Annotated in this window: 367 protein-coding genes, 1 tRNA gene, 1 other RNA gene and 4 pseudogenes (2 of these 373 running past the window's edge); 125 read left to right on the top strand and 248 right to left on the bottom strand. The window is 69.1% G+C overall.

All coding sequences use genetic code 11. The features are described 5' to 3' along the window. Positions 1-155 carry the 3' end of an amidohydrolase family protein gene (locus HDC36_RS11080; RefSeq protein ID WP_179567189.1) on the top strand. The gene continues 1,138 nt to the left of window position 1, outside the view, so 155 of the gene's 1,293 nt are visible here — the last part of the coding sequence; its start codon lies off the left edge, out of view; it ends in the stop codon at positions 153-155. Positions 156-385: 230 nt separating this feature from the next. Here the strand turns inward: HDC36_RS11080 and HDC36_RS11085 are convergent, their stop codons facing one another. Further along, a complete protein-coding gene (locus HDC36_RS11085; RefSeq protein WP_179568034.1) occupies positions 386-1,138 on the bottom strand; it encodes a cellulase in 753 nt (250 codons plus the stop codon). Positions 1,139-1,528: 390 nt separating this feature from the next. Here HDC36_RS11085 and HDC36_RS11090 point away from each other — a divergent pair, with 390 nt between their 5' ends. The 3 genes from HDC36_RS11090 to HDC36_RS11100 all read left to right on the top strand — a co-directional run bounded on the left by HDC36_RS11090 (position 1,529) and on the right by HDC36_RS11100 (position 3,681). Then, complete coding sequence (locus tag HDC36_RS11090; protein WP_179567196.1) at positions 1,529-2,158, top strand: DsbA family protein; 630 nt, start codon at positions 1,529-1,531, stop codon at positions 2,156-2,158. A 74-nt stretch (positions 2,159-2,232) separates the two neighbouring features. Continuing rightward, positions 2,233-3,174 (top strand): DegV family protein, encoded by a 942-nt coding sequence (locus HDC36_RS11095; protein WP_179567198.1) that lies wholly within the window; start codon positions 2,233-2,235, stop codon positions 3,172-3,174. Positions 3,175-3,342: 168 nt separating this feature from the next. Next, the gene (locus HDC36_RS11100; protein WP_179567200.1) at positions 3,343-3,681 is read left to right on the top strand and encodes a hypothetical protein; all 339 of its coding nucleotides are present in this window, start codon (positions 3,343-3,345) and stop codon (positions 3,679-3,681) included. Positions 3,682-3,854: 173 nt separating this feature from the next. On the opposite strand, the gene HDC36_RS11105 is transcribed toward HDC36_RS11100, so the two are convergent. Beyond that, a complete protein-coding gene (locus HDC36_RS11105) occupies positions 3,855-4,784 on the bottom strand; it encodes a DMT family transporter (RefSeq protein ID WP_179567202.1) in 930 nt (309 codons plus the stop codon). Next, a complete protein-coding gene (locus HDC36_RS11110) occupies positions 4,781-5,572 on the bottom strand; it encodes a PhzF family phenazine biosynthesis protein (protein ID WP_179567204.1) in 792 nt (263 codons plus the stop codon). Before HDC36_RS11110 ends, HDC36_RS11105 begins: the two co-directional genes overlap by 4 nt. A gap of 125 nt (positions 5,573-5,697) precedes the next feature. Here HDC36_RS11110 and HDC36_RS11115 point away from each other — a divergent pair, with 125 nt between their 5' ends. Then, on the top strand, positions 5,698-7,107 hold the full coding sequence (locus HDC36_RS11115) for a PLP-dependent aminotransferase family protein (RefSeq protein ID WP_179567206.1): 1,410 nt from the start codon (positions 5,698-5,700) through the stop codon (positions 7,105-7,107). Between the two features lie 331 nt (positions 7,108-7,438). On the opposite strand, the gene HDC36_RS23480 is transcribed toward HDC36_RS11115, so the two are convergent. The 10 genes from HDC36_RS23480 to HDC36_RS11160 all read right to left on the bottom strand — a co-directional run bounded on the left by HDC36_RS23480 (position 7,439) and on the right by HDC36_RS11160 (position 15,767). After that, positions 7,439-7,573, bottom strand: a complete 135-nt coding sequence (locus HDC36_RS23480) for a hypothetical protein (RefSeq protein WP_255432684.1) — start codon at positions 7,571-7,573, stop codon at positions 7,439-7,441. A 195-nt stretch (positions 7,574-7,768) separates the two neighbouring features. Further along, positions 7,769-8,737, bottom strand: coding sequence for a P-type DNA transfer ATPase VirB11 (virB11, locus tag HDC36_RS11120; RefSeq protein ID WP_218848145.1), 969 nt, complete (start codon positions 8,735-8,737; stop codon positions 7,769-7,771). Positions 8,738-8,739: 2 nt separating this feature from the next. After that, positions 8,740-9,099 (bottom strand): hypothetical protein, encoded by a 360-nt coding sequence (locus HDC36_RS11125; RefSeq protein WP_179567210.1) that lies wholly within the window; start codon positions 9,097-9,099, stop codon positions 8,740-8,742. A gap of 39 nt (positions 9,100-9,138) precedes the next feature. After that, positions 9,139-10,194: a TrbI/VirB10 family protein gene (locus HDC36_RS11130; protein ID WP_179567212.1), complete on the bottom strand. Its 1,056-nt coding sequence runs from the start codon at positions 10,192-10,194 to the stop codon at positions 9,139-9,141. Continuing rightward, entirely contained in the window at positions 10,184-11,029 is an 846-nt protein-coding gene (locus HDC36_RS11135; RefSeq protein WP_179567214.1) for a TrbG/VirB9 family P-type conjugative transfer protein, read from the bottom strand. The genes HDC36_RS11130 and HDC36_RS11135 overlap by 11 nt, the downstream gene beginning before the upstream one ends. Continuing rightward, entirely contained in the window at positions 11,026-12,174 is a 1,149-nt protein-coding gene (locus HDC36_RS11140; RefSeq protein ID WP_179567216.1) for a type IV secretion system protein, read from the bottom strand. The genes HDC36_RS11135 and HDC36_RS11140 overlap by 4 nt, the downstream gene beginning before the upstream one ends. Beyond that, positions 12,171-14,570 carry a VirB4 family type IV secretion/conjugal transfer ATPase gene (locus tag HDC36_RS11145; protein WP_179567218.1) on the bottom strand — a complete coding sequence of 800 codons (2,400 nt, stop codon included), beginning with the start codon at positions 14,568-14,570 and terminating at the stop codon, positions 12,171-12,173. The genes HDC36_RS11140 and HDC36_RS11145 overlap by 4 nt, the downstream gene beginning before the upstream one ends. After that, positions 14,567-14,851 carry a type IV secretion system protein VirB3 gene (locus HDC36_RS11150; RefSeq protein WP_179567220.1) on the bottom strand — a complete coding sequence of 95 codons (285 nt, stop codon included), beginning with the start codon at positions 14,849-14,851 and terminating at the stop codon, positions 14,567-14,569. Before HDC36_RS11150 ends, HDC36_RS11145 begins: the two co-directional genes overlap by 4 nt. A gap of 8 nt (positions 14,852-14,859) precedes the next feature. Further along, positions 14,860-15,162 carry a TrbC/VirB2 family protein gene (locus HDC36_RS11155; protein ID WP_179567222.1) on the bottom strand — a complete coding sequence of 101 codons (303 nt, stop codon included), beginning with the start codon at positions 15,160-15,162 and terminating at the stop codon, positions 14,860-14,862. Further along, positions 15,159-15,767 carry a lytic transglycosylase domain-containing protein gene (locus HDC36_RS11160; RefSeq protein WP_179567224.1) on the bottom strand — a complete coding sequence of 203 codons (609 nt, stop codon included), beginning with the start codon at positions 15,765-15,767 and terminating at the stop codon, positions 15,159-15,161. Before HDC36_RS11160 ends, HDC36_RS11155 begins: the two co-directional genes overlap by 4 nt. A 326-nt stretch (positions 15,768-16,093) precedes the next feature. On the opposite strand from HDC36_RS11160, the gene HDC36_RS11165 reads away from it, so the two are divergent. Further along, positions 16,094-17,014, top strand: coding sequence for an intradiol ring-cleavage dioxygenase (locus HDC36_RS11165; RefSeq protein ID WP_179567226.1), 921 nt, complete (start codon positions 16,094-16,096; stop codon positions 17,012-17,014). A gap of 43 nt (positions 17,015-17,057) precedes the next feature. On the opposite strand, the gene fghA is transcribed toward HDC36_RS11165, so the two are convergent. The 6 genes from fghA to HDC36_RS11195 form a co-directional block, all read right to left on the bottom strand. After that, positions 17,058-17,888 carry an S-formylglutathione hydrolase gene (gene fghA / locus HDC36_RS11170; protein WP_179567228.1) on the bottom strand — a complete coding sequence of 277 codons (831 nt, stop codon included), beginning with the start codon at positions 17,886-17,888 and terminating at the stop codon, positions 17,058-17,060. Positions 17,889-17,992: 104 nt separating this feature from the next. Further along, positions 17,993-18,565: an S-(hydroxymethyl)glutathione synthase gene (gene gfa, locus HDC36_RS11175; RefSeq protein ID WP_179567230.1), complete on the bottom strand. Its 573-nt coding sequence runs from the start codon at positions 18,563-18,565 to the stop codon at positions 17,993-17,995. A 69-nt stretch (positions 18,566-18,634) separates the two neighbouring features. Next, positions 18,635-19,744: an S-(hydroxymethyl)glutathione dehydrogenase/class III alcohol dehydrogenase gene (locus HDC36_RS11180; protein WP_145702909.1), complete on the bottom strand. Its 1,110-nt coding sequence runs from the start codon at positions 19,742-19,744 to the stop codon at positions 18,635-18,637. Positions 19,745-19,787: 43 nt separating this feature from the next. Beyond that, positions 19,788-20,063, bottom strand: a complete 276-nt coding sequence (locus HDC36_RS11185) for a metal/formaldehyde-sensitive transcriptional repressor (RefSeq protein WP_179567232.1) — start codon at positions 20,061-20,063, stop codon at positions 19,788-19,790. Between the two features lie 113 nt (positions 20,064-20,176). Beyond that, positions 20,177-20,668, bottom strand: coding sequence for a hypothetical protein (locus HDC36_RS11190; RefSeq protein ID WP_179567234.1), 492 nt, complete (start codon positions 20,666-20,668; stop codon positions 20,177-20,179). 249 nt (positions 20,669-20,917) lie between these two features. Then, positions 20,918-21,949: a glycosyltransferase gene (locus tag HDC36_RS11195; protein WP_255432685.1), complete on the bottom strand. Its 1,032-nt coding sequence runs from the start codon at positions 21,947-21,949 to the stop codon at positions 20,918-20,920. A 478-nt stretch (positions 21,950-22,427) separates the two neighbouring features. On the opposite strand from HDC36_RS11195, the gene HDC36_RS11200 reads away from it, so the two are divergent. The 3 genes from HDC36_RS11200 to HDC36_RS11210 all read left to right on the top strand — a co-directional run bounded on the left by HDC36_RS11200 (position 22,428) and on the right by HDC36_RS11210 (position 27,068). Then, positions 22,428-24,506, top strand: a complete 2,079-nt coding sequence (locus HDC36_RS11200) for a beta-galactosidase (protein WP_179567238.1) — start codon at positions 22,428-22,430, stop codon at positions 24,504-24,506. A gap of 292 nt (positions 24,507-24,798) precedes the next feature. Beyond that, the gene (locus HDC36_RS11205; RefSeq protein ID WP_038237819.1) at positions 24,799-25,515 is read left to right on the top strand and encodes a response regulator; all 717 of its coding nucleotides are present in this window, start codon (positions 24,799-24,801) and stop codon (positions 25,513-25,515) included. 26 nt (positions 25,516-25,541) lie between these two features. Then, positions 25,542-27,068 carry an ATP-binding protein gene (locus HDC36_RS11210; RefSeq protein ID WP_179567240.1) on the top strand — a complete coding sequence of 509 codons (1,527 nt, stop codon included), beginning with the start codon at positions 25,542-25,544 and terminating at the stop codon, positions 27,066-27,068. Positions 27,069-27,362: 294 nt separating this feature from the next. On the opposite strand, the gene HDC36_RS11215 is transcribed toward HDC36_RS11210, so the two are convergent. The 7 genes from HDC36_RS11215 to HDC36_RS11250 form a co-directional block, all read right to left on the bottom strand. Continuing rightward, positions 27,363-27,644, bottom strand: a complete 282-nt coding sequence (locus HDC36_RS11215) for a hypothetical protein (RefSeq protein ID WP_179567242.1) — start codon at positions 27,642-27,644, stop codon at positions 27,363-27,365. A 411-nt stretch (positions 27,645-28,055) separates the two neighbouring features. Then, complete coding sequence (locus tag HDC36_RS23320) at positions 28,056-28,604, bottom strand: hypothetical protein (RefSeq protein ID WP_218848147.1); 549 nt, start codon at positions 28,602-28,604, stop codon at positions 28,056-28,058. Between the two features lie 361 nt (positions 28,605-28,965). Next, a complete protein-coding gene (locus tag HDC36_RS11225) occupies positions 28,966-29,271 on the bottom strand; it encodes a helix-turn-helix transcriptional regulator (RefSeq protein WP_179567244.1) in 306 nt (101 codons plus the stop codon). A gap of 67 nt (positions 29,272-29,338) precedes the next feature. Further along, positions 29,339-29,539, bottom strand: coding sequence for a hypothetical protein (locus HDC36_RS11230; protein WP_115541226.1), 201 nt, complete (start codon positions 29,537-29,539; stop codon positions 29,339-29,341). Between the two features lie 1,568 nt (positions 29,540-31,107). Then, on the bottom strand, positions 31,108-31,362 hold the full coding sequence (locus HDC36_RS11235) for a hypothetical protein (protein WP_179567246.1): 255 nt from the start codon (positions 31,360-31,362) through the stop codon (positions 31,108-31,110). A 1,769-nt stretch (positions 31,363-33,131) separates the two neighbouring features. Further along, positions 33,132-33,587 carry a helix-turn-helix domain-containing protein gene (locus HDC36_RS11245; RefSeq protein WP_179567250.1) on the bottom strand — a complete coding sequence of 152 codons (456 nt, stop codon included), beginning with the start codon at positions 33,585-33,587 and terminating at the stop codon, positions 33,132-33,134. A 188-nt stretch (positions 33,588-33,775) separates the two neighbouring features. Further along, positions 33,776-35,140 (bottom strand): glutamate--cysteine ligase, encoded by a 1,365-nt coding sequence (locus HDC36_RS11250; protein ID WP_179567252.1) that lies wholly within the window; start codon positions 35,138-35,140, stop codon positions 33,776-33,778. 220 nt (positions 35,141-35,360) lie between these two features. On the opposite strand from HDC36_RS11250, the gene HDC36_RS11255 reads away from it, so the two are divergent. The 5 genes from HDC36_RS11255 (at position 35,361) to HDC36_RS11275 (ending at position 38,960) form a co-directional block, all read left to right on the top strand. Further along, complete coding sequence (locus HDC36_RS11255) at positions 35,361-36,056, top strand: VIT family protein (protein ID WP_179567254.1); 696 nt, start codon at positions 35,361-35,363, stop codon at positions 36,054-36,056. Between the two features lie 145 nt (positions 36,057-36,201). Further along, positions 36,202-36,624 carry a VOC family protein gene (locus tag HDC36_RS11260; protein WP_179567256.1) on the top strand — a complete coding sequence of 141 codons (423 nt, stop codon included), beginning with the start codon at positions 36,202-36,204 and terminating at the stop codon, positions 36,622-36,624. Between the two features lie 61 nt (positions 36,625-36,685). Then, a non-coding RNA gene (locus HDC36_RS11265) (sX9 sRNA) lies at positions 36,686-36,761 on the top strand. Positions 36,762-37,029: 268 nt separating this feature from the next. Further along, positions 37,030-37,860: a helix-turn-helix transcriptional regulator gene (locus HDC36_RS11270; RefSeq protein WP_179567258.1), complete on the top strand. Its 831-nt coding sequence runs from the start codon at positions 37,030-37,032 to the stop codon at positions 37,858-37,860. 107 nt (positions 37,861-37,967) lie between these two features. After that, the gene (locus HDC36_RS11275) at positions 37,968-38,960 is read left to right on the top strand and encodes an MBL fold metallo-hydrolase (RefSeq protein WP_179567260.1); all 993 of its coding nucleotides are present in this window, start codon (positions 37,968-37,970) and stop codon (positions 38,958-38,960) included. 566 nt (positions 38,961-39,526) lie between these two features. Here HDC36_RS11275 and yihA read toward each other — a convergent pair. Further along, on the bottom strand, positions 39,527-40,150 hold the full coding sequence (gene yihA, locus HDC36_RS11280) for a ribosome biogenesis GTP-binding protein YihA/YsxC (protein ID WP_179567262.1): 624 nt from the start codon (positions 40,148-40,150) through the stop codon (positions 39,527-39,529). A 129-nt stretch (positions 40,151-40,279) separates the two neighbouring features. On the opposite strand from yihA, the gene HDC36_RS11285 reads away from it, so the two are divergent. The 4 genes from HDC36_RS11285 to HDC36_RS11300 all read left to right on the top strand — a co-directional run bounded on the left by HDC36_RS11285 (position 40,280) and on the right by HDC36_RS11300 (position 43,573). Continuing rightward, entirely contained in the window at positions 40,280-41,101 is an 822-nt protein-coding gene (locus tag HDC36_RS11285; RefSeq protein WP_179567264.1) for a c-type cytochrome, read from the top strand. A gap of 85 nt (positions 41,102-41,186) precedes the next feature. Beyond that, a complete protein-coding gene (locus HDC36_RS11290) occupies positions 41,187-41,828 on the top strand; it encodes a thiol:disulfide interchange protein DsbA/DsbL (protein WP_179567266.1) in 642 nt (213 codons plus the stop codon). Between the two features lie 118 nt (positions 41,829-41,946). Continuing rightward, positions 41,947-42,777 (top strand): thiol:disulfide interchange protein DsbA/DsbL, encoded by an 831-nt coding sequence (locus HDC36_RS11295; protein ID WP_179567268.1) that lies wholly within the window; start codon positions 41,947-41,949, stop codon positions 42,775-42,777. 28 nt (positions 42,778-42,805) lie between these two features. Continuing rightward, on the top strand, positions 42,806-43,573 hold the full coding sequence (locus HDC36_RS11300; protein ID WP_179567270.1) for an endonuclease/exonuclease/phosphatase family protein: 768 nt from the start codon (positions 42,806-42,808) through the stop codon (positions 43,571-43,573). Between the two features lie 254 nt (positions 43,574-43,827). Here the strand turns inward: HDC36_RS11300 and HDC36_RS11305 are convergent, their stop codons facing one another. Continuing rightward, entirely contained in the window at positions 43,828-46,713 is a 2,886-nt protein-coding gene (locus tag HDC36_RS11305) for a TonB-dependent receptor (RefSeq protein WP_179567272.1), read from the bottom strand. Positions 46,714-47,351: 638 nt separating this feature from the next. Here HDC36_RS11305 and HDC36_RS11310 point away from each other — a divergent pair. Together HDC36_RS11310 and HDC36_RS11315 are read left to right on the top strand one after the other, a co-directional pair. After that, the gene (locus HDC36_RS11310; protein ID WP_179567281.1) at positions 47,352-49,322 is read left to right on the top strand and encodes a transglycosylase SLT domain-containing protein; all 1,971 of its coding nucleotides are present in this window, start codon (positions 47,352-47,354) and stop codon (positions 49,320-49,322) included. 128 nt (positions 49,323-49,450) lie between these two features. After that, positions 49,451-50,686 (top strand): multifunctional CCA addition/repair protein, encoded by a 1,236-nt coding sequence (locus tag HDC36_RS11315; RefSeq protein WP_179567283.1) that lies wholly within the window; start codon positions 49,451-49,453, stop codon positions 50,684-50,686. Between the two features lie 173 nt (positions 50,687-50,859). Here the strand turns inward: HDC36_RS11315 and HDC36_RS11320 are convergent, their stop codons facing one another. From HDC36_RS11320 to HDC36_RS11365, 10 genes are all read right to left on the bottom strand, one after another. After that, the gene (locus HDC36_RS11320; RefSeq protein ID WP_179567285.1) at positions 50,860-51,666 is read right to left on the bottom strand and encodes a fructosamine kinase family protein; all 807 of its coding nucleotides are present in this window, start codon (positions 51,664-51,666) and stop codon (positions 50,860-50,862) included. A 171-nt stretch (positions 51,667-51,837) separates the two neighbouring features. Then, complete coding sequence (gene nagA / locus HDC36_RS11325) at positions 51,838-52,983, bottom strand: N-acetylglucosamine-6-phosphate deacetylase (protein ID WP_179567287.1); 1,146 nt, start codon at positions 52,981-52,983, stop codon at positions 51,838-51,840. Then, positions 52,983-54,011, bottom strand: coding sequence for an SIS domain-containing protein (locus HDC36_RS11330; protein ID WP_179568038.1), 1,029 nt, complete (start codon positions 54,009-54,011; stop codon positions 52,983-52,985). The genes nagA and HDC36_RS11330 overlap by 1 nt, the downstream gene beginning before the upstream one ends. An 8-nt stretch (positions 54,012-54,019) precedes the next feature. Next, positions 54,020-55,087 carry a LacI family DNA-binding transcriptional regulator gene (locus tag HDC36_RS11335; RefSeq protein ID WP_179567289.1) on the bottom strand — a complete coding sequence of 356 codons (1,068 nt, stop codon included), beginning with the start codon at positions 55,085-55,087 and terminating at the stop codon, positions 54,020-54,022. A 42-nt stretch (positions 55,088-55,129) separates the two neighbouring features. Then, complete coding sequence (locus HDC36_RS11340) at positions 55,130-56,410, bottom strand: sugar MFS transporter (RefSeq protein ID WP_179567291.1); 1,281 nt, start codon at positions 56,408-56,410, stop codon at positions 55,130-55,132. A 38-nt stretch (positions 56,411-56,448) separates the two neighbouring features. Further along, positions 56,449-57,171: a GntR family transcriptional regulator gene (locus tag HDC36_RS11345; RefSeq protein ID WP_179568040.1), complete on the bottom strand. Its 723-nt coding sequence runs from the start codon at positions 57,169-57,171 to the stop codon at positions 56,449-56,451. A gap of 104 nt (positions 57,172-57,275) precedes the next feature. Further along, positions 57,276-58,430, bottom strand: a complete 1,155-nt coding sequence (locus HDC36_RS11350) for a heparan-alpha-glucosaminide N-acetyltransferase domain-containing protein (RefSeq protein ID WP_179567293.1) — start codon at positions 58,428-58,430, stop codon at positions 57,276-57,278. Further along, the gene (locus HDC36_RS11355; protein WP_255432735.1) at positions 58,427-60,679 is read right to left on the bottom strand and encodes an alpha-N-acetylglucosaminidase; all 2,253 of its coding nucleotides are present in this window, start codon (positions 60,677-60,679) and stop codon (positions 58,427-58,429) included. The genes HDC36_RS11350 and HDC36_RS11355 overlap by 4 nt, the downstream gene beginning before the upstream one ends. 106 nt (positions 60,680-60,785) lie before the next feature. Continuing rightward, on the bottom strand, positions 60,786-63,671 hold the full coding sequence (gene galA, locus HDC36_RS11360; protein WP_179567297.1) for a beta-galactosidase GalA: 2,886 nt from the start codon (positions 63,669-63,671) through the stop codon (positions 60,786-60,788). A gap of 111 nt (positions 63,672-63,782) precedes the next feature. Then, on the bottom strand, positions 63,783-66,482 hold the full coding sequence (locus HDC36_RS11365; protein ID WP_179567299.1) for a TonB-dependent receptor: 2,700 nt from the start codon (positions 66,480-66,482) through the stop codon (positions 63,783-63,785). Between the two features lie 733 nt (positions 66,483-67,215). Between HDC36_RS11365 and HDC36_RS11370 the strand changes: the two genes are divergently transcribed. Further along, positions 67,216-67,389, top strand: a complete 174-nt coding sequence (locus tag HDC36_RS11370; protein ID WP_179567301.1) for a hypothetical protein — start codon at positions 67,216-67,218, stop codon at positions 67,387-67,389. Between the two features lie 224 nt (positions 67,390-67,613). After that, positions 67,614-70,244: a TonB-dependent receptor gene (locus HDC36_RS11375; protein WP_179567303.1), complete on the top strand. Its 2,631-nt coding sequence runs from the start codon at positions 67,614-67,616 to the stop codon at positions 70,242-70,244. A 220-nt stretch (positions 70,245-70,464) separates the two neighbouring features. On the opposite strand, the pseudogene HDC36_RS11380 reads toward HDC36_RS11375, so the two are convergent. The 3 genes and pseudogenes from HDC36_RS11380 to HDC36_RS11390 all read right to left on the bottom strand — a co-directional run. Then, positions 70,465-71,061 (bottom strand): annotated as a pseudogene (locus HDC36_RS11380) (expansin EXLX1 family cellulose-binding protein); the annotation flags it as partial. A 342-nt stretch (positions 71,062-71,403) separates the two neighbouring features. Beyond that, entirely contained in the window at positions 71,404-71,823 is a 420-nt protein-coding gene (locus HDC36_RS11385; protein ID WP_179568042.1) for a VanZ family protein, read from the bottom strand. Next, the gene (locus HDC36_RS11390; RefSeq protein WP_225209873.1) at positions 71,811-72,995 is read right to left on the bottom strand and encodes an SAM-dependent methyltransferase; all 1,185 of its coding nucleotides are present in this window, start codon (positions 72,993-72,995) and stop codon (positions 71,811-71,813) included. Before HDC36_RS11390 ends, HDC36_RS11385 begins: the two co-directional genes overlap by 13 nt. 54 nt (positions 72,996-73,049) lie before the next feature. On the opposite strand from HDC36_RS11390, the gene HDC36_RS11395 reads away from it, so the two are divergent. After that, a complete protein-coding gene (locus HDC36_RS11395) occupies positions 73,050-73,784 on the top strand; it encodes a pteridine reductase (protein WP_179567309.1) in 735 nt (244 codons plus the stop codon). Between the two features lie 117 nt (positions 73,785-73,901). Here HDC36_RS11395 and folK read toward each other — a convergent pair whose 3' ends face one another. Then, complete coding sequence (folK, locus tag HDC36_RS11400; protein WP_179567311.1) at positions 73,902-74,423, bottom strand: 2-amino-4-hydroxy-6-hydroxymethyldihydropteridine diphosphokinase; 522 nt, start codon at positions 74,421-74,423, stop codon at positions 73,902-73,904. Between the two features lie 96 nt (positions 74,424-74,519). Here folK and HDC36_RS11405 point away from each other — a divergent pair, with 96 nt between their 5' ends. Beyond that, complete coding sequence (locus HDC36_RS11405) at positions 74,520-75,359, top strand: 20S proteasome subunit A/B (protein WP_179567313.1); 840 nt, start codon at positions 74,520-74,522, stop codon at positions 75,357-75,359. 152 nt (positions 75,360-75,511) lie between these two features. Here HDC36_RS11405 and HDC36_RS11410 read toward each other — a convergent pair whose 3' ends face one another. From HDC36_RS11410 to HDC36_RS11430, 5 genes are all read right to left on the bottom strand, one after another. Further along, entirely contained in the window at positions 75,512-77,026 is a 1,515-nt protein-coding gene (locus HDC36_RS11410; protein WP_179567315.1) for a hybrid sensor histidine kinase/response regulator, read from the bottom strand. A gap of 6 nt (positions 77,027-77,032) precedes the next feature. Then, positions 77,033-77,473 (bottom strand): response regulator, encoded by a 441-nt coding sequence (locus tag HDC36_RS11415; protein WP_179567317.1) that lies wholly within the window; start codon positions 77,471-77,473, stop codon positions 77,033-77,035. Next, positions 77,470-79,281: an ATP-binding protein gene (locus HDC36_RS11420; protein ID WP_179567319.1), complete on the bottom strand. Its 1,812-nt coding sequence runs from the start codon at positions 79,279-79,281 to the stop codon at positions 77,470-77,472. The genes HDC36_RS11415 and HDC36_RS11420 overlap by 4 nt, the downstream gene beginning before the upstream one ends. A 201-nt stretch (positions 79,282-79,482) precedes the next feature. Continuing rightward, positions 79,483-79,848, bottom strand: coding sequence for a hypothetical protein (locus HDC36_RS11425; RefSeq protein ID WP_179567321.1), 366 nt, complete (start codon positions 79,846-79,848; stop codon positions 79,483-79,485). A 205-nt stretch (positions 79,849-80,053) separates the two neighbouring features. Next, a complete protein-coding gene (locus HDC36_RS11430) occupies positions 80,054-80,443 on the bottom strand; it encodes a BON domain-containing protein (RefSeq protein WP_179567323.1) in 390 nt (129 codons plus the stop codon). 157 nt (positions 80,444-80,600) lie between these two features. On the opposite strand from HDC36_RS11430, the gene HDC36_RS11435 reads away from it, so the two are divergent. Continuing rightward, positions 80,601-81,644, top strand: a complete 1,044-nt coding sequence (locus HDC36_RS11435) for an oxidoreductase (protein WP_179567325.1) — start codon at positions 80,601-80,603, stop codon at positions 81,642-81,644. Between the two features lie 13 nt (positions 81,645-81,657). On the opposite strand, the gene gnd is transcribed toward HDC36_RS11435, so the two are convergent. Both gnd and HDC36_RS11445 read right to left on the bottom strand, forming a co-directional pair. Continuing rightward, on the bottom strand, positions 81,658-82,599 hold the full coding sequence (gene gnd / locus HDC36_RS11440; RefSeq protein WP_179567327.1) for a phosphogluconate dehydrogenase (NAD(+)-dependent, decarboxylating): 942 nt from the start codon (positions 82,597-82,599) through the stop codon (positions 81,658-81,660). Positions 82,600-82,668: 69 nt separating this feature from the next. Further along, positions 82,669-83,970: a hypothetical protein gene (locus tag HDC36_RS11445; protein WP_179567329.1), complete on the bottom strand. Its 1,302-nt coding sequence runs from the start codon at positions 83,968-83,970 to the stop codon at positions 82,669-82,671. A gap of 216 nt (positions 83,971-84,186) precedes the next feature. Between HDC36_RS11445 and HDC36_RS11450 the strand changes: the two genes are divergently transcribed. Beyond that, positions 84,187-85,083 carry a TIGR01777 family oxidoreductase gene (locus HDC36_RS11450; protein ID WP_179567331.1) on the top strand — a complete coding sequence of 299 codons (897 nt, stop codon included), beginning with the start codon at positions 84,187-84,189 and terminating at the stop codon, positions 85,081-85,083. Between the two features lie 245 nt (positions 85,084-85,328). On the opposite strand, the gene HDC36_RS11455 is transcribed toward HDC36_RS11450, so the two are convergent. The 6 genes from HDC36_RS11455 to HDC36_RS11480 form a co-directional block, all read right to left on the bottom strand. Continuing rightward, complete coding sequence (locus tag HDC36_RS11455) at positions 85,329-85,697, bottom strand: glycine zipper 2TM domain-containing protein (RefSeq protein ID WP_179567333.1); 369 nt, start codon at positions 85,695-85,697, stop codon at positions 85,329-85,331. A gap of 143 nt (positions 85,698-85,840) precedes the next feature. Further along, entirely contained in the window at positions 85,841-86,566 is a 726-nt protein-coding gene (locus HDC36_RS11460) for a DUF2242 domain-containing protein (protein ID WP_179567335.1), read from the bottom strand. Positions 86,567-86,644: 78 nt separating this feature from the next. Beyond that, on the bottom strand, positions 86,645-87,709 hold the full coding sequence (locus HDC36_RS11465; protein WP_179567337.1) for a DNA methyltransferase: 1,065 nt from the start codon (positions 87,707-87,709) through the stop codon (positions 86,645-86,647). Further along, positions 87,702-88,808 (bottom strand): hypothetical protein, encoded by a 1,107-nt coding sequence (locus tag HDC36_RS11470; protein ID WP_179567339.1) that lies wholly within the window; start codon positions 88,806-88,808, stop codon positions 87,702-87,704. Before HDC36_RS11470 ends, HDC36_RS11465 begins: the two co-directional genes overlap by 8 nt. Before the next feature lie 8 nt (positions 88,809-88,816). Further along, positions 88,817-90,241, bottom strand: coding sequence for a nicotinate phosphoribosyltransferase (locus HDC36_RS11475; RefSeq protein ID WP_179567341.1), 1,425 nt, complete (start codon positions 90,239-90,241; stop codon positions 88,817-88,819). A gap of 64 nt (positions 90,242-90,305) precedes the next feature. Next, the gene (locus tag HDC36_RS11480) at positions 90,306-91,361 is read right to left on the bottom strand and encodes a bifunctional nicotinamide-nucleotide adenylyltransferase/Nudix hydroxylase (RefSeq protein ID WP_179567343.1); all 1,056 of its coding nucleotides are present in this window, start codon (positions 91,359-91,361) and stop codon (positions 90,306-90,308) included. A gap of 225 nt (positions 91,362-91,586) precedes the next feature. Here HDC36_RS11480 and HDC36_RS11485 point away from each other — a divergent pair, with 225 nt between their 5' ends. Both HDC36_RS11485 and HDC36_RS11490 read left to right on the top strand, forming a co-directional pair. Next, on the top strand, positions 91,587-92,582 hold the full coding sequence (locus HDC36_RS11485; RefSeq protein ID WP_179567345.1) for a glycosyl hydrolase 53 family protein: 996 nt from the start codon (positions 91,587-91,589) through the stop codon (positions 92,580-92,582). A 164-nt stretch (positions 92,583-92,746) separates the two neighbouring features. Then, complete coding sequence (locus HDC36_RS11490) at positions 92,747-93,625, top strand: endonuclease/exonuclease/phosphatase family protein (RefSeq protein ID WP_179567347.1); 879 nt, start codon at positions 92,747-92,749, stop codon at positions 93,623-93,625. 24 nt (positions 93,626-93,649) lie between these two features. On the opposite strand, the gene HDC36_RS11495 is transcribed toward HDC36_RS11490, so the two are convergent. Beyond that, entirely contained in the window at positions 93,650-94,564 is a 915-nt protein-coding gene (locus HDC36_RS11495; RefSeq protein WP_179567349.1) for a LysR substrate-binding domain-containing protein, read from the bottom strand. A gap of 85 nt (positions 94,565-94,649) precedes the next feature. On the opposite strand from HDC36_RS11495, the gene HDC36_RS11500 reads away from it, so the two are divergent. Further along, complete coding sequence (locus HDC36_RS11500) at positions 94,650-95,393, top strand: sulfite exporter TauE/SafE family protein (RefSeq protein WP_179567351.1); 744 nt, start codon at positions 94,650-94,652, stop codon at positions 95,391-95,393. Positions 95,394-95,733: 340 nt separating this feature from the next. Here the strand turns inward: HDC36_RS11500 and HDC36_RS11505 are convergent, their stop codons facing one another. The 4 genes from HDC36_RS11505 to HDC36_RS11520 form a co-directional block, all read right to left on the bottom strand. Beyond that, positions 95,734-97,911 carry a carboxy terminal-processing peptidase gene (locus tag HDC36_RS11505; protein WP_179567353.1) on the bottom strand — a complete coding sequence of 726 codons (2,178 nt, stop codon included), beginning with the start codon at positions 97,909-97,911 and terminating at the stop codon, positions 95,734-95,736. A gap of 238 nt (positions 97,912-98,149) precedes the next feature. After that, positions 98,150-99,166, bottom strand: a complete 1,017-nt coding sequence (gene lipA / locus HDC36_RS11510; RefSeq protein WP_179567355.1) for a lipoyl synthase — start codon at positions 99,164-99,166, stop codon at positions 98,150-98,152. Between the two features lie 22 nt (positions 99,167-99,188). Further along, entirely contained in the window at positions 99,189-99,902 is a 714-nt protein-coding gene (gene lipB, locus HDC36_RS11515) for a lipoyl(octanoyl) transferase LipB (protein WP_179567357.1), read from the bottom strand. Continuing rightward, a complete protein-coding gene (locus HDC36_RS11520; protein ID WP_009606261.1) occupies positions 99,890-100,168 on the bottom strand; it encodes a DUF493 family protein in 279 nt (92 codons plus the stop codon). Before HDC36_RS11520 ends, lipB begins: the two co-directional genes overlap by 13 nt. A 281-nt stretch (positions 100,169-100,449) precedes the next feature. Between HDC36_RS11520 and HDC36_RS11525 the strand changes: the two genes are divergently transcribed. Continuing rightward, the gene (locus HDC36_RS11525) at positions 100,450-101,511 is read left to right on the top strand and encodes a lipid A deacylase LpxR family protein (RefSeq protein WP_179567359.1); all 1,062 of its coding nucleotides are present in this window, start codon (positions 100,450-100,452) and stop codon (positions 101,509-101,511) included. Between the two features lie 118 nt (positions 101,512-101,629). On the opposite strand, the gene HDC36_RS11530 is transcribed toward HDC36_RS11525, so the two are convergent. The 13 genes from HDC36_RS11530 to HDC36_RS11590 all read right to left on the bottom strand — a co-directional run bounded on the left by HDC36_RS11530 (position 101,630) and on the right by HDC36_RS11590 (position 118,337). Beyond that, a complete protein-coding gene (locus HDC36_RS11530; protein ID WP_179567361.1) occupies positions 101,630-102,841 on the bottom strand; it encodes a D-alanyl-D-alanine carboxypeptidase family protein in 1,212 nt (403 codons plus the stop codon). 193 nt (positions 102,842-103,034) lie between these two features. Next, complete coding sequence (locus HDC36_RS11535) at positions 103,035-104,486, bottom strand: septal ring lytic transglycosylase RlpA family protein (protein ID WP_179567363.1); 1,452 nt, start codon at positions 104,484-104,486, stop codon at positions 103,035-103,037. After that, positions 104,483-105,619 carry a lytic murein transglycosylase B gene (mltB, locus tag HDC36_RS11540; RefSeq protein WP_179567365.1) on the bottom strand — a complete coding sequence of 379 codons (1,137 nt, stop codon included), beginning with the start codon at positions 105,617-105,619 and terminating at the stop codon, positions 104,483-104,485. Before mltB ends, HDC36_RS11535 begins: the two co-directional genes overlap by 4 nt. Before the next feature lie 225 nt (positions 105,620-105,844). Further along, the gene (locus tag HDC36_RS11545; RefSeq protein WP_179567367.1) at positions 105,845-107,236 is read right to left on the bottom strand and encodes an NAD-dependent succinate-semialdehyde dehydrogenase; all 1,392 of its coding nucleotides are present in this window, start codon (positions 107,234-107,236) and stop codon (positions 105,845-105,847) included. 67 nt (positions 107,237-107,303) lie between these two features. Beyond that, complete coding sequence (locus HDC36_RS11550) at positions 107,304-108,710, bottom strand: NAD(P)(+) transhydrogenase (Re/Si-specific) subunit beta (protein ID WP_179567369.1); 1,407 nt, start codon at positions 108,708-108,710, stop codon at positions 107,304-107,306. A gap of 4 nt (positions 108,711-108,714) precedes the next feature. Then, a complete protein-coding gene (locus tag HDC36_RS11555; protein WP_179567371.1) occupies positions 108,715-109,041 on the bottom strand; it encodes an NAD(P) transhydrogenase subunit alpha in 327 nt (108 codons plus the stop codon). Positions 109,042-109,044: 3 nt separating this feature from the next. Continuing rightward, positions 109,045-110,187, bottom strand: coding sequence for an NAD(P) transhydrogenase subunit alpha (locus tag HDC36_RS11560; RefSeq protein WP_179567373.1), 1,143 nt, complete (start codon positions 110,185-110,187; stop codon positions 109,045-109,047). 439 nt (positions 110,188-110,626) lie between these two features. Then, entirely contained in the window at positions 110,627-111,961 is a 1,335-nt protein-coding gene (locus tag HDC36_RS11565; RefSeq protein ID WP_179567375.1) for a virulence factor family protein, read from the bottom strand. 340 nt (positions 111,962-112,301) lie between these two features. Continuing rightward, complete coding sequence (gene rodA / locus HDC36_RS11570; RefSeq protein WP_179567377.1) at positions 112,302-113,420, bottom strand: rod shape-determining protein RodA; 1,119 nt, start codon at positions 113,418-113,420, stop codon at positions 112,302-112,304. Continuing rightward, a complete protein-coding gene (mrdA, locus tag HDC36_RS11575; RefSeq protein ID WP_179567379.1) occupies positions 113,417-115,474 on the bottom strand; it encodes a penicillin-binding protein 2 in 2,058 nt (685 codons plus the stop codon). The genes rodA and mrdA overlap by 4 nt, the downstream gene beginning before the upstream one ends. Position 115,475: 1 nt before the next feature. Next, positions 115,476-115,961: a rod shape-determining protein MreD gene (gene mreD / locus HDC36_RS11580; RefSeq protein ID WP_179567381.1), complete on the bottom strand. Its 486-nt coding sequence runs from the start codon at positions 115,959-115,961 to the stop codon at positions 115,476-115,478. Beyond that, positions 115,958-117,121 (bottom strand): rod shape-determining protein MreC, encoded by a 1,164-nt coding sequence (gene mreC, locus HDC36_RS11585; protein WP_179567383.1) that lies wholly within the window; start codon positions 117,119-117,121, stop codon positions 115,958-115,960. The genes mreD and mreC overlap by 4 nt, the downstream gene beginning before the upstream one ends. A 169-nt stretch (positions 117,122-117,290) precedes the next feature. Beyond that, positions 117,291-118,337 (bottom strand): rod shape-determining protein, encoded by a 1,047-nt coding sequence (locus tag HDC36_RS11590; protein ID WP_003465837.1) that lies wholly within the window; start codon positions 118,335-118,337, stop codon positions 117,291-117,293. A gap of 262 nt (positions 118,338-118,599) precedes the next feature. Here HDC36_RS11590 and HDC36_RS11595 point away from each other — a divergent pair, with 262 nt between their 5' ends. Both HDC36_RS11595 and HDC36_RS11600 read left to right on the top strand, forming a co-directional pair. Beyond that, on the top strand, positions 118,600-119,532 hold the full coding sequence (locus HDC36_RS11595; RefSeq protein WP_179567385.1) for a carbohydrate kinase family protein: 933 nt from the start codon (positions 118,600-118,602) through the stop codon (positions 119,530-119,532). 255 nt (positions 119,533-119,787) lie between these two features. Beyond that, complete coding sequence (locus HDC36_RS11600) at positions 119,788-121,773, top strand: sigma-54-dependent Fis family transcriptional regulator (RefSeq protein WP_179567387.1); 1,986 nt, start codon at positions 119,788-119,790, stop codon at positions 121,771-121,773. Positions 121,774-122,213: 440 nt separating this feature from the next. On the opposite strand, the gene HDC36_RS11605 is transcribed toward HDC36_RS11600, so the two are convergent. The 12 genes and pseudogenes from HDC36_RS11605 to HDC36_RS11660 form a co-directional block, all read right to left on the bottom strand. Further along, positions 122,214-124,622: a TonB-dependent receptor gene (locus tag HDC36_RS11605; protein ID WP_179567389.1), complete on the bottom strand. Its 2,409-nt coding sequence runs from the start codon at positions 124,620-124,622 to the stop codon at positions 122,214-122,216. Between the two features lie 15 nt (positions 124,623-124,637). After that, on the bottom strand, positions 124,638-125,747 hold the full coding sequence (locus HDC36_RS11610; RefSeq protein WP_179567391.1) for an S-(hydroxymethyl)glutathione dehydrogenase/class III alcohol dehydrogenase: 1,110 nt from the start codon (positions 125,745-125,747) through the stop codon (positions 124,638-124,640). A 46-nt stretch (positions 125,748-125,793) separates the two neighbouring features. Further along, positions 125,794-126,819, bottom strand: coding sequence for a beta-propeller fold lactonase family protein (locus HDC36_RS11615; protein WP_179567393.1), 1,026 nt, complete (start codon positions 126,817-126,819; stop codon positions 125,794-125,796). Beyond that, on the bottom strand, positions 126,816-127,403 hold the full coding sequence (locus tag HDC36_RS11620) for a c-type cytochrome (protein ID WP_179568044.1): 588 nt from the start codon (positions 127,401-127,403) through the stop codon (positions 126,816-126,818). Before HDC36_RS11620 ends, HDC36_RS11615 begins: the two co-directional genes overlap by 4 nt. Before the next feature lie 77 nt (positions 127,404-127,480). Further along, positions 127,481-129,151 (bottom strand): annotated as a pseudogene (locus tag HDC36_RS11625) (quinoprotein dehydrogenase-associated putative ABC transporter substrate-binding protein); the annotation flags it as partial. 83 nt (positions 129,152-129,234) lie between these two features. Next, complete coding sequence (locus HDC36_RS11630) at positions 129,235-131,244, bottom strand: methanol/ethanol family PQQ-dependent dehydrogenase (RefSeq protein WP_179567397.1); 2,010 nt, start codon at positions 131,242-131,244, stop codon at positions 129,235-129,237. 1,154 nt (positions 131,245-132,398) lie between these two features. Then, the gene (locus HDC36_RS11635; RefSeq protein ID WP_179567399.1) at positions 132,399-133,025 is read right to left on the bottom strand and encodes an HAD-IA family hydrolase; all 627 of its coding nucleotides are present in this window, start codon (positions 133,023-133,025) and stop codon (positions 132,399-132,401) included. Further along, positions 133,016-133,735 carry a hypothetical protein gene (locus HDC36_RS11640; RefSeq protein ID WP_053838437.1) on the bottom strand — a complete coding sequence of 240 codons (720 nt, stop codon included), beginning with the start codon at positions 133,733-133,735 and terminating at the stop codon, positions 133,016-133,018. Before HDC36_RS11640 ends, HDC36_RS11635 begins: the two co-directional genes overlap by 10 nt. Next, complete coding sequence (locus tag HDC36_RS11645) at positions 133,732-134,721, bottom strand: alpha/beta hydrolase (RefSeq protein ID WP_179567401.1); 990 nt, start codon at positions 134,719-134,721, stop codon at positions 133,732-133,734. The genes HDC36_RS11640 and HDC36_RS11645 overlap by 4 nt, the downstream gene beginning before the upstream one ends. A 205-nt stretch (positions 134,722-134,926) precedes the next feature. After that, on the bottom strand, positions 134,927-136,867 hold the full coding sequence (locus HDC36_RS11650; RefSeq protein WP_179567403.1) for a M1 family metallopeptidase: 1,941 nt from the start codon (positions 136,865-136,867) through the stop codon (positions 134,927-134,929). Between the two features lie 124 nt (positions 136,868-136,991). After that, positions 136,992-137,753, bottom strand: coding sequence for a bifunctional demethylmenaquinone methyltransferase/2-methoxy-6-polyprenyl-1,4-benzoquinol methylase UbiE (gene ubiE, locus HDC36_RS11655; RefSeq protein ID WP_179567405.1), 762 nt, complete (start codon positions 137,751-137,753; stop codon positions 136,992-136,994). A gap of 167 nt (positions 137,754-137,920) precedes the next feature. Beyond that, positions 137,921-139,069 carry a porin gene (locus HDC36_RS11660; RefSeq protein ID WP_179567407.1) on the bottom strand — a complete coding sequence of 383 codons (1,149 nt, stop codon included), beginning with the start codon at positions 139,067-139,069 and terminating at the stop codon, positions 137,921-137,923. 270 nt (positions 139,070-139,339) lie between these two features. Between HDC36_RS11660 and HDC36_RS11665 the strand changes: the two genes are divergently transcribed. After that, positions 139,340-139,795, top strand: a complete 456-nt coding sequence (locus HDC36_RS11665) for a nucleoside deaminase (RefSeq protein WP_179567409.1) — start codon at positions 139,340-139,342, stop codon at positions 139,793-139,795. A gap of 13 nt (positions 139,796-139,808) precedes the next feature. On the opposite strand, the gene HDC36_RS11670 is transcribed toward HDC36_RS11665, so the two are convergent. Beyond that, the gene (locus HDC36_RS11670; RefSeq protein WP_179567411.1) at positions 139,809-141,977 is read right to left on the bottom strand and encodes a TonB-dependent siderophore receptor; all 2,169 of its coding nucleotides are present in this window, start codon (positions 141,975-141,977) and stop codon (positions 139,809-139,811) included. A gap of 60 nt (positions 141,978-142,037) precedes the next feature. Here HDC36_RS11670 and HDC36_RS11675 point away from each other — a divergent pair, with 60 nt between their 5' ends. Continuing rightward, positions 142,038-143,204 carry a heparan-alpha-glucosaminide N-acetyltransferase domain-containing protein gene (locus tag HDC36_RS11675; protein WP_179567413.1) on the top strand — a complete coding sequence of 389 codons (1,167 nt, stop codon included), beginning with the start codon at positions 142,038-142,040 and terminating at the stop codon, positions 143,202-143,204. 94 nt (positions 143,205-143,298) lie between these two features. Next, positions 143,299-144,663: a DUF2252 family protein gene (locus tag HDC36_RS11680; RefSeq protein WP_179567415.1), complete on the top strand. Its 1,365-nt coding sequence runs from the start codon at positions 143,299-143,301 to the stop codon at positions 144,661-144,663. A gap of 346 nt (positions 144,664-145,009) precedes the next feature. On the opposite strand, the gene hslU is transcribed toward HDC36_RS11680, so the two are convergent. From hslU to HDC36_RS11725, 9 genes are all read right to left on the bottom strand, one after another. Next, on the bottom strand, positions 145,010-146,377 hold the full coding sequence (gene hslU, locus HDC36_RS11685; RefSeq protein ID WP_179567417.1) for an ATP-dependent protease ATPase subunit HslU: 1,368 nt from the start codon (positions 146,375-146,377) through the stop codon (positions 145,010-145,012). 100 nt (positions 146,378-146,477) lie between these two features. Continuing rightward, positions 146,478-147,029 (bottom strand): ATP-dependent protease subunit HslV, encoded by a 552-nt coding sequence (hslV, locus tag HDC36_RS11690; RefSeq protein ID WP_179567419.1) that lies wholly within the window; start codon positions 147,027-147,029, stop codon positions 146,478-146,480. Positions 147,030-147,077: 48 nt separating this feature from the next. Continuing rightward, positions 147,078-147,374 carry a DUF3079 domain-containing protein gene (locus HDC36_RS11695; RefSeq protein WP_255432689.1) on the bottom strand — a complete coding sequence of 99 codons (297 nt, stop codon included), beginning with the start codon at positions 147,372-147,374 and terminating at the stop codon, positions 147,078-147,080. Positions 147,375-147,419: 45 nt separating this feature from the next. Beyond that, positions 147,420-148,382, bottom strand: a complete 963-nt coding sequence (xerC, locus tag HDC36_RS11700; RefSeq protein WP_255432690.1) for a tyrosine recombinase XerC — start codon at positions 148,380-148,382, stop codon at positions 147,420-147,422. Further along, positions 148,379-149,050: a DUF484 family protein gene (locus HDC36_RS11705; protein ID WP_179567421.1), complete on the bottom strand. Its 672-nt coding sequence runs from the start codon at positions 149,048-149,050 to the stop codon at positions 148,379-148,381. Before HDC36_RS11705 ends, xerC begins: the two co-directional genes overlap by 4 nt. Then, a complete protein-coding gene (dapF, locus tag HDC36_RS11710) occupies positions 149,047-149,901 on the bottom strand; it encodes a diaminopimelate epimerase (RefSeq protein WP_179567423.1) in 855 nt (284 codons plus the stop codon). Before dapF ends, HDC36_RS11705 begins: the two co-directional genes overlap by 4 nt. After that, the gene (locus HDC36_RS11715) at positions 149,894-150,145 is read right to left on the bottom strand and encodes a lipoprotein (RefSeq protein ID WP_179567425.1); all 252 of its coding nucleotides are present in this window, start codon (positions 150,143-150,145) and stop codon (positions 149,894-149,896) included. Before HDC36_RS11715 ends, dapF begins: the two co-directional genes overlap by 8 nt. Before the next feature lie 100 nt (positions 150,146-150,245). After that, positions 150,246-150,629 carry a YbaN family protein gene (locus HDC36_RS11720; RefSeq protein ID WP_179567427.1) on the bottom strand — a complete coding sequence of 128 codons (384 nt, stop codon included), beginning with the start codon at positions 150,627-150,629 and terminating at the stop codon, positions 150,246-150,248. A gap of 320 nt (positions 150,630-150,949) precedes the next feature. Next, on the bottom strand, positions 150,950-153,037 hold the full coding sequence (locus tag HDC36_RS11725; protein ID WP_179567429.1) for a S9 family peptidase: 2,088 nt from the start codon (positions 153,035-153,037) through the stop codon (positions 150,950-150,952). Between the two features lie 208 nt (positions 153,038-153,245). On the opposite strand from HDC36_RS11725, the gene HDC36_RS11730 reads away from it, so the two are divergent. Next, on the top strand, positions 153,246-154,469 hold the full coding sequence (locus HDC36_RS11730; protein WP_179567431.1) for a pyridoxal phosphate-dependent aminotransferase: 1,224 nt from the start codon (positions 153,246-153,248) through the stop codon (positions 154,467-154,469). Positions 154,470-154,948: 479 nt separating this feature from the next. Here HDC36_RS11730 and HDC36_RS11735 read toward each other — a convergent pair whose 3' ends face one another. After that, the gene (locus HDC36_RS11735; protein ID WP_179567433.1) at positions 154,949-157,054 is read right to left on the bottom strand and encodes a prolyl oligopeptidase family serine peptidase; all 2,106 of its coding nucleotides are present in this window, start codon (positions 157,052-157,054) and stop codon (positions 154,949-154,951) included. Positions 157,055-157,120: 66 nt separating this feature from the next. Next, positions 157,121-157,423, bottom strand: coding sequence for a hypothetical protein (locus tag HDC36_RS11740; RefSeq protein ID WP_179567435.1), 303 nt, complete (start codon positions 157,421-157,423; stop codon positions 157,121-157,123). A 174-nt stretch (positions 157,424-157,597) separates the two neighbouring features. Here HDC36_RS11740 and HDC36_RS11745 point away from each other — a divergent pair, with 174 nt between their 5' ends. Next, positions 157,598-158,137, top strand: coding sequence for a lipocalin family protein (locus HDC36_RS11745; protein ID WP_255432736.1), 540 nt, complete (start codon positions 157,598-157,600; stop codon positions 158,135-158,137). Between the two features lie 132 nt (positions 158,138-158,269). Further along, complete coding sequence (locus tag HDC36_RS11750) at positions 158,270-158,665, top strand: helix-turn-helix domain-containing protein (RefSeq protein ID WP_343204344.1); 396 nt, start codon at positions 158,270-158,272, stop codon at positions 158,663-158,665. A 121-nt stretch (positions 158,666-158,786) separates the two neighbouring features. On the opposite strand, the gene HDC36_RS11755 is transcribed toward HDC36_RS11750, so the two are convergent. Further along, complete coding sequence (locus HDC36_RS11755; protein WP_179567441.1) at positions 158,787-159,758, bottom strand: YafY family protein; 972 nt, start codon at positions 159,756-159,758, stop codon at positions 158,787-158,789. A 194-nt stretch (positions 159,759-159,952) separates the two neighbouring features. Here HDC36_RS11755 and HDC36_RS11760 point away from each other — a divergent pair, with 194 nt between their 5' ends. After that, positions 159,953-160,741, top strand: coding sequence for a DUF481 domain-containing protein (locus HDC36_RS11760; RefSeq protein WP_179567443.1), 789 nt, complete (start codon positions 159,953-159,955; stop codon positions 160,739-160,741). 228 nt (positions 160,742-160,969) lie between these two features. Here HDC36_RS11760 and hemC read toward each other — a convergent pair whose 3' ends face one another. From hemC to HDC36_RS11785, 5 genes are all read right to left on the bottom strand, one after another. Then, the gene (hemC, locus tag HDC36_RS11765; protein ID WP_179567445.1) at positions 160,970-161,893 is read right to left on the bottom strand and encodes a hydroxymethylbilane synthase; all 924 of its coding nucleotides are present in this window, start codon (positions 161,891-161,893) and stop codon (positions 160,970-160,972) included. Between the two features lie 150 nt (positions 161,894-162,043). Further along, positions 162,044-162,772: a LytTR family DNA-binding domain-containing protein gene (locus HDC36_RS11770; protein ID WP_179568050.1), complete on the bottom strand. Its 729-nt coding sequence runs from the start codon at positions 162,770-162,772 to the stop codon at positions 162,044-162,046. Between the two features lie 129 nt (positions 162,773-162,901). Next, positions 162,902-163,567 carry an alpha/beta hydrolase gene (locus tag HDC36_RS11775; protein WP_179568052.1) on the bottom strand — a complete coding sequence of 222 codons (666 nt, stop codon included), beginning with the start codon at positions 163,565-163,567 and terminating at the stop codon, positions 162,902-162,904. A 55-nt stretch (positions 163,568-163,622) separates the two neighbouring features. After that, positions 163,623-165,554, bottom strand: coding sequence for a glucans biosynthesis glucosyltransferase MdoH (gene mdoH / locus HDC36_RS11780; RefSeq protein ID WP_179567447.1), 1,932 nt, complete (start codon positions 165,552-165,554; stop codon positions 163,623-163,625). Between the two features lie 641 nt (positions 165,555-166,195). Next, complete coding sequence (locus HDC36_RS11785) at positions 166,196-167,491, bottom strand: ATP-binding protein (protein WP_179567451.1); 1,296 nt, start codon at positions 167,489-167,491, stop codon at positions 166,196-166,198. A gap of 112 nt (positions 167,492-167,603) precedes the next feature. Between HDC36_RS11785 and HDC36_RS11790 the strand changes: the two genes are divergently transcribed. After that, a complete protein-coding gene (locus HDC36_RS11790) occupies positions 167,604-167,978 on the top strand; it encodes a response regulator (protein WP_179567453.1) in 375 nt (124 codons plus the stop codon). Between the two features lie 53 nt (positions 167,979-168,031). Here HDC36_RS11790 and HDC36_RS23485 read toward each other — a convergent pair whose 3' ends face one another. Beyond that, a complete protein-coding gene (locus HDC36_RS23485; protein ID WP_225209868.1) occupies positions 168,032-168,379 on the bottom strand; it encodes a hypothetical protein in 348 nt (115 codons plus the stop codon). Positions 168,380-168,626: 247 nt separating this feature from the next. Between HDC36_RS23485 and glgA the strand changes: the two genes are divergently transcribed. From glgA to glgX, 7 genes are all read left to right on the top strand, one after another. Then, positions 168,627-170,198 carry a glycogen synthase GlgA gene (gene glgA / locus HDC36_RS11800; protein ID WP_179567455.1) on the top strand — a complete coding sequence of 524 codons (1,572 nt, stop codon included), beginning with the start codon at positions 168,627-168,629 and terminating at the stop codon, positions 170,196-170,198. Positions 170,199-170,230: 32 nt separating this feature from the next. After that, complete coding sequence (locus HDC36_RS11805) at positions 170,231-172,444, top strand: 1,4-alpha-glucan branching enzyme (RefSeq protein ID WP_343204345.1); 2,214 nt, start codon at positions 170,231-170,233, stop codon at positions 172,442-172,444. A 61-nt stretch (positions 172,445-172,505) separates the two neighbouring features. Continuing rightward, positions 172,506-174,242 carry a malto-oligosyltrehalose trehalohydrolase gene (gene treZ, locus HDC36_RS11810; protein ID WP_179568058.1) on the top strand — a complete coding sequence of 579 codons (1,737 nt, stop codon included), beginning with the start codon at positions 172,506-172,508 and terminating at the stop codon, positions 174,240-174,242. 154 nt (positions 174,243-174,396) lie between these two features. Beyond that, complete coding sequence (gene malQ, locus HDC36_RS11815; protein WP_179567457.1) at positions 174,397-176,352, top strand: 4-alpha-glucanotransferase; 1,956 nt, start codon at positions 174,397-174,399, stop codon at positions 176,350-176,352. Then, positions 176,349-178,970 carry a malto-oligosyltrehalose synthase gene (gene treY / locus HDC36_RS11820; RefSeq protein ID WP_179567459.1) on the top strand — a complete coding sequence of 874 codons (2,622 nt, stop codon included), beginning with the start codon at positions 176,349-176,351 and terminating at the stop codon, positions 178,968-178,970. The genes malQ and treY overlap by 4 nt, the downstream gene beginning before the upstream one ends. A 44-nt stretch (positions 178,971-179,014) precedes the next feature. Further along, positions 179,015-179,203: a DUF2934 domain-containing protein gene (locus tag HDC36_RS11825; RefSeq protein WP_179567461.1), complete on the top strand. Its 189-nt coding sequence runs from the start codon at positions 179,015-179,017 to the stop codon at positions 179,201-179,203. Positions 179,204-179,212: 9 nt separating this feature from the next. Then, the gene (gene glgX, locus HDC36_RS11830; protein ID WP_179567463.1) at positions 179,213-181,387 is read left to right on the top strand and encodes a glycogen debranching protein GlgX; all 2,175 of its coding nucleotides are present in this window, start codon (positions 179,213-179,215) and stop codon (positions 181,385-181,387) included. A 650-nt stretch (positions 181,388-182,037) separates the two neighbouring features. Here the strand turns inward: glgX and cobA are convergent. The 6 genes from cobA to HDC36_RS11860 form a co-directional block, all read right to left on the bottom strand. Continuing rightward, a complete protein-coding gene (gene cobA, locus HDC36_RS11835) occupies positions 182,038-182,775 on the bottom strand; it encodes a uroporphyrinogen-III C-methyltransferase (RefSeq protein WP_343204346.1) in 738 nt (245 codons plus the stop codon). A gap of 481 nt (positions 182,776-183,256) precedes the next feature. Further along, positions 183,257-186,049 carry a nitrate reductase gene (locus HDC36_RS11840; protein WP_179567466.1) on the bottom strand — a complete coding sequence of 931 codons (2,793 nt, stop codon included), beginning with the start codon at positions 186,047-186,049 and terminating at the stop codon, positions 183,257-183,259. Continuing rightward, positions 186,049-186,414 carry a nitrite reductase small subunit NirD gene (gene nirD / locus HDC36_RS11845; RefSeq protein ID WP_179567468.1) on the bottom strand — a complete coding sequence of 122 codons (366 nt, stop codon included), beginning with the start codon at positions 186,412-186,414 and terminating at the stop codon, positions 186,049-186,051. Before nirD ends, HDC36_RS11840 begins: the two co-directional genes overlap by 1 nt. Before the next feature lie 3 nt (positions 186,415-186,417). After that, entirely contained in the window at positions 186,418-188,871 is a 2,454-nt protein-coding gene (nirB, locus tag HDC36_RS11850) for a nitrite reductase large subunit NirB (RefSeq protein ID WP_179567470.1), read from the bottom strand. 25 nt (positions 188,872-188,896) lie between these two features. After that, positions 188,897-190,066 carry a nitrate/nitrite transporter gene (locus tag HDC36_RS11855; RefSeq protein ID WP_179568060.1) on the bottom strand — a complete coding sequence of 390 codons (1,170 nt, stop codon included), beginning with the start codon at positions 190,064-190,066 and terminating at the stop codon, positions 188,897-188,899. Positions 190,067-190,382: 316 nt separating this feature from the next. After that, complete coding sequence (locus tag HDC36_RS11860; RefSeq protein WP_179567472.1) at positions 190,383-190,742, bottom strand: hypothetical protein; 360 nt, start codon at positions 190,740-190,742, stop codon at positions 190,383-190,385. A gap of 37 nt (positions 190,743-190,779) precedes the next feature. Between HDC36_RS11860 and HDC36_RS11865 the strand changes: the two genes are divergently transcribed. Beyond that, positions 190,780-191,604, top strand: coding sequence for a hypothetical protein (locus HDC36_RS11865; protein WP_179567474.1), 825 nt, complete (start codon positions 190,780-190,782; stop codon positions 191,602-191,604). Positions 191,605-191,910: 306 nt separating this feature from the next. Here the strand turns inward: HDC36_RS11865 and HDC36_RS11870 are convergent, their stop codons facing one another. Both HDC36_RS11870 and HDC36_RS11875 read right to left on the bottom strand, forming a co-directional pair. Beyond that, positions 191,911-193,026 (bottom strand): CmpA/NrtA family ABC transporter substrate-binding protein, encoded by a 1,116-nt coding sequence (locus HDC36_RS11870; RefSeq protein WP_179567476.1) that lies wholly within the window; start codon positions 193,024-193,026, stop codon positions 191,911-191,913. Between the two features lie 7 nt (positions 193,027-193,033). Then, positions 193,034-193,606 (bottom strand): ANTAR domain-containing protein, encoded by a 573-nt coding sequence (locus HDC36_RS11875; protein WP_100225477.1) that lies wholly within the window; start codon positions 193,604-193,606, stop codon positions 193,034-193,036. Positions 193,607-193,699: 93 nt separating this feature from the next. On the opposite strand from HDC36_RS11875, the gene HDC36_RS11880 reads away from it, so the two are divergent. Continuing rightward, a complete protein-coding gene (locus tag HDC36_RS11880) occupies positions 193,700-194,686 on the top strand; it encodes an NAD(P)-dependent oxidoreductase (RefSeq protein ID WP_179567478.1) in 987 nt (328 codons plus the stop codon). 27 nt (positions 194,687-194,713) lie between these two features. Here HDC36_RS11880 and HDC36_RS11885 read toward each other — a convergent pair whose 3' ends face one another. The 11 genes from HDC36_RS11885 to HDC36_RS11935 all read right to left on the bottom strand — a co-directional run bounded on the left by HDC36_RS11885 (position 194,714) and on the right by HDC36_RS11935 (position 206,483). Next, positions 194,714-195,982, bottom strand: a complete 1,269-nt coding sequence (locus HDC36_RS11885; RefSeq protein WP_179567480.1) for an MFS transporter — start codon at positions 195,980-195,982, stop codon at positions 194,714-194,716. A gap of 170 nt (positions 195,983-196,152) precedes the next feature. Further along, positions 196,153-196,803 (bottom strand): hypothetical protein, encoded by a 651-nt coding sequence (locus tag HDC36_RS11890; RefSeq protein WP_179567482.1) that lies wholly within the window; start codon positions 196,801-196,803, stop codon positions 196,153-196,155. Positions 196,804-196,898: 95 nt separating this feature from the next. Further along, positions 196,899-197,699: a hypothetical protein gene (locus tag HDC36_RS11895; protein ID WP_179567484.1), complete on the bottom strand. Its 801-nt coding sequence runs from the start codon at positions 197,697-197,699 to the stop codon at positions 196,899-196,901. Positions 197,700-198,077: 378 nt separating this feature from the next. Beyond that, positions 198,078-199,418 (bottom strand): sigma-54 dependent transcriptional regulator, encoded by a 1,341-nt coding sequence (locus HDC36_RS11900; RefSeq protein ID WP_179567486.1) that lies wholly within the window; start codon positions 199,416-199,418, stop codon positions 198,078-198,080. After that, positions 199,403-200,842, bottom strand: a complete 1,440-nt coding sequence (locus HDC36_RS11905; protein ID WP_179567488.1) for a HAMP domain-containing sensor histidine kinase — start codon at positions 200,840-200,842, stop codon at positions 199,403-199,405. Before HDC36_RS11905 ends, HDC36_RS11900 begins: the two co-directional genes overlap by 16 nt. A gap of 81 nt (positions 200,843-200,923) precedes the next feature. Continuing rightward, complete coding sequence (gene poxB, locus HDC36_RS11910; protein ID WP_179568062.1) at positions 200,924-202,633, bottom strand: ubiquinone-dependent pyruvate dehydrogenase; 1,710 nt, start codon at positions 202,631-202,633, stop codon at positions 200,924-200,926. A gap of 120 nt (positions 202,634-202,753) precedes the next feature. Further along, positions 202,754-203,194 carry a low affinity iron permease family protein gene (locus HDC36_RS11915; RefSeq protein ID WP_179567490.1) on the bottom strand — a complete coding sequence of 147 codons (441 nt, stop codon included), beginning with the start codon at positions 203,192-203,194 and terminating at the stop codon, positions 202,754-202,756. A gap of 225 nt (positions 203,195-203,419) precedes the next feature. Beyond that, on the bottom strand, positions 203,420-203,722 hold the full coding sequence (locus HDC36_RS11920; protein WP_179567492.1) for a DNA-binding transcriptional regulator: 303 nt from the start codon (positions 203,720-203,722) through the stop codon (positions 203,420-203,422). Then, entirely contained in the window at positions 203,706-204,089 is a 384-nt protein-coding gene (locus HDC36_RS11925; protein WP_179567494.1) for a type II toxin-antitoxin system RelE/ParE family toxin, read from the bottom strand. The genes HDC36_RS11920 and HDC36_RS11925 overlap by 17 nt, the downstream gene beginning before the upstream one ends. A 175-nt stretch (positions 204,090-204,264) precedes the next feature. Beyond that, positions 204,265-205,395, bottom strand: a complete 1,131-nt coding sequence (locus tag HDC36_RS11930) for an acyl-CoA desaturase (RefSeq protein WP_179567496.1) — start codon at positions 205,393-205,395, stop codon at positions 204,265-204,267. Between the two features lie 11 nt (positions 205,396-205,406). Beyond that, a complete protein-coding gene (locus HDC36_RS11935) occupies positions 205,407-206,483 on the bottom strand; it encodes a ferredoxin reductase (RefSeq protein WP_179567498.1) in 1,077 nt (358 codons plus the stop codon). 94 nt (positions 206,484-206,577) lie between these two features. On the opposite strand from HDC36_RS11935, the gene fabR reads away from it, so the two are divergent. The 5 genes from fabR (at position 206,578) to HDC36_RS11960 (ending at position 211,997) form a co-directional block, all read left to right on the top strand. Beyond that, a complete protein-coding gene (gene fabR, locus HDC36_RS11940) occupies positions 206,578-207,228 on the top strand; it encodes an HTH-type transcriptional repressor FabR (protein ID WP_179567500.1) in 651 nt (216 codons plus the stop codon). Between the two features lie 262 nt (positions 207,229-207,490). Then, complete coding sequence (locus tag HDC36_RS11945) at positions 207,491-207,928, top strand: hypothetical protein (protein ID WP_179567502.1); 438 nt, start codon at positions 207,491-207,493, stop codon at positions 207,926-207,928. Then, entirely contained in the window at positions 207,925-209,394 is a 1,470-nt protein-coding gene (locus tag HDC36_RS11950; RefSeq protein ID WP_179567504.1) for an ATPase domain-containing protein, read from the top strand. Before HDC36_RS11945 ends, HDC36_RS11950 begins: the two co-directional genes overlap by 4 nt. A 6-nt stretch (positions 209,395-209,400) precedes the next feature. Next, positions 209,401-211,002, top strand: coding sequence for a diguanylate cyclase (locus HDC36_RS11955; RefSeq protein WP_179567512.1), 1,602 nt, complete (start codon positions 209,401-209,403; stop codon positions 211,000-211,002). 128 nt (positions 211,003-211,130) lie between these two features. Beyond that, complete coding sequence (locus HDC36_RS11960; protein ID WP_179567514.1) at positions 211,131-211,997, top strand: SDR family oxidoreductase; 867 nt, start codon at positions 211,131-211,133, stop codon at positions 211,995-211,997. 174 nt (positions 211,998-212,171) lie between these two features. On the opposite strand, the gene HDC36_RS11965 is transcribed toward HDC36_RS11960, so the two are convergent. Together HDC36_RS11965 and HDC36_RS11970 are read right to left on the bottom strand one after the other, a co-directional pair. Further along, positions 212,172-213,038: an NAD(P)H-hydrate dehydratase gene (locus tag HDC36_RS11965; RefSeq protein WP_179567516.1), complete on the bottom strand. Its 867-nt coding sequence runs from the start codon at positions 213,036-213,038 to the stop codon at positions 212,172-212,174. After that, positions 213,035-213,790, bottom strand: coding sequence for a histidine phosphatase family protein (locus tag HDC36_RS11970; protein ID WP_343204336.1), 756 nt, complete (start codon positions 213,788-213,790; stop codon positions 213,035-213,037). Before HDC36_RS11970 ends, HDC36_RS11965 begins: the two co-directional genes overlap by 4 nt. 282 nt (positions 213,791-214,072) lie before the next feature. On the opposite strand from HDC36_RS11970, the gene HDC36_RS11975 reads away from it, so the two are divergent. The 3 genes from HDC36_RS11975 (at position 214,073) to HDC36_RS11985 (ending at position 216,171) form a co-directional block, all read left to right on the top strand. Further along, positions 214,073-214,585, top strand: coding sequence for a ferritin-like domain-containing protein (locus HDC36_RS11975; RefSeq protein ID WP_179567520.1), 513 nt, complete (start codon positions 214,073-214,075; stop codon positions 214,583-214,585). Between the two features lie 53 nt (positions 214,586-214,638). Further along, positions 214,639-215,145 (top strand): DUF892 family protein, encoded by a 507-nt coding sequence (locus tag HDC36_RS11980; protein WP_179567522.1) that lies wholly within the window; start codon positions 214,639-214,641, stop codon positions 215,143-215,145. Between the two features lie 123 nt (positions 215,146-215,268). Continuing rightward, entirely contained in the window at positions 215,269-216,171 is a 903-nt protein-coding gene (locus HDC36_RS11985) for a manganese catalase family protein (RefSeq protein ID WP_179567524.1), read from the top strand. Positions 216,172-216,462: 291 nt separating this feature from the next. On the opposite strand, the gene HDC36_RS11990 is transcribed toward HDC36_RS11985, so the two are convergent. Beyond that, positions 216,463-217,104 carry a DUF6766 family protein gene (locus HDC36_RS11990; RefSeq protein WP_179567525.1) on the bottom strand — a complete coding sequence of 214 codons (642 nt, stop codon included), beginning with the start codon at positions 217,102-217,104 and terminating at the stop codon, positions 216,463-216,465. A gap of 216 nt (positions 217,105-217,320) precedes the next feature. Here HDC36_RS11990 and HDC36_RS11995 point away from each other — a divergent pair, with 216 nt between their 5' ends. After that, the gene (locus tag HDC36_RS11995) at positions 217,321-218,046 is read left to right on the top strand and encodes an SOS response-associated peptidase family protein (protein WP_179567526.1); all 726 of its coding nucleotides are present in this window, start codon (positions 217,321-217,323) and stop codon (positions 218,044-218,046) included. Between the two features lie 37 nt (positions 218,047-218,083). Here the strand turns inward: HDC36_RS11995 and HDC36_RS12000 are convergent, their stop codons facing one another. The 8 genes and pseudogenes from HDC36_RS12000 to HDC36_RS12035 form a co-directional block, all read right to left on the bottom strand. After that, positions 218,084-218,545 (bottom strand): hypothetical protein, encoded by a 462-nt coding sequence (locus HDC36_RS12000; protein WP_179567527.1) that lies wholly within the window; start codon positions 218,543-218,545, stop codon positions 218,084-218,086. A gap of 588 nt (positions 218,546-219,133) precedes the next feature. Then, positions 219,134-221,230 (bottom strand): annotated as a pseudogene (locus tag HDC36_RS12005) (methyl-accepting chemotaxis protein); the annotation flags it as partial. A gap of 198 nt (positions 221,231-221,428) precedes the next feature. After that, entirely contained in the window at positions 221,429-222,232 is an 804-nt protein-coding gene (locus HDC36_RS12010; protein WP_179567529.1) for a lipo-like protein, read from the bottom strand. Positions 222,233-222,923: 691 nt separating this feature from the next. Beyond that, positions 222,924-223,943, bottom strand: coding sequence for an OmpA family protein (locus HDC36_RS12015; RefSeq protein ID WP_179567531.1), 1,020 nt, complete (start codon positions 223,941-223,943; stop codon positions 222,924-222,926). Positions 223,944-223,953: 10 nt separating this feature from the next. Then, the gene (locus HDC36_RS12020; protein ID WP_179567533.1) at positions 223,954-227,328 is read right to left on the bottom strand and encodes a hypothetical protein; all 3,375 of its coding nucleotides are present in this window, start codon (positions 227,326-227,328) and stop codon (positions 223,954-223,956) included. Continuing rightward, positions 227,325-234,959 (bottom strand): SdrD B-like domain-containing protein, encoded by a 7,635-nt coding sequence (locus tag HDC36_RS12025; protein ID WP_179567535.1) that lies wholly within the window; start codon positions 234,957-234,959, stop codon positions 227,325-227,327. Before HDC36_RS12025 ends, HDC36_RS12020 begins: the two co-directional genes overlap by 4 nt. 483 nt (positions 234,960-235,442) lie before the next feature. Then, complete coding sequence (locus HDC36_RS12030; protein ID WP_179567537.1) at positions 235,443-236,159, bottom strand: response regulator transcription factor; 717 nt, start codon at positions 236,157-236,159, stop codon at positions 235,443-235,445. A 69-nt stretch (positions 236,160-236,228) separates the two neighbouring features. Then, entirely contained in the window at positions 236,229-237,626 is a 1,398-nt protein-coding gene (locus HDC36_RS12035; protein WP_179567539.1) for an ATP-binding protein, read from the bottom strand. A 194-nt stretch (positions 237,627-237,820) separates the two neighbouring features. Here HDC36_RS12035 and HDC36_RS12040 point away from each other — a divergent pair, with 194 nt between their 5' ends. After that, positions 237,821-238,576: a DUF4440 domain-containing protein gene (locus HDC36_RS12040; RefSeq protein ID WP_179567541.1), complete on the top strand. Its 756-nt coding sequence runs from the start codon at positions 237,821-237,823 to the stop codon at positions 238,574-238,576. A gap of 30 nt (positions 238,577-238,606) precedes the next feature. On the opposite strand, the gene HDC36_RS12045 is transcribed toward HDC36_RS12040, so the two are convergent. Further along, the gene (locus HDC36_RS12045) at positions 238,607-239,077 is read right to left on the bottom strand and encodes a hypothetical protein (RefSeq protein ID WP_179568065.1); all 471 of its coding nucleotides are present in this window, start codon (positions 239,075-239,077) and stop codon (positions 238,607-238,609) included. 433 nt (positions 239,078-239,510) lie between these two features. Here HDC36_RS12045 and HDC36_RS12050 point away from each other — a divergent pair, with 433 nt between their 5' ends. The 6 genes from HDC36_RS12050 (at position 239,511) to HDC36_RS12075 (ending at position 248,654) form a co-directional block, all read left to right on the top strand. Continuing rightward, positions 239,511-240,365, top strand: coding sequence for an IclR family transcriptional regulator (locus HDC36_RS12050; protein ID WP_179567543.1), 855 nt, complete (start codon positions 239,511-239,513; stop codon positions 240,363-240,365). Positions 240,366-240,468: 103 nt separating this feature from the next. Next, positions 240,469-241,866 (top strand): MFS transporter, encoded by a 1,398-nt coding sequence (locus HDC36_RS12055; RefSeq protein ID WP_179567545.1) that lies wholly within the window; start codon positions 240,469-240,471, stop codon positions 241,864-241,866. 114 nt (positions 241,867-241,980) lie between these two features. Continuing rightward, complete coding sequence (locus tag HDC36_RS12060) at positions 241,981-242,910, top strand: dihydrodipicolinate synthase family protein (protein ID WP_179567547.1); 930 nt, start codon at positions 241,981-241,983, stop codon at positions 242,908-242,910. Positions 242,911-243,193: 283 nt separating this feature from the next. After that, on the top strand, positions 243,194-244,489 hold the full coding sequence (locus tag HDC36_RS12065) for a carbohydrate porin (protein WP_179567549.1): 1,296 nt from the start codon (positions 243,194-243,196) through the stop codon (positions 244,487-244,489). Between the two features lie 290 nt (positions 244,490-244,779). Further along, positions 244,780-245,484, top strand: a complete 705-nt coding sequence (locus HDC36_RS12070; RefSeq protein ID WP_179567551.1) for a TetR/AcrR family transcriptional regulator — start codon at positions 244,780-244,782, stop codon at positions 245,482-245,484. Further along, a complete protein-coding gene (locus HDC36_RS12075) occupies positions 245,481-248,654 on the top strand; it encodes a cytochrome P450 (RefSeq protein ID WP_179567560.1) in 3,174 nt (1,057 codons plus the stop codon). The genes HDC36_RS12070 and HDC36_RS12075 overlap by 4 nt, the downstream gene beginning before the upstream one ends. A gap of 319 nt (positions 248,655-248,973) precedes the next feature. On the opposite strand, the gene HDC36_RS12080 is transcribed toward HDC36_RS12075, so the two are convergent. After that, positions 248,974-249,129, bottom strand: a complete 156-nt coding sequence (locus HDC36_RS12080) for a hypothetical protein (protein ID WP_179567562.1) — start codon at positions 249,127-249,129, stop codon at positions 248,974-248,976. A 275-nt stretch (positions 249,130-249,404) separates the two neighbouring features. On the opposite strand from HDC36_RS12080, the gene HDC36_RS12085 reads away from it, so the two are divergent. The 5 genes from HDC36_RS12085 to HDC36_RS12105 all read left to right on the top strand — a co-directional run bounded on the left by HDC36_RS12085 (position 249,405) and on the right by HDC36_RS12105 (position 254,628). After that, positions 249,405-249,884, top strand: coding sequence for a VOC family protein (locus tag HDC36_RS12085; protein ID WP_179567564.1), 480 nt, complete (start codon positions 249,405-249,407; stop codon positions 249,882-249,884). A gap of 401 nt (positions 249,885-250,285) precedes the next feature. Continuing rightward, complete coding sequence (locus HDC36_RS12090; protein ID WP_179567566.1) at positions 250,286-251,803, top strand: FAD-dependent monooxygenase; 1,518 nt, start codon at positions 250,286-250,288, stop codon at positions 251,801-251,803. Positions 251,804-251,815: 12 nt separating this feature from the next. Then, the gene (locus HDC36_RS12095) at positions 251,816-252,457 is read left to right on the top strand and encodes a TetR/AcrR family transcriptional regulator (protein ID WP_179567568.1); all 642 of its coding nucleotides are present in this window, start codon (positions 251,816-251,818) and stop codon (positions 252,455-252,457) included. 200 nt (positions 252,458-252,657) lie between these two features. Next, positions 252,658-253,527, top strand: coding sequence for an MBL fold metallo-hydrolase (locus HDC36_RS12100; protein WP_255432693.1), 870 nt, complete (start codon positions 252,658-252,660; stop codon positions 253,525-253,527). A 249-nt stretch (positions 253,528-253,776) separates the two neighbouring features. Beyond that, entirely contained in the window at positions 253,777-254,628 is an 852-nt protein-coding gene (locus HDC36_RS12105) for a helix-turn-helix transcriptional regulator (RefSeq protein WP_179567572.1), read from the top strand. 5 nt (positions 254,629-254,633) lie between these two features. Here the strand turns inward: HDC36_RS12105 and HDC36_RS12110 are convergent, their stop codons facing one another. Further along, positions 254,634-255,260, bottom strand: a complete 627-nt coding sequence (locus tag HDC36_RS12110; RefSeq protein ID WP_179567574.1) for a transcriptional repressor — start codon at positions 255,258-255,260, stop codon at positions 254,634-254,636. Positions 255,261-255,719: 459 nt separating this feature from the next. Between HDC36_RS12110 and HDC36_RS12115 the strand changes: the two genes are divergently transcribed. The 3 genes from HDC36_RS12115 to HDC36_RS12125 are packed head-to-tail and all read left to right on the top strand — an operon-like array spanning position 255,720 to position 258,948. Further along, positions 255,720-258,032 carry a TonB-dependent siderophore receptor gene (locus HDC36_RS12115; protein ID WP_179567576.1) on the top strand — a complete coding sequence of 771 codons (2,313 nt, stop codon included), beginning with the start codon at positions 255,720-255,722 and terminating at the stop codon, positions 258,030-258,032. Between the two features lie 27 nt (positions 258,033-258,059). Continuing rightward, positions 258,060-258,566 (top strand): hypothetical protein, encoded by a 507-nt coding sequence (locus tag HDC36_RS12120; RefSeq protein WP_255432694.1) that lies wholly within the window; start codon positions 258,060-258,062, stop codon positions 258,564-258,566. Then, positions 258,547-258,948 carry a hypothetical protein gene (locus tag HDC36_RS12125; RefSeq protein ID WP_179567578.1) on the top strand — a complete coding sequence of 134 codons (402 nt, stop codon included), beginning with the start codon at positions 258,547-258,549 and terminating at the stop codon, positions 258,946-258,948. The genes HDC36_RS12120 and HDC36_RS12125 overlap by 20 nt, the downstream gene beginning before the upstream one ends. Positions 258,949-259,243: 295 nt before the next feature. Here HDC36_RS12125 and map read toward each other — a convergent pair whose 3' ends face one another. The 9 genes from map to HDC36_RS12170 all read right to left on the bottom strand — a co-directional run bounded on the left by map (position 259,244) and on the right by HDC36_RS12170 (position 273,770). After that, the gene (gene map / locus HDC36_RS12130; RefSeq protein WP_179567580.1) at positions 259,244-260,020 is read right to left on the bottom strand and encodes a type I methionyl aminopeptidase; all 777 of its coding nucleotides are present in this window, start codon (positions 260,018-260,020) and stop codon (positions 259,244-259,246) included. After that, positions 260,017-260,229, bottom strand: a complete 213-nt coding sequence (locus tag HDC36_RS12135; protein WP_179567582.1) for a ParD-like family protein — start codon at positions 260,227-260,229, stop codon at positions 260,017-260,019. Before HDC36_RS12135 ends, map begins: the two co-directional genes overlap by 4 nt. A 368-nt stretch (positions 260,230-260,597) precedes the next feature. Then, complete coding sequence (locus tag HDC36_RS12140) at positions 260,598-261,902, bottom strand: sorbosone dehydrogenase family protein (RefSeq protein WP_218848154.1); 1,305 nt, start codon at positions 261,900-261,902, stop codon at positions 260,598-260,600. Next, positions 261,895-262,338 carry a DUF2231 domain-containing protein gene (locus tag HDC36_RS12145; RefSeq protein ID WP_179567584.1) on the bottom strand — a complete coding sequence of 148 codons (444 nt, stop codon included), beginning with the start codon at positions 262,336-262,338 and terminating at the stop codon, positions 261,895-261,897. The genes HDC36_RS12140 and HDC36_RS12145 overlap by 8 nt, the downstream gene beginning before the upstream one ends. Before the next feature lie 185 nt (positions 262,339-262,523). Beyond that, on the bottom strand, positions 262,524-263,681 hold the full coding sequence (locus HDC36_RS12150) for a substrate-binding domain-containing protein (protein WP_218848156.1): 1,158 nt from the start codon (positions 263,679-263,681) through the stop codon (positions 262,524-262,526). A gap of 75 nt (positions 263,682-263,756) precedes the next feature. Further along, the gene (locus tag HDC36_RS12155) at positions 263,757-266,201 is read right to left on the bottom strand and encodes a GH92 family glycosyl hydrolase (RefSeq protein WP_179567586.1); all 2,445 of its coding nucleotides are present in this window, start codon (positions 266,199-266,201) and stop codon (positions 263,757-263,759) included. 134 nt (positions 266,202-266,335) lie between these two features. Beyond that, positions 266,336-269,428: a TonB-dependent receptor gene (locus HDC36_RS12160; RefSeq protein WP_343204337.1), complete on the bottom strand. Its 3,093-nt coding sequence runs from the start codon at positions 269,426-269,428 to the stop codon at positions 266,336-266,338. A 305-nt stretch (positions 269,429-269,733) separates the two neighbouring features. Beyond that, entirely contained in the window at positions 269,734-273,126 is a 3,393-nt protein-coding gene (locus HDC36_RS12165) for a GH92 family glycosyl hydrolase (RefSeq protein ID WP_255432695.1), read from the bottom strand. 323 nt (positions 273,127-273,449) lie between these two features. Beyond that, a complete protein-coding gene (locus HDC36_RS12170; protein ID WP_179567590.1) occupies positions 273,450-273,770 on the bottom strand; it encodes a hypothetical protein in 321 nt (106 codons plus the stop codon). 90 nt (positions 273,771-273,860) lie between these two features. Between HDC36_RS12170 and HDC36_RS12175 the strand changes: the two genes are divergently transcribed. After that, positions 273,861-275,498 (top strand): sensor domain-containing diguanylate cyclase, encoded by a 1,638-nt coding sequence (locus tag HDC36_RS12175; protein ID WP_255432696.1) that lies wholly within the window; start codon positions 273,861-273,863, stop codon positions 275,496-275,498. 52 nt (positions 275,499-275,550) lie between these two features. On the opposite strand, the gene HDC36_RS12180 is transcribed toward HDC36_RS12175, so the two are convergent. Continuing rightward, positions 275,551-275,982, bottom strand: coding sequence for a gas vesicle protein (locus HDC36_RS12180; protein ID WP_179567592.1), 432 nt, complete (start codon positions 275,980-275,982; stop codon positions 275,551-275,553). A gap of 291 nt (positions 275,983-276,273) precedes the next feature. Then, the gene (locus tag HDC36_RS12185) at positions 276,274-277,308 is read right to left on the bottom strand and encodes an NADP-dependent oxidoreductase (protein WP_218848158.1); all 1,035 of its coding nucleotides are present in this window, start codon (positions 277,306-277,308) and stop codon (positions 276,274-276,276) included. Positions 277,309-277,372: 64 nt separating this feature from the next. Between HDC36_RS12185 and HDC36_RS12190 the strand changes: the two genes are divergently transcribed. After that, positions 277,373-277,957, top strand: coding sequence for a TetR/AcrR family transcriptional regulator (locus HDC36_RS12190; RefSeq protein ID WP_179567594.1), 585 nt, complete (start codon positions 277,373-277,375; stop codon positions 277,955-277,957). Positions 277,958-277,971: 14 nt separating this feature from the next. Here HDC36_RS12190 and HDC36_RS12195 read toward each other — a convergent pair whose 3' ends face one another. Further along, entirely contained in the window at positions 277,972-278,922 is a 951-nt protein-coding gene (locus tag HDC36_RS12195) for an AraC family transcriptional regulator (RefSeq protein ID WP_179567596.1), read from the bottom strand. Positions 278,923-279,019: 97 nt separating this feature from the next. Here HDC36_RS12195 and HDC36_RS12200 point away from each other — a divergent pair, with 97 nt between their 5' ends. Further along, positions 279,020-279,769: an SDR family oxidoreductase gene (locus tag HDC36_RS12200; protein ID WP_179567598.1), complete on the top strand. Its 750-nt coding sequence runs from the start codon at positions 279,020-279,022 to the stop codon at positions 279,767-279,769. Between the two features lie 327 nt (positions 279,770-280,096). On the opposite strand, the gene HDC36_RS12205 is transcribed toward HDC36_RS12200, so the two are convergent. The 3 genes from HDC36_RS12205 to HDC36_RS12215 all read right to left on the bottom strand — a co-directional run bounded on the left by HDC36_RS12205 (position 280,097) and on the right by HDC36_RS12215 (position 282,518). After that, positions 280,097-281,437: a type II toxin-antitoxin system HipA family toxin gene (locus HDC36_RS12205; RefSeq protein ID WP_179567600.1), complete on the bottom strand. Its 1,341-nt coding sequence runs from the start codon at positions 281,435-281,437 to the stop codon at positions 280,097-280,099. Position 281,438: 1 nt separating this feature from the next. After that, positions 281,439-281,696 (bottom strand): helix-turn-helix transcriptional regulator, encoded by a 258-nt coding sequence (locus HDC36_RS12210; protein WP_179567602.1) that lies wholly within the window; start codon positions 281,694-281,696, stop codon positions 281,439-281,441. A 387-nt stretch (positions 281,697-282,083) separates the two neighbouring features. Next, positions 282,084-282,518 (bottom strand): SymE family type I addiction module toxin, encoded by a 435-nt coding sequence (locus HDC36_RS12215; protein ID WP_179567604.1) that lies wholly within the window; start codon positions 282,516-282,518, stop codon positions 282,084-282,086. A gap of 278 nt (positions 282,519-282,796) precedes the next feature. Between HDC36_RS12215 and HDC36_RS12220 the strand changes: the two genes are divergently transcribed. The 3 genes from HDC36_RS12220 to HDC36_RS12230 all read left to right on the top strand — a co-directional run bounded on the left by HDC36_RS12220 (position 282,797) and on the right by HDC36_RS12230 (position 286,033). Beyond that, positions 282,797-283,909, top strand: coding sequence for an ImmA/IrrE family metallo-endopeptidase (locus tag HDC36_RS12220; RefSeq protein ID WP_179568079.1), 1,113 nt, complete (start codon positions 282,797-282,799; stop codon positions 283,907-283,909). Then, the gene (locus tag HDC36_RS12225) at positions 283,902-284,426 is read left to right on the top strand and encodes a DUF4411 family protein (RefSeq protein WP_179567606.1); all 525 of its coding nucleotides are present in this window, start codon (positions 283,902-283,904) and stop codon (positions 284,424-284,426) included. The genes HDC36_RS12220 and HDC36_RS12225 overlap by 8 nt, the downstream gene beginning before the upstream one ends. A gap of 290 nt (positions 284,427-284,716) precedes the next feature. Then, the gene (locus HDC36_RS12230) at positions 284,717-286,033 is read left to right on the top strand and encodes a DUF5623 domain-containing protein (protein ID WP_179567608.1); all 1,317 of its coding nucleotides are present in this window, start codon (positions 284,717-284,719) and stop codon (positions 286,031-286,033) included. A 275-nt stretch (positions 286,034-286,308) separates the two neighbouring features. Here HDC36_RS12230 and HDC36_RS12235 read toward each other — a convergent pair. Beyond that, a pseudogene (locus tag HDC36_RS12235) lies at positions 286,309-286,560 on the bottom strand (formyltransferase family protein); the annotation flags it as partial. Positions 286,561-286,728: 168 nt separating this feature from the next. Here HDC36_RS12235 and HDC36_RS12240 point away from each other — a divergent pair. From HDC36_RS12240 to HDC36_RS12250, 3 genes are all read left to right on the top strand, one after another. Beyond that, complete coding sequence (locus HDC36_RS12240) at positions 286,729-287,928, top strand: toll/interleukin-1 receptor domain-containing protein (RefSeq protein ID WP_206230873.1); 1,200 nt, start codon at positions 286,729-286,731, stop codon at positions 287,926-287,928. A gap of 282 nt (positions 287,929-288,210) precedes the next feature. Beyond that, entirely contained in the window at positions 288,211-290,535 is a 2,325-nt protein-coding gene (locus HDC36_RS12245; protein ID WP_179567612.1) for a hypothetical protein, read from the top strand. Positions 290,536-291,402: 867 nt separating this feature from the next. Next, positions 291,403-292,626 (top strand): NnrS family protein, encoded by a 1,224-nt coding sequence (locus HDC36_RS12250; protein WP_179567614.1) that lies wholly within the window; start codon positions 291,403-291,405, stop codon positions 292,624-292,626. Positions 292,627-292,710: 84 nt separating this feature from the next. On the opposite strand, the gene HDC36_RS12255 is transcribed toward HDC36_RS12250, so the two are convergent. The 17 genes from HDC36_RS12255 to moaA form a co-directional block, all read right to left on the bottom strand. After that, positions 292,711-293,538, bottom strand: coding sequence for a cyclic nucleotide-binding domain-containing protein (locus HDC36_RS12255; RefSeq protein WP_179567616.1), 828 nt, complete (start codon positions 293,536-293,538; stop codon positions 292,711-292,713). Next, positions 293,535-293,783 (bottom strand): hypothetical protein, encoded by a 249-nt coding sequence (locus HDC36_RS12260; protein ID WP_179567618.1) that lies wholly within the window; start codon positions 293,781-293,783, stop codon positions 293,535-293,537. The genes HDC36_RS12255 and HDC36_RS12260 overlap by 4 nt, the downstream gene beginning before the upstream one ends. 206 nt (positions 293,784-293,989) lie before the next feature. Further along, positions 293,990-294,736, bottom strand: a complete 747-nt coding sequence (locus HDC36_RS12265) for a helix-turn-helix domain-containing protein (protein WP_179567620.1) — start codon at positions 294,734-294,736, stop codon at positions 293,990-293,992. A gap of 55 nt (positions 294,737-294,791) precedes the next feature. Next, the gene (locus tag HDC36_RS12270) at positions 294,792-295,994 is read right to left on the bottom strand and encodes a coproporphyrinogen III oxidase (RefSeq protein ID WP_179567622.1); all 1,203 of its coding nucleotides are present in this window, start codon (positions 295,992-295,994) and stop codon (positions 294,792-294,794) included. 208 nt (positions 295,995-296,202) lie between these two features. Then, positions 296,203-297,528 carry a nitrate/nitrite transporter gene (locus tag HDC36_RS12275; RefSeq protein ID WP_179567624.1) on the bottom strand — a complete coding sequence of 442 codons (1,326 nt, stop codon included), beginning with the start codon at positions 297,526-297,528 and terminating at the stop codon, positions 296,203-296,205. Positions 297,529-297,614: 86 nt separating this feature from the next. Next, positions 297,615-298,523, bottom strand: coding sequence for a peptidylprolyl isomerase (locus HDC36_RS12280; protein WP_179567626.1), 909 nt, complete (start codon positions 298,521-298,523; stop codon positions 297,615-297,617). A 2-nt stretch (positions 298,524-298,525) separates the two neighbouring features. Then, positions 298,526-299,230 carry a respiratory nitrate reductase subunit gamma gene (narI, locus tag HDC36_RS12285; RefSeq protein ID WP_179567628.1) on the bottom strand — a complete coding sequence of 235 codons (705 nt, stop codon included), beginning with the start codon at positions 299,228-299,230 and terminating at the stop codon, positions 298,526-298,528. Then, positions 299,227-299,910 carry a nitrate reductase molybdenum cofactor assembly chaperone gene (gene narJ, locus HDC36_RS12290; protein ID WP_179567630.1) on the bottom strand — a complete coding sequence of 228 codons (684 nt, stop codon included), beginning with the start codon at positions 299,908-299,910 and terminating at the stop codon, positions 299,227-299,229. The genes narI and narJ overlap by 4 nt, the downstream gene beginning before the upstream one ends. Then, a complete protein-coding gene (narH, locus tag HDC36_RS12295; protein ID WP_179567632.1) occupies positions 299,907-301,454 on the bottom strand; it encodes a nitrate reductase subunit beta in 1,548 nt (515 codons plus the stop codon). Before narH ends, narJ begins: the two co-directional genes overlap by 4 nt. Next, complete coding sequence (locus HDC36_RS12300; RefSeq protein WP_179567634.1) at positions 301,454-305,194, bottom strand: nitrate reductase subunit alpha; 3,741 nt, start codon at positions 305,192-305,194, stop codon at positions 301,454-301,456. The genes narH and HDC36_RS12300 overlap by 1 nt, the downstream gene beginning before the upstream one ends. 73 nt (positions 305,195-305,267) lie before the next feature. Beyond that, a complete protein-coding gene (locus tag HDC36_RS12305; RefSeq protein ID WP_179567636.1) occupies positions 305,268-306,686 on the bottom strand; it encodes a NarK family nitrate/nitrite MFS transporter in 1,419 nt (472 codons plus the stop codon). A gap of 142 nt (positions 306,687-306,828) precedes the next feature. After that, positions 306,829-307,248 carry a hypothetical protein gene (locus HDC36_RS12310; RefSeq protein ID WP_179567638.1) on the bottom strand — a complete coding sequence of 140 codons (420 nt, stop codon included), beginning with the start codon at positions 307,246-307,248 and terminating at the stop codon, positions 306,829-306,831. A 114-nt stretch (positions 307,249-307,362) separates the two neighbouring features. Continuing rightward, a complete protein-coding gene (locus tag HDC36_RS12315) occupies positions 307,363-307,926 on the bottom strand; it encodes a molybdenum cofactor biosynthesis protein MoaE (protein WP_179567640.1) in 564 nt (187 codons plus the stop codon). Positions 307,927-307,931: 5 nt separating this feature from the next. Then, positions 307,932-308,192, bottom strand: coding sequence for a MoaD/ThiS family protein (locus HDC36_RS12320; protein ID WP_218848162.1), 261 nt, complete (start codon positions 308,190-308,192; stop codon positions 307,932-307,934). Then, positions 308,189-309,445 carry a gephyrin-like molybdotransferase Glp gene (gene glp, locus HDC36_RS12325; RefSeq protein ID WP_179567642.1) on the bottom strand — a complete coding sequence of 419 codons (1,257 nt, stop codon included), beginning with the start codon at positions 309,443-309,445 and terminating at the stop codon, positions 308,189-308,191. Before glp ends, HDC36_RS12320 begins: the two co-directional genes overlap by 4 nt. Next, positions 309,442-310,440: a bifunctional molybdenum cofactor biosynthesis protein MoaC/MoaB gene (moaCB, locus tag HDC36_RS12330; protein WP_179567644.1), complete on the bottom strand. Its 999-nt coding sequence runs from the start codon at positions 310,438-310,440 to the stop codon at positions 309,442-309,444. Before moaCB ends, glp begins: the two co-directional genes overlap by 4 nt. Positions 310,441-310,444: 4 nt before the next feature. Then, on the bottom strand, positions 310,445-311,425 hold the full coding sequence (gene moaA / locus HDC36_RS12335; protein WP_179568085.1) for a GTP 3',8-cyclase MoaA: 981 nt from the start codon (positions 311,423-311,425) through the stop codon (positions 310,445-310,447). Between the two features lie 185 nt (positions 311,426-311,610). Here moaA and HDC36_RS12340 point away from each other — a divergent pair, with 185 nt between their 5' ends. Continuing rightward, a complete protein-coding gene (locus tag HDC36_RS12340; protein WP_179567646.1) occupies positions 311,611-312,012 on the top strand; it encodes a ribonucleotide reductase subunit alpha in 402 nt (133 codons plus the stop codon). 43 nt (positions 312,013-312,055) lie between these two features. Here the strand turns inward: HDC36_RS12340 and HDC36_RS12345 are convergent, their stop codons facing one another. The 7 genes from HDC36_RS12345 to HDC36_RS12375 all read right to left on the bottom strand — a co-directional run bounded on the left by HDC36_RS12345 (position 312,056) and on the right by HDC36_RS12375 (position 326,211). Beyond that, positions 312,056-313,600: a sulfite reductase flavoprotein subunit alpha gene (locus HDC36_RS12345; protein WP_179567648.1), complete on the bottom strand. Its 1,545-nt coding sequence runs from the start codon at positions 313,598-313,600 to the stop codon at positions 312,056-312,058. After that, a complete protein-coding gene (locus HDC36_RS12350) occupies positions 313,597-314,019 on the bottom strand; it encodes a PAS domain-containing protein (RefSeq protein WP_206256775.1) in 423 nt (140 codons plus the stop codon). Before HDC36_RS12350 ends, HDC36_RS12345 begins: the two co-directional genes overlap by 4 nt. Before the next feature lie 345 nt (positions 314,020-314,364). Continuing rightward, a tRNA-Ile gene (locus HDC36_RS12355) sits at positions 314,365-314,440 on the bottom strand. 240 nt (positions 314,441-314,680) lie between these two features. Continuing rightward, the gene (glgB, locus tag HDC36_RS12360) at positions 314,681-316,867 is read right to left on the bottom strand and encodes a 1,4-alpha-glucan branching protein GlgB (RefSeq protein ID WP_179567652.1); all 2,187 of its coding nucleotides are present in this window, start codon (positions 316,865-316,867) and stop codon (positions 314,681-314,683) included. After that, positions 316,864-320,223, bottom strand: coding sequence for a maltose alpha-D-glucosyltransferase (treS, locus tag HDC36_RS12365; protein ID WP_179567654.1), 3,360 nt, complete (start codon positions 320,221-320,223; stop codon positions 316,864-316,866). Before treS ends, glgB begins: the two co-directional genes overlap by 4 nt. Next, positions 320,220-323,351 carry a maltotransferase domain-containing protein gene (locus HDC36_RS12370; protein ID WP_179567656.1) on the bottom strand — a complete coding sequence of 1,044 codons (3,132 nt, stop codon included), beginning with the start codon at positions 323,349-323,351 and terminating at the stop codon, positions 320,220-320,222. The genes treS and HDC36_RS12370 overlap by 4 nt, the downstream gene beginning before the upstream one ends. 496 nt (positions 323,352-323,847) lie before the next feature. Beyond that, positions 323,848-326,211 carry a GH92 family glycosyl hydrolase gene (locus tag HDC36_RS12375; protein ID WP_179567658.1) on the bottom strand — a complete coding sequence of 788 codons (2,364 nt, stop codon included), beginning with the start codon at positions 326,209-326,211 and terminating at the stop codon, positions 323,848-323,850. 132 nt (positions 326,212-326,343) lie between these two features. Here HDC36_RS12375 and HDC36_RS12380 point away from each other — a divergent pair, with 132 nt between their 5' ends. The 3 genes from HDC36_RS12380 (at position 326,344) to HDC36_RS12390 (ending at position 330,072) form a co-directional block, all read left to right on the top strand. Next, a complete protein-coding gene (locus HDC36_RS12380) occupies positions 326,344-327,393 on the top strand; it encodes a LacI family DNA-binding transcriptional regulator (protein ID WP_179567660.1) in 1,050 nt (349 codons plus the stop codon). Further along, positions 327,390-328,694: a sugar MFS transporter gene (locus HDC36_RS12385; RefSeq protein ID WP_179567662.1), complete on the top strand. Its 1,305-nt coding sequence runs from the start codon at positions 327,390-327,392 to the stop codon at positions 328,692-328,694. Before HDC36_RS12380 ends, HDC36_RS12385 begins: the two co-directional genes overlap by 4 nt. A gap of 91 nt (positions 328,695-328,785) precedes the next feature. Beyond that, the gene (locus HDC36_RS12390) at positions 328,786-330,072 is read left to right on the top strand and encodes an AGE family epimerase/isomerase (protein ID WP_179567664.1); all 1,287 of its coding nucleotides are present in this window, start codon (positions 328,786-328,788) and stop codon (positions 330,070-330,072) included. A 223-nt stretch (positions 330,073-330,295) separates the two neighbouring features. On the opposite strand, the gene rpoD is transcribed toward HDC36_RS12390, so the two are convergent. After that, complete coding sequence (gene rpoD / locus HDC36_RS12395) at positions 330,296-332,155, bottom strand: RNA polymerase sigma factor RpoD (RefSeq protein WP_179567666.1); 1,860 nt, start codon at positions 332,153-332,155, stop codon at positions 330,296-330,298. Between the two features lie 111 nt (positions 332,156-332,266). Continuing rightward, complete coding sequence (gene dtd, locus HDC36_RS12400) at positions 332,267-332,707, bottom strand: D-aminoacyl-tRNA deacylase (RefSeq protein ID WP_179567668.1); 441 nt, start codon at positions 332,705-332,707, stop codon at positions 332,267-332,269. A gap of 207 nt (positions 332,708-332,914) precedes the next feature. Between dtd and HDC36_RS12405 the strand changes: the two genes are divergently transcribed. Next, a complete protein-coding gene (locus HDC36_RS12405; RefSeq protein ID WP_179567670.1) occupies positions 332,915-333,829 on the top strand; it encodes a lauroyl acyltransferase in 915 nt (304 codons plus the stop codon). Between the two features lie 25 nt (positions 333,830-333,854). Here the strand turns inward: HDC36_RS12405 and HDC36_RS12410 are convergent, their stop codons facing one another. Continuing rightward, positions 333,855-334,376, bottom strand: a complete 522-nt coding sequence (locus tag HDC36_RS12410) for a GNAT family N-acetyltransferase (RefSeq protein ID WP_179567672.1) — start codon at positions 334,374-334,376, stop codon at positions 333,855-333,857. A 310-nt stretch (positions 334,377-334,686) separates the two neighbouring features. On the opposite strand from HDC36_RS12410, the gene ribA reads away from it, so the two are divergent. From ribA to HDC36_RS12425, 3 genes are all read left to right on the top strand, one after another. Further along, a complete protein-coding gene (gene ribA, locus HDC36_RS12415) occupies positions 334,687-335,808 on the top strand; it encodes a GTP cyclohydrolase II RibA (RefSeq protein ID WP_179567674.1) in 1,122 nt (373 codons plus the stop codon). A 182-nt stretch (positions 335,809-335,990) separates the two neighbouring features. Then, entirely contained in the window at positions 335,991-336,539 is a 549-nt protein-coding gene (locus HDC36_RS12420) for a PH domain-containing protein (protein ID WP_179567682.1), read from the top strand. After that, positions 336,536-338,050, top strand: coding sequence for a PH domain-containing protein (locus tag HDC36_RS12425; RefSeq protein WP_179567689.1), 1,515 nt, complete (start codon positions 336,536-336,538; stop codon positions 338,048-338,050). Before HDC36_RS12420 ends, HDC36_RS12425 begins: the two co-directional genes overlap by 4 nt. Before the next feature lie 31 nt (positions 338,051-338,081). Here HDC36_RS12425 and HDC36_RS12430 read toward each other — a convergent pair whose 3' ends face one another. From HDC36_RS12430 to def, 8 genes are all read right to left on the bottom strand, one after another. Continuing rightward, on the bottom strand, positions 338,082-339,116 hold the full coding sequence (locus HDC36_RS12430) for a CDP-glycerol glycerophosphotransferase family protein (RefSeq protein WP_179567691.1): 1,035 nt from the start codon (positions 339,114-339,116) through the stop codon (positions 338,082-338,084). Next, positions 339,116-339,949, bottom strand: a complete 834-nt coding sequence (locus HDC36_RS12435) for a glycosyltransferase family 2 protein (RefSeq protein WP_179567693.1) — start codon at positions 339,947-339,949, stop codon at positions 339,116-339,118. The genes HDC36_RS12430 and HDC36_RS12435 overlap by 1 nt, the downstream gene beginning before the upstream one ends. Before the next feature lie 84 nt (positions 339,950-340,033). Then, the gene (locus tag HDC36_RS12440; protein WP_179567695.1) at positions 340,034-341,332 is read right to left on the bottom strand and encodes an O-antigen ligase; all 1,299 of its coding nucleotides are present in this window, start codon (positions 341,330-341,332) and stop codon (positions 340,034-340,036) included. A 53-nt stretch (positions 341,333-341,385) separates the two neighbouring features. After that, the gene (locus tag HDC36_RS12445; protein ID WP_179567697.1) at positions 341,386-342,423 is read right to left on the bottom strand and encodes a glycosyltransferase; all 1,038 of its coding nucleotides are present in this window, start codon (positions 342,421-342,423) and stop codon (positions 341,386-341,388) included. A gap of 58 nt (positions 342,424-342,481) precedes the next feature. Further along, positions 342,482-344,197 (bottom strand): glycosyltransferase family 39 protein, encoded by a 1,716-nt coding sequence (locus HDC36_RS12450; protein WP_179567698.1) that lies wholly within the window; start codon positions 344,195-344,197, stop codon positions 342,482-342,484. Positions 344,198-344,222: 25 nt separating this feature from the next. Further along, positions 344,223-345,557 (bottom strand): 16S rRNA (cytosine(967)-C(5))-methyltransferase RsmB, encoded by a 1,335-nt coding sequence (rsmB, locus tag HDC36_RS12455; protein ID WP_179567700.1) that lies wholly within the window; start codon positions 345,555-345,557, stop codon positions 344,223-344,225. Between the two features lie 16 nt (positions 345,558-345,573). Next, complete coding sequence (gene fmt / locus HDC36_RS12460; protein WP_179567702.1) at positions 345,574-346,497, bottom strand: methionyl-tRNA formyltransferase; 924 nt, start codon at positions 346,495-346,497, stop codon at positions 345,574-345,576. Positions 346,498-346,611: 114 nt separating this feature from the next. After that, positions 346,612-347,124 (bottom strand): peptide deformylase, encoded by a 513-nt coding sequence (def, locus tag HDC36_RS12465; RefSeq protein ID WP_179567704.1) that lies wholly within the window; start codon positions 347,122-347,124, stop codon positions 346,612-346,614. Between the two features lie 137 nt (positions 347,125-347,261). Here def and HDC36_RS12470 point away from each other — a divergent pair, with 137 nt between their 5' ends. The 9 genes from HDC36_RS12470 to HDC36_RS12510 all read left to right on the top strand — a co-directional run bounded on the left by HDC36_RS12470 (position 347,262) and on the right by HDC36_RS12510 (position 356,959). Further along, on the top strand, positions 347,262-348,398 hold the full coding sequence (locus HDC36_RS12470; protein ID WP_179567706.1) for a LysM peptidoglycan-binding domain-containing protein: 1,137 nt from the start codon (positions 347,262-347,264) through the stop codon (positions 348,396-348,398). An 82-nt stretch (positions 348,399-348,480) separates the two neighbouring features. After that, the gene (gene dprA / locus HDC36_RS12475) at positions 348,481-349,635 is read left to right on the top strand and encodes a DNA-processing protein DprA (protein ID WP_179567713.1); all 1,155 of its coding nucleotides are present in this window, start codon (positions 348,481-348,483) and stop codon (positions 349,633-349,635) included. A 43-nt stretch (positions 349,636-349,678) separates the two neighbouring features. Then, a complete protein-coding gene (locus tag HDC36_RS12480; protein ID WP_003470396.1) occupies positions 349,679-350,152 on the top strand; it encodes a DUF494 family protein in 474 nt (157 codons plus the stop codon). Between the two features lie 22 nt (positions 350,153-350,174). After that, positions 350,175-350,903 carry a pilin gene (locus tag HDC36_RS12485; protein WP_179567721.1) on the top strand — a complete coding sequence of 243 codons (729 nt, stop codon included), beginning with the start codon at positions 350,175-350,177 and terminating at the stop codon, positions 350,901-350,903. Between the two features lie 40 nt (positions 350,904-350,943). Continuing rightward, the gene (locus HDC36_RS12490; protein WP_179567723.1) at positions 350,944-351,888 is read left to right on the top strand and encodes an RDD family protein; all 945 of its coding nucleotides are present in this window, start codon (positions 350,944-350,946) and stop codon (positions 351,886-351,888) included. Between the two features lie 257 nt (positions 351,889-352,145). Beyond that, complete coding sequence (locus tag HDC36_RS12495; RefSeq protein ID WP_179567725.1) at positions 352,146-354,632, top strand: DNA topoisomerase I; 2,487 nt, start codon at positions 352,146-352,148, stop codon at positions 354,630-354,632. Between the two features lie 324 nt (positions 354,633-354,956). Then, positions 354,957-355,517 (top strand): Sua5/YciO/YrdC/YwlC family protein, encoded by a 561-nt coding sequence (locus HDC36_RS12500; RefSeq protein WP_179567733.1) that lies wholly within the window; start codon positions 354,957-354,959, stop codon positions 355,515-355,517. 64 nt (positions 355,518-355,581) lie between these two features. Next, positions 355,582-356,328, top strand: a complete 747-nt coding sequence (locus HDC36_RS12505) for a DUF4124 domain-containing protein (RefSeq protein WP_179567735.1) — start codon at positions 355,582-355,584, stop codon at positions 356,326-356,328. Between the two features lies 1 nt (position 356,329). Then, the gene (locus HDC36_RS12510; RefSeq protein WP_179567737.1) at positions 356,330-356,959 is read left to right on the top strand and encodes a DUF4124 domain-containing protein; all 630 of its coding nucleotides are present in this window, start codon (positions 356,330-356,332) and stop codon (positions 356,957-356,959) included. Positions 356,960-357,112: 153 nt separating this feature from the next. Here HDC36_RS12510 and HDC36_RS12515 read toward each other — a convergent pair whose 3' ends face one another. Continuing rightward, positions 357,113-357,886: an SDR family oxidoreductase gene (locus HDC36_RS12515; RefSeq protein WP_179567739.1), complete on the bottom strand. Its 774-nt coding sequence runs from the start codon at positions 357,884-357,886 to the stop codon at positions 357,113-357,115. A 63-nt stretch (positions 357,887-357,949) separates the two neighbouring features. Here HDC36_RS12515 and HDC36_RS12520 point away from each other — a divergent pair, with 63 nt between their 5' ends. Beyond that, positions 357,950-358,177, top strand: a complete 228-nt coding sequence (locus HDC36_RS12520) for a hypothetical protein (RefSeq protein ID WP_179567741.1) — start codon at positions 357,950-357,952, stop codon at positions 358,175-358,177. 79 nt (positions 358,178-358,256) lie between these two features. Here HDC36_RS12520 and sppA read toward each other — a convergent pair whose 3' ends face one another. From sppA to HDC36_RS23490, 3 genes are all read right to left on the bottom strand, one after another. Further along, positions 358,257-360,155, bottom strand: coding sequence for a signal peptide peptidase SppA (gene sppA, locus HDC36_RS12525; protein ID WP_179567743.1), 1,899 nt, complete (start codon positions 360,153-360,155; stop codon positions 358,257-358,259). Positions 360,156-360,237: 82 nt separating this feature from the next. Further along, positions 360,238-361,605: an MATE family efflux transporter gene (locus tag HDC36_RS12530; protein ID WP_179567745.1), complete on the bottom strand. Its 1,368-nt coding sequence runs from the start codon at positions 361,603-361,605 to the stop codon at positions 360,238-360,240. A 183-nt stretch (positions 361,606-361,788) separates the two neighbouring features. Beyond that, positions 361,789-363,225, bottom strand: coding sequence for a hypothetical protein (locus HDC36_RS23490; RefSeq protein ID WP_255432698.1), 1,437 nt, complete (start codon positions 363,223-363,225; stop codon positions 361,789-361,791). 463 nt (positions 363,226-363,688) lie between these two features. On the opposite strand from HDC36_RS23490, the gene HDC36_RS12540 reads away from it, so the two are divergent. After that, entirely contained in the window at positions 363,689-365,875 is a 2,187-nt protein-coding gene (locus tag HDC36_RS12540) for a primosomal protein N' (RefSeq protein WP_179567747.1), read from the top strand. Positions 365,876-365,904: 29 nt separating this feature from the next. On the opposite strand, the gene HDC36_RS12545 is transcribed toward HDC36_RS12540, so the two are convergent. Beyond that, the gene (locus HDC36_RS12545) at positions 365,905-367,560 is read right to left on the bottom strand and encodes a VanW family protein (protein ID WP_343204338.1); all 1,656 of its coding nucleotides are present in this window, start codon (positions 367,558-367,560) and stop codon (positions 365,905-365,907) included. A 263-nt stretch (positions 367,561-367,823) separates the two neighbouring features. On the opposite strand from HDC36_RS12545, the gene HDC36_RS12550 reads away from it, so the two are divergent. Both HDC36_RS12550 and HDC36_RS12555 read left to right on the top strand, forming a co-directional pair. Beyond that, positions 367,824-369,131, top strand: a complete 1,308-nt coding sequence (locus HDC36_RS12550) for an NAD(P)/FAD-dependent oxidoreductase (protein ID WP_179567752.1) — start codon at positions 367,824-367,826, stop codon at positions 369,129-369,131. A 55-nt stretch (positions 369,132-369,186) separates the two neighbouring features. Further along, a complete protein-coding gene (locus HDC36_RS12555) occupies positions 369,187-369,804 on the top strand; it encodes a trimeric intracellular cation channel family protein (RefSeq protein ID WP_179567754.1) in 618 nt (205 codons plus the stop codon). A gap of 141 nt (positions 369,805-369,945) precedes the next feature. Here HDC36_RS12555 and rpoH read toward each other — a convergent pair whose 3' ends face one another. From rpoH to rhlB, 6 genes are all read right to left on the bottom strand, one after another. After that, positions 369,946-370,824: an RNA polymerase sigma factor RpoH gene (rpoH, locus tag HDC36_RS12560; RefSeq protein ID WP_003469114.1), complete on the bottom strand. Its 879-nt coding sequence runs from the start codon at positions 370,822-370,824 to the stop codon at positions 369,946-369,948. Positions 370,825-371,043: 219 nt separating this feature from the next. Continuing rightward, positions 371,044-371,772: a uracil-DNA glycosylase gene (ung, locus tag HDC36_RS12565; protein WP_179567756.1), complete on the bottom strand. Its 729-nt coding sequence runs from the start codon at positions 371,770-371,772 to the stop codon at positions 371,044-371,046. A gap of 18 nt (positions 371,773-371,790) precedes the next feature. Beyond that, positions 371,791-372,633 carry a response regulator gene (locus HDC36_RS12570; RefSeq protein WP_179567758.1) on the bottom strand — a complete coding sequence of 281 codons (843 nt, stop codon included), beginning with the start codon at positions 372,631-372,633 and terminating at the stop codon, positions 371,791-371,793. Between the two features lie 7 nt (positions 372,634-372,640). Next, positions 372,641-373,588: a permease-like cell division protein FtsX gene (gene ftsX, locus HDC36_RS12575; RefSeq protein ID WP_179567760.1), complete on the bottom strand. Its 948-nt coding sequence runs from the start codon at positions 373,586-373,588 to the stop codon at positions 372,641-372,643. Next, on the bottom strand, positions 373,585-374,271 hold the full coding sequence (gene ftsE / locus HDC36_RS12580; protein WP_047324490.1) for a cell division ATP-binding protein FtsE: 687 nt from the start codon (positions 374,269-374,271) through the stop codon (positions 373,585-373,587). The genes ftsX and ftsE overlap by 4 nt, the downstream gene beginning before the upstream one ends. A gap of 73 nt (positions 374,272-374,344) precedes the next feature. Further along, positions 374,345-376,126 (bottom strand): ATP-dependent RNA helicase RhlB, encoded by a 1,782-nt coding sequence (gene rhlB / locus HDC36_RS12585; RefSeq protein WP_179567762.1) that lies wholly within the window; start codon positions 376,124-376,126, stop codon positions 374,345-374,347. Positions 376,127-376,327: 201 nt separating this feature from the next. On the opposite strand from rhlB, the gene trxA reads away from it, so the two are divergent. The 3 genes from trxA to HDC36_RS12600 all read left to right on the top strand — a co-directional run bounded on the left by trxA (position 376,328) and on the right by HDC36_RS12600 (position 379,659). Further along, positions 376,328-376,669 (top strand): thioredoxin TrxA, encoded by a 342-nt coding sequence (trxA, locus tag HDC36_RS12590; protein WP_003465432.1) that lies wholly within the window; start codon positions 376,328-376,330, stop codon positions 376,667-376,669. 238 nt (positions 376,670-376,907) lie between these two features. Beyond that, complete coding sequence (gene rho / locus HDC36_RS12595; protein WP_179567764.1) at positions 376,908-378,740, top strand: transcription termination factor Rho; 1,833 nt, start codon at positions 376,908-376,910, stop codon at positions 378,738-378,740. A gap of 166 nt (positions 378,741-378,906) precedes the next feature. Next, positions 378,907-379,659, top strand: coding sequence for a hypothetical protein (locus tag HDC36_RS12600; protein ID WP_179567766.1), 753 nt, complete (start codon positions 378,907-378,909; stop codon positions 379,657-379,659). Between the two features lie 87 nt (positions 379,660-379,746). On the opposite strand, the gene HDC36_RS12605 is transcribed toward HDC36_RS12600, so the two are convergent. From HDC36_RS12605 to HDC36_RS12635, 7 genes are all read right to left on the bottom strand, one after another. Continuing rightward, entirely contained in the window at positions 379,747-380,640 is an 894-nt protein-coding gene (locus HDC36_RS12605; protein WP_179567768.1) for an energy transducer TonB, read from the bottom strand. A 73-nt stretch (positions 380,641-380,713) separates the two neighbouring features. Beyond that, the gene (gene aceK, locus HDC36_RS12610) at positions 380,714-382,456 is read right to left on the bottom strand and encodes a bifunctional isocitrate dehydrogenase kinase/phosphatase (RefSeq protein WP_179567770.1); all 1,743 of its coding nucleotides are present in this window, start codon (positions 382,454-382,456) and stop codon (positions 380,714-380,716) included. 200 nt (positions 382,457-382,656) lie between these two features. Next, positions 382,657-384,888 carry an NADP-dependent isocitrate dehydrogenase gene (locus HDC36_RS12615; protein WP_179567772.1) on the bottom strand — a complete coding sequence of 744 codons (2,232 nt, stop codon included), beginning with the start codon at positions 384,886-384,888 and terminating at the stop codon, positions 382,657-382,659. 605 nt (positions 384,889-385,493) lie between these two features. Beyond that, entirely contained in the window at positions 385,494-386,003 is a 510-nt protein-coding gene (locus HDC36_RS12620) for a hypothetical protein (RefSeq protein WP_179567774.1), read from the bottom strand. Positions 386,004-386,054: 51 nt separating this feature from the next. Continuing rightward, positions 386,055-386,348 (bottom strand): LysM peptidoglycan-binding domain-containing protein, encoded by a 294-nt coding sequence (locus HDC36_RS12625; RefSeq protein ID WP_179567776.1) that lies wholly within the window; start codon positions 386,346-386,348, stop codon positions 386,055-386,057. Positions 386,349-386,453: 105 nt separating this feature from the next. After that, positions 386,454-387,272 carry an NADPH-dependent 7-cyano-7-deazaguanine reductase QueF gene (queF, locus tag HDC36_RS12630; protein ID WP_179567778.1) on the bottom strand — a complete coding sequence of 273 codons (819 nt, stop codon included), beginning with the start codon at positions 387,270-387,272 and terminating at the stop codon, positions 386,454-386,456. Between the two features lie 200 nt (positions 387,273-387,472). Continuing rightward, positions 387,473-388,783 carry a M20 family metallopeptidase gene (locus tag HDC36_RS12635; RefSeq protein ID WP_179567780.1) on the bottom strand — a complete coding sequence of 437 codons (1,311 nt, stop codon included), beginning with the start codon at positions 388,781-388,783 and terminating at the stop codon, positions 387,473-387,475. Between the two features lie 288 nt (positions 388,784-389,071). Here HDC36_RS12635 and HDC36_RS12640 point away from each other — a divergent pair, with 288 nt between their 5' ends. The 4 genes from HDC36_RS12640 to HDC36_RS12655 all read left to right on the top strand — a co-directional run bounded on the left by HDC36_RS12640 (position 389,072) and on the right by HDC36_RS12655 (position 397,458). Next, a complete protein-coding gene (locus HDC36_RS12640; RefSeq protein ID WP_179567782.1) occupies positions 389,072-390,316 on the top strand; it encodes an efflux RND transporter periplasmic adaptor subunit in 1,245 nt (414 codons plus the stop codon). A 112-nt stretch (positions 390,317-390,428) separates the two neighbouring features. Further along, positions 390,429-390,872 (top strand): hypothetical protein, encoded by a 444-nt coding sequence (locus HDC36_RS12645; RefSeq protein ID WP_179567784.1) that lies wholly within the window; start codon positions 390,429-390,431, stop codon positions 390,870-390,872. A gap of 63 nt (positions 390,873-390,935) precedes the next feature. After that, entirely contained in the window at positions 390,936-394,178 is a 3,243-nt protein-coding gene (locus HDC36_RS12650; RefSeq protein WP_179567786.1) for an efflux RND transporter permease subunit, read from the top strand. A 148-nt stretch (positions 394,179-394,326) separates the two neighbouring features. Beyond that, positions 394,327-397,458, top strand: a complete 3,132-nt coding sequence (locus tag HDC36_RS12655; protein ID WP_179567788.1) for an efflux RND transporter permease subunit — start codon at positions 394,327-394,329, stop codon at positions 397,456-397,458. A gap of 448 nt (positions 397,459-397,906) precedes the next feature. Here HDC36_RS12655 and HDC36_RS12660 read toward each other — a convergent pair whose 3' ends face one another. The 9 genes from HDC36_RS12660 to HDC36_RS12700 form a co-directional block, all read right to left on the bottom strand. Further along, positions 397,907-399,268, bottom strand: a complete 1,362-nt coding sequence (locus HDC36_RS12660) for a VOC family protein (protein ID WP_179567790.1) — start codon at positions 399,266-399,268, stop codon at positions 397,907-397,909. 464 nt (positions 399,269-399,732) lie between these two features. Continuing rightward, on the bottom strand, positions 399,733-400,275 hold the full coding sequence (locus HDC36_RS12665) for a hypothetical protein (RefSeq protein WP_179567792.1): 543 nt from the start codon (positions 400,273-400,275) through the stop codon (positions 399,733-399,735). A gap of 315 nt (positions 400,276-400,590) precedes the next feature. After that, on the bottom strand, positions 400,591-401,358 hold the full coding sequence (locus HDC36_RS12670) for an HAD family hydrolase (protein ID WP_179567794.1): 768 nt from the start codon (positions 401,356-401,358) through the stop codon (positions 400,591-400,593). 22 nt (positions 401,359-401,380) lie between these two features. Continuing rightward, positions 401,381-401,794 carry an EF-hand domain-containing protein gene (locus HDC36_RS12675; RefSeq protein ID WP_179567796.1) on the bottom strand — a complete coding sequence of 138 codons (414 nt, stop codon included), beginning with the start codon at positions 401,792-401,794 and terminating at the stop codon, positions 401,381-401,383. Between the two features lie 240 nt (positions 401,795-402,034). Further along, the gene (locus HDC36_RS12680) at positions 402,035-402,397 is read right to left on the bottom strand and encodes an EF-hand domain-containing protein (RefSeq protein ID WP_179567798.1); all 363 of its coding nucleotides are present in this window, start codon (positions 402,395-402,397) and stop codon (positions 402,035-402,037) included. A gap of 225 nt (positions 402,398-402,622) precedes the next feature. After that, positions 402,623-403,012: a hypothetical protein gene (locus tag HDC36_RS12685; RefSeq protein WP_179567800.1), complete on the bottom strand. Its 390-nt coding sequence runs from the start codon at positions 403,010-403,012 to the stop codon at positions 402,623-402,625. Between the two features lie 177 nt (positions 403,013-403,189). Continuing rightward, the gene (locus tag HDC36_RS12690) at positions 403,190-403,390 is read right to left on the bottom strand and encodes a CPXCG motif-containing cysteine-rich protein (RefSeq protein ID WP_179567802.1); all 201 of its coding nucleotides are present in this window, start codon (positions 403,388-403,390) and stop codon (positions 403,190-403,192) included. 29 nt (positions 403,391-403,419) lie between these two features. Further along, a complete protein-coding gene (locus HDC36_RS12695; protein WP_225209858.1) occupies positions 403,420-404,199 on the bottom strand; it encodes a M15 family metallopeptidase in 780 nt (259 codons plus the stop codon). An 88-nt stretch (positions 404,200-404,287) separates the two neighbouring features. Further along, positions 404,288-406,075, bottom strand: coding sequence for an MFS transporter (locus tag HDC36_RS12700; protein ID WP_218848166.1), 1,788 nt, complete (start codon positions 406,073-406,075; stop codon positions 404,288-404,290). A gap of 4 nt (positions 406,076-406,079) precedes the next feature. On the opposite strand from HDC36_RS12700, the gene HDC36_RS12705 reads away from it, so the two are divergent. Continuing rightward, positions 406,080-406,991, top strand: coding sequence for a LysR substrate-binding domain-containing protein (locus HDC36_RS12705; RefSeq protein WP_179567806.1), 912 nt, complete (start codon positions 406,080-406,082; stop codon positions 406,989-406,991). A gap of 293 nt (positions 406,992-407,284) precedes the next feature. Here the strand turns inward: HDC36_RS12705 and HDC36_RS12710 are convergent, their stop codons facing one another. The 9 genes from HDC36_RS12710 to HDC36_RS12750 form a co-directional block, all read right to left on the bottom strand. Then, positions 407,285-408,670: a peptidoglycan-binding domain-containing protein gene (locus HDC36_RS12710; protein ID WP_179567808.1), complete on the bottom strand. Its 1,386-nt coding sequence runs from the start codon at positions 408,668-408,670 to the stop codon at positions 407,285-407,287. 49 nt (positions 408,671-408,719) lie between these two features. Beyond that, positions 408,720-409,265, bottom strand: a complete 546-nt coding sequence (locus HDC36_RS23325; RefSeq protein ID WP_318241261.1) for a lysozyme inhibitor LprI family protein — start codon at positions 409,263-409,265, stop codon at positions 408,720-408,722. 44 nt (positions 409,266-409,309) lie between these two features. Beyond that, the gene (locus HDC36_RS12720) at positions 409,310-409,579 is read right to left on the bottom strand and encodes a hypothetical protein (protein WP_179567810.1); all 270 of its coding nucleotides are present in this window, start codon (positions 409,577-409,579) and stop codon (positions 409,310-409,312) included. A 41-nt stretch (positions 409,580-409,620) separates the two neighbouring features. After that, complete coding sequence (locus HDC36_RS12725; protein ID WP_179567812.1) at positions 409,621-411,597, bottom strand: peptidoglycan-binding protein; 1,977 nt, start codon at positions 411,595-411,597, stop codon at positions 409,621-409,623. 167 nt (positions 411,598-411,764) lie between these two features. After that, complete coding sequence (locus tag HDC36_RS12730) at positions 411,765-412,550, bottom strand: hypothetical protein (protein ID WP_179567814.1); 786 nt, start codon at positions 412,548-412,550, stop codon at positions 411,765-411,767. 403 nt (positions 412,551-412,953) lie between these two features. Beyond that, positions 412,954-413,871, bottom strand: a complete 918-nt coding sequence (locus tag HDC36_RS12735) for a hypothetical protein (RefSeq protein ID WP_179567816.1) — start codon at positions 413,869-413,871, stop codon at positions 412,954-412,956. Between the two features lie 131 nt (positions 413,872-414,002). Continuing rightward, entirely contained in the window at positions 414,003-414,812 is an 810-nt protein-coding gene (locus HDC36_RS12740) for an N-acetylmuramoyl-L-alanine amidase (protein ID WP_179567818.1), read from the bottom strand. Between the two features lie 96 nt (positions 414,813-414,908). Further along, entirely contained in the window at positions 414,909-416,516 is a 1,608-nt protein-coding gene (locus HDC36_RS12745; RefSeq protein WP_255432699.1) for a serine hydrolase, read from the bottom strand. A 95-nt stretch (positions 416,517-416,611) separates the two neighbouring features. Continuing rightward, complete coding sequence (locus HDC36_RS12750) at positions 416,612-419,404, bottom strand: TonB-dependent receptor (protein ID WP_179567820.1); 2,793 nt, start codon at positions 419,402-419,404, stop codon at positions 416,612-416,614. 386 nt (positions 419,405-419,790) lie between these two features. Between HDC36_RS12750 and HDC36_RS12755 the strand changes: the two genes are divergently transcribed. Beyond that, positions 419,791-421,185 (top strand): SH3 domain-containing protein, encoded by a 1,395-nt coding sequence (locus tag HDC36_RS12755; protein ID WP_179567822.1) that lies wholly within the window; start codon positions 419,791-419,793, stop codon positions 421,183-421,185. Then, complete coding sequence (locus tag HDC36_RS12760) at positions 421,182-422,285, top strand: dipeptide epimerase (RefSeq protein ID WP_179567824.1); 1,104 nt, start codon at positions 421,182-421,184, stop codon at positions 422,283-422,285. The genes HDC36_RS12755 and HDC36_RS12760 overlap by 4 nt, the downstream gene beginning before the upstream one ends. An 876-nt stretch (positions 422,286-423,161) precedes the next feature. Here HDC36_RS12760 and HDC36_RS12765 read toward each other — a convergent pair. Beyond that, a complete protein-coding gene (locus HDC36_RS12765; protein WP_179567826.1) occupies positions 423,162-423,518 on the bottom strand; it encodes a hypothetical protein in 357 nt (118 codons plus the stop codon). Positions 423,519-423,680: 162 nt separating this feature from the next. Here HDC36_RS12765 and HDC36_RS12770 point away from each other — a divergent pair, with 162 nt between their 5' ends. The 3 genes from HDC36_RS12770 to HDC36_RS12780 all read left to right on the top strand — a co-directional run bounded on the left by HDC36_RS12770 (position 423,681) and on the right by HDC36_RS12780 (position 426,250). Continuing rightward, entirely contained in the window at positions 423,681-424,376 is a 696-nt protein-coding gene (locus HDC36_RS12770; protein ID WP_179568095.1) for a L,D-transpeptidase family protein, read from the top strand. Then, positions 424,373-425,665 carry an APC family permease gene (locus HDC36_RS12775; protein WP_179567828.1) on the top strand — a complete coding sequence of 431 codons (1,293 nt, stop codon included), beginning with the start codon at positions 424,373-424,375 and terminating at the stop codon, positions 425,663-425,665. The genes HDC36_RS12770 and HDC36_RS12775 overlap by 4 nt, the downstream gene beginning before the upstream one ends. Positions 425,666-425,752: 87 nt before the next feature. After that, positions 425,753-426,250 (top strand): hypothetical protein, encoded by a 498-nt coding sequence (locus tag HDC36_RS12780; protein WP_179567830.1) that lies wholly within the window; start codon positions 425,753-425,755, stop codon positions 426,248-426,250. 39 nt (positions 426,251-426,289) lie between these two features. Here the strand turns inward: HDC36_RS12780 and HDC36_RS12785 are convergent, their stop codons facing one another. Then, a complete protein-coding gene (locus HDC36_RS12785; protein WP_179567832.1) occupies positions 426,290-426,802 on the bottom strand; it encodes a hypothetical protein in 513 nt (170 codons plus the stop codon). A gap of 191 nt (positions 426,803-426,993) precedes the next feature. Here HDC36_RS12785 and HDC36_RS12790 point away from each other — a divergent pair, with 191 nt between their 5' ends. Further along, positions 426,994-427,299 (top strand): hypothetical protein, encoded by a 306-nt coding sequence (locus tag HDC36_RS12790; RefSeq protein WP_179567834.1) that lies wholly within the window; start codon positions 426,994-426,996, stop codon positions 427,297-427,299. A gap of 382 nt (positions 427,300-427,681) precedes the next feature. Here the strand turns inward: HDC36_RS12790 and HDC36_RS12795 are convergent, their stop codons facing one another. The 6 genes from HDC36_RS12795 to tsaD form a co-directional block, all read right to left on the bottom strand. After that, entirely contained in the window at positions 427,682-428,827 is a 1,146-nt protein-coding gene (locus HDC36_RS12795) for a PQQ-dependent sugar dehydrogenase (RefSeq protein WP_179567836.1), read from the bottom strand. Between the two features lie 196 nt (positions 428,828-429,023). Next, entirely contained in the window at positions 429,024-431,201 is a 2,178-nt protein-coding gene (locus HDC36_RS12800; protein ID WP_179567838.1) for a glycoside hydrolase family 3 N-terminal domain-containing protein, read from the bottom strand. Positions 431,202-431,554: 353 nt separating this feature from the next. Continuing rightward, a complete protein-coding gene (locus HDC36_RS12805) occupies positions 431,555-432,496 on the bottom strand; it encodes an alpha-E domain-containing protein (protein WP_179567840.1) in 942 nt (313 codons plus the stop codon). Beyond that, positions 432,496-433,944, bottom strand: a complete 1,449-nt coding sequence (locus HDC36_RS12810; protein ID WP_179567842.1) for a circularly permuted type 2 ATP-grasp protein — start codon at positions 433,942-433,944, stop codon at positions 432,496-432,498. Before HDC36_RS12810 ends, HDC36_RS12805 begins: the two co-directional genes overlap by 1 nt. A gap of 117 nt (positions 433,945-434,061) precedes the next feature. Next, on the bottom strand, positions 434,062-434,421 hold the full coding sequence (gene folB / locus HDC36_RS12815; protein WP_179567844.1) for a dihydroneopterin aldolase: 360 nt from the start codon (positions 434,419-434,421) through the stop codon (positions 434,062-434,064). 95 nt (positions 434,422-434,516) lie between these two features. Beyond that, a complete protein-coding gene (gene tsaD / locus HDC36_RS12820; RefSeq protein ID WP_179567846.1) occupies positions 434,517-435,596 on the bottom strand; it encodes a tRNA (adenosine(37)-N6)-threonylcarbamoyltransferase complex transferase subunit TsaD in 1,080 nt (359 codons plus the stop codon). A 121-nt stretch (positions 435,597-435,717) separates the two neighbouring features. Between tsaD and rpsU the strand changes: the two genes are divergently transcribed. From rpsU to dnaG, 4 genes are all read left to right on the top strand, one after another. Then, on the top strand, positions 435,718-435,933 hold the full coding sequence (rpsU, locus tag HDC36_RS12825; RefSeq protein ID WP_003465342.1) for a 30S ribosomal protein S21: 216 nt from the start codon (positions 435,718-435,720) through the stop codon (positions 435,931-435,933). Between the two features lie 276 nt (positions 435,934-436,209). Then, complete coding sequence (locus HDC36_RS12830) at positions 436,210-436,656, top strand: GatB/YqeY domain-containing protein (RefSeq protein ID WP_179567848.1); 447 nt, start codon at positions 436,210-436,212, stop codon at positions 436,654-436,656. A gap of 131 nt (positions 436,657-436,787) precedes the next feature. Further along, positions 436,788-437,702: a YihY/virulence factor BrkB family protein gene (locus HDC36_RS12835; RefSeq protein ID WP_179567850.1), complete on the top strand. Its 915-nt coding sequence runs from the start codon at positions 436,788-436,790 to the stop codon at positions 437,700-437,702. Positions 437,703-437,769: 67 nt separating this feature from the next. After that, entirely contained in the window at positions 437,770-439,509 is a 1,740-nt protein-coding gene (gene dnaG, locus HDC36_RS12840; RefSeq protein ID WP_179567852.1) for a DNA primase, read from the top strand. A gap of 53 nt (positions 439,510-439,562) precedes the next feature. Here the strand turns inward: dnaG and HDC36_RS12845 are convergent, their stop codons facing one another. Beyond that, entirely contained in the window at positions 439,563-440,747 is a 1,185-nt protein-coding gene (locus tag HDC36_RS12845) for a hypothetical protein (protein WP_179567854.1), read from the bottom strand. Positions 440,748-440,986: 239 nt separating this feature from the next. On the opposite strand from HDC36_RS12845, the gene HDC36_RS12850 reads away from it, so the two are divergent. Next, on the top strand, positions 440,987-441,976 hold the full coding sequence (locus HDC36_RS12850) for a bile acid:sodium symporter family protein (protein WP_179567856.1): 990 nt from the start codon (positions 440,987-440,989) through the stop codon (positions 441,974-441,976). A 340-nt stretch (positions 441,977-442,316) separates the two neighbouring features. Continuing rightward, complete coding sequence (locus tag HDC36_RS12855) at positions 442,317-443,903, top strand: thioredoxin family protein (protein ID WP_179567858.1); 1,587 nt, start codon at positions 442,317-442,319, stop codon at positions 443,901-443,903. A gap of 165 nt (positions 443,904-444,068) precedes the next feature. Here HDC36_RS12855 and HDC36_RS12860 read toward each other — a convergent pair whose 3' ends face one another. From HDC36_RS12860 to HDC36_RS12880, 5 genes are read right to left on the bottom strand one after another with little or no spacing between them, the layout of a single operon-like run. Further along, the gene (locus HDC36_RS12860; protein WP_179567860.1) at positions 444,069-444,533 is read right to left on the bottom strand and encodes a hypothetical protein; all 465 of its coding nucleotides are present in this window, start codon (positions 444,531-444,533) and stop codon (positions 444,069-444,071) included. After that, positions 444,530-445,450, bottom strand: coding sequence for a heme o synthase (gene cyoE / locus HDC36_RS12865; RefSeq protein ID WP_179567862.1), 921 nt, complete (start codon positions 445,448-445,450; stop codon positions 444,530-444,532). Before cyoE ends, HDC36_RS12860 begins: the two co-directional genes overlap by 4 nt. After that, entirely contained in the window at positions 445,447-446,610 is a 1,164-nt protein-coding gene (locus HDC36_RS12870) for a COX15/CtaA family protein (RefSeq protein ID WP_179568097.1), read from the bottom strand. Before HDC36_RS12870 ends, cyoE begins: the two co-directional genes overlap by 4 nt. Positions 446,611-446,621: 11 nt before the next feature. Next, positions 446,622-447,197: a hypothetical protein gene (locus tag HDC36_RS12875; protein ID WP_179567864.1), complete on the bottom strand. Its 576-nt coding sequence runs from the start codon at positions 447,195-447,197 to the stop codon at positions 446,622-446,624. Between the two features lie 27 nt (positions 447,198-447,224). Beyond that, positions 447,225-447,983 (bottom strand): SURF1 family protein, encoded by a 759-nt coding sequence (locus tag HDC36_RS12880; protein ID WP_179567866.1) that lies wholly within the window; start codon positions 447,981-447,983, stop codon positions 447,225-447,227. A gap of 30 nt (positions 447,984-448,013) precedes the next feature. Between HDC36_RS12880 and HDC36_RS12885 the strand changes: the two genes are divergently transcribed. Beyond that, positions 448,014-448,232, top strand: coding sequence for a twin transmembrane helix small protein (locus HDC36_RS12885; RefSeq protein ID WP_003480622.1), 219 nt, complete (start codon positions 448,014-448,016; stop codon positions 448,230-448,232). Positions 448,233-448,329: 97 nt separating this feature from the next. On the opposite strand, the gene HDC36_RS12890 is transcribed toward HDC36_RS12885, so the two are convergent. The 6 genes from HDC36_RS12890 to HDC36_RS12910 are packed head-to-tail and all read right to left on the bottom strand — an operon-like array spanning position 448,330 to position 453,071. After that, on the bottom strand, positions 448,330-449,205 hold the full coding sequence (locus HDC36_RS12890; protein WP_179567868.1) for a cytochrome c oxidase subunit 3: 876 nt from the start codon (positions 449,203-449,205) through the stop codon (positions 448,330-448,332). A gap of 20 nt (positions 449,206-449,225) precedes the next feature. Continuing rightward, positions 449,226-449,816 carry a cytochrome c oxidase assembly protein gene (locus tag HDC36_RS12895; protein ID WP_179567870.1) on the bottom strand — a complete coding sequence of 197 codons (591 nt, stop codon included), beginning with the start codon at positions 449,814-449,816 and terminating at the stop codon, positions 449,226-449,228. Beyond that, a complete protein-coding gene (locus tag HDC36_RS23495) occupies positions 449,813-449,944 on the bottom strand; it encodes a hypothetical protein (RefSeq protein WP_255432700.1) in 132 nt (43 codons plus the stop codon). The genes HDC36_RS12895 and HDC36_RS23495 overlap by 4 nt, the downstream gene beginning before the upstream one ends. After that, entirely contained in the window at positions 449,944-451,554 is a 1,611-nt protein-coding gene (gene ctaD, locus HDC36_RS12900) for a cytochrome c oxidase subunit I (protein WP_179567872.1), read from the bottom strand. The genes HDC36_RS23495 and ctaD overlap by 1 nt, the downstream gene beginning before the upstream one ends. 30 nt (positions 451,555-451,584) lie before the next feature. Further along, positions 451,585-452,574, bottom strand: a complete 990-nt coding sequence (gene coxB, locus HDC36_RS12905) for a cytochrome c oxidase subunit II (RefSeq protein WP_179567874.1) — start codon at positions 452,572-452,574, stop codon at positions 451,585-451,587. A gap of 20 nt (positions 452,575-452,594) precedes the next feature. Next, positions 452,595-453,071 (bottom strand): DUF2244 domain-containing protein, encoded by a 477-nt coding sequence (locus HDC36_RS12910; protein ID WP_179567876.1) that lies wholly within the window; start codon positions 453,069-453,071, stop codon positions 452,595-452,597. Positions 453,072-453,309: 238 nt separating this feature from the next. Between HDC36_RS12910 and putA the strand changes: the two genes are divergently transcribed. Further along, positions 453,310-456,531, top strand: a complete 3,222-nt coding sequence (gene putA / locus HDC36_RS12915; RefSeq protein WP_179567878.1) for a bifunctional proline dehydrogenase/L-glutamate gamma-semialdehyde dehydrogenase PutA — start codon at positions 453,310-453,312, stop codon at positions 456,529-456,531. Positions 456,532-456,695: 164 nt separating this feature from the next. Here the strand turns inward: putA and HDC36_RS12920 are convergent, their stop codons facing one another. From HDC36_RS12920 to HDC36_RS12935, 4 genes are all read right to left on the bottom strand, one after another. Beyond that, positions 456,696-458,108 carry a 6-phospho-beta-glucosidase gene (locus HDC36_RS12920; RefSeq protein WP_179567880.1) on the bottom strand — a complete coding sequence of 471 codons (1,413 nt, stop codon included), beginning with the start codon at positions 458,106-458,108 and terminating at the stop codon, positions 456,696-456,698. After that, positions 458,089-459,015 carry a sugar kinase gene (locus HDC36_RS12925; protein WP_179568099.1) on the bottom strand — a complete coding sequence of 309 codons (927 nt, stop codon included), beginning with the start codon at positions 459,013-459,015 and terminating at the stop codon, positions 458,089-458,091. The genes HDC36_RS12920 and HDC36_RS12925 overlap by 20 nt, the downstream gene beginning before the upstream one ends. Then, positions 459,012-460,385, bottom strand: a complete 1,374-nt coding sequence (locus HDC36_RS12930) for an APC family permease (protein WP_179567882.1) — start codon at positions 460,383-460,385, stop codon at positions 459,012-459,014. The genes HDC36_RS12925 and HDC36_RS12930 overlap by 4 nt, the downstream gene beginning before the upstream one ends. Before the next feature lie 70 nt (positions 460,386-460,455). Beyond that, positions 460,456-461,373 carry the 3' portion of a beta-galactosidase gene (locus HDC36_RS12935; RefSeq protein WP_179567884.1) on the bottom strand. 954 nt of this gene lie beyond the right edge of the window, so only the last 918 of its 1,872 coding nucleotides appear in the window; the start codon falls outside the window, past its right edge; the stop codon is at positions 460,456-460,458.

The raw sequence follows: 461,373 nt of genomic DNA on the forward strand, positions 1-461,373 counted from the left end.
TGGTGCTGTGGGAAGGCGATCCGCTGGACGTGGCCCACTACGCCGAGCAGGTCTGGCTGGGCGGCCGCCCGATCCCGATGCGCTCGCGCCAGACCGAGTTGCGCGACCGCTACATGAAGCAGGCCGGCGCGCTGCCGCGGGCGTATACGCAGTAGCGCGTAGGCGGTGCAAGCGGTGCGGGCCGCGCCGCATCACGTCGCGACACGCACCGTGGCCCGGCCGCTGCTCTAGAAGCGTCCGCGGTCCGCCGCGACGACGGTGTGGCGCGCCAGCCCGCTGCGTTTGCCGCGCTGGCGTCGGCCATTGCCGGCGCGCCAGCATCGATGCCGGGAAATTCCCGCCAGGGCGGCGACGGCCCGGTCGGGCCGCCGCTGCGGCGCGCAACTCAATGCGCGTCGATGGTCGCGCTGACCTTGGCCCAGCCGTTGCCGCGCACCACCTCGAAGCCGGCCTCGACCACGTGCAGATACAGCGCGTTGCTGTAGCGGCCGTCCTTGCTGCGGTTGGCCTGCAGCCAGTTCAGGAACGGCTTGACGTCGACGTTGAGGTTGCCGCTGGTGGGCAGGTTGGGCTGGCCGGCGGTGCCGTGCGGGATGAAGGTGTAGACGTAGTAGCCGGCGGCGCTGTTGTTGCCTTCCCACAGGTCGAAGGTGTAGCCGCCGGCGCTGATCACGTTGCTGGCGGTGAGCGTGCCGATCGGCCAGGAATTGTGTCCGCCCCAGATCATCACTTCCAACTGCGGCACGCCCTTGCTGGTGTCGCGGCGGAAGAACAGGTCGTAGGCGAAATCGCCGCCCAGGTTGCTGCCGCCGGCGCTGTAGGTGAACTTGACCGGGATCGTGCTCAGCGACGACACCTGCCGCGGGAACAAGGTATCGCTGGTCGGGTTCCAGTCGTAGTGCCAGCCGCGCACGATCGCCGGATACCCGTACAGACTGGAGTTGGCGAAATTGAAGGTGACCGTCAGCTCCGGCGTGCTGCCGGTGCCGAAGGTGCCCTGGATGACGTTGTTGGGATCGTTGAAATTGTTGACCCACGCATAGTGGTTGCCGAAGATCTTGTAGGGTCCGGCCAGCGCCAGCGGCGCAGTCGCCAGGCACGACACGGCGAACAGCGCCTGCAGCAGGCGCCGGCGCATGCGCGCGCGCGGCGCGGCGGCGCGCAGATGCGGTGCGGCGATCGGAACGATCTGGACATCATGCATGTTCGGTTTCTCCCAGGAAGTCGGCGGGCACGGCAGCGGAGGTGCTGCCGCGGCGGACGCTAGCAAGACCCGCGCGGCACGAGCTATGCGAAGAACGCCTGGCGGCATGCGCTGCGGCAATAGCGCCACGCGGTCGAGACCTGCAGCGTGCGCGCGTTCCCAGTTCCCACACGCGGTCGAGATCGGCGGCGACGCATTGTCTACCGCGGCGTCCAGCGCCCCGGTCGCGGCACGCGCACGGGCGCGGCATGCGCCGCAGTGCAACACGCCGCGCCGCATGCCGGCAGGCGAGTAAGCTGGCGCATCCCCGACCGGAGCCCGCTCATGCGCTTGCGCTGGTATTTCGATTTCGTCTCGCCGTTTTCCTATCTGCATTGGCACAAGCTCAAGGCGCTGCCGGAGTTCGCGCGGATCGAGCCGGTGCCGATCGTGTTCGGCGCGGTGCTGCAGCATCTGCACACGCGCGGACCGGCGGAGATCCCGCACAAACGCAGCTTCACCTACCAGTTCGTGCAGTGGCAGGCGCAGCAGGAGGGCGTGCCGCTGCGGTTTCCGCCGGCGCATCCGTTCAACCCGCTGGCCGCGCTGCGGCTGTGCATCGCCGCCGGCAGCACGCCGCAGGCGATCGACGCGCTGTTCGATTGGCTGTGGCGCGACGGCCACGCCGGCGACGATGCCGCCGCACTGGCCCCGGTGGCGCTGGCGCTTGGCATCGCCGATGCGGCCGCCGCCGTGGGCGATCCGCAGGTCAAGGCGCAGCTGCGCGGCAATACCGAACAGGCCATCGCCGCCGGCGTGTTCGGCGTGCCGACGCTGCAGGTCGGCGAGGCCTTGCTGTGGGGCAACGACGCGCATCCGCTGATGCAGGCGCTGCTGGCCGATCCGCAGCTGCTGCAGCGCGGCGAGATGGCGCGGCTGGCGGCGCTGCCGATCGCCGTGCAGCGCCCCGGCTGAGCCGGCCGCGACGTTCCCGGGCGTCTGCGCTAACCTAGCCGGTACTGACGAGGCGCAACGCCGGAGGGGGCCAGATGCGTATCGGGATCGTGGTGGATTCTGCCTGCGACTTGCCGCAGGACTACATCGCAGACCACAACATCGTGTTGCTGCCGATCAGCGTGCGCATCGGCGAGGCGGTGCTGGCCGACCATCGCGACGAGGAAGCCACGCTGAGCTTCCTGCATGCGCACGTGGCCGAGCACGGCGCCGAAGCGGAAACCATCCCGTTCAGCGTGGCGCAGATCCGCGAGCTGTTCCTGAGCCGGCTGGTGATCGACTACGACCACGTGTTCTGCATGACCATCACCAAGACCCGCAGCCCGATCCATCAGCATGCGCTGCAGGCCAGCTTCGCCATCCTCAACGACTACAAGCCGATCCGGCAGGCCGCCGGACACACCTCGCCGTTCGCGCTGCGGGTGATCGACACGCAGAACCTGTTCGCCGCGCAGGCGGTGACCGCGGTGGAGGCGGTACGCCTGCGCGCGGCCGGGGCCAGCGTGCAGGCGATCCGCGAACGGCTGGAGGAACTGGCCGGCAACGTGCACGGCTACATGGTCACCCGCGACCTGTACTACATGCGCGCCCGCGCGCGCAGCAAGGGCGACCGCAGCGTCGGCCTGATCAGCGCCGCGCTCGGCACCGCGCTGGACATCAAGCCGGTGCTGCACGGCTATCGCGGCGACACCGCGCCGGTGGCCAAGATCAAGGGGTTCGACGCCGCGGTGCAGAAGCTGTTCGAGTTCGTCGGCAAGCGCGTGGCCGCCGGGCTGATGACGCCCACGCTGTGCCTGAGCTACGGCGGCGAGCTGAGCGAACTGCGCGCCCTGCCCGGCTATACGGCGTTGCGCCAGGTCTGCGAGACGCACGCGGTGGAGGTGCTGGAAAGCGTGATGAGCCTGACCGGCATGGTCAACGTCGGCAAGGGCGCGCTCACCCTGGGCTTCGCCGATGGGCCGCATACGTTCGCCTAGGCGTTGCGCGCGAATCTTGTTGCTTGTTGTAGGAGCGGCTTCAGCCGCGACAGGTGCTATCGATAGCCTGTCGCGGCTGAAGCCGCTCCTGCAACGTCTCCGCCGTAGACAACCCACTCACGACGCCGCCTGCTAGGCTGCGCCGCACCGCTCCACAGAGGAACCGCCATGGCCGTGACCTATTCGATCAGCCTGCCCGACCCCGCCCGCGCGCGCGGCAGCGAACCCACGCTCAGCTTCAGCGCCAACGGCGCCGACGCCTTCGCCGAGCAGTTGCAGCAGGCCTTGAGCAGCCCCGCCTGGTTCGAGCGCTGGCGCGCACTGCAGCCGGAGCCGGACGACGTGGATCCGTCGCTGGGCGTCGTCGATCCGGCTGCCACGGTCAGCGGCAAGCAGGACGACCTGCGCATCGACCTGGTCGCCACCACCAGCATTCCCGGCGACATCCTCAAGCAGCGCATGCGCCTGCTCGCCGGCAGCGGCTGGGAATTGCGCAACGTGCGTTGAGCGCATCGTCCGCGCATCCGTGCCGACGATACGGACCGGCCGGAACAGGTACGCAGGTGCGAATGACCTCTGTGGGAGCGACTTCAGTGGCGACAGGCCGTACCGGCAAGGCCTGTGGCGACTGAAGTCGCTCCCACAAACGCTTCGCCGACTGCGATGCGTGAACTGCGCATCTAGCGCGTTACGCCGCCCGTCACCACGCCTGCAGCGCGCCGCGGCCAACGCCATTTCAGGTTCACCGCCAGCGTACCGAGCACGATCAGCGCCAGGCCCAGCCATTGCACCGGCACCAGCCGGTGGCCGTACAGCAGGAAGTCCAGCAGCAAGGTGACCAGCGGATACACGAACGCCAGGATCGCGATCGTCGCCACGTGCAGGTGTCGGTAGGACGAATAGAACAGCACGTAGACGATGCCGCTGTGGATCACCCCCAGGCCGGCAAGCCACAGCCAGTGCATGCCTGGGTGCAATGCGCTGCCGCTGGAAAATCCCGCCAGCAGCAGCGTGCCCACCCAGCACTGCACCGTCACCACCGCCAGCGGCCGCTCGCGGCTGATGCGCCGCGACATCAATAGCGACGCACCGCACAGCAGCGCCGCCAGCAGGGTCAGCGCGATGCCGAACAGATAGCCGCGATCGGCGGTATGCCACAGCCGCGCCGGATCCGCCGAGCACGCCACGCCGACGAAGGCCAGCAGCGTCCAGCCCAGGTCGCTGCGGCGCGTGCGCTCGCCTTGCACCATCGCCGCCAGGATCAGCATCACGAACGGGAACACGTGGTAGACCATCGTCGCCACGCCGATCGACGAGCGCGCCATGCCGGCGAACAGCGCCACCCAGTTCAGCACCAGCAGCACGCCGCTGACCGCGGCATCGCGCAGCAACCTGCGCTCGCGCCACAGCCCGCGCAACTGGCCGCCGAGCAGCCCGCAGACGGTGAGGAACAATGCGCCGAACAGGCAACGGTAGAACACCGCGGTCACCGGGTCCTGGCCACTCTCGTGCACGAACACGCCGACCGAGCCGATCAGCACTTCGGCCAGCAACAACTGCCACAGCGCGCGCCGCGCGGCGCCGGCGGGAACGGCGACCGCCGCGCTCACAGCGCGATCGTCCCGTGCAGGTACTGCACCGCGCTGCCGCGCACATAGACGTGCTGCGCCTCGACCCGGCACCCAAGCTCGCCGCCGCGCGCCGACGCCTGCAGCGCGGTCAGCTGCACCTTGCCCAGCGCCTGCGCCCACAACGGCGCCAGCGCGGCATGGATGGAGCCGGTCACCGGATCTTCGGCGCCGCCATTGGCCGGCCAGAAATAGCGCGACACGAAATCGTGGCTAATGCCGGGCGCGGTCACCGCCACATCGCGCGGCGCCAGCGCCAGCATCCGCGCCAGGTCCGGCACCACCGCGCGCACCTGGCGTTCGTCCGCGTACACCGCGATGTACGCCTGCGCGTTGGCATACACCGCCTGCGGCACGATCGACAAGGCCGCGTACAGGGCCTGCGGCACCGACGCCAACAAGGCCGGCGCCTGATTCGGAAAGCGCATCTCGAAGCTGCCGTCGGCGAGCCGCTCCACACCCAGTTCGCCGACCGCGGCCGCACGCAAGCGCAGCGGGAACGGTGCGAGCTGCTGGGTGGCGATCACGAACGCGCTGGCCAGCGTCGCATGGCCGCAGAAGCCGACTTCCTTCAGCGGCGAGAACCAGCGGATCGCGAACACGCCATCGGCATCGCGCACGAAGAACGCGGTCTCCGACAGGTTGTTCTCGCTGGCGATGGCCTGCATCAGCGCATCCGGCAACCACGCCTGCAGCGGCACCACTGCGGCGGGATTGCCCTTGAAGCGGACCGTGGTGAAGGCATCGACAACGAACACGGAAAGCGGCATGGCCGGCCTCGCAAGCAAGGGGAACGCCGACGCGATGGCCGGCACAGGCCCAGTGTGCAGCGCCGCACCCGACCATTACAGATTCAGATACGCTGTAAGTGGACCGATACAGATGAGGCGCCCGCATGCTCTTGTACGAATCGCTCGCGGTGCAGCTGCGCGAGCAGATCGAGCGCGGCACGCTGCGCGCCGGCGAGCGCCTGCCGTCGATCCGGCAGCTGGCGGCCAACCACGGCATCAGCACCGCCACCGCGGTGCAGGCCTGCCTGCAGCTGGAGCGCGAAGGCCGGGTACAGGCGCGGCCGCGCTCCGGCTATTTCGTGCGTGCCGCCGCCGAGCCGTTGACGCCGCTGCCGACGCCGGCGCGGCGGCGCACGCCGGGCATGGTCGACAACCCGGCGTTGCAAGGCGTGCTCGACATGCTCGCGCGCTCGGACCTGGTCCCGCTGCACACCGCGACCCCGGCGCCGGCGCTGCTGCCGGCCGCACAACTCGCCGCCGCGCTGGCGCGGCAGCTGCGCCGCCATCGCGCGGTCGCGCTCGACTATGCGCCGCCACAAGGCCACGCCGCGCTGCGCCGGCAGATCGCGCAGCGCTACGCGCACTGCGCCACCACGGTGGCGGCGGACGAAGTGGTGGTGACCGCCGGCGCGATGGAGGCGATCAGCCTGGCGCTGCGCACGCTCACCGCACCCGGCGACGTGGTGCTGGTGGAAACCCCGACCTACCACGGCATCCTGCAGGCGGTCGCGGCGCTGCGGCTGAAGGTGCTGGAAGTGCCCAACCGCGCCGGCCACGGCATCGACGCCGCGCGCCTGGACGCGCTGCTGCAACGCACCCCGGCGCGCGCGGCGGTGCTGGTGCCCAACTTCAACAATCCGCTGGGCAGCCTCACTCCCGACAGCGCCAAGCGCGCCCTGCTCGACAGCTGCGCACGCCACGGCACCGTGGTGATCGAGGACGACATCTACGGCGAGCTGGATTGGTCCGGGCAGCGCCCGCGCCCGCTGCGCCACTTCGACACGCACGGCAACGTGATCACCTGCGGCTCGTTCTCCAAGGTGCTGGCGCCGGGCCTGCGCGTGGGCTGGCTGCTCGGCGGCGAATGGACCGACGCGCTGGTCCGCGCCAAGTACTTCTCCACCGTCGGCGGCGCCAGCCTGCCGCAGCTGGCGCTGGCCGACTACCTGGCGCAGCACGATCTGGAGCGGCACCTGCGCAAGCTGCGCCGCACCCTCGCCGACAACGGCCAGCGCCTGCGCGAAGCGATCGTGCGGCACTGGCCTGCCGGCACCCGGGTCGGCGATCCCGCCGGCGGGCTGTCGCTGTGGCTGCAACTGGCCGACGGCGGCAGCGGCCAGGCGCTGTTCGAGGCGGCGCTGGCCGCGGGCATCGGCACCTCGCCCGGGCATCTGTATTCCAGCCGCGGCGACTACGCCGACCACCTGCGTCTGACCTGCGGCCAGCCGTGGAGCGAGCCCCTGGAAAGCGCGATGCGGCAGTTGGGAAAACTGGCCGCACGGTTGCCGCGCTGAGCCATCGGCCGGTCGCCAAGCTGCCGGTTCGCGCGATCGGAGGCGGCCGTGCGCATGGCGTGCAGGGGCATCGCGCCGAAGATCGCATCGAAGTACCAAAGGCGGCGCACCCTACGGCGGCGCCACCGTTGAACAGACGCCATCGCCACCGCGGCAAACACGCGAGGCGCTTGAACGACGCGACGTTTCTCTAGTCCCGTCGCAAGCAACCAGACCTGTCGCCGCAAGGCTCACCTGCGGCAGCCCATCCCATCGCGCCCAGCGCCATTCCCAGGCCTGGCGAAAGCCAGGAGCGTGGCGCTGCGGACCCGCATCGATCCGCTCCGCCCCGCTATACCGTCGCCGCGCCGATCGCCAGCGCCGCACAAGCACCGAACAAGGTGCAGGCGAGCATGGCCAGCGCGCTGAGCGGGCTGCGCCAACGCTGCCGCGACAACGGCGATGCGGGTTTGCGGCAAGCGAGCATGGCGCGACTCCAGTCCGGGACGACACGATGGCGAAGGCCGAGGAATCTAGCGGCACGCCGTCTCAGCCGACGCGACGGCAATCGCACAACCGCGCATTGGACGACGCGCCGCGCATTTGTTTACGAGCGGCACCGATACGCGAACGGAATCGTCACACAATCGCCATCGCGCAGGCGGCGATGCCCAGCGCGCACTCAGCGCAGCGCCTCGATCGCCAGGATGCGACGCTCGCCGTTGACCCGGCCCAGTTGCACCACCAGGTCGACCACGCTGCGGATGTAGCCCAAGGTGTCGGCGCGGCTCAGGCCGATGCCCGACTGCATCACCATCAGCGCCAGCTGTTCCAGCGCGCCCTGCGGCGTGTTGGCATGGATGGTGGTGAACGACCCCGGATGGCCGGTGTTGATCGCGCGCAGGAAGGTCACCGCCTCCGGGCCGCGCACTTCGCCGAGCAGGATGCGGTCCGGCCGCAGCCGCAACGCGGCCTGCAGCAGGTCCTGGGTGGTGACGCGGGTTTCGCCCTGCTCGCCCTTCACCGCGACCAGGCCGAGGTGATTGGGCTGGCGCAGGTGCAGTTCCGGCGTGTCTTCCACCGCGACGATGCGCTCGCTGGCCGGCACCTCCTTCAGCAACGCATTGAGGAAGGTGGTCTTGCCCGACGAGGTACCGCCGGCGATCAACAGCGTGCGCCGCGCCGCGACCGCGGCACGCAACCCGGACAGCGACGCCTGCGCATCCCAGGCCAGGTCGTCGCGGGCGCCTGCGTCGGCCAGCCGATACGCCTCCAGTCCGAGATCCAGATTCAAGTGGCGGCGGATCGCCAGCGCCCAATGCCGGCGCGTGGCCGGCGGCGCCACCACCTGCACGCGCTCGCCGCCCGGCAAGGTGGCCGCCAGCAGCGGATGCTCGCGGTTCACCGCCTGGTGGGTGACACGCGCGACCTGCGTGGCCAGACGTTCCAGCAGCACATCGTCGATGGCGGGGACATCGATGCGCTGCATGCAGGGCTGGCCCAGGCGCTCCACCCAGACCTCGCCCGGGCGATTGACCAGGATCTCGGTGACGTCCGCCGCATCCAGCCAGGGCTGGAAGGGCAGCAGATAGCGCTGCAGATAGACGTCCTGCGCGGGCGCCTGCGGAAATGCCAGCGGCGGCGACTGCACCGTCAGCCTGCCGGCGGCGGCGCGGCATGTTCCGGCTGGCCGCCCTGCGGAGGCGGACCCTTCGGCTTGGGCAGCCCCTTGGCGCTCATGCATGCGTCGAACTTGGCCATGTCCAGGCGCTTCGCATCGGCGGGCGGGCGGCCTTGAGCGGACGGGCGTCCGGCAGCGGGCGGCGGACCTGCAGCGGGCGCCGCCACACCCTGCTCGGCAGCGCACGCCCGCATCGCCGCCTCCACCTTCGGATTGGGGCCGGACGGCGGCTTCGCCGGCGCGCCACCGCCGCCATTGCGCGCGAGCGCCGGCGCCATGCAGGACAGCGCCCCGGCCAGGGACAACAGCAACGGCAGCGAACGGTGCTTCATGCGGATTCCTCGGACATGGAAAAAAGTAAAACGGGAACGTCAGTAACCGGAGAAATCCAGGTCGCGCGCGGCGAACACCTGGATCGGCGTGCCCAACGGCACGCGGATGGTCGGCGGAATCTTGCCGTCGGTCTGCAGCGCCTGCGCCGAGGCGCTGCTGGCCGAGGTACCGATCACCAGCGTGCCGGAGTCGCCGCCGAGCGCGCTGGCGACGCCGCCGACCACCGACAGCAGCATCGACGCGCCGTAGCGCTGCCAGAAATGCCGCCCGACCTCGCCGTCCAGCCCGGTCTCGCCGCTGCCGTCCACCGCCGGCGACGCGAGCTGCACCGAGACGCCGTCGGGACGGATCAGGCGCGACCAGACGATGTAGGCGCGGCGCTGCCCGGTCTCCACACCGCTGCGGTACTGCCCGACCAGGCGGCTGCCGCGCGGAATGACCACTTCGCTGCCGTCGAAGCCGCGCACGTCGCGGCTGACCAGCGCGCGCGCGTACCCGGGCAGATCGGTATTGAGCGCGGTTTCCAGTACCGCGGGGATCAGGCTGCCCTGCACCACCGTGCGCGCCGGATGCGCCAGCGCCACCGCCTGTTGCAACGGCGGCGCGTCGCCGCCCACGCGCAGGGCGAACTGCTCGTCCTGGTTGAGTCCGGCACCGCCCGCAGGCGCGGCGTTGGCAGTCCCCGATGCGGCAGCGGCCTGCCCAGGCGCGGCGCCCGCCTCGGACGCAGCGCTGTTGTCGACGATCATCGGCATCGACCGCGACTGCGTGGGAGCGACGGCGATGGCCGCAGCCGCGACCGTGGGCGGGGACGGTGCCGTGCGGGAAGCGACCGGCGCCCGTGGCAGCGACGCGACGAGCGCCGACGTCTGCGCCGGCGCCGGCACCGGCGGCGCATGCAGGCGTTGCCGCGACAGCAGCAGCAGGGTCAATCCGCCCAGCGCCACCGCGCCCAGCAGGCCCAGCGCGAACCCCAGGCTGTCGCCGACGCGCGGCGTGCGCGCCACCTGCGGCGCCGCGCGCAGCGACGCCGCATGCAGCGTCTCTGCGTCCAGCGCCAGTCTCGGATCGCGCTCGCCGGCATCATTGCGCATCGGCTGTTTTCCTTCGCCACCAGGCCGGGCGGCGCGCGGGCGCTGCCGCCGCGGCACGCGGCTGCGGCGACTGCGCATCCAGTGCCGGCGTGCGGAAGCCGTCGTTGAACAACTGCGCCACCGCATGGCCGCGGCGCAGGGCGAACGCCGGCGCGACCTGGTCGGCCACCAGGTAGTCGCCGCGGCGGGTGAATGCGAGCGGAGTCTCCGAGCCGTCGCTGGCCAGCGCGTACACCGCCGGCGTGCTGCTGGCATCGGCCCACTGGAAATAGGTGTTGCGGCCGTCGTCGAACACGCGCAGCGGCACGTTCTCGCGCGCGCCGCTGAAGCTGTAGGCGCGGTTGCGCTGCGCCGGCGCCGGCAGCGCCGCGCTCGCCTGCACCTCGGCCTGCACGCTGGCCACCGCCGCCGTCGCCGCCGCCGTGCGTGCGGCGGCCTCCTCGGGATAGCGGAAGCGCAGGTCGTAGACCACGCGCCCGCGCCTGCAATCGGGCGAGTCGCTGGCCACCAGTTCGAAGCTGTAGCGATGGCGGTCGGTGGCGACGGTCATGTTGCTGTGGCTGGTCCGATAGGCCGGCTTCACGAACAGCAGGTTGGCGCGCTTGTTGGGCACCACCAGCCAGTGCGCCGCCTCGCCCAGTCCCACGTTCTCGATGCGCTCGTCGGCAGCGAACTCGACCATGGTCTGGAAACCGAAGCAGCCGTCGATACGCACCACCTTGCGGTCGTCGTAGTCCAGTTCGCGGATGCGCGGATCGGCGCAGGCATCGGCAACCGCCGCCAACGCAAGCAGGCACAACGCGGCGCGGCCGACTCGGCGAGTGCGGGTGGTCATGGCGTCCTCGCTCCGCCGAGCGGGCGCGGCGCCATGCGTGGCCGCATGCCCCGCCCCAGCCCGCCACGGCGATTGCCCACGCTCACCGCGGCGACAGACGCCTGCGGCGTCGTGCGCGGCGCGCTGTCGCGGGCCAGGCCACCGAGCCAGTGCAGGGTGCGGGCGCTGCCCGCGGAGGCGATCCGCGCCTCGGTGGCGAGGTCATGCACCCGCGCGGGCGATAGCGCGGCGGGCGCTCCACGGGCCTGCACATCGACCCGCGACGAGCCGCCGTCTGCAGGTTGATCGCCACGGCCGAGGCGCCATGCGCGGGCCAGGCCGGCGGCGGTCCAGGCCATCGCCAGCAGCAGGCCCAGGTAGATCGCACACCCGAGCAGCAGCATCAGCAGCGGCCGCTGCTGTTGCGCGGCCGCCAGCGGATCCAGCGCGATCGCATCGATCACCGGCGCCAGCACCCGCAACAACACCGCACCGGCCAATGCCACCAGCATCGGCACCAGCGCAAAACTCAGCGCCATGCGCAACCAGCCCTCGAACAGGCCACGGGTCGCACGGAACAACGCAAGCAGCACGAACATCGGCCCCAGCGCCAGCAACGCCGCCAGCACCAGCCGCGCCACGACCAGCAGCCCCACCGTCGACAGCAGCAGCAACAGGGCGCAGCCGCGCACCAACTTGGCCGCCTGCTTGGCCTGCGGCGCCGCCGCCTGCGCATCGAATTGGCGGCCGAGTTCGACCAGTTCGCCGAGCAGGCCGTCCAGCCGCGACGCGAAGGCCTGGGTGGCGCCATGCGGCGCCCCCAGGAAGGCCGACGCGATCTGGTCGGGACCGCCGACCAGCAGGCCATAGACCACCGTCTGGTAGGCCGGCCACGCGGTGGCGAAGGTCAGCACCAGGGCGACGCCGAACAGGCGCGGCCCCAGCGCCGGCAGGCTCAGGCGCAGGCGCCCGCCGATCAGGCCCAGCGCCAGCATCGCCACCCAGACCACCAGCAACGCGCGCAGCACCGCGCCGAACATGCCGCTGGCGCCGAACAGCTGCGCATAGCCGGCCTGCACCGCACCGTTGATCTGGCAGTCGATGGCGGCCAGGCCGGCGGCCAGGCCGCCATCGCCGTCGATCGGAATCGCAGCGCAGGCGCTCATGCGGCACGCTCGTCGGCAGCGCAGGCGGCCGGTGCCGGATACGGCACCCCGGTCAGCGCTTCCCACCACTGCCGCGGATGCTCGCCCAACTGCGCGCGCAGCTGGTCCAGGCGGCGCACGCTGGCTTCGCGACCGGACAGCACGGTCAGCAACTCCGGCATGCCCGACAGGTCCAGCCGCGCCACCACGCTCTCGTTGCCGTGCTTGACCAGGAACGCATGCGCATGCGCCGGCAGCAGCCGCACCAATTCCAGTTCCTGCGCGCTGAGGCCGAAGCCGTCGCAATAGTCCTCCGCCCTGGCGCGCGGATTGGGCATGAAGATCTGCGTGGCGGCCTGTTCGATGATCGCGCTGGCGACCCGGCTGTCCAGCGCGTCGCGCGCGCTCTGGGTGCCGAAGCCGACGATCGCGTTGCGCTTGCGCAAGGTCTTCATCCAGTCGCGCAAGTGGGCCGCGAACACGGCATCGTCCAGCGCCTTCCAGCCTTCGTCGATCAGGATCAGCGCCGGGCTGCCGTCCAGCCGCTCCTCCACGCGGTGGAACAGGTACAACAACGTCGGCGTACGCAGCTGCGGCATGTCCAGCAGCTCGGTCATGTCGAACCCCAATGTCGGAATGCCCAGGTCCAATCGGTCGTAGGCGTGATCGAACAACCAGGCGCGCTCGCCGTCGCCGCACCACGGCGCCAGGCGCGCGGCCAGGTCGCCGGGCTGCGGGCGGCGCTGGCCGCCGAGCAGTTCGCGGAAATGGCGCAGGCGGCGGTACTGCGGCGCCTGCTCGTAATTGGCGTCCACCGCGGCGGCCAGGATCGCCGCCTCGTCGGCGCTCAACGGCTGCTGCGCATCGCCCAGCAACTGCGCCAGCCAGCGCCGCAGGAACGCACGGTTGCCCGGCGTATCCGGCAACTGCAGCGGATTGAAGCCGGTCGCCTCGCCGCTGCGCAAGCTGGCATAGCGCCCGCCGATCGCACGCACGAAGATCTCCGCGCCGCGGTCCTTGTCGAACAGCAGTACGCGCGGGCGCCACTTCTGCACCTGCGCGGCGAGAAAGTTCAACACCACCGTCTTGCCCGAGCCGGACGGGCCGATGACGCTGAAGTGGCCCAGGTCGCCACGGTGGAAATTGAAGAAATACGGCGTGGCGGCGGTGGTTTCCAGCACCGTCACCGCGTCGCCCCAGTGGTTGCCGTCGGCGCGGCCCTGCGGAAAGCCGTGCAGCGAGGCCAGGCTGGCGAACGCGCCGCTGGACAGCAGCGCATGCCGCGCCGCGTAGGCTTCGTTGCCGGGGAATTGCGCCCAGAACGCCGGCTCCAGGCACAGGTCCTCGCGTACTGCCACCGCACCCAGGTCGGCCAGCGCCGCCGCGCACTCGGCGACGGCCGCGTCCAGCGCCTCCAGCGCATCGGCGCGCACCAGCAGGCCGAAGCGATGTTCGCCGAACACCGCGCGGCCGCTGGCCAGGTCGTCCTTGGCCTCGACCAGGCCCTGCCGCAGCGACGCCGAATCCTCTTCGGCGGCGCGCATGCGGCGCAGCGCCAGCGAGACGCGCTCCAGTCCCAACTGCCGTTCGACGAAAGCGAAGCTCTCCGAGAGCACCAGTTCGCACGGCATGCGCAACAGCGCATCGAGCATGCCCGGCAGCGCGTTCGGCGGATACTCCTTCAGCGACAGCAGCGCGGCGTAGTCGCGCGCGGCGCCGGGGCCTTTGCGTTCCAGCGCTTCCAGGCCGAAGCTGATGCGCCGGTACGGCAGGTGATGGCCCAGGTCGCCATGCGGCGGCCGCAGCATCGGCCGCAGCTCGCCGTTGTACAGCGCCGAGAGCAGTTCCAGCGGCTCGGAGCACACTCCGTGCGCGGTCTCGTAGTCGCCGAGCAGGCGCGCGCCGTAGGGCTGCAATGCGGCCAGCAAGGCATCGCGCGCGGCATCCAGTTCGCGGCGCTCGCGCGCCAGCGCCGCCGCGCGCGCGGTGTCGCCCAGGCCCCTGCGCAACACGCCACCCAGGCGCTCGGCGATACCGGTCTTGCCGCGCGCCGGGCGCCGCAGCAGGCTGACGAACAACTCATTGACGAACAGCCGGCGCTGGCCGAGCTGCCCGCGCCAGCGCCGGTCGATCAGCGCGCAGACCGGATCGGCGAAGTCGCCGCCCACGTCCACGCTCGCACGCAGCCGCAGCAGGTGGTGATGCAACACGAAGCGCGAATCGGCCACCGCACGCAACGCCGCGTCGCGCGCCTGCTGGTGCAGGTCCAGCACGTCGCCGTCGGCGGTCTCGAACGCCAATCCTTCCAGGCGCAGGCACTGCAGCAACGCGCCATCGCGCAACTGCACGGTATGCGCATCCAGCAGCCGCGCGTAGGGCAGATGGTCGCCAGCGCGTTGTTCGCGCGGCCGCATCATGGCGCGTAGCTGTTGCAGCGCCAGCGGCGCCAATGGCGCACCCGCGGGCAGCGGCTGACCCGCACCAGCCACAGGTCGAACACGCGCGGCTCGCGCAGGCAGGCCAGGTAGCCGACGCCATGGGCGAGCAGCGCCACCGCCAGCGCCCAGAACGAACGCGTCATCAGGAACGCTTCCGTGGTCACCACGCCATTGACGATGAAATAGCTGTAGGTGACGCCGCAGAACATCTGCGGCCGGGTCAGCGCGGGGAAGATCGGCGTGGATCGCAACGCGCTCATCGCCTTGCTCAACCTGCCGCCGCGCGGATGCCGGCGACGATGGTGGTCGCGCCGAACAACACGAAGCAACCGAGGATCACGGTCGCGCCGAGGCGCCAATGGATGCGCCCGCTCAGCATCATCAAACCGACCACGGCCACGGCGATCACCGCCACCGCGGTGGCGGCATTGCCGAGCAGCGTGCCCTGGATCCACTCCAGCGCCGACAGGATCGGCCCGGAGCCGGCCGGATCGCCGCCCCGCGCCCACGCGGCGGGAGCGAACGCGACGGTGGCGAGCGATATCGGCAGGCGGCGGAACATGGGGTTCATTGCAGATCTCCCTGGGGAACGGAAAGCGACACGGTGGAGGCCGCACCGCCGGCGACGCTCAGCTCGGCCAGACGCTCGAGGTTGCCGGCGACATAGGCGCGGGTCTCGCGGAACGGCGGCACGCCTGCATGCCGCTGCACCTGCCCGGGGCCGGCGTTGTAGGCGGCCAGCGCGCGCTCCAGATCGCCATCGAAGCGGTCCAGCTGCTGGCGCAGATAGGCTGCCCCACCCTCGATGTTCTGCTGCGGATCCCAGGGATCCACCGCCAGTGCGCGGGCGGTGGCCGGCATCAACTGCATCACCCCGATCGCACCGGCCGACGACACCGCGGAGGCGTCGTAGCGCGACTCGGACCAGGCCAGCGACTGCAGCAACGCGACACTGAGTCCATGGCGGGCGGCAGCGGTCTCGAAGGCGGCGCGATAGGGCGGCGCGGCCGCGACCACGGAGGCATGCGCCGCGGCGGACGGACGCTGCGCGGCGCCCGGCGTCGCCCAGCCTGCGCCGAGGTGACGCACGCTGCCGTCCTCGCCGATTTCCATGACCTGCGCGTGGGTCTGCGGCCATGCCGCCAGCGCCAGCAGCAACGATGCGAGGCGCCGCATGCGGGCATCCGGTACGGCACGACGTGGGCGGCGGAAAACGGTGTGGCGCAGCATGGCAGTGGAATCCGGAATCGCGATGGCACGTTGCGGGCGGGAACGTCGCGCGACTGCGGCATGCCGCCAGTCGCCAGCCTGTTGCCGCATGCGCGACGCAACGGACACGAAAGCTCGAATCCATCCTCGCACGCGGCGCTGCGCCGGCATTTGTCGCGCGAGGCAATATTCAGGCAAACGCCGCAAGCGGCGAACGGCAAGACTGGCGGCGCTCGTGCCCACTCGACGGTGCGCATGATCGACTCTCGCCACGCGCCTTTGGAGGCCACGCCATGACAGACCGCAACCACGACCTCGACGACCACGACCGCGGCCTGCAGTTCGACCTGCAAACTCTCGAGCAACGCATGCAGGAACGGCGGCGCCTGCTCGCCTGGATCGCCTCCGGCAGCGCGATGGCGGTGATCAGCGCCTGCGGCGGCGGCTCCAGCGGCGACGACACTTCGTCCACGTCCACCGCGACCACCACCACGGCATCGACCACCACCAGCACCACGACGACGACGACCACCACCAGCACCACATCGGGCAGCTGCATTGCCGATCCGGAAGAAACCGCCGGCCCCTATCCCGCCGACGGCTCCAACAGCGTCAACAGCAGCGTGGTGAACGTGCTCTCGTCCAGCGGCATCGTCCGCAGCGACATCCGCAGCAGCTTCGGCAGCGACAGCGGGACCGCGGCCGGCCTGCCGCTGACCCTGACCCTGACCCTGGTCAACGTCAACAACAGCTGCGCGGTCCTGTCCGGCTACGCCATCTACCTATGGCATTGCAATCGCGACGGCAAGTATTCGCTGTACTCCAGCGGCATCCAGGATCAGAACTACCTGCGCGGCGTGCAGGTCACCGACAGCAACGGCCAGGTCACCTTCCAGACCATCTTCCCCGCCTGCTACAGCGGACGCTGGCCGCACATCCACTTCGAGATCTATCCGAGCCTGGACACCGCGACCAGCTATACCAACAAGGTGCTGACCTCGCAGATGGCGATGCCCAGCGACATCTGCGATACGGTCTATGCCGCGGTCAGCGGCTACAGCGCCAGCGTCACCAACAAGGCCGCGATCAGCCTGTCCAGCGACAATGTGTTCGGCGACAACACCAGCACGCAGCTGGCCGCGCAGACGCCGACGCTCAGCGGCGACACCAGCAACGGCTACACCGGCACCATCACCATCGGCCTGGCGGTGTAGCCTCGCCAAGCGGCGGCGCCCATCCGCAGCGCTGCAGCGGCGTTTAGCCCTGCAGCGCGCGCGCGTGGTGGGCGATGTGCTCGCCGATGAAGCTGCCGATGAAGTAGTAGCTGTGGTCGTAGCCGGGCTGCAGGCGCAGCGTCAGCGGGTAGCCGGCGGCATCGGCCGCGGCCTGCAGCAACTGCGGCTGCAGCTGTTTGTCGAGGAACTCGTCGCCGCCGCCCTGGTCGATCAGCAACGGCAGGCGCTCGCTCGCCCCGGCGATCAGCGCGGTGGCGTCGTAGGCCTTCCAGCTGGCGCGGTCGTCGCCGAGATAGGCCGAAAACGCCTTCTCGCCCCACGGCACCTGCGACGGCGCTACGATCGGCGAGAACGCCGACACGCTGCGATAGCGGCCCGGATTCTTCAGCGCGATCACCAGCGCGCCGTGGCCGCCCATCGAGTGGCCGCTGATCGCGCGCCGCCCGTTGTGCGGGAACTGCGCCTCGATCAGCGCGGGCAATTCCTGCACCACGTAGTCGTACATGCGGTAGTGCCTGGCCCACGGCTCGCGGGTCGCGTTGACGTAGAAACCGGCGCCCTTGCCCAGGTCGTAGCCCTCGGCATCGGCGACATCGTCGCCGCGCGGGCTGGTGTCCGGCGCGACCAGGATCACCCCGTGCTCGGCGGCGTAGCGTTGCGCGCCGGCCTTGGTGATGAAGTTCTGCTCGGTGCAGGTGAGCCCGCTGAGCCAGTACAGCACCGGCAGCGTGGCGTGTTCGGCCTGCGGCGGCAGGTACACGGCCACGTTCATCGTGCAGCCGAGCACGGCCGAGTCGTGGCGATAGACGTCCTGCCAGCCGCCGCAGCAGGCATGGTGTTCGATGCGTTCCATGAAAGGGATCCCGAAGAGGGGGGACGCGGCCAGGCAAACGCCGGCCGCATCCGGAGACGCCGCCGCGACGCGCCGCCAGGGCGGCACGCCGCGGGCGGCAGGCTTTATTGCAGCACGCCGTTCTTGCGCGCGACGTGGGTGGAAATCGCGTCCATCAACGGCGGCGACAGGCAGTCGTAGGGCTCCAGCTTCAGCTCGCGCAGCCGGCTGCGCACGCCGTCCATCGCTTCCGGGCGGGTGCCGCTCTCGATGATCGAGGACACGAACGCGGCGAAGCCCGGCGCCGACCAACCCTGCTGCGGCGACAGCTCGGTATGGATGAAGTCCAGGCCGTAGAACGGATGCTCGGTGTTCTCGATGCGCCCGTACAGGTGCACGCCGCAGCCGGTGCAGGCGTGGCGCCGGATCGTCGCGCTCTCGTCGACGACCTTCAGCTTCTCCTCGTGTGCGGTGACCTTGACCTTGTCGCGGCCGACCACCGCGATCACCGCGAACGTCGCACCTTTCGGCTTCCAGCATTTGGTACAGCCGCAGGCGTGGTTGTGCGCGGTCTGCGCCCCCACGTCCACGGTCACCTTGTCGCTGGCGCAGTGGCATTCCAGGGTGCCGCCCTGGAAATTCTCCGCGCCTGCGCGCACTCCGCCGTCCACCGACGGATGAATCGTTACGGTACTCATCATGCCCCTCCCGGGTTCGTTGCGTACCTGCATGCGCGGAAGCGGCCGCGCGCCGGACTGACCGTCAGGTCAGAAATGGATCACGGTGCGGATCGACTTGCCTTCGTGCATCAGGTGGAAGGCTTCGTTGATCTCTTCCAGCGGCAAGGTGTGGGTGATGAACGGATCCAGATCGATCTCGCCATGCATCGCCTGCTCCACCATGCCCGGCAATTGGGTGCGGCCCTTGACGCCGCCGAACGCGCTGCCGCGCCACACGCGGCCGGTGACCAGCTGGAACGGACGCGTGCTGATCTCCTGGCCGGCGCCGGCCACGCCGATGATGACGCTCTCGCCCCAGCCCTTGTGGCAGCACTCCAGCGCCGAGCGCATCACGTGCACGTTGCCGATGCACTCGAAGCTGAAATCCACGCCGCCATCGGTCAGCTCGACGATGACTTCCTGGATCGGCTTGGCGTAGTCCTTCGGGTTGATGCAGTCGGTGGCGCCCATGCTGCGCGCCAGATCGAACTTGCCGGGGTTGGTGTCGATGGCCAGGATGCGCCCGGCCTTGGCCTGCACCGCGCCCTGGATCACCGCCAGGCCGATACCGCCCAGGCCGAACACGGCCACCGAGTCGCCCGGCTTGACCTTGGCGGTGTTGTGCACCGCACCGATGCCGGTGGTGACGCCGCAGCCGAGCAGGCACACCTTCTCCAGCGGCGCTTCCGGATTCACCACCGCCAGCGAGATCTCCGGCACCACGGTGTATTCGCTGAAGGTGCTGCAGCCCATGTAGTGGAAGATCGGCTGGCCGTTGTAGGAGAAGCGGGTGGTGCCGTCGGGCATCAGGCCCTTGCCCTGGGTGGCGCGCACGGCCTGGCACAGGTTGGTCTTGCCCGACAGGCAGAATTTGCACTTGCGGCATTCGGCCGTGTACAGCGGGATCACGTGGTCGCCGACCTTGACGCTGGTCACGCCCTCGCCGATCGCCTCGACGATGCCGCCGCCTTCATGGCCGAGCACGGCGGGAAAGATGCCTTCCGGATCGTCGCCGGACAGCGTGAACGCATCGGTGTGGCAGACGCCGGTGTGGGTGATGCGGACCAGCACCTCGCCCTGGCGCGGCGGTTCGACGTCGATCTCCACGATCTGCAGCGGCTGGCCGGCTTCGAAAGCGACGGCGGCACGGGATTTCATGAGGTTTCTCCTGGAAGAACGGGTTGGGTCGTGGGGTTCGGGATCACTTGAGGTAGGAGCGGACCAGCATGCCCATCTCGCGCACGCGCGCGGCGCGCTGCGTTTCCGAGGCGGCGGCATGGCCGAATTCTTCGCGGATGTGCGCCTGCATCACTTCCGACATCAGGCCGTTGACCGCGCCGCGGATCGCGGCGATCTGCTGCAGCACCGCAGCGCAATCGGCGCCGCCTTCCAGCGCACGCTCCAGCGCCTCGGTCTGTCCGCGCACGCGGCGGATGCGGGCCAGGACGCGTTTCTTCTCGTGGGGCGTATGCGGCATGCGGCGACCTGGGAACTATACTGGGGGACAGTATATTCCTCTGCCCAAAAAAGAAAACGCCCGCGCCATCCCGGATCGGGATGGTGCGGGCATGCGGCACCGGGCCGCAGGACTCAGCGCTGCGCGGGCGGCGCGGCCGCGGATGGTGCGGCGCGATCCTGCGACGGACCACGCCACGGCGGCGGCGTCACGCCCTTGCCGCGCAGGCAGGCATCGAGCTTGGCGAAGTTGGCGCGCATCGCCGGGTCGGGCTTGGCCGGATCCGGCCCAGCGCCCGCCGGCCGCGCGCCGCCATTGGCCGGGGCACCCTTGCCCATGCCGGCATCGGCCGGCGGCGGACCCGGCGGCCGTCCAGGCAGCGGCAGCCCGAGTTCGCGCGCGCAGGACTGCACCGCGGCCTCGAACGCCGGGTCGCGCGGCGGCGCCTGGTCGTGGCCCGGCCCGCTGTCCGCCCCGTGGCCAGGGCCGTGGCGCGGCCCGCCGTCCGGCGGCGGCGGTGGCGGCGGCAGCGCGGCGGGACCACCGACATAGACGGTGACGCAGCCGCTCAGCGCGGTACTCAACACTAGGGTCAGCGCCGCTTTGGCGATTCGATGCGATGTCATGTTAGGCATGCCTCCTCCTGATGGCGGGTGGTGAAAACGGGCGATGGACGCGGTGCGCCGACGGCGCCGCACCCGCTCCCCGCGGCAAGCTCGCCGATGCACCCGCGGACCGCATCCTGTCATGCCGATATCGCGCGCCGTTGTCGGCGGGCGACACGCGGGGAATACGCTGGCCGGGCACCGCTTGCCGGGTCCGCGATTGGTCCGGCGAAGGGCGACGCAACAGCCGCCATGGCGCCGCCGACCCCCTTATGGCGCAGGCACTCCGATCCCGGCGATGCGTTCCACCGCGGGCGCCGCCGCGGACGGCGCCGCCTGGGTCAGCACCGCGGCCTGGAACCGTGTCGCAAAGGCCGCATCGTTGTGGCAGAAATAGCGACGCGCGGCGCGCGAGATCGTGTCGCGCTGCAGTACCGAAAGAGCCAGCGCGCGCTCCACGCCGGCCTCGATGCCGGCGCGATCGACGTAGTGATAGGAGGCCAGCCGCTGCATGCGCGAGCACGCCGGCGCCAGCAGCAGGCCGCGCGCCGGCGTCACCAGCTCGTTCATCGGCTCGGCGTCGGTGGTCAGCGTCACTGCGCCGACGCTCATCGCCTCCATCAGCGAATGGCCGAAGCCTTCCACCTCGGACGGACACAGGTGGAACAGATGGGCGTTCTGCAGCGTGCGCAGTTCGGCGTCGTCCAGATAGGCGATGCGATGGTCGATGTTGCCGGCGCGGACCCGTTCGCCGGCGCTGCGCGGGTTCTGCACCACGGTCAGTTGCGGCCATTGCGGATGCCGCTGCCAGGTGTCCAGCAGCACCCGCGTGCCCTTGGCGGTGCTGCGCCCGGCCAGGTGAAAGAACGCGTAGCGGCGCGGTATCCCAGGATCGTAGCGGTCGCGGCTGGTGAAGCCGATGTAGCGGGTGCGGCAGCCGAGCCGCCGGAACGCCAGCTCGGCATGCCGGGTCTTGCACAGCACCGCCTCGAAACGCGGCAGCAGCGACAACCACTGCGGCAGGAACCACTCCGGATTGGGCACCAGCAGGTTGCGCTCGGCCAAGGCCAGGCAGCCGGGATAGACGCGCTCGGAAAACACCTGGGTGTGCACCTGGTGGCCGAATGCGCCTGCCAGCCGGGCGCCGGCCTCCTGCGCCAATCGGGTCAGCTTGCCGCGACTGAAGCCCAGTCGCTGCACGCGCTGGCCGCCCAGCGTCAGCGCGTCGGCCATCAGTCCCAAATCCCGGCTCAGGCCGGTGCCGTTGTCGCAACTGACGATGCGGTAGAGATCGGACGCCATGCACGTGGTACTTGAAGAAAGAGGGTCAGCGTCGAGGGCGCAGATGTCGGCATTTTGTCCGGACATGCCGGCACACGGCACACTTCAGCCAGGCCAGCGGACGCCGCCGACGATGGACGCGTATCGTCGGCGAGCCACCGGCATTGCATCGCGGCGGCGGCAGGCCGGAGCGACGCACGTGGACGCCGCCCCGCGCAGGCGGCAGGCGGCTTGTCGGGTGCAGCGATATTTGCAACCATGCCTGGCTCATGCCGCGTCTGGAGCGCCTTGCTCCAGGGGAAAGCGCAGCGCCCGAGCACGACCAGGCAGACGGAGAGACCGATGTCCCTGTTGAGCAAGCGCGACATGCGCTGTGCGCCCTCGCCGCATGCGCCTGCATGACGCTCACCGCCAAGACCGAAGCCCCGGGCCCGTGCCAGCCGCATGTCGCCCAGGCGGCTGCGCACCGCCGCGCCCCCTTCCCAGGAACACGACACGCATGACGCATTCCATCGCCCGCTTGGCCGGCCTTGTCCTGACCCTGGCGCTCGGCGCCGTCCTCGCGCTCATCGCGCCACCCCGCAGCGCCCACGCGCAGAGCGCCGACGGGCATCCGGACTGGCCAGGCAAGGGCCAGCTGTTCGTCGGCGCCAACTATCAGCCGATCGACCGCTCGCCGGAACAGATCCGGCAGGACATCGCGGTCATGAAGGCGGCCGGCTTCAGCATGGTGCGCATGGGCGATCTGTCGTGGGATTCGTTCGAACCGGAGGAAGGCCGCTTCACCTTCGACTGGTTCGACGACGTCGTCGCACAGATGCATGCCGCCGGCATCAAGGTCGTGGTCGATATCCCCGGGCAACCGGCGCCGATCTGGCTGCACAAGGCCTATCCCGGCGTGGACCTGGTCAACCAGGACGGCGTGCGCCTGCATGCGGCGACGCGCTACTGGGACAACATCGCCGACCCCGACTACCGGCGCCTGGCGCGGCGCCTGGCCGAGACCATGATGCAGCGCTACGCCAACAATCCGGCAGTGATCGCGCTCGGCTACGACAACGAAATCGGCAACGGCCAGCTGTCCTATTCCGAAGCCGACCGGCAACGTTTCATCGCCTGGCTGAAGCACAGGTACGGCTCGATCGCCGCACTCAACAAGGCCTGGGCCACGCAGCGCTGGTCGCGCCGGATCAACGACTGGGACCAGGTCGACCTGCCCTACGTCAAAGGTCCCGGACCGAACGAGCGCTATCTCGACCTGCGCCGTTTCTGGTCAGACGACACCATCGGCGCGCTCAAGGATCTGGAAACGGCGCGCAAACGCTACGCGCCGAACCTGCCGGTCGCCTCCAACCTGTGGCCGACCGCGCCGACCAAAGGCTTCGACTATCTGCGCTCGTGGGACGAGATCTCCACCTACGGCGCGCAAGGCTTCTACCCCGGCGATCCGGTGACTGCCGCGCTCGACGTGATGATGACCCGCGCCGGACACCAGACGCCGATCTGGTTCAACGAGTTCACCGCCGGCGGCGGCGGCTACTACGGCACGCCCGGACGCTCGCGGATGTGGGCCTATTTCGGCCTGCTGCACTATTCGCAGACCTTCCTCGCCTGGACCTTCAACTCGCATATCGGCGGCGAGGAACAGTCCCTGTTCGGCCTGCTCGACCACGACAGCCGGCCGTCCTGGAAGGTCGACGAATTCAAGCGCATCGCCAGCGAGATGAAGACCCTGCGCGGCATGGGTTTCCCGCGCTATGGCAGGCCCGAAGTCGCCATCCACTACTCCTTCGACACCAACTGGCTGACCACGCCGCCGCCCGGCCCCAACACCATGCAGGAGTATTTCAAGGGCAACTACGGAGACCAGGTCAAGGCCGCGTTCGCGCCGCTGTTCGAGGACAACATCGACACCGCGGTGATCGACATCGGCCACGACGCGATCGACAAGTACAAGCTGGTGGTCCTGTCCAGCGCCTACATCATGGACAAGGAAACCGCCGAGGCCGTGCGCAACTACGTGGCCAAGGGCGGTACCGTGATCATGACCGGCTATTCGGCGAAAGTGGACGAAACCGGCAAATGGTTCGAAACCCCGCTGCCGGGCCGGCTGACCGATGTGTTCGGCCTGCGCACCAACGAGTTCTACCGGTCGAAAGCGCCGCTAGAGATCGGCTTCGACGGCGCCACGCTGACCGGCACCGACCCGTACTACGAAGTGCTGGAGCTGGGCACCGCCAAGCCGCTGGCCATGTTCGCCAACACGCCGCAGAAAAGCCCGGCGATCGCGATCAACCGCTACGGCAAGGGACAGGCGATCTACCTCGCCACCGCGGCGCAGGGGCCGTTCATCGCGCCGCTGCTGCGCTCGCTGTATGCGTCCCTGGGCATCGCCCGCGGGCCGCAGACGCCGGCGGGCGTGGTGGCGCGAGTGGTCGACGGGCGCACCTTGTACGTCAACACCAACGACGCCCCGGCCAGCGTGACCTTCCCCGGCAGCAAGACCGGAGTGCTCACGCGCAGGACCTATTCCGGCCGGATCGATCTGGACCCGTTCGGCGTGGAACTGGTGCAGTAAGCCGCATCCAATGCGGCGCCGCCAGGCGCCGAACTCCCCTGGCGCGGTCGGCGCGCCTCATGCAACACGCCCCCGCGACCGCCGCGAGGCGCCGACGCGTCAGCGCTTTGTGTCAACACGTGTCTGAATACGACACAAACCCGCCATGAGGCCACCGCCACCGCTGCCTATCATGACCCCGCGATCACACGCCCGCCTTGCACCCAGCAGCGATGGCCTGCCCGCACCAGTTCCAGGCGGCAGCGGCTGCGTCTAGACTGGCTGAACCCCGTCGCGGCCGCCCTTCAAGATCATGGATATGCAATCCTTCATTCTGGTAGTCGACGACGACCCCGATCTGCGCCGGCTCATCAGCGAGTTCCTGCAAGAGCACGGCTACCAGGTGGAAGCCGCCGAGAATGTCGCGGACATGCGCCGGCTGATGGCCATCCGCCAGCCCGACCTGGTGATCCTGGACGTGATGATGCCCGGCGAGGACGGCCTCAGCGCCGCCCGGCAGCTGGCCAGCGAGCGCGGCGCGCCGGCGGTGATCATGCTCAGCGCGCTGGGCAGCGATACCGACCGCATCATCGGCCTGGAGGTGGGCGCCGACGACTATCTGGCCAAGCCGTGCAATCCGCGCGAGCTGCTGGCGCGGGTGCGCGCGCTGCTGCGCCGCAGCCAGGCGGCGACGCTGCCGCCGGAAGCGCGCGGCAATGTCTACGAGTTCGCCGGCTGGCGCCTGGACGTGATCCGCCGCGACCTGCGCGATCCCACCGGCATCTTCATCAACCTCTCCGACGGCGAGTTCGCCCTGCTGCGCACCTTCGTCGAACATCCGCAGCGGGTGCTCAGCCGCGACCAGTTGCTCGACTATGCGCGCGGCCGCGACACCGAGGTCTACGACCGCGCCATCGACAGCCAGATCAGCCGCCTGCGCCGCAAGATCAACGAACGCGTGCAGACCGAACTGATCCGTACCGTGCGCAACGAAGGCTACATGCTGCTGCCGAGCGTCGCCCGCCTGTGAACACGCAGCAGCGGGGGCGACGCGGCATGTCGATCTTTGCCCGCACGTTCCTGCTGCTGTTGGCCGCGCTGCTGACCGCGCAGCTGATCGGCATCGCCCTGCTGGTGCTGCGCACACCGGTGTACGAGATGCCGGTGCATCCGCCGGAGGTGATCGCGCTGCTGACCACCAAGATGCCGGCCGGCACGCAGACGCTGAAGGTGCACGACACGGTGCAGGCGCCGCTGCCCGCTGCCGGACAGATCCGGGACCGTTTCGCGGAACGCATGATGACCAGCTGGCTGGACGTGGCGCCGGACCGGGTGCGCTTCTATCGCAGCGGCAGCGAGAATTTCCCCGCACCGGACTTCCCGCAGGACGAGCAACGCCCGCCACCGCCGCCGGCCGGAGACGACCGCCCGCCGGGAAGCGGGCCGCCGCCGCCGTTCGCCGATCGCGGCCCGCCATCGCAAGCGCCGTCGCAACCGCCTTCGCCATTTGGCGACGAAGCGACGCGGCGGCCGCCGCCGGAAGAGTCCGCCTCGGTCAGCAATGGCGCCGCCGGCGCCACCATGCGCGCAATGCGATCGCGCTGGCGCGAGCGCGGCTTCGCCCCCGAATCCCCGCTGCTGGGCGGCTTCACCGCCGCACTGCAGCAACCCGACGGCCGCTGGCGCAGCGTGGTCTCGCCGCCGCGACGCTTCTCCACCGCGTTCAAGACCCAGGTCGCGCTGCTGTTCGTCGCCGGCCTGCTGGCGATGCTGCCGCTGGCGTGGTGGTTCTCGCGCGCGCTGGCCGCGCCGATCAAGCGCTTCGCCGAAGCCGCCGACCGGCTCGGCCGCAATCCCAATGCGGAGCCGCTGCAGCGCAGCGGCCCCAGCGAAATCGTGCAGGCCGCCGACTCGTTCAACGCCATGCAGGCGCGCCTGAACCGCCTGATCAACGAGCGCACGCACATGGTCGCGGCGATCGCCCACGACCTGCGCACCCCGCTGGCGCGCCTGGCGTTCCGCCTGGAAGGCCTGCAGCCGCCGCTGCGCGACAAGACCATCGCCGACATCGACGAGATGAAGGCGATGATCTCCGCAGCGCTGGATTTCATCCACAACGACAGCCGCCGCGGCACCCGCGCACCGCTGGATTTCCGCCTGCTGGTGGAGAGCGTGGTCGACGACGCCAGCGACACCGGCGCCGAAGTCAGCTTCGTCGCGGGCCAGGCCATCACCCTCGATGGCGACCCGCTGTCGCTGCGACGGATGGTGATGAACCTGCTCGAGAACGCCCTGAAGTACGGCAAGCGCGCGCGCCTGCAACTGCATCGCGACGGTGCCGACTGCACGCTGTGGATCGACGACGACGGCCCCGGCATCGACCCGGCGCAGCACGAGCAACTGTTCCTGCCGTTCTTCCGCGGCGAGAACTCGCGCAACCGCGACACCGGCGGCATCGGCCTGGGCCTGTCGGTCGCGCACAGCATCGTCCTCGCCCATGGCGGCGAGATCACCATGACCAACCGCCCCGAAGGCGGGTTGCGGGTGTGCGTGGAGTTGCCGTGTCAAGTGCCTACGGGCTGAGATCGGAACGGATTGCGGGAAAGACGTAGCGTCTTGGGTGAATCGGACTACGGCGAAGCGGACATCCCGCAGGTCGTTGTTACCGGTGAGTTCGGCAATGAGCTAGCGCGGTCGCGCCGGCATAGTGACCCAGTCAATCGTGTGACTTGAAATGCTTCTCGGCTAGCGCCTTGGCCAAACGCAGGCCTTCTTCCGTCAATCTGCCATTAGCGGCCTAACGCCTGAATTAAGTCGAGCCGCGAAGCAGGTTCGGCTTGAATCAATTGTTAGGCCGTACACCGAGGAGCATGAGTGCTAATGGCCCTGCAGCGAGTGACGTAACTTAGCCTCAGCGTAGCAAGCTACGCACACGATGGTCATGTCGTTGAACTCACGGAAAGCGTCCGTCATGTCGCCCTCGCTCTGGAACATCTCTTCGCAGGCGTGGCACCAAGCCTGAAGGTCATTTGGATCATCAGAGTTCTCGACGAAACCAGCAGGCGCCTGCTCAGAGCGAAGCAAATGGCGGCACACAACCGTGGCTACTCGCTTGCCGTGCGGCCCGCAGTCAACCATCAAGGGCTCAGACTCGTTCATCAATTCTTTGTGCGGCCTAACGCCTGAATTAAGCCGACCCGCGAAGCGAGTTCGGCCTGAATGAATTGTTAGGTCCCAACACTACCACGGTAGCTCCGACCAACCCTTGCCCTGCAAATTGCGGTAGCGGCCGGAGAGCTGACCGAAAAAATAACTGAGGCATGAAAAAGCCGCAGTAGCCCAGCAAGCAACAACGACCCAAACGCCCGCGCGCCCTGCGGCTTCCAGCCCGGCGAAGTAAAGAAGGACACATAGGCTGCCGAGTAGCAGGCCAGCGAGGCAGGCAGCCGCAAATACCAAGAAACTACGCGGCTTACCAAGTTTTCGGATCAGTGTGTGCATGAGTGTTGGATCGGGGCCTAACGCCTGAGTTAAGCTGCGCCGCGAAGCGGCGTCGGCTTGAATGAATTGTTAGACCGCACCCAGTGCTCTGATGAGTGGTGCACGATAGTCAGGATCCTTTTCATTCCAAGACACGAATCCACTCGGAAGATCCACGTTAAAGAAGCTCTCGTAGTAGTCATCTTCAACGAAAGGATCAGAGTCGCGGCCGAAGAGCTTCAACCTTACGGCATGCTGATGGAAGTCTGTGTCAGCTTGCTGTAAAGCAATTGCCGTGAAGGTCTCCTCTGAGATCATCTGTAGCGCGCCAAGGTCTAGTTCGTATAGCTTTGCCAACGCATTGATCAGGTCGTCACTGATCTTTCCAAGCGATCGGAAAATAACGCCCTGATAGTAGACATTGTCCTTGATAAGGTTCATGTCTCCGTCGAATCCAGGGCCAACGCTTCTATGCAGCTTTATCGCGAACCCGACCTTCTCTGCATTGTGCGAAGCGAGCAGGTTGAAGTAGTAAAAGTCTTGATCTGCCTTGAGACCGTCAACTTTGAAGATGCAGTCAACAAAGCCATCTTCGCTGAACTGGTCAAGCACTGGTAGGCCTTGGTCATCGAGAATCATGCGTATCTCAAGTGCGGTCTAACGCCTGAATTAAGCCGACCCGCGAAGCGGGTTCGGCTTGAATGAATTTTCAGGCATCAGCCGATTCCCAAAGGCGGCCGACCCGGATAACCTTGCAGTGATAGCAGCCGCTGCTTTCACCGTCCATGTTGTACCAGGAATGCGTCCCACCGACAGTCTCACAATCCGTCCCTTTGTCCGCGATGCCGAGATTAATGAGAAACCAGGGCAAGCGCTGACGTACGGCAGTCCTCCAGCGATACGGTGACGGTTTTGAGGCGGTGTCCATCTGATGCCTAACGCCTGAATTAAGCCGCGCCGCGAAGCGGCGTCGGCTTGAATGAATTGTTAGGCCGCGCACTCATGGGCGCAAGCCCCCCAACATCTTGAGCAGGAACACTCTCTCATTTGCTGTCAGCGTGCGAAATGCATTAAGAAGCTGGGTCTCCTCGACAGACAGTCGGATCTCGGTGGAGCCGAGAAGCTCTTCCATGCGCATCCCGAGGAACGAAGCAATTTTGGCCAGATGAGCCTTCGAAGGACTCCGGCCTTGCAGTTCCCAGTTGGAGATGGCCTGCGTGGTTATGCCTAGGTGACGTGCAAGGTCACGCGATGAATAGCCTAGCTCGATTCGCCGCGCTTTGATCAACTGCCCGATACCTGTCATAGCGGCCTAACACCTGAATTAAGCCGCGCCGCGAAGCGGCGTCGGCTTGAATGAATTGTTAGGCAGGTCAAAACTTAAAGGTGACATGCGAGCCCCCAATACGAGCAAGGTTCTCGAGCGTCATTGGCATGCTTTGCGATGCATTGATGATGATGTGACCGCCGCTACTCGCAGCGAGGCCAACCAATTTCTCTAGCGTCATCGGCATGTAGGTGTGAGCTGACAGATCAAGGCACGCGCCCAGGCTGGCAAGCGTCTCCAACGTCATTGGCATCGGACTCATACTAAAACCTCCAAGTAATTTTTATAGGGCTGCCTAACGCTTGAATTAAGCCGCGCCGCGAAGCGGCGTCGGCTTGAATGAACTGTTAGCTGCCATTGCCGGCCACGCAGCTGTATGAGTCTATGGTGGTCGTGTAATCAATCCAACCGGTACCCTTGTCGAAGCGATACTTGGCTAAGGCCAACCTTGTCGAAACGTCACAGGGACGGTCGCCGGACGACTCCAGTATCTCGACGCGATCAACTGCGCCACCACTAGCTACATGCAGTTTGGCCTTGACGGAGCATGTGAAGCCCTGCGGCTTATTGTGGCAGGCATGCGGAGGCTGCAAGACGGGCTCAACGTGGGCAGGGCGGACCACCCCGCTAGCAGTAACGGCCAGGGGAAGAAGTATCAAAAGGAACGCGGTGATGCTTCTCATGGCAGCTAACGCCTGAACTAAGCCGACCAGCGAAGCGGGTTCGGCTTGAATGAATTGTTAGGCCCCATACCCGGGTACCCAAGGGTGCAACTGAATAGCCGCAATTTGTCCGCTTGAAAGCAGTTGCCAAAGGTTGAGCGAGTGCTGTGGCGAAGGAAGACGCATGTGCCATGGACCTTCACCGGTCTCAACGTTCTCAAAGATGATGAGGCCGCTCTCAAACACGCTCAAACACCATCCGGACTCATGACTAAGCGAAACGTCAGGGTGTTCTTGGTCCGGCGCATCGAAAGAGTTAAGAAGCAAGGACATTGCCACCTCATCCGGCGAGGTGACGTTGCTTCCCGTCCTGTCGTAAGTTAAGTAGCTCATGTAGGGCCTAACACCTGAGTTGAGCCGCGCCGCGAAGCGGCGTCGGCTTGAATGAATTGTTAGGCCTGCTCCGACGCTCCGTGAACTACGTCCACCACGGTCCCCGTCGAGCACAAGCCCTCCAGCCACTCCAGTTCTTCTCTCTGATGGAGCGGCAACACCAACGCTATTTCTTCCACGTCGTTCCGTTTTGAGCACTCGACAAATTGCACAGGGATCTCCCAGAACAGGCCGCCATCGATCCAAACGTGAACCAACATGCCCTTCGAGATTGCCCCGCTAGCGATTCGCCCCACTAACTGTGTGCCGCCGCGCTCCAATGAACTGACAACTCTAGATACCTCAAATTTGGCCGAAATGTTCATGAAGGGCCTAACTACTATTGGACCGCCTAAAAGCGGTGTTGCACCGAGTATCCACCATCGAGAGAAGTCTGGAAAGATGTGAATTCTCGCTACCTTTCAGCGACTTGCCGGCTCACGGATGGCGGTTCGGCCACAGACAGCGACCGCGTTATCCGACGTTTGCACAGGCGTATGAGTTACACCCGTGACGGTGAAGGCGTAACGGGGTATCTACTCTCGGCAGCGTGGGAGAAACTCCCAGGCCGGCTCCGGCTGCGTCCCTCTCCCTGTGCACCAAGCGGGCGCACGCCGAATAGCATGGGAGTGCGATGCGACGCCGTCGATGAAGCCGCTCTCCGAAGCGAGGCTACGATAGAGGACCGCCAGTTGCATCGACCGCAGTCGTCGCAAACCGATCAGTAAGCAAACTCGCGAAACACCCGATCGATATCGCCCTGCCACGCCCGACCAGGCTGAAATCCTTGACCAGGTCCCAGGCCGCGTCCAGCGCGGCGTTGAAACCCGGCAGACTTGATTGCAGCCCAATAAACATCTGGCGTGTTCTCGTGGATCCTGTCGAAGGAATACACAACGTCAACGTCAAACTGCTCAAGGATGTCGATGATCTCCTCGTCCTTGAGTGATTTCCCTAGCAAAGAGAGCGCTGTCATGGGGTCTAACGCCTAAGGTAAGCCGGCCCGCGCAGTCGAGTGGACCAAGTCGTAAGCTCTACCGGCAGCCTGGTCCGCATAAAGAAGCCGGTTCGGCTTTAACGCATTGTTAGGCCGCACGGCGCTCATGGCTCCGATTCTCCCGCGAATTGAATTGGCAACCTTACTAAACCTCCCCGTCCGGGTTGGAGCTTGGCGAGGCCAGGGGAAATTACCCAAGTCTTCGCGCTTTCCACCGCTGCGACATCAAGGTCGGGAACTCCTGACGATCGTGAAATGATCACGTGCCGCACTTGGCCGCACGGATTCAAGAACAGCACCAGTTCTACCTGACCGAATACGTCAGTTCCAACTAGCTGAGGTGGATAGTTGATTGTCTGGCGGGGTGCTTGTGGCGTGCAAGCCTCTATGTATATGGGCGCGAACACAGGGTTCTCGCTCGGAGTGACAGCGGAACCCAAATTACTCTGTAAGGCAAGAAGAAGCATTAGTGTGGCGACCATCAAACCCTCCCCTGCGGACGAACACCTGAGTGAAGCCGCGCCGCGAAGCGGCGTCGACCTGGACGAATTGTTAGGCGATCCAGCTTGGACGTTCTTGCCGAATCACCCATTTGTTACCAATTTTCTCAAGCTCAACTTCCCATCCTGCACCGCAAAGAAAGCATCCGGTGCGCCCAAGCTTTACGACTGCAGACCTCGGGGACGTGTACGCAGGTAGGCTCAGGTGGATGATGCCAGAAGCCTCAGGATAAGCCTGATAGAAGTTGCCCCAGCCCCCCTGGTGGATGAAGTCTTTCTTTCCGCGGTAAGGACGATCGAACAGCCGATCCAGCTCCACAGAATCGACGAGCTTTACGCCCCGACATTGGAGCCCCGCCGGGAACGCGGAAGGGCCTCCGGAACTGCGCTGCCCTGCCGGCTTGTCCGGCGCCGACGCCAATACGCTGTAACCTTTACCTGCGCAGGAGCGGGACAACACCGTACGGAGCACAGCCAAGTCATTGGATGTCTCGAGTGCCGGTGTTGGTGCCCATGGGGTTAATGGCTCGACCAAGGGAGCCGGCACGGGTAAGCGGCGCGGCTGAGGCCAGAGCACGCCAGCGGTTACGGCAACTACGCAAAGCGCGACCGACAGACGAATCACTACGTGCCAATGGATCCCTTTGTCTTTGGGAGCGATGGATCTAACCATGGACGCCTACGCCTGAATTAAGCCGACCCGCGAAGCGGGTTCGGCTTGAATGAATTTTTAGGCCCAGGACATGACGCCTGACTGGCGCCCTAATCGTTATGCCAGGCAATAAAAGATGGCGGCAGGCCATTAGCCCGAAAATCCTCCAAAGCACGTATCACAACCTCAACGGGATAGCTCCAGGAGGCTGGATATGCATCCACTTGACCGAAATACTGCACGCCCCCCCCTTGCACTGTATTCGCAAAAGAGCGAAAAGCCCAATCCAACCTACGCGTTCTGCAACGCCCCGGGACTGCGGAACACGTGGCACCCCGGCATGGGAAGAAGAGGCGGCGACACCGCCGACGCAGCCCTTCACCGCAGCCTACGCTACAGAAATTTCTGCGATATGGCCAAAGAGATGCGCTGCCGCGTTCGCGCTTCCTGGCGAACGCGGAGCAGAACCAACGCACGCGCGCAGGCATTGCATGATCCCCAGTAATCGCACGCGGCAAAGTGCTTTCAGCGAGTGCCTTGGCCAAGCGCAAACCTTCCGTCGGCGCCGCACTCGCGGCGCGCGGAAAACACCGCTACTAGGTCCGGCCCAGCCTTCGCTCGACCTGGCGCCGCTCCCACGCACCGCCCAGCAAAAAGGTCTTGAGCGCGTGGATCGAGAGGCCAGCGCCCCAGACGAGCCACAGCAGCAATCCGGCCCACCAATGGTCGGGGGAGATCAACAAGAGCACGGCAACGACGGCAGCGCATACCACGAGATAGACAACGATGTGCAGGTAGAACTCTCGCAGCTGGCCGGTGGACTTCATGGCCAGCGCTTCCTGCGGTGAGACCCGGTCTTCGGCGCTCGCCATTTCCGGCTCTCCCAAGTCTTCGATGGAGACATCGAAGACCGCGGCCAAGGACCTGAGCGTTTCCAGGCTGGGCTTGGCACCTGCTTCCAGGCGCTGAATCGTGCGCAGGCTGGTTCCACTGACGTCGGCCAGCTGCTGCTGAGACCAACCTCTCTTGAGCCGAAGTTTTTGCGTGATCATCTCGTCGTCCCTGGATTTGGCGAATGCATCGTGAGCGACAGACCGGAGCCCGTCTACGTCAGCGACCCGCCACGGAGGCGTCACCCCTACGACAGGGCTCGCAACCCACTGATCTTGAATAGAATCCAGACACGCACAGGACGACACGGCATCGGCGAGAACGGCTGGTCGGGCCGCTGCGCTGACGCTCAGTAAGCAAACTCGCGAAACACCCGATCGATATCGCCCTGCCACGCCCCGTGATACAGCGCCAGCTTGCGCTCGGCCGCGGTCTCGCCGGCGTGCAGGATCTCCACCAGCGGTTCCAGGAAGCGCGATTCGTCCTGGCCGTCGCCGTTCAAACGGGCGCGGCGGCGCAGGCCGTTCAGGGCGATCTTCACCGACTCGGCGGCGAGTTCCTGCACGGTACCGTTGCGGAACGGCAGCTTCAGCGCCTGCTTCGGCACGCCGTCGCGCAGCGCGTGGCGTTCGACCAGGCTGAAATCCTTGACCAGGTCCCAGGCCGCGTCCAGCGCGGCATCGTCGTACAGCAGGCCGACCCAATACGCCGACAGCGCGCACAGCCGCCCCCACGGGCCGGCGTCGGCGCCGCGCATTTCCAGGTATTTCTTCAACCGCACTTCCGGGAACGCGGTGGTCATGTGATCGGACCAGTCGCGCAGCGTCGGCAGCGCGCCCGGCAACGCCGGCAGCTTACCCTGCATGAAGTCGCGGAAGCTCTGCCCGCTGGCGTCGACGTAGGTGCCGTCGCGGTAGGAGAAGTACATCGGCACGTCGAGCAGGTAGTCGACGTAGCGCTCGTAGCCGAAGCCGTCCTCGAACACGAAGTCGAGCATGCCGGTGCGGTCGGCATCGGTGTCGGTCCAGATGTGCGAGCGGTAGCTGAGGTAGCCGTTGGGCTTGCCCTCGGTGAACGGGGAGTCGGCGAACAGCGCGGTGGCGATCGGCTGCAGCGCCAGCGACACGCGGAACTTCTTGATCATGTCCGCTTCGCTGGCGTAGTCCAGGTTGACCTGGACCGTGCAGGTGCGGGTCATCATGTCCAGGCCGAGCTTGCCGACCTTGGGCATGTAGTTCTTCATGATCTGGTAGCGGCCCTTGGGCATCCACGGCATCTCGTCGCGGCGCCACTTCGGCTGGAAGCCCATGCCGAGGAAACCCAGGCGCAGTTCGTCGGCGACCTGCTTGACCTCGTTGAGGTGGCTGCCCACTTCCACGCAGGTGTCGTGGATGGTCTCCAGCGGCGCGCCCGACAGCTCCAGCTGCCCAGCCGGTTCCAGCGTCACCGAGGCGCCGTCGCGCAGCAGCGCGATGGTATGCCCGCCTTCTTGCACGGGCTCCCAGCCGAAGCGGGTCAGGCCGGTGAGCAGGGCCTCGATGCCGCGCTCGCCGTCGAAGGTCGGCGGGCGCAGGTCGTCCAGGCGGAAGCCGAACTTCTCGTGTTCGGTGCCGATGCGCCACTGCGCTTCGGGCTTTTCGCCGGAGGCCAGCACCTCGACCAGTTCGTTGCGGTCGGTGATCGGCGTTTCGGCAACGTGGCTTGGGCTCGACAAGGGCAGGCTCGCACGGAAGATGAGGCGATGTGGGGATGGAACGCCCGCCTCGCAAGGGCCGCACTATAGCGTGACCGGCGCGAAGCCCACATCGCTACCGGCGGTACTGCAGCATTCCACGGATCCGCCCGGTCGGCGCCAGCGAGAGTGAGACGCAGCACCGCCGGCCGCAGCGCGCTCGGCTAGGCTGCAGGCCTGTTCCCCGTCCTGCAGGCAGCCGATGCGCCCCGCCCACTCCGAACTGCATCGCGCCGATCGCGCCGGCTGGCTGCGCGCCGCGGTGCTCGGCGCCAACGACGGCATCCTGTCGGTGGCCGGACTGGTGGTCGGCGTGGCCAGCAGCGGCGCGCCCGCGCCGGCGGTCCTGGCGACCGGCATCGCCGGCCTGGTCGCCGGCGCGATGTCGATGGCCGCCGGCGAATACGTGTCGGTGCAGTCGCAGGTGGACACCGAGCGCGCCGATCTGGCGATCGAGCGCCGCGAGTTGCGCGAGGACCCGCACAGCGAGCTGGAAGAACTGGCCGGCATCTACCGCCAGCGCGGGCTGGACGCGGCGCTGGCGCGCCAGGTCGCCGAGCAGTTGACCGCGCACGATGCGCTGGTCGCGCATGCGCGCGACGAGCTGGGCATCACCGAGACCCTGCGCGCGCGGCCGTTGCAGGCGGCGGCCGCGTCGGCGGCAGCATTCTGCACCGGCGCGGCGCTGCCGGTCGTGGCCGCGTGGCTGGCGCCGGACGGCCGGCAACTGTGGGTGACCGGCGCGGCGACCCTGGTCGGCCTGTCGCTGACCGGCGCGCTGGCCGCGCGCGCCGGCGGCGCTTCGGGCGTGCGCGGTGCGGTGCGTGTGGTGTTCTGGGGCGCGGCGGCGATGCTCGCCAGCGGCGCGATCGGGCACGTGTTCGGCGTGCATGTGTGAGCGGACGCGCACCGTACTGGGTAGCATCACCGGCATGGCCTACACGTGTTTCCCCGAAGTGCGAGGCGACCGCACGCCCATCGCTCAAAGCGGAACCTGAACTGGAGCACTGAAAATCAACACTGGTACCTTCGTCGTCGACCACATGGGATTTTCCGTTTCATCGCTGGATGAGGCGATCGCGTTCTGGACTGAGGCCATGGGCTTCGAACTTGTCCGCACAGGCGAAATGGGCGGCGATTTCCTGCGCGAGGTGACGGGCGTCGACGATCCTCGTTGCCGCATGGCGCTGGTGGTATCGCCTGCCGGCTTTCCCATCGAACTGCTGGAATACTCGACAGCCCGCACGTTGGGCAAGACACACGCAAGCGCTGGCGCGATCGGCGCGGCCCATCTTGCCGTCACCGTGACGGATATCGACGTGGCTGTCGCCAGGATCCAGGCGCAGGGATGGCACTTAAAAGGATCTCCGCGACCGATCGAGGCCGGGCCACGCGCGGGAACCGTCGTCGCCTACGTCAGCGGACCCGACGGGATCACCATCGAGGTCATGCAGCCTCCCAGGTAAGAGCGGCCAACAAAACGACTGCGCAGCCGCCAGGCGGGCGCGTGCAGCGCTCGAAATCCTCATGTACCACTTGTGCACTGCAGTTTCTGTGCGCCGTCCGCGCCCGCCTGGCGACTGCTCGCGACGTTTCGTTAGCCACGCTAAAGTCTCATCCGGCATGGTGTGGGGCCCTCCGGTTCTTTCGATCGCCGCTGGCTAAAGTGTGTGATGCACGTTGAGGCGATATGCGTCGGCTGTCGCGGCGCGAACGGCCAAACCCGCGGGGAAGCGGCCTGTGGCGCGCCGAGACCGGCAGTTTGCGGGGCCGGCACCAGCGCAGTCGTGGTGGTCCTGCCGGCTGCGATGTAGCGGCCCGGCGCTTCACTCTGAGCGCGCGCGCAGTGCACTGCGGTAGCATCGGCGGCCATGGCCGACACCACTTCTTCCGACGCCTTGCTGCTGGCGCGCCTGGCCAGCCTGGCCGACTGCACGCAGGCCGAGGGCTATGCCTGCATCACCGCGCGTCGCGAACACGGGGCGCGCTCGGTGGATATCCCGCAGCCGCACCTGGCGATCCTGGTGCAGGGACGCAAGCAGGTGCGCACCGCGACACAAACCCTGGACTTCGTGCCGGGCGACCTGTTCCTGGTGACGCAGCGCTGCCGCATTGATGTGGTCAACATCCCGGATCCGCACAGCGGCCTGTACCTGAGCGTGCTGGTGCCGCTGTGCGAAGAAGCGCTGAGCGCGGCGCGCGTGCTGTGGAACGAACCGCTGCCCGCTGCCGGCGCGGAACTGGCGCGGCTGCGCGCCGAGGAGTTCGGCATCACCCTGCTGCAATGGCGGCAGGCGCTGCAAGACGGCCGTTACACCGAGGCGCGGTTGGCGCTGGCGGCCCTGGTGGTGGCACTGTGCCAGCGCGGCCACGGCGGCCTGTTGATGCCGCCGGCGCCGAGCTTGGCCGCGCAGGTGCGCGACCTGGTCGTCGCGCAGCCGCAACGCGCCTGGCGCTCGCGCGACATCGAAGACAGCCTGGGCCTCAGCGGCGCGACCTTGCGCCGACACCTGGCCAGCGAAGGCACCTCCTTGCGCGAACTGCTCGCCGATGCGCGCCTGGCGCATGCGATGCAGCTGCTCTACACCACGCGCTGGCCGCTGAAGACGGTCGCCGCGCACGCCGGCTATCGTTCGGTGCGCAGCTTCAGCCAACGCTTCCAGCAACGCTACGGCCTGGACCCGTCCAGCATCGGCAACTGAGCCGCGTCGGCGCTGAGCGCCGCGCGCAGCGGAATGAGCGAATCGCGCAGCGGCGCAGGCGCAGCATGCCGGTACCGCGGCGCCTGCCGCTCTGCCAGGAAGTCCCCATGTCCATGTTCCCGTTGCGCGCGCTGTGCGCGCTGGCCCTGAGTGCCAGCGCGGCGCTGACGCTGCCGTCCCCCGCCCATGCCGCCGCGCCAGCCAGCAGCCAGACGCAGGTGCCCGGCGTCTATCGCCAGGCAATCGGCCGGTTGCGCGTCACCGCCCTGTTCGACGGCACCGTGGCGCTGCCGCGCGCGCAACTGGCGAACATCGCCCCGGAGGCGATCGCGCGCCTGCTCGACCATCGCTACGTGCCGGAAACCGCCAAGGGCCTGCAGACCGCGGTCAACGCCTACCTGATCCAGGACGGCACGCACCTGACCCTGGTCGATACCGGCACCGCCACCTGCTTCGGCCCCGGCCTGGGCCAGGTGCTGGCGAACCTGCGCGCGGCAGGCTACGCGCCGACGCAGGTGGACGACGTGCTGCTGACCCACGCGCACCCGGACCACATGTGCGGCCTGCTCGATGCGCAGGGACAGGCGGCCTATCCCAACGCCACGGTGTGGCTGAGCGCGGCCGATGCCGCGTACTGGCTGGATCCGGCCAGCGAAGCGAGCGCACCGCAGATGCTGAAGTTCGCGTTCCCGCTGGCGCGCGCGGCGGCCGCACCGTACCAGGCCAAGGACCGGCTGCGCCGCTTCCGTCCCGGCGATGCGTTGCCCGGCGGTGCGGTGGCGCTGGATACGCACGGACATACGCCCGGCCATGTGTCCTACCGGTTCGACGGCGGCGATGGCCAGCAGGTGTTGGTGTGGGGCGACCTGGTGCACTACCACGCGGTGCAGTTCGCGCAGCCGCAGGCCTCCTACGAAGCCGACAGCGACCGCACGGCGGCGATCGCCGCGCGCAGGCGCACCATGGCCCAGGCCGCCGACGGCGGCTGGTGGGTGGCCGGCGCGCATCTGCCGTTCCCGGGCCTGGGCCATGTGCGCCGCGACGGCGACGCGTTCGCCTGGGTCCCGGCCGAGTTCGCGCCGTTGCCGGCCACGCCTTGAGTGCGACCTTCTCCCGGTGGGAGAAGGGAACAGCTGCTAGCCCCTCTCCCATCGGGAGAGGGGTTGGGGTGAGGGTCCGGCGCAAAAGCGACTCGCGGAGTTGGGTGCACGAGGCTACGCCCGTACCCTCATCCGCCCCTGCGGGGCACCTTCTCCCGGTGGGAGAAGGGGACAGGCACTAGCCCCTCTCCCGTCGGGAGAGGGGTTGGGGTGAGAGTCCGGCGCGCAGCGACTCGCGGCGTTTGGAGGCGCGAGGCTACGCCCGTACCCTCATCCGCCCCTGCGGGGCACCTTCCCCCGAAAAGGGGGCCATGGTCCCGGCGGGAGAAGGAACAGCCGACTAGCCCCTCTCCCGCCGGGAGAGGGGTTGGGGTGAGGGTCCGGCGCGAAGCGTCTCGCGGTGCTTGGATGCATGAGGCTGCGCCCGTACCGGCATCCACCCCTGCGGGCGCCCGGCATCGCGCATGCGATGCAGCCAACGCAGACAGGACCGCCGCGTCCGCCGCTCGCGATCGATCGCAGGCAGCGCCTGCGCAGAAGACGCCGGAGGTCCGGCGCCGCCGCGCTCACGCCGTGGCGGTCGGCTCCGTGTCCAGCCCCAGCCAGCCGCCGACGATGGCACGCGCTTCGTCCACGCCCTGGCGGGTCTCGCCGGAAAACAGCTGCACGCTGACGGTGTCGCCGAAGGAACTGGACAGGTCCTTGCGCACCTGCTGCAGCGCCTGCGCCTGCTGGCCGCGGCCGAGTTTGTCGGCCTTGGTCAGCAGCGCATGCGCCGGCAGTCCGCGCTGCACCGCGTAACCGAGCATCTGCCGGTCGTAGTCCTTCAGCGGGTGGCGGATGTCCATCACCACCACCAGGCCGCGCAGGGCCTCGCGGGTGCGGAAATACTTGTCGATGAACGACTGCCAGTGCGCCTGCAGCTCCAGCGGCACTTTGGCATAGCCATAACCGGGCAGGTCCACCAGATAGCGCTCGGGCTGGATCTGGAAGAACACCAGCTGCTGGGTGCGGCCGGGGGTCTTGGACACGCGGGCCAGCGCGTTCTGCCGGGTGAGCGCGTTCAGCGCGCTGGATTTGCCGGCGTTGGAGCGGCCGGCGAAGGCCACCTCCCAGCCCCCGTCCTCCGGCAGTTGCCGGGGATTGTGGGCGGAAAGCAGGTATTGGGCACGTTCGATGAGCAGCGACATGGCGCTAGGATCGCACGTCCGCCGCTCCTGGCGGGGTTCGTTGACCGGCAGGGCGCCGCGCGGGGATAATCGCGCGAGTGCGGTCGCCGGCCTGGCAGCCGCGGGTCGGGTCACACGGAGCTTCAGCTAATGCGCCACGCTCGCGTTCTTGCCTTTGCCGGTCTAGCAATTTCCATCGCCGCCGCGGTCGCGTTCGCGCAGACCTCGGTGGTTCCCATCCCCGACAACGCGCCGGTGCGCACCGCGCCGCTGGAAGGCGACGTCGGCAAGGTCGCCTGGGGCGATCCCAAGGCCGGCCAGGCCAAGGCCGCGGCCTGCGCCGCCTGCCATGGCGCCGACGGCAACCCGTCCCTGGCGATGTATCCGCGCATCGCCGGCCAGAGCGAACGCTACAGCGCGCGGCAGATGGCCCTGATCGCGCACGGCGAGCGCACCTCTGGCGCGGTGGCGGCGATGCTGCCGTTCGTGCAGCCGCTGAGCGCGCAGGACATGCGCGACATCGGCGCCTACTTCGCCACGCAGAAGGCCGGTGCCGGCATCGCCGACGACGCGGTGGTCAGCGAAGGCCCGTACGCCGGCATGAAGTTCTACGAGGTCGGGCAGCAGCTGTACCGCGGCGGCGATCCGGCGCGCGGGATTCCGGCATGCATGGCCTGTCATGGTCCCACCGGCGCCGGCAATCCCGGCCCGGCGTATCCGCACCTGGGCGGCCAGCATGCCGACTACGTGGCGCGGCGCCTGCAGGAGTACCAGTCCGGCACCACCCAGGAACGCGACCCGGCCCTGTTCAAGATCATGGCGCAGGTGGCCAAGCCCTTGACCGAGCAGGAGATGAAGGCGCTCGGCAGTTACCTGCAGGGCCTGCACGACCGCGCCGACGACGCGGCCGCGGCGCAGGCCGCGCCGGTGCCGGTCTCGCCGCAACAGGCGGCGCCTGCGCAACAATCCTGAGCGTGCGCCGCCGTCGCGGCGCCGCACCGCTTCCCCCTCGCGCCGGTCGTCACGACCGGCGTTCGTTTTTTGCCATGGAGATCGCATGAACCGTCTGCCCCGCCTGCTGCTGTGCCTGCTCACCCTGTTGCCGCTGAGCGCCTGCGCGCAGCCCAAGACCGCCGCCCTGGTCGAAGGCGAGGACTACGCGCTGATCGCCAAGCCGCAGCCGTTCGCGCCGCTGGCCGGCAAGATCGAAGTGGTGGAGGTGTTCGGCTACACCTGCCCGCACTGCGCGCACTTCGAGCCGCTGCTGGAAGAATGGACGCGCAAGCAGGGCAAGGACGTGCGGGTGACCCTGGTGCCGGCCGCGTTCGGCGGTTTCTGGGACAGCTTCGCCAGCGCCTTCTATGCCGCGCAGAAGCTGGGCGTGCAGACCCGCAGCCACCACGACCTGTTCGAGGCGATCCACGACAAGCACAGCGTGCCGGTCCAGAACGTGGCGCCGGAAGAGCTGGCTGCGTTCTATGCCGCATACGGGGTCAAGCCGCAGGACTTCGTCGCCGCCTACGCGAGCCCGCAGGTGGCCGCGCAGGTCAAGGCCGCGCGCGACTTCGCCGCGCGCAGCGACATCCCCGGCACCCCGGCGCTGGTGGTCAACGGCAAGTACCTGGTCAAGGGCAAGAATTTCCAGGACATGCTGCGCATCGCCGATGCGCTTGTCGCCCGCGAGCGCGCGGGCAAGTAATCCCGCGCGAACCCGCAACACGGCGCTTCATCCACGCCATGGCATCATGCCGGGGTTGCCTGCCGCGCGTTTCGGCGCGGTAGGCGTTTTGCCCCCCATCCTGCTGGAGATGTCGCCGATGAAGACCCGCTTCGCCCTGACCCTGATGGCCCTGCTGCCGATCCTGGTCGCATGCAAGGCCCAGGACGGCTCTGCCGACACCGTCGCCCCGGCTGCCGACGCGCCGGCCGCAGCGCCGGCGGCGCCCGCCGCCAGCGACACCGCGCCGGCCGCCACTGCCGAAACCGCCTCCACCCCGACGACCGATGCCGCTGCGCAGCCTGCCGCCGATGCGCCGGCCGCGCCGGTCGCGGCGCGTGCGCCGAGCGGAGCCGAGCCCGTCGCCGGCACCGACTATGTCGACATCGCGGGCGGCCAGCCGTTCCAGCCGACCAATGGCAAGATCGAAGTGGCCGAAGTGTTCGGCTACGTGTGCCCGGCCTGCGCGCGCTTCCAGCCGCTGATCGGCCCGTGGAAGGCCGGCCTGCCGTCGGATGTGCACTTCGTGTACGTGCCGGCGATGTTCGGCGGCCCCTGGGACGACTATGCGCGTGCGTTCTACGCCGCCGAGGCGTTGGGCGTGCAGGAAAAGACCCACGAGGCGCTGTACAAGGCGATCCACGTCGACGAGACCCTGAAGGGCGAGCGCGGCCGCGATTCGGTGCAGGACATCGCCGGCTTCTACGCCAAGTACGGCGTGGATCCCAAGCAGTTCGCCGACACCATGGGCAGCTTCGCGGTCAGCAGCAAGACCAACCGCGCCAAGCAGTTCGCCGTGCGCAGCGGCATCAGCGGCACGCCGTCGCTGATCGTCAACGGCAAGTACCTGGTCAAGGGCAAGAACTACGACGACATCCTGCGCATCGCCGATCACCTGATCGCGCGCGAGCGCGCGGCGCTGGCCAAGTAAGCTCCCGCTCCCACCAGGCCGCTCTGCCGTGACCGCCCCCGCCACCCGCACGCTGCGCGTGCTCACCGCCAATATCCAGGCCGGCTCCAGCACGCGCCGTTACAGCGATTACGTGACCCGCAGCTGGTCGCATGCGCTGCCGGCGGGAAGCAAGCGCAGCAGCCTGGATGCGATCGCGCAGCTGGCCCGCGAGCACGACATCGTCGGCCTGCAGGAAAGCGATCCGGGCAGCCTGCGCTCGGGCTTCACCAACCAGACCCACTACCTGGCCGAGCGCGCCGGCTTCAACTACTGGAGCCACCAGCCGAACCGGCGCATGGGCGGCGTGGCCTCCAGCGCCAATGGCCTGCTCAGCCGGCTGGAGCCGGTCGAAGTGCAGGACCATCCGCTGCCCGGCCGGCTCGGCGGGCGCGGCGTGCTGCTGGCCAAGTTCGGCGACGGCGCGGAAGGATTGGCGATCGCGGTGGCGCACCTGTCGCTGGGCGCCAACTCGCGCGCCTCGCAACTGGCGTTCATCGCCGAACTGCTGTCCGACCATCCCAACGCGGTGCTGATGGGCGACTTCAACTGCGTCGCCGACCGGCCCGAGATGCAGGCCCTGTACAAGCGCACCCGGTTGCAACCGCCGGGCTGCGTGGTGCCGACCTTCCCCAGCTGGCGCCCGCAGCGCGCGATCGACCACATCCTGGTCAGCGACGGCCTGCGCTGCAACGAGCAGCGCGCGCTCCCCGCCGCGTTCTCCGACCACCTGGCGGTGGCGACCGAGATCGAAGTGCCGCAGGCGATGCTGCGCTAGCCAGCTGCTGCGTTTTCTGTGCGCATGCATTCGCTGTGCCGCTGCGGCATTCCCTGTAGGAGCGGCTTCAGCCGCGACCCGGCTTTACCGGTAAAGCGTCGCGGCTGAAGCCGCTCCTACAGAAATGCGGCAGCTCGCAAGGAATTGGGGAAGCGATTCCGGTGGCCTAGCCATCGGTCGCGACGGGATTTATCGGTAACGCCCGTCGCGACTGAAGTCGCTCCCACAAGTGGCCGCTTGCGGATCGAAGCGCCCTAGAACTTCAGATCCGCACGCACGTACAGATAACGGCCACCCGGGATGTCGTAGGTCGAGGCGTCGTAGCCGTTGAGCGAGCACGACAGGCAGATCGGCGGATCCTTGTCGAAGACGTTGTTGACGCCGCCGCTGACGGTCAGGCCTTTCAGCCAGTCGAAGCGGTAGCCCAGTTGCACGTCGTGGTAGGTGATCGCGTCGAGCGTGTTGGTGCCGGCGGCCTGGTTGCTACACACCGGGAACGCCACCGCGTCGCCGCACTGCTCGGTCAGTTCGGAAATATGCCGCACCGTCCACGAGGCGTTCCAGCGGTTCAACGACCAGTCCAGGGTCAGGTTACTGGTCCACTCCGGGATCGCGCTGTCCACCACTTCCACGCCCGGTTCCTGCGGCTGCACCTGGCCGGCGGCGCCGGTGGCGACATAGCGGGTGACGAAGGTGTTCTGCCAGCCAATCTTGAAGCGCCCGGCCGCGGTCTCCGGCGAAGTCCAGAACAGATCCACGTCCCAGCCGTCGGTCTTGATCGAACCCAGGTTGGTCAGGCGGTTGTTGAAGCCGTTGATGCCGCCGGTGGAAGCGCGGGTGATGCCGTCGCAATAGGTCGCATCCAGCGTGTCCACGCACAGGTCGAGCTGGGTCTGCGCGTTGATCGCCTGGATCGCGCCGTCGATGTCGTGGCGGTAGAAGGTCACCTCGACGTCGAAACGGTCCGACCACGGCACGTTGCTGGCGAACCACGGACTCCACACGAAGCCGGCGCTGAAGCTGCGCGCCTTCTCCGGCTCCAGCGCGCGGTTGCCGCCGGTGGTCACCGAGATCTGCGAGTTGGCCTGCTGATAGCCGGCCGGCACGCCGAGCGTGGCGCAGTTGGCTGCACTGCCGCGCGGCGCGGTGCCACCGAGGCCGATCGAGCACGGATCGGACAGGGTCAGGTCGGCGCGCGCGGCCGAACCGTACAGCTCGCCGATGGTCGGGGCGCGGAAGCCTTCGGCATAGCTGGTGCGCAGCACGAAGTCCGGCGACACCTGCCAGCGCAGGCCATACTTCGGGGTGAATTCGCCGCCGAAGGTGGAGTAGTCGGAATAGCGCCCGGCCAGGCTCAGGTCCAGTTTGTCGCCCAGCGGCGAGTCGGCGAAGATCGGCACGCTCAGTTCGAGGTAGGCCTCCTTGACGTTGTAGCTGCCCTCGGTCGGCAGCGACGGCACGCCGTTGTAGTGGCCGATCACGGTCAGCGGATCCGGCTGGTACCAGCCCTCGTACTTGCGGTACTCCACGCCGGTGGCGAAGGACACCGCGCCGGCCGGCAGCGTGAACAGGTCGCTGCTGAGGTTGGCGGTGAACTGGGTCAGTTCGTTCTGGCTGCGGTCGCGCACCACCGGCTGGATCCAGCGCAGCATCTCCGGGGTGATGCTGCCGGCGCCGCCGAAGATGTCCAGCGGCACGCAGCCGGCCACCGCCGCGCAGGCGGCCGGGTCGCCCAGCGCCAGGTTGATGTTGTAGATGTTGTAGCTGCCGTAGTTGGTCTGCTCGGCCTTGTTCTTGCTGTAGGCGCCGTTGACGTCCCAGAACCAGGTGCGGTCGGCGCTCTCGAAACTGCCGATGAAGCCGGTGCCGACGTACTGGGTGTCCACGCGCTGCTCGAACACGCGCGCGCCGCCTTCCACCGGCCGCCGCCCGATCATGATCAGGTTGCTGGACGAATCCAGGTCGAAGCCGAACGGGTTGTACGGATTGGCCGCGGAAATGACGATGTTGTCGGCCAGCGGATTGCCGGTGCCGGCATCGGGGCCGAGGAAGATCGGTTCCGGCGCGGCCTGGTTGGTCGACTCGCGGCGGTTGCCGAGCAGCTTCAGGTACCACTGCACGTCGTCGTTGAAGAAGTAGCGGAACTGGCCGAACACGCCCTTGCGCTCGGACGGGGTCAGCAAAAGATTGGAGGCGGCGAAGTTGTAGCGATCGGCGGTGCCGAAGCAGTGATAGTCGTCGCTGCGGGTGCAGCCGGCGCTGCCGTCGTAGGTCGGCGTGCCGGCGCCGCTGTTCGGGGTCAGGTCCTGCTCGGCGCCGGTGACCGGATCGACGAAGATGAAGCGGCCGTCCGGCGTGGCCGAGCTGCCGAAGCTGAGCCCGGTGCCGGGCACCGGATACAGCGACTGCTTGCGGTCGCGCGCATAGATCGGATCCTGCTTGGTGTAGCTGGCGCCCAGGAACAGGCTGGTGCGTTCGGTGCTGTGGCCCCAGGCCAGGTCCACGCCCTTGCTGGCGCCGTCGCCCTTGTCGTACTGGCCGTAGTTCAGCGTGACCTGGCCGCCGTCGAACTTGCGCCGGGTGATGATGTTGACCACGCCGGCGATCGCGTCGGAGCCGTACAGCGAGGAGGCGCCGTCTTCCAGCACCTCGATGCGCTCGACGATGGCCAGCGGAATGGTGTTGAGGTCGGTGGCCGCGCCCACGCCGGACGCCGAGGACTCGTTGACCCAGCGCATGCCGTCGACCAGCACCAGCACGCGCTTGGCGCCCAGATGGCGCAGGTCCACCTGCGCCGAACCGGCGCCGACGCCGCTGCCGTCGGGCGGGAAACCGAAGTTGCCGGAGGAGTTGAACTTGGTGTTCAACGCCGAGCCGGAGGCGGTCAGTTCCTGCAGCACGTCGCCGATCGAGGTCAGGCCGGTGCGTTCGATGTCGGCGCGGCTCAGCGTCTGCACCGGCACTTGCCCCTCCAGCTCGGCCTTGCGGATGCGCGTGCCGGTGACCTGGACGCTGTCCAGGGTGGTGGCGGACTCGGGGGCAGCGGGCGCGGCCTGCTGGGCGATGGCCAGCGCGGGTGAACCGGCCAGCAAGGACAAGGAAACCGCGAAAACCAAAGGATGGCGGTGCAGGCAATTCATCCGTCTCTCTCTCCAGAAAGGATGTGGGTCGGCCGCTGCGACCCCCTGCACCGCGACGGCGTGGCCTACCTTGTAAACAAAACGTAAACCCTAAGCAAGCAATCGGACCGCGATTCGGACAGTCCCGGACCGACTGGACGATTTCGTAGACATGGCGCAGTCCACCCGGACTCGATTCGGGCCACCGCAGGACAGTGCACGCCAGGCAAGCGAATACCGGGACATGGCGAAGACAACCGCATGCCGATCGCGCCGGCCGGCTCGGCGAGCTACGGGAAGCCAAGTGCGCGGTGTTCTTGCCGGCGCGGACGCGGCCGGCGACATGGCTGCACGCGTCGCACCGCTACGCCCGTTTGCGACACCGCCTCGCGGCCTCCGACGGCGCGGGGCGCACACGGCTCGATGCAGCGCCAAGCGTGCGGCACGCAAAGCGCATGGCGACAGCCCAATGCACCGTGTCGGGCCAAGCGCAGCTGGCACCGGATCCAACCAGCGCCCACGCCGCGCCAGACAGCGCTGCGCAGGCTGCGGCGGACCACGGCGCATCCCCTCTCCACGCCCTTGCCGGCTGCGCTCGCGTCGCTACGCCGCAAAACCCTTGCCGCGTCGATTCATCGGCGTTCGGTATAGTCCCGCGCATGAAATTGCGCACGTCTCTCCTGCTGCTCGCCGCCGCGTTGTGCGGCACCGCCCCTGCCCTCGCCCAGAACCTGGACGCCCAGCGTCCGGCGCTGCGCGCGGCGATCGACGCCGCCGAGCGCGGCCAGTTCGATCCCGTGCAAGCGGCCGCATTCAAACAGCATCCGCTGTACGGCTGGCTCGAATACGCCAACCTGCGCCGCAACATCGACCGCATCTCCGATGCGCAGGCGCAGGATTTCCTCAAGCGCTACGCCGGGCAGCCGGTGGCCGAAAGCTTCCGCACGCTGTGGCTGCCGGCGCTGGCGCGGCGCCAGGATTGGCCGGCGCTGCTGGCCAACTGGAAGCCCACCGACAACACCGGCCTGCGCTGCGCCCAGCTCAACGCGCGCCAGGCCACCGGCCGTGCCGACGCGCAATGGATCGACGAGGCGCAGGCGCTGTGGCGCAGCAGCGGCAAGTCGCTGCCCGATGCCTGCGATGCGGTATTCGCGGTGCTGCAGGCGCGCGGCGGGATGAACGACACGCTGCGCTGGGCGCGGGTGGAAGCGGCGGCCGATGCGCAGCAGCCGGCGGTGATGCGCAGCGCCGCGCGCGGCCTGCCCGCCGCCGAGCTGGCCCTGGCCAACGACTACGCGGCGTTCCTGGACGCGGTGCACGCGCGCGCGCTGACCTGGCCGAAGACCGAACGCAGCCGCAAGGTGGCGGTGGACGGCCTGGAGAAACTGGCCAAGACCGATCCCGACGCGGCCGAGCGGCAGTTGCCGCAGTTCGCCCAGGCGCTGCAGCTGAGCGAGGCGCAGCGCGGCGAGGTGCTGTACCAGATCGCGTTGTGGACGGTGGCCTCGTACGGATCGGATTCGGCGCGCCGGCTCAACGCGGTACCCGAGTCCGCCTACGACGAACGCCTGCACGAATGGCGCACGCGCGAGGCGATGGCGCGCGGCGACTGGCCGGCGGCGCTGGCGGCGATCCGCAAGATGGCGCCGGCGCAGCGCAACGATTCGCGCTGGCAGTATTTCGAGGCGCGGCTGGCGGAGAAGACCGGCAATGCCGGCGAGGCGCAGCGGCTGTACCGCGAGGCCGCCAAGTCCGCCACCTTCCACGGCTTCATGGCCGCCGACCGGCTCAAGCAGCCCTACGCGCTATGCCCGTGGGAACCCAACGACAGTGCGCAGGCGCAGGCCGCCGTCGCCCGCGATCCGGCACTGGTGCGCGCGCTGGAACTGTTCAAGATCGACCGTGCGGCATGGGCCGTGGCCGAATGGAACGACGCGCTGACCCGCTTCGACGACACCCAGCGGCGCATCGCGGTGGAAGTGGCGCGCGACAACGGCTGGTTCGACCGCGCGGTGTTCGCGCTGGGCAAGCTGCCCGACGAGCAGCGCCTGTATTCGCTGCGCTTCCCGCTGCACCACGACGCCACCATCCGCCGCGAAGCGGGCAAGAACGCGATCGACCCGGCCTGGGTCGCCGCCGAGATCCGCGCCGAGAGCATCTTCAACCCGAACGCGCGCTCGCCGGCCAACGCAATGGGCCTGATGCAGGTATTGCCGGCCACCGGCGCCAGCGTGGCCAGGAACCTCGGCCTGGCCGGCTACGGCGGCGCCGCCAGCCTGTACGACCCGGACACCAACATCGCCATCGGCACCGCCTACCTGCGCCAGCTGTTGAACACCTACGGCCTGCCCTACCTGACCATCGCCGCCTACAACGCCGGCCCCGGCCCGGCGGCGCGCTGGCAGACCCAGCGCCCCGGCCACGACGCCGACTTCTGGATCGAGACGATCAGCTACAAGGAAACCCGCGAATACGTCGCGCGCATCCTCGCCTTCAGCGTGATCTACGACTGGCGCCTCAACGGCGACGCGCTGCCGGTCAGCGACCGCATGCTCGGCAAGCTGGACGCGCCGCGCAAGAAGTTCGTGTGTGTGGCCGCGGCTGGGGCCGCGGCCGGGAATCGGGAATAGGGAATGGGGAATCGCAACGGCGCACCGCGCACGACCGCGACGAGACTGTCGCCCGCATGCCGCTGTGTCTTCAGACGCAGCGAACCCGCTCTTGCCAATCCCGAATCCCCACTCCCGAATCCCGGCTCATGAACATCTACCTCGTCGGCGGCGCCGTCCGCGACAGCCTGCTCGGGCAACCGCCCGGCGACCGCGACTGGGTCGTGGTCGGCGCCACGCCGCAGCAGATGCTGGACCTGGGCTACAAACAGGTCGGACGCGATTTCCCGGTGTTCCTGCATCCGCACAGCGGCGAGGAGTACGCGCTGGCACGCACCGAGCGCAAATCCGGGCGCGGCTACCACGGCTTCGTGGTCGACGCCGACCCGTCGGTGACGCTGGAAGAAGACCTGCAGCGGCGCGACTTCACCATCAACGCGATCGCCCGCGACGAGGACAGCGGCGCGCTGGTCGATCCCTACGGTGGCGCGCGCGACATCGAGCGGCGCGTGCTGCGCCACATCGGCCCGGCCTTCGGCGAGGACCCGCTGCGCGTGCTGCGTGCGGCGCGTTTCATGGCGCGGCTGGCGCCGCTCGGTTTCAGTGTGGCGCCGGAGACCCTGGCGCTGATGCGCGAGATGGCGGCCAGCGGCGAACTGGACACGCTGGTGCCCGAGCGCGTGTGGCAGGAGCTGCGCCGCAGCCTGGCCTCGGCGCAGCCGTCGGCGTTCCTGCGCACGCTGCACGATGCCGATGCGCTGCGCAGCGTGCTGCCGGAACTTGAGGCGCTGTACGGCGTGCCGCAGCGCGCCGAGTACCATCCCGAGATCGATACCGGCCGCCACCAGGAATTGGTCAGCGACATGGCCGCGCGGCTGGCGCCGGGCGATGCGCTGATCGGCTTCGCCGCGCTGACCCACGACCTGGGCAAGGCGCTGACCCCGCAAGCGGAATGGCCGAAGCACGTGATGCACGAACAGCGCGGCGTCGCCCCGCTGCGCGCGCTGTGCGAACGGCTGAAGCTGCCGCAGGAACACCGCCAGCTGGCCGAGATCGCCTGCCGCGAGCACTTGAACGTGCATCGCCTGGCCGAGTTGCGCGACCGCACCGTGCACGAACTGCTGCAGCGCTGCGACGGCTTCCGCAAGCCCGAACGCATCGCGCAGCTGGCGCTGGTATGCGAGGCCGACAAGCGCGGCCGCCTCGGCAACGAGGACGCCGACTACCCGCAGGGCCGCGAACTGCAGCGCCTGCACGCTGCGGCACTGGCGGTCAACGCGCGCGACCTGGCCGCGCAGGGCCTGAGCGGCCCGCAGATCGGCGAGGCGCTGGCGAAGGCGCGGATCAAGGCGATCGCCGCGGCGCGCGGCACGCCTGCGGAGTGACGCGGCCTGTTCCGCGACGCCTATCTGTCTACAGGACGCCCCTGTAGGAGCGGCTTCAGCCGCGACGGGCGCTACCGGTAAAGCCCGTCGCGGCTGAAGCCGCTCCTACAATTGGCTAGCGGCCGCAGATGCCGCGTCGAATATGCCAACTGCACACACACAGCGAACCGCCATCAATACCGCGCCAGCACCGCACGCACCGCTTGCAGATAGCCATCACCGAACAGGTTGAGGTGATTGAGCAGATGGTAGAGGTTGTACAGCGGCGCGCGTTCGCGCCAATCCTTCGCCAACGGCGCGTGTTCGGCGTAGCTGCGCAGCAGCTGCGGATCGGGTTCGCCGAACAGCGTCAGCATCGCCAGTTCGGCCTCGGCCCAGCCGTAGTGCGCCGCGCCGGCGTCGATCAGCGCCGGCAGGCCGTCGCCGGCGCAATGCAGGTTGCCCTGCCATAGATCGCCGTGCAGCAGCATCGGCGGCTGCGTTGGAATCAGTTGCGGCAGGCGTACGCACAGGCGTTCCAGGCGCGCCATGTCCGCGGGAACCAGTGCAGCATTGCGCAGCGCGCGCTCGGCCTGCGGGCGCAGCCGCCGTTCGACGAAGAAGCGATGCCCGTCGCTGTCGGCGCCATTGTCCTGCGGACTGTCGCCGATGTAGCCGTCGTGGTCGAAACCGAAGTGGCCGCCGCTTACGCGGTGCTGGCGTGCCAGGCCCTCGCCGGCGAGCCGGGCGAAGTGCGGATGCGGGACCGCCGCTCCCAGGTCTTCGAGCAGCAACCAGTCTTCGCCCTGCGCGTACACCTGCGGCACGCGGAGACCACCCGCTGCGCGCAGCGCGTCCAGGCCGCGCACTTCGGCGGCGAAGAAATCGGCCGGCATCGCGCGGCGGCGTTTGCAGATCGCGTCGCGGCCGTCGCGCAACGTCAGCCGGTGCAGGCCGTCGCGCGGCGGCAAGGCGAACAGGTCGGAACCGGCGGTAGGCATCGGCTCAGGCTAGAGGGCTTTTCGCTTGGGTGCGATCGGCGTTCACGGCGCAGCGCGTCGCGACTGGAGTCGCTCCCACACCTGGATCGAAATCGCCGGCACGCCGGCAACGAACGCCACCCGCTTGCGCGAGGGCGGACGCGCGCGGCGCACGCTCGGCAACGCCGCCGATTATTCCACCGCCCCCGCGATCCAGGTCTGCCGCACCTGCAGCGCGTCGTCGAGCAGCACCAGGTCGGCCTGGTAGCCGGGCGCGATGCGGCCGTAGCGGTCGTCCAGGCCCAGGCATTGCGCCGGATACAGCGAAGCCATGCGTGCGGCTTCGTCCAGGCTCACGCCCAGCCATTGCACGCTGTTGCGGACCGCGCTGGCCATGTCCAGCGCCGAACCGGCCAGCGCGCCGGCCGCGTTGCGCACCACGCCGTCCACCTCGGTGATGGTTTCGCCGTACAGGTCGAAGCTGGGGCTGTCGGCGCCGACCATCGGCATCGCATCGGTGACCAGGAACAGCGTGCCGCGCGGCTTGGCTGCCAGCGCCACGCGCAGGCTGGCCGGATGCACGTGCACGCCGTCGACGATCAGCCCGCACCAGGCGTGGCGGTCTTCCAGCGCGGCGCCGACCGCACCGGGATCGCGTCCCTGCAACGGCGACATCGCGTTGTACAGATGGGTGAAGCCGCACACGCCCGCATCCAGGCCGGCACGGATCTCGTCGTAGCTGCCGGCGGTGTGGCCGGCGAACACGCGCGCGCCGGCAGCGGCCAGCGTGCGGATGCTGTCGACCGGCAGCCGTTCCGGGGCCAGCGTGATCAGGGTGACGCCGTTGTCCAGCGAGGTGGCCAGCGCCAGTTCGGCGGCATCGGGCACGCGGAACTTGTCCACGTTGTGGGTGCCCTTGCGCGCCGGCGCCAGGTACGGCCCTTCCAGGTGGATGCCGAGCACGCCCGGCACGCCGGCGGCGATGGCCTCGCGGGTCGCGGCGATCGCCGCGCGCATCACCTCGACATCGTCGCTGATCAGCGTCGGCAGGTAGCCGGTAGTGCCGTAGCGGCGATGCGCCTGGCCGATGCGGCGCAGCGCCTCGACGTCGGTGCTGTTGTTGAACAGCACGCCGCCGCCGCCGTTGACCTGCACGTCGATGAACCCCGGCAGCAGCGTGCCGCCGCCCAGGTCCAGCTGCGTCGTCGCCGCCGCCACGCGCGCGTCGCCGTCGTCGAGCAGCGCGGCGATGCGCCCGTCCTGCAGCAACACGCTCACGCCGTCGAGGAATCCATCCGCACCGAGCACGCGCGCATTGCGCAGCGCCGTCGTCGTCATTACACCGTCTCCGTCACTTTGTTCAGATGCGGCGGCAGGTCCGGGTTGTAGCCGCGGCGCAGCGCCAGCGCGTTGATCGCGCGGTAGAAACTCTGGATGGTCAGCAGCGGCGCGCACACCGGGTGCGGCGCGGCGACCAGCGGCAGGTCGCCGTCGGCGCTGGCCAGCCACACCTGCGCGCCGCGGCCGCGGAACTCCTCGGCCAGGCTGCGGGTGCCGGCGCCGGTTTCGTCCGGCTGGGCGAAGGCCAGCACCGGGAAGCCGGGGCCGACCAGCGCCATCGGCCCGTGCTTCACTTCCGCCGAGCTGTAGGCCTCGGCATGCAGGCCGCAGGTTTCCTTGAACTTCAACGCCGCTTCCTGCGCCGCGGCCAGGCCCAAACCGCGGCCGAGCACGAACAGGTTGTGCGCATCGACCAGGCCGTCGGTGAGCGGGCGCCAATCGGCCTGCCACGCGGCGCGCAGCGCCTGCGGCAGCGTGTCGAGCGCGGCGAGCAGGGCCGCATCGTTCTTCCAGTGCGCGCCGAGCTGCAGGATCGCCGCCAGCGAGGCCAGGTAGCTCTTGGTCGCGGCCACGCTCTTCTCCGGGCCGGCGCCGAGCGCGATCACGGTGTCGGCCAGCTGCGCCAGCGGCGAATCCTCGACGTTGACCAGCGCTACCACGCGCGCGCCGGCGGCCTTGGCCGCCTCGGCGTTGCGCAGCAGGTCCGGGCTCTTGCCCGACTGCGAGATCACCACGTACAGCGCGCCGCGCAACTGCAGCGGCGATTCGTACACCGAACCCACCGACGGCGAGGCCGAGGCGGTGACCACGCCGAGCTGGGTCTCGAACAGGTACTTGGCGTAGGTCGCGGCGTGGTCGGAACTGCCGCGCGCGCAGGTGACCACGAACGGCGGCGGATCGGCACGCAACGCCGCGGCCAGCGCGCTGACCACGGCATGGTTACGCGCGAACTGCGCGGCGACGACATCGGCGGTTTCCGCGGCTTCGCGGAACATCAGGGTTTCGGTTTCGGTGGGCAGTGCCATGGGCAGGGTCATGTGGGATCGGGGGAAGGAGAACGGCGGGACTGCGGCTGCATCGGCGCGGTGGAGCCGCGCACCACCAGCTGCGGCACGAAGCCCTGGTTGTGCATCGGCGCCGGATGGTCTTCATAGGCGTCGCTGCGCAGCTGGCTGATCAGCAGCCGTGCGGCGTGGCGCGCGATGTCTTCGGTAGCCTGCTTGGCGGTGGTCAGCGCCGGCCACGACTGGCGCGAGAACGGGCTGTCCTCGAAGCCGGCGATGGACAGGTCGTAGGGCACGTTCATGCCCGCCGACTTGGCCGCGGCCAGCACGCCGGCGGCGATCTCGTCGTTGGAACCGAAGATCGCGGTCGGCGGCTCGCGCAGCGCCAGCAGCCGCCGCGCGCCGCGGAAGCCGTCGTCGAAGGTGTAGTCGCCGGGCACCACCAGGTGCTTGTCCAGAGTGATGCCGTAGTCCTTCAGCGCGGCCTCGTAGCCGGCGTAGCGCTCGCCGCTGGAGCGGTGCGAGGTGCCGCCCCACAGGAAGCCGATGCGCTGGTGGCCGAGCTGGATCAGATGCTCGGTGACCTCGTAGGCCGCATCGCGGTCGTCGACGTAGACGCAGGGGCCGTCCTTCGGATCTTCGGTGGCGGCGATGATGCGCACGGTCTTGATCCCGCGCGCGGTCAGCGCCGCGACCAGCTCGGCGCGCTCGGACATCGGCGCGGTCAGCACCAGCCCGGCCAGGCGCGAGCGCTGGGTCCATTCGGCCAGCTCCTCGGCCAGCATCGGCGAGGTCGAATCGCAGGGATGGATCTGCAGGCCGAAGCCGGTCTCGCGGCACGCCGCCAGCACGCCGTTCTGCACGCCGATGATGTGGTACGGATTGGGGTTGTCGTACACCAGCCCGATCACGAACGGGGTGCCGCTGCGCAGGTTGCGCGCCGACGGATCCGGTTCGTAGTCCAGCTCGGCGATGGCGTGCAGCACGCGCGCGCGCGTGGCCTGCATCACCGACGGTTCGTTGTTGATGACCCGCGACACGGTCTTCAACGACACCCGCGCCCGCTCGGCGACATCTTTGATGGTGGGTCTACGCATACTGCGGTCCTGCACGTCGGGAAGTACGCCCATGATGCGCGATCACGCGCGGGCGGAGGCTTGGCCGGCGCGGTGGCCGACCAGGGAATAGAACAGGATGTACAGGTAGCACGGCACCATCAGCAGCAGGAACACCAGCTGGAAGTCGAAGTGCTGCTTCAGCACCGCGAACAGCTGCGGGATGATCGCGCCGCCGGCGATGCCCATCACCAGCAAGGCCGAGCCGATCTCGGTGTGGCGGCCCAGGCCCTTGATCGCCAGCGGGAAGATCGCCGGCCACATCATCGCGTTGGCGAAGCCGAGCGCGGCGACGAAGCCCACCGACACGTAGCCATGGGTGAAATAGGCGCCGGCCGAGAACAGCACGCCGAGCAGCGCCGAGATGCTGAGGTAGCGCGCTTGCGAGATCAGCGTCGGGATCAGCAGCAGGCCGGCCACGTAGCCGGCCAGCATCGCCGCCAGGGTGTAGGAGGTGAACAGCTTGGTGTGGTCCAGCGGCAGGTGGAAGCCGTTGCCGTAGGTGCCGATCGCATCGCCGGCCATCACTTCCACGCCCACGTACACGAACAGGCACAGCACGCCCAGCCACAGGTGCGGGAACTGGAAGATGCTGGTCTTCTGCGCCGGGCTGCCGGCGCCGACCGGCGCGGCGTTGACTTCCGACGCCTTCAGTTCCGGCAGCGGCGAGAACAGCACGCCGATCGCCACCACCACCAGCACGCCGGCCATCACCAGGTACGGCAGGTGGATCTTGGCGGCGAACGCGGTCAGCAGCGCTTCCTTGGCCACCGGATCGGCGGCCTGCACCTGCGCGGCGAGGTCGCCGACGCCGTGCAGCACCAGCGTGCCGATCAGGAACGGCGCCAGGATGCCGGCGATCTTGTTGCAGATGCCCATCACCGCGATGCGCCGCGCCGCGCTCTCGATCGGGCCGAGGATGCTGATGTAGGGATTGATCGCGGTCTGCAGCAGCGCCAGGCCGCTGCCGATCACGAACAGGCCGGCCAGCGCGCCGGGATAGAAGCGCTGCGTGGCGAACTGGCCGAACGCCGCCGCGCCCGCCGCCATCACCACCAGGCTCAGCGCCAGGCCCTTCTTCATGCCGGTGCGCTTGAGGATCCACGACGACGGCAGCGCCAGGAAGAAGTAGGACAGGTAGAACACCATCAGCACCAGGAACGCGTTGACCTCGTTGAGGTCGAACGCCAGCCGCACGAAAGTGATCAGCGGGCCGTTGATCCAGGTGAAGAAGCCGATGATGAAGAACAGCAGGCCGACGATGGCGATCGAGGCGAAGGGACTGGCAGGCCGTGCGGTGGTCATGGGCGGGCGGGCTCCGGAAAGGCGCGTGGGTCGGTCGATCAGCGTCGCAGTTCGGCGACGAAGTCGTAGTAGTCGTTGTGGCAATAGGTGTCGGTCAGCTCGATCGCGCTGCCGTCGCGGGTGTAGCCGACCCGCACCACGTGCAGGATCGCCTCGCCTTCCTTCATGCCCAGGTGCCCGGCCAGCCGCGCCGGCAGGTTGATCGCACGGAAGTACTGCAGCGCGCGCACCACCGGGGTGCCCTGCGCGTCCAGGTAGGCGTACAGCGAATCGCCGATGGCCAGCGGATCGGGCACGGTGCGTTGCGGCAGCACCGCCTTCTCGTAGGCCATGACCCGGCCGTCGGCGCTGCGCAGGCGGGTCAGCGACGCCACCACGGTATCGGGCGACAGGCCCAGGCGCAGGATCTCTTCGCCGTGCGCCGGACGCACCCGCCGCTCCAGCCAGCGCGTGCCCGGCTCCAGGCCCTTCATGCGCAGGGTTTCGCTGAAACTGGCCAGGCCGCTGAGCTGGTGCTGGATGTGCGAAGTGATGAAGGTGCCGGCGCCCTGCCGGCGCGAGACCAGGCCCTGTTCGACCAGCGCATCCACCGCCTGGCGCAGGGTCACCCGCGACACCTGCAGTTGCTCGCACAGCTGGCGCTCGGCCGGCAGGGCCTCGCCCGGCTTCCACTGGCCGCCCTTGATCGCCTCGACCAGCTTGCTGGCCAGCTGCAGGTACAGCGGGGTCGGCGCGCTCGGGTCCACGGCCAGGCCTGCCAGTCTGGGGTCGGCCTCCGGCTTGGGCTTGGTCATCGTGCTCCCTCCGGACCGTATGGATTCATTATGTCCAATATAGTACCAATCCGCGGCCTGTGCACGCCGGGTCAGAGCCGCAGGTACAGCCGCCGCCGGTCCATCCACCAGCCCACCGCCCAGCACAGCAGGGTGTAGGCCAGGGCGCACGCCAGGCTGCCCCAGGGTCCCGGCAACCACCGCTGGAACACGGCGATGCCCAGCCATTGGTATAGGTCGAACCCGCTGTCGCCGGCCGGGACCAGCCGCAGGGCGATCACGAACAGTTCGGAAAACAGGTAGATCGCCAATGGATTGCGCCCGAGCACGGTGAAGAAGCCGCTGCCGGCCCGCCACTGGCGCACTTCGATCGCCCACAGCAGCGCGCCCAGCAGCAGCAGATCCAGGCCCACGGTCAGCAGCACGAACGAGCCGGTCCACAGCTTCTTGGCCAGCGGGAACCACGGCTGCCAGGCCAGCGCCAGCAGCGCCAGCGCGATGCCGGCCAGCAGCAGCCAGCGCACCGTGCGCGCCTGCTTGCCGACGCGGCGCACGTACAGACCGGTCAGGTAGCCGGCGACGACATTCACCGTGGCCGGCAGCGTACCGAGCAGGCCTTCCGGATCGAAGCCGCCGTCCTTGCGGTACAGCTGCGCCGGATCCAGCAGCCACAGGTCCAGGCGCGTGCCGGCGTTGCCGAGCTTGCTCAGTTCCGCGCCCGGCTGGCCCCACAGGTACAGCGCCGCCCAGTAGCCGAGCAGGAGCGCGACGCAGGCGGCCAGCAGGCCGCGCGGCGGCAACCAGCGGCACAGCAGCGCGGCCAGCGCATAGCACAGCGCGATGCGCTGCAGCACGCCCGGCACCCGGGTCTGGTCGATCGCGGTGAAGCTCCAGCTGCCGTCGGCGCCCTGGTGCACGAACGGGAACCAGTACATCAGGAAGCCGAGCAGGAAGATCAGCGCGCTGCGCTTGCCGACCCGGCGCAGGAACGCGCCGAGCGGCTGGCCGCGGTCCAGCGCGAAGCTCATCGCGTTGCCGACCGCGAACAGGAACGACGGGAACACCAGGTCGGCGGCGGTGAAGCCGAACCACGGCGCGTGCCGCAGTTGCACGAACGCATCGGCGCCGGCACCGGGCGTGTTGACCAGGATCATCAGGAAGATGGTCAGGCCGCGGAACACGTCCAGCGACAGGAAGCGTTCGCGCGACGGCAGCGCGGCGGGAATGGTCGCGGAAGCGGCGCTCATCGGGCATCCACCTGCTGCAGCAGCGTGCGCACCGCGGCGACCGGATCGGCCGGCGCTTGCCGTGCGTAGGGTGTCTCGCGCTTCACCCAGTCCCGCTCCCAGGCGCGCAGTCGCTGCTGCAGCGCCGCCTCGTCCACGCTGCCGCCGCCGACCGCCGCCGCCCGCAGCGCCTGCATCGCCAGCGCCCAGCGCGGCAGGTAGTAGTCGGCGTACATGCCCTGCCAGGCCTTGGATGCGTAGTCGCCGAGATTGCCCTCGCCGCCCCACACGCTGACCTGCGCCTTGGCGTCGCGCCGGTAGTAGGCCGCGTCCTGCGGCGTCTTCGCGTAGCCGGCGGCATCGTCGAGCCAGCTCGACAGGGTTTCCTGCTGGCCGCCGATCAGGACGTCGAGCTGCTGCACCGCCGCCTGCACGCGGGCGAAGGCGGCATCGCCGGCGGCGACGTCGCCGCGCCTGTACGCAGCCACCGCCTGCTGCAACTGCGCATCCACGCGGCCGGTGGCGTAGTGGCGGGCGAAGTCGACCAGGTCGTAGCGGTACAGCGGCGCGTCGGCGTACTCCGGCGCCAGCGCCAGCAGTTGCTCCAGCGCGCGGCGCAGGCGCGGCGGATCGCCGGGCGCGCCTTCGAATTCGCCGATGTCCAGCGTCGGCCGCTTGAACAGCAGGTAGGCGCCGGCGCGGCTGCGCCACCAGCGCGGCGTCCAGTAGCGGGTCGATAGCACCGAGGCCTGCAGGTCGTCCCAGGCCGCGCGCAGCGCCGGCGAGGTATGCCCGTAGCGGGCGCGGGTGTAGTCGCCGAGCCAGTCCTGCAGCGAACGCTCCTGCCCGCCCCAGGCCAGCGCATACATGTACTCGTAGACCACCGAGTTGTTGTGCAGGCCTTCGGGGAACGCGCCGAAGCCGACCAGCTGCTGCTTGTCCTTGTCGGCGAGCAGCGCGCGCAGGTCGTCGCGGTAGAACGCCAGGTCGCCGTACACCGGATTGCTGCCGCCGTAGTTGTGCACGTAGCCGTAGATCCACTGCTTGCCGTCGAACGCGTCGGACAGCTTCCAGGTGCCCGGGTAGCGATCGTTGCCGATGTCCAGCACCAGCAGCTTGTCGTTGGGTACCTCGCGCAGGAACGCGGCGATCGCCTGCGGCGTCCAGAAATGGCGGTCGGCGCCGAACAGCCAGCCCTGCATCACCCACACCGCGTCGGGATTGGCGCGATGGATCGATGCGTAGAGCGCACGGCCGTAGTCGGCCAGGCGCTTGTCGCGCTGTGCCGGCGGCACCTCGGGCGGCGTGGTCTTGGCCGTGTTGGCAGTGCTGTCGCCGTAGCTGGCCAGGCGCGCGTCGCTGCCGTCGGCGGCGATCGGCGGCAGCATCTCGTTGAACGCATCGGCCAGGTAATAGGTGCCCTTGCCGTAAGTGCGGTCGTAGAGCTCGATGAAACGCTGCGCGATCCTGGCGAACAGCGGATCGGCCGGATCCAGCCAATAGGTTTCGTGGAAGCCCTCCCAGGCGCGCATGCGGTAGATGCGCGCCTGCGGATGCGCCTGCGCGAACGCCTTCGGCACGTAGCCGGCGAAGGCCGGCAACACCGGCTTCATGCCCAGCGCGCGCATGCGCTGCAGGATGCGCAGCTGCAGCGCATGCTTGTCGTCGATCCACTGCTGCGGCAGCGGCGCGTCGTAGCCTTCGATGTTGCCCATGCGCTGCCACGGCGCGAACGCCGGGCCGGAGAAATACTGCGCCAGGTCCGCGTCGCTCACCCCGAACTCGCGCCACAACGCCTGCCACACGTAGTCCTGACCTTCCATCGCCAGCGGCATGTCGACGCCATGCAGCGCCATCCAGTCGATCTCGCGTTCCCAGCGCGCCCAGTCCCACCATGGCGTGGTGTAGCCGTAGGTGCACACGTTGAGATAGGCGCGGTAGGCGAACGGCGTGACCACGCGCTGCCCGCTGAAATCGGCATACGCGGCAGGCAGCGCGACCCGGCTGCCCTCCCAGCTCACCGAGGCGGCGCCGATCGATTGCAGATAGCTGTACGCGCCATGCGCCAGCGCCACTTCCGAGGACCCGGACACGCGCAGCGTGCCGGCGTCGGCGGCGACCTGATACCAGTCGTTGCCGTTGCCGCGCGGCTGCCGTTGCAGGGTCAGCGCGGCCGCGCGCGGACCGAGCGTGCGCAACAGTACGCCGCGCGCGGCGTCGCCTTGCGCGTCCTGTACGGGTGCCGCAACCGCGGCCGGCGCCAGCAGCATGCAGGCCAGCAGCAGCGCGGCCTGCCCGGGGACCGGCAACGCGCGCACGAAGCGCATCCAGGCACGTGCGTGCGGGAAGGCATGGCGGAAAACTCGCTTCATTCGGTCAATACTCCACTATCGCGACATCGTCGAAGCCGAAAGGCATTCCGGCCGTCACCTGCATCACCACCGCCAGCACCCGTTCGCCGTCCGCAGGCGGCAAGCGCAGTTGCGCATGCTGCCCCGCAGCCACCCGGGCGACCAGCTTCCGGTCCAGATACACCTGCGCCGCGCCGGTCGCGCGCCCCAGCCGCAGCACCCCGCCGCGCTGCTGGATCCCGGCCCACGGGGTGAACGCGGTGCGGTACAGCACATAGCCATCGCGCTCGGCGCGGGTCTCCAGGTTGCCCGGCTGGCAGAAGCTCCAGCTGTTGTTGTCGTTGGGCGCGCGCGGCAGCGCCGGATCCGGCGGCGCGGCGAACGGCAGCGTGCGCCGCCAGCCGGGCACCACCATCGCCGCGGCGGCCGGCGGCAGCGACGGCGGCAAAGCCACCGCATCCAGGCCGATCGTGGCCTGCGCAGCCCGCAGGCCCGGCGCGCGCGCCTCGATGCGCAGCCGGCGCTGGCCGGTGCCGGCCTCGACGATGGCCTGCGCCAGGCCGTTGAACAACTGCACCTGCGGCACGTTGTCGGCCGCGTGCCGATTCGGATCGCCATTGCCGACGCCGAGCAGGCGCCCGCCGTCGACCCGCAGCGCGATCTGCGCATCGGCGAACGGCACGTGGCGGCCCTGCGCGTCCACCGCTTCCAGGGTGATCGGCTGCGCGTCGCGGCCGTCGCCGCGCATCCGCGCGCGGTCCGGGGTCAGCCGCAGCGCGACCGGCGCGCCGACCGTCTGCACCCGCTGCCGCGCCACTTCGCGGCCATCGCGATAGGCCACCGCCTCCAGCACGCCCGGCGCGTACGCCACCTGCCAGGCATTCATTTCGATCCGGTCCACCGCCTGCCGCCCCTGCGACTGCCCGTTGAGCCACAGCTCCACCTGCTGCGCGTTGCAGAACGCCATCACCTTGATCGGCGTACCTTCGCGGCCCGGCCAGTTCCAGTGCGGCAGCAGCTGCAGCACCGGTGCAGCGTCGATCCACTGCGCCTGACGCAGCCAGTAGGCGCCTTTCGGGAAACCGCACAGATCCATGATGCCGAAGAACGAGGACACCGACGGCCATTCGAACGGGGTCGGCTCGCCGCGGTAGTCGAAGCCGGTCCAGACGAAACTGCCGGCGAGATAGGGACGCTCGTCGATCAGTTTCCACGACGTGCGGTGGGTGTTGCCCCACGGCGCGGCGACCGAATCGTCCTCGGCGATGACGTGCGCGTCCATGTCGGTGAACCAGGCGCCGCGGGTCTGGAACGCGCTGGTGTCCTCGCTGGACAGCAGCGGCTTGTGCGGCATCGCCGCGCGCACGCGGTCGTAGTTGAACTGGCGGTAGTTGAAGCCGACCACGTCCACCGCATCGGCCGCATTGCGTTGGGTCAGCATGCCGTCGTTCATCGCCGCGGTCACCGGGCGGCTGTCGTCCAGCTCGCGCACCAGCGCCACCGCGCGGCGCACCATCTGGTAGCCGGCGGCAGTGCCCTGCATCGGTTCCTCGTTGAACACCGACCACAGGAACACGCAGGCGCGGTTGCGGTCGCGGCGCACCAGCCAGCGCAACGGCGCGGCGTAGTCGGGCGCGGGATTGAATACGCGGTTCTCGGCCATCACCAACATGCCCAGCCGATCGCAGACGTCGAGCAGCTCGCTGGCCACCGCGTGGTGCAGGCGGATCGCATTGCAGCCCAGCGCCTTGAGCCGGCGGATGCGGAACTCCAGCAGGCTGTCGGGCACCGCCACGCCGACCCCGGCATGGTCCTGGTGCAGGCAGGCGCCCTTGATCTTCAGCGGCCGCTCGTTGAGGAAGAAGCCCTGCTGCGCATCGAAGCGCAGCGTGCGAAAGCCGATCGCGCATTCGCGGCGGTCGCGCTCGCGGCCAGCGCTGCGCAGCACCGCCGCGACCCGGTACAGATGCGGCGCGGCCACGTCCCAGCGCTGCGGCCGCTGCACCTGCAGCTCGACCTGCGCCACCGCCTGTGCCAGCGCGCCGACCTGCAACGCGCTGCTGCCCTGCGCCAGCAGCGTGCCGTGCGCGTCGTACAGCGCCACCTCCAGCAGCGCCGCGTCGGCCTGCTCGCCGGCATTGGCGACGGTGACCGCAACCGGCAGCGTCCAACGTTCGCCGTCGCCGATCCGCGGCACCGCATGCACGCCATCGCCGACGATATGCAGCGCATCGCGCACCGCCAGCCAGGTGTGCCGGTAGATGCCCGCGCCTTCGTACCACCAGCCGTCCATTGCCTCGGCATCCACGCGTACCGCGATGCTGTTGAGGTCCTGGCCGTAGCGCGCGATTGCGCTCAGGTCGATGGCGAACCCGTCGTAGCCGCTCCAGCTACGCGCCATCAGCAAACCGTTGACCCAGACCATGGCGCGGCTGGAAATGCCGTCGAACCGCAGCTCCAGCGCCTTGCCGCGCTGCGCCTCGTCCAGCCGCAGGCTGCGCCGGTACCAGGCGATGCCGCGGCGGCGATAGCCTTGCGCGACATTGGCGCTGGCCTCGATCGGCTGCTCGATGGCGAAATCGTGCGGCAGCCGCAGCTGCCGCCATTGGCTGTCGTCGAAATCGCCCGCGGCCGCGCCCCAGGCCTTGCCCGCCTTGGCGTTGTCGTAGCTGGCGTCCTGCCCGCTGATCGGCGGGAACGGGATGTCGCCTTCGTGGAAGCGCCACCCCTCGTCCAGGCAGAACAGGCCCGGATCGGCCGCCAGCGTCGGCGCCGGCACCGCCGCTGCGGCAGTGGCGGAGGCGGTGCCTGCCATGCCGGCATCCGCCGCGCTGCCCGCCCAGCTCAACCGCGGCGCCGCCAGCAGCAGGCCGGCGCCCGCGCCGCCTGCCAGGAATTCTCGTCGTTGCATGCGCTTGCCCTGGAACCTGTGAATGCGATCGGGATAGGCCACGTTGCCCTGCCCGGCGCCACCGCGGCGCCGGGCAGGCTGCGGACTACCCTGCAAGCGACCGCATCGCCCTCACAGGATGTCCCACTGCATCGACACGTAGAAGCTGCGGCCGGTGACGCCGGTCATCTGCCAGCGGCTGCTGATGTCCTTGTACGCCTCTTCCTTCTTGTCGGTCAGGTTGAGCCCGCCGAGCTGGAAACTGAGCGTATCGGTGGCCTGGTAGCCGAGCACCGCGTCGAGCTGGGTGCGCGCCTTCATGGTGTGGCCTTCGCGGGCGAAGAAGCTGTCGCTGCTGTCCTGCTCGTACTCGCTGCGGTGGTTCAGCGACAGCCGCGCGGAGAACATTGCGTTCTCCCAGTAGCCGGTGGCGTTCCAGGTCTTCTCCGACAGGTTGCGGATCTTGAAATCGGTGTCGCGCTGCGGGAGCACCCGGGTGAAGTTGGCGGTCAGGCCGAAGCCCTGGATCGGCAGCCACGCGTCGAACGATTGCGTCCAACCCAGTTCGTAGCCCTTGATCTTGACCTTGCTCGGATCGTTCCGGGTGGCGGTGATCTCGTAGATGTTGCCGCTGCCGTCCACGCAATCGCCGGAACTGTTGCTGGACAGTGCCGCGCCGTTGAACGTGGTCGGGCACACGATGCTGTTGAAGGTACCGTTCTTGACCTGCTTCCAGAAGCCGGCCAGGGTCAGCCCGCCGCCCTGGCCGTAGTACCACTCCAGGCTGAGGTCGGCCTGGTCGGCGGTCAGCGCCTTCAGGTCGGTCTGGCCAAGCGACACGTCGTAGGTGGTGGTGCCGCCGGTGTTGCTGCCCGAGGAGATGGTGGTGGCGATGGCGGTGTTGCTGTCCAGGATCGGCCGCACCAGCACCTTGCCGGCGGCGAAGCGCAGCAGCAGGTCCTCGCGCATGTCCAGCACCAGGTTCAGGCTCGGCAACCAGTTGTGGTAGTCGTACGGCGCGCGTTCGGTGCCGACCACCTCGTTGGCGTCCTCGCTGTACTGCGAGGCGGTGGTCAGGTAGGTGTCGGTGGTGCGCTTGGTGTTCTCGTAACGCACGCCGACGTTGCCGCGCAGGCGCATACTGCCCAGTTCGGTGTCGATCTTGGCCAGCGCGTAGGCGGAAAAGATGTCGTTGCGGATGTGGTAGCTGGCCTGCGGCGCGAACAGCACCGGCACGGTGATGCCGGAGGCGGCCAGCGCTTGCGCGTAGGCGTACACGTCAGGCGCCACCCAGCCGCTCTGCGACGCCAGGTTGCCGTCGAGGAAGTTGCTGACGCTGGAGCTGGCCGCCGACAGTTCCGGGAACATGGCGTAGCCGGAGACCGCGCCGGAGTTGATCAGGTACAGGAAATCGCGGCGCCAGACGTTGCGGTCGAAGGTCTCGCGGCGGAACTTGGTGCCGAACTTCACCGAGTCCAGGAAGCCGGCGCCGACGTAGCGTTCGGCATCGAACTGCAGCGACCATTCCTTGTTGCTGAGCTTGGTGATCGCGCCGTTGGGGTATTCGTCGCGCACAAGGTTGGCCTGGTCCCAGGCGCTGGCGTCGTTCGCGTCGGCATCGGTGGTCAGCGAGATCGCGCCGGGATTGGACATGTCGAACAGCGTCGCCGACGGCAGGCGGCCGAGGATCACCGCGCGCTCGTCCTCGTCGGTCTTGCCTTCGGTGTAGTTGGCCACGCCGCTGAAGGTCCACGCATCGCCCTTCCACTTGGCGTCCCAGGTCACCAGCTGCGAAGTGAGATCGTGGCGCTCGAGCTGGCGGTTGTTCTCCAGCCAGTAGTTGGACGCCGACACCTTGGTCGCGGTCAGGTCCTTGGTCTCCAGCACGGTGAGGTAGTTGCGGTCGAAGGAATAGACCAACTGATTCATGTCGTTGTCGGTCTTGTCCTGCGAGTAAAGCGCGGTCAGATTCATCTCCAGCCGGTCGTTCGGTTTCCACTGCAGGCCGGCGGTGAGCATCTTGCGGTCGGTCTCGCGCTCGATCGAGCGGTAGCGCGGGCGGCGCGGGATGTACAGGGTGCCGTCGTCGGTGTCCTGGGTGTACCAGCGGTCGATCCACAGATAGTCGGCACGGTCCTTGAGCTTCTGGTAGCCGGCGTTGACGAACACGCCAAGTTGGCCGCCATCGGCGAGCTGGAACTGGTCGATGTAGGTGAGCACCGCCTTCGGCGTCGGCGCGCCGCCGGCGAATTCGGAGTACTGCTCCTTGGCCGACAGGATCAGCTTGCGCTCCTTGTAGTCCAGCGGCTTGGTGGTCTCGATATTGACCGTGCCCGACAGCCCGCCGGCATCCATGTCCGCCGACGGCGACTTGATCACCTCGATCGCCGCGGCCACTTCCGGCTGGATGATGTCGTAGCGGAAACCGTCGGTGAAATCAGCGCTCTTGATGGTCTGGCCGTTGATCGTGGTGGCCGAATACTGCGGGCCCAGGCCACGGATGCTGATGGTCGAGCCGCGGCCGTTGATGGTGGAGATCTGCACGCCGGGAATGCGCTGGATCGCCTCGGCGATGTTCTCGGCCGGGAACTTGCCGATGTCCTCGGAGGAGATGCCGTCGGTCATGCGCGCGTCTTCGCGCTTGTTGTCCAGCGCGGTGATCAGGCTCTTCTGGTAGGAGCTGGTGACGGTGACCGTGTCGAGCTGGGAGATGGAATCGGATGCGGGCGCTTGCTGCGCCTGCGCTGCGGCACTGAGCAGGCCGAACGCGATGGCGCTGGCGAGGACGGACAGGGAACAGCAGTGCGGACGGGAGCGGGCGGCATGTGGCATTGGGCTATCCTGGTTGATGGCTGATCGGCACGGCACGTCTGACATCCAGCGGCAGCGATCGGCAGGCAGCACCCTCCATTGCGCCCGACGCGACGCGCAGGGCGATGCCGTCCGTGCGGACACGGAGTCGATGGAACGTGCTGTCTGTTGCGGCGCCTCGTGGTGCGCAAGGCGCGTCCCCGTCCCTACCCCGGAGCGGGCGATTGCATGCTGCTGGACTGATCGATCCCGAATTGGCAAAGACCAATTCCAGGCGCTTCGATTCTTATGGTCTTAGAAAGATTGTGTCAACGCTGCAATGCCCACAATCGGCAAATGGCGCCTGGACTTGCCGCGAGCTCCAGAAAATATCTTTTATTATCAAAAACTTGTCGATCAAAAATATTTTGTGCGCGTCCGCTTTCACGCATCGTTGTCACGATACCTATGTCGCACCAATTCTACGAATGAGACCAATTTTGTGCACCGCGACATGACTGCGCCGCGTTCTCATTTGCGCGCCGCCACCTCCGTCCCGGCGATCCGCATAACCCGTTGATGCAGCTGCACTTCGACAAACACGGGTGGCGACAGCGAGACGCGGGACGACGTTACGCATGGCGAAACCAGCACCAGACGAATTTTCCGGGCAAGACTTGACATCGTTGTCATAGCCTCGTAAGAATCGGCACACACGGGGGTGGGGCCGCGCATACGCGGCGCAAAAGCGGGCCATGGGAGGCATGTGATCGCAATGATCCTGACGCGCGAGTCGCGTGCCGCACTCGGCACGCCATTGCAATACCAGACGCCGTTGCACGCCCTGTTCGCCACCGGGGTCGGCATACCGCTGTCCGCCGCAGCGGCTGGCATCGCCGTGGCCAGCGCCGCCCTGCCGCATCGGCATCGTTTCAGCTCGACAGCTTGACGCAGCGCGTCGCGCACCACGGCGGCACGTTGCACCAGGCATTGCACGCACAAGCGAAACCGGCGGCCCCAGCGCCGGAAGACTCCAGCCAGCCACACCGCGCATCACCCACACAGCAGCACAGCAGACATCAGCACCGCAGGCAGTAAGGCAACAGGCAGAGCCGGCACGCAGCGCAACGCTCGCGCGCCGCGTCGACCCATTGAATGATGAGGAGAGACATCATGCAATACCGCCATTCCGTCTTGTCCGCAGCAATCCTCGCCACCCTGGCCTGCGCCGCGCAGGCGCAGCAGGCCGGCGGCGATGCCACCGACCTGGACGCCGTCCAGGTCGTGGGCATCCGCGCCAGCCTGGAAAAATCGCTGGACACCAAACGCAACAACGTCACCGTGTCCGAAGCGATCACCGCCGAGGACATCGGCAAGTTCCCCAGCACCAACGTCGCCGAAGCGTTCGCGCAGATTCCCGGGGTCACCATCGACCGCCGCTTCGGCCAGGGCGAGCGGGTCAGCATCGACGGCACCGATCCCAGCCTCAACCTGTCGTTCCTGGACGGCCACCCGGTGGCGCAGGCGATCTGGCTGTACGGCGAGCAGCCCAACCGCGGTTTCGACTACACCCTGCTGTCGCCGCAGATCCTGGGGCGGGCGGAGATCGTCAAATCCTCCGAGGCGCGGCTGGTCGAGGGCAGCCTCGGCGGCACCGTGCTGATGCACAGCCGGCAACCGCTGGACCTGAAGGCTAACGAGATCGCCGGCTCGGTCGGCTACAGCTACAGCCAGCAGGCCAGCGAGGGCAAGCCGAACGCCTCGCTGCTGTACAGCTGGAAGAACCCGCAGGAGACCTTCGGCATCGCGGTGTCCGCGCAGCACTACGAGGAGCGCGTCGATCGCCAGGGCATGGAAGTGTTCGGCTACGCCAAGGCCGCGACCTTCGCCAACGCCGGCGGCGTGCCCGCCGATGCGGACGTGCCCAACTCGGTCAACGCGGCCTGGTTCCAACAGGACCGCAAGCGCGACAGCGCCGTGCTCAACCTGCAGCTCAAGCCCAGCGATGCGTTGGAGTTCAACCTCAGCGGCCTGTACATCAAGGAGAACTTCGACAACTACAACCAGTCGATGTACAGCTTCCTGACCTGGAACCAGGGCACCATCGACGCGGTGGACGCGCTCGGCAGCGTGAGCAACGGCGTGGTCGGCAGCGGCCATTCCGGCGCCAACGCCAATGCCGGCGGCGGCACGGTGATCTACGACAACAACGTGCGCCAGTCGGAAGTCGTCACCAAGGGCATCGACCTGCGCGGCGCGTTCCGCGGCGAAGGCTGGGGCGTGAGCGGCCAGGTCGGGCAGAGCAAGTCGGACAACAAGGACCTGTCGCAATACTTCATCGAACCGTTCTACAACGGCGGCTTCAGCTGGGATCTGCAACGCGGCATCCGCTTCGACGATCCGGCCGGCGCGCGCGACCCGGCCAACTGGGGCTCGGCCGGCGGCTGGTTCGGCAACAACGGCATCTTCGCCACGCACAGCAAGGACCGCTACGCCCAGCTGGATTTCAACCTGCAGTTCGACAGCGTGTTCAACCAGCTGCTGTTCGGCGTGCGCCAGGGCAAGCACGACGAAGACTTCACCTTGAACGTGTACGGCGGCGTCACGCCCGGCACCCTGGCCGACGTGGGCACGATCGGCCTGACCGACATCCAGGGCTTCTATCCCGATCAAGGCCAACACGTGCAGGCGGGGCGCGGCAACGTCATCGACTGGATCCGCAACAGCCCGGTGGACTACGCCAATCCCGACCCGGCCAGCTACCTCAACAACAGCTGGGCGCTGCAGCAGACCAACAACGCCGCCTACGTGCAGCTGAACTTCTCCAACGGCGGCCTGCGCGGCAACCTCGGCGTGCGCTACGTGGATTCCAAGACCGAGGGCAGCGGCTTCGTCTACAGCGGCACGCCGACGCTGGACGACCTGGACAGCAAGTGGCAGACCCGCACCAGAAAGGAGAACTTCCTGCTGCCGTCGTTGAACCTGGCCTACGACACCGACACCGACTGGGTGTTCCGCTTCGCCGCGGGCAAGGTGATCGCCTGGGCGCCGTACAACCAGATGGTCAACAACACCTTCTTGAACGACACCACGCTCACCGGCAGCGGCGGCAACGCGGCGCTGTCGCCGTACGAATCGTGGAACTTCAACCTGTCGGCCGAGTACTACTTCGCGCAGCAGGCGGTGGTGGCCTGGTCGCTGTTCTACAAGAAGATCGACAACTACATCGACACCTCGGCCACGATCGAACGCCAGTACAATTCGATCCGCGACACCTCGCCGCAGACCTGGGCGCAGATGCTCGGCAGCAACGGCTGCACCGCCGACGGCTACTGCGACTACAGCATCCAGCGCCCGCGCAACGCCGGCGACGGCAAGGTCAAGGGCTTCACCCTCGCCTACCAGCAACCGTTCGGCAGCAGCGGCTTCGGCCTGACCGCCAACTACACCTATGCCAACGGCGAGAACAACACCGGCGACCGCCTGCCCTACCAGTCGCGCAACAGCGTGGCCTTCAGCCCGTACTACGAGAAGGGGCCGTGGAACGCGCGCATCAGCCTGAACTGGCGCGACAGCTATCTCGCCGGCGGCTACGTCGCCGGCGCCGCGCCGGCCAGCGTCGACGACTACACCGACCTGGGCGCGAGCATCGGCTATGCGATCAGCGAACAGTGGTCGCTGCAGGTGGACGCGCAGAACCTGCTGGACGAGGACTACTTCCAGTACCTGGGCGACAAGGACCACCCGGCCGGACGCTACAAGAACGGCCGCCGCTACATGGCGACGCTGCACTTCAAGTTCTGAGCGCGACCCGGCGCTCGGCTGCAGCCGGAACCACACTTTCTGTAGGAGCGGCTTCAGCCGCGACCGCGCGGGGCGTCCGCAATTGCTCCATGCTGACGGTCGCGGCTGAAGCCGCCCCTACAATGAATTCAGCAGGCTATCCGGCGCCGCTCCCGCAGGCGCCGCTCCCCGTCGTCGCTCCGGCGACGGCGCAACGCGCCAGTCCGCGCCACGCCGCCACTCACTTGGCGAACTGCACATGGCCCTCGACGAAGTACACGCCCTTGTCGCCCTGGCTCGGCAACGCCGACAACGTGTCGGTCACCACCTGGCCGCGGATGTCGGTGAGGCGGACCTCCAGCAATTGCGCGCCCATCTGCTCGCCGACGAAATGGTTGTACGGCATCTTCGGCAGGCTGACCCAGGCGCCGTCCTTCTTGTATTCGAACTTGACCACCGGATACAGGTGATTGCGCACCTGGATCGCGGCCCAGTACTGCGAACTGCCTTCCTTGATCCGGTACACCACGTTGCCATCGATCGGCGCGGCGACCACCTTCCAGCTGATCGGGAGATGCCCGGCACTCATGTCGCCGATCGCGGCGAAGGCATTGGGCGACAGGTCCAGGCCGCAATCGCCGCCCTCCGGATACAGGTCGGTGACGTAGACGGTGGCGGTGCCGCGCGGCCCCTGCACCTGCAGATAGGCGCCGGCCAGCGCGGCGGGGACGCCGCCGTAGTTCATCTGCGCCGGGTTCAGCGCGGTGATCATCGCATCGGCCGGGATCGGATCCAGCAGCACCGCGCCGCCGGAGTAGCCGGAACCGGTATAGGTCGCAGTGCCGTTGCAGATCCCGTCCCAGGCGGCAGCGGCAGGGGTGGCGATGGCGGCCAGGCACAGCCCGGCGAACAGGGTGGTGCTGCACAAGGCGCGGGCGCGACGTGTCGGCATGGGGATTCTCCTCGGCGAAGGCGGCGCCGGCCGCTGGCGTGCGGCCGCCGGCCATGCGCAAGGTGCGCGGTGCGCCGCGCGGCGGCCCGGGCACTGCGCGGGCCGACGCACTCTAGGCCAGGCGCTGCGCGCGCACCGGCACCGACACCGGGGAAACCGCATCTTGGCCGATGGCGTAGACCGCGGCGCCGGGCCGGCGGCACGGCGCGCGCGAAGCGAAACCGGGCATCAGCCGCGGCGGCGCCGCCCCGCCCCGGTCTCCAACCGCCACAGCAGATCGCGCAGCGGGGTCAGCGCGGTGGCCATGCCCGCCGCCACGCCCAGCGCATCGGCCAGCGCGTCGAACGGATCGGCCGAACGCGTGGTGGTCCACGCGCCCTGCGCGAACTCGATGCCGATGCCGAGCAACAGCAGGCCCAGCGCCGCCCAACGCCAGGCGCGCGGCCCGGCGTAGACCTGCACCGCGCCTGCCGCGAGCAGCAGGTAGGCGGTGAAATGCTCGGCCTTGTCGGTGTCCGGCAGGTCGGACAGCTGCGGCGGGTGCGGCATCATGCATACATAGATCAGCACCAGCACGCCCAGCCACCACAGCCCCAGCCACAGCCAGGGCCGGCGGAATGCGCGGACCGCCGCCATCACAGCCGCCAGGTCAGGTCGCCGACCAGGAACGCCGGCGCCAGCGACACATCGCGTTCGAAGCCCATCACCTGGAAGCGCTCGCCCATTTCGCTGGGCAGGGTCAAGCGCTTCACCTGCTCGCGCAGGCGCAGGCGGCCGCGTTCGTCGCTGCGCGCCTCGGCCTCGGCCAGCAGCGCATCCAGGCCGTTGCCGAGCAGGAAGCTGGCCTGGGTGCAGTAGCCGCCCAGTTCGAAACCGGCGCCGGTGCCGGCCTCGGCCAGCGCGGTGAAGTCCACCGACGCGGTCAGGTCCTGCAGGCCCGGCCACAGATAGGGATCGGCATGGGTGCGGTGCCGGTAGAACGCGCGCAGGGTGCCGTCGTCGCGCTGCGGCAGGTAGAACTCGCCGCGCGGATAGCCGTAGTCGACGAACAGCATCGCGCCGCTGCGCAGGCCGCCGGCCACCGCCTGGATCCAGTACGGCAGCTGCGGCAGCAGTTCGGAGCGGTAGCCATCGGCGAACGGCGTTTGCAGATAGCGTTCGACATGCCGCACCGCCGCCGCCAGCAGCGGATCGGCCGGCTGCTCGCCGCGGCGGAAGCGGCCTTCGCCGTCCAGGGTCACGGTTTCCTCGAACACCTCGCCGTCGCGCAGGGTGAAGCGCGGCGTCGGCAGCGCGTCGATCACCTCGTTGGCGAACAGCACGCCGTTCCAGTCGTCCTCGAACGGGCGGTCCAGCCACTCCACCAGGTCGAACACCGGCGGGATCAGCGCGCGCTGCAGGCGCGCGCGCTGGCGTTCGCGCAGGTCGGCGCTGGGCTCGAGGATGGCGTAGCGCTCGGGCAACGCGTCCAGCGCCAGCAGGCGCTTGAGCATCACCTCGGCGAACGCACCGCTGCCGCCGCCCACTTCCAGCATCCGCGCCTGCGGCCCGAGCTGCTGCAGCACCGGGGCCAGCGCGTTGGAGACGGTGGCGGCGAACAACGGCCCCAGCTCCGGCGCGGTGACGAAGTCGCCGTCCTCGCCGAACTTGCTGCTGCCGGCGCTGTAGTAGCCGAGGCCCGGCGCGTACAGCGCCAGCTCCATGAAGCGCGAGAACGGAATCGCGCCGCCGCCGGCGGCGATCTCGGCGCGCAGATGCGCGGCCAATCGATCGCTGTGGGCGAGCGCGTCGGCGTCGGGGGTGGGAAAGTCGATAGGCATGCGGCGCTGGATTGCGTGGACAATGCACAGCATAGCCGAGCGTGGAATGCACACATGACCGAGACCAAAGTCGCCCTGATCACCGGCAGCGCACGGCGCATCGGCGCCGGCATCGCGCGGCGCCTGCACGCGGCCGGCTATCGCCTGGCGCTGCACGCGCATACCTCGCAGGCCGAGCTGCAGGCGCTGGCGCAGGAACTGGAAGCCGCGCGCGCCGGCAGCACCCTGACCCTGCACGCCGACCTGCGCGACGCCGCGCAGCTGCCGGCGCTGGTGGCGCAGTGCGTGCAGCGTTTCGGCCGGCTCGATGCGCTGGTCAACAACGCCTCCAACTTCTATCCCACGCCGCTGGCCGAAGCCACGCCGGCGCAATGGGACGACCTGTTCGCGGTCAATGCGCGCGCGCCGCTGTTCCTGGCCCAGGCCGCGGCCGCGCAACTGCGCGAGCACCGCGGCGCGATCGTCAACATCACCGACCTGCACGCCGAGCAGCCGCTGCGCGAGCACCCGCTGTACAGCGCGGCCAAGGCCGCGCTGGCGATGCTGACCCGCTCGCTGGCGCTGGAGCTGGCACCGCAGGTGCGGGTCAACGCGATCGCCCCGGGCGCGATCCTGTGGCCGGAGGCCGGCAAGGACAGCGCTGCGCAGCAGGCGCTGCTGGCGCGCACGCCGCTGGCGCGGATCGGCCAGGTCGAGGAGATCGCCGAGGCGGTGCGCTGGCTGCTCGACGACGCCGGCTTCGTCACCGGGCAGACGTTGCGGGTGGATGGGGGGCGGGGACTTTCCTGACGGCTGGGACTTGGGAATGGGGAATGGGGAATAGGCGAGCGCGCCCAGGCCAGTCGTTGCTGAGCCCCACTCCTTACCGCGCCATGACAGCCAGAAGACCCGACCCGGCGTCCGGCTCTACCGATTCTCCATTCCCGATTCCCCACTCCCGGCTTCATCCAACTCGACCACCTCGAACGCCTCCCGGAACTGCGCATGCGCCTGCCACAGCGCGCCCAGGCGGTGGCCGCTGAGCGGGTCGACGAAGTCGGCGGCGATGTCGGCCAGCGGCTTGAGCACGAAGGCGTGGCGCAGTTCCGGGCGCGGGATGCGCAAGTGGCCGGGGCCCTCGACGATGCGGTCGCCGTAGAACACCACGTCGATATCCAGGGTGCGGTCGCTGAAACGCGGGCCGCTGCGGTCGCGGCCATGCGCGTCTTCCAGCGCATGCAGCCAGGCATCCAGCGTTTCCAGCTCCCACTCGGTCTGCAACGACACGGCATTGTTCAGGAACGGCGGGCCGTCGAATCCGACCGCCGGGGTACGGTAGGTCGGGGACACCGCGATCGGGCCGAAACGCTGCCGCAGCGCACCTATCGCGGCGGGCAGATGCTGGTGCGGGCGCAGATTGCTGCCCAGGCTGAGGAGCACGGTGGTCATGGGATATTCGCGCATGCCGCGGCCGCGACCGTCAACGGGTAGCCAAGCCCGTCCCCCCCCGCATAGAATCGAAACGCATTGAACTCCGGCAGCGACATGACTTATTGCGTAGGCATCGAAGTGGACGAAGGCCTGGTCTTCGCCGCAGACACGCGCACCAACGCCTCGCTGGACGACGTCCGCGTGCATCGCAAGCTGCATGTGTTCGAGTATCCGGGGCAGGCGGTGTTCGTGCTGATGTCGGCCGGCAACCTGGCCACCACCCAGCTGGCGATCTCCAAGCTGCAACGCGATGCGGACGATCCGGACGCGCCGCGCAGCCTGCGCTCGTTCAAGCACCTGTTCGAGGTCGCCGAGTACGTCGGCGAGGTCCTGGTCTCCAGCCAGGTCAAGCTCTCCGACCAGTCCCAGCACAGCGGCGTCAGCGTGCAGTCCACCCTGATCCTTGGCGGGCAGATCGCCGGCGAGCGGCCCGGGCTGTACATGATCTATCCGCTGGGCAACGCCATCGCCACCTCGCCGGAGACGCCGTACCTGCAGATCGGCGAGTCCAAGTACGGCAAGCCGATCCTGGACCGCATCATCCGCCCGGAGATGCAGCTGGAGGACGCCGCGCGCACCGCGCTGGTCTCGCTGGACTCCACCATCCGCTCCAACCTGTCGGTCGGCATGCCGATCGACCTGGCGGTGATCCGCCGCAACGACCTGCGCGTCACCGAGCGCCTGCGCCTGGAAGCGGACACGCCGCTGTATTCGGAAATCCACGACACCTGGTCGCGCAAGCTGGAGAACGCGGTGCGCACCCTGCCGCGCTTCCCCTGGGAGCCGGCGCTGACCACCGAAAGCGACACCGACACCCGCGGCGCCCTGCCGCCACTGCCGCCGCGCCGCGTCCCGGCCAGGCGCGACCCGGAAGATCAGTCGTCCCAGCAGTGAAGCCGGGATTGGGGATTCGGGATTGGGGATTCGCAAAAGCGGCGTCAAGGTGTCTGATCGCCCGCGCTAAAGCGCTTTACCTTCCGTGCAACGGTAGTGCCGTTGCCGTCGCTGTTGCCTGAAACAAATCCCGAATCCCGAATCCCGGCCCCTCAACCACTCTCCAACGCATGCGCCACCGCGCGGAACACGCGCTGCATCTCCAGCGGCTTGCGCAGGACGTGCACGGCGATGTCGCGCGGGAAGTGATCGCGCTGCAGGGCGGTGCCGGCATCCTCGAGCACGATCGCCGGGCCGCGGTAGTCCAGGTCCTGCAGCGCCAGCAGCAGGCTCACCGCCGACAGCAGGATGATGTCGCTGTCCACGATCACCAGATCCGGCATGCCGTGTTCGCGCACCTCGCGCAGCGCCGCGGCGCCGTCGGAGGCCAGCTGCGGCTGGTAGCCCTGGCTGGACAAGGCGTTGCCGAGCAGCGACAGGCGCGTGGCCTCGCCGTCCACCAGCAACACGCGCTGGCCCCTGCCCATCGGCATCGCCGGCTCCGGCTCGGCCGAGGGCGCGTGGCCGCGCAGCGGGATCAGCAGTTCGAAGCAGGTGCCCACGCCCGGCGTGCTGTCCACGCCGATGCTGCCGCCGTAGCTTTCGACGATGCGCTTGCACGAGATCAGGCCCAGGCCGGTGCCGTCGGCCTTGGTGGTGAAGAACGGACTGAACAGCTGCGCCTGCGTATCCGCATCCATGCCCACGCCGGTGTCGCGGACCAGGATCCGCACCTGCTCGCTGCCGTCGGCGCCGATCGCCGGCGCCGCCGAAATGGACAGCGTGCCGCCATCGGGCATCGCCTGGATCGCGTTCAGGCCGAGGTTGAGCAGGCACTGCTGCAATTCGGTGTAGTTGGCCTCGATCGACAGCTCGGCGTCGGCCACGTCCACCTGCAGGCCGACCCGCTCGGGCAGGCTGCTCTTGAGCAGCATCTGCACCGCCTGGAACAGGCCGGCGATGGACACCCGCTCGCTGGGCGTGCGCGAGCCGCGCACGAACGACAGCATCGATTCGGCCATCTCGTGGCCGCGCCGGCCGCACTCGGCGATGACTTCGGCCAGGTGCCGCAGCTGCGGGTCGTCGCTGCGCCCGATCATCAGTTCCGGCACGATCAGCAGCGGCTGCAGGATGTTGCGCAGGTCGTGGCTCAGGCCGGCGGCGAGCATCGCCAGGCTCTCCAGCCGCTGCGCGCGCATGAGTTCGCCCTCGACCCGCTGCCGCTCGCGCTCGGTACGCGCTTCGCGGATCGCGCGCGCCACCGCCGACGGCAACCGGGTCGGGTTGTGCTTGATGATGTAGTCGTTGGCGCCATCGCGCAGCGCCTCCACCGCGGTCTCCTCGCCGATCGTGCCGGAGACGAAGATGAAGGGCACCGACGTGCTGTGCTCGCGCAGTACGCGCAACGCCTGGTGTCCCGAGAAGCCCGGCATGCTCAGGTCCGACAGCACGATGTCCGGGGCGAACTCGCGCAGCGCGACACGCAGCGCGGACTCGCCTTCCACCCGCCGGAAGGTCGCCTCCAGGCCGGCGTCCAGCAACTGGTCGGACAGCAGCTCGGCGTCTTCCGGAGAATCCTCGACCATGAGGATCCGGATCGGTCCGAGCTTGGTGCCGGTCGTAGGCATAGGCGCTTACTCTTTGTCCGGCGCCTGGTTGATCACCGCCCAGAACGTGCCCAGGGTCTTCACCGCAGTGAAGAACTGGTCCACGTCCACCGGCTTGACCACGTAGGCGTTGACGCCCAGATCCCAGCTGCGCGCCAGGTCGCTTTCCTCGCGCGAGGACGACAGGATCACCACCGGCAGGCGCTTGAGCGACTCGTCGGTGCGCACCAGCTTCAGCACTTCCAGCCCGTCCATGCGCGGCATCTTGATGTCCAGCAGCAGCACCGCCGGCAGGCCTTCCTCGCGGTCGGCGTAGGCGCCGCGGCGCAGCAGGTAATCCATCGCCTCCACGCCGTCCTCGACGTGCACGATGGGATTGGCCAGGCGCGCATCGCGCAGCGCATCGACCGCCATTTCGGCATCGGCGGGACTGTCTTCGGCGAGCAGGATGGTGCGGATGGCGGTCATACGGTCAACTCGTTGGTAGGCGCTTCGAGCGCGGGAGGTAAGACGAAATGGAAGGACGCGCCCTGGTCCGGCGCGGCATCGGCCCAGATATGGCCGCCGTGGCGGGTCAGCACGCGGCGCACGCTGGCCAGGCCGATGCCGGTCCCGGTGTACTCGCTGGCCTTGTGCAGGCGCTGGAACACACCGAACAGCTTAGCCGCATAGGCCATATCGAAACCGGCGCCATTGTCGCGCACGGTGAAGTGGTGGCTGCCGTCGGCTTGCAGCTGATAGCCGACCTCGATCACCGCGACCTCGCGCTTGGCGCTGTACTTGACCGCATTGCCGAGCAGGTTCAGCCACAGCTGACGCATCATGTTCTCGTCGGCGACCAGGATCGGCAGCGGCGCGACGTTCCACTCGATGCGGTGGCCGCTGCCGGCGTGGTCGGACTGCGAGTTGGCATCGAGCACCGAGCGCGTCTCCGCCACCAGCGACTGCATGTCCACCGCCTGCAGGCGCAGCGCGCTGCGGCCCAGGCGCGAGTAGACCAGCAGGTCGTCGATCAGCGACGCCATGCGCCGCGCCGAGGTGCCGATCACTTCCAGATAATGGCGGCTCTTCTCGTCGGCGTCGTCGCCGAGGTGGCGGGCCAGCTTGTCGGCGAAGCCGGCGACATGGCGCAGCGGCGCGCGCAGGTCGTGCGAGACCGAATAGCTGAAGGCCTCCAGTTCGCGATTGACCTCCGAGACCTGCTCCACCTTGCCCTCGAGCTGCCGGTTGAGCATCTGGATGCGCTGCTGCGAGGCCTTCTGCAGGCTGATGTCGCTGACCGTCATCAGCACCACTTCGTCCTCGCTGTCCGGCAGCGGCATGCGCCGCGCGTTCAGCAGCATGGTGCGGCCGACGCCGTCGGCGCCGAGCTGTTCGTGCTCGAAGTCCCACAGCTCGCGCCCGCGCAGCAGCACGTCGGCCAGGCGCTGGCGCACGAGGGGATCCTGCCAGACGCCGTCGCCGACATCGGCCAGCATCTTGGTCGGACGCTCCGGGTCCAGCCCGTACAGCTCGCCGAAGGCGGCGTTGTGCATCAGCATGCGTTGCTCGCTGTCGAGCAGCACGATCGGCTCGCGCACCGTCTGCAGCACCGCGGCGGCGCGGGCATTGGCGCGCAGCATGTGCCGCTCCGCGTCCAGGCGCCGGCCGATCTGCCCTTGCAGCAGCCAGATCACCAGGCCCAGCAGCAGCAACTGCACCGCCAGCGACACCCAGCTGATCGCCGAGGCCAGCATCCGCCGCTGGTCGGCGTCGGCGGTGCGCTCGGCCAGCAGCGCATCCTCGCGCTTCTGCAGTTCGGCGACCAGGCCGCGGATCGGGTTGTCCGCGGTCATCTCCTGGATCAAGCCACGGATCCGGTCCGGGTCGCGGTTCTGGGCAATGCGCGCCGCCAGCAGGCTGCGGCGGTCCAGGGTGCTCTGCAGGCGGCCGATGCGCACCTGCTGGTCGGGGTTGTCGCGGGTCAGCTCGACCAGGCGCGCGATGGTCGGGGGGATCGCCGCGCGCGACTCGCCGAACCGTGCGCGCAGGATCGGCGAGTCGACATCGTGCGACATCGCCATCGCCGCCGACTCCATGTCGCGCATGTCCGCTTCCAACCTGCTGAGCCCCGCCGTGACCTCCTGGCTGTGGCTGACCCAATCGGCCGCACGCAAGGTGCTTTCGCTCATCTGCCGCAACAGCAACGAGGGCAGGATCACGATCAGGACCACCGCCAGCACCAGCAGCGGCAAACGCCAGCGGTCCCAGGCGTCATGTTTGGCGGTGATCTGCATACCTGTTCTTGGAAGATTGAAGACGGCAGCGAAAGCGGGGCGGCATTGTCGCCGATCCGCGCGAGCGCACGATGAATTATTCAGGCTTCGCGCAAGCTCCCCGTCGCGACACCTGAATGCGACTCTATCTTAACGATTGGGTACAAAGAAATGGGCGGCTATGCGCCGCCCATGGGTCGAGACCGTTGGCCCGCATCCGGATCAGCGTGCTGCCGCTCGGACCACGCGGGCGGCGGCGTCGTCCGTCGCGCCGATCAGCGTCCACGACGACATCCCTGCCCGAACCAGCAGGAAATCGGCATGGCTGCGCAGGCGCGCGCGCTCTCCCGTGGTCAGGTCCTTGTCCAGGTCCTGCATCAGTCTGGCGAAGGCGCGCCAGAACCCGGCATCGTCGTGGAAGGTGACCAGCAACATGCCCAGCTTCGATTCGAGCTGGCGCATCGCCAGGAGCAAGGAAGACGGTCGCGGCGGCGCGCCTGTCGAAGAGAGCGCCGTATCCACCGCATCGAGCGACGCGGGGTGCGTGGCCGCGTGGCTGGACGCGGCTGGAGAGTAAGCATCCAACATGGCAATTCGCCTGGTAGCTGACGTGGCTTGATGATGACTGAACGTGCGTCAATGCAATGCGAAGCGCGGCGATACGCTGGGTGATGCCCCCCGCACGCGAGTGTGTCGCCCCAAAAAAAACGCACTCCGAAGAGTGCGTCGTAGTGAAGCGGCGGGGCGCGCCTCGTCTCGCACCCCGCCGCCGTCACCGATGGCGTGGCGGAGCTCAGTGCTTGGCCGCGCCGGTCACTTTCAGGCCGGTCGAATCGACCTTCTTGACCCCGTCGATCATCTTGGCGACCGACACGGCCTTGTCGCGCTGCGCCTTGCTTTCGACCGCACCGGACAGCTTGACCGTGCCATTGAGCGTTTCGACCTTGATGTCGGTGCCGGAGACGTCCTTGGTCGCGAGCAGATCGGCCTTCACCTTGGTGGTGATCCAGGTGTCGGTGACCGGCTCCTTGGACTCGTGCTTCATGCCGTCGTTGTGGGCCATGGCGGCATGGTCCTTGTCGGCGGTGGTCGGCGGATCGACGGCGAGCGCCTGGCCGGCGGCCAGGGTAAGACCGAAGGCGAGTGCAGCGCTGAGCAGCGTGGGCGACGTGAACTTTTTCATGATGTCCTCCTCCCTTGAAGGTGTGGGGCGGAGTGTCTGCGTGGCGGCGTACAAGCGACGTGACCGGCAAATCGCGGCAGCGTGAAAGGCGTGCACGCCGGGTGAAGGCCTTTGCCGGGATACTGTCCTTTCCCGCACTGCCGCCCCTCCGCACGCCATGGATCAGACCTTCAATCTCGCCTTGCTCGGCTATGGCTTCGTCGGCCGCGTGTTCCATGCGCCGTTGATCGCGCACACGCCGGGCCTGCGCCTGCATACCATCGTGTCCAGCCGCCACGACGAGGCGGCCGCGGCCTATCCGCAGGCGCGCATCGTCGCCGACGCGCAGCAGGCCTTCGCCGATCCGCAGATCGATGCGGTGGTGGTGGCCACGCCGAACCAGACCCATGCGCCGCTGGCGCTGGCGGCGCTGGCGCAGGGCAAGCACGTGCTGGTGGACAAGCCGTTCACCCTGGACGTGGACGAGGCGCAGCAGGTCGTCGCCCAGGCGCAACGCGCCGGGCGCATCGTCAGCGTGTTCCAGAACCGGCGCTGGGACGGCGACTTCCTCACCCTGCGCGCGCTGCTGGAGGCGGGCACGCTGGGCGAGGTCGCCGAGTTCCATTCGCACTTCGACCGCCATCGCCCGCAGATCGGCAACCGCTGGCGCGAGCATGCGCTGCCCGGCTCCGGACTGTGGTTCGACCTGGGGCCGCACCTGCTCGACCAGACCCTGCAATTGTTCGGCCTGCCGGAAGCGATCCAGGTCGATCTGGCGCAGCAGCGCCACGGCGCCCAGGCGACCGATTATTTCCATGCCGTGCTGCGCTACCCGCGGCTGCGTGCGGTCCTGCATGCCGGCTCGCTGGTCGCGGCGAACGGGCTGCGCTTCGCCGTGCATGGCGAGCGCGGAAGCTATCTCAAGCATGGCCTGGATACGCAGGAGGCGCAGTTGCGCGCCGGACTCACCCCGGCCGCGCCGCAGTGGGGCGAGGATCCGCTCGCCGGCCAGCTGACCCTGGTCGCCGACGACGGCAGCGCCACCGCGCACGCGCTGCAGACGCAGCGCGGCGACTATCGGCACTGCTACGCCGGCTTTCGTGAAGCGATGGCCGGACGCGCGCCCGCGCCGGTGGATGCGGCGCAGGCGCTTTCGGTGATGCGCTTGCTCGAACTCGGCCAGCGCAGCGCCGCCGAAGGCCGCACGCTGGCGCTGGCTTGAACCACCGCGCGGCTTATCCGGCCGCGGTCCCGGACGGCGGCACGGTCGGCGTTTCGTGCTTGATCGCGTGCCCGCCGAACTGGTTGCGCATCGCCGACAACAGCTTGTCGGTGAACGAATCGTCGTCGCGCGAGCGCAGCCGTTCCAGCAGCGACAAGGTGATCACCGGCGCGGGAACGTTGAGGTCGATCGCCTCGGCCACCGTCCAGCGGCCTTCGCCGGAGTCTTCGACGTAGGGCGCGATCCCGGCCAGGGTGGGGTTGTCGCCCAGCGCATCCGAGCACAGGTCCAGCAGCCACGAACGCACCACGCTGCCCTGCCGCCAGACCTCGGCGATCTGGTGCAGGTCCAGTTCGAACTCCTGCTTGCGCGCCATCAGCGCGAAGCCTTCGGCATAGGCCTGCATCATTCCGTACTCGATGCCGTTGTGGACCATCTTGGTGAAGTGGCCGGCACCGCTGGGACCGACCCGGCCCCAGCCGGCATCGGTGGCCGGCGCCAGGGTGGCGAACAGCGGGTCGAGCCGGCTGACTGCCGCTTCGTCGCCGCCGATCATCAGGCTGTAGCCTTCCTTCAGCCCCCATACGCCGCCGCTGGTGCCGCAATCGACGTAGGCGATGCCGTGCGCGGCCAACTCGGCGGCACGGCGCATCGAATCCTTGTAATACGAATTGCCGCCGTCCACGACCACGTCGCCCTCGGCCAGCAGCGGCAACAGCGCGGCCAGGGTGTCGTCGACGATCTTGCCGGACGGCACCATCAGCCACACCGCACGCGGCGCCGGCAGTGCCGCGACCAGCGCCGCCATCGAGTCCGCCGTCTCCACGCCGCGCTGCTGCGCCGCGCTGCGCGCCGCCTCGCCCAGGTCGAAACCGACCACGCGGTGGCCGCCACGCACCAGCCGCTCGGCCATGTTCGCGCCCATCCGGCCCAAGCCTACAAGTCCCAGTTCCATGCGTCTGTCCTAGCTCGAAGTGAGGCCCATTAGGGTCGCACGAAGCGCCGCGCCGCGGCTGACGCGCAGCTAAGGCGATGGCGTCTGCGCGGCCTGCGCGCAGGCCTGCAACTGGTGGTCGCGCCAGCGTCGGTACAGGGTGGTATGCAGGTTGTGCAGGGTCAGGTCGATCGCGAACGGGGTGCGCGGATTGCGGTCCAAAAGGCGCGCCACGTGGTAGCCGATCGGCTTGGTGCCCATGGGATGCACATACACCTGGAAGCCGCGATAGAACGGGTCGTCGAGCAGCGCATCTAGTTGCGCCAGGACACTGCGTTGCGCTGGCGACAAGCTCGCGCGCAGCGTCGGGTCGCGTTCGAACAGCAGTTTCTCGAAGCGCTCGCGGCCGGGTCCGCGCAGCGCCTGCGCCAGTTCCCAGATGCGCCGGTTGCTGGTGTCGTAATGGGCGAAGCCGCCATGCCGGCGCAACGCCGCTGCCGCGTCGGTGCTGACTGCCACGACCACGAAGTTCTCCGCCTGGTTGTTGATGTCGTCCAGGTAGCGGCGCTCGAACACGTGGGCGATGAAACCGGGTGCGCCGAGGAAGGCGGCGCCGCCCAGCTGCGCGGTCTTGACCGCCTTGCCGTCGGCGAAGAACTCGCCGGCATGCGCGCCGAGCAGGATGCTGTCGGTGTCGTGCAGGGTGAGGAAGGTGCCGATCGACAGTTCCCCGGCACTGAACGCGCGATCGAAGCCGGCATCGCCGTACAGCTCGCGCTGCGTGGCGAGCTGCGCGATCTGCCGGCCGACGCCGCACTCCGAGCGCACATGGCCGCTGTAGAACGCCTCGATCGCGCGCGCATTGCCCTGCGCCGGAAGGTAGCCGCGGCCGAAGCTGCGGAAGCGCTGCCAGCCCTGCCGGCGCGCGCCGCCCGGACCGAATCCGATCCAGCCCAGTTGCAGCGCGCTGAAGCGGTAGCCGGGATTGCCCTGCAGATGCGCCACCGCGCGCTGGGTGGCCGCGCCGAGCAGCAGGTAATAGCCGCACTGCGTGGCCGGCGTCTCCAGCAGCGCGCGCAGGGCGTCGCGCCGTTGCGCCGGGTTCCACTGCGCCGGCAACGCCGCCTGCAGGTCGCCGTGCGCCTGTGCGTCGGCCAGCGAACTGCGTTCGCACGGCGCGCCCGGCAGCAGCCGCGGCTGCGCGGCTGGCGTGCTGTCGATGCGCCAGCCGAGCTGGCGCAGCAGTGCGGCGAGACAGTCGGCGCTGGCCTGGTCGGCCGGCTCGGCCGGCGCGGCGAGTGCACCGCCGCTGGCCAGTGCCAGCGCCAGCAGCAGGCGGGCGGCGAAACGGCATCGGCGCGGCGCTGGCGGGTTCGGAGTCGGGACGGTCATGGCGCGAGCATGGCAGATGCGAAAGAGGACAGTGGCGGGATGCATGGCCGCGCGGCGGCACGCACACGCGGGTGCGCAGCGTGACGCGCGCGCGGTGCACGCGCCGCGAAGCCCTGCGCCGCAGCGACGCGCATGGCGGTCATCGGCAGGCGTATTCACTCTGCTGCCATGCCGACCGGCCCTACACTGCCGCTCCCCGCTCGCGGAACCCTCCTCATGCATGTGCTCGTCACCGGCGGCACCGGATTCATCGGCCGCGCACTGTGCCCTGCCCTGCTCCAGGCCGGACACCAGGTCAGCGTGCTCAGCCGCGACGCGGCGCGCGCGACGCGTGCGCTGCCCGGCGTGCAGGCGCTGCAAGACCTGCAGGGCGCGGCGCCGGCGCACGCGGTGATCAATCTCGCCGGCGAACCGCTCAGCGACGGCCGCTGGAACGAGACCCGCAAGCGCCGCTTCCGCACCTCGCGCATCGGCACCACCCGCGCGCTGCTCGACTGGATCGCGCAACTGGACCCGGCGCAACGTCCTGCCTGCCTGCTCTCCGGCTCGGCGATCGGCTATTACGGCGACCGCGGCAACGACCTGCTCGACGAACGCAGCCCGGCCGGCGAGGACTTTGCCGCGCACCTGTGCCGCGACTGGGAAACCGAGGCGTTGCGCGCGCAGACGCTGGGCGTACGCACCAGCCTGGTCCGCACCGGCGTGGTGCTCGGCCGCGACGGCGGCGCGTTGTCGCGGATGCTGCCGCCGTTCCGGCTCGGCCTGGGCGGGCGCATGGGCGACGGCCGGCAATGGATGAGCTGGATCCATCGCGACGATCACGTCGGCCTGTTGCTGTGGCTGCTGCAGCACGGCGGCGAAGGCGCCTACAACGCCACCGCCCCGACCCCGGTGACCAATGCCGATTTCGCCCAGCAGCTCGGCCAGGCGCTGCACCGGCCGGCGCTGCTGCCGGCACCGGCCACGGCGCTGCGCCTGGCCTTCGGCGAGATGGCCGACCTGCTGCTGGGCAGCCAGCGGGTGTTGCCGACGCGCGCGCAGCAGGAAGGCTACGTGTTTCGCTATCCGGAGCTGGGGGGCGCACTGCGCGAAGTGATCGGACAGGGCCGGTAAAGCGCCAGCCTGCCCCTGCAGGAACGGCTTCAGCCGCGACCGGGGCATTCCCGGCAACGCCCTGTCCCGGCTGAAGCCGCTCCTGCACAAGGCCTGGCGAGCGCAGACGAGCGGCGCGGCGGCATCCCAGCGAACTGCACACAACCGCACGCCTCGACAAAAAAAAACGCCCCGGCGGATGCTGTCCGCCGGGGCGTTTTTGCTTGTTTGCCGAGTGCGCCGCGATGGCCGATCGCGGCGTGGACTCAGTAGCGCTTGCAGACGGTCTCGACGCGGCGGTTGCCGTTGGCCTGCTGGCGCTGGCCCTGGATGTAGCGCCCGGTGGCGCCGCCGGCGACCGCGCCACCGACCGTGGCCAACTTCTTGCCGTCGCCCTTGCCGATCTGGTTGCCGAGCAGGCCGCCGATCGCCGCGCCGGCCACGGTGCCGCCGATGCGGTTCGGATCGGTGTTGTTCTTCTGCACCGCGACCTTCTTGCAGTGCACGCGGGTGCCGTCGTTGAAGCGGCGTCCGGCGTCTTCCGGCCCGTAATGGCGCTGCGCCTGCGCCAACGGCGCGGCAGCAGTGGCGATCGCGAGGATGCTCAGACACACGGCGGATTTGAAAGTGTTCATGCTGGTTGCTCCTGGGTGGCGGAGCCGATGCCTGTTGCAGGCATCGCACTCCCGACGGGGCCACCTTTGCACCGCGATTGCGAATGGATCGTGAAGCGAAATGCCCTCTATTCAGCTTCCGCAGCCGCCGATGAACGCATACCTCAGCGCGGCGTGGTGCCGTCGCTGGCGGGCGTGGCAGCGGGCGCGGGCGTAGCTTCCGCCACCGGCGTCGCTGGCACTGCTGCAGGTGCAGGTGCCGCCGGCACTGCTGCTGCCGGTGCCGGTACAGGCGCCGGTACCGCAGCGGCCGGCTCGGGCTTGGGCGCTGCCGCCGGCGGCGGCTCCGGCGGCGCGGCCGGCTTGGCCTTCGGCAGGTACTGCGCCATGAGTTCGAAGAAGCGCTTGTAGAAATCGCTGTCCTGCACGGTGCTGCTGGCCACGCGCACCAGCGAGTCGTCGCTGCTGCCGACCGGCAGCGACACCGAGCCGAGCACGCCGACGCCGACGCTGGCCGAGGTCGCGCTCTTCTTCAGCGCATAGCGGTCCTGCAGCGCGCTGACGAACACCCAGGACTCATCCGCGCCGTGCGCCACGCACGACACGCGCAGCTCCAGTTGCTCGTGCGACTCCTGGTTGGGCTGGAAGTTCTTGGTGCCTTCGACCGCATCGGCGGTGGCCTTGGCGACCACGTAGCCCTGGCTCAGCAGCGCGCGCCGCGCCGATTCGCAGGCCTGGCCCGGCTGTACCGGATAGCTGCGCGAATAGGTGTTGTCGGAGTTGAAGGTCTCCTTCACCAGGTTGTCCTGCTTGCGGGCGAAGCAGCCGCTCAGGCCGATCGCGACCAGCACGAGCGCAGGAAAGGCGAGGACGTTGGACGAAGCGGACATGGCCGTGGACCGAAAGGAAGGAACCGACCAAGGATAGCCGCAAGCGTGTCGAGGCGGCCTTGATGCCGCCGCCAGCGCTCATCCCGCGGTTAGCGAGCCAGGCACCGGCTGCAGCGACAGGTCCACCCGCAGCAGGCCGCCGCCGCGGTCGCGGCGTTCGGCGCGCAGGTAGTGGTAGGCGTCGAGCAACGCCAGCGTCGGCGGCGCCGCCAGCGGCTCGCCCCACAGGCTGAGCGCGAAGCCGCGCGCGCGCAGCCAGTCCAGCAGTCGTTGCAGCTGGCCGAGGTCGCGCGGCAGCAGCAGGTCCACATCGCCGGGCGGGCGCACGGCCGTGCCCGGATCGGCGAGCCAGAGCGGATAGCTGCCGTGCACGGCGTAATCGAACCCGTCCGCGCGCAACGCGGCCAGCAGCTGGGCGCTGCCCGGCAGGTCGATCGGTTCGCGTCGTTTCTGGAAGACCAGCGCGTACTCATGGCTGCGGTCGCTGCGCGTGTCGCCGGGCGCCAGCGGCTGCACGCTCTCGCGCGGATAGCACAGCACCCGTTCGGCACAGGGCACGAACAGGCTGCCCAGCACCCGCGCCAGGTCCCAGGCCTGCGGCACGCACACGCCGCCGACCTCCACGTTCTCGACCATTGCGATGCAGAAGCCGTCGTCGCGCAAGGCGCGGCGCACCGCATGGAACACCGCGCGCAGCCCGCCCAGGTAAGCCGCGTAGTCGGGGCTGGCATACAGCTGGCCCGGTGCCGTCGCGCCCGGCCAGTCGCAACCGAAATACGGCACGTTGGTCAGGCACAGGTCGATCGGCTCCTCCAGCGCGAGCTGCGGCAGCGCGCCGGCCCGGACCTCGGCACGCAGCCCGAGCCGCTGCAGGCGTTCACGGGCCAGCGCCGCGCGCCCCGCGTCGATCTCCAGCCCCAGTCCGCGCCGGCCCTCCAGTTCGGCGGCGAGCAAGGTGCTGCCGAAGCCGCAGAACGGATCCAGCACGCAGGCGTCCGGCGCGCTGAACTGGCGCACGAACGGACGCATCTGGCTGACCCAGCCGCAGTCGCGCGCCCCCAGCGGATCGCGCCGGCGCAGGTCCTCGGGCAGCCGGTGTTCGGGCGGATCCGGCGGCGGCGTCCACCAGCTACGGCTATCCATGGCCGGCCCGCCACAGCAGATCGCGATCCGGCTGCCAGCCCGCGCACAGCCGGCCGTCGGCGAAGAACACCAGCTTGTAGATGTCGCCGCTGTCGTGGCGCGCCTGCATGGCGGCATAGTCGGAGGTCTCGAACACCACCTCCATGCCCTCGGCGGTGGCCATGCGCAGGTTCCAGAAGTAATAGCCCTCGGTGATCTGCAGCGGCCGCAGCGTGCGCCACCACGGCGTGGCCATGCATGCGGCCACGACCTGCTCCACGCCGACCCGCGCCTGCGCCAGATAGCGCTGGGTGCCGCCGGTGCGGTAGCCGTCGCCGAGCCGCGAGAACTCGCGGAAGATCACCGTGGTCGCACCGCACTGGCGTGCCCAGCGCAGATAGCCGGCAACGCCGTCGGCATCGGCGATACCGCCGTGCTGCAGGATGCACACGAGGCGCAGCGGCAGCGCGGCGGCGATGCGCTGCGCGGTGGCGACGAACACCTGCGCATCGGCGATCGCCTCGCCGTCGCGGAAGCGCATGATCGCGTCGTTGCCGGCCTGCTGCGGGTGGTGCCGCGACAACTCCACCCACGACAGCCGGAAGCGTTGCAGCGCATCCAGCAACGCATTGCCGCGGGCGCGGGCGAAGCCGGCGCCGTTGCTGTACAGCACGCGCTGCTCGACCAGCAAGCCATCGCGTTCGGCCTCGCCCAATGTCTGCAGCAGCTGCAGGAACCAGGCTTCGTCGTCGGTCATCTCCAGCCCCGACAGCGAGTGCGACAGCGGCAGCCCGGACAGCTGCGCCAATCCCTGCCGCAGCATCGCGAAATAGTCCGGCGGCGGCCGCAGGCTGGCCGCGGCGGTGCCGCCTACCTGCGGGCGCAGCGTTTCCGAACAGAAGCGGCAACGTGCCGAACACGGCCGCACCGACGCGTACGGGGTGAAGGTGACCGGCTGCGCGATGCGGTAGTCGCGCCCGCCGATGCGCTGCACCCGCCAGCGCGCGGCATCGGCAGCGGCCGGCACCCGCCATTCCAGGTGCGGCATGCCGGCGCGCAGTGCGGCGAACAGCGGCGAGGCGCCGCTCAGCGGCGGCGCGAACTCCATGCTGGCGTCCATGCCGGCACCTACAGACGCGCGGCGTTCGCGCGCTCGCGCACTTCCGCCAGGCTCCAGTCGTGCAGCAGGCGGCCGTTTTCCCACACCGTGACCATCGCGTCGTCGTAGCCGGCAGGCCGGGCCAGTTCGTCCAGCGACGCGGCCGTGGCCGGCACCGGTTCGGTGCGGTAGCCGCCGTATTCGCGATGGCGCAGCAGGCTCATGCGGCCGCGCTTGCTGAGCTTGCCCTTGTCGGTGATCGGGTCCTTGTAGACGTCGATCCACTTGCCGTCCACGCGCGCGGCCGAGCACTTCAGCGCGAACTTCTGCGTATCGCGGTCCAGCCGCTGCAGCAGCGCGCCGCCCATGCCGAAGGCGACGTTGTCGGTGGCGTAGCCGGCGCTGGTGACGCGTTCCAGGATCGCGCGGATGCTGGTCGGGTTGACCCCGTCGCCCTGGATCACGCGCACGTGGTTGAGCACCTTGTAGCCCTTGCCGTTGACGCTGTGGCCGAAGGCCTCGTCGAGCAGTTCCAGGCACTGGTGCACCACCGCGACCGGGTCGCCGGAATCGGGGCGGATCACCACGGTGGCGCCGGAGGCGATCACCTCTTCGCGCAGCGCGGTCCCCCAGTGTTCGCGGATCGCGTGGAAAATGTCGTAGCTGTCCGACACCACCGCGACGATGCCACCGGGCTTGCCGAACTGCCGGAGCATGTTGCGGTACGCGTCCACTTCGCGCTCGCGGCCCCAGCTGGTGATGGTGCTGTGCTCGGCGGCCGGGATCGAATAGCCGGCCATCGGCTCGTGGTAGTGCGCGCGCGCCAGCAACAGCCCGGACACGGTATCGGTGCCGAGGAAGTTGACCAGGTGCGCGGCGCCGCCGATCGCCGCCGACTCCAGGCTGGACACGCCGCGCGCGCCGAAGTCGTGCAGCTTGAACGGCAACTGCCCTTCCGGATCGTCGCTGGTGCGTTCCAGGAACTGGCGGATGGTCTGCTTGGCGTGCCAGCTGACCGTGGCCACGGTGACCGGATACCAGATGCGCAGCAGCAGCGTTTCCAGGTACGACGGCACCCAGTAGGCCTGCGCGTCGGTGGACTCGATGGTCATCAGCGCATTGTGGGTCGGCACCACGCTGCCCTCGGGCACGGCGCGGATGCGGATCGGCAACTGGCCGCCGAGGCGATCGACGATGTCGCGCCAGCCGGCCTCGTTGAACGGCTCGCCGTGCGCGGCGAACAGGTCGCGCGCCTCGTCGACGTCGGCATGGGTGATGGCGCGACCCAGCGCCTCCTTGAGGATCGACTGCAGGCCGAAGAACACGGTGCGGTCGTAGACGCCGCCGCGCGATTCCACATAGAAGAACGTGGCATCGGTGCCGGCCGGATATTGCAGCCAGTGGCTGGCCTTGTAGCTGTCGGTGTTGAGCAGCAGGTTGTTCAGGCATTGCATGACGGGAAGCTCCTTCGCGTCGGGGGAAGGCCAGCGGTCTGTCCGCCGGCCGGGAAAGCCGCGGTCAACCGCGGCCCAGGAAGAATTCGAGCAGGTGCAGGTGGTCTTCGAACAGTTTCGGGCCCATGCCCAGCACTTCGCTGACCGGAATCCAGCGCGCCTTGTCGGCATCGTCGCCGCCGCGCACCTCGGGCAGTTCGCCGAAGGTGAATTCGAAGTGGAAGGCATGGGTGATGGTGCGCCCGCGCAGGCTGCGCTCGGGATGGTCGAACACATGGCGGTTCTTCAGCGAACCCTTCAGCACCGGCACCGGGATCTTCAGCCGGGTTTCCTCGCGCAGTTCGCGCAGGCAGGCATCGAAGATGCTCTCGTGCTGGCCGACGAAGCCGCCCGGCAGCGCCCACAGGCCCTTGCCCGGCGCCGCACGGCGCCGCACCAGCAGCACGTGGCCCGAATGCACCACCACCGCATCGGCGGTGACGAAGGTCGGCGGATACGGCGCCTCCTTCCAGGCCGCGCGGTACTGCTCGATGAACTGGTATTCGGCGAGCAGTTCCGCATACGACGGCGAGTTCTTGCGGAACGCCTCGAGCATGTCGAACACCGGCGCCGGCACGTTGCCGCGCAGCATCAGCAGCGCGCCGTGGAAATCGATGCTGCCGGCCTCGAACAGGTAGCGGCGCAGCTCGGTCGCCGACAGCGTCTCGGTGTGCTGCACGTCGACCAGCGGCCACTGCGGGAACTCGCGCAGGTAGTAGCTGCTGGCGTCCTTGTCCATGCCGACCAGGCCGATGCGCGCCTCGCTGCCGCCGCCATCGGCACGCACCGCCTCGGCCACCGCCGACTGCACCGCGGCGATCCATTGGCTCTCGTTGTACAGGTGGTCGCGCAGCGGGCGCAGGATCAGGCGCTCGGCGGCGCCCTCGAGTGCGGCCTGGATCATGACGCTGCGTTCGGCCACCGTCCACGGATTGCGGATGGTGCGCGGGGTTTCGGCCGAGCCGATCAGGAAGATGAGTTTCTGCGCACGCGCCAGGGCGTGGCGGGCAACGGCAGCGTGGCCGTTGTGGAAGGGCTCGAAGCGCCCGATGAAAACAAGATAGTCGTATTCCATGAGCATCCCTCACGGTGATTGGAGTCGCCGCGGGTCTGTCCCTTGGCGTGCGGCAAATGCTACGCCAATGGGCGAAGGCGTCAAGTGCCGCGCGCCAGGCGCCGCTGTCGCCAGGCGTAGACACCCTGCGCTGCGACGCGCGTGGCGCGCGCGATCGCGCTAGCCTCGCGCACGCCTCGGCCCGCGCCGCAGGCAGCGTTTTTTCCGGCACTCCATCATCGCGAGGAACCTATGAACGGATCGAGCAAGGGCATGTGCGCATGGCTGGCGCTGCTGCTGACTTGTCTGTGCGCACCGGCGGCGGCGCAGAGTTTCGCCAAGGGCGCGGACGTGAGCTGGATCGACCAGCAGGAGAGCAGCGGCCGCGTGTTCCGCAATGCCGCGGGCGCGAACGCCGACTTCTTCGCGCTGCTGAAGGGCACCGGCGTCAACGCAATCCGGCTGCGCGTCTGGGTCAATCCCAAGGACGGCTGGTGCGACGGCGCCGACGTGCTGAACATGGCCAAGCGGGCAAAGGCGCAGGGCATGCAGATCATGATCGACTTCCACTATAGCGACAGTTGGGCCGATCCCGGACAGCAGACCAAGCCCGCGGCGTGGAGCGGCGATGCGTTCTCCAAGCTGGTCACCGACGTCTACGCGCACACCAGCGGCATCCTGTCGTATCTCAAATCCAACGGCATCGACGTCAGCTGGGTGCAGGTCGGCAACGAGATCAACAGCGGCATGCTGTGGCCGGACGGCAAGACCCCCAACTTCGGCAATCTCGCGCAGTTGATCAACAGCGGCTACAACGCCAGCAAGTCGGTCTATCCCAATGCCAAGGTGGTCGTGCATCTGGCCAACGGCTACGACAACGCCACCTTCCGCTGGTTCTTCGACGGCCTCAAGTCCGCCGGCGGCAAGTGGGACGTGGTCGGGATGTCGCACTACCCCTCGAGCAGCGGCTGGCAAAGCGCGAACACGCAGATCGCCAGCAACATGCGCGACATGGTGGCGCGCTACGGTGCGGACGTGATCGTCAGCGAAGTGGGCATGGACTGGCAGCAGGACGCGGCGACCCGCGCGATGCTGGCCGACCTGGTCGCCAAGACCCGCGCGGTCGGTGCGCATGGGCTGGGCGTGTTCTATTGGGAACCCGATGCGTATCCGGGCTGGCAGGGCTATACCAAGGGCGCGGTGAACAACAACGGGCAGCTTACCCAGGCGCTTGCGGCATTCCAGTAACGCATGCAGCGCCTCGCGCGGATGCGCGGCGGGTGGGTCGCGCCGCGTGCGGCGTGCGCCGAGGCACGCAGTGTGGCGTCGCGAGCGCGGCGCAATCCGCGACTGGCTGACGGTCACATCGGCATGCCACCATTGGCACGATCCCCACCGCCAGACCTGTCGCCATGTCCACATTTCCGTTGTCACCGCGTTCGCTTGGGTTGCTGCTGTTGCTCGCACTGGGCGCAGTGTTCGCCCCGGCGCAGGCGCGCGCCCCATCGCACGAGGCGCCAGCCACACTCAAGGTGATGAGCTTCAACGTGCGCGTGCCGGTGGATACCGACGGCGACAAGCGCTGGGAGATCCGCCGCAGCGCGATGGCCGCGCTGATCCGCGCGCAGCATCCCGACGTATTCGGCACCCAGGAGCTGGTCAAGCTGCAGGCCGATTACCTGGCCGCGCAACTGCTCGACTACCGCTGGTTCGGGCGCAGCCGCGACGGCAGCGAGGACGGCGAGCGCATGGGCGTGTTCTACGACAGCCGCCGCCTGAAGCTGGTGGAATCGGGCGACTTCTGGCTGTCGGACACGCCAGACGTGGTCGGCAGCATCAGCTGGGGCAACCCGCTGCCGCGGATGGTGAACTGGGGGCTGTTCGAACGCATCGCCGACGGACGCCGTTTCTACCTGTTCGACACCCACCTGCCGTACCGCGACGAAGACGAGGCCGCGCGCGCCAAGGGCGCCGCGCTGCTCCTCGCGCGCGTGCAGGCGTTGCCGGCCGACGTGCCGGTGGTGATCACCGGCGACTTCAACACGGCGCCGGATTCGCCCACCTACCGCACGCTGGTTCCGGCGCTGGCCGACGCGCGCAAGCAGGCGCCGCAGGCGCTGGGACCGGAGGCGACCTTCCACGATTTCACCGGCCATCCCGATCGGCGCATCGACTGGATCCTGTCGCGCGGATTGCGCGCTACCCACTTCGCCACGCTCGACGCGCGGCCGCAGGGACATTGGCCGTCGGACCACTTCCCGGTGGAAGCCGAGTTCGCCTGGCCGCAATGAGGTCCATCGCGTGCGCGCGGGACGTCATCCCGCGCCGGTGGCCGCTGCGCCGTCGGCGTGCGCGCACAGCCAGTCCAGCACCTGACGCACTGCCGCAGCCGGCGCCGGTGCGGGCCGCCACACGATCGACAGCTGCCGCGCCGCCCACGGCTCCTGCAACGGCACCGCGACCAGCTGTTCGCGCACGCTGACCCGGGCCAGCGCGGCCTGCGGCAGGATCGCCACGCCGGCACCGCGTGCCAGCATCCGGCACAGCGGCTCGATGCCGTGCACGTGGGCGCGGATGCGCAGCTGGCCGCCGGCGCGCGTGGCCTGCGTGCGCAGGTGCCGCTGCAGCGCGCTGTCGTCGGCCAGGCCAAGGAATTCCGCATGCCATAGCTGCGCCAGGCGCAGCTGCGGCGCGCGCGCCAACGGATGCGTGGCCGCCGCCACCAGCACCAGCCGGTCCTGGCGGAACGCCTGCGCGTGCAGGCCGGACAGGTCCGCATGGTCGGCGATCACCGCCAGGTCGGCACGCTCCTCGCGCACCGCATCGGCCGCGGCGGTGCTACCCAGTTCGCGCAAGGCCAGGTCGATGCGTGGATGCGCGACCAGGAACTCGGCCAGCAGTTCGGGCAGCCATTCGTACAGCGCCGCGGTATTGGCCAGCAACCGCACCGTGGCCTGGTTGGCGCCGGCGTGCTCGCCCAGTTCGGCGCGCATCGCCTCGGCCTGGCGCAACAGCTGCCGCGCGTGCCGCAACAGCGCCACACCGGCCGCGGTCAGGCTCACGCCGCGGCGGCCGCGCACGAACAGCGCCGCACCGGCCTGCGATTCCAGCGCACGGATGCGCGCGCTGGCTGCGGCCAGCGACAACGCGGCGCGGTCGGCGCCGGCGGTGATGCTGCCGGCCTCGGCCACTGCCACGAACAGCCGCAAGTCGATGAAATCCAGGTGCATCGTCGCTCCAGCCTTCGTCGTTGCCGAAGTCTGCCTGAAGCGATCGCGCATTGTCCGGCGCCGCGGCACGGCCGATGCTGCAGGCATGCAATCGCTTATCCCGCATCTACTGCCGATCGCCGCGGTGTTCTGCCTGGCCGGCTTCGTCAAGGGCGTGGCCGGGACCGGCCTGCCAACGGTCGCCATGGGCTTGCTGGGACTGTGGTTGGCGCCGCCCGAAGCGGCCGCGCTGCTGGTGCTGCCGTCGCTGCTGACCAATCTGCAGCAGGCCTGGGGCAAGGGCGCGGCGCCGCTGTTGCGGCGTCTGTGGCCGCTGCTGGCCACGATCGCGATCGGCACCTGGCTCAGCGCCGGCATCCTGGTCGGCGCGGATCCGGCGCTGGCGCGCGGCGGACTCGGCGCCTTGCTGGCGCTGTACGCGCTGCTCGGCCTGAGCCGCTGGCAGGGCCGGCTGCCGCCGCGGCACGAGCCCTGGGCGGGCCCGGCGGCCGGGTTGGCGACCGGCCTGCTGACCGGCGCCACCGGTGTGTTCGTGCTGCCGTCGTTGCCCTATCTGGTCGCGCTGGGATTGCCGCGGGAGACACTGATGCGCGCGTTGGGTTACTGCTTCTTCATCGCCACGCTGGCGCTGGCCGCTGCGCTGGCCTGGCACGGCGCGTTCGCGCGTGGCGCGCTCGGGCCTTCGTTGCTGGCGCTGCTGCCGACCACGATCGGCATGTGGCTGGGCGCGCGCTTGCGCCAGCGCATTTCCGCCGAGGCGTTCCGCCGGGTGTTCTTCCTGACCTTGCTGGCGCTGGGCGGGCATCAGCTGTGGCAGGCGCTGGGTTAGCGGGGCTTCGATCAAGAGGATGGCCCGTCATGGTGTGCCGGTTGGCCTCGGACCACCGATCGCGACAGGCGCTCTCGGTAAAGCCCGTCGCGACTGAAGTCGCTCCCACAAAGACCCTGTGTCGACGCGATAGCGGCCGCCTCTCGGGGCTGATGGCCCTAGGCCACCCACATCTCCTGCAGCGCGATCGCCGGCGCCGTGCTGGCCGCCCTGCCGGCGCGTTCGACAGCGGCAGTGGGAGCGCAGGCGATGGCACACACAGCCTCGCGAACGCCCAACGAAAAACGCGCCACCGCTGGGCGATGGCGCGTTCGTGTTCGCGCAGCGATGGAGCGTGGGCTCAGTCGGCCCAGCGCCCCGGGCCGGTGGACTGCGGCAGCACCTGCACCGACAGCGGACGGTCCTTTTCCAGCAGGTTCAGCGCATCGGCCAGGATCGAGGCCGACTCGCGCAGCAGCGGATCCGGGCGCTTGTCGACCAGCTTCTCGCGCGCGGCGTCCTTGACGATGTCGCGCTCGTTGCCGGTCAGGCCGTCGTCGCTGCTGTCGTCGGCGAGCGGATCCAGCGGCAGGCCGAGCTGCTTGCGCGTCTCCTGGCGCTGCTTGCGCTGCACGTCCTGCTTCTCGCGCTCGGCGCGGCGCTCGGCCTCGTTGAGCACCACGTACTTCTTCGCCGCCTCGGTGCGGAACTGCTGCACGTCCTCTTCCCACCACTGGAATTCCTTGTCGCTGGCGATGCGGCTGGCATGCAGCGTCTCCAACTTCGGCAGCAGCGGCGCGAAGTTGCCGTACTGGGTGTGCGGCACCGCGGCGATGCGGGTCCACGGCAAGGCGTTGGGATAGGTGCTCTCGCCGAACTCGGTGGCATCGACGCTGGCCGGGAACGCGATATCCGGCACCACGCCCTTGTGCTGGGTGCTGCTGCCGCTGACCCGGAAGAACTGGGCGATGGTCAGCTTGACCTGGCCGAAGCGGTCGGTCTCGTTGGCCGGCCAGCGGTCCAGGTCGACGATGTTCTGCACGGTGCCCTTGCCGAAGCTGGTCTCGCCGATGATCAGGCCGCGGCCGTAATCCTGGATGGCGCCGGCGAAGATCTCCGAGGCCGAGGCCGAACCGCGGTTGATCAGCACCGCCAGCGGGCCGTCCCAGGCCACGGCCGGGTTGTCGTCGCTGTTGACGGTGACGCGGCCGCCGGATTCGCGCACCTGCACCACCGGGCCCTGCTCGATGAACAGGCCGGTCAGTTCGATCGCCTCGTCCAGCGAGCCGCCGCCGTTGTTGCGCAGGTCCAGCACCACGCCGTCGACCTTGTCGGTCTTGAAGCCGGCCAGCAGCTTGGCCACGTCGCGGGTCGCCGAGGCGTAGTCGCTGGCGTTGCGGCGGCGGCCTTCGAAATCCTGGTAGAACGCCGGCAGCTTGATCACGCCGACGCGCCGCGCCGGCTCGCCGTCCTTCGCCGGCAGGGTGATGGTCTCGCCCTTGGCGGCCTGTTCGGCCAGGCGCACCTTCTGCCGGGTCAGCAGCAGCTGGCGGTGCTTGCCGTCCACGCCGGCCTCGGCCGGGATGTACTCCAGGCGCACCTGGGTGTCCTTGTCGCCGCGGATCTTGGCCACCACGTCGTCGATGCGCCAGCCGATCACGTCCTCGACCTGGCCGGACTTGCCCTGGCCGACGCCGACGATGCGGTCGCCCGGCTTCAGCGTGCCGTCCACCGCGGCCGGACCGCCGGGGATGACCTCACGGATCACCACCATGTCGTCCTGCTTCTGCAGCTGCGCGCCGATGCCTTCCAGCGACAGCGACATCTGCTGGTTGAAGTTCTCGGCGGTGCGCGGGGTGAAGTAGTCGGTGTGCGGATCGACGGTGTTGGTGTAGGCATTCATGAAGAACTGGAACACGTCCTCGCTCTTCAGTTCCTTCACCGAATCGGCGAGGTTGGCGTAGCGCTTGTCCAGGGTCTTGCGGATGTCCTCGGGCTTCTTGCCGGCGAGCTTGAGCCGCAGCCAGTCGTTCATCACCGACTTGCGCCACAGGTCGTCCAGCTCCTGGTTGTCCTTGGGCCACGGCACGTCCTTGCGGTCGTACTCGAACTTCTCGCTGCCGTTGAAATCGAAGTCCTGCTTGAGCAGCTTGCGCGCGTAGCCGATGCGCTCGTCCACGCGCTGCCGGTACACGGCGAACACCTGGAACGCCGGCTCCAGCTGGCCGGCGGCGATATTGCTGCCGAGGTTGGCCTGGAACGCGGCGAACTTGTCCACGTCGGCCTGGGTGAAGAACTGCTTGCTGCCGTCCAGCGTCTCCAGGTACTTCTTGAAGACTTCCTTCGAGGTCGCCTCGTCGAGCGCGCGCGGCCGGTAGGCGTAGCGGCTGTCGGAGAGCAGCCCGTACACCAGCTTGGCGGTGGTGGACTGGTCGGCGGTCGAGGCCGCCGGCAGCGCGGGCGCGTCGGTGCGGGCGAACAGCGCCAGCGGCGTGGTCAGCGCGAACGCCAGCAGGAAGACGGAAGCTTTGAATTTCATCTACGTACTCTCGGCACGAGGCCGTCAGGGGGGCTGCAGATCGCGTGAGACAACACGACAGTGCCGCAAGTTGCAGGCCGTGTCACCTGTTCCTGAACCAGACTAGCCGGGGCCCGGTAGCGAAGTGTGAATGGTGCCGGTGCAGGCGCTGCGGGCGGGCGTCGCGGCCGGCACGGCGGGCGTCCTGGGCGATCGCCAGGACGCGGCGGCGGCGCCGGAACGGGGCCGCAGGGCGAACTCAGGCGGCGACGCCGGCGCCGGCCGCCTGCCGATCGGCGTGATAGGACGAGCGCACCATCGGCCCGGAGGCGACGTGGCTGAAGCCCAGCGCGTTGCCGTACTCCTCCAGCGCCTTGTATTCCTCCGGCGTCCAGTAGCGCATCACCGGGTGGTGGTGCGCGGTCGGCTGCAGGTACTGGCCGATGGTGACCATGTCCACGGCGTGCGCGCGCAGATCGCGCAGCGTGGCCTGCACCTGCTCCATGGTCTCGCCCAGGCCGAGCATGATCCCGGACTTGGTGGCGATGGACGGATGCTGTGCCTTGAACTTCTGCAGCAGGGTCAGCGACCACTGGTAGTCGGCGCCGGGCCGCACGTTCGGGTACAGGTCCGGCACGGTCTCGATGTTGTGGTTGAACACGTCCGGCGGATTGGTCGCCAGGATCTCCAGCGCGCGGTCCATGCGGCCCTTGCCGCGGAAGTCCGGGGTCAGGATCTCGATGCGGGTGGCCGGCGCGGCGGCGCGGATCGCGCCGATGCAGTCGGCGAAGTGCTGGGCGCCGCCGTCGCGCAGGTCGTCGCGGTCGACACTGGTCACCACCACGTAGCGCAGGCCCATGTCGGCCACGGTCTGCGCCAGGCTGGCCGGCTCGCTCGCGTCCGGCGGCTTGGGCCGGCCATGGGCGACGTCGCAGAACGAGCAGCGGCGGGTGCAGACCTCGCCCAGGATCATGAAGGTGGCGGTGCCGTGGCTGAAGCACTCGTGGATGTTCGGGCAGCTGGCTTCCTCGCAGACCGTGACCAGGCGGTTCTCGCGCAGCTTGGCCTTGAGGGTCTGCACGGCGTTGCCGGACGGGATCCGCACCCGGATCCACGACGGCTTGCGCAACACCGGCGCATCGGCGAACTGCACCGGCGAGCGGTTGATCTTGTCCCCGCCCAGTTGCTTGACGCCGGCCTGCAGCGGCGCGGACGCGGGCGCGCTGTCGCCGGAAAGGACCTGCAGGGGGATGGTGCGTGCGCTGGGCTGGGTCATGGCGTCGTCGGCGGGCAGGCGGTCAGGCCGCGTGCGTGAGCGTGAGGTCGGGCAAGGCGTCGAGCGGCTGCAGGGTCAGCCCGAACTGGCGCGCCAGTTGGGCCAGCAGCACCGGTTTGACGGCCTGCATGCCGGAGGGACCGCCCAAGTCTAGCACCGAGGTCACCTGCAGGCCCTGGTAGCCGCAGGGGTTGATGCGGTGGAACGGCTCCAGGTCCATCGCCACGTTGAACGACAGGCCATGGAAGGTGCAGCCGCGGCGCACGCGGATGCCGAGCGCGGCGACCTTGGCCGCGCCGACGTAGACCCCGGGCGCGCCGTCGCGGCGCTGGCCGAGGATGTTCCATTCGTCCAGCGTGTCGATGATCGCCTGCTCGATCCGGCACACGTAGTCGCGCACGCCGATCTTGAGCCGGCGCAGGTCCAGCAGCGGATACACCACCAACTGGCCGGGGCCGTGGTAGGTGACCTGGCCGCCGCGGTCCACGTGCAGCACCGGGATCTCGCCGGGCGCCAGCACGTGCTCGGGCTTGCCGGCCTGGCCGAGGGTGAACACCGGTTCGTGCTCGACCACCCACAGTTCGTCGGCGCTGGTTTCCTCGCGCGCATCGGTGAAGCGCTGCATCGCCCGCCACACCGGCGCGTAGGGCTGGCGACCGAGATCTCGGACCCGGCACGGCGGCGGCGCCTGCGCCGGTTCCGGCGGCGGTACCGCGGCGCCGGCTACAGCGTCCACTTCACTTCCGGATGCTCGCGCAGCGCCAGGTGCGCGGCGTCGTACTGGGCGCGGTCGGCGGCGCGGAAGGCGATCCGCACCGACACGTACTTGCCGTTGGACGAATGCTTCCAGCTGATGCGCTCTTCCAGCACGTCCACGCCGGCCTGGGCGAGCAGGCGCGGCAGTTCGGTCTCCAGTCCGGTGTTGGCGGTGCCCATCGCGCTGAGCTCGAAGACGCCGGGGAACTGGAAGCCGTGATCGGGGTTGTCCGAGGTGATATCCATGGCTGCATTATCGGGCCGGCGCCGGGCAAACCCAAGGCCGCGGCGCGCCGACAGGCCGCGTGCGGGGGCGGCGGCCGCCGCGGCGCGCCGCGTCAGCATGTGGGCACGGTTGGCAAGCGATGCCAATAGGACGAAGCGATACGGCTACACGGCTTTCGCGCCAACGTCGCCGCGGCCTATGCTCGCCCAGGCATTTTATGAATGCAGGCTTCACGGGACGCGCGCATCCGTCCCGCTAGCGTCGGTGCACCCATTCCTCCTTCCCTCCAGGGACGTCGCCCATGCCGTCATCGCGCCTGCCTCTCGCCTTCGCCGTCGTGCTCGCCCTCGCTTCGCTGCCCGCTGCTGCCGCCACCGACCGGTGCGCCGGCAGCGCACTGGAAGACACCCCGCCGACGGTGAACTTCCGCGTCGACAACGACCTGTTCGGCGGCGCCGGCCAGGACCAGGGCTATACCAACGGCTTCGGCATGACCCTGGTGTCGCCGAACCTGGTCGACTTCACCGACGACCCCTGCCTGCCGCGGCTGGCGCGGGCGGTCAACCGCTACCTGGAGCGCCTGCACCCGGGCGAGTTCGAGCAGCAGAACATGGTCTTCAGTTTCGGCCAGGCCATCTACACCCCGACCGACAAGACCCGCCGCGACCTGATCAAGGACGACCGCCCCTATGCCGCGATACTGGCGGTGAACTTCGGCTACAACGCGCGCAACCAGGACCGCCTGCGCACCACCCAGCTGCTGCTGGGCATGGTCGGTCCGTCGGCGCAGGGCAAGCAGGTGCAGGATGCGGTGCACGACGCGCTCGGCGACGAGAAGTTCCTCGGCTGGGACAACCAGCTGCACGACGAACCGGTGTTCCGCCTGCTGCACGAACGCATGCGCCGCTGGCCCGGCGACGCGGCAGTCAACGCCGACGGCTGGGGCTGGGACGCGATCAGCCACTGGGGCGGTGCGCTCGGCACCCTGGAGACCCATGCCAACGCCGGCGCCGAAGTGCGCTTCGGCTGGAAATTGCCGGACGACTTCGGCAGCTCGCCGCTGCGCCCGGCCGGCGAGAACACCGCCCCGCCCCGCTACGGCCTGGGCCGCGGCTGGTCGGCGCATCTGTTCCTGACCAGCGACGCACGCTGGGTCGTGCGCGACATCACCCTGGACGGCAACACCTTCCGCGACAGCCACAGCGTGAAGAAGCGCCCCTTCGTCGGCGAGGCCGGTTTCGGCCTGGCGGTGATGCGCGGCAAGTGGAAGTTCGCACTGGCACGCTACTGGAGCACCCGCGAATTCGACCTGCAGAAGCAGACGCCGGTGTTTGGCAGCTTTACGATCAGTCGGCGGCTGTGAAAGGCCGGGATTGGGGTTTCGGGATTCGGGATTGGAAAAAGCGCCCCGGCTTCGGCGAATCCCCAATCCCCAATCCCCAATCCCAAAAAAAGCCGGCGTAAGCCGGCTTTTTTTCAACTCATTCGGCTTCCCACCACATCCAGAAGCTGTCCCACAACCGCTTGAAGAAGCCGGCCTCGTCGACCGCCTTCAGTGCCACCAGCGGCGCCTGCGCGATCACCTTGCCGTCCAGCGAGACCTTCACCGTGCCGATCGCCTGGCCCTGCTTGATCGGCGCTTCCAGGGTCTTGGGCACGTCGATCGACGGCTTCAGTTCGTTGTAGCGGCCGCGCGGCACGCCGACCAGCAGCGGCTGCGCCACGCCCAGCAGCACTTCCTTCTCGGTGCCCTTCCACACGCGCTGCTGCGCGACCTGCTTGCCCGGCTCGTACAGGCGGTGGGTTTCGTAGAAACGGAAGCCCCAGTTCAACAGCGCCAGGCTGTCCTCGGCGCGCTGCTTCTCGGAGCTGTCGCCCATCACCACCGCGATCAGGCGCTGGTCGCCGCGCTGCGCCGAGCTGAGCAGGCAGTAGCCGGCCTCGGAGGTGTGCCCGGTCTTGATGCCGTCCACGCTGGGGTCGCGCCACAGCAGCAGGTTGCGGTTCTGCTGGGTGATGTCGCCGACCTTGAATTCCTTGATCTTGTTGTAGGCGTAGGTTTCCGGATAGTCGCGCACCATCGCCCGGCCCAGCAGCGCCAGATCGTAGGCGGTGGTGTAGTGGCCTTCGGCGGACAGGCCGTGGGCGTTGACGAAGTGCGAGCCGGTCATGCCGAGCTTGGCCGCGTAGTTGTTCATCAACGAGGCGAAGGCTTCCTCGCTGCCGGCGGCGTGTTCGGCCAGCGCGATCGCCGCGTCGTTGCCGGACTGGATCGCCATGCCCTTTTCCATGTCCTCCAGGCGCGCGGTCTGGTTGACCGGGAAGCCGCTGTAGCTGCCGTCGGTGCCGGCGCCGCCTTCGCGCCAGGCGCGTTCGCTGAGCATGACCTGGTCGTCGCGCTTGATCTTGCCCAACTTCAGTTCGGCGGCGATCACGTAGGAGGTCATCACCTTGGTGATGCTGGCCGGGGCCACCCGCACATGTTCGTTCTCGCCGGCCAACACCTGGCCGGTGGCGTAGTCCATCAACACCCAGGACTTGGACACGGCCGGCTTGGGCGCCGGCGGGATCGCCACGGCGGCGGGCGCGGTGGCGGCGGCAGCAGGCGATGCCGGCACCGGGCCGGGGGTCTGCGCGGAAACCAGGCCGACGGCGAAGGTGGCCACGGCGGCGACGGCGAAGCGGAATTTCATCTAAAACGACTCCTGGCAGGCCCGAGGGCCGATGGTAAACGAGGCATTGTAGGGCCAGCCGGCGCCCGCCCAGGCGCCGCAGCGGCGCAGGCGGGAGTCGGCGTTAAGCCATCGGCGCGGGAGCGGCACGCGAACCTGGCGACGGCCGGCACGCGGCGGCGCGAGCGACAGGCATGCGGGTTCGCCGCGCGCTTCAGTCCTTGACGATCTGCGGACGCCCGAAGCCGAGGCCGGCGATGCGGCTGGCCAGCTCGGTGGCGCGGCCATGGTCCTCGGCCGCGACCCGCAGCCGCCACAGCGTGCGTCCGCCGGACACGATGTCGCTGACGCTGGCGCCGACGATGCCGGCCGAGGCCAGCTGCGACAGCGCGCGGTTGGCGTTCTCGCGGCTGGCGAAACTGGCCACCTGCAACAGGATGCCGAGCGGGCCGCGCGCGGCCGCGTTGTCGGCGGCCGCGCGGGTCGCCGACACGGCCGGTGCCGGTGCCGCAGCCGCGACGGGGGTCGCTGTGGACGCCGGCGCCGCGGCAGCGGTGGCGCGTCGCGGCGGCACCTGCGTGGTGGCGACGCTCGCATCGACCTTGGCCGGCTTGCCGGTGGCCACGCGCACGCCGCGCGATTTCATCCAGTCGTCGAAATGGTCGGCATTGGCCGCGGTGTCGGCATCGGCCTGCACGCGATAGCGCCAGCGCTCGCCTTCCGGCAAAGCGGCTGCCGCCGCGGTCGCACTGGCGGCGCTGGGCGCAGCGGCGCTGGACGCGGCAGCGCTGCGCGCCGGCACGCTGGCCGCGGCGACGACGGTGGCCGGCTTGGCCGGCAAGGCCTTGACCAGGTTGTCCATGTCGGTGGCGCGCCGCGCCGCCGCGGTCTGCACGGCACTGCCCGTTCCGGCCGCGCTGGCCAGCGCGGTGCCGGTCGCGACCTGCTTGCCGGTCCGCCGCGACGCGAGCAGATTGCCGTTGTCGGCCGGGGTCAGCCCGCGCACTTCGACCCGGCCGGTGCCCTTGCCGGTGATGCCGAGCTTGACCGCCGCCGCGTAGCTCAGGTCGATGACCCGGTCGTCATGGAACGGTCCGCGGTCGTTGACCCGCACCACCACCGATTCGCCGTTGTCCAGGTTGGTGACCAGGGCGAAGCTGGGCAGCGGCAGGGTCTTGTGCGCGGCGGTGAACGCGTACATGTCGTAGACCTCGCGGTTGGAGGTCAGGCGGCCATGGAACTTGCTGCCGTAGTACGAGGCGGTGCCGCGTTCGACGTAGCTGTGCGGGTCGTCGATGATCTTGTATTCGCGGCCGAGCACCATGTACGGCGAGCGGTTGCCGACCGCCGAGCGCGGCTCGTTGGTGACCAGCGGCTCGGGGATGCAGGCCACGTTGGGCACGTAGTCCGGCGTGCTGTCGCTGACCCCCGGCGCGTACAGGCCGCCGGCGGTGTAGTTGCCGCGCGTGGACGGGTCTTCCTTGGCCGGCGCGTACGGCGAGGTGGACGGGCAGCCGGTGGCGACATGCGCCGGGCCGCGGCCTTCCACCCTGACCCCGGGCGCGGCGGCGCCGCCGCCGGCGGTCTTCTTCGGGGCGCTGCTGCAGGCGGCCAGCGCCAGCAGGGCGACGACGGGAACGATCCGGAGCAGCGCGTTCGGGTTCATGCCGGGGGTAACTCCTTGCCGGCGATGGCCTGGGACAGCTGGTACACGGCCATCGCGTACATCTTGGAAATGTTGTAACGGGTGATCGCGTAGTAGTTCTGGAAGCCGAGCCAGTACTGCTTGCCGGCGCTGCCGTCCAGCGTGATCGGGGTGGCGGTGGCGCCGGCCGGGACCGGTGCGGCCGGCTGGTAGCCGCGCGCGGCCAGGTCGGCCAGCGTGTAGCTCGGGGTCCAGTCGGTCGGATTGAATTCCTCGGCGCCGGGACGCAGCGTGGCCGGCACCGCGACCGCGCCGTCGCGGACCCAGCCGCCCTTCTTGACGAAGTAGTTGGCGATCGAGGAGAACATGTCGTCGTAGTCGGTGAACAGGTTGCGCTTGCCGTCGCCATCGCCGTCCACTGCGAACTGGCGGTAGCTGGACGGCATGAACTGGCCCAGGCCCATCGCGCCGGCGTAGCTGCCGATCAGCGTGGCGATGTCCAGGTTCTCTTCGCGGCCGAGCGCGAACAGCTGGCCGAGTTCGTCGCGGAAGAACAGCTCGCGGCGCACTTCGCGCTCGAGCTTGGCCGGATCGCCGCTGCGCGGATAGCGGAACGCCAGCGTGTACAGCGCGTCGAGCACGCGGTAGCTGCCGGCGTTCTTGCCGTAACTGGTCTCCACGCCGATGATCGCCACGATGATCTCCGGCGGCACGCCGGTGCGCGCCTGCACCCGCATCAGTTCTTCGCGATGCGTGGCCAGGAACGCGCGACCGCCGTCGATGCGCGCCTGGCTGATGAACATCGGCCGGTATTCGTTCCACGGCTTGACCCGCTCGGCCGGGCGCGACATCGCCGCCACGATCGCGTCCTTGAACTGTGCCTGCGCCAGCGTCGCCTCGATCTGTGCCGGGTCCAGGCCGTACTTGGCGGCGGTGTCGCGGACGAAGTTGGCGCGCGCGATCTCGAACGGCACCGGGGTCAGGTCGACCGGCGGCGCCGGCACCGCCTCGGGCGCCGCCTCCACCGGCAACGCCGGGCGCGGCGCGGGCTGCGGCAGCGCATTGGCCTGCGGCGGCGGCGGCGGAGCCTTGGGCTGGGTCGCGCATGCGACCAGGCCAAGCGTGATCAGGCAAATCAGCGAGCGTCGAATCATGCCGGCAGGTTAACAGAGTCCAGATGAATTTCCACCAATAACGCCATGAAACAAAAGAACTTTGCCGCGAGTCAAGTGCACCTGGCGTATTCATGCTGAGGAGCACGGCGATGCCCCGCTGGGGCGCGGCGCCGGCATCGGCGCCATCGCCGGCCGCGCAGCACGAACGCAAAGGCCGCCGGTGGTTGCCCACCGACGGCCCGGAGTGCTGCGTGGCGCCGATGCTCAGAACGGCGCGTCGATGTCAACCACGTCGATCAGCTTGTGGTTGACGAACTCCTTGATGCCCAGCCCGATGAGCTCGCGGCCGTAGCCGGAGCGGCGCACGCCGCCGAACGGCAGGTCGGCCTTGACCATGGTCGGATGGTTGACGAACACCATGCCGGTGGAGATGCGCCTGGCCACGTCGACGCCGCGCGCGGTGTCGGCGGTGAACACCGAACCGCCCAGGCCGAACGGCGAGTCGTTGGCGATACGCACCGCCTCGTCCTCGTCGGCGGCCTCGAACAGCATCGACACCGGGCCGAAGAACTCCTGGTAGTAGGCCGGGTTGTCCCTGGTCACGTTGGTCAGGATGGTCGGCTGCACGAACGCGCCCTGCGTCGGCACCTTGGGACCGACCTCGGTGGCGGTGGCGCCATGGTCGACCGCCGCGGCGATCTGCAGCTTGAGCTCGTCGGCCGCGCCCTGCGAGGACAGCGGCGCCAGCGTGGTCGCCGCGTCCATCGGATCGCCGGCCTTGAGTGCGGCCACGCCCTGCGTGTAGCGGTGCAGGAACTGCTCGTACACCTCCCGCACGATGATCATCCGCTTGGACGACACGCACACCTGGCCGCCGTTCCAGTGGCGGCCGAACACCGCCCACTTCACCGTCTTGTCCAGCTCGGCATCGGCCAGCACCACGAAGGCGTCGGCGCCGCCCAGTTCCATCGTCGATTTCTTCAGCGCCCTGGCCGCCTGCGCGGCGACGATGGCGCCGGCGCCTTCCGAGCCGGTCAGCGCCACGCCGTGTACGCGCGGATCGTTGAGGATGGTCTCCACCTGGGCGCGAGTGGCGTAGAGGTTGGCGAACGCACCGGCCGGCAGCCCGGCTTCGGCCATCAGCGCTTCGAACCTGGCCGCGCACTGCGGCACGTTGGAGGCGTGCTTGAGCAATACCGTGTTGCCGGCCGACAGCTGCGGGGCGATGATCCGCGCGATCTGGTAGTACGGGAAGTTCCACGGCTCGATCGCCAGCAGCACGCCCAGCGGTTCGTGCACCACCATCGCCTCGCCCTCGGCCGGATCGGCCACCGGCAATGTTTCCGGCGCCAGCAGGCGCTCGGCATTGACCGCGTAGTACTCGAAGATGTCGGCCGACAGGGTCACCTCGGCTTCGGCCTCGCCGATCAGCTTGCCCATTTCCAGGGTCAGCAACTTGGCGTAGCCGCGCACATCGGCGCGCAACAGCTGCGCCGCCGCGTGCATGACCTTGGCGCGCTCGGCGAAGGAGGCGTTCTTCCAGTGCTGGAAGGCGGTATCGGCAGCGCCGATCGCGGCGAGCACCTGCGCATCGGTGGCTTCGGGGAAACTGGCGAGCAGTTCGCCGGTGTAGGGATTGCGGGTCGCATAAGCCATGGTCGTGTCCTCGTGGAAGGTGGGAAAGCGCCGGCGCGTGACTGCGCCGGCACGGGAATCGGTTCGGTCAGCCGGCAAGTTCCTTGACCGCCTGCACCATGCGGTTGAGCACCGCGGCGGCATCGCCGTAGACCATGTCGCAGTTGTCACCGTAGAACAGCAGGTTCTCCACGCCGGCGTAGCCCTTGCCCTGGCCGCGCTTGATCACGTAGACCTGGTGCGCCTGGTCGGCGTTGAGGATCGGCATGCCGTAGATCGGCGAGGCCTTGTCGGTGCGCGCGGCCGGATTGACCACGTCGTTGGCGCCGATCACCAGCGCCACGTCGGTGCTGGCGAAACTGTCGTTGATGTCTTCCATGTCGAAGATCAGGTCGTAGGGCACGCCGGCCTCGGCGAGCAGCACGTTCATGTGCCCGGGCATGCGCCCGGCGACCGGATGGATCGCGAACTTCACGTCGACGTCGGCGGCCTGCAGCAGCTTGACCAGTTCGTACAGCCGCGCCTGCGCCTGCGCCACCGCCAGGCCGTAGCCGGGCACGATGATCACGCTGGAGGCATAGCGCATCGCCACCGCCGCATCGCCGGCTTCCACCGCGGTCATGCGGCCCTGCACGTCGCCCTGCGCCACCGCGGCGCCGTCGCCGAAATTGCTGAACAGCACGTTGGCCAGCGAGCGGTTCATCGCCTTGGCCATCAGCACGGTCAGCAGCGTGCCGGCCGAGCCGACCACCATGCCGGCGATCATCAGCGCCGGGTTCTGCAGCGCGAAGCCTTCCAGGCCCACCGCCAGGCCGGTGAAGGCGTTGTACAGCGAGATCACCACCGGCATGTCGGCGCCGCCGATCGGCAGCGTCATCAGCACACCGAAGCCCAGCGCGGCGACGAAGAACGCCAGTGCCGCCCAGCCGCCGCCGATCTGCGCAACGACCAGCGCGCCGAGCGCCAGCGCCGCGACGAACACGCCCGCGTTGAACACGCTCTGGCCCTTGAAGCGCCAGGCGCTGTTGATGCGGCCGTCGAGCTTGGCCCAGGCGATCACCGAACCGGACAGCGAGATCGCTCCGATCAACGCGCCGAGCACGGTCACCGCCAGGTGCAGGCCGCCGTGCTGCGGCTGCCGCGAGGTCAGCGCGACCGCGGCCACCGCCGCCGCGGCACCGCCGCCCATGCCGTTGTACAGCGCCACCATCTGCGGCATCGCGGTCACCGCCACGCTGCGTCCGCTGCGCCAGGCCCAGGCGCCGCCGAGCGCCAGCGCCAGCAGCGCCAGGGCGAGATTGGTCAGCGCGTGCGGCTGCGCGCTGGGCTGCAGGTCGGCCAGATAGCCGAACGCGGCGGCGACCGCGACCAACATGCCGATGCCGGCCAGCACGATGCCGCGCAGCGCGGTCACCGGCGAGGACATGTGCTTGAGGCCGAGAATGAACAACAGGGCGGCGGCGAACCCGCTGACTTCCACCAGTAGCTGCAACATGGCGCTATTCCTTCGGGGCGGAGGCGGAGACGGATTTGGCGCTGGGCTTGAACATCGCCAGCATGCGGTCGGTGACCACGTAGCCGCCGGCGGCGTTGCCGGCGCCGAGCAGCACGCCGACGAAGCCGATCGCCTGGCCGGCGACGGTGTCGGCGTTGAACAGCGCGTGCATCGCGCCGACCACGACGATGCCGTGGATGAAGTTGGAACCGGACATCAGCGGCGTGTGCAGGATCGACGGCACCTTGCCGATCACTTCGTAGCCGGTGAACGCAGCGAGCATGAACACGTACAACGCGATCATCCAGCTCATCGACAGATCGAGATTCATCGCTCAGGACTCCTTGGTGGCGGGCGCAGGCGGCGCCGCATGTGGCGTGGGATGGCAGACTTGGCCGTCGCGGGTGAGCAGGGTGCCGGCCACGACCTCGTCGTCGAAGTCCGGCGCCAGCGCGCCGTCGCGGACCAGCAGCTCGAGCAGGTTCAACAGGTTCTTCGCGTACAGCTCGCTGGCGTGCTGGGCCAATGCCGAGGGCACGTTGAACGGCGCGACGATGGTCACCGGCCCCACTTCCACGGTCTGCCCGGGCACGCTGCCCTCGCAGTTGCCGCCGCTGTCGGCGGCCAGGTCCACGATCACCGCACCGGGTTTCATGCCCGCGATCTGCGCGCGGTCGATCAGGATCGGCGCGGTGCGTCCGGGCACGTTGGCGGTGGTGACGATCATGTCGGCCTGCTGGATGTGCTGGGTCAGCACCGCGGCGGCCTTGGCCCGCTCCTCTGCGGTGAGTTCGCGCGCATAGCCGCCCTCGCCGCGCGCATCGATGCCGGTGTCGACGAACTTGGCGCCGACCGACTGCGCCTGCTCGCGCGTCTCCGGACGCACGTCGTAGCCTTCGGTGATCGCGCCGAGCCGGTGCGCGGTGGCCAGCGCCTGCAGGCCGGCCACGCCCAGGCCCATCACCAGCACGCGCGCGGCGCGCAGCGAGCCGACCGCGGTGGTCATCATCGGCAGGATCCGCGGCAGATGCACCGCGCCCAGCAGCGGCGCGTAGTAGCCGGCCAGCGCGGCCTGGCTGGACAGCACGTCCAGCGCCTGCGCGCGGCTGATCCGCGGCACGGTTTCCATCGCGAACGCGGTGATGCGGCGTTCGCACAGCACCTCCAGCAATCCCGGCGCCTTGGCTGGATACAGCATCGCCACCAGCACGCTGCCCGGACGCATCGCCGCCAGCGTCTGCAGCGACGGCGCCTGCACCGCCAGCACCAGGTCGGCGCCGGCGACGACTTCCTGCGCATCGTCGAGCACGGTGGCGCCGGCATAGGCGGCATCGTCGAAGCGCGAGGCCGTACCGGCCCCCGCCTGCAGGCGCAATTGCGCGCCGAGTTTCGCCAGCTTCGGCAGCACCGCGGGCACCATCGCCACGCGGCGCTCGCCGGCCTGCTCTTCCTTCACTACCGCTACGGTGAACGCCATGGGTCGGTGCCTGTGGGGAACTGCAGGCACGATGCGCGCGCGGCCCGCCGCGAACATTGATTGCGATCAATTGCGGCAGGCGCAGTGGCCTGCGGTACAGGCGCGGGACGATTAAGGTAGCGATAGCGCCCGTCAGCGCGGTTGTGCTGACGCCTCGCCGCGCCGACGGCGGCTACGACGCGGGAACGACCGGCTCGCCGCTGCACGCGGGCAGCGCACCGGACGCGTGGTCGCCCAGGCGCCGGCAATGCTGCCGGTGGAGCGTTGCGGGTCGCAGCCGTGCACGCGGATACGCGCGCTGCCTGCCTTCAGCGCAGCGACGCAGATGACGCGTTGCAGGCGGACGCGACGGCCATGCGCGCATGGCCGGGCGCGACGGAGGCCTGGAGCGTCATCCGCCCCGGCAGCGGCAGCGCCGAGGCCGGGGCACCGGACATCGCTATTGCAGCGCCCCGGGCGGAGTGCGCAGCGGCGCGGGTTGCACCGCGCCTGCGCGAGGATGCCCGGCATCGAGCGCCGCGACAGGATGGCGCGCGTCTTCTGCGAGCTGTTGCCAACGCGCGTCGACGATCGTCGCCAATCCGGCCGGATGCTGGTCGAAATGGTGGCCGCCGTGCAGCGCGACGATCTTCGCACCGCTGTCGCGCAGCTGCGGGCACACCGTGTCCTTCTCCTGGTCGCCATACACGCACAGCAGCTGCGACGGCGCGATGCGCGCGATTTCCGGCAGCACCGGCTTGGCGTCGTCGGCATCGCCCAGGTCGAACCAGTTGCGCACGCGGATCTGGAAATCGGCCTTGTGGTCCACGCCGAACAGGGCCAGCAGGCCGACCTGCGCGCGCTGCGCCGGCGGCAGGCGGTTGTACATGAACGGCATCGCGGTGGCGCCGAAGGAATAGCCCACCAGCAGGATGCGCTGCGGGTGCCAGCGCTGCTGGTAGTGGTCGATGACCCGCGCCAGGTCGGCGCTGGCCTGCGCCGGCGGCTTGTCGCGCCAGAAGTAGCGCAGGCTGTCCCAGCCGACCACCGCGATGCCGCGCCGTTGCAAGGCCTCGGCCATGCCCTTGTCGATATCGCGCCAGCCGCCGTCGCCGGACAGCACGATCGCCAGCGGCGCGCCGGGCACGCGCACCGGCAATTCGGTCAACGGCAGGTCGTCGAGCGCACCGCCGCTGCCCGGCATGTGCAGGTGCGCGGCCACGCGCGCGGCCAGCATCGTCTCCGGCGCGGCACCCACCGGTGCCGCCGCGATGTCGACGAAGCCCTGCGCGCTGTTGGGGTGCGCAGTGCCGGCGCAGACCTCGGTCGGCGCCGGCGCGATGCCGATCGCGCCCCCCAGGGTCGCCGCCGGCGCGGCGCCGACGATGCGCTCGGCCAGGGTCGCACCGGTGCCGGTGCCGGCCAGCATCGGCAGGAAGTAGCGGTCGCCGTGCAGATCGCGCTGCAGGTGCCGGCTCAACTGCTCGGCATCGTGCCAGGCATGGCCGCAACCGGTGCCGGCGCGCTGCAGGCGCGTCAGGTAGCGATCGCCATCGACCGTCGCGACCACCGCGCCGGTCGCGGCGATGCGCGCCGCCGCGGCCTGGCGCTGCGCGCGGTTGCCGCTGGCGAACAGGATCACCATGCCCTGCGGCGGGCCGGGCGGCTGGGTCAGCGCGACCCGGCCGTAGCCGTGGCTGTGCATCGCGCCGACAGGAAAGTAGTAGCGGATCAACGCATAGCCGCTCAGGCCGAGCGCAACGCTCAGCAGCAGCAGGAATTTCAGGAATTTCATCGACACACATCCATGTCGGCACAGCCGAGCGGACAGGAACCACGGGGAAGACGAGAGAGGAACTGGTGCAGGCGGACGGACGCAAGGACACGACACGGGCCTGGCCCGGATCGACGCTGCGCTGCGTTGGCTCCCCTCGGTGGACGCGGGTCGGCTGGGCGGCATCGAGGCCGCGCGTGGCTCACCCGGAACGGATCCTGCGCTCGCAGCGGACCGGAAAATCCGGCGCCGCGACGTGGCATCGACGCGAATTGTGCGCAGCGCCGACACATGCCGCAATCGTCTGCCACATCACCGCATACTTGCGGTTAAGCCAGCGCGCGCCGGCGGCGCGCGCGGCTCAGTAGCCGTGCACCGGGCGGTGCGCCTTGACCGCCATCACCAGGCCCAGCCCGGCCAGCAGCGACACCGCGGAGGTGCCGCCATAGCTCATCAGCGGCATCGGCACGCCGACCACCGGCAGCAGCCCGGAGATCATGCCGCCGTTGACCAGCACGTAGACGAAGAACGCCAGGCCGGTGGCGCCGGCGAGCAGGCGCGAGAACGTGTCGCGCGCCTGCGCGGCGATCCACAGGCAGCGCGCGATCACCACCAGGTACAGGGTCAGCACCGTGGCCACGCCGATCCAGCCGAACTCCTCGCTGAGCACCGAGAACGCGAAGTCGGTGGTCTGTTCGGGAATGAAGTTCAGGTGCGACTGCGAGCCCAGGCCCCAGCCCTTGCCGTGCAGGCCGCCGGAGCCGATCGCGATCTTGGACTGGATGATGTTCCAGCCCGCACCGAGCGCATCGTTCTCCGGATTGAGGAACATCATGATCCGGTCCTTCTGGTACGGCCGCAGCAGCCATAGCCAGGCCACCGGCGCGGCCGCGGCGACGCCGCCCACCGCGATGCCCACCCACCACCACGGCAGCCCGGCCAGCAGCAGCACGAAACCGCCGCTGGCGGCGATCAGCACGCCGGTGCCAAAGTCCGGCTGCAGCATGATCAGCGCGGTGGGAATGCCGATGATCACCGCGCTGACCAGCACCGTGGGCACGCGCGGCGGCAGCGGCACGCGGTGCAGGTACCAGGCCACCATCATCGGCATGCTGATCTTCAGCAGCTCGGCCGGCTGCAGGTAGAACACCTTCAGGTCCAGCCACTGCCGGCCGTACTTGCCGGTGCCCAGCGCGAACACCGCCAGCAGCGGCAGCATCGACAGCGCGTAGATCAGCGGCGTCCACGCGCGCAGGCGCAGCGCCGAGACCCGCGACAGGCCCCACATCGCCGCCGCGCCGATCGCGAAGCGGATGGCCTGGGCCAGCATCAGGTGGTTGCCGCCGGCCTGGCCGCCGGCGCTCTTGAGCACCGCCAGGCCGATCACCATCAGCGCGCCCAGGGCCAGGCACATCGGCCAGTCCAGGGTGCGGGCGAAACGGCCGCCGAGATCGGTCAGCCAGCGCAGGAAATCCTTCATCGTTCGTCCGGGATCTCGTCGGGGATCGGTGGCGGCACCGCCGGCAGCGGCACCGCGGCGGCCTCCACTTCGACCGGGCCGATCAGCACCGGACGCTCGCCGGCGGCCAGCGCCACCGCGTCGGCGGCGCCGCGCGAGCCCGGGTCCTCGGCGTAGTACAGCTGGCTGCCGAACGCGGTGGCGCCGCGCAGGCTGTCCAGCGGCTCGATGCCGGCGGGCAGGCGCCCGAGCAGCCAGGCATCGAAGATCTTGCGCGCGATCGGCGCGGCGGTGCTGGCGCCGTAGCCGCCGCCTTCCACCGCCACCGCCAGCGCGATGGTCGGCTGCTCGGCCGGGGCGAAACCCTCGAACAGCGAGCGATGGCGCAGGTGCATCGGCAGGCTGCGCGGATCCACCGCGGCCAGGCCCTTGCGGCTGACCACCTGCGCGGTACCGGTCTTGCCGGCCATCTGGTATGGCGCGCTGACCGCGATCGCATGCCCGCTGCCGCCGGGACGCATGGTGTCCATCATGCCCTCGCGCACCGCCTGCAGGTTGCCGGGATTGTCGCTGATCGGCTTGCCCGGGCCGAGCGCCACCGGCGCCCACGGCTGGTCGAACGCGCCGCGCTGGGCCATCACCAGGTGCGGGGTGCGCAGTTGGCCATCGGCGATGCCGGCCACCGCGCGCACCAGCTGCAGCGGGGTCACCTTCCAGTCGCCCTGGCCGATGGCGATGTTGACCGTGTCGCCGGGATACCACGCTTCCTTGCGGCTTTTGGCCTTGTAGGCCGGCGACGGCACGATGCCGCCGATCTCGCCCATCAGGTCGATGCCGGTCGGCGCGCCGAAGCCGTAGCGGTTCATGTACTGGTCGACCTTGGTGATGCCCATGTCGACGGCCAGCTTGTAGTAGTACGTGTTGACCGACTGCGCGATCGACTTGCGCAGGTCGGTCCAGCCGTGCCCGCCGCGGTGCGAGTCGCCCCAGCCGCGACTGACCCCGGGCAGGTAGAACATGCCGGTGGACAGGATCTTGTCCTCCGGCCGGCGCGTGCCGCTGTCCAGACCGGCCAGGCCCATGAACGGCTTGATCGTCGAACCGGGCGCCACCCCGCCGAGCACCAGGCGGTTGAACTGCGGCCGCGACGGATCGCTGTTGAGCGCCTGGAAATCGGCGTGCGAGATGCCGTTGACGAACAGGTTGGGATCGTAGGACGGCAGGCTGACCATCGCCAGGATCTCGCCGGTGCGCGGATCGATCGCGATGGCCGCGCCCTGGTAGTCGCCGAACGCGGCGACCATCGCGCGCTGCAGGTCGGCGTCGATGGACAGGCGCAGGTCGGCGCCGGACTGCGCCGGGACCCGGCCGACGGTGCGGATCGCGCGGCCCTGCACGTTGGTCTCGACCTGCTCGTAGCCGACCTTGCCGCGCAGTTCCTCTTCGTAATAGCGCTCCAGCCCGGACTTGCCGATGTGGGTCAGCGCGGCATTGCCCTCGCCGAGCATCTCCAGGTCCTTCTCGTCGATGCGGCCGACGTAGCCGATGATGTGCGCGAACAGGTCGCCGTAGGGGTAGTGGCGGGTCAGGTACGGCTCCAGTTCCACGCCGGGGAAGCGCCAGCGGTCCACCGCGAAACGCGCGCGCTCCTCCTCGCTGACCCGCAGCTTGAGGGTGACCGGGCGGAAACTGCGGCTGGCCTTGCGCGCGGCCTGGAAGCGTTCGATGTCCTCCGGCGACAGCGCGATGACCTTGCCCAGCTCGGCCAGCAGCGCGTCCATGTCCTCGACCTTGTCCGGGGTCACGTCGAGCCGGAACGCGGGCACGTTCTCGGCCAGCAGGCGGCCGTTGCGGTCGTAGATCATGCCGCGCCCCGGCACCACCGGCCGCGGCTTGATCCGGTTCGCGTCCGAGCGCGTGGCGTAGATGTCGTGGTCCAGCACCTGAAGCTTGAAATACCAGGCGCCCAGGCCGACCAGCGCCACCAGCACGCCGAAGAAGCCCAGCGCCGCGCGGCGCCGGAACTGCTCGGCCTCGGCGTGCGGGTTCTTCTGCGTGCGGCGGGTGAAGGCCACGCTACTTGCTCCGCCGGCCCAGCCGCAGCGCGTCCAGCAGCACGAACAGCGGCGGCCACAGCGCCATGCCCAGCAGCGGCGCCCACCAGTAGTTCCACGGCAGCGTCGGCTCGCCCACCGCCAGGTGCACCGCCGCGGCGACGATGCGGTCGTTGACCAGCAGGCCGCCGATCGCCAGCGCCTGCTGCGACATCGGGAAGAAGCGGATCCGCGCGCGGAAGCGCTGCAGGATGAAGCTCAGGATCACCAGCCGCAGCGCCTGCTCGCCGAGCACCCCGCCGTACAGCAGGTCGGCGACCACGCCGATGGCGAAGGCGAACCCCAGCCCGACCTTGTCCGGGGTCTCGATCACCCAGTACGCCACCACCAGCGCCAGCCAGTACGGGCGCAGCGGCTGCAGCAACAGCGGCAACGGCAACAGGCCCAGCACCAGCGCCAGGATCACGCTGACCGGCAGCACCCAGCCTTTGCTGCGGGGGCGGCTCATTGGTCCGTCTCCTGTGGAGACGCCGGGATTGGGGATTCGGGATTCGGGATTCGAGGGGATAGCGGCTGTTTGTGGGCAGCGGGCGCGGCGGAGGCCGCGGGAGCGGGAGCCGTCGCGGTACGTGCCGGCGGCGGGGTGGCGGCCGATCGCGAAGGCGTGGCCTGCTGGGAGTCCGGAAGTGGGGAGGACGCCGGCTGAGTTAGCGCGGTGGAAGCCGCTGATGGCACACGACCATTGCCGCCACCGCTGGCGCCGCTTTTATCCAATCCCGCGCGCTCTTCGACAGCCGCAGGCTGGCCATCCCCACTCCCCAATCCCGTTGCGGAGGCCGAAGGCCGCAGCAACAACACATCCCGCCCCCGATCCAGCTTCGCCGCCGGCTTCAGGTTGCCGACCAGGAAGGCGTGGGTGTCGTCCGGGCGCAGCGTCGCCACCGTGCCGACCGGGAAGCCGGCCGGGAAGCGCCCGCCCAGGCCGGAGGTGACGATCTCGTCGCCGACTTCGACCCCGGCGCTGAGCGGCACGTCGCGCAGTTCGAGGGTGTCGCCGCGGCCGTAGACGATCAGGCGCACGCCGTTGCGCGCCACCGTCACCGGCACCGCGTGGTCCGGGTCGGTCAGCAGCAGCACGGTGGAGTGCAGCGGGGTCACCTCGATCACCTGGCCCATCAGCCCGCCGGCGTCGATCACCGCCTGGCCGACGTGCACGCCGTCGCGGCCGCCGGCGTCGAGCACCAGGCGCTGCCGGGTCGGGTCCAGGTCGATGTCCAGGATCGGCGCCAGTTGCACGTCCAGGCCGCGGCGCTCGGCCACGCCCAGCAGCTCGCGCAGCTGCGCGTTGTCCAGCGCCGCGGTCTGCAGCCGGGTCAGCCGCGCCTTGGCGATCAGCAGTTCGTTGCGCAGCGCGCGGTTCTCCCTGACCAGCTGCGCATGGCTGGCGGCGTTCTCCTGCACCTGCGAGCCGAGCCGGCCCGGCAGCCCGGCCAGCGCCCACAGCGGCTGCACCAGCAGGTTGGTCTGGCTGCGCAGCTGGGCCAGCCAGCCGGCCTGCGCATCGAGCACGATCAGCACCACCGCCAGGGCCAGGTACGCCAGCAGGCGCGGCGTGCTGGCGGCTTCGCCCGGGCGGGCAGTGACGGGAGGACCGGCGTAGGGAGGCACAGTTAAAGCCGGGATTGGGGAATCGGGAATGGGGAATCGGAAAGCAACAGCGCATCCCCGGCTTGATCAGGCCGGGGCGCAGGCAAGGGAGCGGCTGCGGAGCCGGCAATGTCGGTGCGGAGGGGCCGTTCGATTCCCCATTCCCCACTCCCCATTCCCGGCTTCACGATCACTCCGGCGCGAAGAACTCGTTGCCGTGCATGTCCACCAGCTCCAGCGCCCGGCCGCCGCCGCGGGCCACGCAGGTCAGCGGATCGTCGGCGACCTGCACGTGCAGGCCGGTCTCCTCGGAGATCAGCCGGTCCAGGTCGCGCAGCAGCGCACCGCCGCCGGTCAGCACGATGCCGCGCTCGGCGACGTCGGCGCACAGCTCCGGCGGGGTCTGTTCCAGCGCCAGCTTGACCGCCGAGACGATGCCCGACAGCGGCTCGTGCAGCGCCTCCAGCACCTCGTTGGAGTTGATCTTGATCATCTTCGGCACGCCCTCGGCGAGGTTGCGGCCGGAGATTTCCATCTCCTGCACCTCTTCCTGCGGATAGGCGCAGCCGATCTGCAGCTTGATCCGCTCGGCGGTGGCCTCGCCGATCAGCATGCCGTGGTTGCGGCGCACGTAGTTGGTGATCGACTCGTCGAAGCGGTCGCCGCCGATGCGCACCGACTGCGAGTAGACGATGCCGTTCAGCGAGATCACCGCCACCTCGGTGGTGCCGCCGCCGATGTCGATGACCATCGAACCGCGCGCCTCGGTGACCGGCATGCCGGCGCCGATCGCCGCGGCCATCGGTTCCTCGATCAGGTACACGTCGCGCGCGCCGGCCTCCTCGGCCGATTCCTTGATCGCGCGGCGCTCGACCTGGGTCGAGCCGGCCGGCACGCAGACCAGCACGCGCGGGCTCGGACGCAGGAAGCGCGACTTGTGCACCTTCTTGATGAAGTGCTTCAGCATCGCCTCGGTATAGGTGAAGTCGGCGATGACGCCGTCCTTCATCGGGCGGATGGTGGTGATGTGGCCCGGGGTGCGGCCGAGCATCTGCTTGGCCTCGGCGCCGACCGCGGCCACCGAACGGGTGCCGCCGATCGCCCGGTCCTGGCGCACCGCGACCACCGACGGTTCGTTCAGCACGATGCCCTGGCCACGCACGTAGATGAGGGTGTTGGCCGTGCCCAGATCGATGGACAGGTCGTTGGAGAACATGCCGCGGAGTTTCTTGAACATCGGGGAATTGAGTCCTGGGGAGTCGCGTGCCGTCGCCGAATGGCGAAAAAATGGGCAGAAAACGAAGTCTGCTAGCGTAACAACCCACCTGGGTGCGGGCAAGGAAAATTCTCGCTAAAACCGCGCCTTGCATGCACTCGCAGGGGGCGCCGTGCATCGTGCTTGTGGCCCTGCCCGGCCGCAGCCGTTACCCTTTGCGCCGCGGCGACCCCGCACGCTGCCCGCCTGAATGCGGGCTCATCCCTCCGCCAAGGCCTGCCCGATGTCCGCACTGATCTGTGGTTCCCTCGCTTTCGACACCATCATGGTGTTCCCGGACCAGTTCAAGAACCACATCCTGCCGGACAAGGTGCACATCCTGAACGTGTCGTTCCTGGTGCCGCGGATGCGCCGCGAGTTCGGCGGCTGCGCCGGCAACATCGCCTACAACCTGCACCTGCTGGGCGGCGATCCGATCCCGATGGGCACCGTGGGCCAGGATTTCGGCCCGTACCGCGAGCATTTCGAGACGCTGGGCATCGACCTGTCGCGGGTCAAGGTGATCGACGAGCTGTTCACCCCGCAGGCGTTCATCACCACCGACCACGACAACAACCAGATCACCGCGTTCCATCCCGGCGCGATGATGCGCAGCTACGAGAACCACGTGCGCGACGTGCCAGGCGTGACCCTGGGCCTGGTCGGCCCGGACGGGCGCGAGGGCATGATCCAGAACGCCGAGGAGTTCGCCGCCGGCGGCATCCCCTTCATCTTCGATCCCGGCCAGGCGATGCCGCTGTTCAACGGCCCGGAGCTGCGCACCTTCATCGAACAGGCCGACTACGTGGTGGTCAACGACTACGAGTCCAACCTGCTGCAGGAGCGCACCGGCTGGAACGAGCAGGACATCGTCTCGCGGGTGCAGGCCTACATCACCACCCAGGGTCCGAAGGGCGCGCTGGTGTACACCCCCGACAAGACCTACGACGTCCCGCCGGCGCACGAGCGCCGCGTGGTCGACCCGACCGGCTGCGGCGACGCGTTCCGCGCCGGCCTGATCTTCGGCATCGAGCGCGGCTGCGACTGGCTGACGATCGGGCGCATGGGCAATCTGATGGGCGCGCTGAAGGTGGAACACCCGGGCACCCAGAACCAGCGCTTCGACTTCGACGAGTTCAACGACCAGTTCAAGCAGCAGTTCGGGTATGCCTTGTAGCCGGGAGTGGGGAGTCGGGATTGGGGATTCGTAAAAGCAGGGTTCTGGCGCCTTGATGCCACGACAAGCCGCGCGATCGCGCGGTTTTTTCGTTTTGGCCCAGGGCGGCAAGGGATCCGACCCAGGCAAGCCGCTCTTGCCAATCCCCAATCCCGACTCCCCACTCCCGGCTTTTGCTGCACTGCGGTTTGAGCCAAGGCCCGGTTTGTGCGTCACTGCCACTCTGGTCCCGGGTGGGGACCGAGGATGCGCCACGTGTCGGAACTGACTGTCGCCAACCTCCTGCAGGTCACGGCTGGGCCGCCGTCCGCTGCCGAGGCGGAATCCGCGTTGCTGGCGCGGATGCGCCGCTTCCGCCAGATCGAACCGCTGCCGCCGGCGCTGGCGCGCTCCTGGCAGCGCTGCCTGGACGAATACGGCCTGAGTCCGGACGCCCCCCCTTCGCCGATGGTCCACGACGGCAGCGGGCTGCGCGAGCGCCAGCAGCGGCTCGAAGAGGTGCTGCGCATCGCCAAGGTGGAGATGGAGAACCTCTACGAGCAGATCGCCGGCGGCGGCTACGCGGTGGTGTTCGCCGACGCCGAGGCGACCCTCCTGCACAGCGTGCAGGACCCGGCGTTGCTGCGCGAATTCCGCGAGACCGGGCTGTTCTGCGGCGCCAGCTGGGCCGAGCGCTACCAGGGCACCAACGGCATCGGCACCTGCGCGGTGGAGCGCAGTGCGCTCGGCGTGCACCGCGGGGAGCATTATCTGGTCCGGCATCTGCCGCTGTCGTGCAGCGGCGCGCCGATCCTCGACCCGCACGGACAATTGCTGGCGGTGCTGGATGCTTCCACCCCGGACGCGCGCGACACCAAGCTGGTGCAGCGCCACACCAGCGCGCTGGTGCGCATGTCGGCGGCGCAGATCGCGCGTTCGTATTTCCTGGAGCAATACCGGCATGCGTGGATCCTGCGCTTCCACAGCCGCCCGGAGTTCGCCGGCCTGCTGCACGAGGCGCTGATGGCGATCGGCGACGACGGCTGCGTGCTGGCCGTCAACGATGCCGCGCTGGAACAGCTCGGCAAGGGCGATCGCGGCCTGCTGGTCGGGCGCGACATCTCGCAGGTGATGCAGTTGGACTTCGACACCGTGGAACAGCGTGCGCGCAACGACGCCAGCACGCTGTGGTCGATCCGCTGCGCCTGCCACGGACGCCGCTTCTTCGCCCTGGCGCAGCCGCCGCGCCGCGACGCTGTCACCGGCCACGCGCGCGCCGCCAGTGCCGACAGCGGCGAGGCGGCCTATTCGCGCGAACACGTCGGCTCCGATCCGCGCATGCGCCACAATCTGGACAACGCGCTGAAGCTGGCCGCGCATCGGGTGTCGATCCTGCTGTGCGGCGCCACCGGCACCGGCAAGGAGGAATTCGCCAAGGCGGTGCATCGCGGCTCGCCGTGGGCGGCGCGGCCGTTCGTGGCGGTGAACTGCGCGGCGATCCCGGAGGCGCTGATCGAGAGCGAACTGTTCGGCTATGCGCGCGGCGCGTTTACCGATGCCGCGCGCGAAGGCCGCCACGGCAAGCTGCTGCAGGCCAGCGGCGGCACCTTGTTCCTGGACGAGATCGGCGACATGCCGCTGCCGCTGCAGACGCGGCTGCTGCGCGTGCTGGAAGAACAGAGCGTGACCCCGCTGGGCAGCGACCGGGCGATGCCGCTGGAACTGCACGTGATCAGCGCCAGCCATCGCGACCTGATGCAGATGGTGGCGGCCGGCGAGTTCCGCGAGGACCTGTACTACCGCCTCAACGGCGTGGTGCTGCACTTGCCGCCGCTGCGCGAGCGCAGCGACAAGGCCGAACTGATCCGCACCCTGCTGCGCGAGGAGAGCGGCGAGCATCACGTGCGCATCAACGAAGATGCGCTGCACAAGCTGCTCAGCTACGCCTGGCCGGGCAACCTGCGGCAACTGCGCAACGTGCTGCGCACCGCCGCGGTGCTGTGCGCCGACGGCATGATCCGCATCTCCAACCTGCCGCAGGAAATCGTCGATGCCGACAGCGGCCCGTGCCTGGTCAACGGCGATGCGGTCGCCGCCGACGACATGCCCGGCCGCGTGGCCCTGGACAGCGCCGAGCGCAGCGTGCTGCAGCAGCAGCTCGAACGCCACCGCTGGAACGTCAGCCGCACCGCCGACGCACTCGGCATCAGCCGCAACACCCTGTACCGCAAGCTGCGCAAGCATGGGTTAGCGACGGCCTGAGTGCGCGCGCGAAGCTGCTCGATCACGCCATCCCGCGTACGCCAACGCTCTCTGCAGGAGCGGCTTCAGCCGCGACATCGAAGTCGGATACCCAGCGGCTTCGATGTCGCGACTGAAGTCGCTCCTACAAAGGAGCTCTCGCCTGGTGCGGCGATGCGCATCCATGCCGTTGTTGTGGGAGGGACTTCAGTTCCGACTGCCTCCGAAGCCTGAAAATTTCCGGCTTCGATGTCGCGGCTGAAGCCGCTCCTGCAAACAACCGTGGCCTGGTGCGGCGATGCACATCCGTGCCGTTGTAGGAGGGACTTCAGTCCCGACTGCTGTCGAAGCCTGAAACTTTCCGGCTTCGATGCCGCGATTGAAGCCGCTCCTACAAAAAGCATTCGCCCGGAGCAGGCGGCGCGGCGCCATGCGCTGCGCTGCACAGATCACCGGCCATCCTAGAACCGCCAGCGCAAACCGACCTGGTACTGCCGTGGCGCGCCAGGGGCGACGAAGCGCGAGGGGCCGTCCTCGACCGCGGCGTCCTGCGGGCGCGCCAGCGCGCCGTCCGGGAACAGGTCTTCGGCGACCGCCGCATAGGTCTCGTAGCGGCGATCGAACAGGTTGTTGATGCGCAGGTACAGCGACAGGCCGTCGGCGATCTGCCAGGTGCCGTGCACGTCGACCAACGCGTAGCCGCCGGTGGACAGGTCGTGGCGCACCGCGTCTTCGCCATCCTCGGGATCCTCGACCAGGCCGTCCTCGTTGCCGCTGGCCACGCGCCGCGAGATCGCGCGCAGGTCCGCGCCCAATGCCAATGGCGCCAGCGCCTGCCACTCCACGCCCAGCTTCAGCGTGTTGCGCGGCAGGCCGGCGATGCGCATGCCCGGATGCAGCTCGATGGTGCGCTCGCCGGACAGCAGTTCGCCGTCGCTGCGGTAGGTCGCGTCCAGGTAGCTGTAGGCGGCGAACCAGCGCAGCGCGCCGCTGCTGGCGCGCCAGCTCAGGTCCGCGCCCTGGTAGCGGGTGCGATCGACGTTGTCGAAGTAGCCCAGCTGGGTATTCGGCGCGCGCAGGAACAGGATGTCGTTGCGATTGTCGGCGCGATACAGCGAGGCGTTGAAGGCCTGCTCCGGCGACGGGTTCCAGCGCACGCCGACTTCGTAGGTGCGCGAGACGATTTGCTCCAGACGCGGGTCGGCCTGCAGCCCGGTCGGCAGCCGGCACGGCTGTTCCGGATCGGCGCAGCCCAGTTCGATCGCGGTCGGCGCGCGGCTGTTCTGCGAGGCCGAGGCGAAAGCGGTGAAGCCGCCGCCCAGGCGCTGGGTGATGCCCAGCGACGGATTGGCCTTGGCGAACACGAAGCGCTCGCGCGGCAGCGCGCCGTCCTCGGCGGTGGACAGCACGTTGCTGACCTCGACCCGGTTCCAGCGCAGCGCGCCGGTCACGTGGGTGGCCTCGCTCACTTCCCAGGTGTCGGCGGCGAACACGCCCAGCGTGCTGCTGCGGCCGCTGACCCCGGAAAAGAATTCGCGCTCCTCGTCGGGATCGGCGACGACGGCGCGGTCGTCCTCCACGAAGCCTTCCTGTGCGTATTGCCGGTAGCGCACCCGGTTGCGATCGTAGGTGGCGCCGAGGCTGAGCGCATGCGCGCCGGCCTGGCGGCTGAAGTTCAGCGCCACGCCCTCAGCGTGCTGGCGCATCTGCGTGGTGTTGAGCACGCCGCTGTGCAGGGCGTCGGCCTCGGCGCGCGACACCGTGCAGTCGTCGTCCAGCGGCGTGCCGTCGGCGGCGTAGCCATCGGCGCAGTCCTCGACGAATTCCTCGTAGTCCTCGTTGATGTCGCCATTGACGGTGTCGCGGCGGCCGTCGCGGTAATAGGCCAACAGATGTAGCGCCGTGTCCGCGTCGAAGCGGTGGTCCAGTTGCGCGGTCAGCAGGGTGTTGCGGTTGCGGGTCAGGTCCGGCGAGGTGTAGACCGCGTCGCGATCGGCCTCGTACAGACCGGGCTCGATGCCGTCGTCGGTGTAGCGGCTGCCGGGCAGCAGGCCGTTGCCGATCAGGCGGCTGCGCCCGTGCAGCAGCGACACGTCCCAGTCGGTGTTTTCGCCCTGCCGCCCGAGCTTGCCGAACACGGTGCCGAGGCGGCCTTCGGACGCGTCGCGCCAACCGTCCTCGTCGAAACCGGTGACCGCGACGAAGGCGTGCAGGCCATCGCGGCCGGCATAGCCGTAGGACGCGTCCAGGCGCTTGCGTGCGCCGCTGCCGAACGACAGATCCGCGCGCAGGCCCGGCGCAGTCAGGCCCGACTGGGTGGTGAACGCCAGCGCGCCACCGAGCGTGTTGGGGCCGAACAACGGGTTGGAGCCGGGCATCAGCGCCACGCTGCGGATCGCCGCCTCCGGCATCATGTCCCAGCTGACGATGTCGGCGAACGGTTCGTTCATGCGTACCCCGTCCAGGTAGACCGACACGCCCTGCGAGGCGCCCGGCAACGCCGAGGCGCGGAAGCCGCGGAAGGTGAGATCGGTCTGGAACGGGCTGCCCTGCACCTCGTTGGTGTCCACGCCGTTCATCTGCCGCAGCATGAAATCGGTGAGGTTGCTAGCCTGGCTGCGCGCGATGTCGTCGGCGTTGGCGGTCTGCACCGTGTACGGCAGGTGGTCGGCATCGATCAGGGTGCCGGGGATCGGCGTGGCGGTGACCTCGACCCGGTCCAGCGCGGTGATCTGCGCATCGCCGGCATTGACCGTGGTCTGCGCGCCGGCCGGCGCGGCGGCCAAGACGATGGCGATGGCGATGGCGATGGCGATGGCCAGCGCATGCGCGCTTGCCAGCGAAGTACCACGTTCCTTGTTGCAAGCCATGTTTGCTCCTACGTGTCAGTACAGTACGACCGATTTGATGCCCCTGCCCGCGCGGATCGCATCGAAGGCGCGGTTGATGTCCTGCAGCGGCAGCGTCTCGCTGATGAGTTCGTCGATGCGGATCTCGCCGGCCAGGTAGCGCTCGGCGTAGGCCGGCAGTTCGCTGCGGCCCTTGACCCCGCCGAACGCGCTACCGCGCCAAGCGCGGCCGGTGACCAGTTGCAGCGGCCGCGTGCTGATCTCCTGCGCGCTCGGCGCCACGCCCAGGATGATGCTTTCGCCCCAGCCCTTGTGGCAGCACTCCAGCGCCGCGCGCATCGCGCGCACGTCGCCGACGCACTCGAAGCTGTGGTCGGCGCCGCCGTCGGTGAGATCGACGATCACCTGCTGCACCGGCGCGCCGAAGTCCTTCGGATCCAGGCAGTCGGTGGCGCCCAGCGCGCGCGCCAGCTCGAACTTGTCGCGGTTGATGTCGACCACGATGATGCGCCCGGCGCGCGCCATCACCGCGCCCTGCACCACCGACAGGCCGATGCCGCCGAGTCCGAACACCGCCACGCTGTCGCCGGGCCGCACCCGCGCGGTGTTGAGCACCGCGCCGATGCCGGTGGTGATCGTGCAGCCGAGCAGACACACCTTGTCCAGCGGCGCGGAGGGATGGATCTTGGCCACCGCGATCTCCGGCAGCACGGTGTACTCGGCGAAGGTGCTGGTGCCCATGTAGTGCAGGATCGGCCGCCCGCGCAGCGAGAAGCGGCTGCTGCCGTCGGGCATCAACCCGCGGTCCTGGCTGGCGCGGATCGCCTGGCACAGATTGGTGCGCCCGGAACGGCAGAACTTGCACACCCCGCATTCGGGCATGTACAGCGGGATCACATGGTCGCCGGGGCGCACGCTGGTGACGCCGATGCCGACCTCCTCGACCACGCCGGCGCCTTCCTGGCCCAGGATCACCGGGAACGCGGCATCCGGATCGGCGCCGGACAGGGTGCTGGCGTCGCTGTGGCACACGCCGCTGGCGACCAGGCGCACCAGCACCTCGCCGGCCTTGGGCGGTTGCAGGTCCACCTCCTCGATGGCCAGCGGTTGGTTCGCCGCCCAGGCGACAGCGGCTCGCGTCTTCATTCCCCTCTCCCCGCATCCTCTCGCTGTGCCGCATGCGCTCCTCGCCTCATTGCGCGATGACCACACCCCAGGGCATGTCGCCCACTGCGATCTGCTTGATCTCCTTCATGGTGGTCGTGTCGATGACGCTCACGCTGTTGGAGCGGCCGTTGGCCACGTACAGCTTCTTGCCGTCGGCGCTGAGCGCCGGATTCCACGGGCGCTGCCCGACCGGGATCTCGGCCAGGCTGGCGCGCGCGGCCGGGTCGATCACGCTGACCGTGCCGGCGCCGCCGTTGGAGGCGTAGACGCGGCTGCCGTCGCGCGAAATGGCGATGCCGGCGGTGCGCTGCCCGGCCGGGATGCTGGCCACGCGCCGGCGTGCGACCAGATCGATCACATCGACCACGCTGGCCGCTTCCTGCGCCACGTACACGGTATTGCCGTCGGGGGCGAACGCCATGCCGCGCGGATGGCCGCTGGTGGCGATGACGCCGGTGGATTTGCCCGCCTTCAGGTCGATCACGTCCAGGTCGTTGGAGCCTTCGTTGCTGGTCAGCAGCAGCGCGCCGTCGGGACTGTACACGCAGTGCTCCGGCGCCTGGCCCTGGGTGGCGATGCGCGCGCCGATCGCGAAACTGGCCGGATCGATCAGCATCACCTGGTTCTGCCCTTCCACGCAGACCGCGAACTGGCGGCCGTCCGGCGACGCGGCGATGCCCTCGGCGTTCTCGCCGATGTCCACGCTGCGCAGCACCCGGTCCTGCACCGTATCCAGTTCCAGCAGCCGGTGCCCTTGCGCATCGATCACGTACAGGTGCCCCGAGGGTCCGGGCAGGATCTGCTGCAGGCGCTTGCCGAGCTGGCCCTGCGCGGACAGCGTGCGCAGCACTGCGTCGGTGCCGGTGTCGATCACCGAGATGGTGCCGGCGCGCTGGTTGGGCACGTACGCCAGCGCCGCCGCCGGCGTGGCGGACGGCGTGGCGTCGGCGTTCGCCTCCGCGGCAGGCGCCGCCGCACGCTGGCAGGCCGCGCCGGCCAACAGCAGCGCCAGCGCAGCGGTGCCCAGCGTGCGGCGCGCGCCTGGGATCATGGCGCCGCGCCCGCGGTCTTGTTGATCGAGTGGATGAAGGCCAGCAGCTTCTCAGTGTCGCCGTCCTTGAGCACCGGCGCGAACGGCGGCATCTGCCCGACCACCTTCTCGTGGCCGACGCGGACCTTGCCGTGCGCGGTCATGCCGGCGGTCCCTTCGCTGATCAGCGTGCGCAGCGTGTCGTCGTCGTGGCCGTAGACCCAGATGTCGTTGGTCAGCGGCGGGCACATGCCGCCACCGCCGGTGCCGCCGTGGCAGGCGCTGCAGCCGGCGGACAGGAAGATCTTCTTGCCCTCGGCGGCGAGCTCCGGCGTCACCTTCACCGGCGGGCCTTTCGGAATCGGGGTGACCGCGGCCGGCGGCGGGGTCGCGGCGGCGGCGGCCGGTGCAGCGGTCGGGGCGGCCGGAGCGGTGCTGGGCGCAGCATCGGCCGCAGGTGCCGCCGACGGAGCGGCAGGTGTGGCGGCGGCGGGGGCGGAGGGCGGTGCCTCCTTGTCGCAAGCGGACAGGGCCAGGGTCAACGCGAACAGGGACAGGTGCAGCAGCTTCGGCACGACGGAGCGGCGGACGACGGCATTGCGCATGGGAAAAGAACCTTTGCGGGACGGACTGTGGGGACGTGAACGCCGCGGCGGCGGCACGAGCAGGTAAGGCGTGGCGGTCATTGCGTGCGTCGGTGTTCGGCCTCCGTCAGCAGTTGCGCCAGCGACGCATCGCCGCGCTGTTGCGCCAGCGCCGCCGGCGTCTTGCCGTCGGCGTCGCGGGTGGACGCGTTGGCGCCGGCGGCGAGCAGGCGGCGGCTGGCGGCCTCGCGGCCGGCCGCGGCGGCCAGCATCAGCGGGGTGACGCCAGCGCGGTTGGGCCGGTCGGCCTCGGCACCGCGCGCCAGCAAGGCATCGAGCATCTGCGGATCGTTGCGCGCCACCGCGAACATCACCGGGGTGAAGCCGGCCGGATTGCTGCGGCGCACGTTGGCGCCGGCGCCGAGCAGCGCCTGCACCAGTTCGACATCGGCATAGGAGATCGCCAGGTCCAGCGCGGTCCAGCCGTCCTTGGACACCGCATCGACCTTGGCCCGGCGCGCCAGCAGCAGCTTGGTGCTTTGCGCGTCGTTGCCCCAGGCCGCCTTCATCAAGGGCGTCCAGCCGCTGCCGTCGCGGCTTTCCACGTTGGCGCCGGCCGCCAGCAACTCGCCGACCAGGGGCGGCGCCTGGTTGCGGATCGCCTGGTGCAGCGGCGGCTCGCCCAGCAGGTTGGGCCGGTCGGCGCTGGCGCCGTGGCGCAGCAGCCAGGCCACGCGCACGCCATCGCCGGCATCCAGCGCATGCGCCAGTTCCTGGTTGGGATCGGCACCGCCGGCGATGCGCAGCTGCAGTTGCGCCAGCATCTCCGAGGAAGCCTGTGGGCTCGGCGTGGTGACATCGTCGGCCGGCGTGTCGTAGCTGCCGTGCGAGCGCAGATCGCCGTTGACGATGCAGTCGGCGCAGGCCACCAGCGGCACGTGGTACTCGCGCAGGATCGCGCCGATCTTGCCGGCGTTGCGCTGCATCGCCGCGTTCAGCGCATCGCGCAGGTCGGCGTTCTTGCGCGACACCGCCCACGCCATCGAATACTCCAGCACTTCGTCGTCGATGACGTTCAGCGGCACCACGCCCAGACCGCCGCGCGCGGCGTAGTAGCCGGCGACCGGACCCCAGGATTCGGCGGCGTCGAGCTGCCCGCCGGCGACGCGTTCGGCCAGCTTGCCGGGGTGGTCCTGCGGCGAGGTCGCCGAGTCGTAGAACAGGTATTGCACATCGCCGGACACGCCGTGGTCGAACAGCGCCTGCCGCGCCGGCGAACTCTGGAACACGCCGATCTTGAGTTTCTTCAGCGCCGGATCGTCCAGCGACGCCGGCTGCAACGCCAGGCCCTTGCGGGTCACCAGCACATAGGTGGAGCGGTACAGCGGCTGCGTGGGCAAGCCCATCTCGAAATCGCTGTTCATGTCCATCAGCACGTCGCAACGCCCGGCGTTGATCGTGCTGCGCGCCAACCCACGTTGATAGTAGGTGCGCCATTCGTATTCCAGGCGCCGGCCCATCGCCTCGGCGAGGACCTGCGCGATCTTGTTCTGGAAACCTTCGCCGGCGCGATTGGACAACGGCATGTTGCCCGGATCGGCGCAGACCCGCAGCACCGCCGCATCGGCGGGGAGCGCGGGCGCGGGCGTACTGCCCGCCGCTGGCTTGGCGGCCGCGCTGGAGGCGGCCTCAGGAACGTGAGCCGTCGCGGACGACGGCTCGCGCGTGCAACCTGCGGCGACGAGTCCGAGGCTGCAAAGCAACACCACGGCGCGCGCGCCCCGATACAAGCGCCGCGGGGCGACCGCCTCCCCCGGGCGGTCGCTCGCAACATGGACGCGTCGCCGCCGACTCATCGCGCGGTCTTGGCCGCGGCGGCCGGTGCGCCACCCGCTGCAGCGGTGGCGGTTGCGCTGGCGGTGACGGTCTTGCCGGCGCCGTCGATGCGGAAGGTATGCACCATGCCGCCCAACGGGATCTTGTCGAAGCCGTTGCTGAAGGCCAGGCCCGCCGCGCCCAACGCGCCGTACGGATCGCCCGGATCCAGGCCGCCGGCGACCGGCAGGCCGATCCAGCCGCCGATGCCGGAGAACACCGCCACGTACTGGTGGCCGTTGGCCTTGTAGGCGATCGGGTTGCCGATGATGCCCGACGGCAACTTGGTCTCCCACAGCTTCTTGCCGGTGTCCTTGTCCACCGCGCGGAACCAGCCGTCGAGCGTGCCGTAGAACACCAGCCCGCCGTCGGTGACCAGGGTGCCGCTCCACACCGGGAACTTCTCCTTGATCTCCCACTTGGACTTGCCTTCGACCACGTCGAACGCCTTGACGATGCCCAGCGCGCCGGGTTCGTTCGGCTTCATCATCACGTTGGCGAACACGTACGGCAGGCCCATCATGGTGTTGCCGCGTTCCTGCGGTTCCAGTTCCATGTGCCAGTTGTTGGTGCCGCAGAAGAACACCGCCGAATTGGCCGGATCCACCGAGCACGGCTGCTGGTCCTTGCCGCCCATCGCCGACGGGAACGCCTCGACCTTCTTGCCGCGCTCCAGCGGCGAATGCGCGGCGACCTTGATCGGGCGGCCGGTCTTCATGTCGATGCTCTCGGCCCAGTTGGCCGGCACGAACTTGTGCGCGCGCAGCAGGGTGCCGTCGCGGCGGTCGAGCACGTAGGCGAAGCCGTTGCGGTCGAACTGCACAACGGACGGGACCTGCTTGCCGTCGATGGTCAGGTCGACCAGGATCGGCTCGTTGATGCCGTCGTAGTCCCATTGGTCGAACGGCGTCTTCTGGTAGCCCCACACCGCTTCGCCGGTATCGATCTTGCGCGCGAACAGGGTCATCGACCACTTGTTGTCGTATTCGCCGGTATCGCATTCCTTCTGCGTGGTCTTGCCGCAGCGGTACGACGGGCTCCACAGGCCGGGATTGCCGGTGCCGTAGTAGACCAGCTTCAGTTTCGGGTCGTAGCTGTACCAGCCCCACGCCGCGCCGCCGCCGCGCTTCCAGCCGTCCTCCGGGAAGGTCTTGATGCCCAGGTCGCCGAGCTGGCCGTGCTGCGGATTGGCCTTGTTGAAGTCCGGACCCAGGCAGATCGCCTTGTCGCTGCCGGCCGCGTCGCAGGACCACACCTGCTTGCCGTCGCCCAGCGCGAACGCGGCGACGCGGCCGAGCACGCCGAACTCGTTGCCGCTGATGCCGGCCACGACCTTGCCGTCGGCGATGATCGGCGCCATGGTGATGGTCTCGCCCTTTTCCGGATGGGCGAGCTTCTGCTTCCACACTTCCTTGCCGGTCTTTGCATCGAGCGCGATCACATCGCCGCTGAGGCTGCCGAACACCAGCTTGCCGTCGGCATAGGACGCACCGCGGTTGACCGTGTCGCAGCACGCCACCGCCACCGAGCGCTCGTCCTGCTGCGGGGTGTATTTCCACAGCACCTTGCCGCCGTCTTCCTGCGCCAGATCGATCGCGAACACGTTGTTCGGATACGCGCTGACCATGTACATGATGCTGCCGATCACCAGCGGCTGGCCTTCGTGGCCGCGGGTGGCGTCGGTCTTCATTTCCCACGACATCTTCAGGTTCTTGACGTTGTCGCGATTGATCTCGGCCAGCGGGCTGTGCCGGTTCAGGCCGAAGTCGCGACCGATGCCGCCCCAGTTGTCGGGATTGCTGGCGGTGGCGGCGAACTCGCTGTCGGTGTCGGCCACCGCGGCCGGCGCCGCAGCGGCGGGTTGCTGCGCGGCGGCGGGTGCGGCCGGTGCCGCGGCGTCTTCCTGCTTCTTGCAGCCTGCCAGCACCAGCGCGGTTGCCAGCGCGAGCAGCGTCCAGGCACGGGTACGACATGGATGACTGTGCATCGTTCTACTCCCCTCGTTGAAGAGCCGTGGCGCTTACCGTCGAACGGCCTGCGCGGCGGGATGTGGAAACATCGGGAGAAAGGGAGCAATCGACGTGCCAGCACGCTGCTGCACTGCGCCATCGTTGAGCCGCAAGCATCGGCCGCGGCATGGACACCGCCGCGCCCCTGTCGCGCCGCAGCGCTGTATCGAGAACGGCACACTTTGCGCCACCCGCCTGTATCGCGATTGGCGCAGCGGGGGCAGAAGCGCCATGCGCGGCAGCGACGGGCGTACCTGGCAGACGCCCGGACGGGCGCCGGACCGACCCGTCGCTGTGCCGGCAGGCGTTAGGGGCAGACCCGAAACTCCATGGAGACACTTAAGTCCCGACGCTACTGCTTCGCACAGACGTTGCTGGAGATGCAGCGCCGCAGATCACCGGCGCGAGCGGCAAACCCGCAGCATCCGCGACGGCAAACTCTCCCGCCACGGCTCACGTGCTCTCGTCTCTGTTGCTCTGTTGCTGTTGCTGCTGCTGTTGCTCTGCTGCTGTTGCTTTGGACTTTCCGGGTCCCTTACGCAGCGGCGAATAGGTCGGGAAAAACCCCGCAGGAGCGGCGCACAGGGATGTGCGCCGTTCGCGGCAGGGGCAGGGCTCGCCGGAAAAAGGCGAAGCACTGCTTCGCCCCGGCGGGCGGGCTGGCGCCGCGAGGCGACGGCCCCGGACTTGGCCGCGTAGCGGACCAGCCTCTTCCGCGAATCCCGTCCTATTCGCGGACATGGAGCACGCAGCGCGCAGCGCGGAGGGCGCGGAGGAGGGTGTGCTTGACCAGCCTTCGGCTGTGGTAAAGCGCTTCTTTTGGTTACTTTGATCAGCCTTCGGCTGCTGTGAAGCGCTTGTTTGCACAAGCAAAGAAAAGTGACCCGCCGCAAGGCGAAAGCTTTGCCTTTTGCTTTTGCCTAACCGTCGCAGTGGTGATCGCAGGGGAATCAGAAGGATGCAGAGATCGGCAACACGCCAAGCGACGCACGCGCACAAGAAACCGGATCTGCATGCCAGAGGCAACGACCGCAGCTGGCGCGCTTTTCACCTTTGTGGGAGAGACTTCAGTCCCGACGGGGCTTCACCGGCAAAGCGTCGGGACTGAAGTCCCTCCCACAGAGAAGACGCCCTACCCGGCCGCGTCCCGCCACCATTCCAGCAGTGCCGCGCAATCGGCGAAATGCAAATCGGCCAGCGCCGGCCAGAGATTGTCCGCATGCAGCAGCACCGTGGTCGCGCCGGCATGGCGCCCGCACTGCAGGTCGTATTCGTGATCGCCGAGCATTGCCAGCGAATGCGGCGCCACGCCCCAGTGCGCAGCCAACTGCTGCAGACCGCCAGGATGCGGCTTGGGCGGCGCCTCGTCGCGGCCAAGGATGCTGGCGTCCTCGAACAGATCCTCGACCCCGATCTCACGCAGCGTCAGCTGCGCCAGCTCCTGCGCGTTGCGGGTCAGTACCGCCAGCCGGCAACCTGCCGCATGCAGCGTCCGCAGCAGCGCCGGCGCGCCGGGCGCGGCGACGGCGCCCAAGGCCAGCTCGCGTTCGTGCTCGAGCAGCCAGGCGTGCTTGGCGGCGCCCTCCCCGTCCGGCAGCGCGGCCAGGTGCTGCAGGATGTCGGCCTGCTGCGGAATCTGCAGCTCACGGCGGATCAGCGCGAAATCGTGCACCGCACGGGTCAGCGTGCCGTCCATGTCGAACACCCAGTGCCGCACCTGGCGCAGGCGCGCGCCGGGTGCCGCGGCGCTCAATCCCATCCCGGCATCTGCGACCCGTCCAGGCCGCCGGTCTCGAATACCGCGGTACGGGTGCCGCCGGCCTTCACCGGGAACTCGATCTGCAGCACCGTGGTCTTGCGCGCCAGCTTCCACAGCGCCTTGTCGTCGCTGATGAACATCGCGATCGCCTCGTCGGTGTTCGGACGCCATGCCGCGGCCGCGCGCGGCGCGGCCGCGTCGGCCTTCAACTGCACCTTGCAGCCGCCGGCGCAACGGAAATCGCCGGCCTGCAGCACCAGGTAGGCGCTGCGCTTCCATTCCGGGTGGTCGCGGAACACCAGCTGCACCGGCTTGGGGCCGCTGCCGTCCACATCGACCTTGTCGCGGCTGTACAGCATCGCCGAGCGCTGCGTGCCCTTGCCGGCCGGCACCTGCGAATATTCCCAGGCGGCCTGCATGCGCCGCAGCTCGCGCGCCGCCTCGCCCTTGGCCTTGACCTCGGCATAGCCGGGCTCGATGCGCTCGGCCGCGTCCGAACCGGGATACTGCTCCAGCAGCGCCGCGCCATGGATGCGCGCCAGGTCCCAGTTGCCGGACTTCACCGCGGCGTCGTATTGCTTGGCCAGGTCGTCGGCGGCCTGCGCCTTGGCCTGCGCCTCGGCCGCGGCCTGCGCCTTGCGCTCGGCCTCGTGGTCGCCGCAACCGGCCAGGGCGACGGCGCACAGCGCGCCGAGCAGAATGCGTTTCATCGGGGGACTCCTCGTTGGATCAACGTATCGATCGCCTGCGCGACCTCGACCGGCTTCTCGACGATGGACATGTGGCCGCTGCCGTCGAGCAGCACCTGCAGCGCCTGCGGCACGCGCTGCGCGTACAGCGCCAGCGCGCTGGCATCGATCACCGCATCCTGCACGCAGTTCAGCAGCAGCGCCGGTTGGCGGATGCGCGCGGCTTCCTCGAACGGCAGGAAGGCTTCCTCGCTGCGTCCGATCCGCGCCAGCACCTGCTGTTCGAAGCCGGCCTCGCTGCGCCGCCAGGCGACGATCGACGACACCGCCCAGGACGGGATGCGCGGCTTGCTAGGCTCCAGCAGAAAGACCGTGTCGATGTAGCGGCGCAGCGAGTCGGCGTCGTACACCGCGAACGGATTGTCGCCGTCCAGCACCGCCTGGCCGAAGGCGTTGTCGGCGAAGCGCACGCCGGCGGCGTTGAGCAGGCCGACCCGGTCGAACAGTTCAGGATGGCGCGCAGCGGCGAGCGCGGCGATGCCGCCGCCCATCGAATGCCCGACCAGCACGCATTCGCTGCCCGTCCCGCGCACGCACTGCGCGGCGAACGCGGCCACGCGCTCGGCCTGCGCGACGAAGCCGTAGTCCTGCCCGTCGATGCGCTGGCTCTCGGCCCAACCGGGAAGATCGGGAATGAACAGGTGATAGCGGTCGCTCAGTGCGCGTGCCAGCGGCAACCAGTTCTCCTTGCTGCCGGTGAAGCCGTGCACCAGCAGCAGCGCAGGGGCGGCGGGATCGGCCGCGGCGCGGTGCAGGTAGATCCAGCGATGCCCGGCGACCTGCGTCTGGCAACGCCGCAGGCCGCTGCCCCGGCGCAGGCGCAGGCTTTCCAGGCGCACCAGCAGGAACGGCTTGCTGCGCAACAACAGCACCGCGCCCACCAGCAGCGTCACCCCCACGGCCAGCGCGGTGAACGCCAGCAGCAGCAACAACGTCAGCAGCAACATGGAAGAGCCGGGAACCGGAAACGTGCCATGCGCCTACCTTCGCATGCGGCCCGGTTTGCGCCAAGCCCTGCACGCTGGCGCAGTGCGCTCGGGTCGGCGCGCCCCAGGCAGTGCGCGGCGGCCGTCGCCGTTGCGCAAACGAAAACGGCGCCGGGACTGCTCCCGGCGCCGCGATCCGTGCCGTGCGTGCGCACGCAGTGCCGCCTCAGTGCGCGGCGGCGCCCTTGTCGGCCTTGGCCAGCATGTCTTCCACCGACACCGTGGTGATCGGGTGGTAGCCGGGCTTGGCCTGGGCGAAGACCTGCTTGGCGAAGGCCAGGCCGTCCGGGGTCTTCACCAGTTCGGCGTAGATCGGCAGGATCAGCTTGCGGCGGCCGACGCGGGCGATGAACTCGCCGGCGGCCGGGCGCGCATCGACGTAGCCGCTGCGGATCGCCAGCGGATACCAGCGCATGGCGATCTCGCCGTTCGCGGTGCCGGTGAAGTGGTAGGCGGCGTCGAGCTGCTTGAGCTGCTCGGGCTTCAACGTGGCGCCCAGGCCGCTGAGGAAGCGCGTCCACTCCTGCGTGCTCCAGGCGTCGGTGACCTGCTTGCCCGGCAGGGTGCCGCTGCCGGCCCAGGCGATGCGCGCGGTATCGACCATCGCGAAGTTGCGCGAACGCGCCTTCTGCGCGAACGCCGGGATGCCCGGCTCGTCCAGCCACGCGTGCAGTTCGGCCTCGCTGACCGCATCGGGCTTCTTGGCCAGCAGGTTCTTCTTCAGATACGCGACGAACTGGTCGGTGTTGGCGCTCTGGAACGCGTGGTCGTCGAACCAGCCGCGCAGGAACGCATCGAAGGTGGCGCGGCCGAAGCGCTGCTCCAGGAACTGCAGGAACCAGGCGCCCTTGACATAGGCGACCTGGCTCAGCGCATCGTCCGGATCGCGCTCGGTCAGCGCCGGCAGCGCCAGCGCCTGGTCGGCCGGGCTCATGTCCTTGACCTCGGCGAGCAGGTCGGTCTGGTCGATCTCGCGCTCCATCTCCGCCGCTTCGGCGCCGTACAGTGCTTCGGTGATGCGCGCCTGCACGTAGGTGGTGAAGCCTTCGTTGAGCCAGATGTCCTTCCAGCTGGCGTTGGTCACCAGGTTGCCGGACCAGCTATGCGCCAGCTCGTGCGCGATCAGCGACACCAGCGACTTGTCGCCGACGATCACGGTCGGGGTGGCGAAGGTCAGGCGCGGGTTCTCCATGCCGCCGAACGGGAACGACGGCGGCAGCACCAGCATGTCGTAGCGGCCCCAGCGGTACGGACCGTACAGCGTCTCGGCGGCGACGATCATCTTCTCGGTGTCCTCGAACTCCTTGGCCGCCTTGTCGGCCATGGTCGGCTCGGCCCACACGCCCGAACGCTCGGAGATCGGCTTGAACACCAGGTCGCCGGCGGCGATGGCCAGCAGGTAGGACGGGATCGGCTGCGGCATCTTGAACGTGTAGTCGCCGTCGCGCGCCGCCTTCGGGTCGTTGTCGGCGCTCATCAGCACCATCACGTCCGGACGCGACACGACGTGCGCGCTGTAGGTGAAGCGCACGCTCGGCGTGTCCTGCAGCGGCACCCAGCTGCGCGCATGGATCGCCTGCGACTGGCTGAACATGAAGGGCAGTTTCTTGCCCTCGGTCATCGACGGCTCCAGCCACTGCAGGCCCGAGGCGGTCGCGGCGGTGTGGTAGGCGATGGTGACCTTCTGCGGCTGGTTCGGCGCTTCGATGGTCAGCTTGCTGCCGTAGATCTTGTCGGCCGGCGCCAGCGCGTACTGCAGCGGCGCCAGGTTGCCCTTGCCGTCGTCGCCCTGCACGTTCTCGATGGTCAGCTCGCGCGTGTCCAGCAGCAGTTGCTTGGCGCTCTTGTCCTTCCAGTCCAGCGTGTAGGTGGCGGTGCCGCCGATCTGCTTGCTGTCGAAATCCAGCTTCAGGTCCAGCGCCAGGTCCTTGATCACGACCTTGCCCGGCTCGGCGTAGGAGCTTTCGTCGTGGCTGCGGTCGGCGGGTTTCACGGCGGCGGCGGGCGCGGGCTTGGCGGCGGGAGCGGCGGCCTCGGTGGGCGCTTGGCGGGAACAACCGGTCGCGATGACCGCGGCCAGGGACAACAACAGGAACGGGGAACGCATGGCGGACAGCACCGGTTCGGGGAAACCGGAAGTTTACCTTGACAGCCGGGATTGGGGATTGGGGATTCGTAAAAGCGTGCGCTGCTGTTGCGAATCCCGAATCCCGAATGCCCAATCCCGGCCGTCAGATCTTGTAGCCCGAATGGATCGCGACGATGCCGCCGGTCAGGTTCTTGTAGTGGCTGCGGGCGAAGCCGGCCTCGGCCATCATGCCCTTCAGCGCGTCCTGCGGCGGATGCTTGCGGATGCTCTCGGCCAGGTACTGGTAGCTGTCGGCATCCTTGGCGAACAGCTTGCCCAGGCGCGGCAGGATCTTGAACGAATGGAAGTCGTAGATCGGCTTGAACCAGTCGGCGGTGACCTCGGAAAACTCCAGCACCCGCGCCTGTCCGCCGACCTTCAGCACCCGGTACATCTCGCGCAGCGCCGCGTCCTTGTCGGTGACGTTGCGCAGGCCGAAGGCGATGGTGACCAGGTCGAAGCTCTGGTCCGGGAACGGCAGCGCCTCGGCGTTGCACTGCACGTAGTCCAGGCCCGCGACCAGGCCGCGGTTGGTCAGCCGGTCGCGGCCCACCGACAGCATGCCGGCGTTGATGTCGCCCAGGACCACCGCGCCGTCGTCGCCGACCCGCTCCTTCAGCAGCGCGGCGATGTCGCCGGTGCCGCCGGCCAGGTCGAGCACGCGGTCGCCCGGCTTGACCTGCGCGGTGGCCACGAAATAGCGCTTCCAGGCCCGGTGGATGCCCAGGCTCATCAGGTCGTTCATCAGGTCGTAGTTGCCGGCGACCGAGGTGAACACCTCGCCGACCAGCTTCTGCTTGTCCTTGGCGGCGACGTCGCGGAAGCCGAAATGGGTGGTGCCGGACTTGTAGGGGGATTCGCTCATGGCGGGGATTATCGCACTGCTGGCGCCGTCATGGTCTGCGGCGTCCGGTCGCAGCCGCCGCTGCGCCGACCGACCGGGCCCGCCGGCCACGCGGCCGCCGCCCGGCGATCGCACGCCCGCGTCCCCGCCGCGCGCGGTGCGGCGCGCGCGGCCGCTGGGCGCGACCCTCAGAACTTCAGCACCAGGCCGACGTCCACGCCCTCGATGCCGTAGCCGCCGGCGTCGCCCTGGCCGAGGTCGGCCGAGGTCTGCTCGTTGCTGTAGGCGATCGTGCAGGTGCCGCCGGCGCCGTTGTCGATCCGCGCGTAGTCGGCGTAGAGATAGGCCTTGGGCGACAGCGCGTGCTGGTAGCCCACGCCCCACTTGTTGCAGGTGTTGTCCACGTAGGACGAATCGCGCCGGCTCCAGGCCGCCTTCCACAGGCCGTTGGCGCCCATCGGCGCGGTGAAGCCCAGCAGATAACCCTTGTGCTCGTGGTAGAAGCCGAGCGCGGCGACGTCGAACGGCTGCTGGATGTCGATGCGTTCGTAGAACCCGTACAGCTTGATCGGGCCGACGTCGTAGCTGGCCCCGAACAGATTGATCCTGAGCCGGGTCAGGCCGGGCACGTCGTTCCACCATTCCTCTTCGTGGTCGTAGCCCAGGCTCAGCGGTCCGTTGCTGTAGGCCAGGATCACCGCATACAGCGGACTGCGGCTGTCGCGGTCGCTGACGCCGAGCAGATTCGGCGTATAGGCGAAGGTGGCGTTGAGGCCTCGCCAGGTGGGAGTGACGTAGACCACCGCGTCCTTGGCCCGGGACACCACCACCTGCAGGGAACCGGCGCTGGCGACCGACCGGCCCTTGAACGGATCGTACTGCTTGAGCACCGCGGCGCGCCCGCCGTCGACGGTGCCGCCGAGCAGCGTCCCCCAGCCGCCGGTCGCGCCCAGCCAGGCATGCCGGGTGTAGAACGTATCGCCGCCGCTGCCGGCGTCCTTGTCGCCGGTCAGGTCGACGCCGACCTCGACCTCGCCGATCAGGCGGGTGCCGTTGCCCAGGTCGTAGCCGAGTTTGAGGCCGACATTGCTGCCGTCGGAACCGGCGGCGCTCTGCAGGTCGTTCTGGGTGCCCATGTCGGCAACCGCGCCGTTGCCGCCGCGGCGGCCGACGTAGCCGATATCCAGCGTGCCGTAGAGCGAGGCGCTGGCCGCGCCGTCGCTCCATTGCAGTCCCTGCGCCTTTTCCTGGTCCTGGGCCTGCGCCTGCGCGCCGGTCGCCACCCCTGCCGCGGCCACGGCCAGCCCGCCGAGCCCTTTCCACATCGTGGTGCGCATCGCGTGTCTCCTGCAATCGGACAACAGCGTTTCTGCAGCCAGGCCTGCGCCGAGCCGGTGATGCGGGGGATGGGGGTAGAGCGTTCATAGACCCATTCGCGCGGTAAGTAAAGCCGCATGCGCGCACCGCCGGAACGCTGATGCGGCGCACGGGCCGGCGCTCGCAACGACGCCGCCGCCGCAGGCGCCCTGTCCCGCGCCCGGCTTGCGGTGATGACAGCCCGCGCCGCCATGCGCACTATGGCGCTCTCCCGCCAAGGAACGCATCCGATGATCGCCACGCCCGACTACCGCGCCCTGCTCGACACCGCCATCGCCGAGGCCCGCCAGGGCCTGGCCGAGGGCGGCATCCCGATCGGCGCGGCGCTGTACCACAACGACGGCCGCCTGCTCGGCTGCGGCCACAACCGCCGCGTGCAGGAAGGCGACCCGTCGGTGCACGGCGAGACCGATGCGTTCCGCAAGGCCGGGCGCCAGCGCCGCTACAAGGACACCATCATGGTCACCACGCTGGCGCCGTGCTGGTACTGCAGCGGCCTGGTGCGGCAGTTCAACATCGGCACCGTGGTGGTCGGCGAATCGGTGACCTTCCAGGGCGGCATCGACTGGCTGCGCGACAGCGGGGTCACCGTGATCGACCTGCACAGCCAGGAATGCATCGACCTGCTCGGCGGCTACATCGCGGCCAATCCGGACGTGTGGAACGAGGACATCGGCGAGGACTGAAGCGCCGCCGCGCTCAGAACCGGTACTGCACGCCGGCGCTGACCGTGCGCGCCGCGCCCACCGCCACCCACGGCGTCGCCGCGACCGAACTGGTGTAGTAGGTCCGGTCGAACACGTTGTCCACGTCCAGCGACACGCGCAGCCGGTCGTCGATGCGCCAGTACGCCAGCAGCTTGGCCACGGTGTAGGCCGGCAACCGCGCCGGTGCGATACCGGCGTCGGCCTGCGCCTGGGTATAGGCCTCGGCCAGCCGCGCACCGGTATGGGTGATGCCGCCGCCGAGGCCGAGCAGGCCACCGCCGGGCAGCGGCGTCTCGCGCACCGCCAGCACGCTGCCGTTGAGCTTGGGCACGTTGATCAGGCTGCCGCCGACCTGCAGCGTGTTGTCGCGCAGCACCTGCACCCGGTTCCACGACGCGCTGGCGTTGAGCCGCCAGTGCGCGCTCAGTTGGCCGGACAGATCGGCCTCGGCGCCGCGGCTGCGCACGCGGCCGGCGGCGATCTGGTTGCCCGGATTGAGCGGATCGCCGGTGAGCACGTTGTCCTTGACGATCTCGTAAAGCGCCAGCGTGCCGCCGAGGCGGCCGTCGCGCGCCTGCCACTTGCCGCCCAGCTCCAGCGCGCGGCCGCTCTCCGGCGCCGGGGTGGTGCTGGTGCCGGTGCCGTACCAGACGTCGGAGCCGTTGTTGGGGCGGAACGAACGCCCCGCGTTGAGGTACCACGACCACTGCTCGCCCGGCGCGTAGCTCAGGCCGATGCGCGGCGTGGTCCTGGCCGGGGTCTGCGCGTAGCGGCCGCCGCTGCGGCGATCCTCCAGCGCCTGCCGGTAGCGGTCGTGGCGCAGGCCGAGCAGCAGCGTCCACTGCGCGTTCAACGCCACCGCATCCTGCAGGTACAGCGCCAGGTTGCGCTGGCGCTCGTGGGTATCGACGAACGGCAGCGGCGTCGGCGGCGCCTGGCCGTAGACCGGCGCGAACAGGTCCAGCGCATACGGTGCGGCGGCGCTGGGGCGGACCCGCAGCATGCGTTGATCGAGCACGAAGTCGTAGGTCTCCATGCCGACCAGCAGGTCGTGGCGCCAGGTCCCGCTGCGCACCTGGCCGCGCAGTTCGGCCTGCAGCGCGCTGTCGCGCGAGGCGAAGTCGCGCCAGCGCCGCTGCCGCCACAGCGTGCGCGCATCGGCCTGCACCGCACTGGGTTCGGTGGAGTAGCCGCGCAGGCTTGCGTCGCGCCGCGACGCGGCGAGCAGCCCGCTCCATGTGTCGGAGAACGCGTGCCGCAGCAGCAGCTGGTGATTGCGGTTCTCGACCTGCACGTCGCCATCGCCCGGCTCGCCGAGGAAGCGCGAACGCGGCAGCGCGCGCAGGTCGCCGCGCACCGCGACCACGCCGCGGTCCAGCGGCGCGCGGTGGCGCAACCATTCGCCGTTGTAGTCCAGCGTGGTGGCCTCGCCCAGGCGCCAGGTCAGCGCCGGCGCGAGGAAACGGCGCTGCGTGCGCACGACGTCGCGGAAGCTGTGCCTGTCCTCGGCGGCGAGGTTGAGCCGGTAGGCGACGCTGTCGCCCAGCGGCCCGGTGCTGTCGGCCGCGACGCGGTAGGCGTCGTGGCTGCCGGCGGACAGTTCCAGCGCGGTCGCCGGCCGCCACTGCGGCAGCTTGGTGACGATGTTGAGCGTGCCGCCGGGCTCGCTGCTGCCGTACAGCGCGGCGGCCGGCCCTTTCAGGAACTCGATCGCCTCGATGTTGGCGGTGTCGCGCGGCGCGTTGTAGCCGCGGTTGCCGGCCAGGCCGTTGAGCAGGGTCGCACTGCCGGTGTTCTCGTTGCCGGGCAGGCCGCGCACCGCGAAGTTGTCCCACAGCCCGCCGAAGCCGTTCTGCCGCGAGATGCCGCCGACGTAGTCCAGGGTGCCGTCCAGATGCGTCGCACCGAGGTCGTCGATCGCCTGCCGCGGCAGCACCCGCACCGATTGCGGCAGCTGGCGCAGGCTCAGCTCGGTCTTGCTGCCCTGGGTGGCATCTGCGTAGTAGGTGCCCGAATCGCGGCGCCCGACCACGCGCACCGTGTCCAGTTCGGCGGGCTCGGACGCGGCGTCGAGCACCGCATCGGCATCGGCCGGACCGGCACTCAGGCCGGCCAGCAAGGCGGCGACGAAGGACAGCGACTGCGGCGAACGTGGCGGCATGGAGCGAAGCACCCAAAAAGAAATGTTATATTATTTCAATATTGGCACGAACCGCAGCGCATGTCTTCCGCTTCCCCCGCTCTTTCCCCCACCTCCTCGCGCCTGGCCTCGATCGATCTGCTGCGCGGCACGGTGATGTCGCTGATGCTGCTCGACCATGTGCGCGAGACGTTCTACCTGCACCACCCGATCGGCGATCCGGTGGACGTGGAAACCACCGCCCCGGCGCTGTTCGTGGCGCGCGTGCTGGCGCACCTGTGCGCGCCGGTGTTCGTGTTCCTGACCGGGCTGTCGGCGTGGCTGTACGCGGCGCGGCAGCCGCATGGCCGCACCGCGGCGGCGGCGTTCCTGCTCAAGCGCGGGCTGTTCCTGATCGTGCTGGAACTGACCCTGGTCAACTTCGCCTGGACCCTCTCGTTCCCGCCCCAGGTGCTGTACCTGCAGGTGATCTGGGCGATCGGGCTGAGCATGCTGGCGCTGGCGGCTTTGCTGTGGCTGCCGCGGCCGCTGCTGGCGCTGCTCGGCGCGCTGCTGGTGGCCGGGCATAACCTGCTCGACGGCGTGCACGTGCCCGGCGACGGTCCGCTGGCCACGGCCTGGGCCGTCCTGCATGACCGCGGCTGGCTGCAACTGGGCGACATGCGCGTGCGCACCTCGTATCCGTTGCTGCCGTGGATCGGGGTGATCGCGCTGGGCTATGCGGCCGGCCCCTGGTACGGCGCCGGCACCGCGCCGGCGCAACGCCGGCAGCGCCTGCTGGCCTGCGGCCTCGGCGCACTGGCGCTGTTCCACCTGCTGCGCTGGCACAACGGCTACGGCGATGCGCCCTGGCGCGACCAGGCCGACGTGGCGCACACCGCGATGAGCTTCTTCAACCTGACCAAGTACCCGCCGTCGTTGCTGTTCCTGCTGCTGACCCTGGGCGTGGGCCTGCTGTTGCTGCGCCTGTACGAACAACCGCGGCTGGCGCGGGCGCTGGCGCCGCTGGCGGTGATCGGCGCGGCGCCGATGTTCTTCTACCTGCTGCATCTGTACGTGCTGAGGCTGCTGTACCTGGCAGCGCTGGCGTATTGGGGGGCGAACCACGGCGCATTGTTCGGCGTGGACAGTGTCGCGGCGCTGTGGGCGATCGCCGCGGTGTTGGGCGTGGCGCTGTACTGGCCGGTGGCGGCGTTCGCGCGACTGAAGGCGCGCCGCCGCGACCTGGCCTGGCTGCGCTATCTGTAGCGACGCCCGCGCCGGGTCGGCCCGGCCCCGGATTCATCGCCGTGCAATGCCGGCATGCTCGACTGGTCGCCCTGTCCGCGCCTGGAGACCTGCGATGCCCACCCGCCTGCCGCGCCTGCTGCTGATCGGCCTGATCCTCGCCGCCACCGCCGGCTGCGCCACCGCCGCGAGCCAGCGCGACGCCTGGGTGGTGCAGCAGATCCACGACTACAACCATCCCTATGCGGCGCAGCAGGCCGAGCTGGACACCAAGATGGCGACGATGGCCGGCAGCGCCTACGCGTTCTATCGCGGCACCGACCATCTGTTCTACCAGGACATGAAGACCCTGCCGGCCTCGCTGTGGACCAGCCCGCAGACCGGCTACACCTGGCTCGGCGGCGACACCCACATCGGCAACTTCGACGCCGCGCGCGACAGCAGCGGCAAGGCGGTGTTCAAGGTCGCCGACTTCGACGAAGGCCATCTCGGCCAGTACGTGTGGGACCTGCGCCGGCTGGCGGCGAGCATGGTCCTGGCCGGGCGCGACAACGGCCTGTCCGACAGCGACATCGGCAGCGCGATCGAGACGATGGTCGGCGCCTACCTGGACAAGATCGGCGACTTCAAGGGCAGCGACGCCGAGAAGAGTTTCCAGCTGGCCAAGAGCAACACCAGCGGCGTGGTGGCCAAGGCCATCGACAGCGCCGACGGCAAGAGCCGCAGCAGCCTGCTGGGCAAATACACCGCGGTCAGCGGCGGCAAGCGCACGTTCCAGAATCTGGACAACCTGGTCGCGGTGGACAGCGCCACCTACGCAGCGGTCGCCAGCGCGATGAACGGCTATGTGGCGTCCATCGCGGCATCCAAGCGCTATGCGACCAGCTACTACACGATCAAGGACGTGCGCCAGAAGCTCGGCTCGGGCACCGGCAGCCTGGGCCGGCAGCGCCTGTACGTGCTGGTCGAAGGCGCGAGCAGTTCGACCGGCGACGACGTGATCCTGGAATGGAAGCAGGAAGCGGCCAGCGTGGTCGCCGTCGCCGCTACGTCGCAGATGCCGGCCTCCAGCTACGACAACCACGAAGGCGAGCGCGTGGCGCGCACCGCCAAGGCGCAGACCCTGGATGCGGACGTGCTGATCGGCTACGCCAGCGTCGCCGGCGTGCCGTTCTACGTGCACGAGAAATCGCCGTTCCAGGAAGACCTGGACCCGACCGCGCTGAGCAGCGCCGGCAAGCTGGCCACCGCCGCCACCTACCTGGGCCAGGCGCTGGCTTCGGCGCATGCGCTGTCCGACCAGGACTACGATCCGGCAGTGGTGAGCTACAGCATCGACAAGCAGATCGATGCGGCCGCCAGCAGCAAGAGCGGGCTGAAATCGGAACTGCGCCAGTTCGCGTTCGACTATGCGGCGCAGGTGCAGCTGGACTGGCAGGGATTCGTGGCTGCGTACCAGGCGGGGACGCCGTTGTACTGAGCGCGGGGGTCACCGCCACGAACCCTGTAGGAGCGGCTTCAGCCGCGACCGGGCGTTACCGGTGATGCCCGGTCGCGGCTGAAGCCGCTCCTACAGGTTTCCGGGGACCGACGCCTGGCAGGCATTCGTGGCCGCATACCAATCAGCAGCGCCGTCGCGCTGCGAGGCGTGCGTTCTTGCATCTGCGGTTTGCAGATGAACTCTGTGGGAGCGACTTCAGTCGCGACGCAGCTTTCCCGGGAAAGCCCGTCGCGACTGAAGTCGCTCCCACAACTGTACCGACCGCAAGCAAGCAGTTGCGCGCACTGCGGCGCAGGCTCGCCTGCGCCCAGCCGGCACGCCGGAGTTACAGGATGTAGCGGCTCAGATCCGGATCCTGCACCAGCTCGCCCAGGTGCGTGTTGACGTAGGCGGCATCGACGACGACGCTCTGGCCGTCGCGATCCGGCGCCTCGAAGCTCAACGTATCGAGCAGACGCTCGAGCACCGTGTGCAGGCGCCGCGCGCCGATGTTCTCCTGGCGCTCGTTGACCAGGAACGCGATCTCGGCGAGGCGGTCGATCGCATCCTCGGTGAAGCTCAGGGTCACGCCTTCGGTCAGCAGCAGCGCTTCGTACTGCTTGCTCAACGCCGCCTTCGGCTCGGTGAGGATGCGGATGAAATCATCCTTGGACAGCGCCGACAGTTCCACGCGGATCGGGAAGCGGCCCTGCAGCTCCGGGATCAGGTCGCTGGGCTTGGCCAGGTGGAACGCGCCCGAGGCGATGAACAGGATATGGTCGGTCTTGACCGTGCCGTACTTGGTGCTGACGTTGGAGCCTTCGACCAGCGGCAGCAGGTCGCGCTGCACGCCTTCGCGCGACACGTCGCCGCCGGACGACCCGGCCTCGCCGCGCTTGGCGACCTTGTCGATCTCGTCGATGAACACGATGCCGTGCTGCTCGCAGGCCTCGATCGCCGCGGCGCGCACGTCTTCCTCGTTGACCAGCTTGCCCGCCTCTTCCTCGATCAGCAGCGGCCGCGCCGCCTTGATCGTCAGCTTGCGCGACTGCGACTTGCTGCCGCCCAGGTTGGAGAACATCTGCCGCAGTTGCTGGCCCATTTCCTCCATGCCCGGCGGGGTCATGATGTCCATGCTGACGTTGACCGCCACGTCCAGCTCGATCTCGCGCTCGTCCAGTTCGCCGGCGCGCAGCATGCGCCGGAACTTGCTGCGGGTGTCGTTGTCCTGCGCCGAGGGCTCGTTGCGCGCGGCTTCCGGATCGAAGCCGATGCCGGCGCTGCGCCGTGGCAGCAGCGCGTCGAGGATGCGGTCTTCGGCGCGCTCCTCGGCCTGGGTGCGCACGCGGGTCTTGGCCTGTTCGCGATACAGCTTGACCGCGGTGTCGGCCAGGTCGCGCACGATCTGCTCCACGTCCTTGCCGACGTAGCCGACCTCGGTGAAACGGGTGGCCTCGACCTTGACGAACGGCGCGTTGGCCAGCGTCGCCAGGCGCCGCGCGATCTCGGTCTTGCCGACGCCGGTGGGGCCGATCATCAGGATGTTCTTGGGCATCACTTCGTTGCGCAGCGCATCGGGCAGCTGCATGCGCCGCCAGCGGTTGCGCAGCGCGATCGCCACCGCGCGCTTGGCGTCGTGCTGGCCGACGATGTGGCGGTCCAGCTCCTGCACGATTTCGCGCGGGGTCATGGTTGAGGTGTCGGGATTGGGCATTGGGGATTAGAGATTCGTAAGAGCGGAGTAGGAACGATCGAGGCGTGTCCGAGCACAGGGAAAGGAGCGCTTTTGCGAATCCCCAATCCCGACTCCCGAATCACAGCTCCTCGACCACCACGTTGCGATTGGTATAGATGCAGATGTCGCCGGCGATGTTCAGCGCTTCGACCGCGATGGTCTTGGCGTCCAGTTCGGTGTGGCCGAGCAGCGCGCGCGCCGCCGACAGCGCGTAGGAGCCGCCGGAGCCGATCGCGATGATGCCGTCCTCCGGCTCGATCACGTCGCCGGTGCCGCTGATGATCAGCGAGGTTTCCTTGTCGGCCACCGCCAGCAACGCCTCGAGCTTGCCCAGGCGGCGTTCGGTGCGCCAGTCCTTGGCCAGTTCCACCGCTGCGCGGGTCAGCTGGCCGTGCTTCTCGAGCTTGGCCTCGAACAGTTCGAACAGGGTGAACGCATCGGCGGCGGCGCCGGCGAAGCCGGCCAGCACCTGACTGTCGCGGCCGAGCCGGCGCACCTTGCGCGCATTGCCCTTCATCACGGTGTGGCCCAGCGTCACCTGACCATCGCCGGCCACGGCGACATGGCCGTTGCGGCGCACCGACAGGATCGTGGTGGCGTGGAAAACGTTGGGATTCTGACTGGGGTCCATGCGGCCTCCTGAGCGATTCTTCAGGTGTGGGGGCATGCCGCCGCCCGTTCAAGCATGCGCGTGTCGATCGTCGCCGATCTTCGCGCGTCCCGGGTGCTCGGGCTCCGGCTCGATGCCCCACAGCAGGTACCAGTCCTCGCCCTGCATCTCGATCGGATGCATGACGCGTCCGGAGCCGTTGCCGCACGCCAGGTCCGCCGCCGCGCAGTAGCGGTCGCACCCCCAACAGATCCGCTCGGGATGCGCGGGTTGCAACGGAAAGGGTTTCGCCATCGACCTGCCTCGCTGCATGTTCCGGCGGGCAGTGTCCCCGCCCGCAGCGGCGCGCGCCTTGATCCAGAACAAGCGCGTGCGAACGGACCGACTTACCGCGTCCGTCCGTTCAGCCGGTCACGACTTGCGCCTGGCGCGCGGGTGCGCGGCGTCGTAGACCTTGGCCAGGTGCTGGAAATCCAGGTGGGTGTAGATCTGCGTGGTGGCGATGTCGGCGTGGCCGAGCAATTCCTGCACGCCGCGCAGGTCGCCGGAGGATTCGAGGATGTGGCTGGCGAAGCTGTGCCGCAGCATGTGCGGGTGCACGTGCTTGAACAGGCCCTGGCGCCCGGCCAGCTGCTTGATCCGGATCTGCACCGCGCGCGCGCCGATCGGCGCGCCGCCGCGGCCCGGAAACACAGGCGCCTCGGCCGCCGCCTTGGTCTCCGCCTGCCATTCCAGCAGCGCCTTGCGCGCGTGCGAGCCGACCGGCACCAGCCGCTGCTTGTTGCCCTTGCCGAGCACGCGGACCAGGCCGCTGGCGAAATCCAGGTCGCGCCAGCGCAGCGCGCACAGCTCGCTCAGGCGCAGCCCGGAGGAATAGAACAGTTCCAGCAGTGCGCGGTCGCGCAGGCCCAGCGGCACGTCGGTCGGCACTTCGACCAGGCGCACCGCCTCGTCGGCGTCCAGTACCTGCGGCAGCTTGCGCGGCGCCTTCGGCGCACGCAGCGCGGCGGCCGGACTGGCCGCAATCTGCCCATGCTTGAGCAACCACGCATAGAAACTGCGGCACGCCGACAGGCGCCGCTGCAGGCTCTTCGGCGACAGCCCGCGGCGGTGCTCGGCGGCGATGAAATGGCGCAGCTGCTCGGCGCCGAGCGCGGTGATGTCGCCGCCGGCATTGTCCGCCGCCCAGGCCGCCAGCGCGGCGAGGTCGCGGCGGTAGGCGTCCAGGGTGTGCGCGGACATGCGCCGTTCGACCTGCAGATAGCTGAGGAACCGGGATTGGGGATTCGGGATTGGGGATTCGGCATCAACAGCCGACGCATCGGCGCGCTTTTTCCGAGTCCCGAGTCCCGCGTCCCGCGTCCCGGCCTTCATGCGAAGCGCTGCAGCGCCACCGTCAGCGACTCGCCCATCATGCGCAGGAACAAGGTGCCCATGCCGGGATAGAAGCGGTTCGGATCGCGGCTGCCGACAGCGAGCAGGCCCACGCCCGGCAACGGCAGCAGCGCGGTGGACTGCACGTCCTCTACGCGCTCGGCGTACAGCAGCGCCTGCTTTTCCGGCTGCAGGCGGCCGCAGATCGGCTCGCCGTCCTTCAGGCAGTCGCGAAACGGCGCCAGCCGCGGATCGTCCTGCGCCAGGATCTGCAGCCACGGCGCCTGCTCCAGCCCGGGCAACGGCCGCAGCAGCACGATGCTGACCAGGTCGCCCTGGAAATCCTCCTGCAGCGACGCGGCCATCGCGCGCACGCTGTCGGCGGCACTGGTCTGCCGCATCAGCGCCAGGGTCAGCTGATGGGTCCGCACCGCCAGGCGCTCGTTGACCTGGGCATTGCCGGCCAGCTCGGACAGGCGCCGCGACAGCTCGCGGTTCTTGTCGCGCAGCACTTCCAGCTGGTAGCTCGCCAGCGACGCGGTCGGGCCGTCGTCGCGCGGCACCACCAGGGTCAGCGCCAGGTCGGGGAACTGTTTCAGGAACGCCGGATGGCGGCGCAGCCATGCGGCGATTTCGTGCGCGCCGATCTTGTCCTGGGTCTCGCTCATCGGATCCACTCCCCATCGAAAACGAATGCGGCCGGCCCGGACATCACCACCGGCGCCGCGTCGTGCGGCCAGCGGATGCGCAGCTCCCCGCCGGGCAGCACCACGCGCACGTCGCGGTCCACGCGGCCGCGCTGGATCAGCACCGCCGCGGCCGCGCAGGCGCCGCTGCCGCAGGCGAGGGTCTCGCCGACGCCGCGCTCGTACACGCGCAGGCGCACATGGCCGCGGTCGATCACCTGGGCGAAGCCGACGTTGACCGAATCGGGAAACGACGCGTGCTGCTGCAGCAACGGCCCCAGCCGTTCGAGCGGCGCCGCATCGACCAGGCCCACTTCCAGCACCGCATGCGGATTGCCCATCGACACCGCGCCGAAGCGCACGCTGCCGCCTTGCAGCGGCAGCACATACTCCTCGCGCATGCGCGGGAAGCCGATCAGCGGCACGTCCTCCGGGGCGAAGCGCGGCACGCCCATCGCCACCGCGAACTGACCGTCGGCGCCGCGTTCGATGCGATGCGAGGCGAACGGACTGTCGATGACGAACGGGTCGCTGCCGGCGGCGCCGTCGCGCACCAGCCAGGCGGCGACGCAGCGCGCGCCGTTGCCGCACTGCCCGGCCAGGCTGCCGTCGGTATTCCAGATCCGGTAGCTGGCCACCGCCTCGGCAGTGCGCGGCGCTTCGATGGTCAGCAGCTGGTCGCAGCCGACGCCGAAATGGCGATCGGCCAGGCGCACCGCCAGCGCGGCGTCCGGCGGCGGAGTGCCGTCGCGCAGGTCGAGCACCACGAAATCGTTGCCCGCGCCCTGCATCTTGGAAAAGCGCAGGCGCGCCGCGACGCTGGCCTCACTCATTCCCATCGGTGGGCGTGGTGCTGGTGTCGTCGGCCGGCTTCTGCTGGCCATCGACCGGCTGCGCCTGGCCGGCCGGATCGGTGGTGGCGGGCGGCGTCGCGTCGGGCGCGGCGGCCGGTGCGGCTTCCACCGGAACCGGCTTCTGCGGCATCACCAGCGGGCCCTTGTTGCCGCACCCGGACAGCGCCAGCAGGGCGGCGCCGAACAGGGCGATACGGATCGGATGACGGAACGATGTGCTCATGCGCCGAGTATAGCCAGAAGGGCATGAACCGGCTGTGCCGCCTGCCACGCTGCGGCCAGGCGCAGCCACGCCTGGGCCGATGCAGACGCGCGCTCCCGCTTCAATCGCGCGGCGGCGGCTCCGGGCGCAGCCACAGCCACAGCGCCACGCAGCTCATGCAGCCGATCGCCACCACCTGCACCCATGGCGTGTGCACGAACAGCAGCAGCACCAGCGCACACACCGCCATGGTCAGCGTGGCCATCCACTTGCCGCGGCGGCTGACCGCACCGTGCGCTTCCCAGTCGCGGATGCTGGCGCCGAAACGCGGATCCTCCAGCAACCGCCGGCGCAGGCGCTCGGAGCCGCGCGAGGCGGCATAGGCCGAGATCAGCACGAACACCGTGGTCGGCAAGCCCGGCACGAAGATGCCGACGATGCCCGTCGCCAGGCTGACGTAGGCCAGCAGCCACCAGGCCCAGCGGAAACGGGAAGGGGGTTCCATCGGCGCATGATAAAGCCGCGGCCGGATGGCGACGCGGGATAGGCCCTCGGTGCCCGCCGCTTGCGCGGGCGAGTTCAGTCGAGAGGAGCGGAGCGACGTGCTTGCCGGGCGTCATGCAGTTGGGACTGAACTCCCTCCCACAATGCACCCGGCCGGCACTCGGCGCGCCCTGCCCTTGTGGGAGCGACTTCAGTCGCGACGCGGAATCCGACAGTCATCGGCTTCGGAACCCGTCGCGGCTGAAGCCGCTCCTACAGTGCACCCGGCCTGCTTCGTGTAGGAGCGGCTTCAGCCGCGACAGCGCGCCGCGTCGGTCCGCCTTACTTCGCCGCCTGCTCCACACCCAGCTGGTCGAGCATGAACGCGTACGACTCGGCCTGCTCGCGATAGCGGCGGAAGCGCCCGGACTTGCCGCCGTGGCCGGCTTCCATGTTGACCCGGAACACGATCGGGCGGGTGCCGGTGTTGTCGTCGCGCAACTTGGCCACCCACTTCGCCGGCTCCCAGTACTGCACCTGCGAATCCCACAGGCCGGTGCCGACGAACAGCGCCGGATACGCCTGGCGGGTGACGTTGTCGTACGGCGAATAGCCGAGCATGTAGTCGTAGTACTGCTTCTGCTCCGGATTGCCCCACTCGTCGTACTCGTTGGTGGTCAGCGGAATGCTCGGGTCGAGCATGGTGGTGACCACGTCGACGAACGGCACCTGCGCCACCAGCACCCGGTAATCCTGCGGCGCCATGTTCGCCACCGCGCCCATCAGCAGGCCGCCGGCGCTGCCGCCGGCCGCGGCGACGCGGTCCGGCGCCGCATAGCCCAGCTTGACCAGGCCGCGGGTGACGTCGATGAAGTCGGTGAAGGTGTTCTTCTTCTTGAGTAGCTTGCCCTGGTCGTACCAGTCGCGGCCCATCTCCTGGCCGCCGCGGATGTGCGCGATGGCGTAGACCACGCCGCGGTCGAGCAGGCTGACCACCGGCAGGTTGAAGTTGGGATCGGTGGACATGCCGTAGCTGCCGTAGGCGTACTGGTACAGCGCCGCGGTGCCGTCCTTCTTGAAGCCCTTCCGGTACACCAGCGACACGGGCACCTTGACCCCGTCGCGCGCGGTCACCCACACGCGCTCGGTCTGGTACTTGTCGGCGTCGTAGCCGATCACCGGCTGCTGCTTGAGCAGCTTGCGCTCGCCGGTGCGGGTGTTGAGTTCGTAGGTGGTGGCCGGCGTGGTCAGCGAGGTGTAGCTGTAGCGCAGCCACGGCGTGTCCGGCTCGGGATTGACCGACAGGCCCATCGAATACGCCGGCTCGTCGGCCTTGACGTAGTCCTCCTTGCCGTCGGCGAAGTGCAGGCGGATCCGCTCCAGGCCGTCGGAACGCTCGGCGATCGCGGTGAAGCCGTCGAACAGCTCGAAGCCGTCGATGAACACCTTCTCGTCGTAGGGCAGCCAGGCCTGCCACTGCGAGCGCTTGGTGGCGCCGTCGGGCGCGGTCATCAGCGCGTAGTTCTTGGCCTTCCAGTTGGTGCGGATCACCCAGCGCCCGTCGAAATGGTCGGCGCTGTACTCGACGTCGCGCTCGCGCGGCGCCAGCACGGTGAAGCGCTGCGGGTCGGCGGCCGGCGCGTAGCGCTGCTCGGAGGACACCGTGCTCTCCACGCCGATGACGATGTACTTGTCGTCGCGGGTACGGCCCACGCCCATGTAGAAACTGTCGTCCTTCTCCTCGTAGACCAGGACGTCCTGCGCGGCCGGCGTGCCCAGCACATGCTTCTTGACGCGCACGGTAAGCAGGGTTTCCGGGTCGTTCTCGACGTAGAACAAGGTCTTGTTGTCGTCGGCCCAGACCACCTCCGGCGACACGCCCGGCACGCGGTCGGCGTAGATCTCGCCGGTGTCCAGGTTCTTGAAGCGCACCACGTACTGGCGGCGGCCGACGTCGTCCTCGGTCCACGCCAGCAGGCGGTTGTCCTGGCTGACCACCGCATCGCCCAGGCTGAAATAGCCCTTGTCCGCGGCCATCGCGTTGACGTCGAGCAGGATTTCCTCCGCCGCCTCCATGCTGCCCTTGCGCCGTGCATGCACCGGGTAGTCCTTGCCGCTCTCGAAGCGGGTGTAGTACCAGTAGCCGCGCTCGCGGTACGGCACGCTGCTGTCGTCCTGCTTGATGCGGCCGACGATCTCCTTGTACAGCGTGTCTTCCAGCGGCTTGAGCGGCTTCAGCACCTGGTCGGCGTAGGCGTTCTCGGCATTGAGATACGCCAGCATCTGCGGATTCTCGCGCTTGTCGTCGCGCAGCCAGTAGTAGTCGTCCTGGCGGGTGGCGCCGAACGGCGCGGCGACCGTGTGCGGCTGCTTGGCCGGATGCGGCGGGGTGGCGTCGGTGGCGAGGGCGGAAGCGAAGGGCGCGGTCATGAGCAGCAGAAAGCTCGCTAGCGGGGAACGGTGATGCATCTAATGGGGCTCCGGCGGCAGTAACGCAAGCAAGGACGCGCCACCCGGGCCGGGAGACGGCAGGCATGCGGCGCGGCGCCGCACGGTGCCGGCCGAGTCTCCGCGAGACGCCGCATCCTGGCAAGCGCGCGCAACGATTTCGTGCGCCGCGCTCCTCTATCATCGGGCCATGAACCCGCTTCCGACCGAACCCCGTACCGCGCCGCACGCGCTGCCCGCCTACAGCCAACGCAGCCGCGACATCGAACCGTTCCACGTGATGGCGCTGCTGGCCCGCGCCAACGAACTGGAACACGCCGGCCACGACGTGATCCACCTGGAGATCGGCGAACCGGACTTCACCACCGCCGCGCCGATCGTCGCCGCCGGCCAGGCCGCGCTCGCGGCCGGCCACACCCGCTACACCGCCGCGCGCGGATTGCCGGCGCTGCGCGAGGCGCTGGCCGGGTTCTACCGGCAACGCCACGACGTGGACCTGGACCCGGCGCGGATCATGATCACCCCCGGCGGTTCCGGCGCGCTGCTGCTGGCCAGCGCGCTGCTGGTGGATCCGGGCAAGCGCTGGCTGATGGCCGACCCCGGCTATCCGTGCAACCGGCATTTCCTGCGCCTGGTCGAAGGCGCGGCGCAGCTGGTGCCGGTCGGCCCGGACAGCCGCTACCAGTTGACCCCGGCCTTGCTGGACGCGCACTGGAACGCCGACAGCGTCGGCGCATTGGTTGCCTCGCCGGCCAACCCGACCGGCACCCTGCTGGACCGTGCCGAACTGGCCGCGCTGGCGCAGGCCCTGCAGGCGCGCGGCGGCCACCTGGTGGTCGACGAGATCTATCACGGCCTCAGCTACGGCATCGACGCGCCCAGCGTGCTTGAGGTCGACGACGGCGCCTATGTGCTCAACAGCTTCTCCAAGTACTTCGGCATGACCGGCTGGCGCCTGGGCTGGCTGGTGGCGCCGCGCGCGGCGGTGCCGTCGCTGGAGAAGCTGGCGCAGAACCTGTACATCAGCGCCTCAAGCATCGCCCAGCATGCGGCGCTGGCCTGTTTCCTGCCGGAAACCCTGCAGATCCTGGAAGCGCGCCGCGCCGAATTCGGCCAGCGCCGCGACTACCTGCTGCCGGCGCTGCGCGCACTCGGCTTCCGCATCGAAGTGGAACCGCAGGGCGCGTTCTACCTGTACGCCGACGTGAGCGCCTTCACCGACGACGCGCAGGCGTTCTGCGCGCATTTCCTGGAAACCGAGCACGTGGCGTTCACCCCCGGCGTGGACTTCGGCCATCACCGCGCGCGCCAGCACGTCCGCATCGCCTATACGCAGAGCTTGCCCAGGCTGCAGGAAGCGGTGGCGCGCATCGCCCGCGGGCTGGAGCGTTGGAATCGCCACCCCGAACCGTAAGCGCTTCAGGCGCTGCCGATCGCAATCACCCTTGCAGACCGAAACCAGGCGAAAGATCGCCAAAGGCCACATCGCGTAGCCAACGCCGTCTTGGCTTTGGCTTTGGTTTTTGCTGTGGCTGTGGCTGTGGCTCTGGCTTTTGATTGTCTTCGCCTTAAAGCGAGCCGAGCACCGCAGGCGCAAGCGGCCGAAGAGGCGCCCTTGTTTGAGCGAAGCGAGTTTGGGCGCCGTGCCGCTTGTGCCGAGGAGCGCAGGGAACCGATGCAGCTTTATCGCATCGGCTCGCGTCGGCGACAGCGGTTTTGGTTACTTTTGCCAAGACAAAAGTGACTCGCGCCAAGGGCGCGAAAGCCTTTGCCTTTGCCCTTGCTCCTGCCTTTGCCGCTGCTCAGGCCCTGGGGTTACCCCGCCTTGCCAGCACTGCAAAACGCCCGCACAAGCGCACGGGCATCCGCAACGACCGGCCGCTACAGGCGCCTTCAATCCTTCAACCGCTCCCACAGGAACCCATACGCCAGTGCCTGCATATGCGCAGCCTGCGCATTGTTGGCCGCGCCACCGTGGCCGCCTTCGGTGTTCTCGTAATAGCTCACGTCCTTGCCGGCATCGATCATCTTCGCCGCCATCTTGCGCGCGTGGCCCGGGTGCACCCGGTCGTCGCGGGTGGAAGTCAGGAAGATCACCGGCGGATAGGTCTTCTTCGGATCGAACAGGTGGTACGGCGAGAAGGACTGGATGTACTTCCAGTCGTCGGTGTCCGGATTGCCGTACTCGGCCATCCACGAAGCGCCGGCCAGCAGATGGCTGTAGCGCTTCATGTCCAGCAGCGGCACCTGCACCACCACCGCGCCGAACAGCTGCGGGTACTGCACCAGCATGTTGCCGGCCATCAGCCCGCCGTTGCTGCCGCCCTGCACGCCCAGGTGCTTGGCCGAGGTGATCTTGCGCGCGGCCAGGTCCTGCGCCACCGCGGCCATGTCCTCGTAGGCCTTGTGCCGGTTCTGCTTCAGCGCCGCCTGGTGCCAGCGCGGGCCGTACTCGCCGCCGCCGCGGATATTGGCCAGCGCGTACACGCCGCCCTGGTCGAGCCAGGCGCGGCCGAGGCCGCCGGAGTAGAACGGGGTCATCGAGATCTCGAAGCCGCCGTAGGCGTACAGCAGGGTCGGATGGCTGCCGTCCAGCTTGAGCTGCTTCGGCCGGACCAGGAAGTACGGCACCTTGGTGCCGTCCTTGGACACGGCGAAGTGCTGCTCGATCGCGTCCTTGGACGCATCGAAGAAGCTCGGCATCGCCTTCAGCGTTTCGATGCTCTGCGGGCCGCGCTGCACGTCGGCCAGCATCAGCGTGGTCGGGGTCAGGAAATCGGTGGAGGTCAGCCACACCTGGTCGTTCTCGTCGGCATCGACCGCATCGACGCTGATGCTACCGAAGGCCAGGTCGCCGACCGGGAACGGCGCGCGCGCCCACTCGCCGTCGCCCGGGGTCAGCACCCACAGCCGGCTCTTGACGTCGTCCAGCACGTTCAGCACCAGCGTCGACTTGGTCCACGCGAACCCCTCCAGCGAGGTGCTGTCGGTCGGCGTGAACAACACCCGGAACGCACGCTTGCCGGCCATGAAGTCGTCGAACTTGGCGGCCAGCAGCGCACCGGCGGGATAGGTGGTGCCGTCCACGGTCCACGGATCGCGCAACTGCAGGGTCAGCCATTCGCGGTGCACGCGCTTGCTGGCCGAGTTGGGCACGTCGATCTTGCGCAGGCTGCCGTCGGCATTGCGCAGATACATCTCGTCGTTATAGAAGGCCAGCGTACGGCTGACGAAATCGCGCTCGTAGCCGGGCGTGTCGTCGTGCATCGCGGCGATGTACATGTCTTCCGGCTTGCCTTCGTAGACCAGGCTCGCGCTCTGCAGCGGAGTGCCGCGCTTCCACTGCTTGACCACGCGCGGATAGCCGGAGCTGGTCAGCGAACCGGCGCCGAAATCGGTGTAGAGGTAGACGGTATCGGCATCGATCCAGCCCAGGCCGCCCTTGGCCTCGGGGCGGAAGAAGCCGTCCTTCACCCATTGCTTGGAATCCAGGTCGAACTCGCGGGTGACGTCGGCATCGGCGCCGCCGCGCGACAGCGCGATCAGGCACCGGCGGTAGTCCGGGCGCAGGCACTCGGCGCCATGCCACACCCAGTTCTCGCCCTCGGCCTTGTTCAGCGCATCCAGGTCCAGCACCGTCTCCCACTTCGGCTCGGGCTTGCGGTATTCGTCCAGCGTGGTGCGCCGCCACAGGCCGCGCTCGTGTTCGCGGTCCTTCCACAGGTTGTAGTAGTACGGGCCGATCTTCTGCACCGCCGGGATCTTCGCGTCCGAGTCCAGCACCTCGCGGATGCCGGCCTCGCGCGCCTGGAAGCCCGGCTGCGCGGTCAGCCGCGCCTCGGTCTTGGCGTTCTGCGCCTTGACCCAGTCCAGCGGCTTGGCACCGGTGACGTCTTCGAGCCAGGCATAGGGATCTTGGGGCATCGCGGTTTCCTTCGCCGCGGCGGTGCCGGAGACGATCAGTCCGGCGAGCAGGCAGGCATGGGCAAGAGAGGGCATGGGTCACGTCCAGGAGAACAGCCCGGAACCGTAGCATGCAGGGCCGCGGCCCTCCCCTGCCGAAGGTCAGGCTGCGCGGCTGACCCGCCAGGCCGGCGCACGCCGGCGCCGTGCCTGCACCCGCGGCCGCATCCGCGCCAGGACCCGCCGCAACGGCCGCAGCGGCAGCGGGAAGCGGTGCAGCGCCCACCAGGCGCTCAGCGGCATGCCCAGCAGCCACAGCGGCCGCCAGCCCAGCCATTCGCTGTAGCCGCGCGCCGCCGGCCACACCAGCACCAGGGCCAGGCCGGCGAGCAGCGCCTGCCGCACCAGGCGGCGCAGCGCGGGGTGCGGCGCGGGGGCGGGACGGGAGGAACGGGCGATCGGCATGGCGGCGACTCCGGAGCAGGGCTGAGGCGTGCAGCCTGCCGCGCGGCCATCTCAACGGCTGCGACCCACTATTGACATCACTTTCGCCCGATACTGGGTAGCGTGTCTCTTCAAGCCCCGGATCCTTGCCCTATGCGCCTGCTTTCCCTGTTCGCCTCCGTGCTGCTGCTCGGCATGGCCGTTCCCCTGCCGGCAGCGCGGGCGAAATCCCCGGAGCAAGAGCCCTCGCAGCCGCCGATCGACCTGCAGCGCTTCATGGGCCGCTGGTACGTGATCGCGCACGTGCCCTATTTCGCCGAGCGCGGGCATGTCGCCAGCAGCGACGAGTACACGCTCAAGGAAGACGGCAAGATCGCCGTGCGCTACCAGTACCGCGAAGGCTTCGACGAGCCGGTCAAGGAAGTCACCTCGCGCGCCACGGTCAAGGAAGGCACCGGCGACCGCCGCTGGACCACCTGGTTCTTCGCGGTGGTGCCGACCAAATACCGCATTCTCGAAGTGGCGCCGGACTATTCCTGGGCGCTGATCGACTATCCCGGCCGCGATCTGGCCTGGGTGTTCTCGCGCACGCCGGACATGGACCACAAGCAGTATCGCGAGCTGGTCGGCAAGCTGGACCACGATTACGGGGTCAAGGTGGACAAGCTCAAGCGTGTGGCGCAGCGCCGCGACCAGGTCGGCAAGCTCGGTTTCGAAGTGCCGAGCAAGCCCTGAGGCGTGTCGCCGATCACCGAATAGGTTGCACCGCCATCGCCTGCCGCTCAGCGAGGCGCCAGCCGGTGCACGTATGATCGGGCCGGTCCGTCCCCCAGACAGGTGCACCGATTGGCCAGCGTTCCTTCCGACATCCCCGGCACTGCGCCGCGCGTCCCCACCACGGATCCCACCCGCGGCCAGGTGTTCGCGCAGCACTGCCCCTCGCGCGCCGTCCTCAGCCATGTGACCAGCCGCTGGGGCGTGCTGGTGCTGGTGGCGCTGCGCAAGGGCACGCATCGTTTCGGCGACCTGCGCCGCAAGCTCGAAGGGGTCAGCGAGAAGATGCTGTCGCAGACCCTGCAGGCGCTGGAAGCCGATGGCCTGGTGCAACGCACCGCCTATCCGGTGGTTCCGCCGCATGTGGAATACGCGCTGACCCCGCTGGGCGAAGACGCGGCGACGCATGTGCAGGCGCTGGTGGACTGGATCGAGAGCAACATCGGCGCCATCCTGAGCGGCGGCGGTGCATCGCCGGATGCACTGTAGGAGCGGCTCTGGGTGGCCTCGGGCCATCAGCCGCGACAGGCGGTATCAGCTATCGATAATGCCTGTCGCGGCTGAAGCCGCTCCTACAAAAAAAACGACAGCAGCGTGGAGTGCGAATGGCTCAGTCGTCGCTGTAGTTGCTCAGCGCCAGCGACAGCAGCGACTTGGCCTGTTCGCGCAGCGAGCGCGGCTCGACGATTTCCGCGTCCGACCCGTAGTGCAGCACGTCCATCAGCAACTCGCGCGAGACGCTGTACGGCACCTTCAGTTCGTAGCGGCCGTCGGCCAGGAAGCGCCCCTGCTGCTTGGAATGCCAGTGCTCGTCGGCGACCCAGCGCGCGGCCTTGGGACTGAACACGATCGTCGCCCAGCCCTTGGGCGCGCCGGAGAAGATCCCGTAGCTGGCCGCCAGCTGCGAGTCCAGTTCCTCGTCGGCCACGTCCTGCGCCACCTGGTCGAGCAGCCGCGCATGGTTGATGCGGTCCACCGCGAAGCTGCGCACCGCATCGCGGCCGTGGTCCCAGGCGTCCAGGTACCAGTTGTCGCGGTAGTGGGTGATGCGCTGCGGCGACACCGTGCGCTTGGTCGATTCGTCGGTGGAGCGGGCGCGGTAGTCGAACGACAGCCGCTTGCGCTCCAGCACCGCCGAGGCGACGGTGCGGAAACTGGCCTCGTCGAGCTTGCGCCCGCGGTGCGGGATCACCCGCACCCGCTCCACCGGCCAATGGGTGGCCCCGGCCTGCGCCGCCAGCAGGCTCTCGATGCGCTGCTGCAGCGGCGCCAGCACCGAGGACAGCACCCCGCCGCCGGTCCGCGCCAGCAACTGCTGCGAGGCCAGCAGGGCGTGCAGTTCCTCGGAACTGAGCCATAGCCCGGGCAGTTCGAAGCGGTCGCTCTCGCCGGATTCGTAGCGGAACCCGGCCTCGCCGTCGCCCTCGACCGGGGCCATCAGCGCATCGCGCAGGAACGCCAGGTCGCGATAGACGGTGGCGCGGGAGCAGCTCAGTTCGTCCTGCAGGCGCGCCACCGTCACCGGATAGCGGGCGGACTTGAGCAGCCGGTGCAGTGCGTTGATGCGTTCGTAGCGGTCCATGGCCCCGATTATGTCTGAAGTCCGTGGCGGAAGAACGCGCTGCGGCCGGTCGCGCGCGCCAACCGCGGCGAGGCGGCCGAACCGGCGATGAAGCCGGGGTCCGTCGGCGGCCGGGGCGTCATGTAGATCCGGTATGATGAAATCGTTTCCATTCCGTTAGCCGAAGGCTGCGTCCTCAACCGGAGAGTAAAGCCATGCCCCGCTGCGCCACCGTAGTATCCGCCATCACCTTGTTGCTGCTGTGCACCTCCCCGGCCCTGGCCGCCGATGTGCCCGCCCCGCCGGCGGAACCGGGCAGTTCACCGTGGAGCGGCTCCGGCGAACTGGGACTCTCCTCCTCGCGCGGCAACAGCTCCAACGAAAGTTTCAACGGCCGGCTCAAGGGCCAGTACCTGGATGGCGACTGGATCCACAGCATCGACCTGTTCGCCTTGCGCGCCAGCGCCGAATACACCAACACCAACGACGACGGCAGCACCGAGCGCGTGCGCCAGACCACGTCCAACCGCTACACAGGCAGCGCCGGCAGCGCGCTGCAGTTGGGCGAGCACCGCCAGCTGACCGCCTCGCTGCGCTACGAGCGCGACGATTTCGCCACCTACGACCGCCTGGCCACGATCGGCATCGGCTACGGCACGCGGATCATGGACGGCGATCACAGGAGCCTCGATGTGCAGATCGGCCCCGGCGTGCGCCGCGCCCACGACGTGGAAGAGGACCGCACCGAAACCGGGCTGATCGGCCGCGGCCTGGTCGACTTCAAGTACGGCCTGACCGACAACACCGAGCTGGCCAATACCCTGCTGGTCGAATCGGGTTCCTACAACACCTTCGCGCAGAACGACCTGGGCATCTCGGTCAGCATGAACTCGCGGCTGGCGCTGAAGGCCGGCTGGCAGGCGCGCCACAACAGCGATGTCAGCGACGACAAGAAGAAGACCGATACGCTGGCTACGATGAACGTGGTCTACAAGTTCAAGTGAGGCCGGGATTGGGGATTCGGGATTGGGGAGTCGCAACGGCAGGTGCGGCGGCGATCGGGCCGGCGCATGGTCGGCCAGCCCTCGGGGTCGATCCCGGCCTGTCAGCTGACGGCGCTTTCCTGTAGGAGCGGCTTCAGCCGCGACAGGATGTTCCTGGTGAGGCCCGGTCGCGGCTGAAGCCGCCCCTACGGGTTGGCCGCCTGCAGACAGGGCGCCTGGCTCGGTCTCTCAAGCCGGCAGCGCGGCGTCCAGCAGCTCGCGCGCGCCGGCGCCCAGCAGCGCCGCGGCGACGGCCTGGCCCAGTGCCTCGGGCTCGTGTGCCGGACGCTGCGCCTCGGCACGCACCAGCCGCCCGTCGGCGACGCCGCCGACCATGCCCTGCAACAGCAGGTCTTCGCCCTGCCAGTGCGCGAACGCGGCCACCGGCACGTGGCAACTGCCGTGCAGCGCGCGGTTCATCGCCCGCTCGGCCTCCACGCAGCTGCGGGTGGCGGCATCGTCGAGCGCGGCGAACAGGCCCAGCGCGGCCGCGTCGTCGCCGCGGCATTCCACCGCGATGGCGCCCTGCGCCGGCGCCGGCAGCCAGTCCGGCGCCTGCAGGCGCTGGGTGATGCGTGCCTCCAGGCCCAGCCGCTGCAGGCCGGCGCAGGCCAGCACGATGCCGTCGTAGCCGCCGTTGTCGAGCTTGGCCAGGCGCGTGTTGACGTTGCCGCGCAGGTCCAGCAACTGCAGGTCCGGGCGCCGCGCGCGCAGCTGCGCCTGCCGGCGCAACGACGAGGTGCCCACCCGCGCGCCCAGCGGCAGCGCCTCCAGCGACGCATAGAGATTGGAGATCAGCGCGTCGGCCGGATCGGCGCGGGTCAGGATCGCCGGCAGCGCGAACGGCGGGTCCAGTTCCATCGGCACGTCCTTCAGCGAATGCACCGCGCAGTCGGCCTCGCCGCGCAGCATCGCCAGCTCCAGCTCCTTCAGGAACAGGCCCTTGCCGCCGATCGCCGCCAGCGAGCGGTCCAGCACTTCGTCGCCACGGGTGCTCATCGGCACCAGCACCACGTCCAGCTGCGGGTGCGCCTGGCGCAGGCGTTCGGCGACATGTTCGCTCTGCCACAGGGCGAGCGGACTCTTGCGGGTAGCGATGCGCAGGATCTTCATCCGCCCATTATCGCGGAAAGCGCCGCCACGGGCCGCAGGCGCGAAGGCCCACGGCCGCTGCCGATCGCCGCCCGTCCAAAGACGCCCGCCCGGTCACCCCAAATCCCAACGCCGCACGGCTGCTCATCCCGAATCCCCAATCCCGGCCCCTCAAAGATGCCGGATCTCCTGCCGCAGCTGCGCCACGCAGCGCCGGCTCACCTCCAGCGGCTGCTTGGCATGGCGCAGCACCGCATGCATCTGGCCCTCGCCGAGGCGCCGCAGCTCGACCAGTTCGTGGCGCGCGACCAGGCAGTTGCGGTGGATACGCACGAAGCGCTCGGCGAACTCCTCTTCCAGCGACTTCAGCGACTCCTCGATCAGGTCCTCGCCGCGCGCGTGATGCACCACCACGTACTTTTCCTCGGCCTGCAGGTAGTGGATGTCGTCGACCGGGATCAGCCGCAGGCTGCCGCGCAGGCGCGCGCACAGATGGCTGCGGCGCTGCGCCGACGACACCGCCGCGGCGCTGCCGCGGCCGGCCATGAAGGTGCGCGCGCGCTCCAGCGCCGCCGCCAGCCGCTCGGCGCGCACCGGTTTCATCAGGTAGTCGATCGCCGCGGCCTCGAACGCGGACAGCGCGTGCGCATCGTAGGCGGTGCAGAACACCACCGCCGGGCGCGGCTCGAAGCTGGCCAGGTGGCGCGCGGTCTCCAACCCGTCGACGCCGGGCATGGCGATGTCCAGCAGCACCAGATCCGGACGCAGCTCGGCGCAGGCGCGCAGCGTTTCCAGGCCATTGCCGGCCTCGGCCACCACCTCGACGCCGGCATGCTCGGCCAACAGCGCGCGCAAGCGCTCGCGTGCCAGGGGTTCGTCGTCGGCGATCACCACCTTCACGTACGTCACCTCAGTGGGCTGGAGCGCGGTCTCGCCGCATAGTAGCCCCGCTGCCGGCGGGCCGTCATCCGCGCCGCAGCGACTGTGGCCTCGGCTCCGGCGCACGCGGCACGGCGCCGCGGCCGCGCCTCAGCCGGCGGCGAAGCGCGCGCTCATCCAGTCCTGCAGATCGGCGATCTCTTCGGCGCAGACCTGGTGCGCCATCGGATAGCGCTGCCACTGCACCGGCATGCCCAGCGCCTGCAGCGCCTGCGCGGTCTGCTCGGCATACGGCTGCGGGATCACCGGGTCGCCCTGGCCGTGGGCCATGAACAGCGGCTGCGACAGCGCCGCCGGCGCATGCCAGCGGGCCACGTCGGCCACCTCCGGCAGGTAGGTGGACAGCGCGATCAACCCGGCCAGCGGCCGTTCGCGGCGCAACCCCGTCGCCAGCGTGATCGCCCCGCCCTGCGAGAAACCGGCCAGCAGCAGGCGCTCGGCGGGCACGCCGCGCGCGTGTTCGCGCGCGATCAGTTCCTCGACCTGGGCGACCGATGCGGCGACGCCGGCGCTGTCGGCGCGATTGGAGAAGTCCGGACTGACGATGTCGTACCAGGCGCGCATGCGCACGCCGTTGTTGATCGTCACCGCGCGCACCGGCGCGTGCGGAAACACGAAGCGCAACGCCGGCCAGCCCGGCCGCAGCAGCTCCGGCACCAGCGGCGCGAAGTCGTGGCCGTCGGCGCCGAGTCCGTGCAGCCACAGGACGGTCCACGCCGGCGAAGCGGCGGTTTCGTGTTCCACTGTTTCCAGCATGCGTGCGGTCCCCATCGAGATGGGGCGCATTATGCCTGCCGCGTCCGCCGCCGGGTCAGCCGGCGGCGCGGCGCGCGGCGGCGGCGCGGCGCAATTCGCCCGCGCGCAGCAGCACCGCCGGCGGTTTCTGCTCCTCGGGAATGGCCAGGATGCGCAGCTGGCGCAGCCACAACCCGGCCGCGCGCGAGGAACTCACCGCCACCACCGGAATCGCCAGCGCCATGCCGATCACCACCGGCGCCATCCACGCCGCCAGCGACGGCGACACCACATAGGCCATCCCGCCCATCAGCAGCCCGAACGCGCTGAGCCCGCCGTAGCTGCGCGCCAACGCCAGCCACGACAGGCGGCCGTCGTCGCGCTGCTGCGCGTCCCAGCCCGAATCCTTGCCGGCCAGCACTTCGGCCACGCCACGCGACTGCACGTACATCACCACCGGCGCCATCAGCGCCGCCAGCACGGTTTCCAGCAGCATGCTCAGCAGCGCGCGCAGCGCACCGCCGCAGCCGCGCCGCTCCTCGGGTTTCAGCAGCATCGCGAAGTAGCCCAGCACCTTCGGCGCCAGCAGCACGAACATGGTCACCGCGAACACCCAGAACACCCGGGTCGAGTCCTGCTGGTGCCAGTAGCGCGCCGGCGAGAACGGCGACACCACCGTGGCGACCAGGTCGATGCCATTGCTCTGCAGCGGGATCGCGATGCCGATCAGCATCAGCAGGCCCCACATCGGCGCGGTGAAGTAATGGCCGATGCCGATCATCATGTGCATGCGGCTGATCCAGTGCAGGCCGCGCGCGAAGACCACCTTGGAGTGCTGCAGGTTGCCCTGGCACCAGCGGCGGTCGCGCACCAGCAGGTCGGTCAGCGTCGGCGGGCCCTCCTCGTAGCTGCCCTGCAGGTACGGCACCATGTGCGTGGCCCAGCCGCCGCGGCGCATCAGCGCGGCCTCGACGAAATCGTGGCTGAGCACGTGGCCGCCGAACGGCTTGCGCCCGGGCAACGCCGGCAGGCCGGCCTGTTCGGCGAAGGCCTGGGTGCGCATCACCGCGTTGTGGCCCCAGTAGTTGCTCTCCGAACCGTGCCACCAGGCCACGCCGTAGGCGATCACCGGGCCGTAGACGCGGCCGCCGAACTGCTGCATGCGCGCGAACAGGCTGTTGCCGTTGACCACTTCCGGCAGGGTCTGGATCAGGCCCACGTCGGGATTGTTTTCCATGCCCGCGACCAGGCGCACGATGGTCTCGCCGGTCATCAGGCTGTCCGCGTCCAGGATCAGCATCTGCGGATAGGCGCCGCCGAAACGGCGCACCCAGTCGGCGATGTTGCCGGCCTTGCGCTCGGCGTTGTCGGCACGGCGCCGGTAGTAGATGCGGCCCTGGCCGCCGGTGCGTTCGACCAGTTCGGCGTAGACCTGCTCTTCCTCGGCACCGACCGCGGCGCGCGTGGTATCGCTGAGGATGAAGAAATCGAAGTGCTCGATCTGGCCGGTGGCCTCGACCGATTCGTAGATCGCCTGCAGTCCGGCCATCAACCGGTGCGGATCCTCGTTGTAGGTGGGCATCAGCAGGGCGGTGCGGCTGCGCACCAGCGGCAGCGGCGCGTCCGGATCGATGCCGAGCTTGCGCCCGCCGCCGAACACCAGGGTCACGAATCCGGCCAGCGCACTGACGAACGAAAACGCGATCCACGCGAACAGGGGAATGAACAGCGCCATCAGGCAGGCTTCGAGCACGCTGACCCCGCCGATCAGCAGCACCTTGCCGATCAGCACGCTGGCGTAGGCGGTCATCAGCGCGGTACTGCCGAACACGTACAGCCGCCGCCAGAACATGCCGGGCGGGGTGGTGGGCAGGCGCGTGTTGCGCAGTTTGCCCTGGCGCAGCGATTGCACCGGCATCGGCAACGGCGCCTCGGGCGGCAGCACCGCATGGCCGGCATCGAGCACAACGGAATCGGGCAGGGTCGGTGTGGGGGCGACCATGCTCATGCGTTCCGCCAGCCTCGTCGGACAGCGCAGCGACGCGACCTGGGACTTCCGCACGGGCGCGCCACCGCGCGCGCTGGCGCCGCGATCGGCACCGTTCTGCTGTCATTGCCACTCGTACCCACGTTCTCTCCTGTCGGGCGGGCAAAATACGGCCGCCACTGTAAACCCTAAATAGTAAGCTTTCGCGAAGATGGCCGAGCGCGCGCCACGCCGCCGCCAGCAGGTCCGTTCAGCCATTCGCCAGCGCCAAGCGGCGTTTCGCTGCATGCGCAGAAGCGTGCGGCGGGCAGGCCATGCGGTTCGAAACGCGGCGGATCGGAGCCGCGATTCGCCTAGGACAGCGGAGAGATGCGCGCTCCAGCAAGCGCCTTGTGCAAAGGTCGCGTTACCTCACCGTCGCAGCCGCCAGGCCTGCCGTGCCGGCGCGCGACCGCGCTGAAGGACCGCGCGACGCCCGACGCAATCGTCGCGCGGCAACGCCGGTGCCCGGTTCGACTCGGTGCTGCCGCAGGCGGCCGAATGCACCGGGCGCCGCTGCTGGCGCGGTTTGCACGCGTCGCGCCAGCAGCGCGGTGCGCCGGCTATACCGTGCGCAAGCGGTCAGGCGGAGCGAACTGCTGCCGACACGCCAAGCCTCTGGCTCAGGCCGGCGAGGGCAATGCCGCGCTGTCGCCGCCCTCGCCCGGCGGCGCTTCGGCAACATAGGGGAACGCCAGCGTGATGGTGGTGCCGCGCCCCAGTTCGGAGTCCACGTCGACGAAGCCGCCGGCCTGGCGCACCAGGCCGTAGACCTGGGCCAGGCCCAGGCCGGTGCCCTTGCCCTCGGGCTTGGTGGTGAAATAGGCCTCGAACAGCCGCGACTTGGTGTCCTCGGACATGCCCTCGCCCTGGTCGCTGACCGACAGGGTCACGTAGCGGCCCGGCTGGCGCATCGCCGCAGCCTGACCCGGCGGCACCTGCAGGTTGCCGCAGCGGATCGATACCACGTCGCCGGATTGGCAGGCGTCGCGTGCGTTCAACGCCAGGTTCAGCACCGCCTGCTCGACCGAGCTGCGGTCGGCATAGGTGGTGGCGCCGCCGGCCAGGCTGGTCAGTTGCAACTTCATCTCGCCGCCCAACGCCTGCGCCAGCAGCGGCTGCATGTGCGCGACCACCTCGCACAGATCCAGCCACTGCGGCTTGACCGGGTGCGCACGGGCGAAGCCGAGCAGGCGCCGGGTCATCCGCGCGCCGTGTTGCAGCGCCTCGCCGGCGATGCCGAGCAGCTTGCGCTGGTCCGGCTGCAGGCGCTGCGGATGCTCGGCGACCATGCTCACCGAGGTCATCGCGGTCTGCAGCATGTTGTTGAAGTCGTGGACGATGCCGGCGAGCATCTGCCCGATCGCCTCGCCTTTCTGCGCCTGGGTCATGGCCCGCTCGGCGACGCGCTGCGCGGCCAGGGCGATGTCCAGCTGCCCGCGCAGCTCGATGTGCTCGGCCTGCAACTGCTGCCCCAGCGTCTCGCTGACGCGCTGCACCGGCACGCCGGCGCCGGTCTGCGGCAGGTCGCCCAGGGTGCGCAGGGCCTCCTCGATCTGGCGGTGCTGGGTGACGTCGCGGCTGATCACCAGCACGCTTTCCACCTCGGCGTCGACGTTGGTCAGCGGGCTGGCCTGCACGTGCCACCAGCGTGGCCGGCCGTCGAAGGTTTCGCGCTGCGCCCAGAATTCGTATTGCTCGTTGCGCAAGGCGGCGGCGAACGCCGCTTCGGCGAGCGGCCGCATCTCCTCCGGCCACAGATCCTGCCACGCGCGGCCGACGACGTGCTTGGGCTCGGCCGCGCCGAGCAGGCGCAGACCGCGCGTGTTGATCGATCGCACGACACCGTCGCGGCCGATCTCCTTGATGCAATCGTGCGAGAGTTCGACGATCTGTCGATAGCGGGCGTGAGTGGACAAGCGGGGTCTCGCGGTGAGTGGGTCCAGCATATCGGCATCACCGCAGCGTCACCAGCGCTTCACCGCCGAATCGTGAAGCTGCCAGTATTGAAAACGCGGCGGTATCAGCATTATGCGTGGCACTTGCGCCCTCACCACCATTCTTTTGGTTGAGGATGACCAGACGATTCGCGAACTGGCTCGGATGATGCTCGATGCCGACGGCTATCGGGTCCTGTCCGCCGGCACCGCCCACGAGGCGCTCGCCATGCTCGAACAGGATCCCGATGTGGACCTGATCTTCAGCGACGTGCAGATGCCCGGCGGCGATGGCATGACCATGGTGCGCGAACTGCGCCGGCGTGCGGTCACGATCCCGGCCCTGCTCACCTCCGGCATGAAACATCCCGACACCGCGGCGCTGCCGACGCATACCGGCTTTCTGCCCAAACCCTACAGCCATGCCGGCTTGCTGGCGGCGCTGCAGCGCCTGCAGCCGGCGCACTGACGCAGGGCCGATGCAGGGCCTGCGCCCGAGGCCCGCGGACAGCACGCTGCGGCTCAGCCGAACACCAATTTCCCATACTGCGCCGAACGGATCGCCGCCAGACGTTCGGCGACGAAGTGCTCCCCGGCGCGAACATCGCCGAAATACACGCCATCGAACGCATGCCGGCTCAATACCGCACCCTTCGCGTCCGAGATGCGGATCTGCGGCAGCAGCACGCCGTCCGGCGCCGCGGCGAGGACGGCATCCAATACGAAGCCGTCCAGCTCGCGTCGCATCCTTGGGTCCGATGGGTTCATGCCGGCATTGCAGCACAGGCCCGATGAAGACAGCGCAACCTGCGCATTCAGGCCGAGCGGCGTGGCGGATGGCGGCACCGGAAAGGAAACTAAACGATTCATCGGCTGTGCGGGTCTAACCCACTGTATTGCGGCGAAATCACTATGCGGTAACCGGGCGGGCGCAGCGTAGACAAGCCACCCGTTTCACGCCCCTTTTATCGCTGCGTTCGTACATTACTGAAGAGGCGCTGACCCGCCGGTATCTGCTGTCCTTCATTTTTCTGGTTTCACGTCGCGCGCCCGCTGCGGACACGCGACGGCAGTCGTTTTCCGTGTGCCCGTCCCCCCCTCCCCGACGGAATCGCCAATGTCGCCTCCCCCGCCCGCCGATCTGCCCGATAGACAACGCGACACCCACCCGGTGCTGCGCGCGCCCCGGCGCCGCCACCGCGATGCGCGCGGACGCTTCATCCGCACCGCCGAGGTCACCGTCAAGCTGCAACCGGCGCCGCGCCGCGCCAGCCTGTTCGTGACCTCGGAAATGGCCGACTTCATCAAGGCCGGCGGCCTGGGCGACGTCGCCGCGGCGCTGCCGCGCGCGCTGCGCGGCAGCTGCGACATCCGGGTGCTGATCCCCGGCTACCCGGCGGTGCTGCGCAAGACCGGTCCGCTGGAGATCGTCGGCCACGTCGCCGCCCACGCCGGGCTGCCGGCCTGCGCGCTGGGCCGCGCGGACCGCCCGGACGGCCTGTGCGTGTACGTGCTGCTGTGCCCGCAGCTGTTCGAGCGCCAGGGTTCGCCCTACGTGTCCAGCGAAGGCCGCGACTGGGAAGACAATGCGCTGCGCTTCGCCACGCTGTCGCACGCCGCCGCGCAGATCGCCGGCGGCCGCGCCGGGCTGGACTGGAATCCGGACCTGCTGCATCTCAACGACTGGCCGTGCGCGCTGGCCGCCGCCTATGTGCGCTGGTCCGGCAGCAACACGCCGTGCCTGCTGACCATCCACAACCTGGCCTACCAGGGCCTGTTCCCGTACGCGATGGCCGGCACGCTGGGCATCCCCGACAACGGCCTGCAGGACCTGGAGTTCTACGGGCAGATGTCGTTCCTGCGCGCCGGCATCGTCCACGCCGACCACGTCAACACGGTCAGCGTCAGCTACGCCGCGCAGATCACCGGACCGGCGCAGGGCTGCGGCCTGGACACGCTGCTGGCCCGGCATGCCGCCAGCGGCCGCCTCAGCGGCATCGTCAACGGCATCGACGCCAGCTGGGACCCGCGCACCGACGATCATCTGCACACCCATTTCGGCATCGACCAGGTCCAGGGCAAGCGCGAGAACGCCGCCCAGGTACGCCGCGCGTTCGGCCTGATCGACAGCGACGGCCCGCTGTTCGCGGTGGTGTCGCGGCTGGTGCACCAGAAAGGCCTGGACATGATCTGCGAGGTGGCGCCGCAGATCGTCGCCGCCGGCGGCCAGATCGTGGTGATCGGCGGCGGCGAGCCGCAGATCGAGCAGGCGGTGGCGGCGCTGGCGCGGCGCTTCCCCGGCCATGTCGGCGCCCATATCGGCTTCGAGGAGCGCTTGGCGCGGCGCATGTTCGCCGGTTCGGACTTCCTGCTGATGCCGTCGCGCTTCGAACCCTGCGGGCTGAGCCAGATGTACGCGCAGCGCTTCGGCAGCCTGCCGATCGCGCACGCCACCGGCGGCCTGATCGATACCGTGGACGATGGCGTGACCGGCTTCCTGTTCGAGGAGCCGTCCGCCGACGGCCTGCGCCGCTGCCTGCAGCGGGTGTTCCGCACCTTCCGCCTGCCGGGCCTGCTGCAGGCGATGCGCCGCGCGGCGATGCTGCGGCCCAGCGGCTGGGACCTGGCCGGACGCAAGTACATGGCCCTGTACGACCGCACCGCCCCGTTGTCGCCGGCGGTGGCATGAGCGAACGGGAACAGGCGCCGGACGCGATCCCGGTGTGGGACGCGCCGCTGGAAGCGGCGAACGACGAACGCGAACGCCTCGCCCTGCAGGCGCTGGCGCGCGGCGAAGCGGTGGACGCGTTCGCCTGGCTGGGCCCGCACGCCGACGAGAACGGCACGATCCGGGTGCGCGCGCTGGTCCCGGGCGCCGATGCGCTGGGCCTGCTCGACGGCAACGGCAAACTGGTGGCGCGGATGCGCGCGCACCCGGAGGCCGAAGGCGTGTTCGAAGGCGAACTGAAGACCACGGCGGCCTATCGGCTGCGCATCGTGTGGCCGGACGCCGTGCAGGAAATCGACGACCCCTACGCGTTCGGCCCGGTGCTGGACGAGGCCTGGCTGCAGGGCATGGCCGAGGGCGACGGCGCCGCGCTGCGCACCGCGCTGGGCGCGCACCACACCCGTATCGGCACGGTCGACGGGGTGCGCTTCGCGGTGTGGGCGCCGCATGCGCGGCGGGTCGCGCTGGTCGGCGATTTCAACGGCTGGGACGGCCGCCGCCATCCGCTGCGCCTGCATCGCCAGGCCGGCGTGTGGGAACTGTTCGTGCCCGGGCTGCGCGGCGGCGAGCACTACCAATACGAGATCCTCGACGCCGACGGCACGCCGCTGCCGCGCAAGGCCGACCCGGTCGCCCGCCACAGCACGCGCGCGCCGGACACCGCGTCGGTGGTGCCCAGCGCTGCCGATTTCGCCTGGCACGACTCGGCCTGGCTGGCGCAGCGCGAAACCCGCGCCGGCGCGGCGCAGCCGATGAGCATCTACGAGCTGCACGCCGGCTCCTGGCGCCACGACGCGCACGGCCAGCCGCTGCAGTGGGACGCGCTGGCCGCGCAGCTGATCCCGTACGTGCAGGAACTGGGCTTCACCCATATCGAACTGCTGCCGATCACCGAATATCCGTTCGGCGGCTCCTGGGGCTACCAGCCGCTGGGCCTGTATGCGCCGACCGCGCGGCATGGCGACGCGGACGGTTTCGCGCGCTTCGTCGATGCCTGCCACCAGGCCGGGATCGGGGTGCTCCTGGACTGGGTCGGCGCGCACTTTCCCGACGACGCGCACGGCCTGCAGCGCTTCGACGGTACCGCGCTGTACGAACACGCCGATCCGCGCGAAGGCGTGCACCGCGAGTGGAACACGCTGATCTACAACTACGGCCGCGCCGAAGTGGTCGCCTACCTGATCGGCAGCGCGCTGGAATGGATCGAGCGCTTCCACGTCGACGGCCTGCGCGTGGATGCGGTGGCGGCGATGCTGTACCGCGACTACGGCCGCAACGAGGGCGAATGGGTGCCCAACGCCCAGGGCGGGCGCGAGAACCTGGAGGCGATCGCGTTCCTGCGCCGGCTCAACGCCGAGATCGCGCAACGCTTCCCCGGGGTGCGGGTGATCGCCGAGGAATCCACCGCCTGGCCGGGCGTGACCGCGCCGCCGGAGCAGGGCGGGCTGGGTTTCAGCCACAAGTGGAACATGGGCTGGATGCACGACACGCTCAGCTACATGCGGCGCGATCCCATCCACCGCCAGCACCACCACAGCGAGATGAGCTTCGGCCTGGTGTACGCGTTCTCCGAGCACTTCGTGCTGCCGCTGTCGCACGACGAAGTGGTGCACGGCAAAGGTTCGTTGCTGGCGAAGATGCCCGGCGACACCTGGCAGCGCTTCGCCAACCTGCGCGCCTATCTGGCCTTCATGTGGGCGCACCCGGGACGCAAGCTGCTGTTCATGGGCGGCGAGTTCGGGCAGTGGCAGGAATGGGACCACGACCGCGCGCTCGACTGGGCGCAGGCGCAGCGCCCGGAGCATCGCGGCGTGGCGCGGCTGGTCGGCGACCTCAACCGCCAGCTGCGCGCGCTGCCGGCGCTGTACCGCAGCGACCGTGCGGCGGAAGGCTTCGAATGGAGCGTGGCCGACGACCACCGCAACAGCGTGTTCGCCTTCGTGCGCCACGACCGCGCCGGCGGCGCGCCGCCGCTGCTGGCGGTGAGCAACTTCACCCCGAACGTGCACCACGACTACCGCCTGGGCGTGCCGCGCGGCGGGCTGTGGCGCGAAATCCTCAACACCGACAGCGGCCACTACGGCGGCTCCAACCAGGGCAACGGCGGCGCCTTGCGCAGCATCGCGCAGCCGATGCACGGGCACGCGCAATCGCTGGCGCTGACCTTGCCGCCGCTGTCCACCCTCTGGTTGCAAGCGGAGCATTGACTTGAACATCGCAACGAGCGCAACGCCGACCGGCGACGCGGCAACCGCTTCGCCCGCGGCACTGCGCCAGGGCGCCTGGCCCACCGCCGACGGCGCAGTCGCCTTCGTGCTGTGGGCACCGGACGCGAGCAGCGTCGACATCGTGTTCGACGACGGCAGCCGGCAGCCGCTGGCCGCGGCCGCGGACGGCTATTTCGCCGCGACCATCGCCTGCGCCGCCGGCACCCGCTACCGCTACGCGGTCGACGGCGGCGAACCGGTGCCGGACCCGGCCTCGCGCTGGCAGCCCGACGGCGTGCACGGCGCCAGCGCGGTGCTGGCCAGCGACGGCTATCGCTGGCAGCACGACGCCTGGCGCGGCCGGCCATGGGCGGAAACGGTGTTCTACGAACTGCACGTGGGCGCCTGCGGCGGCTACGCCGGGTTGCGCGCGCAGTTGCGGACGCTGGCGGCGCTGGGCGTCACCGCGATCGAACTGATGCCGCTGGCCGCGTTCCCCGGCCGCCACAACTGGGGCTACGACGGCGTGCTGCCGTACGCGCCGGCCGCGGCCTACGGCCATCCGGACGAACTCAAGGCGCTGATCGACGAGGCCCACGGGCTGGGCCTGAGCGTGTTCCTGGACGTGGTCTACAACCACTTCGGCCCGGACGGCAACTACATCGGCCAGTACGCCTCGGCGTTCTTCCGCGAAGACGCGCCGACCCCGTGGGGCGCGGCGATCGACTTCCGGCTCGCGCCGGTGCAGCGCTACTTCATCGACAACGCGCTGATGTGGCTGCACGAGTACCGCTTCGACGGCCTGCGCCTGGACGCGGTGCACGCGATCGTGCCGAACGCGTTCCTGGACACGCTGCGCGAGGCGATCATGGCCAGCGTGCCGGCCGGGCGCCACGTGCACCTGGTGCTGGAGAACGAGGCCAACCAGGCCGGCGTGCTGGAGCGCGGCTACAGCGCGCAATGGGACGACGATTTCCACAACAGCCTGCACGTGCTGCTGACCGGCGAGAACGAGGGCTACTACGCCGGCTTCGCCGACGCGCCGGCGCAACACCTGGCGCGGGTGCTGGGCGAAGGCTTCGCCTACCAGGGCCAGGCCGACCACCGCGGGCATGCGCGCGGCGAACCGAGCGCACAGCTGCCGCCGCACAAGTTCGTGATCTTCGCGCAGAACCACGACCAGATCGGCAACCGCGCGCGCGGCGACCGGCTGATCACCCAGGTGTCCGAGCCGGCGCTGCGCGCGGCGCTGGCGCTGACCGCGCTGACCCCGATGATCCCGCTGTTCTTCATGGGCGAGCCGTGGGGCAGCCGCACCCCGTTCCTGTTCTTCACCGACTTCGCGCCGCCGCTGGACGAGGCGGTGCGCGAAGGTCGGCGCCGCGAGTTCGCGCATTTCGCCGCGTTCGCCGATCCTGAGCAGCGCGCGACCATTCCCGACCCGAACGCGCCGAGCACGTTCGCAGCGTCCATCGCCGACATCAGCGATGCCACCCACGGCGACGGCGCGCGCTGGCGCGACTGGTTCGTGGCGCTGATGGCGCTGCGCCGCCAGCATCTGGTACCGGCGTTGCCCCAGGCACGCGCCGTGGGCGCCCGCATGCTGGGGCCGAAGGCGGTGACCGCGGGCTGGAACCTGGGCGGCGGCGAGTGGCACGTGGCCGCCAACTTCGGCGATACGCCGGTGGCACTGGATCTGCCTGGCGCGACGGTCCATGCCGAAAATGCCGGCGACGACCCGGCGCAGCTGCCGCCGAACGCCTTCGTCGCCCGCTACCGGGCCGGTTCCGCCACGTGAGCGCGGGCTGTCGCGACGCCATCGCGACAGCGCTTCCGGCACGCTGCCCCTCCCGTGCGTCGTCCGCGACCGTGCGCCTGCCTGACAGGTGCGCGGCGCGCGCGGCGACGGCGGTGCGTCCCTCTTTCCCCATTGCCGCGGCCCCGACTCGCCCATGACCGATACCCCCCTGCACACCCTGGCGTCCGCCGCCGGCCTGCTGGTCGACTGGATCGACGCATCCGACACGCCGCGCACGGTCGGCACGGACACGCTGCGCAGCGTGCTCGGTGCGCTCGGCCTGGACGCGCGCGACGATGCCGCCTGCCGCGACAGCCTGCGCCAGCTGCAGGCCGGCGGCGGCAGCGCCGCGCCGCTGCTGACCGCCGACGTCGGCACGCCGATCGACGCCGGCGGCACGCCGGGTGCGGCGTACCGGCTCGAGCACGAGGACGGCAGCCGCCGCGACGGCCGCTTCGATGCGCAGGGCCGCCTCGCCGCGATCGATCGCTACGGCTACTGGACCCTGCAGCACGGCGACCGCCACACCACGCTGGCGGTGGCGCCGGTGCGTTGCTACGGCGTCGCCGAGGCGATCGGCGAGGACGCGCCGCGGCGCTGGGGCCTGTCGCTGCAGGTGTATTCGGCGCAAGGCCCGGACGACGCCGGCATCGGCGATGCGGACGGCGTCGCCGCCTGGTCCGAGCGCATCGCGCGTGCCGGCGGCGATGCGATCGCGTTGAGCCCGGTACATGCGGCGCGGCCGATCGGCACGCACTACAGCCCGTATTCGCCGGGCGACCGCCGTTTCCTGGATCCGCTGCAGGCCGCCCCGGCACGCGTGCTCGGTACCGCCATGGCGCAGCGCGCCCTGCAGGCCGCCGGGCTGCAACAGGCCTTCGCCGAAGCGCAGACCCGCGCGCTGATCGACTGGCCGGCCTCGTCCGCGGCGAAGTGGCAGTGGCTGCGCCAGCTGCACGCCGACTTCGCCCAGGCCGACGCCGCGCTCCATGCCGATTTCGCCGCGTTCCAGCACGAACGCGGCGCCGCCTTGCACGACTACGCCGCGTTCGCCGCGCGCGATTTCGGCGATGCCGATCCGGCCCTGCACAGCTTCGCGCAGTGGCTGGCCGCGCGCAGTTGGGCCGGCGTGCAGCGACACGCGCGCGATGCCGGCATGGGCATAGGCCTGATCGCCGACCTGGCGGTAGGCTTCGATCCCGGCGGTGCCGAGGCCGCGGCCTGGCCGCAGGCGGTGCTGGCCGGGCTGGAACTGGGTGCGCCGCCGGATGCGTTCAACGGCGACGGCCAGGCCTGGGGCATCGGCGGCTATTCGCCGACCGGGCTGCGCGCCAGCGGTTTCGCGCCGTTCATCGACCTGCTGCGTGCGGTGATGCGCGACCGCGGCGGCGTGCGCATCGACCACATCCTCGGCCTGTTGCGGCTGTGGACGATCCCGCGCGGCGCCCGTTCCGCGGACGGCGTGTACCTGCGTTATCCGCTGCACGACCTGCTGCGCCTGCTGGCGCTGGAATCGTGGCGGCACCACGCGCTCGTGATCGGCGAAGACCTGGGCGTGGTGCCGGACGGCATCCGCGCCGAACTGTCGCAGCGCGGGGTGATGGGCATCGACGTGCTGCTGTTCACCCGCGACGCCAAGGGCGCGTTCCTGGCGCCGGCGCAATGGCGCGGCGATGCGATCGCCACCACCACCACCCACGACCTGCCGACGCTGCGCGGCTGGCGCCGCGGCGAGGACATCGACTGGCGCCACCGCCTGCAGCTGTCCGATGCCGCGCAGCAACGCGCCGACCATCTGGCCCGCATCGCCGACGTGGCGCGCATGGACGCCGCCGTCGCCGCAGCGCTGCCGCAGGCGCACGACCCCGAACTGGATGCGCTGCGCTTCGTCGCCGCCACGCCCTCGCCGCTGGCGCTGCTGCCGGCCGAGGACGCGCTGGGCCTGGACCAGCAACCCAATCTGCCCGGCACCGTCGATGGCCACCCGAACTGGCGCCGGCGCTTGCCGGCGGCGGACACGGCGGCCGCCGGCGCGCCGCTCGCCACCCGCCTGGAGGCGTTCGCGCACGCGCGCCGCACCGCCTCCGCCGCGCAAGGAACCGACGCATGAGCTTCACTCCGCTGCGCGCCACCGCGCGCCTGCAACTGCACGCCGGATTCACCCTGCTCGACGCCGCCGCACAGGTGCCCTACTACGCCGGCCTGGGCATCAGCCATCTGTACCTGTCGCCGATCGGCACCGCCGTGCCCGGCTCCACCCACGGCTACGACGTCACCGATCCGCGCCAGGTCAATCCCGAACTCGGCGGCGAGCCCGCGCTGCTGCACCTGTCCGAGCGCGTGCGCGCGCACGGCATGGGCCTGGTTCTGGACATCGTGCCCAACCACATGGCCGCGCACGCGGCCAATCCATGGTGGTGGGACGTGCTCAAGCATGGCCGGCGCAGCCGCCACGCCGGCTGGTTCGACATCGACTGGCGCGCGCCCGGACGCGACGGCAAGCTGTGGCTGCCGGTGCTGGACCGCGCCTACGCGCAGGCGTTGAGCGAAGGCGCGCTGCAACTGCGCGTGGCCGAGGACGGCGAGGTGCAGCTGGAACACCACGACCAGCGCTTCCCGATCCGCCTGGAAGGCGCCGTGGCCCAGGATCCGCCGGCCGCACGCCAGGCCTGGGCGGCACGGCTCAACGACGCCGCGCGGCTGGGCGACGACGCGCTGCATCGGCTGATCGAACGCCAGTGCTACCGGCTGGCCTGGTGGCGGGTCGGCAACGACATGCTCAACTACCGCCGCTTCTTCGACATCACCTCGCTGGCGGCGCTGCGCGTGGAGCAAAACGACGTGTTCGCCGCGGTGCACGAACTGCCGCTGCGGCTGGTCGCCGAAGGCCATCTCGATGGCGTGCGCGTGGACCACGTCGATGGCCTGGCCGATCCCACCGGCTACGTGCAGCGCCTGCGCGCGCAGCTGGACCGCGCCGGGCGCCGCCGCGGCATCGCCGCCGGCGGCATCGCGCTGTACATCGAGAAGATCCTGGCACCGCAGGAGACGTTGCGCAGCGACTGGCCGTGCGACGGCAGCACCGGCTACGACTTCATGGACCAGGTCGCCGGCGTGCTGCACGACCCGGCCGGCGCCGCACCGCTGACCGCGCTGTGGCGCCGAGAGACCGGCCGCAGCGGCGACTTCGGCCAGGAACAGCGCGCCGCGCGCGACGAGATCCTGCAAGGGTCGCTGCAGACCGAATTCGTGCGCACCGTGCAGGCGCTGGCCGCTGCCGCGCACCTGGACCCGGCCACCCGCGAGTTCAGCCCGCAGATGCTGGCGCGCGGCCTGATGGCGCTGTTGCGGCACTTCGAGGTGTACCGCACCTACGCCGGGCCGGATGGCCTGGACGAAGCCGATGCGGCGCGCCTGGCGCAGGCCGCGCAGCACGCGCGCGCCGGCGCCGAGCCGCGGGTGTGCGCGGCGATCGACGCGATCGAGCGCTGGAGCCGCGACGGCCGCGGCACCGGCAAGGCGCAGATCGCGCTGCGGCGCATCGTGCGCCGGCGCATCGAACAGCTGTCGGCGCCGCTCAACGCCAAGTCGGTCGAGGACACCGCGTTCTACCGCCACGGCGTGCTGCTGTCGCGCAACGAGGTCGGCAGCGACCCGGACGTGTTCGCGCTGGCGCCGGACGCGTTCCACGCCGCCAACGCCGCGCGCGCGCAGCACCATCCGCGCGCCTTGCTGGCCACCGCCACCCACGACCACAAGCGCGGCGAAGATGTGCGCATGCGTCTGGCCGCGCTCAGCGCGCAGGCGCCGTGGTGGGCCGAACAGGTGGCGCGCTTCCAGGCCTTGTCCGCCGACCTGTTGCCGGCCGGCAGTGCCGCGCCGCTGCCCGGCGACGTGCTGATGCTGTGGCAGATGCTGGTCGCCGCCTGGCCGCTGGAACTGGCCAGCGACGACGCCGCCGGCCTGGCCGACTACGCCGAGCGCGTCGGCGCCTGGCAGCTGAAGGCCGCCCGCGAGGCCAAGCTGCGCACCTACTGGACCTGGCCGGACGAGGCCTACGAACGCGGCGCGCGCGCACTGCTGGACGCGGCGCTGCTGGCGCCGGCCGGCGCGCCGCTGCGCGAGGCGCTGGCCCAGGCCGCGGCCGCGCTGGCCCCGGCCGGCGCGCTCAACAGCCTGGTGCAGACCACGCTGCGGCTGAGCGTGCCCGGCGTGCCCGACCTCTACCAGGGCAGCGAAGGCTGGGACCTGTCGTTGGTCGATCCGGACAACCGCCGCCCGGTGGACTACGCGCTGCGCCAGGCCTGGCTGCACGACGCCACCGCGCCGTCGGCGCTGCTGCGCGACTGGCACAGCGGCCACGTCAAGGCGTGGCTGACCGCGCAGCTGCTGCACCTGCGCGGCGCGCATCCGGCGCTGTTCGCGCATGGCCGCTATCGCCCGCTGCAGGCGCAGGGCCCGCACGCGCAACACGTGCTCGGCTTCGCGCGCGAACACGAGGGCCAGACCCTGCTGGTGGTGGTGCCGCGCCTGACCGCCGCGGCGCAACCGCTGGATGCGGCGGCGCCGCTGCGCGCGCAGCTGGATTGGCGTAACACCTTTCTGACGCTGCCCGCGGCACAGTACCGGCACGTGCTGAGCGGGCGCGACCTCGCGGCATCGGCCTCGATGCCGGTAGCGGACCTGCTCGCCGACTTCCCGGTGGCCGTGCTGGCCGCCGTTCCCTGACATGCCGGTGGCCGTGCTGGCCACCTTCCCCCGACAAGACCGCCATGGACGCAGAAACACGCCAGCGCCGCATCGAACAACTCGCACACGAAATCTGGGAAGCCGAAGGCCGGCCCGACGGCCGCGCCGCCCGCCATTGGGCCATGGCCGAACGCCTGGTCGACGCCGAAGCCCGCGCCGATCCGCAAGACCACTCGCTTTCCCCGGCCGGCAACGGCCCCGCCACGTCGTAAGGATTTCGCATGCCGCTTCGCAAGCTCGCCCGCCGCTCCCGCATCCGCGAAGGCCGCTCGTATCCGCTCGGCGCCACCTGGGACGGCCTGGGCGTCAATTTCGCGCTGTACTCGACCAATGCCACCAAGGTCGAACTGTGCCTGTTCGACGAGCGCGGCCGCGAGGTCGAGCGCATCGTGCTGCCCGAGTACACCGACGAAATCTGGCACGGCTACCTGCCCGATGCGCGCCCCGGCCAGCTGTACGGCTACCGCGTGTACGGCCCGTACGCGCCCGACGCCGGGCACCGTTTCAATCCCAACAAGCTGCTGCTCGATCCCTACGCCAAGCAACTGGTCGGCGAGCTGAAATGGGCGCCTGCCTTGTTCGGCTACACCATCGGCCACAAGGACGCGGACCTGAGCTTCGACCGCCGCGACAGCGCCGCCTACGTGCCCAAGTGCGCGGTGATCGATCCGGCCTTCACCTGGGGCAAGGACCAGCGCCTGCAGACGCCCTGGGACCGCACGGTGATCTACGAGACCCACGTGCGCGGCACCACCATGCGCCACCCGTCGGTGCCGGAGGCCTGGCGCGGTACCTTCTCCGGGCTCAAGGTGGACGAGGTGGTGGAGCACATCAAGCGGCTCGGCATGACCGCGGTGGAACTGCTGCCGGTGCACGCCTTCGTCGACGACGAATACCTGCTCAAGCAGGGCCTGCGCAACTACTGGGGCTACAACACCATCGGCTTCTTCGCGCCGCAGCCGCGCTACATGGCCACGCGCACCGTCGCCGAGTTCAAGCAGATGGTGGCGCGCCTGCACCACGCCGGGCTGGAGGTGATCCTGGACGTGGTCTACAACCACACCGCCGAAGGCAACGAACTGGGGCCGACGCTGTCGTTCAAGGGCATCGACAACGCCAGCTATTACCGCCTGGCGCAGGACCGCCGCTTCTACATCAACGATACCGGCACCGGCAACACCTTCGACCTGACCAATGCCGGCGCGCTGCGCATGGTCAACGACTCGCTGCGCTACTGGGTGTCGGAGATGCACGTGGACGGGTTCCGCTTCGACCTGGCCACCATCCTTGGCCGCGAACACCACGGCTTCGATCCCAAGGGCGGCTTCCTCGACGCCTGCCGCCAGGATCCGCTGCTGAGCCAGGTCAAGCTGATCGCCGAACCGTGGGACGTCGGTCCCGGCGGCTACCAGGTCGGCGGCTTCCCGCCCGGCTGGTCGGAATGGAACGACAAGTTCCGCGACAACGTGCGCGCGTTCTGGCGCGGCGACGAAGGCCAGCTGGCGGAACTGGCCACGCGCCTGACCGGCTCGGCCGACCTGTTCAACCACCGCGGCCGCCGCCCTACCGCCTCGGTCAACTTCGTCACCGCCCACGACGGCTTCACCCTGCACGACCTGGTCAGCTACGAGCACAAGCACAACGAAGCCAACGGCGAGGACAACCGCGACGGCTCGGACAACAACATCTCGGCCAACTACGGGGTCGAGGGCGAGAGCGACGACCCTGAGATCAACGCGCTGCGCCTGCGGCAGATGCGCAACATGCTGGCGACGCTGCTGCTGTCGCAGGGCACGCCGATGCTGCTGGCCGGCGACGAGTTCGGGCGCAGCAAGGGCGGCAACAACAACACCTACTGCCAGGACAACGAGCTGACCTGGCTGAACTGGGAAAGCGGCGAGCGCGCGCAGCGGCTGACCGCGTTCGTGACGCGCCTGACCCACCTGCGCGCGCACTATCCGCTGCTGCACCGCGCACGCTTCTTCGACGGCGTCTACGACGAAGAACTGGGCATCAAGGACGTGAGCTGGCTGGCGCCGGACGGCGAGGAAATGAACGATGCGTCCTGGCACGATCCGCACGCACGCGCGCTGATGATGCGCCTGGACGGCAAGGCGCCGTCCAGCGGCCTGCGCCAGGCGGCGTCGAACGTGACCTTGCTGATGATCGTCAACGGCGCCACCGAGGACGTGACCTTCACCTTGCCGATGGTCGAAGGCGAGCACTGGCGCGTGCTGATCGACACCGCCGAACGCGACCACGAACACGGCCTGCCCGGCGGCTCGCAATGGCATGGCATCTGCCGCTCGCTGACCCTGCTGGCCGCGGAACGCGACGGCAAGGTCGCCGCCGCCCAGCACCAGAATGCGGCGCCGCCGCCGGCACCGGCGGCGTAACGCGAAGCGGTGGCAGATAGCGGCCCAGATCGATTGCTGGGCCGCTCTCAGCACAGACGAGCCCGCCTCTGTAGGAGCGGCTTCAGCCGCGACAGTGTCCGCAGCCGGTGGCCCATCCGGATTCAGGATGTCGCGGTGGCTCGGGGTCATCGACTTCGGAACGTTACACGGTGCCGAGATAGTTCGACTCCGCTCGTCGCGGCTGAAGCCGCTCCTACAAAGGATCGCGGCAGATTCCAGGCGGTGCACTGTAGGAGCGGCTTCAGCCGTGACTGTATCCGCAACCGGTGGCCAATCCGGATTCAGGATGTCGCGGTGGCTCGGGGTCATCGACTTCGGAACGTTACACGGTGCCGAGATAGTTCGACTCCGCTCGTCGCGGCTGAAGCCGCTCCTACAGAGGATCGCGGCAGATTCCAAGGCGGTGCACTGTAGGAGCGGCTTCAGCCGCGACTGTATCCGCAGCCGTAGGCCCATCCGGGTTCAACATGTCGCGATGGCTCGGGCCATCGGTTTCGGGGCGTTCTGCGATGCCGAGACACTGCGACTTCGCTCGTCGCGGCTGAAGCCGCTCCTACAGGGAGCGTTGGCGAATTTTCGATGCCCATGTTGTCAGTTGTGGGAGCGACTGAAGTCGCTCCCACAAGGAATCACGCTATCGCCTGCAGTGCGTGCAACTGCGCGGACTGCGCCTGCGCTTCGCCCACCGCGCCGCCGATCAGGATCACCCCCGGCGCGCCGATGCCCAAACCTTCGACATCGGCGGCCAAGCGGTCCAGTGTGGTCAGCAACTGCGCCTGCTGCGGCAGGCTCGCCGATTGCACCACCGCCGCCGGCGTGGCGCCGGGCAGGTGGCGCAGCAAGGCCGACGTCAGCGCGGCGATGCGGCCCATGCCCATGTAGATCGCCAGCGTGGTGCGGGTGGCGCACAGCGCCGCCCAGTCCGGCTCGCCATGGTCCTGGGTGTGTGCGGTGACGAAGGTGATGCCGTGGCAGTGGTCGCGATGGGTCAGCGACATGCCCAGCCCGGCCGCCGCCGCGAACCCCGCGCTGACGCCATTGACGATCCGCACCGCCACGCCCGACGCGCGCAGGAACGCGATCTCCTCGCCGGCGCGGCCGAACAGCAACGCTTCGCCGCCCTTGGCGCGCACCACATTGGCGCCCTGCAGGGCATAGCGCCGCATCAGCCGGCAGATGAAATCCTGCGGCGTGGAACGGCAACCGCCGCGCTTGCCGACGCGGATCACCCGCGCCTGCGGCGCGAACTGCACGATGTCGGGATTGACCAGATCGTCGAGCAGCAGCACCTGCGCCGCCGCCAGTGCCTTGACCGCCTTCAGCGTCAGCAGTTCCAGGTCGCCAGGACCGGCCGACAACAACACCACTTCGCCGCCGCCACACACACCGGACGCGCTTGCATCGTTCATCGCAGACTCCAGCCAGAAAGAAGGAACAACCCCAGGGACATCGCACCCGCCTGTGCCCGGCTGCGCCCATCCGCAATGCCGTCTGCCTGCGCCCGCGACGCGCGCGCTCGCCGCGCCCTGCCGGCGGCGTGGCGCGGGCCGCGGGCGCATGCGACGTTCGTCGCGCCATTCGCTGCTGACACCAGGGCGGCGCTCGCGCCGCGACCACTCATGTGCACGCGGTTGCCGCGTACTCTCGCAGCGGCGGCGGCGTGTGCGACGCGGGAAGATCTCGCGAGCGCCAGTCCCATTGCGTTACCCAACCGCCGCAGCTGCGGCAGGCGCTGGCCACCGGCGCGTCGCTGCGCGTTGTCGCCCGCCTGACGCGGAAGGCCGACGCCTGCGGCATTTCCTGCACACTCCCCGGCAGGCACAAGGGCAGCCTGTAAGCCACAGCCGTTCATGCGCTTGCGGCCGTGGCGCACAGCCGCAGCACCTGCGGCATGCACGAGCCGCACACGCTGCCGCAGCCCAGCCGCGTGCGGATCTCGGCCGGTGCCGCGCCGCGCGCGGCTTCGGCGCGGATCGCCGATTCGCGCACCTGCGTGCACTGGCACACCACCGGATCGCGCGCCGCGCCGCCGGCCTGCGCGAATGCCGCCAGCCGCGCGCCGTGCCAGGCATCGCCGCTCAATGCGCGCTCCAGCAACGCTTCGCCGCCGGCATCACGCTGCGCACCCGCCAGCAGCAGGCCGTCGAGATGGCTGAGCGGCGCGGCGCCGCGCCAGGCCACGCGCTTGAGCAGGCCGCGGCGCGCGTCCCGGTATTCGAGGGTATCGGCATCGCCGCCGGCCAGCGCCAGCGCCGCGGCCAGCGCTTCCAGCTGCGCGGGCGCCGGCGCCTGCTCGGCGGCGGCGCGCAGCACCAGCCAGGCCTGATCCTGCTCGCCGGCCTCGGCCTGCAGGCTCAACGCGGCATAGCCGAAGTCGCGCAGCCACGGCTGCGCCGCCGCCTGCAGCGCGAGTGCATCGCCGCGCCGGGCCAGCAGCAGATGCCAGCCGAACTCGGCCTTCTCCACACGCACTGCCGCGTGCTTGAGCTCGGGCTGCTGCGAACGCGCGTCCACCGCGCCCAGGCTGAGTTCGTTGATGCCGCCGCTATGCAGGAACTGCGCGTTCCAGTGCATCGCCGCGAACACGTCGCCGGAGCGCATTTCCTCGCACGCTTCCAGCGGCAACACCAAGCTGCCGCGCTTGCTGACGATGCGCACCAGGTCGCCGGCGCGCAGTCCGCGCCGCGCCGCGTCCTGCGGATGCATGCGCAGGCCCGGCTGCGGGCTGTGCGCGAACAGCCCCGGCACCCGGCCGCTGCGCGACATGCCGTGCCACTGGTCGCGCAGGCGCCCGCTCAGCAGGCGCAACGGAAACCGCGCCGAGGTCGGTTCGGCCACTGGCCTGTACGGCGTGGGATGAAAGCGCGCACGCCCGTCGGCGGTGGCGAACACGCCATCGGCATAGCGCCGCGCCTGGCCATGCGCGGCGCCGGCCGGCAGCGGCCATTGCTGCGGGCCTTGCGCGTCCAGCCGCGCGTAGTCGAGTCCGCCGATGTCCAGGTCGCGCCCGACCGTCAGTGCACGGTGCTCGTCGAACACCGCCGCGGTATCGGCGAAGCCGAAACGCGAACCGACCGACGGCGCATCCAGCCGTGCTTCCAGCCGCCGCGCCACTTCGTTGGCGATCCACCAGTCCGGCCTGGCCGCGCCCGCTGCCGGCAGCGCCTTGCGCACGCGCGAGACGCGGCGCTCGGAATTGGTCACCGTGCCGTCCTTCTCGCCCCAGCTCGCCGCCGGCAGCAGCACATCGGCGTAGGGCACCGTGTCGGTGTGCACGAAGGCGTCCTGCACGATCACCAGCTCGGCCTGGCGCAAGGCGTCGCGCACCTGTGCGATGTCCGGCATCGAATGCACGGGATTGGTGCAGGCGATCCACACCGCCTTGACCTCGCCGCGGCGCAGCGCATCGAACAGCGCCACCGCCGGCAGGCCGGGACGCGCCGACAGGCGATCGGCCGGCAGCTGCCACAGCCGCTCCAGTTCGGCGCGATCGGTCGCGCTGCCGATCTCGCGGTGCGCGGCCAGCATCGTCGCCATGCCGCCGACCTCGCGCCCGCCCATCGCGTTCGGTTGCCCGGTCAGCGAGAACGGGCCGGCGCCGGGCTTGCCGATCTGCGCGGTGGCCAGATGCAGATGGATCAGCGCCAGGTTCTTGTCGGTGCCGTGCGCGGATTGGTTCAGGCCCATGCAATACAGCGACAGCGCCGGCAGGTCGCGAGCGAACCACTCCGCCGCCTGCACCAGGTCGGCGACCGGGATGCCGCAGATGTCGGCGGCCATCGCCGGGGTGTATTCGCGCAGCGTCTGCCGCAATTCGGCGAAGCCCTGGGTGTGCGCGGCGATGAATCCGCGGTCGATGCGGTCTTCCCAGATCAGGTGGTGCAGCATGCCGTTGAACAGCGCCACGTCGGTACCGGGCTGGATCGGCAGATGCAGGTCGGCCATCGCCGCGGTGTCGGTGCGGCGCGGATCGACCACGATCCAGCGCACGTCCGGATCGCGCGCGCGCGCGTCCTCGAGCCGGCGGAACAGCACCGGATGCGCGTAGGCCATGTTGCTGCCGGCCAGCAGCACGGTCCTGGCCAGATCCAGGTCTTCGTAGCAGGTCGGCGGGCCGTCCGCGCCCAGCGCCAGCTTGTAGCCGCTGACCGCGCTGGACATGCACAGCCGCGAATTGGTGTCGATGTTGTTGGTGCCGATCAGGCCCTTGGCCAGCTTGTTGAAGACGTAGTAGTCCTCGGTCAGCAGCTGTCCCGACAGGTAGAACGCCACCGCGTCCGGCCCGTGCCGCTCGACGATGCCGGCCAAGCGCTCGGCCACGCTGTCCAGCGCCACCGCCCAGTCCACCGCGCGCCGCGGCGCGTCGCGATGGGTGCGCAGTTCCGGATGCAGCGCGCGGCCGTGCAGGCTGCGCACGGTCTCCGGCAGGGTGCGGCCCTTGCTGCACAGCCGGCCGTAGTTGGCCGGGTGTTGCGGGTCGCCTTCGATGCCGACAATGCGCGCCGCGCCGTCGGCGCCGTGCTCGGTCTCGATCAGCACGCCGCAGCCGACGCCGCAGTAGCAGCATGTGGAACGGGTCAGCGTGCGCCGTGCCGCGTTGTCCGCGACTGCGCTCGCGCCGGGCACGTGCGCGCCGTCCATCACGCGGCGCCCTGCAACGACAGCCAGACGTCGCCATCGTCCACCCGCACCGGATAGCGGCGCGCGCAGCCCACGTCCGGCGCGCAGGCCTGGCCGCTGTCCAGCGCGATGTTCCAGTTGTGCAGCGGGCAGGTGACGCTGTCGCCGGCGACGATGCCCTGCGACAGCGGCCCGCCCTTGTGCGGGCAGCGATCGACCAGTGCGAACACGCGGTCGCCGGCGGTGCGGAACAGCGCGATCGGGTCGGTGCCGTCGATCTGCAGCACGCGCGCGCCGAGCGAAGGGATCTCGTCGATGCGGCAGATGCGGATCCAGCGGCGGGCGCTGGCGTCGGACGCGACGGGATCGGAAGCGGCTGCGTTCATCGCTCAGTCCTCCACCAGCGCCAGCGGCGCGGCCACGCGCAACGGCTGGAATTCGCGCTGCCTGGCGCCGGCGATGCGCTCGGCCCACGGATCGGGCAGGCCTTCCAGTGCGTACAGCAGCCGCTCGTACAGCGCGCGCCGGTTGGCCGCGTCCTCGATCACCCGCTGGCGGATGTAGTCCATGCCCACCCGCTCGATGTAGTGCACGGTGCGGTCCAGGTAGTAGGCCTCCTCGCGGTACAGCTGCAGGAACGCGCCGGTGTACTCCTTCACCTCCTCGGCGGTCCTGACCTTGACCAGGAACTTGGCGACCTCGGTCTTCATCCCGCCGTTGCCGCCGATATGCAGCTCCCAGCCCGACTCCACCGCGATGATGCCCACGTCCTTGATCCCCGACTCGGCGCAGTTGCGCGGGCAGCCGGACACCGCCAGCTTCACCTTGTGCGGGCTCCACATGTTGGCCAGCATGGTTTCCAGGTCGATGCCCATCTGCGTGCTGTTCTGCGTGCCGAAGCGGCAGAACTCGCTGCCCACGCAGGTCTTCACCGTACGGATCGACTTGCCATAGGCGTGTCCGGAATTCATCCCCAGGTCCTTCCACACCGCAACCAAATCTTCCTTGCGGATGCCGAGCAGATCGATGCGCTGGCCGCCGGTGACCTTGACCATCGGTACCGCGTACTTGTCGGCGACGTCGGCGATGCGGCGCAGTTCCGAGGCGTTGGTCACCCCGCCCTTCATCTGCGGGATCACCGAGAACGTGCCGTCCTTCTGGATGTTGGCGTGGGCGCGTTCGTTGATGAAGCGCGACTGCGGATCGTCCACCGCCTCGCGCGGCCAGGTCGACAGCAGGTAGTAGTTGATCGCCGGGCGGCAGGTGGCGCAGCCATTCGGACTGCGCCATTGCAACTGCGCGTACACCGCACCGTGCGTGAGCAGCCTACCCTCGCGAATCGCCTGGCGCACCTCGCCATGGCTCAGGTCGGTGCAGCCGCACACCGCCTTGGTCTTGGGCGTCTGCTGGAAGTTGGAGCCCAGGCAGTTCATCAGGATCTGCTCGACCAGGCCGGTACACGAGCCGCAGGAGCTGGCCGCCTTGGTCTGCTTCTTGACCTCGTCCACGGTGAACAGGCCCTGCGCGTTGATCGCCTTGACGATGGTGCCCTTGCACACGCCGTTGCAGCCGCACACCTCGTCGCTGTCGCGCATCGCGCTGGCGCGGTCCTGGCCGGCGGTGCCGGCGTCGCCGAGCGCGCTCTCGCCGAACATCAGCCGCTCGCGGCGCTCGCCGATCGGGCTGGCATCCTTGAGCAACTGGAAATACCAGGCGCCGTCGTTGGTATCGCCGTACAGGCAGGCGCCGACCAGCCTGTCGTCCTTCAGCACCAGCTTCTTGTAGACGCCGCCGGCCGGATCGGACAACACGATCTCCTCGCTACCCTCCCCGCCCATGAAATCGCCGGCCGAGAACAGGTCGATGCCGGTGACCTTGAGCTTGGTCGAGGCCACCGAGCCGCGGTAGATGCCGATGCCGAACCCGGCCAGGTGGTTGGCGCAGATCTTGGCCTGCTCGAACAGCGGCGCGACCAGGCCGTAGGCGATGCCGCGGTGGCTGGCGCATTCGCCGACCGCGTACACCCGCGGGTCGAAGGTCTGCAGCGTATCGTTGACCACGATGCCGCGCGTGCAGTGGATGCCGGCGGCCTGCGCCAGCGCGATGTTGGGACGGATGCCGGCGGCCATCACCACCAGGTCGGCCGGCACCTCGCTGCCGTCGGAGAATTTCACCGCCACCACTTCGCCGTCGGCATTGCCGACCAGCTCGGTGGTGGAGGTGCCGAGGCGAAACTCCAGGCCACGTTCGCTGAGCGATTGCTGCAGCAACTGCCCGGCGACCGGGTCGAGCTGACGTTCCAGCAGCCAGTCGGCCAGGTGCACCACGGTCACCTGCATGCCGCGCTGCTTCAGCCCGTTCGCCGCCTCCAGGCCGAGCAGGCCGCCGCCGATCACCACGGCATGGCGCTTGCGCGTGGCGGTGTCGATCATGGTCTGCGTGTCGTGCATGTCGCGGTAGCCGATCACGCCCTTCAGCTCCTTGCCCGGCACCGGCAGCACGATCGGCAGCGAGCCGGTGGCCAGCAGCAGGCGGTCGTACGGCGCCTCGGTGCCGTCGGCGGCGATCACCTTGCGCTTGATCCGGTCGATGCGGGTGACTTCCTTGCCCACATGCAGGCGGATGCCGTGCTCGGCGTACCAGGCCAGCGGATTGAGCACGATCTCGTCGAACTGCTGTTCGCCGGCCAGCACCGGCGAGAGCAGGATGCGGTTGTAGTTCGGATGCGGCTCGGCGCCGAACACGGTGATGTCGTACATCCCCGGCATCAGCTTGAGCAGTTCTTCCACGGTGCGGATGCCGGCCATGCCGTTGCCCACCACCACCAGTCTTGGCTTGTTCATGCGAGTCTCGCTTCGGTGGGAATGATCAGACGCGTGCCGCGCCGGCCGCGGCCCATTGGCTGCGCCAGTGCTGCTTGACGTTGGACAGCAGGCCCCAGGCCAGCAGCGCGCAGCCGGCGAACAGCCACAGCCCCAGCGCATAGCTGCCGGTGTGCTGCTTGACGATGCCCAGCCCCGCGGCGAGCAGGAACCCGCCGATGCCGCCGGCCATGCCGATCAACCCGGTCATCAGCCCGATGTCGCGGCCGAACCGCTGCGGCACCAGCTGGAAGACCGCGCCATTGCCGGTGCCCAGGCACAGCAGGGTCAGCACGAACAGCGCCACCGTCGCCGCCGGGCCGCCGACGCCGATCGCCGCAGCGGCCACCAGCAATGCCACCAGCAGATAGATCGACAACAGCGTGCGGGTGCCGCCGATGCGGTCGGCCAGCGCACCGCCGAGCGGACGCATCACCGAGCCGGCCAGCACGCAGGCCGCGGTGGCCCAACCGGCGAGCTTCGGCGAGAAATCGAATTGATCGTGAAAGTAGCCGGGCAAGGCGCTGGCGAACCCGGCGAAGCCGCCGAAGGTGATCGCGTAGAACAGCATGAACCACCACGAATCGCGGTTGCCGACGAGGACCCGCGCGTAGTCGCCCAGATGCTTGCGCGGCACCTCCACCGGCGCGTCCTTGGCGCACAGCGCGAACACCAGCAAAGTCAGCGCCAGCGGAATGCACGCCAGCCCGAACACGGCCTGGTAGCCGAACGCCGTGGCCAGCACCGGCGCGAACAGCGCCGCGAACACCGTGCCGGAATTGCCGGCGCCGGCGATGCCCATCGCCGTGCCCTGGTGCTGCGGCGGATACCAGCGCGAGGCCAGCGGCAGCGCCACCGCGAACGAGGCCCCGGCCACACCGAGCATCAGTCCCAGCAGCAGCACCTGCGCGAAGCTGCGCACGCCCAGCTGCCACGCCACCGCCAGCGCCACGATCACCAGCACCTGCGCCAGCATCCCCGCGCGCTTGGCGCCGATCACATCGGCGAGCATGCCCAGGAACAGCCGCAGCACCGCCCCGCACAGGATCGGCACCGCGACCATCAGCGCGCGCTGCTGCGTATCCAGCTGCAACGCCGCGGCGATCTGCACCTGCAGCGGACCGAGCAGGTACCAGACCATGAAACTCAGGTCGAAATACAGGAACGCCGACAACAGCGTGGGCGTATGCCCGGCTTGCCAGAACGATCGATTCATCCGCGCCATCTCCGAGAAACGTTGGGCCGCAGCGCTGCACACCACCCGCAGCGCGCGGTAGTCGAGGGGAGGGAAAAACGAAAACGGCGCCGTCCGGTTCGCACCGGAAGACGCCGTTGTCTGGGCAGATGGGCCGCCGTTGGCCCGCCTGCCGAATCGAGTTGGTGCGGACACCCCGTTGCGTCCGCGCTGGAGCTATCGCAATCGGCGTGCCAAGTGTTCGCGACGGCGGCGGCGCGGCCGAATCATCCGAGAATTCAAGGCGTTGGATAGTTCATCAGCAAGTTGCAGCGCCGCCGACCGCCGGCCGCGCCGCGCGCCAACGAACACAAGTGGTGCGCAACGCACCTTTATTGTGCGTCGCGGCAATCGTGGCGAGTCGCGTGTGGTTGCCGTGGACAAGGCACTGGAAGATTCGAACATGCCTTGCGTCCATGGCACCGAATCCCGATCCGCCGATGCTGGATGCGCCACGCCCCAGGCGCTGCGATTCCAGCGCCACCACAGCGTTCTCCAGCTCGCCGCCAGCGCCATCCGGGCGCGGCACCGCTAGCGTCCGCGGCGGCCCCACTTGGCCAAAAGCGCTACCGCCGACAATCGTGCACTCCGGCTTGCTGGACCGCACGGGAATCGGCACGCTGCCATCTTCCTGTCGGCCATCCTTTTCCCATCAGATGAAACACGCCCTGCTCGCCGTCTTTCTGCTCAGCCCCGCCGCGTGGGCGTGCGACAACCACCTGCCGCTGTCGGGCTCGGTCAGCGTGACAACCTGCTCGCCGAGCAAGGGAGCCGCCAGCTGCGTCTATTCGGCCCGGGCGCTTTACGACTACATGGAAGCCGTGCCGGACAGCGCTGCGAGTTTCACCATCGGCCTGCAGGCCAGCCCCTGGCGCATGTACGACGGAGAGTGGCGCATTCTCACCCCCGACGACCTCGCCGCGACCATTCGCGCGCAACGCGACGAAAACGTGCAGCGCGTGGAACTGCTGGCCTCGTGGACCGGCGTGTCGCCAGGGCCGGGCGTGCCGTCGCTGGCCGATCGCGTGTCCAAGGCATTGGACGGTTTTCCAGTGAAGGGCGAAGACGGCTTCCTGTGGCTTTCCAAGGACGGCTCACGCCGCACCACGCACCAGGCCTACACCGTGCGCGAAGGCGCCGGCTCCTATTTCCTGCCCGCTGGCGCAGAGCTGTTCGTTCCCCTGGTGGCGGGCTGGCCCACGTTCGTGGAGGGCGACATCGGCGATACCGATCCCACGCTGCTGACGCAGGCCGCGGCCGGCTGGGACGTCCTGTTCCTGTGCCCAGACAAGGCGCTGGCCGGCTTCGAACGCGCCGCCGCCAAGGGCAGCGCCATTGCCGCCTACAACGCCGCGCTCATGCGCTTGGAACGCGGCGGCGATGCCGACCGCACCACCGCGCTGGCGTTACTGGAACGCGCCGCAGCGCTGGGGGACGACAAGTCGCAGGCACGGCTGAAGATGGAACGCACGCAGCGCTAATTTTGCCGGGTGGACTGATACACACTGGTCACCCTGCCACCCCCCACGCCTGCAAGTTCGTTTCCCGCCCAAAGTAACCATTGCCTCTTCCCGCATTCGCCAAACCTAACAGCGTTGCCCAGACCCGGCAGAACTGCGGACGATCAGCTGTTGCGGCTCGCAGCGCAGCATCAACCTGCACACCGCAGAATCGACGGCCATGAACCCGTGCCTCTGCGAGAGATCGCTTACGCAGAGCAAGAACGCGACGATATGCTCCTTGCCGTACGCCGGATACCCGGTGCAAGACAACAGCGTGTTGCCTAGCTAAGCAGGCGCGCGCGCATCCCCCCAATCCGGCAACCCATCCTCGCGCTCGTCGCGCTCCGGCACCGCGATCCCCAACTGCGCAGCCGCCGCACGATACGTCTCCAACCGATGCACCCGCGCCACGATCTGCGCATCGTGCGCCGCCTCCTGCTCGGCCCCCGCCTCGCTCGCCGGCAACCACCCCCAACGCCGGAACTGCTGCAGGAACCAACGCCCATCCGACAGCCACGGCATGTTCGCCAGGCCGCCGGCGTGGAAACGCAGCCCCTGCGGATCGGCGCCATCGTCGGCGGCGCCTCCCGGCAGCAGGCACGCCGCGATGCGCTCGGCCGGCAGCCCGATCACCTCCGGGTCGGCCAACCACGCCACCGCTTCGCGGCGGTGCGCGGCATCGTCGAGCCAACGGCAGGCGTCCAACAGCGTGGCGGTCAGCGCGGTCGCCAGTTCCGGCTGCAGCGCGGCGAAGGCGCGGCGGCAGGCCAGCACTTTTTCCGGATGCCCGGGCCACAACTCGCCGCTGCGGATCGCGCGCCGGCCCACGCCCATCGCCTCGGCCTGCGCCGCCCACGGTTCGCCGGCGCAGTAGCCGTCCAGTTCGCCGCGCGCCAGCGCATCGGGCATCTGCGGCGGCGGCAGGGTCACCGCCTGGATGCCGCCGATCGGATCCACGCCCTGCGCCGCCAGCCAGTAGTACAGCCACATCGCGTGAGTGCCGGTGGGGAAGGTCTGCGCGAACACCGGCGCGCGGCCGAGCGCGGCCAGCGCGCTGCGCAGCGGCGTGCCTTGCGCCAGCGCGTCGGCCAGCGCCGGCGCCAGGGTGATCGCCTGGCCGTTCTGGTTGAGCGTGAGCAGGATCGCCATGTCCGCCTGCGGCCCGCCGATGCCGCATTCCACGCCGTAGACCAGGCCGGCCAACGCGTGCGCGGCGTCCAGTTCGCCGGACAGCAGTTTGTCGCGCACCGCCGCCCACGAGGCCTGCCGCTGCAGGTCCAGGCGCAGGCCATGGCGGCGGTCCAGGCCCAGCCGCACTGCGGTCACCAGCGGCGCGCAGTCGATCAGCGGCAGGTAGCCCAGGCGCAAGGTGCGCGGTTCGGGGTGCAGTGGTGCGCTCATCGCTTCCTCATCCCAGCAAGTCGGCCATCGCGAGGATGCGCTGGGCGACCTCGGCCAGCTTCAGTCCCTGCTTCATCGCCTGCTGCCGCAGCGCGGCGTAGGCCTCGTTCTCGCTCATCCCGCGCTTGTCCATCAGCAGGCGCTTGGCGCGGTCGATCTGTTCGCGGTCGCGCAGCTTGCCCTGCACTTCGTCCAGTTGCCGGCGCATGCCCGCTTCCTGCTCGAAGCGCGCCAGCGCCACCTGCACGATCGGCGCCAGCCGCGCCGGCGCCAGGCCGTCGACCACGTAGGTGGTGACGCCGGCGCTCACCGCGGCGCGGATCAGTTGGTCGTCGCCGTCGGCGGAGAACATCACCACCGGACGCGGCGCCTGCCGATGGATCAGCGCCAGTTGCTCGAGCGTGTCGCGCGAAGGCGAATCGACGTCGATGATGACCACGTCCGGCTGCTGGGTGGACACCGCCTTGAGCAGCGCCGGCGCCGCCGCCACTTCGTCCAACACCTCGTAGCCGGCGTCGAGCAGCGCCTGGCGCAGCTGCCCGATCGGCTTTTCGGTATCGTTGACCAGCAGGACGCGCAGCATTCGGGCCTGGCTAGCGGAAGTTGGCTGAGCCGCATGGTGCCATGCAACACGCGTCCGCCGCGAGCCGTCCCCCACCACGCAGGAGTTTGCATGCCGCTGTATCCCTTGTTCGCCGACCTGGGCGGGCGCCGCGTGCTGGTGGTCGGCGGCGGCGAGGTGGCGATGCGCAAGATCGAGGCGCTGCTGCACGCCGGCGCGCAGGTGCTGGTGTACGCGCACGCGCTCAACGCCACGGTGGCGCAGTGGCTGGCGCAGGGCCGGCTGCAGCGGGTCGATGGCGAGTTCGATCCGCAATGGCTGGACGACGCCTGGCTGGTGGTCGCGGCCACCGACGACAACGCCTTCAACCGCGAGCTCGCCGCGCAGGCCGGGCAACGCCGCAAGCTGGTCAACGTGGTCGACGACGCCGAGCTGTCCACGTTCCAGGTGCCGGCGATCATCGACCGCGATCCGCTGCTGGTGGCGATCTCCTCCAGCGGCGCGGCGCCGATGCTGGCGCGGCGCCTGCGCGAGCGCTGGGAAACCGAGTTGGACCATTCCTACGCGCAGTTGGCGCAGTTGTTCGCGCGCCACCGCGAGGCGATCCGCGCGCGTCTGCCGCAGCTGGCGCAGCGCCGGCGCTGGTTCGAACAGGTACTGGAAGGCCCGGTGCAGGTGCTGCTGCAGAGCGGGCAGACCCAGGCCGCCGAGCAGGCGTTCCACGATGCTCTGCAGCGCAGCGCGGAGGACGTGCCGCGCCGCGGCAGCGTGTGGCTGGTCGGCACCGGCAACGGCGATCCCGGCGCGCTGACGCTGAAGGCACTGCGTGCGTTGAACCAGGCCGATCTGCTGCTGTGCGATCCGGCAGTGGACGCCGCGGTGCTGAGCCTGGCGCGCCGCGATGCGACACGCCAGCCGCTGCCGGCCGACACCGACGCGCACCTGGCGTTGCTGATCGCGCAGGTGCAGGCCGGGCAGCGCGTGGTCAGCCTGAAACCCGGCGATGCGTTCCGCCAGTGGCCGCATGCGCAGCTGGCCGCGCAACTGGCCGCTGCCGGCATCGCCTGCGACGTGGTCGCGGGCGTGGCATTGGACTGATCGGCGCGGCGCGGTCGCGACGGCGAATCAAGCCGGCGCTGGCGCCACCGTACCCTGCGCTGTCGGCACCCCGGCCACCTGCAGCAACTGCTTGCGGAAACCCACCCACAGCGCCAGCGACAGCAGCGAGATGCCGCCGAGCAGCAGGAACGCGGTGCGGTAGCCGAAGTCCTGCGCGATCCAGCCGCCCAGCGCCGGACTCAGCGCCGCGCCGATGCCCTGCACCGTCATCACCGCGCCCTGGCCGACATTGACCCGGCCGGTGCCCTGCAGCAACCGCGCCACCAGCGCCGGCACCACCACGCTCTGCAGGCCGGCGCCGACGCCGTCGAGAATCTGCACCGGGAACACGCCCCAGGCATGGATCAGGCTGGCCGCGATCAGCCCGCGCAACGGCAACGCCAGGAAGGTCAGCAGCATCACCCACCAATGCCCGCGCACGCGGATCAGGCGCATCGCCAGCAGCGAGGCCACCACCATCGTCGCCTGCGCGACGATGATCGTGGTCGCGGTCAGCGCACTGGGATCGCCCTGGTGCGCGGCGACCACGGCCATGCCGTACAGCGGCAGCATCGCCGCATTGCCGAGGTGGAACAGCGCCAGCGCCAACGCCAAAACCAGCAGCGGCTTGCAGGTCAGCAACACCGACCAGCCGCTGGCGTGGTCCGCGCCGTGCGCGCCGGCGTCGGCCAGGCCGCGCGCGGCGCGATGGTCGATCGCATCGCGCGGGATCAGCAGCACCGAGGCGATCGCCAGCACGCCGAAGCAGCCGGTCAGCGCGAACACCGCGCCGAAGCCGAACTTCCAGCCGAGCAGCCCGGCCAGTGCCGCCGCGACCACGTTGCCGGCATGGCTGCCGACCTGGTTGCGCGCGATCTGGTGATCGAACCCGGCCTGCCGCACCAGGCCCAGGGTGATGCCCGACAACGCCGGGCCCAGTGCCGCGGCGGCGAGCGCGGTCATCACCTGCGCGGTCACCACGCCGGCGAAGCTAGGCGACCACCACAGCAGCGCCGAGGCCAGCAGGATCAACGTGCAACCGACCACCACGATGCTGCGCTTGCGCCGGGTCGCATCGACCAGCGCGCCGCCCGGCGTGGTCGCGAGCATGCCGGCGATGCCGCCGATGCTCATCACCGAGCCGATCGCCCCCAGCGACCAACCCTTGGATTGCAGGAACACGCTCAGGAACGGACCGAGCCCGTCCTGCACGTCGGCCAGGGTGAAGTTCAGCGCTTCCAGCGCGCGCGTGCCGCGCGGGCGGGCACCAGGCGCAGCGGGCGCGCGCGCGCTCATCGCCGCACCGCCACGCGGGCGGAAACAAGCGGGAAACCATAGCGAGGCGCACAGCGAAAAAGCGACATGGCGAGGTCCTGAAAGCGCCGCCGCGGACACCACGACGGACGCGAAACGATACGCGACGCAGGGGCCGCCGCGTCACCGCGACCACCCCCGCCCTGCCCGGTTCAGTGCTTGGGTTTGGGCTTCGGCTTGTCGGCGTCATGCGGCTTGGGCGGATGCGGCTTGGGCGCGATCGGCTGCAACGCCGACGCTTTCGCACCCAGGGCCTGCGCGTGGATCACCGTGCCGTGCGGCGAGGCCAGCGCGTGGCCTTCCACCGCCAGCGGCTTGCCCACCGCCAGCCATTTGGCCAAGGGCGCGGCGGCATGCGGCGGGAAACGCACGGTGCTGTCGTCTTCGAGCAGCGCGCCGTGCACCTGCCCGTGCGGACCGTGCAGCAGCCGCGCGATCACACCGCTGTGCTGGGTCTTGGCGGGCGTTTCGTGCTTCTCGGGTTTTGCGGATTTCTCCGGCTTCTTGCCCGGCTTGTGATCGGCGTGCGGCCCATGCGGCCCGCGATCGGCGATGCGCTTGCCGCCGTCGGGATCGATCGCCAGCGCGACCAGCATGTCCACGCCGTAGGGCTTGAGTCCGCGCACGCCGAGCGCGATGCCCGGCTTGAGCGTTTTCAGCAACTGCGCCGACAGGTGCGGCGCGGTATGCACCTCGGTGCCGTCGTCGAGCAGCAGGCCATCGACCTCGGCCTTGGGATTGAGCAGGAAGCGGGCGAGCGTGCCGCGGGTTTCCGGCAGGTAATCGGGATCGACCCAATGCATAGCGTTACTCCAATGAACGTGGGGAACCGGCGTCGCGCCGGTAGCGGCGCCCGCCGCGGCAAGCAGCGGGCGCCGGGGTCACATGGCCAGGCCGATCAGCGCGGCGCGGGCGGCGGCACCGGCGGTGCGGCAGGTGCGGCGGGACCGCCCGGCGGCGGCGGCGCGGCCGGCGCGGCCGGCGGTGCGGGCGGCGCGAACAGGGTGCGCTGCGAGGCGCGGTCGCGGCCGAGCTGGGTCGCCTCGAGCGCGCGACCGGCCGCGGTCGCCACGCCGAAACCGCTGACGCTCAGCGGCGCGCCGACGCGCAACAGCGTGCTGTACTGCACCGCCACGTGCGGCGGCATCCGCACCACGGTGCCGTCGCTGAGCAGCACCCCGGCGGTGTCGCCGCCCGGACCATAGACCAGGCGTTCGATGCGGCCTTCGGCCTGCATCGGATTCAACGCCGGCGGGGTCGGCGGCGCAGGCGGGCCGGCCAGCGGGTTCGGCGGGCGGTCCACCACCTGCTTGCCGCTGCGACGCGCGCTGATCGCACTGGCCTGCAGCAGCGGCAGCGTGCCCAGGCGATAGCCCTGCACGGTCACCGCATCGCCGCGGCGCACCGCGGCCTGCAGGTCGGCCGACAGGTGCGGCGGGAAGCCGACCTGGGTGCCGTCGCGCAGCCACAGCCCATCGACGTCGCCGTTGGGATTGAGCATGAAACGGTCGACCGTGCCTTGGACACTGACCTGCGCGGCGGCGATCGGCGCGGGTGGCGCGGGTGGCGCAGGAGGTGCGGGCGGCGGCGCGATACCGGCAGCGGCGGCGGCAGGGGCCGCGGGGGGAGCCGGCACCTGCGCGGCGGCGGTGGCGGCGGCGATGGCCAGCGAGAAAGCGAGTGCGCTACGACGGATCATCGGAAGTTCTCCAGGGCGGCGAGGGAGTCCGCCTGTATGACGGTCATCGCAGCATCCGTGCCAAGTTTTAAGTTATTGATTTTTAAATACATATCACTTGGAAACGGCCACGATGGGTGTCTGCGCTTCATCCACCGCCGTCCGTTTTGCGGACAGCTGCGGTGTCTGCGAGCGGACGCTTGGGGCGGTTGCTTCGTTTGCTGCCGGGTGCCGCTGGGGAGCGCTTGTCTGGCTGATGGGGTTGTTCGGGTTGGCAGGCGCGTTGCGGGGGAGTGTCTGTCGCGGCTGAAGCCGCTCCTACACGGGCGTTGCGGCTGCGATTGCGGCGGATATTGGGCGGGCGTCAGGCCGCGTCGTGGCTGGCCGGTGGCGCTGCGCCTAGCCCAGCCCGTAATCGTCGAGCTTGCGATACAGCAGCTGGCGATGGATGCCGAGCCGGCGTGCGGCCTCGGCGCGATTGCCCTGCGCTTGGGTCAGTGCCGCCTGGATCATCTGCCTCTCCAGTTGCGCGATCGCGTCGGGCAGGGTCAACGCCGGCGTCTCGGCGGACGTCGCCGCGGTATCGCCGGCCAACACCTCGTCCAGGTCGTGCGCCTCGATCGTCGGCGTGCGCACCAGCACCTGGCAGCGCTGCATCGCGTTGCGCAGCTCGCGCACGTTGCCCGGCCACGGATACGCGCGCAGCCGCGCCTGCGCCGCTGCCGACAGCGTGCGTGGCGCGCTGGCGCCCTCCTCGAGGAAATGCTGGGCCAGCAGCACGATGTCGTCGCCGCGCTCGCGCAGCGGCGGCAATTCGATCGGCACCACGTTGAGCCGGTAGCGCAGGTCGCTGCGGAAACGGCCGTCGGCGACCAACTGCGCCAGTTCGCGATGGGTGGCGGCGACCACGCGCACGTCCACCTTCTGCGCGCCGCGCCCGCCCAATGGCGACACCTCGCCTTCCTGCAGGAAACGCAGCAGCTTGGCCTGCATCGGCAGCGGCATGTCGCCGATCTCGTCCAGGAACAAGGTGCCGCCGTCGGCTTCGCGGATCAGCCCGGGACGATCGGCGACGGCGCCGGAGAAGGCGCCCTTGCGGTAGCCGAACAATTCGCTTTCGATCAGCTCGGCCGGGATCGCCGCGCAGTTGACCGCGACGAACGCCGCGCCCGCGCGGGCGCTGGCGCGATGCAGCGCGCGCGCCACCAGCTCCTTGCCGGTGCCGGTCTCGCCGCTGACCAGCACCGGCAGGTCCGAGGCCGCGGCCAGGCCGATGCGCTTGTGCACGGTGCGCATCGCCGCGCTGTGGCCGAGCAGCGCGCCGGCATCCTCGGCCGGCGCCTGCGGCGCTGCCGCACTGCCGTCGCCGCCGGCATGCGCCTGCAGCGCGCGCTCCACCACCGCGACGATGTCGGCGCGGCCCACCGGCTTGACCAGGTGATCGAACGCACCGAGCTTCATCGCCTCGATGGTGTTGCTGCTGGAGGCGTAGGCGGTGAGCATCACCAGCGGCACGGCCGCGGCCTGCGCATGCGCCTGGCGCGCGCGCATCAGCGCGATGCCGTCCATGCCCGGCATGCGGAAATCGACGAAGGCCAGGTCGATGCCGCCATCGCGCAATCGCGCCAGTCCCCCTTCGCCATCTGCGGCAGCGATCACCTCGTGGCCGAACGAGCGCAGCGTGGCCTGCAGCGTGCTCAGGAAGGCGGTGTCGTCGTCGACGATCAGGATGCGCGCCATGGCAGTTCCAGAATGAAGGAGGTGACGCCGTCATGGTGCGCGTAGCGCACCTCGCCGCCGTGCGCGCGGGCGATCTCGCGCACCAGCGCCAGGCCCAGGCCGTTGCCGTCGCTGCGGCCGCTGGCGAAGGGTTCGAACAGGTGCGCGGCCACCGGCGCGGGCACCGGGGGTCCCTGGTTGGCCACGGTCAGCCGCAGCAGGTCGGCGTCGGCTGCGACCGTCAGCGTCGCCGCGGTGCCGGGCGCGGCGTGCTGCAGCGCGTTGCGCAGCAGGTTGTGCAAGGCCCGCGCCGCCTGCTGCGGATCCAGGGTCCATTCGCTCGGCGCCTCCGCAAATTGCAGTGCGATCGGCGGCGCCAGCGGATCCCAGTCGGCCGGATCGAGCAGCGCCTGCAACCACGGCTGCAACGCCACCGTCTCGCGCTGCAGGCGGATCGGCTGGACCATGCCCAGCAGGCTTTCGACCACGCCGTCCAGGCGCTGGATCTGCGCCAGCATCAGTTGCGCCTGCGCCTCGTCGAAACCGCCCTGGCCGGCGGCGATCTGGTTTTCCAGGGCCAGGCGCAAGGTCGCGATCGGGTTGCGGATCTCGTGCGCCACGGTCGCGGTCATGCGCCCGAGCGCAGCCAGCCGTTCGTGCCGCGACAGTTCCTCGCCGAGCCGGCGCGCTTCCGCCAGGGCCTTCGCGCTGCGCTGCGCATAGTCGGTGACCGCCGCGCCGAGGCGGTCCAGTTCCGGCGCGCCGGTGGCCGGAATCGTCGGCACCTCCGCCGGCGTCGCCAAGGCCTGCTGGATGCCGTGCAGGCGCTGGCTCCAGCGCCGCACCACCCATCCCAGCGCGATGGCCGACACCACCACCAGCGCCAGGATCAGCGCCACGCCCACCGCCAGCGGACGACTGGCCGAGGCCTCGCCGGTGGCAGTGACCCGCGCCATCGTCCACGCCGCGGTGCTGCGATCCAGCGGGCAGGCCGCGATCAACAGCGTCTCGCGCTGGCCATCGCGGCGGTAGTGCACCGCCTGCTGCTTGGCGACACCGCGCTGCGCAGTAGCCACGATGGCGCTCTGTTCGGCAGTCGGCACATCGGTCTTGTGGTCGCTGCCGTCGTAGGTGGGATAGGCATAGGCGACGAAGCCGCGCTGCCGCTCCCACACCCCGCCTTCCACGCCCGCGGCGTCGGCCAGCACCAGTTGCAGCACCACCGCGGCCAGGCCGGCGCCGTCGCTGCCGCGCGCCGCGGCGCTGGCGCCGTTGTAGCGCTGCACGATGCGCGCGCATTCGCCCTGCAACCGCGCCTGCGCCTCGCTGACGCGCACGCCCTCGCTGTGCCGGTACAGGCCGAACAGCACCACCGTCATGCCCACGCACGCGGCGAGGATGACGATCCAGATCAGCAGCAGCTGCCGCAACAGCGAACGGGGCATGGTCCACCGGGGGACGCGAAAATTGAAAGATAGCAGCGCGCAACGCCGCGCATGCGCGGACGCGCTGCTGCCGTTCACGGCTCAGCGCAGGTTGGTCCTGACCAGTTCGACGACCTCGTCGCCGCGCCCGCTCATCACCGCGCGCAACAGATACAGGCCCATGCCCTTGGCCTGCTCCAGCTTGATCGCCGGCGGAATCACCAGCTCCTGGGTGGCCACGCGCACATCGACCAGCACCGGCCCCGGATGCGCGAAGGCCTGGCGCAGCGCCGGCTCCAGTTGCGCCGACTCGTCCACGCGCAGGCCGAGGATGCCCATCGCGTTGCTCATCGCCGCGAAGTCCGGATTGCTCAGGTCGGTGCCGGTATCCAGATAGCCGGCCGACTTCATCTCCATCGCCACGAAGCCCAGCGAGGCATTGTTGTAGACCACCACCTTCACCGGCAGCCCCAGCTGCGCCAGGGAGATGAAATCGCCCATCAGCATGGTGAAGCCGCCGTCGCCGGACAGCGAGATCACCTGCCGCCGCGGGAACTGCGCCTGCGCGCCCAGCGCCTGCGGCATCGCGTTGGCCATCGAGCCGTGGTTGAACGAGCCGAGCAGGCGGCGCTTGCCGTTCATGGTCAGGTAGCGCGCCGCCCACACCGTGGGCGTGCCGACATCGCAGCTGAAGATCGCGTCCTCGTCGGCCAGCGCATCGATCATCCGGGTCACGAACTGCGGGTGCAGCGGCTCGCCGGGCGCGGCCGCCACGGCCAGTTCGTCGAGGCCTTCGCGCGCCTTGCGGTAATGCGCCAGCGACTTGTCCAGGAAGCCGCGCTGCTCGCGCCGCTGCAGTTTCGGCAGCAGCGCGGTGATGGTCTCGCGCACGTCGGCGGCGATACCCAGCTGCAGCGGCGTGCGCCGGCCCAGCGCGGCCGGATCGCGATCCACCTGCACGATCGCCGCGTCCTTCGGATAAAACTGGCGGTACGGGAAATCGGTGCCGAGCATCAACAGCGTGTCGCAGTTGAGCATGGCCTGGTAGCCGGAACTGAAACCGATCAGGCCGGTCATGCCGACATCGAACGGGTTGTCCCATTCCACGTGCTCCTTGCCGCGCAGCGCGTGTACGATCGGCGCGCCGAGCAGGTCGGCCAGCGCCACCAGCTCGTCGTGCGCGCCGGCGCAACCGCTGCCGCACAACAGCGTGGTCGCCTCGCTCGCCTGCAGCAGCTCGGCCAGGCGCTCCACGTCGGCGTCGGCCGGCAGGATCCGCGGCGGCGCCAGCGCCGGCCAGGCGCTGGGCGTGCCCTTGGGCAGCTCCTGCAGCGCCACGTCGCCGGGAATCACCACCACCGCCACGCCCTGTTTCAGGATCGCGGTGCGCATCGCCCGGTGCAGCACCTCCGGCATCTGCGCCGGATTGGTGACCAGTTCGACATAATGGCTGCACTCGCGGAACAGCTCCTGCGGATGGGTTTCCTGGAAGTAGCCCAGGCCGATCTCGGAAGACGGGATATGCGCGGCGATCGCCAGCACCGGCTGGTGGCTGCGATGGCAGTCGAACAGGCCGTTGATCAGGTGCAGGTTGCCCGGCCCGCAGCTGCCGGCGCAGACCGCGAGCTTGCCAGTCAGCGCGGCCTCGGCGCCGGCGGCGAACGCGGCCACCTCTTCGTGGCGCACGTGCATCCATTCGATGCTGTCCATCTGCCGCAGCGCGTCGGTCAGCCCGTTGAGGCTGTCGCCGGTCACTCCCCAGATGCGCTCGACACCGGCGCTTTCCAGGGTTTCGGCCAGATGCCGGGCGATGCTGAGTTTCGACACGTGCGCTGCTCCGCGGGAGGGGGAGCGACAGCGTCCCACGCGAGGCGTAAGTCCGGCGTCACGGAGCCGCCGGCCGCACGCGCGCGGCGCGGCGTGCGAAGCCGTTCACTCGGCGGTGTCGACATCCGGCGCGGCGGCCGTCGCCTGCTGCCCGCCGCTGCCCGCGCGCGCCTGCTGTTCGCGTCCTGCCGCACGGGCCAGCGCTTCGTACTGCTTGCGGATCTGCTCCAGGCGCTTTTCGTCCAGCTCTTCCAGGTTCAGCAGTTCGTTGTTGGCTTCGCGCGTGGCGCGGATCAGCTCGTCGAGCTTGATCTGCATCGCCGCGGTGTCGGCGTTCTGGGTGTGCTGGATCAGGAACACCATCAGGAAGGTGATGATGGTGGTCCCGGTATTGATCACCAGCTGCCAGGTGTCGTTGAAGCCGAACACCGGGCCGCTGGCGCCCCACAGCGCCACGATGCCGAGCGCGATGCAGAACGTCCATGGCGTGCCGGCCGCGTACGACGCTTTCTTGGCGACGGCATTGAACAGGTTTGCAGCCTTCATCGCACACCTCGCGCAGTCGAATGGACCGGCGCACCAGGCGTGATGCGCGGGCAGCGCGGATGATCTGCGCCGCCGCGTGAGCGATGCGTGGAAAGTCAGGCACAAAACCGGCGGGTTCTCCCGCCAGTCCGTGTGCATGTCCCGTCGCCACGCTTGGCCGTGCGCCAACGCTTAGCCACCTGCACCGCGCTGCTGTAGCACTGCGCCGGAAACGCATGGCACGCGTTACAGGATCGCCTGAAGCCCCTTGTCGGCGATCACGTTGAGCAGCTTGAGCGCTGGCCCGGCAGGACGGGTTTCGCCCTGCTCCCACTTGCGCACCGTCGATGCCGTGGTATGCAGGTGATGCGCGAATACTGGCTGGCTGAACTTCAGGGCTTCGCGTAGACGCTTGATGTCGGCCGCGCCGAACGCTCGCACCGGCGGCGGACAGATCGCGTCGAATTCGCGCATCGTGACCTTGCCGATCGCTCCCGCTTCGTGGAGCGCGGCCAGATCACAACGCAGCGATTCAATGATTTTGCTCACACCGCACCTCCACTAATACGCCCGACTGCAAGGCTTTCAGCAAGGCTTCCCCGGACAGTTCCAGAAACACCTTGCCGGCGAATTGCAGCGCTTTCTTCTCTTCCTGCGCGATGTTCGCCTTGCCGCTCTTGGGGAACCCATGCAGGAACACGTAGCGACTGCCGATGCGAGCGGCCAACAACGTGCGGTAACCACCGCTCTTGCCGCCGCCAGGACGGGCCACCCGCTTCTTGTAGAGCTGACCGCCCAGATCCACGTCAATCAGCCCGGCTTCCATCTCCTGGACCGCTTTGCACAGAACGGTGTCGGACAGCTTTTCGCCGGCCTGCCACCGCGCAAAATCCCTTCGCTTGAACGTGCGAGTCATCCTTGCCTCCAAACATACCCGAAACGGGTACATATTTCCATATCCTGGCAGCGCCTGCACCCCGCCATTTCCTCCCGTCTGCACAAGACTACGGCCGCAAGCCCAAAGGAGTCGGCATAAAAAAAGCAGGCCAGACTGGCCTGCTTTCGTTGGCATCACGCGTCGTCCGGCGCGATCAACCCGTCTGCTGCATCGCCTCGTGCTGGCGTACCTGGCGCACCGGCCGCGGCCGGCTCGGGAAGGCGTGGCGCACGATCCGCCACATCACCTGGCCGAACTGGCGCGGCAGCGAGCCGGTGTTGTAGTGCTGGCCGTAGCGCGCGCAGATCGCCTTCACCTCCACCGCCAGCGCCGCGTAGCGGTTGGCCGGGATGTCCGGGTAGAAGTGGTGCTCGATCTGGTGGCTCAGGTTGCCCGACAGCACGTTCAGCAGCTTGCCGCCGGCCAGGTTGGAAGAACCGCGCAGCTGGCGCAGATACCAGTGGCCGCGCGACTCGCCCTTGATCGACTCCTTCGGGAAGGTCTCCGCATCGGCGGTGAAGTGGCCGCAGAAGATGATCACGAAGGTCCAGATGCTGCGCAGCACGTTGGCGGCGAGGTTGCCCAGCAGCACGGTCAGGAAGAACGGGCCGGCCAGCGCCGGGAAGATCACGTAGTCCTTCAGGATCTGCCGGCCCATCTTGCGGCCGACCGGCAGGAAGGTGCGGCGCAGCTCGCCGCGCTTCATCTTGCCGGCGAACCAGCGGCCCAGGCGCAGGTCCTGGATCGCCACGCCCCATTCGAACAGCAGCGCGAACACCACCGCGATGAACGGCTGCGCCAGGTAGAACGGACGCCAGCGCTGCTCGGGGAAGATGCGCAGCAGGCCGTAGCCGATGTCGTCGTCCATGCCGCGCACGTTGGTGTAGGTGTGGTGCTTGAAGTTGTGCGTCTTGCGCCAGTTGTCGCCGGTGGCGACGATGTCCCACTCGTAGGTGTTGCCGTTGAGCTGGGCATCGCCCATCCAGTCGTACTGGCCGTGCATCACGTTGTGGCCCAGTTCCATGTTCTCCAGGATCTTGGACAGGGTCAGCAGCGCCACGCCGGCGATCCACGCCGGCCACAGCACGCTGTGCACGAACGCGCCCAGGAACAGCAGCGCGCGTCCGGCCAGGCCGGTGTAGCGCACCGCGGCGACGATGCGGCGGATGTAGCGCGCGTCGGCCTCGCCCAGGGTGGCGACGGTGCGCACGCGCAGCGCATCGAGTTCGTCGCCGAAGGCCTGCAGTTCGGCCGGGGTCAGTGCGCGGTTGCGGGGAGCAGCCATGGGGAAGTCCTTCAAAGGTCCAGGATCAGGTCGCTGCTGGCGCTGTTGATGCACAGCTTCAGCATCGAACCCGGTTCGGTGGCGTGCGCGCCGGTGAGCAGGTCGCGGGTCGCCCCGGATTGCTTGCCGCAGGCGCAGCTGTTGCAGATGCCCATGCGACAACCGTGCTTCGGGCGCAGGCCTTCGGCTTCCAGCGCAGTCAGCAGCGATTGCCCGCGCGGCAGCTGTAGCACACGGCCGCTACGCGCCAGCGTCACCGCGACCGTGCCGTGTTCGGCATCGGCCAGCAGCGGCGTGCTGAACGCCTCGGCCTGGAAGCGCGCGACGCTGCCTTCCAGACGCGCACGCGCGGCCTGCACGAAGCCGCCGGGACCGCAGGCGAGCACTTGCGCCTGCTCCAGCCCGGCCAGGTGCGCCAGCGGCAGCGTGTCCACGCGCGGCGCCGGCGCATCGCCTTCGCCGGTGACCGCCAGCTGCAGGCGGAAACGCGGATGCGCGGCGGCCAGCGCCTGCAGTTCGTCGACGAAGCACATCTGGTCGCGGCGCCGCGCCCAGTAGATCAGGTCCACGTCGGCCGGCATGCCGGCGTCGGCCAGCTGCCGCAGCAGCGCGCGCATCGGGGTGATGCCGCTGCCGGCGGCCAGCAGCAGCCAGCGCCCCTGCGGCGCGGCGGGCAGCACCATGTCGCCGAACGCCTGGCCCAGTTCGAAGGTCTCGCCGATCCGCGCGCTGTCGGCCAGGTACTGGCTGACGCGACCGCCATCGATCGCCTTGACCGTGATCGCCAGGCGCCCGCCCGGCAGCGGCGTGGGGCTGTAGCTGCGGGTCAGGCGGCGTCCGTCGATCTCCACGCCCAGCTGCACGTGCTGGCCGGCGCGCAGGCCGCGCCAGTGGCGGTTGGCCTTGAGGACCAGGGTCACCGCATCGCTGCTGGCGCGTTCGCGCTGCAGCAGCCGCGCGCGCGGGCGCTGCCAGGTCCACAGCGGATGGATCCGCGTGGACCAGAAATCGAACACCTCCGGCTGCACCCAGGCGCGCAGGGCGCGGGTGGCGGAGCGGGCGGAGGCAGGACGGCGGGCAGCGTTCATGGCGACCACTATACAGGCGCAGATACAGATGTCTATACAGTTGTATATTCACAGAGGGGTTATGATCGCGGCCTTGCCTCGCCCCAGTCCGTCCATGACTTCCATCGTTCCCCTGCCCCTGTCCGAGGACGCGCTGCCCGCGCGCAAGAGCGCGATCTCGCGCGAAGACCTGCTGGCGGCGGCGCTGAAGCTGATCGGGCCGCACCGCAGCGTGTCCACGCTGAGCCTGCGCGAAGTGACCCGCGAGGCCGGCATCGCCCCGAACAGCTTCTATCGCCAGTTCCGCGACATGGACGAACTGGCGGTGGCGCTGATCGACCTGGCCGGCAGTTCGCTGCGCACCATCATCGGCCAGGCACGGCAGCGCGCGGCCGGCAGCAACCGCAGCGTGATCCTCAGTTCGGTGGAAACCTTCATGGAGCAGCTGCGCGCCGACGACAAGCTGCTGCACGTGCTGCTGCGCGAGGGCACGGTGGGTTCGGACGCGTTCAAGCGCGCGGTGGACCGCGAGCTGAACTACTTCGAGGAAGAGCTGCGCGTGGACCTGATCCGCCTGGCCGCGATCGACAATGCGCCGCTGCACGAGCCGGCCCTGGTGTCCAAGGCGATCACCCGGCTGGTGTTCGCGATGGGCGCCACCGCGATGGACCTGCCGCCGGAGAAAGACCCGGAACTGATCCGCCAGATCAGCGCGATGCTGCGCATGATCATCCTCGGCTCGCGCACGATCGCCGCGTCGGCGTAGCCGCGCCGGCGCATGGGCCGCACGCCGCCGCCCTGAACGGTCTGGCGCTGTCTACGTATCCGTCCATAAGAGCGTCCTGCGCATCGATCGGCGGGCCGTGGCGACGGGCGGAACGCCTCGCCACAGTCCTGCCTGACACGCCGCCGACGGCGTCGCCCCGTTTTTGCGGGCGGATGCCGGGCGTGTGAGGAGAACACCACGCGCTTTGCGTAGCCGAAGGTATACAGTGGGAACACATATTCCGCAGGTGCGCGCAAGGCAAATGGAAAACCCCGCGCTATCTGCGACGGTCGCCGCGCTCGCACGACAGGCCGCCGACGGCGCGGAAGCGTCGACGATCGCGGAGTCCATCACGTCGACGTGGCGGCAGATCGAACAGGCGCTGACACCGATCCTCGGCGCACGCGGCGTGGCCGCGCTGTTCAAACGCGCCCTGTTCCTGACCAAGGACCGCTTCCCGTGGCTGGAAGAGGCCTTCGCCGCGACCGAGGCGCCCAGCGAACAGGGGGCGCTCGACGTCTTCGGCCTGGTACTGAGCCGGCAAGGCGCCGCCATCGCGGCCGCTGGTGCTGGCGCCTTTCTTTCGACCTTTCATGGCGTGCTGGTCAGCATGATCGGCGCAACCCTCACCGAACGGCTGTTGCAGTCGGTGTGGGCCACTTTTTCCAGCGGACCTCCCGCGCAGGACATCTCTTCATGAGCAGCAAAGTCGCCATTCACTGCCTGCAGACCGGCGTTCCCGGACTCGACGCGGTATTGGGTGGAGGATTGCCCGAATTCTCGTTCAACCTGATCGCCGGACCGCCCGGCTGCGGCAAGACCACGCTGGCGCACCAGATGATGTTCGCGCTGGCCACGCCCGAGCGGCCGGCGCTGTACTTCACCGTGCTCGGCGAGCCGCCGCTGAAGATGCTGCGCTACCAGCAGCAGTTCGATTTCTTCGACGCCGCCGCGATCAACGCCACGATCCACTTCGTCAACCTCTCCGAGGAAACCCTGGCCGGCGATCTGGACCGGGTGCTGGCGCGCATCGTCGCCGAGGTGGAAGCGCACGGCCCGTCGCTGGTGTTCGTCGATTCGTTCCGCTCGGTGGCGCTGGCCAGCACCGCCGACGGCAACCTGCACAACAATCTGCAGCGTTTCATCCAGCAACTGGGCATGCTGATGACCAGTTGGCAGGCGACCACGTTCCTGATCGGCGAATACTTCGTCGAGTCCGATCCCAATCCGGTGTTCACCGTGGCCGATGGGCTGATCTGGTTGCGGCAGAGCGTGCAGCGCAATTCGATGGTGCGCAAGATGGAGATCATGAAGATGCGCGGCAAGCCGTCGCTGCCGGGACTGCACACATTCCGCATCGACCGTTCCGGCGTGCGCGTGTTCGCGCCGGTGCCGGTGCCGGCGGGCACGGCGCCTGTGCCGCACAGCCGCGCGCGCCTGCCGATGGGCGTGCCGGAACTGGACGCGATGCTCGGCGGCGGCCTGCCGCAAGGTTATTCGCTGCTGGTGGCGGGCCCTTCCGGCTCCGGCAAGAGCCTGCTCGCCGCCGCCTTCCTGGCCGAAGGCGCGCGCCATGGCGACAACGGCGTGTTGGTCACCTTCGAGCAACAGCCGCAGCGTTCGCGCATCCCGGCACTGGCGGCGTTGATCGCCAGCGGCCAGGTCGGCGTGGTGGACAGCCGCGCGCCGGACCTGTCGATCGACGAGATCCTGCTGTTGCTGGTCGCGGAGATCGACCGGCTCGGCGCCACCCGCGTGGTGATCGATTCGCTGTCCGCGTTCGAACTGGCGTTGGCGCCGACCTTCCGCGAGGACTTCCGCGAATCTCTGTCGCGCATGGTGGTGGCCTTGGCCGCGACCGGCGTCACCGTGCTGATGACCTCCGAGCTGGAAGACCGCTACACCGACCTGCGCTTCAGCCCCTACGGCACCGCGTTCATGACCGATGCGATCATCGTGCAGCGCTACATCGAGGTGGACAGCCGCTTGCGCCGGGTGATGGCGGTGGTCAAGGTGCGCGCCAGTGCGCATTCGGACGCGCTGCGGGAATTCCAGATCGACGACAGCGGCATCCGCATCGGCGCGGCACTGCCGCAGCAGGAAGGCCTGCTCGGCGGCCGGCCGAGGCGCAAGTCCGGCGTACACGACGCCCTCGACACGAGCTGACCGCGCATGCAGACGCCCTCCGACCAGCACGCGATCGACGCGGCCCGGCTCGAGCTCTCGCACCTGCGCCGCCAGTCGCTGGTCGCGCGGCTGGAGCTGGATCGGTTGCAAGCGGACCTGAGTGCGCTGAAGGAACATGCGCCGCTCGGACTGGCGACCGATCTGCAGGCGGCCAACGAACGCCTGGTGTTGTCCACGCTGCGCGCCCAGGCGCAAGTGACCAGCTACGAAACGGCCCTGCAGGATGCGACGCACCATGCCAAGCGCGACCCGCTGACCGGGCTGCCGAACCGCGAACTGCTGTTCGAACGACTCAACCTGGCGATCACCGCGGCGCACGCGCAGCACAGCCGGATCGCCGTGCTGTTCCTCGATCTGAACGAGTTCAAGCAGGTCAACGACCTGCTCGGGCATGCCACCGGCGACAGGTTCCTGCGCCTGGCGGCAGAACGCATCAGCGGCCTGGTCGATGCCCAGGTCACGGTGGCGCGCTATGGCGGCGACGAGTTCGTGGTGGTACTGACCGGGCTGAGCGCCAACGCCTATGCCGCGGCGACGGCGACGGCGCTGATCGAGGCCTTCGAACGGCCGGCGGTGGCCGGCGAGGATGCGCTGCGGCTGGGCGTGAGCATCGGCATCAGCCTGTACCCGGACGACGGCGACAACGCAGAGGCCTTGCTGTCGCATGCCGACGATGCCATGTACTGCGCCAAGCGCCTGTCGACCGTCCGCTTCGAGTTCTACGATCCGCGCCGGGTCAGCGAACTGCATGCGCACCGCAACGCCTTGGCCGAGAAGGCCCGGGCGATGAGCAGCGGCGCGGCGACCGACGCGTACGCAAGCGAACAGCATACGCAGCTGTGCCAGGCCAACGAGCACCTGGTGCTGGCTGCGCTGAGCGCGCAGGAATTGCAGTCCGGCGCCGAGAAGGCCTACCAGCGGCAGAGCGAATTCTTGGCCTTCGTGGCGCACGAACTGCGCAATCCGCTGATGCCGATCGGCATTGCCGGATCGATGCTGACCAGCTTGACCCCCGAAAAATTGCTGCACATGCAGCGGATCATCGAGCACGAGGTCGCGCACATGACCCGTCTGGTGGGCGACCTGGTCGATCTGTCGCGGGTCCGCACCGGCAGGCTGCGCCTGATCAAGCAAGCGGTCGACCTGTGCGAGATCGTGCTGGAGGCGGTCGATGCCTGCCGCCCGGCGATCGACGCACGCCAGCAGACGTTGGCAGTGACCATGCCCGAGCACGCGCTACGGATGCACGGCGACCGTGTGCGCCTGTCGCAGGTGGCGCGCAACCTGCTCGACAACGCCTGCAAATACACCCCCGAGCACGGCCGACTGACGCTGACGCTGCAACAGAGCGAGAGCCAGGCGCAGTTGATCGTCTCCGACACTGGTATCGGCATCTCCGCGCAGGCCTTGCCGCTGGTGTTCGAACCGTTCGTGCAGGACACGCATGCGATCGGCTTCCACAGCGGCGGCATGGGCATCGGGCTGACCGTGGTACGCGAGATCGTGACCGCGCACGGTGGCAGCGTGGTCGCCAGCAGCGCAGGCGTGGACGGCGGCAGCACGTTCAGCGTGTCGCTGCCGCTGTAATCGCGCCTGGCGAGCCCGCTGCGGCGCGCTTTTTGGCGTCGCCGCACACGCAATGACGACATGGCCTTGGCCGATCCTTTACCCGGCCACGGGCAAGCTTACGCACTCCCCCGACGCAGGACATCGCCATGCCGGTTCCGAACTATCCCTACCCACCCTTCAAGCCGCAGCAGCAGTCGTTTCCCGGCCTGACCGACAAGATGGATCCGAAGCCGGACCACGGCGAGGACAGCTACGTCGGCCACGGCCTGCTGCAGGGCAAGCGCACGCTGATCACCGGCGGCGACAGCGGCATCGGCGCCGCGGTGGCGATCGCCTATGCGCGCGAAGGCGCCGACGTGGCGATCGCCTATCTGCCGAGCGAGCAACACGACGCCGAGCGTATCGGCAAGCTGATCGAGGACGCCGGCGTGCGCGTGCTGCTGCAGCCGTGCGACGTCAGCGACCGCGCGCAGGCGCAGGCGCTGATCGCGGCCGTCACCGAACGTTTCGGCGGACTGGACGTACTGGTCAACAATGCCGCCTACCAGCGCTACTTCCACAGTTTCGAGGAGATCACCCTGGACGAGTGGGAGAAGACGTTCGCCACCAACGTGCATGCGCCGTTCCATCTGGTGCAGCTAGCGGTGCCGCATATGCCCGAAGGCGGTTCGATCATCAATACCGCCTCGGTCAACTCGAAGAAGCCCACGCCCAACATCCTGCCCTACTCCACCACCAAGGGCGCGGTCGCCAATCTGACCATCGGCCTGGCCGGATTGCTCGCCGACAAGAAGATCCGGGTCAATGCGGTATTGCCGGGGCCGATCTGGACCCCGTTCATTCCTGCCGGCATGGACGAAGACTCGGTCAAGGAGTTCGGCTCGCAGACGCCGTTCGGCCGCCCCGGACAGCCGGCGGAACTGGCCTCGGCCTATGTAATGCTCGCTGCCGACACCTCCAGCTACACCTCCGGCACGCTGCTCACCATCGCCGGCGGTGCCGCGACGCTGTGATGGTCTGTAACGGCGGCCATGCTGCGATTGGCGGATCGCTGCGACAACGCAATGCTGATTGGCGATAGCCGCCACCGCGCCGCCGCCGCGTGAGCGCGGCAGCGGCGTTGCGTACGCGCGAGCGCCACGCGCGCACCTCGCACCGCGACACTTCGCTCTCGCCCGGCCTCAACCTCATCCAGCGGCGAGCAGACCCGGAATCCGCGCCGCGATCTCGCGCGCAAGCGGCCCCAGCGGGCCGATCTGGCGCGCCAGCAGCGCGCCGGCGCGCGCATGCAGGTGCACACCCCACACCGCCGCCTGCGTGCTGCTGGCGCCGCGCGCCTGCAAGCCGCAGATGATGCCGGCCAGCACGTCGCCGGAGCCGGAGGTGCCCAGGCTGGCGCTGCCGCCGCGGTGCACCCAGTGCGTGCCATCCGGCGCGGCGATCACCGTGGTCGCCGACTTCAGCACCACCACTGCGCCGCTGCGGCGTGCGTAGCGCAGCGCGATGGTCGCCGGGTCCGCCGCGATGCGCTCGATCGGCACGCCGCTCAATGCGGCCATCTCGCCATGGTGCGGGGTCAGCACGATGCGCGCCGGATCGGCCATGTCGCGGGTGTCGACCAGCGCCCCGGCATCGAGCACCACGCCGCAGCGCGTGTCCTCCAACAGCCGCGCGATCTGCTTGCGCAGCGCTGGGCGGGCGCGCATGCCGGGACCGATCAACAGCGCGTCTGCGTGCGCGGCGTCGGCATGCAGCGCCTGACCGCCGATGCGCAGTTCGCCGTCGGCCGCCGTCGCCAGACCGACCACCCTGGCCTCGGGCAAGGCGATCGCCATCGCCGTGGCCACCGGACGCGCGGTGGCCACCTGCAACTTGCCCGCGCCTGCGCGCAATGCCGCCTCCGCCGACAGCAACGCCGCGCCGGGAATTTCGCAGCTGCCCCCGATCACCAGCACGCGCCCGCGCTGCTCCTTGCCGGCGATGCCTGCGGCGCTGGGCAACGGCCAGCGCCGCAGCAGCGTCGCGTTCACCGGGATCGCGCGCGCCTGGGTCACCGCGGCCCGCCCGGCTGGTCGGCCGCGGTGGTCACCGGCACCTCGAACGGCACCGCATTGGCCTGGACCAAGCCGAAATGCGGCGTCCCGTCGGCGTCGCCGACGCCGTATTCGGTGACGCTGCAGTTGGGCACGTCGCCGCCCCGGTCGATGTCCAGGATCGCCGATTCGTCGAGGCGTTCGAGCAGATAACGCATGCAGTTCACGATGACCTGATGGGCGACGATCAACACGCGCTCGCCGGCATGGTCGCGGCGCAGTTCCTCGACCACGCTGCGCAGGCGCAGGATCACGTCGCACCAGCTTTCGCCGCCGGGCGGCCGGAAGTAGAACTTGCCGACCGATGCGCGCTGCTCGGCCAGTTCCGGGAAACGGCTGACGATGCCGTGCCGGGTATAGCGGTCCAGGATGCCGAACTCCTTCTCGCGCAGGCGTTCGTCCAGCAGCTGCGCCGTCGGCGGTACCTGCAGCGCCGCGCCGATCGCGGCGCAGGTCTGCTGCGCGCGCAGGAACGGCGAGGCCAGCAGGATCTGGGGCCGCGCCGTCGCCGGCAAGGCCGCGAACCACTGCCCGAGCTGCTGCGATTGCTGCAGGCCCAGTGCGGACAACGGCGTGTCGGCATCGCGCGTGGCGATGTCGATCAACTCCTGCCCGGAGGCTTCGGCGATATCGCGGGCGACATTGCCCGCGCTCTGTCCATGCCGCACCAGCCACAGACGTTGCGGCCAATCGGCGTGATCGAGTTTCGGCACGAGGGGGTCTCCTGTATCGATGGCCTGCACGAGCCTGGCGCGGGCGCCGTGAACGCGCGGTCGCCGCATGCCCGACGGTGGCGGAGAGCGCTGCCGTATTCAGCGTTTTCAGCGCGACGTTGACGCACTCCGCTCCTCGCAAGGCGTTCACTCTTCATTGCATCCGCGCTAACGGGCGTGCGTCTAGCTTGGCCTGCACAGGGGAAAAAAACAGCCGATACGTGGCGCACTCCGCGAGTGCGCGGCGCTATCAAGATCCACGAATCCTTTTGGAGGAAGTTCATGACGCGAAGCAACCCCGAGCGTTTGCTGAAATGGCTGCAGGACGCCTACGCGATGGAGCAGGAGGCGAACACCATGCTGACCGCCACCGCCGGCCGCCTGGAGCATTACCCCGAACTCAAGGCGCGGATCGAGCAGCACATCGCCGAGACCCGCGACCAGTCCGACCAGGTCAAGCGCTGCATCGAACTGCTCGACGGTTCCATCCCGACCATCAAGGGGGCCGTGGCCAGCGTGATGGCGACGGTACATGCCGCCGGCAATTCGATGATGAGCGACGAAGTGGCCAAGAGCCTCGGGATCAGTTACGCCTTCGAACACATGGAAATCGCCAGCTATCGCGCGCTGGTCATTGCCGCCAAGGAGGCGGGCCAAACGCAGATCGCCGAGATCTGCGCCGCCATTCTCGACCAGGAAATCGCCATGGCCGAGTGGCTGATCGAACACCAGGAGGCCACGATCCTGGCCTTCCTGAAACGCGAACGGACCGACGGCCAGACCGCCAAGCGCTAGTCCGCGCGCCTACCCTGCACCATCCCACTATCCGATCACGGAGATCCACCGACATGGCTATCAAGACCATCGACGACCTGTTCCTGCACGAACTTTCCGACATCTACAGCGCGGAAAAGCAACTGACCAAGGCGCTGCCGAAACTGGCCCGCGCTTCCACCAATCCGGCCCTGCGCGCGGCCTTCGAAGCCCACCTGGAAGAAACCCAGGGCCAGATCGAACGCATCGACCAGATCGTGGAAAAACTCGAACTGCGCCTGAAGCGCATCAAGTGCGCGGCGATGGAGGGCCTGGTGGAGGAAGGCAAGGAAGTGATCGAATCGATCGAGGCCGGTCCGGTGCGCGATGTGGCACTGATCGGCGGCGCGCAGAAAGTGGAGCACTACGAGATCGCGTCCTACGGCACGCTGGCCGCGATGGCCAAGCAGTTGGGCAAGACCGACGCGCTCAAGCTGCTACTGGAAACGCTGGAAGAGGAAAAGTCCACCGACGAGAAGCTGACCATGCTCGCCGAGCAGGGCGGCAACCAGGAAGCCGCGCAGAAGCGCAAGGCGGCCTGACCGCACGACCGCGGCGCCGATTGCCGGCGCTGCGGCTTTTTATACCCAGACGCGCCCACTGGCCACGACGCCTGATCGCCAGGTCGTCGTGGCTTTGCCGTGGGCGCACTCCAGGAGATTTTCATGTTCATGCACAACAAGCGGTTGATGTACACGGTGCACGTGGCCAAGCCGAATCCGGCCCTGGCCTCGCTGATGCTCGAGCAGTTCGGCGGCCCGCAAGGCGAACTGGCCGCCGCCATGCGCTATTTCACCCAGGCCATCGGCGAGGTCGATCCGGGCCGCAAGGACCTGCTGTACGACATCGCCACCGAGGAACTGAGCCATCTGGAGATCATCGGTTCGATCATCGCCATGCTCAACCAGGGACCCAAGGCGGTGCTGTCCGAAGGCATGGTCGAAGCCGAGGAGATGCGCAACCTGACCAGGAACAACAACACCAGCCAGACCCAGCAGATCCTGTACGGCGGCGGCCCGGCGCTGGTGAACTCCAGCGGCGTACCGTGGAGTGCGGCGTATGTGGATTCCATCGGCGAACCCACCGCCGACCTGCGCTCCAATATCGCCGCCGAGGCACGCGCGAAGATCGTCTACGAGCGCCTGATCAACGTCACCGACGATCCGGGCATCGTCGATGCCTTGAAGTTCCTGATGACCCGCGAGATAGCGCACCAGAAGTCGTTCGAGAAGGCGCTGTACGCGATCGAGCCGAACTTCCCGCCGGGCAAGCTGCCGGGCGATCCGGCGTTCACCGACACGTTCTACGACATGTCGCAGGGCGATGGCGACATCAACGGCCCCTGGAACAGCGGCAGCCAATGGGAAAAGGTCTCCGACCGCAACCGCCAGGCGGCCGTGGACGGCGGCAGCGGCGTGCCCAGCGTCGGCCTGAGTCCGGCCGAGGAAAGCGCGCTGCAGGCGCTGGCGGCGCGCACCATGTCGCAGCAGGACAGCGATCCGACCACCGGCGCCGATCTGGGTGCAGGTCCGGGCGCCGGTTCGACCAAGGGCGACATCAAGCTGTGATCGCACGGTCCGCAGCGGCGAGTCCCTCGCCGCTGCAGATTCGCCAGGACCCGACCGGGACACGCCCGCAGCGTGGGCACTTGTAGGAGCGACTTCAGTCGCGACAGGCACTTCGATAGCATCCTGTCGCGACTGAAGTCGCTCCTACGATATCTAACATCATCGGAATCGAAGCTGTTTCCAACTCGATACGCCAGCTCGCTCGTGTCGTCCATGCGCGCGTGGCGCACTCCAGCAGCACACGAATACGCCGTCGCCTCGGAACGCAGCAGGCTCGGCAGCCGCGCCCGCTCAATCGCCGGTCTGCGTGTGCGGCGCATGCACCGGTTTGGATTGCGGCGAATCCTTCTGCCGCAGCCAGATGGTCAGCACCACCAGCGCGAACACGGCCAGGAACTCGCTCTGCCAGTTCTGCATCGACTCGAACCAGAACTGCGCGCCGGTCGCGTGCTCGAAAAGCGAGATCGCCGGCAGCCGTTGCATCGCCCGCTCGGCCAGTTCGTGCCGCCAGCTGCCCAGCGCGTGCAGCACGAAGCTGGTCAGGAACAGCAGGCCGAATGCCAGCGCCAGCGAGCGTTCGTACAGCCACAGCCAGATGCCGCCGGCACGCACCGGCCACGGCGGCGTGCCGGGCGCGACGCTGTCGTCTTCCTGCTCGGGCGACAGCGGCCGCGATTCGGCCGAGCCCCACTGCCGCAGCTTCACCGTCAGCACCACATACATGCCCATCTGCAGGAATTCGCTCTCCCAGTTCTCGAACAGCGCACCGACGAAATGGCCGCTGTGCAGGTATTCCCAGAACATCAGCGGCGCCAGTCCCTGCTGGCGCAGTTCGTCGTTGTAGGCGAGGTGGCCGCTGAGCGCCTGGCCGGCCATGAACAGCAGGGTCAGCCCCAACAGCACCAGCGACAGGCCATTGCGTTTCCAGAACATGAGCGATTGCCTCCTTCCTGCGCTACGCACGGTCGTGCGATCGCGGATATCGGGCGGGAATATGCGAGCGCGCGCGGGAAGAACGGATGAAGAAACCGTCAGCGGCGACGACGCCGTCGCCGAGCGCATGCGCGCACATCGCCGCGCGCCCCCCCACTTCTTCACTCGCGCTTGCCCGCCGTGCGCCCTAAGCTGCACACGCAACGCGAGAGACCGATGAGACGTTTCGTACAGGCCTTCGGCATCGAGGACGCCCTGCCCGCGCAGTTGGAAACGTCGCTGCGTGCGGCGCTTGCGGCCTATCCGGACCACTACAACCTGGGCAAGGGCGACCTCGCCACCGCGATCCTGTGCCGCGACGGCGTCGCGCAGGTGGAGCGCCTGCAATGGGGCATCGTGCCGCGCTGGTCGAAGACGCCGGACACGCCCTACACCACCGTCACCGCGCGGCTGGAACGCGCCGCGCGCAGCCGCATCTTCGCCGCGCCGTGGAAGAGCCAGCACTGTGTGATCCCGCTGTCCGGATACTACAAGTGGGACCGCAGCCGCAAACCGGCGCAGCCCTATTACATCCACCACGCGGACGGCCAGGTGCTGCTGGCGGCAGGGCTGTGGGAACGCTGGGAACGCGGCGAACCGGCACTGCTCAGCTTCAGCGTGCTGACCCATGCCAACGCCGCGATTCCGCCGCCGCTGACCGCGGACGGGCCGATCTTCCTGAGCGGCGACCGCTGGCGCAGCTGGCTGCGCGGGCCGCGGCTGTTTCCCACCGCGTTCCTGGCACGGGCGCCGCAGCCGCCGCTGCTGGCCTATCCGGTTTCGTCGGCCTACCAGCGCCGCGAGCACAACGACTACACCTTGCTGGAACCGGTGGATGCCGATGCACCCGGGCGTGGCGATGATGCCGAAGTGGACGAGGAGGAGGAAGACGAAGGCGAGTGACACGTGCACCGGCGCGGTCGCGTCACGCGCGCGACCGTCACCAGCCGAAACCGGCGACGAACAGCTTCTGGTCGGTCGGGCCGCGATCGCAGCCGGCCGAGGCGATCACATGGCCGGCCTCCAGCGTGCCGCCGATCGCGCGCACGGCCTGCGTCTCGCGGATGCACTCCGGCCCCACGCTGCCGCGTAGCGGCGGTCGCGGATCCGGGCGGATGTGCTCGACCAGCACGATGCGGCTGCCGCGATTGAACGGCTCGATGCGCACCTTGCCGTGTCGGTCTGGACTGAACCCGCACGGCGCCGGGATCGCCAACGCCAGCAGTTCGGTCTCGCCGCGCAGCAGTGCGCAGTGGCCGCCGCGCTCGCCCAACTGCATGTCGCCACCGGCGAACGCGACCTGGGTGAGCAGCGGCGCGGCAGCGGATGCGGGTGTGTCCTGCGCAGCGGCGACGGAACTGGGCACGGCGAGTACGGCAGCGAGCACGGCACGAAGATGCATCCGGCGAGTCTTCCTTGAACGGGGCGGCGTAGTGTGGCAGATGCGACCACGGAGTCGCCAGCCACGCCGCGCAGCTGGATGGCACAACGCAACGCGTGGGCCGCATGAGCACCGCTGCCACCCTTCCTGCAATGCGCTCGGACTGGCACGGCGCAACCCCATGTAGGAGCGGCTTCAGCCGCGACAGACTCCCTCGACAACGCCGCGTCGCGACTGAAGTCGCTCCCACACGTAGTGGCGTCGCCTTGATCGGGTTGCGCTGGAGCACCACACCTCGCTCGCGGCGTGGCATGACATCGCCGCGAGCGCACCGTGATGCCGCCGCCGCCGACAGCGGCCGGCGCAGAAACGAAGACGCCGATGCGCTAAGGCATCGGCGTCGTCATCGGCCATGGCGTCCGTTACGGACGTCGTGGCGCTGGCTCAGAACTCTTCCCACTCCGAACTTTCCACCAGCGCGCCGCCGGGCTTGCTCCGCGCCAGCGGGCGTGCAGCCGCTGCCGGCGCCTTCTTGATCGGCGCGCGTGCGGCGGCGACCGGACGGACCGCGGCCTGGGTCGTCACCGGCCTGGGCGCGACCGCGGCCACCGGCCTGGCGGCGCCGGCAAGGCGGAACACCGCCACCGCACGGGTCAGGTCCGAGGCCTGGTCTTCCATGCTCTTCGCCGCCGCGGTGGCTTCCTCCACCAATGCCGCGTTCTGCTGCGTGGTCTCGTCCAGCTGCATCACCGTCTTGCTGACCTGCTCGATGCCCGAACTCTGCTCGGCGCTGGCCGCGGAGATCTCGGCCATGATGTCGGTGACCCGCTTCACCGAGGTCACCACCTCGGCCATGGTGGTGCCGGCACGCGCGACCAGGGTCGAGCCCTGCTCCACTTCCTGCACCGAGTCGGAGATCAGGGTCTTGATTTCCTTGGCCGCCGCCGCCGAGCGCTGCGCCAGCGAGCGCACTTCCGAGGCGACCACGGCGAAGCCGCGGCCCTGCTCGCCGGCACGCGCGGCTTCCACCGCGGCGTTCAACGCCAGGATATTGGTCTGGAAGGCGATGCCGTCGATGACGCCGATGATGTCGGCGATGCGCGCGGAGGCGGCGCTGATCGACGCCATCGTGGTGACCACGTCCTCGACCACGCGGCCGCCGCTCTCGGCCACTTCGCCGGCGCCCAGCACCAGCTGGTTGGCCTGGCGCGCGCTGTCGGCGTTCTGCTTGACCGTGGAGGTCAGCTCTTCCATCGACGCGGCGGTTTCTTCCAGGCTCGCCGCCTGCTGCTCGGTGCGCACCGACAGGTCGCTGTTGCCGCTGGCGATCTCGCCGGCGGCGGTGTTGATCGATTCGGCCGAGCGCTGGATGCCTTGCACGATCGTGGTCAGCTGCTCGGCGGTGCGGTTGGCGGCCTCGGCCAGCTGGCCGAAGGCGCCCTCGTAGCGCACGTCCACGCGCTGCGACAGATCGCCGTCGGCGATCGCGCCCATGATCCGGCCCACGTCGGCCAGGCCGCTTTCGGCCTGCCGCATCAGCCGGTTCAGCGCTTCCACCATTTCCTTGAACGCGAACTGGTAGCGCGCCTCGTCGCCGCGCGCGGAGAAATCGCCGCGCGCGGCCGCATCGGCCAGGCGCGCGATGTCGCCGTTGATCGCCGACAGGTTGCTCTTCACCGCATCCAGCGCTTCGTGCAGCGCGGCGCGCTGGCCCGGCAGGCGGCGCATGTCGCGGCGCAGATCGCCGCGGCCGTACTCGCCCATGATCGTCATCGCCTCGATGATCGCGTCCAGGTGTTCGAACAGCGCGGTGTTCATGCCGCGCGCCAGGGTGCCGTAATCGCCGGGGAAATCCTCCGGCATGCGGTGGCTGATGTCGTCGCCCTGCTGCAGCTGCACCAGGGTCTGCATCTCGCCGTTGAAGCGCTGCAACTGGGTCTGCATCTGCTGCATGCTGGTCATCAGCTGCCCGGTCTCGTCGCGCGATTCCACCTTGATCGTGTTGTCGAAACGGCCCGAGGCGATGGCCTCGGCGGTGCGCGTGGCGGCGCGCAGCGGGGTGACGATGGCGCTGGCGATCAGCCAGCACAGCCCGACCACCAGACCGACCAGGGCCGCGCCGATCACGGTCAGGATCTTGGTGAAGCCCAGCGCCTCGACCTGGATGTCCTCGGCGTACACGCCCATCACCAGCACCCAGTTCCACTGCGGGTACAGCTTGGCGTAACTGATCTTCGGCAGCTGCTCTTTCTTGCCCGGCTTGGGCGCGCTGTAGTAGCTGAAGCCGTCGCCGCTGGTCACCGCCTTGCGGATGTCGCGGTACACGTATTCGCCGGCATCGCTCTTGTAGTCGCTCATGTCGGTGCCGACCTTGCGCTTGGGATGCATCAGGATGCGCATCTGCGGGTCGAGCATGAAGAAGTAGTCCACGCCGCCGTTGGTCTTCATGTCGGCCAGCGCCGACTTGGCCGCTTCCTGGGCCTGCGCCTCGGTGAGTTCGCCGCGCTTGGCCTTGGCCGCATAGTGTTCGATGACGCTCATGCCCATGTCGATCTGGGTCTTCACGGTCTGCTTGCGCGCGTCCACCAGGTCCAGGTATTGCAGACGCGCGGCGGCGACGGCGAGCAGGATCACGCCGATGGCGAGCAGGGTGCACAGCACCACGAACTTGCGCGTCATCGGCAGGTTGGCGATGCGACGACGCAGGAAATGGACGGGATTCATAGCGATCCTGAGGGCGATGCCGGTGATGTATATCCACCGATATCGGCCGCGATCGCCGCAAACTTGACGCCTGGCGGTGCAGGAAACTGAAGGCGTTGTGATCGAATCGCCGGTTTTCGCGCTGCCGCGGCGGTGAACCTCCGCATTCAGGTCCGAGCGGTGCGAAGACTGCAACCGCTTTCAGGCAACCTGTGCAACGCGCTGACGTTGCGCCACGTCTGCATCGGCATCGGCATCGGCATCGCCATGCCACACCAACCGATGGAAATCGAAGCCGGATTGCAGGCGCGGCTTCACCACGTTGAAATAGGGCGAGACGTCGAAGTCGCGCGGCAGGTAGAGGCTGTAATGACGGTTGTGCAGGATCTCCGCATCCTGCGCGTCGGACACCGGCACGCTGCCGATCTCCGGCAGGATCGGATAGCGGATCGCGCCGAAGGCCTGCGCCAGCAGCGTCGAGCAGATCGCCTTGGTCGGCTCGCCGCTGCCCAGTTCCAGGAAGCGGCGCTTCACCGACGACGGCAGCGGCGGGGTGCGGATCAGGTAGCGCGCCAGGTCGAAGATGTTCTTCAGGTCGTAGCTGTTGCCGACGCGGCTGACCATGTAGTCGACCACCGCATCGATCTCGTCGGCGCCCAGTCCCACCGGGCGGCAGATGCGCGTGTGCAGGCCGGCGAATTCGCTCAGCCCGACCACGCGCACGCCGACGTTGATGTCCACGTCGCAGAAGGTCGGCGCGTCCGCGTCGGCCGCCGTTCCCAGGTGATCGCCGATGTACAGCGCGGCGTGCGACCAGGTGGACTGGCTCAGGTATTTGATCGCGGTGGAGAAGCGGCTGTTGCCCTCGACCAGCAGCACGTCGCCCTTGCGCAAGGTCGCCTGCAGCAGCTGCGGCGGACTGGTCGGCAGTTCCGAGCGGTGCCGACGGGGCTTGGACAGGAACTTGGCCAGGTGACGACCCAGCAGGCGTGGCAAGGACAGCATGCGCGTTCCCTCATGGACAGCCCGATCCGGGCGGCGAAAGCGACTTCGCTTCACCATGATGGCGGCGCTGCGCGGGAATTCTTGAGCGCTGCCCAGCCGGCCGCGCCTCCTTCTGCCGGCGGGACCATGGCCCGTTTTCGAGGGAAGGTGCCCTGCAGGGGCGGATGAGGGTACGGGCGAAGCCTCGTGCGCCCAAACTCAGCGAGGCGCTTCGCGCTGGACCCTCACCCCAACCCCTCTCCCGGGGTGAGAGGGGCTAGGGCTGCTCCCTTCTCCCATCGGGAGAAGGTGCCCCGAAGGGGCGGATGAGGGTACGGGCGCAGCCCCGTGCACCCAAACTCCGCGAGGCGCTTCGCGCCGTACCCTCACCCCAACCCCTCTCCCGATGGGAGAGGGGCTAAGGCTGCTCCCTTCTCCCATCGGGAGAAGGTGCCCCGAAGGGGCGGATGAGGGTACGGGCGCAGCCTCGTGCCCCCAAACTCCGCGAGACGCTTCGCGCCGTATCCTCACCCCAACCCCTCTCCCGGGGGGAGAGGGGCTAGGGCTGCTCCCTTCTCCCATCGGGAGAAGGTGCCCCGAAGGGGCGGATGAGGGTACGGGTGCAGCCTCGTGCACCAAACTCCGCGAGTCGCTTTCGCGCCGGACCCTCACCCCAACCCCTCTCCCGGGGGGAGAGGGGCTCTAGGTGCCGTCAGTCGCCGCGACCGACCACCAGTCGCACTTCGACGCGGCGGTTCGGCAGCAGGCATTCCAGCAGCGCCGCGCGCGGCTTCACGCCGGCGCACTGCTGCACCTGCTGGCTGTCGCCACGGTATTCGTAGCGGATGCGGTCGGCGGCGACGCCGCGGCCGATCAGCAGCTCGCGCACGGTGCGCGCGCGGCGCTCGGACAGGCCCTGGTTGTAGTCGTGGCCACGACCGTCCATGCGGTCGGCATGGCCGACCAGTTCCACCTTCTGCAAGGTCAGCTTCTCTTCGGCGATGCGTGCCAGCGCGCGATCCAGGCTTTCCAGCGAATGGGTGCGGATGTCCTTGTAGCCGTCGCGGTCGAATTCGAACAGCACGTTGGCCACCAGTGGAATCGGCGCCGCCATCGGCGTGTCCGGCCGCTCCGGCCCGCCGCACTGCCGTGCCAGCGCCTCGGCGTCGTTGACCAGGTCCTCGGCGATCTGGATGTACGGCTTGGAATGGCGCCATTGCTGCTGGTTGAACTCGTTGCCGGCGTGCACCAGCTCGACCTCGCCGCAGGCCGCCGCCTGCTGCGCGCAGCTGAAACCGGCGCTGCCGTGCAGCGCGCGCAGGCGCTGCCACAGGTCGTCGCGCAGGTACTTGGCGTCGTTGACCAGCGGGGTCTCGGTCGGGATCGTCGCGGCGCCCTGCTCCATCAGTTGCACCAGCTTCTCCGACTCGCTCAGCGCACCTTGCGGGAACGCGCTGCGGTCGTTGCGGGTGTATTCGTGAAAGGACACGTCGAGCCAGCATTGCGCCTTGGACAAGGCGTAGTCGCGCACCGGGCGGCCGCCGTCGTTGAGCGCCTGGATGCGGTCCTGCACGGATTGGTAGCCGTGCAGGTCGGCGGCGATGGCGGCGTCGCTGATGCGTTGCTGCTGCGGCAACAGCTGGGTCTGGGCGTTGCCGGCGGCACAGGCGCCGAGCAGCAAGGCGGCGGCGACGGTGCGGGACAGGACGAAGCGGGGTTGGGTCGTGGTCATCATGGATTCCTCAGCGCGCCGGGTCGCGGTAACGGACCGGATCCCGGCGGAACAGGTCTTCGTCGAATTTGAAGCGCAGGCGCAGGAACACGCCCTGCTGGGTGTACTCGTAACCGGACAGGTCGCGGTCGGCGGTGTAGCCGGACCAGTTGTAGCCGGCCGACAGCCACAGGTTCTGGCGCAGCAGCCGGCCCACTTCCATGCCGTAGGCGTATTGGTTGGAACCGCTCTGGCCACGGAAGGTGGAGCCGAGCACGCCGATGTCCCAGTTCTCGGTGATGTCGTAGACCACGCGCCCGGACACCAGCACCGCATGGAAGCGGCTGTCCACGCGGCCGCCGTCGGCATAGGCGAAACGGTCCTGCTGCCACTTGCCGGCCACATGCGCGGTCAGCCACCACGGCCGCGACGGATGCCAGTCGGCATGGGTCGAGACGATGTGCGCGCGGCTGCTGATGTCCTGGCTGCTGCCGTCCACCGCCTGCCCGTCGAGCAGGGTCAGTCCGCTCTCGTCGCGCTCCAGCTTGTACTCGTAGCGGGCCAGCGCGTTGATCCGGTTGGTATCGGTATCGCGGTAGGCCACGCCCAGCTGGAAGCGGTTCTGCAGCACGTCGCCGCGCGCGGCGTAGTTGGTCTGCAGCAGGTAGTTGCGGCCGAGCAGGGTCCAGTCGCGGCTGAGCTTGCGCGCCAGCATGAACTGCACCAGCGTGGTGTCGAAGGCCTCGTCGGTCGCGGTCTGGGCGACGTCGCCGCTGATGCGGTACTCCACCCGCACCGAGCCGCGCCACAGCGGGTTGACGCCGTAGTCCAGCGCCAGCGCCAGGCCGGTGGCATCGCCGGTGTTGCCGTCGTACACCTTCACGTGTTCGGCCGAGCTGCTCAGGCGCACGCCCTCGCGCACGTCCCAGGTATTGCGGATGCCGGAGGCGGCCTGCACGTCGCGGCCGCTGATCGCATCGCGCATGCGGTACTCGGAGAACGCCTGGGTGTCGCGCACGTAGCTGCTGTCGATACCGAACACCAGCGCATCGGCCTCGCGGTCGGTGGTGGTGATGCCGTAGGCGCTGGTCAGGCCGGTCTGCTTCTCGTAGCGGCCGTACAGGCGGCTGCGTTCCAGCACCTGGTAATCGACGCCGGCAGCGATGCGGTTGCGGTCTTCGCCGGACACGCTCTGCTCGTACTCGGCGCCCAGCGACAGCTTGGCGCCGACGCGGTAGCCGGCGCCGATGCGCGCGCTGTCCGATTCCAGGCGGGTGCCGATCGGCAGGTCGCTGGCGGTGCCGGTGACGGCGCTGCTGGAACCGATCACCGGCAGGCCGGTCAACGGATCCAGCGGCTGCTGGCCGTAGCCGAGCGCGCCGCCGCCGGAGCCGGTGGCGAAGCCGCCGGTCAGACCACCCGTGTTGCCGTAGCCCAGGCCCGAGGACCACGGCGAGTACGCGCCGACGGTCTCGCGGATCGAACGCACACCGACGTCCAGGGTGAGCCTTTCGGTGGCGCCGACGCGCACGCCGGCACCGCCGGCATCGCGCTTGCCGCCGTCCGGATTGCGGTCCTCGCTGCGCAGGCCTTCGGCATACAACTCCACGCGCTCGGTCAGGTGGTAGTCGACCTTGACGTTGTACTCGCCGCGCCCGCCGAACAGCGGCGAGGCCGGGTTGTTGAACGCCGGATCGGTGCGCGCGGCGAACAGGTTGGCGTCGAGCTTGTCGCCGTCGTGGCCGAACTCCACGCGCCACGCATCGCCTTCGACGCGGCCGCTGAGGTCCTGCAGGCCCGGGGTGGCGACCTGGTTGATCGAGTTGGTGTTGATCTCGCTCTGGGTGCGCGCGAATTCCACCGCCATCGCGGTATTCGGGCCGAAGCGGTAGCCGGCGTTGACGCTGCCCATGCGGAATTCGGCGAACGGGTTGCGGTCGTCCACCACCGCGCCGCCGACTTCCAGCGCATCGGTCAGCCGCAGCTGGCCGTCGGCGCCGTAGACCCAGAAGCGCTCGGTGCCCTGGTCGAGTTCGTAGGTGATGCGCAGCGACACCGGATTGAGGTCGCTGTCGAACGAGGCCAGGAACTGGTTGAGCAGGATGCGCCCCGAGAACGGCTCGAAGCTGTAGTCCACCAACCGCGCCAGCGGCTGCACCGAGACGATCCGCGAGGGCTGGTTGCGGTCGCGCACGACCACTTCCACCCGCTCGCTGCCTTCCAGCACCGCGTTGTTGCGCAGTGCGTACGGGCCGCTGCCCTGGCTGGCGAATTCTTCGATCACCTGGCGCAGCGAGTCCTGGATGGCGAACACGTTGGAGCGCACGCGTGCGTTCTCGTAGTGCCAGCCCAGGCCGGTGGCGGTGCGGTTGTAGGTGCCGAGGCTGCGCTGCGGCATGCTGCTGCGCGCGCCGACGCCGGTCGCGGTGGCCAGCGTGTCGCCGGTCTGGAAATCGCCGTACAGCAGATAGCTGCGGCGGTTGTCCACGCGCACGTACAGGCGCTCGGCCGAGCGCGCGTCGAAGCCGCGCAGCGAGGAGTCGCCGTACACCGGATAGAACTCTTCCGGCTGGATGTCGCGCAGCAGCCGGCCGCGCACGTCCTTGTCCGAGTCGTAGGCGGCGGTGAGCAGGTATTCGCCCTTGATCCGGCCCTTGACGAAGAACGCGGTGCGCGCGGCAGCGTTGGCCTTGCCGTTGTTGAATTGCTTTTCCCAGCGGCGGATATCGCGTTCGAACACGTCGTCGTGATCGACCGGCGCGATCAGTCCGCTGTTGTCGCGGCGGCCGAAATTGATCACGCCCTCGATCAGGCCGGTGGCGATCATCTCGCGCATTTCCGGTACGAACCCGATCGTGCCTTCGGCGCTGTGGCCGCCGGCGCTGACCCGCAGCACCACGTCCTGCGGCTGGTCCGGCGCGAGCAGGTCGAACTCGGCCATGCCGTCGCGCACCGGCAGCTGCACGCCCGGGGTGACCTTGTCGGCATCGGCCGCGCCCGGCCCCAGTTCGTCGGTGCGCGAGCCCGGCAGCAGGATGCGGCCGCCGGTGTGTTCGACGGTGGCGAAGTGCTCGCCCTGCAACGGCTTGCCGGCGGCGTCGAGCAGGCGCACGGTCACGTGCACCGGGGTCTGGCCGTCGGCCGGCGCGCCATCGCGGTCGACCTCCACCTGCACCTGGTCCATGCCCTGCGCGGCGTGCGCGTCGAGCGTGCCGCGCGGCGCCAGCGTCTGCGCGGCGGCATCGGCGCTGCTCGGCGTGCGCGGGTACAGCGTGCCGGCCTCGCCCAGCACCGGGGTGAAGCGGCTGCTGCCGACCGTCTGCTGGGCCAGCGCCGGCAGCGCGGCCAGGGCGCAGGCGAGCAGGGTCAGCCGCGGCAGGCGGCGCGTCGTGACGGGCCGGCTCATGGCTGCACCTCCGCAGGAACGGTGACATCGGGCGGTGGGGTGCCGCGTGGCTTGACGATCGGCGCTTGCGCCGGGCTGTCGGTGCCCTGCTGCGGCGCGCGCAGCGGCTTGCTGCTGAAGCGCAGCGGCGCATGGCCGGTTTCGGTTTCCGGCGCGCGCACTTCGCCTTGCGTGCGGCGCGCCTTGACCTGCTCGATCACCGGGTTGGAACAGCTGCCCTCGACGAAGTCGGCGCGATGCAGTTCGCCGTTCTTGAGATCGATGAACAGGCTGTCGGCATCGCCGAGATTGCGGTTGCTGCTGGTGGTCAGGCGCGAGCCGACCGGCAGCGTGCTGGCATCGACCTTCAGCGTGTGGCTCTGCGGCGGCAGGCCGCAGTAGCTGTACTTGCCTTCCGAGTCGCTGATCACCCAGGTGCCGTCCTCGAAGTACAGGCGCACGCCGGGAATGCCGAGCTCTTCGCGGTCCTGCACGTGGTTGACGTTGCAATCCACGAACACCTTGCCGAGCACGCAGCCCTCCTCGGTGAACACGCCGCCGCTGACGCGCACGCGGTACTGCGCCTGGTTGGACGGCAACGAACCGGAACGCGGTTGCAGCGAGACCGGATCGATGCAGCCGCCCGCGATCGAACAGCCGTGCGCCTGCGCGCGGTTGATGCCGTCGCCCTGCTGCGCGCCGACGCCGATGCGCACCCGGTAGGTCAGCGCGATCTGCTGGCCGACCTGGATCGGACCGGTGGCGAAGCCCAGGGTCGGGCCGGGCTTGCCCAGCGGCTCGGCCACGGCCACGCCGTTGGCGCGCGCGGTGCCGTCGATGTAGGTGAAGCCGCGCGGCAGGCGATCGACCACGTTCACCGTCTGCAGCGGGCTGCCGGCGGTCTGGCGGATGGTGATGGTGTATTGCACGGTATCGCCCACTTCGGCGGTCTGGCGGTCGCCGGTCTTGGTGATGGCCAGGCCGGTGGCCACCGCGGTGTCCAGCGGAATGTGGTTGTGCACGATGCCGGCGGTGGCCGACCCGGCGAACAGCCGCAAGTAGTACTGGGTCGCGGTGCCGACCGGACCGGTCGGCGCCAGTGCGTTGGGCTGCACCTGGTAGTTGCTGCCCACCGCGCCGGGCGGCGACAGCGAACTGCCTTCGGCCGGGATCAGCGTGGAGACGAAGACGTAGCCGCCCGGCGGGGTCACTGTCAGCTCGAACTCGCAACGCGCCGGCGCCGCCGGGCCGAACAGGAACTGGTAGTAGCCGTCGTTGCCGACGGTCATCGACACCGCGTTGCCGTCGATGCGGTAGCCGCCGGCCGCGGCGTTGAGCAGGCTGGTGGCCGGGTCGTAGCCGGCGCAGACGCCGACCGGGGCCAGGGTGACGATCGCGCCGGGCACCGGGTCGCGGGTGACCGCGTCGTAGACCACGCCCGACGGATCCACCGGCAGGCTCTGCTGCGGCAGGTTCTCGCCGGCCTTGAGCACCACTTCCAGCTGGCTGATGCCGCCGTCGCTGACCCGGCACGAGCTGTTGCTGCCGTTGCTGATCGCCGCGTCGGCCGCGCACGGGGCGGTGGCGCCGGAAGCGGTCTCGCCGCTGACCGGGAACGCCCAGATGACCCCGGAGCTCGGATCGCGGAAGCGGATGTGCCACTTCTGCCCGGGGATCACGTCGCCGAAGCGGTAGCTGCCGTCGGCGGCGCTGAGCGTGGTCTTGACCACCTGGCCGCTGGTCGGATCGACCAGTTCGACGATCCAGTTCTGCAGGCGGCGATCGCCGCCGTCGAGCAGGGTGTCGTCGTTGCCGACGTCGAACCACACCGTGCCCGACACCGAGGCCGCCAACTGCACCTGGGTCGGCACGCGGCAGGCGTTCTGGGTGATCGCCGGATCGCACACCGGCAGCTGGGTCACGTCGCCCTCGAACGCGCCGCGTTCGGCCGGGGTCGGGCTGTGCGTGGCGTCTTCGCCGCCGCCCTGCACCAGCACCGCGTTGTTGACCGGGTTGCCGGTCGCCGCCGCGGCACCGACCGCGACCTGCACGTGGATGCGATCGCTGGCGGTCTGTCCGGGCGCGATCAGCGTACTGGCGTCGCAGCTGAAACGGTCGGCACCGACCGCGCCGGCGCAGGTCCAGCCGTTGCCGGTGGGCAGCGCCGCCAGGGTCACGCCCGGCGGCAGGCGGTCCTGCACCTGGTACACGCCGGCGGTCGGACGCGGGCCGATGTTGCGCACGCTGATCGTGTAGCGGGCGGTGTTGTTGACGGTGAACTTGACCGGGTCGGCGAGCTTGCTGACGACCAGGTCAGGGGTGTTGGCGATCTCGCCGAAGTTGTTGTCGATCGACTGCGCGCCCGGAGTCAGCACCACCGCGGAAATCGCCGACGGCACGGTCTCGCGCGGGGTCGCCACGCCATGCGTGGTGCCGCCAACGGTACCGGCGCTGGTGACGCCGTTGCGGGTGTCGGCCGGTTGATCCGGTTCGGTCACCGTGTAGGTGCCCGGACGCAGGTTCTCGAAGCGGTAGTTGCCCTGCGCATCGGTCTGCACGCTCAGTTGCACCGCGGCGCCGAGATCGTCGGTGCCGGTCAGCACCACGCGCACGTTGGCGATGCCCGATTCGTCGCTGCCGACCACGCCGTTGTCGTCGTTGTCGTAGTACACGCGGCCGGACAGCGACGACGCCGCCACTTCGCCGAAGTCGTAGTGCTGGCCCTGCTGGTTGGCGCCGAGCACGATGGTGGCGATCGCCGACGGCGTGGTGGTCACGCCGGTGGCGGTGCCGCCCTTGTCGCCTGGCACGGTCTTGCCGTTGAGGGTGCCGGTCGGCTGGGTCGGCTCGGTCACCGTGTAGGTGCCCGGCAGCAGGCCGATGAAGCTGTAGTTGCCGGTCGCATCGGTCTTGGTGGTGAGGTTCACCGCCTGGCCGTTCTGGTCGGTGCCGGTCAGCACCAGCTCCACGTCGGCCAGGCCGGTCTCGGCCGGGTCGATCACGCCGTCGTTGTCGTCGTCGCGCCACACCCGTCCCTGGATCGCGCTGCCGCTGGGGTTCTCGCCGAAGTTGAACTCGGTGCCGTCCAGGCCCGCGCCCAGCTGGATCTGCGAGATGCGGTCGGTGCTGGCCGCATCCGGGCCGCCGGGCGCGGCCACCGCGGTGCCGGCCACGCAGGTGCCCGCCGCGCACGCCGCGCCGCCGATCTGGCCGGGATTGATCGCGCTGGGACGGTTGCTGTACTGCCCGCTCGGCAGCGGCTCGCGCACGCTGTAGGTGAGCGTCGGATCCAGGTCGTCGAAGCGGTAGGCGCCGTTGCCGTCGGTGCTGGTGGTGGCCAGCACCGCGCCGGTGACGGCATCGAGCAGTTCCACGGTGGCGCCGGCGATCGCCGGATCGCCGCCGTCGCGCACGTTGTTGAAGTTCAGGTCCACGTAGACCCGGCCGGACAGGCTGGGACGACGCACTTCCGGGAAGTCGTAGCGCACGGCCGCGTCGGACGCGCCGACCGGAATCGTGGTGTAGCTGGAGTTGGGGCTGCCGGCGGCATAGGTGCCGCCCAGCGACGGCGCGCTGGCGCCGGCGACCGGCGGATCCACCGGCCCGTTGCGATAGCCGGTGGGCTGGGTCTGGGTCAGCGTGTAGCCGCTCGCGCCGGCCGCCGACAGGTTGTCGAAGCTGTAGCTGCCGTCGGCCGCGGTGGTGGTGCTGCGGTTGACCGCATTGCCGTAGGCGTCGGTGCCGCTCAGCACGATGGTGACGCCGGCGATGCCGGGTTCGCCGTTCTGGTGAACGCCGCCGTTGCCGCCCGCGCGGTCGCGGTCCTCGAACACGGTACCGGCCAGCGATGCCCGGGTGACCAGGATCGGCACGGTGGACGTGTTGTTCGGCGGGACGCGATCGACCTGCTCGGTGGTGATGGTCGCGGTGTTGTTGATCGCCGACGCGCCCGGATAGGCATCCCAGCGCACCGGCACCACGATGCGCAGCTTGCCGCCCACGGTGACGTCGCCGAGGTTGCAGGTCAGCGTCGCCGAGGCCTGGTTGCAGTTGCCGGTGCCGTTGGGCACTTCGCCACCGCCGCCGCCCGGGATCGGGCCCTTCTTCTGCCAGGTCACCTGACCGACGACCACCAGCCCGGCGGGCAGCGTGTCGCTGACCACGGTGCCGGTGCCGTTGAGCGGACTGCTGCCGCTGCGGTCGCGCGACAGGCTCGCGCCGGGACCGTTGTTGATGCCGTCGATGACGTAGAAGAACGGCTGGCGCAGGCCCACCGAGGTGGCGTTGGCCGGCAGCGCCGCATCCGGATCGGCATCGGGCGCGGTGGTGATCACGTGCTTGCTCACGCCCACGTCGGCGGAGGCGCGGATCGTGGTTTCCTGGCTGGCGCCGTTGTTGGCGGTGTTGCTGTCGGTCTCGGCGGACGTGGCCTGGGCCAGATTGCTGACCGTGTCGCCGGCCGCGCCGGGCGGGGTGTCGTAGCGGTAGCGCAGGTACAGCGTGCTGGTCTGGCCGGACGCGACCACGCCGGCGACGTTGTTGCTGAAGCCGATGCCGGGCATCAGACAGTTCAGCACCTGCACCGCGCCCACGGTCGGGTTGCTGCCGGACGTCACCGAACAGGCGGCCGGATCGAAGGTGCCGGTGGGCGTGGCCGAGGCGCCGATGAAGGTGACGGTGCGGCCGGACGGCGGAGTGAAGGTGTCGGCCAGGCGCACGTCGGTGGCGACCGACGGGCCGTTGTTGCGGATGGTGATGCGGTAGGTGATCAGGTTCGCCGCGGCATTGGTCGCGTCGAAGCCGAGCGGATCCACGCCGCCGGTGAAGCCGGTGTCCACCTTGTTGGTGATCAGGTCGACCTGGCCGGCCTCGAACGGCAGCTGCGCGCTCTTGCTGTCGTCGCTGGTGTCGGTATTGAAGTCGTAGGTGTTGCCGTCGCCGTCGGTGCCCGCGGTGGCATCGCCGTTGCCGTCGCCATCGAGGTCCACCACGAAGTCGGCGGTGTTGTCGAACTGGCGGCCGGTGTTGCCGCTGTTGACGTTGGGCCGGATCACCACCTGCAGGGTTTCGGTCTGCTCGTTGGTGAGCGAGGGCAGCGCCGGGCATTGCACGGTGACCTGCGCCGGCGCGCCGGTCGGATTGGCGTAGGAGGTGCCGCCGGCGTCGACGGTGACCGTCACCCCGGCGCCAGCGCTGGCGGTACAGGCCTGGGTGCCGGCACCGGTGCGCTGCGCGGACACCAGCACGAAGCCCGAATCGTTGGCCGGCAGGGTGAACACATCGCGGAAAATCACCCCCGGCACCGTCGACGGGCCGCGGTTGATGTAGGACATCACATAGGTGGTGTTGACGCCGGCGCGGCCGGGCGTGCCAGAGGAAATGGTCTTGGCGGTGGTGGCGACGTTGGCCACGCGCGCGATGCGGATCCAGTCCGAGGCCTGGTTGTTGTTGCCGTTGAGCTCGCCCACCGAACCGGCCACGGCCGCATCGATGCCGACCCCGGCGGTGTTGCAGAACGCGCCGCTGATGGCGGTGCCGCCGCAGGTGCCGGCGGGCTGGTTGAAGCTGTCGAACAGCGCGCGCTTGACCTGGATGACGATCTGCGCGCTGGCGCCGTTGGCCAGTGCGTTGGTGCCGGAGCGGCAGACCACCGAGGCGCCGTTGATGGCGCAGTTCCAGCCGACCGGGGCGGCGGTCACGCTGATCTGGGTGCGGCCGTTGACGAAGCCGGGCACGGTGTCGTTGACCACCACGCCGGTGGTGCTGTCCGGGCCGTTGTTGGTCACGGTCAGGGTGTAGCTGAGCGTGTCCTGGTTGGCCGCCAGCACGTTGTCGGCAGCGCCGGCACCATTGGTCTGCTTGGCGATGGACAGGTCCGCGCGCTCGTCGGTGGTGCGGGTGCCCGCGCCCGAGCAGTCGTTGCCGGTTTCCGGATCGCGGTCGATGCCGTTGCCGGTCAGCGGCTCGATCGAGCCGCCGGAGCCGCCGGTACAGGCGTTGTTGAGCAGGTTGGCCGAGGAACTGCGCGCACGCGTCAGCAACTGCAGCGTCGGCGCCTGCGCGCCCACCGCCAGCGGCAGCGAACCGGCGCCGAGGTCGCAGGTCACGTGCTGCACGCTGGAGCCGCTGTAGGCCTGGTCCACGGTGCAGGTCCACGCGCCGCTGGCGAACGCCACGCCCGGCTGCGCCACGCTGCCGTCCGGCTGCAACAGCTCTTCGCCGGTCGCCAGCGTATCCACCGTCTGCACCTGGCCGGTCGCCGGGCGCGGTCCCATGTTGCGCACGACGATGCTGCTGGTCATGCGACTGTCCAGATCGCTGCCGATGCCGCTCCACACCGGCACCAGCGCCGGGGTCTTGGTCTTCTGCAGCGACAGGTCGGCACCGTCGGCGAGCACGGTGAAGGTGGTGCTGCCGGTGTTGTCGGTGCTGTTCGCGTCCGGCGTGTCGGCGCTGGCGGTGGCGCTGTTGGTGACGTCGCCGCTGCTGTTGGTGCCGGACGCCGGCACCGTGCTCTCGATGGTGAAATCGGCTACGGCGCCGACCGCCAGGCTGCCGTTCAACGCGCAGGTGCGGGTGGCGTCGCCGTTGCTGTTGGTGCAGGTCCAGCCGGCCGGCACGGTGCCGCCGGTGGCCAGGAAGCCGGTGGGCAGGTTGTCCACGAAGCGCGGATTGACCGCGGCGCTCGGCCCCTGGTTGCGCACCTGGATGTTGAAGGTGACCGGCTGGCCGGAGATCGCCGGCGAGGGGTTGACGCTCTTGCTCAGCGCCAGGTCGGCGCCGGCGGTGACCGTGGTGGTCACGCTGCCGGTGTTGTTGTCGGGCAACGGATCCGGCGTGGAGCCGGCCTGCACGCGTGCGGTGTTGACGATGTTGCCGCTGGCCGCGGTGACGCGGGCGCGGAAGGTGAAGCTGCTGCTGCCGCCATTGGCCAGCGCACCGGCGTGGGTGGCGGTCATGCTGCCGCTGTTGAAGGTCCAGCCGCTGCCGCTGAAGCTGTTGGCCACGTACTGCACCGCGGCCGGCAGCGTGTCGACCACGGTGAAGCCGGCCGAAGCGCTGGGTCCGGCGTTGCGCACGGTGACGGTATAGGTGACCTCGGCGCCGGCGACGACCGGGTTCGGCGTGGCGGTCTTCTCCACGCTCAGGTCGCCCGCCGATTCCAGCGTGGTCGCTTCCAGGCGGCGATTGTTGGCTGCATTGCTGTCGCCGGCGAAGAACGGATCGGCATCGGCCAGCGAGGCGATCGGCGTGCTCGCCGCGGGCAGGCCGGTTTCCACGCCGATCGCGCCGCGGATCTCGATCGTGCCCGGGGCCAGGCCGACCGTGCTCACCGGCAACTGGAAGGTCACCGGCGCGCCGTTGGAAGAGAAGGTCCCGACCAGCGTGCCGACCCGGCATTCGATGCGCTGCGCGTTGCCGGCGGCCACGCTGCAGGAGGACGGCAACGGCGAGCCCGCCTGGGCACCGGCGGGCAGGTCGAAGATCACCACCGCGTTGTTGACCGTATCGGCGGCACTGTTCTCGACGGTGACGCTGTAGATCACGCTGCCCCCGGCCGGCGTGGGATCGTAGCCGGTGTCGGACAGGTTGGTGATCTGCAGGTCCGCGGCCGCGGCCAGCGCAGGCGCGGCCGACAGCAGGACGGCCATCAGCAACCGCAAGCGTCGCCCCGACGACGCCGTGGTCCGGTGGTGTTCGCAGGCGGCACGCGCCCACGCCCGCAGTGCAGCCGCACGGCTGCCGCGCATCAAATGATCCATGTGCCTCTCTCTCCCCAAGCATCCAAGCCGGACCCACGAACCGGCGCCCCAGGCCTAGGCCGTGCGGGGCGCGCTGACGATCGGGATCGGTACCCACCCCGAAAGCGCAGGCGAGGCCTGCCGGTGTGGTGGCGCGGATTCTGCGCAGGGGCGCGCAGGCAGTCAGTAGCAGCAGTTCGCGTTCGCTCTCACTTCCTCACACGTACAGCGAGACGCATGGCGCAATGGCAATGAGATGCGGCCCATGGCCGCACTGTGACGGGAGGCGGCACGCCGGCATGGCGGATGAAACGCGGCATTCTGTCTACCGATCGCGTGGCGTCGGCTCCGCGCGCGACGCGGATGCGGATGCGGATGCGGATGCGACGAAGACTAGGCGTTGTCGCCCAGCAGATATCCCTGCCCGCGCACCGCACGCAGCGGCAGCGTCGCGGCGGTGGCCGCGGTCACCCGTGCGCGCAGGCGATGCACCAGCACCTCCAGGCGGTGCGGATCGAAGTCCCACGGCGCGTCGGTGACCGCCGCGATCAGCGTGTCGCGATCCACCGGCGCGCCGCGTTGCGCGAACAGCGCCTTCAGCAGGCCGCGTTCGGCCTCGGTCAGCGCCAGCGTGCGCTGCGCTGGCGAGGACAGCGTCCAGCCGTCGTCGCTCAAGCGCCATTCCTGCGCCGGCAACGCCTCCGGCGATGCGGCAGGCTGCAAGCGCCGACGCAGATTGGCCAGTGCGGCGATCAGCAGTTCCACATCCAGCGGCTTGACCAGGTAGATATCCGCGCCTTGCAGCAAGCCGCGGGTCATGTCGGGATTGGCGCCGCGGCCGGTGAGCATCACGATGCCCGCCTGCGGCGCGATCTGCCGCAGATAGCGCGCCACCGAATAGCCGTCCTCGCCCGGCAGCCCGACATCCAGCACCACCAGATCGCAAACATGACCGAGCAGATGCCGGTACAGCGTTTCGGCGCTGCCGAAGCCGAGCACCTGCGCGCCTTCGTGGGCCAGCTCGTCGACGATGATCGCGCACAGCTCGGCGTCGTCCTCGACCACCGCGATGCGCACACCGTCCAGCACCAGGCCCTGCGAAGCGGTCATCGCCGGCCGCTCGCAGAAGGCGACGGCACGCGCGCGGCATACGCCAGGCAGCGAGCGCACGCCACGCGGCTAACCCTCCCCGCCATTCGCGCCAGCCATCGCAGGCGGCTGCGCATGCTCGTGCGGGAAGCTCAATACGAATGCGGCGCCGGTGCCGGTCTCGGCGTCGATCCAGATCCGCGCGCCATGCCGCTGCATCAGCCCGTTCGCCATCGCCAGGCCGAGCCCGGTGCCTTGGCCGGCCGGCTTGGTGGTGAAGAACGGCTCGAAGATCTTGTCGTGCAGATCCGCGGGAATGCCCGGACCGGTATCGCGGCACTGCAGCCAGGCTTCGCTGCCGACACGTCGGCCCAGCAAGGTCACCGTGCCGCCGTGCTCCATCGCATCGTCGGCATTGGCGACCAGGTTGAGCAGGATCAGCTCCAGCTGATGCCGGTCGAAATGCACCTGCAGCCCAGGCGGCACCTGGACATCGAGCGCGATGCCGGGCTTGAGCGCCTGTTTCAATAGCGGCTGCAGCGCCGCCACCAGTTCGCGCAGATCGAGCGCCTCGGCCTGGGTCTCGTCCTGACGACCGAAGCTGAGCAACTTCGCGCTGAGCGCAGTGGCGCGCCTGGCCGCCGCCTCGACGCCATCGAACGCCGCGCCGATCGCCTGCGCATCGCTGGCGCGGCGCCCCTGGCGCACGTAGCCCAGCACCAGGCTCAGCAGATGATTGAAATCATGGTTGAGGCCCGAGGCCAGGCGCGCTACCGCTTCCACCTTCTTGGCGCTCACCAGCTGCTCTTCGACCTGGCGCCGCTCCTCCACTTCGCGCCGCAACGTGTCGTGCGCGATGCCGAGTTGCTCGGCGCGCGCCTGCGCATCGCGCAGGCTCTGCCGCAACGCGGCCGACGTGCGGTCCAGCACCACCGCGATCAGCAGGAAGATGACACCGCTGATGAGCGCATCTCCGATGACGTCGTGCGGCTCGCCATTGCCCAGGTCCACGTACGTTCCGAGCGCGAACGACAGCGCGACAATGGCGAACATCATCCACAACGCCGGCCGTCCCACCGCCAGCGCGGCGATCGCCATCGGCACCACCAGCACCGGCTGCTCGAAGCGCTGTCCACCGAATCCGCTGGCGGCATAGCTCGCGAAGACCGAGATCGCGAATACGCACAGCGTCTGGTAGGCGGCCCAGCGGAACCGACCGAACCGGATCAGCACCACACCCAGCAGCGCGACCGCGCTGAACAGCGCGCTCAACGCCAGGCTGGTCAATTCGCCGGGACGCCACGCAACCGGCACTGCGATCGCGCGATATAGCCACGCAGCGACAGGCAAGGTCCCGAACAGCAACAGCACCACCTGGAACATCGGCGCATTGCGCAGATCCACCGGATCGGCGATGGGCACCGCGCGCAGCCATCTGGCCGGGCCGTGCAGCAACCGGTTGAATGTCCCATCTCCCCGCTTCAGCACCGCCAACCGCTCCTCCCCTCGCACCCCTGCGCGACCAGTATGCGACGATTGCGTCCCATCCGCATCCTTCACGCGTTTGCGATCGCGTGAGGCGCACGCGTCGGCCTTGCCGCCCCATTCGTGCACATGACGTACTGCACGCGCCGCCGGCGCGGAAGTGCGCTGCAATCGCGGTCCTGCTGCAGGAGCCCGCCATGCGCTTTCGCCACCTTGTCCTGTGCGTGCTGCTGAGCCTGAGCGGCGCCGCAACCGCGGCCGAGGACGACGCAGCGGCGGTGCGCGCCGCCGATGCGCGCTACTGGCAGGCCTACAACGCCTGCGACATGCGTGCGATGGGCGAGCTGCTCACCGACGACGTGGAGTTCTACCACGACAGGACCGGCCTCACCGCGTCCAGGCCCGCGGTGCTGCAATCCCTGCGCAACGGCCCCTGCGCCGACCCGGCGATGCACCTGCGCCGCGAGGCCGTCGCCGACAGCCTGCAGTTCCATCCGCTGGCCGGCGGCTTCGCGCTGCTGTCGGGCACGCACCGCTTCTACGTGCAGCGCGACGGCAAGCCCGAGCAGTTGGACGGCCAGGCCGAGTTCACCAATCTCTGGCAAGCGGTCGACGGCCACTGGCGCATGCGCCGCATCTACAGCTATGCGCACGGCGCGGTGACTTACGTAGCGCCCGCCACGCATCTGACGTTGGCGCCCGACATCCTGGCCGGCTACGCCGGCACCTATCTCGGCCAGAAGGTCGGCGACATCCGCGTCGCCGTGGAAGGCGACCATCTGAAGCTCACTGCGGGCGCGCTGGTCATCACCCTGCGCGCCGAATCGCCGACGCGCTTCTTCGCCGAGGAACGCGACCTGCGCTTCGTGTTCGCGCCGGCAGCGGATGGACGCGTGCGCCAGCTGAGCGTGTACGAGAACGGCGCCATCGTCGAGACCGCAACCGCGCAGTGAGGCAGCGGCGGCGGCCTCGCGTGCTGCGGTTCAACGCCGATGCAGCACGGACACTTCGATGAAGTCGGCGGTGCTGCGTTTCAGATAGACCCGATAGGTGCCTTGTCCGGCAATCGGCACATCGAAGCCGTCGCCCGGCGACAGCCCTGCGCGCTCGACCGGCGCACCCACGCGCGGCGTCGCCCGCAACCGCGTCCTCCCGCCATCGCCGCCGCGCGTGGCATTGGTCACCGTCAGCGCGCCCTCCCATAGGACGCGGCTGTCGCCCTGCAACAGGCTGAACTCAATCGAGGGCGAACTGGCCGCCGGCTTGCACGCGGCGGCCTGCGCTTCGGCCAAACGCCGCTCCAGCGGCTTGACCTCCACGTACTGCACGCATCCGTAAGTGCCGCTGACCAGCACCAGCACCGCCGACACCTCGGCGGCGGCGCGTTTGAACGACAGCGTCTGCCACCATTTCTGCGCAGGCGGTTGCGGCGGCTGACGGTTCGTTCGGGCCATGCACGCCACGCTATCGGCGCCGCGCTCGCTTGTCTGTTAGCACGGCTTGCGCCGCGAATCCGCAGACACGTCCGTCTACACGGCGCTCCGCAGTCCATCTCGCATCGATGGAAGGACGACAGGACCGGCGGAGGGTCGAGCGCCGACACGGCATGGCGAAACCGCTCGATCGGGCATGGCGCCGATCACCATCCAGATGGCCTTGGCCAGCATCGTCGCGCGCCGCGCGGTCGCATTGCCACCCGCACCCGCACCCGCGGCTGTGCCGCGCCCACCACGCATGTTGCGGCGCAACTTGACGCGGCAAGGGCGCCGGCAGAATCTTGGCATGTACTTTCGAAATAATTTTCGCAATCCGAAACACGCTTGTCAAGCGACACCAGCCAGCCGGTTCGGCAAGCTGGCGACGCACGATAGCCACCAGGACATGCCGATGACCAAGACCATCCCCCCAGGCGCGTTGGACGCCGCCGCCGAGGACAGCGGCGACGCAGCGGACAAGAAGCTGCGCAGCACCGTGCAATCGCTGGCGAAGGGGTTCCGGGTGCTCGAAGCGTTTTCCTCCGAACACGAGGAACTGTCGCTGAGCCAGATCGCGGCGCTGGCCAGGCTCGATCCGGGGACCACGTTCCGCATGCTCAACACGCTGGTCGAGCTGGGCTACGTGAATCGCCTTCCGGAAAGCCGCCGCTTCCGCCTGACCCTGAAAGTGCTGGACCTCGGCTTCCACGCCATCGCCCGCCGCGACCTGCGCAGCGTGGTGCGGCCGTTGCTGCGCGCGCTGGTCAGCGACGTCAACGAAGCGGCCAGCTTCGCGGTGCTGCAGGGTCCCGACGTGCTCTACATCGAACGGGTGCGTGCCGGCATCACCCGGCTGGGCGTGGACATCCGCATCGGCACCACCGTGCCCAGCACCCGCACCGCGATCGGCCTGGCCATGCTCGCGCATCTGTCGCCGGCGGAAGTGACGCGGGTGACCGGAGTGAACGTGCACGCGCCGCACGCGCCGGAGATCGCCGCCATGCTCGGCACCTTCGACCGCATCCGCCGCGACAACTACGTGATCCTCGATTCGATGCTGACCGAGGGGTTGCGCGTGCTGGCGGTGCCGGTGCTGGATGCCGACGCCTATCCGCTCGGCGCGATCAGCGTCGCCGCGCCGTCGGTGCGCACCAGCCACGACGAACTGCTCAACACCGCCCTCCAACCCACCCTGCTCGCGGCCAAGGACATCGCCTTCGCGATCCAGGCCAGCGGGAGCGTCGCCGTGACCGCACCCAGCACCTGACCGTCCGGGCGCCCGCCCGGCCCCCTGCAATCCGACCGCTTCGTGGACGCTCCGGCGCCCGCGCCGGGTTCTCCTTGTCCTGCGAGAGGCAGCAACGATGCTCATGCCCACCACCACCGCCAACGCCGCCACCGCCCGTTCGCTACCGCCCGCCGAGGCGCAGGCGGAAATCGGCGCCCGGCTCGAACGCCTGCCCATCACCCGCCAGGTCTGGTGGGCGCGCAACATCGTCGGCGCCGCCACCTTCTTCGACGGCTACACGGTGATCGCCATCGCCTACGCGATGCCGGTGCTGGCCAAGGAGTGGAACCTGTCGCCGGCGCAGATCGGCATGATCCTGTCGGCCGGCTACCTGGGCCAGTTGCTCGGCTCGGTGTTCTTCGGCTGGCTGGCCGAGCGCATCGGCCGCCTACACGTGCTGCTGTTCACCATCCTGCTGTTCGTGTCGATGGACGTGGCCTGCCTGTTCGCCGGCGGCGCCGCGGCGATGATGGCGTTCCGCTTCATCCAGGGCATCGGCACCGGCGGCGAAGTGCCGGTGGCCAGCGCCTACATCAACGAACTGATCGGCTCGAAGAAGCGCGGCCGCTTCTTCCTGCTGTACGAAGTGATGTTCCTGCTGGGCCTGGTCGCCGCCGGCGGCATCGGCTACTTCATGGTGCCGGCCTACGGCTGGAAGGCGATGTTCATGGTCGGGCTGATCCCGGCGCTGGTCATGATCCCGCTGCGCTTCTTCATGTTCGAATCGCCGCGCTGGCTGGCGTCCAAGGGACGTTACGACAAGGCCGACGCGATCGTGTCCGACCTCGAGCGCAGCGCCGAGCGCCGCCACGGCCCGCTGCCGGCGCCGGTGTTCGACCGCAACGCGCTGCCCAAGGCGCAGCGCTCGGACTGGCGCGAACTGTTCGGCAGCGTCTATCTCAAGCGCACGCTGGTGATCTGGTGCCTGTGGTTCTGTTCGTACCTGGTGGCCAACGGCCTCATCACCTGGTTGCCGACGCTGTACCGCCAGCATTTCGGGCTGTCGTTGCAGCAGAGCATCGCCTACGGCTTCCTCACCTCGCTGGCCGGCGTCGCCGCCGCGGTGGTGTGCGCGCTGTCGATCGACCGGGTCGGACGCAAGCGCTGGTACGTCGTCGCCTTCGCCGCCGGCAGCATCCCGCTGCTGGCGCTGGCGATGCTGGGCGGCACCTCGGCGCTGCAGGTGCTGGTGTTCGCGGCGCTGGGCTATGCCGCGGTGCAGACCATCACCTTCTCGCTGTACCTGTATTCGGCCGAGCTCTATCCCACCCGCATCCGTGCCATCGGCACCGGCCTGGGCAGCGCCTGGCTGCGCCTGGGCTCGGCCAGCGGCCCGCTGGTGGTCGGCGCGGTCATCGCCGGCATCGGCCTGCGCTACGTGTTCGTCGCCTTCGCCGCGGTGCTGCTGGCCGGCGCGGCGGTGACGCTGCTGTGCGCGCTGGAAACCAAGGGCAAATCGCTGGAAGAACTCTCGCCCTGAGCCCGGCGCCGGCCGCGGCGGCGCAGGCCGCCGCGCGCCTTCGATGCGTACCACCCCACGTCGAGCCCCGCGTTCGACTCCATCCCCCGTTGACCCGAAGAAGAGGAAAACAGCATGAGCAACATCGACCTGAAAGGCCTGGTTCCCGCGCCCGTCACCCCGTTCACCCGCGACGGCGCCGTCGACTATCCCGCGATCAAGCGCATCGGCAAGTGGCTGGGCGGCATCGAGGGCGTCAAAGGCCTGACCGTGCTCGGCCACGCCGGCGAAGGCACCTTCCTGGAGCGCGACGAGCAGGCCAAGGTGATCGAGGCGTTCCGCGACGCCGTCGACGCCCGCATTCCGATCATCGCCGGCATCACCCTGGAAGGCACCCGGGTGGCCGCCGACGAAGCCAAGCGCGCGGTCGCCGCCGGCGCCTCGGCGGGTCTGATCTATCCCTCGCACGGCTGGCTGCGCTTCGGCTACCAGAAGGGCGCGCCGCAGGATCGCTACAAGGCCATCCACGAAGCCAGCGGCCTGCCGATGATCCTGTTCCAGTACCCGGACGTGACCAAGGCCACCTACAACCTGGAAACGCTGCTGGAGATCGCCGCGCTGCCGGGCGTGATCGCGATGAAGAACGGCGTGCGCAACATGAAGCGCTGGGACACCGAGATCCCGGTGTTCCGCAAGGAGCGGCCGAACGTGCCGGTGCTGACCTGCCACGACGAATACCTGCTGCACACCATGTTCGACGTGGACGGTGCGCTGGTGGGCTACGGCTGCATCGCCCCGGAGCCGCTGATCGAGATGATCGCCGCCGGCAAGGCCAAGGACTACGCCAGGGCACGCGCGCTGCACGACCGCCTGCTGCCGGTGACCAAGAGCGTCTATCACCGCGGCTCACACATGGAAGGCTCGGTCGCGCTGAAGTGGGCGCTGGCCGCACGCGGCCTGCTCGATCACGCCACCGTGCGTTCGCCGCTGCTGCCGCTGGCCGACGGCGCCGACAAGGAAATCGCCGACGCGATGGCCGCCGCCGGCCTCGGCAAGGTGGCCTGACCCGACGGGTTCCATCCAGTCCGATGGGCCGCGCAGTGGCGCGGCCCATCCGCTGCGCCGATGGCTCGCGGATCGGCGCCGCGCACCGCGTTTTGTGCTGTGTCACCGCGTCTTTTGCCGGTCCCCCCACAGATCTGCGCACAGGCCGTGTCCGTCGCCGACGGACGCGACGCTGTCCTGCGGCTCCACGACCGGAAGGTGTCTCCCCTTCGCGCACTGCCGCGACGCCGCGCACCTGCCGCGCACGTCCAGCGGGCGCATCGTCTCGTCCGTGGAGCGTCCCATGTCCCGAACCCTCTCTTTTGTCTCGTTGCTGGCAGCCGCTGCCCTTCCCGCCACCGCCATGGCCGCCGATACCGATGGATGGCTGGACGAACACGGCATCGCGCCGCGCTTCGTCTGGTCCAACGACTATGCGCGCAACGCCGATGGCGGCCTGTCGCGCGGCGATCGCAATGCCGGCGGCGTGGTCGCCGGCGCCGACCTGGATCTGCAGCGCCTGTTCGGCATTCCCGGCGCCACCCTGCACGTCACCGGCGCCTGGTACTACGGCAACAGCCTGTCGCAGCGCCAGATCGGCAACGGCGTCAAGGTGCAGGGCTACTGGTACCAGCAGCAGCAAGCGCAACTGGCGCAGCTGACCTGGGAACAGGCGTTCGACGATGGCCGCTGGCAACTCGTCGCCGGACGCATGAACACCACCTGGCAATTCGCGCGCAGCCGCTACGGTTGCCGCTTCGTCGGCGCATCGGATTGCCCGTTCCAGCTGAGCCAGGCCGATGGCGGCTTCGTCGGCTTTCCCTACGTCAACTGGGGCGCGAAGCTGCGCTACAAGCCCGATGCACGCTATGTCTCGGTCGGCGCGTTCGAACTCAATCCGCAGCGCAAGAACAACGACGGCCTGGACTGGAGCACCGCCGACAGCAGCGGCGTGCTCGGCACCCTGGAAGTCGGCTACGAGCCCGACCCCGCGCTGGGCCGGGGCGCGCCGCGCTACGTGGCCGGCGTCTGGTACAACTCGGCCGACTACAGCGACCTGCGCTACAACCGGAGCGGCGGATTGCGCGGCCTGGTCGGCGGGCAGGCGCGCATGTACGACGGCGGTCGCTGGGGCACCTACGTGATGGGCGAACGCGCGCTCTACCGGCCGCAGGGCATGGCCGGCAAGCGCATGCTGGTCGCGTTCGGCAACATCGCCGCGCCGCTGGATGCGCGCCAGGTGTACGACCTGCAGGTCACCGCCGGCCTGTACTACAGCGGCCCGTTCACCTCGCGGCCCGGCGACGGATTCGGTGCGGTCGCCAACTACTACCGCTTCAGCGCCGACCAGCAGGGCTACATGAACGACCTGCTGCGCAAGCGCGGTGCCGCGCCGGACATCTCGCGCAACGAGACCATCTTCGAACTCAACTACAGCTATCGCGTCGCGCAGTTGCCGCTGTCGCTGGTTCCGAACGTCCAGTACATCGTCAATCCCGACATCCTGGGCAATACCGCCGCGCGCCGCGCGCCGGATAACGCGCTGGTGATCGGCCTGCGGGTAATGGTCAACATCGGCGGGCTGGGCACCCCGAAGTGAAGCGCATGCGGGCCGCACCGCGATAGCGGCAGGCGCTGCGGCTTGCAGCGCTTGCACGGCCGCGCGCCCACCAGGCTGCATGCCGATCGGGCCGCGCCTGCGGCACGGATGGACACGTATTTCACCGCAGTTCGCGCCACGGCGCACCGTCCGCTTCTCGGGCAGGAACGCGGCGATGCCGCGCCTGCGCCAGCAGCCGCGCAAACGCTCTGCCTGCTGAACGGCCAAGTTGCAAAGGTCGCCGACTGCCATTAAATGTACAACTGAACATTTACGCAGGAGCGCCGACCATGGCGACAAAGCCACTCCCGCGCCCCCGCGGCCGCCCGAGCAAGGACCAGGCCGACGGCCGCCAGGCGCTGCTGGCGGCGGCCACCGCCAGCTTCGCCCGGTACGGCTTCGAGCGGGCCGATATCCGCACCATCGCCGCCGCCGCAGGGGTGAGCCCGAGCCTGGTGCGCGTGCATTTCGGCAGCAAGGCCGAGCTGTGGAACGCCTGCGTGAACCAGCTCGCACAGGACGTCGTCCCGCGCCTCGACGCCATGGCGACGCTGACCCGCCACGACCAGCGCCCGCTGCACGAGCGGCTGACGGACGCCATCCTGATCATGGCCGCCTTCTACGAGGCCAATCCCGCGGTCCGCGACTTCGTCGCGCGCGTGGTGTCGGAACGCCCAGAGCGCGCCACCGTCGTCGCCGAGCGCCTGCTGCGTCCCTCCTACGAGGCCGGCCATGCGCTGATCCTTGCCGGCATCGAGGCCGGCATCGTGAAGGCGACGCATCCGGCGCTGTTCTTCGTCCTGCTCAACAGCATGCTGAGCCAGCCGCCGGAGTTCCCGCAGCTGCTGGCGCGGCTGGCCCCGGAGATCGCGGCCGGCGAGGCGCGAGCGCGGCTGGTCGACACCGTCCTCGCCACCCTGCTGCATTCCCCGCATCGCGACACCGGTCGCGCGCCGGTCGCGCCACTGCACGCTCCCCAGGAAGGCACCCCATGACGCAGACCATCCCGCAACCGCGTTCGCTGCCGCTGCTCGGCAATTTCCACCATCTCGATGGCGATGCGCCGGTGCAGAGCCTGATGCGGCTGGCCAAGGTGCACGGCCCGATCTTTCGCCTGAACAGCGGACCGCTGTCGCTGACCGTGCTGAGCGGACAGGACCTGGTGGACGAGGTCTGCGACGAAACCCGCTTCGAGAAGAAGTTGCACCGTCCGCTGCAGACGTTGCGCGACCTCGGCGGCGACGGCCTGTTCACCGCCTACAACGACGAACCCAACTGGGCCAAGGCGCACCGGCTGTTGATGCCCGCATTCGGTCCGATCGGCGTGCGCGCGATGTTCGGGCGCATGGAGGACATCGCCGAACAGATGCTGCAGCGCTGGGAGCGGTTCGGCCCGGACGCGGTGATCGACGTGGCCGACAACATGACCCGGCTGACGCTCGACACGATCGCGTTGTGCGCCTTCGACTACCGCTTCAACAGCTTCTACCAGAACGAGATGCACCCCTTCGTCGCGGCGATGGTGGGCGCGTTGGCCGAGGCCGGATCGCGCGCGCGCCGGCCCGACATCGCCAACCGCCTGCTCGCGCCCGGCCGGCGCCGCTACGAGGCCGACCTGGCGATGATCCGCGGCGTCGCCGACACCTTGATCGCCGAGCGCCGGGCCGACCCGAACGCGGCCGCGCGCGACGACCTGCTCAACCTGATGCTGTACGGACGCGACCAGGCGACCGGCGAGGCGCTGTCGGACGAGAACATCCGCTACCAGATGGTGACCTTCCTGATCGCCGGCCACGAGACCACCAGCGGCCTGCTGTCGTTCGCGCTGTATCTGCTGCTGCGCCACCCGGCGGCGATGGCACGCGCGCGCCAGGCGGTGGACGCCGCGCTGGGCACGCAGCCGCCGCAGGTCGAGGACCTGGCCAGACTGCGCTACATCGAGCAGATCCTGCAGGAAACCCTGCGGCTGTGGCCGACCGCCCCGGCGTTTGCGGTCGCGGCGCGCGAGGCGACCACGCTGGCCGGCCGCTATGCGGTGACGCCGCAGGACACCCTGCTCGTCCTGATTCCCACCCTGCATCGGGATCCGAAGGTGTGGGAGGATCCGGAGGCCTTCCGGCCGGAGCGCTTCGCGCCCGACGCGGCCGAACGGCTCCCGCCCAATGCCTGGAAACCGTTCGGCAACGGCGCGCGCGCCTGCATCGGGCGCGGCTTCGCGATGCAGGAGGCGCAGCTGGTGCTGAGCATGATCCTGCAACGTTTCGACCTGGACCAGGTCGATCCGAACTACCAGCTCGACGTCGCGGAAACCCTGACCCTGAAGCCGGACGGCTTCCGCATCCGCGCGCGCCGGCGCGACGACCTCGCGCTGCGCCGCCGCAGCGCGGTGCCGTCCGCGCCGCAGAAAGTCCTGGCACCGGCCACCACGCCGGCCCCCGCCAGCACGGCAGCGGGGACGCCGCTGCTGGTGCTGTACGGCGGCAATTCCGGCTCGTGCGAGGCGTTCGCGCAGCGCATCGGCGGCGACGCCGCCGCGCAGGGCTATGCGCCGGTGGTCGCGCCGCTGGACGACCATGTCGGCCGCCTGCCGCGCGACCGCGCGGTGGTGGTGGTCACCTCGTCCTACGAAGGCCAGCCACCGGACAATGCGCGCCGCTTCCTCGCGTGGGTGGAAGCGCTGGCCCCCGGCGATCTGGCCGGCGTGCGCTACGCCGTGTTCGGATCCGGCAACCGGCAATGGGCGCGCACCTACCAGGCGATTCCGAAACGGGTGGATGCCGCGCTGGAGGCGGCCGGTGCCGCACGCGTCAGACCCCGCGGCGAAACCGACGCCGGCGGCGATTTCTTCGGCGGCTTCGATGCCTGGTACGCCGGCCTGTGGCCGGACCTCGGCCAGGCGCTGGGCAAGGCGACGCAGGAGCACACCGCGCAGGCGCTGGAGGTGCAGATCGTGCCGGCCGCACGGCTCGGCGCGTTGCGGCTGAGCGAACTCGACCATGGGCGCATCGTCGACAATCGCGAACTGGTCGACATGTCCGCGCCGTTCGCGCGCTCCAAGCGCCACATCGAGATCGCCCTGCCCGAGGGCATGCGCTACCGCACCGGCGACTATCTCGCGGTGCTGCCGCGCAACCCCGCCGCGCAGGTCGAGCGCGTGCTGCGGCGCTTCGGCCTGGCCAGCGATACCCAGGTCATCATCGGCCAGCGGCCTGGTGCCGCATCCGGCCTGCCCAGCGGCTATCCGGTCGCGCTGGCGCAGGTGCTCGCCGACTACGTGGAACTGGCGCAACCGGCCACGCGCGCGCAGGTCGCGCAACTGGCCGCCGCCACGCGTTGCCCGCCCGATCGCGCCGCACTGGAAACGCTGGCCGCCGAGCCGGCCTATACCGACGAGGTGCTCGCCAGGAAGACCAGCCTGCTCGATCTGCTGGAGCGCTTCCCCGCCTGCGAACTGGCGCTGGGCGCGTTTCTCGGCGCGCTTCCGGCCATGCGCGCGCGGCAATATTCCATTTCCTCCTCGCCGCTGCGCGACCCGGCGCAGTGTTCGCTGACCGTGGCCGTGCTCGACGCGCCGGCGCTGTCGGGGATCGGGCGACGCCGCGGCGTGGCCTCCACCTATCTGGCAGGTCTCGAAGCGGGCGCGCTGGTGTCGGTCGCGGTGCGGCCTTCGCAGGCGAGCTTCCACCCGCCGGAAGATCCGGCCACGCCGATCATCCTGGTCTGCGCCGGCAGCGGCATCGCCCCGTTCCATGGCTTCCTGCAGGAACGCGCGATCCAGAAGGCGGGCGGGCGCGAGGTCGGCGACGCCCTGCTGTTCTTCGGCATCGACCATCCCGACGTCGACTGCCTGTACAAGGACGAATTGCAACGCTGGCAAGACATGGGCGTGGTCGATGTCCGCCTGGCCTTCTCGCAGGCGCCGCAGGACGGCGTGGCCTATGTCCAGCACCGCATGTGGCAGGACCGCGAGCGCGTATCGGCGCTGTTCCAGCAAGGCGCCACCGTGTTCGTGTGCGGCGACGGCGAGCACATGGCGCCGGCGGTGCGCGACACCTTCGTGCGCATCTATCGCGACAGCATGGGCGTCAGCAACGAAGCGGCGAATGCCTGGGCCGACCGTATCGAACGCGAACACGGCCGCTACGTGGCGGACATTTTCTCGTGACGGCGAGGACGGTCAGGGCCGCCTGGCGGACAGCAACGGAGGCCGTCGCCCACGACTGTGCTCGTGCGGGGAGCATGGCTTACGGCATGCGCTGACGGCGTTCGTTCCGGACAGCGCACGCACCCGACATCGCCTTGTGCGATGGTCAACGCGACGCCAAGCCAGGCTGGATTCCTCCACACGCGCGGCGCGCACGATCAGCGTGGCGTTCTCACATCCGATTGCAGGCGGGAAAACCGCAGGAACAGCGGCATTCGGATTGCCGCGTCGCGACAGGACGCTCGCGGCAGCGCGCCATGCGCACGCCGGCCATGCAACGCTACTTCTTCAGCGACGCATCGTCGCCGGACTTCGTCGCGGCTGCGTCCTTGGCCGGGCGGTCGCGATTCTTCTTGGCCCGGGTGACCAGATAGAAGGCCGATCCGACGAACAGGATGAACAGTCCGGCGACCCATGGCATCAGCGTGGTGTCCATGCAAAGCTCCGTGTGGTTGTGCGGCCTCTAAAACACCACACCGCAGGTGAAGGGCTTGCTAGCCCGTGCCCGCCTCGACGGCCCGCGGCCCGCGCCGGCCCGCATGCGCCATGCTGCCGTGCGACATGCCTTCCTGCGCCATCCGTCGCCTAATCGTGCCGCAGCAGCCAGCGGGCACATGCCGGCAGCGTGTCGCATGCGCGCCACGGCTGTCGCCTGTCGCGCAGCGGCCACGCCATTCGATGCGGTATCCCTGTCCATTCAGGAGAGTCCAGATGATCAGCAAGAACACCATTTGCCTCTGGTTCGACGGCACCGCGCTGGAGGCCGCAACGTTCTACGCCGAGACCTTTCCCGACAGTGCGGTAAAGGCGGTGCACCACGCGCCCGGCGACTACCCCGCAGGCAAGCAGGGCGACGTGCTGACGGTCGAGTTCAGCGTGCTCGGCATTCCCTGCCTCGGCCTCAATGCCGGCCCCGCGTTCCCGCATAGCCAGGCGTTCTCGTTCCAGGTGGCGACCGACGACCAGGCCGAGACCGACCGCCTGTGGAACGCCATCGTCGGCAACGGCGGCCAGGAAAACGCCTGCGGCTGGTGCAAGGACAAGTGGGGCGTGTCGTGGCAGATCACCCCGCGCGTACTGACCGCCGCGGTCACCGATCCCGATCCGGCGGTGGCCAGGCGCGCGTTCGAGGCGATGATGGGCATGATCAAGATCGACATCGCCGCGATCGAAGCCGCACGGCGCGGCTGAGCCCGCCTGTGGCCCGCGAGCCGGTCCGCCGCCGCGAACGACGCTCGTCTCCCGCCACCATCTCGTAGCTGGTGCTGCGTCTCCCGCCAGGGATCTGCGCAGCACGCCACGCTGCGCCCGTTCCGCGATGCCGCGCAATGCGGTGTCGCTGTCGCATTCGGCCAGCGCCGCCACTTGCCGGTGATCAGAAGCCGCCGAACAGGCGAGGCCATGGCCGTACGCACGATCGCCGCATTTTCTGCGGACATTGAACGCCGTCATCGCCGCATCGGCACAAGCAGGCTCCGATTTGCGTCGCTTTTGGGAAGACTTCATGCGTCCGCCCAGCGGCCGTTGCTTGACTCCCAGACCTGGGCCTGCAATAAATGACCCATTGGTCATTTATATCGAGGAAGCATGCCATGGCCGAAGTACTGATCGTGGGCGCCGGCCCTACCGGACTCACCCTGGCGTTGTGGCTGACCCGGCAGGGGGTGGGCGTGCGCCTCATCGACAAGAGCGCCGGCCCGGGCGAGACCTCGCGTGCCATGGCGGTGCAGGCGCGCACCCTCGAGCTGTACCGCCAGGTGGGCATTGCGGACGCGGTCGTCGCCGCCGGCCATCGCACCCCGGCGATGAACCTGTGGGCGCGCGGCAAGCGCCGCGCGCGGATCGCACTGCAGGATTCCGCGGCGGGCATCTCGCCCTACCCGTTCGTGCTGGTGTACCCGCAGGACCAGCACGAGCGCCTGCTGATCGCCCAGCTCCAGTCGCTGGGCGTCGCCGTCGAGCGCAACACCGAACTGCTCTCCTTCGAGGACCACGGCGATCGCGTCGCCGCGCGCCTGCGCCTGCCCGACGGCAGCGAGCAGGCCGCGGAGGTGCGCTATCTGGCGGCCTGCGACGGCGCACGCTCGCCGGCGCGTCATCAACTCGGCATCGGTTTCGAAGGCGGCACCTACAGGCAGGTGTTCTATGTCGCCGACGTGGAACTCGGCGGCCTGCAGTCGATGGACGAAGCGCATATCGCACTCGGCGACGGCGATTTCATCCTCGTGCTGGCCTACAGCAACACCGGGCACTACCGGCTGATCGGCACCGTGCGCGACGAGCGTGCCGACCGGGCGGAGAGCCTGACCTTCGGCGACGTCAGCCAGGACGCCATCCGCAACCTCGGCGTGCGCATCGACCAGGTCAACTGGTTCTCGACCTATCGCGTGCACCATCGCGTCGCCGACAGCTTCCGCCACGGCCGCGTGTTCCTGCTCGGCGATGCCGCGCACGTCCACAGCCCGGTCGGCGGCCAGGGCATGAACACCGGCATCCTCGATGCCATCAACCTGTCCTGGAAACTCGCCGACGTGCTCAAGGGCCGCGCGTCCGACGCCGTGCTCGACAGCTACGCCGCCGAACGGCAGGCGTTCGCGCGCAGCCTGGTCAATACCACCGACCGCGCCTTCACCCTGGTCACCGCCGAAGGCAGCGTCGCCGGTTTCGTCAGGACCTACATCGCCCCGACCCTGGCCAGCCTGGCCTACCGGCTGCGCAACGTCAGCGAGCTGATGTTCCGCACCGTGTCGCAGACGATGCTGCACTATCGCGACAGCCCGCTGAGCGCCGGCAGGGCCGGCGCCGTCGAAGGCGGCGATCGCCTGCCGTGGGTGCAGACCGCCGACGCCGACAACTACGCGCCCTTGCCGCAGATCGGCTGGCAGCTGCACCTCTACGGCAGCGCGCCGCCCGAGCTGGATGCATGGTGCGACGCCCGCGGCATCGTCCTGCGCGTCTTCGCATGGCAGCCCGAACATCACGCTGCCGGCTTCGCGCAGGACGCGGCCTATCTGCTGCGCCCCGACGGCTATGTCGCCTTCGCCGCGGCCGATGCATCACTCACGGCGCTGGATGCGTATCGTGTGTCCCACGGATACAGCCTGCACTAGCATCGAGACCGCATGACGCAACCGACGACACCCAAATGGAAACGCCGCAAGGACGACCGCCCTGCGGAGATCCTGAGCGCCGCGCTCGACGCCTTCGCCGAGAACGGCTTTGCCGAGACCAAGCTGGCGGACGTGGCCAAACGCGCGGGCGTGGCGAAAGGCACGCTGTACCTGTACTTCGACAACAAGCAGGACCTGTTCGCCGCGGTCGTGCGCCATGGACTGCTGACCAACCTCGCCCCGATCGAGGCCGCCGCCGCCACCTTCGAAGGCGGGCTCGCCGAACTCACCACCCTGCTGCTGACGCGCGCCGCCGAGCGCATGGGCGACCAACGCCTGCCCGCGATCGTGCGCATGGTGATCGGCGAGAGCCGCGCGTTTCCGGAACTCGCCCGCATCTGGCACGCCGAAGCCATCGACCGGGTGATGTCCACCGTCGCCGGCATCATCGAAAAAGCCCAGGCGCGCGGCGCGGCCCCCGCCGGCGATCCCAAGCTCTACGTGCTGTCGATCATGGGGCCGATGATGATGGCGATGCTGTTCCACCAGGTCTTCGGCAGCGACAGCGCGCACGCGCCGGATCTCGGCGCGCTGGCCGAACAGCATGGGCGGTTGCTGTTGCACGGAATCGAGCCGAGAGCCGGTGTCGGATAAGCCGAAGTCGGGCTTCCCGATCCCTTCCTCGCCGCTCTGCCTGCGCCATCGCCCCCCCCTTCGCACCGATCACCTTTCCGATGAAAAACCCCTACTACAGCGGCCCCGTCAGCGACCACTTCGACGGGGTGCGCTTCTTCAATCCAGGCCAGCCGACCATCGACAACTCGTTGGCAAACGTGCTGCGCTGGAAAGCCGCCATGGGCGCGGTGCGCTGGCCCGCGCAGGTAGCGGTGACGCCCACCGTTCCTGCGCAGCGGAGCGATCGCATCCGCGTCACCATGGTCGGCCATGCCACGCTGCTGATCCAGATGGCCGGCATCAACCTGCTCACCGACCCGGTCTGGTCGCAGCGCGCAAGCCCTTCGCAGATCGCCGGCCCCAAGCGGGTCACGGCACCGGGCGTGAAGCTCTCTGACCTGCCGCCGATCGATGCGGTCCTGCTGAGCCACAACCACTACGATCACTTCGACATCGCGACCTTGCGCAAGCTGCATCGAGCGCATCGCCCGCTGTTCGTGATGCCGCTGGGCAACGACCTCCTGCTGCGCAACAGCGTTCCCGATGCACGGATCGCAACCGGCGACTGGCACGATCGGCTGCCGATCGGCGACACCGCGGCAGTGATCCTCACCCGCGCCAACCACTGGTCGAGCCGCGGCGTGCGCGACCGCAGGATGGCGCTGTGGTGCGGCTTCTTCATCCAGACCGCACGCGGTTCCGTCTGGTTCGCCGGCGATACCGGCTACGGCGATGGCGCCATCTTTCGCGAGATCCGCGCCAGGCACGGCGCACCCGATGTGGCCTTGATCCCCATCGGCGCCTACGCGCCGCGCTGGTTCATGGCGCCCCAGCACATCGACCCCACCGAAGCCGTGCGCATCTTCCAGGACACCGGCGCCCGCCATGCCTTGGGCATTCACTGGGGCACCTTCCAACTCACCGACGAAGGCCGCGAGGAGCCGCGCGAAGCGCTGTCGGACGCGCTACGCCTGGCAGGCGTTGCCGCTGCCAGCTTCGTCGCCGCCGAGCCCGGGCAGGTCTTCGGCTTCGACGATCCGGCGGCGTAGCGCTGCGCACCTGCCGTTTCCTCGTCAATCGATCTGGCGAAGCGGCTTCTTCCCAGGCCGCAACTTCAGCACCCGAACGCCGTGTTCGTCACCCCAGTCAGGAGGAGCCAGGCCCCGAACGCAAGGAATGGTCAGCATGGCTGATCGCACCTTGCCTGCGGAGCAGCTAGACTTAATTGAGCAAGCTAGCGATTATATTTTCCGATTAGGCCAAAGCCTCCTTTTCCATCCGAGGCTCTGCGAGACAACATGTCGAGCATCGCAATCACCGATCTAACTGTGCCCAGGGACGTCGACAGCGTCTCGCGGCCCGTTGTGGCCTTGAGTGCCACATGGGTAACAAAGGACTGGGAAAATGCGAGGCATCAGCACCGCAAGGCGCAGCTGATCTACTCCGTACGCGGCATCCTCAACTGCGAAATCGAAGACGGCGTCTGGATCGTGCCGCCGCAGTGCGCCATCTGGATACCGGGAGACTTGCCGCACGCGGCGCGGGGGGCGGGCGAAACGGAATGCTACTGCCTGTTCGTCGAGCCAGACGCCGCACCGGATCTTCCGAAGACCTGTTGCACGATCTCGGTATCGCCATTGCTACGCGAGTTGCTGTTGAAGGTGGCCGGTTTTCCGGAGCTATATGCGCTGGGGGGACGGGAGGAGCGGTTGATTGCCGCATTGCTCGACGAGTTGGTGGCAGCACCGGTAGAAGACCTGCATCTGCCCATGCCGCGCGACCCGCGATTGCGCCGCCTCGCGGAAATGATGCTGGCCGATCCCACCGACAAAACCTCGAAGGCCGATTGGGCTGTTCGCATCGGCATGAGCGAGCGAAGCATGAGCCGTCTTCTGCTGCACGAAATCGGAATGAGCTTCGGACGCTGGCGTCGGCAGCTGCATGTGATCCTTGCGCTGCAACGTTTGACCAAGGGTGAAAGCGTGCAAACGGTGGCATTGGAGCTGGGGTACGAAAACGCCAGCGGGTTCGTCACCATGTTCCGCAAGGCCGTGGGCAAGCCTCCGGCACGCTACCTCTCCGATCGCATGAGCGGCCCCGAGCTTGCTTCCGTGCCCGGCATCATGCTCCCCGATGAAACCTCGCCCTGACTGGATCAGGCCGTCCTGGCCCGCGACCACCGGCCACCCTCCGTCGCCTGCTGTCCTTCCTTGCGCAGTGGCCGACATTGCGCACACGTCGTGGTCATGATGGTGAAGACCGACTCCTCGTCGAGAGCGAAGCCCTGCCCGGATGCCAGCGACCGCAGGTGTTCATGCAACGCCAGGTCTTCGATGAAAACCAGCCGCGCGCCGCACTGGCAGCGCAGCGTGTCGTGCTGGTCGTTCAGCGCTTCCGGCCTGATGGCATAGAACGCGCGCCCACGGGCGCCTTCGGTGCGAACCAACAACCCAGCGGTCCATAGATCGTTCAGCGCCCGGTAGACCGATCCCGGCGCGAGGCTGTCGGATTGCGTGCTGAGGATGCGATACATCTGGCTGGCATCGAGACAGCTCGGTGTCGCCTGCTCCAGCACGTTCAGGACGCTGGTACGAGCGATCGTCGGTCGCAGCCGGCTCGTCGCCAACCGTTGTTCCTGAGACGACGTCGGCGATGCGGTCGCGGGATCGGCTGCTGCGGTGCGCTTCATCATGCGTTTGCCTGACGGCAGATTCTTGCGACCGAGGGAGGCCGGCCACAGCCAGCCCAAGGCGCGGATCGTCGGAACCGGCAATAGCGGCATGGCGTGGTGTCCAGCGCCACTGCTGCGGGCGATGCGCCAGGCATCGGGACCACGACGAGGCCGACGCCGCTTGTGGCAGTGGGTTTGGCACGGGAGACGGCGGCGGTACTCATGCGCTCCTCTCAACGACTACCGGGGTAAGAGGCGCGCTTGGCCGACTGCATCGTCGCCATACAAAGACGAAGCGGGGACATAGGGGATTCCTGGATAAGAACAAAGCGCTTGTTCGGCCGGCCAAGCCGGCTGGGCTGAGGCGTGGCAAGCCACGATCGAGCGCAGCGTACCCGCGCCGGCTGGACGTCACATTGCGAAACCAGGTCAAACTATTTTTCATTGCGGCCACCTTGTCGAGCCTCATCGCGCTTGGCCTAACTGAATAACAATCTGGCCTGGTTTCGCCATGACTCCCCTGTGTCCGCATTGTTAAATACGGCACCCAAATGCGAATGAGTATTGTTGATGTCCACCCTCACACCTGCTGGGAAGTCCCGTTGGCCAATCGATAGGCGCACAGCGTGCGCCGCTCATCCTCATCTGGATGGGCGGTACAAGGCCGCCATCAGGAGCGCGCCCCGCACCGTGCTTGGCTCGGCAGTTGCGGTCGCAGTTTTCATTGGCGCGCAGGGCGCATTCGCCGCCGAGCCAGCGCAGATCCAAACCAAGCCAGAGGGGACCTCTCAAGAGGAGACAGCCTTCCCGGCCATTACCGTAACGGGTCGCAGGGATACGGCGACCACCGAAGGTACCGGCTCCTACACCACGGGCGAAACCGCGGCGGCGACGCACCTGCCGCTGTCCCTGCAGGAAACGCCACAGGCGCTGACGGTGATCACGCGCCAGCGCATGGACGATCAACAGTTGAATTCGGTGCAGGGCGTGCTGGAGAACGCCACGGGCGTCGCGTCGTACCAGTCCGACAGCGAACGAACGAGTTTCTATTCGCGTGGTTTCCTGATCAACAACGTTCAGTACAACGGCATTCCCACCGTCGTCGGCGACATCGTCAACGGGAGCGGCATCGGTTCCCTCGATACCGCGTTCTATGATCGTGTCGAGGTCGTGCGCGGCGGCTCCGGCTTGCTGACCGGCACCGGCAATCCCTCGGCCGCCATCAACCTGGTGCGCAAACAACCGAGCCGCGACTTCTCGGCAGCCGCCTCGCTTGGTGGCGGGAGTTGGGACACCTACCGGGGCATGGGCGACATCTCGGTGCCGTTGACCGAGGACGGTCGCATCCGCGCGCGCATGGTGGGGACGTACCAGGACGGACACGCGTACATCGACGGCTACAAGCCGAAGAGGAAGTCGTTCTACGGCATCATCGAGGCAGATCTGACAGTAGACACGACGGTGAGCCTGGGCTACGACTACCAGGACATCACGCCGAAGGGCTCCACCTGGGGAGGGTTGCCGCTGTGGTTCAGCGACGGCACGCAGGCGGAGTACTCACGTTCCAGGAACTACGCGCAGGACTGGAGCCATTGGGACAACACCCTCAAGACGGCGTTTGCCGAGATCGAACACCGCTTCGACAACGGGTGGAAACTCCGGGCCGTCGCCAACCAGTACCGCACCGACTACGATGCCGAACTCCTCGGCCTGATCGGCCGCCCCGATCGCGCCACGGGACTGGGCACCTATCCCTACGGGGCGTATCCGGTAGCACTGGCGTCCGAAGGTCGCAGCCGTCAAAACACCTTCGACGTGATGGCGAGCGGCCCCGTCGAACTGTTTGGCCGCCAGCATGACCTGGTGGTGGGGGCGACGCGTTCGCGCCGCACGGCCGGCCAGGAGGATGTCGCTCCGTTCTATCCCGGCTTTGCGCCGGTCAATGTCTATGCGCTGAGTCCAGCCTATCCGCGCCCCAACTTCGATGCCATGGCTTGGATACCGACCCGCACCCGAATCAAGCAGAGCGGTGTCTATGGCGCCGCCCGGTTCTCGCTGGCCGAGCCTCTGAAACTCATTGTCGGCGGCCGCTTCAGCAACTACGAAATCGACGACGTCGTCGGTGGCTCGTCGTTGCACTACAAGAAGCGCAGTGAATTCACCCCGTATGCCGGCGTGGTCTACGACATCGACAAGACCTATTCGGCCTACGTGAGCTACACGGGCATCTTCAATCCGCAAACCGACTATCGCGACAGCAGGGGCAACGTGCTCACGCCGGCGAAGGGAAAGACCAAGGAAATCGGCCTCAAAGGCGCTTACATGGACGGGCGTCTGAATGCGTCGGTGGCCTTGTTCGAGACCGAGCTGGGCAACGTGGCGCAGATGGTCGCAGGAACCTATACGCCAGCCGGTGCCCAAGCCTATCGAGGCGCGAACGGGACGAAGTCGCGCGGGATCGAGCTGGACCTGCAGGGCGAGTTGGCGCGTGGCTGGAACATCTACGCAGGGATCGCCCATTTCACGGCGCAAGATGGCGATGGCGTGCGCTTGAATTCGCAATTGCCGCGCACCACGGCCCAGCTTTTCACCAGCTACCAGTTGCCCGGAGAGTGGAGCAAGTTGACGCTGGGCGGAGGCGTCAAATGGCAAAGCCGCTTCTACCAGGCGCCCAACACCGGCACCAGTTCGCTGGGCGGGGAACAGGGGTCTTATGCCCTGGCATCACTGATGGGGCGCTACTCCATCACCAAGCAGACCAACGTGGCCGTCAACGTCAACAACGTTTTCGACAGGAAGTACGCGCTACAGAAAGGCGATTTCGACACCGTGGGGTATGGCGCACCCCGCAACGTGATGGTGACGCTGAACTACCGGTATTGATCTGCGCTCAGGCGAACGCTTCAGCCGTTGGAAATCCTCAGACATATCGCCATTGATATCGAGAAAACTCCCATGCCTCTTCAGTCCCCCTCGCGCCCCGCACAAGACCCGGCCACGAACCACCCAGACAAGGTCGCCTTGTTCTGGTTGACGACAGCCGCTGGTGCCGTGCTTTTTGTCACCTTCCAGTTGTTCTTCTACGTAAACGACTTTGTGAAAGCGCACGGAGCAACACCGGCGATCACGTTTGAGCCCGGCGTGCTGTGGATGTTTTCCGCGTTCTACGGTTGTTGGATCGTCACGGTGCTTATAGCGCTGATCGGAACCCGCAAGGCTCAGTGGGGTGCGCTGGCCCTCGGCAGCCTGCTTGTCGTCCTGAATACCCTTGGAGGCATCTCCGACGGGTTGCGCGACGGTTGGCACATCGCCTTTTCGGCGGTGTTCTTCATTACGTTGCCGGGCGTGTTCGCCATTGCGACCACCTGGCGTCGCCTCAAAAGCAAAGGAAACGGCCATGTCGATGAACAGTTCTGACTTCCCTCTGGTCTGGATGAATCTTGCCCAAGAGCCCGGACATGACCACCAGAAGGACTTCGAGGAATTCGAAGAAAATCTGCAGCGCGGGGAGCCCTTCGTGCTCTTGACCGATACCGCACCGGCTGAAGACCATGAGCACTCGCCGGAAGAAAAGAAACGCACCGCGCTGTGGATGAAGAAGCACAAGCTCGAATTGCGAAGGCTGGTGCTGGCAATGATCCTGGTCGAACCCAACTCGGCGAAACGTCTTGGTTTCAAGGCATTTGCGGTCGTTTTTGCCAAGTTCTGGGGCTACCCTCTACTTCTTGCCGCTTCACGCGAGCAGGCGATAGAGATGGCTGGAGAACTGCTCCCAAAGGACGGAAAGCCATCCAGCTGATGGCCCACGCTGGCGTCCGATCTCCCGGGAAGCTCTGTCGCCGTTCATCGCCCAGGCACATCGACCACGGCGAAGCCCTGCGCGTCTCCCAGGATACGGCTGCCCGGCATGCCCTGGGTCTCCACTGGGGCACCTTCCAACTGACCGACGAAGGCCGCGAGGAGCCGCGCGAGACACTGTCCGAAGCGCTACGCCTGGCAGGCGCTGCCGCTGCCAGCTTCGTCGCCGCCGAGCCCAGGCAGGTCTTCGGCTTCGACGATCCTGCGGCCTAGCGCTCAGTTCCTGCCGTTCCCCGTCAATCGACCCGGCAAAGCGGCTTCTCGCCGGGCCGCAACGTCAGCACCCGCACGCCGCTGCGCGTCACCGCCACCGTGTGCTCGAACTGCGCCGACAGCTTGCCGTCGCGCGTATGCACCGGCCATTGCTCCGGCAGCGCGCGGATCGCCGCACGGCCGTGGTTGAGCATCGGCTCGATGGTGAACACCATGCCCTCCTGCAGTTCCAGTCCGGTGCCGGCATGGCCGTAGTGCAGGATCTGCGGATCTTCGTGCATCTCGCGGCCGATGCCGTGCCCGCAGTATTCCTTCACCACGCTGTAGCCGTGCTCGCGCGCATGGCGGGCGATGGCGTGGCCGATGTCGCCCAGGCGCGCGCCGGGGCGCACCGCGGCGATGCCCTTCCACATCGCCTGGTAGGTCGCCTGCACCAGCCGCCGCGCCGGATAGGCGACCTCGCCGACCAGGTAGGTGGTGCTGGAATCGGCGATGTAGCCGTTCTTTTCGAGCGTGATGTCCAGGTTGACGATCTGGCCGCTGCGCAACACGTCGTCGGCCGAGGGCACACCGTGGCAGACCACGTCGTCGATCGAAGCGTTGAGCACGAACGGAAATCCGTACTGGCCCTTGCTGGCCGGCCGCGCGTGCAGCTCTTCCACGATCATCCGTTCGACGACGTCGTTGAGTTCCAGCGTGCTGCGGCCTTCCAGCGGCAGCTGGTCCAGCGCATGGAACACCTGCGCCAGCAGTCGGCCGGACTCGGCCATCAGCGCGAGTTCGTCCGGCCGCTTGATCACGCTCGGCCCGATTTCAACGCCTGCGGTTGCACACCGGCCGCACGCAATTCGCGCGCCACCAGGTCCTGGAACGACAGCTCCGGATGCATCTCGCACAGCATGCCGATCCTGATCCAGAAGGTGGCCTGCGCATTGATCGAGCGGCTGGTCACGGTGCAGGCGCGGCGCAGTTGGTCGTGCAGCTCGTCGTCGATGTTGACGATGCCCATTGGGGACTCCTGTGTCCGGGATACATGAATCATATACGATTCGTATATCTCGAACAATACACGCATCACGCGCGCCTGCCGCGCTCATCCCCGGCACGAGGGCGGCGGCAACGGATGCGCACCACGCCACTCCTTCTGCATTTCGTAGCGCTGGACGGAATACGCCTTGACTGAAGGCACGTCACAGACGCGCGGGCCAGGCGCAAAAGCGGGGATCGGCGTGGCGCACAGGCGCGCGTACGCACGCTCGACGGTTGCGTTCCTGCCGCCTCAGATCGGCAGAGAACGGCGTGCCCCGCGCCAAGCGCCGCATCGCACGCAGACTCGCTCCGCCCGCCTGCAGGTGGGCGGCGCGAGTCTTGGATCGGTCAGAAACTCACCCGCCAGACGCTGTTGCCGACGTCGTCGGCAATCAGCAGCGCGCCGTCCTTGTCCTGCGCCAGGCCGACCGGGGCGCCGAACAGCTGCGACTGGTCCTGCGAGTGGAAGCCGCTGACCACGGTCTGCGGCGGACCGGCCGGCCGACCCTGCTGGAACGGCACGTAGACCACCTGGTAGCCGCTGAGCGGCGAGCGGTTCCAGCTGCCGTGCTCGGCCACGAACGCGCCCTCGCGGTACTTCGCGGGCAGCGTCTCGCCGCGGGAAAACCACAGGCCCAGCGCGGCCACATGCGAGCCCAGCGCGTAGTCCGGCTTGATCGCCTTGGCCACCAGGTCCGGCCGTTGATCCTTGACCCGCACATCCACGTTCTGCCCGTAATAGCTGTACGGCCAGCCGTAGAATCCGCCGTCCTGCACCGAGGTCAGGTAGTCGGGCACCAGGTCGGCACCGATCTCGTCGCGCTCGTTGGCGATCGCCCACAGCGCGCCGGTGTGCGGCTCCCACTGCAGTCCGGTCGGATTGCGGATGCCGGAGGCGAAGATACGGCTGCTGGCCGAGGCGACATCCACTTCCAGTACGGCCGCGCGGCGGTACTCCACGTCCAGCCCGTTCTCGCCGATGTTGCTGTTGGAGCCCACGCCGACGTACAGCTTGCGGCCGTCGGGGCTGGCCAGCAGCGCCTTGGTCCAATGGTGCTCGATCGTGCCGGGGAGATCGGCGAACAGCGTGCCGGCCGCGGTGATCTCGGTCTGGCCGGCGACGTAGGGGAACTTCATGATGCTGTCGGTGTTGGCGACGTACAGCGCATCGCCGATCAGCTGCACGCCGAACGGCGAGTGCAGCCCCTTCAGGAACGCATGCTGCTCCCACTTGCCGTCCGCTGTCCTGCGCAGCAGGGTGATGCGGTTGCCGCCCTTGGCGCTCTTGCCGGAGCGGCTCTGGATCAGGTCGGCGATCAGCTGCTTGGGCGTGGTGACCGGCTCCATGCCCGGCGAGTTGGCCTCCACCACCAGCACGTCGCCGTTGGGCAGCACGTACAGCTGGCGCGGATGCTTCAGGCCGCCGGCGATCTTCTCGATCTTCAGGCCCGCCGCCACCGTGGGCGCCTGCCCCTCCTTCCAGCCCACGCCCTCGGGAACCCGCATCGGCGGCAGCAGGAAGTTGCGGGCTTCCGGCAACGGCGGCGCGTTGCCCGACTGCTGGGTCGGTTCGAGCGTGGCCTTGCCGCTGCAGGCGGCCAGGGCCATTGCGCAGCTCAGGGCGAAGGCGGACGTGCAGAGGCGCTTAGCCATGGACGTAACCCTCGCGTGGCGTCGTGCGGATGGCGATGAGCACATGCCCGATCGCCAGCAGCGCGACCGTGGCGATCGAGAGCCAGACGCCCGCGGGGACCACCGCATACGCATCGCGGCTGTGCACGAAGGCATTGAAGATGGCGGCGACGATGGCGAGCAGGTTCAACCAGAAGTCGAGCCGTTCCCCCGGCAGCGCGGAACGCCGCGCGGTGATCCAGACCTGGGTCAGATTGATCAGGCGCGGCACGATGGCGATGACCAGGCCGATCGCGATCAGCCAGGCCGCTGCCTTGGTCCACAGGATCACGCCGCTGCGGGCATAGACGATGTCGAAGATCAGCGCGGCGACGAAGCAGCCGAACGGGATGGGGTTGAGCAGGCCGTAGAGGGCGTTGGCCACCACGGAACGGCGCGCTGCAGTCTGCAGATGCATGAGACGGCTCTCGACGAAGGGAGGAATGGGGCGAATCGCCCGCTCACCACGAAACCGCGGAACGCTCCGCGGTGGTGGTGCGATCCACTATCTGCCCGTCTCTGTCTAGAGGGTGTCGCGATGGAACGGCGTGCTCGGTCGTGTCGTCCGGACTCGCCGCTTCGGCCGCACCCGCGACCGCAGCGCTACGCGAGCGCGGCAACGATCGGCGCTCCGCTGCTTTCGCGCACCGACAGGCTCACCGGCGCGATCGTCCTGCGCGGCGCGGCGCGGTCGTCCAGTTGCGCGAGCACCAGCTGCGCCGCTTGCCGGCCGCGCGCGCGCGGCTGCGCGGCGAGGGTGGTCAGCGCCGGCGTGCTCACCGCGGCTTCGGGGATGTCGTCGAAGCCGGTGACGGCGAAGTCCTGGCCGGGCCGGATGCCGCGCGCCAGCAGGCCCAGCATCAGGCCCAGCGCGACCGTGTCGTTGTAGCAGACCGCCGCGGTCGGTGGCGCCGCGACGGCGAACAGCTCGCCGTGGCGCGCAGCCGCTTCCAGGCGGTTGGGCGCCGACTCGATCAGCCAGGCCGGGTCGACCGGCAACCCGGCGTTGCGCATCGCCTGCGCGTGGCCGGCGCGGCGCTGGCGGCACGAACTGGACGCGGCATGGCCACCGTAGAAGGCGATGCGACGGTGGCCGAGTGCGATCAGGTGCTCGGTCGCCAGTTGCGCGCCGCGCTGGTTGTCCAGGCCGAGGAAGCCCCAGTCGTCGGCGCCGGCGAGTTCGCGGTTGAACAGCAGCACGTTCGCGCGCGCGTCCAGCACCGTGTGCAGTTCGGCGGCATCGCTGCCCTCGGCCGGCGACAGGATCACGCCCGCCGGCGTGTGCTCCATCAGCGAGCCCAGCACCGCCTGCTGCCGTGCGGGCGACTCGCCGGTGCTGCCGAGCAGGGTCACGTAGCCCTGCTCGCCCAGCGCCTCGTCCACGCCGGCCGCGAACTCGGCGAAGAACGGATTGGCCAGGTCGTTGATGACCAGCGCCACGCTGGTCGAGGTGCGCCGGCGCAGATTGGCCGCGCCACGGTTGTAGACGTAGCGCTGCCGCTTCAGTTCCGCTTCCACCCGCGCGCGGGTGTCGGCATGGACCAGCGGGCTGCCGCGCAGCACCAGCGACACGGTCGCGCGCGAGACGCCGACCGCATCGGCGATGTCGGTGACGGTCACCACGCGCTGGCGGTCGCGTCCCGCGGCGGCCGGCCCGGCCTTCCCCGCGCCATCCACCGCGTCCGGCGCCGGTGCCGGCGTGGGCAGGACGGCCTTGGACGCGCGTATGGATGCGGCACGGGGCGGACGCTTCTGGCGCATCGGATCGATCCCCTTCTGACGAGACGCGCAGCGTAAACCATCGGCTGCGCGTCGCTGCCGGTCTCGTGTGCGGACTCAGCGCAAGGTCATGCCCGCCGCAGCGGGTTCGGCGGCACAGGGCGACAGCGGCAGGTCCTGCGGGCGCGTGCCCCAGCCCTGCGGCTGCGGCGCCTCGCTCAGCTCGAAGCGCAAGCGGCCGCCCTGGCGCAGCTGCGCCCAGTCCAGCCAGACCGGCGCCTGCGTGCGTCCGTCCAGGGTCACGCCGCGGATATAGCGCAGCGCGCCGTCGCCGGCCTGCGGCGCGTCGATGCGCAGCGTGCGGCCCGGCCCCACGTCCAGCTCGATACGCGAGAAGCGCGGCGCATGCAGCAGGAACTGCCCGGTGCCGGGTACCGCCGGATACAGGCCCATGGCGCTGAACAGGTACCACGCCGACATCGTGCCCAGGTCGTCGTTGCCGGTGACGCCGTTCGGCGCATTGGTGAACAGCGTCTGCGCCGCATGCAGCACCGTACTGGTCTTCCATGGCTGGCCGATCAGCGTGTACATCCACGGCGCGTGCAGATCGGGTTCGTTGTTGGGGTTGTAGCGGAACTGGCTGTAGTAGCTGTACGGCCCCACCACCCATTCCTTGCGCGCGGCGCCGGCCGGATCGGCCAGCAGCGCGTCGTAGGCGAAGAACGCGTCCAGGCGCCGCGCGGCCTGCTCCGGTCCGTGCATCGCTTGTACCAGGCCCGGCACGTCCTGCTGCGCCAGCCACTGGTACTGCCAGGCGGTGCCTTCATGGAAGCCGTGCTGCGAGCGCGGGTCGTAATGGCCATCCGACGGCGTGTACCACGCACCGTCCTCGGTGCGCGGCCGCGGGAAGCCGCTGAAACCGGTCTGCGCATCGCGCACCGTCGGGTCCCACAGCGTGCGCCAGTTGCGCCCGCGGCGGTTCAGCACCGCGGCGTCCTCGGCGTGACCCAGCGCGCCGGCCATCGTCGACAGCGCGCAGTCGGCCAGCGCGTACTCCAGCGTCGCCGAGCCGCCGTGGTGCGGATCGACATCCATGCCCTTGGACGGGAACGCGCGGTCGTACTGCACGAAGCCGTGCGCCAGGTAATTGGCATTGCCGGACCGGCCGGCATGTCGCGAGTTCAACGGCGGCATCTCGAAGGCGTTGCGGCGCAGCGCGGCGTAGGCCTCGGCCTCGCGCCCCTGCAGCGCGCCGAAGCGCCACAGGTCGACCAGGAACGGCGTGACCGGATCGCCGGTCATGACGTTGCTCTCGAAGTTGGCATAGCCCCAGCGCGGCAGCCAGCCCCCCTGCTCATCGATCGCCAGGAGCGAGCGTGCGATGTCGGCGGCGCGCTGCGGCCGCAGCAGGGCCAGCAACTGGTTCTGCGAGCGGTAGGTGTCCCACAGCGAGAAATACTCGTGGTAGGTCCAGCCGTCGGCGCGGTGGATCCCGTCGTCGTAGCCGCGGTAACGGCCATCGGCATCGCTGCCGGTCAGCGGCTGCAGCAGCGCGTGGTACAGCGCCGTGTAGAACACCGCGCGGTCGTCGCCGCTGCCACCGCGCACGCGCACGCTGGCAAGCTCCTTGTCCCACGTCCGCTGTGCGCGGGCGCGCATTGCATCGAAGCCGAGCAGGCGGCCATTGGCCATGCCCTCGCTGCGCAGGTTGTTGCGCGCGCCCTCGGCATCGACGTGCGAGATCGCCGAGATGGCGGTCACCGCGCGGCCCTTGCCCAGGTCGAAGGTCAGCCAGGCGCCGCTCGGCTTGCCCTCGCCTTCCATGACATGGCGCGATCCCGGCACGCCGCCGGCCTCGCCCCAGGTGCCGAAGGCCTTGAACGGACGATCGAACTCCAGGCGGAACCAGGTCGTGTACTGGTGGCCGCCGCAGAAGCTGTCGGTCACCAGCTTGCCTTCCACCACGCGGTCGCCGACCACGCTCAGGGTGCTGCCGGTGACGACATGGCGGGCGTTGGCCTGGCCGATGTTGACCAGCACATGGCCCTCGCCCGAGGTCGCAAAGGTGTAGCGCTCGGCCGCCGCCCGGGTCAGCGCGGTGGCTTCGGCATCGATGCCGCCGTAATCGGTCAACCGCACCTTGTAGTAGCCGGCCTGGCCACGCTCGCCATCGTGCTGGTAGCGCGCACCGTAGCGCGCGTGGTCGAACGCCTTCGGATCGGCCGTATCGAACTCGCCGCCCGGGCCGATGCGCCCGGTCACCGGCAGCACCGAGACCTGCCCGCCCTGTTCCCAACAGCCGGCGCCGGAGAGGAAGGAATGGCCGAAGCCGCGGATCTGCGGATCGTCGTAGCGCCAGCCGGCGTAGTGCGCGCCGATCGGGCTGACCTGGATCATCCCGAACGGTGCGGACGCGCCGGGAAAGGTGTTGCCGTCGTCCTTGCTGCCGATGAAGGTGTTGACCTCGGCGCTGGGCCGTGGCGCGGCCGCCAGCGCCGGCGCGGTCAGCAACAAGGACAGGGCGAGCGTGTGGAGCAGGGAGGGCAGCGGGGGAAGCGTCATGCGGTGTGGTCCTGTGGTGAGCGACCGCCCCGCGCGACGGGAACGGTCGTGGCCTGCAACGAAAAACGGCGTCCGGCCCGCGCGGCCTCCCGCCGAACGGGAGTGCCGCATGGGCCCGGATACCGGGGGCGCGCCTAGAACTTGTAGGTCAGCCCCAGATACGCCAGCCGGCCGGCGTAGCCGCTGGTATAAAAGCGATCGCGGGTGTCATCGCCCAGGTGCTGGCGCGTCTCCTGCTTGGTCAGGTTCAGCACCGACGCGGAGAGGCTGAGCGCCGGCGTGATGTTGTAGGCCGCGTTCAGATCGATCTGGTAGTACGGCTCCTCGTAGATGTTCAGCCCGTTGACCAGGCCCTGCACCAGTTCGCCGCGACGGTTGTACGAGGCGCGCAGCAGCAGGCGGTCGGTCTCGTAGAACACGGTGAGGTTGGTCTGGTTCTTGGCGCTGCCGGGCATGGAGGTCTTGCCGACCTCGGTCCCATCCTCCAGCCGCACCGCCGCCTTGCTGGCATCGTTGTAGGTGTAGTTGAACTGTACGCCGAGGCCGGATGCCAGCGTGTGCTGCGCGTACAGCTCCACGCCTTGCGAGACCGCATCCTGGCCGCCGGCCTGGGTGCTGTAGTTCTGCACGGTGACCATCTGCCCGTCGACCATCATGTTCACGTCGCTGATCACGCCGACCGCGAAGTTCTCGACGTTCTTGCGGAACAGTCCCACACCCGCCACCGAGCCCGGCTGGAAGTACCACTCCAGCCCCAGGTCGAACTGGTTGGCCTTGTACGGCTCCAGGTTCTTGTTGCTGCCCGAGCCGTACCAGCCCTGCTCGCTGGCGCCGCCGGTCAGGCGCCGGTCGGCCACGTACTCGGGGCTGTAGTACTCCAGGCTGCCGGGCGCGGCGATGTCGGTATAGCTGGGCCGTGCGATCACCTTCGACGCCGCCGCACGCAGCAGCAGGTTGTCGGTCAGGTCGTAGGCCAGGTTGAAGCTCGGCAGCACGTCGGTGTAATTGCGGTCCAGGCCGCTGATGACGAACGACTCGTTGCGTTGCTCGCTGTCCGACAACCGCCAGTAGCCTTCGGTACCGCAGTAGGTGTCGGCCGGAGCGCCGGTGGGCATGGCGGCGCCCTGCTGGCAGGCCAGCGGATTGCCGTCGGCGCCGTCGAAGAAGTAATCGTTGTAGGCGGTCACCTTGTCGGTGGAATCGGCGTGCTGGCCGGTGCGCGCTACCCGCACGCCGACGTTGCCGCGCAGGCGCTCGGTGTGGAAGTTGAGTTGCAGGTAGGTGGAATAGATCTTCTCGTCGACGTTGTAGACGAAGTTGTCTTCGCTGCGGGTCTGCATCGCGCCGTAGGTGTTGTTCAAGTAGCCGATGTAGCCCGGGAAGTTGATCGCCGGAAACGCACTGGCCTTCACCCCGCCGGGGAAGTTGTCCATCGCATACAGCAAGTCGGGCGAGAACTGCGTGGCGATGGCGTTGCAGCGCCCGTTCCAGTAGCGGTTGTCGTAGTCGCCCGGGTCGGTGCCCGGACACACCCAGTAGTTGTTGCCGGTGTTGCGGTGGATGCCGCCGTCGCGGCGCTTGAGGCCGAACTGCAGCGAATCGAAGACCTCGCCGTCGAGATGCCAGGTGGTGTCGATCTGCGCGTACTTCTGCTGGTTGGTGTTGCGGGTCCAGGACGAGCCGGTCGAACCCAGATCGACCTGCAGGATCCCGTCGCGCAGGTTCTGCATCAGCTCCGGCGAGAACGTCATGGTCGGGGTGCCGGTCAGGTCCCAGGCGCTGGCGAAGTTGCCGTTGGTCCAGCTGCCGTCGGGGTTCTGCAGGCGCGGCTTGATCGGCAGGGAGAACTGCAGCTCCGGCCCGCCCTTGGCCCAGGTGCGGCCGGCCTTGAAGGACACGTCCACGCTTTCGCCGCGCCATTCGCCGCCCAGGTCCACCGTCTGCGACAGCGATTTTTCGATGTTGTAGCTGCCGGTGATCTGCGGCGTCGGCACGGTGCAGTCGTCCGAGCCCCAGCCGCCTGGCGGCAGGCCGGCCGCCGCGGCCTGGGCTTCGCTGCAGTAGTACGCCTTGCCCGGATGCAGGCTGTAGTCGGCGCCGGTGACGATGGTGCCGCTGGGATCGAAGTGCAGCCCATCGAGCAGGCGGCCGCCGCGCCAGTTGCCATCGCCGTAGTAGCGCGCGATGTTCCACTCGGGAATCTTGACGGTGTTGGTCTGCGAGTTCTGCGAGAGGTCGAAGCGGAAGTAGTTCGCGGTCAGGGTCAGGTCGTCGGTCGGCTTGAACTGGAAGGTCAGCTGGCCGCCCTTGCGCTCGCGCTCCTCCTGCTTGACGTCCAGGCTGACCGCGGTCGGCATCATGAAGCCGGTGCGGTAATTGCCGTTCTGGTCCCAGAAGCCGGTGCCGCCCCACCAGTTGGAGTTGAACGCCGACGGATTGCCGTTCACGTCCACGGCCGGGCCGACTTCGTCGCGGCCGTACCACTGCCAGTCCTCGGTGCTGGCGTCCAGGGTGCGCGCCGTGCGCTTCTGCTGCGTATAGCCGACGAACACGCCGAAGCGGTTGTCCTTGTCGTGCCACGAGTACGAACCGGAGAACTGGCCGTCGGTCTTCTTGCTGGTATCGGCCCAGGTGCCCTCGACCGAGACGAAGCCGGAATGGGGTTCCAGCTCCAGCGGCCGCCGCGTCTGCAGGATCACCGTGCCGCCGATGCCGCCTTCGTCGATGCGCGCTTCCGGCGTCTTGTACAACTCCGCGCTGCCCAGCAGGTTCGACGGCAGCAGCGTGTAGTTGAACGAGCGCGTCGGGTCGCCGTTGGACTCGGCGGTGGCGATGTAGTTGCCGTTCAATTCGGTCAGCACCAGCTCCGAGGACAGGCCGCGCACGCTGACGTTCTTGCCCTCGCCGCCGTCGCGGCTGATGACCACGCCGGGCACGCGCTGCAACGCGTCGGCTACGTTCTTGTCGGGGAACTTGCCGACGTCCTCGGCGGTGATCACGTCCACTACGGCGTTGGCGTTGCGCTTCTGCTCCAGGCTTTTCTCGATCGCGTAGCGGTAGCCGGTCACCGTGACCGCGTCCAGGTCCTTGGGCTGCAGTTCGGCCTGGCCCGAGGGCGCTGGCGTGCTGTCGGCCTGCTGAGCGAAGGCGGTGGTGGAGGCGGCGCTCGCGCACAAGGCGATGGCGATCCCCACAGACAAGGTGCTGCGGTGGCGTACGTGTGACATGCGGTTCATTTCAATCATCCTCTCCCAAAGATTGATCGGCTGCGGCGACGACGGGTTTCAATCGATCCAAAGACCGAGCGGAACGTGCGCGCGTCGCGGCAGGAAAACATCCGGCGTCACTGCGGCGAGCCGGCCTTGCGTTTCTTTCCTCCTGTCCTGCACAAACCGTATTGGATCGTCCCAATCACGTGAAAAACCAGCTACCTCGGCACTTTCCGGCGAGCCTGTTGTCGCGCCACCGGTCTAGCGGATTGCGTTCTCCTGCAGCGGGCGACGGACGTCGCACGCGCTGCGCTGTCGCCGCTTCATGGCACGGCCTGCCGGGCCACCGGCTGCAACAGTTCGATCTCGGCCAGCGCCACGCCCTCGCCCGCCTCCAGGCGCAAGCGGTACGCAGCGTAGGCGCCGGGGTGGGCGATGCGGAACGGCCGCAATTGCCGCGCCCAGGCGAACGCCTGCGCGCCCCGCTGGTCCAGCATGGTCCAGGCGCCGTCGCCATTGCGCCCTTCCAGCGTCCAGGCCAGGCCGGACAATGCGCGGTCGGCGTTGGTCAGCGTGTAGTGCGTGGCGCGCGTCGGTGTCGCCAAGCGCAGGTCGACGCTGGCGCCGGCCGACAGCGACAGCGCCGTCGTCGCGTCGTCGTCGATCAATGCGGCGGCTTTGGGTTGTCCATTCAACGACACTGCCACCGCCTGCGACACCACGTCCTGCAGGCCGCGCGGCGCGCTGCCGGGCGGGGTCAGCGACGGCGGCAGCGCAGCGGCGCCGCTGCCCCAGCGCGACGGCGTCTCGCCCATCACGAACTCCAGCGTGGCGCCGTCGGCGATGTCCTGATGGCGCAGCCAGGCCTTGTTCCACGGCTTGCCGTCGAGCGTGAGCGATTGCACGTACACGTTGCGCGCACTGTTGTTGCGTGCGATCACCACCAGCTTGCGGCCGTTGCCGAGATCGACCTCCGCCCGTGGGAACGCGGGCGAGCCGATCACATACTCCGGCGCGCCCATGCGCAGCGGATACAACCCGAGCATCGCGAACAGGTACCACGCCGACATCTCGCCGTTGTCCTCGTCGCCGGGATAGCCCTGGCCGATCTCGCTGCCCAGGTACAGCCGGCGCAACACCTCGCGGGTGATGCGCTGCGTCTTCCACGGCTGCCCCGCCGCCACGTACATCCACGGAATGTGGTGCGACGGCTGGTTGCTGTGCGCGTACATGCCCATGCGCACGTCGCGCGCTTCGGTCATCTCGTGGATGACGCCGCCGTAGCTGCCGGCAAACTGGTGTTCGGCGGTCTCCGGCGTGGCGAAGAAATCGTCCAGCCGCTTCGCCAGTGCATCCTCGCCGCCCAGCAGCCCGGCCAGGCCGGCGGCGTCGTGCGGGGTGGTGAAGGCGAAGGTCCAGGCATTGGCCTCGGTGTAGTCGCCGCCCCACACGCGCGGATCGAAGCCCGACGCCGGCACGCCCCACTGGCCTGCGGGCGTGCGCCCGCGGAAGAAGCGCGTCGCGGGATCGAACAGCGCCACGTAGTCGGTGGCACGCGCCTGAAAATACTCGGCTTCTTCGCGATAGCGCTGCGCTTGCTGCGGATCCTGTTCCTCGGCCGCCAGCGCCTGCGCCATCTGCGCCAGCCCGAAATCGTTGAGCGCGCCCTCCAATGTCCACGACAGGCCTTCGTGCACGTCGTTGGCGGCGTAGCCACGGTACATCGAGCGGGCCAGCCCCTTGCGGCCGACGTTCGCCACCGGCGGCACCACCGTGGCATTGCGCAGCGCCGCGGCATAGGCGGCGTGCGCGTCGAATCCGCGCACGCCCTTCAGCCAGGCGTCGGCGAAGGCCACGTCGGAGCTGGTGCCGACCATCAGGTCCGCATAGCCGGGCGAGGACCAGCGCGCCACCCAGCCGCCGTCGCGGTACTGCTGCAGGAAACCGTCGATCATCGCCCCGGCCTGCTCCGGCGCGAACAGCGCGTAGGCCGGCCAACTGGTGCGGAAGGTGTCCCAGAAGCCGTTGTTGACGTAGACCTTGCCCGGCACCACCGGCGCGGAGCTGCGCTCGGCGTCGCCGCCGGCACTGTCCTTGGACCACGTGTTCTGGTCGGCATGCCGCCAATCCGGATGCGCCGCATCGCCGACGTTCTCGTGGGCGATGTTCGGATACAGGAACAGGCGGTACAGATTGGAGTACAGCGTGACCCGCTGATCGTGGCTGGCGCCCTGCACCTGCACCCGTCCCAGCACCGCGTCCCACGCGTCCTGCGCGCGCTCCCGCACCACGTCGAACCCGGCGTCGCCGATCTCCTGCTGCAGATTGCGCTGCGCCTGCTCCACCGAGATCAGCGAGGTGGCGATGCGCATCACCACTTCGCGCTCGGCGCCCGGCGCGAACTTCACGTAGCCGGTGGGCCGTCCCGTGGCGATCTTGCCGCTGGCGATCCACGGACGGTCGAAGCGCGCATACACGAACAGGCGCGTGGCGCCGTTGGACAGCCCGCTGCGCGTGTCGGAGTAGCCGCGCAGCGTCTGCGTCGCCGCGTCCAGGGTCAGGCCACCGCGCGCATCGACGTTGTCGAACAGCAGATTGGCATCGCCGCCGCGCGGGAAGCGGAAGCGGAAGATCGCCGCCCGCTCGCTCGGCGCCAGTTCGGCGCGGATACCGTTGTCGAAGTCCACCCGGTACAGATGCGGGCGCGCCTCTTCGTGGTCGTGACCGAACGACAACGCGCGCTTGCCGCGGTCCGCCTCCGGCACTCCGCGCGTGGACGAGGGCATCACCTGGAAGGTCTGCCGATCGCCCATCCATGGGCTGGGCTCGTGACTGATCGACAGCGCCTGCAGCCGCGGCCGGTTGTCCTCGCCGTTCTGCTCGTTCCAGCGGTACAGCCAGCCGAGCGAACCGGCATCGGTCGCCGGCACCCAGAAATTGAAGCCATGCGGCATCGCCGTGGCGGGAATGTTGTTGCCGCGCGAGAACGTGCCGTTCGACTGCGTGCCGCGCGTGGTCACCACCTCGTCGCTCGGCCGTCGCGCCGCCTGCGGCGCTGCCTCGCGGCGCAGCGCGACATCGTCGATCCAGCCCGACGCCAGCTTGCCGGCGCCAGGCTGCACCTGCAACTCGATGGCACGGATGCGCCTGCCACGCAGGGCCGCCACCTCGCCCAGCCGCACCTGCTTGAGCGCCCACTGCTGCGGATACAGCGTTTGCGACGCCGCCTGCCCCTGTGCGCTGACCAGCGCACCGTGCTGATCCTCCACGCCCAGCTCCGACAACCGGCGCCCATCGTCGAACAGCAGATCCACCGCCACACCGGTCGAGGCCACCGTGTCGTCGTCCACGATCTCCGGCAGCACCATCCACGACAGCACCGTGTCCGGCTCCACCGCAACATCGACCGCGAACAGCGACGCGCGCCCGGCCGCAGCGGCGCGATAGCGCAACGCGTGCAACCCGGTGTAGCCCATGCCGGCCTTGGCCGCGTAGGGATGCGCGGGGCCGTTGCCGACAGCGATCTGCACGCCCTGCTGGTCGGTCTGCGCGGCCGGCGCCGGCGCGGGTTCGCCGCGCTCGAACGAGGAGGCGAAGCCGCTGTCGTGCGCGCACGCCGCGCCGCTGCCTGCCAGCAGCAACCCCGTCGCAACGACGGATGCCAGCCACCGGCGCGAAGCATCAGGCAGGTGCGCGAAGGGCGGACGGAACGTCATGGCAGGCTCCCAGGAAGTGTCGGTCGGTGGCACCCGCGGCGCGCGTGGCGGCGCGCAACCGCAGTGACAACGGCGCGCGATGCAAGAACGCAACGTGGACCGGATCGACCCGATGGACCGCGCGCAACGTCGGCGCCGACGCATCGCCGCGGCCGCAGGTGCATGCGGATCCGTCAGCGACCATCAGCAGACGCGTGGCGCGCGATCCCCCACTCGCCGTCTTCCCCAGGATGCAATGCATCGACGGCTTTGGATCGATCCAACGCGGGTAGATGTAACACGCCCGTTTCGGGGTTGCATGCTGCTGCGCAACAGCCATGGCCTCATCCGTGGCCCGACGCCACGTCCAACGCGCGTCGACGCGCCGCACTCTTGCGCAGGTCGCGACACGTCCTCGCGTTCGCTACGCCGCCCTCCCTTCGGGCACCGCGGCCACCGCGCGGGATGGCGTCGGCAACGCGCGGCGAAGCGTCCTGCGGCAGGTGGCGCGCACCTCGGTGATCGCGTCCGGTATGCGCGCCAGATGCGCTTCGCACGCACAGCATGCCGATCACGATCCAGAAGCCGGCCTGCGCATCGAGCGAGCGACTGCGCAGCGTGCAGGCGCGGCGCAGTGGGCCGTGCCGCGCGTCGACGATGCGCATGCGGACCGTCGGAACATGCGTACACGTGACTCACTTAGGTTTCACGTGCCAGCTAACGACTGCCCTTGGCGAAAACGCGTCGTCCTTCAAATGTTCGCTCCAACGGCGGGCGGTGAGTTGACGCCAACGCGCCCACGGCGGCCACGCGCCTGGCGGCATGCGTGCCCGTCGCGCCGCCCTGGTGGTTCAGCCCGGGGCTCCGCTGCCGATAACCGCCAGGGGAGTCGAGAGACGCGCCGCGAGGGGGCGGCGGGCATGACCAAAGGCAAGCGCCGCAGAAACCTGGCCCAGCGCGTGGCGCTGTACCTGTTCGTCACCGCCGCGTGGGCGGTGCTGGCCGGGTCGGAGTACTCGTCGCTGCGCGACGCCAGGAACACGGCGTTGCAGACCGCACGGACCAATGCGCTGAACCTGGCCAGCTCCCTCGCCCAGCACACCAGCGATTCGTTCGCCATCGCCGAGACGGTGCTGACAGGCGTCGTCGCCGGCGTCGAGAGCGGCCTTCTTGCGCCGGACGCCCTGCGCGACTCCATGCGCGAAGAGGTCGACCGCTCCGACCGCGTGCATCTCATCGTCGTCTACGACGCGCACGGGCGCCCGGTGAACTCCTCGCTCCCTGCAGGCGCGAAGCACCGCAACGGTTCCGAACCGGCCTACTTCGCACACCATCGGCACCACGGCGGCCGCCTGGCGCTGCTGAGCGGGCCGATCCGCAGCCCGGCCGATGGCGCCTGGATCGTCCCGCTGACCCGACGCATCGACAGGCCCGACGGCTCCTTCGCCGGCATCGTGCTGGTCGGCATCCCGATCGACTATTTCGCCCGCTTCCACCGCCTGTTCGACATCGGACACGACGGATCGATCGCGATCGTCGGCGACGACGGCACTGTCGTCTCCCGCTCCCCCGGAGACATCGGCCGAAGCGGCGGCAGCATCGCCGGCACGCCCTTCCATCGGACCATGCAGGCAGTACGCCGCGGCTCCATCGCCGCCGTGTCGCCCATCGACGGAGTGGAGCGGATCTCCGGATTCGCCCCTGTCCAGCGCTATCCGTTCTGGGTGCTGATCGGCGTGTCCACCGACGAAGTGCTTGCGCCCTGGCGCGCGGTGGCCGTGCGGCGCTCGTGCATCGCGGTGATCGCGTGCGCGCTGTTCTTCGGCCTCGGCCTCTGGCTGGACCAGCAACTGCGGCGCATGCAGGCCAGCGAGACCAAGCTGAGCACGGAAGCCTGGAGCGACACGCTCACCGGCATCTACAACCGACGCGGCTTCGACTACAAGTTGCGCGGCGCGCTGCAGCAGAGCGAAGCCCTGCACTCCAGTATTTCGCTGCTGATGATCGACGTGGACCACTTCAAGCTCTACAACGACACCTACGGACACGTGAACGGCGACGCCTGCCTGCGGCACGTGGGACAGGCGCTGGCCGCCTGCGCGCAGCGGCCGCACGACATCGCCGCCCGCTACGGCGGCGAGGAATTCGCGGTGATCCTGCCGTTCACCGACGCCGCGGGCGCGCAGACGCTGGCGCAGCAGGTACGCACCGCGGTGCGCGACCTGGACCTGCCGCATGCGTCCAGCCCGACCGACGCGCGGGTGACGGTAAGCATCGGCGTGGCAAGCGTGCACATGGAGGATCAGCGCTGGACCGCCGCGGAACTGGTCGGCATGGCCGACGCCGCGCTGTACCGGGCGAAACAGGCGGGCAGAGACCGATTTTCCATGTAGCGGACAAAAAAAACCCCGCCGAAGCGGGGTCTTGCCGTGCCGCTGGATCGCCTCAGACGCTGGACATCACGCCGATGCTGAAGCCGGAGACCTGGCTGATCCGTCCCCGCCACAGACAACCGTTGACCGGAAACTCGCCGCCCGTCGCCACCACCCGCGCATCGGCGAGATGGACGAAGGTGGCCGGCTTCAGCTCGCTCTGTTCGTAGATGTCGCGGTACGGCTGGAAGCGCTCCTGCAGCGGCGCGACCAGCTCGTCGGGCGCCACCTCGGTGATCGACTCGGTCAGCCGCTGCATGAACTCCTTGCCGCCGATCAGCATGCCGGAGATGGTGCTGCCGCCCACCGTCAGCGTCAGCCCGATCTGCACGCCCAGGTTCGCGATCGCCACCAGATCCTGCAGCAGGTAGTCGGGGTGATGGGCCGCAGCCAGCAACGCATCCGTATCCAGTGCCGCGGTCGATTGTTCTTCGTGTTGTGACATGTGTGTCTCTCCCTTGAGTCGCCACAGCGATCCCATGGCGCCATGAGGGTATACAGATTCGTCGGCGCGCGCAGAGACACCGGCACGTGCCGTGGCGAAATCCCTGCCACAATGCACCGGCCAACGTGCCGCGCGCACCGGCTCCCGGCACGGGGAAGGCGGCAACAGCGCCTGCCGCGCAGTCAGACGATCGCCGTCGCTCCTGCGTGGCGTCGCCACGGCGGCCAGCGCGCGCACCGCCTGCCGGGATCGCCAGCATCGATGCAGGCGGCAACGCCCCGGCCCGCGGCCTCAGTCGACCGTCATCACGATCTTGCCCTGGATGTGCCCTTGCTCGGCGCGTTCGTGCGCCTGCCGCGCCTGCGACAGCGCGAAGGTGCTGTCGATGGCCACGCGCACCGTGCCCGCCTCCAGCAGCGCCGCGAGTTCGGCGAGTTGCGCGCCGCTGGAGCGCACCTGGGTGGTGGACACCGTCACGCCCCGCGCCGCCGCTTCGGCGTGCCCGTCGAAGCCGAGCGGGAAGATCGGGAACAGCGCGCCGCCGCGCTTGAGCGTGCGCAGGAACCTGCCGGCGCCGGGGCCGCCGACGGCATCCACCACCAGGTCCACGTCGCGCAGCACCTCCTCCGGCGCGGCCTTGGTGTAGTCGACGAAGCGCTCGGCCCCCAGCGCACGCACGAAGGCCTCGTGCTTGCCGGAAGCCACCGCGATCACGCGCGCGCCTTGCCACCTGGCCAGCTGCAGCGCGAAATGGCCGACGCCGCCGGCCGCCCCATTGACCACCACGGTCTTGCCCTGCAACGGCACCGGCACATGCGGCATGGGCTGCAGCGGATTGGCCACGGCGTGGCCCTGCGCGATCAGGAACTGCCACGCCGTCAGCAACGACATCGGCGCGCCCGCGGCGTGCACGTGGTCGATCCCGGCCGGCTTGCGCGCCACCTCGGTGGCGGGCGCGGTGACGTACTGCGCATACGCCTGGCTGCCGCCGGCCAATCCGTCCGGGAAGCGCACCATCGCGTAGACCGCGTCGCCGCGCGACAGCCCGTCCACATCCTCCGCCACCGCCTCGATCACCCCCGACACGTCCGTGCCCAGGATCAGCGGGAACGCCACCGGCGGGCGCCATTCCGGAGGCAGGCGGCTGTAGCCCTCGCGCAGGTACAGGTCCGGCGGGTTCAAGCCGATGGCGTGAACCCGGATGCGTACCTCACCCTGTCGCACCACGGGCAGAGGCGCGTCCTCGTAGTGGAGCACTTCGGGGCCGCCGAAGGCCTGCTGGCGGACCGCTTTCATCATGTGCCGTGTGTCGTTGGAGCTGTGCATGGCGTATCCTGATCGGAACAGTGCTCCGAATATACGGAGCACTGCTCCACATGTAAAGGAAAGCATGCGCGCCGACGCTCAGAAAAACTACCAACGCCTGCTCGACGTGGCCCGCGAGGCCCTGGCCGAGACCGGCGCAGACGCCTCGCTGCGGGACATCGCCCGCCGCGCCGAAGTCGGCCTGGGCACCTTGTACCGCCACTTCCCTACCCGCGAAGCCCTGCTAGAGGCGCTGCTGCGCAACGACTTCGAAGACCTGGCGGCGAAGGCCGACGCTTTGCGCACGGCAGCGGCCTCGGATCAGGCATTGCTGGCCTGGCTTGAGGAGATCATCGCCTTCACCCATCGCCAGCGCGGCATCCTCGCCCCGATGATGTCCGCCATCGAAGACGCCTCCTCCGCGCTGCACGCGTCCTGCGTGCGGCTGCGCTCCGCAGGCGCCGCCCTGCTGGCGCGTGCGCAGGAGGATGGCAAGGCACGCGCCGACATGGATGGGGACGAACTGTTCGACCTGATTGCCGCGCTGGCCTGGCTGCGCGAACAGCCATCGCACGCCAAGCGCTCCGAGCGCCTGTTCGAACTCGTGACCGGCGCGATCCTTGCGCAACCCGCACCGCCTCCGACGAGGTCGCCGGCCCGGAAGCGGTAATCCACGCCGAATGCCTACTGCACGCCCTCGACGTGGTCGGAGAACGACGGTTCGCCGCGCGTGGCGCCGTGGCCACCTGCGCGCGCGTACTGCGTCGGCGGCTGTCCGACATGGCGGGCGAACGCGACGCTGAAGGTGCTCGCGGAGCTGTAGCCGACGCGCTCGGCGATCGCGGCAATGCCGAACTCGTTGCGGCGCAGCAGGTCCTTGGCCAAGGCCATGCGCCAGGCGAGCAGGTATTCCATCGGCGCCATGCCCACCGTGCGGCCGAAGCGCTCGAAGAACGCCGAGCGCGACAAGGCCGCTTCCTTCGCCAACGCCGCCACCGTCCATGCGCGCGTGGGTTGTTCGTGCATCGCGCGGATCGCCGCGGCCAGGCGCGCATCGGCCAGCCCGCGCGCCAGGCCCGGCGACGCCGCCGTGCCCGCGGCCGAGCGCAGCGCTTCGATGAGCAGCACTTCCAGCAAACGCGAGAGCACCACCTCGCGTGCGGGGCGTGCCTCGCGCGACTCCTCGCTCACCAGGCGCACCAGCGTGGCGAGACGGTGCTCGCCGTGCACATAGACCATCTGCGGCAGCAGCGAGACCAGCAGCGCCGCATCCGGCGAGCCGAAACTGCAGTGGCCGGCCAGGATGCGCAGGTCGGTCGGGCCGTCCTGCGTGCCGATCCGGAACACGCCGTTCCCCAATGCGGTCGGCATGGTCTCGGCCACGTCCGCGTGCGGCGCAAGGCTGGACATCGTGATGCGGTAAGCCGCGGGCACCAGGACGAAATCGCCTGCCTGCAGCAGGATCGGCGCGCCGCCGTCGAGCGCCATGTGGCAGCCGCCCTCCAGCACCGCGCAGTAGAACGGCTGCCCGGCGTCGGAACGCCGGATGCGCCAGGCACCGGCACCGACCACCTGCTTGGAGAACCGGGCCATCGGCTGCAGCAGCGTCACCACCTCGGCAAGGGGATCCACCATCGCTGGACGCTCGCAAACGAATCAAGGACTCCGGATCGTAGCGAGTACGGGGACGGCAATCTATCGTGGGTTCTCGTCCACGCGCAAAGGAATCCCCTTGAAGACCGTCCTGATCACCGGCTGCTCCTCCGGCTTCGGCCTGGAAGCCGCACGCTACTTCCTCGCCCGCGACTGGCGGGTGCTCGCCACCATGCGCACCCCGCGCGACGACCTGTTTCCGCCATCGGCACAGCTGCGCGTGCTGCCGTTGGACGTCACCGACGCGCAGAGCATCCGCGCGGCCGTCGCGGCGGCCGGCCCGATCGACGTGCTGGTCAACAACGCCGGCTTCGGCGCACCGGCCCCGTTCGAGTTGATGGACATGGACACCGTGCGCGCCCTGTTCGACACCAACACCTTCGGCACGATGGCGCTCACCCAGGCGGTGTTGCCGCAGATGCGCGCGCGCGGTTCCGGCGTCGTGGTGAACGTCACCTCCAGCGTCACCTACAAGCCGCTGCCGCTGGTCGGCATCTACCGCGCGGCCAAAGCGGCGGTGAATGCCTTCACCGAATCGCTGGCGAGCGAAGTCGAACCGTTCGGCGTGCGCGTGCGTCTCGTGCTGCCAGGCTCCTCGGGCGAGACGCGTTTTCGCGACACCGCCCGCACCCGCCTGCGCGGCATGGACGACGCGGTCTATGGCGACTTCATGCGCCACACCATCGCGCGCATGGCCGAATCCACCGGTCCGGGCACGCGCATGCAGGACGTCGCCGAAGCCGTCTGGCGCGCGGCCACCGATCCGTCGGCGCCGTTGTATCTGCCGGCCGGGGCGGATGCGGTGCAGTGGGCGGCGGAGGCGAGCTGAACTGGCGAGCGCGCCAGGCGCTTCGCCTGACACGCCTGGCCGTTCCGGCGTTTGCTCGAAGCCTGCAACGGCTTCAGGTGGCCGACGACATCGCTGGAAGCCAAGGACTTGCGGGGCGGCAGGTGGCGGCGATGGCCTGCCCGGTCTCACAGTGCTCCCCGGCAGCTACCGCGCCAGGGTCAGGCGGCGACGGCACCGTGGTGGCGCGGCGCCGTGTCGTCGCCGCAGGCGGCACCGCTGGCGGCCGCGAGATGCGTCCCTTGCCACCCACTTGAGCGCAGAGGTTGCATCCGGATTGCAATGGCCCGCTGGCGATTGCTCGCCCCGCTAAGCGGCCATTCCTTCGAGCGCGGCGGCTGCCTGTTCGAGCCCGCCCAGGATGGCGTCGGCAACGCGCGGCGAGAAGTCCTGCGGCAGGTCTGCCCGCACCTCGGCGATGGCGCCCGGTGTGCGCGCCAGGATCTCCTCGATGAGCGGCTCGGCCGTCGACGCATAACCGACCCGCTGCGCCGTACTGCTGAAGTGCCTGCGCTGGATGCTGTACATGGCGTAATGCTTGTTCTTGCCCAGCAGAGCCATGGCCAACTTGATGTCGTAGGGCGACCACTGATTGGGGCCGTCGCCCAAGACCGGATAGGCCGACATCACGTCATACAGCCGAGTCAACTGGAAGCGGCCACGCGGCAGAAGCTGGATACTGAAATTCTTGGCATGACCATCGGGCGCGCGCAACAACCAGAACAGCACCTGCGCGGCCATCAGCGTCTTCATGTCGGCCTCGGCATTGATCGACTGACGCAATGTGCCGAACAAGGCGGTGAGCCCTGGGCCGCCTTCGTTCTCGTACTTACGCAACGGCGAACACCCTGCGACCTGGCAGAAGTCTTCCTGCGGCTGGCGCATGAGCCACTGCCCATTGGGCGCCAGGCGCCGGTCGAAGCGCTCGACCACCAGCACGCGCTGCTGGCCGAAGCGGGCGATGCGCGCATCGGCCACGTTCAAGCCATAGGCCTTCAACAGTCGCAGGCACAGCCATTCGTTGTCGACGGAAGTGCTGAAATCCGCCCGCCGCCCGCCCACCAGGCCCATCGGCAGCTTGAAGATGTGGCTGGTAGGCGTGGCACCGCGCGGCGCGTACCACTGCCCCTCCCACCACAGCAAGGCCGTCTTCTCCTGCGCACCAGCCAAGGAAATGCGGAAGTCCGCATCCGGGTCGTGGTGCGCGGCAAAGGCGTGCGGCGAGACGGTTTCGATCAGGTGCCGTTCGATGTCCCCTTCGGACAGCGGTACGCCGTCGATACCTTCGACATCCTGCGGTACCTCGTCCTCGCCCAGGATCTGCACGGCCCCCACGCAATCGCGTCCGACCGCGCTCAGCAGATCGAAGGGAGCGGTGGATGGAGCCGTGAAGCGCTGCGCCACGCGCCGGCGGATCGCATCGCTGTCGGGCAGCAGGTTGTCGAAGTAGTTGAAGACCTTCTCGCCCTTGAGCGGCAGATTCTGCAGATTGAACGGCAGCGATAGCGACAGCGGCCGGCCGAGGTCGGCGCCGACCCAGTCCGCGTCGTAGTGCAGTTCCATCTCCCCGCGCGCAGGCAGCGTCCAGCGCGCCACGCGCACGCCATTGGTCCAGATGGAGAGGCTGCGGCCGTGCGATCGACGCCCCATCTCACCACTCCGCTTGCGCGTTGGCGGCGGTGGGGTCGCCGCGGATGCCGATAGTCAGTTCCAACCCCAGCGCCGCGCACCAGGCCAAGAGTTGTTCGACGCTCAACGCGTGGGCGTTCAGTTCCAGATGGGAAACCCGCGACTGGCTCAGGCCTAGACGGCCGGCCAGTGCAGACTGGGTCAGTCCCTGGGCCTTGCGTGCGGCCTGCAGCGTCGCGCCAAGCTGCGTCGCGGTGACCAGAACGTGGCGTTTTGGCATCAGAGCAGTACCCGTTATCCAGCTAACCGCAAAATACCCGTAAAACGAATAAAGTTCAAATAACTGATATTCAGGTAGACCCACCCACTGCCGGCCAGTCCTTGCGTTGCTGGATACGGGGTGTTTCGTCCCGCGTGAAGCGGTGACGATTGAGCAATTCGCCGCAGGCACAATCGCCGCACTTTCTGCGGTGATTGGGGGGCAGCCAATCGCCGCACAGCATGCGTATTGCCCGCAGGGGACGGCGATGTACGCCGTACGAGGAGGCGACTCCGTCAATGGGGACGGCGTGTAGTGACGATGCGGCCAGCACCGCGCCGCCTCCACCCCTCGAGCGATTCGGCGCCAGCCGGCCACCCCAGCAACGCCACCGTCAGAACCGAGCGGCTACGGCGCCACCTCGAACCTGCGTCGCTTCTTCGCCACAGGCAGCGGCGCCACCGGCACGGCCGTGATCAGCAGGGCGCCATTGGCCATCGTGATGCGCACCTTGCCGCCCACCGCGAAGCCCAGGCCTTCCAGCCACAGGCCATGCAAGCGCAGGCTGGGCACCTGCCGCCCGACCCGCATGCCATTGCGGTCCACATCGTAGTAGCGATAGCCGATGGTGCATTGCGTGGGCCGGCGCGGGACCGAGCGCCTGGGTGCCGCGACCTCGCCGGCATCGGGGCACACAGGCGGTGCCGACGCTGCACCAGGCAGCGGCTCGGCGGCAATCGCATCCAAGGGGTCCGGGGATTCAAGCTTGAGCCAACAGGGCGGCGCCTTGGCGGCGCGGCGAGGGGATTTGGTCTTTGAACGAGCGGCAGCACTACCGGACATGACGTCCTCCATTCGAGTGGGAGTCGCCAAGTGATTTCGGGAGACCAAACCCGGCTGCGGAATTTGCCGTAGCACGCCGATAGTTGCTCGGCTAAAAGAAGCTGTCAACGCTTAAAGCAGGTCACCTGTAGACATCTTCAGGAATTCAGTCCGGGCTGACTACCGACTAAGTCAACTTGATCCTGACGTCCGCTACCTAGGTGAGTCTCAATACTTGGGACGAAATATGGTGTAATGCGCAGAGACACCCCCAGACGGCAGCGCAAACCTTGGAACCCGTGAAGCTCTCTCGGGAAGTGCTTGATTGGGCCACGGAACGAGCTGGATACACTCTGCATTCCTTCGCCGAATCCATCGCAAAGCGAGACGCTGACCGCAAGCGAATAGCGGCTGGCGAGCTTACGTCTTCTCAAATAGTCAAGCTCGCAAAAAAGGCCAAGGTACCTTTTGGCTATATGTTTCTGTCCGAGCCGCCGGAGCTTAAGCGCCCCTCGATTCCTGATCTACGACAAATTCAGAATGCGGTCCCTTTGAGTGATGATTTCTACGAAGTTTTAGAAGACGCTCTAGCAAAACAGGCTTGGTACGCGGACTACCTTAGCGATTCCGGGGCCAAATCGCTTCCATTCGTTGGAAAGTTCGAAGGCGCCGGTGTCCGCAGGGTTGGCGATATAGTTACAGACATGCGTGCCGTCATGAAACTTGAAGATCGGGATCGCAGTGGCAGCCCTGATGCAGCTATCTACTTCTCGAAACTGAGTGCCAAGGCTGAGGCTGCAGGCATACTTGTTATCAAGACTAGTTATGTAAAGGGAGCAACGAAAAGAGCTCTCTCTGAAAAAGAGTTCAGGGGCTTCGCACTTACTCACCCCGTAGCACCCGTCGTGTTCGTGAATGGTCGAGATGCTGAAGTCGCTGCCATCTTTACGCTCATGCATGAGTTGGCGCACGTGTGGCTGGGGATAACTGGCGTCACCGACCTCGCGCCGAAGCCCACGGCCAACACTGAAAGAGTGTGCAACGCAGTGGCTGGCGAGCTACTGGTGCCTTCCATGGACTTTAAGGAACGCTGGGATGGGCCAGATAACCTTGCTCAGTTAGCCACTCATTACAGGGTCAGTCGTTTGGTCATTGCCAGAAGGGCATTCGATCACGGGTTCGTCGACCAAGATTTCTACAACATGGTGGCAAAAGCCGCGCGCGCGCCCCGCGCGGTGGGGACGCCATCTGCGCTGATGACCATCCCGATCAGAAACAGCAAACGATTTACGCGGGTGGTTGTTTCTGAGGCGATGAGTGGCCATACGCTTCTAAGAGAAGCTGCGGGCTTACTCAACGTTAAGCCTGACACGGTGGTGGCTTTGGCGAAGGGGCGCGTGAAGAATGGCTAAGAAATTCATCATAGATGCAAACGTCTTTATTCAAGGGAAGAACTTTCACTATGACTTCGCATTTTGCAAGGGCTTCTGGGACTGGGTAGAAGCTGGGTACAACGCTGGCGTAATCTTCAGCATCAAGAAAGTTCGCGATGAGCTTTTGAAGGGGAAGAAAGGAGATCTCGGTCGAGATTGGGCTATTAATATGCCAGTTGGATTCTTTCTGGATGACGTCGGCGATCTAGCCGTAATGAAAACCTATGGCGATGTCCAAGCATGGGCGATTAATGACAAGCACTACTTTGATGCGGCAAAGGCAAAGTTCGCAAGTGCTGATTTAGCCGACGCATTTTTGCTTGCGTATGCAAAGACTCACGGATTTGAGATCGTTACTCAAGAGTTATCCAACCCGGATAAAAAACGAGAAATCCCCATTCCTGATGCCGCAATAAAATTGGGTGGAATCAAAACGCTCACGATCTATCAGCTTCTCACGGCCCACGCAGCACCTACTTTCGTTTTTAAGCCGTGATCACTTGGACTCCAAGTTACAGATCGACATCTTCAAAATCAGTCCAGCAAAAAATCGCTAGGTCGGCCCCCTTCTAGATCAAAGGGATGAGGGTGTGCGGAGAGTCATCCATACGACGAATTGACACTCCTCGCGCAAAGTGCTATTTTGGCGGGGCGCATGGTAGGCGCATGACACCGTCTCACGAAGCTCCTAGAGCACTACCGGTACCCATTTGGCCGACATGCCCTTTCGTCAGGCCTAAAGCAGCGCGACGGTGCGTTGTGCAATAGGCCCGAGGACCGAAGCGCATGCACATTGCCAGCATTCGTCCGTCCACTGTGGACGGCATCAAAGCTCTCGCCAAGAAGATCAAGCGCGAGAAGAATGTCTCTCACACTGACGCACTCGACGTTGCCAGCAAACAGGCTGGTTATGAAACGTTTGTGCATGCGCGCAAAGCGCTCTCTGCCGTTATAGCCCAAAACCTATTCCCGGCCTATCTCTCCATCCATTGGTACGACCGGCAGTCCGGCGCAACCAATGGAAGCACTCCTAACGAAGGCGCCATAAGTGGCACGCCACGCCCATCTTGTGGCCGCGAAGTCCTGCAGGTGAATCTGTCCCGCCCACTTCCCTTAGTGGTCGCCAAACAGCGAGTTGCCGAAGCGCGTGGACTCGAAGGTTTCACAATGGAGTATGAAGACCACTTAGAGCACCTGACGCTGGCCGATTCACAAACGTCCGCGCGGAAGCTTCTGGTCAAAGCCGAACGGTGCCTGCGCTTCATGGAGATATCTGGGCTTCAACCAGTGAACCTGCAGGCCCATAGGAACCAGCTGCGGGCGCTCAATAGCCTGCCAGGTCACGATCACCCATCGTGGTGGTTTGATCCCGGATCGAATGCGGTCGCCATGCTTGATGAGCCGTATCCAGGGCGGCTAGCCCATGACGTTGCTGCGCGCGCAAGCTGGCTTGCCATGAATGGATTTTTCGAGATGAAGCTGCCATGGGATGGCATCTATAACCCAGGTGATACTGTTCCGACGCTGGTTAGTAACAATCAAGCACTACTAGATCGAGTAGCCAAAGCGGTTACTGGACTGGAGCCATATGCGATGCCCAAGCCTTGGCTTATCAAAGCCGGAGCAATGGGCGACGCGTTCGTGAGCCCCAAGCGCACCGACAACGGCAAGGCACGCCGGCCGATCCCTAGCGCATCCTATTCTACTCGCAACGGCGCGACCCCCTATGGCGGCGGATTTGGCATCCGCTCGCGGTGGCGTCCATCCCAAACGATGTCGACAGAGCTACACATGGAACTGGGCGCGCTGCTTATGCGGATCAATGGCGTGAAGTTGTCCTCCAAAGTCAATGATCGGCTGCGGATACACTACCGTTCAAAGCTTGAGGACTGGGCGAACGTTGAACATCGCGGCAGTGATCTGGGGTATGAGGCCTACTACGGTCAGCAACACTTGGAGCGCTTCAACTCCAAGGCCCAGAACCTCGCAGGCTTGGCGCGCGCCAAAGCCATCGTTGAAGAGGGCTACAACGACTGCAAGCCGCGCCGCGAACTGTTAGCTGCAATCGACGCATTCTCGAATGGCATCAAATCCCTGACCTGATCACTTAAACCCGGCTCGGCGCCTACAGGAGAATCTTCGCCCCTTAGGCGCTGCGCTTGTGTTCTTGTAAGCATAAATTGTCCGCGATCTAAAGGCCTAAGATGTCCGCCAAGGACCTGCCCACGCCCGTCCACCATGCATTGCCGTATTGCCATGCATTTCCGGCTAGCAGGATGCAGGCATCACGCCCTCAGCTGCGCTACAGGCGCGCTAGACCCGCCAATCAAGCCAGGGAACTTGCGGGCGTAAGCGGCACCCTCCTCCGGTTGCTTTCATGGCAGAGGGGTCAGGCCGGCGTGCAGCACGCCCAGGCCTTCGGCCAGCACGGTGGCTAGGCGGTCGCGCAGCTGGTCCGGTCTCCCGCTGGCCGATCGCGGTGATCTGCGCCAGCAGCCCAGGGCGGTGTCCAGTCCGGCTTCCATCTGCTTCAGACACACGCCAGTCTCGGCGTTGCCGGCCTCGATGGCGCGCTGGATCGGCGCAGCGCCACGCCAACGCGGCACGGACGACTCTGCAACGTCATGGCAAGCGCAACGCGCAGGCGCTCCGGGACCGAAGCTGTCATGTATCAGCGCGGGATGCCGCCGGCCGTCCCTCGGGACGCCTGAAATCCTCGCCGGAAAGCCGGGATGTCCCGCGTATGGATTGGTCCTCCTGTTTCAGGCACGATCTGCTCACGGAGGACGGATATGGTCATGAAGTTCAACGGGAAGCCGTTCAAGGCCGATGACTTCCAGAAGGCGTTGCACAAGGCCGCCGCAAAGCTGGTGGACGACCACCTGCGCGAACGGGTGGCTTCTGTTCGCGATCCGGAAACCGGGCGGTTCGCCACCGTGATCGTCGACGGCGAGCACTTAGACGACATGAGTTTGCGCATCGAGGGGACACCTGCCGTCCTGGATCAAGTGCGCCAGGATCTTAACGTGGAGGCCGATGTGGAGGATAACGAACGCGACCAGACCGGCGCAGAAATTCCGCCGAAAGTCTTCCTAAGCTTCGGCTGGGAGGATCACGACCTGGCAAGACGAATTGCGGAAGCCTTGCAGCGAAATGGCATATCGACGTGGTGGTCGGAGTGGGAGATCATGATGGGCGATAGCCTGCGTCGCAAGATCGACCAGGGTATTGGCGACTGCACGCACTTCATCGTCCTGCTGACTCCTACATCGATCAGCCGGCCCTGGGTGCAGGAAGAGATGGATGCGGGCTTCGTCCAGAAGCTCGGCCGGGGCGCCAAGTTCATCGGCCTGCGCCATGGACTGGAGGCATCCCGGCTGCCGCCGCTGCTGGCCGGCTCGCTTTCGCCCGAGATAGACCGGGAGCTAACCCAAATCCAGCAGTTGATCAACGACATCCATGGCATCTCGCGAAAGCCTGCTTTAGGGCGAGCCCCTGCCCAGACTTTGCTGCCGAAGACCCGCTACACGTCGGCGGCGATGGCGATCGCCGAGTACTTCGTCAAGAAAAGCCACAACGGGGAGTTCGGCGACGTCAGCGACGACGAGGAGTGCATCGCACAACACACTTCGTTGTCCCGCGAAGACGTCACCGACGCGCTCTACGAACTGCGGCGCTGGCTCAAGATCGACTACGGCACGGTGATTGTCCGGGATACGTTCTATGCCGAATTCGACCGCTACTGGAAGCCTTGGAACCCGGCCGAGGATGCACTTAGGCTCGCTGCGGATACCGTCAACGATGCCAGCTTTCCCAGGGCGCCCGATCAGATCGGCCAGCGCTACGGATGGGAGCCGCGGCGCCTAAACCCGGCCATGGCCTATCTCGAAGAGCGTGAGGCCGTGCAGTTGTCGAAAGCTCTTGCGACCAGCCCCTACATCTGCTTCGAGATTCGGCGCAACGACGCGACCAGGCGCTTCGTCCGCAGCCGCGTCTGAAGCGACAGCATGCAGGAACTTATGGGCCTTTGCGCCGCCCCCGCAGGCGGCCGGGCTCCGGGTTTCGCGCGGCCAGCGACGCCTGGATCAAGAGCCGTTTTTTCCCGAAGGATTGCTGCGGAGCTCGAAAGTTCCACCAGCAACTTGCCGCGCTCCAGAACGTACGGGGAAGCGAATCCGGGGAGCGCGCACAACAACGCCAACACCAGTCAAGTATCGTCCTGCACTGAAGTAAACCGACAATATCCAAATAATGATGTAGACGAACCGAACAAGGAGAACATGGCCGACACCGTACGAGTCAATCTGTGCTACCGGCCCTTGCGCATCGGCTGGGCGGTTCGCGCGGACGACCTGGAGGGGTTTCGAAGGGCGGTACGCTACTCCCACGTCCTCTGGGGTGGACGCTTCAATCCAATTCTGATCGTCGACAACGAGGAGGAAGCCCGGCAACAGGTCGAGCTATTCCGTCTGGATGTCGTTTGGCCGCTGGGCGACAGCCTGGAAGTCCGAGAGTTCGCCGAGCGCTTTCCCCACCTGAAGCCTTCGTTCCACGGCGGCTCTATCTTCGTCAAACAAGCGCGGTGGCGAAACTTCTCGAGGGTGCTCGATATCTTCAACACCGCTGCGCATTGGCACAACAAGCCCGAGTGGACCCAGTTCAAGGATATGGGTCTGTGCAAGTACGAGTGGCAAGGCGACGATCCGCTGGCGGACGTGTTCTTGATGCAGTTCGGCAGGTATCCGGACGTTGAGGAAGTCGGCGTCGACTACGCAGCGATGGTCGAGGAACTGCTGGACCCGATCACGGTAGCGCTGCAGCAGGACGCGGCGATACCTGGCGATTTCCTGCGGCGCCCGAGCCTGTCATCGGTGTGTAGATTCGCGATTGGGCGTCACTACACGGTGCGCCCCGGCTGGGAAACGCCCGGCTTCTTTATCGGCGACGCAGGCGATCTTGAGGACCTCATCTGTTACTGGAACATCCGCGCCTGCGACGTCCCCCTGTGGTTTCTCGACACCGCCCACCTTGATCGCTACGCAGGTCTGATACCGCAGATGGAGGCCATCATCCAGGAGATGGCGCAACACAGCATGGACGCGGACGCGGGCCTGGGCGTTTGGTCACGCGGCGATGCCGCGCAAGTCGACCAACTGTTCGAGAACAGGCGGCTGATCGTGCACAGCGTCGGGGAGGGATTCTGGTCCGGAAGCGCGGTCGTACCACCGGTCATGCGCCTTGGAGAAGCGTCGACGCTGGGCGTCATCGGAAGCGAACGCGGCGTGCCACGCGTGAGCTTCGCGCTGACAGAGAAGCCCTACCACGGACACCCGCATTACATGCATCAGCACCTCGTTGCCTCTGTGTCGCTGATCGGCGGCCTCTTCGGCGATCAACAGCACACGTTCCATGTTCCATACGTTCCGGAGCTCAATCATTTCTACGCCCGGACCATGCATTTCGAGCACGATAAGCTGCGCGTCGAGCCGGAGCAGGTCGGGCTCATCATCGATGCCGCCGATCACGATGCGTTTCTCAACGCAATGCCAGTCGCTGAACTGATCAGACGCATCTTCGCGTTGGCGGGTTACAACAGCACGCTGAGCAACAGCGGACGCATCGCCCGACAGCTGCTGACGCAACTGGGAGGCCTGCAGGGCGCGCGCGTATTCAAGATTCCTGGAGCCAGGGAGTTGTTGAGGTCCTTCGGCCCCCGGGCGACGTTCTCCAGGGAGGTTGCGCTTGCGACGATTTCGGGAAAGACCAGCGAGGAACTGAGGGGCACGTTCGGCGCGCACGTCGATCTCTTCCTCGGGCCACGCCCGATCGAGCAGAAGCTGACGCCTCCTCACGTCTTCGCGGCCATGGTGGACGCGGGACTGTTCAGGATCGGCGTCGACCTGGATTGCCCGCAATGCGGAATGAGGAGCTGGGTCGCGCTCGACGTACTCAAGCAGCAGATCAGCTGTGAACTGTGCGGTCACGACTATGACGCGACTGGCCAACTGTTGGCCAGCGAGTGGCGTTTCCGGCGCTCAGGCGTGCTGGGTGCGGAGCGCAACGCACAAGGGGCTATTCCCGTGGTGCTGACGCTGCAGCAGCTGGATGCAAACCTGGACCGGGCGTTCAGTTCCTGCGTCTACTCTCCCTCGATCGACCTGAAGCCCCGCAACGACCCGCAACATCCTGACTGCGAGGTCGACTTCGTGTGGGTGCAGATGAATACCTATCCGAAGCGCACCTCCGTCATCCTCGGCGAATGCAAGGACCGTGGCCGCATCGAACCGGATGAGTTCCGGCGCGACGTCGAAAATCTGCGCCGCATCGCCGATGCCTTCCCATCGGATCGATTCCAGACTTACGTGGCGTACATCAAGCTCGCGCCGTTCACGAAAGAGGAGATCGCGATCGCCAGCGTGTTGAACGACGAGCATCGACGCCGGGTGATTTTGCTCTCTGCCCGTGAACTGGAGCCCTACCACCTGTTCGAACGTGTCAAAGCCGAACATGGCATCGGCATTCGGGCACACTCATGCGAGGAACTGGCGCTGATCACCCACCAGCTCTACTTCACCGACGTTGCCGGCGATACGGTCGAGCCCTAGCAGCTGCCCTTGCGTGCGTATCGCAGTTTCTTCGAAAGCCGCGGCACTGCCTTGGCGATGGTCGCAATCTGGAAAGCGCTAGCCGTATCCATTCGGAAGATCGCCGGTCCATAGAGTCATTTCATAGCCTTCATGGTCAAGGATCCTCATTGTCCGAAGCTCTGGTGACTTCTAGAATGTGTGAGAGCTCGTGCAGCACCGCGATGGGCACCGCGCTCTCTCCAAGCCAAGTGACATCAGAACGCTTGCGTATATGCTCTAAGCCCTCAAGCCCCGCTATTTCAATGGCACCGTATTCGCTGGCTTCGCCTCTCAGCCTGAAAGGAAGTAAGGCCGTACAAGAGTGGGGTCAGGCTCACTTCCAACGTCCGCTCATCTTGAAGAGCAGACAACATGCAATCGCTTTTGCATGTTTGTGGTGGCCCACCAGCAACCGAATTAACCCTACAAGCCATTGTAAAAATTAAAACTTCATCAGGACGGTCCACCACTTTGACTCGCAATTTGACTCACTATTGTTCAACCACTTGGTAGGACGTTCTTGGGCAGCCCTGGACATCCTGCGCTCAGATTGGAATTCAGCACCCAAACTTGACACCGCCCCCTCGTTGACGGTGATCGCTACCATCAGCTTGTTCGGCTTCATTCCGCCGCGGTACTGGCAACGGGATGTTTGGCAGGGCACCCTGGTGCACCTGTGCCTTCCCGTCGACAGGGGACGCAGTCCGGCAATCGTGCAATTGACCTGCCCGCACGTGGGCTTAGCGAAGCGGTCGCGAGCGCCTCTTACAGACCGCCGCCAGGTATCGCGGCGGCGCCTGACCAAGGTCAAGGACACGCCCGGGCCGCGACTGGAAACTAGCGGCCATGCCTAACCTACCCGCGTCCCACGCGCATCCTTCTCCGGCCATGCTGGCGCGCGCGCCGCATCGGCTGCTGTTCTTCGTCGGCGCGGGCAACCTGTTGCTGCTGATGGCCTGGTGGGCCCTGTGGCTGGCCGGCCTGCACGGCGGCTGGTCGCTGCCGCAAACACCGTTGCCGGCCGGTTGGCTGCACGCATTGGCGATGCAGTACCTGGTGCTGCCCAGTTTCGTGTTCGGCTTCCTGCTGACCGTGTTCCCGCGCTGGATGGGACTGCCGGAACTGCCGCGCCGACGCTATGTGCCGATCGGCGCCGGGCTGTTCGGCGGACAGGCGGCGCTGCTGCTGGCGATGCTGGGCTGGGCGCCGGGCCTGTGGTTGGGACTGGCGCTGGCCATCGCCGGCTGGAGCGGCGCGCTGGTGGTGCTGGGCGGGCTGCTGAAGGCCGAGCGCGGCCGTACCTGGCACGCATACTCGTGCTACGCGGCGTTGTTGCTTGGCTGGCTGGGCCTGCTGGCGTTCGCGGGCGTGGCCGCCGGCGAGAGCAGGCTGATGGCGATCAACGTCGCGTTGGGCAGCTTCGGCCTGCTGCTGCCGCTGTACCTGAGCGTCGCCCATCGCATGTTCCCGTTCTTCGCCGGCAACGCGGTGCCGGGTTACGTGGCGTGGCGCCCACTGTGGTGGCTGGCTGCGATGTGGGCAACGCTGCTCGCGCACCTGGCGCTGGCCCTGGCCGGCGCCGACGCCTCGCTATGGCTGGCCGACGCGCCTGCGCTTGCGCTCGCCGCGTACGCGCTATGGCGCTGGTGGCCACGCGGCCGCATGCCCGGTCTGCTGGCCGCGCTGTTCATCGGCATGGTCTGGTTGCCGGTCACCTACGCGCTATACGTAGTACAGAGCGTGGGCTGTCTGCTCACCGGGCAGTTGCTGCTGGGTCGTGCGCCGATCCACGCCTTGTCCATCGGCCTGTTCGGCAGTCTGCTGGTGGCGATGGTGACGCGGGTGACGCAAGGCCATTCCGGCCGGCCGCTGACGATGCCGCCGGTTGCCTGGTTCGCGTTCGCCGCGATCCAGGGTGTGGCCATGATGCGGGTCGTCGCCGAACTGACACCGGACCCGTTGCGCTGGCAGGTGGCCGCCGCCGTCGGCTGGCTGCTGGCGCTGGCTCCCTGGGTAGCCCGGATCGGCCGCATCTCCCTGAGTCCGCGCCGCGACGGCAAGGGCGGCTGAGCGCCACCATCGCGGGCGGGGCGCGCCCACTGGCATGCTTCGTAAACCCCGCGTCGCCAAAGGCGACCGGCGCACCATGGCGCGTCAGACCGGCAGCAGCGCGCCACCCATCTGATGCAACGCCGCCAGGTCGAGCAGTTGCAGCTCGCGCCTGCTCACGTCGATCAGCCGCCGCAACTGCAAGCGCCGGAATGTGCGGCTCACGGTTTCCGGAGTGAGCCGCAGGTAGTTGGCGATGTCCGTACGCGGCATTCCCAGGTGCAGCCGCTGCGCGGACAGCCCGCGCCGTTGCGCGTGCTGCGACAGCAGCATGAGGAAGGCAGCCAGGCGCTGGTCTGCCTCGTAGCGCCCGATCAGCAGGCGGGTACTCCGATCGAGGTGGCGGCTGAGCAGGTCCAACAGGTTGCGCTGCAGGCCGGGAACGGTCTCGGTCAACCGCGTGACCGTCGCCAGCGGCAGGCGGCACAGCGATGTGGCCTCAAGCACGCGCGCGCTGCAGCCGTGGCGTTCGGCGTGGATGGCGTCCAGCCCGATCACGTCTCCGGGCATCGCGAAACCGAGGATCTGTTCCTCGCCCGACGGCGCGCCGACGACCAGTTTGACCGTGCCGCTGCGCACCACCAGCAACGCCGACATCGGATCGCCTTCGTGGAACAGGCAGGCGCCCGCCGGGTACGGGCCGCTGTGCACGACATGCAGGTGCATGTCGTGCACGCGCTGCTCGTGACCACGGGCCAGGCAGAGCGCGCCGACATCGCAGATCAGGCATTGCCGCATGGCGCTGCCGTTGCGATTGGGACAGATCGGCAGCCGGCGCGATCTCGGCGGGTGGAGTGCGCTCGTGTGCCTAGGTGGCGACGCAACCGGCGTGGCGGTGGCGCGCGCGGATGCCGCGTCCCGCCGCGCGTTCATCCGCCACAGCACCCGCAGCAGCCGCCACCGTCAGCTGGCGCATTGCCATCGGCGACCAGTTCGGGCTTCGCGCCGAACCTGCCGAGCACCGCCAGCACCTCGTGCGCCGGCAGCGAGGTCACGATGTCGAGCTGGCCGCTGGCCCGATCGACGCTGAGTTCGGCGCCAGGATCGGTGGTTCGCAACGCGGCCTGCATCAGTGCGATGCGTTCCGCCGTCAGCGGCGTTTCGGAATGGATGGACATGGCGGTCTCTCGTGCATGCACCGTCGCGCCGCGCAACTGCGGTCGCATCCGGGACACGGACACTGTAGGCCGCGGTACGCGGCACCGCCTTGACCGCAGTCAAGCGGACCGGGGCTCACATTCGTGCATTGCAGGAACGCGCAAGACAGCGCATGCGGCACGTGTCGCTGGCCGCGACGCGAGCGGCGCGATCTAGAAGCATCTGGCTACGGGGCTCCCCCGCCGGACGCGAACGCCTCCAGCCGCGCCGGATCGCGTAACACCACTTCGCGCTGCTTGATCGCGATGATGCCGTCGTCGCCGAGCCGGCGCAGCACGCGGCTGACCGTTTCCGGCGCCATGCGCAGGTAGTTGGCGATCTCGGTGCGCGCCATGGTCAGGTTGAAACGCGTGGCCGAGAAGCCGCGCTGCGCGTAGCGCCGCGACAGGTCGAGCAGGAATGCGGCCATGCGCTCTTCGGTGCGGTAGTCGGCGGCCAGCATCGACGCCTTGCCGATCTCCGCGCTGAGCAGGCTGAACAGCTTGGCCTGCAGGCCCGGCATGCGCGAGGCCAGCAGGGTCATCTTGGGAAAGGAGAACTGGCACAGCAGCACCGTGTCCAGCGCCACAGCGTTGCAGGGAAAGCGCGAGGAATGGATCGCGTTGAGGCCGATCACTTCGCCCGGCAGGCTGAAGCCCAGTACCTGCTCGTTGCCGTTGCTGTCGTTGACGAAGGTCTTGACCATGCCGGCCCGGACCGCGGCGATGGCGCGGAATTCCTCGCCGGTGCGGAAGATGTAGTCGCCGGCATGGAACGGGCCGACATGATCCACCAGCACATGCAGTTCGGAGAGCATCGACTTGTCGTAGCCCTGCGAGATGCAGGCATCGGAGAACGCGCAGGTCGAGCAGAAGCGCAGCTCGTCGCCATCGCTCGACGCGGCCGGATTGAGCGGGGGAGCGGACGACGTCATCGGCCGCACCTGGACACGCGAACGAGGATGCCGCAATGCGGCGACGGGTTACCGGCTAGAGAGCCGACGCTGGATGCTGAAAACATGCGGCAACGATACGCCATAGGAGCGTGCCGGTGAATGACAGCGACAGCACCTGGTCGTTCCAGCTGACCAGTCCCTGCTCCTCCAGCGGTCGCAGCCGCGCCAGCGCCAGCGCGAAATCGTCGTGGAACGGCATGGCATCGGTGCGTTGCATCGCCCGCGCATCCAGCCGGTAGTCGCAGGCCAGCGACTGCATGATCTCCGCGCGCATGGCCTCGTCCTGCGATTGCACCAGCCCGCGCTCGATGCCCAGCCGCCCGGCGGCGACGGCCGCGCACCAGCGCGCCGGATCGCCGATCGCCTGGCAGAACACCTCGCCCAGCTGGCTCTCCGCCCCCGCACCGATGCCGATCAGGTCGGTACGCTCGGCGCGCACCGTCCCGGTCAGGTCGCAGTACTGCGCACGGCTGCCGCAGCGCCAGGGTGGGCTGGGCGCCACGGCGAAGGTGTCCGCCCCGGCAGGCGCATATCCGGCCTCGCCGAGCCCTTGCACCGCATCGGCCAGCAAGCGCGGTAGCGTGGGACCGACCGCTGCCAGCCAGGCCAGTCCCACCCGATCCGGTCGCCACGCCAATACCTCCTCCACCCGCAAGGCATCCGGGTATCCGGCCAGCACGTGACCGGTGGCGGCAAAGCCGGCGCCGGCGATTGCCTCGCGCGCGGCCAGCCGCGACGCCGCGGACGCGGTGCCGTCGTCGAGCAGTACTCCGCGGGTACAGCCCGCGGCCACCAGCGAGCGCACCGCCACCGGATTGCCTGGCCGCAACAGCACCGCCACTTCCGCGCGTGCGACCGTGCGCAGCGACTGCGGGATCGCATTGAGCAGACGCGCCACGCCGCCGCAGCCGATCAGCTCGGGCAAGCCTTCGCCCAGCACGATGTACAACACTTCGCGATCCTCGTCGAACAGCGCCGCGGTCCGCGCCAGCGCGCGCAACAGGCAGTGCAGGTACTCGCCCGGCGCGATCGGCGACCCGCCCCGCGGAGCGCCGAAGCACAACGTCAGCGAGCGCGGGATCAGGTAGTCGTTGCCGACCCGCACCGTCTTGGCGAAATCGGCATCGCCGAAGCCGCAGACGTAGTGCGCGCAAGCAGGATGCAACGGCCAGTGCGGTGCTGCAGGCAGGTAGCGTGCCAGCGCAGTCCGGTCGATCGCGAACGGGGAGCATTCCATGCCGGACACGTTAGCGGCCACTTGCCAGCTAGGCCCTGATCAAGATCAAGTCGGCGCTCGAACGCGACGATCGCGCTCGGGTGTCGACCGTGTGCCGGGGCGAGCAGTGTCGCGAACGGATGCGCCGACGTTCCGGATGCGGCGCAGCCCGACCGGTTCGCCCCGCAACCGTGGGCGCCGTCCTGTCTCAGGCGTCGCTGCAGGCGGTTCAGGCCAGAGGTGCGTTCGCTGCGGCGGCGGCCTCGGCGATCTCCGGCAGGTCGGTCTGCGCGCGCAGGCCGGGATGCTGGCGATGCTCCATGCGCCGGACCGCGAAGTGCATCCACGCCAGGGCGATGCTCACCAGCACGAACAACAGCATGAAGCAGCTGGTCCACACCCCGATCAGGTCGTTCATCGCACCGAAGGCGATCGGCAGCACGAAGCCCCCCAGCCCGCCGATCATGCCGACCACGCCGCCGACCGCGCCGACGTGCTGCGGGTAGTAGGCCGGAATGTGCTTGAACACCGCGGCCTTGCCCAGCGACATGAAGAAGCCGAGCACGAACACCAGCACGGTGAACGGGACTACGCCGATCGCCAGGTGGAAAGCGATGTCGCCGTCGACGCCCTTGATCACGTAGCGGGTATCCGGGTACGCCAGCAGGAAGGTGCACACCACCGACACGCTCAGCGTCCAGTACATCACCCGGCGCGCGCCATAGCGGTCCGACAGCAGGCCGCCGGCGATGCGGAACAGGCTCGCCGGGATCGAATAGCAGGCCGCGACCAGGCCGGCCTGGCGGATGTCCATGCCGTAGGCGCCGATCAGGTAGCGCGGCAACCACAACGCCAACGCCACGAACGCGCCGAACACGAAGAAGTAGTAGAGCGAGAAGCGCCAGACCTGCAGCTTCGCCAGCGGCCGCATCTGCTCGCGGAACGACATCGGCTTGACGCCCGAGCGCTTGCGTTCGGCCTGCGAGGGATCTTCCTGGGTGCACAGATAGAAGATCACCGCCATCACCGCCAGCGCCACTGCCCATACCTTCGCCACCGTGGTCCAGCCGGCCGCCACCATCAGCATTGGCGCCAGAAGCTTGGTCACGGCCGCACCGATGTTGCCGGCGCCGAATACGCCCAGCGCGGTGCCCTGCTTCGCCGCCGGGAACCACTTGGAGACGTAGGCGACGCCGACCGAGAACGCGCCGCCGGCGATGCCGACGAACAGCGCCGCCAACAGGAACTGCGGGTAGCTGCGCGCATAGGTCAGCAGCCAGGTGGACGCCGCCCCGCACAACATCACCGCGGCCAGCAGGCGTCGGCCGCCGATCTGGTCGGTCAGCACGCCCAGGTTTACCCGGATCAGCGAACCGCTCAGTACCGGCGTGGCGATGAGCAGGCCGAACTGGGTGTCGTTGAGTCCCAGTTGCTGCTTGATCTGGATGCCGATGATCGAGAAGATCATCCATACCGCGAAGCATGTGGTGAAGGCGAAGGTACTGAGCCACAAGGCGCGCTGCTGCTGGGCAGCGGAGGGAAGGACGGCGTTCATCGCATGGCCTGCATTCGTAGTGAAAGACGCAGGCACGCCTGCCTGCATCTTGGGCGGTTGGAGGGATGGCGGGAGGCCATGCCGGCTCAGGCCTCCGCTTCCGCCTCGATGGCATCCAGGCCGCTCACCCCGTAGCGTTCCTGCAACAGCTGCAGGTAGCGTTGCAGATCGCGTTGCCGCGACTGCAGTTCGAGGTAGTCGGCGATCCGCCGATGCACCTGCTCGAAGGTCTGCGGCAGGCCCGGCTCGATGTCGTCGACGACGACGACGTGATAGCCCCAGCGCGATTCCACCGGAAACCCGGCCAGGCCCTGGCGCAGGCGGAACAGTTGGCGGTCGAACTCCGGCGTGGTCTGCCCGCGCTGCAGCCAGCCCAGCTCGCCGCCCTGCTCGCGCGAGGGGCAGTCGGAATGGCGCATGGCGAAGTCGGCGAACAGCTCCGGGCGTTGCTGCAGCTCGGCAATCAGGCCCTCGCCGCGGCGGCGCGCCTCGTGGCGCCCGCCCACATCGTCGGCCGGCGCCGCGAACAGGATATGTCTGGCCTTGACCCGGTCCGGCGAGCGGAAGCGCTCGGCGTTCTGCGCGTAGTACCGCGCGCAGGCCTGCTCGTCTGGCACCCGCTGCTCGACCTCGCCTTCGAGCAGCAGGCGGATCGTGGCCTCCTCAGCCGATTCGCGCCCGTCGGCAGGCACTTGCGCCGCCAATCCCAGTCGCTCGCACTCGCGGCGCAGCAGTTCGCGCACCACCAGCGCGCGCGCCGCGGCCGCGCGCGACACCTGCGGCCGCATCGCGCGGTGGAACTGCATCTCCTGCGCGATGTCCGCCTCGCTGATCGGCGTATCGCCGACGAACAGCAGGCACGGCGCCGGCGCGCCCAGCGTACGCGGGCCGGCGTCCGCATCGTCGTGGTGCGCGTGCGCCTCCTCCGCCACCGGCTGCTGCGAATCGATCACGGTGAGCGGCAGGCGCCGCGGCACGGACAAGGTGGCGGCCATTTTCAGCGCCTCCCGTCGTAGTTCAGCGGCGCCTGACGCCGCCGCACCACCTGGTACGGGCGCCACAGGTAGCTCAGCGGAATGCTCCAGACGTGCACCAGGCGGGTGAACGGGGCGATCAGGAACAGGGTCATCCCCAGAAACACGTGGGTCTTGTACACCCAGGAGACGTCACTGATGTAGTCGGCCGCGCCCCAGCGGAAAGTGACGATGTGCTGCGCCCATTCGCCGAGCCGGATCATCACTGCGCCGTCCATGTGCTGCGTCGAATAGCCGATACTGATCAAGCCCAGCACCAACTGTGCGAACAGCAGCACCAGTACCAGCGTATCGCCGAAGGTGCCGGTGGCGCGCACGCGCGGATTGGTCAGCCGGCGCACCAGCAGGATGGCGATGCCGACGAAGCAGAGCGCGCCGAACACGCCGCCGACGACCATCGCCAGCAATTGCTTCTGCGGCGCGGTGATGAAGTGCTCGTACAGCGCGTGTGGCGTCAACAATCCGACCAGGTGTCCGCCCAGGATCGCCAGCACGCCGACATGGAAGCAGTTGCTGCCGATGCGCATGCCGCGGTCGGACAGCAGCTGGCTGGAGCCGGTGCGCCAGGTGTACATGGACTTGTCGAAGCGCACCCAGCTGCCAACGAAGAACACCGCCAATGCGATGTACGGATAGATCTGGAATGCGAACTGATGCAAGTGGTTCATGGCTTCACCTCGTTGATGGCCTGGATGCCTGCGACGGGCCGCGGGACCGGCTTGCAGTCTTCGCCCGGCGCCTGCGCGCCGAAGCGCACCGCTTCTTCTTCCCACAACCGGTCCATCGCCTCGGGCGAGTCGTCGCGCGCCTCGCCGCTGGCGCGTTTGCGCAGCAGCGCCAGGTTCACCTCGCCATCGGCGTATTCCAGCAGTAGCTCGAACAGCAGCGCGTAGCCGCTCTCGCGCTCGGCGGCGCGCGCCGCCAGCAGGCCGACGATATGGCCGACATGGCCCAGCCAGTCGCGCGCCTCCGCGTCGGGCCGCTGGTCCAGATATTCCAGCAGCAGCGGCAGGTAGTCCGGCAACTCCCGCGCGGACAGCTCGAAACCGTTCTTGCGGTAGGCCTCGATCAGGTCGACCATCGCCTGGCCGCGATCGCGCGACTCGCCGTGGATGTGCTCGAACAGCAGCAGGCTCATCGCCCGGCCGCGGTCGAACATGGACAGCCAGCGGTCCTGGACCGCGAGCGGGTCCTCGGCCAGCAGTTCCTGCACGAAGCCGCACAGCGCGGCGCGGCGCGGCGCCGACAGGGCCGGATCGTCGGCCGCCTGCAGCAGTTCCTCGCCGTGTTGCCAGAGAGCGTCCTGCGGATAATCCATCAGCACGCCGATCAGCTTGAGCAGGCTCATCGGACCACCTCCTCGGTTCCGCGCCTATTGGGCGACGGCACCGTGTGGCCGGTGGGCTTGCGGTTGCCGAACAGGTCCGCTGCGCTGTCGCCGTTGCAGCCGTTGCCGAAGGTGAAGCCGCAACCGCCGCGCTCGCCGAAGGCGTCGTTGGCGTACTCGCGATGCGCGGTGGGAATCACGAAGCGGTCCTCGTAGTTGGCGATCGCCAAGTAGCGGTACATCGACTCGGCCTGCGCCACGCTGAGCCCGGCCTGCTGCAGCACCGCGAGGTCTTCCACGCCGTCCACGTTCTTGGCGCGGCGCCACGCGCGCATCGCCATCAACCGCTCCAGCGCGCGCACCACCGGCGCCTCGTCGCCGGCCGACAGCAGGTTGGCCAGATAGCGCACCGGAATGCGCAGCGACGCGATGTCCGGCAGCTCGCCGTTCATGCCAATGTGGCCGCGCTCGGCCGCCGACTGGATCGGCGACAGCGGCGGCACGTACCACACCATCGGCAGCGTGCGGTATTCCGGATGCAGCGGCAGCGCCAGCTTCCAGTCGATCGCCAGTTTGTACACCGGCGAGGCCTTGGCCGCCTGCAGCCAGCTGTCCGGGATGCCCTCGGCGCGGGCGGCAGCGATCACCTGTGGGTCTTCCGGGTCCAGGAAGATGTCCAGGTGCGCCTGGTACAGATCCTTCTCGGCCGGCACCGCGGCGGCGCTCTGGATGCGGTCGGCGTCGTACAGCATCACCCCCAGGTAGCGGATGCGGCCGACGCAGGTTTCCGAACACACGGTCGGTTCGCCCATCTCGATGCGTGGGTAGCAGAAGATGCACTTCTCCGACTTGCCGCTCTTCCAGTTGTAGTAGATCTTCTTGTACGGGCAGGCCGACACGCACATGCGCCAGCCCCGGCACTTGTCCTGGTCGATCAGCACGATGCCGTCCTCCTCGCGCTTGTAGATCGCGCCCGATGGACACGCCGACACGCAGGCAGGATTCAGGCAGTGTTCGCATAACCGCGGCAGGTACATCATGAAGGTCTTCTCGAACGCGCCGTAGATCTCCTTCTGTACGTTGTCGAAATTGCGGTCCTTGGAGCGCTTGGCGAACTCGGTGCCGAGGATTTCCTCCCAGTTCGGCCCCCACTCGATCTTCTCCATGCGCTTGCCGCTGATCAGCGAGCGCGGGCGCGCGGTGGGCTGGTGCTTGACGTCCGGGGCGGTGTGCAGGTGCTGGTAGTCGAACTCGAACGGCTCGTAGTAGTCGTCGATCTGCGGAAGGTCGGGGTTGGCGAAGATCTTCGCCAGCATCCGGAAACGTCCGCCGGCGCGTGGGATCAGCTTGCCGGCGGCGGTCCGCACCCAGCCGCCGTTCCACTTGTCCTGGTTCTCCCATTCCTTGGGATAGCCCACGCCGGGCTTGGTTTCGACGTTGTTGAACCAGGCGTATTCCACGCCCTCGCGCGAGGTCCATACGTTCTTGCAGGTGATCGAGCAGGTATGGCAGCCGATGCACTTGTCCAGGTTCAACACCATCGCGATTTGCGCACGAACTTTCATCACGCCACCTCCCCTGCCGCGAGCTTCGCGGATTCGCCATCCAGCCAATCGACCTTGTCCATCTTGCGCACCACCACGAACTCGTCGCGGTTGGTGCCGCAGGTGCCGTAGTAGTTGAAGCCGTAGGACAGCTGCGCGTAGCCGCCGATCATGTGGGTGGGCTTGAGTACCACTCGGGTGACCGAGTTGTGGATGCCGCCGCGGGTGCCGGTGACCTCCGATCCGGGCGTGTTGATGATGCGTTCCTGCGCGTGGTACATCATCGCCATGCCGGACATCACCCGTTGGCTGACCACCGCGCGCGCGGCGATCGCGCCGTTGACGTTGAACAGCTCGATCCAGTCGTTGTCGACGATGCCGGCGCTGCGCGCGTCGTCCTCGCTGAGCCACACGATCGGGCCGCCGCGCGAGAGAGTCTGCATGATCAGGTTGTCGCTGTAGGTGCTGTGGATGCCCCACTTCTGGTGCGGGGTGATCCAGTTCAGCACGATCTCCTTGTTGCCGTTCGGCTTGCGCCCGAGCATCGGCGCGGCGGCCTTGGTGTCCACAGGCGGGCGATAGCCCATGAAGCCTTCGCCAAAGGCAATCATCCACTCGTGATCCTGGTAGAACTGCTGGCGCCCGGTCAGGGTGCGCCACGGGATCAGCTCGTGGACGTTGGTGTAGCCGGCGTTATAGCTGACGTGGTCGTCCTCCAGCCCCGACCAGATCGGCGAGGAGATGATCTTGCGCGGCTGCGCCTGGATGTCGCGGAAACGGATCGCCTCGTGCTCCTTGCCCACCGCAAGATGGGTGTGCTCGCGGCCGGTGAACTTGCCCAGCGATTCCCATGCCTTCACCGCGACGTGGCCATTGGTCTCCGGCGCCAGGTGCAGGATCACCTCGCAGGCGTCGATCGCCGAATCGATCGCCGGACGTCCGTGGCTGACGCCGTCCTCCAGCACGGTGTGGTTGAGCTTGCCGAGGAAGTCCACTTCGTCGCGGGTATCCCAGTTCATGCCCTTGCCGCCGTTGCCGTGCTTGTCCAGCAGTGGCCCGAGCGAGGTGAACTTCTTGTACAGGTTCGGATAGTCGCGCTCGACCACCGTCATCGACGGCATGGTTCTGCCCGGCACCGCCTCGCACTCGCCCCTGGTCCAGTCGGTCACGCCCATCGGCATCGCCAGTTCGTTGGGGGTGTCGTGCAGGATCGGCACCAGCACCAGGTCCTGCTCCACGCCCAGCACGCCCGGCGCCATCGCGCTCAGCGTCCTGGCCACGCCCTTGAAGATGTCCCAGTCGCTACGCGATTCCCAGGCCGGGTCCACCGCCTTGGACAGCGGGTGGATGAACGGGTGCATGTCCGAGGTATTGAGATCGTCCTTCTCGTACCAGGTGGCGGTGGGCAGCACGATGTCCGAGTACAGCGCGGTCGTGCACATGCGGAAGTCCAGCGTCACCAGCAGGTCGAGCTTGCCCTCGGCCGGTGCGTCGTGCCATTTCACCTCGTCAGGCTTGCGCGCGCCCTCCTCGCCCAGGTCCTTGCCCTGCACGCCGTGGCGGGTGCCCAGGAAATGCCGCAGCATGTACTCGTGGCCCTTGCCGGAAGAGCCGAGCAGGTTCGAGCGCCAGATGAACATCACCCGCGGGAAGTTCTGCGGCGAATCCGGATCGGCGTAGGCGAAATCCAGCGTGCCGTCCTTCAGCTTCGTCAGCGCGTACTCGGCCGGCGCCACGCCGGCGCGCTCGGCCTCGCGGGTCAGCTGCAGTGGATTGCGGTCCAGCTGCGGCGCGCTCGGCAACCAACCCATGCGGATCGCGCGCAGGTTGAGGTCGGCGATGGTGCCGGTGAACTTGCTCGGGTCCGCCAGCGGCGACAGGATTTCCTTCACCTCCAGCTTCTCGTAGCGCCACTGATCCGAATTGAAATAGAAGAACGAGGTCCCGTTCATGTGCCGCGGCGGACGACTCCAGTCCAGTCCGAACGCCAGCGGCTGCCAACCGGTCTGCGGGCGCAGCTTCTCCTGGCCGACGTAGTGCGCCCAGCCGCCGCCGGTCTGGCCGATGCAGCCGCACATGACCAGCATGTTGATCAGGCCGCGGTAGTTCATGTCGTTGTGGTACCAGTGGTTCACCGCCGCACCGACGATGATCATGCTGCGCCCGCGGGTCTTGTCGGCGGTACGCGCGAATTCGCGCGCGATCTCGATCACGTCGGCACGCGGCACCCCGGTGATGCGTTCCTGCCAAGCCGGCGTGCCGGGCACGTCCTGGTCAAAGCTGGTGGCCACGTTGCCGCCGCCAAAGCCGCGATCCACGCCGTACTGCGCCAGCAGCAGGTCGTACACCGTGGCCACCTCGATCGTGCCGTCGACGCCTTGCAGGCGGCGCACCGGCACGTTGCGTTCGAGCACGTCCTCGAACGTGGACGCTGTCCACGGTGCACTCTCGATGCCGCCGAAATACGGAAAGCTGACCGCCTCGATCGCCTCGTGATCGTCCTTCAGGCTCAGCCGCAAGCGGATCGCGGCGCCGGCGCTGTCCTGCTGTTCGATGTTCCACTTGCCCTGCTCGCCCCAGCGGAAGCCGATCGAGCCTTTCGGCACCACGATGCGGCCGCTGGCTTCGTCCCACGCCAGCGTCTTCCATTCCGGGTTGTTGTCCTCGCCCAGGCCGCCCAGGTCGCTGGCGCGCAGGTAGCGCCCCGCCACCAGGCGTCCGTCCGCGCGCCGCTCCAGCCGCACCAGCAGCGGCATGTCCGAATACTGCCGGCAATAGTCGGTGAAGTACTGCGAGGGGCTGTCGACATGGAACTCGCGGAGGATTACATGGCCGAACGCCATCGCCAGCGCCGCGTCGGTGCCCTGCTTGGGGTGCAGCCAGTGGTCGGTGAGCTTGGCCACTTCCGAGTAATCGGGCGTGACTGCCACGGTCTTGGTGCCGTTGTAGCGCGCCTCGGTGAAGAAGTGCGCGTCCGGGGTACGCGTCTGCGGCACGTTCGAGCCCCAGGCGATGATGTAGCGGCTGTTGTACCAATCGGCCGATTCCGGCACGTCGGTCTGCTCGCCCCAGACCTGCGGCGAGGCCGGCGGCAGGTCGCAGTACCAGTCGTAGAAAGACAGGCAGGCGCCGCCCAGCAGCGACAGGTAGCGCGCGCCGGCGGCGTAGGACACCATCGACATCGCCGGGATCGGCGAGAAGCCTATCACCCGGTCCGGGCCGTACTCCTTGACCGTGTACAGGTTGGACGCGGCGATGATCTCGTTGGCCTCGTCCCACTGCACCCGCACGAAGCCGCCCATGCCGCGCCGCGACTTGTACGCGATGGCCTTGGCCGGGTCCTCGACGATGCTGGCCCAGGCCTCCACCGGCGACAGGGTCTTGCGCGCCTGCCGCCACATCCGCAGCAACGCGCCGCGCACCAGCGGGTACTTCAACCGGTTGGCGCTGTACAGGTACCAGGAGTAGCTGGCGCCGCGCGGGCAGCCGCGCGGCTCGTGGTTGGGCAGGTCCGGGCGCGTGCGCGGATAGTCGGTCTGCTGCGTCTCCCAGGTCACCAGGCCGTTCTTGACGTAGATCTTCCAGCTGCACGAGCCGGTGCAGTTCACGCCGTGGGTGGACCGCACGATCTTGTCGTACTGCCAACGGGCGCGGTAACCGTTCTCCCACTCGCGGCTCTCGCTCTTGGTGACCCCGTGTCCGTCGGCGAAGCGCTCTGGCGCTCGCTTGAAGAACTGCAGCCGATCCAGAAAATAACTCATCGTGCCTCTCCCATCGCTAATGTGTGCATCGTGGCTTGGGTGTTTCCAATCGTTGTGCGGCCAGGCGGCCGGATCAGCACGGAACCTCGGCTCCGCGCCGGTAGTACCACCACCATGTCGCGGCCAGGCAGGTGGCATAGAAGGCGACGAACACGTACAGCGCCGCCTCCGGACCGCCGGTCAGGGCGATCGACGAGCCATAGCTCTTGGGAATGAAGAACCCGCCGTAGGCGCCGATCGCACCGGAGAACCCGACCACCGCGGCCGATTCGATGCCGGCCTGGCGGGTCGCCGCGGCCTTGCCCTGCGCATCGGCGCGCGCCGACCAGCGCTCGTGCAGCGTGCGGAAGATCACCGGGATCATCCGGAACGTGCTGCCGTTGCCGATGCCGGTGAGCACGAACAGCGTCAGGAACGAGGCCAGGAAACCGAAGAAGTTGCCGGCGCCGTGCGCACCGGGCAGGAAGTGCAGCACCGCGAACACCGCCGCAGCCATCAGCGCGAACACCCAGAAGGTGATACGCGCCCCGCCCAGACGGTCGGCCAGCACGCCACCGAGCGGCCGCGTCAGCGCGCCGACCAGCGGACCGAGGAACGCATAGGCCAGCGCGTTGACCTCAGGGAACTGGGTCTTCATCAGCATCGGGAACCCGGCCGAGAAGCCGATGAACGAACCGAAGGTGCCGACGTACAGCCAGCACATCAGCCAGTTGTGCTTGCGCCGGAAGATCAGCGCCTGCTGGGCGAAGGACGAGCGCACGCTGGCGATGTCGTTCATGCCGAACCACGCCGCGACGACGCAGGCCAGCAACAGCGGCACCCACAGGAAGCCGGCGTTCTGCAGGAACAGTGCCGTGCCGTCCTTGACCTGTTGCGGCGCGCCAGACAACGCGCCGAAGATGCTGAAGGCGATCACCTGCGGCACCACGAACTGCGTCACCGACACGCCCAGGTTGCCCAGCCCGGCGTTCATGCCCAGCGCGAAGCCCTGTCGCGCCTTCGGATAGAAGAACGAGATGTTGGACATCGAGGACGAGAAGTTCGCGCCACCCAGGCCGCAGCAGATGGCGATGGCCACGAACACCCAGTACGGCGTGTTCGGATCCTGCACCGCGAAGCCCAGCCACAGCGCGGGGATCAGCAACAGGGCGGTGGATAGCGCTGTCCAGCGGCGCCCGCCGAACAACGGAATCACGAACGAATAGAAGATCCGCAGCGTCGCCCCCGACAGGCTCGGCAGCGCCACCAGCAGGAACAGCTGGTTGGTGTCGAAGGCGAAGCCAGCGCGCGGCAGGTTCACGCTCACCACCGAGAACAGCATCCAGATCGAGAACGCCAGCAGCAGCGAAGGGATGGAGATCGCCAGGTTGCGCGTGGCGATGCGCCGGCCGGTGCTTGCCCAATAGGCCGGGTCCTCGGGACGCCAGTCCTGGATGATGCGGCCGCGGCCGCCGCCGGGATTGTGAGTTGCGACATCTGCTTGAACAGTCATGGCCGTCACCTGATGAATTGGACTTGCGGCAGATGCGGAGATACAGCTCCCATCGCCCCACGGCCATTGAGCCATCACCGCGGCACAAGGCCGTTGATCGAAATCAATCCCGCCGCCTCCAATCGGATATCCATGACAAATGTCAAACGGCGCCGTCGCCGGAAAAGCCGATCTGGATGCCGGTCACGGCCTGCGCTTCGGCATTGCGTCCGCGTGCGGTGCCGGTCCGCGTCCGCGCGCTGTCGCGCACATCCACTTCGAACACCATCCGCAGCGCGCTTTGGCCGTTTTGCTGCGCCGCCGCCTGGAACTGGAGCCCGTCGCGGCACGGCAATCGCCCGCAGTAGGCCTCCACCGCCGCGCGTGGCAGCGCCACCCGCCAGTGGGTCGGCGTGCCACCCATCGCCGCCGTTTCCAGTTCGGCCAATACCAGCGTCTGGCACAACGAAGGCCCGCCGGGGATGCACAACCGGTTCGCCACTTCTCCGCCCCCCAGCAGCACGGCCAGCTCCGCCTCGTCCACCCGGAACCGCAAGGTCTGTGCCTGGTGTTGCAGCTTCATGGATCGCTTCTCCACGTCAGTGATAGCGCAGCCGGGCGCATCGGCTCAGCGGTTGCGAAGGGATGGCCCCACAATCGACGCTCACTGCATCGCGCGCCGCAGCACATGGCGCCGTCAGACATCGGTCAACGCCATGCCGTCCGCGGCGACATCCCGGTCGTGGCGATGCGCATGCACGGACTCGCGCTCGGTGTCCGCCGTTGAGGCGGGAACCAGCGCCGATTCGCACAAGGTGCAGCCTTCGCTCCACTCGCTGCTGCCGTCCTGGTAGTGTTCCCGCTTCCAGATCGGGCTGGTGTGCTTGACCGCCTCGATCACCCGCCGGCACGCGCGGAACGCTTCGTCGCGATGCGGCGAGCCGGCCGCCACCACCACCGCCAGTTCGCCGATGGCCAGCCGCCCCCTGGCGTGCGCCACGTACAGTTTCAGCTTTGGCCCGATGTCGGCCAGCGCCTGCTGCATGATGCGCTCGAAGCCATTGAGCGCCAGCGCATCGAACATGTCGTAGCTGATGCCGGTCACGACGCGGCCATGATTGAAGTCGCGCACGCGGCCGATGAAGACGGCCAGCCCGCCGAAGCCGGGGTCGGATACGAAATCGATCGCTGCGGCCGGATCCAGCGCCGCCAGCGCGCGATCGACGACCTGCGCATGAAGGATGCCTGCATGTGCGTTCATCCCGCTCAACCTCCGCTCACCGGCGGCAGCACCGCCACTTCGCCATCGGCTGGCAGCGGATCGCGCTCGTGCAGGATCTGCCGGCTGTCGGCGAACGCCGAACAGCGCAGCAGCGCCGGGCGGAAGCCCGGAACCGTGGCCTCCAGGCGCTCTTGCAGCACCGCGCGCAGATCGGCCATGCATTGCCCGGCCGCAAGTTCGAATTCCAGCGGCTGGCCGGCGGCGTAATCGGAAAGCGCGCCGAACAGGCGCACCGAAATCTTCATGACTGTTTCTCCCAGGATAGTTGCACGGGCTGCCAATGGCCCAGGCCATACACTTGCACCGGTTCGTCCGCGGCCACGTCGGCCACGCCTTCCGGCACCACCAGCCACGCATTGGCCGCCAGCAGCGGCCGCAGCCGGAACGAGTGCTGCTGCGGCAGGATCGCAGCGCGCAATTGCCCGCTGCGATCGCACGCCACCACGCCGCTGCCATGGAAGCGCAGCGCTGCCGGCTTGGCGATCGGCATGCCCGCCGGCAACCACAGCGGCTTTTCCGCAGCCAGGCCTAGCATTGCGCGCAGCGCCGGTTCGACGAAGAAGCGCAGGCCTACCGCGCTGGACACCGGATTGCCGGGAAGGCCGAAGTACAGCGGCCCCTCCGCCAGGGTGGCGAACAGCAGCGGCTTCCCTGGGCGGATCGCCACCTTGTGGAACCCGATCCGCGCGCCGCGCTGGCGCAGCGCCTCGGGCACGAAGTCGTAGCGTCCCTGCGACACCGCGCCGCTGCTGAGTACCGCATCGGCGCCCGCTGCCAGCGCAGCGTCGAGGGCGGCATGGAACTGCGCAGGTTCGTCGCCGACGATGCCCTGCCAGACCACCTCGGCACCCGCCGCGCGCAGTTGCGCGGCCAGGAACGGACGGTTGCTGTCGCGGATCTGGCCCGAGGCCAACGGCTGTGCCGGATCGCCGACCAGTTCGCGCCCGGTGGCGATCACCGCCACCCGTGGACGCCGCCGCACCAGCACCTGCGCCACGCCCAGCGCTGCCAGCATGGTGGTCTGCGGCGCACCCAGGCGCTCGCCGGCGGACAGCACCGGTTCGCCCACGCCGACGTCCTCGCCACTGCGGCGCACGTGCTGGCCCGGCTGCACCGCGGCCAGCAGGCGGATCGCCAGCGGCCGGCCCTCGGCCTGCGCCAGCACCTCCACCTGCTCCACCGGAATCACCGCATCCAGCCCGGCAGGCAGGGACGCGCCGGTCATCACTTCCCAGGCGCCATCGCCGGCGCGGCATTGCGTATCGCCGGCCGCCTGCCAGCCGCGCACGGCGAGTTCCACACCGGCGGCCAGTCCCGCGCTACCGGCATGCACGCCGAATCCGTCCATCGCCGAGTTGTCGAACGGCGGCAGCGCGGCGGCGCTGACCAGCGGCTCGGCCAGCACCCGGTCTTCGGCCGCATTCGCCGGCACGGCCTCCACGCCCAGCAACGGAGCCGCCTCGCGCACCATCGACAGCGCCTGCGCATAGCCGATCATGGATGCCGCCCTCCATCGAGCATGCGCAGCGCGTGACCGAGCACCGGCGCAAGGATGTCCATGCATTGCGCCGCCGCGCGCGGGCTTCCGGGCAACGCGAACGCCAGCATCCGGCCTACCTGCACGACCTCGGCACGGCTGAGCCAGGCCAGCGGCGTATGTTGCGCGCCGAGCGTGCGCAGCATCTGCGCCAGCGCCTCGACACGGCGGTCGGCGACGCATGCGAAGGCCTCCGGGGTCAGATCGCGCGGACCCAGCCCGGTACCGCCGGTGCAAAGGCACAGCCGCACGCCTGCGTCCGCCAATGCGCGCAGGCGCGTGGCCAGCGGCTCGATGCCGTCGGGCAGCACCTCGCTCGCGGACACCTGCGCGCCCAGATGCCGCAGCCCATCCACCAGTACCGGGCCGGACGCATCCGCATAAAGGCCGCCGGCGGCACGGTCGCTGAGCGTGAGCACTGCGCACGGTACGCCGTCCAGCGCCAGCGGCGCGCGCGGCCGGAAGCGCGCCTGCTCGGATTCGCTCATGCCCTCCGGATGCCGCCACAGTCCGCGCTTGCCGCCCTCCTTGAACAACAGGCGGACGCCGCCAAAGGTCAGCGCCGGTTCGACCGGCTTGCTCAGGTCGTACAGCGTCAGCAACGCCGCGCTGACGCCGGCCAGCGCCTCCATTTCCACGCCGGTACGCGCCTGGCTGGCGCACTCGCAGTACACGCGGATCGCATACCGCTCCGGTACCGGCACGCACAAGGTGCGTACCAGCTCCAGCGGCAACGGATGGCACAGCGGCATCAGCGTCGAAGCCGACTTGGCGCCCTGCAGGCCGGCGACTTCCGCCAACGCCAGTGCGTCGCCCTTGGGCAGGCGCCGTGCGACGATCATCGGGTACGCCAGTGGCCCGGCCACCAGCTCGCCGACCGCCACCGCCCGGCGCGCGGTCGGACGCTTGTCGCGGATGTCGGCCATGTGGAAGGCCGCTGCGGAATCGCCGTTCATGGTTTCAACCTCCGATCGATGCCAGGTGCGGGGTCAGGCCCGTATGTCCCTGGTGCAGGCCGTGTCCGGCCGCCTTGAGCCCCAACTGCGTGGCGATACGCATCACCAGCGCATCGTGGTCCGCATCGGACTGCAGCAACGGCCGCAGCGCGATGCCGAAGTCGCCGAACAGGCACAGCCGCAGATCGCCGCGCGCAGTGACCCGCAAGCGGTTGCAACCGGTGCAGAAATCCCTCGAGTACGGTGCGATCACGCCGATGGTGCCGCGGAACTGGGGATGCGCGTACTCCCGCGCCGGCCCGGCGTCGGCGGCGCGCACGCGCAGGCGCCACCCCGCCGCCTGCAAGCGCAGCTCGAGCTCCTCCGCACGCAGATGGTGACGCTCGAAATACGCCAGATTGTCGCCGGTGCGCATCAGTTCGATGAAGCGCACGCTCAGCGCGCGCTCGCGCAGATAATCCAGCCAACACGGCAGCTCATCGTCGTTGCAGCCGCGCAGCAGCACCGCGTTGACCTTGACCGACTCCAATCCCAGCGTCAGCGCCTGTTCGATGCCTTCGTAGACCTCGGCAAAGCGATCGTGGCCGGTGATGGCGTGGAAGCGTCCAGCATCCAGGCTGTCCATGCTGACGTTGAGCGCGGTCAGCCCGGCCTCGCGCCATGTGCGCACGTGCCGCGGCAGCAGGCAACCATTCGTGGTCAAGGCGATCTTGCGGACACCGCGCACCGCCGACACCGCAGCGATCACCGCCGGCAGGTCCTTGCGCAGGCTGGGTTCGCCGCCGGTCAGGCGGATCTTGTGCATTCCCAGCGCGGCAAAACCGCCTACCAGCCGCCGGATTTCCGCGATCCCGAGAAAGCGGGATGCGCCGTCGGCGCGGTAGCCGTCCGGCAGGCAGTAGCTGCAGCGGTAGTTGCAGGCTTCGGTCAGCGACAGGCGCAGATAGGGAAAGCTGCGCCCGTAGCCGTCGGTGAGGCTGCCCATCATCTGTGCTCGCTCGTCTGATTCACTGGCTGGCCGCGCGGCGACGAGATCCCTCCGCCTTCCGCCCCTGTTCCCACTGCGCATAGCTTTGGGCATGCGACCGGCGTGCACCATGATCTTGATCAAGAAACCCTGTGGTTGCCGCGTGCATGCTGTAGGCGACCGCCATCACCCACGAGCACACCATGCTGACCAGTTTTTCCGACCTGTTGCGGGCCGCCGGCGCTCAGCAGGAGCCGCAACGCCTGTTGTTGGTCTTCGTTCGCACCGACCTGCCTGCCTCGGCGACCGAGGTGCAGCGGCAGCAACACCGATCGGGGCAGGGCGGCACTCTTGCACCCGTGCTGTGCGTGGACAAACTGCCTGCGGAGATCGCGTCGTTCCAGGCATTGCTCGCCGAATCGGAACGGACCGGCATCGCGTGGGATCTGCTGTTCGTCGGCGGCCTGGCTGGACGCGCAGGCGTGACGCCCTCGGCCGACGAGGCCATGCAGCCGCTGCGCTTCATGGTCAATGCGATCAACGAAGGCCGCATCGACCGTTTCGCCGCATTCGACCGCCAGGGCGTGCCGGTCCGCTTCGGCTGACGCCGCGCCATGCGGCGGCCGCCCTGCCGGCCGCGTGCGAAGACTAATACAGCTCGCGGTGCAGCCGCCCTTGCCCTGACAGCGCATGCCAGGGAGCCTGCTGCGATGCGTCCGCATCTATCAGCCCACCTACGGCCTGCTCCACCACGCCCTCAAGGTGTCGCTTGTTTCCGCACAGATAGATGTGCGCGTCGCGCCGCAGCAGCCCGGCGAGATAGTCGCCGTGTTCGGCCATGGCGTCCTGCACGTAGTACTTCGCGTCGGTGTCGCGCGAGAAGGCGGTGATCAGACGGTCCAGCACCTTGCCGTCGCGCAGCGCCTCGAGTTCGTCGCGATAGAGGAAATCCTGCTCGCGGCGCTTCTCGCCGAAGATCAGGCAGATCTCGCGGCGCCCGTCGCTGGCGGCGGCTTCGCGCATCAAACCCATCAGCGGCGCGACGCCGGTCCCGGTGCCGATCAGGATCAGCGGGCAACCCGGATCGGGCGGCAGGTGGAAGCCCGGATTGGCCCGGCTGAAGATACGTACCCGTTCGGCGCGATCGCTCAACAGCCAGCCGGTGCAGACGCCACTGCGAACACGGCCGCCGCGCGTATAGCGCACTTCGCGCACGCACAGGTCCAGGCTGTCCGGATCTGCCCGCGACGCGATCGAATAGGCGCGCGGCAGGCATCCAGGCAACAGGTCGGCCAGGCTCGCCAGCGGAACCGTGTCGGGCGTGCAGTGATCCTCGAGCACGTCGAGCAGGTCCGCCCCGTACAGATACGCTTCCAGCGCGGCGCGCTGGCTGATCTTGGTCAGGCCCTTGAGGATCTCGCTCCCGCCCAGCCGCGCCAGCTCGCGCAACAGCGGCTTGCCGATCTGGCGCAACTCCTTGCCGCGCAGAGTCGGTACTGCCTCGGGTTGCCCGTACCAGGACGCCAGACGTCCGAGCAGGTCCTCGTCGTTCTCCGGCACCACATGCAACGTGTCACCGGCCCGGTAGACGATGCCGCTGCCGGCGATATCCAGGCGCACATGCCAGGCCGCCGGATCGCTGGCGCTGAGCCTGCGTCGCTCCATCACCGTGGCCGCGAACGCGTTGGCCTCGCCATAGGCCTTGACCTGAAGGTGCAGGTCGCGGCCTGCCTGCAGGTCGCCATGCAACACCCGCTCGAGCACGGGCAGCCAGCGCTCGAAGAAGGCAGCGTAGTTGGCATCGGCATCGACCCTGTTGACCAGGGCGGTCGCCAGCCGCTCGGCGAGCAGCGCGTCGAGCGTCTTGCTGAAGCCGCAAAAGCGCGGATAGGCGGTGTCGCCCAGGCCGAAGACCGCATAGCGCAGGTCCGGCAACGTCCGTGTCTGCCTGAGCGCGTCCAGGAAGCGTTCGGCGTTGCCCGGCGGCTCACCGTCGCCGAACGAACTGCAGACGATCAGCAGGGCATCGTGCGGCCCCAGGCTGGCGAGATCGATCTCGTCCAGCGCCAACACCACGGGACCGTGCGGCTGCAGGAACGCTTGCGTGCCCAGGCGTTGCGCGAGTGCGCGCGCATTGCCCGATTCGGAGCCGTAGCCGACCAGCACGCGCGCGATGGGGGGCGCAGCGCTCACTTGCCGGCGTAGTAGTCGTCGAAGTATTCCTTCGCCGCTTCCACCGCCTCGAAGTTCGTCATCAGATCGTTGACCACGCGGCGGATGCTGATGTAAGCGTTGATATTTCCCTGCTCGTCGTACAACGGCTGCACGGTGGTATCGACCACGTAGAGCACGCCGCCCTTGCCCAGATTCGGCACGATGCCGGTCCAGACCTTGCCGGCCTTGATCGTGTCCCACATGTCCTTGTAGACCGCCTTGGGCACGTCCGGGTGACGCACGATGCTGTGCGGCTGCCCGATCAACTCTTCGCGCGCGAAGCCGGTCAGCTGGCAAAACAGGTCGTTGGCATAGGTGATGGTGCCCTGCAGGTCGGTGGTGGAGATCACCATCACCTTCTCGAGGGAAGACAGCAATTGTTCTGGAGCGAGCGCGATGCCCATGAGCGATTCCTTGGGAATGGAGTTCGGAAGAGCCGGCGTCCGGATGGCGGATCCTCGCCATGTTGCGGGGATCCGCATGCCCGACGCTGCCGGACTCTTGCTGAGAATCTTTATAGGCTGCCGGCTCAGGCGATGCGTTGATCTAGATCAAGCCCGAGCCGCTTGAGCCGCCGTTCGCCCGGCAGCGGCGGCGCGGCACGGGCAACGCATGCCGGCAGCGACGCGTAGCCGTTCATGCGATCACGCTGCCGGCTGCCGCTGCACAGCAAGCGCATTGCGCCAGTGGCCCCTCCGCATGACGCGAGCACCCTGGATGGCGTTGCGCGCGCCACGGCTTATTGGTGGGCCCACCAGGATTCGAACCTGGAACCAAAGGATTATGAGTCCTCTGCTCTAACCGTTGAGCTATAGGCCCGGAAGCGTCCGGAGCGGGCGGGCGATGCGTCGGCCGCCGGCTTGGCGCCTCTGGCGTGCATGCAGAGGAAGGCGCCGAGGCGGGCGTGAGTTTAACGTCCGCGGTGGCGCGCTGTCTGCCCGCCGCGGTAGACGCGGCGGACGACGCCTTTGCTGATGGGACGGCGACGGAGGGTCGGACGGCTCCGCGCCGTCACTTGTCGTCCGGACCTGGCTCCCCTTCCCCGCCCTCAATCCATCCTCAGTCTTCCAACCCCAACACCAACACCCCCAACGGCGGGATGGTCAGCGACAGCGAGGCCGGATGACCATGCGCGCCGATGTTTTCGGTGCGCACGCTGCCGCCGTTGCCGGTGTTGCTGCCGCCGTAGATCTCGGCGTCGGAGTTCAGCAGTTCGCGCCAGCGGCCGCCGCGGGGAACCCCGATGCGGTAGCCGTGGTGCACCAGCGGGGTGAGGTTGGCCACCACCAGCAGCGGGGTATCGCTGCCCTGGGCGGTGCGCAGGTAGGCGAACAGGCTGTTGCCGGCGTCGTCGCCGATGACCCAGGCGAAGCCGTCGGGGGTGTCGTCGCGGGCGTGCAGCGCGGGGTGTTCGGCGTACAGGCGGTTGAGGTCGCGGACCAGGCGCTGGATGCCGCGGTGGCGTGGGTCGTCGAGCAGGTGCCAGGGCAGCGCGGCGTCGTGGTTCCACTCGGTGGGCTGGGCGATTTCGCAGCCCATGAACAGCAACTTGCGCCCGGGGTGGGTGTACATGTAGCCGAGGTAGGCGCGCAGGTTGGCGAAGCGCTGCCAGTCGTCGCCGGGCATGCGCCCGAGCAGGGAGCGTTTGCCGTGCACCACTTCGTCGTGGGAGATGGGCAGCATGAAGCGCTCGGAGTACGCGTAGACCATGCTGAAGGTCAGTTCGCCGTGGTGGTAGCGGCGGTAGATGGGATCCAGTTCGATGTAGTGCAGGCTGTCGTGCATCCAGCCCATGTTCCATTTGTAGTTGAAGCCCAGGCCGCCGTGCGCCAGGTCGGCGGTGACGCCCGGCCAGGCAGTGGATTCCTCGGCGATGGTGATGGCGCCCGGCGCGTGTTCGGCCACGACCTGGTTGAGCCGGCGCAGGAAGGCGATGGTCTCGTAGTTCTCGCGGCCGCCGTGGATGTTGGGCACCCAGTCGCCGGCGTTGCGGCTGTAGTCGCGGTAGAGCATGGAGGCCACCGCGTCCACGCGCAGGCCGTCGACGTGGTAGCGCTGCAGGAATTCCAGGGCGCTGGCGATCAGGAAGCCGGAGACTTCGCGCCGGCCGTGGTTGTAGATGAGCGTGTTCCAGTCGCGGTGGAAGCCTTCGCGCGGGTCGGCGTGTTCGTACAGCGAGGTGCCGTCGAAATGGGCCAGGCCGTGGGCGTCGGTGGGGAAATGCGCCGGCACCCAGTCGACGATGACGCCGATGTCTTCGCGGTGGCAGCGGTCGACGAAGCGGGCGAAGCCGTCGGGCGAGCCGAAGCGCGCGGTGGGCGCGAACAGGCCCAACGGCTGGTAGCCCCAGGAGCCGCCGAACGGATGCTCGGTGACCGGCATCAGTTCGATATGGGTGAAGCCCATGTCGGCGACATAGGGAATCAGGCGGTCGGCCAGCGCATCCCAGTCGAGCATGCTGCCGTCGTCGGCATGCATCCACGAGCCGGCGTGGATCTCGTACACGCTCAATGGCGCGTTCGGGCTGTGGCGGCGCGCCCGCGCCGCCATCCAGGCGTCGTCGCGCCACTGGTACGGGGTGGGATCGGCCACGATCGAGGCGGTGCCGGGCGCCAGTTCGGCGCGGCGTGCGACCGGGTCGGCCTTGGCCGGCAGGTCTTCGCCGCGCGGGCCGCGCAGCGCGTACTTGTAGTGCGCGCCCACTTCGACGCCGGGTACGAACAGTTCCCACACGCCGGCCTGGTGACGCAGCCGCATCGGGTGGCGGCGCGCGTCCCAGCTGTTGAAATCGCCGATCACCGCGGCGCGCGTGGCGTTCGGCGCCCACACCGCGAAACGGGTGCCGCGCACGCCATCGACTTCGACCGCGTTCGCGCCCAGCGCATCGGCCAGCTGCAGATGGTGGCCTTCGCTGATCAGGTGAAGGTCGAAATCGCTGAGCTGCGGGCCGAAGGCGTAGGCGTCCTCGGTGACCTGCTCGCCGCCGGGCCAGCGGATGCGCAGGCGGTAGCGGCCGTCGTCGGGCAGCGGCGCGGAGAAGAAACCGGGGCTGGGACCTTCCTGCAGCGGCACCTCGCGGCCGTCCTCGAGCACCGCCGCCACGGCTTCGGCGCCGGGCAGGTAGCTGCGCAGCACGCGCGTGTCGCCGATGCGGTGCGCACCGAGCACGGCGAACGGGTCGCCGTGGCGGGCATTGGCGAACGCGCGCAGCGTCGCCTCGTCCCAGGTGTGGCCGACATCACTCATCGCATCGCCTCCTGTGGCGCGGGAAAGCGGTCGAGTATGCGCAGCAGTCCCTGTATCGGCACCATGATCCAGGCCGGGCGGTTGGCGGCCTCGTAGCGAATTTCATAACTGGCCTTCTCGATCAGGAACAACAGGGTGGTGGTCTCGAAGGCGGCCGGCGCCACCCACGGATGCGGGCTGGCGTCGAGTACCTGGCGGTAGGCGGCCAGGAAGGTGGCGCTGGCGCGGCTGCGGAACGCGGACAGGAAGGCGTCCAGCGCGGTGTCCAGGCCGACGCCGGCGCGTGCGGCGGTGCCTTCTTCGCCCCGTGCCGACACTTCGCTGGCGTAGTCGAGCGAGCGCAGGAAGCCGGCCACGTCGTGCAGCGGGCTGGCCTTGGCGCGGCGTTCGTCCAGGGACCTGGCCGGTTCGCCTTCGAAGTCGATCAGCACCACGTCGTCGAACGCGACCAGGATCTGGCCGAGGTGGAAATCGCCATGCACGCGGGTCAGCAGCGCGCCGTCGAGCAGGGCCGGGGCCTGTTGCAACCAGGCGTCCAGGCGCGGACGTTCGGCCAGCAACGCGTCCATCGCGGCGCGCTCGGCGCCATCCTCGCTGCCGTCGCGATGCGCGGACAACGTGTCCCACATCGCCTGCACTTCGTGCTCCACACCCGCAACGACCTGCCGCGCGGCCGCGGCATCCACCGGCTGCGGCGCGAACGCGGCGGCATCGGTCGGTTGTGCCAGCACGTCGTGCAGCTCGGCCAAGCGCCGGCCGACCACGGCGGCGAAGGCGTCGTAGCCGGCCACGCTCTCGTCGCGCGCGGCATCGTCCTGGGCGGCGGCGTATTCCTCGGCGCCGCGCGCCAGGTGATCCAGGGTCCAGCGCCAGGCATCGCCCTGGTTGCGCACGAAGCCCTGCAGCAAGGCCAGGGTGGTTTCCACGCCCTGCGCATCGACGCGGGTGACGTGGCCGAACAAGGGCGCGGCGTTGGCGTAGCCGATCTCGGTCAGGCGCGCGCCGAGTTCGATCTCGGGGTTGGCACCGGCGGAAACGCGGCGCAGCAGTTTGAACACCGCCTTGTCGCCGACGATCAGCGAGCTGTTGCTCTGCTCAGCCGACAGCCAGCGGATCTCGGCGTCGTCGGCGATCTCGACCGCGGCCAGTGCCGGCGTCGGGCAGAAGCGGATCTGTTCGGGCGCGGCATCGGCACCGGCATGGGTCTCGCCCTGGACCGACAGCACCGCGCCCTCGCGCAATGCGGCAAGCGTGGTGCGGGTCAGCGATTTCAGCGCGAAGCCGTCGGTCAGATAGCCGACTTCGCGGCCGTGCCGCACCCGCGCCAGCGCCAGCTGTTCGGCCAGCACGCTGGGCTGCTCGCGGTCCCAGACGATGCCCAGCGGCAGCATGTAGCGCTCGTATTCGCCATGCTCCAGCTCCGCTTCGATCTCCAGCATGGTCAACGCGTCGGTGCCGGGCAGCGGGGTGCGGCGGGCGATGCGCACGCTGCGCAGCGCGCGGTCCTTGGCCGCGAACCAGCGCCGCGTGGACAGCCACGCCGGCAGGATGTCGCGCTCCAGCGTGCCCAGGTGCGGCAGCAGCGCATCGGCATCGACCGCGCCGCGCAGCACCAGGGTCTGGTAGTCGGGCAGCGGCATCGGCGCGGGCACGTGCCAGTCCGGCAGCGTGGCGTTGCCGACCAGCTGGAACGCGTAGAAGCCGAACGCCGGCACGGTGAGCAGGTAGGTCAGGCGCCCGATCGGCGGGAAGCTGCCGCCGCCGATGATGTCCACCGGCACCCGGCCTTCGAATTCGGACAGGTCCAGTTCCACCGCCTGCAGCGTGTGCGAGAGGTTGGCCACGCACAGCACGGTCTCGTCCTCGTGGCAGCGCAGGTAGGCGAGCAGGCGGCGATTGCCGGGATACAGGAAGCGCAGCGTGCCGCGGCCGAAGGCGCGATAGCGCTTGCGCACCGACAGGATGCGCCGCGTCCAGGTCAGCAACGAATGCTGGTCGCGCTGCTGCGCCTCGACGTTGACCGCCTGGAAGCCGTACAGCGGGTCCATGATCGGCGGCAGCACCAGCGCGGCCGGGTCGGCGCGCGAGAAGCCGCCGTTGCGGTCGATCGACCACTGCATCGGTGTGCGCACGCCGTCGCGGTCGCCGAGGTGGATGTTGTCGCCCATGCCGATCTCGTCGCCGTAGTACAGCACCGGCGTGCCGGGCATGCTCAGCAGCAAGGAGGTCATCAGTTCGATGCGGCGGCGGTCGCGCTCCAGCAGCGGCGCCAGGCGCCGGCGGATGCCCAGGTTGATGCGCGCGCGGCGGTCGGCGGCGTAGGTCTGCCACAGGTAGTCGCGCTCGGAGTCGGTGACCATTTCCAGGGTCAGCTCGTCGTGGTTGCGCAGGAAGATCGCCCACTGGCAGCTCTCCGGGATTTCCGGGGTCTGGCGCATGATGTCGGTGATCGGGAAACGGTCTTCGCGCGCGATAGCCATGTACATGCGCGGCATCAGCGGGAAGTGGAACGCCATGTGGCATTCGTCGGCGTTCTCGCCGAAATACTGCTGGGTGTCTTCCGGCCACATGTTGGCCTCGGCCAGCAGCATGCGGTCGGGATACTCGGCGTCCAGCGTGGCGCGGATGCGGCGCAGGATGGCGTGGGTCTCGGGCAGGTTCTCGTTGGAGGTGCCGTCGCGCTCGATCAGGTACGGCACCGCGTCCAGGCGCAGCCCGTCCACGCCCAGGTCGAGCCAGAAGCGCATCACTTCCAGCACCGCTTCCAGCACGGCCGGGTTGTCGAAGTTCAGGTCGGGCTGGTGCGAATAGAAGCGGTGCCAGAAGTACTGCCCGGCGACCGGGTCCCAGGTCCAGTTGGAGTTCTCGGTATCGCAGAAGATGATGCGGGTGCCGGCGTAGTCCTGGTCGCTGTCGGACCACACGTAGAAGTCGCGCTCCGGCGAACTGGCCGGCGCGTTGCGCGCGCGCTGGAACCAGGCATGCTGGTCGGAGGTGTGGTTGATCACCAGCTCGGTGACGATGCGGATGCCGCGCGCGTGCGCTTGCGCGACCAGCCGTTCGAAGTCGGCGATGCTGCCATAGTCCGGATGCACCGCCATGTATTCGGCGATGTCGTAGCCGTCGTCGCGGCGCGGACTGGGATAGAACGGCAGCAGCCAGATGGTGTCCACGCCGAGATCGGCGATGTAGTCGAGCTTGGAGATCAGGCCGGGGAAATCGCCGATGCCGTCGTCGTTGGAATCGAAGAACGACTTCACGTGCACCTGGTAGATGATCGCGTCCTTGTACCAGAGCGCGTCGCGCACCAGCGGGCTCGCCTCGCTGTCGGCGGACAATGGAACTGCAGCATTCATGAAGTGGCTCCGGCGCGGATACGCCATAGGGAAAACGGCCGCGAGGGATCGAGGCGAATGGTTTGCTGCTTGCTGTGCCAGGCAAAGGCGTGGCCATCCCACAGGTCCTGCACGGCGACGCTGGCGTGGTCGGGCAGGCCCAGCTCCCACAGCGGCACTTCGATCTGTGCTTCCTGCGCGGCATGCGGGTCGAGGCTGATCGCCACCAGCACCAGGCTGCGGCTGCGCGCCAGATGCGCTTCATCGAGGAACTTGCCGAAGTACAGCACCTGATCGTTGTGCGCGAGATAGAAACGCGTGCCCAGGTGCGACTGCAGTTCCGGGTGCTGGCGACGCAGCAGATTGAGGCGGGTGATCTCGTCGACGATGTCGCCGGGCGCGCGCTCCGGCCACACGCGCAGCTGGTACTTCTCCGAATCCAGGTATTCCTCCTTGCCCGGCGCCAGCGGCGTGGCCTCGCACAGTTCGAAGCCCTGGTACATGCCCCACAGGCCCGACAGCGTGGTCGCCAGCGCGGCGCGGATCAGGTGGCCGCCGCGGCCGCTCTGCTGCAGGAACACCGGGTTGATGTCCGGCGTGTTGACGAAGAAATGCGGGCGGAAGCATTCGCGCGGAATGCCGGTGTTGAGTTCTTCGATGTAGGCCTGCAGTTCGGCCTTGTGCTGGCGCCAGGTGAAGTAGGTGTAGGACTGCGAGAAGCCGACCTTGGCCAGCCGGTACATCGGCTTGGGCCGGGTGAAGGCTTCGGACAGGAACACCACCTGCGGATGGCGGCCGCGCACTTCGGCGATCAGCCATTCCCAGAACGGGAACGGTTTGGTGTGCGGGTTGTCGACCCGGAACAGGTTGACGCCTTCGTTGACCCAGAACAGCACCGCATCGCGCAGCGCATTCCACAGCTCGGGCACCGCGCCGCTGGCGTAGAAATCGACGTTGACGATGTCCTGGTATTTCTTCGGCGGATTCTCCGCGTACGGGATCGAACCGTCGGCGCGCCAGGTGAACCAGTCCGGATGCTCGCGCAGCCACGGATGGTCCGGCGCGCACTGGATCGCGAAATCCAGCGCCAGTTCCAGGCCCTGCGCGGCGGCCGCGGCGCGCAGCCGGCGGAAGCCCTCCAACCCGCCGAGTTCGGCGTGCACCTCGGTGTGCCCGCCTTCGGCCGAGCCGATCGCATACGGGCTGCCGGGTTCGCCGGGTTGCGCGGTGACCGCGTTGTTGCGGCCCTTGCGGTTCTTCTCGCCGATCGGGTGGATCGGTGGCATGTACAGCACATCGAAGCCCATCGCGCGGATGTGCGGCAGGCGCTTGATGACGTCGTCGAAGGTGCCGTGGCGCGCGAGGTCGCCGCTCTGCGACCGCGGGAACAGCTCGTACCAGCTGGAGAAATGCGCGCCACGGCGCTCGGCCTCGACGCGGAAGGTCATCGGGTATTCGGTGCGGAACGGCTTGTCGTCGGCGCGCGCCATCGCTTCGGCGGTGCCGGGTTCCAGCAGGATCTCCGCGCGCGCAGCGGGATCCTCGCTGCGGGTGATCCGGGCGAGGATCGCCTTCAGCCGTGCGTTCAAGGCGCCGCGGCTGCGCGCACGCGCCGCCTCGACCTGGGCCAGCGCTTCCTGCACGTCCACCGGCAGCAGCGTGCCGGCGGCGCGCTTCTTTTCCAGGTCGGCATGGGTGGTGGCGAAGATGTCGCGCCAGGCTTCGATGCGGAATTCGTAACGGCCCAGCCGCTCCAGCGGGAACTCGCCGCGCCAGCGGTCGTTGCCCAGCGCGCGCATCGGCGCAGTGGACCAGGTGCGTGCGTCGGCGGCGCGCCACAGCAATGCCACCGCGATGCGGTCGTGGCCGTCGCAGAACGCGTCGGCTTCCACGCAGATGCGGTCGCCGACGGTGCGCTTGACCGGGAAGCGGCCGTCGTCCACCGAGGGCGTCACCGCTTCGATGCAGATCCGCGCCGCAGCGGCGGCGACATCGGCCGGCGTGCGGGCGCGGGCGGCGGCCAGCACCGGACGCGCCGGCACGCTGCGATAGACGCGCACTTCGCCCGCTTCCAGGGTGCCGCCCTGGTCGCCCTGGATCGGCTCGCCCTGATCGCTGAGCAAGCTTTCGCTGTCGCCGAGCAGGCGCAGCAGCGCCGATCCCGGTACCGGCAGCAGATGATCGCGATCGCTGTTGAGCAGCACCAGCCACGGCGCGGCGCCGAGCGGTTCCACCGCGATTGCGGTCAGCGCGCCATCGCGCAGCAAGGGACGCAAGCGCAGATCTTGTCCGGCAGCGGCCGGGATGGCCGGCGCGGCATCGGCATCGGTGTCAGCCGGCGCTGGCAAGGCGGTGAGTTCGGCGATCGCCCATGCATCGCCGAACGCGGATGCCAAGCGGGCGCGTTGCGCGCGCTGCAACGGCGGCTGCGCTTCGGACGGCGCATCGGGATCGATGGTGGCGACGACGCGGCGCGCCAGGCTGCGCAGCGCCACGTCTTCGTCGAAGAACCAGCTGCCGCGTCCGTCCCACCAGGCCAGCGACGAGAACGCCGCATCGAAGCCGGCGCCCTGCAGCCCGCGCAAGGACTCCAGGCCCAGGCCAGGCGTCCAGGCCAGGAATTTCGCGCCGGGCACGTCCGCCTGCACATCGGCGATCAAGCTGCGCCACAGCGTGGCCGGCACGCGCTGCGGCTGCAGCACGCGGAATCCGGCCACGCCGCTGCGCAGCCAGTCGCGCACACGCACGCTCCACCACTGCGCCAGTCCCGCGCCCTCTTCGGCGTAGGCGAAGCGGCCCTGGGCGATTTCCGGCGTACCGCGCTGCGTGCGCGGATCCGGCAGCGCCGAGGTGCGCGCGCGGAACCAGTGCGGATGTTGCTGCAGCAGGCCGCTGCCGCCGCCGATCTCGTCGATGCGCAGATCGACCAGCAGGTTCAGGCCGTGCTTCTGCGCCAGCGCCAGCCACTGCTGCAGCTGTGCAGTGCCGGCGGCATCGTCGCTGGCCGGATCCGTCAGCCGCCCTTGCGGGTCCTGCGCGAACGGATTGGGCAGTACGACATGATCGCAACCATTGGCCTGCGCGGCGGCCATGGCCGTCTCCAGCGTGGCCGCGTCGTGCGTAAGGGGGGACAGCAGGCAGACATGCATTCGGATATCCCGTTCGGCGTAATGAGGAGTGCACGATCCAGACCGCAGCGATCGCCATCGGCGGCACGGATCGGCCGTCGCACAAGACGAAGACGGAATGCACCTGCACGATGTGCCGCATCCGCAATCGGATTCGACGCCGGGGCGCCAATGCCGCTCGATGCCATGCGACTGGCCCCACAAGACCACAGGGGATGCCAATGGAATGTGTTCATGGCATTAAATAAACGCATACGCCGGCTGGCCGCGGACGCTCGCCAAGCGGCCGTGCGCAGCGCGCGCGGCTCCGCGGCGCGGGGTTTGCGCAGGAATCTTCACTGCGGGCGCTGCGCTGCCGACGCCTTGACGTCATCGTCCGTTCACGCGCTTACGACGGCTTGCAGACGCGGGCGGGCATCTTCGCCAAGCGCGAAGACGCGGGCGTGACGCTGGTTGCCGCCACGTTTCGGGCAGATCGGCGTCGCGGCAACCGCTGCCGCGACGATGCAGCGCTCGCCTATTCGCTCATCGAATAGGCGCGCTCGGCCGCGCCCGCAGCCCAGGTCTTGTTCGGCTCCGCCTGCAGGGTGAAGCGCAGCTCGCCGCCAGCCATGATCTCCTCGTGGCGCAGGAACGCGCGGTCCAGCGGGCGGCCGTTGAGGGTGACGCGGCCGATGTAGGGATGCGCGTCGTCCAGGCCGTCGGCGACGATGCTGAAGCGCTTGCCGTTAGGCAGCGCCAGGGCGGCATGCGGCAGGAACGGGCGGCCGATGATGTACTGGTTGCTGGCCGGCGCCACCGGGTAGAAGCCCAGCGCGGTGAACACGTACCAGGCCGACATCTGCCCCAGGTCGTCGTTGCCGGCCAGGCCGTCGGGACGTGCCGCGTACTGGCTGCGCATGATCTGCTGCAGCCGCGCCTGGGTGCGCCACGGCTGCCCGGCGTACGCATACAGATAGGCGACGTGGTGGCTGGGTTCGTTGCCGTGCGCGTACCAGCCGATCAGCCCGGTGATGTCTTCCATGTGTTCGAACACCTTGGGATCGACCTTGGCCTCGAACACCTGGTCCAGCCGTGCCAGCAGCTTGTCCTCGCCGCCGTGCGCGCGGGCCAGGCCGGCCACGTCCTGTGGCACGTACCAGGAATACTGCCAGGCATTGCCTTCGGTGTAGTCGCTGCCGTAGCCGCTGGCGCTTGGGTCGAACGGTTCACGGAAACTGCCGTCGCGCTTGCGCGCACGCATGAAGCCGGTGCTGGCGTCGAAGGCGTGCTGCCAGTTGCCGGCGCGCTTGCCGAATTCGCTGGCCACCTCGCTGCGCCCCATCGCCTGCGCCATGCGTGCGATGGTCCAGTCGTCGAACGCGTACTCCAGGGTCTTGGACGCGGCCTCGCCTTCCTCGTCGATCGGCACGTAGCCCAGTTCGCGGTACTGGGCGATGCCGTCGTACGGGCCGTAGTCGGCGCTGGCGACCATCGCCTCCAGCGCGGCGTTGGTGTCGTAGCCGCGGATGCCCTTCATGTAGGCGTCGGCGATCACCGGCACGGCGTGGTAGCCGATCATGCACCAGGTTTCCAGGCCCTGGAACGACCACACCGGCAGCACGCCATACGGGCTGTTTTTGCGATGCGCGAGCAGCGAGTTGACGATGTCGTTGGTGCGTTGCGGCGGCTGCACCAGGGTCAGCAAGGGGTGCAGCGCGCGGTAGGTGTCCCACAGCGAGAACGTCGAGTAATTGGTGTAGCCCTGCGCCTGGTGCACGGCGTTGTCCGGCCCGCGATAGCGGCCGTCGCTGTCCATGAACAGCGTGGGGCCGAGCAGGCTGTGGTACAGCGCGGTGTAGAACTGGGTGCGCTGCTGCGGCGGCGCGTCCACCTCCACCGCGCCCAAGGCCTGCGCCCACTGCGCGCGCGCGGCGCGGCGCACGCCGTCGAAGTCCCAGCCCGGCACTTCGGCGTCGAGGTTGGCGATGGCGCTGTCCTCGCTGACCGGCGAGATCGACACCTTCACAAGCAGCGGTTCGCGCGCGGCCTGGCCGAAGTCGAAGCTGGCCACCAGCTGGCGGCCTTCGATCTGCGCGCGCTGCGTGGGGTCGTTGTCGCCCGGCGGCGGGAAGCCCTTGTACGGGATGTCCTGCTCGGTGTTGTGCAAGGCATGGCCGCGCAGCGGCTGCGAGAAGCGCAGCGCGAAGTACAGCTGCCGCCCCGGCGCCCAGCCACGGGTTTCGCGGAAGCCGGTGACGGTACCGTCGGCGCGCACGCGCAGCCGCGACCAGCTGATCTTGCCCGGGTAGTCGTACATGCTGGTGCGCAGGTCCAGCAGCACGTGCGCCGGCTGGCCCTTGGGGAAGGTGTAGCGGTGTACGCCGGCACGCGCGCTGGCGGTGAGCTCGGCACGCACCTGGTAGTCGTCCAGGGTCACCGCGTAGTAGCCGGGCTCGGCGCGTTCGTCGTCGTGGCGGAAGCGCGAGCTGTAGCCGCTGCCGGGTGTGTCCGGATCGCCGCGCTCCAGTCGCACCGCGCCGCTGATCGGCATCAGCAGCACGTCGCCCAGGTCGGAATGGCCGGTGCCGGAGAAGTGCGTGTGCGAGAAGCCGACCAGGCTGCGGTCGTCGTAGCGGTAGCCGGCGGCCCAGCCGTAGGCGTCCTTGCGCGGCTGGATGCGCGTGTCCGGGCTCAGCTGGACCATGCCGAACGGCACCGTGGCGCCGGGATAGGTGTGGCCTTCGCCGCCGGTGCCGATGAACGGGTCCACCGCGGCGACGGCGCGCTCGCCAGGGCTGGCGGCACTGGCCAAGGCCTGCTTGGTGGCGGCGTGCGCCGCCGGCCAGACGGCGGCGAGCAGCAGCGCGACGGCCGCGCGCTGAGTCCAGGTGTTGGGCATTGCGTCTTCCCCGGTCGAATCGGTCCAAGAAACGGATACCACAAAAGCCGTCCTGCATTTTGCTGCACTGCAAAATGCGCAGCGGATCACGACGGCGCAGGATGGGCGGCCTTTTGAACCGGTCTAATCGCCGTGCCGTCGTCCCCCGCCGACAAACGCGTCACCGTGTCCGACATCGCCGCCGCCTGCGGCGTGTCGCGGGCGACCGTGTCGCTGGTGCTGCGCAACAGCCCGCTGGTGCATGCGGACACGCGCGCGCGGGTGGCGGCGGAGATCGCGCGGCAGGGCTACGTCTACCACCGCGGCGCGGCCAGCCTGCGCGGGCGCGCCTCCAATGCGGTGGCGCTGGTGGTCAACGACCTGGCCAATCCGTTCTTCGCCGAATTCGCCGGCGGCGTGGACGCGGCGCTGGCCGAGGCCGGCTACGTGATGCTGATGGGCAGCACCGGCGAATCGCCGGAGCGCCAGCACAGCGTGCTGGCCTCGCTGATCGAACACCAGCCGGCGGCGCTGATCCTGTCGCCGACCGAGAACACCGACGCGGCACGGCTGCGCCAGTTGCTCGGCACGCGGCTGCCGGTGCTGCTGTTCAACCGCGCGCTGGACGGCGACTGGCCGCTGCTGGCGCTGGACAACCGCCGCGGCGCACGCCTGGCCACCGAGCACCTGCTGGCGCTGGGCCACCGCGCGATCGCGTTCTTCGGCGGCCACCGCCAGTCCAGTTCCTGCGCCGAACGCCGCGCCGGCTACCGCGACGCGCTGGCCGCCGCCGGCATCGCCGCCGATCCGGCCTGGCTGATCGAGTGTGCGCCGACCCGGCTGGACGCCGCGCGCCAGGCCGGCGCGCTGTGCGTGCGCGATCCCTTGCCGACCGCGCTGGTCTGCTACAACGACGTGGTCGCGCTGGGCCTGGCCAGCGGCCTGGCCGAACGCGGCCGCCACGCCGGCCGCGACTACGCGCTGATCGGCTTCGACGACATCGCCGAAGCCGCCGTCGCCACCCCGCCGCTGTCCACCGTCGCGGTCGCCCCGCGCGAACGCGGCATGCAGGCCGCGCAGCTGGTGCTGGACGCGCTACGCCAGCAACGGTCACTGCCTGCCCTTACCATCGCCCCGTCCCGGCTGTGCCTGCGCGCCAGCAGCCGGGTCGTCCTATCGTCCGTTCCCGGAGTCGCTGCATGAGCCGTCGTCCGCTGTCCAACACTGCCGCCATCGCGGTGGTCAGCATGATCTTCTTCACCTGGGGCGGGTTGACCAGCCTCAACGATGTGCTGATCCCGCATCTGAAAGCCGTGTTCCAGATGAACTACGCGCAGTCGATGCTGATCCAGTTCACCTTCTTCGGCGCGTACTTCCTGATGTCGCTGCCGGCCGGTGCGGTGGTGGCGCGGACCGGCTACAAGGCCAGCATCGTGATCGGCCTGGTGGTCGCGGCGATCGGCGCGGCGATGTTCTATCCGGCGGCGCGGCTGCCGTCGTATCCGCTGTTCCTGACCGCGCTGTTCGTGCTGGCCAGCGGCATCACCCTGCTGCAGGTGGCGGCCAATCCGTACATCAGCCTGATCGGCGAACCGAGCAAGGCGCCGAGCCGGCTCAACTTCGCGCAGGCGCTGAATTCGCTGGGCACCACCGTGTTCCCGCTGCTGATCGGTCCGCTGATCCTGGCCACCGCGGTGCTGTCGGCCGACAAGATCGCCGCGATGAGCGCGCTCGAACAGGCGGCCTATCGCGGCGCGCAGGCGCAATCGGTGCAGGTGCCGTACCTGCTGCTGGCCGGCGGCCTGTTGCTGCTGGCGGTGTTCGTGCTGGTGATGCGCATTCCCTCGCTGCGCGAAGACGACGCCGGCAGCGCCGAGTCGCATCACAGCTTCGGCGATGCGCTGCGCCAGTCGCACCTGCTGTGGGGCGTGGTGGCGATCTTCATGTACGTCGGCGCGGAAGTGTCGATCGGCAGCTTCCTGATCAACTACATCTCCGGCCCGACCACCGGCGGCCTGACCGAAGCCACCGCCAGCCGCTACCTGGCGTTCTACTGGGGCGGCGCGATGGTCGGCCGCTTCGCCGGCGCCGCGCTGCTGCAGGTGATCCCGGCGCGCAAGCTGCTGGCCGCGTTCGCCGGCGTCGCCTCGCTGCTGCTGATCGTGACCATGATCAGCACCGGCCACGTGGCGATGTGGAGCGTGATCGCGATCGGCCTGTTCAACTCGATCATGTTCCCGACCATCTTCACCGTGGCCATCGAGCGCCTGGGCCCGCTGACCAGCAAGGCCTCGAGCCTGCTGATCATGGGCATCGTCGGCGGCGCGCTGGTGCCGCTGGCGCAGGGCGCGCTGGCCGACGTGGTCGGCATCCAGCACGCCTTCGTGATCCCGCTGCTGTGCTACGCCTATATCCTCTGGTACGGCCTGCGCGGCTCGCGGCTGTCGGCCAACCTGCCGGCCGAGGCGCCTGGCGCCAAGCCGGTGGCGCGCGCGATGCATTGATGCGCGAAACGGGCGCGGCGGCGCGTTGCCGCCGCGCCCTGCGCGTGTCCGTCCCTCCCCTTCCTCCACTCACATGGCTCCTAGCGACCGCATGAACCTGCCTGCCACGCCCCTGCCCGACTTCGCCGATGCCGCCGTGCTGCGCGCGCATATCGCCGACACCATGGCCTTCTACCATCCGCGCGCGATCGATCCGGCCGGCGGCTTCTTCCACTATTTCCGCGACGACGGCAGCGTGTACGACGCCGGCCACCGCCACCTGGTCAGCAGCACCCGCTTCGTCTTCAACTACGCGATGGCGGCGAACGAATTCGCCGATTCGCCGCTGGCCGCCGAGTACCTGGACGCCGCGCGCCACGGCCTGCGCTACCTGCGCGAAGTGCACCGCGATACCGCCAGCGGCGGCTACGTGTGGACCCTGCGCGACGGCGTCGCCGAGGACCGCACCCAGCACGCCTACGGCGCGGCTTTCGTGCTGCTGGCCTATTCCACCGCGAAGAAGGCCGGCCTCGACACCGACGCGTGGATGGACGAGACCTGGCAGCTGCTGGAAACCCGCTACTGGGACGCCGCCGCCGGCCTGTACCGCGACGAGGCCACGCCCGACTGGCAGTTCTCCAGCTACCGCGGACAGAACGCCAACATGCACCTGTGCGAGGCGCTGATCGCCGCCTACGAGGCCAGCGCCGAGCCGCGCTACCTGCAGCGCGCGCTGTTGCTCGCCGACCACATCACCCGCCGGCAAGCCGCGCTGGCCGGCGGCCTGGTGTGGGAGCACTACGACGCGAACTGGCAGGTGGACTGGGACTACAACCGCGACAATCCCAAGCACCTGTTCCGGCCATGGGGCTTCCAGCCCGGCCACCAGGTCGAATGGTCGAAGCTGCTGGTGCTGCTGCACGGGCATCTGCAGGCCGCCGAGGGCAGCGCGCCGGACTGGCTGCTGCCGACCGCCCGCCACCTGTTCGACACCGCGCTGGCGCACGGCTGGGACGCGCAGCACGGCGGCATCGTCTATGGCTTCGCCTCCGGCACCGAGGCCACGCCGGAAGTCGGCGTGCCCGACGTGGCGCGATACCCGACCTACTTCTGCGACGACGACAAGTATTTCTGGGTGCAGGCCGAAGCGATCGCCGCCGCCGCGCGGCTGCTGGCCGCCAGCGGCGATGCGTCCTACCGCAGCGCTTACGACACGTTGTGGACGTATTCGTGGGAGCACCTGGTCGACCACCGCTACGGCGCCTGGTTCCGCATCCTCAGCCGCGACAACCGCAGCTACAGCGACGAGAAGAGCCCGGCCGGCAAGACCGACTACCACACCATGGGCGCCTGCCACGACGTGCTGGCGGTGATGCGCAGCAGCCGGGCGTTCGCGTAACGCGGATGCGGCATGCATGGGGCGCCGGCGACCCGGCGCCTCTGCCTCCTGTAGGAGCGGCTTCAGCCGCGACCGGGTCTTACCGGTAACGCCCGGTCGCGGCTGAAGCCGCTCCTACAGGGGCGCACGCGGAGCCGTTCGATATGGCGAACGGCGCAGCTCTCCATCCACAAAAAAGCCCCGCACATGGCGGGGCTTTTTCGTTGCCGCGAACCGCGCTCGATCAGTCGATATCGAGGAAGCTGCGCAGCTGCTCGGAACGGCTCGGGTGACGCAGCTTGCGCAACGCCTTGGCCTCTATCTGGCGGATGCGCTCGCGGGTGACATCGAACTGCTTGCCGACTTCCTCGAGGGTGTGGTCGGTGTTCATGTCGATGCCGAAGCGCATGCGCAGCACCTTGGCCTCGCGCGGGGTCAGCCCGGCGAGCACGTCGCGCACGGTCTCGGACAGGTTGATGTTGGTGGTGTTCTCGATCGGGGACTCCACGTTGGTGTCCTCGATGAAGTCGCCCAGATGCGAATCCTCGTCGTCGCCGATCGGGGTTTCCATCGAGATCGGCTCCTTGGCGATCTTCATCACCTTGCGGATCTTGTCCTCCGGCATGTCCATTTCCTTGGCCAGCTCCTCCGGCGTGGCCTCGCGGCCGTACTGCTGGAGCATCTGCCGGGAAATGCGGTTCAACTTGTTGATCGTCTCGATCATGTGCACTGGGATACGGATGGTGCGCGCCTGATCGGCGATCGAACGGGTGATGGCCTGGCGGATCCACCAGGTCGCATACGTGGAGAACTTGTAGCCGCGGCGGTATTCGAACTTGTCCACCGCCTTCATCAGGCCGATGTTGCCTTCCTGGATCAGGTCGAGGAACTGCAGGCCGCGGTTGGTGTACTTCTTGGCGATCGAGATCACCAGACGCAGGTTGGCCTCGACCATTTCCTTCTTGGCCTTGCGCGCCTTGGCTTCGCCATAGGCCATCGCGCGGCTGATTTCCTTCAGCTCGGTCAGGCTCAGGTAGGTCGCCTGCTCCACCGCCACGGTCGCTTCCTGCTCGGCGACGATCTGGTCCTTGACGTCGCGCAGCGCCGAGGACCACTTCTGCTTGCGCTTCAGTGCGTCGTCGACCCAGGCCACGTTGGTCTGGTTGCCTTCCCAGGAACGGATGAAGTCCTTGCGCGGCATGCGCGCCACGTGCGTGGCCAGATGCAGCACGCGACGCTCGTGGTCCTTGACCTGGGCCATGGTGTCGCGCAGCTTGCGCACCAGCACGTCGGTCAGCGGCAGCGGCAGCTTCAAGGTGACGAACACCTCGGCGATGTCGGTGCGCAGCTTGGTGACCAGCTTGTGCTCGGCGCCGTTCTTGGCGTGTGCCTTCTTGAACTTGGCGTATTCGGTGGCCAGCACCTCCATGCGCCGCGCGACTTCGGCCGGGTCCGGACCGGTCGGGCCGGCCTCTTCCTCGGCGGCTTCGACTTCCTCGTCGTCGTCGTCGTCGCTGGCATCGGCGGCGCTGTCGTCGTCGCTGGCGACCACGACCGGCGCCGGCTCTTCCTCGATCAGGTCGTTGAAGCCGACCACGATCTCGGCCAGGCGCTTCTTGCCTTCCTTGTGCTGTTCGTAGTCCTCGAGCAGGGTCTCCACCGCCAGCGGGAACGCGCCGAGCGCGGCCTGGACCTGGCTGAGGCCTTCCTCGATGCGCTTGGCGATGGCGATTTCGCCTTCGCGGGTCAGCAGCTCGACCGTGCCCATCTCGCGCATGTACATGCGCACCGGGTCGGTGGTGCGACCACCTTCGGTGTCGAGCGCGGTCAGCGCCGCGGCGGCTTCTTCGGCCGCGGTGTCGTCGACTTCGCGGTTGCCGGTGTTGCCGTCGTTGAGCAGCAGGGTCTCGGCGTCGGGAGCGACTTCATGGACGTCGATGCCCATGCCGTTGATCATGCTGATGATGTCTTCGATCTGCTCCGGATCGACCAGGTCGTCGGGCAGATGGTCATTGACTTCGGCGTAGGTCAGATAGCCCTGTTCCAGGCCCTTGCTGATCAGTAGCTTGATGTCGGATTGCTGGGCAGGACGTTCGTTGGCCATGAGTGCTCGCGCCACCGGCAGGTAGATGAATGAGTGAACCTAGCATTATAACAGCCCGGACCGCCGCTTGCCGGACAAGGAGCTGAATCGCTCCGCCAGGAGCGCCCCGGCCTAGGGCCGAAGCAGGAAAGTGACCGGGCCGTCGTTGACCAGGCTGACGATCATATGGGCACCGAAGCGCCCGCTTTCCACCCCGGGGGCGTGCCGTTCCCGGCAGATTTCCAGCAATCGGTTGAAGCCGCGTTCAGCCTCGGCCGGCGGCGCGGCGGTGGTGAAGCTGGGGCGCATCCCTGAGCCCGTGTCCGCGGCCAGGGTGAACTGGCTGACCAGCAGCAGGCCGCCGCCGGTGTCGCGCAGCGAGCGGTTCATGCGCCCATTGTCGTCGGCGAACACGCGGTAGCCGAGCAGGCGCTCGGCCATGCGCTGGAACTTGGCCTCGTCGTCGCCCGGTTCCACCGCGACCAGCGCCAGCAGGCCGGGGCCGATACGGCCGACCGCCACATCGTCGACGCGGACTTCGGCTTGGCTGACGCGCTGGATCAGGGAGAGCATGGGCGGGATTCGGGATTCGGGATTCGGGATTCGGGATTCGGAAGCATCAGGGTTCGGCGCGGCGCTGTCATCCCGCCGGCATCATCGCCGAGTCGCGGCGCTCGGCGGAAGCCGCGATGGCCCGCAAGCCGGCCGATCCGTGATGCCGATCGGGTCATCCGGGCGCAGTCGACCTGGCACGGCCGGCCGAGCGGATAAACTGGCGCGATGAAACCCGCAACGCTCGCCACCGTTCTGTACCGCTGCGCCGCCGCCGTGGCGCGCCTGCCCTGGCCGTGGCTGCGGCGCCTGGCCGACGGCCTGGCCGGCCTGTGGCTGCGCCTGGACGCGCGCGAAAGCCGGGTCACCCGCCGCAACCTGGAGCTGGCCTACCCGGAGCTGCTGCCGAGCGAGCGCATCGCGCTGCACCGCGACGTGCTGCGCTCCACCGCGCGGCAGGCGTTCGAGACCCTGGTGCTGTGGACCCGGCCGCCGGCGCAGAACCTGGCGCGGCTGCGCCAGCGCCACGGCCAGGACCTGTACGACGCCGCGCTGGCGTCGGGCCGCGGGGTGATCGTGGCCGCGCCGCACTTCGGCAACTGGGAACTGCTCAACCAGTGGCTGGCCTCGCGCGGCGACATCGCCATCGTCTACCGCGCGCCGGCCTCCGACGTCGGCGATGCCTTCCTGCAACTGGTGCGCAGCGGCGACAACGTGCGCCAGGTGCGCGCCGAAGGCCCGGCGGTGCGGCAGCTGTTCAAGGTGCTCAAGGACGGCGGCGCGGTCGGCATTCTTCCCGACCAGCAACCCAAGGCCGGCGATGGCGTGTTCGCGCCGTTCTTCGGCGTGCCGGCGCTGACCATGACCCTGGTCAACCGGCTGGCCGAACGCACCGGCGCGATCGTGCTGTTCGCGTGGTGCGAGCGGGTCGGCAACGACCTGGAGTTCGCGCTGCAGGTGCAGCCGGCACCGGAGGCGATCGCCGACCCGGACCCGCTGCGCGCCGCGACCGCGTTGAACGAGGGCGTGGAACGGGTGGCGCGCCGCGACCCGGCGCAGTACCAGTGGACCTACAAGCGCTACACGCTGCGTCCGGATCCGGCCGAAGCCAACCCCTACGCCACGGCCAGGCACCCGCACTAGCGGTGTCGCGCCTCCCGCGCAGCGGCTAGTCGTCGTGCGGGTCCGCCGGCGTGGCGAGGATGCGCTGGTAGAAGGCCAGATCCAGCCAGCGCCCGAACTTGAACCCGGCCTCGCGCACGGTGCCGGCATGCACGAACCCCAATTGCTCGTGCAACGCGATGCTGCCGGCGTTGCTGGCGTCGATGCCGCCCACCAGCACGTGCACGCCGCGTGCCTGCGCCGCCTCGACCAGGGCCAGCAGCAGGCGCCGCCCCAGGCCCTTGCCGCGATGGTCGCGGTGCACGTAGACCGAATGCTCGACGCTGTACTTGAACGCCGGCCAGGCGCGGAACGTGCCGTAACTGGCGAAACCGAGCAGGCTGCCGGCCGCATCCTCTACCCCGATCACCGGGAAACCGCCGGCGCGCTTGGCCGCGAACCAACCGGCCATGCTCTCCGGCGGGCGCGGCCGGTAGTCGTACAGGGCGGTGGAATGGACGATGGCCTCGTTGAAGATCTCCAGGATCGCGCCGGCATGGCGCTGTTCGGTGCATTCGACGAGGTGCATGCGCAGGTCCTGGAGAACGGGTCCGGCGTAGTAGAAATCAATCGACCGCGCTTGAACATGCCCGCCCCGCTTGCCGGGCGATTGCGGCCGCGATTGGGTGAGTGACCGCGCGCCGGCCAGCGGTTGCATGCGCTGCATGGCGGCGCGGCGCACAGTGCGTTCCATCCTGCGGATGCTGGCGGCGCGGCCAAACCACGCGACAATGGCCGCCCGGGCACGCCGCCCCGCCCGCTCCCATACGGCGCGACCGCGGCGCGCCGTCGCCGACCAGCCTTGAAGCGGCGCCGGAGATCCCCATTTGGAGTCGTGCATGACCAGCCCCGTCCCCACCTCCGCGCACCCCTTCGGCGATCCCGCCGCGATCCGCAGCGAGCGCGCGGCCTCGGAGCTGCGTGCCGGCCGCCCGGTGGTCATCGAGCACCATGGCCAGGCGCGCGCGGTGCTGGCGCTGGACAGCAGCACCGCGCAGTCCTACCTCAGCTTCGCCCAGGCGGCGGCGCAACGGCATTACCTGTTCCTGACCCCGACCCGCGCGCAGGTGCTGGGCCTGGCCGCGCCGCAGGGCGCGCGCATCGCCCTGGCCGGCCAGTCCTACGACGCGCTGGCGGCGCTGGCCTACCTGCGCGACGGCACGCTGCCGGCGCACTGGCTGCCGGGCGATGCGCTGGATGCCGGCGCGGTGGAGATCGCGCGCCTGGGCCTGTTGTTGCCGGCGATGATCGCGGTGGACCTGGGCGCGGACAGCAGCGCCTTCCAGGGCTGCCAGTCGCTGCAGCTGGACGACCTGGAACACGGCTGCGCGACCACCACCGCCGGCAGCTACGAACTGGTGACCCGCACCCAGGTGCCGCTGCGCGATCTCGGCAGCAGCGAATTCGTGGTGTTCCGCGGCGGCGTGGCGCAGCGCGACCAGGTCGCGATCGTGATCGGCCAGCCCGACCTGTCCGCGCCGGTGCCGGTGCGGGTGCACTCCTCCTGCCTCACCGGCGACCTGTTCGGCTCGCTGAAGTGCGACTGCGGCGACCAGCTGCGGCATGGCCTGGCCAAGCTCAAGGAGCTCGGCGGCGGCGTGCTGCTGTACCTGGACCAGGAAGGCCGCGGCACCGGCATCGCCACCAAGATGCGCGCCTATGGCTACCAGCACGACGGGCTGGACACCATCGACGCCGATGCGCAGCTGGGGTTCGGCGCCGACGAGCGCCGCTACGGCGGCGCGGTGGCGATGCTGCGCGGGCTCGGCATCCAGCGCGTGCGCCTGCTGACCAACAATCCCTCCAAGGCCGAGCGCCTGCGCGCAGCCGGCATCGAGGTGGTCGAACGCATCCCGATCACCGGCGCGATCACCGCCGAGAACGAGGGCTATCTGCGCACCAAGGCGGCCCGTGCCGGCCATGCGCTGGATGTGGACGCGCTGATCCACGCCGCGCGCTGAGCCGCGACGGCGCAGCACCGGCGACGACGACAGCGGCGCACGCCGAACGACGGGGCGTGCTGCGGACAGGGTTTCCACGCCGCGCGCCCGCGCACGAAGCACTTCGGGCGCCGCCCGCGTTACGATCGGGGACCTACGCGGCGCGCGTGCGCAGTGTCCGCCCATCGCTTCGAGAGCCCGCCGTGACCGCACCGCCGTCCCTGGACCCCTGCGCCGCCCCGCTTGGCGCCGACCCTCAGGCCGCCATCGCGTTCGCGCCTGCGGACGCCTGGCTGCCGCTGCCGCTGCGCGGTGCCTGGCTGGCCGCGCTCGGCGGCGGCTGCATGCTGGGCCTGTGCGTGCTGATCGGCGCGGCGATCTTCGGTTTCTCGCTGCACAGCCGCCAGGCCTTGCTCATCGGTACCGGCGCCGCGGCGCTCGGCGCGCTGTTCGGCGCCTGCATCGGCTTCGTGCGCCATCGCCGGATCCGTTGGCGGCTGAACGCGCAGGGCCTGGACCTGCGCCGCGGGCGGCTGTGGCAGAGCGAAGTGCACGTTCCGATCTCGCGCGTGCAGCATCTGGACCTGCGCCGCGGCCCGCTGGAGCGCCTGGCGCGCCTGGCCACCCTGGTGGTGCACACCGCGGGCACCCGGCACAACGCGGTCGCCGTGCCCGGCCTGGACCAGGCCGACGCCGAGCGCCTGCGCGAACGCCTGGCGCACCAGCTCGACCACGACGACGACGCGCTGTGAGCGCCGCCCTGGACGCCGAGGACACCGCGGTCCGGCGCCTGCATCCGTGGTCGTGGCTGTTCGTGCTGCTGCAGCACCTCCGGCATTTCCTGCTGCCGCTGCTGGCGCTGCTGGTGTTCGGCGGGCGCGACGGCCGCAACGACCATGTCGACCAGCTGATGATGCTGCTGGTGGGCAGCGCGCTGATCGCGGTGTCGCTGCTGCGCTACCTCACCTACCAGTACCGCATCGGCCGCGACAGCCTGAGCATCCGCAGCGGCTGGCTGGAACGCAGCCTGCGCGAGATCCCGTTCGCGCGCATCCACAACGTGGTCGTGCACCAGTCGCTGCTGCATCGGCTGTTCGGCGTGGCCGAAGTGCGGCTGGAATCGGCCGGCGGGACCAAGCCGGAAGCGCAGATGCGGGTGCTGCGGCTGGACCAGGCGCTGGCGCTGGAGCGGCAGATCCGCCATCGCGCGCATGCCACCGAGACCGCGCCCGCGTCGGCGGACGCAGCGCCGGCCAGCGACGTGCTGTTGGCGCTGCCCACCTCGGAAGTGCTGCGCCAGGGGCTGATCTCCAACCGCGGCATGGTGGTGGTGATCACCGCGTTCGGCGCCACCTATCACCTGTTCCCCGAGCGCATGGTCTCCAATGCGATCGAGCACTACGGGCGGCAGTTGTTCGGCTACGCCAGCCACCTGCAGCTGGGCTGGATGGCCGGCGCGGTCAGCGTGGCGCTGATGCTGGCGACGCTGCTGCTGGTCATGCGCGTGCTGTCGATGGCGCTGGCGCTGCTGCAGTACCACGGCTTCCGGCTCAGCGAGAGCGAGCGCCGGCTGACCGTGGAGCGCGGCCTGCTGACGCGGCTGCGCAGCAGCGTGGCGCGGCGCCGGATCCAGGCCTGGACGCTGCACGAGGGCGTGCTGCAACGCCTGCTGCGGCGGCGCAGCCTGCACATCGACACCGCGGTGATGGACGGGCACGGCGAGGAGGGCCGCGCACTGAAGGAATTGGCGCCGCTGGCGACGCCGGCCGCGTGCGACGCGCTGCTGCACCGGCTGCTGCCGCAGATCGCGTGGCCGCCGCCGCACTGGCAGGGGATCGCCACGCGCTGCTGGTGGCGGCTATGCCTGCCGGCGCTATGCCTGGTGCCACTGCTGTGCGCCGGCCTGTGGCGGCCGGTCGGCGCCTGGGCCGCGCTGGCGCTGCTGTGGCTGCCGTGGTCGGCGTTCAAGGCCTGGCGCCAGGCGCAACGCATGGGATATGCCGTGGACGCGCGCTACGTGGCGGTGCGCGGCGGCTGGTGGACGCGCTGGTGGCGGCTGGCCGAGATCGACAAGCTGCAGGCGCTGCAGCTGACCCGCTCGCCGCTGGACCGCTACTGCGGCACCGCCACGCTGTGGCTGGACACCGCCGGCGCCCGCCATGGCGAGCCGCCGTTGCGGGTGCGTCTGCTGCCCGAGGCCGAAGCGCAGGCGCTGTATCTGCAACTGAGCCGCGCGCTGGCACGGCGCCGGCTGCGCTGGTAGCGGCGAGCGCGGTACCCGGCCACGCGCCGGATCAACGCGCGCCGCGGCCCCAGTAGCCGATGCGCCGGCGGATCTTCAGCTTGCGCCAGAAATTCCATGGCTTGCGCCTGGGATTGCGTCCACCCTCGGCGACGAAGTCGTCGATCGCGCGCAGCACGCGCTCGCTGGACTGCCCGTCGCGGTAGGGATGCAGGCCGTCGGCGAAGTCGCGGATCGCCACCATCAGTTCCGGCGGCCGCGCCAGCGCGCGGCGGATCGCCGGCTCGAACTGCGCGGGGTCGTCGATGTCGATCAGCTGCGGGCCCGGACGCCGGTTCTTGAACGTCACCACCGGCTTGTAGGTGAGCAGGAACTCGTTGAGCGCCGAGGAGGTGTCCGAACACATCAGGTCCACCTGCGGGAACAGCTCCAGGATGTTGTCGTTGTCGGCGAAGCGCAGGTAGTCGTTCTCCAGCGCGCGATAGCGCGCCACCATCTGCGGGTCCATCTTCGGATGGAAGGTCACGATCCAGCGCCATTCGCCCGTGCGCGACAGCCGCGCGACCTCGTCGTGGAGGATGCCGGCCGCGCTCCACGACGGCGAGAACGTGGAGTGGTACAGGATCACCGGCGGTTGCCGCACCGGTGCCAGCTCGGCGCCGATCTCGCGCATGAACGGGTCGATCTTGGGGAAGCCGGTTTCCTTCACCGCGAAGTGGCCGAGCCTGCGCGCCAGCGCGCCGAATGCGGCAGTGTCGCGCGGGCCGGTGGTGCAGTACAGGTCGAAGAAACCGCGGACATAGATGTGCCGCGGCTTGCCGGCGTCGAAGCCGTGGAAGGTCTCGACCTTCACCCCGGGAAAGAAGTGCGGCACCGCGTTGCTGGAGGTGATCACCGCGTACGGATCCCACGCCAGCACTTCCTCCACGGTCGCCAGGTGGCGCTCGTCTGCGCTCAGATCGGCGGCGCCGGGACCGTCGAAGAACCACGCCGCCTGATCGCCGCGCGCCCGGATCGCGGCCTGCAACGGACGCAGGATCGCCAGCGCATAGCGTTCGGATCCGTACAGCAGGTAATGCTTGCTCATCAGTGCTCCAGATCGTGCCGTTGCAGCTGCGCCCGCGCCTGCTCCACCGAGGCCGGGTTGACCTGCATCTCGTAGTAGCGCATGCGTTTGTACAGCGCGTAGCTGGCCGCGGTCTGCGCCACCACGAAGCCGCGCCAGCCATCGAGCACCGCCAGGCGCAGCAGGTAATCCTTGAGGAAGGCGCCGGCGAACACGAACGGGCTCTGCCACATTCTCACCGGCTTGCGCTTGTCGCGCCAGCCGAGCGCCTTCAGTTCGGCGTAGCGCAGCACCTTGAGCTGCTTGTGCACCAGGGTCGGATTGTGCAGGTGGTTGAACGGCGGCGCGAACTCGGCGCTGGCGCCGTCGAAGCGCAGCGATTCGTGCACCCGCGCATCGCTCCAGCGCGCGCGGCCGCGGTGGTACAGCCGCGCCAGGCGTTCGCCGACCATCGGCCGGTACCAGCGCATCGGCGCACCCATGTACCAGGTACTACGCCGCAACCACACCGCGTCCAGGCGGTCTTCGGCCAGGAGTTGCGGCAGCCGCGCCAGGCATTCGGCGCGCAGCGCGTCGGACAGGAATTCGTCGGCGTCCAGCACCAGGATCCAGTCGTGCGCGGCCTGGGTGGAGGCGAAGTTGCGCTGCGCGCCGAAGCCCAGCCAGGCCTGCTCGACCACGCGCGCGCCGTGCGCGCGGGCGATCGCCGCCGTGTCGTCGCTGCTGCCGCAGTCCACCACCAGCTTGTCGGCGGCGAACGGCACGCTGTCCAGGCAGCGCGCGATGTTGGCGGCTTCGTTGTAGGTCATCACCACCAGGCTGAGCGGCAAGGTGGTCGCGGCGGCGTCGGCCATGGCGCTCGGTATCCGGGGCAGCGGTGCACCCTGCGGTCGCGGCGCGGACGGCGCCGCGCCGGTCGGCGGTGCGGGATCGGCAGTCTACCGGCTTCCGGCAGCGCCTTCAGCGGCGCCGGCACGCACGCGCGGCGCCTGCGCATCGCAGGCGGCCAGCCCGATCAGCACGCCGACCAGGGACACGTAGAAGCCGGTGGTGACCTGATGCGCGAACATCGACTGGGTCATGCCGCACAGGATGTAGGCGGCCACCACCATGATCCCGGTCGCGGCCGGGCCATGGAACTCGCGTCGCGGCCGTCGCCGGTACAGGCGCAGCAGCAGCCACAGCGGCACGCCGTAGACCAGCAGGATCAGCACGGTGCCGGGCAGGCCCTGGGTCGCGCTCCATTCGGCCAGGTCGTTGTGCGCATGGCCCAGATGGCAGCGCTCCACCCAGGTCTTGCTGCGGCAATCGGGCAGGCGCAGCATCGCGTTGTCGAAACGGCCCACGCCGACCCCGACCAGCGGATGCTCGACGAAGGTCGCCGCCGCCACCTGCAGCCGTTCGATGCGCGCCCCGGCCGAGGAATCGCTGTCGCCGCGCTCGTAGCGCTGCACGTCGTGGTGCAGTTCGGCCAGGCGGGTCTGCCGGGTCAGCGCCGGCACGCTCAGCACCAGGGTCGCCGCCAGCGCCGCGATCGCGCCCAGGATCGCCAGGCGCATGACGCCGCTGCGCCAGCGCACGCACAGCGCGGTGGCGACCAGCAGCAGCAACATGCCCAACCACACGCCGCGGCTACCCGTGAGCAGGATGGTGGCGCAGCCGGCGGCGAGCGCCACCAGCGTCCACGGCCAGCGCCCGGGCGGGCGGCAGAACACCGCCACCACCAGCAGCACCAGCACCACGTCGGCGAGCACGATCGCGTTGGTCCAGCCCTCGGCACGCGGCTGGCCCTGCAGCACCTGCACGATCGCCAGCACCAGGGTGGCGAAGATGCCCAGCAGCGCGCCCCACCACAGTCCCTGCCGCGGCGGGCGCAGCGCGTAGACCCACAGCGCGGTCCAGGGCAGCACCAGGAAGCGGGTGCGGTTGTCGATGTCCTTCAGCGCCTGGCCGAAGTACAGCAGGGAGAACACCGACAGCACGATCACCAGCAGCGCCAGCACGGTCAGCCAGCGCAGCGAGGGCTGCAGGCCGGACGCGGCGCGGCGCATGCGGCCCAGCGCCAGCAGGCTGCTCGCCAGCAACAGCAGGCCGAACGGCAGCAGCCCGCCCGGCATGCTGACCACCAGGGCCGGCAGGCACAGCAGGCCCAACGCGGCGCCCCACTCGGCCAACCGGTGGCGATGGGATGCGGCCGGCGGCCGCGCAGCATGGTGCGACGGGGCTTCTTCGGTCATCTAGGCGAGAACGGACGGGGGGACGGTGGGGGGCGATGATCCAAGTACGACCCCTAACCCGACCTGACCTGCACGCGGCCGGTCCCCGCCGGCGCCGACGTGGCCGGCGGGGGCGCATCGCCGAGCAGATCGGCCACCACCGCCTGCAGGCGCTCGCCGAACTCCTGCTGGCGCGACTCGAAGAACGTGCGCGCGGCAGTGCCCAGCGCATCGCATTGCATCGGCGCCAGGGCCAGCGCCTGCGCCATGGCCCGCTCGATGCCGGCCGCGTCGATGCGGTAGCGCACGCCGAAATTGTCCTCGCGCTCGCCGACCGGCTCGATCAGCACGCCGCGCTCGGCGGTCACCAGTTCGTTCATCGGCGCGCCGTTGGTGGTGATCACCACCGCACCGACGCTCAGCGCTTCCATGATGTAGTGGCCGAAGCCCTCGACCTCGGACGGGCACAGGTGGAAGCGATGCGCGTTCTGCAGCCGGCGCAGTTCATGCTGGTCCAGGTAGCCGGTCAGGTAGTCGATGTTCTCGGCATCGATCGGGCGCGATTTCTTCGCGCTCTGCACCACCGTCAGCCGCGGCCATTCCGGGTGCCGCGCCCAGGTCTGCAGCAGCACCGCGGTGCCCTTGGCCGAACTGCGCCCGGCCACATGCAGGCAGGCGCGCTCGCGCGGCACCTCCGGGCGGTAGCAGTCGTCGCTGCAGAAACCGATGAAGGTGGTCGCCGGACCCTGCGCGGAAAAAAGCTGCTCTGCCTGCCAGGTCTTGCACAAGACCCGTTGGAAACGCGGCAGCCAGCGCAGCCACTTGCGGCGGAACCACTCCGGATTGGGAACCAGCACATTGCGCCTGCCGGCGCCCAGGCAGCGCGGATAGACCCGCTCCAGGAAAATCTGCAGGTCGGCGCGGCCGCGCAACAGGCTGCGCAGGGCCAGGCGCAGTTCGCGCAGGTGGTTGGCCAAACGCACGGTGCCGAAGCCGAGCACCTCCACCCGATAGCGGCCGCTGCTGCGCAGCGCCTCGGCGACCACCTGCAGGTCGCGGCTCAGGCCGCCGCCGTTGTCGCGGCTGATGACCCGGATCAGGCGCAGCGGCATGCCACGCCTCCCGCCCGCGCGGCGCCCAGATCGAGACCGAAGCAGGCGCGGCCGCGACTCACTCGAAGCGGTCCTTGTCCTGCTCGCGCAAGCGGTCGCGGTCGCCGGTGGTGACCGTGCAACGGCCGTGTACGGCGGCGGCCGGCACCAGCCACCAGTTGCGGCGGTTGGATACGCCGGCCAGGGTGCTGGCGCGGCGATCGACGCAGCCGAGCATCGCCGCCTCCTGCACCAGCAGCCAGCGCCGCTGCGGCGCCTGCGCCTGCCAGGCCACGCCGCGGCGCAACTGCTCGTCCCACGGCACCACGAAACCGAAGGTGGTCGCGGCGCGGTCGGCCATCAGCAGGTTCTGTTCCTTCCAGGCCACCAGGCCCAGTTCCGCGTCCGGCCCGATGCGGCGGCCGGCCGCCTCCATGACCCCGCGCGCGGAACTGGACGTGTTGATCAGCGGATACACCAGCAGCCCCACCAGCACCCACAGCATGCTCAGCGTGGACACCATCGCCAGCTCCGGACGCCGCCGCGCGAACACCGCCAGGCTGGCCACGCCCCACAGGCCGAGCGCCAACAGGATCCAGGCCAGCGCCTGCACGGTCTGCAGATCGACGCCGCGCTGCTCCATCATCTGCGCGCGGAACCCGTGCCCAGCCAGGATCGCCGCGCCGACGCCGCCCAGCGCCACGGTCAGCACCACGGTGAACGCCAGCAGCAGGCGCCTGACCCCGGTCTTGCGCAGCAGCCCCGGGATCAGCGGCGCCATCGCCAGGCACAGCATCGGCAGCGCCGGCAGGATGTAGACGTCGCGCTTGCCGGTGGGGATAGAAAAGAACAACAGGATCAGCGCCCACCACGCCAGCGGCAGCAGGTAGCGCGGATCGCGCCGGCGCAGGCGCCGCGCCCAGGCCGGGATCGCCCACGGCAAGGCCAGCAGCAGGGGCAGCCACATGCTCGGCATCACCCCGAAGAAGTAGAACGGCCCGTGCGGGTGATCCCAGGACCTGGCGTAGCGCCCGGCGGTCTGCCGGAACAGGATGTCGTCGAGGTAGGCGCGGTATTCGGGCTGATGCGCCGACAGCGCCGTGGTCACCATCGGCACCAGCCAGATCGACACCGCGCCCAGGAACGCCAGCGGCCCCAGCCAGAAGCGCGGATTGCGCGCGCCGATCCTGACCCCGCGCCACTGCGCCAGCGATGCCGCCGCGGCCGGCAGCAGCATCAGCAGCGCCAGCGCGCCCACGCCCTTGGTGATCGTGCCCAGGCCGGCGGCGAACCAGCCCAGCGCCCACATCCGCCAGTCGGGTCCGCGCAGCACATGGCGCAACAGGCCGTAGTTGGCCAGGGTGATGTAGAACACCACCAGCGGATCGATCTGCGCCTTCTTCGCCTGGTAGGTGAAGTGGAACGCGAACAGCAGCGCATACGCCGCATACATGCCGACTCGGCGCGTCCACAGGCGCCGGCCCAGGTCGTAGACGCAGGCCAGCGTGCCCAGCCCGGCCAGCAGCGACGGCAGCAGGAACGCCACCCGCCAGTTGCCGAACAACGTGTAGAACGACGCCTGCAGCCACATCAGCATCGGCGGCTTGTCCGAGTACAGCTCGGTGCCGCGGTGCGGGAACAGCCAGTTGCCGCTGTCCACCATCTGCTTGGCGACCAGCGCGAAGCGCGGCTCGTCGGCCGGGTGCGGATCGCGCAGGCCGAGGCCGGCGCCGAGCACCAGCAGCGCAAGCAGGGCCAGCAACCAGAATTCTCGGGACGCGCGGGTCTTCAGCATGGGACGGGATGATACCGGGGCCGGTTCACGCCGTCTTGCGCAGCCGCGCATAGAAGAACCCGTCGCGGTCCTGCTCGCCGGGCAGGCGCTGGCGGCCGCCGCCGGACGCGTGGCCGCAGGCGGCGCCGGGATCCTCGGCCATGGCGTCGGCGGTGCGCGCCAGGAACGCCTGCAGCTGGCGCGCGTTCTCGTCCTTCAGCAGCGAACAGGTAGCGTAGACCAGCACCCCGCCCGGCCGCAGCACCTGCCAGCCGGCATCCAGCAACCGCGCCTGCAGCGCCTGCAGCGCGACCACGTCCTCGCGCCGCCGGTGCAGCAGCACGTCGGGCTGGCGGCGCACGATGCCGGTGGCCGAGCACGGCGCGTCGAGCAGCACCGCATCGAACGCCTCGCCATCCCACCAGCTGTCCGGCTGCGCCGCATCGGCCGCCTGCAGCAGCGCCTGCGCGCCGGCACCGGTGCGGTCGAAGGTCTCGCGCACCCGCGCCAGGCGCCGCGGGTCCACGTCCAGCGCGGTCAGGCGCAGCGTCGGGTCGCGCTCGAGCAGGTGCGCGGACTTGCCGCCGGGCGCAGCGCACGCGTCTAGCACGCGCGCGCCCGGCGCCGGCGCCAGCACGTCGGCGACCTGCTGCGCCGAGCCGTCCTGCACCGACACCCAGCCGTCGGCGAAGCCGGGCAAGGCGCTCATCGCCACCGATTCGGCCAGGCGGATCGCATCGGCCAGGTCCGGTGCCGCCTGCGCGCCGATGCCGGCGTCGGCCAGCTGCTGCAGATAGGCGTCGCGCGTGCTGCGCTGGCGGTTCACCCGCAGCCACAGCGGCGCCGCCTGCTGGCTGGCGGCGAAGATCGCTTCGGCCTGTTCCGGCCAGTCGGCGTGCAGCGCATCGCGCAGCCACAGCGGCCAGCCGGCGTCGGCGGCCACCGCCGGCAGCCCATCGCGCAGCGCGCGGCGCAGCAAGGCGTTGACCATGCCGGCCTGGCGCGGCCGGTCCAGCGCCCGTGCCGCCTCCACCGTCGCCGACAGCGCCGCGTGCGGCGCCAACCCCAGCACGTCGAGCTGGGCGAAACCGGCCATCAGCAGCGTGCGCAGTTCGGCGTCGCGCTGCGGCAACTGCTTCTGCAGCCACAGCCGCAGCGCGGCCTCGTAGGCCGGGCGCCGGCGCAGCACGGCGAAGCAGATCGCCTCGACCAGGGCGCGATCGCGCGGATCGGGCAGCGCCGGCAGCGCGGTGGCCAGCTCGGCCTTCAGCGAACGGCCGCGGTCGATCACCGCGCTCAGTACGCGGGCGGCGACGACGCGGGGCGCGACGCCCGGCGGCGGCGGCGCGGCGGCAGGCGGCGCGGCAGGCGGCTGCGTCATGGGCGGTCGCGCCGGCTCAGGCCAGCACCGGCAGGTCGCGCCGGGCATTGAGGTAGTCGGCCGCGGTGATCGCCTTGCCGCCTTCGCGCTGCAGCACGCGCAGGCGCAACGCGCCCTGGCCGCAGGCGATGTCGATGCCCTGCCTGGAGGCGGCCAGCACCGTGCCCGGCGGCTGCGCATGCGCCAGTTCCAGCGCCACCGCGCCGTGGATGCGCACGCGCTCGCCGGCCAGCACCGCTTCGGTGATCGGCCACGGATTGAACGCACGCACCCGCAGCGCCAGCTGCGCCGCCGGCTGCTGCCAGTCCAGCCGCGCCTGCGCCTTGTCCAGCTTGTGCGCGTAGGTGACGCCGGCGTCCGGCTGCGGCTGCGGCACCGGGCGGATGCCGGCGCGCAGCAGGCCCAGGCCGTCGGCCAGCACCTGCGCGCCGAGCGCGGCCAGCCGGTCGTGCAGCTGCCCGCCGGTCTCGCTGTCGCCGATCGGGGTGCGCTGCGACATCAGCACCGGGCCAGTGTCCAGGCCCGCTTCCATCTGCATCAGGCACACCCCGGTTTCGCTGTCGCCGGCCTCGATCGCGCGCTGGATCGGCGCGGCGCCGCGCCAGCGCGGCAGCAGCGAGGCGTGCACGTTCCAGCAGCCATGGGTCGGGATCGCCAGCACCGCCTTGGGCAGGATCAGGCCGTAGGCCACTACCACCATCAGGTCCGGCTGCAGCGCACGCAGAGTCTGCAGCGCCTCCGGCGAGCGCAAGGTCTCCGGCTGCAGCACCGGAATGCCGCGCGCGACCGCCTCCAGCTTCACCGGCGACGGCGTCAGCCCACGGCCGCGCCCGGCGGGCCGGTCCGGCTGGGTATAGACCGCGACCACTTCATGGCGCTGCGCGGCCGCGCGCAACGACGGCACGGCGAAGTCCGGCGTACCGGCGAAGACGATTTTCATTGGGCGGGGATTCGGGATTGGGAATTAGGGATTCGCAACGGCAGGGTTCGGCGACCGGAAGGGAATCCGACTCGCGCTTACGAATCCCCAATCTCCAATCCCGAATCCCGGCCTTCAGGCCACGTGCTTGCGCGCCTTGGCCAGCTTCTTGCGCACCATCTCGCGCTTGAGCGGGGAGAGGTAGTCGACGAACAGCTTGCCGTCCAGGTGGTCCATCTCGTGCTGCACGCACACCGCCAGCACGCCGTCGGCGGACAGTTCCTGCGGCTGGCCGTGGCGGTCCAGGTAGCGCACGACGATGCTGTCGGCACGGGTCACGTCGGCATAGATGCCGGGCACCGACAGGCAGCCTTCCTGGTACACCTGCTCGCCGTCGCGCTGCACGATCTGCGGGTTGATGAACACCTGCGGGGTGTTCTTCTCCTCGCTGACGTCGATGACCATGAAGCGCTGGTGCACGTCCACCTGGCTCGCGGCCAGGCCGATGCCGGGGGCCTCGTACATGGTCTCGAACATGTCGTCGAGCAGTCGCTGGAACGCCGGCGCGGTCACGTCGGCAGGGTCGACCGGCACCGCCTTGGTGCGCAGGCGGGGATCGGGGAATTCGAGGATGGGAAGCAGGGCCATAGCGGTACCCAGATGGGGGCGCCGGAAAATTCGGCAAGACGTGGCAATTCTACCCCGTTCTGGCGCGAACGCTTGCGCCGCGCCCAGGGTTCTGGACTATAGTGCGCGGACCTGTTGGGGAATCAGGCTCCGCACTCATGTTCAAACGACTCCGTACGGTCGTCGCCGTGGCGATGCTTACCGTAGCGACCTATGCCGCTTCCGCGAGCATGGCTGCCGAACACCCTGACACCTACGTGGTGCGCAAGGGCGACACGCTGTGGGACATCGCCGGGCGCTTCCTCGGCAAGCCGTGGCTGTGGCCGGAAATCTGGCAGGCCAACCCGCAGGTGCAGAACCCGCACCTGATCTACCCCGGCGACGTGCTCAGCCTGGCCTACCTGGACCGGGTGGCGCGCGCCACGGTCAAGCCGGGCCCGCGCCAGGACGCGCCGATCGACGCGATCCCGCTGTCCGACGTCGAGCCGTTCCTGAAGAACCTGCGCGTGGCCGACAGCATCGACGAGCTGCCCTACGTGGTGGGCTTCGAGGACAACCGGCTGCGCGCCACCATCGGCCAGGTGGTCTACGCGACCGGGCTCAGCGACGCGCAGGTCGGGCAGCGCTACGCGGTGGTACGGCCGACCCTGCGCTACGAACTGCCCAGGCTCAGCGACGACCTGAACAACGAGGGACGCAGCACCCCGGGCACCGGCAACATGTGGCAGACCTTCGTGGCGCCGGACAACAAGCGCCGCGAAACGCTGGGCTACGAGCTGGCCCAGGTCAATATCGGTACCGTCACCCGCGTTTCCGCCGACGGTAGCCAGGCCACCACCCTGCTGCTGCAGGACAGCGCCCGCGAAGTGCGCGCCGGCGACCGCCTGATCGCGGTCCAGGCGCAGCCCTACGACCTGCAGTTCGTGCCGCATCCGCCCTCGGCGCAGGCGCTCGAGGCCGGGCTGCGGGTGCTGGCGGTGGCCGACGCGTTCAGCGCCGCCGGTCCGCGCGACGTGATCGCGATCTCCGGCGGCAGCCGCGAGGGCATCGACAACGGCACGGTGGTGTCGCTGTGGCGGCATGGCACCCGGGTCAACGACCGCGTGCAGCGCCCGAACACCTCGCGCGCCGACGACGGCTTCACCGGCGGCCGCGGCTCGGTGGCCTTGCCCGACGAATACGCCGCGCACGCGATGGTGTTCCGCACCTTCGACAAGGTCAGCTACGCGCTGGTGATGGACGGCGTCAAGCCGACCCGGATCGGCTACGACGTGAAGCACCCAGACGCGCGCTGACCCGCGCACGCGGGCAAGTCCTACATCCGCAACAGACGGCGCCCGAGGGCGCCGTCTGCGTTTGCGGCCTAGCCTGGGGCCCATGTCCGCCCTGCCCACCGACCACGCACACTCCAGTCCCGACCCCGCATTGCTGGCGCTGTCGCTGGCCGGCGGCGCCAGCGCCCCGCGCAGGCGCCTGCTCGAGCGACACGGCAGCCCTGCCGCCGCGCTGGCCGCCGGCGCGGCGGCCTGGCAGGCGGCGGGACTGGATCCGGCGCAGAGCGCGGCACTTCGGCAGCCCGACCGCGCCGCGATGGACGCCGCGCTGGCCTGGCTGGCGCAGCCGCGCCGGCACCTGCTCGGCTGCCACGACCCCGACTATCCTGCGCTGCTGCTGCGCAGCCCCAACCCGCCGCTGGCGCTGTACCTGGAAGGCGACCCGGCGGCGCTGTGGCATCCGGCGGTAGCGGTGGTCGGCAGCCGCGCGCCCAGCGCCGGCGGCCGCGACAATGCGTATCGCTTCGCCCTGGCGCTGGCCACGTCCGGGCTGGCGGTGACCAGCGGCATGGCCGCCGGGGTCGATGCCGCCGCGCACGCGGCGGCGCTGTCGCGCCAGGACGGACTGACCGTGGCGGTGGTCGGCACCGGCGCGGACCTGGCCTACCCGCGCCAGCATGCCGCCCTGCGCGAGCGCATCGCCGCGCGCGGCGCGGTGGTCAGCGAGCATCCGCCCGGCACCCCGGCGCGGCCCAGCCACTTCCCCGCCCGCAACCGGATCATCGCCGGACTGACCCTGGCCACCCTGGTGATCGAGGCCGCCACCCGTTCCGGCGCGCTGATCACCGCGCGCCTGGCGGCCGAGGCCGGGCGCGAGGTGTTCGCGCTGCCCGGCTCGATCCACAACCCGTTGGCGCGCGGCTGCCATCGCCTGATCCGCGACGGCGCCGGGCTGGTCGAAAACGCCGAGGAGGTGCTGGCCGGGGTCGCGCCGCTGGCCGCGGAACTGGCCGACGCCTTGCGCGGACGCCTTCGCGCCCCCACTGAGAGGATCGCCGACGACCCCGGCGCCATGCCGTCCTTCCCCGATCCGAACTACCAGCGCTTGTGGCAGGCGCTGGGCCACGACCCTACCTGTATGGATTCAGTGATCGCACGCACCGGATTGACGGCCGCGGCGGCCTCCTCCATGCTGCTGGCCATGGAACTGGATGGCTACGTGGCGGTCGAACGAGGTCGTTACACCCGCAAACCCTAGTTTCTTCACCTCCACAGCGTCTAGCGACGCAGGCCGAGGGGCAATGAAAGAGAGCATTCTGGATGTCCTGCTGTACCTGTTCGAACATTATTTCAGCGAGGATGCGGACCCGGTCCGCGATCGCGACTCCCTCCAGAATGGCCTGATCCAGGCTGGCTTCAGCCCCACCGAAATCAGCAAGGCGTTCGACTGGCTCGATGCCCTGGCCGACCAGCGGCCGGCCGTGCCGCAGCCGCGCATCGACGGCCCGATCCGCATCTACCATGGCCCTGAGCTGGACAAGCTCGACGTGGAATGCCGCGGCTTCCTGCTGTTCCTGGAACAGCACGGCATCCTCGACAGCGACCAGCGCGAGCTGGTGCTGGACCGGGCGATGGCGCTGGACCAGGACGAACTGGACCTGGACGACCTGAAATGGGTGGTGCTGATGGTGCTGTTCAACCAGCCCGGCGCCGAGGCGGCCTACGCGTGGATGGAAACGCAGATGTTCGTCGACGAGCCGGAGCCGGTGCACTGAGGCACTGACGGACCATGCACGGATGCACGAGGAACCGGTCCTGAGCGCCTGGTACTACGCCGACACGGCGCGCCAGCGGCACGGCCCGCTGAGCACCGCGACGTTGCTGGAACGCCTGCGCGACGGGCTGCTGGAGCGCAGTACCCTGGTCTGGCGCGAAGGCATGCCGGAATGGCGGCCGCTGCACGCGCTTGCCGACGAACTCGGCCTGTCAGCGACAGCCCCGCCGCCGCCGCCACCGCCACCGCCCCCGCTGCCACCAGCGGCGAGCGCCACCCCGACCATCCACGCCGCGGCTCCACGCAACGGCCTGTCCGGCTGCGGCATCGGCGCGATCGTCGCGGTCGTGGTCGGCGCGGTGCTGCTGGCGATGATCGGGATTCTCGCCGCCATCGCCTTGCCCGCGTATCAGGACTACACGCTGCGCACCAAGGCCACACTGGCGATCGGCAGCGTCACCCCGCTGAAGTCCCGGATCTCCGGCTTCACGATGCAGCAGGGGCGCTGCCCGGTCAACGGCGATCCCGGCTTCGGCACCGCCGAGAGCTACGCCAGCGAATTCGTCGCGCAGGTGCGGATCGGCCGTTTCGACAACGGCCATTGCGGCCTGGAAGCCACCCTGCACGCGCCCGGCAACGCCAAGCTGGATGGCAAGGCGCTGTGGCTGGACTACGATGAGCGGGCTTCGGCCTGGAAATGCAGTTCCGAGCTGGACGACCGCTACCTGCCCGCGCATTGCCGCGGCGGTTGAGCGGAAACGGATTTTTCGATCGCAACCCCGGGGAACAGGAATGAGTGAGTGGTACTACGCCGACGCCGCGCAGCAGCGTCACGGACCGATGCCCGCCGACGACCTGCAGCAGCGCTTCCAGCGCGGCGACGTCGGCCTGACCACGCTGGTGTGGCGCGACGGCCTCAGCGAATGGCATCCGCTGGCCGACTTTGTCGACGAACTGGGCCTGACCCAGGCGCCGGCGGCGATCGCGCCGAACGACGCCGTCGAGTCGGCGCCGACGCCGCCCGCGCAGGCGTTGCCCGCGGCCTGGGCCGCGCCGGAATCCGACGCCGCAGCGCATTCGCCCTACGCCGCGCCTGCCGCCACGCTCGGCGAGGAGCCACGCTTCGTCGCCGGCGGCGAGGTGGTGCAGGCCGGCTTCTGGAAGCGCACCGCCGCCTATCTGATCGACGGCATGCTGGTGGGCATGGTCGCGCAGGTGATCCAGTTCGTGATCATGCTCGGCTTCTTCGGCTTCAGCGGCCTCGGCGGCGGCGGCACCCCGGATTTCGCCACCGCCGGCGGCATCGTCATGCTGGTGCTGGTGTACCTGGTGCCGCTGGGCATGTCGGCGCTGTACTTCGGCCTGTTCCACGCCTCGTCCAAGCAGGCCACGCTGGGCAAGATGGCGGTCGGCATCAAGGTGGTGCGCACCGACGGCAGCCGGATCAGCGTCGGCCGCGGCATCGGCCGCTATTTCGGCTTCCTGCTGAGCAGCCTGACCATCTTCATCGGCTTCCTGATGGCCGCCTTCACCGAGCGCAAGCAGGCCCTGCACGACATGCTCTGCGACACCCTGGTGGTGGACAAGTGGGCCTACACCGACCACCCGGAGTGGCAGCAGCACAAGCTGGGCACGGTCACCGTGGTGATCCTGTCGCTGTTCGGCGTGCTGATGGTCGGGATCCTGCTGCTGGTGATCCTGGCCATCGGCCTGGCCGCCAAGGGCGGCTGGCACTGACGGCCGGGACTCGGGACCGGGGAGACCCGGCGGACGGAAGTCGGCGAAGCCCCCATGCCGGAGACTTGATCGGGCGGTCGCGCTTGACAGCCGCCGCCGGACATGTCCACTAATAAAAAGAGACGCAGCTGAACGCCCGGGGTACCAGCCCCGGGCGTCGGCCTCTCTGAACACCGCAACGCTTCACTAACCGGAGCAATTGCGCCACCCTACCGCCCCCAGGGCGCCCGCCCCGCCCATTCGAAGCCCACCTCATCATGTCCAAGCACCTGCTCATCGTCGAATCGCCCGCCAAGGCCAAGACGATCAACAAATACCTCGGCAAGGACTTCCACGTCCTGGCCTCGTATGGGCACGTGCGCGACCTGATCCCGAAAGAGGGCGCGGTGGATCCGGACGACGGCTTCGCGATGCGCTACGCGCTGATCGAGAAGAACGAGAAGCACGTCGAGGCCATCGCCAAGGCCGCCAAGGTCGCCGACGACATCTATCTGGCGACCGACCCGGATCGCGAGGGCGAGGCGATCAGCTGGCACATCGCGGAGATCCTGAAGGAGCGCGGGCTGCTCAAGGACAAGCCGCTGCACCGGGTGGTGTTCACCGAGATCACCCCGCGCGCGATCAAGGAGGCGATGGCCAACCCCCGGCAGATCGCCGTGGACCTGGTCGATGCGCAGCAGGCGCGGCGCGCGCTGGACTACCTGGTCGGTTTCAACCTGTCGCCGGTGCTGTGGCGCAAGGTGCAGCGCGGCCTGTCCGCCGGCCGCGTGCAGTCGCCGGCGCTGCGCATGATCGTCGAGCGCGAGGAAGAGATCGAAGCCTTCGTCGCCCGCGAATACTGGAGCATCGGCGCCGACTGCCTGCACCCCTCGCAACCGTTCGCGGCCAAGCTGGTCAAGCTCGACGGGCAGAAGTTCGAGCAGTTCACAATCACCGACGGCGACACCGCCGAAGACGCGCGGATGCGCCTGCAGAAGGCCGCGCAGGGCGCGCTGCACGTCACCGACGTGGCCAGCAAGGAGCGCAAGCGCCGCCCGGCGCCGCCGTTCACCACCTCCACGCTGCAGCAGGAAGCCTCGCGCAAGCTCGGCTTCACCACCAGCCGCACCATGCGCGTGGCGCAGAAGCTGTACGAAGGCGTGACCCTGGGCGACGAAGGCACGGTCGGCCTGATCAGCTACATGCGTACCGACTCGGTGAACCTGTCGCAGGACGCGCTGGCCGAGATCCGCGACGTGATCGCGCGCGACTTCGGCACCGGCGCGCTGCCGGACAAGCCGAACATGTACCAGACCAAGTCCAAGAACGCGCAGGAAGCGCATGAGGCGATCCGCCCGACCAGCGCGCTGCGCACCCCGGCGCAGATGGCCAAGTACCTGGACGACGATGGCCGCCGCCTGTACGAGCTGATCTGGAAGCGCGCGGTGGCCTGCCAGATGGTGCCGGCGACGATGAACACCGTCACCGTGGAGCTGGCTGCGGGCAACGAGCACAGCTTCCGCGCCAGCGGCACCACGGTGATCGACCCGGGCTTCCTGGCCGTGTACGAGGAAGGCAAGGACCAGAAGGCCGCCGAGGACGAGGACGAGGGCCGCAAGCTGCCGCCGATGAAGCCCGGCGACCGCATCCCGCTCGACCGCATCCATGCCGACCAGCATTTCACCGAGCCGCCGCCGCGCTACTCGGAAGCCTCGCTGGTCAAGACGCTCGAGGAATACGGCATCGGCCGCCCATCGACCTATGCCTCGATCATCCAGACCCTGCTGTTTCGCAAGTACGTGGAGCTGGACGCGCGCCGTTTCCGCCCCTCGGACGTGGGCCGCGCGGTCAGCAAGTTCCTGTCCGGCCACTTCACCCGCTATGTCGACTACGACTTCACCGCCAAGCTCGAAGACGAGCTGGACGCGGTGTCGCGCGGCGAAGAGGAATGGCGGCCGCTGATGGAGAAGTTCTGGGGCCCGTTCAAGGAACTGGTCGAGGAAAAGAAGGAATCGGTGGACCGCTCCGAGGCCACCGGCGCGCGCGAACTCGGCACCGACCCCAAGACCGGCAAGCCGGTCAGCGTGCGCCTGGGCCGGTTCGGCCCGTATGCGGCGATCGGCAGCACCGCCGAGGACGCCGAGGACAAGCCCAAGTTCGCCTCGCTGCGGCCGGGCCAGAGCATGCACACCATCACCCTGGAAGACGCGCTGGAGCTGTTCCTGATGCCGCGCGCGCTGGGCGAGGACAAGGGCGAGGACGTCAGCGTCGGCATCGGCCGCTTCGGGCCGTTCGCCAAGCGCGGCAGCGTCTATGCCTCGCTGAAGAAGGAAGATGACCCGTACACCATCGACCTGGCGCGCGCGGTGTTCCTGATCGAAGAGAAGGAAGAGATCGCGCGCAACCGCATCATCAAGGAATACGACGGCAGCGACATCCAGGTGCTGAACGGCCGCTTCGGCCCGTACATCAGCGACGGCAAGCTCAACGGCAAGATCCCCAAGGATCGCGAGCCTGCAACGCTGACCCTCGAAGAAGTGCAGAAGCTGCTGGAAGAGACCGGCAAGCCGGCGCGGCGCGGCTTCGGCGCGAAGAAGGCCGCGGCGAAGAAGGAAGCGGCGCCGAAAAAGAGTGCAGCCAAGAAGGCCGCGGCCGACGCCCCGGCCAAGCCCGCCGCGAAGAAGGCGGTCAAGAAGGCGGCGAAGAAGACCGCGAAGAAAACCGCAAAGAAAGTGGTCAAGAAGGCCGCGGCCAAGCCCGCCTGATCCACCACCCCGTTCCTGCGGATGCCACATCCGCAGGAGCGGCGCCGGATAGCCGCAATCGCCATCCATCGCGCCAAGCGATCCGTTAGCACTTGCCGCAATCGAGCTCCACCGGTGCATTCGGAAGCGGCGCCGCGCAGATCGGAACAACCGCAGCCGCCACAGCCTGCGCACCAGCCCCACCGCCTGCGCACCGCCCACGCCGCCCGACAGCAATCGAACCCGGAACCGGCAGCAAAGCGCGCTTCGCTCTTGCCAATCCCAAATCCCCAATCCCGGCCCTCCGGCATTGCCCCACAAAACAGCCTGCCGCATCATGCGCGCATGACCGATCTGTCGCTCAGCCAAGCCGTCGCCGCCCTGCGCCAGGGCGGTGTCGTCGCCTACCCGACCGAGGCGGTCTGGGGCCTGGGTTGCGATCCGTACGACCAGGCGGCGGTGACGCGCCTGCTGCAGATCAAGCAGCGCCCGGTGGAGAAAGGCCTGATCGTGGTCGCCGCCGAACTGGAGCCGCTGCGCCCGCTGCTGGACCTGCCGGCGCTGCCGCCGGAGCGCCTGGCCGCGGTGCTGGCCAGCTGGCCCGGAGCGCATACCTGGGTGCTGCCGGCCGCGGCGCAGGCGCCGCCCTGGATCACCGGCGCGCACCGCAGCATCGCAGTGCGGATCAGCGCGCACCCGCAGGTGGCCGCGCTGTGCCGCGCCTGGGGCGGCGCCCTGGTCTCGACCAGCGCCAACCGCGGCGGCGAGCCGCCGGCGCGGCAGCGCGCCGAACTGGATCCGCACCTGCTGGCCGCACTCGACGGCGTGGTCGGGGGCGAAACCGGCGGCCTGGCCCAGCCCACTCCGATCCGCGACGCGGTCAGCGGCGAGATCCTGCGCGCCTGAGCGCAGGGCGACTCCCCACCCACCTTCACTTTCCCTGGCCGGCGAAGGCGCGCAAGATGCGCGCATGCCCAGCCTCGCCCGCCCTGCCCTGCTCCTGACCGCGCTGTTGCCGCTGGCCGGCGCCGCCTGGGCGCAAAGCACGCGGACCACCAGCAGCGACGGCGCGCAAGGGTCGGTGCGCATCTACCGCTGCATCGGCAGTTCCGGCGCGGTCAGCCTGCAGAACGCGCCCTGCGAGAACGCGCGCCAGCAACAGGTGCTGGACATGCAGCGCCCGCGCGATCCGCCGCCGCGCCCGACCACCACGCTCAGTACCGACCCGGCGCGCGACGCCGCGGCGCCTGCGCCGCTGCCGCAGCGCGAGATCCGCATCGTCACCGTGCAACCGCCGCAGCCGATGTACGAATGCGTCACCAGCGAGGGCCAGCGCTATACCAGCGACGACAACGAAGGCAATCCGCGCTGGGTGCCGCTGTGGACCGTCGGCTATGCCGGCAGCTATGGCTACGGCCATCGTCGCGGCGGTGGCAGTGGCAGTGGCAGTGGCGGCAATGGTGGCGGCGAAGGCGGCCACCCGCGCCCGCCGCGGCCGGTGTATCCCGGCGTCGGCGTGGTGGTCCCGGCCGGCAGCACCCTGATCCGCGACACCTGCAACGTGCTGCCGCCGCAGGAAGTGTGTGCACGCCTGACCGACCGCCGCTGGGAACTGATCCGGCGCTACAACAGTGCGCTGCAGAGCGAGCGCCGCGCGCTGGAAACCGAACAGCGCGGCATCGACGCGCGGCTCGACCGCGACTGCGGCAGCGGCTGAGATGCGGGGCGGCGCCTGCCTGGCCGCGCTCCTGGCCTGCGCCGGCGCCGCGCAGGCCGAGCAAGTGGTGTTCTATCGTTGCACCGATGCGCACGACAACCTGACCGTGCAGAACCAGCCGTGCCCCAAGGGCATGCGCCAGGAAAAGAAACTCATGCAGGGCGTCGGCCGCGCGCCCACGCAGGCGCCGGCTGCCGCGTCAGCGGCACCAGCCGCGCCGATACCGCCGGCCCCCGCACCGCCCGCTGCCGCCGCCACGCCCGATCCACCGTCGCCAGCGCCGGCAGAGACCGCGCCGCGCCTGCCGCCGCCCACGCTGTATGCCTGTACCACCTACGAGCAGCAACGCTACGTCGGCGAAACCGCCGAGCCGACGCCGCGCTGCGTGCCGTTGCGCACCATGGGCCTGGACGGCAGCCCCGACAGGACCGGCGGCAGCGCCTGCGAAGTGCTGCGCGACCGCTGCGAGGCGCTGCCGGAGGCCGGCGCCTGCGAAGCCTGGGCAACCTACGTGGCCGAAGCCGAGACGCACTGGCGTTTCGCCACATCCGAGCACGCCGAGCAGCTGCGGCAGGAATTCCTGCGTCGCCAGCACCTGCTGCAGGCGAGCAACTGCGGCGCACCGGATTAGGGTGCCCCCGCGGAGGTTCGATCCGACACTGCCCCTACACCCGACACTGCCCCTGTAGGAGCGGCTTCAGCCGCGACAGGCATTGTCAGCAAAGCGTCGCGCCTGAAGCCGCTCCTACAGGGCGTGGCCGGCACTCGCCGGTCTACCGGCGCCCTAGAACCCGTAACGCAGAAACCCGCCGTCCACCGCGATGCATTCGCCGGTGATGTAGCTGGCCGCGGGCAGGCACAGGAAGCCGACCGCGGCCGCCACCTCCTCCGGCTCGCCGATCCGGCGCATCGGCGTGCGCTCGATCACCTGCTCGTAGTAGTCCGGATCCGACAACGGCCCGGAGGTGCGGCGGGTGCGGATGTACCACGGCGCCACCGCATTGACCCGGATCCCGTCCTCGGCCCATTCGGCCGCCAGGTTACGGGTCAGCTGGTGCAGCGCGGCCTTGGTCATGCCGTAGGGCGCGCCGCTGCGCACGTGGGTCAGCCCGGACACGCTGCCGACGTTGACGATCGCCGCGGACGCGTGCTGCGCCAGCAGCGGATGCGCATAGCGCGACAGCTCGAACGCCGAAAACAGGTTGGTCTCGAAGATGCCGCGCCACTCGTCTTCGGTGTAGTCCACCGCGGCCTTGCTCAGGTTGCCGCCGGCGTTGTTGATCAGCAGGTGCAGGCCGTCGGCATGGTCCTCGACCCAGTCCAGGATCTCGCGCCGGTCCTCGTCGTCGGCCACGTCCGCGGCCAGCGCCAGGATGCGCCGCTCCGGAAAGGCATCGGCCAGTTCGTCGCGCGCCGCTTCCAGCGCATCGATGTCGCGCGCCACCAGCATCAGCTCGGCGCCGAAGCCGAGCAACTCGCGCGCGATCGCCAGGCCGATGCCGGCGCTGGCGCCGGTGATCAATGCGGTCTGTCCGTCCAGCCGCCAACGTTGCTGCATCGCCTTGCCTGTCTGCACCGGGGTGGGCGTAGGATAACGCCCACGCTCAACGAGGTCGCTGCCATGACCGGTTCACTGCGCTTGATGACGTTGGCACTGTCGCTGCTGGCCGCGCTGGCCGCCTGCAAGCCGGCGCCGCCGAAACCGCCGGACAAGCCGCCCGAACCGCAGGCCGGCGCGCTGCGCGCGGCGATCGTGCAGCCGCTGGACCGCGCCAAGCAGGCGGCGGCCGGCACCGAGCAGTCCGCCGCCGCGCAGAACGCGGCGATCGACGCCGCCACCGGGCAATGAAAAACGCCGGCATCGGCCGGCGTTCGTCGTTGCTCGCAGCGCGCCCGCCAGTGGCGGACGCGCCTGCATCAGGCCTGCATCAGAAACCGCAGAAGCAGTAGGCCAGCGCCTTGACCGGCGTCCCGTCGCGCTTGTCGGTCGCGTCCTGCACGAAGCGCAGCTGGGTATCCAGCTCCGGCATGCTGCGCGCCAGCACGGCGTGCGCCAGGGCCGAGTCGCCCAGCATCCACGCGCCCATGCGGCTGCCGGCGAAACCGCTGACGAACTGCGCGAACGGCGTGGCCGGCTTCTCGATGTAGCGCACGCGGTACTTGTCGCGATCGCCCAGCTTGGCCCGCGCGGCGGCATCGGCCACCGCGTCCTTGAAGCCGCCGAACGCGTCCACCAGGCCGCGTTCCTTGGCCTGCGCACCGCTCCACACGCGGCCGCGCGCGACCTGGTCGATGGCCTCGACCGGCTTGTTGCGCGCCTGCGCGACCTTGCCGGTGAAGTCGGCATAGCCCTTGTTGATCACCGACTGGATCACCTGCCCGACCACCGGATCCATCGGCCGGGTGACGTCGAACGCACCGGCGAACCGGGTGGTGCCGACGCCATCGGTATGCACGCCGATCTTGTCCAGGCTGCGGGTCAGGTTGGGGATCATGCCGAAGATGCCGATCGAGCCGGTGATCGTCGACGGGTCGGCGTAGATGCGATCGGCGTTCATGCTGATCCAGTAGCCGCCGGACGCGGCCAGGTCGCCCATCGACACCACCACCGGCTTGCCGGCCGCCTTCAGCGCCACCACCTCGCGGCGGATCTGCTCGGAGGCGAACACTTCGCCGCCGGGCGAATCCACGCGCAGCACCACCGCCTTGACCGCCTCGTCGTCGCGCGCGTCGCGCAGCAGCGCCGCGGTCGACTCGCCGCCGATGCGCCCGGCCGGCTGCTCGCCGCCGCTGATCTCGCCCGCGGCGACCACCACCGCCACCTGCGGCCGCGAATCCACCGGCGAACGGCGCAGGTCCAGCTGCTGCAGGTAGGCATCCAGGTTGACGTTGCGGAAGCCGGTATCGGCATCGTCGTCGGCGACGCCGCGCTTGGTCAGCAGTTCCTCGACCTCCTCGCGGGTCTTCAGGCCGTCGACCAGCTTCTGCTGCAGCGCGAACTTGGCCATGTCGCCGCCGGCCGCGGCGATGCCCTCGGGCATCGTGTCGATGCCGGCGGAGATCTGCTCGGGCGCCAGCTTGCGCGCCTTGGCGATGTCGGCCACGTAGCGCTGCCACACGTCGTTCATCCAGAACAGGTCGGCTTCCTTGGACGCCGGCGAGGCCGCGTCGAGCACGTACGGCTCGGCCGCGGACTTGAACTCGCCGACCTTGAACAGGTGCACGTCCACGCCGAGCTTGTCCTGCAGGCCTTCGCGGAAGTACTGCCGGTAGCGGCCCAGGCCTTCCAGCACCACCGAGCCCATCGGGTCCAGGTAGACCTCGTTGGCTTGCGCGGCCAGCAGGTACTGCGCCTGGCTCAGGCTGTCGCTGTAGGCCACGACCTGCTTGCCGGAAGCGCGCAGGTCCTGCAGCGCCGCGGACACTTCGCGCATCGAGGCGAACCCGCTCGGCTGCAGCTTGTCCAGGCGCAGCGCCACCCGCTCGATCTTCGGATCGGTCTTGGCCGCTTCCAGCGCGCGGATCAGATCGCGCAGCTGGATCTCCTCGGCGCCCTTGTCGCCCATCGCCTTGGTCAGCGCGCGGCTGACCGGATCGGCGCTGAACTGCTCGACCAGAGTGCCTTCCGGCGCGATCAACAGCGTGGTGCGGTCGCGCAGCGTCTTGGCGCCATCGCCACGCGCCATCGCGAACACGATCGCCAGCAGGAGCAGCAGCAGGAAGCCGAAGAACACCAGGTTCAGGATCAGCCGGCGGGTAAAGTTCATCACATCCCACAGGCCAACGAAGAAGCTGGCGATGGGGCTGCGACGCACGGGTTGGTTCATGGAAAACTCCGGAAGGAAGGCGTCTTGCGCGCGTGCAGCATACCGGCTGTGCCGGCGCCGCACATGCGCCTGAAGTCAGGGGTCAGGCAGCCGCGGCGGCGAGCAGGCGCCCGCTGCTGAGCCGGAAACGCGCGGCCATCATCACCGCAGCGGCGGTCAGGCCCAGGATCAGCCCGATCCACATGCCTTGCGGTCCCCAGCCGAGCCACAGGCCGAGCCCGGCGCCCAGCGGCATGCCCAGGCCCCAGTAGGAACACAGCGCGAGCAGCATCGGCACGCGGGTGTCCTTGAGCCCGCGCAGCGCACCGGCCGACAGCACCTGCACTCCGTCGGGGAACTGGAACGCGGCCGCGTACAGCAACAGCGTGGACGCCAGCCCGGCCACCGCGATGTCGCGGGTGTAGACGCCGACGATGGCGTCGTGGCCGAACAGCAGCACCAGCGCCGACAGCGCCTGGGTGCCGAGCACGATCGTATAGCCGGCCCAGGCCGCGCCGCGCACGCCCACCGCGTCGCCGCCGCCGGCGGCGCGCCCGACCCGCACCGTGGTCGCCTCGGCCACGCCCATCGGCACCATGAAGCACAGCTGCGCCACGTTGATCGCGATCTGGTGCGCGGCCGCCGGCACTTCGCCCAGCCGCGCGATCAGCAGCGCGGTGACGATGAACAGCCCGCCTTCCATCAGGATGGTGATGCCGATCGGCAGCCCGGTCTTCAGCAGCCCGCCGATCGCGCGCAGGTCCGGCGCCTCGAAGGTCGCGAACAGGCGCAGCGGCGCGAAGCGCCTGGAGCGCGCCAGGTAGATGGCGAAACACAGCGCCTGCAGCCACATCATGATCGCCGAGGCCATGCCCAACCCGCCGGCGCCGCGTTCGCGCAGCCCGAACAGGCCGAAGGTCAGCACGTAGCCCAGCGGCGCCAGCACCAGCAGCCCGCCGAAGCCGAGCAGCATCGTCGGCAGCGTCCAGTGCATGCCCTCGCTGAGATAGCGCATGCAGAAGTACAGCACCATCGCCGGCACGCCCCAGCGGATCGCATGCAGGAAGTCGCGCGCGCCGGGCACGATCTCCGGAGCGATGCCCAGCTGCGGCAGCGCCATCGGCATCACGCTCAGGAACGCGAACATCAGCACGCCCAGGCCCAGCGACAGCCACAGCGCCTGGCGGAACATCGGCCCGATCTGCGCATGGCGCTTGCCGCCGTCGAGTTGCGACACCGACGCGGTCAACGCGATCAGGGTGCCGATCGGAATCATCATCGGCAACCACAGCAACGCGGTGCCGACCGTGACCGAGGCCAGCGTGCGGGTGCCGTGGTGGCCGGCGATCACGTTGTCGACGAAGCTGATCAGGCCGGCGGAGATGTGCCCCAGGACCAGCGGCAGGGCGAGCTGCGCGGTGGTGCGCAGTTCGCGGCCCCGGACCGACGCCGGGGTGGAGGACGAAGACATTGCAAGACTCTGGCGATCCCGCCGACTGCGGCCGCGCAGGAAAGCGCCGGCGCCGGGTGGCGGAGGGGCGGCAGTTTAACCTGCGCGGCTGGTTGGCGCAGGCTTCGGGACTCGGGACTCGGGACTCGGGACTCGGAGAGCGGAGAGCGGAGAGCGGAGAGCGGCGGATGCTGCGCTCAGCGCTCAGCGCGCGGCGCGTTGGCGCAGCCAGGCCGCGCGCGTGTCCGCGCCCTGCGCCAGCAACTCGCGGCGCAGCGCCGCGCGCTCCTGCGGCGGGGTGCGCTGCGACAACAGCGCCAGGTGCTCGCGCTGCTCGGCCGGCAACGTGCGCAGCAGGCCCAGCAGCGCCGCACGCTGCGCGTCGGGCACATAGCCGAACAGCGGCTGCAACGCCCAGTACTCGCTGCCCAGTTCCGGGCCCAGCAACCAGCCGTGGCGTTCCAGCGCATCCAGTGCGGCGAATTGCGCGCGCAGCGTGTGCTGCTGCTCCACCGGCAAGCCGGCGAAGGCGCTGGCCACCTGGCGCAGGCGCGCCTGCACCGTGGCGTCCAGCGCCTCCCAGGCGGACTGGCGCTCGCGCAACTGCGCCGGGGTCAGCGCCGGCGGCGGGTCGGCGGCCGCGGCTGGCGCCGCCGCGGCGCTGCCGGTGGCGGACTGGGCGGCGACGGCTTCGGCGAGGTCCTCCGCGCTCGGCGCGCTGCGCTCGATCCGTGCCGGCGGCGCGCCCGCCGCGTACCAGGCGAAGAAGTCCAGGTCGTAGACCGCCGGTTCCGGCAGCGGCGCCGGCACGGCGGCCGGCAACGGCGGCGCGGTGGGCGCATCCGACTCGGCCGGCAGTTCCTCCACCTGCACCGGCCCGGTATCGCCCAGCGCCAGGCTCGAACCGGCGCCCGTCGCCGCAAGCCGCGACGGCGCCCGCCCCCACCACAGCGTCCCCAGCAGCGCCAGGGCCACCAGCACGACGACCGCGGCCGCCAGCCGTGGCCGGGTCAGCCCGCGCCCGCCGCCGCGACGGCGCGGACGGACCGCAGCAGGCGCCGCCGGCGCCGCCGCGGGCGTGGGCGCCGCGCCGGCGATGGCCGCATCGCGCAGGTGCGCCAGCGCCTGCAGCCGCTGCGGCGGCAGTTCGCGCAGGTGCTGCTGGGCGGCGTCGGCCAGCGCGCGCCAGCCGGCGGCGTCCGGACGCCCGCCGGCATCGCGCGGACAGGCCCGCGCCAGCGCCTGCTGGTAGTCCTGGGTGGATTGGTGCAGGACCTGCGCCGCGGTCGGCTCGTCCAGCCCGGCCACGATCCGCAGCAGCAGCGCCAGGCGGTCGGCGGCGCCCAACTCCCCCAGGTGCGCCAGCGGCGCGGGCCAGCCGCTGCCGTCCGCGGTCGCGATCTGGCGCAGCGACGGCACCGCGGCGAGCAGCTTCCAGAAGCGCAGCGGCCAGTCGGCCATCGGCAGGGTCGCGGCATGGCTGCGGAACGCGCGCATCGCTGCGGCCAGCGCCGGCGCGCCGCGCTCGACGCTGCCGCTCTGCAACTCGGCCAGCACCGCGGCACGGCGTTCGATGCCGCGCAGGAAGGCGGCCAGGGCGGGCGGTGCGACCGCGCCGTCGGAGGGGGGCGCGGCGGTCATCGGAACTCCATCATCGGCGCGATGATAGCGAGGCCGCCGCCGCGCCGCGCGCTTGACAACGGCGCGCCGATCGGCTGCTTCAGGCGCCAGCCGGGCGGATCGCGGCGACGGGTTGTGCACAGCGCCCCGGAGGCGCGGGCGGCGCCTCCTGTCAAGCCCCCGCGAAATCATGTTGCAGCCATGTTTCACGGCCAAGTTGTTGTTATTTATTGGATTTATCCGATTGGCGCTTTTTTGTCCAACTTGTGGCAGAGGCTTGTGAATCCGTCTTCACGGCGTGGAGCATCCCTTTCATGCACAGCTTTATCCACAGCGGGTGTGGATAAAATCGATTCTCCAAGCGGGGCAGCTATTTACGACTTGTTTATCACTTTGCGAGCAGCTATCGCGTGCAACTGGCGCTCCCTGCCGACCACCGCCGAGGGGGCATTGGCCCCCGTCCCCGACCGCTAAACTAGCGCCGATGCCGTCCCCTGCCGCCACCCTCCGCGTCGCCCTGCCGCTGCCGCTGCCGCAGCTGTTCGACTACCTGCCGCCGCCTGGCGACGACGCCGCCGACGCGATCGGTCGGCGCCTGCGGGTGCCGTTCGGCAATCGCGAACTGAGCGGGGTGGTCGCCGCGCTCGGCCAGGTCGAGGACAGCGAGGGTCTGCGCGCGGCGCTGGCCTGGCTGGACCCGGTGCCGCTGCTGCATGGCGAGCTGGCCGACTCGCTGCACTGGCTGGCCCGCTACAGCCATGCGCCGCTGGGCGAGGTGCTGGCGACCGCGCTGCCGGTGACCCTGCGCCGCGGCGAGGCGCTGCCCGACACCCACGCCTGGGCCTGGCGCCTGACCGAGGCCGGCGCCAGCCACCGGGCCCGCCCCGGCACCCGCCCGCACCGCTTCGCCGAGTTGCTGCGGGCCGCGCCGCTGGACGAGGACCGCCTGGACCAGGCCATGGACGACTGGCGCAGCGCCGCGCGCAGCCTGGCCAAGCGCGACTTCGCCGAACGCATCGCGGTGCCGGCCAGCACCGCGGCGCCGCAGCCGCAGCCCGGCCCCACCCCGAACGACGAACAGCAGGCCGCGATCGACGCCGTCGTCGCCGCCCCGGGCTTCGCCCCGTTCCTGCTCGACGGAGTCACCGGCAGCGGCAAGACCGAGGTCTACCTGCAGGCCATCGCCGCCTGCCTGGCGCGCGGCCGCCAAGCGCTGGTGCTGGTGCCGGAGATCGGCCTGACCCCGCAGACCCTGGCGCGGTTCCGCGCACGCCTGGGCGTGCCGGTGCACGCGCTGCATTCCGGACTCACCGACAACGAGCGCGCGCGGGTCTGGGCCGCGGCCTGGCGCGGCGAGGCGCGGGTGGTGGTCGGCACCCGTTCGGCGGTGTTCGTGCCGCTGCCGCAGGCCGGCCTGATCGTGATCGACGAGGAACACGACGGCAGCTACAAGCAGCAGGACGGCATCCGTTACCACGCCCGCGATTTCGCCCTGGTGCGCGGCAAGGCGCTGGACGTGCCGGTGCTGCTGGGCAGCGCCACGCCGTCGCTGGAAAGCCTGCACAACGCCGCCAGCGGCCGCTACGCGCATCTGCGCCTGACCCGCCGCGCCGGCGATGCGCGGCCGCCGACGGTCCGCGTGCTCGACGTGCGCAAGCGGCCGCTGCAGGACGGCCTGTCGCCAGAGGTCTTGGCCGGCATCGGCAGCGCGCTGGCCGACGGCGGCCAGGTGCTGGTGTTCAAGAACCGCCGCGGCTACGCGCCGGTGCTGCTGTGCCACGACTGCGGCTGGACCGCGCCGTGCCAGCGCTGCAGCACCCCGCTGCACGCCACGCCGATGACCGTGCATGCCGGCGGCCGGCGCCTGCAATGCCACCACTGCGGCGCGCGGCAGCCGGCGCCGCTGGCCTGCCCGGATTGCGGCAGCCTGGCGCTGCAGCCGCAGGGCATCGGCACCGAGCGCCTGGAAGAACGCCTGCTGCAGGCCTTCCCCGACGTGCCGGTGCTGCGCATCGACCGCGGCACCACCCAGCGCCGCGATGCGCTGGAGACGCAACTGGCCACGCTCGGCACGCAGCCCGGCATCCTGGTCGGCACGCAGATCCTGGCCAAGGGCCATGACCTGCCGCAGCTGACCCGGGTGGTGGTGGTCGGCATCGACGAAGGCCTGTTTTCGGCCGACTTCCGCGCCAGCGAGAAACTGGCGCAGCAGCTGATCCAGGTCGCCGGACGCGCCGGCCGCGCCGCGCGCCCGGGCGAGGTGTGGCTGCAGACCCACCATCCCGGCCATGCATTGCTGGAGACCCTGGTGCACGGCGGCTACCACGCCTTCGCCGAGGCCGAACTGGCGCAGCGCGAGGCGGCCGGCTTCCCGCCGTTCGCGTATCTGGCGCTGCTGCGCGCCGAAGCCAAGCAGGTCGAACACGCCAACGCCTTCCTCGGCGCGGTGCGCGCGCTGCTGCCGGAGCAGGCCGAGGTGCAGCGTTTCGGGCCGATGCCGGCGCCGATGCCGCGCCGCGCCGGTTTCCAGCGCACCCAGTTGCTGTTGTCGGCGCCGACGCGGCGCGCGCTGCATGCGGTGCTGGACGCGGCGGCGCCGGCGATCCATGCGCTGCCGCAGGCGCGGCGGGTGCGCTGGTCGCTGGATGTGGATCCGCAGGATCTGTACTGAGCCGAGCGCGTCGTTCGCGTCCCGCTTTCTCAGCCCGGCAAACCCAGCACGGCGACCAGCTGCGCGCGCAGCGCGGCACTGTCGCCGGCTTCCACGCAGCGCCACGCGCCGTCGTCCGCGCCCAGACCGCAGGCGGCGGTGGCGATCACCGGCTTGCCCAGCGCCAAGGCCAGCAGCACGCCACGCGGCTGTTGCTCGATCCAGGCCGGCAGCACCACCACCGCGGCCGCCTGCACGCCCGCGGCCATCGACGCGACCCGGCGCACATCGAAACCGCTCCAGAACTGCGGCGTCTCCTGCGCGCCTGGCGGCAACAGCAACTGCACCGGCAGACCGCGCAACGCCTCGCGCAGTTCGAACGCCCCCTTGCGCGCCAGCGCCGACGCCGCCAGCAGCACCTGCGCGGCAACGCCATCGCCGCTGGGCGATGCCGCTGCGGGCGGCAACGGCTGCCGCCATTGCAAGGCGATGCCGCGACTGCCGGCCAACGCCAATAGCTCGCGATGCGGGGTGATCCAGTGCCGCGCCTGCGCCAGCGCCGCGCGCTCGGCCTCGACCAGCCGCGGATCGGCGCGGAAATCGCGCAGCGTGGCGCTGTCGGGATGGCGCTGCGCCGCCACGTCCAGGCGCGCCTGCAGCAGGTGCATCGGCAGCGCGGTCATGCACACGTCCCAGCGCCGGCCCTGCAGTTCGCCGGCCAGCCACAGGCCCGGCAACAGGCTCTGCGGCACCACCAGTTCGACATCCTGCGCGCCGAGCAGGCGCTGCAGCGCGCGCAGGCGGATGCGCTGCGCGCGCTGCCGCACCTGCGGCAACGGCAGCCCGCGGCGCAGCCACCAGCGTTGCAGCAACGCCGCCTGCACCGCGGCGACGCTGCTCCGGCGCAGCGCCAGCACCCGATCGCCCGGCTGCATGCGGCGCCGGCGGTCGTCGTCGAATTCCGGCCAGTCCTCGTCCACCAGCCAGGTGCGGCGGAGGCCCTGCGCGCTCGCCGGCACATGCCGATGGCATTCCTCGCGGCCGCAACGCGTGCAGTCGTTCGCCGCCGTCGCTGCCGGCGCGCGCCGCAGCGGCAGCAACGGCAGCGCGGCGGCGGCCGGCGCGCCGCCGAGGATGCGCACGTGCAGGTCATCGCCATCCAGCCACACTTCCAGGCGCCATGCCGACTCCGCGCGCAGGCGCAGATCCACGTAGTTCCAGAACACCACCGCGTCGCGGTCGCGCTCGGCCAGCGAGCCGGCGATCACCTGGGTATGCCGATGGCGCTCGACGATCTGCAGGCCCTGGCGCAGCGCCGCGTCGTAGATCGCATTGGACAGCTGGCACAGGCCGCCGCCGATCGACGGCACCAGGCAGCCTTCGCGCAGTTCGCGCCCGGCGGCGAAGCCGCGCCAGCGCGTGGCCCGGCCCAGCTGCCGCCAGAAACTGAAGGTGGCGCCGGCCGGCACTTCGATCCCGTGCAGCGCACGCGCGGCCACGCGCAGGTTGTGGATCTTGCCGGCGACCAGCAGCAGCGAGGTCTCCTCCGACTCCGGCCATAGCGCGGTGATCGACTCGGACACCGCCGCGGCGGCGATCGGCAGTCCCGCATCGCGGCGATGCCGGCGCGGCCCGCCGCGCAGATCGCGCAGCGCGCGGCGCAGTTGCAGCACGCGGGTCTTCAGCGCGAACAGCAGGCCGCCCACCCGCGACGGCGTTGCCGCGGGCGAAACCAGAGGCCGATCCGTTGCTGTCGCTCGCATCTCCACGCGCCCTCCGCATCCCTGCCTGCGCCTGCCATCGCGCTACTATAGGGCCATGCCGTTCCAGCCCCCAGTTCCTGCACGGCGCCTCGACCGCTGCGTGCATCACGGCGCCGCGCCGCACCGCGTGCGTGCAGCGTCCGCAGCCGTCGCCAGCGTGCCGACAGCCGCTTGCGCCTCGTCTTTGCCTGCCCCTGGAGTCCTGCATGGCTAGCCCGCCCGTGCCGCACCTGATCGTGGTCGGCGGCGGTTTCGCCGGGCTGTGGGCCACGCGCGCGCTGGCCAAGGCGCCGCTGCGCATCACCCTGATCGATCGCCGCAACCACCACCTGTTCCAGCCGCTGCTGTACCAGGTCGCCACCGCCGGCCTGTCGTCGCCGGACATCGCCGCGCCGCTGCGCCAGATCCTGCGCAAGCAGGACAACGTGGAAGTGCGCCTGGGCGAAGTGGTGCGCCTGGACAAGCAGGCACGGCAGGTGCAGCTGGCCGGCGGCGAGACGCTGGACTACGACTACCTGCTGGTCGCCACCGGCGCCACCCACGCCTACTTCGGCCACGACGAGTGGGCCCGGCACGCGCCCGGCCTGAAGACCCTGGACGATGCGCTGCACCTGCGCCGCCACCTGCTGCTGGCGTTCGAACGCGCCGAAGCCGAGAGCGACCCTGCCGCACGCGCGGCCTGGCTCAGCTTCGCCATCGTCGGCGGCGGCCCGACCGGGGTGGAACTGGCCGGCACCCTGGCCGAGATCGCGCGGCATACGCTCAAGCACGAATTCCGCCGCATCGATCCGGCCGAGGCCAAGGTGCGGCTGATCGAAGCCGGCCCGCGCGTGCTCGCCTCGTTCCCGGAGCGGCTGTCGGCCAAGGCGCAACGGCAGCTGGAAAAGCTCGGCGTGGAAGTGCTGACCGGCGTGCCGGTGGCCGACATCGACGCCAGCGGCTATCGGTTGGGCAGTACCTTCGTGCCCGCACGCACCGTGGTCTGGGCCGCCGGCGTGGCCGCCTCGCCGCTGGCGCGGACCCTGGACGTGTCGCTGGACCGCAGCGGCCGCGTGCAGGTGCAGCCGGACCTGAGCATCCCCGGGCATCCGGAAGTGTTCGTGGCCGGCGACCTGGCCGCCCTGCAGCAGGCCGACGGCAAGCCGGTGCCCGGGGTGGCGCCGGCGGCCAAGCAGATGGGCCGGCACGTCGCCGAGAACCTGGCCAAGCGGCTGCGTGGCGAAGCCGGCGACGCGCCGTTCCGCTATGCCGACTACGGCAACCTGGCCACCATCGGGCGCATGGCCGCGATCGTGCACCTGGGCCGCCTGCAGCTGTCCGGCCTGCTGGCCTGGTGGTTCTGGCTGGCGGCGCACGTGTTCTTCCTGATCGGCTTCCGCAACCGCCTGGTGGTGCTGCTCAACTGGGCCTGGGCGTACTGGAGCTATCAGCGCGCGGCGCGCATCATCCTCGGCGACGACGAACGCCCGGCCGAGCCTGCGCCCGCGCCAGCGGAACCGCCAGCGGCCGCGTGACACCCCGCGGCGGGGCTGCGATCCTAGCCGCCCTTTGCCGCTGCGCAGTGCCGTCTTGGCGACCTTTCTGTTCCTGCTCGACCTGCTCGGCACCTTCGTGTTCGCGATCAGCGGCGCCACCGTCGGCGTGCGCCACCGCCTGGACCTGTTCGGCGTGCTGGTGCTGTCGTGCGCGGCCGCGGTCTCCGGCGGCATCGCCCGCGACGTGCTGATCGGCGCCACCCCGCCGGCTGCGCTCGGCGACGCGCGCTACCTCGGCGTCGCCTGCCTGGCCGGGCTGCTGACCTTCTACAGCCACAACACGGTCGAGCGCCTGCGCAACCCGGTGCAGATCTTCGACGCGCTCGGCCTGGCGCTGTTCGCGGTGTACGGCACCAGCAAGGCGCTGGCGTTCGGCCTGGGTCCGCTCAGCGCGACCCTGCTCGGCATGCTCAGCGGCATCGGTGGCGGCATCGTCCGCGACCTGCTGGTGGCGCGCACGCCGGTGGTGCTGCAGGCCGAGCTGTACGCGGTGGCGGCCTTGCTCGGCGGCGGCGTGGTCGCCGCGGCGCACGCGCTGCACCTGCCGCAGCCGTGGGGATTGGCGATCGGCGCCACGCTGTGCTTCGGCCTGCGCTTCATGGCGATCCGCTACGGCTGGCATCTGCCGGTGGCGCGGCCGCCGGAGCAGTGAGCCCGGCGCGTGGCGGCTGCGCGCGCGTCCGCACGGCGAGTCCGCATCCGCCAATCTGCGCAGGCATCGGCACAACGAAAAAGGCCCGGAAAACCGGGCCTTTTTTGCTTCGCTGATCGATCGCCCGCGTGGGCGCAACACTCACGCCACGAACAACGCCTTCATCTTCTTCAGCGCGTTGGCTTCGATCTGGCGGATGCGCTCGGCCGACACGCCGTACTCGTCGGCCAGCTCCTGCAGCGTGATCTTGCTGTCGGCATCCAGCCAGCGGCGCTTGATGATGTCGCGCGAACGCGCATCCAGTTCGGCCAGGCCTTCGCGCAGCAGCTGCAGCTGGTTGTCCTCGCTGTCGGCGCGCTCGTAGGCCTGCGAGGGATCTTCCTCGGCGGCCATCAGGTAGGCGGCCGGCGACGGCGGCGCATGGTCGTCGTCGTCGTCGGACGGCGCATCGAAGCCGATGTCGCGGCCGGACAGGCGCGACTCCATCTCCAGCACCTCGCGCTCGGACACGTTGAGGTCCTTGGCGACCGCGGTCACTTCCGCCGCGTTCATCCAGCCCAGGCGGGTCTTGGACTTGCGCAGGTTGAAGAACAGCTTGCGCTGCGCCTTGGTCGTGGCGACCTTGACGATGCGCCAGTTCTTCAGGATGTACTCGTGCATCTCGGCACGGATCCAGTGCACCGCGAAGCTGACCAGGCGCACGCCCATTTCCGGGTCGAAGCGCTTGACCGCCTTCATCAGGCCGATGTTGCCTTCCTGGATCAGGTCGCCCAGCGGCAGGCCGTAGCCGTTGTAGCCGCGGGCGACGTGGACCACGAAGCGCAGATGGGAGTGCACCAGTTCGCGCGCCGCATCCAGGTCTTCCTGGTCGCGGTAGCGCACCGCCAGCGCGCGTTCCTCTTCGGACGTCAGCACCGGGATCTGGTGCACGGCGCCGATATAGGCATCCAGCGAACCGAGCGGACTGGGGATCGGGAGGTTGTTGGCCACCAGCGCGGTGGCAGGTATGGTCTGGCTCATAGGGCTCATCTTAGCAGTCAACTAACTAGACTGCTGGGTACAGTAAAAAGTTCCTGCGTTCCGTTTATGGAACATTCGAATCAGGAAAAGGACTGTGACAGAAGCCACTGGAACGCTGGGAAAGACAGGCGTAACCGGTTACGAGCGCCAAAACTAGCACCCGGGCTGCGAAATTTGCGTACACGCGGCGCGCTCCGGGCGACGCCGTCGAACCACGGTTCAGCCGCCGGCCGAGGCCGGGTCCAGCGCCGCGCGCGGCGGCAAGCTCCAGTCGATCGGCGCGGCACCGCGGCGGCGCAGGTACTCGTTGGCCGCGGAGAAATGCTTGCAGCCCAGGAAGCCGCGGTGCGCCGACAGCGGCGAGGGATGCGGCGCCTTCAGCACGCGGTGGCGGCGGGTGTCGATGACCTTGCCCTTGGCCTGGGCATAGCTGCCCCACAGCAGGAACACCAGGCCTTCGCGCTCGCGGTTCAAGGTCTCCACGACGTGGTCGGTGAAGCCCTCCCAGCCCTTGCCCTGGTGCGCGCCGGCGCGGCCTTCCTCGACCGTCAGCACCGCGTTGAGCAGCAGCACGCCGCGCTGCGCCCACGGCAACAGGCAGCCGTGATCGGGACGGCGGATGCCCAGGTCGTCCTCGATCTCCTTGTAGATGTTCAGCAGCGACGGCGGCACCGGCACCCCGGGCAGCACCGAGAAGCACAGCCCATGCGCCTGGCCGTAGCCGTGGTACGGATCCTGGCCGAGGATCACCACCTCGACCTGGTCGAACGGGGTCGCGTCGAACGCGGCGAAGATCTGCCGCCCGGGCGGGAACACGCGTGCGCCGGCGGCCTTGCGCTGGCGCAGGAACGCGGCCAGTTCGCGCATCTCCGGGCGCAGCAGCCAGTCGCCGACCCGCGCCTTCCACGAGGGTTCCAGTTGGATCCGGGTGTCGTCTTCGCTACTCATGCAGGTTCGGCAGATCGGTCAGAAGGTCACGGCAGTGTCGTTGAGCTTGGCCAGGCGCAGCTGGAACAGCACCTTGGTGACCAGCAGGCGCTCCTCGATCGGCTTCTGCACCAGATCGTTGGCGCCGGCGCGCAGCAGTTCGGACTGGTTGTGCGGATTGCTGTCGCCGGTCATCACCAGCACCGGCATGCGCCGCTTGCCGTAGGCGAAGTCGATGCGGATGCGCTGCACCACGTCGCGGCCGTTGAGTTCGCCCTTCAGGGTGACGTCGGTCAGCACCAGGTCGATGCGGCGGGTGGTGCGGCCCAGCGATTCGGCGGTGAGCAGTGCGAACGCGTCCTCGGCGGTCAGCACGTGCACCACGTGCAACTCCTGCCGCTCGAGCATGCGCTTGGTCGCCTCGGCCACCACGCGGCTGTCCTCGACGTAGAGGATGGTGGCGCCGACCACCGGCTGCGGCTGCACGTAGCCGCGGATGAAGGTCGCCAGCGCCTCGTGGCCCAGCGCCTTGTCGAAGTAGTCGGTGACGTATTCGGTGAAGCGGCGTTCGACCAGGTGCTGCTGCGCATCGCCGGAGACCACGATCACCGGCACGTAGGCCTGGCCGGCGGCCTCGCGCACGCTGCGCGCCAGGGCCAGGCCGTCGCCGTCGGGCAGCGCCAGCGAGGTGGTGACCAGATTCACCGGGCCGGCCTCCAGCGCGGCGCGCGCCTCGGCGATGCTGGCGCAGCCGACCACTTCCACATCCGGCAGCTCGCGGTGCAGCACGTCGGCGATCAGCTTGCGCACCAGCTTGGAGCCGTCCACGACCATCACCCGCGGGGCGTCGCTGATCAGGTGCTTGAGCTCGTGCCGGGACATGCGCGCCTCAGGTATCGGTGGGACGCGTCTGGCGCAGGAAGTGACCGGTCACCAGCCAAGCGCCGAGCCAGCCCAGCAGCAGGGTGCCGAGCAGCACGAACGCCGAGTGCAAGGCGTCCAGCCCGTGCAGCGCGAAATGGCTGCCGTAGCTGTCGGCCAGTTCCGCCAGCGGCGGCCCCAGCGCCAGCCCGGAAGCGGCGATCAGGCCCAGCGCCAGTACCCCGGCGCCGAAGCCGTACCAGGCGCCCAGGTACAGGAACGGGCGGCGGATGAAACCGTCGCTGGCGCCGAGCAACTGCAGCACCCCGATTTCCTCGCGTCGCGACTGGATGTCCAGGCGCACGGTGTTGCCGACCACCAAGGCCGCGCCGGCGCCGAGCAGCACCGACAGCACCTGCACCAGGCGCTCGCCGAAGCGCAGCCAGCCGTCCAGGCGCTTGCGCCACAACGCGTCGTGCTGGACCAGGTCGGCCTGCGGCAGCGCGCTCAGCGAGGCGGCCAGCTGCGCGTCGTCGGCCGCGGCCGGGGTGACGATCAGCAGCGTCGGCAGCGGGTTGTCGTCGAGCGCGTCCAGCGCCTCGCCGAGCCCGGCGCTGTCGCGCAGCTCGGCCATGCCCTGCTCGGGCGTGCGCAGCGCCACCGCGGCGACGTCGGCGCGGCCGCGCAGGGTCGCGGCCAGCGCGTTGGCCGCGGCGGCATCGATGTCGGTCTTCAGGAACACGTTGATGTCGCGCGACTGCTGCACGCTGCCGGCGAACTGCTTGAGGTTGTCCAGCGCGATCGACAGCCCCAGCGGCAATGCCAGGGCCAGGGCCATCACCGCCATCGTCAGCAGCGTCGCCCACGGCTTGCGCATGGCGCGGCCGAGGCTGTAGACGATGCTGTGCAGGTGGTGGTCCCACCACACCCCCAGGCGCGAGGGCGCGGCGGCGCCGCCGGCGTTGCGTGCGCTCATTCGGCCAGGTCCTGCGGGGAGATGTCGTCGGCCAGGCGGCCGTGGTCCAGGATCAGCACGCGCTTGCGCATCTGCTTGAGCAGCGCCAGGTCGTGGCTGACCACCAGCACGCTGGTGCCGCGCGCCGGCAATTCGGCGAACAGTTGCATGATCTCGGCGGCCAGGGTCGGGTCGAGGTTGCCGGTGGGCTCGTCGGCGACCAGCAGGCGCGGTTCGGCGACCATCGCCCGGGCGATGCCGACGCGCTGCTGCTCGCCGGCCGACAGCTGCGACGGCAGCGCCTTCTCGCGATGGCCCAGGCCCATCCGCTCCAGCACCGAACGCACGCGCTTGCCGATCTCGGCGCGGCGGGTGCCGCGCAGGATCAACGGCAACGCCACGTTCTCGGCGATGCTGCGGTCCATCAGCAGGCGGTGGTCCTGGTACACGACGCCGACCTCGCGTCGGTGCAGCGGCACGCGCCGCCCGCGCACCTTCAGCAGGTTGCGCTCGCCGAACAGCACCGCACCGCGCGACGGGCGCTCGCTGAGGTGGATCAACTTGAGCAAGGTGCTCTTGCCCGCCCCGGAATGGCCGGTGACGAACAGCATCTCGCCCTCCTCCACCTGGAAGCTGACGTCCACCAGCGCCTCGTGGCCACCGGCGTACTGTTTGCTGACATTGTCGAACCGCAGAACGCTCATCCGGCGATTATGCCGGAGCGGCCCGGGTTTTCGTCCACCGTGCGCGCGCCGCGAACGGTGGAGGGCCGGTTCATCAGGAACTGGAGACCAGCGAACGCAGCTTGCGGCCGAGGCGGGTCAGGAACGAATCGTTCGCCGCGGCGGCCGGCGCGGCGGCGCGCTCGCCCTGGCGCGCGGCCCTGACCTGGACCGGCTTGGCCGGCGCGTCGCCGGTGGCGACGGCGGCAGGCGCCGCACCCTCGGCGCCTTCCAGCGGACGGCCGCCGCGACGACGCCGGCGCTTGCGCGGGGCGCGCTCGCCGTCCGCCGCAGGCGCGCCGTCGACGGCGGGGCGGGCCGGCTTGGGCGTGGGTGCCGCAACCACTGCGGCCGCCTCGGTGGCGCCCGCAGCCGGCGCTTCCGCAACGGCTGCGGGCGCTGCCGCGGCGTCGGCCGGGCGCGGGCTACGCGGGCGCCGCGGCTTGCCGTCGGCACCGCGCGCTTCGCCGCGGCCGCCGGCACCGCCAGGACCGCTGCGGCCGCCGCCGGGCTTGCCGCGGCTGCTGCCGCCGCCGCGCCGCTGCTCATCGGCCTCGCGCTGCGCGCGCGCCTCGCGGAAGATGTCGCCGATGCTCTCGTCGGCATCCGCATCGACCTCGACCGCTTCGCCTTCGACCACAGCGCGCGGAGTGCGCGGCAACGCCACCAGCAGTTCGGCGGTGACCGGCTCGACCGGGATCTTCTGCTCGATGTAGGCCTCGATGTCCGGCAGGCTCATCGCATAGCGCTCGCAGGCGAAGCTGATCGCGTCGCCTTCCTCGCCCAGCCGCGCGGTGCGGCCGATGCGGTGCACGTAGTCCTCGGCGTCGAACGGCAGGTCGTAGTTGTAGACGTACTTGACGCCGTCGATGTGCAGGCCGCGCGCGGCCACGTCGGTGGCGACCAGGATCTCCAGCTGGCCCTTCTGGAAGCGGTTGAGCAGGGTCTCGCGCTTCTTCTGCGGCACGTCGCCGGACAGCACGCCGACCCGGTAGCCGTTGCGCTCCAGCGAACGCGCCACGCGTTCGACGAAGGCCTTGGTGTTGACGAACACCATGGTGCGCGCGCCCTCGCTGCGCGACAGCAGGCCCAGCAGCAGGGTCAGCTTCTCCTCGTCGGAGGGGAAGTAGATGCGCTGGCGCACGCGCGCGGCGGTGATGCTCTCGGTCTCGACCACGAGCTTTTCCGGCTCGTTCATGTGCTCGTAGGCCAGCTCCAGCACGCGGTGGCTGAGCGTGGCCGAGAACAGCAGGGTCTGCCGGGTGCCGCGCTCGGGCATGCGCCGCAGCAGGAAGCGGATGTCCTTGATGAAGCCCAGGTCGAACATGCGGTCGGCTTCGTCGAGCACGCAGATCTCGCAAGCGTGCAGCGACACCACTTTGTGCTGCTTGACGTAGTCGATCAGCCGCCCCGGGGTGGCGATGATCACGTCCACGCCCTGCTGCAGCAGTTCGCGCTGCTTGTCGTAGTCCACGCCGCCGTAGACCAGCGCGAAGCGCAGGCCCAGGTCGGCGCCGAACTTGACCGCGTCCTTGTGGATCTGGATCGCCAGTTCGCGGGTCGGGGCCAGGATCAGCGCGCGCGGATCCTCGGGCTTGCGGTCGGCCAGCGCCGGGCGGCTGAGCAGGCGGTTCATCACCGTCACCAGGAACGCCAGGGTCTTGCCGGTGCCGGTCTGGGCCTGGCCGGCCACGTCGCGGCCCGGCAGGGCCACCGGCAGGGTCAGCGCCTGGATCGGCGTGCAGCGGGTGAAGCCGGCGCCTTCGAGGCCGGCCAGCAGCGCCGGTTGCAGCTCGAACGCGGAAAAAGTCACATCGGTCAGCGGTTTGTCGCTCATCATTCCATCTTCGTCAGGCCACCCCGCCCGAAGCGTAAGGTCGCGGCTTGCATCGGCCCCGGCAGCGTCGCACACTGGCTACTTCCATGCCGGGTCGCGCGACAGGGGGAATCCCTTGATTTCGCCGCGCAATGCCCCAGTTTACCGCAATGCGGCGGCCACCCGGTCCGGCCGGTCGCATTGGCCCAGGAGATACCCCTAGTGAGCGATAAGGTCCTACACGTCGGCGACGCCGATTTCGATACCGCCGTGCTGCAATCCGGCGAGCCGGTCCTGGTGGACTTCTGGGCCGAATGGTGCGGCCCGTGCAAGATGATCGCCCCGGTGCTGGACGACCTGGCCGACACCTACGACGGCAAGCTCAAGGTGGCCAAGGTCAACGTGGACGAGAACCGCGCCACCGCGATCAAGTACCACGTGCGCTCGATCCCGATGCTGCTGCTGTTCAAGGACGGCAAGGTCCAGGCCACCCAGATCGGCGCGGTCGGCAAGGGCCAACTGACCCAGATGATCGACAAGACCCTGGGCGGCGCCGCGGCCTGAGTCTGTCGCCGGCCGTTCCGGATCGGAGCGGCCGCTGTGATACCGGCCTGCAGCGACGCTGCCGGCCGGCTGAATCGCCCGGTAACGCCTGCTTGCCGTGGTTGCGTGGCGATGATAGTGTCGGCGCATCCGGTGGCATTCGCGCACCGCACCCCCTCTGGAAGATTCTCTTCTAGACCCCTTCCCAACCCGTTTGCCCCCACGCTGGGCGCTCGCACTCATAGCGAGGAATCACCACTTGTCCGATAACACCACCACCGAACCCGGGAGCGTCGACGCCCCCGCCGAGAAGCGCGCGCGCAAGCCGCGTGTCAGCAAGGCCGTCGCCGGCGCTGACGGCGGAGCCGAGCACGGCGCGCCGGCGCAGCCGAACCTGCCGCTGAACCCGGCGCCGGCCCAGGCCGACGCGCCGCGTCCGGCGCCGCAGGAACGCCAGGAACGCGCCGCGCCGCAGGAACACGCGCAGGCCCCGTCGCAGCAGTCCCAGCCCCAGTCCCAGCCCGCTCCCGCCTCCGGCGGCGATGCCCAGGGCCAGGGCGGCGGCAACCAGAACGACGGCGGCGAGCCGCGCGAAGGCGGCAACCCGCGCTTCAACAACCAGAATCCGCAGAACCAGAACAACCAGAACAACCAGCAGGGCAATCGCCGCGACCGCTTCCGCAATCGCCGCGATCGCGATCGCAACGGTGGTGGCGGTGGCGGTGGTGGTGGCGGCGGTCGCTTTCCGGACAACGGCCTGCCCAACGACAACGGCGCCAACGAAGTGTTCGTGCCGCGCCCGCACGCCAACGTGCCGGAAGGCTTCCCGATCTACTCGCTGAGCGACCTGAAGCGGATGCCGGCGCAGAAGCTGCTGGACATCGCCGAGCAGCTCAACATCCAGGACGGCGTGGCCCGCGCGCGCAAGCAGGACGTGATCTTCGCGCTGCTGAAGGTGCTGACCCGCCACGGCGAAGGCGTCGCCGCCGACGGCGTGCTGGAAATCCTGCCGGACGGCTTCGGCTTCCTGCGCGCGGCCGAGGCCAGCTACCTGGCCGGCCCGGACGACACCTACATCTCGCCCAGCCAGATCCGCCGCTTCAACCTGCGCACCGGCGACCACCTGTCCGGCCGCATCCGCTTCCCGAAGGACGGCGAACGCTACTTCGCGCTGTCGATCGTCGACACGATCAACGGCGAGCCGCTGGAAGCGAGCAAGAACAAGGTCCTGTTCGAGAACCTGACCGCGCTGTTCCCGCGCAAGCGCTTCACCCTGGAACGCGGCAACGGTTCCTCGGAAGACATTTCCGGGCGCATCCTCGATCTGATGGCGCCGCAGGGCAAGGGCCAGCGCGCGCTGATCGTGTCCCCGCCCAAGGCCGGCAAGACCATGCTGATGCAGCAGGTGGCCACGGCGATCACCACCAACCATCCCGACGTGCACATGATCGTGCTGCTGATCGACGAGCGGCCGGAAGAAGTGACCGAAATGCAGCGCACCGTGCGCGGCGAGGTCATCTCCTCCACCTTCGACGAACCGGCCGCGCGCCACGTGCAGGTCGCCGAGATGGTGATCGAGCGCGCCAAGCGCCTGGTCGAGCACAAGAAGGACGTGGTGATCCTGCTCGACTCGATCACCCGCCTGGCCCGCGCCTACAACAACGTGGTGCCGTCCTCCGGCAAGGTGCTCAGCGGCGGCGTGGACGCCAATGCGCTGCACCGCCCGAAGCGTTTCTTCGGCGCGGCGCGCAACGTCGAGGAAGGCGGCTCGCTGACCATCATCGCCACGGCGCTGGTGGAAACCGGCAGCAAGATGGACGAGGTGATCTACGAAGAGTTCAAGGGCACCGGCAACAGCGAAGTGCACCTGAACCGCCGTATCGCCGAGAAGCGCGTGTACCCGGCGATCGACATCAATCGTTCCGGCACCCGCCGCGAAGACCTGCTGATCGAGCCGGAGCTGCTGCAGAAGATCTGGATCCTGCGCAAGCTGCTGCATCCGATGGACGAGATCGCGGCGATGGAATTCCTGCTGGACAAGATGAAGAACACCAAGTCCAACGACGAGTTCTTCGGTTCGATGAAGCGCTGAGTCCAGCGCCGGCGCGACCCGGACGCCCCGCTTCGGCGGGGCGTCTGCGTTTGTGCGGGGCGATCTGCGCGAGCCGCGGCCGCGGCGCTCCGGCATCGCGCGATCCGACCGGTTTTCGACATGCCGCTGGCGATGCTGGCCCGGTCCCGATCCGGCGTGCCGCCCCATGCAGTCCACTGTCGCCAAAGTCGCACCGGTCACCCTGGCGTTCTGGGCGATGAAGATCTGCGCCACCACGCTTGGCGAGACCGCTGGCGACCTGCTGTCGATGACGTGGGAGGTCGGCTATGCGCTCAGCAGCGCCGTGCTGCTCGGCGTGTTCGCGCTGTCGCTGTGGGCGCAGTTGCGCGCACGCCGTTTCCGCCCGTGGCTGTACTGGTGGGTGATCCTGACCACCAGCACCGCCGGCACCACCGTGTCGGACTACATGGATCGCAGTCTGGGGCTGGGCTATGCGCAGGGCGCGCTGCTCCTGAGCGGCGGACTGGCATTGACCCTCGGCGCGTGGTGGCTGAGCGAACGCAGCCTGTCGGTCGAGCGGATCGATGGCGGCCGCGCGGAAGTCTTCTATTGGGTGGCGATCCTGTTCTCCAACACCCTCGGCACCGCGCTGGGCGATTACCTCGCCGACGACTCGGGGCTGGGCTTCCTCGGCGGCGCATCGCTGATCGGGGCGACGCTGGCTGCGATCGCGCTGGCCGGCGCGTTCACCCGCATCGACCGCGTGGCGCTGTTCTGGGCCGCCTTCGTGCTGACCCGACCGTTCGGCGCCACGCTCGGCGACCTGCTGACCAAGCCGGCCGCCAGGGGCGGCTTGGATCTGGGTACCGCCGGCGCCTCGCTGGTGCTGGCAGCGATCCTGGTCGCGGTGCTGTATGCCAGCACTCGCCATCGCGCGATCGCTGCGACCACCAGGTAGCTCTCGGCGCTGCAGGAAAACGCCCCGCGACGCGGGGCATGTTCCATCGAAACCGGACACCGGGACCGGGAGCGCCGCCCGGCGCGCTCAGCCGCCCTGCTGCAGCGGCGTCAGCAGGCGCGGGCCGTTGTTGTCGACCATGTACACGCCGCCGGCCGACAGCGTGTCGGGCGAGAAACCCGACGCGTCCTTGCCGGTGTCCCAGGGCGCCCGCGCGCGCGGACCGGGGACATAGCTGATCCAATGCCCGTAGCCGCTGGGGCTGTTTTCGTTGGGCTCGTTGCTGAGCGCATAGTCGACCGGAACGCGCACCGCCCAGTACGGCGCCGACACGTCTGCGCCTTCGGTCGGCGGGCGGAAGGTCCATTTACGTGCCGCCGCCAGCGCGCTCCTGGCGAAGATCTCGCGCAGCTTCTTCATCTCGCTCTCCGAGCCGACGATGCGCAGGTTGACCTGCTCGACCGCGGCATCGGCGACGCTGCCGTCGCGCGCCACCTTGAGCACCAGGTACGCCGAGCCCGACGCGCCCACCCGGTACGCCGCTTCCGGATAGGACGGCGGCGCCATCTTCAGCGACGTCACCGCGCGCGGATCCTTGGGATCGTAGGTGGCGAAGCTGGCATGGCGGATCTCCACCTGATAGCTATCGCCCTGCTGGCGCTTGGCCACGATGCGCAGCGTCATCGGCGCGCGCGCCGGCACCGGCTTGCCGTCGCGCAGCGCCGGCTCGAATTTCCACTGTTTCACCGAATCGCGCACGAAGCGGATCACGCCCTCGGGCAACCTGTCTTCCCGATCGATCGCCAGCGCCGAGACCGCGCCGTCGGGCTCGATATCGATCTTGCCGGTCACCAGCAGGCTGTTTTCGACCTGCTTGCGCACCGCGCCAGGCCCGGCGCCGGCGGCGAACGCGGTGGCGGCGAACAACGCCAACAGCAGACTGCCCCAACGCCACATCGAGATTCCTGACTTGCGGTGCATCGCGCTGTCCTTTGCATGGATGAGGCGCCGATTACAACGCAGCCGGCTGACACAGACAAGTCAGGCCGGCAGGTCAGGCCAGGCGCAGCGATTCCGGATACGGCGGCGCGTCCGGATAGTCGTCCTCGCGCAGCCGCGCCTGCAGCTCGCGCCACCATTGCGGGTCGAACAGTTCGCCGTGCGCGCGCTTGACCGCCTCCAGCGACGCGGCGGGCAACCCCATGAACAGCGCGAAGCGCTCCGGGAACACGTCGCGCGCGGCGACGTGGAACCAGGGTTCGGCGGACATGGCTTCCTCGTCGTTGCGCGGCTGCGGCCAGTCGCGAAAGGTGCAATCGGTGACCAGGCACAGTTCGTCGTAGTCGTAGAACACGGCGCGCCCTTGCCGCGACACGCCGAAGTTCTTCAGCAGCATGTCGCCGGGGAAGATGTTGTTGCGCGCCATGTCCTTGATCGCCTGCGCGTAGTCCAGCGCCGCCTCGCGCGCCGCCTCGGCGGTCTGCTCGCGCAGGTACAGGTTCAGCGGGCGCAGCCGCCGCTGCACGTAGCACAGCTCGAAGATCAGATCGTCGCCATCCTCGCGCAGGCTGCGCGCGCAACCTTGCAGCAGTTCGGCGAGCAGCGCCGGCGCGAAGCGCGCGCGCGGGAAGCGCAGCGAACGGTAAGGCTGCGCGTCGAGCAGGCGGCCGACCCGGTCCAGGTTGAACACCAGCGCGTACTTGTCCTCTACCTGCTCGCGGCTCATCGTCTTCGGGTAGGCGAAGCGGTCGCGAATCAGCTTGAACACCAGCGGGTAGCTGGGCAGGGTGAACACCGCCATGACCATGCCCGGCGTGCCGTCGGCGTGCACCAGTTGCTCGTTGGGCTGGGCCTGGAAGTGGCGGAAGAAGGTGCGGAAGCGCTCGGTCTTGCCCTGCTTGGCGCGGCCGAGCATGGTGTACAGCTCGTCGATCGGCTTGTGCGGCAGCAGGCTGCGCAGGAACACCACCGCGTCGCCGACGGTGGCCAGGTCGGCCTGGAAATAGCTGCGCGAGATGCCGAACAGCTGCGCCACGTCGTTGCGCCTGGTCAGCACCGCCTCGGCGCGCAGGCCGTCGGCGTCGTTGACCAGCGCGATCACGCACGGCGAGAAGCGGTGTTCGCCGAACACGCGGCCGACCAGGTAGGCGCGGCGCTCGCGGTAGAACACCGTCTCCAGCAGCTCGATGCCGCGCACCGGTTGCTCGCCCCAGTGCGCCAGGTCGTCCTGCAGGCGCACCGCGATGGCCGCGGCGCAGCGCGTGCGGTGCGCGTACGGCACGTCGAACGGGTAGTCGCCGAGCACGCGCACGAACGCATCCACCGGCCGCGTCTCGGAGACCACGTAGTTGTGCCGCGCCACCGGATGGGTGATCGCGTCGGTGGGTTCGATGTCCAGCGCCACGAACTCGATCCGCGCATCCACGCCCTGGGTGCGGAAGAAGCGCCGGGTCAGTGTGTTGTAGAAAGTCTTGTACAACTCCTGATCGATCAGCCCGTGCAGTTGCGCGGCGAAGCTGTCGCGCACCTGCGCCCACAGCGTGCGGTCGTGGGTCTGGCCGAGCAGCAGCGTGCGCAGGCGCAGCATGCATTCGTCGATGCACTGGTCGTACAGCGCGATGCGCTCGACCGCGTCGTTGCGCGCGGCGTTCCAGTCGCGGCTCTCGAAGCGGCGGCGGGCGCGGCGGCTGATCTGCGCGAAGCGCGCGTGGTAGTCCTCGAAGGCGTCGCGGATGCTGCGCGCCACGGCGTCGGCGCGGGGTTCGGCGGGCATCGGCGGCGCGGGCGTGTCGGTCATGGCCGCAGTCTACCCGCGTGCGCGGCGGCGCACGCGCGTGCGACAGACGAGAACCATCGCGCGCGCTGTTGCGCCGCACGATGGCCGCGCTGTCGCCATTGCGCTGAGGCGACGGCGCAGTCGGGCGGCACGCGCACAAAAAAACCCGGCCGACGCATGCGCGCCGGCCGGGTTCGGTTGACGGTCTCGCTAGCTGACTACTACGCCGTCAGCGTCGCCAGCGCGGCGTTGAACGTCGCGCTCGGCCGCATCGCTTCGCTGACCAGGGCCAGGTTCGGGCGGTAGTAGCCCTGGATGTCGACCGGCTTGCCCTGCACGCCGTTGAGTTCGGCGACGATGGCGGCCTCGTGCTCGGCCAACTGCTTGGCCAGCGGTGCGAAGCGCGCCTTCAGCGCCGCGTCCTCGTCCTGCGCGGCCAGCGCCTGCGCCCAGTACAGGGCCAGGTAGAAATGGCTGCCGCGGTTGTCGAGTTCGCCGACCTTGCGCGAGGGCGACTTGTCGTTGTCCAGGAAGTGGCCGTTGGCCTGGTCCAGGGTCCGCGCCAGCACGCCGATGCTCGCGCTGCCTTCGCGCTGGCCCAGATGCTCCAGCGACGCGGCCAGGGCCAGGAACTCGCCCAGCGAATCCCAGCGCAGGTAGTTCTCTTCGACGAACTGCTGCACGTGCTTGGGCGCCGAACCGCCGGCACCGGTCTCGAACAGGCCGCCGCCGGCCATCAGCGGCACGATCGACAGCATCTTGGCGCTGGTGCCCAGCTCCATGATCGGGAACAGGTCGGTGAGGTAGTCGCGCAGCACGTTGCCGGTGACCGAGATGGTGTCCTCGCCCTTGCGGATGCGCTGCAGCGAGAACGCGGTCGCTTCCACCGGCGACAGGATGCGGATGTCCAGGCCCTTGGTGTCGTGGTCCTGCAGATAGCGCTCCACCTTCTGGATCATCAGCGCATCGTGCGCGCGCTGCGGATCCAGCCAGAACACGGCCGGGGTCTCGCTCAGCCGTGCGCGGCTGACCGCCAGCTTGACCCAGTCCTGGATCGGCGCGTCCTTGACCTGGCACATGCGCCAGATGTCGCCGGCTTCGACCGCATGCTCGAGCAGCAGCTTGCCGCCGGCATCGCTGACCCGCACCACGCCGTCGGCGGCGATCTGGAAGGTCTTGTCGTGCGAACCGTACTCCTCGGCCTTCTGCGCCATCAGGCCGACATTGGGCACGCTGCCCATCGTCGCCGGATCGAACGCGCCATGCCGCTTGCAGTCCTCGATCACCGCCTGGTACACGCCGGCGTAGCAGCGGTCCGGGATCAGCGCCTTGGTGTCCTGCAGCTTGCCCTCGGCGTTCCACATCTTGCCGGAGTCGCGGATCATCGCCGGCATCGACGCATCGACGATCACGTCGCTGGGCACGTGCAGGTTGGTGATGCCCTTGTCGGAATTGACCATCGCCAGCGCCGGGCGCTGCGCGTACACCGCCTGCAGATCGGCTTCGATCTGCGCGCGCTGCGCGTCCGGCAGGGTGGCGATGCGCGCATACAGATCGCCGATGCCGTTGTTCGGATCGAAGCCGACCTGCTTCAGCGCCTCGGCGTGCTTGTCCAGCACGTCCTGGTAGAACGCGCCGACCACCACGCCGAACATGATCGGGTCGGAGACCTTCATCATCGTCGCCTTCAGGTGCAGCGAGAACAGCACGTCCTGCTGCTTGGCATCGGCGATCTGCGCCTGCACGAAGCTGGCCAGCGCGCGCTTGCTCATCACTGCCGCGTCGATGATCTCGCCGGCCTGCACGGCGGTCTTTTCCTTCAGCACGGTCACCGCGCCGTCCTTGCCGACCAGTTCGATTTTGACGCTGCCGGCCTGCTCGATCAGTACCGAGCGCTCGCTGCCGTAGAAATCGCCGGCGTCCATGTGCGCCACATGCGACTTGGAGTCGGCGCTCCACGCGCCCATGCGGTGCGGGTGCTTGCGCGCATAGTTCTTCACCGACAGCGGCGCGCGGCGATCGGAATTGCCTTCGCGCAGCACCGGATTGACCGCGCTGCCCTTGACCCGGTCGTAGCGCGCCTTGGCCTCTTTCTGCTTGTCGTCCTGCGGCTCGTCCAGGTAGTCCGGCAGCGCGTAGCCCTGCTGCTGCAGTTCCTTGATCGCGGCCTTGAGCTGCGGCACCGAGGCGCTGATGTTGGGCAGCTTGATGATGTTGGCTTCCGGCGTGGTCGCCAGCTGGCCCAGCTCGGCCAGGTCGTCGGCGATGCGCTGATCCTCGCGCAGGTATTCGGGGAACTGCGAGATCAAGCGGCCGGCCAGCGAGATGTCGCGGGTTTCCACGGCGATGCCGGCGGTGCCGGCGAAGGCGGCGACGATCGGCAACAGCGACTGCGTCGCCAGGTACGGGGCTTCGTCGGTGAGCGTGTACAGGATCTTGGGCGTATTCGACATGAGTGACGTAGGCTCTCTTGCGATTCGGGAAGGACACGTTGCCGCGAACAAGACTGCGGGTGGCACGGCGCGGACGGCGTGCGGAGTGCAGAGCTTGCGACGCAGGGAAACCCTGCGACGGCGATGGCATGACGGCCGCCGATTGTCGCGTTTTCTGCGGGCCGGAGAAAGCGCTTGCATGGAACGGTGGAGATCGCCGCCGCCGCACCGGTGCATGCGCTTGCGCTGCGTGCGGCATGGCGCTGCGGCGATGGCTTGCGTTGGCTCGCAGGACAAATTCCGTCATCGCTTGCGGCACAAGGCGACGCGCCTTCCCTGCGCATGCGTATGGAACACGCTGCAGCGCATGCCGATGCCATCGGTGGCGCAACGACGCGGGCACGCCATGCGCCGGCGCATGGTTGCAGCGGGGCATGCGGTGCGGCGTGCGCGGCGCCACGCGCGATGCACGCATCGGCGATAGGCGCCTTGCGTGTCCCGGCACGCACGTTCGCCCATAAAAAAGGGCGCAGTCTCGCGACTGCGCCCAGCGTGCCGCGCCGGCCGGGAGAGAGTCGGCTGGCGCGATCCGTGACTGCGGTGTCCCTAGCGGGGCGCGATGCGCATCACTTGACTTCGAATTCCTGCGCCGTCCCGGCCGGCTGGCCGTTCACGGTGACCTCGGCCTTGTACTTGCCGGCCGGCCAACCCTTGGCGTTGGTAAACGAGACATTGGTGGTTTCCGCACCGGCCGTGGTCAGCGTCGCACTCTGCTCGCCGGCGGTCTGGCCGTCCTGGAACAGCAGCTTGGCGCCGATCGCGGTGTTGGTGGAGGAACCCTCGGTCTTCACCGAGACGATGATGGTGTCCTTGCTGCTCAGCGTGGTCAGCGGCGCCACCGTCTTGTCGGCGCCGGCGGTGTTGCCCACGGTCACCGAGGCGACCGTGACCGCGCCGGCGTTGGCCGCGGCGGGCGCCGTCTCTGCCGGACCCGGCATCGCCTCGGTCGGGGCCGACGAGGTCGGATCCGGCGTGGCGGTCTGGCTCTGCTCCTGCTTCTTGCAACCGGCCAGGGCCAGCGTGCCGACCAGCGCCAGCAGCAGCGGAGAGGCGAATGTCTTCGAATGGATCTTCATGAGGTGGTGCTCCTTGGATGGAATGACGGATCGCGCGCGTGGTTCGGCGCGTCAGGCGCGGGCAGGCAACTTCAAGGTCTGCCCGGGATAGATCTTGTCCGGATCGTCGAGCACGTCGCGGTTGGCTTCGAAGATGCGGGTCCAGGCGTTGCCGTCGCCGTAGTGCAGCTTGGCGATCTTGGACAACGAATCGCCCGACTTGACCACGTAGACCTGCTGCACCTGTTCGGCGGTGGTGTCCACCTGCGCCTGCACTGCGGAGAAATCCGCCTTCGGCGTGACGTCGGCGGTGGTGTCCACCTTGGCGGTGACTGCCGAAAAATCGGCGCGCTTGTCGCTGTTCATCGCATGTGGCTCCGTGCGTGGATGGGATGCCGCCACGGTTGCACAGGATTTGTTAAAAGCGGATCGCGCAGGCGTGAACGGCGTTGGCCCGATTCAGCCCCCGCGCTACTGGCGCGGGTCGCGGTGGAAGGCGATCGGCTCGGCCATGTCGGGCGTGGCGCGCCAGGGATTGATGTCCAGGCCGCCGCGGCGCGTGTAGCGCGCCTCGACCTGCAGCGACTGCGGGCGGCAACGTGTCAGCAGGTCGTGGAAGATCTGCTCGACGCACTGTTCGTGGAAGCCGGCATGCTCGCGGAAGCTGATCAGGTAGCGCAACAGGCCTTCGCGGTCGATGCGGCCGCCGCGATAGCGCACGCACAGCGTGGCCCAGTCCGGCTGGCCAGTGACCGGGCAGTTGGACTTGAGCAGTTCGCTGCTCAGCGTCTCCTCGACGATGTCGTCGGCCGCGGCGAGCAGGAACTGCGGACGTGGCGGGCCATAGCAGTCGATGGCGATGTCCAGCACGTCCAGCGACTCGCCGTCGCCCAGCGGATCCACCGGCGGCAGGCCGAACTCCATGGTCACGTCGGCGCCGGCGCGCGCCGACAGGTCGGTGACGATGCAGGCGCGCACCGCTTCGGCGCTGTTGAAGCGCATCGCGTTGAGCGAGTTGAGGTAGAGCTTGAGCGACTTGGATTCGATCAGCTGCGGCGAGGTGCACGGCACCTGCAAGGTGGCGGTGGCCACGCAGGGCTTGCCCTGCGCGTCCAGCCAGCCCAGTTCGTAGGCATGCCAGCGGTCGAGGCCGAAGAACGGCAGCGGCGCGGCGTCCAGGCCGATCTCGGCGCGGCCCCCGGCGCGGGGGATCGGGAACAGCAGCGCGGGGTCGTACTGCGAGGGATACGCGACCTCGCGGCCGAGACTGGAATCCTGGGGGGTGTTCATGCCGGCCAGTCTAGCGTTGGCGGTCTGGCTGGAAGGTGTATGGGAGGCCGGGATTGGGGAGTCGGGAGTCGGGATTGGCAAAAGCGCGCCGCGCGAGCTGCGGCTTGGCCAATTCATCCGGATCCGGAAGTGCCGGGGAGTGCGGCGCTATCTCCGCCCCGGTAAACCGCTTTGACGAATCCCCAATCCCCAATCCCCAATCACCGCTTCATCCCCAGATAGTCCAGCGACACCTGCAGCAGCGCGCGCAGGCCCACGTCCAGTGCCGATTCGTCGAGCAGGAACTGCGGCGAGTGGTTGCTCGGCGCGGTCGCCGGATCGATGCCGGGGCCGGTGGCGCCGACGAAGAAGAACATCGACGGCACCTGCTGCGCGTAGAACGAGAAGTCTTCCGCGCCCATCTGCAACGGCGGCTCGTAGACGTTGTCGGCACCGACCACCGCCTGCAGGCTGGGCAGCATCTTCGCGGTCAGCGCCGGGTCGTTGACCGTGGCCGGGTTGCCGTCCTGGTCCGGCACGTGCGCCTCGGCCTTGGCGCCGTGCGCGGCGGCGGTGTGCTCGGCGACGGTCTTCAGGTCGGCGAAGATCTGCTGGCGCATGCCTTCGTCGAAGGTGCGGATGGTGCCGACCATCTCCACGTCGTCGGGAATGATGTTGTAGCGGATGCCGCCCTTGATCGCGCCGAAGCTGAGCACCGCCGGCTGCCTGGAAATGTTGGCGCGGCGGCTGACCACGGTCTGCGCCGCACCGATCAGGTCGGCGCTGGCCACGATCGGGTCGATCCCGTTCCACGGCGCCGAACCGTGGGTCTGGCGGCCGATCACCTTGATGCTGAAGCGGTCCGAGGCGGCCATCAGCGGGCCGCCGCGCACCGCGATCTTGCCCGCCTGCACGCTGGAGAACACGTGCAGGCCGAACATCGCGTCGGGCTTGAAGTCGCGGAACAGGCCTTCCTTCAGCATCAGCGAGGCGCCGCCCTCCTCGTTGCCCGGCGCGCCCTCCTCGGAAGGCTGGAACACCAGCATCACCTCGCCCGGCAGCTGCGCGCGCATCGCCACCAGCGCTTCGGCCACGCCCAGCAGGATGCTGGTGTGGGCGTCGTGGCCGCAGGCGTGCATGACCCCGACGGTCTCGCCGCGGTACTCGCCGGTGGCCTTGGACGCGAACGCCAGGCCGGTCTGCTCGGTCACCGGCAGCGCGTCCATGTCCGCGCGCAGGGCGATCTTCGGCCCCGGCAGCGCGCCCTTGATGATCGCCACCACGCCGTGGTGGGCGATCCCGGTCTGCGGCTTCAGGCCCAGCGCGCGCAGCCGCTCGGCGACCTTGGCCGCGGTGCGCTCCTCGCGGTTGGACAGCTCCGGGTGCTGGTGGAAATCGCGCCGCCAGTCGACCACCTTGGCCTGCAGCTTGGCCGCGGCGGCCGCCACTTCCGGGCGTTCGGCGGACTGGGCGCAGGCCAGCGCGGGGACGGCGAGCAGCAGGGCGGACAGCAGGCGGGACAGGCGCGGCATGGGCAATCTCCGATCGGTTCTTTGCATGGCGTTCAGTCAATGTATTGCATTCGCGGCGCGCCGGCACCGGCCGGCGCGCCGCCACGGCGAAAAAACCCTTAGGAATCCGTGTCAACCGATCCACCGCCGGTGCGTTGCCGCTATCAGCGCCCATGGCCGCGGGCGCACGTCCCCCCTCCCTTAAGTCATGGTCCAATCGCAACGCGCCGGCGATATGCTTCACCGCTTGTCGCACCAGCCATTGCGGGAGGGTCCCCTACCCCGCCTCGCCACAGGAGTTCCCCCCGGATGTCGCGTTTCTGGAAGATTGCGCTGCTGATCGTCGCAGCGGTGGTCGTGGTGCTGGTGGGCGCGCACTTCCTGCGCAGCGGTCACGGCCATGGCCGCGGCGGCGCGGAGGCGGGCGGCGATGGCGACGACAGCACGCCGATCCCGGTGACGGTGGTCGCCGCCAGCAGCCAGGCGGTGCCGATCTACGCCACCTCCACCGGCACGGTGACCGCGCTGGCCACGGTCACGGTCAATCCGCAGGTCGGCGGGCAGCTGATGAGCCTGAACTTCCGTGAAGGCCAGGAAGTGAAGAAGGGCGACGTGCTGGCGCAGATCGACCCGCGCTCGCTGCAGGCCAGCTACGACGAGGCGGCGGCGAGCAAGCGCCAGAACCAGGCGTTGCTGGCCACCGCCCGCTCCACCTTCCAGCGCTCCGATTCGCCGGCCTACCGCCAGTACGTGGCCAAGACCGACCTGGACACGCAGCGCAACCAGGTGGCGCAGTACGAGGCCGCGGTGGCCGCCAACGACGCATCGATGCGCGCGGCGCAGGTGCAACTGCAGTACACCCGCATCCTCGCCCCGATCGACGGCATCACCGGCCTGCGCGGCGTGGACGTGGGCAACATCGTCAGCACCAGCAGCAGCATCGTCACCATCACCCAGATCCATCCGATCTACGTGGTCTTCAACCTGGCCGAGCGCGAGCTGCAGGGCCTGCGCGAGGCGCAGGCGGCCGGCCCGCTGACGGTGGCGGCGCTGGACCGCACCGATGCGCACGTGATCGCCGGCGACGGCAAGGTCGACGTGGTCGACAACCAGATCAGCAGCGACACCGGCACCTTCAAGGTGCGCGCGGTGTTCCCCAACCCCGGCAACGCGCTGTGGCCGGGCCAGTTCGTCAACGTGCGGCTGACCCTGCGCACGCTGGACAGCGGCGTGGTGGTGCCGACCCAGGCGGTGCAGCGCGGCCCCGACGGCGACTACGTGTACGTGGTGCAGGGCGACAACACGGTCAAGATGCAGACGGTCAAGCAGGGCGCGGAAGTCGGCGACAGCCAGGTGCAGCTGGCGCAGGGCCTGAAGGCCGGCGAACGGGTGGTGACCGAAGGCCAGTTCCGGCTCAAGCCGGGCAGCAAGGTCGCCCCGCTGAAGCCGGGCGAGGCGCCGCCGCAGCCGAGCGAGGCCGAGCTGAAGGCGGCCGAGAGCAAGCAGCAGCGCAAGGACGGCGGCGGCGGCCGTCGCGGCGGCGGACCGCGCTGAGCAGGCCGGCATCGGCACGCGCGGCATGCGGTTCACACCCGCGGTGGCGGCGCGTCTGGATGACGGGCAGAGCACTCGCTCCTCGCCCGTCACCCTCAAGAGGAATCCCATCATGACCAATGTCGTCATCGCCTCCCAAGACCCGCTTGCGCAGAGTCTGCAGACGTTTCTGATCAACCAGCAGGGCTTCGTCGCCGGTCCGCCGCTCGACGCGCTGCAGAACGGCAACCAGCTGTGGATCGTCGCCCACGACAACGAACTGGGCGACGGCAGCGCGTTCCTGCAGGCGCTGCTGCAGCACACCGACTTTCCGATGGACGTCGCGTTCGAGGTGGTGCTGATCGTGTGCAGCGCCGGCAGCCTGAACTTCGGCAGCGACCTGCTGACGCCCGCCGAGCGGATCGCCAACGCGTTGAGCCGCACCGTCATCGCCTCGACCACCGACGTCTACGGGCAATGGGGGCCGCACGGATACGCGTTCCAGGGCAACTTCGTCACGGTCGCCCCGAACAGCGATCTGACCAACCTGTTCGACCAGATGTCACTCGACGACTGACGCAACGGCTTTCCCCGGCCCCGGTCCGTCCGGGTCCGGGACCTCACCAGCAAGGATATTCCTGTGGGCTTTTCGACGATCTTCATCCGCCGCCCGATCGCCACCACCTTGCTGATGGCAGGCGTGCTGTTGCTCGGCATCCTCGGCTACCGGCAGCTGCCGGTGTCGGCGCTGCCGGAGATCGACTCGCCGAGCCTGGTGGTGACCACCCAGTACCCCGGTGCCAACGCCAGCACCATGGCCTCGCTGGTGACCACGCCGCTGGAGCGGCAGCTGGGGCAGATCTCCGGGCTGCAGATGATGACCTCCGATTCGTCGGCGGGCCTGTCCACGATCATCCTGCAGTTCGCGATGGACCGCGACATCGACATCGCCGCGCAGGACGTGCAGGCGGCGATCCGCCAGTCCACCCTGCCCTCGTCGCTGCCCTACCAGCCGGTCTACAACCGGGTGAACCCGGCCGACGCGGCGATCATCACCCTCAAGCTCAGCTCCGAGACGCTGCCGCTGCGCGACGTCAACAACTACGCCGACTCGATCCTGGCGCAGCGCCTGTCGCAGGTGCCCGGCGTGGGCCTGGTGTCGATCGCCGGCAACGTGCGCCCGGCCGTGCGCATCCAGGTCAATCCGGCGCAGCTGTCGAACATGGGCCTGACCATGGAGGCGCTGCGCAGCGCGCTGACCGAGACCAACGTCAACGCGCCGAAGGGCTCGCTCAACGGCAAGACCCAGTCCTACAGCATCGGCACCAACGACCAGCTGTCCAGCGCCGCCGACTACCGCGACACCGTCATCAGCTACAAGAACGGCGCGCCGGTGCGGCTGTCGGACGTGGCGCAGGTGGTGGACGGGGTGGAGAACGACCAGCTCGCGGCCTGGGCCGACGGCAAGCCGGCGGTGCTGCTGGAGATCCGCCGCCAGCCCGGCGCCAACATCGTGCAGACGGTGGAACAGATCCGCACGATCCTGCCGCAACTGCAGGCGGTGCTGCCCAGCGGCGTGCACCTGGACGTGTTCTCCGACCGCACCGAGACCATCCGCGCCTCGGTGCACGAGGTCAAGTTCACCCTGATCCTGACCATCGGCCTGGTGGTCGCGGTGATCTTCGTGTTCCTGCGCCGCCTGTGGGCCACGATCATCCCGTCGGTGGCCGTGCCGCTGTCGCTGGCCGGCACCTTCGCGGTGATGGCCTTCGCCGGCATGTCGCTGGACAACCTGTCGCTGATGGCGCTGGTGGTGGCCACCGGCTTCGTGGTCGACGATGCGATCGTGATGATCGAGAACATCGTGCGCTACATCGAACAGGGCAAGAGCGGACCGGAGGCGGCGGAGATCGGCGCCAAGCAGATCGGTTTCACCGTGCTGTCGCTGACCGTGTCGCTGGTGGCGGTGTTCCTGCCGCTGCTGCTGATGCCGGGCGTCACCGGGCGCCTGTTCCACGAGTTCGCCTGGGTGCTGTCGATCGCGGTGACGATCTCGATGCTGGTGTCGCTGACGCTGACCCCGATGATGTGCGCCTACCTGCTCAAGCCCGATGCGCTGCCCGAAGGCGAGGACGCGCACGAACGGGCGGCCGCGGCCGGCAAGACCACCGTGTGGACGCGCACCGTGGCGCTGTACGAGCGCTCGCTGGACTGGGTGCTCGGGCACCAGCCGCTGACCCTGGCGATCGCGCTGGCGACGATGGTGCTGACCGTGGTGCTGTACGTGGTGATCCCCAAGGGCCTGCTGCCCGAGCAGGACACCGGGCTGATCACCGGCGTGGTCCAGGCCGACCAGAACGTGGCGTTCCCGCAGATGCAGCAGCGCACCCAGGCGGTGGCCGAGGCGCTGCGCCGGGATCCGGCGGTGACCGGCGTGGCCGCGTTCATCGGCGCCGGCTCGATGAATCCCACCCTCAACCAGGGCCAGCTGAGCATCGTGCTGAAGACCCGCGGCGACCGCGACAGCCTGGAGGAGGTGCTGCCGCGGCTGCAGAAGGCGGTGGCCGGCCTGCCCGGCGTGGCGCTGTATCTGAAGCCGGTGCAGGACGTGACCCTGGACACGCGCGTGGCCGCCACCGAATACCAGTACTCGCTGTCGGACGTGGACAGCGCCGAACTGGCGACCCAGGCCGCGCGCCTGACCGAGGCGCTGCGCAAGCGCCCGGAACTGGCCGACGTGGACAACAACCTGGCCAACCAGGGCCGCGCGCTGGAGCTGACCGTCGACCGCGACAAGGCCAGCGCGCTGGGCGTGCCGATGCAGACCATCGACGACACCCTGTACGACGCCTTCGGCCAGCGCCAGATCTCCACCATCTTCACCCAGCTCAACCAGTACCGCGTGGTGCTGGAAGTGGCGCCGCAGTTCCGCAACAGCACCGCGCTGCTGCACCAGCTGGCGGTGTCCAGCAACGGCAGCGGCGCGCTGACCGCCAGCAACGCCACCAACTTCGGCCAGACCACCTCCAGCAACTCGTCCACCGCCACCGGCATCGGCAACCAGAACACCGGCATCTCGGTCGGCAGCGGCGGCACCGTGCCGCTGGCCGCGGTGGCCGAGGCCAGGATCGCGACCACGCCGCTGGTGGTCAGCCACCAGCAGCAGCTGCCGGCGATCACCGTCTCGTTCAACCTGGCGCCGGGCTACTCGCTGTCGCAGGCGGTGGCGGCGATCGAGGAGACCAACGAGCAACTGCAGCTGCCGCCGCAGCTGCATGCCGAATTCATCGGCAAGGCCGCCGAATACACCGGCAGCCAGACCGACATCGTGTGGCTGCTGCTGGCCTCGGTGGTGCTGATCTACATCGTGCTCGGCGTGCTCTACGAGAGCTACATCCATCCGCTGACGATCATCTCCACGCTGCCGCCGGCCGGCGTCGGCGCGTTGCTGGCGCTGATGCTGTGCGGGCTGAGCCTGTCGGTGGACGGCATCGTCGGCATCGTGCTGCTGATCGGCATCGTCAAGAAGAACGCGATCATGATGATCGACTTCGCGATCGACGCGCGCCGCGAGGGCGCCAACGCGCACGATGCGATCCGCCGCGCCTGCCTGCTGCGCTTCCGCCCGATCATGATGACCACCGCCGCGGCGATGCTCGGCGCGCTGCCGCTGGCGCTGGGCGACGGCATCGGCTCGGAGCTGCGGCGCCCGCTGGGCATCGCCATCGTCGGCGGCCTGCTGCTGTCGCAGCTGGTCACCCTGTACACCACGCCGGTGATCTACCTGTACATGGAACGCGCCTCCGAGCGGATGCGCGCCTACCGCGAACGCCGCGCCGCGCGGCGCGAGGCGGCAGTGGCGGCGGCGGGGCGGACGGCATGAGTTGCCGGGAATGGGGAAACGGGAATCGGGAATCGCACGGCGTCTGCGGCCTGCGGTCCCCACGAACGCCTGACGACTTGCGCGAGCAAGGAGCGTGCAAGCGCGCCGCCTTCCGAATCCCCAATCCCCAATCCCCAATCCCGGCTCCATGAACATCTCCGGCCCCTTCATCCGCCGCCCGATCGGCACCACGCTGTTGGCCATCGGCCTGTTCGTGATCGGCATGATGTGCTACCTGCGCCTGGGCGTGGCGGCGCTGCCGAACATCTCTATTCCGGTGATCTTCGTGCAGGCCAGCCAGGCCGGCGCCGATGCCTCGACGATGGCGTCCACGGTCACCGCGCCGCTGGAACGGCACCTGGGCCAGATCCCCGGCATCGACACCATGCGTTCCTCCAGTTCGGAGGGGAACAGCCAGGTGTTCATGATGTTCCAGAGCGACCGCAACATCGATTCGGCCGCGCAGGACGTGCAGACCGCGATCAATTCCGCGCAGGCGGACCTGCCCTCGGGCCTGTCCACGCCGCGCTACCAGAAGGCCAATCCCAACGACGATCCGGTCATCGCCATCGCGCTGACCTCCGACACTCAATCGGCCGACGAGCTGTACAACGTCGCCGACTCGCTGCTGGCGCAGCGCCTGCGCCAGATCAGCGGCGTGGCCTCGGTCGACATCGGCGGCGCCTCGACCCCGGCGGTGCGGGTGGACGTGAACCTGCGCGCGCTCAACGCGATGGGGTTGACCCCGGACGACCTGCGCAACGCGGTGCGCGCGGCCAACGTGACCTCGCCCACCGGCTTCCTCAGCGACGGCAGCTCCACCACCGCGATCGTGGCCAACGATTCGGTGGCCAAGGCCGCCGACTTCGCCCAGCTGGTGATCTCGCAGCAGGACGGCCGCACCGTGCGCCTGCGCGACATCGCCAACGTCTACGACGGCCAGCAGGACGCCTACCAGGCGGCCTGGTTCGGCGGCAAGCCGGCGGTGGTGATGTACGTGTTCACCCGCGCCGGCGCCAACATCGTGGAGACGGTGGACCGGGTCAAGGCGCAGATCCCGATGCTGCGCGGCTACCTGCAGCCGGGCACCAAGATGTCCGCCTACTTCGACCGCACGCCGACCATCCGCGCCTCGTTGAACGAGGTCCAGGCCACGCTGCTGATCAGCCTGGCGATGGTGGTGCTGACCATGGCGCTGTTCCTGCGCCGGCTGGCGCCGACGCTGATCGCCGCGGCCACGGTGCCGCTGTCGCTGGCCGGCGCGGCGCTGGCGATGTACGTCATGGGCTTCACCCTGAACAACCTGAGCCTGCTGGCGCTGGTGATCGCGATCGGCTTCGTCGTGGACGATGCGATCGTGGTGATCGAGAACATCATGCGCCACCTCGACGAAGGCATGTCGCGGCTGGATGCGGCGCTGGCCGGCGCGCGCGAGATCGGCTTCACCATCGTCTCGATCACCGCCTCGCTGGTGGCGGTGTTCATCCCGATCCTGTTCGCCAGCGGCATGATCGGCACGTTCTTCCGCGAGTTCACCGTGACCCTGGTCGCGGCGATCTGCGTCTCGGCGGTGGTCTCGCTGACCCTGACCCCGGCGCTGTGCAGCCGCTTCCTGTCCGCGCATGCCGAACCGGAACGGCCGAGCCGCTTCGGCGCCTGGCTGGAGCGCGTGCATGCCGGCATGCTGCGCGTGTACACCGTGGCGCTGGATTTCTCGCTGCGCCATGCGCTGCTGCTGGCGCTGACCCCGCTGCTGCTGATCGCCGCCACCGTGTTCCTGGCCGGCGCGGTGAAGAAGGGCTCGTTCCCGGCCCAGGACACCGGCCTGATCTGGGGCCGCGCCAGCTCCAGCGCCACCGTGTCCTTCGCCGACATGGTCAAGCGCCAGCGCCGCATCACCGACATGCTGATGTCCGATCCGGCGGTGAAGATCGTCGGCGCGCGCCTGGGCAGCAGCCGCCAGGGTTCCAGCGCCAGCTTCAACATCGAGCTCAAGCGCCACGACGAGGGCCGCACCGAGACCACCGCGCAGGTGCTGTCGCGGCTCAGCGCCAAGGCCGACCGCTACCCGGACCTGCAGCTGCGCCTGCGCGCGATCCAGGACCTGCCCAGCGACGGCGGCGGCGGCACCAGCCAGGGCGCGCAATACCGCGTCTCGCTGCAGGGCAACGACAACGCCCAGTTGCAGGAATGGCTGCCCAAGCTGCAGGCCGCGCTGAAACAGAATCCGAAGCTGCGCGACGTCGGCACCGACGTGGACACCGCCGGCCTGCGCCAGAACATCGTCATCGACCGCGCCCAGGCCGCGCGCCTGGGCGTGTCGATCGGCGCGATCGACGGCGCGCTGTACGGCGCGTTCGGCCAGCGCCAGATCTCCACGATCTATTCGGATCTCAACCAGTACAGCGTGGTGGTCAACGCGCTGCCCGAGCAGACCGCCACGCCGGCGGCGCTGGACCGGATCTACGTGCCCACGCGCAGCGGCGCGATGGTGCCGCTCACCGCGGTGGCGCACCAGGTGCCGGGCCTGGCGCCGCCGCAGATCACCCATCAGAACCAGTACACGACGATGGATCTGAGCTACAACCTGGCGCCCGGGGTGAGCACCGGCGAAGGCGACGCGATCATCGCCGCCACCGTTGCCGGCCTGCGCATGCCCGGCGACATCCGCATCGCCGACGGCGGCGGCTTCGGCGTGGCGCTGCAGCCGAACTCGATGCTGATCCTGGTGCTGGCGGCGATCGTGGTGGTCTACATCGTGCTGGGCATGCTGTACGAGAGCCTGGTGCACCCGGTGACGATCCTGTCCACGCTGCCGGCCGCGGGCATGGGCGCGCTGCTGGCGCTGTGGGTCACCAACACCGAGCTGTCGGTGATCTCGATGATCGCGCTGGTGTTGCTGATCGGCATCGTCAAGAAGAACGCGATCATGATGATCGACTTCGCGCTGGTCGCCGAGCGCCAGCATGGCAAGTCGCCGCTGGAGGCGGTGCGCGAAGCCTGCGTGGTGCGCTTCCGCCCGATCATGATGACCACGATGGTGGCGATCCTGGCGGCGGTGCCGCTGGCGGTGGGCCTGGGCGAAGGCTCGGAGCTGCGCCGTCCGCTGGGCATCGCGATGATCGGCGGCCTGCTGATCTCGCAGAGCCTGACCCTGCTCAGCACCCCGGCGCTGTATGTGATCTTCTCGTGCCTGCGCGAGCGTTGGCGCGCGCGGCGGGCACGCAAGCGCGAGCGGCGCCTGGCGCGCACCGCACCGCAAGCGGCTGCATTGCGCTAGCCGAGGTCGCCCTTCGCGCGCGGTGCCTGGTGCCATGGCAGTTCCCTTCTCCCATCGGGAGAAGGTGCCCCGCACGGGCGGAGCCTCGCGCACCCCAACTCCGCGAGACGCTGCGCGCCGGACCCTCACCCCAACCCCTCTCCCGACGGGAGAGGGGCTTAGGTTGTTCCTTCTCCCATCGGGAGAAGGTGCCCCGCAGGGGCGGATGAGGGTACGGGCGCAGCCTCGCGCACCCCAACTCCGCGAGATGCTTCGCGCCGGACCCTCACCCCAACCCCTCTCCCGGTGGGAGAGGGGCTCAGGCTATTCCTTCTCCCCTCGGGAGAAGGTGCCCCGTAGGGGCGGATAAGGGTCCGGGCGCAGCCTCGTGCACCCAAACTCCGCGAGACGCTTCGCGCCGGACCCTCACCCCAACCCCTCTCCCGAGGGGAGAGGGGCTAGCGGCCGCTCAGCCCTGCAGCGCTTCCAGCGAGGCGCGCTCGATGCCGGCGTAGATCGCGAATTCGTCGTGCACCGCCGCGCCCAGCGCCTGTTCGAATGCGGCACGGTTGGCGTGCGCGGCATAGGCGCGCTGTTCGCCGCCACCCAGGTTGGACTGGAAGATGCCGGCGGCGCTGACCGGCAGGAAGTCCTCGTAGACGATCGGATCGGCGCTGGCCAAACCGTCGGCGATCAGCGACTCGGCGGGCCGGCCGGCCAAGCCCGCGGCACCGGCGGCGCGGCCGGCCTCGGTCAGCGCATAGCGGAAATAGCCCAGGCCTTCGCGGCGCAGCGTGGCGTAATCGTCGGGGAACTCGGCGAACGCGGCCTGCAGGCGCGTGGCGTAGTCGCCGCCGGCGCTGCCGTCGGCGGCGCGCGCGCGCTCCAGCAAGGCGTCGTACAGCGCGCGGCCCTTCGGGGTCAGGGCCAAACCACGCTGCTCGATCTCGCCGAAGCGCGCGGTGTGGGTGCCGGCCTCGGCGGCGCCGTCGCCGGCCGGAAAACGCACCGTCTCCTCCAGCGCCTTGAAGCTGGTCTGGCGCAGCAGGATCGGGCAGCGCCGCCGCGGCGGGCCTTCGATCACCGCCTTGGCGTCGATGCCCCGGCGCAGCATGTCCGCCTGCGCGGCGTCGATGTCCAGCGTGCGCGGGGTCAGGTGGTTGATGTGCGGGCCGTGGAAACTGACCACGTCGGCGATCAGCTTGTGCGCATCGCTCAACGCGCGATAGGTCGGCAGCGTCACGGTGGCGTCGCTGTGCCAGCGGAAGGTCTCCAGCGCCTCGGCGACGAAGCGCTGCGCGTCGGCCTCGCCCAGCCCGCCGTCGCGCTCGCAGCGTTCGATCAGCTGCAGCGCGCCATCGGTGAAGATGCGCCGCTGCGCGAGGATCTGCGCGGCCTGCGCGCGCAGGGCCGGATCTTCGATCAGTTCCAGCCGCAGCAGCGAGGTGAACACGCGGAACGGATTGCGCGCCAGCGCCGCCGCGTCGAGCGGGCGAAACGCGGTGGAATGCACCGGCACCCCGGCCACCGACAGGTCGTAATAGCCGACCGGATGCATGCCCATCACCGCGAACAAGCGCCGCAGCGTGGCCAGTTCCTCGGCGCTGCCGACGCGGATCGCGCCATGCCGTTCCTGGTCCAGCCGCGCGCGCTCGTCGTTGCGCTGCAGCTGCGCGTCCAGCGCTGGATCGGCGGCCAGGGTCGCCGCGTTGACCTGCGCCACCAGCTCCATCAGCGCGCCGTACAGCGGCACCTCGGTGCGGTACATGTCGGACATGGCCTGCGCGAACAGGCTGCGGATGGCATCGGGCGAAACGAAAGCAGTGGTCATCGGACGGTCCGGAGCGGCGGTAGCGCCGGGCACCAGGTCCGGCAGAACGCCTATTCTCGCGCCGCGGCGGCGGCGCGGCCAGTCGTCCGCGTGGATCGCCGCCATGACGCGTGCAATGGAAGCGAAAGGTCCTGGCTTGGGTGGCTTGATCTGGAATCGAGCCGGAAGCGGTCGGCAGCAGGATCGGCGCGCTTGCCGCCAGGTGCCACGCGGTGAGGGCTTGCAAGTTGGCCGCAAGCCTCCTGTGGGAGCGACTTCAGTCGCGACGCGCCAGCAAGCGGCGCTTGGCGGTTTCCAGGGGCAACCGACCCAGGCTTGGCAAGCGAAGGACGAGATCGACGCGTCGCGACTGAAGTCGCTCCCACAGGGGTTTCGCTGGATTGGCTTGGTATTGCGGGCATTCGAGCGGAGCCTCCGCATCGGCCGTGCGCCGCCGACCGCCTCCCGTACGGCGTCGGCGGCGCCTACTGCGCCGCCGCTTGGTCGCGCTGCGCGCGGTCGCCGAGCTGCCGGCGCAACAGCGCATCCAGCTGGATCGGCCGGTCCCAGTGGTCGTAGCTGGCGACGATGGCATGGCGCAGCGCGCGGTAGGTCAGCGAACCCGGTTCGACCTGCAACGCGCTCGCCACGTCCGCCCAGCTGGCGTCCGGGCCGGCGCTGGCCCGCGCACGCACCACCTCGCGGTACGGCAGCCCCGCCGCCTTGGCCAGGAAGCCCGCGAAGTAGATGTCGCGCGGCGGCCAGCGGCGCTCGCGCAGCAGCGCCTCGGCATAGCCGCGCGGCAACTGCGCGTAGCGCGCTACCTCATCCAGGAAACTGTCCGGATAGCGCGCGGCATAGCGGTCGATGTCCAGCAGCTGGCGGTCGACCCAGGCATCGCCGCTGCCGGGCTCGGCCGCATCCGCCACTGCGGCGCTCGGCGCCGCCGCCTCCTGGGCCATTGCGGCGCTCGCCATGCATAGCGCCAGCGGCAGGATCAGACAGACGGAGCGCAGGCGGGACGGCATGCGTCGATTCTGCCGGATGCCGGCATCGCTGTCAGGGTGGCGCGGTCGGTACGGTCGTCAAGCAAGGCCCGCGAGGCGCCGCATCCGCCTGGCATGGCAGATAGGCTCGGCTACCGCCCCGCACAAGCGCGCTTCCGATAAGGAAGCACCGGCACCGATGGTATGCGGCCACTCCGCTCGGGCCGCTCCCGCGGCGCACCGGCCAACGCGAGGCGCGCGCTCACGTGCTGCCGCTACCAGCGCCTGCTTTCGTACTCGCTGCACGCACCGGCGGCGTGGCGATCGAGGCCTCGGGGACAGGCGCCGCGAGCGCCCTCACGCCGGCGGCAAGCCACCTTGCGCCGCCGCATGCCGGTTCAGGTCGGCCACCGCCTGCGGCCACTCGGCCGCCGTGGCCACCTCGCGCAGACGCGGTTCGTCGGCGGCCACACCATGCTCGGCCTCGTGCGCCCAGGTGGTGGCATAGGGCGTATGGATGCCCCAGCCGCCGAGCGCGATCACCGGTTCCACGTCCGAGCGCAGCGAGTTGCCGATCATCGCGAAGCGCTCGGCGCCGATGCCGAATTCGGCCAGCACCTTGGCGTAGGTCTTGGGGTCCTTTTCCGACACGATCTCGATGCGCGGGAACAGCGCGCCGAGTCCGGATTGCGCGATCTTCGCTTCCTGGTGGAACAGATCGCCCTTGGTGATCAGCACCACCTCGAAATCGGCGGCGATCGCCGCCACCGCTTCGCGCACGCCAGCGATCACCTCCACCGGATGCTGCAGCGTGGCGCGGCCGATCTCGACGATGCGCTGCAGATCGCGCGCGGAAATGCGTGCCTCGGTCAACTCGATCGCCGCCTCGATCATCGACAGGGTCATGCCCTTGGCGCCGTAGCCGAACACCTTCAGGTTGCGTCGCTCCACCGTCAGCAGATGCTGCTGGGTGGCGACGTCGCGCAGGTCCAGGTAGTGGCCGAGAATGGCTTCGAACGCGGCTTCGGCGTCGCGGTAGTAGTCCTCGCTTTTCCACAGCGTGTCGTCGCCGTCGAAGCCGACCAGGGCGATGGCGGAGGAGCGCAGAGCGGTAGGAGTAGGCATCGCGCAAGCATAGCAGCGCCGCCTATTGCGCCGCAGGATCGCCGGGGCCGGGCTGGTAGTGCGCGTACTCCTCGCGCGACAACGCCCCGTCGGCATCGGCGTCGAACGTATCGAAGGTTTCGCGCAGGACCGGGTCGGCGGCGGCCTCGGGACGGCCGATGCGGCCATCGCGATCCAGATCCAGGGCGGCGAAACTGCGGGCGCCTGCGGCGGCGCCGACGTCGCTGGCCGGCGCTGCCGGCACCGGCAGGGTCGACGCCGGCGGCGCAGGCAACGGCGGCAGTGCGGCCGGCGCCGGGGTGGGCGCGGGTGTCGGCACAGGGATGGGCAGGACCGGTGCGGCAGGATCCTGCTGCGGCGCGGCCGTGCCGGCTGCGGCAACAACCGCCAATGACGACGCCAGGCACAGACGCAGCGAATAGCGTGAAGAACTCATGGGCAGCCCCATCCAACGGCGAATGGACACCCTACTCCTTGCGGCGCTGCTGATGGCCGCATCGATGCCCGGCCGTGCCGATTCTTCGGTAGCAGCGCAAAAAAGGAAGGGCGGCACAAGCCGCCCTTCCTCATATGCATCTGTCACGTTCGATTGGGCCGTTACGCCGTGTCCGCGCCGCGGTCGGCACGCACCTTCGTCTCTGCGCGTACCGGCCGCGGCGCCTTGACGCCGTCGGCGTTACTGACCGTTGCTGCCGGCGGCGGCGCCGCCCTGCTGCTGTTTGGCGACGTACGCCTTGTATTCATCCGGGGTCAACTTGCCGTTGTGATCGGCATCGGCCTGCGCAAAGATCTGGCTGAGGCCTGCATTGACCTGCGCTTCCTGCTTGCTGATGGCGCCGTCGCTATCGGTATCGACATCGGCCCAGGTCTGGCCGCCGCCCGAAGCGCCGGATTGTGCGGGCTGCCCGGTCGCGCTGGTCGGCGACTGCGCCTGGGTGGCGGCATCGCTCTGCGCATCCTGGGCGAAGGCCGGCAGGGCCAGGGCGGCGGCGAGAATGGCGGCGGTCCCGATCAGCGGCGTGCGGTTGCGAATGTTCATGGGTGGTCTCCTGTGCTCTCTCGGTTGTGGCATGCCCGGTTGAATCCGGTGCATGGCCACACCGTGCCGGTGCCAGGCTGAATCCATTCCCTTGCGAAAAAACGCAGGCAACGCTTCGTTAACCACAGCGTGGAAAACACGCGTTACCCGCTTGGTTAGCAAGCGGTGAGCGTGCGGTAAGCCATTCGTTCGAGGTGTTTGCAAACCAGAAAAAAACCGTGTGTTTCACACGATTTCGCGGTCGCGCTCGCCGGATTTTTCGCTTGAACGCGAACTGAACGCGACCCAGGCCGCGGCGACACCGGCAAGCGCACCGGAGACTTCCAGCACCACCCGCGAGCCCAACTCGTTCGGATCGTGGATGCTGGCCAGCGCCAGCCGCGCATACAACGGCGACTCCAGGCGCACGATGCCGGTGTAGAACAGGTTCCAGCAATCGATCCCGGCCGACACCGCGACCGCGATCAGGCACGACCAGCCCAGCGCATGGCCTTCGGACCATTGCAGCCAGCGGCACAGGCGGTGCCACAACGCGTACACGAGGAACCCGACCGCGAACGCGATCAGCCCGGCTTCGAGCGAGCCCAGCAGGCCGAAGTGCAGCGGGAGATTCATTGCGGTGCTTCCTGGTTGTCGGGAGAGCGCCAGTCTAGGTGGTGTGGCGACCGGTGTGCGGTCCTCACCGCGCATACGGGCATCGTCGCAAAGGGCGATGTCGGCGGCGTCTGCGTGACTATTGCCCGAGGCCGCCGGGAGCCGTGCTCACGCTGGCAATCGACCGACAGGCACGCATCAGCCCTCGTTCTCGGCAGTGGCGCTCACCACCGGTGCGCCGTCTTCGTCCCAGCGCACCGTCACCAGCATCGGCCGGCAACACACCTGGCAATCCTCCACGTATTGCTGCGCCTCGACCGACGGGTCCAGCGCCAGGTCGATCCATTCGCCGCAATACGGGCACTGCAGGTCGATGAAGCTTTGTTGCATGCCGGACATGATGTTGGCCTGGGAAGCGAGACGAACGGCTAGCGTACCGGTACGTCGTAGGCGGTGCCGGGACTGGGTTCGGGCTGGAAGGTGTAGTGCCACCATTCCAGCGGGTAGTTGGCGAAGCCCTGCGCCGCCATCGCGCGCAGCAGGCGCTGGCGGTTCGCGCGCTGCGCCGCATCGATCGCGGCCGCGTCGGTGTGCGCCAACGGGTCGAAGAAGTCGAAGCCGGTGCCCATGTCCAGCGGCGCGCAATGGCCGCTGCGGCAGTCGAGCAGGCCTAGGTCCACCGTCGCGCCGCGGCTGTGGCCGGAGCTCTCGGCGATGTAGTCGCCGAGCAGCACGCGCTTGTCCAGGTGCGGGTAGTAGCGCGCCTTGGCGACCTGGTCGCCGAGGTCGCCCGCCCAGGCCACGAAGGCGCGCACCGAACGCTGCGGCCGGTAGCAGTCGAACACCTGCAGGCCGTAACCCTCGGCGCGCAACGCGCGCTGCACGCGCGCCAGCGCCTGCGCGGCCGGGGCCAGCAGATAGCACTTCGGCGCGTCGTAGCCGGGCACCGGGCGGCCGGTGAAGTTGTCGTGGCCGGCGTAGCGGATGTCCATCGCGATGTCCGGCACGACGTCGTGCACGTCCACCAACCCGGCTTGCGCGGGCGTGGTCGCCGGCGATACGGCCGGCGTGGCCGCCGCGCTCAGCGCGTTGCCCGGGCCGGCAAGCGCACATGCGGCGAACAGCACGAGCGCGACCCGGCGCGCGCGCAATGCCTGGCGCAGCTGATGCGGCACCGGATGCAGCACAACGGAGCAGAAATACGGCATGGGCCCAGCATAGGCCATCACGCCACACGACGGCTCTCCCCCATTCGCTTCGCTCACGGGCACATAAAGGCGATCGCCCGTCTGCCGCTCAGACGTCGTTGCTCATGGTGCTCGTCGCCTTGCGCCCGCGACGCGGCGCCAGCTTGCCCATGGCCTTGCGCGCGGGCGACGGCGCAGGACCGCCGCCCACCGCCGTGTCGGGCCACGGCTGCAGAGCAGGCTCCGATGCTGCTTCCTGAGCCGGGCGATGCGTCAGCAAACCGAAGACCATGCCGCTCGACAGCACCGTGATTGCACTGAGGATGTAGAGCAGGATGCGAAAGGCGTCGCCGTAGCCGTGCACCAGCAAGGCCTGATCGATACCGGGCAATACGCTCCCCGCATGCGCCAGGTCGCCCATCGCCAGGCGCTGCGCGGCCTCGGGCAGGGCGTGCGCGAGATCCGCCGGGCCCACATCGCGCAAGCGTGACTGCACCAGGCCGGCGAGCATGGCCGCCACCACGGCCAGCGCCACGCCTTCGCCGGCCACGCGCGTGGTGCTGAAGATGCCCATGGCCATGCCGGCGCGCTCCTTGGGCACCACGCTCACGGCCAAGCCATCCATCAGGCCCCAGGGCAGGCTGGTACCCAGGCCGATCACCAGCAGCGGGGCCAGCCAATGCGCGGCAGGCTGTCCCGGCGTGCACTGCGCCAGCCACGCCAGGCCGCCGGCGGCGGTCAGCAATCCGATGCCGGAGATCAGCCCGGCCGACAGCCAGCGCGTCAGCATGCCCGCCAGGATCGGCACGATCAGCATCGGTGCGGACAGCGCGATCATCATGCGTCCGGCCGCCAGCGCGCTGTACCCCTCGATGCCGATGAAGCGCGCCGGCAACAGCACCTGCAGCACGACGTAGCAATAGGCCGGCGCCGCCGCCAGGAACTGCACGCCGACGAAGCGCGGGTAGCGGAACAGGGACAGGTCCAGCATGGGCCGCTTCGCCCTGGTCTCGATCAGCACGAAGGCCGCCAGCAGCGCAGCCGCAGCAGCCAGCAGGCCGGCCACCCTGCGGTCGCCCCAGCCGTGCTCCGGCACCTGCAGCAGCGCATAGGTGAACAGCGTCAACGCCGCGGTGAAACCGAGGGCGCCGAGCCAGTCCAAGCCTTGCGCCTCCGGGTCGCGCGATTCGGGCATGCCGCGCCAGCCGCAGAGCAGCGCCAGCGCACCTAGCACGGTGGCGCTCAAAAAGACCGAACGCCATCCCAGGCGCTCGATCAGCAACCCGGAGAGCACCGGCCCGAACGCCAGGCCGACGCCGAAGGTGGTGCCCAGCAGGCTGAAGGCCCGCGCCCGCGCATGGCCGTCGAATTCCTGGGCCAGTGCCGCAGCGCCGCCGGCAAAGGCCGCCGCGCCGGCCACGCCCTGCACGGCGCGCAGCGCATCGAGCCAGACGATGTCCGGCACGAAGACCAGGGCCAGCGAGGCGGCGGCGAACCCGCCCACGCCGAGAACGAACAGGCGGCGGCGGCCGAACTGGTCGGCGAGCGCGCCGGCCGCCATCAGGCAGCCGCCGAAGCCCAGCATGAAGGCATTGGTCACCCAGTTCAGGGCGACGGGACTGCCCCCCAGGCTTTGCCCGATGGCGGGCAGCGCCACCGCCGGGCCGGTGAAGCTTAGCGGCATGGACAGGGCAGCGAGCAGGACCGCGCCGAGAAGCACCCATTTCTTCGCGTTGGCAGCGTGCGTGGGGTCGGGGAAATGCATGTCGGATCCTTTGTCGAACGCATCCACAAAATGGATCGACAAAAGATAGGATGGCTCCAATCGGCTTGGAACAAGCCATGATTCCCGACAGAAACGACAAATAGTCGTCAATCCGTTCCCCGAAAAGGCCAAGAAAATGGACCATGTGAGCGGGCTGACCGCGTTCGTCCGTGCCGCCGAGACCCGCAGCTACGTCGCCGCATCCAGAGTGCTGGGGCTGTCGCCCTCGGCCATCGGCAAGAGCATCGCGCGGCTCGAAGCCAAGCTCGGCGTGCGCCTGTTCCATCGCAGCACGCGCAGCATCGCCCTCACCGAGGAAGGCATGCAGTTCTTCGAGCGCTGCCGCCGGATCCTGGAAGACCTGGAAGATGCGCAGGCTGCGCTCGGCAAGAACGCGAGCGCGCCGCGCGGACGCCTGCGCATCAGCGTGCCCGCCGCGGGGCACCGGCTGCTGATGCCGGTGTTGCCGGCTTTCGTCCAGGCGTATCCGGAGGTGGAGCTCGACATCGATTTCAGCGACCGGCTGGTGGACGTCGTCGACGAAGGCTTCGACATGGCGATCCGCAGCGGCACACTGGCGGACTCGCGGCTTTCGGCGCGCGGCCTGTGCCCGTTCCGCTTCAGGCTGTGCGGCTCGCCGCAGTACTTCGCCAACCACGGCATGCCCGCGCACCCGCTGGACCTGGCGGCCCATCGCTGCCTGCGCTTCAAGTACCCCTCGAGCGGCAAGCTGCAGGAGTGGCGCCTGAGCGAGGCGGGTGCCGACCTGGCCGAACTGCGCGTGCCCACCACCATGACATTGGGCAGCATCGAAGCCACGCTGAGCGCGGCCATCGGCGGCATGGGCATCGCCTACCTGCCCGATTTCGCAGTGGACGACGCGCTGCAGCAGGGCCTGCTGCAGACGGCGCTGGAGCACTACAACGTCGTCGACGGCACGTTCTGGATGCTGTGGCCTTCGCACCGCCACGTGCTGCCCAAACTGCGCGTGTGGATCGACCATCTCTCGGCCAGCCTGGGCACGCGCGGCGACCACGCGGGGCGATGAACTGAAGCATTGCTGCCGCTTGCGTCAGCAATGCCGTCCGAACGTTGTGTCCTTGCGCGAGCCAGGCAGACGCTGGCGCAGCGTTCCTGAAAATGTCCCGTACATGCAGCAGCTCCCGATGCGCGGCGCTGCATCGCAGGGCAAGCGAAATCGAATGCCGGTGCGAGCCACAAGCGACTGCGCCGCGGCGGCTCCTTGCTGCACGAGAGACATTGGCCACCAGCCCGGTGAACCCGAGCTGGTGCCTGGCGCAACGCAGTTGGCGCCGGCGACAAGCGCCGGCGCCATCGGCCTCAACGTCCTTGCGACGGTGCCGATTGCGCCTGGGTGCGCTGCTGGTCCTGGGTCTGCTCCTGCACCTGCGCCTGGCGCTGGGTTTCGGCGGCCAGTTGTTGCTGGCTCTGCTCCAGCGGCACCGTGGCGGCCTGCTGCCGGTCCACGTAGGCGCGGTTCACGTCGTGCGGGTTGTTCGGGTTGCGCTCCACCGCGATCATGCCCTTGCCGTCGGTGCTGTGCACCAGGTCGTCGATGCGCGACATGCCGTTGACCTTGGCCTCGAACGCGACCTGGCCGGCCGCGCGCTGCATCTCCTCGCGGCTGCCGAAGCCGCCGTTCGGCCCCTGCTTCTCCAGTTGCTTGACCGCCTGGTCGAACATCGGATTGTCGCGGCGCAACTGGTCCACGCCCTGCTGCCGTTGCAGGCTCTTGTCGATGGAGGCGAGCGTCTCCGGGCCGGCCTTGCCGTCCACGCCCTTGAGCCGGTTGTCCTGCTGGAATTTCTCCACCGCCGCTTCGGTCTTCGGACCGTAGGTGCCGATGGCGTCCTTCGCGTCCAGGTAACCGAGCTTGGACAGCTTCTCCTGCATGTCCTTCACCGCGGCACCCTGCTCGTTGCGCTTGAGCACGCCATCGCCGTTTTCTGCATGCGGGCCATTGCCGCCATGCGCCTTGTCCGCATGCGAGGTGCGCTCATGCTTGGCCGGCTGCTCACCGGTCCGGGTCACCGTCTTGTCCTGGTCGGCCAGCTTGAGCAGATCCGCCTTCTCGTTCTCGGCGCGGTTCTGCAGCGAATCCAGGGTCTTCTGCTTCTCCACCCGCGGGAACAGCCCCTTGACGTGGTCGGCCTTGTAATCCTGCACCGCGCCGACGATGTCCTTGTCGGAGAGCTTGGACAGGTCGTAGTCCTTGCCGAACTTCTCTTCCATCCCCTTCAGGAACACGCCCGAGCCGCCCGGCTTCTTGTCGCTGCCGGGGCCGTACTGGACCGCCGTGCTCCACAGCGCGTCCTGCACCGCCGGACCGCGGTCGGACAGGTCCAGGCCCTTGTCCTTGAGCCGATCGACCAGCTTGTCGTAGTGCGTGCGCTTGATGTAGTCGTGCTGTTCCTGCGCGAAGCTGTCGTCGGTCCTGGCCAGCTCCTTCCACTTCGCGCTGAAGTCGGCCGAGCCGGGCTTCAGGCCGGCGAAGTCGTCGGCGTACTTGCTGTCCTTCACGAAGGCCGCGACGGTGCCGCCCACGATGACCGTGCCTTCCTTGGTCTTGACCTGCGAGGTCATCTGATAGGAACCGTAGGACACGCCGCCGGGATCGTCGATGCCGGAGGACACCGTGCTCGCGCCGCGTCCGCCGGTTTCGTAATGCTTCGAGGTCTGACCCAGTTCCCAATCCTTGTCGCTCATCGTCCATCTCCTTGTCTAAAAAAGTTCATCGCAAAAACCACTGCAGCAATCAGCGCGCTTCCAGTTCGTCCGCGCGCTTGGCGGTCATGTCGAGACGGCACTCGGCGGCATCCACGCGCCCCGCCTGCCCGCTGTCGGGATCGTAGAAACACTTCTCGTCGCGATCGGCGATCCACTTGCGCTGCTGCTCGCGCAGCGCGTTCTTTTCCGCGTCGCCCAGCTTGGCCATCAGCGCCTTGTAGACCGTGTTCAGGCGGCCATCCTGGTACGCGTATTCGGTGTCGATGCAGTCCTGCATCGTCGGGGTCACGCCTGCGGCGGCGCTGATGCAGGCGTCATAGGAAGGTCGCAGCACGACGTTTTCTCCTGAAGGTTTCGATGGTGCGGCGGCGGCATCCGCCTGGGTGGACGGCGCGCTCGGCGCTTGCGGATTCGCCGCAGGCGCATCGCTCGCGGGCGGTGCCGATGCTGGCGCTGGCGCTGGCGCGGCGGATGCCGCAGCCGGCGCCGGCGCGGAAGACCCGCCGTTGCATGCTGCGGTCAGACCGCAGAGCGCGAGCAGGCAGGAAAGGGGAAGAACCTTGACGATGGCCACTGTTGGAATTCGCCTTGTGGTGATGCGTGTAAGGGAGGGCAGTTCTAAACGATCGTCGAAACCGTGTCCATCGGATCGCCGGATTGCCACGACACCGCTACACGGCCGTTCAAACAACGCAGACAGTCTGCCGACAACGTCTCGACGAGCCGCAAGCGACTTGCATCGGCAACGTCCACTTCACGGGCACGATCGAGGGCTTCGCACGCGGCACCGGCTCGATGCCGCGTGCGCCGCCCAGCAGGAACGCCACGCAGTTCCGAACGCGCGTGGATGCCAGCCCGATCGATGATCGAACCGGCATCGGCTGCCATCCGACACGCCCGCCGGCGGCAGCCGATGCTGGCGACAGGCATCAGCGCGTCGGTGTCTGCGACTGCGTCTGGGTGCGCTGATCCTGGCTCTGCTCCTGCGCCTGCCGCTGGGTTTCCGCTACCAGCTGCTGCTGGCTCTGTTCCAGCGGCACCGTCGCGGCATGTTGCTTGTCCACGTAGGCGCGGTTCACGTCGTGCGGGTTGTTCGGGTTGCGCTCCACCGCGATCAGGCCCTTGCCGTCGGTGCTGTGGACCACGTCGTCGATGCGCGACATGCCGCCGACCTTGGCTTCGAACGCCACCTGCCCGGCCGCGCGCTGCATTTCCTCGCGGCTATTGAACCCGCCGTTCGGGCCCTGTTTCTGCAGCTTCTCCAGAGCCTGGGTGAACAGCGGATTGTCGGCACGCTGCGCCTCGGCGGCGGCCGGGTTGAGCTTGGCGTCGGTCTTGCCCTGCGTCTGCAGCTTGCTCAGCGCATCGAGGGTGACCTTGTCGGCGATGCCGGTCGGCTCGATGCCCTTCTCGCGCTGCAGGTTGGCCACCACTTCCTTGGTCTTGTCGCCGTAGTAGCCGGTGCCGGTCAGCAACTTGCCGCTGTTGTCCTTGATGCCGAGTTCGATCAGGCTCTGCTGCATCGCCTTCACGTCGGGGCCCTGCTCGCCCGGCTTCAGCGAGGTGCGCGCGTCATGGCCTTGGCCGTGCGTCTGCGACTGCGTCTGCTGCCTGTCCTGCAGCAGGTCGCGTGCCTTGGCCAGCGGATCGGCCGCGAACAGCTTGGCGTTCTTGTGGCTGGCCAGATAGTCATCCAACGGCATGGTGTTGACGCCCTTGCTGCCGCTGGACTGGCTGATCAGCAGTTCGCCGCTCTTGGGATCGCGCACCACCATCATGATGTGGTCGATGCCGTGCCAGTAGTCATGGCCCGATTTGTGTTTGGCATCGACGCCGATGACCATGCCTTCCTTCAGCGCGCCGGGCTTGAACACGTCCTGGCCCTGCAGCAGCGCGCCGGAACTGAGGGAGGCCTTCTTGACGATGTCGCCGGAGCCGACCATGCCTTGCGTCAGCAGATCCTTTTGGCCGAACACCTCGTGGCCGGCTTTCCGGTTGATCTCCAGCATCGTCTTGTTCTGCAGCTCGGTCACCCAGCCGGAGCAGTCGATGTAGCCCTGCTCCAGATGCTTGCCGTCCACGCCGGGGTGGGAAAGCTTGTGGTCCTTGATGTTGATCGCGTACTTCACGTCGTCGTACTTGATGCCCATCTCGTACGCGGCGGTGAGCTTGATCCCGTCGTGGCCGTCCTGCTTGGCGGTCGTGGCCGGATGTGCGGCCGGATGCACGGGCGCATGCGGCTGCATGCGACCCGCCGGGACCGGCTGCGGGGCATGACCCTCGGTGACCGGCTTGATGCCCTTTTCCGGGATCGCGATGTGGTCGAACTTGGTGTCCCAGTACTTCAGGAACGTCTTGGCCATGTCCTGGTCGGACATCTTCTTGAACTCGGCCAGCGAAGATCCGGTGTAGGCCTCGAACTGCTTGGCCCCGGCCGCATCCTTTTCGCGCGGCACGTTGTTGAGGATGTTCGGACGCGTGTCTTCGCGCGCGAAGCTGCCGGTGGCGACCGCGGCCTGGATCGAGCGGTAGCCGCCGGCGCCCTGCTGGTGCGCCATGTACATGTCCAGGCCATCGGGCTGCGGCTTGCCGGACAGGTACGGACGGTGGTCCTTGTCGTGCTGCCGGGTCAGCGAATGCTGGTTGTCCTGGTACAGACGCGCCGCGGCGTCGGTATTGGCCACTGCATCCAGTTCGCGGCCGCTGATGCCGTAGGCCGCTGCGGTGCCGGGGGTGAACTGGAACAGGCCCTTGGCGCTGTTCGGGCCGCGGCTGGCCTGCTCGTTGAACTTGCCGCCGGTTTCGATATAGGCGAAACGCATGAAATCGTCGACCGGAATGTGGCGTTCCTTGGCCTCACGCTCGATGATGTCGAGGTTCTCGGCCTTCGTGTAATCGCGTGCCATCTCGTGTTACTCCTTGAGGTTGATATACGGCGGCGTGCGCCGACAAGGTCAACCGAGCTCGTCCGTGAGCTTGTTAGTGCGCGGTCAACAAAACAATTCGGGTACTGCGGGGAATGCGTTCTTGCTGCTGCCGGTGCGTCGATCGGCGGATCGGCGCGCCGGTGGATTCATGGGCCATCTTTCGGCAGGTACTGTCCGCTCGCCTGGTCGTACGCATAGACCACCGCGTCGGATGCATCGAGCATGCGCGCCCTGCCGGGACCTGCGATCGCGGTGCCGCTCAGCGCCACGCGCAGAGCAGGCATGGGTTCGCCCGGTACCGTCTCGAAGCTCAGCGTGCCGACGCTGGAGACATGCGGGACGACGCCTTCTTCGTCGCTGCTGGCTTCGTTGTCCTCGCCGGCGGCGACCGTTCCCAGGTATACCCAGCCCCGGTAGTCGCCCAGGTCGTTCTTGTCCGGATCGAACGTGAACAACGCGAAGCTGGCGCTGGTGACGCCATTGCCGAAGCTCGAGGTCGGCACCGCCAGCAGCAGGTGGCCATTGTCCAGGACGTGCTGCTGCGGCTTGCGCGTCTCGTCGAGCGCATCGGCGCGCTCGTAACTGCCGAAGGCGCCGACGTAGCGCTGTGCGTGGAAGACCATCCACGGCCGCTCGCTGCCGGGGTCGGTCAGGACGAAGGTGGCCTGGCTGAGCGAAACGCTGTCGTCCGGACCGGGAAAGGTTTCCTCGTCGTCGTTGCCGTACCTGCCGCGCGTTGCGTAGGCGAAACCGGTGTAATAGTGCTTGCCGCCCAGATCGAAATGCTGGCCGCACCAGAAGCTGGCCACGGCGCCGTTGTCGATTTCGTACGAGAGGGCGCCATCGCCGTCGATCCCGTAGATCAGATACAGCACGCTGCCCGGATAGGGCGGCGCTTCGGTGGCGACGGCGAGCTTGTTGTCATTGGACATGTGCAGAACATCCTGTATTCGTTGAAGAAGCCGAAAAACACTCCTGAAAATCCCGACACGCCACGCCGCCGTATCCGGATGCCGCCCTCTTGCGCATCGCAGACACAGCGCGACCTACGCGGATGAAGAACTCCTCGCAGGCGCGGCTTCGGACAGAGAACGGTGGATTGCAATCCGGCCCCAAAGCAGGGGCGGTGATGGCGTTCGCGCATGGCGAACCGCAAGCCGGCGATCCACTCCGGCATTTCGGGCGAGTGCAGCATCCATTGCCGCTCGCGAATGACTCGCCTGATCATCAGGCCCCGTGGCGGCATCTTACCCAGTTCCAGTGCCGGCGACCAGCGGGCAAGCCCCCTCCGCGCCCACCGCCGGCCGGCCCTGGCGCGGGCCGGTCGGCGGCTGTTCAGCGATCCAGCGGCGGCACGTACTTGCCGGCGGCTTGGTCGTAGGTGTAGGTCGCCACGTCGCCGGCGCCCAGGGGACGGACCTTGCCGGGACCGGCGATGGCGGTGCCGCTCATGGCCACGCGCAGGCTCGGCAGCGGCCCGGTGCCGGGTTCGAAGCTCAGCGTGCCGGTGCTGGACGCGCACTTCATCGTGCCCTGATCGTCGCAGGCCGCGCCGTTGTCTTCGCCGGTGGCCACGGTGCCCAGGTAGACCCAACCCTTGTAGTCGCCCAGGTCGTTCTTGTTCGGGTCGAAGGTGAACACGGCGAAGCCGGAGCTGGTGATGCCGTCGGCGAAGCGCGTGGTCGGCAGCGCCAGCAGCAAGTGGCCGTCCTTGGTCTCGGTGCTCTGCGGCTTGCGCTTCTGGTCCAGCGTATCGGCCTTCTCGTTGCCGCCGAAATCGCCAACCCAGCGTTGCGCATGGAACAGCGTCCAGGTCGGCTTGCCGTCCGTGCTGTCGAGCACATAGGTGGCCTGGCTGATGCTCACGCCGACGGCGGGATCCGGGGTGTTCTCTTCCTCCGACTTGCCGTACTTCTCCGGACCCGCATTGGCGAAGCCGGTGTAGTAGTGCTTGCCGCCGAGGTCGAAGCGATAGCCGTACCAGAAGCTGGCCAGGGCGTTGTTGTCGATCGTGTAGGACGCCGAGCCGTCGCCCTTCATGCCATAGATATCGGCGAGCACCTGCCCGGGCGCCGGCACCTCGACGCCGACCGGCTCGGGTTGCGCGGCCGCGGACGCGGGTGCAGGCGCGGCGGCAGCGGTCGCCGCGGGTTGCGCCTGCGTGCCCGCCGGCGCGGGGTCGGCGGGCTTGTCCGTGCAACCGCCGATCAACAGGAGCGTTGCCGCCCACAGGGCTGTCTTTGCGAGCCTCATCACTGCGTCCTTTGGAGTTCTTGGCGCGCTCATGCTACCAAGAACGCGTTGGCTCCAATGGATGCCGCGCCAGGTCGGCGCGGCGCCACAGGCGTGGTCGCCTGCATGCAGTGCCGGACGACCCGGCAGCGCTACGGCACGTCCTGCTCCTGCGCCGGAGTCGGCTGCGGCTGCGGTCGCGCCTGCGCCGGCTGGGTCAGCGCATAGAGAATGCGCAGGTCCTCGGCATCGAACGCGGTGGCGTCGTTGCCGCGGTAATGGTGGTGGAAGGCGCGCAGCGTGGCCGCGCGGTCGTCGATCGGATAGCCGATCAGCGCCAGCGCCTGCCACGGGTCGAAGCCGGGCGGCGCCGGCGGCGTGTCCGCGGCGGGCCAGCGGCCGAAACCGGCGTCGGCGAGGCGCTTCCACGGAAACAGCGGACCCGGATCGACCTTGCGCGTGGGTGCGAAGTCCTCGTGCCCGACCACCTGCGTGCGCGGGATGCGCAGCCGCGTGCACAGGTCCTCCAGCAACAGCAGCAGGCTGTCGATCTGCGCGGCGGCGAACGGAGTCTTGCCGTCGTTGTCCAGCTCGATGCCGATCGAGGCGGAGTTGATGTCGGTGATCGTGCCCCAGCGCCCGGCGCCGCCATGCCAGGCGCGGCGCTCGTCGCTGACCAGCTGGTAGCGCTTGCCGTCGCGACCGATCAGGTAATGCGCGCTGACCTTGCCCTTGCTGTTGTGCGAACGCAGCGTGTCCAGGCTGCGCTGCACCGAGTCCTGGTCGGTGTAATGGATCACGATCAGGATCGGCCGGCGCAGATCCTGGTTCGGCGACGGCACCCACTCGGCCAGCGGATTGCGCTGCGGCGCGTGCGCGCAGGCGCCGAGCAGGGCGACCAGCGCCAGCGGTGCCAGCCAGCGGATGCGGGGCGATGCGGGAGGGGGAAAGCGTCGGGTCATGGAGAAGATTCCGGGGCATCTGACAGTGAGCGGCAAGCGCAAGCAATAGCAGTATCTGGAAATTTGGTGAACGAGATGCTTGTTGTGGGAGGGACTTCAGTCCCGACGGGCCTTACCGCTAAAGCGTCGGGACTGAAGTCCCTCAGGACAGGATCCCACCCGCACGAACGCCAGGTCGGCATAGTCGTAGCTGAAATCCGCGTTCGGATCGACATGCGCCAGTTGCATCCGTTGCACGCCGTCGGCACCGACAGCGAAGTCCAGCCACGGCTCGGCATCGACGCTGGCGTCGTCCCAGTCCACCAGCCAGCGCGCGCCGGCCTGCATGACCCGGCCGCGCAGCAGCGGCGACTTGCGCGCCTGGAAGCGCAGCAGTCCCTGCTGCGGGCAGAGCACGACCTCGCCGAACCACGGATCGCGCCACACGCCTTGCCGATCGCGCGAGGCGGCGCTGGCGACCGGTGTGCGCGCAGACGTATCCACTGCGGCAGGCGCCGCCTTGTCGGCCTGCGCACGCGCGCGTTCGAGCAACGTGGCGTAGTGCACGACATCCAGCGCACGCTCGCCGGGACGGGTGAACTGCTTGAGCAGCGCTTCGCTCAACACGGTCCGCATCTCGCCGCCCTCGCCGTTGCTGAGGATGACGAAGCCGCTGCGCCGATCCGGCAGCAGCACCAGCGCCGAATACATGCCCATCAGGGTGCCGGTGTGCGCGACCTGCCACTGCCCGTCCACGTCGGACAGGCGCCAGCCGTAGCCATAGCCGTACAGGCGCGTGCCGTCCCAGTCGCGCATCTGCGCCGAGATCGGCATCGGCGTGTGCAGCGTCCACAGCGCCTGGCGCTGCGCCGGCGACAGCCAGGGCGCAGTGCCGGTGTCGGGCGACAGCCAGGCGCGCATCCAGGTCAGCATGTCGTCGAGACTGCAGCGCACGCCGCCAGCCGCCATCGACGGCGTATCCGCGATCCGCGCCGGGTCCGCGCGCACCACGACGTTGGCCTCGCCCTGGCGCATATGCGGCTGGGCGACGTTGCCGACCGCGTCGCGCTCCCAGGCGCCGACCTGGCAGCGGCGCATGCCCAGCGGCGCGAACACCTGCTCGCGCAGCAGTTGCTCGTAGGGCTTGCCGCCGGCGCGCGCGGCCACTTCGCCCGCGACCACGTACAGCAGGTTGTCGTAGGCGTAGTGCGCGCGGAAGCTGTGGGTCGGCTTCAGGTAGGCCAGCCCGGCGATGATGTCGGCGCGGGCGAACGCGTTGGGTTCCGGCCACAGCATCAGATCGCCGGCGCCCAGGCCCAGGCCGCTGTTGTGGATCAGCAGGTCGCGCACCTGGATGTTGCGCGTGACCCACGGATCGTACATGCGGAATTCCGGCACATACCGGGTCACCGGATCGTCCCAGCGCAGCTTGCCGGCATCGACCAGCCGCGCCAGCAATGCGGTGGTCATCGCCTTGCTGTTGGAGGCGATCTTGAACAGCGTCGCGCCATCGATGCGCTCGCCGCTGCCGGCACGCAGCTCGCCGGCGCTGCGCGTGTAGACCACTTCGCCGTTGTCGATCACGCCGACTGCCAACCCCGGCAGCCGGTAGCGGGTCATGGCCTGCTCGAACAGGCGGTCGAGCTCGGCGCGCGGCGGCGGCGTGTCCGCAGCGCCAGGCGCGGCCGCCGCCAACGCCGGCAACACCAGGCAGACCGCGAGCAACGCGCTGCGCAGGCGTCCCGCGCTTGCAACGCTGCGCGACGGCGTCCCCGGTCTCGTCGACTCCAGCGTGGCAGCCTCGCCTCGCACGCGCTCCCTCAAAAGGTGTAGGTGAAATTGGCGTACAACTGCCGCCCGATCGCACTGTACACGCGCGGGAAGTACGGCCAGGCGGTGTAGGTGTCGTCGCGCGGATGGATCTTGTCGAACACGTTGAGCACGCTGATGCCGAGCGTGGCCTTGTCGGTGATCCGCTTGGCGATGTCCGCGTTCCAGATCACGTACGGCGCCACGCGTCCGCTCTCGGCGTAGTTGGGACGCGAGCCGTAGCGGTAGCCGTACAGGCTGGTCGACCAGTCGCCGACGCTCCAGTTCGCACGCCAGTTGGCGCGGGTGCGGAACGCCAGGTAGTCGACGTCGTTCATCACGTCCACCGGCCTGGCCCCGGCGAACTGCGCCACTTCCATCTTCAGCACGCGGGTATAGCCGGCCTGCAACCCGAACGCGCCCCAGTCGCCGAGGTCGAAGCTGTAGCGCAGGTTGGCGTCCACGCCGTCGGTCCGCATCAGCGACTGGTTGATCGGGAAGGTCTCGAACGCGGTGATCTGGCCTTCGGCGGTGAGGTCGGTACCCGGGCTGCGGGTCACCGACTGGATGTAGAACTGGCAGGCCGCCGATGCGGTATCGACCGCATTGCCGGCGCGGTCGCTGCCGAGCAGGCAGTTGGCGTTGTTCTCCAGCAAGGTCTCGCTGGAAATCGACTCGACCCGGCCTTCCAGTTCGATGCGGTAGTAGTCCGCGCTCAGCGACAGGGTCGGCAACACGTCCCACACGAAACCCAGCGTGGTCGACTTGCCCTTCTCCTCTTCCAGCAACGGATTGGACGACTGGGTGGAGAAGGTCTGGTATTCGTGCGCGGCCGAACAGGCATCGGACAGCGGATCCAGGCCGTCGCGGCGGCACAGGTATTCGTCGGTGACGGTGGGATTGTTGGCGCTGGTGCCGGCATAGATCCACAGCAGGTCCGGCGCGCGGAAACTGGTGGCGTGGCTGCCGCGCAGCAGCAGGCTGTCGAACGGCCGCCACTCCAATCCCGCCTGCCAGGTCGCGGCATCGTCGACCGCGGTGATGTCGTCGTACTTGTCGTAGCGCGCGGCCAGCGTCGCGCTGAGACGGCGGAAGATCGGCACGCGCAGTTCCAGGCCTGCGGCGTAGCGGTCGCGCGGGCCGCCGCCCGGGGTCTGGGTCAGGTTGTAGATGCGCTCGCTGCCGATGTAGTCCACGGTGGTGCGCGGATCCGGCGCGAGGTCGTACTTCTGCCGCGCCGCCTCCAGCACGGTGGCGATCTGCACCATGCCGGCCGGCAGGGCGAACAGGTCGCCGCTGAACACGAACTGGGCCTGGTCGGTGCTGGATTCGCCGCGGCTCACCACCTCGGTGGTGAGCTGGTCGTACAACGCCGCGCTGCCCGGCGCGAACAGTTTGTCGGCGTAGAACTCGCGGATCTCGGTGCCGTCGGGCCGATAGCCGAGCAGCGGCCCCATGTAGTAGTCGCGCACCGCGTTGGTGAGGAAGCGCGGGCGCCGCGTGGTGATGTCGTAGCGCGACATCGACACGCTCGCGTCCCAGTCGAAGCGGCCGTCGAACAGCTTGCCGCGCACGCCGGCGTTGAGGTTCCAGGATTTCTCGTCGTACTCGATGTTCTTGATGCCGCCCACTTCCGAGGGCAGGAAGATGCGCTGCGCGGTGACCAGGCCCAGGTCCGGATCGTAGACGGTGAACGCGCCTTCGCCGATGTAGTAGTGGGTCTGGCTGGAGCTTTCGTCCTTGGAGCGGTTGGCCAGCACCTGCGCATAGCCGGTGACTTCTTCGCTGAAATCGAAACTGCCGGACAGATACGCGGACGTCTTGCCGTAGCCGTTCTGCACCGAGCGGCCTTCGTAGTAGCCGAACGCACCGCAGCGGTTGGCCGCGGCCAGGCTGTCGGCGGTCTTGTACGGCCTGAATGCCGGGTTGGTCGCCGCACACGCCGCGTCCAGCGCCCCGGCCGACGTGGACAGCGCGCCGCCGCTGGGCCACAGATAGGTATTGCCGCGACGCAGGTAGACGCCGGAAATCGAGGCATTGGGGCTGGACGGATCGGCCTTGTTGCCGGGGTGGTCGTCGTACGAATCCAGGAAGTCGCGCTGGCTGGCGACGATGGCTTCGCGGTCCAGCCGTTCGAACGCGTAGGTCAGGCTCCAGCGATCGCCGGTACGCCCGCCGCTCCATTGCAGCTGGCCGCTGTCGCCGCCGCCGCGCGTGGTGGTGCCGCCGCGCAGGCGCAGCGTGTCGCCGCTGAAATCGCGCTTGGTGATGATGTTGACCACGCCGGCCACCGCGTCGGAACCGTAGATCGCCGAGGCGCCGCCGCTCATCACCTCGATGCGCTCCACCGCCGCCGCCGGAATGCTGCCCAGGCTGACCGCGGTGCCGTTGGCGTTGTAGGACTGCGGGTAGTCGGCCATGCGCTTGCCGTTGAGCAGGATCAACTGGTAGCCGGGCCCCAGGCCGCGCAGGTTGAGGTACTGGCCGTTGGGCGAACTGCCGGTCTGGTCGCTTTCGTTGAAGGCGCTGCCGCTGAACTGGGTCAGCGTGCCGAGCGATTCCCACACCGTGCTGAAGCCCTGCTTCTGGATGTCCTGCGCGGTGATGACGGTCACCGGCGCCGGCCCTTCCACCTGCGAGCGCGCGATGCGCGAACCGGTGACGGTGACCTTGTCCAGGTCGTGCGTGGCGACGGCGGTGTCCTGCGCCGCGGCGAGCGGCGGCAATGCGCATCCGGCCAGCAGCGCGAGCGCGAGGCGGGACGGTCGGACGTGGCAACGGGAATGCTGGACTCGGATGGGCATGCGGCTCTCTCCTGCAATCGACGACGGACGCTGACAACGGCGCCCCAAGTCGACGCAGGCCGGCAGCCGGCCGCCTTCCCTGGGCACCCACGCGGACAACATGGCGCACGGCCGTAGCACGGCGCCGTTCTCTGTACTCGCTACTTTCCCCAGGTGCGGATGCCCAACAGCGCCCCCTGCGACGTACGCCCGTGATCCCCAGGCCAGCGCCTCGCTGCTGACGGGAACGGCGCCTGTCGCCTCCGCTTCCTCGCCCCTGCGTTTCGGGTGTAGCACGCTGCGAAATCGCATGTCAATCGCGCATTCTTGACAAGCCCCATCGAGGAAAAGACTATTCGGAAGCCGGCGCGCAGCGGTCCGGCATTCTTTCCACCGCCCGGGGTCCGATGAATACGATGCGTGGCCTGTGCCTGTTACTGGCCGCCGCATTCAGCGCGCCCATCGCCGCGGCCAGCGTCGCCAGCGAGGCGCCGTTCCAGTTGCAGGCCAGCCAACTGCAGGCGGAGTACTGGATCGCGCGTTTGCCCGATGCGCCGCGCCCGCTGCTCGACGCGGCGCAGGTGCAGGCCTTCAACGCGCACCTGTTGCGCCACGATGCCTCGATGCACGACCTGCAGGCGCTGCCCGAGCGCTACAGCGCAGCGCAGGTGCGCGCGCAAGTGCTGGCGCTGTCGGCACCGCCGACGCGCACGCTCTACGACGCGCACGGCGCCGCGCTCGACGCCGCGCAGCTGGCCGCCCTGCAATCGGCGCTCGCCCTGGATGCGATTCCCGCGCAGGTCGCGCCGCGCTACGCGCTGGTGGTGCGCCGCGCCGATCTGCGTACCTTCCCGACCCGACAACGCGTTTTCAGCACCCGCGACGACCACGACATCGATCGCTTCCAGGAATCGGCGCTGTATCCCGGCACCGCGGTGGCGATCCTGCATGCCAGCCGCGACGGCCAGTGGCTGTTCGTGCTGGCGCCGAACTACGCGGCGTGGATCGCGCGCGAACGCGTGGCCGAAGGCGATCGCGCCACGGTGCTGGACTACGCGCAGCGCACGCCGCGGCTGGTGGCGACCGGCGCGCGCACGCTGACCGCCTTCACCCCGGAATTGCCCGCGGCGTCGCACCTGTCGCTGGACATGGGCAGCAGCCTGCCGCTGCTGCAGGACTGGCCGGCGCAACAGGCGGTCAACGGCCAGTCGCCGCTGGCCGCCTACGTAGTGCAACTGCCCTTGCGCGACGACGATGGCCGACTGCGGCTGGCGCCCGCGCTGGTGCCGCGCGGTGCCGACGTCGCCGCCGCGCCGCTGGCGGCGACGCAACGCAACCTGCTGCGGCAGGCCTTCAAGTTCCTCGGCGAACGCTACGGCTGGGGCAACGACTACGACGCGCGCGACTGCAGCGGCTTCGTCTCCGACGTCTACCGCAGCCTGGGCATCGCGTTGCCGCGCAATACCGGCGACCAGGCGCGCAGCCCCACTCTCGCCAGCGTGTCCTACGCCGCTGACGCGCCGCTGGCGCAACGGCAGCGAACGCTGGCGCGGCTGCAGGTCGGCGATCTGGTGTACATCCCCGGCCACGTGATGATGGTGATCGGCCACGACCGCGGCCACACCTGGGTGATCCACGACGTGGCCGGCGCCGGCTACCGCGACGCGTCCGGGCAATTGCAGCGGGTGCGCCTCAACGGCGTCTCGGTGACGCCGCTGGAGCCGATGCTGCTGGGCGACGGCACGCCCTTCATCGACCGCATCACCCGCATCCAACGCGTCCGCCCGTTATCTATCGAATGAAGATCACCGACATCCAACTGGGCATGCTGCGCGTGCCGTTGAAGACCCCGTTCAAGACAGCGTTGCGGACCGTGGAGACGGTCGAAGACGTGGTGGTACTGGTGCATACCGACAGCGGCCACATCGGCTATGGCGAAGCGCCGGCCACGGCGCCGATCACCGGCGACACCCACGGTTCGATCATCGCGGCGATCGACCGCTTCATCACACCGCGCCTGATCGGCGAGGACGTGGCCGACCTCAACCGGATCACCGGGCGGATCCAGGGCGCGCTGGAGCGCAACAGCAGCGCCAAGGCCGCGGTGGAGATCGCGGTCTACGACCTGTGGGCGCAGCTGTACGGCGCGCCGCTGTACAGGATGCTCGGCGGCGGCACGCCAGCCATCACCACCGACATCACCATCAGCGTGGACGCCATCGACAAGATGGTGGCCGATGCGCTGTCGGCGCTCGCGCGCGGCTTCGCGGCGCTGAAGATCAAGGTCGGCAAGGACATCGACGTGGACATCGCGCGGGTCAAGGCGATCCACACCGCGGTCGCAGGCCGCGCCTCGCTGCGGCTGGACGCCAACCAGGGCTGGACGCCGAAACAGGCGGTGTACGCGATGCGTGCGCTGGAAGACGCCGGCGTGGCGCTGGAGCTGCTGGAGCAACCGGTCAAGGCCTGGGACATCGACGGGCTGAAGTACGTGACCGAGCGCGTGAACACGCCGGTGATGGCGGACGAGAGCGTGTTCGGGCCGGCGCAGGTGTTCGACCTGATCCAGCGCCGCGCCGCGGACATCGTCAACATCAAGCTGATGAAGACCGGCGGACTGTCCAACGCGATCCGCATCGCCGACATCGCCGCGCTGTACGGGGTGGAGTGCATGATCGGCTGCATGCTCGAGTCGAGCATCAGCGTGGCGGCGGCGGTGCACCTGGCGGTGGCCAAGGCGGAGGTCATCACCAAGGTGGACCTGGACGGCCCGTCGCTGGGCCTGTTCGACCCGGTGCAGGGCGGAGTGCTCTTCAACGACTCGCAGATCACGATCACCGACGCGCCGGGCCTGGGCATCCGCGAGATCCGCGGCCTGGAACTGCTGCCGCCGCGCGGGTGATCTGGGCGCGCTGGCGCTTGCGCTGCAATGCGCACGGCCGACGCATGCGATGGCTTCCATCGCGATCGCGCTTGCCTTCATCGCGTATCGCTGTGACGCCATTGCGCGCCAGGGCGGACAACCACCGGGACTCCGGCACGCGCATCTGAAACGCTAAACAGATCCAGGTTGCCACCTGCTTTTGCTCTGCTCTGCTCTGCTCTGCTCTGCTGTGCTCTGCTCTGCTGTGCTGTGCTGTGCTGTGCTCTGCTGTGCTCTGCTGTTGCTTTTACCGGGTTCCCTTCCGCAGCGGCGGATGGACCGGGGAAAAACCCGAAGGGCGGCGCACATGGATGTGCGCCGTTCGCGGCAGGGGCAGGATGCCCCTTCCGCGAATCCCCGGTGCATCCGCGGACCCGTAGCGCGCAGCGCGGAGGGCGCAAGGCAGGGCGTGCTTTCTTTTGGTTACTTTTCTTTGCACGAGCAAAGAAAAGTGACCCGCCAAGGGCGGAAGCCTTTGCTTTGCTGTTGCTTTTTTGCTTGGGCATTGGCTTTTGTAGGAGCGGCTTCAGCCGCGACACCTTCCTGACAGAATCGGTCGCGGCTGAAGCCGCTCCTACAGTGATTCCTTCATCGCTATCGCAAAGGCAAAAGCAAAAGCAAAGGCTTTCGCCTGCGGCGAGTTACTTTTCTTTGCTTGTGCAAAGAAAAGTAACCAAAAGAAAGCACACCCTCCTCCGCGCCCTCCGCGCTGCGCGCTCCGGGTCCGCGAATAGGACGGGATTCGCGGAAGGGGCATCCTGCCCCTGCCGCGAACGGCGCACATCCCTGTGCGCCGCCCCTTCGGGGTTTTTCCCGCCCTATTCGCCGCTACGTAAGGGACCCGGTAAATCAAGATCAAAAGCAAAAAAGCAACAGCAACAGCAACCCCAACCGCAGCAGCAGCAGCAGCAGCAATAGCAATAGCAATAGCATCAGCCGCGCCACACGATCGAGCTGCGTAGCAAACCGACCGAGCTTGCCGCGTCGTGCATTGCCAACAGCCCCAAGCACACCACACCATCGGCGCACCAATCCACAGCGCCTACCGACACCGCACGGACGGTCTGCGTGCCTGATCCCGCGCCGCAGATCGAACAACTGTTGTACCGTGCAGCATTGCCGCATCTGCTCGACTTCGCGGTCGGGCCGACGCGCCAAACCCACCCCGACCGCAGGCGGCAGCCGGCGGTGAACCTGCAGCGGGCCCAGCACCCGCTCGATGCCCGATCGCGACCGGAGATGCGCATGCCGAAATTCCCATGGTGGTCCGCCCTGACGCAGACCGGCCGCTTCCGCCGCAGCTGCCTGGCGGCCATGGCAGTAGTGCTGTGCACCGCCGTGACCGGCACGTGCCTGGCCGCCACCGGCGACACCATGCCGCCGGCACTGCAGCAGGCGCGCCAGCTGGTGCTGGTCGTGGCCCCGGACTGGGACAGCCCGCGCGGGCAACTGCAGGCGTTCGAACGCACGGCGCAGGGCTGGCGCGCGCACGGCCAGCGCTTCGATGTCGCACTCGGCCGCAACGGCAGCGCCTGGGGGCTGGGCCTGCACCCGGCGCAGACCGACGGCCCGCAGAAACGCGAAGGCGACGGCCGCAGCCCGGCCGGCGTCTTCACCATCGGCGAGGCGTTCGGTTATGCGCAGCGCATCGACAGCGCGCTGCCGTACCAGCCGATGCAGCAGAGCAGCTACTGCATCGACGTGCCCGATTCGCCGCTGTACAACCGCATCGTCGACGCCGACCGGGTCGGCGCCGACGCGGTGGCCGGCTCGACCGAGCCGATGCGCCTGGACCTGCACCACGACGGCGATCGCCGCTACGAAGAAGGCTTCGTGATCGGCCACAACCCGCAGGCGCGGCCCGGCGCCGGCAGCTGCATCTTCGCCCACCTGTGGCGTGCCGCGGGCGAAGCCACCGCCGGCTGCACCGCGATGGAGCCGGCCGACATGCAGCGCCTGCTGGCCTGGCTGCGGCCGGACGCCGCGCCGTTGTTCGTGCTGCTGCCGCGCAACGACTACGCACGCCTGCGCGGCGCCTGGGCGTTGCCGGCCGTGGAGCCGGCACCATGAGCAACGCACCCGAACCGAGCCTGGTCCGCGCGGTCAGCCGCTGGCAGATCGTCGGCCTGTCGATCAACGACGTCATCGGCAGCGGCATCTATCTGCTGCCCGCCGCCACCGCCGCGCTGCTCGGACCGATGAGCCTGTGGGCGGTGCTGCTGGCCGGGCTGGCGGTGGGCTTGCTGGTGCTGTGCTACGCGCAGGCGGCCAGCTATTTCGACGAACCCGGCGGCAGCTACCTGTATGCGCGCGAGGCGTTCGGCCGCTTCGCCGGCTTCGAGATCGGCTGGATGATCTGGCTGACCCGGATCAGTTCCGCCGCCGCGCTCGGCAACGGCCTGGCCGATGCGGTGGTGCGCTTCTGGCCGGCCGCGGCCGGCGGCGGCGCGCGCCTGGCGATCGTGGTCGGCTCGCTCGGCCTGCTCACCGCGATCAACGTGATCGGGGTGAAATCGGCCGCGCGCACCGGCGTGGCGCTGGTGATCGGCAAGCTGGTGCCGCTGCTGCTGTTCGTGGCCATCGGCCTGTTCTACGTGGACTGGTCGTGGGCGTTCTCCGGCCAGGCGCCGGACCCGCGCGACTTCGGCAACATGGGCGAAGCGGCGCTGCTGTTGCTGTTCGCCTACGCCGGCTTCGAGAACATCCCCGCCGCCGCCGGCGAATACCGCAATCCGCGCCGCGACGTGCCGTTCGCGCTGATCACGATGATCGTCACCGTCACCCTGATCTATGCCGCAGTGCAGGTGGTCGCGCAGGGCACGCTGGCGAACGTGGCGCAGTCGGCGACGCCGTTGGCCGATGCCGCCAGCGGCTTCGGCGGCGAGGCGCTGGCGCTGATCCTCACCGTCGGCGCCACCATCTCCATCCTCGGCACCACCAGCAACACGGTGATGCTGGGGCCGCGCTTCCTGTTCGCGCTGGCGCAGGACGGTTACGGCCCGGCGTTCCTGGCGCGGGTGCATCCGCGCTTCCGCACGCCCGCCGCGGCGATCCTGCTGCAGGGCGTGCTGTCGCTGGCGCTGGCGCTGTCCGGCTCGTTCGTGCAGCTGGCGCTGCTGTCGATGGTCACCCGCCTGTTCGCCTACATCGGCACGGCCGCGGCGGTGCTGGTGCTGGCACGGCGCTACCGCGACCGGCCGGGTGCGCTGCACCTGCCGGGCGGCCCGCTGATCCCGGTCGCCGCGTTGCTGCTGGCGTTGGCGTTGCTGCTCAGCGCCAGCTGGCAGAACCTGGCCGCGGCCGGCGTGGCGCTGCTGGTCGGCGCGCTGTTCTACCGCTTCCCGCGCAAGGCGCCGTAGCGCCTTCACGCGGCCTTGCGCCGCTGTCACGTGCGGGTAACCGCATCGCTTCGACTCTGGGCGCCAGCCTCAGCGATGGAGTCCGCGATGAAACTACGCCGTGTCTACAGCGCCCCCGATCTGGCCACCGCCACCCGTGCCCTGCAAGCGGCACGCGGCGCCGGCATCGACAACGACGACCTGTCGTTGATCGCCCGCAGCGACATCGAACTGGACGCGATCCCCGACGAGCGCAAGGACGTCAAGACCGACGCCTTGCCCGCGGCCGCACGCGGTGCGTTGGGCGGCGGCGCGGCCGGCTTGCTCGCTGGACTCGCGGCGATCGCGGTGCCGCCGCTGGGCATCACCCTGGCCGGCGCCGGGGTGATGGCCATCGCCGGCGCACTGGTCGGCAGCTGGTCCTCGGCCCTGGTCGGCGCCACCGTGCCGGATCCGGTGCGGCGCAACTTCGAAGAGGAAATCGAGGCCGGCCGCATCCTGGTGGTGATCGAGGGCGAAGCGTCGCAACTCGATGCCGCCGATGCGGCACTGCGTGGCGCAGGCACGATCGCGCTGCCCTACCAGTCCGCCGCTGCCGCGCAATGACGGGCCCCTGCGCGTTGCACGCGGCACAGGATCGCGCCGCTAGGAGGCTTGCGCCGACGCCAGCGCGCGCATGCGCAGCAGCAAGCCGCCGGTGTGCACCAACGAATAGGCGATCAGCACCGCGGCGATCGCCAGGGTCAGCGGGCTGGCGTTCTGCAGCGACTGCGCGCTACCGCCGGAAAACGCACCGCTGGCCCAACGCCACGCCAGGCGTCCGATCAGCAGCACGCTGAGTCCGGCGCCGATCCAGGGATTGGGCGTGTAATAGCGCCGGCCCTCGATCACGTCGATGCGGGTGTGGTGCAAGGCGAAGGCCCCCAGCGCCGCGCCCGCCAGGACCCCCAGCGCCATGCCGAGGCGGACCGGCGGCACTACCGCCGCCAGGTAGGTCAGCCCTGCCGCCGCCAGCGCCAGCAGCAGCATCCGCGCCACGGTCCGCCGCGGCTGCCATGGCTGGCGGCCGAAATAGCGGCGGATGCGCCGGTAGTACAACCAGCCGATGCCGGCGGTGGCCAGGTACGGGGTGAGCAAGGCGATACCGGTGGCGGCCATGGAATCCTGCGACGGGGGACGAGCGGCGTTGCCGGATCGTAATCCATCCGTGGCCCGTGGCGTAGCCGGCGCCGGCGCGGCGGCGGCAATTGACCGCCGCGCCGTGCTTCATGCCTCGATCACGCGATGCTGGAATCGCATTAACGGCGCCGTCGCTAACGTCGGACACCCCATTCGCACAGGAGACAACGATGAGCGTTCCTTATCAGATCCCCGGTCGCGCGCCCAACGACGACGATCGCAGCCTGGTGTCGCAATACTGGCGCGAGCGGTTTGCCGAGGAGCCTTACTACAGCGACGGCGAACGCTTCGAGGACTACGAGCCGGCCTACCATGCCGGACACGAGGCGCGCGTACGCAACTTCAATCTGGCCTACGAACAGGTCGAGGCCGAACTGCACCGCAACTGGGACAGCACCAAGGGCTCGCAGACCCTGAGCTGGAGCAAGGCCCGCCATGCGGTGCGCCGTGCCTGGGAGCGGGCGGGTCAGGACTGAGGGTGATCGCAGCCGGAAGGGCTACCGTTGCGGTCGCTTCGGTGGGTCTTTCCGAGTCGCTGCGCGGTTATCGACGTGGCGCGGATTCGGGTTTGCGCGATGTCGGATGAGCTTGTGCGTTTCGGCGAGCGTCTCATGCGGACGGTTTTGGTCGCGGCTGAAGCCGCTCCTACACGAAGCGGCCTAACCGCTCCTACACGAAGCGGCCTAACAACGCGCTGCCCACCTTGTAGGAGCGGCTTCAGCCGCGACCGGCGCAATCGAGCGCCCGATATGGCCGCAACGCACACCATTTCCCACACATAGCGGCCACATCCCGCCAACACATCGTCATGCCGCTCTCAGCGGCGCGGCAACGCATCACCAGTCGGCTCGGGTGGCGTCAGCTCTCCACCGGCTGCAGCTGCAGCAGACGTCCGCCGCTACCGTCTTCCAGCAGCCACAGCGCGCCATCCGGGCCCTGTTCCACCTCGCGGATGCGCTTGCCCATGTCGTAGCGCGCCGCTTCGCGCGCGTTATCGCCGTTGAACTCGATCCGCACCAGCGACTGCGAGGACAGCCCGCCGATGAAGCCGTTCCCGCGCCACTGCGGGAAGCTGCTGCCGCTGTAGATCACGAAACCGGCCGGCGAGATCACCGGCGTCCAGCTGACCTTCGGCGCGGCGAATTCCGGGCGCGTGGAATGGTCGGGGATCGGCCGGCCGTCGTAATGGTCGCCGTTGGAGACGATCGGATAACCGTAGTTGGCGCCACGCTGGATCAGGTTCAGTTCGTCGCCGCCGGCCGGGCCCATCTCGTGTTCCCACAGCTGGCCGTTGGCGTCGAAGGCCAGGCCGAGCACGTTGCGGTGGCCGAGCGACCACACCTGCGCGGCGACGCCGCCGCGGCGCGCGAACGGATTGTCGGCCGGCACGCTGCCGTCGTCGTTGAGGCGCACGATCTTGCCCAGGTTGCCGCTCATGTCCTGCGCCGGATCGAACTTCTGCCGCTCGCTGGAACTGATCCACAGCTTGCCGTCGGGCCCGAACGCCAGGCGGTGGCCGTAATGGCCGTTGCCGGACACCTTGGGCTGCTGGCGCCAGATCACCTTGAGCTGCGACAGCGCGCCGCCGCCATTGCCGTCCAGGGTCAGCTTGGCGCGCGCCACCGCGCCACCGCGGGTGTCGCCGCTGCCGGCCTCGGCGTAACTCAGGTACACCCAGCCATTCTGGGCAAAGCCCGGATGCGCCAGCACATCGCCGAAACCGCCCTGGCCGCCATAGGCGACCGCAGGCACGCCGCTCACCGTGCCGGTCCGGCCGCTGGCCGGGTCGAAACGCTTGAGCGTGCCGCGCTTCTCGCTGATCAGCGCGCTGCCGTCTGGCAGGAAGCTCATCGCCCACGGTTCGTTGAAGGTGGCGAACGGCGTCGCCGAGAACGGCCAGTCGCCGCGCCGTTCGACGCTCTTGGCGGGCGGCGCCGCATTTGCCGCGGACACGACCAGACTCATCGCCAATGCACAGGCCAAACCCAGGGGAGAACGTTGCATGACGCGCACCTATCGAATGGGGTCGAAGGCCGAACCTAGCAAAGCAGGTGTGGACGGCAAGCATGCAATGGCCAAGCCGTGGCCGCGGTCACGCGCGGCGTTCGCGCGGCGTAGACAGCGGCCTGCGCGCGACGCAACGGCGGGCAAGGGAGACGTGCGCGCAGACGACCGTGACGCGGCCGCCTGCGCGCAGCTGTCAGGCCTGCGGCAGCAGTTCGAAGCCGACCGGCTCGCCGCTGGCCGACGACGCGCAGACCCACAGATCGAACAACCCCGGCTCGGCCTCGAACCGGCCGTCGCGGCCGCTGAAGGCCAGGGCGCGGCGGTCCAGGGTGAACACCACATCCATGCCCTGCCCCGGCGCCAGCCGCACCTTGCGGAAGCCTTTCAGTTCGCGCACCGGGCGCACCCGGCTGGCGACGCGGTCGTGCACGTACAGCTGCACCACTTCCTCGCCGTCGCGCTCGCCGACGTTGTCGATGCGGGTGGTCACGGTCAGCGTGTCGTCCCAGCCCAGCTGCACGCGATCCAGCTGCGGCGCGCCGTAGGCGAAGCGGGTGTAGCCGATGCCATGGCCGAACGGATACAGCGGCGCGTTCGGGATCTCGCGCCAGCGCGCCTTGAACTCGCTCATCGTCGGCAGTTCCGGCCGGCCGGTGCGCGCGTGGTTGTAGAAGTACGGCTGCTGACCTGGATCGAGCGGAAAGCTGACCGGCAGCCGCGCCGAAGGGTTGTAGTCGCCGAACAGCACGTCGGCCACCGCCGGGCCGGTCTGCGTGCCCAGGTACCAGGTCACCGCGATCGCCGCCGCGTCGCGCACCGCGCCCTGCAGCGCCAGCGCGCGGCCGTTGCGCAGCAACACCACCAGTGGCGTGCCGGTGGCGGCGACGGCTTCGGCCAGCGCCTGCTGCGCCGGCGGCAACACGATCTGCGTGCGCGACTGCGCCTCGCCGCTGTAGCGCTGCGGCTCGCCCAGCGCCAGCACCACCACGTCGGCGGTGCGCGCGGCGGCCACCGCCGCGTCGATGCCGCCGTCCAGCGGCGCTTCCAGCTCGCAGCCCGGCACCACGCTCAGCGCATCGGCGTCGTCCAGCGCCGCGCGTACGCCGGCTTCCAGGGTCACGTAGCGGGTCTTGTCGCCGAACAGGGTCCAGCAACCCTCGATGTTCTCGCGGTCCTGCACGAACGGCCCGATCAGCGCGATCTTCTGTCCACGCTTGCGCAGCGGCAGCACGTCGCCGTCGTTCTTCAGCAGCACGATCGAGCGCCGCGCCGCCTCGCGCGACAGCGCATCGTGCGCGGCGATGTGCGACTGGTCGGCCTCGCGCTGCGGGTCCAGCGAACGGTACGGATCGTCGAACAGGCCGATGGTTTCCTTCAGCGCCAGCACCCGCCGCACCGCCTCGTCCAGCGCGGCCATCGGCACTTCGCCATCCTCTACCAGCGACGGCAGGTGCGCAGCGTAGAAACCGCTCTGCATGCTCATGTCCATGCCGGCCAGGAACGCCTTCTTGGTCGCGTCGCGCTCGTCGGCCGCATAGCCGTGCGCGATCAGTTCCATGTCGGCGGTGTAGTCGGAGATCACCACGCCGGGGAATTTCCATTCGCCGCGCAGGATCTCGGTCAGCAGTTCGTGGTTGGCGCTGGCCGGCACGCCGTTGATGTCGTTGAACGAGGTCATCACGCTCAGCGCGCCGGCGCCGAACGCGGCCTGGAACGGCGGCAGGTGCACGTCGCGCAGGGTCTGCGGGGCGATGTCCACGCTGTTGTATTCCATGCCCGCGGCGACCGCGCCGTAGGCGGCGAAATGCTTGGGCGTGGCCAGCAGCGCGTCGTGCGCGCGCAGGTCCGGGCCCTGGAAGCCGCGCACGCGGGCGGCGGCGAACGCGCAGCCCAGCACCACGTCCTCGCCGGCGCCCTCGGCGCCGCGGCCCCAGCGCTGGTCGCGGGCGATGTCCACCGCCGGCGCATAGGTCCAGTGGATGCCGGCGGCGGTGGCCTCGACCGCGGTGGCGCGCGCGGTGCGCTCGGCCAGCTCCGGCTCGAAGCTGGCGGCCTCGCCCAGCGGGATCGGGAACACGGTGCGCATGCCGTGGATCACGTCCGCGGCCAGGATCACCGGAATGCCCAGGCGGCTCTCTTCCAGCGCCGTGCGCTGGATCCGCCGCCCCAGCTCGGCGCCCACGCCGTTGAACAGCGAGCCGACCAGGCCGGCGCGCACCTGCTGCAGCACCTCGTCGGCATTGCTGACGTTCGCTTCCGGATTCACGTCCGGCGCGAACGGGCGCACCATGTCGGCGAAGACGCCGAGCTGGCCGACCTTCTCTTCGACGGTCATGCGGGCGATGAGCGATTCGATACGATCCGAAGCCATGGGGTCCTTTGAGAAAACGTTTACATAGCCGTCAATTCTAGCTCTCCGGCCAGACGAAAGAGCAAATCCCGGCGCCGGATCCGCCTATTCAGGGAACTGTCTACCGTCGCCCGCCGCTGGCGACCAACGCCGCCATACGCCCCCGCATCCCGCTGCCGAACGGTTTGCGCCGCGCGCGTCGCACTCCGCACTGGCCGGCGCAGGTGTCTCGCGCCCAGCGGGCGCGGCTGCGATCGTAGCGGTCCTGCGCCCTCGGTCCATGGCGGATTGCGTCTCAACCACCTTGCGACGCGCTGGCCGCACAGCCCAGGCGGCAACGCGAGGCGACCGGCGCCGCGCCGGCCAGGCGCCGCTCACGAGCTGAAGTAGGCCTCGGCGATCGCGCTGTGCAGATAGCCCAGGTGGGTCTGGATCTCGTCCATGAATTCCGCCGGATTGTGCCGCGCCAGATAGGACGGGTCGGCATTGCGCACCAGCCCGTTGATCCGCATCAGCGCGCGCTCCACGGTCGGCCGCGGCGGCATGGTCGGCAGGATGTGCTGGGCGCGGGTCAGGCAGAAATGCACGCTGCGTGGGAAATCGTTGTTCTGCAGCAGGAAGCGCAGCGCATGCTCGCCGGTGACGCGCTGGCGCACGTGGCGCCGGTACATCTGGTAGGCGGCCAGCGAGCGCAGCACGCTCATCCACTGCATGTTCTGGTAGGCCTCCAGATCGTCGGCCTTGCGCGGGGTGATCAGGCCCGAGGCGCCGGCGTCGATGATGCGCGTGGTCATGTCGGCCTGTTCGATCGCCGTGCCCAGGCGCAGGAACTGGAAGCCGATGTCGCGGCTGACGTTGGCGGTGAGCAGGCCGGAGACCTTCAGGCAGGCGTCGGTGACGTGGCCGAGGAATTCCATCCGGTAGCGGCGGCCGACGCTGCGCTCGCCGTTGGCGTCGATGTACAGGTGCAGGTCGTTGACCGCCTCCCATACTTCCTGCGGGAGCGTATCGCGGATGCCGCGCAGCAGCTCGCGCGCCTGCCGCGCCGAACTGCGCAGCGAGGACGGATTGCGCTCGTCCAGCAGCAGGAAGCGCACGACGTCGGCGTCGCCGACGTCGTCGCCGGCGTTCGGGAACCAGACGTTGAAGATCTCGCCGGCGCCGACCGTGTCGATCATCGGCCGCCAGGCGAAACGCACCGAGCGCGGCAGGTCCAGCTGCAGCAGGCTGCCCACGCCGACCAGCCGCGCGGTGGTCTCGGCGCGGCGCACGTAGCGGCTGAACCAGTAGAGGTTGTCGGCGACCCGCGACAGCATCAGTCCATCTCCTCGTCCAGGTCCACCACCCAGGTGTCCTTGGCGCCGCCGCCCTGCGAGGAATTGACCACCAGCGAACCCTCTTCCATCGCCACCCGGGTCAGCCCGCCGGTAGTGACGTAGACGTCCTCGCGCGACAGGATGAACGGGCGCAGGTCCAGATGCCGCGCCGACGGGCCGACCTCGGTCACGATCGGCGCGGTGGACAGGCCCAGCGTCGGCTGCGCCATGTAGTTGCGCGGATCGGCCTGGATCAGCTTGCGGAACTCGTCGCGCTGGCGCTTGGTCGAGCGCGGCCCGATCAGCATGCCGTAGCCGCCGGATTCGTTGGCCGGCTTCACCACCAGCTGGTCGAGGTGCTCGAGCACGTACTTGCGGTCCTTGTCGTCGTGGCACAGGTAGCTGGGCACGTTGGGCAGGATCGGCTCTTCGTCCAGGTAGTAGCGGATCATCTTCGGCACGTAGGCGAACACCACCTTGTCGTCGGCCACGCCGGCGCCGGGCGCATTGGCCAGCGCCACCTTGCCGGCGCGCCAGCTGCGGATCAGCCCGGGCACGCCGAGCACCGAATCGGGGTGGAACACTTCCGGATCGATGAACAGGTCGTCGACCCGGCGATAGATCACGTCGACCCGGCGCGGCCCGTAGATGGTGCGCATGTAGGTGCAGTCGTCGTCGGCGACGAACAGGTCGTCGCCCTCGACCAGCTCGATGCCCATCGCCTGGGCCAGGTAGGCGTGTTCGAAATACGCGCTGTTGAAGATGCCCGGGGTCAGCAGTGCGATCACCGGCTGGTCGCCCGGACGCGGCGACAGCGCGGCCAGGGTGTCGTACAGCTGCGCCGGATATTCGTCCACCGGCAGGATCGCGCTGGTCTCGAACAGTTCGGGAAACACGCGCTTGGCGACCATGCGGTTTTCCAGCATGTACGACACGCCGCTGGGAATGCGCAGGTTGTCTTCCAGCGCGTACAGCGTGCCGTCGGCATCGCGCACCAGGTCCGAGCCGCAGATATGCGCCCACACGCCCAGCGCCGGGGTGATGCCCACGCACTGCGGACGGAAGTTCACCGAATGCTCCAGCAGCATCGCCGGAAACACCTTGTCCTTGACGATGCGCTGCGCGCCGTAGACGTCGCCGATGAACAGGTTGAGCGCGCGCATGCGCTGCTTCAGCCCGGCCTCGGTGCGTTGCCACTCGCGCAGCGGGATCACCCGCGGGATCAGGTCGAACGGCAGCGTGCGATCGACGTTGCGGCCATCGGAATAGACGGTGAAGGTGATGCCCATGACCCGTGCGGCGACATCGGCGGCGAGCTGGCGCTCGGACAATTCGCGGCCGGACAGGCTGGACAGGTATTCGATGACCCGGCGGGCGGCGGGACGCGGCTGACCATCTGCCTGGATCAGCTCGTCGTAGGTGGCCGTGCGGTACTTGCTCCAGTCCATCGTGCCCCGTCGGTGTACGCCACCGGGCGCGATCGGCCGAGTGTTGCGTTGCACAGCAACATGCCCGGAACCGGAATGAGCGTCAAGCGGCTGCGCCAATGCCGCGCCGGCGCGCGCTCAGCCGGCGTCGCGGCTGCGCTCGATGATCACGCCCACTGCCTGCGCGCCGCGCACCGCCCCCGGCTTGCTCAGCTTCAGCCGCAGCCAGCGCACCTCGAACTCGTCCAGCACCGCGGCCGCACAGCGCTCGGCCAGCGTCTCCACCAGGCCGTAGTCGGACTGCTCGACCAGCTCCACCAGGCGTTTGCTGACCGCCTTGTAGTTGAGCGTATCGGCGATGTCGTCGCTGGCCGCCGGCACCCGGTTGTCGAAGCCCATCTCCAGATCGAAGCGCAAGGTCTGCCGGATCCGCCGCTCCCAATCGTAGATGCCGATCAGCGCGTCGATCTCTAGACCTTCGATGAAAACTTTATCCATTGGGGGCCGGGATTCGGGATTGGGGATTCGGGAATGGTAAGAGCAAAGGCAAAAGCAGAGGCGAAAGCACAGGCAGGAGCCGCACGGAGCCGCTTCTACGAATCCCCATTCCCCACTCCCGAATCCCGCGCTGCCGCCAACGGCGGCAGCGAAGCCATGTCCCACCGCGGCGTCACCCGCACCGCCGCGTCGCTGGACTGGCCGGCCTGCAGGCGCAGCGCGCCGGCGAAGGCGATCATCGCGCCGTTGTCGGTGCACAGCGCCGGGCGCGGGAAACAGGCGCGGCCGCCGCGCGCCTGCGCCATCGCCTGCAGCTTGGCGCGCAGGCGCACGTTGGCACCGACGCCGCCGGCGACCACGATCGTGTCGCTGCCGGCGGCCTGCAGCGCGCGCTCGCACTTGATCGCCAGCGTGTCCACCACCGCGTCCTCGAAGCCGCGGGCGATGTCGGCGCGGGTGCTCTCGCTCTGGTCGCTGCCGCGCCAGGCCAGCAGCACCTGGGTCTTGAGTCCGGAAAAACTGAAATCCAGCCCGGGCCGGTCGGTCATAGGCCGCGCGAAGCGGAACCGGCCCGGCGTGCCCTGCGCGGCCAGCGCGGCCAGCTGCGGGCCGCCCGGGTACGGCAGGCCCATCATCTTGGCGGTCTTGTCGAAGGCCTCGCCGGCGGCGTCGTCCAGGGTCTCGCCGAGCAGCCGGTACCGGCCGATCGCCTCCACCGCGATCAGCTGGGTATGCCCGCCGGACACCAGCAACGCCACGAACGGCGGTGCCGGCACGCCGTGCACCGGGTCCGGGTCCTCCATCAGCGGCGCCAGCAGGTGGCCTTCCATATGGTGGACGCCGATCGCCGGCACCTCCAGCGCCCAGGCCAGCGCGCGGGCGACGCCGGCGCCGACCAGCAAGGCGCCGACCAGGCCAGGGCCGGCCGTATAGGCGACCCCGTCGATGTCGCGCACCTGCAGCCCGGCCTCGGCCAGGGTCTGGCGGATCAGCGGCAGCAGCTTGCGCACATGGTCGCGGCTGGCCAGTTCCGGCACCACGCCGCCGTATTCGGCGTGCAGCGCGATCTGGCTATACAGCCCGTGTGCGCGCAGCGCGGCCGCGCCGGACAGGGCGGTGTCGTAGACGGCGACGCCGGTTTCGTCGCAGCTGGATTCGATGCCGAGGACTCTCATGGCTGCCATTGTGGGGCCGAATCGGCGGCAGGCAAACGTCCCGCTTGCAGCCAGGAAATCAGTCGCTATAATGTGCGGCTCGCCGGGCGTGACCCGGTCACCATTGTGTCCCGGAGATTCCATGCCCAGCGTCAAAGTCCGCGAGAACGAGCCCTTCGAGTTTGCGCTCCGTCGCTTCAAGCGCACCTGCGAAAAGGCCGGCGTGCTGGCCGAAACCCGCAAGCGCGAGTTCTACGAAAAGCCGACCCAGGAACGCAAGCGCAAGGCCGCAGCCGCGGTGAAGCGTCAGCTGCGCCGTACGTCTCGCGACGTCACCAAGCGCCAGCGTCTGTACTGAGGATCGCGGTTTGCGGTAGCGGGTTGTGCCGGTTTCGGCATCCGCTACGGTAAGCCCACGAAGCCGGCACGCGCAAGCGTCGCCGGTTTTTTGTGTGGCCGCGGGTCAGGCCCGGCCAGCCCGCGTCGCGGCGCACCGCCCTCGGCATCGCGCCGGCGCACCCGCCACCGCCCCCTGCGCCCGCCTCGGCGCGTGGCCGCCTGCGCCGTGTCCGGACCGATACGGCGCAGCGCCTAGAATGTCCACCCCCTTCTTCCCTTTCCCCTGGAGCCCCTCATGACCCTCAAGCAGCAGCTCACCGACGACATGAAGGCCGCGATGAAGGCCCGCGACACGCACAGCCTGGGCGTGATCCGGCTGATCAACGCCGCGATCAAGCAGAAGGAAGTGGACGAGCGCAAGGACGTGGACGACGCCGCGGTGCTGGCGCTGATGGACAAGATGGTCAAGCAGCGCAAGGACTCGGTGAGCCAGTACGCCGCGGCCGGGCGCGAGGACCTGGCGTCGATCGAGCGCGAGGAGATCGTGGTGATCGAGCGCTACCTGCCGGCCAAGCTCGGCGAGGCGGAGATCGTCGCCGCGATCCAGGCCGCGATCGCACAGACCGGCGCCAGCAGCGCCGCCGACATGGGCAAGCTGATGGCCGTGCTGAAGCCGGCGCTGGCCGGCAAGGCCGACATGAGCCTGGTCTCGGTGCTGGTCAAGCAGCAACTGGCCGGCTGATCGCGCAGGCGGGCTTCACCCGCCTTTCGGCGCCGGGCTGCTACAACCCCCGCGAGCCTGCGACACCTTCCACGCGCATCCGCGGGCCCGGCATCACCTGCCGCGCCCGCTGCAAGGCCGTCGCCGCTCCCATGTCCCTGTCGCTGTCGCCCACCCGCCTGCAAAAACACCTCGAACGCCTGCAGCAGAGCCTGCCGGCGGCATTGCTGCGGCGTTTCGTCGAGATCGACGTGATGACCCAGGCCGCTTCGCTGTCGTTCTACGCGCTGCTGTCGCTGGCGCCGCTGCTGGTGTTGCTGCTGTGGCTGACCGCCTCGCTGTACCCGCAGGCGCAGCAGGCCTTCATCGAGCAGATCGGGCAGTTGGCCGGACACGGCGCGCGCGAAGTGGCGCAGACCATCATCGACAACGCCAAGAACCAGCCCAACGTCGGCTCGCTGGCCGGGCTGTGGAGCACGCTGCTGCTGTTCGTCGGCGCCACCGCGGTGTTCGCGCAGCTGCAGAACGCGCTGAACCTGATCTTCCGCACCGACAAGCAGCGCCTGGAAGGCATCGTGGCGTGGCTGAAGAAGCGCGTGTTCTCGTTCGGCGTGGTGTTCGCGCTGGGCTTCCTGCTGCTGATCTCGATGATCCTGACCACGGTGCTGCAGGTCGCCTTCGCGCGCCTGCCGTCGCTGCTGCCGGCGGTCGGCTACGCCTCCACGCTGGCGATCTACGTGCTGGCCTTCGCCGTGCTCTACCACTACCTGCCGGACCGGCGCGTGGAATGGCGCCAGGCGGTGATCGGCGGCGCCATCACCGCCTGCCTGTTCGTGGCCGGGCGCTACGCGATCGGCCTGTACATCGCCACCGCCGCGCCGGGCAGCGCCTACGGCTCGATGGGCGCGCTGGTGATCCTGCTGGTGTGGATCTACTACGCCACCGTGGTGTTCTTCGTCGGCGCGCTGATCACCGCGGTGATCGACGAGCGCCTGCGCTCGCGGCGCAAGCTCGCCGCGGCCGGGATCGACGCCAGCGCGATCACCGCGATTCCGCCGCCGCTGTAGCACCGCAACGCCAGGGTTTGCGGGCCGATCCGTGGCGGTGGCGCGGACGCATGGCATCCTATCGCCCATGGCCCGCATCCCCGACGCGTTCATCGACGACCTGCTCGCCCGCACCGACATCGTCGAGGTGGTCGGCACGCGCGTGCCGCTGAAGCGCCAGGGCAAGGAATACGCGGCGCGTTGCCCGTTCCACGACGAGCGCTCGGCCTCGTTCACGGTGTCGCCGACCAAGCAGTTCTACCACTGCTTCGGCTGCGGCGCGCACGGCACCGCGATCAGCTTCCTGATGAACTACGACCGCCTCGAGTTCCTCGACGCGGTCGACGAACTGGCCAAGCGCGCCGGCATGGAAGTGCCGCGCGACGCGCAACAGCGCGGCGCCGCGCAGGCCGCCGGCGACGACCATCGCGACCTGTACTCGGCGCTCGACGCGGCGACCAAGTTCTTCCAGCGCCAGCTCGACAGCAGCGACAAGGCGCGCAGCTACCTCGACGGCCGCGGCGTGGACGCGGACAACCGCGCGCGTTTCCAGATCGGCTACGCGCCGGACGGCTACAGCGCGCTGAAGGACGCACTGGGCACCGACGAGCGCCGCCACAAGCTGCTCGAGCGCGCCGGGCTGTTCTCCAAGAACGAGCGCGGCCACGTCTACGACAAGTTCCGCGACCGGGTCATGTTCCCGATCTTCGACCGCCGCGGCCGGGTCATCGCCTTCGGCGGCCGGGTCATGGACAAGGACGACGGCCCCAAGTACCTGAACTCGCCGGAGACCGCGCTGTTCCACAAGGGCCGCGAGCTGTACGGCCTGTGGCAGGTGCGCCAGGCCAACCAGAAGATCGAGCGGCTGATCGTGGTCGAGGGCTACATGGACGTGGTCTCGCTGTTCCAGTTCGGCGTCACCCAGGCGGTGGCGACGCTGGGCACCGCGACCACCTCAGAACACGCCGAGCTGCTGTTCCGCAACGCGCCGGACGTGTTCTTCTGCTTCGACGGCGATGCCGCCGGCCGCCGCGCCGGCTGGAAAGCGCTGGAATCGGTGTTGCCGCGGATGAAGGACGGGCGCCAGGCGTTCTTCCTGTTCCTGCCCGACGGCGAGGACCCGGACAGCATCGTGCGCAAGGAAGGCGCCGATGGCTTCGCCGCGCGCCTGCAGCAGGCCACGCCGCTGTCGCAGTTCTTCTTCGACGAACTCTCGCGCGAGGTCAACCTGGCCACGCTCGACGGCAAGGCGCGGCTGGCCGAGCGCGCGCGGCCGATGCTGGCGCAGATTCCCGATGGCGCGTTCGGCGACCTGATGCGCCAGCGCCTGGCCGAGATCACCGGCATCGGCGGCCCTGCGCCCGCCGCCGCGCAGCTGGCCAAGCCGCCGCCGCGCGCAGCGGCACGGCCGACGCAAAAACGCAGCCTGGTGCGCGAGGCGATCGTGCGCCTGCTGCACACGCCCTCGCTGGCGCTGGACCTGCCCCCGCCCTACCCGTTCGCCGGCCTGCGCCTGCCCGGCATCGAACTGATGATCGAACTGCTGGAGATCGTGCACACGCGCCCGGACATCTCCACCGGCGCCCTGCTCGAGCATTTCCACGATCGCGAGGAACTGCCCGCGCTGCAGAAGCTGGCGGTGCAGGAGATTCCCGGCGAGACCGCCAGCTGGCGCCAGGAACTGCACGACGTGGTGGTGCAACTGGAACGGCAGACGTTGCAGCAGCGGCTGGAGGAACTGCAGGCCAAGCAGCGCGCGCAAGGCCTGGACGAGACCGACAAGTACGAACTGCGCGAGTTGTTCAAGGCGCGCGCGGCGCTGCATTGAGGGCGGCAGGCGGGATCAGGCCATGGCCCGGATCCCGCGAGCGGCGGCGGCGATCATTCTCCGAGTGCGGCGCGCTCCTCGGCCTCCAATGCCTTCACCGTGTCGCTGCCCGCATCCAGACGCCTGGCCAGTTCGGCCAGCAGGGCATCCATGTCCACCTCGGCGGTCTGCAACGCGTGCCCGAGCGGCACCACCGGCTGCAACCAGTCCGCGATCAGCGCTTCATAGGCCGTGCCGTGCTGGATCCGCATCTGCTCAAGGAAGGCCAGCGTGGTGGTCGGCGGATCGCCGCTGCGCGTCCCCTGCAGCGGCTGATTGGTGATCTGGCTGTAGATGACCCCTGAGGCGCGCGCATTGGCCCTGGCGAAAGAGACCAGGGCATCGACACCCGCGATCGGCTTGTTGCCGTAGAGCGATTTGATCTGCCGCAGCATCGCCAACACCCATGCATGCGGCACCGCGTCGAGCGTGTTCCACAGATCGCGATTCCAAGTCTGGTACGGCTTGTTCCCGATGACCGGCGGCAGCGTCGCCTGAAAGAGCGCCGCGAAATCGGTGTTTCCTGGCGTGGCGCCTGCTGTCGGATAGCAGTACACCGCTTTGCAGCCATCGAGCTTGCCGGTGCGCTCGAACCAGGTCGCCATGGTCGGCGCCAGCGCGCCGCCCAGGCTGTGGCCGGCGAAGATCACGGTCGCGTTTTCGTTCGCGGCGGTTCGCAGAAAGCTGGCCAGGGTCGTGCCTGGCGCCGATGCCGACCCCGGGCTGACCATGTTGAGCAGATGCCATACCCCCAGCGCGGTTCCCATCGAAATGACGACCGTCCCCGGCGCCACCGGCTTCGGGGTCCTGACCGGGGCGGTGCCGGCCAACGGATCGTAAGTGGCGAAATCGACCACCACGGACACATCGAAATCCTCCACCAACCAGTCGTAGAGAGAATTCGGATTGGTGGCGCAGATCGCCACGACATAGACATCGCCTTCGATGCCCGGCACCGTACCCGCCTTGGCCACGAACATCGCATTGTCCGACCGCTGCGAGTCCGGCGCCTGCCAGACCTGCGGTCCCCAGACGAGCTCCCAGGTGCCGATGGCGTTCTGCGCCGCCGCAGAGGCCAGCGTCGCATGCAGCACATGTTGGTAGTCGGCCTGCAGCGCCTGCGCGGTTCCCTTGCGCGTGCTGACCCAGTTGGACAGGCTCGAGAGCGCGAACACGGTCTGGTATTGATCGTATTGCATGGCTTGCTCCTTCTCCGTTGCGATCCTTGGAAAGGCAAGCGCCGACGATCGCGTGACCCAACGCTCGCTCGCCGCGCTCATCGACGGGGCGTGGGCAATCTAGCAAGCACGCGATCGCCGGTTGTGGCCGGAGCGGCGTACGCAGCAACATGTCTGCGAGTTGTCTACGGCTTGCTGACGGATTCGCATCCGCGCGCAGCGCTTCCTAGAATGAGCCTCCCCTCGCCCACCTCCCCGCCATGATCAGACACTGGCTCGCCCGCCTGCGCATCGAACCGTTCACCCTGGCCTTGCTCGGTACCGTGCTGCTGGCCTCGCTGTTGCCGGTGCAAGGGCAGGCCGCGGCGATCATGGACGACGTCACCGACATCGCCATCGCCGCGCTGTTCTTCCTGCACGGCGCGCGCCTGTCGCGCGAGGCGATCGTCGCCGGCGCGCTGCACTGGCGCCTGCACCTGACCATCCTCGCCGCCACCTTCGTGCTGTTCCCGCTGCTGGGGCTGCTGCTCAAGCCGCTGTCGCACTGGCTGCTGACCCCGGAGCTGTACATCGGCGTGCTGTTCCTGTGCGCGCTGCCGTCCACGGTGCAGTCGTCGATCGCGTTCACCTCGATGGCCGGCGGCAACGTGCCGGCGGCGGTGTGCAGCGCCTCGCTGTCGAGCCTGCTCGGGGTGTTCCTGACGCCGCTGCTGATGGGCCTGCTGGCCGGCGCGCAGAGCGCGATGGCCAACCCGCTGGAGGCGATGGGCAAGATCATGCTGCAGCTGCTGGTGCCGTTCGTCGCCGGCCACCTGCTGCGGCCCTGGGTCGGCGGCTGGGTCGAGCGGCGCCGCGCAGTGCTGCGCTACACCGATCAGGGCGTGATCCTGCTGGTGGTGTACACCGCCTTCAGCGCCGCGGTGATCGAGGGCCTGTGGCGCAAGACGCCGCTGCCGGCGCTGCTCGGCGTGGCGCTGGTCGCCGCGCTGCTGCTGGCACTGGCGATGGGGCTGATCACCTTCGCCGCGCGGCGGCTGGGCTTCAGCCGCCGCGACGAGATCCCGATCGTGTTCTGCGGCTCGAAGAAGAGCCTGGCCACCGGCGTGCCGATGGCCAAGGTGCTGTTCGCCGGCGGCAGCCTGGGCGCGATCGTGCTGCCGGTGATGATCTATCACCAGATCCAGCTGATCGTCTGCGCCTTCGTCGCGCAACGCTATGCGCGCGATGCGAAGACGGCCAAGCACGACTAGCGACCGCGGCCCGTCGCGGCGGCAGCGGCCCGGCGCGGCCTGTCCCAGTTCAAGCCGCGGCCGCTGCCCGCGCTCGGGCGCCACACGCCGATCGATCAGGTCTGCGCTGGCGAGACCGGAACGCTGCGCAACGCCACCCGCCCGGCGCCGCACCATCGCCGGTGCCGCGAGCCGCAAGCGCGCTGGCCGCCGCTGCTGAGTCGCGGCATATGCAAATGCGCAACCGGCATGTCCGCCAGGTACCCGCAGCGCGATCGGCTAGGTAGAGTGCGCGATTGGCGCCATGGCCTGCACGGCATCCGCCGTTGCCGCCCTCCCCTCTTCGCCCGGTGACCGACGTATGCGCCGTACGCTCCGCCTTTCCGTCATGACCTCCGCCAGCCTTGCCGCACTGCTGGCGCTGGGCGGCTGCGACAAGCCGCCCGCTCCCGCCAAGCCGCAGGCCATCGCGCCGGCCAGGGCGCCCGACAGCGCCGGCATCGCCTGGCGCGAGGGCGACGTCGACGACGCCTTCGCCGAAGCGCGCGAGCAGAACAAGCCGGTGCTGCTGTACTGGGGCGCGGCCTGGTGCCCGCCGTGCAACCGGCTCAAGGCCACGCTGTTCAAGGACCCGGCCTTCATCGCCCGTACCCGCGCCTTCGTCGCGGTGCATCTGGACGGCGATTCGGAAGGCGCGCAGGCCTGGGGCGAACGCTTCGGCATCAAGGGCTACCCGACCATCATCGTGCTGCGCCCGGATCGCAGCGAGATCACCCGCCTGGCCGGCGACAGCGACACCGGGCGCCTGGCCGAGGCCTTGCGCGTGGCCGCGACCCGCACTACCACCTCGGCGCAGTTGCTGCAGAAGGCACTGCAGGCGCCGGCCACGCTCAGCGCCGACGATTGGACCCTGCTCGGCGAATACGGCTGGGCGGTGGACGCGAGCCGGCTGGTCAAGCCGGAGCAGGCCGCCGGCGTGCTCGCGCAACTGGCCGCCGCCGCGCCGCAGCCGGCGCTGCAGCGCCGCTTCGCGCTGCTGGCGCTGGCCGCACGGGAACCGGACAAGGCAGGCGCCACCGACGCCAAGCGCCGCGCCGCCGATCGCAGCCTGCTGCAGGCGGTGCTCGCCGATCCGGCCGAGACGCGCGCCAACCGCAGCACCCTGACCTATTCGGCGCGCGAACTGGTGCAGGCCGCGGCGGCCGATGCCAGCGAACGGACCACACTGTCCAATGCGCTGACCGGCGCGCTGGACCGGGTCTACGCCGACAGCAGCCTGCCGATCAGCGATCGCCTGGATACCGCGTACGCCGACATCCAGCTGGCGCGGCTGGCGCAGGGCCAGCCGGCCGACGCCGGCAACGCGCCGCATCCGCCGCTGCCGGCTGCGGTGGTCGCCAAGGTGCAACAGCGCGTGCAGTGGGCCGAGCAGGCGGCCAAGACCGATTACGAACGCCAGTCCACGATCAGCAATGCCGCCGGCCTGCTCGACGACGCCGGCGACAGCGCCGGCGCCGAACAGCTGCTGCTGGCCGAGCTGGGACGCAGCAAGACGCCGTACTACTACATGCCGGAACTGGCCGGCCTGGCCGAAGCGCGCGGCGACAGGCAGACCGCGCTGTACTGGCTGAAGAAGGCCTACGAGAGAGCCGAAGGCCCCGCCACCCGGGTGCAGTGGGGCGTGCTCTACGTCGATGGCCTGATCCGGCTGCAGCCGGACAATGCGGCCGCGATCGAGGCCGCCGCCGGCCAGGTCATCGGCGAACTGGCCGGGCAGCCCGGCGGCTACCACCAGCGCACCAGGCAGCGCTTCGACACCCTGGCCAAGACCCTGCAGGGCTGGAGCAAGGGCCATGGCGGCAGCGCCGTGCTCGCACGCCTGCAGCACAAGATGCAGCAAAGCTGCGGCAGCCAGGACCGCGACAGCTGCCAGCACTGGCTGAGCTGAGCGCCCGGGTCATCGCGGCATGCGTCGGTGCTGGCGCACGCGCCTGCCGAGCAGCGCGCGCGCCGCACCGGGCGCCATCGAACGAAGGCCTTGCACCATCGGAGCCGCTCCGGCCTGCACCGGCTGCGGCGCCAGCGCCCGCGCGCCGCGGTCGATCGGCGCGGCTCAGTCGGCCGCAGTTTCCGGCCACAGCGTCGCCACCACCTTCAACCTGACCCGCGGCGGGCCAAGCGTGGAGGCCACGCGCCAGCCGTCCGGCGCGGGCTGATGCTGCAGCGTATAGCGCACCCGCTCGCTACCGCCATGCGGATGCGGCATCAGTTGCCATGCCGCCGGCAGGGCCAGCGTGTCGGCGTATTCGAACAGCACCACGACCTCGCAACGCGCGGGATGGTCGCAGCGCACCGCGCCGCGCTGCCAGCCGCGCACCGCGTGCAGCACGTCCCAGCCCGGTTCGTCGTAGCCGCGCGGCGCCACGATGTAGCGCGCGAACGGCCAGGCCTGCAGCCGCCCGCCGTCCAGCTCGAAGGCCAGGTAGGCGTCGATCGCCTGTTCCGGCGTGTCCCACGCCGAGGCCGGCAACGGCAGCGCCGCCAGCGCCAGCAACCCGGCGTGGCGCAGGCGGCTCACGCGCCGGTCGGCATCGGCAGTGCCGGCAGCAACCAGTGATCCACCAGCAGGAACGCGAACAGCGCCATCAGGTACACGATCGAATAGCCGAACATGCGCATCGAGAACATCTCGTCCGGCGGGTCGAGCATGCGCCAGGCGTACCAGACGAACACCGCGTTCAGCACCAGCGCGCCGCCGAGGTAGAACACGCCGCTCATGCCCACCGCCGCCGGCAGCAGCGTCGCCACCACCAGCAGCAGCGTATACACCAGGATCTGCTTGCGCGTATGCGCCACACCGTGGGTGACCGGCAGCATCGGCACCGACGCCTTCGCGTAGTCGGCGCGGCGGAAGATCGCCAGCGCCCAGAAGTGCGGTGGCGTCCACACGAAGATGATCAGCACCAGCAACGACGCGTAGGCCCAGTCCCACTGCCCCTGCATGCCGGTGATCGCGGCCCAGCCCAGCAAGGGCGGCGCGGCGCCGGCCAGGCCGCCGATGACGATGTTCTGCGGCGTGGTGCGCTTGAGGAACACGGTGTAGATCACCGCATAGCCGATCAGCGAGGCGAAGGTCAGGACCGCGGTGATGGTGTTGACCCAGATCACTAGGATCGCCATCGACAGCGCGGTCAGTGCCGTGGCGAACAGCAGCACCTGCCACGGCAGCACCTTGCCCACCACCAGCGGCCGCCACGAGGTGCGCGCCATCTGCGCGTCGATGCGCGCATCCAGCAATTGGTTTATCGCCGCCGCGGCCGATGCCGCCAGCCAGATGCCGAAGAAGCCGATCAAGCCGGTGCGCACCTGCGCCCAGGTCGGCACGCCCGGAATCGCCAGGCACATCCCGACCAGCGCGGTGAACACGATCAGCGCCACCACCTTGGGCTTGGTCAGGTCCCAGTAGTCGCGCCAGTGGAGGCCCTTGGCGCTCATTGCGGCACCCGCAGCCGCGCGAGCAGCGACACCAGCACGAACAGCAGCGCCACCGCGCCGGCGTTGTGCAGCACCGCCACCGGCAACGGCAGCGCCAGCTTGACGTTGAGGATGCCCAGGCTGACCTGCGCCACCAGCAGCAGCGCCAGCGCCGCGGCCCAGCCGCGCATGCCCGGCGAGCGGCTCAGCCGCCAGCCCAGCCATAGCAGGTAGGCGGCCACCAGCAGCGCCATCATCCGGTGCGCCATCTGGATCGCGATGCGCGCCGCGCCGTCGAGCACGCCGCCTTCGTAGTCCACGCCGATGCCGCGCCACAGGGTGAAGCCTTCGCGGAAATCGTGCGGCGGCCACCACTGGCTGACGCAGCGCGGGAAGTTGTCGGCCGACCAGCTGCCGCCGCCGCAGGCCAGCGCCGCATAGTTGGCGCTGACCCAGCCGCCGAGCGCGATCTGCAGCGCCAGCAGCGCCACGCCGATGCGCAGCAGCCACTTCAGCCGCGACGCGTCGGCCAGGGTGATCGGCAGGTGGGTGGCGCGCCAGGCCATCCACACCAGCAGCGAAAACATCAGCAGGCCGCCGAGCAGATGCCCCATCACCACGATCGGCTTGAGCAGCAGGGTCACCGTCCACATGCCGAGCAGCGCCTGGAAGATCACCACCGCCAGGGTCAGCACCGCCGCGCGCGCCAGGTCGGTATTGGACCAGCGCAGCGCCGCCAGCAGCAGGATCGCTTCGCCGGCAGCGGCCAGCGCCATCGCCAGCGACGGCCAGCCGGACATGTACAGCGGGATCGACAGCGCCACCAGCAGCGCCGCGCCGACGATCTGGGCGATGCCCAGGCGCCGCCGTCGTGCGGCCAACAGCGACAGCACCAGCACTTCCACGCCCAGCGCCCCGGCCAGGAAGCGGTGCACCTGCTCGCGCCAGGCCTTGTGCGTCTCCAGCGGGCGGATCTTGCTGGCCGCGTGCGCGTTGGCTTCGTCGCTGCTCTGCGGCCAGGTCACCCGGCCATAGCAGGTCGGCCAGTCCGGGCAGCTCATGCCCGCATCGGACAGGCGCACGAACGAACCGAACATGATCGTGCTGGCGGTGAACAGCGCCGCCAGCCAGGCCATGCGGTGGAAGTGCCGAAACAGCGCCGGTGGCGCGAACAGGTTCATAGGGGGACGGCTCACAGGAGTTTCAGCAGCTTCGACAGGTCCGCGCGCAACCCGGCCGGGTCGAAGCCCGGCGCGTAGCGCAGCACCACGAAGCCGTTCGGATCGATCACGTAGACCGGCACCCCGGCCGCGTCGTGCACGCGCGGCAGACCGTCCAGCAATGCGGCGTCGGCACGCAGCACGCGTACCTGCGGCAGCGCGCGCACCGCCGCCGGCGGCGTGCCGATCCACAGGATCTGCACGTGGTCGGCGTCGTGGCCGAACAACTGCCAGACCTTGTCCAGGTCGCGCGCCAGCGCCTTGCACGCGGTGGCGCAGTCGCTTGGCGGCGCCAGCGCGATGCGCCACAGCCGCTGCTGCGGCTGCCAGGCGTAGACGCTGCCATCGTCGAGCCGCGGTTGCAGCGCGCGCAGGTCGCCCGGCGGCTTCAGCAACTCGCCATGGTTGCGGCTGCCGGGCGGTTGCCAGCCGGAGAACCGCAGCGCGCCGGCGACCAGCATCGAGCCGAAGAACAGGGCGAACAGCGCGATCAACGTCCAGCGACCGCGTGCGGTCGCCTGGCGTGGAGCCGAAGGGGAGGCATTCATGCCGGGGATTTTCTCATGCGCGCGCGCTCAGCGCCCGCCTCGCCCCTTGCGCGCGCGCCAGCTGAGCAGGCCCGCGGTGATCAGCACGGCCAGCGCCAGGCCGAACCATTGCACCGCGTAACCCAAGTGGCGCTCGGGCGGCAGCGTGTTCGGCAGCATGTCCAGGTCGCGCGGATAGCCCAGCGGCAGGGCCGGATCCAGGCGCAGCACCTGCGACAAAATGTCGCGGCGGCCGAGCGCCTGGCCGATCGCCGCCGGCTCGATGCGCATCGCCAGCCACAGCTGCGGCGCCGGCGCGGCGACCAGCGCCGGCCCCAGGGTCAGCCCGTGCGACGGCACCGGCCCGAGCAGGCCGACCAACGTGTACCGTCCCTGCAGCGGCAGCGGCCTGGGCAGCGCACGATCGGCCGGCAGCGGCAACCAGCCGAGTTCGACCAGCAGCGGCGCGGAGGCGCCATCGGCCAGGAACGGCTGGTAGACCTTGACCCCGCTGCGGCCCTCGCGCAGCTGGTTGTCGAGCAGGATCTGCCCGGGCAGGAAACGGCCAGCGCCGTGCACCCAGGCCAGCTGCGTCGGGCGCGCCGCGCGCAGCGCAGCGGCCAAGGCCTGCGGACGATCGCGGATGTGCGCGGCCTGCGCGAGCAGCACCTGTTTCTCGTGCATGCGCAGCAATTGCCAGCGGCCCAGGGCGCAGAATCCCAGCGCCACCGCCAAGGCGATGCTCCAGCCCAGCCACAGCGGCATGCGCGCGCGCGCGGCGACGCGCGAAGACGCGGCGAGGGTCATAATGCGGCGATACCGTGCACCGAGACGCCCATGAACGACTCGCTGAAAACCCTGCTGATCGTCGCGTTCCTGCTGGTCATTCTGTGGAACCTCGGCGCCGGCCTGTACTACCTGTTGGTGGACCGCGGCCAGAGCAAGCGCACGGTGAACGCACTGACCTGGCGCATCGGCCTATCGGTATGCCTGATCCTGCTGGTGATCCTGGGCATCTACACCGGCGTGATCAAGCCGCATGGGCTAGGCCGCTGACGCGGCCTAGCCGGGAATGGAGAATCGGGAATAGGGAATCGCAAGAGCAGCGCCCTGCTTTGCCGAATCCCCAATCCCGAATCCCTAATCCCAGCCGTCAAAGTACATAGACGAACAGGAACAGCGCCAGCCACACCACGTCGACGAAGTGCCAGTACCATGCCGCCGCTTCGAAGGCGAAGTGGTTGTCGCGGCTGAAATGGCCGCGCGCCGAGCGCAGCCACATCACCAGCAGCATGATCGTGCCCAGCAGCACGTGCACGCCGTGGAAGCCGGTGAGCATGAAGAAGGTCGAGCCGTAGATGCCCGAACCCAACGTCAGGTTGAGCTCCTTGTAGGCGTGGATGTATTCCTCGGCCTGGAAGTACAGGAAAGCGCAGCCCAGCAGCACGGTCAGCCCCTGGAACACCAGCAGGCGCGTGCGATGGCCGGCTTTCAGCGCATGGTGGGCGATGGTCAGGGTCACGCCGGAGCTAAGCAGGATCAGCGTATTGATCAGCGGCAGGCCCCACGCCGGGATGGTCTGGAACTGGCCGCCGATCGCGCCCGGGCCGTTGGTCGGCCAGGCCGCCGAATAGCCGTCCCACAGCAGCGCGTTGGTCATCACCCCGTCGCCGGAGCCGCCCAGCCACGGCAGGATGAAGGTGCGCGTGTAGAACAGCGCGCCGAAGAACGCGCCGAAGAACATCACTTCGGAGAAGATGAACCAGACCATGCCCATGCGGAACGACACGTCGACCTGGCGGTTGTAATGGCCGGCGATCGATTCGCGGATCACGTCGCCGAACCACATGAACAAGGTCGCCACCAGCATCGCGATGCCGATGAAGAAGGTCCACTTGCCCCAGGCCGCGTCATTGAGCCAACTGGCCACGCCGATCATGGTCACGAACATCGCGATCGAGCCGATGAACGGCCAGCGGCTCTGGCTGGGCACGTAATAGGCAGTGGCGTCGGTGCTGGGCTGGGCCATGGCGGGCGTTCCGGGTGAGGTCAAGGGGCCGCGCGCGCGGAACCGGCCAGTTTCGGCGATCCCAGTTCCGCGCTCAGCGCATCGTTCTTGAAGAAGGTGTACGACAGGGTGATGGTGGTGATGTCGCCGGGCAGGTTCGGATCGACGATGAAGCGCACCGGCATGTCGCGCTTCTCGCCGGCCTGCAGGGTCTGCGCGGTGAAGCAGAAGCACTCGGTCTTGGTGAAGTAGCCGGAGGCGCGCGCCGGCGCCACCGACGGCACCGCGCTGCCGACGATCGCGCGTTCGCCGTCGTTGCGCGCGTAGTACAGCGCTTCGTTGAGTTCGCCGGGCACCACCTGCATGGTCAGCTGCTCGGGATGGAACGACCACGGCAGCTTGGAATTCACCCCTCCGTCGAACTCGACCTTGACCGTGCGCTTGCCGAGCAGCGGCTTGCCGGCCTGCGGGCCTTCGCCCGGGCCGCGCTCCAGGCGCACGCCGAACACCTTCTCGCAGGCGATGCGGTACAGCGGCACCAGCGAGAAGGTCAGCACGAACACCGCCAGCGCCACGCCGACCAGCTTGAACAGCCCGGCGCTGCTGTGCACGCGCGGCGCCGGCGCGCTCATCGGCCGATCACCCCGGACAGGATGAAGCCGGCATAGATCAGTACCGCGACCGCGCCCACCACCAGCGCCGTACGCACGGCGCGCTTGCGGCGCAGGGCCAGATCGTCGAGCGGCGTCTGCGCGGTCATCAGTGGCTGATGTCGTCGTGGGCCAGGTCGCCGGGCTTGAGCACCGGCGGCAGGGTGAAGGTATGCGCCGGCGCCGGCGACGGCACCGTCCATTCCAGGCCGCGCGCACCTTCCCACGCCCGCGCCTCGGCGCGTGCGCCGTTGCGCAGCGACGCCAGCAGGATGCCGGCCATCAGGAACGGGGTGACGAACATGCCGAACGCACCGATCGAGCTGACCAGGTTCCAGTCGGCGAACACCACGTTGTAGTCGGGAATGCGCCGCGGCATGCCGGCCAGGCCGAGGAAGTGCTGCGGGAAGAACAGCAGGTTGACGAACAGCATCGTCCACCAGAAATGGAACTTGCCCCAGGCCTCGCTGTACATGCGCCCGGTCCACTTCGGCCACCAGTAGTACACCGCGGCGATCAGCCCGAACACCGCGCCGGTGACCAGCACGTAGTGGAAGTGCGCGACCACGAAGTAGGTGTCGTGGTACTGGAAGTCGGCCGGCACGATCGCCAGCATCAGCCCGGAGAAGCCGCCGATGGTGAACAGGATGACGAACGACACCGCCCACAGCATCGGCGCCTCGAAGGTCAGCGAGCCCTGCCACATGGTGCTGACCCAGTTGAACACCTTCACCCCGGTGGGGATGGAGATCAGCATGGTGGCGAACATGAAGTAGATCTCGCCGCCCAGCGGCATGCCCACGGTGAACATGTGGTGCGCCCAGACGATGAAGCTCAGGAACGCGATCGCGGCGATCGCGTACACCATCGCCTGGTAGCCGAACAGCGGCTTGCGGCTGAAGGTCGGGATGATCTCGCTGACCACGCCGAACGCCGGCAGGATCATGATGTAGACCTCCGGGTGCCCGAAGAACCAGAAGATGTGCTGGTACATCACCGGGTCGCCGCCGCCGGCCGCATTGAAGAAACTGGTGCCGAAGAACTTGTCGGTCAGCAGCATGGTCACCGCGCCGGCCAGCACCGGCATCACCGCGATCAGCAGGAACGCGGTGATCAGCCAGGCCCAGCAGAAGATCGGCATCTTCAGCAGGTCGATGCCGGGCGCGCGCATGTTCAGCACGGTGGCGATGATGTTGATCGCGCCCATGATCGAACTGATGCCGGCGACGTGGATCGCGAACACGCTGAAGGCGACGTTGTAGCCGCCCTGCAGCGACAGCGGCGGGTACAGGGTCCAGCCGCCGGCCGGCGCGCCGCCGGGCAGGAAGAAGGTCAGCAGCAGCAGGGTGAACGCCACCGGCAGCAGCCAGAACGACCAGTTGTTCATGCGCGGCAGGGCCATGTCCGGCGCGCCGATCTGCAGCGGGATCATCCAGTTGGCCAGGCCGACGAAGGCCGGCATCACCCCGCCGAAGATCATCACCAGCGCGTGCACGGTGGTCATCTGGTTGAACTGCTCGGGCTTGATGTACTGCAACCCCGGCTGCGCAAGTTCAAGACGGATCATCACGCTCATCGCCGCGCCGACGATGAACATCGTGAAGCTGAAAAGCAGGTACAGCGTGCCGATGTCCTTGTGGTTGGTGGAGAAGAACCACCGTTCCACGAAGCTCTGCTGATGCCCGTGCTCGTCGTGGTGATCGACTGCGGAATGGGCCATGGCGGCTACCTCAAAAAAGAATGCAGGAGATCAGGCGGCTTGCACGGTCAGGTGCGAACCGGAACGAAGACGGGGCAGCAGGGCCTGCGGCGGCGCGGCCGGCGCAGTGGCCTCGGGCGCGGGCGCAGCGGGAGCCGCCGGCGCGGCGGGCGCTTCGGCAGGTGCGGCGGCCGGCGCGGCCGGGGCCGCCGCCGGTGCCGGCTTGCGCGCCGACAGCCACTTCTGGAAGTCCTGCTTGGACACTGCCTCGACCACGATCGGCATGAAGCCGTGGTCCTTGCCGCACAGTTCGGCGCACTGGCCGCGGTACACGCCAGGGGTGTCGATGTCGGTCCAGGCTTCGTTGATGATCCCGGGGATGGCGTCCTGCTTCCAGCCCAGCGCCGGCACCCACCAGGCGTGGATCACATCGTCGGAGGTGATCACGAAGCGCACCTTGGTGTTCACCGGCAGCACCAGCCGGTTGTCCACGTCGAGCAGGTAGTGCGGATTGCTCTCCAGGGTCGGCACCTGGCCGCTCTGGCGCATGCGGTCCGAGTCGCGCGCCAGGCGGCTGGTGAAGGAGACGTTCTCGCCCAGGTATTCGTAGCGCCACATCCACTGGTAGCCGGTGACCTTGACCGTCAGCTCGGCGTCGCGGGTGTCGTACATGGCGATCAGCTTGGCCGTGGCCGGCCACGCCATCGCGATCAGGATCAGCACCGGGATCACCGTCCAGATCACCTCGGCCTTGGTGTTGTGGCTGAACTGCGCCGCGACCGCGCCCTTGGACTTGCGGAACTTGAACATCGCATAGCCCATCGCGCCGAACACCAGCACGCCGATGACCGCGCAGATCCACAGCGACAGCATGTTCGAATCGTAGGCGTTGCGCGCGCTCTGGGTGACGCCGCGGCCCATGTTCAACTGCCAGGGTTTCGGATCGGCCGATTGTGCCCACGCCATCGGGACGGCCAGCGCCGCCGCCAATGCCATCCCGCCCCTGACCGCCTGTTGCTTCCATCTGCCGCTTTGCTTCATTGCCTAGACCCCTTGGAGCGTCATCGGTTGCGGCCGGTCGCGGCCGCCAGCAAGCCTTCCAGGGTCTGCGCCAGCTCGCGGCGCTCGCCCGGGCCGAGAAACTCGCCGACCCGGACCTGCTTGCCGCTGCACGCCAGCACCACCCTGTCGTCGCCTTCGATCCGCAACCGCACCCAATGCGGGTGGGCGCGGAACGCCGGCGTTCCTGCATTCGTGCGGGTCACTTCCACGCAGCCCGGACCCACCCGGATGTCCTCTTCGCGCTCGCCGCTGCGCCATGACCAGCGCAGCGCGAGCGCCACCACGATGCTGTGCAACAAGGCGAACGCCGGCGCGAACACGTTGCCGGCGAACCACCCCAGCACCGCCACCGCCCACATCGCCCCGGCCAGCGCCGCGAACAACATCACGAATTGCCGGGCACTGAGCGCCCGCGGCGGCCGCAGCCGCAGCTGCGTACCCGCTCCCTCCGCAGAAAACGGACACATTTCGATCATGTCGAACCGCGCTTCCGAGCCGCCGCGCTGTACCAGCCGCGAGCAACGATTCGATGGTAGCCCCGGGCCTGCGCGCCGGCAAGCGCGCGTTCATCATAAAAAATGCTGCATTGCAACCAAATTCTCGCCGCAGGCGTTCAGCCATCGGTGCCCGCCGCCGGCAACCGTGCACCGCGCCGACGCGCTGCACGAGCGGGCGCTGGCATAAAATGCGCGCATCTTCCCTGGTCCTCCCTGCATGAACGCTCTGTCTGGCGCCGGTTCCTCACCGGCGATGCCGTCCGCGTCTCCCTCGCCGTTGCTTGCCCCCGAACTGCCCCCCGCCTCCCACGCGCTGCGCGCCGCGATCACCGCCGCATGGCTGAAGGACGAGGCCGACCACGTGCGCGAACTGCTCGAACAGGCGCGCCTGCCCGCCGCCGACCAGGCCAAGGTGCAGGCGCTGGCCGCCGACCTGGTCACCCGGGTGCGCGCCCGCGCCCAGAACCAGGGCGCGATCGAGGCCTTCATGCGCCAGTACGACCTGGGCAGCGAAGAGGGCGTGCTGTTGATGTGCGTGGCCGAAGCGCTGCTGCGCATCCCCGACCAGGAAACCGCCGACAAGCTGATCCGCGACAAGCTCGGCGACGCAGACTGGAAGAAGCACATGGGCGAAAGCGACTCGGTGCTGGTCAACGCCTCCACCTGGGGGCTGATGCTCACCGGCAAGCTGGTGCAGATCAACGACCTGACCCGCGCCGACGTGGCCGGCGCGTTCAAGCGCCTGATCGGCCGCGTCGGCGAGCCGGTGATCCGCCTGGCGGTGCGCCAGGCGATGAAGATCATGGGCCACCAGTTCGTGATGGGCCGTACCATCGGCGAGGCGCTGTCGCGCTCGAAGAAGGGCGACAACGCGCATTACCGCTATTCGTTCGACATGCTCGGCGAAGGCGCGCTGACCATGAAGGACGCGCACCGCTACCTCGACGCCTACCGCCAGGCGATCCACGCGATCGGCCGCAGCGGCCCCAACGGCTCGTACAAGGGCAGCGACGTGTTCGCCGCGCCCAGCATCTCGATCAAGCTGTCCGCGCTGTATCCGCGCTACGAGCACGCCAAGCGCGCGCGGGTGATGGCCGAACTGGTGCCGGGCGTGCTGGAACTGGCGCAGCTGGCCCGGTCCTACGGCATCGGCTACACGGTGGATGCCGAAGAGGCCGACCGCCTGGAACTGTCGCTGGACATCATCGAGGCCACCTTCTCCGATCCGTCGCTGGACGGCTGGGAAGGCTACGGCCTGGCGGTGCAGGCGTACCAGAAGCGCACCCCGTACACGATCGACTTCCTCGCCGACCTGGCGCGCCGCGTCGGCCGCCGCATCCCGGTGCGCCTGGTCAAGGGCGCGTACTGGGACGCGGAGATCAAGCGCGCGCAGGTCGAGGGCCATCCGGGCTACCCGGTGTTCACCCGCAAGCAGAACACCGACGTGTCGTACCTGGCCTGCGCCAAGCGCATGTTCGCGCACAGCGACGCGCTGTACCCGATGTTCGCCACCCACAACGCGCAGACCATCGCCGCGGTGCGCGCCATCGCCGGCAGCAAGGACTACGAACACCAGAAGCTGCACGGCATGGGCGACGACCTGTACGCCGAGGTGATTCCCGCCGACCGCCTGGGCGTGCCGTGCCGCGTGTACGCGCCGGTCGGCTCGCACGAGGACCTGCTGCCGTACCTGGTGCGGCGCCTGCTCGAGAACGGCGCCAACTCCAGCTTCGTCAACCGCATCACCGACGAGGACGTGGCCATCGAGGACCTGATCCGCGATCCGGTCGAAGCCGTGTCCGCGTTCGCCTCCATCCCGCATCCGAAGATTCCGCTGCCGGCCGATCTGCTGCGCAGCCAGAACCACAACAGGAAGAATTCCATGGGCGCCAACCTCGCCAACGACAACGACCTGCGCGCGCTGGCCGACCAGCTCAACGCCGCGATCAAGCCCTGGCAGGCCGTGCCGCTGGTGCCGGGCGCGGTGATCGCCAGCGCGCCGCTGGACGTCACCAACCCCGCCGACCGCCGCCAGGTGGTGGGCCGCTGGCAACCGGCCGACGCCGCCACCGTGGAGAAGGCGCTGGCCAACGCGGTCGCCGCGCAGCCGGGCTGGAACCGCACCCCGGCCGCCAGCCGCGCCACCATCCTCGAGCACGCCGCCGACCTGCTGGAAGCGCGCATGCCCGAGTTCATCGCGCTGTGCGTCAAGGAAGCCGGCAAGACCCTGCCCGACGGCGTCGCCGAAGTGCGCGAGGCGGTGGATTTCCTGCGCTACTACGCCGGCCAGGCGCGCGCCCAGTTCGGCGCACCCGAGCGCCTGCCCGGGCCGACCGGCGAGTCCAACGAACTGCAGTTGCACGGCCGCGGCGTGTTCGTGTGCATCAGCCCATGGAACTTCCCGCTGGCGATCTTCCTCGGCCAGGTCGCCGCGGCGCTGGCCGCCGGCAACGCCGTCATCGCCAAGCCGGCCGAGCAGACCAACCTGGTCGGCCATGCCGCGGTGAAGCTGCTGCACGAAGCCGGCGTGCCCGAAGCGGCAGTGCAGTTCCTGCCAGGCGACGGCGCCACCGTCGGTGCCGCGCTGACCCGCGATGCGCGCGTGGCCGGCGTCGCCTTCACCGGTTCGACCGAGACCGCGCGCGCGATCAACCGCGCACTGGCCGCGCGCGACGCCGCGATCGGCGTGCTGATCGCCGAGACCGGCGGCCAGAACGCGTTCATCGCCGACTCCTCGTCGCTGCCCGAGGCGGTGGTCAAGGACGCGATCTCCAGCGCCTTCATCTCCGCCGGCCAGCGCTGCTCTGCCGCGCGCGTGCTGTTCGTGCAGGACGACATCGCCGACAAGGTGATGACCATGCTCGCCGGCGCGATGGCCGAACTGAAGATCGGCGACCCGGGCCTGCTGTCCACCGACGTCGGCCCGGTGATCGACGCCGACGCGCTGCAGATTCTCACCGACCACGCCGCGCGCATGGACCGCGAAGCGCGGCTGATCGCGGTGGCCGCCAGCGACGACGGCACCGCCCACGGCAGCTTCTTCGCGCCGCGTGCCTACGAACTGCAGTCGCTGGCGCAGCTGCAGCGCGAGATCTTCGGCCCGGTGCTGCACGTGATCCGCTGGAAGGCCGACCAGCTCGACGCGGTGATCGAGCAGATCAACGCCACCGGCTACGGCCTGACCCTGGGCGTGCATTCGCGCATCGACGAGACCATCGAGCGCATCGCCGCACGCGTGCAGGTCGGCAACGTCTACGTCAACCGCAACCAGATCGGCGCGGTGGTCGGCGTGCAGCCGTTCGGCGGCCAGGGCCTGTCCGGCACCGGCCCCAAGGCCGGCGGCCCGCACTACTTGCTGCGCTTCGCCACCGAGAAGGTGGTGACGGTCAACACCACCGCGGCCGGCGGCAATGCGTCGTTGCTGACCTTGGGCGACTGATCGGCGAAATAGTTCGCCGGCACCTCTGTAGGAGCGGCTTCAGCCGCGACAGGCACTCTCCGGCAAGGCAATGTCGCGGCTGAAGCCGCTCCTACAGAAAACACACACAGAAACTCGGCACACGCGGCGACGGATCCATCTCCGTCGCCGCGCACTCGCGCCGATCAGCCATGCCAATGCATCGGCCCCTGGCACAGGCACTGGCCGTCGTCGCTGAGGTGCCCGAACAGGCTTTCCAACAGATCGTGCGACGGCGTCCATTCGCCGATCGCCGGATGGATCAGCATCGCCTTGCGCGCGGTCAGGCGGCTGCCCGACAGCACCGCCTCGATCGCCGCGCGTTCGTAGGCCTTCACCGCGCGGATCAGGCCATGCACCGCATCCGGCAGCGGCGCGGTCGGGCACGGCACGATGCGGTCGCGGTCGATGTGCGAGGAAATCTCCACGATGTCGTCGTCGGGCAGATCGGCGATCGCGCCCTGGTTGCGCACGTTGACCACGATCTTGGCCGGCACCGCGCCGGTCAGCGCGCTCATCACATCGATGGCGATGCGGTGATAGCCGGTGCTGACCCGGAACGGATCGGCCTGCAGGCTGACCCCGGCATCGAACGCCGAACCGCCTTCGGCCTCCAGCTTCATGTACGAGCCCGAACGCTGGTTCAGATACGCCGCATACGCCTGCACCGCGCCGTGGCCGTCGCCGGCCTGCAGGCGGCTGCCGAGCGTGGCGATCAAGGCGTGGTTCAAGGTCTCGATCTCGGCGCCGCGGCTGCCGCCCTGGGTGCGCTGGTTGGCCAGCGCGCGGCGCCGCTCGTAGTAGAAGAACAGGTATTCGGTCGGGATCAGCCGCAACTCGCGGATCATGTCGAAGTCGAACAGGGGTGCCAGGTACAGCTGGCGTAGCAGCGCGTCGTCCTGCAGCAGCCGGTCGATGACCTCTTCGCCGTGCAGGCGCACGCCACGCACCCATCCCAGATGGTTGAGGCCGACGTAATCGCATTCCACCGCGGCGTGGTGCGCGCCCAGCGCATGCGCGATGTTGTGGAACAGTTCGGTCGGGGTATCGCAGATGCCGACGATCTTGGCGCGGGTATGCGTGGTCACCGCCTGGGTGATCAGCCCGGCCGGATTGGTGAAGTTGACCAGCCACGCATCCGGGCTCAGCTGTTCCACCAGCCGCGCCTGCGCGATCGACACCGGCACCGTGCGCAAGGCCATGGCCACGCCGGCCGGGCCGGTGGTCTCCTGCCCCGGATAGCCCTGGTCGATGCTCACCCGCTCGTCGGCGGCGCGTTGGGCGATGCCGCCGATGCGGATGCTGTTGAGTACGAAGTCCGCGCCTTCGATCGCATCCTCCAGCGAATCGGCGGCGCGCAGGCGCAAGTCGCCGCCGAACTCGGTCACCACCGCGCGGCCCATCGCCACCATCAGCTGCACGCGCTCCGGATCCGGGTCGTACAGCACCATCTCCTCCACGCCCAGTGCGGTGGCCGCCTCGTTGACCCCATACACGACCAGTGGCGAGCGCACCCCGCCGCCGCCGATCAAGGCGATCTTACGATTCGTTGCTGTCATTGAAGTTCCTCAGTTGGTCGAAATCGGGGAGGCCGTCCAGCGCGCCGAGCGCGGCGCAGCAGGACGCGCCGCAGAAGCAGGCGCGGCGCAGGCAGTCGTCGAGTCCTGCGCCGTCGAGCAGCGCATCGATGAAGCCCGCGTCGAAGGCGTCGCCGGCGCCGGTGGTGTCGCGCACCTGCACCGCCGGCGCGGCCACGCGGCGCGCGCCGGCCGCGTCGACCGCCATCGCGCCAGCGCCGCCAAGCTTGATCGCCGCATGGCGCAAGCCCAGCGTCTGCGCCCACTGGCGGCATGCCTCGGCGCCATCGCCGCAGCCGAGCAGCGCGGCCTCTTTCTGGTTCGGCAGGAAATAGTCCACCTCGCGGCAGGTGGCGAGGTTGTGCGGCGCGGCCAGCCAGTCCGGGCTGAAGCCCACGTCCAGCGAGGTCGTGCAGCCGGCTGCGGCCAGCGCCGGCAGCAGCGTCTGCGCCAGCGCGCGCGACAGCGGCATCGCGAAATGCACGTGGCGCGCCGCGCACAGTTCGTCCAGCACCTCGGCGCGCGCGAGCAGCGCATCGAGCTGGGCGTTGGCGCCCAGGTAGGTGAAGAACGCGCGGTCGTCGGGCATCGACACGCTGACCGTGATCCCGGTGCCGGCCGGGTCGCTGCGCAAGCCGTCGCTGCGCACCTGGAACTGGCCCAGGCGCTGCGCGAACCAGGGCCGGTCGCTCTCGCCGATCAGGCCGATCAGCCGCGTGCTGCGCCCCAGCCGCGCCAGCCCGCAGGCGGTGTTGACCGTGCCGCCGCCGAGCTCGCGCAGATAGGCGCTGGCCAGGGCTTCCTCGCCCAGCTGCGGCCAGCGCTGGAAACCGCTGAGGATGTGATCGGCATAGATCTCGCCGACCACCGCGACGTCGCACGCGCTCATCGCGCTGTCCAAGGCCATGTGCCCTGCCTCCTGGCTTGCATCAAGAACAGCGCCGTGCCCACTCCCAGCGCCACCACCGCCGCGAGCAGGTGGCGGCCCTGGCTGGTGGCCAGGATGTACAGCCAGCCGGCCACGCTCACCCACAGCGGCCACGGATACAACGGCATCGAGAACGCATCCGGTGGACGCTGCGCTTGCCGCCGCAGCAGCACCACCGCCAGGCACTGCGCCATGAACTGGAACATGATCTGGATGACCATCAGCGTGGCGATCAAATCGTCCAGCGACAGCAGGCAGGCCAGCGCCGAGGTCGCGCCGACGAACAGCAGCGACACGGTCGGGAAACGGCCGCGCGGATGCAGCCGCGCGAACACCCGGAAGAACTGCCCCTCGGCCGCCGCCGCGTACGGCACCCGCGAATAGCCCAGCAATACCACCAGCGCCGAACCCCAGCTGGCCAGCATGATCAGCGCGACCGCGATGGTGCTGCCGACATGCCCGTAGATCGCCTGCATGAAGTCGGCCACCACCGCCTTGGAGTGCGCCGCCTGCTGCCACGGCAGCACGCCGAGGATGGCCACGTTCAAGCCCAGGTACAGCGCCGCCACGATCGGGATCGAACACAGCACCGCCAGCGGGATATTGCGCCGCGGCTGGCGGATCTCGCCGCCGAGCATGCACACGTTGTTGTAGCCGCCGTAGTCGTACACCGCGATCAGCGCCACCGCACCGAAGCCGAGCCAGAAACCGTGCGGCGAGACCGCACCGGCATGCAGGAATCGCTGCGCGATCGCCATGTCGAAATGCAGCAGGCCGCTGGCCACGATCCACACCACCGCCGCCACCACCGCGGCGGTGACCAGCAGCGACAGCACCTGCACCGAGCGCACTTCGCGGTACAGCAAGGCGGTGTTGAACAGGCACAGCGCCGCGGCGATCGCGGTCAGCTGCCATGGCGCCAGGCCCGGCGCCAGAAAGGCCAGGTACTGGGTGAAGCCGACCGCCGCTGCGCCGATCGACAACGGCGCGGTCAGCAGCGTCTGCCACAGGTAGAGAAAACCGAACAGGCTGCCCAGGCGGTCGCGGCCATAGGCCTCGCGCAGGTAGTGGTACGGCCCGCCGGATTTGGGAATCGCCGAGCCCAGTTCGGCCCAGACCAGGCCGTCGCACAGGCACAGCAGCGCGCCGGCCACCCAGCCCAGCAGCACCATCGGTCCGGCCAGCGCCGACAGCGCCAACGGGATGGTGATGAACGGGCCGATGCCGACCATGTTCAGCAGGTTCGCGGACAGCCCGCCCCAGAATCCGATCGCACGCGGCGGCACGTGCTCGGCATCGTGGCGCGTCGCATCGGGCGTGGTCAGCAGCATGCAGACTCCCTTGTCGCCGGCGCGACGCAGTGGATCGGATGGAAACGGTCGGTGTGTATGCGGCGCAGGCTCATGCGTGTGTTCCCCGCAGCGAGTCCGCGCAATGGATCGCGGCGGCGCGGCGGCGATGCAGATCGAGCACCAGCACCTCGTTGCGGCCTGGACGCAGCCACGGCCCGGGGCAGTACAGGCCTTGCTGCGGCCCGATCCGCCAGTAGCGGCCGAGCAACCGGCCATTGACCCACAGATAGCCCTTGTCCCACTCGCGCATGTCCAGGTAGGCGTCGCCGGGCGTCTCGACCACGATCTCCGCACGGAAGAACAGCCCCGGCCGCGACGACGCCGCGCGCAGCGGCAGCAGCGTCTTGATCCAGGCGTCGTCCAGCGCGATCGGATACGCCTGCCACTCCTGCAGCGGCGCGCCTTGCAACTGCACCTCGCCGACCAGCCCCTTGGCATCGCCCAGCGCCGGACCGAAGTTCACATGGCCGAAGCTGTCGACCAGGATCTCCAGCGTGCGCTCGGCCTGCTGCGCCCGCGGCAGCGTCAGCTGCGGCGAGGACTGCAACGTGCGATGCCGCACCCGCGACACGTGCCCCACTTCCTCGCCATCCACCTGCACCACCGCGTAGTCGTGCACGCCGTCCACGCGCAGCTGCGCGCCGGGACCGATGCGGCGGCGATACAGCACCAGTCCCTGGTCCTGGCCGAACAGGAGCTCGTTGCCGGCCGGCACCACGGTCGCGACCGGTGCCGCGGGCAGGTTGTCCCACAAGGACGCATAGGGCAGCGCCAGGGTCGGCGCGAACGTCGTGCGTGGCGGCGCCGCCGGCGGCAGCGGCAAGCGCTGTGGCACAGACGCGGCGATCGCGTCGCGCATCGCCCAGTACGCCGGCGTCGCCGCGCCGCGCTCGTCGATCGGCGCGCCGTAGTCGTAGCTGGTCAACGCCGGCTGGAAGTTGGAACCGTCGTCGTCGGCATTGGCGCC

It is taken from the genome of Xanthomonas sp. JAI131 (genome assembly GCF_013410075.1).
Classification (GTDB): Bacteria; Pseudomonadota; Gammaproteobacteria; order Xanthomonadales; family Xanthomonadaceae; genus Xanthomonas_A; species Xanthomonas_A bonasiae.

What these genes read in the sequence shown, in the direction of transcription:
- HDC36_RS11085 (WP_179568034.1), bottom strand. Translation starts at nt 1,138, where the DNA reads ATGCGCCGGCGCCTGCTGCAGGCGCTGTTCGCCGTGTCGTGCCTGGCG.
- HDC36_RS11090 (WP_179567196.1), top strand. Translation starts at nt 1,529, where the DNA reads ATGCGCTTGCGCTGGTATTTCGATTTCGTCTCGCCGTTTTCCTATCTG.
- HDC36_RS11095 (WP_179567198.1), top strand. Translation starts at nt 2,233, where the DNA reads ATGCGTATCGGGATCGTGGTGGATTCTGCCTGCGACTTGCCGCAGGAC.
- HDC36_RS11100 (WP_179567200.1), top strand. Translation starts at nt 3,343, where the DNA reads ATGGCCGTGACCTATTCGATCAGCCTGCCCGACCCCGCCCGCGCGCGC.
- HDC36_RS11110 (WP_179567204.1), bottom strand. Translation starts at nt 5,572, where the DNA reads ATGCCGCTTTCCGTGTTCGTTGTCGATGCCTTCACCACGGTCCGCTTC.
- HDC36_RS11115 (WP_179567206.1), top strand. Translation starts at nt 5,698, where the DNA reads ATGCTCTTGTACGAATCGCTCGCGGTGCAGCTGCGCGAGCAGATCGAG.
- HDC36_RS23480 (WP_255432684.1), bottom strand. Translation starts at nt 7,573, where the DNA reads ATGCTCGCTTGCCGCAAACCCGCATCGCCGTTGTCGCGGCAGCGTTGG.
- HDC36_RS11125 (WP_179567210.1), bottom strand. Translation starts at nt 9,099, where the DNA reads ATGAAGCACCGTTCGCTGCCGTTGCTGTTGTCCCTGGCCGGGGCGCTG.
- HDC36_RS11130 (WP_179567212.1), bottom strand. Translation starts at nt 10,194, where the DNA reads ATGCGCAATGATGCCGGCGAGCGCGATCCGAGACTGGCGCTGGACGCA.
- HDC36_RS11135 (WP_179567214.1), bottom strand. Translation starts at nt 11,029, where the DNA reads ATGACCACCCGCACTCGCCGAGTCGGCCGCGCCGCGTTGTGCCTGCTT.
- HDC36_RS11140 (WP_179567216.1), bottom strand. Translation starts at nt 12,174, where the DNA reads ATGAGCGCCTGCGCTGCGATTCCGATCGACGGCGATGGCGGCCTGGCC.
- HDC36_RS11145 (WP_179567218.1), bottom strand. Translation starts at nt 14,570, where the DNA reads ATGATGCGGCCGCGCGAACAACGCGCTGGCGACCATCTGCCCTACGCG.
- HDC36_RS11150 (WP_179567220.1), bottom strand. Translation starts at nt 14,851, where the DNA reads ATGAGCGCGTTGCGATCCACGCCGATCTTCCCCGCGCTGACCCGGCCG.
- HDC36_RS11155 (WP_179567222.1), bottom strand. Translation starts at nt 15,162, where the DNA reads ATGAACCCCATGTTCCGCCGCCTGCCGATATCGCTCGCCACCGTCGCG.
- HDC36_RS11160 (WP_179567224.1), bottom strand. Translation starts at nt 15,767, where the DNA reads ATGCGGCGCCTCGCATCGTTGCTGCTGGCGCTGGCGGCATGGCCGCAG.
- HDC36_RS11165 (WP_179567226.1), top strand. Translation starts at nt 16,094, where the DNA reads ATGACAGACCGCAACCACGACCTCGACGACCACGACCGCGGCCTGCAG.
- fghA (WP_179567228.1), bottom strand. Translation starts at nt 17,888, where the DNA reads ATGGAACGCATCGAACACCATGCCTGCTGCGGCGGCTGGCAGGACGTC.
- gfa (WP_179567230.1), bottom strand. Translation starts at nt 18,565, where the DNA reads ATGAGTACCGTAACGATTCATCCGTCGGTGGACGGCGGAGTGCGCGCA.
- HDC36_RS11180 (WP_145702909.1), bottom strand. Translation starts at nt 19,744, where the DNA reads ATGAAATCCCGTGCCGCCGTCGCTTTCGAAGCCGGCCAGCCGCTGCAG.
- HDC36_RS11185 (WP_179567232.1), bottom strand. Translation starts at nt 20,063, where the DNA reads ATGCCGCATACGCCCCACGAGAAGAAACGCGTCCTGGCCCGCATCCGC.
- HDC36_RS11190 (WP_179567234.1), bottom strand. Translation starts at nt 20,668, where the DNA reads ATGACATCGCATCGAATCGCCAAAGCGGCGCTGACCCTAGTGTTGAGT.
- HDC36_RS11195 (WP_255432685.1), bottom strand. Translation starts at nt 21,949, where the DNA reads ATGGCGTCCGATCTCTACCGCATCGTCAGTTGCGACAACGGCACCGGC.
- HDC36_RS11200 (WP_179567238.1), top strand. Translation starts at nt 22,428, where the DNA reads ATGACGCATTCCATCGCCCGCTTGGCCGGCCTTGTCCTGACCCTGGCG.
- HDC36_RS11205 (WP_038237819.1), top strand. Translation starts at nt 24,799, where the DNA reads ATGGATATGCAATCCTTCATTCTGGTAGTCGACGACGACCCCGATCTG.
- HDC36_RS11210 (WP_179567240.1), top strand. Translation starts at nt 25,542, where the DNA reads ATGTCGATCTTTGCCCGCACGTTCCTGCTGCTGTTGGCCGCGCTGCTG.
- HDC36_RS11215 (WP_179567242.1), bottom strand. Translation starts at nt 27,644, where the DNA reads ATGAACGAGTCTGAGCCCTTGATGGTTGACTGCGGGCCGCACGGCAAG.
- HDC36_RS23320 (WP_218848147.1), bottom strand. Translation starts at nt 28,604, where the DNA reads ATGATTCTCGATGACCAAGGCCTACCAGTGCTTGACCAGTTCAGCGAA.
- HDC36_RS11225 (WP_179567244.1), bottom strand. Translation starts at nt 29,271, where the DNA reads ATGACAGGTATCGGGCAGTTGATCAAAGCGCGGCGAATCGAGCTAGGC.
- HDC36_RS11230 (WP_115541226.1), bottom strand. Translation starts at nt 29,539, where the DNA reads ATGACGTTGGAGACGCTTGCCAGCCTGGGCGCGTGCCTTGATCTGTCA.
- HDC36_RS11235 (WP_179567246.1), bottom strand. Translation starts at nt 31,362, where the DNA reads ATGACAGCGCTCTCTTTGCTAGGGAAATCACTCAAGGACGAGGAGATC.
- HDC36_RS11245 (WP_179567250.1), bottom strand. Translation starts at nt 33,587, where the DNA reads ATGATCACGCAAAAACTTCGGCTCAAGAGAGGTTGGTCTCAGCAGCAG.
- HDC36_RS11255 (WP_179567254.1), top strand. Translation starts at nt 35,361, where the DNA reads ATGCGCCCCGCCCACTCCGAACTGCATCGCGCCGATCGCGCCGGCTGG.
- HDC36_RS11260 (WP_179567256.1), top strand. Translation starts at nt 36,202, where the DNA reads ATGGGATTTTCCGTTTCATCGCTGGATGAGGCGATCGCGTTCTGGACT.
- HDC36_RS11270 (WP_179567258.1), top strand. Translation starts at nt 37,030, where the DNA reads ATGGCCGACACCACTTCTTCCGACGCCTTGCTGCTGGCGCGCCTGGCC.
- HDC36_RS11275 (WP_179567260.1), top strand. Translation starts at nt 37,968, where the DNA reads ATGTCCATGTTCCCGTTGCGCGCGCTGTGCGCGCTGGCCCTGAGTGCC.
- yihA (WP_179567262.1), bottom strand. Translation starts at nt 40,150, where the DNA reads ATGTCGCTGCTCATCGAACGTGCCCAATACCTGCTTTCCGCCCACAAT.
- HDC36_RS11285 (WP_179567264.1), top strand. Translation starts at nt 40,280, where the DNA reads ATGCGCCACGCTCGCGTTCTTGCCTTTGCCGGTCTAGCAATTTCCATC.
- HDC36_RS11290 (WP_179567266.1), top strand. Translation starts at nt 41,187, where the DNA reads ATGAACCGTCTGCCCCGCCTGCTGCTGTGCCTGCTCACCCTGTTGCCG.
- HDC36_RS11295 (WP_179567268.1), top strand. Translation starts at nt 41,947, where the DNA reads ATGAAGACCCGCTTCGCCCTGACCCTGATGGCCCTGCTGCCGATCCTG.
- HDC36_RS11305 (WP_179567272.1), bottom strand. Translation starts at nt 46,713, where the DNA reads ATGAATTGCCTGCACCGCCATCCTTTGGTTTTCGCGGTTTCCTTGTCC.
- HDC36_RS11310 (WP_179567281.1), top strand. Translation starts at nt 47,352, where the DNA reads ATGAAATTGCGCACGTCTCTCCTGCTGCTCGCCGCCGCGTTGTGCGGC.
- HDC36_RS11315 (WP_179567283.1), top strand. Translation starts at nt 49,451, where the DNA reads ATGAACATCTACCTCGTCGGCGGCGCCGTCCGCGACAGCCTGCTCGGG.
- HDC36_RS11320 (WP_179567285.1), bottom strand. Translation starts at nt 51,666, where the DNA reads ATGCCTACCGCCGGTTCCGACCTGTTCGCCTTGCCGCCGCGCGACGGC.
- nagA (WP_179567287.1), bottom strand. Translation starts at nt 52,983, where the DNA reads ATGACGACGACGGCGCTGCGCAATGCGCGCGTGCTCGGTGCGGATGGA.
- HDC36_RS11330 (WP_179568038.1), bottom strand. Translation starts at nt 54,011, where the DNA reads ATGGCACTGCCCACCGAAACCGAAACCCTGATGTTCCGCGAAGCCGCG.
- HDC36_RS11335 (WP_179567289.1), bottom strand. Translation starts at nt 55,087, where the DNA reads ATGCGTAGACCCACCATCAAAGATGTCGCCGAGCGGGCGCGGGTGTCG.
- HDC36_RS11340 (WP_179567291.1), bottom strand. Translation starts at nt 56,410, where the DNA reads ATGACCACCGCACGGCCTGCCAGTCCCTTCGCCTCGATCGCCATCGTC.
- HDC36_RS11350 (WP_179567293.1), bottom strand. Translation starts at nt 58,430, where the DNA reads ATGAGCGCCGCTTCCGCGACCATTCCCGCCGCGCTGCCGTCGCGCGAA.
- HDC36_RS11355 (WP_255432735.1), bottom strand. Translation starts at nt 60,679, where the DNA reads ATGCTGCTGGCGCCGGCCGCGGTTGCGGCACCCGTACAGGACGCGCAA.
- galA (WP_179567297.1), bottom strand. Translation starts at nt 63,671, where the DNA reads ATGCAACGACGAGAATTCCTGGCAGGCGGCGCGGGCGCCGGCCTGCTG.
- HDC36_RS11365 (WP_179567299.1), bottom strand. Translation starts at nt 66,482, where the DNA reads ATGCCACATGCCGCCCGCTCCCGTCCGCACTGCTGTTCCCTGTCCGTC.
- HDC36_RS11370 (WP_179567301.1), top strand. Translation starts at nt 67,216, where the DNA reads ATGATCCTGACGCGCGAGTCGCGTGCCGCACTCGGCACGCCATTGCAA.
- HDC36_RS11375 (WP_179567303.1), top strand. Translation starts at nt 67,614, where the DNA reads ATGCAATACCGCCATTCCGTCTTGTCCGCAGCAATCCTCGCCACCCTG.
- HDC36_RS11390 (WP_225209873.1), bottom strand. Translation starts at nt 72,995, where the DNA reads ATGCCTATCGACTTTCCCACCCCCGACGCCGACGCGCTCGCCCACAGC.
- HDC36_RS11395 (WP_179567309.1), top strand. Translation starts at nt 73,050, where the DNA reads ATGACCGAGACCAAAGTCGCCCTGATCACCGGCAGCGCACGGCGCATC.
- folK (WP_179567311.1), bottom strand. Translation starts at nt 74,423, where the DNA reads ATGACCACCGTGCTCCTCAGCCTGGGCAGCAATCTGCGCCCGCACCAG.
- HDC36_RS11405 (WP_179567313.1), top strand. Translation starts at nt 74,520, where the DNA reads ATGACTTATTGCGTAGGCATCGAAGTGGACGAAGGCCTGGTCTTCGCC.
- HDC36_RS11410 (WP_179567315.1), bottom strand. Translation starts at nt 77,026, where the DNA reads ATGCCTACGACCGGCACCAAGCTCGGACCGATCCGGATCCTCATGGTC.
- HDC36_RS11415 (WP_179567317.1), bottom strand. Translation starts at nt 77,473, where the DNA reads ATGACCGCCATCCGCACCATCCTGCTCGCCGAAGACAGTCCCGCCGAT.
- HDC36_RS11420 (WP_179567319.1), bottom strand. Translation starts at nt 79,281, where the DNA reads ATGCAGATCACCGCCAAACATGACGCCTGGGACCGCTGGCGTTTGCCG.
- HDC36_RS11425 (WP_179567321.1), bottom strand. Translation starts at nt 79,848, where the DNA reads ATGTTGGATGCTTACTCTCCAGCCGCGTCCAGCCACGCGGCCACGCAC.
- HDC36_RS11430 (WP_179567323.1), bottom strand. Translation starts at nt 80,443, where the DNA reads ATGAAAAAGTTCACGTCGCCCACGCTGCTCAGCGCTGCACTCGCCTTC.
- HDC36_RS11435 (WP_179567325.1), top strand. Translation starts at nt 80,601, where the DNA reads ATGGATCAGACCTTCAATCTCGCCTTGCTCGGCTATGGCTTCGTCGGC.
- gnd (WP_179567327.1), bottom strand. Translation starts at nt 82,599, where the DNA reads ATGGAACTGGGACTTGTAGGCTTGGGCCGGATGGGCGCGAACATGGCC.
- HDC36_RS11445 (WP_179567329.1), bottom strand. Translation starts at nt 83,970, where the DNA reads ATGACCGTCCCGACTCCGAACCCGCCAGCGCCGCGCCGATGCCGTTTC.
- HDC36_RS11450 (WP_179567331.1), top strand. Translation starts at nt 84,187, where the DNA reads ATGCATGTGCTCGTCACCGGCGGCACCGGATTCATCGGCCGCGCACTG.
- HDC36_RS11455 (WP_179567333.1), bottom strand. Translation starts at nt 85,697, where the DNA reads ATGAACACTTTCAAATCCGCCGTGTGTCTGAGCATCCTCGCGATCGCC.
- HDC36_RS11460 (WP_179567335.1), bottom strand. Translation starts at nt 86,566, where the DNA reads ATGTCCGCTTCGTCCAACGTCCTCGCCTTTCCTGCGCTCGTGCTGGTC.
- HDC36_RS11465 (WP_179567337.1), bottom strand. Translation starts at nt 87,709, where the DNA reads ATGGATAGCCGTAGCTGGTGGACGCCGCCGCCGGATCCGCCCGAACAC.
- HDC36_RS11470 (WP_179567339.1), bottom strand. Translation starts at nt 88,808, where the DNA reads ATGGACGCCAGCATGGAGTTCGCGCCGCCGCTGAGCGGCGCCTCGCCG.
- HDC36_RS11475 (WP_179567341.1), bottom strand. Translation starts at nt 90,241, where the DNA reads ATGCAATGCCTGAACAACCTGCTGCTCAACACCGACAGCTACAAGGCC.
- HDC36_RS11480 (WP_179567343.1), bottom strand. Translation starts at nt 91,361, where the DNA reads ATGCTCATGGAATACGACTATCTTGTTTTCATCGGGCGCTTCGAGCCC.
- HDC36_RS11485 (WP_179567345.1), top strand. Translation starts at nt 91,587, where the DNA reads ATGAACGGATCGAGCAAGGGCATGTGCGCATGGCTGGCGCTGCTGCTG.
- HDC36_RS11490 (WP_179567347.1), top strand. Translation starts at nt 92,747, where the DNA reads ATGTCCACATTTCCGTTGTCACCGCGTTCGCTTGGGTTGCTGCTGTTG.
- HDC36_RS11495 (WP_179567349.1), bottom strand. Translation starts at nt 94,564, where the DNA reads ATGCACCTGGATTTCATCGACTTGCGGCTGTTCGTGGCAGTGGCCGAG.
- HDC36_RS11500 (WP_179567351.1), top strand. Translation starts at nt 94,650, where the DNA reads ATGCAATCGCTTATCCCGCATCTACTGCCGATCGCCGCGGTGTTCTGC.
- HDC36_RS11505 (WP_179567353.1), bottom strand. Translation starts at nt 97,911, where the DNA reads ATGAAATTCAAAGCTTCCGTCTTCCTGCTGGCGTTCGCGCTGACCACG.
- lipA (WP_179567355.1), bottom strand. Translation starts at nt 99,166, where the DNA reads ATGACCCAGCCCAGCGCACGCACCATCCCCCTGCAGGTCCTTTCCGGC.
- HDC36_RS11520 (WP_009606261.1), bottom strand. Translation starts at nt 100,168, where the DNA reads ATGGATATCACCTCGGACAACCCCGATCACGGCTTCCAGTTCCCCGGC.
- HDC36_RS11525 (WP_179567359.1), top strand. Translation starts at nt 100,450, where the DNA reads ATGCCGTCATCGCGCCTGCCTCTCGCCTTCGCCGTCGTGCTCGCCCTC.
- HDC36_RS11530 (WP_179567361.1), bottom strand. Translation starts at nt 102,841, where the DNA reads ATGAAATTCCGCTTCGCCGTCGCCGCCGTGGCCACCTTCGCCGTCGGC.
- HDC36_RS11535 (WP_179567363.1), bottom strand. Translation starts at nt 104,486, where the DNA reads ATGAACCCGAACGCGCTGCTCCGGATCGTTCCCGTCGTCGCCCTGCTG.
- mltB (WP_179567365.1), bottom strand. Translation starts at nt 105,619, where the DNA reads ATGATTCGACGCTCGCTGATTTGCCTGATCACGCTTGGCCTGGTCGCA.
- HDC36_RS11545 (WP_179567367.1), bottom strand. Translation starts at nt 107,236, where the DNA reads ATGGCTTATGCGACCCGCAATCCCTACACCGGCGAACTGCTCGCCAGT.
- HDC36_RS11550 (WP_179567369.1), bottom strand. Translation starts at nt 108,710, where the DNA reads ATGTTGCAGCTACTGGTGGAAGTCAGCGGGTTCGCCGCCGCCCTGTTG.
- HDC36_RS11555 (WP_179567371.1), bottom strand. Translation starts at nt 109,041, where the DNA reads ATGAATCTCGATCTGTCGATGAGCTGGATGATCGCGTTGTACGTGTTC.
- HDC36_RS11560 (WP_179567373.1), bottom strand. Translation starts at nt 110,187, where the DNA reads ATGGCGTTCACCGTAGCGGTAGTGAAGGAAGAGCAGGCCGGCGAGCGC.
- HDC36_RS11565 (WP_179567375.1), bottom strand. Translation starts at nt 111,961, where the DNA reads ATGAAATTCCTGAAATTCCTGCTGCTGCTGAGCGTTGCGCTCGGCCTG.
- rodA (WP_179567377.1), bottom strand. Translation starts at nt 113,420, where the DNA reads ATGAAGGATTTCCTGCGCTGGCTGACCGATCTCGGCGGCCGTTTCGCC.
- mreD (WP_179567381.1), bottom strand. Translation starts at nt 115,961, where the DNA reads ATGAGCCGCCCCCGCAGCAAAGGCTGGGTGCTGCCGGTCAGCGTGATC.
- HDC36_RS11590 (WP_003465837.1), bottom strand. Translation starts at nt 118,337, where the DNA reads ATGTTCAAGAAACTCCGCGGCATGTTCTCCAACGACCTGTCCATCGAT.
- HDC36_RS11595 (WP_179567385.1), top strand. Translation starts at nt 118,600, where the DNA reads ATGTCCGCACTGATCTGTGGTTCCCTCGCTTTCGACACCATCATGGTG.
- HDC36_RS11605 (WP_179567389.1), bottom strand. Translation starts at nt 124,622, where the DNA reads ATGGCTTGCAACAAGGAACGTGGTACTTCGCTGGCAAGCGCGCATGCG.
- HDC36_RS11610 (WP_179567391.1), bottom strand. Translation starts at nt 125,747, where the DNA reads ATGAAGACGCGAGCCGCTGTCGCCTGGGCGGCGAACCAACCGCTGGCC.
- HDC36_RS11615 (WP_179567393.1), bottom strand. Translation starts at nt 126,819, where the DNA reads ATGATCCCAGGCGCGCGCCGCACGCTGGGCACCGCTGCGCTGGCGCTG.
- HDC36_RS11620 (WP_179568044.1), bottom strand. Translation starts at nt 127,403, where the DNA reads ATGCGCAATGCCGTCGTCCGCCGCTCCGTCGTGCCGAAGCTGCTGCAC.
- HDC36_RS11630 (WP_179567397.1), bottom strand. Translation starts at nt 131,244, where the DNA reads ATGCACAGTCATCCATGTCGTACCCGTGCCTGGACGCTGCTCGCGCTG.
- HDC36_RS11635 (WP_179567399.1), bottom strand. Translation starts at nt 133,025, where the DNA reads ATGGGATTGAGCGCCGCGGCACCCGGCGCGCGCCTGCGCCAGGTGCGG.
- HDC36_RS11640 (WP_053838437.1), bottom strand. Translation starts at nt 133,735, where the DNA reads ATGAAACGCATTCTGCTCGGCGCGCTGTGCGCCGTCGCCCTGGCCGGT.
- HDC36_RS11645 (WP_179567401.1), bottom strand. Translation starts at nt 134,721, where the DNA reads ATGTTGCTGCTGACGTTGTTGCTGCTGCTGGCGTTCACCGCGCTGGCC.
- HDC36_RS11650 (WP_179567403.1), bottom strand. Translation starts at nt 136,867, where the DNA reads ATGCGTTCCCCGTTCCTGTTGTTGTCCCTGGCCGCGGTCATCGCGACC.
- ubiE (WP_179567405.1), bottom strand. Translation starts at nt 137,753, where the DNA reads ATGAGCGAATCCCCCTACAAGTCCGGCACCACCCATTTCGGCTTCCGC.
- HDC36_RS11660 (WP_179567407.1), bottom strand. Translation starts at nt 139,069, where the DNA reads ATGCGCACCACGATGTGGAAAGGGCTCGGCGGGCTGGCCGTGGCCGCG.
- HDC36_RS11665 (WP_179567409.1), top strand. Translation starts at nt 139,340, where the DNA reads ATGATCGCCACGCCCGACTACCGCGCCCTGCTCGACACCGCCATCGCC.
- HDC36_RS11670 (WP_179567411.1), bottom strand. Translation starts at nt 141,977, where the DNA reads ATGCCGCCACGTTCGCCGCAGTCGCTGTCCTTCGTCGCCGCCTTGCTG.
- HDC36_RS11675 (WP_179567413.1), top strand. Translation starts at nt 142,038, where the DNA reads ATGTCTTCCGCTTCCCCCGCTCTTTCCCCCACCTCCTCGCGCCTGGCC.
- HDC36_RS11680 (WP_179567415.1), top strand. Translation starts at nt 143,299, where the DNA reads ATGCCCACCCGCCTGCCGCGCCTGCTGCTGATCGGCCTGATCCTCGCC.
- hslU (WP_179567417.1), bottom strand. Translation starts at nt 146,377, where the DNA reads ATGCCCAATCCCGACACCTCAACCATGACCCCGCGCGAAATCGTGCAG.
- hslV (WP_179567419.1), bottom strand. Translation starts at nt 147,029, where the DNA reads ATGGACCCCAGTCAGAATCCCAACGTTTTCCACGCCACCACGATCCTG.
- xerC (WP_255432690.1), bottom strand. Translation starts at nt 148,382, where the DNA reads ATGAAGGCCGGGACGCGGGACGCGGGACTCGGGACTCGGAAAAAGCGC.
- HDC36_RS11705 (WP_179567421.1), bottom strand. Translation starts at nt 149,050, where the DNA reads ATGAGCGAGACCCAGGACAAGATCGGCGCGCACGAAATCGCCGCATGG.
- dapF (WP_179567423.1), bottom strand. Translation starts at nt 149,901, where the DNA reads ATGAGTGAGGCCAGCGTCGCGGCGCGCCTGCGCTTTTCCAAGATGCAG.
- HDC36_RS11715 (WP_179567425.1), bottom strand. Translation starts at nt 150,145, where the DNA reads ATGAGCACATCGTTCCGTCATCCGATCCGTATCGCCCTGTTCGGCGCC.
- HDC36_RS11720 (WP_179567427.1), bottom strand. Translation starts at nt 150,629, where the DNA reads ATGGAACCCCCTTCCCGTTTCCGCTGGGCCTGGTGGCTGCTGGCCTAC.
- HDC36_RS11725 (WP_179567429.1), bottom strand. Translation starts at nt 153,037, where the DNA reads ATGACCGCGCCCTTCGCTTCCGCCCTCGCCACCGACGCCACCCCGCCG.
- HDC36_RS11730 (WP_179567431.1), top strand. Translation starts at nt 153,246, where the DNA reads ATGAACCCGCTTCCGACCGAACCCCGTACCGCGCCGCACGCGCTGCCC.
- HDC36_RS11735 (WP_179567433.1), bottom strand. Translation starts at nt 157,054, where the DNA reads ATGCCCTCTCTTGCCCATGCCTGCCTGCTCGCCGGACTGATCGTCTCC.
- HDC36_RS11740 (WP_179567435.1), bottom strand. Translation starts at nt 157,423, where the DNA reads ATGCCGATCGCCCGTTCCTCCCGTCCCGCCCCCGCGCCGCACCCCGCG.
- HDC36_RS11745 (WP_255432736.1), top strand. Translation starts at nt 157,598, where the DNA reads ATGGCCGTTCCCCTGCCGGCAGCGCGGGCGAAATCCCCGGAGCAAGAG.
- HDC36_RS11755 (WP_179567441.1), bottom strand. Translation starts at nt 159,758, where the DNA reads ATGGACCGCTACGAACGCATCAACGCACTGCACCGGCTGCTCAAGTCC.
- HDC36_RS11760 (WP_179567443.1), top strand. Translation starts at nt 159,953, where the DNA reads ATGCCCCGCTGCGCCACCGTAGTATCCGCCATCACCTTGTTGCTGCTG.
- hemC (WP_179567445.1), bottom strand. Translation starts at nt 161,893, where the DNA reads ATGAAGATCCTGCGCATCGCTACCCGCAAGAGTCCGCTCGCCCTGTGG.
- HDC36_RS11775 (WP_179568052.1), bottom strand. Translation starts at nt 163,567, where the DNA reads ATGCTGGAAACAGTGGAACACGAAACCGCCGCTTCGCCGGCGTGGACC.
- mdoH (WP_179567447.1), bottom strand. Translation starts at nt 165,554, where the DNA reads ATGAGCATGGTCGCCCCCACACCGACCCTGCCCGATTCCGTTGTGCTC.
- HDC36_RS11790 (WP_179567453.1), top strand. Translation starts at nt 167,604, where the DNA reads ATGCGTGGCACTTGCGCCCTCACCACCATTCTTTTGGTTGAGGATGAC.
- HDC36_RS23485 (WP_225209868.1), bottom strand. Translation starts at nt 168,379, where the DNA reads ATGAATCGTTTAGTTTCCTTTCCGGTGCCGCCATCCGCCACGCCGCTC.
- glgA (WP_179567455.1), top strand. Translation starts at nt 168,627, where the DNA reads ATGTCGCCTCCCCCGCCCGCCGATCTGCCCGATAGACAACGCGACACC.
- malQ (WP_179567457.1), top strand. Translation starts at nt 174,397, where the DNA reads ATGACCGATACCCCCCTGCACACCCTGGCGTCCGCCGCCGGCCTGCTG.
- treY (WP_179567459.1), top strand. Translation starts at nt 176,349, where the DNA reads ATGAGCTTCACTCCGCTGCGCGCCACCGCGCGCCTGCAACTGCACGCC.
- HDC36_RS11825 (WP_179567461.1), top strand. Translation starts at nt 179,015, where the DNA reads ATGGACGCAGAAACACGCCAGCGCCGCATCGAACAACTCGCACACGAA.
- glgX (WP_179567463.1), top strand. Translation starts at nt 179,213, where the DNA reads ATGCCGCTTCGCAAGCTCGCCCGCCGCTCCCGCATCCGCGAAGGCCGC.
- HDC36_RS11840 (WP_179567466.1), bottom strand. Translation starts at nt 186,049, where the DNA reads ATGGACGGCGCGCACGTGCCCGGCGCGAGCGCAGTCGCGGACAACGCG.
- nirD (WP_179567468.1), bottom strand. Translation starts at nt 186,414, where the DNA reads ATGAACGCAGCCGCTTCCGATCCCGTCGCGTCCGACGCCAGCGCCCGC.
- nirB (WP_179567470.1), bottom strand. Translation starts at nt 188,871, where the DNA reads ATGAACAAGCCAAGACTGGTGGTGGTGGGCAACGGCATGGCCGGCATC.
- HDC36_RS11865 (WP_179567474.1), top strand. Translation starts at nt 190,780, where the DNA reads ATGAAACACGCCCTGCTCGCCGTCTTTCTGCTCAGCCCCGCCGCGTGG.
- HDC36_RS11870 (WP_179567476.1), bottom strand. Translation starts at nt 193,026, where the DNA reads ATGAGCGCACCACTGCACCCCGAACCGCGCACCTTGCGCCTGGGCTAC.
- HDC36_RS11880 (WP_179567478.1), top strand. Translation starts at nt 193,700, where the DNA reads ATGCCGCTGTATCCCTTGTTCGCCGACCTGGGCGGGCGCCGCGTGCTG.
- HDC36_RS11885 (WP_179567480.1), bottom strand. Translation starts at nt 195,982, where the DNA reads ATGAGCGCGCGCGCGCCCGCTGCGCCTGGTGCCCGCCCGCGCGGCACG.
- HDC36_RS11890 (WP_179567482.1), bottom strand. Translation starts at nt 196,803, where the DNA reads ATGCATTGGGTCGATCCCGATTACCTGCCGGAAACCCGCGGCACGCTC.
- HDC36_RS11895 (WP_179567484.1), bottom strand. Translation starts at nt 197,699, where the DNA reads ATGATCCGTCGTAGCGCACTCGCTTTCTCGCTGGCCATCGCCGCCGCC.
- HDC36_RS11900 (WP_179567486.1), bottom strand. Translation starts at nt 199,418, where the DNA reads ATGGCGCGCATCCTGATCGTCGACGACGACACCGCCTTCCTGAGCACG.
- HDC36_RS11905 (WP_179567488.1), bottom strand. Translation starts at nt 200,842, where the DNA reads ATGCCCCGTTCGCTGTTGCGGCAGCTGCTGCTGATCTGGATCGTCATC.
- HDC36_RS11915 (WP_179567490.1), bottom strand. Translation starts at nt 203,194, where the DNA reads ATGAAGGCTGCAAACCTGTTCAATGCCGTCGCCAAGAAAGCGTCGTAC.
- HDC36_RS11925 (WP_179567494.1), bottom strand. Translation starts at nt 204,089, where the DNA reads ATGACTCGCACGTTCAAGCGAAGGGATTTTGCGCGGTGGCAGGCCGGC.
- HDC36_RS11930 (WP_179567496.1), bottom strand. Translation starts at nt 205,395, where the DNA reads ATGGCTGCTCCCCGCAACCGCGCACTGACCCCGGCCGAACTGCAGGCC.
- HDC36_RS11935 (WP_179567498.1), bottom strand. Translation starts at nt 206,483, where the DNA reads ATGAACGCTGCCCGCCGTCCTGCCTCCGCCCGCTCCGCCACCCGCGCC.
- fabR (WP_179567500.1), top strand. Translation starts at nt 206,578, where the DNA reads ATGACTTCCATCGTTCCCCTGCCCCTGTCCGAGGACGCGCTGCCCGCG.
- HDC36_RS11945 (WP_179567502.1), top strand. Translation starts at nt 207,491, where the DNA reads ATGGAAAACCCCGCGCTATCTGCGACGGTCGCCGCGCTCGCACGACAG.
- HDC36_RS11950 (WP_179567504.1), top strand. Translation starts at nt 207,925, where the DNA reads ATGAGCAGCAAAGTCGCCATTCACTGCCTGCAGACCGGCGTTCCCGGA.
- HDC36_RS11955 (WP_179567512.1), top strand. Translation starts at nt 209,401, where the DNA reads ATGCAGACGCCCTCCGACCAGCACGCGATCGACGCGGCCCGGCTCGAG.
- HDC36_RS11960 (WP_179567514.1), top strand. Translation starts at nt 211,131, where the DNA reads ATGCCGGTTCCGAACTATCCCTACCCACCCTTCAAGCCGCAGCAGCAG.
- HDC36_RS11975 (WP_179567520.1), top strand. Translation starts at nt 214,073, where the DNA reads ATGACGCGAAGCAACCCCGAGCGTTTGCTGAAATGGCTGCAGGACGCC.
- HDC36_RS11980 (WP_179567522.1), top strand. Translation starts at nt 214,639, where the DNA reads ATGGCTATCAAGACCATCGACGACCTGTTCCTGCACGAACTTTCCGAC.
- HDC36_RS11985 (WP_179567524.1), top strand. Translation starts at nt 215,269, where the DNA reads ATGTTCATGCACAACAAGCGGTTGATGTACACGGTGCACGTGGCCAAG.
- HDC36_RS11990 (WP_179567525.1), bottom strand. Translation starts at nt 217,104, where the DNA reads ATGTTCTGGAAACGCAATGGCCTGTCGCTGGTGCTGTTGGGGCTGACC.
- HDC36_RS11995 (WP_179567526.1), top strand. Translation starts at nt 217,321, where the DNA reads ATGAGACGTTTCGTACAGGCCTTCGGCATCGAGGACGCCCTGCCCGCG.
- HDC36_RS12000 (WP_179567527.1), bottom strand. Translation starts at nt 218,545, where the DNA reads ATGCATCTTCGTGCCGTGCTCGCTGCCGTACTCGCCGTGCCCAGTTCC.
- HDC36_RS12010 (WP_179567529.1), bottom strand. Translation starts at nt 222,232, where the DNA reads ATGCTGTCCTTGCCACGCCTGCTGGGTCGTCACCTGGCCAAGTTCCTG.
- HDC36_RS12015 (WP_179567531.1), bottom strand. Translation starts at nt 223,943, where the DNA reads ATGACCACGACCCAACCCCGCTTCGTCCTGTCCCGCACCGTCGCCGCC.
- HDC36_RS12020 (WP_179567533.1), bottom strand. Translation starts at nt 227,328, where the DNA reads ATGAGCCGGCCCGTCACGACGCGCCGCCTGCCGCGGCTGACCCTGCTC.
- HDC36_RS12025 (WP_179567535.1), bottom strand. Translation starts at nt 234,959, where the DNA reads ATGGCCGTCCTGCTGTCGGCCGCGCCTGCGCTGGCCGCGGCCGCGGAC.
- HDC36_RS12030 (WP_179567537.1), bottom strand. Translation starts at nt 236,159, where the DNA reads ATGACCGCTTCGCAGGGCCTGGTGCTGGACGGTGTGCGCATCGCGGTG.
- HDC36_RS12040 (WP_179567541.1), top strand. Translation starts at nt 237,821, where the DNA reads ATGCGCTTTCGCCACCTTGTCCTGTGCGTGCTGCTGAGCCTGAGCGGC.
- HDC36_RS12045 (WP_179568065.1), bottom strand. Translation starts at nt 239,077, where the DNA reads ATGGCCCGAACGAACCGTCAGCCGCCGCAACCGCCTGCGCAGAAATGG.
- HDC36_RS12050 (WP_179567543.1), top strand. Translation starts at nt 239,511, where the DNA reads ATGACCAAGACCATCCCCCCAGGCGCGTTGGACGCCGCCGCCGAGGAC.
- HDC36_RS12055 (WP_179567545.1), top strand. Translation starts at nt 240,469, where the DNA reads ATGCCCACCACCACCGCCAACGCCGCCACCGCCCGTTCGCTACCGCCC.
- HDC36_RS12060 (WP_179567547.1), top strand. Translation starts at nt 241,981, where the DNA reads ATGAGCAACATCGACCTGAAAGGCCTGGTTCCCGCGCCCGTCACCCCG.
- HDC36_RS12065 (WP_179567549.1), top strand. Translation starts at nt 243,194, where the DNA reads ATGTCCCGAACCCTCTCTTTTGTCTCGTTGCTGGCAGCCGCTGCCCTT.
- HDC36_RS12070 (WP_179567551.1), top strand. Translation starts at nt 244,780, where the DNA reads ATGGCGACAAAGCCACTCCCGCGCCCCCGCGGCCGCCCGAGCAAGGAC.
- HDC36_RS12075 (WP_179567560.1), top strand. Translation starts at nt 245,481, where the DNA reads ATGACGCAGACCATCCCGCAACCGCGTTCGCTGCCGCTGCTCGGCAAT.
- HDC36_RS12080 (WP_179567562.1), bottom strand. Translation starts at nt 249,129, where the DNA reads ATGGACACCACGCTGATGCCATGGGTCGCCGGACTGTTCATCCTGTTC.
- HDC36_RS12085 (WP_179567564.1), top strand. Translation starts at nt 249,405, where the DNA reads ATGATCAGCAAGAACACCATTTGCCTCTGGTTCGACGGCACCGCGCTG.
- HDC36_RS12090 (WP_179567566.1), top strand. Translation starts at nt 250,286, where the DNA reads ATGGCCGAAGTACTGATCGTGGGCGCCGGCCCTACCGGACTCACCCTG.
- HDC36_RS12095 (WP_179567568.1), top strand. Translation starts at nt 251,816, where the DNA reads ATGACGCAACCGACGACACCCAAATGGAAACGCCGCAAGGACGACCGC.
- HDC36_RS12100 (WP_255432693.1), top strand. Translation starts at nt 252,658, where the DNA reads ATGGGCGCGGTGCGCTGGCCCGCGCAGGTAGCGGTGACGCCCACCGTT.
- HDC36_RS12105 (WP_179567572.1), top strand. Translation starts at nt 253,777, where the DNA reads ATGTCGAGCATCGCAATCACCGATCTAACTGTGCCCAGGGACGTCGAC.
- HDC36_RS12110 (WP_179567574.1), bottom strand. Translation starts at nt 255,260, where the DNA reads ATGCCGCTATTGCCGGTTCCGACGATCCGCGCCTTGGGCTGGCTGTGG.
- HDC36_RS12115 (WP_179567576.1), top strand. Translation starts at nt 255,720, where the DNA reads ATGTCCACCCTCACACCTGCTGGGAAGTCCCGTTGGCCAATCGATAGG.
- HDC36_RS12125 (WP_179567578.1), top strand. Translation starts at nt 258,547, where the DNA reads ATGTCGATGAACAGTTCTGACTTCCCTCTGGTCTGGATGAATCTTGCC.
- HDC36_RS12135 (WP_179567582.1), bottom strand. Translation starts at nt 260,229, where the DNA reads ATGGGCATCGTCAACATCGACGACGAGCTGCACGACCAACTGCGCCGC.
- HDC36_RS12140 (WP_218848154.1), bottom strand. Translation starts at nt 261,902, where the DNA reads ATGGCTAAGCGCCTCTGCACGTCCGCCTTCGCCCTGAGCTGCGCAATG.
- HDC36_RS12145 (WP_179567584.1), bottom strand. Translation starts at nt 262,338, where the DNA reads ATGCATCTGCAGACTGCAGCGCGCCGTTCCGTGGTGGCCAACGCCCTC.
- HDC36_RS12150 (WP_218848156.1), bottom strand. Translation starts at nt 263,681, where the DNA reads ATGCGCCAGAAGCGTCCGCCCCGTGCCGCATCCATACGCGCGTCCAAG.
- HDC36_RS12155 (WP_179567586.1), bottom strand. Translation starts at nt 266,201, where the DNA reads ATGACGCTTCCCCCGCTGCCCTCCCTGCTCCACACGCTCGCCCTGTCC.
- HDC36_RS12160 (WP_343204337.1), bottom strand. Translation starts at nt 269,428, where the DNA reads ATGTCACACGTACGCCACCGCAGCACCTTGTCTGTGGGGATCGCCATC.
- HDC36_RS12165 (WP_255432695.1), bottom strand. Translation starts at nt 273,126, where the DNA reads ATGACGTTCCGTCCGCCCTTCGCGCACCTGCCTGATGCTTCGCGCCGG.
- HDC36_RS12170 (WP_179567590.1), bottom strand. Translation starts at nt 273,770, where the DNA reads ATGCGCATCGTCGACGCGCGGCACGGCCCACTGCGCCGCGCCTGCACG.
- HDC36_RS12175 (WP_255432696.1), top strand. Translation starts at nt 273,861, where the DNA reads ATGTTCGCTCCAACGGCGGGCGGTGAGTTGACGCCAACGCGCCCACGG.
- HDC36_RS12180 (WP_179567592.1), bottom strand. Translation starts at nt 275,982, where the DNA reads ATGTCACAACACGAAGAACAATCGACCGCGGCACTGGATACGGATGCG.
- HDC36_RS12185 (WP_218848158.1), bottom strand. Translation starts at nt 277,308, where the DNA reads ATGCACAGCTCCAACGACACACGGCACATGATGAAAGCGGTCCGCCAG.
- HDC36_RS12190 (WP_179567594.1), top strand. Translation starts at nt 277,373, where the DNA reads ATGCGCGCCGACGCTCAGAAAAACTACCAACGCCTGCTCGACGTGGCC.
- HDC36_RS12195 (WP_179567596.1), bottom strand. Translation starts at nt 278,922, where the DNA reads ATGGTGGATCCCCTTGCCGAGGTGGTGACGCTGCTGCAGCCGATGGCC.
- HDC36_RS12205 (WP_179567600.1), bottom strand. Translation starts at nt 281,437, where the DNA reads ATGGGGCGTCGATCGCACGGCCGCAGCCTCTCCATCTGGACCAATGGC.
- HDC36_RS12210 (WP_179567602.1), bottom strand. Translation starts at nt 281,696, where the DNA reads ATGCCAAAACGCCACGTTCTGGTCACCGCGACGCAGCTTGGCGCGACG.
- HDC36_RS12215 (WP_179567604.1), bottom strand. Translation starts at nt 282,518, where the DNA reads ATGTCCGGTAGTGCTGCCGCTCGTTCAAAGACCAAATCCCCTCGCCGC.
- HDC36_RS12225 (WP_179567606.1), top strand. Translation starts at nt 283,902, where the DNA reads ATGGCTAAGAAATTCATCATAGATGCAAACGTCTTTATTCAAGGGAAG.
- HDC36_RS12230 (WP_179567608.1), top strand. Translation starts at nt 284,717, where the DNA reads ATGCACATTGCCAGCATTCGTCCGTCCACTGTGGACGGCATCAAAGCT.
- HDC36_RS12240 (WP_206230873.1), top strand. Translation starts at nt 286,729, where the DNA reads ATGAAGTTCAACGGGAAGCCGTTCAAGGCCGATGACTTCCAGAAGGCG.
- HDC36_RS12245 (WP_179567612.1), top strand. Translation starts at nt 288,211, where the DNA reads ATGGCCGACACCGTACGAGTCAATCTGTGCTACCGGCCCTTGCGCATC.
- HDC36_RS12250 (WP_179567614.1), top strand. Translation starts at nt 291,403, where the DNA reads ATGCCTAACCTACCCGCGTCCCACGCGCATCCTTCTCCGGCCATGCTG.
- HDC36_RS12255 (WP_179567616.1), bottom strand. Translation starts at nt 293,538, where the DNA reads ATGAACGCGCGGCGGGACGCGGCATCCGCGCGCGCCACCGCCACGCCG.
- HDC36_RS12260 (WP_179567618.1), bottom strand. Translation starts at nt 293,783, where the DNA reads ATGTCCATCCATTCCGAAACGCCGCTGACGGCGGAACGCATCGCACTG.
- HDC36_RS12265 (WP_179567620.1), bottom strand. Translation starts at nt 294,736, where the DNA reads ATGACGTCGTCCGCTCCCCCGCTCAATCCGGCCGCGTCGAGCGATGGC.
- HDC36_RS12270 (WP_179567622.1), bottom strand. Translation starts at nt 295,994, where the DNA reads ATGGAATGCTCCCCGTTCGCGATCGACCGGACTGCGCTGGCACGCTAC.
- HDC36_RS12275 (WP_179567624.1), bottom strand. Translation starts at nt 297,528, where the DNA reads ATGAACGCCGTCCTTCCCTCCGCTGCCCAGCAGCAGCGCGCCTTGTGG.
- HDC36_RS12280 (WP_179567626.1), bottom strand. Translation starts at nt 298,523, where the DNA reads ATGGCCGCCACCTTGTCCGTGCCGCGGCGCCTGCCGCTCACCGTGATC.
- narI (WP_179567628.1), bottom strand. Translation starts at nt 299,230, where the DNA reads ATGAACCACTTGCATCAGTTCGCATTCCAGATCTATCCGTACATCGCA.
- narJ (WP_179567630.1), bottom strand. Translation starts at nt 299,910, where the DNA reads ATGAGCCTGCTCAAGCTGATCGGCGTGCTGATGGATTATCCGCAGGAC.
- narH (WP_179567632.1), bottom strand. Translation starts at nt 301,454, where the DNA reads ATGAAAGTTCGTGCGCAAATCGCGATGGTGTTGAACCTGGACAAGTGC.
- HDC36_RS12300 (WP_179567634.1), bottom strand. Translation starts at nt 305,194, where the DNA reads ATGAGTTATTTTCTGGATCGGCTGCAGTTCTTCAAGCGAGCGCCAGAG.
- HDC36_RS12305 (WP_179567636.1), bottom strand. Translation starts at nt 306,686, where the DNA reads ATGACTGTTCAAGCAGATGTCGCAACTCACAATCCCGGCGGCGGCCGC.
- HDC36_RS12310 (WP_179567638.1), bottom strand. Translation starts at nt 307,248, where the DNA reads ATGAAGCTGCAACACCAGGCACAGACCTTGCGGTTCCGGGTGGACGAG.
- HDC36_RS12315 (WP_179567640.1), bottom strand. Translation starts at nt 307,926, where the DNA reads ATGAACGCACATGCAGGCATCCTTCATGCGCAGGTCGTCGATCGCGCG.
- HDC36_RS12320 (WP_218848162.1), bottom strand. Translation starts at nt 308,192, where the DNA reads ATGAAGATTTCGGTGCGCCTGTTCGGCGCGCTTTCCGATTACGCCGCC.
- glp (WP_179567642.1), bottom strand. Translation starts at nt 309,445, where the DNA reads ATGATCGGCTATGCGCAGGCGCTGTCGATGGTGCGCGAGGCGGCTCCG.
- moaCB (WP_179567644.1), bottom strand. Translation starts at nt 310,440, where the DNA reads ATGAACGGCGATTCCGCAGCGGCCTTCCACATGGCCGACATCCGCGAC.
- moaA (WP_179568085.1), bottom strand. Translation starts at nt 311,425, where the DNA reads ATGGGCAGCCTCACCGACGGCTACGGGCGCAGCTTTCCCTATCTGCGC.
- HDC36_RS12340 (WP_179567646.1), top strand. Translation starts at nt 311,611, where the DNA reads ATGCTGACCAGTTTTTCCGACCTGTTGCGGGCCGCCGGCGCTCAGCAG.
- glgB (WP_179567652.1), bottom strand. Translation starts at nt 316,867, where the DNA reads ATGAGTGATGTCGGCCACACCTGGGACGAGGCGACGCTGCGCGCGTTC.
- treS (WP_179567654.1), bottom strand. Translation starts at nt 320,223, where the DNA reads ATGAATGCTGCAGTTCCATTGTCCGCCGACAGCGAGGCGAGCCCGCTG.
- HDC36_RS12370 (WP_179567656.1), bottom strand. Translation starts at nt 323,351, where the DNA reads ATGCATGTCTGCCTGCTGTCCCCCCTTACGCACGACGCGGCCACGCTG.
- HDC36_RS12375 (WP_179567658.1), bottom strand. Translation starts at nt 326,211, where the DNA reads ATGCCCAACACCTGGACTCAGCGCGCGGCCGTCGCGCTGCTGCTCGCC.
- HDC36_RS12385 (WP_179567662.1), top strand. Translation starts at nt 327,390, where the DNA reads ATGAGCCGTCGTCCGCTGTCCAACACTGCCGCCATCGCGGTGGTCAGC.
- HDC36_RS12390 (WP_179567664.1), top strand. Translation starts at nt 328,786, where the DNA reads ATGAACCTGCCTGCCACGCCCCTGCCCGACTTCGCCGATGCCGCCGTG.
- rpoD (WP_179567666.1), bottom strand. Translation starts at nt 332,155, where the DNA reads ATGGCCAACGAACGTCCTGCCCAGCAATCCGACATCAAGCTACTGATC.
- dtd (WP_179567668.1), bottom strand. Translation starts at nt 332,707, where the DNA reads ATGCTCTCCCTGATCCAGCGCGTCAGCCAAGCCGAAGTCCGCGTCGAC.
- HDC36_RS12405 (WP_179567670.1), top strand. Translation starts at nt 332,915, where the DNA reads ATGAAACCCGCAACGCTCGCCACCGTTCTGTACCGCTGCGCCGCCGCC.
- HDC36_RS12410 (WP_179567672.1), bottom strand. Translation starts at nt 334,376, where the DNA reads ATGCACCTCGTCGAATGCACCGAACAGCGCCATGCCGGCGCGATCCTG.
- ribA (WP_179567674.1), top strand. Translation starts at nt 334,687, where the DNA reads ATGACCAGCCCCGTCCCCACCTCCGCGCACCCCTTCGGCGATCCCGCC.
- HDC36_RS12430 (WP_179567691.1), bottom strand. Translation starts at nt 339,116, where the DNA reads ATGAGCAAGCATTACCTGCTGTACGGATCCGAACGCTATGCGCTGGCG.
- HDC36_RS12435 (WP_179567693.1), bottom strand. Translation starts at nt 339,949, where the DNA reads ATGGCCGACGCCGCCGCGACCACCTTGCCGCTCAGCCTGGTGGTGATG.
- HDC36_RS12440 (WP_179567695.1), bottom strand. Translation starts at nt 341,332, where the DNA reads ATGACCGAAGAAGCCCCGTCGCACCATGCTGCGCGGCCGCCGGCCGCA.
- HDC36_RS12445 (WP_179567697.1), bottom strand. Translation starts at nt 342,423, where the DNA reads ATGCCGCTGCGCCTGATCCGGGTCATCAGCCGCGACAACGGCGGCGGC.
- HDC36_RS12450 (WP_179567698.1), bottom strand. Translation starts at nt 344,197, where the DNA reads ATGCTGAAGACCCGCGCGTCCCGAGAATTCTGGTTGCTGGCCCTGCTT.
- rsmB (WP_179567700.1), bottom strand. Translation starts at nt 345,557, where the DNA reads ATGACGCAGCCGCCTGCCGCGCCGCCTGCCGCCGCGCCGCCGCCGCCG.
- fmt (WP_179567702.1), bottom strand. Translation starts at nt 346,497, where the DNA reads ATGAAAATCGTCTTCGCCGGTACGCCGGACTTCGCCGTGCCGTCGTTG.
- def (WP_179567704.1), bottom strand. Translation starts at nt 347,124, where the DNA reads ATGGCCCTGCTTCCCATCCTCGAATTCCCCGATCCCCGCCTGCGCACC.
- HDC36_RS12470 (WP_179567706.1), top strand. Translation starts at nt 347,262, where the DNA reads ATGTTCAAACGACTCCGTACGGTCGTCGCCGTGGCGATGCTTACCGTA.
- dprA (WP_179567713.1), top strand. Translation starts at nt 348,481, where the DNA reads ATGTCCGCCCTGCCCACCGACCACGCACACTCCAGTCCCGACCCCGCA.
- HDC36_RS12480 (WP_003470396.1), top strand. Translation starts at nt 349,679, where the DNA reads ATGAAAGAGAGCATTCTGGATGTCCTGCTGTACCTGTTCGAACATTAT.
- HDC36_RS12485 (WP_179567721.1), top strand. Translation starts at nt 350,175, where the DNA reads ATGCACGAGGAACCGGTCCTGAGCGCCTGGTACTACGCCGACACGGCG.
- HDC36_RS12490 (WP_179567723.1), top strand. Translation starts at nt 350,944, where the DNA reads ATGAGTGAGTGGTACTACGCCGACGCCGCGCAGCAGCGTCACGGACCG.
- HDC36_RS12495 (WP_179567725.1), top strand. Translation starts at nt 352,146, where the DNA reads ATGTCCAAGCACCTGCTCATCGTCGAATCGCCCGCCAAGGCCAAGACG.
- HDC36_RS12500 (WP_179567733.1), top strand. Translation starts at nt 354,957, where the DNA reads ATGACCGATCTGTCGCTCAGCCAAGCCGTCGCCGCCCTGCGCCAGGGC.
- HDC36_RS12505 (WP_179567735.1), top strand. Translation starts at nt 355,582, where the DNA reads ATGCCCAGCCTCGCCCGCCCTGCCCTGCTCCTGACCGCGCTGTTGCCG.
- HDC36_RS12510 (WP_179567737.1), top strand. Translation starts at nt 356,330, where the DNA reads ATGCGGGGCGGCGCCTGCCTGGCCGCGCTCCTGGCCTGCGCCGGCGCC.
- HDC36_RS12515 (WP_179567739.1), bottom strand. Translation starts at nt 357,886, where the DNA reads ATGCAGCAACGTTGGCGGCTGGACGGACAGACCGCATTGATCACCGGC.
- HDC36_RS12520 (WP_179567741.1), top strand. Translation starts at nt 357,950, where the DNA reads ATGACCGGTTCACTGCGCTTGATGACGTTGGCACTGTCGCTGCTGGCC.
- sppA (WP_179567743.1), bottom strand. Translation starts at nt 360,155, where the DNA reads ATGAACCAACCCGTGCGTCGCAGCCCCATCGCCAGCTTCTTCGTTGGC.
- HDC36_RS12530 (WP_179567745.1), bottom strand. Translation starts at nt 361,605, where the DNA reads ATGTCTTCGTCCTCCACCCCGGCGTCGGTCCGGGGCCGCGAACTGCGC.
- HDC36_RS23490 (WP_255432698.1), bottom strand. Translation starts at nt 363,225, where the DNA reads ATGACCGCCGCGCCCCCCTCCGACGGCGCGGTCGCACCGCCCGCCCTG.
- HDC36_RS12540 (WP_179567747.1), top strand. Translation starts at nt 363,689, where the DNA reads ATGCCGTCCCCTGCCGCCACCCTCCGCGTCGCCCTGCCGCTGCCGCTG.
- HDC36_RS12550 (WP_179567752.1), top strand. Translation starts at nt 367,824, where the DNA reads ATGGCTAGCCCGCCCGTGCCGCACCTGATCGTGGTCGGCGGCGGTTTC.
- rpoH (WP_003469114.1), bottom strand. Translation starts at nt 370,824, where the DNA reads ATGAGCCAGACCATACCTGCCACCGCGCTGGTGGCCAACAACCTCCCG.
- ung (WP_179567756.1), bottom strand. Translation starts at nt 371,772, where the DNA reads ATGAGTAGCGAAGACGACACCCGGATCCAACTGGAACCCTCGTGGAAG.
- HDC36_RS12570 (WP_179567758.1), bottom strand. Translation starts at nt 372,633, where the DNA reads ATGTCCCGGCACGAGCTCAAGCACCTGATCAGCGACGCCCCGCGGGTG.
- ftsX (WP_179567760.1), bottom strand. Translation starts at nt 373,588, where the DNA reads ATGAGCGCACGCAACGCCGGCGGCGCCGCCGCGCCCTCGCGCCTGGGG.
- ftsE (WP_047324490.1), bottom strand. Translation starts at nt 374,271, where the DNA reads ATGAGCGTTCTGCGGTTCGACAATGTCAGCAAACAGTACGCCGGTGGC.
- rhlB (WP_179567762.1), bottom strand. Translation starts at nt 376,126, where the DNA reads ATGAGCGACAAACCGCTGACCGATGTGACTTTTTCCGCGTTCGAGCTG.
- HDC36_RS12600 (WP_179567766.1), top strand. Translation starts at nt 378,907, where the DNA reads ATGCAGTCCACTGTCGCCAAAGTCGCACCGGTCACCCTGGCGTTCTGG.
- HDC36_RS12605 (WP_179567768.1), bottom strand. Translation starts at nt 380,640, where the DNA reads ATGCACCGCAAGTCAGGAATCTCGATGTGGCGTTGGGGCAGTCTGCTG.
- aceK (WP_179567770.1), bottom strand. Translation starts at nt 382,456, where the DNA reads ATGACCGACACGCCCGCGCCGCCGATGCCCGCCGAACCCCGCGCCGAC.
- HDC36_RS12615 (WP_179567772.1), bottom strand. Translation starts at nt 384,888, where the DNA reads ATGTCGAATACGCCCAAGATCCTGTACACGCTCACCGACGAAGCCCCG.
- HDC36_RS12620 (WP_179567774.1), bottom strand. Translation starts at nt 386,003, where the DNA reads ATGAAGATCCATTCGAAGACATTCGCCTCTCCGCTGCTGCTGGCGCTG.
- HDC36_RS12625 (WP_179567776.1), bottom strand. Translation starts at nt 386,348, where the DNA reads ATGAACAGCGACAAGCGCGCCGATTTTTCGGCAGTCACCGCCAAGGTG.
- queF (WP_179567778.1), bottom strand. Translation starts at nt 387,272, where the DNA reads ATGAACACCCCCCAGGATTCCAGTCTCGGCCGCGAGGTCGCGTATCCC.
- HDC36_RS12635 (WP_179567780.1), bottom strand. Translation starts at nt 388,783, where the DNA reads ATGCCGCGCCTGTCCCGCCTGCTGTCCGCCCTGCTGCTCGCCGTCCCC.
- HDC36_RS12640 (WP_179567782.1), top strand. Translation starts at nt 389,072, where the DNA reads ATGTCGCGTTTCTGGAAGATTGCGCTGCTGATCGTCGCAGCGGTGGTC.
- HDC36_RS12645 (WP_179567784.1), top strand. Translation starts at nt 390,429, where the DNA reads ATGACCAATGTCGTCATCGCCTCCCAAGACCCGCTTGCGCAGAGTCTG.
- HDC36_RS12655 (WP_179567788.1), top strand. Translation starts at nt 394,327, where the DNA reads ATGAACATCTCCGGCCCCTTCATCCGCCGCCCGATCGGCACCACGCTG.
- HDC36_RS12660 (WP_179567790.1), bottom strand. Translation starts at nt 399,268, where the DNA reads ATGACCACTGCTTTCGTTTCGCCCGATGCCATCCGCAGCCTGTTCGCG.
- HDC36_RS12665 (WP_179567792.1), bottom strand. Translation starts at nt 400,275, where the DNA reads ATGCCGTCCCGCCTGCGCTCCGTCTGTCTGATCCTGCCGCTGGCGCTA.
- HDC36_RS12670 (WP_179567794.1), bottom strand. Translation starts at nt 401,358, where the DNA reads ATGCCTACTCCTACCGCTCTGCGCTCCTCCGCCATCGCCCTGGTCGGC.
- HDC36_RS12675 (WP_179567796.1), bottom strand. Translation starts at nt 401,794, where the DNA reads ATGAGTTCTTCACGCTATTCGCTGCGTCTGTGCCTGGCGTCGTCATTG.
- HDC36_RS12680 (WP_179567798.1), bottom strand. Translation starts at nt 402,397, where the DNA reads ATGAACATTCGCAACCGCACGCCGCTGATCGGGACCGCCGCCATTCTC.
- HDC36_RS12685 (WP_179567800.1), bottom strand. Translation starts at nt 403,012, where the DNA reads ATGAATCTCCCGCTGCACTTCGGCCTGCTGGGCTCGCTCGAAGCCGGG.
- HDC36_RS12690 (WP_179567802.1), bottom strand. Translation starts at nt 403,390, where the DNA reads ATGTCCGGCATGCAACAAAGCTTCATCGACCTGCAGTGCCCGTATTGC.
- HDC36_RS12695 (WP_225209858.1), bottom strand. Translation starts at nt 404,199, where the DNA reads ATGCCGTATTTCTGCTCCGTTGTGCTGCATCCGGTGCCGCATCAGCTG.
- HDC36_RS12705 (WP_179567806.1), top strand. Translation starts at nt 406,080, where the DNA reads ATGGACCATGTGAGCGGGCTGACCGCGTTCGTCCGTGCCGCCGAGACC.
- HDC36_RS12710 (WP_179567808.1), bottom strand. Translation starts at nt 408,670, where the DNA reads ATGAGCGACAAGGATTGGGAACTGGGTCAGACCTCGAAGCATTACGAA.
- HDC36_RS12720 (WP_179567810.1), bottom strand. Translation starts at nt 409,579, where the DNA reads ATGGCAGCCGATGCCGGTTCGATCATCGATCGGGCTGGCATCCACGCG.
- HDC36_RS12725 (WP_179567812.1), bottom strand. Translation starts at nt 411,597, where the DNA reads ATGGCACGCGATTACACGAAGGCCGAGAACCTCGACATCATCGAGCGT.
- HDC36_RS12730 (WP_179567814.1), bottom strand. Translation starts at nt 412,550, where the DNA reads ATGTCCAATGACAACAAGCTCGCCGTCGCCACCGAAGCGCCGCCCTAT.
- HDC36_RS12735 (WP_179567816.1), bottom strand. Translation starts at nt 413,871, where the DNA reads ATGAGGCTCGCAAAGACAGCCCTGTGGGCGGCAACGCTCCTGTTGATC.
- HDC36_RS12740 (WP_179567818.1), bottom strand. Translation starts at nt 414,812, where the DNA reads ATGACCCGACGCTTTCCCCCTCCCGCATCGCCCCGCATCCGCTGGCTG.
- HDC36_RS12750 (WP_179567820.1), bottom strand. Translation starts at nt 419,404, where the DNA reads ATGCCCATCCGAGTCCAGCATTCCCGTTGCCACGTCCGACCGTCCCGC.
- HDC36_RS12755 (WP_179567822.1), top strand. Translation starts at nt 419,791, where the DNA reads ATGAATACGATGCGTGGCCTGTGCCTGTTACTGGCCGCCGCATTCAGC.
- HDC36_RS12760 (WP_179567824.1), top strand. Translation starts at nt 421,182, where the DNA reads ATGAAGATCACCGACATCCAACTGGGCATGCTGCGCGTGCCGTTGAAG.
- HDC36_RS12770 (WP_179568095.1), top strand. Translation starts at nt 423,681, where the DNA reads ATGCCGCCGGCACTGCAGCAGGCGCGCCAGCTGGTGCTGGTCGTGGCC.
- HDC36_RS12775 (WP_179567828.1), top strand. Translation starts at nt 424,373, where the DNA reads ATGAGCAACGCACCCGAACCGAGCCTGGTCCGCGCGGTCAGCCGCTGG.
- HDC36_RS12780 (WP_179567830.1), top strand. Translation starts at nt 425,753, where the DNA reads ATGAAACTACGCCGTGTCTACAGCGCCCCCGATCTGGCCACCGCCACC.
- HDC36_RS12785 (WP_179567832.1), bottom strand. Translation starts at nt 426,802, where the DNA reads ATGGCCGCCACCGGTATCGCCTTGCTCACCCCGTACCTGGCCACCGCC.
- HDC36_RS12790 (WP_179567834.1), top strand. Translation starts at nt 426,994, where the DNA reads ATGAGCGTTCCTTATCAGATCCCCGGTCGCGCGCCCAACGACGACGAT.
- HDC36_RS12795 (WP_179567836.1), bottom strand. Translation starts at nt 428,827, where the DNA reads ATGCAACGTTCTCCCCTGGGTTTGGCCTGTGCATTGGCGATGAGTCTG.
- HDC36_RS12800 (WP_179567838.1), bottom strand. Translation starts at nt 431,201, where the DNA reads ATGGCTTCGGATCGTATCGAATCGCTCATCGCCCGCATGACCGTCGAA.
- HDC36_RS12805 (WP_179567840.1), bottom strand. Translation starts at nt 432,496, where the DNA reads ATGCTGTCGCGGGTCGCCGACAACCTCTACTGGTTCAGCCGCTACGTG.
- HDC36_RS12810 (WP_179567842.1), bottom strand. Translation starts at nt 433,944, where the DNA reads ATGGACTGGAGCAAGTACCGCACGGCCACCTACGACGAGCTGATCCAG.
- folB (WP_179567844.1), bottom strand. Translation starts at nt 434,421, where the DNA reads ATGGATAAAGTTTTCATCGAAGGTCTAGAGATCGACGCGCTGATCGGC.
- tsaD (WP_179567846.1), bottom strand. Translation starts at nt 435,596, where the DNA reads ATGAGAGTCCTCGGCATCGAATCCAGCTGCGACGAAACCGGCGTCGCC.
- rpsU (WP_003465342.1), top strand. Translation starts at nt 435,718, where the DNA reads ATGCCCAGCGTCAAAGTCCGCGAGAACGAGCCCTTCGAGTTTGCGCTC.
- HDC36_RS12830 (WP_179567848.1), top strand. Translation starts at nt 436,210, where the DNA reads ATGACCCTCAAGCAGCAGCTCACCGACGACATGAAGGCCGCGATGAAG.
- HDC36_RS12835 (WP_179567850.1), top strand. Translation starts at nt 436,788, where the DNA reads ATGTCCCTGTCGCTGTCGCCCACCCGCCTGCAAAAACACCTCGAACGC.
- dnaG (WP_179567852.1), top strand. Translation starts at nt 437,770, where the DNA reads ATGGCCCGCATCCCCGACGCGTTCATCGACGACCTGCTCGCCCGCACC.
- HDC36_RS12845 (WP_179567854.1), bottom strand. Translation starts at nt 440,747, where the DNA reads ATGCAATACGATCAATACCAGACCGTGTTCGCGCTCTCGAGCCTGTCC.
- HDC36_RS12850 (WP_179567856.1), top strand. Translation starts at nt 440,987, where the DNA reads ATGATCAGACACTGGCTCGCCCGCCTGCGCATCGAACCGTTCACCCTG.
- HDC36_RS12855 (WP_179567858.1), top strand. Translation starts at nt 442,317, where the DNA reads ATGCGCCGTACGCTCCGCCTTTCCGTCATGACCTCCGCCAGCCTTGCC.
- cyoE (WP_179567862.1), bottom strand. Translation starts at nt 445,450, where the DNA reads ATGAGCGCCAAGGGCCTCCACTGGCGCGACTACTGGGACCTGACCAAG.
- HDC36_RS12870 (WP_179568097.1), bottom strand. Translation starts at nt 446,610, where the DNA reads ATGAACCTGTTCGCGCCACCGGCGCTGTTTCGGCACTTCCACCGCATG.
- HDC36_RS12875 (WP_179567864.1), bottom strand. Translation starts at nt 447,197, where the DNA reads ATGAATGCCTCCCCTTCGGCTCCACGCCAGGCGACCGCACGCGGTCGC.
- HDC36_RS12880 (WP_179567866.1), bottom strand. Translation starts at nt 447,983, where the DNA reads ATGACCCTCGCCGCGTCTTCGCGCGTCGCCGCGCGCGCGCGCATGCCG.
- HDC36_RS12885 (WP_003480622.1), top strand. Translation starts at nt 448,014, where the DNA reads ATGAACGACTCGCTGAAAACCCTGCTGATCGTCGCGTTCCTGCTGGTC.
- HDC36_RS12890 (WP_179567868.1), bottom strand. Translation starts at nt 449,205, where the DNA reads ATGGCCCAGCCCAGCACCGACGCCACTGCCTATTACGTGCCCAGCCAG.
- HDC36_RS12895 (WP_179567870.1), bottom strand. Translation starts at nt 449,816, where the DNA reads ATGAGCGCGCCGGCGCCGCGCGTGCACAGCAGCGCCGGGCTGTTCAAG.
- HDC36_RS23495 (WP_255432700.1), bottom strand. Translation starts at nt 449,944, where the DNA reads ATGACCGCGCAGACGCCGCTCGACGATCTGGCCCTGCGCCGCAAGCGC.
- ctaD (WP_179567872.1), bottom strand. Translation starts at nt 451,554, where the DNA reads ATGGCCCATTCCGCAGTCGATCACCACGACGAGCACGGGCATCAGCAG.
- coxB (WP_179567874.1), bottom strand. Translation starts at nt 452,574, where the DNA reads ATGAAGCAAAGCGGCAGATGGAAGCAACAGGCGGTCAGGGGCGGGATG.
- HDC36_RS12910 (WP_179567876.1), bottom strand. Translation starts at nt 453,071, where the DNA reads ATGATCGAAATGTGTCCGTTTTCTGCGGAGGGAGCGGGTACGCAGCTG.
- putA (WP_179567878.1), top strand. Translation starts at nt 453,310, where the DNA reads ATGAACGCTCTGTCTGGCGCCGGTTCCTCACCGGCGATGCCGTCCGCG.
- HDC36_RS12920 (WP_179567880.1), bottom strand. Translation starts at nt 458,108, where the DNA reads ATGACAGCAACGAATCGTAAGATCGCCTTGATCGGCGGCGGCGGGGTG.
- HDC36_RS12925 (WP_179568099.1), bottom strand. Translation starts at nt 459,015, where the DNA reads ATGAGCGCGTGCGACGTCGCGGTGGTCGGCGAGATCTATGCCGATCAC.
- HDC36_RS12930 (WP_179567882.1), bottom strand. Translation starts at nt 460,385, where the DNA reads ATGCTGCTGACCACGCCCGATGCGACGCGCCACGATGCCGAGCACGTG.